Below are 354,815 nucleotides of genomic sequence, written 5' to 3'. Positions count from 1 at the left end.
ATCGACAGAACGGCCCGGATCGTACGATCCGGGCCGTTCTGCATGCCGTGCGGCGACCAAGCCGTTCTGCCGTGTCGGCAGGGGTTCGCGCCGTTCTGCCATGCCGACCGGGCAGGGCCGTCCCGTGTACCGGGCGGGGTTCATCGGTCCTACCAGGCCGGTCGGAAGAGGCCGCTTCGCGTGGGAAACGAGGAGCGGGGCGTTCTGTTATGCCGATCGGGGATAAGGATTGTTTTGCTCCCGCCTCGGGTGCAGACTTGCCGCGTGCGCCGTACCAATCCCTACGCCGTCGCCTCCCTGGTCTGCGGGCTGCTCTGGGCCTTCTGGATCGGCAGCCTTCTGGCAGTGGTCTTCGGCCATCTCGCACGCCGCCAGATCCGGGCTGCCGACGAACGTGGCCGTATCCCCGCTTTCATCGGGCTCACCCTGGGTTATGCGGGGCTTCTCTATCTCCTCTTCGTCCTCCTGCAAGGAGAAGTCCTCATCGTCGCCTGAAGCCCACTCCGCGGCTCTGCCGCCGTGCACTCCTCATGTCGAGAACGCTCAGATGACTCCACCTGTGTGCAGGGGACGGCACAACCCGTCTGGTTCCGCCGCGGACGGCGGAGAAGGCTGAGCACCTCCCTGGTAGGGCGGCGCGTTGTGCGGAGCATTCGCTCGGAACTCGAGGCGCGTTGCTGGAAACGGTCGACCGGCGTGTGCCGACGGGACGCTGGGCCCGTGCCCTGCTCGGTTGTCGGTGGACCTCTGTACGTTCGGAGCGCGCGTCGAGGTGCGCTCATCCATGCCTTCTCGAAGATGCCGCACGTGCGGAGAGCGTTCGGGGGTCAGTTCTCGATGCGGGGGTTGTAGGCGCGGCGGCGGGTGGACTCGGGGTCGATGCCTTCGACCAGGGTGCAGATGTGGGTGACGCGCTCGGCCAGGACGTCCGGCGGCAGGTCGGCCAGGCCGTGTGCCGCCAGCTCGTCGATCGCCTGTGTCAGGCGAGCCAGCCTCTCCCCGTGCGGTGAACGCATGTTCGAATCTTAGCGAACACAGGCGTCGCTCCGAGTAAGTTTTCGAACATCTGTCTCAATGAATTCGATCAACGCGTGGCACCGGTGACCAGCCAGGCTCCGGTGCGGGCGCGGGCGCCCAGGGTGAGCAGGCGGACGAGCATCCACCAGCCGAGCGCCAGCCACAGCACGGCGATGCCGTGCCCGGAGGCCAGGTGGGCGGCGGGAAGGAACGCCGCCAGGGTGAGGACGCCGGCCCAGGCGAGGTACTTCATGTCCCCCGCGCCGATGAGTACGCCGTCCAGGACGAAGGTCGGCCCGCCGATCGGCTGGATCAGCGCGACCACGAGCAGTGCCTGGACGAGCAGGGCGGAGACCTCGGGGCTGGCGTCGAACAGTCCCGGAATCCAGGGGATGGCGGCCAGGAGGAGCACGCCGAAGCCGCACGAGGTGAAGAAGCCCCACCACAGCATTCGCCGGGTCACCTCGCGTGCGGCCTTCTGGTCGCCCGCGCCGAGGTGGCGGCCGAGCAAGGACTGGCCGGCGATCGCCACGGCGTCCAGGACGAAGGAGGACAGCAGCCAGATACGCGAACTGATGCCGTACGCGGCGGCGGTGTCCGTGCCCTGCTGCGCGGCGACACGTGTCGCCAGCACGAGCGTGGCCTGCAACGTGACGGTACGGATGACGAGCGCGAAACCGGAGGTGACCGCGGCGCGCAGTCCTCGCCAGTCGGGCCGCAGCGAAGCACCGTGGCGCCGTGCCAGACGCAGCACCGCCACCAGGTAGACGAGCGCGCCTCCGGTCTGCGCGGTGACGGTTCCCCATGCCGAGCCGGCGATTCCCCAACCGAAGACGAGCACGAACAGCACGTTGAGGATGAGGTTGGCGGTGAACATCCCGACGGAGACGTACAGCGGAACGCGCCCGTTCTGCAGTCCGCGCAGCACGCCGGTGCCCGCGAGGACGACGAGCATGCCGGGTGCGCCGAGCAGACTGACACGCAGGTATTCGACGGCGTACGCGTTGTCCCCGAAGAACCCGACGATGGCAGGACTCATCGGAAGGCCGACGGCGATCAGCGTCACGCCGATCGCCAGCGCGAGCCAGAGCCCGTCGATTCCCTGTCGTGTGGCGTACCGGAGGTCTCCCGCACCGACCTGCCGTGCGACCGCGGCCGTCGTCGCGTACGCGAGGAAGACGCAGACGCCGATGAGCGTGGTCAGCGCCTGGCCCGCGATGGTGAGCCCCGCCTGCTGCGCGGTGCCGAGACGCCCGACGATCGCGGCGTCGGAGAGGAGGAAGAGGGGCTCCGCCACGAGCGCGCCGAACGCCGGTACGGCCAGGTGCAGGATCTCCCTGTCGTGTTTTCTTTTATCCACAGGTGTGGATGACTGTTTTCGCAGGTCAGGCTCCTATCCACAGTTGTGCGAACATGTTTTTCCACAGGTTGTCCCCAGGTTGTCCACAGGCTCTGGGGAGTACTGCACAGGTCATCCACAGACTCGTCCACAGATCAACTTGGGTGAGACGGGTGATGGCCTGAGAATGTCAGAGGACTCCGTTAGAACTGTGACGGAGGTAGGGCTCGGGGAAGGATGTGCGCCGGGTGAGTATCGCGGAAATCCCTCGGCAGGAACCCGAGTTCGAGCGGGTGCCGCCGCACGACCTGAACGCCGAGCAGTGCGTGCTGGGCGGCATGATGCTCTCCCAGGACGCCATCTCGGACGTCGTGGAGCAGCTGCGCTCGTCCGACTTCTACCGGCCCGCCCACCAGGTCATCTACGACGTCATCCTCGACCTGTACGGGCGGGGCGAGCCCGCGGACGCCGTGATGGTCGGCGCCGAGCTCACCAAGCGCGGCGAGCAGACCCGCACCGGCGGCGCCCCCTACCTGTTCACCCTCATCAACTCGGTGCCCACCGCCGCCAACGCGGGCTACTACGCCAAGATCGTCCAGGAGCGCTCGGTGCTGCGCCGCCTCGTGGAGGCCGGCACCCGCATCGTGCAGCTCGGCTACGCCGCGGGCGCCGACGCCGACGACCTGCTCGACCAGGCGCAGGCCGAGGTCTACGCCATCGCCGACAAGCGCTCGGGCGAGGACTACCTGCCGCTGAGTGAGATCATGCCGTTCGCCCTGGACGAGATCGAGGCCATCGGCAGCCGCGACGGCGAGATGACCGGCGTCCCCACCGGCTTCACCGACTTCGACTCCCTCACCAACGGCCTGCACCCCGGCCAGATGATCGTCGTCGCCGCCCGCCCCGCCATGGGCAAGTCGACCCTCGCGCTGGACTTCGTGCGCGCCGCCTCCATCAAGCACGGCCTCACCTCGGCCTTCTTCAGCCTGGAGATGGGCCGCAACGAGATCACCATGCGCCTGCTGTCGGCCGAGGCCCGCGTCGCCCTGCACGCCATGCGCTCGGGCACCATGAACGACGACGACTGGACGCGTCTGGCCCGCCGGATGAGCGAGGTCGCCGAGGCCCCCCTCTTCATCGACGACTCGCCCAACATGTCGATGATGGAGATCCGCGCCAAGTGCCGCCGCCTCAAGCAGCAGCACGACCTGCGCCTCGTCGTCATCGACTACCTCCAGCTGATGACGTCCGGCAAGCGCGTCGAAAGCCGCCAGGTCGAGGTCTCGGAGTTCTCCCGCTCCCTGAAGCTCCTCGCCAAGGAGCTCCAGGTCCCCGTCATCGCTCTCTCCCAGCTCAACCGAGGCCCCGAGCAGCGCACCGACAAACGCCCCATGGTCTCCGACCTGCGCGAGTCTGGATCCATCGAGCAAGATGCGGACATGGTCATCCTTCTCCACCGAGAAGACGCCTACGAGAAGGAATCACCACGTGCGGGTGAAGCCGACCTGATCGTTGCCAAGCACCGTAACGGCCCCACCGCCACGATCACCGTCGCCTTCCAGGGCCACTACAGCCGCTTCGTCGACATGGCCACCGGCTGACCCGAAGAGTGCCGCCCGCCGTGACTCACCGGAGTCCGCAGAGTCATCGGCGTCGGGGTGGTGGGTGCGCAAGCGGAGCCATCGGTGACGGACGGTCCCGGGAGGAGCCGGGCCGTCTCGCAAGGGATGCCTCGATACAGGGCGACCGTCGCAGGGCGGTCGGCGTCGGGACGTGGCCCTTTTCGCGCAGGTGTCGTGTCGCCTGATCAGGGGAGGACGTTCCGCTTTGCGGGTCCGCCGGGGGCGCGGTCGGGGGCCGGTGCGTTCGGCCGGGACGGTTCCGGCGTCGTGTGACCGCACCACACGACGCCGGAACGGTGTCTCCCCGACACCTGCCGGAAGAACCGGCCGCTGGTTCAGTGTGAACCGTAGGGATAGGTCCGTTATATGCCAGAAAAGACGGAAAACTGGAAAGCTGTCTGCCGATCATGACAACTTGGGGCCGGAGGCGCAGGTCGGCGGCGTGGGAAATTGATCTTTCGCCTGCTTTACGGTGCGGGGAAACACAGCGGTAAAGTCACGCACATGTCGTTCGAGATGTTCTTTATCGGCCGTGACCTGCCCGTGCACCGGATCGGCCTGGGCACGGGGCAGCTGGTCGGCAAGGGCCACTGGGGGCCGCGCGGGGAGCGGGAGGACGCGGTGAAGCTGCTGCGCCATGCGGTCATGCGGGGCGTGGACCTCATCGACACCTCCGGGGACTACGGTCCCGGGCTGGCCGAGGAGCTGATCGCCGAGGCGCTGCGGCCCTACCCCGTCGGGCTGGCGATCGCGACCAAGGGCGGGATCGTCCGCACGTCGGCCACCGAGTGGCATCTGGACGGGCGGCCCGAGTCGCTCAGGGAGATGTGCGAGGCCAGTCTCCGCCGGCTCGGGCTGGAGACGATCGACCTCTACCAGCTGCACCGCATCGACCCGCAGGTCCCCCTGGCCGAGCAGCTCGGCGCGCTCACCGAGCTGCGGAGCGAGGGCAAGATCCGGCACATCGGCCTGGACAGCGTCTCCGCCGAGCAGCTGCGGGCCGCGGTGGAGCTGGCCGAGATCGCCTCCGTCCAGAACCGCTTCCACCTGCTGGACCGCGAGGCCACCTCGCTCCTGGAGCTGTGCGAGGAGCGCCAGGTCGCCTTCCTGCCCTGGTCGCCGCTGAACGACGGCGCGCTCACCGCCCCCGGCCGACCCGTCGTCGACGAGATCGCCGCCGCGCACGAGGCCACCCCGGCGCAGATCGCGTTGTCCTGGCTGCTCCACCGCTCCCGGGTGCTGCTGCCCGCCCCTGGCACCGTCTCCACGGCGCATCTGGACGAGAACCTCGCCGCGGGCGACATCGAGCTCACCAAGGAGGAACTCGCCAAGCTGGACGCCCTCGCCTGACGGCACGGGTACAGACACGGGCGCCCCCGCGTGCTCTCGCCCACCACCCGCGCGCGGGAATTTTCTTTGACCTGTCAGACTTCCTGTGGTCCAGAGAGGGCCACGGGGAGGACGGCGCATGGCGAAGGTGACGCCGAAGGTCGCGGTCAGCGTGGTCTTCGTCTGCTCGATGTTCGTGTCGATCCTGGACACCACCATCGTCAACGTGGCGCTCCCGCGGATGGCGGAGTCGTTCGGCGTCCCCGTGGGCGGCGTCGGTGCCATCGTCACCGGTTATCTGGTGAGCCTCGCGGTGGTCATCCCCGCCTCGGGCTGGCTGGCCGACAGGTTCGGCTACCGGAAGGTCTTCCTGGCGGCGATCGCGATCTTCACTCTCGCATCCGCGCTGTGCGGGCTGGCCCAGAACGAGGGTCAGCTGATCGCCTTCCGGGTGCTGCAGGGCGTCGGCGGCGGCATGATGACGCCGGTCGGCTTCGCGATGCTGCTGCGGGAGTTCCCGCCCGCCGAACGGCTGCGCGCCAACCAGGTCCTCATGGTGCCGACCGCCCTGGCCCCGGCCTGCGGCCCCGTGGTGGGCGGCCTGCTGGTGGACACGGTCGGCTGGCGCTGGGTGTTCTACGTCAACCTGCCGATCGGGATCGCGGCGTTCCTCTTCGGCCTGTTCACCCTTCCCGACCACGGCGGCAGGAGCGCGGGACGGTTCGACCTGGCCGGTTTCGTCCTGGCAGGTGCGGGTTTCGCCGGGGTGATGTACGCGCTCACCGAGGGATCCGCCCTCGGCTGGACCTCTCCGGAGATCCTGGGCGCGGCGCTGGGCGGGCTCGTCCTGCTCGTCCTGCTGGTGCGTGTCGAGACCCGCAAGGCGGAGCCGATGGTGCGGTTCGCCCTGTACGGCGACCGCCTGTTCCGCCGGACGAGCGGTGCCGCGATCCTGTCGACGGCGGGCTTCATGGGCGTGCTGTTCCTGGTGCCGCTCACCCTCCAGGCGAGCCGGGAGCTGAGCGCCCTCCAGGCCGGTCTGTGCGTGTTCCCCGAGGCGCTCGGCGTGATGCTCGGCTCCCGGCTCATGAACAGGCCGTACTCCCGGTTCGGCCCGCGCAGGCTCATGGCGGGCGCGCTCGGCGTCGTCGCCCTGCTGATCTCGCTGGCGGGCGTGGTGCCGCTCCCCGTGCTCCCCGTGGTGATGTTCGCCCTCGGCTACGTCATGGCGCACGTCTTCGGCTCGGTGACGGCGGCCGCCTTCGCCACGGTCCCGGCGGCGTCGTCGGCGCAGGCGTCCACGCTCTTCAACGCCCAGCGCCAGCTGGGCGCGGCGCTGGGCGTCGCGACGGCCGCCACCTGCCTGACGGCGGCGTCCGGCGCCGGCGGCCACCGCTGGGCGTTCGCGGTGACCGCGGTGTTCTCGCTGCTGGGCGCGCTGCTCTCCCTGCGGATCCCGGACGAGGACGCCGCCGCCACGATGGGCGTTGCGGGGTCTGCGGGGAGGAAAACGAAAGCGGCACCCGCCTGAGGCCGCCAGGTGCCCGGAAACGGTTGCGGCCTTGACCATAAAAGAGCACCATTGTGTCACTAGCCAATCACGCAGTGTGATCATGGTGGAGGCGGCGCATGGGTGCTCAAGTACGCAGACTGCGGCTTCCCGGCCGCCCGGAACAGGTACGGACGGCCCGCCGCTTCGTCGCCGACGCCCTGGGCGCCGCCCACGTCCACCGGGACGCGGCGGTCCTGCTGGTCAGCGAGACGGCGACGAACGCCGTCGAGCACAGCGGCAGCGGCGGCCCGGGCGGCCACTTCGTCGTCACCGTCAGTCACACCGACGCCTGGGCCCGGGTGGTGGTCGCCGACGAGGGGTCGACGAGCATCCCCTGCTTCTGCCGGGTGAGCGTGGAGTCCACCGAGGGCAGGGGCAGCGAGCTCCTGGACGGCTGCGCCTCCCGCTGGGGCTTCACCCGCGGCCCCGAGGGCTCCCACGTGTGGTTCGACGTCGGTACCGAACCATCAGAAACCGGACGACATCCCCTCCCGGACCGGGCTGAGGCCGTGGCCGGCGGCGCCCCCGGCATACTGGAACCATGATCGAGCAAGTCGTCGTCGACGAGTCCGTCCGTGCTCTGCGTCCCGACTTCGCGGTCCTGGTGATGACCGCCCACGGGCTGCGCAACGGCCCGGGCGGCTCGGAATCCGCCTCCTGGCTGTCGTCCGCCGCGCGTACGGCGAACCCGGACGATCCCCATGTCCAGGCCTGGCGCGCGGCGTACCAGGCGTTCGGCGCCAAGCCGAGCCGCACGCGCCCGTCGGTGGACGCGCTGCTGCGCCGCGCGGACGCGCTGCCGTCCATCAACCGTGTCGTCGACGCCTACAACGCCGTCAGCGTGGAGTACGCGCTGCCGATCGGCGGGGAGGACCTCGACAAGTACCTGGGCCCGGCCCGCCTGACGGTCGCCACGGGGCGGGAGACGTTCGACGCGGACGAGCCGCCCCTGCCGGGCGAGGTGATCTGGCGGGACGACGAGGGCGTGACGTGCCGGCGCTGGAACTGGCGTCAGTGCGTCCGGACCAGGATCACCGAGGACACGCGCAATGCCCTCTTTCTTCTGGAAAGGCTGGAGCCTTACCCGTGGGAACGACTGCACGCCGCGGGAGAGGCATTGGCGACACGGCTGCGCGCCATCTCTCCCGAGGTCGAGATCGAGGGAAGGCTGCTGAAGGCGTCAACGATCCGGACAGGCAGCGGTCAAAAAGGCGAATAACTTACGGAAACGAGGAAATCCGCCCCGAAGTCGACTTCAAGGCGGATTTCCCGTCGGTCAGTGGTCGGCGAAGGTCTGGGAGACCTGCCGGCTGGGCCGCAACCCCACCGATTCCAGCGCCCGGCGGTAGGCGGCCGTCGCGCTGGCCCCGTCGCCCGCCGCGTCGAAGAGGTCGCCCAGTTCGCGGGAGAGCGAGGCGGTGAGCCTGCTGGCGGGCAGCCGCTCCAACCGGGCGGCGGTGGCCCGCAGGACGGTCAGCGCCGCCTCCCGGCCGGACTGCGCCAGGTGCGCCTGGGCCAGCACGAGCTGGGCCTGGGCCATGATCGGGTCGAAGTCCTGGCGGGGCATGCCGTCCAGGGTGTGGCGGACCGTGCCGACCGCCTCGTCCAGCCTGCCGAGCCGGATCAGCGCCCGCGCCGACTCGATGACGCAGACCGTCGCCTCGTCCCCGCTCAGCTCGGGCGCGGCGGCCGTCAGGAGGTCGAGGGCGCGCCGGTTGTCGGCCTCGTCGCCGCGGATCAGCGCCCGGGCGCCGGCCACCCGGAGGCGTGCCTGCGCCGCCGAACGCGACCGCGCCGAGGCCGTCACCAGCGCCTGGTCGGCCAGGTAGATGGCGTCGCCCAGCGCACCCTCCGCGAGCGCCCGCTCGCTGGCCCTGCGGTAGTCGACGGTGACGTCCGTCTCGTCCGGCATGTGGCGGACGAGCGCCTGCGCCCGCGCGCTGTCGCCCCGGTCGAGGTAGGCCAGCAGCAGCACCCGGGCGACCTCGGCGAGGTCGGAGCCGCTGCCCAGGCCGAGCCCGAGGAGCCGCTCCAGCGCCCGTTCGCCCAGCGCCACGGCCTGGCCGAGGTCGCCGACCGCGTGGTAGCAGCGGGTCAGCGCGATGACGGACGGCAGCCAGCTGGTGCGGCCCGCGTCGCGTTCGGCCAGCTCGCGCAGCTCCTCGAACTCCGCGATGGCCTCGCCGGTCCGGCCGAGCCGCTCCAGCGCGGCGGCACGGCCCCAGCGGGCCCGCAGGGTGAGCTCGGGATTGTCGTCGGCGGCGATGACCTCGTCGAAGCCGTCGAGCGCCCTGACGGCGTCCCCGCCGAGCAGGGCGAGCTCGCAGTGCCGGGCGCGGACCTCGACGTGGGCGCGCTGCTCGGGCTCGATGCCCTCGGAGAGGTACTCCGGGGTGCAGCCCAGCCGCTCGGCGAGCAGCTTCAGCACGGCCGGGGTGGGCGTGCGCTTACCCGACTCGATCAATGAAATGTAACTGTCGGAGAGGTCGTGCCCGGCCAGTTGGGCCTGCGACATGCGGCGGGTCAGCCGCAGGTCACGCACGCGCTCTCCGACACTGCCTGGACCCGGCATGACAACTCTCTCGCGGAGGATCGGGGGTGGCGGGGGATACCGACGTCATTCACGCCGAACGTTCTGTGAGTTCGAAAAGAACCCGTACGGCGTATTCGCAAGACTAGCCAATCCCGGGCCGTAATAGCCGCGATGTATCACACCTGTGACATTGGGGGTCAGGAACGCAGTGCGGATGGCTGTAAACCCCGGATACGGAAGCGGCCCGCGTTTCCCCCAAGGGAACGCGGGCCGCCGAACGCCTGGAGGCTCAGCCCTCCGGCACGTCGTCGGGCACCGGGCGCTCGGCGAGCTGCCGGTGGAGCTCGGCGGCCTGCCGGTGCCATTCGCCCGCCTCGCCGACCAGCTGGTCGAGCTGGGACTGCACGCCCTCCAGACGGAGCCGCCTGGTCTCCAGGTCGTGCACGTTGCCGGTGGTGACCTCGGCCGCGAGCTCGGTGCGCATCTTCGGAACGGCGTCGATCATCTCGCGCAGCCGCTCCTCCAGCGCCTTCGTCTTGCCGTTGGGGAAGATCATCTCGCAGACCTCGGCGTACAGCTGGTCGGGGTAGGGCAGGAAGTCCACCTCGCGCAGCGCCTGGTCCTGGCCGGCGGATTCGGCGATGAACTTGCCGTAGCCCAGCACCCTGCCCACGGGCGAGCGCTCGTAGCTCATGTCCGTGACCTTCGACAGCGGCATCATCGCCACGTCGCGGGTGATGAGGCCCGTGGTCAGCAGCATGCGCTGGTTGGTGATCACGAAGTAGATGACCGACCACTCGGCGACCTCGTACACGAACCAGCCGAGCAGGAGCAGCCAGGCCAGCCAGATGAAGTCGACGACCCGTCCGGCGTCGCCGCCGGCCACGGTGTTGGAGAGGATCCCGGCCAGGATCAGCCCGCCGAGCACGAACAGGACCGGCTTCATCAGCACGGCGGGATGCTTGCGCACCACGATGACCTGACGTTCCTGGGGCAGGAGGTAGCGGTTGATCGAGGCGGGAGCGGAATCTCCCGGCGTGACCAGTCTCATGCGCCCAGAGAGGACACGAACGTGCCGACGGCCGTGGCGGCGTCACCGAGGCCTGAGGCCATGCGGTTGATCAGATCCGCCGCGGCGCCGGGTTGGTTGACGACGTAGAGGACGGCGAGAATGCCACCGGCCCACTTGAGGTGCTTCTTGTTCACGAACCGCCTCCCGCAGAGGACTGCCAGACCCAGCCCCACAGTAGCGGTCCTACCCCGGAAAAACCCTTTACCCACCGGGGGTTTCGCGATTTCATCCGCCGAGGCGGGGTGACCTTTCGGCGGCCACGATCGCGAGTACGCGCAGGTGTCGGCGGGCGATCTTCTCGACCAGATCCGGTTCGTCCGATCCGATCACGTCCTGAGCGCCGTGAAGTGCGGCGGAGACACACCGGTCGACGGTGGAGACCGGGTGCACGGCGGCGAACTCCTTGCGCAGCCGCCCGGACAGCTCCTCGTAAGCCTGCAGGTTCTGAGCCATCGACGCGTTTCCTCACCTCGCTCGCAGAGCCCCGGCGGGTCCCCCAACGGGCCAGGGCGGCGAGAGGAGCATCACGCTCCGTGCGGGGTTATTACCCGGCGGAGATGCCGGTCGAACCTGGACGCCACCGATGTATCACGCCGTGGTCAGGTCGTCCCGTAGAGGCGGTCGCCGGCGTCGCCGAGGCCGGGGACGATGTAGCCGTTCTCGTCGAGCCGCTCGTCGATCGCGGCGGTGACGACCTTGATCGGGGCGGTCGGGGGGAAGGCGCGCTCCACCACCGCCAGGCCCTCGGGCGCGGCCAGCAGGGTGATCGCGGTGACGTCCCGCGCGCCGCGGTCGAACAGCAGGCCGATCGCGGCGGCCAGGGTGCCGCCGGTGGCGAGCATCGGGTCCAGGACGTAGCACTGGCGGCCCGACAGGTCCTCCGGCAGGCGGGTGGCGTAGGTCTCGGCCTGCAGGGTGCCCTCGTTGCGGACCATGCCGAGGAAGCCGACCTCCGCGGTGGGCAGCAGCCGCGTCATGCCGTCCAGCATGCCCAGGCCGGCCCGCAGGATCGGCACGACCAGCGGGGCCGGCCGGGACAGGCGCACGCCCTCGGCGGGCCGGACCGGAGTCTCCACGGTGACGGAGGTCACGCGCACGTCCCGGGTGGCCTCATAGGCCAGCAGGGTGACGAGTTCGTCGGCGAGCCGCCGAAAAGTTGGGGAATCGGTGCTCAGGTCACGCAAAGTAGTCAATTTGTGTGCCACGAGCGGGTGGTCCACCGCGAGGATCTCCATGTTCTTCACGCTAACAGGGATGAGACATGGTGAAGCGGGAAGGAGAGGTCCATGGACGGGAGCGAAGAGTGGACGACGGAGGAGATCCGCGATCGGCTTCGGCGCCGTGCCGCCTTCCTGCGCGACCTGGCCGAGGCCAGGGAGCTCCGCCGGCGGGTGGCCCCGCGCCGCTCCCGGCGCGCGCAGATCCATGCGACCCTCCGAAGGAGGACTTTTCGGACTGAGTAGTGTTCAGTACCGATCCATCGTTCCGGCCGGACCGCCGAGCGAAACGGCCGGGCGACGAGGAATTACCCGGCTCGCCCAGCACCGCGGCCCGGCATCTGGGAACATTCCGGTGGGCGCACAGGACTCGGCGGGTGAGTGATGACGGACAACGAGGCGACGGACTTCGCCGTCGTGGTGTATCGGGAGGAAACCACCTGGGAGGCCGAACTCCTGCCGGTGGCCCTGACCGAGGACCTCGACGGATTCATCCACGCGCTCCGGCAGATCCCGGGGCTCGGCGGCACCATCGGACTGGCCGCGGTCGGCGACGACTTCTTCGTCGCGATCCGCATCCTCGGCGAGGAGGTGATGGTCTTCCTCTCCGACGTCACCGCCTCCCTCGACTGGCCCCTCGCCCGACAGGTCCTCGAATACCTGGAGATCGACCTCCCCGACGAGGACGACGACCTCGACCAGGTCCTGCCCGTCGGCGACATGTCGATCCTCGCCGACCTCGGCATGGACGAGATGGAACTCGGCGCGATCTCCGGCGACCTCGAGGCCTACCCCGACGAGATGCTGCTGTCCATCGGCGAGAAGATCGGCTTCGCCGCACCCCTGGAACGGGCACTCGACAGCCTGGCGTGACCGCAGGTCACAATAGAGGAGTGCCGTACTTCGCCGCAGTGTTCGCCCAGACCGACGAGGGCTGGATGGCAGCCGAGGCCGAACTCGCCGAAAGCGAGACGACCGAGGACGTGACCGACCTCCTCCGCGAAGCCGCCCTGGAGACCACCGGCGGCCCCGTCCTCCTCCTCGTCGAAGAGAACGACGCCTGGTTCGGCGTCCTCCGCCTCGACGGAGAGGACGACCCGCGGGCCTTCCTCTCCGACGGCGCCGCCGCCCACAACAGCGCCCTCGGCGGCCTCCTCACCGAACTCACCGGCGACCCCCGCGAACCCGCCGCCGACGGCGACCCCCTCGGCGACCCCGAACTCCTGACCGACCTCGGCACCGACGAGACACGGCTCCTGCGCCTCAGCGAACGCGCCATCCCCACCGACGCCCTCACCGACATCGCCGAACACGCCGGATTCACCGAAGAACTCGACTCCCTCCGCGCCTGAACCCATGCCCCACGACCCGCTGCCGCGCTACCGGGCCTGGATGCGCGAAGCCCTCACCGAAGCCGGAGAAGCCGGCCCCGACGTCCCCATCGGCGCGGTCATCACCGGCCCCGACGGCACCGTCCTCGCCCGCGCCCACAACGAACGCGAACTCACCGGCGACCCCACCGCCCACGCCGAGATCCTCGTCCTCCGCCGCGCCGCCGCCCGCCTCGGCCGATGGCGGCTCACCGGCTGCACCCTCACCGTCACCATCGAACCCTGCACCATGTGCGCCGGAGCAGCGGTCCTCGCCCGCGTCGACCGCATCGTCTACGGCGCCACCGACCCCAAAGCAGGCGCCATCGGCTCCCTCTGGGACGTCGCCCGCGACCGCCGCCTCAACCACAACCCCGAAGTCATCACCGGGATCCTCGCCGAAGAATGCGCCGACCCCGTCGTCCGTTTCTTCTCCACCCGCAGAGTCGGGTAGGCTCTCCCGCGGTGGTGTCGCCTAGTGGCCGAGGGCGCGCGCCTCGAAAGCGCGTGATGGGGCAACTCATCCGAGGGTTCAAATCCCTCCACCACCGCCGTGCGGGCCCTCCTGCTCGCAGCCCTTCGGGGCTGCTCGCCGGGGGGCCCGGCTCCTTTTCCATCCGGGGGACGACCCCCCGGACCCCCCGATGTGGGGGAGACCCCCACGCCCCCTTGCGCGTGGTGCTGCTGGTGCGCGGCTTTCCGCTCTCGTGCGTGGTGCTGCTGGTGTGCGGCTTTCCGCTCTCGTGCGTGGTGCTGCTGGTGTGCGGCTTTTTCGTTCTTGCGCGTGGTGATGGTGTGCGGTCTTTTGTTTCTCGTCCTCTGGTCCTTGGGGGCCTTGGGGTCAGAACATCTCCAGGATTCGGGCGTGGAGGACTGTGCGCTGGTGGAGGGCGGCTCTGAGGGCTCGGTGGAGGCCGTCTTCCAGGTAGTAGGTGTTCTGCCAGTGGACCACGTGGGGGAACAGGTCTCCGTAGAAGGTGGAGTCCTTGGCCAGGAGGGAGTGGAGGTCCAGTTCCCGTTTGGTGGTGACGAGCTGGCTCAGGAGGATCTGGCGGGGAGGGATGTTCGCCCAGTCCCGCTGGGTGAGCCCGTGCTCGGGATAGGGGCGGTCGTCGCCCACTGCCTTGAAGATCACGGGATCGAGTTTATGAGGGGTTGGGGGATGGGGGCATCCGTGCTGACCCTCACGTGGCACGGAGAACGTTCTTTTCGGGGGAGCCGGATGATCGGTTCGGTGGGGCGGGCGGGGGGACGGGCTCTATTGCGGAGGGGCGGGGGTGGGGGCGGGAGCCGGGAGGGTGATGGCGTTGAGGAGGGGTACCAGCTGCTCCTCCTCGTAGGCGAAGTGGGCGGCCAGCTCCGCGGTGATCCGGACGAGTTCGGACTGGAAGCGGGCGGGGTCGGTGGAGTCGGCGTCGTCCAGGAGAGCGCGCAGGGTGTCCTTCATGCGGGCTACGGAAAGGTGCTCTCGGCGCAGCCTTTCCAGGGTGGGGGACAGGCCCGGGTAGAGGCGTTGGAGGCGGGGGAAGACGGCGTCTTCGTTGGTGTGGTGCTCGCTCAGGGCGTCGCAGGTGGTGAGGCAGTGGGCGCGTAGCTGGGCGCCCAGGTCGGTGAGGGCGGTGGGCCGGGGGGTGTGTTCGGCGGAGAAGGAGGCGGCCTCCTCGCGGAGGGCGGCCAACTGGTCCAGCAGTTCGGCGTGGACCTTCACCAGGTGGTCGCCTATGGCGGCTGCGCGGTCGGCGCGGTGCGCGGTGTCGTACAGGGCGACCACGGGGATGGTGCGGGTGGTCTGGCGCTGGTACTCGGCGTAGGCGGGGACCAGCTCGCTCTGCCTCGCGTATGCGCGGTCGCGTTCTTCGTCGTGCAGGGGGAGGGCCGTGGCCCGGTAGGAGGCGGTGCCCACCTCGACGGTGACGCGGGGGTCGGCGAGGACGTTGTGGTACCAGGCCGGGTGGGTGGGGGCGCCGGCGTTGGAGGCGAAGACCAGCAGGCGGTCGCCGTCGTCCAGGTAGGTCAGCGGAGTGGTGTGGGGGCGGCCGCTCCTGGCGCCGGTGGTGGTCAGCAGAAGCAGGGTGGCGCCCTCGAACATGCCGCCGACCTTGCCCTCGTTGGCGCGGAACTCCTCGATGATCTTCAGGTTCCACTCGCTCATGTGCGCCTCTCTATGCTGGGGGAACGGGTCTATTTGCTTTGTAAGCAAAATCTATTTGCTAGCAAACTTATTTTGGGAGCAAAGGTATGTCAACCGGTGAGCCGGGCCCTCCCGGTCTGTCCGTCGACGACGGCATCCGCACGATGCTGCTGCTGATGCCGCGCATGGTCGGTGCCGCCAAGAAGCTCAAGGTCCCGGCCGCGCTGCGGTCCTTCGACCTGGCGCCGCGCCACCTGTCGCTCCTGGCCTACCTGCTGTTCGACGGGCCCACGGGGGTGAACGCCCTGGCCGAGCGGCTGGAGGTGGCGCCGACGACCGTCAGCCTCATGGTCGGGGACCTCAGCAGGCAGGGCATCCTGGAGCGCGGCGAGGACCCCGCGGACCGCCGCCGCACGATCGTCAGCATCGCCGAAGGCCACCGCCGGGCGATCCACGACTGGCTGGCCCAGAGCGCGGGCGCGTGGCGGACGGCGCTGGAGCCCCTCACCCCCGAGCAGCGCCGGCTGGTCGTCGACACCCTCACCGTCTACGAACGCGAGGTCACCGCGGATCGGCGGAACTGATCCGGGTTGTCGGTGGGCGTCGTTACGGTGAGGGCATGACGGGTTCCGGGAAAGTCCTCAGCCGCCGGGTGCTCAACCGGTCGTTCCTGCGTCGGCAGCTGCTCGACGCCAGGACGCGGCTCGGGGTGGAGGGGGTGCTGGAGCACCTGGTCGGGCTGCAGGCGCAGCAGCCGATTCCGCCCTACTTCGGGCTGTGGTCGCGGATGGAGGAATTCGTTCCGGACGACCTGGCGGAGCTGATGGCCGGGCGGAAGGCCGTACGGGCCAGCCTCATGCGCTGCACCGTCCATCTCGTGACGGCCGACGACTGCCTGCGGCTGCGGCACGTGATGGGGCCGGTCATCGAGCGCCAGCTGCGCGCGAGCCCGGCGCGGGCGGCCGTGCTGGCCGAGCACGCCGTCCGCGAGGCGCTGACCGAGGCGGCGAAGGAGGCGCTGGCCGAGCCGTGCGGGAACAAGGAGCTCGGAGAACGGCTCGCAAAGCGGTGGCCGGAGCACGATCCCGCCGAGCTGGCACGGCTCGGGCAGTTCCTCGTCCCCGCGCTGCAGACGCCGCCTCGGGGACTGTGGGGAAAGAGCGGGATGCCCGCCTGGGCGGAGATGGAGGGCTGGCTGGGGCGCCCCGTCGACAGGACGGCCCGGGTCGGTGACGTGCTGCTCCGCTACCTGGCGGCGTTCGGGCCCGCCTCCGCCGCGGACATGCAGAAGTGGTCGGGGCTCAACGGGCTGGCGGAGGTCTGCGCCGGGCTGGACCTGCGCACCTTCCGGGACGAGCAGGGGCGGCTCCTGTACGACCTGCCGGACCTGCCGTTCCCCGACGAGGACGCGCCCGTTCCCGTCCGGCTCCTCGCCGAGTACGACAACGCGCTCCTGTCGCACGCCGACCGATCCCGGATCATCGACGCCGCGCACCTTCCCCGGGTCGTCACCAAGAACGGCATCGTGAAGGGCACCGTCCTGGTGGACGGGTTCGTCGGCGGAACCTGGCGGCTCGACAAGGGGACGGTGGCCCTCACGCCGTTCGCCTCGTGGTCCGCGGCGGACACCGAGGCGGTCGAAGCCGAGGCGCACCGGCTCCTCGCCTTCGCCGCTCCCCGGGCGAAGGCACCGAAGGTCGTCTTCGCGCCCGGCTGAAGGTCAGGCCGCCCGGAACAGCGCGCGCAGGGCGTCGTTGACCCTGTCGGGGTGCTGGACGTGGGGGTAGTAGCCGGGGAGCTCCAGGAAGCGGGCGCCGATGCGCTCGGCGGTGACCCGGGCGGTGACCATGACGGGCCCGCCCGCCTTCTCGCGGTAGAGCGGCGGGGCGCCCGCCCAGTCGCCGATGATGACGAGTTTGGGCCAAGGGGCGGCGGCGAGCGGTTCGACGGGCAGGTCGCCCTGCCAGCAGGGGCGTTCGCGCATCGTGGTGGCCGCCGCCCGCAGGCGTTCGGGAGTGGCGGGGACGGCGGGCATGCCGACGGCGTCCAGGGAGAGCCGCAGGTAGGTCTCGGGGGTGAGGTCCGCGGGCATGTGCTCCAGGCCGGCGCGGGCGGCCTGGAGCGCGGAGGCCACCACGGGACGGTCCGCGGCCACCTGCAGGCAGCCCGGCTGGATCAGGGTGAGCGACCGCACGGCCTCCGGTGCTCGGGCCGCGGCGAGCATGGCCGCCACCGCTCCGTAGGTGTGTCCGACGAGGTGCGCTCCGTCCCCGAGCAGCCGGACGATGTCGTCGGCGTCCACGCGGTAGTCGCTGTGCGCGACGTCGGGGCTCCGGCCGTAGCCGCGGCGGTCCATGACGAGCAGCCGGAACGCGTCGGCCAGCGGGCGTTGGCGTCCGAATCCGAACGCGGTGTCGGTTCCCCAGGTGAGCACCCCGTGGACGAGGACGACGGGTTCGCCCTCACCCCAGGCGGTCACGTGCGCATCGGCCATGCCTCCACCGTAAAGGGGTGGTTCGCCCTCGGTACTCAAAGCGGTTGAGTAGGTGCGCTCAGGACGCGGAGCCGGCGGATGGGTCATCCTTGCGCACATGGACACAGTGCACATTTCGCCTAAGCGACTGGCGTGGTTGCGGGGCGAGCTGGCCGCCTGGCAGGCGGACGGGCTGATCGACGGGGAGACGGCCGCCGGGATCGCGGGGCGGTACACCGAGAACCGCCGGTTCGCCCTGGAGCGCCTTGCGCTGGTCCTCGGTGCGGCGTTCCTGGGTGTCGGCCTGCTCTGGACCATCGCGGCGAACTACGAGCGGTTGTCGCCGACGGTGAGGTTCGTCGGGATCGTCGTGATCTGGCTGGTCGCGGTCGCCGGCGCGGAACTGCTCGCCTCCCGGGTCTCCGGCGTGCTTCCGGCCGCCGTCCGGGTGTTCGCGGTGGCGGCGGGCGGCGGCGTGGTCTTCCAGGCGGCGCAGAGCCTGCACGTTCCGGAGGGCGGCCCGGAACTCCTCGGCGCGTGGGCGGGAGGGGCGCTCGCCTACGCCTACGCCACCCGAGGAAAGGCCCCGCTGGTCGTCGCGGTCGGGCTCGGCGTCGGCTGGTACGCCTGGTGGTCGGCCGAGAACGCCGCGAGCCACGGCGTGGTGGCGTGCGCCATGCTCGTCGCCGCCGTCTTCACCACCGCCCTCGCCCTCCTGCACGAGCACTGGACTCCCGCCTTCGCAGCGGTCTGGCGTCCCGCGGGAGTCCTGCTCGCCCTGGTCGGGCTCTTCATAGCCGCCTTCCCCGACGAGGATTTCCAGATGACGGGCGCCCTGCTGTCGGGCGGCGCCGTCGCCGTGGTCCTCGCCGTGCTCGCGGCCTGGCGCTCCTTTTCCGGTAGAGGGGAGTTCCGTCCCGGCGGCGGTCTGGCGGAGATCTCGGTGATCTTGATGATCTTGGGGGCGGGAGCGCTGCTGGCGGTCTGGGATCCGGCGGGGACGACGACTTCCCCGACGGGGGCGGGGCTCGTCCGGGCCGTCGGCGGGATCATCGGCTACGTACTGGCGGCGGCCTGGTTCGCGGTGCTCGGGACGTCGCGGAGGCTGCCGGGAGTGGTGCCGCTGGCCGCGGCGGCGCTGGTCGTCTTCGTCACCACGCAGAGCTTCGCGATCTTCGCTCCGCTGTTCTCCGGCGCGGCGCTGTTCCTGGTGCTCGGCGCCGTCTTCCTCGGCACCGGCGTGCTCGCCCAGCGGGGCCGCCGTCTGATCACGGAGGTCTCGCGATGAGGTTCTCTTCCCGCGCCGTCCAGGTGGCGGCGGCCGTGCTCCTTCAGGGTGCGCTCGCCGCGTGGGCGGTCCAGCCGCAGCTGTCCGCGCGGCTGACCGGCACGGAGTACCGGCTGGCGGTCGAGCCCGTCGACCCGATCAGCCCCTTCCGCGGCGCCTACGTCCAACTGGACTACCCCGGTCTGCCGGAGCCGTCCCTCTCGAAGGAGCCCTACGTCCCGCTCGTCCGCGACGGCTCCCTCTGGAAGGGCGCCACGCCCGTCAGAGACCGCCCGCGACCTCCCTACCTGATCTGCGAGCAGTACGGTTGCGGCCTCCACAGCTTCTTCACCTCAGAGGAACGCGCCCGCGCCATCGAACGGGACATCACCTCCCACCGCCTGGCCGCCGTGATCCGCGTGGACGACCGGGGCAACGCCACCCTCATCCGACTCGAACCCCGTTGAAGCCCCGCCCGAAGCGGAACCGCGCGCCCTCCTCCGAGGGGGTGCGTATCCCGTCCCGGGTGCTCTCCGTGCGGGTGGGTCGTCTTGCTCCGAGAGTCTCCGAGCAGGCGGGTCGGCTTGGTCGGGCGCATCGCTCGGGGCTCCGACGGCGGATTCACCGGGAGCCGCTGCGCGCTCGGGAAGGACGGCGGCCACCCCTCGTGGAACAGAAGCCTCAGCGGAACAGAAGCCTCAGTGGTGGTGGGCGATCGGTCGGGCGGTGACGGGGGGCGGTGACGGCGGGGCGGGGGTGGCCGGGTAGTCGAGGAGGCGGGTGCACCAGCGGGTGAGGAGGGGGCGGTCGTGGCCGATGGCCAGGAGGGCCGCACCGGTCTCGGCGCGGTAGGTCTCGACGGCGTCGACGAGGGCGGCGGTGGTGGAGGCGTCGAGCATGGCCGTCATCTCGTCGCAGATGAGGAGGGCGGGGCGCAGGATCAGGGCGCGGGCCAGGCAGGCGCGCTGGAGCTGGCCGTCGCTGACCTCGTGGGGACGGCGGGTCAGGAGGTCGTCGGTGAGGCCGACGGTCGCGGCGAGGGGGCGGACGCGCGCGTCGGCGGCCCCGCGGTCGCGGCGGGGGACGGCACGGGTGGCGCGCAGGGGCTCGGCGATGAGGTCGGCGAGGGTCAGCCGGGGGTCGGCGGCGGTGCGGGGCTGCTGGAAGACGAAGCCGACCGAGGTGCGCTGGGCTCTGGGGGCGCGGTGGCGCCAGCCGGTCACGGGGGCGCCGTGCAGGGTCACGGAGCCTGAGACGGGGCGGTGGAGGAGGGCGGCGACCTTGGCCAAGGTGGATTTCCCGCAGCCGCTGGGGCCCAGGAGCGCCACGGACTCTCCGGCGGGGACGGTGAGCGAGACGTCCTGGACGATGGGCGGGCGGCCCGGGTAGCCGGCGGTGATGGAGCGGAGCTCCAGGGCGGGGGCGGGCTCTTCGTCCGTGCGGGCGGGCTTGCCGAGGGTGTCAGGAAGAGAGGGCATCGTTCTTCTCCGGGTGCTCGCTGGACGGCCCTGTCGACCCTTGTGCTGACTCTGTGTGTTCGCCTCTGATCGGACTGTCAGTGGCGAGGTTCAGAATCGGGGTGTGGGGGTGGTGGCAGGCCGTTCCGTTCTCTAGAGGAGGCAGGTCCGTGGCGCAGACGGAGGTGGCGGCGGTGCAGCGGGGGGCGAAGGCGCATCCGGACGGGAGGGCGTCCAGTTCCGGAGGCATGCCGGGGATGGGAGTGAACGCACGGGTGGGGAGGGCGTTGAGCAGCCGACGGGCGTAGGGATGGCGGGGGCCGGGTGAGCCGAAGAAGGAGGCGGCGTCGGTGAGCTCGACGATACGGCCCGCGTACATGACGGCCACGCGGTCGGCGACGAGCTCGGCGGCGGCGAGGTCATGGGTGATGAGCAGCAGGGCGTGGCCGTCGTCGACCTGGCGGCGCAGCTCGGTGACGGTGCGTTCGACGAGGTCGCGGTCCAGGCCCGTGGTCGGCTCGTCGGCCAGCAGGAGCGGCGCGTCGGCGACGAGGGCCAGCGCGGTCGCCGCGCGCTGGGCGAGCCCGCCGGACAGTTCGTGCGGATGGCGGTCCAGGTGGTCGGCGGGGAAGGCCGCCCTCTCCGCGGCGGCCGGCACGGCCGCGCCGAGCTCCGCACGGGGCCTCCCGGTCAGCTCCCGGATCGTCTCGGCCAGCTGCGAGCGGATCGTGCGGACCGGCGTCAGATGCCCCGCGGGGCTCTGCGGGATCAGCCCGACCCGCCGCCCCCGCACCCGCTCCGCGAGCACCCGCTCCCCCGCGGAGAGCAGATCGACGCCATCGGCGCCGGTGGTGGTGAGGAGGGCGGTGCCGGCGGTGGCGGCGTTGGCGGGGAGGAGGCCGAGGAGGGCGGAGGCGAGGACGGACTTGCCGCAGCCGCTCTCGCCGACGAGGGCGAGGCATTCACCGGGGGCGAGGTCGAAGGTGACGTCGGTGACGGCGGCGACCCGGTGCCAGGAGCGGGCTCGGCGCACGGTGAAGCGCACCGAGAGGTCGCGGACGGACAGGAGGGCGGTCACAGCATCAGCTCCGATCGGCGTCGCGGGTTCAGCCGTTCCCGCCAGGCGCCGGCCAGGCCGGCGATCGCGAGGGTGGGCACGATGATGAACAGGCCGGGGAAGAGCGTGGGCCACCAGTCGCCGGCCAGGAGGGTGCCGCGCGCGTCCTGGATCATGTTGCCGAGGCTGGCCTGATGGGAGGGGAGGCCGAGGCCGAGGAAGGACAGCGCGGTCTCGTGCCAGACCGCGTGCGGCACCAGCAGGACGGCGGCGAGCCCGGCCTGGGGCAGGACCGCCGGGACGAGGTGCCGGGTGGCGACCCGCGTCCGGGACGCGCCGCCGGAGACGGCGGCGTCGACGTACGGGCGGCCGCGCAGGGAGAGCACCTCGGCGCGGACGATCCGCGTCGTGGAGAGCCAGTGCGTGAGTCCGATCGACAGGATCACCGGCCAGACCCCGGGCCGGAACATCGCGATGATGAAGATGCCGAGCATGAGGTGGGGGACGGAGGAGAAGGTGTCGACGATCCGCATGACGAACCGGTCGGTCCGGCCGCCGAGCAGCCCCGCCGCGGCCCCGACCGCGGTGCCGATCACCGCCGCCCCGAACGCGGCGACGATCCCGACGAGCAGCGAGACCCGCAGCCCGTAGACGCACCGCAGCAGCACGTCCCGTCCGCTGCCGTCCGTGCCGAACGGATGCTCCCAGGACGGGGGCAGAAGGGTCTCGCGCAGATGGACGGCCTGCTGGTCGAGCGGGAAGAACACCGGCACGAACAGCACCGCCAGCGCGAGCCCCGCCACGACCCCGGCCGACACCCGGGCCCGCAACGAGTTCCGCCCCCCGCTCTTGTCCCGGCTCCGCCTCCCGGGCCCGGACCGTTCCCGTCCTTCGGGCAGGTGTCGTTCCCGACCTTCGGACAGGTGCCGGTTCCGGCCTTCGGGCTCGGGCCGCTCCCTGCCTTCGGGCCCGGGCCGGTCCTGTCCCGGGGGCCGGGGCTGGTTCTGTTCCTCAGGGCGGGGCTGGAGGGAGGTCACAGTTCCTCCGGGTTCACGCGGGGGTCGGCGACGCAGTAGAGGACGTCGGAGAGGAGGTTGCCGGCGAGGACGGCGGCGGCGGCGAGGACGGTGACGGCGGCCAGGAGGGGGAAGTCGGCGGCGGTGGCGGCCTCGGTGGTGGCGGCGGCCATGCCGGGCCAGCTGAAGATGGTCTCGATGAGGAGGGCTCCCGTGATCACTTCGGGGATGCGGGTGCCGATCAGGGTGAGGACGGGCAGGAGGCCGGAGCGCAGCGCGTGGCCGAACAGGACGGTGCGTTCGCGGAGGCCGCGGGCGCGGGCGCCGCGAACGGGGTCCTCGGTGAGGGCTTCGGTGACGCCCTGCCGGACGTAGAGCAGGAACCACGGCATCTGGGAGACCGCCAGGACGCCCGCGGGCAGGACGAGGTGCCGCAGCAGTCCGCCGGGGGTGACGGTGTCGGAGCCCGGTTCGCTGAGGCCGCCCGCGGGCAGCACGCCGAGCTGGAGCGCGAAGAACCAGACGGCCAGCAGGCCGAGCCAGAACGAGGGCGCGGCCTCCAGCGTGTAGGCGAGGGAGGTGAGGGAGCGGTCCAGCGGCCCGCCGGGCCGCCGGGCGGCCGCGACGCCGAGGACGACCGCCACCGCGATGGCGGCCGCGAGCCCGGTGGCGCACAGCAGCGCGGTCCACCCGATCCGCTCGGTGATCACTTCGGCGACCGGCTGCCGGTAGACGCTGGACTCGCCGAGGTCCCCGGTCAGCGCGGACGTCAGCCAGTTCCACCACTGCCGGGGGAACGGCTGGTCCACGCCGAGGTTGCGGGCCACCTGGTCGAGGGTCTCCTGCGACGCGGTGAGCGCCGCCGTCCCCAGGTACTGCTTGACCGGGTCGAACGGCGAGGCCGCGGCCAGCGCGAACACGCCGAAGGTGACCGCGGCCAGCACCGGCACGGCCGCCAGCGCCCGTCGTCCGACCAGGCGCAGCAGAGCCCTCCCCAGGCCGCGTCGCCCGAAGGAGGCGCGCGAGATCCGGGGAGGGGACTTCACGAGGGTGCTCACTGCGGGAGAGACCAGTCCTGGAGGTTCCACCAGGGACCGCCCATGCCGTGGTCGTGCGGCTCCAGCTGGGTCGTCAGCCCCTCGTACGCGTCGGAGACGACGTAGTCGTGTCCGATGTGGGTGAGGTAGGTGTAGCCGGGATTGTCGGCGAACCGCTGCTGGACGGTGGTGTACGCCTCGCGGCGCTCGTCCTCGTCGTCGCTCTCGCGTCCGGCGACCAGGGCCTCGTCGACGCCGGGGTCGGTGTAGTGCCCCATGTTGTTCCAGCCGCTGCCGATGAGGCCGGAGTACAGGGTCGAGTAGAGGTCGAAGTCCGGGTCGAACCCGGCGCCGCCGGCCGCGAGCACCGCGTCCGCGCCGAGCCGGGGTTCGATGACCTCCCAGGTCCCGGCCTGCACCTTCACCTCGACGCCGATCCCCTTGGCTTCGGAGGCGTAGGCGAGCGCGTGGTCCTGGCGGAGCTTGTCGCCGGAGGGGTACCAGAGGTCGAAGGACGCGCGCCGCCCGTCCTTCTCGCGGATCCCGCCGTCTCCGGCCTTCCAGCCGGCGGCGTCGAGGATCTGCGCGGCCTTCGCGTCGTCGTGGGGGACCTTGGTCTCGGGCGCGAACCACGGGTTGTTCTCGGGGAGGGGGCCGTAGGCGGGCCGTCCGGAGCCCCTGAGGATCGACTCGACCATCAGCTCGCGGTCGACGGCGAGGTTGAGGGCCTGCCGGATGGCCTTGTCGCCGGTGACGGGGTTCTTGGTCGGCAGTGTGACGGACCGGTAGTCGACGGACTCGGCGTGCATGACGCGGGTCCCCTCGGCCTTCTCGAACGTCGCGGAGAGGGAGGGCGGGAGCACGGCCCCGTCGAGCTCCCCGGCCCGCAGGCGGGTCGCCCGGACGTCGTCGTCGGGGATGAAGACGGCGGTGAAGCTCTTCACCTCGGGCGCGCCGCCCCAGTAGCCGGGGTTGGCCTTGAGGACCATCTTCTCGCCCTTGCGCCAGGACTCGAGGATGTACGGCCCGGTCCCGACGGGGGAGGTGTTGTACGCGCCGGTGTCGACGTCCTGTCCGCCCGCCGCCTTCTGCGAGGCGATGGGCAGTACCGTCCGCTCGACGAACGGCGCGTAGGGGTACTTCAGCTTGAAGACGACGGTGTGGTCGCCTTCGGCGGTGACGCTCTCGACCGCCGCGATCTCGTCGCGGGAGCCGTTGCTGGACTTCTCGTCGAGGATCGTCTCGTAGGTGAAGACGACGTCGGCCGCGGTGAACGGCGTCCCGTCGCTGAACTTCACGCCCTGGCGCAGCGTGTAGGTGTAGGTGAGCCCGTCCTGCGACACCTCGGGCAGGGCGGTCGCCAGCGCGGGTTCCAGTTCGAGCTTCTGGTTCCGCTGGAGCAGCCCGTCGAAGATCTTGGGGTTGCCGTCCTTGCCGTACCCGAGCAGGGGGCTCAGGGTGTCCGGTTCGGTGGCCAGTCCCACGGTCAGCGCGGAGAGGTCCCGGCCGCCGCCCTCCTTTGGTGCCGAACACGCCGCGAGCCCGGCGACGAGCACCGCCGCGGCCAGCATTCCCGCCCCGCCCCTCCACGACCTCACGCGCTGTCCGCCTCTCCCTGGTTATTGCAAGTCATTCGCAACTAAAGACCTGTGCATGACAGCACATGGCGGCCTTATCTGTCTAGTCAGGGAAGTGCCTCGCGCCGGGCGGTGAACGGTCACCGGCGGGTGCGGCGTCAGGGCCGGTCGGGCCCGGCGGACCGGCCCTCGGACAGCCATCCCGCGACGAGCTCGGTGACGATCGCGCCGCCCCGGTCGTTCAGGTGCAGGTGGTCGACGAGGAGTTGGAGCCCGTTGCCGCGGGAGACGGCGTCCCAGCTCCGGCCCAGGAGGTAGTGCTCGGCCCCGGCCGCGAAGGCGGTCGTGAAGCCGAAGCCGTAAGGGGTTCCCCCACCTCCGTTCCGCCGGAGGAAGTCGACCGCTTGCTCGTGCAGGGGGAGGTAGTCGGCCTGGACGCGGGCGGCCGTCTCCTTGATCGCGGCGTTGTAGCCGCCGAGATCGCGGTTGCGCGGGGAGCCGAGGTCCTCGCCGATCGGGGGCAGGGACAGCAGCGCGACGCGGGCGGAGGTCTTCGCCTTGATCCGCTCGACGATCGCGCCGAGGTTCGCGCGGTACTCCGCCAGGGGTACGCCGTCGAGGACGTCGTTGGCGCCGACCAGGATCGTGACGGCGTCCGGTCGGCACGCCACGATGTCGGAGTCGACGCGTTCTCGCAGGCCGCCGCTGGTGTCGCCGTTGGCGCCGGCGTTGACGAACGCGTACCCCCGGTACTCGGGCCGTTCGCGCAGTGCGCCGACCCAGTTCGCGCCGAGCGTGCCCTGGGTCATGCTGGCGCCCGCCGCGACGACCACGGGACCGGAGGCGGGGCCGCGGCCGCAGGCTTCGGAGGGCGGGTTCTCGGCCGAGCGGACGAACGTCAGGTATCCGGCAACGGCCGTGAGGCCGAGCGCGCTCGCGAGCAGCAGGCCCAGCGCGATGATGATCCGCTTCTTCATGGTCAGCAGCCCAGGCCGCCAGGGTTCCTGACGGCCGCGGTGACGTGGTGCCCGGCGTCGAGCGCCTGGCGCACGAGGTGCAGGCCGGTTCCGCCGGTCGCGCCGAAGACGGTGATGCGCATCGGTCCCTCCAGGGGTTAGTGAACACTAGCCCCTATGCTGATCTAGTGTTCACTAACCTGTCAACCGGCGGAGGAGGGACGACGGCATGAGCACGAGGGAGCGGATCCTCGACGCCGCCGCGGAACTGCTCCGGACGCGCGGCGTCGCACAGGCCACGACCAAGGAGATCGCGCAGGCCTCGGCGGTCTCGGAGCCGACGCTCTACAAGTACTTCGGCGACAAGGAACGGCTGCTGCTCGCCGTCCTCGAGGAGCGGCTGCCGGGTCTGTCCCGGGTGAACGTCCGGCCGGGGGAAGGCGGTGTCGAGGACAACCTCGCCGCCCTCGCCCACGCGGCCCTGGAGTTCTACCAGCGCTCGATCCCCATGCTCGGCGCGCTCCTCGCCGACCCGCAACGCATGCGGGCGCACCGCGAGGCCATGTCCCGGCACGGCGCGGGTCCCGACCGCCCCCTCATGGCCTTCGCCGCCTACCTGCGCGCCGAGCAGGACGCCGGCCGTGTCGCCCCGGCCGCGGAGCCCGAAGCCGCCGCCGCCCTCATCCTGGGCGCCTGCTTCCAGGAGGCCTTCCTGCGCTACTACCGGCACGGCCCGGACGCCCCCGCCGCTCCGCGCTCCTTCGCCGACTCCCTCGCCCGCTCCGTCGTCCGGCCCCTTCTGCGCGAGCCGGAGTGACGAACGGGCACGGACCGCCGGGCCGTTCGGTCAGGGGGCTCGGCGTATGTGGAAGCGCTCGGCGATGAGGAGGTTGGGGACCCAGCAGAGGAAGGGGACGAGGAGGTAGGCGCGGTCGAAGGCCGTCTCGGGGGCCACGCCCGGCTGGAGGGCGGTGAGGACGATCATCCAGAGCCGGAGGGTGACGCCGGCGTAGGTCAGGGCGAAGAGGCGGAGGGCCCAGCGGCGGTGCGCGGCGATGTCCCTCCGCCGGACGGTGGAGTAGGCGGCGACGGCGCAGGCCGTCCACAGGACGGCGAGCATGCCGAAGCCCGCCACGCCGAGGGGTCCTGCCATGTTGAACGGGGCCATCAGCAGGCCCGCGATCCCCGCGACCATGATGACGGAGAGCACGATCCGTCCACAGGCACGATGTGCCTTCGGTGCTCGGGACCGTAGTCTTGAGGAGAGCTGGAGGGGGCTCAGTAGCAGGACGAGGCCGCCGCCGACGACGTGGACGTAGAAGGCGGCGCGCAGCCATGGCGCGCGGTCGGCGTAATTGGCGGCGAGGCCGCTGTCGTCCGCGGCCAGGTCGTGCAGCGGGGTCGTGAGGTAGGGCAGCGGTGCGAACACCGCGATGGCGGCGGCGCTCAGCGCCAGCCACCACAGGCCCGCGGTGCGGCTTCCGGTACGGGTCGTGGGCGGGGTGCGGGTCAGGGGCGGCGTCATGAGCCACAAGCTAGGAATACGGCTTTCGCGTGCGCTTCCCTCGTCCGAGGGATTCGCCGCGCACTCCCGCCGGGGGACGATGCGGTATGCGCATCTGGTCTGACGGGCCCTTCAAGCCGCGGGTGGCCCCGGTGAACGCCGACCGAGGCGGTATGCGCGTCTGGTCGTCGGGAGGGCTGCTCGTCCTGTCGGTGGCGGCGAGCCTGGCCATCCGGGTGGAGCCGCCTTACCGGGAGCTCGACGTCTTCGGCGGCGCCCTGTGCGTGCTCTCGGCGCTCGCCCTGCTCTGGTGGCGGACGGCGCCGCTGCGGGCGCTCGCCGCGGCGTGCGCGGTCCTGGTCGTCAACGCGGCGGCCGGATACGCCGCGACCCTCGTGCACTGGCCCCTGTGGGTCGCGCTGTTCGCCTGCTTCTCCTCCTACGGCGACCGCCGCCGCCGGATCGTCTGCGTCCTCGTCTTCCTGGTCGGGCTGCTCGGGTACGTCCTGCTGGACCGGGATCCGCTGGAGACGGTGCCGGGGATCGCGATGGGCTTCCTCATCGCGACGGTGGGCGGCGACGCCGTCTGCAGCAGGCGTGCCTACAACGAGGCGGCCGAGGCGCGGCTCCTGCTGGAGGAGCGGGCGCGGCTGGCCCGCGAGCTGCACGACGCGCTGGGCCACGCGGTCAACGTGATGGTCATGCAGGCGGCGGTCGGCCGCAGGGTCTTCGCCGACGACCCGGAGTTCGCCCGCGAGGCGCTGGGGCACGTCGAGACCCTCGGCCGTGGCGCGCTGCAGGAGCTCGACCAGGTGATCCGGGCGCTCTCCCCCGAGGACGGGATGCCCGTGACGACCGACCTGCCCGCGCTGGCGGAACGGGTCCGCGCCGCCGGACGCGAACTCGCCCTCGACGTCCAGCGCGTCGAGCTGTCGCCGAGCGGATCGAGGGCGCTCAACCGGATCATCCAGGAGGCCGTCACGAACGCGCTGCGCCACACCGACGCCGGCGTCATCCGGGTGAGCCTCGAACAGGAGGGGGACGAGGTGCGCCTCGAGGTCGGCAACGCGGGGCGGGACTTCGCTCTTCCGGTCCCCGGCCGCGGGCTGTCCAACATGCGGCGGCGCGCGCTCGCCGAAGGCGGCGAGTTCCACGCCGGGCCCGCACCGGACGGGTTCCTCGTCCGCGCCGTCCTCCCCGTGCGGGCCCCGGCATGATCCGCGTGTTCCTGGCCGACGACGAGGAGCTGGTCAGAAGGACGATGCGGGTGCTCCTGGCGGCCGAACCGGACATCACGGTGGTCGGCGAGGCGGCGAACGGCCACCACACGGTCGCCGGGGTGCGGGCGTCGCGTCCCGACGTCGTGCTCATGGACGTGCGGATGCCGGGCCGCGACGGCGTCCACGCCACCCGCGAGATCGCCTCCTGGACCGAGCCCCGTCCCCGAGTGCTGGTCCTCACCACCTTCGACCTGGACGACGTGGTGGACGACGCCATCGCCGCGGGCGCCGACGGCTTCCTCCTGAAACGGGCGACCCCGGAGGAGATCGTCACCGCGGTCCGCACCGTCGCGGCGGGCGACGCCCTCCTGGCGCCCCAGGTGACCCGCCGCCTCCTGCGCTCTCTGGCCGCCCGCCCCCGCCGTCCCGAACCGCCCGTCCCGCTCACCGAACGCGAGGCGCTGGTCCTGCGCGCGCTCGCGGAAGGGCTGTCGAACGCGGAGATGGCCGCCTCGATGCACGTCTCCCTGGAGACGGTGAAGACACACATCAAGAACATCCTGCACAAACTCCACGTCCGCGACCGCACCCAGGCCGTCGTCTGGGCCTACCGCACCGGCTTCACCGACCGCCTCTGACCGTCGCGGTGCCACCATCGCCGGTGGCTCGGCCGACGCCGGTCTCCGGCGGTCCGTTCACTCGTCCGTGGCGGTCAGCGCCTTGGAGCAGCGGGCCAGGAGGGCGCGGAGCTGGTCGCGTTCCTCGGAGGTGAACTCCTCGGCCAGGCGGCGCTCGATGGCGACGGCCGCGCGGTCGGCGGTCTCGAACGCCTCGCGGCCCGCGGCGGTCAGGCGGGTCTCCAGCACGTTGCGGTGCCAGGGGTGCGGGGTGCGCTCGACCAGGCCGCGGTCCTCCAGGTTCCGCAGGACGACGGCCATCGCCTGCGGGGTGACGAGGCAGGCGCGGGCCAGCGCGGCCGCCGAGATCCCGGGGGCGTCCGAAAGGGCGAACAGCGCCGCGTACTGCGGGACGGTCAGGGGTTTCAGCGCCGCCTGCTTGGCCGCGATCAGCTCGGTCTCCACGCGCTTCAGGTCCAGGCCGAGTCGTTCGGCCGCGGGCATCGTCATGGCATCAAGCCTAGGAGTGATATAAAAGCTTTGATAACTGACAAAGCTTGGAGAACCCATGATCCCCGCATCGCACGAGGACCTGCTGAACCGACCCCTCTTCGCCCACCTGGCGACGCTGAACCCCGACGGCTCCCCGCAGGTCACCCCGGTCTGGCAGGTCTGGGACGGCGAGGTCCTGCGCTTCACGACCACGACCGACCGGCGCAAGCACCTCAACGTCGTCCAGGACGCACGGGTGGCGGTCTCGGTCAACGATCCGGAGCGGCCGTACCGCTATTTGGAGGTCCGCGGTGTCGTCGAACGGGTCGAGCCGGACCCCTCCGGAGAGTTCTTCGACGTGCTCGCCAGGCGCTACGACCTGCCCTACGACGCCCCGGTCGGCGACGCCCCGCGCCGCGTCGTCCTGGTGCTGCGCCCGACCCACGCGACCTGGCAGTGAGCGGTCTCCGAACACCTCCCCTGTCACCGGCGTCTCACCAGCGACCCTGACGAAAGTCAGGGGGTGCGGGCGACTTCTGGGGGAAGCGGAGGATTCTCCGTGACTCGTAGATTCGTCAGGAACGTTGCAGGTGATGATGGCGTGAGGGGCGAACGAGTGACACGGGGGATCGCGGTGACGGTACGGGGTAGCGCGGGGTGGGCCGGATGACCGAGGCGATTCTGGACTTCGCGCACGGCCTCATCACATCGCCGTGGATCTATCTGCTGGTCTTCGGCATCGCGATGCTCGACGGGTTCTTCCCGGTGGTGCCGAGCGAGACGCTGGTCATCACGACGGGCGCGTTCGCCGCCTCGACGGGTGAGCCCGACGCGCTGCTGGTCATCCCGGTGGCGGCGGTGGGCGCGATCTGCGGCGACCACATCTCCTACTGGCTGGGCCGCGGAGCCGGCGGCACCCGCAGGATCAAGAACGGCAAGGCGTTCCGCTGGGCGCGCAAGGAGGTCGCCGAACGCGGCGGCCTCATCCTCGTCGTCGCCCGCTACATCCCCGGCGGCCGTACCGCCACCACCCTGACGCTGGGCGCCGCCCGCTACCCGTTCCGCCGCTTCTTCCTCTTCGACGTGCTCGCCGGGCTGAGCTGGGCCGTCTACTCGGTGCTCGTCGGCTACATCGGCGGAGTGGCCTTCGAAGAGGACCCGTTCAAGGGCCTGCTGCTCGGCCTGGGCATCGCCATCGGCATCACCGCCCTCGTGGAGGTCGTCCGCTACGTCCGCAAACGGAAGGCCGGCATGCCGCAGCACGTGGAGGAGCAGGAGAAGGCGACGGTGTGACCGGCCGCCGTCCCCGTGCGGTGGCAGAAGAGGAGGTCACCGGGTGGTGAGGCGGTAGTTCCCCGACGCGCAACCGGTGACCCGCCAGCCGCCGGGCGCCTGCTTCGCCGTCAGGTCCGCGATGTTCACGGCCGTCGTCTCGGGCGTCTCGGCGCCCGGCACCCAGACGTCCACCGTGCAGTCCCCGCGGCTCGCCGTGCCGGTCAGTGCGAGGTCCCGTACCGATGACCTCAACGACGTGAGCTCTCCGGGCACCGCCCGGGGATAGGCCCGCGACACCTCGGCGGCGGTCACCGGCTCGCGCGGCAGTGCGGTGTTCGCGGCACAGTCGATCTTGTTGAGCCCGTTGCCGATCGGCCCGATGCCGTTCTGCGGGTCGCCGCAGGCCTGCTTCCACACCCAGAACGCACCGCCGATCCGGTGGGCGTCCTCGGCGCGGGCGTATCGGCGCACTCTGTCCCGGATCTCCAGGAGCCCGCCCCAGAAGCCCCACTCGCCGCTCCACAGCGGCAGGTCGCCCGCGACGCGCTTCGCCAGGGTGAAGCCGTGCTCCAGGTCGGTGATCGCGGGCAGCCCGAGCGAGGCGTCCATGGTGATCGACTCGGCGTACAGGCGGGGGCTGAACACCAGGTCGGGGTCGTCGCGGAACGTGCCGCGCGGCATCGCGTCGAAGCCCAGGCCCGACCAGAAGATGCTCGGCTCGAAGAAGAACAGGTGGCGGCGGGACTCAACGCGGCGGATCCGGTTCAGTACCCGGTCGTAGACCTTGCCGAGCAGCAGCGTCGAGGTGACCGGGGCCAGTTCGGCGAAGCCCGGCTCGTTCAGCGGGTCGAAACCGGCGATCGCCGGTTCATCGCCGTAGCGGGCCGCGAGCATGGCCCACACCTCGACGAACCGGGTCTGCACGCCGTCGCGGTCGAAGTAGAAGTTGGTGAAGGCGCGGTTGCCGGCAGGGGACAGGTCGCGTCCGGTGAACTGGCAGCGCGGCGCGCCATCGGTGATCGTCGCCCAGTCGGGTGCGCCGTCATATCCCCACATCTCGGAGGTTCCGCGGGGGCAGGTCGTCCCGGCGGGAGTCGGTTCGTTGGACCAGCCGTCCTGGTGCATGTCGAGCACCGTGTACATGCCGTGCTTCTCGGCCAGCGCGACGGCCTCATCGAGGCGGCGCAGATACTCCTGGTCGTAGCGACCGCGTTCGGGCTCGACCTTCGACCACGAGAAGCCGAGCCGCACCACGTTGAAGCCGAGTTCGGCCATCCGCACGAAGTCGGCCTCGGTGAGCGGAACGGTCGCGGGCACGTCCGGCCGCGGCGCGTAGAAGTCGACCAACTGGTTGACGTTGATCCCCCGCAGAAGTACCTGGCGTCCGGCGGAGTCCACGATGCGCGGGTTCTCACCGCGGACCGCGCTCAGCGGCAGCAGTTCGCCGGAGACCGCCCCCGTCGGCGGCGGTCGCTCCGAGGTGGCCGCGTCACCCGCGGCGGCCAGCGATCCGGCGGTGACGGCCGACGCGATGCCGACCGTGATGAGTCGGGCGGTCGCGGCGCGGACGCGATGGGCGTGGCGCAGAGCGGCGAGCGCGGCGATGGCGGTGATGGCGGTGATCGGGCCGAGGGCCGCGCCGAGCGCGACTCCCTCACTGACCCGCAAGTACAGCGAGACCGGCACGCGCAGCGGGCTGCCGAAGCCGTCGACGGCGATCAGCACGAGCACCTGCGCGAGGCCGAGCGCGGCGCCCGCCCAGAGCGTCGCCAGCCAGGCGGCGAAGAAGGTTCCGACGCGGTCGCGGGCGCGGCTCCCGAACGTGTGCAGGGCGCGCGACAATGCGAGGAAGAAGATCACGAGCCCACCGGCGAGGCCGAGCGCGCCGACGGACGGGGAGAGCGACGGTACTCCGTCCGGAAGGTCGGTGTTCCAGTGGGCCGCCGACCACTCCCCGGTCCCGGCCGCCACGACCGTGACCAGGGCGGCCGTCCACCGGTGAGGCGCGGCCGGCGGCTGGTCGCGGACCTCTGCCAGGGGCCGTCCGGCGAGCACGACGGCAGCCGGGGGCAGGGCGTAGAGCCCGGCTTTGAACACCGTGTAGGAGGTCGCCCAGGCCAGGTCGGCGAGGTTCAGCAGCGGTGCGGACGCCGCGACCGTCATGACGAACTTCGCTACCAGCGCTGACAACACGATTCCCGCCCATACCGTGGCGAACCGGCGGCGACGCGGCAGATGGGAGAACGTCCGCGTCACCAGGTAGGTGAGGCCGAGCAGGACGGGCACCTGGAGCGGCAGCGCCGCCTGCCAGCGCGTCGCGGGAAGGAGCCGCCCCGGCATGCCGTAGAGGGAGAAGTACCCGACCGGATCGAGCAGGGCTCCCGCGACGATGAGAGCGGCGAGGGTCCCGGTGGTCAAGATCGGAAGGTGGCGCGGCGGCACGGTGTGCTCCCTCATGTGGCGTGGGCCACGAAAATACATGAAACAGTCTCATGTTTTCTAGGGCCGGAGTCGTCGGCACGCTCGGGCGGCGGCCACGGTCCCGGGTCCCGAGGGCGAGGGCTTGACTCCGACGTTGCGTCGGGGTTTTGGGTGGGGTGCGTGAAAGTCGTTTCGTGGGCTTATCTCGCCTCATATGCGCTGTCCATGGCGGGGAACTCCCTGGCGGGGGTGGTGTTGCCGCTGGTCGTGCTGCAGGTGACGGGCAGTGCCTGGGGAGCGGGGATCGTCGCCGGGGCGGCGGTGGTGCCCGCCGTTCTGGCGGGACTGTTCACCGGGGTGGTGATCGACCGGATCGACCGGCGGACGGCGTCCGTCCTCGCGGACGTGGTGTCGGCGGCGGCGATCGGCATCCTGCCGCTGGTCGAACTGGTGGGGGAGTTGAGCCTGGGGTGGTTCGTTGCGAGCGCGCTGCTCGGGTCGCTGGGAGACGTGCCCGGGCTGACGGCGCGGGAGGCGCTGCTTCCGGCGGTCGTGCGGCACGGGGGGATGGGCGTCGAGCGGCTCACGGGCCTGCGGGAGAGCCTGGGCGCGCTCGCGATGCTGGTGGGGCCCGCCGCGGCGGGCGGCTTGATGGCGCTGTACGGCGGTGCGGCGGTCCTGTGGATCACCGCGGCGGCTTCGCTCGCGGCGGCGCTCGTCACGCTGCTCATTCCGCGGGGCGTCGGAGCGAACGATGGTCTCGCGGGCCCGCCGCGGCTGAGGGAAGGGTGGACGGCGTTGACGCGCAGCCCGTTCCTGCTGGCCGTCACGGGACTGAGCCTCGCGGCCCTGCTCGTGCTCGTGGCGTTCCAGGCGCTGATCCTGCCGGTCTCGTTCGTCGACCGCCCCGGATTCCTCGGCCTCGTGCTGAGCGCGATGGCGCTGGGCGCGCTCGTCGGCGGAGCGGTCTACGCGATGGCGGGGAGCCGCGGGCCGCGTCGCGCTTGGTTCGTGAGCGGAATGGCGGGGGTGACGGCCGGGGTCGTGCTCATGGCCGTTCCGTCCGCCGGGTCCGTGCTCGCCGGGTCCTTCACGGTGGGTCTGTCGAGCGGGCTGTTCAACGGCCTGCTCGGGGTGCTGATGATCGAGCGGACGCCCGAGGAGGCGCGCGGAAGGATCATGGGGATCCAGAACGCGATGATGACGGCGGCGGCGCCGGTCGCGATCTTCGCCGCCGCGGCCCTGACCGAGGCGGCGGGCACGGACACGGCGGCGGCGGTCCTGACGGCGGTGTGGGTGGTCGCGGCGGCCGCCGCGCTGAGGTCCCGCGCGCTCCGTACGCTGGAGGAGGGAACCGCGGTGGAGGAGGTGCGGCCGTGAGGAGCGGGGAACTCGCGAGGATCGCCGGAGTGTCCGTCCGCGCCCTCCGCCACTACCACCAGGTCGGCGTTCTCGACGAACCGCCCAGATCGTCCAACGGCTACCGCCGGTACGGCGTGCGGGACGTGATCCGCGTGCTGCGGATCAAGCGGCTGGCCGCCCTCGGCGTCCCGCTGGAGCGGATGCCGTCCCTGCTCGACGACTCCGGCGACGACGGCGCGGACGTCCTCGACCGGATCGACGCCGAGCTCGCCGCCGAGATCGACCGGCTGACACGGCGCCGCCGGCTCATCGCCATGATCCGCGCGGTGGGCGCACCACCGGACTCGCCACCGGAGACGGCACGCTTCCTGGCGCTCGCCGCGGGCTCCTACCCCTCATTCGAACTGGCCGCCTTCGACCGCGACCAGACGGTCCTCCTGTCCCACCTCCTGGGCGACTCCGGGATGCCCGGGATGCAGCGCTTCTACGAGCGGCTGAGCGCTCCCGACCTGCTCCCCGCGCTGGCCTCCCTGAACCTCCGCTTCGCCGCCCTCGACCCCGCCGCCTCCCCCGAGGAGATCACCGCCTTCGCCGAGGACTTCACGGCCGCCTTCGCCCCCGTCGTGCAGGACCTCACCGACACCGTCCAAGGGGCGGTCCCGCACCTCCTCGAGGAGTACTCCTTCCTCCTCGACGACTACTGCGCCGCCGTCCTCAACCCGGCCCAGCAGCAGGCCCTCGCCCTGATCGGCTCCCGTTTCGCCACGGACTGACCGCCGGGTCAGTCCGTGAGGCGGCCGGGGACCATGAGGCCGGTCTCGTAGGCGGCGATCACGGCCTGGACGCGGTCGCGGAGCCCGAGTTTGGCCAGGACGTTGCTGACGTGCGTCTTCACGGTGTGCTCGCTCACCACGAACCGCGCGGCGATCTCGGCGTTGGACAGGCCGCCGGCGAGCAGCCGCAGCGTCTCGCGTTCGCGGGCGGTGAGGACGTCCAGCCGTTCGGTGCGGGCCGGGGGTACGGCCGAACCGGAGGTGAAGGCGGCGATCAGGGTGCGGGTGACCGACGGCGAGAGCAGCGACTCGCCCGCGGCGACGACACGGACGGCGTGCACGAGGTCGTCCCGCCGCACGTCCTTGAGCAGGAAGCCGCTCGCGCCCGCGCGCAGGGCGTCGAAGACGTAGTCGTCCTGCCCGAAGGTGGTCAGCATGATGACCCGGGCGGACGTCTCGGCCCGGACGGTCCGGGCGGCGTCGATACCGTTCATTCCCGGCATCCGGATGTCGAGCAGGACGACGTCGGGACCGTGCTCCCGGGTCGCGCCGACCGCCTCGAAGCCGTCTCCGGCCTCCGCGACGACCTCGATATCGGGCTGCGCGTCCAGGATCATCGCGAATCCGGCGCGGACCAGCTCCTGGTCGTCGGCCACCACGACGCGGATCGTCATACCGCCGCCTCCTCTCCCGGCACGGTCACGGGCAGCCGCGCGCTCACCTCGAAACCCGGCCGGTCGTCCGCCCGCGGGCCCGCCGTCGCCGTCCCGCCGCAAGAAGCCGCCCGCTCGCGGATACCGATCAGCCCGTTGCCGCCGGACGGCAGGACCGTCCCCGTGCCGTTACGGCCGGACGGCAGGAACGTCCCCGCGCCGCGGCCGTCGTCGACGACACGTACTTCCAGCGCGTCGGCGTGCCAGCCCAACCGCACTTCGGCGCGGGCGGCTCCGGCGTGCTTGACGATGTTGGTCAGCGCCTCCTGCACGATCCGGTACGCCGCGACGTCGCAGTCGACGGGCAGTGGACGTGGCGTGCCCTCCACGTCGTACCGCACCTCCAATCCGGCTCCGGCGACCTGGCGGACGAGCGCGGGCAGCTCGCGGACTGTCGGCTGAGGAGAGCGCGAGGCGTCGTCTTTGAGGACGGACAACATCCGGCGCAGCTGGTCCAGGGCGTCGCGGCCGGTGTCGGCGATCGCGTCGAACGCCGCCGAAGCGCGGTCGGGCGCCGACTCCAGCACGACCGGGCCCGCCTCGGCCTGGACGACCATGAGGCTGATCGAGTGCGCCAGGACATCGTGCATGTCACGGGCGATGCGGGCGCGTTCCCGTTCGGCGGCGCGCTCCTCGTCCATCCGGCGCTCGCGCTCCAGGCGGAGGGCGCGTTCGGCGAGCGCGGCCGCCTGCGCGCGGGACCCGGCCGAGGCCCTGCCCAGCGCGTACGCGGCGACGTACAGGACGATGCCCCGCGTCGCGGTGTCCGGCGAACCGACCGTGACCAGACCGATCAGGCACATCACCGTGAGCATCGCCAACCGCGTCCGAAGCGGGCAGCCGGCCGCCACCCCGTACAGCGCGATGAGCGCCCCGTACCAGAGCGGCTGCGACGCCAGCGGCTCGGCGAGATCGTAGAGACCGGAGAAGGAGACGCACAGCAGCAGGACCACCACCGGCGCACGGCGCCGCGCTGCCAGGGGGAGCGACGCCCCCACCGCCACCACGTACCCCCACCAGTGCCAGGGGAGCCCGCTGACGCTCTGCTGGAACAGCAGCGGTGCGACCTGCGCGCCGGAGACCCCCACCGCGAGCACCACGTCCGACCAGGGCGAACGCGCCAGCCGGCGAAGCCGCGAGACGGACATGCTGGATTCTTTCATGATCGGACTTCACGGCCGCCTCACGCGGTCGCGGACAGAACGGGACGGCGGGCCAGCGGGGCGAGCCCGACGAGCAGCAGCACACCCGTGACCGGCAGCAGGTCCAGCCCCAGGAACGAGGCCAGCACGCTGAGCACGACCGCCCCCGCCTGCCAGGCCGGCACGGCGCGGACCACCGCCAGATGGCAGGCCGCCACGAGCAGCCCGAAGAAGAACAGCACCGGCCCCACCGCGTAGACGGCGAGCTCGACCCCCGGCACATCCTGCACTTCACCGAACATCCGGCTCATGTCGTCATGGTCCGCGGCCAGCGCCCCGACGACGAGGTCGATCCCGATCTGCACGACGGCGCACACGACACCGACGGTGGCGCAGACGGCCGTCGCCGTGGCGAACACCCCCCGCCCCGCCAGTCGCCGCATCTCCCAGAGCACCGGAACGAACAGAAACAGCGCACCGAAGAACGCGAGATGGCCGACCGTCCAGGCGAGCCCGGGCCCCCGCTCCCCGTCCATCCCGTCCAGCAACCGCACGACCCCGTAGACGACCACCAGAACCGGCGCGACGACAAAAGAGAAAGAAGCGTTCATGCCGGAATCCTCGCCCCGGCTCCCCGTCCCGGACATCGCCGAAGCGACCCATCTCCCGCCTCCCCCGCGCGACGGAGGGAGGCCGTGGTGCAAGGTGACAACGCCGCGAGAAGACGGGCTCCATGGTTCCGCCGCTCTCCTCGCCATGGCGTCCCGGCCTCGGCTCGAATTGGACGCTCCGTCAACTGTACTGTGCGGCGCAGTGGCTACGGGGGACCGGCGAACACCGAGAGGAACTGCGTGATGGCGAGCGGGCACATCGACACGGCGACCGTGCGGGAGATCTGGCACTACCCCGTCAAGAGCATGGCGGGCATCCGCCTCGAAGCCTGCGACCTGACCGCCGACGGCTTCGTCGGCGACCGGGGCTGGGCGGTCCGGGACGAGAAGCGGAAGTGCATCGCCGACGCGCGCTCGCTCCCCGCGCTCCTCGACGTCGAGGCGCGGTACACACGTCCGGCCACTCCCGGAGAGCCCTCACCTCCGGTCGAGCTGCGGCTGCCCGGAATGCGCACGGTCACCTCCGAGGACGGCGACGTGCACGAGGCGCTGACCGAGTACCTGGGCCTCGACGTGACACTGTGGCCGCGCCTCCCCGAGGACCGGCGCGAGCACTACCAGCGGGTCTACCCCGAGGACGTGGTCGGCTACCTGACCGACCTGTTCGGCGTCACGGACCCCGTCGACCTCCCCGACATCTCACAACTCCCGCCCGAACTCGCCGAATTCCAGACGATCCCCGGCAGCTACTTCGACGCCTACCCCGTCCACCTCGTCACCACCGGCACCCTCGACGCACTCGCCGCGGCCCTGGACCACCCGGTCGACACCCGCAGACTCCGCCCCAACCTCGTCGTGGACGGCCCCGCCGAAGCGGACGAGGACTGGACGGGCCGCGAACTGCGACTCGGCGACGCCGTGATACGGATCGAGACCCCCTGCCCCCGCTGCGTGATGATCTCCCACCCCCGCCAGGGCCTCCCCACCGACCGAACCCTCCTGCGCACGGTCCACCGCGACTTCGCCCACAACGTGGGCTACTACGCGACCGTCGTACGACCGGGCCCCCTCACCGCCACCGCTCCGGCCGGCACCCCCTCGAACTGACCCCGCACCGCCCCGCTGCACCGCACCGGCCAACACTTCGCACGACCGATGCGATGCAGCGGGGACAGCCGATCACTTCTTGGCGCAGCGTCCATCCTTCTGCCAAGCCGCCGCGAGCTGCTGCGGTGTCCTGCCCGCCTTGTAGGGCGCGAGGATCTTCTGATCCGGCTGCCAGCGCCATTCGCTGTTCTCGTAGACATAGGTGTAGGACGCGGCGACGCTGATACCCATGGTCCGTGTCGTGCGCACCTTGGCGCTGAGGCGGTCCGGAGCAAGTTGAATGGAACTGATCTTGAAGGGGACGCCTTCGGCGATCGACGGGCAGAGCTTGTACGCCTTGACGTAGTTCTGGCGGGTCACGAACTTCTTGGCGGACTCGGTCCAGAGGTCGTAGGAGTCGCCATAATCACCGGTCGCGTAGGCGTCGAAGTTGGTCTGCGCGACTTCTCGCACCGCTGCTTTCGTCTTCGGCTGCACCTCCACGAGCTCCTCGCTCTTCACCGCCGACGGCTGCGACTTCGCCGGAGCCGCGGACCGGGCCTCTTTTTCCGCAGAGCAGCCAAGAGCGACAAGCGAAATCGCGGCCATGATGAAGAGCTTGCGCAACAGGGCCTCCGGGGCGTAGGTGGCAGCCGATCTCGACCTCGGCCGGTCATGGCAATTCCGCTGGTCAAGAACTCGACGAAGACTTCTTTGGGCTTGGGGAGGATAGCGCGAGGCCGATCGAGGGGTCGCTGTGGGATGAGCAGGATGCCGGCAGCAGGGGCCGTCGAGGTAGATGCGGACGAAGACGGGCAGATCCTCGGACCGCCCTGAGGACTCCGGCGTTCACCCCGCCGGAGTGTCACCCTCCGGTAGAGCGAGCGACCTTTCGGCACTGTCGAGCAGATCCTTGTACGTGAGCACCTCGATACGACTCAGGTGCGAGTTCAACGTGCGCAGCGCCTCATTGATCGCCTCCTCCGGTATCTCGGGATGGCGAAGCGGGTGGCCGATGAGCACCATCGCATTCGCCCGCCGCGTCTCAAGCCCGATTTCTCGTCGGATCCGAAGCCTGTGCTCGTCGAGCCCCATCAGGTAGTCCATGGCTTGGCTGACGGCATCGTGCACCGGAGCGGCGGCCACCCAGGCACCTCGGTGCTCTTTCACCAGTGGGCCTTTCAGGCCCGCGGACCGTTTGATCTCGACCACATGCAGCGTGCCGTCACCGCGTACGAGCGGAATGTCGTACTCGTTACCCGGCACCAGCCGCCGATAGGCCGGTTCATGGCCGATGAAGCGGCCTCCGAAGATCCAGTGCCGACTCGTCAACGCGCCCTGAAGTTCCGACTCGGATGCCAGAGGGTCCTCGACGACGGAACGCAGGCCCACCAGTCCGGCAGCGCGACGCTGCAGCTCGACGGCCCTGAGCAGGATCCGCCCTTCGGAGTCGTCGGCCAGGAACGCCACCGCCTCGGGTGTCAGCGAGATCCGCCGGGCGGCCTCCCTGGCGTCCTCCACGTCGACGCGATCGCGCATGATCCGCTCGAGCCACACGACCAACTCGGCCCGCCCCCGCAGTATCCGGTACCGTCCGGGCCGGTCCGGCGGCGCGTCCAGCACCTCCGCGTCCGCCGCGAGCCCCTGGAAATGCTCGACGAGATCCGCGACCGACGCGTCCGGCCTCGCCGTGAGGAACTCCGCTGACGTCTCTGCTGCCCATCTGGTCATGCTCTGCATACTGCGTGCCGCGAAGTCCCGGTTGGTCTCCGAGCGTTTTCCGTCCTGGAAGAGCCGGTAGTTCTCTTCGAAGACCGGCTTGAGGATCCTGCCCTCGGAGTAGTCGATCGTGTCTTGGATCAGCCGGACGACGTGCCACTCCCCGACCTCTGCGGCCTGTCGCCGACAACTCTCCAGAATCTCCAGCAGCTTCCGGCCACCACGCCGATGGCCACCCGTCCTGCTGGCCAGATGAGCAATGGCCGATTTGATACCGGCGAGCAACTTGGCGTCGACCGCCTCGGCCTCGACCAGCTTCAGCTGCAGTACCGAGGCAAAGTCTGCCCTTATCGCCATCGCTCCATGATCGACGAAAACGCTTCTGCGTGTTCCGGTATCAAGCGATTAGCCCTGCCCAGCGTGGATGCCACATCATCGACAGGGGTGGGGTCTCCAGGAGCGGCCGGGAGCGCCGGGGAGAAACAAACAAAGGCCCCGTCAGCGGTTTCCCGCGAGGGGCCTTCGTTTCAGTGCCCGGCGAGGCACTTGGCGGAGGATACGAGATTCGAACTCGTGAGGGCTTGCACCCAACACGCTTTCCAAGCGTGCGCCCTAGGCCACTAGGCGAATCCTCCGTGGGACAGCCTACCGGTTGTCGGGGAGTGGACGGACCTCTATGACGGCGGACTTGGGGAGGGGGCCGTAGAGGTGGGGGTAGAGCTCGTCGGGGGAGTCGGGGGCGGGCTCGAAGCGGATGTCGAGGTGGCGGGGGTCGATCGTCAGGAGGAGGAGGTCGGGAACGCCCTGGTAGTGGCGGGTGAGGACGCGGGCGACCTGGTCCTGGGTGGCGGAGCAGTGGATGAAGCCCTCTTCCGCCAGGGTCCTGTCCAGAGTGGACATCGTGTAGGGGGTGTTCTCGGTCACACCGGCCCAGGCGGAGCGGGTGGCGATGTGAAAGACGTGGGACATGGCTGGGACTGTACGCGGCCGGGGAGCGGATGACATAGACTCTGGGCAGACCCCTCGCGTGGCGTCATCTTGTGAACCTCCCCAGGGCCGGAAGGCAGCAAGGATAAGCAGGCTCTGGCGGGTGCGCGGGGGGTCCTTTTGCGTCTAGGACGGACGGGGCCCGTGATGAGTCTTGCTCTCTACCGCAAGTACCGACCGGCCACCTTCGGCGAGCTGAAGGGCCAGGAGCACGTCGCCGAGCCGCTGCAGCAGGCGCTCCGGAACGGCCGTGTCAACCACGCCTACCTCTTCAGCGGGCCGCGCGGCTGCGGGAAGACCTCCAGCGCGCGCATCCTCGCCCGGTCGCTGAACTGCGAGCAGGGGCCCACCCCCGACCCGTGCGGGGTGTGCGAGTCGTGCACGGCGCTGGGACCCGGCGGGGCCGGCCACCTGGACGTGATCGAGATCGACGCCGCGTCCCACGGCGGTGTGGACGACGCCCGCGACCTGCGGGAGCGCGCCTTCTTCGCGCCGGTCTCGTCCCGGTTCAAGGTGTACATCATCGACGAGGCCCACATGGTCACCCGGGAGGGCTTCAACGCCCTGCTGAAGCTCGTCGAGGAGCCCCCGCCGCACCTGAAGTTCGTGTTCGCCACGACCGAGCCCGAGAAGGTCATCGGGACGATCCGGTCGCGCACCCACCACTACCCGTTCCGGCTGATCCCGCCCAAGACGCTCCAGGAGCTGCTGGAGGAGATCCTCCAGTCGGAGAAGGTCCCGTACGAGACCTCGGCGCTGCCGCTGGTGGTGCGGGCGGGCGCCGGGTCCGCGCGCGACTCGCTGTCGATCCTGGACCAGCTGCTCGCCGGCTCCGACGAGGACGGCATCACCTACACGCGCGCCGTCTCCCTGCTCGGGTACACCGACGCGACGCTGCTGGACGAGGTCGTCGACGCGTTCGGCGCGCGGGACGGCGCCGCGGTGTTCGCGGCGATCGACCGGGTGATCGAGAGCGGCCAGGACCCGCGCCGGTTCACCGCCGACCTCCTCGGCCGCTTCCGCGACCTGGTGATCATGGCGAACGTCCCGGAGGCCGCTGGCACCGGGCTGATCGACGGTCCCGTGGACGAGTTGGAGCGCATGGCGGCGCAGGCCGCGGCGATGGGCCCCGCCGACCTGGCGCGGGCCGCCGACCTGCTGCACACCGGGCTCACCGAGATGCGCGGGGCGACCTCGCCCCGGCTCCTGCTGGAGCTGATCAGCGCCCGGATCCTGCTGCCTGGCGCCTACACCGACGAGACGTCGCTGCTGGCCCGCATCGACCGGCTGGAGCGCAGCGGCCCGCCGATGGCCGCCCCGCGCGCCGCGGCCCCCCAAGCCGCCGAACTCCGTTCCTTCACCCCGGAACCGGCGACGCGTACGCCCGGATCTCCGCCCCGCGGACCCGAGCCGGGACGCACGCCTGCGCCGGGAGGCGCGTCCGGCCCCGGGCATGCGCCCGGTGCGGGCGGCGCACCTACGGCGGGAGGCATGTCCGCGGCGGGAGGCGCGCCCATGGCAGGACACGTGTCCGGGGCCGGAGGCGCGTCCGCGGCAGGAAGTACGTCTGGAACCGGGCACGCGCCCGGGGCAGGAGGCGCGCCCGCGATGGGGCATGCGCCAGGGTCGGGAGGCGCGCCCGCATCGGGGCACGCACCTGCGGCGGGACATGCTCCCGAGGCGGGGCACGCGCCTGGGGCGGCTTCTACGTCCGAGCCAGGGCGTGCGCCCGGGGCGTCTCACGCTTCCGGGCCTGCTCAGGCGGGTCAGGCCCCCCGGCAGGAGGCCCGTCCCGCCCCGTCCCGTCCGGTGGCGGACGACGGGTGGGGCGCTCCGGTCGAGGCGGCTTCCGCGGCCCCCGCGCCGTCCGCCGCGGGCGGGATCGACGTGAACGTCGTTCGGCAGCGCTGGCCGCAGATCCTCGAGGCGGTGCAGCGCAGGAGCCGCGTCGCCTGGATGACGATCATGGAGGGCGTCGCGCCGGCGTCCGTGGAGGGCAACCTCCTGACGATCGCGTTCGAGAACGACGGCAAGCGCAAGAACTTCACCATGGGGCGGCGTGAGGGGGTGCTCGCCGAGGTGCTGCGCGAGGGGCTCGGCGTGGACTGGCGGATCGACGCGGTGCTGGGCGGCTCGCTCCCCGCCGCGGCGCGTCCGGCCGCCCCGCCCGCGCCGCCGACGTGGGAGCAGCCGCGCCAGAGCCCCCAGCGTCCGGCTCCGGCCGCCGCCCCGCCCGCGGCGTCCGCTCCGCCCGCCCGGCAGGCTCCGGCCGCACCGTCGGCACCGCAGGCACCGCCGGTGCCGCAGCCGTCCGAGCCGCTCCCGCCGCCGCCCGAGGCGCCGATGGACGAGGAGGACGCGGACGTCGAGGGCGGCGGGCCCCCGGCGAACGGGGCGGTCAGCGGTCTGGCGCTGCTCCAGCGGGAGCTCGGAGCCCGGGTGATCAGGGAGATCGACCATCCCTGACGGCCCCGGGGTCGTATCGCTTTGCGGGCGGACGCCGTAGGCTCGTAAGTCCGAGTCGTGGAGGGGATGACCAGTGGAACCCGGTGGCCAGCTTGATTTCCAGGCCCTGCTGCAGCAGGCGCAGAAGATGCAGGAGCAGCTGTTCGCCGCCCAGGAGGAGCTGGCGCGCGCGGAGGTGAAGGGCAGCGCGGGCGGCGGCCTGGTCACGGCGACTGTCAACGGGCAGGGCGAGGTCGTGGAGATCGTCATCGATCCGAAGCTGATCGACGCCGACGACCCGGCGGAGACCGCCGAGACCGTGGGGGACCTCGTCGTCGCGGCGATCCGCGAGGCGACGCACACGGCGGCGGAGCTGCAGCAGGAGAAGATGGGACCGCTCACTCAGATGCCCGGAATGCCGGGCTTGCCGGGGTTTTAAGTATGTATGAAGGTGTCGTCCAGAACCTGATCGACGAGCTGGGCCGGCTGCCCGGCGTCGGGCCCAAGGGAGCGCAGCGCATCGCGTTCCACCTGCTCAACGCCGATCCCGCCGACGTGAACCGGCTCGCCGACGCGCTGCGCGAGGTGAAGGACAAGGTCAGGTTCTGCCGGATCTGCGGGAACGTCGCCGAGGACGCCGAATGCCGGATCTGCCGGGACGTACGGCGTGACCGGGCGGTCATCTGCGTGGTCGAGGAGTCCAAGGACGTCATCGCGATCGAGAAGACCCGTGAGTTCCGTGGTACGTATCACGTGCTGGGAGGTGCGATCAGTCCGATTGAGGGGGTAGGTCCGGAAGACCTGCGGGTCAGGGAACTGATGCAGAGGCTCGCCGACGGAGAGGTGACCGAGTTGATCCTCGCCACCGACCCCAACCTCGAAGGCGAGGCCACCGCGACGTACCTGGCCCGGCTGGTGAAGCCGATGAACTTGAAGGTCACCCGCCTGGCCAGTGGACTGCCGGTGGGCGGGGATCTTGAGTACGCCGACGAAGTCACGCTGGGACGCGCTTTCGAAGGACGGAGACTGCTCGATGTCTAGTGAGAACACCCCCAAGGACTGGGCCGAGCTGGCAGGCCGGCTGGTCGTGCACGTGGAGAACTACCTGGCCGGCCTGGAACGCTGCGCGCGCGGAGAGGGCGGCCAGCAGACGGTCTCCCTGCTCCTGCTGGAGACCTCGCAGGTCATGCTGGCCGGTGCCCAGCTCGGCGCCAGCCCCGACGTGGTGCTCCCCGACAACTGGGAGCCCGAGATGAGCGAGGACCCCGACCTGGACGTCGTCCGCCAGGGCCTGGCCGAGCGCCTGGCCGTCGTGGACGAGTACACCGAGGTCTTCGACCCCTACAAGGACCCGGAGCTCACCTCCTACCGGCTGTCCGACGACCTGGTGGACATCGCGTCCGACCTCGTCCACGGCCTGCGCCACTACCAGGCGGGACGTCCGCTGGAGGCCCTGTGGTGGTGGCAGTACAGCTACCTCAACCACTGGGGCAACCACGGCGGCGCCGCCCTGCGCGCCCTGCACGCCGTCGTCTCCGGCGTCCGCCTCCAGGTGGCCGAGGAGAACGTCAACGAGGTGCTGGTCACCACCTGAGCCCGTCTTCTCGACGAGAGGTGTCGCTGCCTGCCACCGGGTGCGAGGACCCGGTGGCGGCTCACACCCGTTCGAGGACGACCACGGGGATGTCCCGTGCGGTTTTCTCCTGGTACTTCGCGTACTGGGGGAAGACGTCGACCATCACCTCCCACAGCCCCGGCTTCTCCTCCGCTGACGCGGTGCGCGCCCGCGCGGTGAACTCCTCTTCCCGCACCTGCACCCCGACCTCGGGCTCCACGCTCAGGTTCCGGTACCAGCCGGGGTGCTCCGCGGCCCCGCCGTTGGACGCCACCAGCAGGTGGCGGTCCCCGTCCCGGCCGTAGATCAGCGCCGTCCGCCGCAGCAGTCCCGACCGGTGCCCCCGCGTGGTGAGCAGCAGAGTCGGCCAGCCCTGATAGTCGTGCCCTTTCCTCCCGCCGCTCTCGACATAGGTGCGGATGTGCTTGGCCACCCATCCGGTGGGATTGTCGAAGACCTCTTCCGCCGTCATCGGCCCGTCTCCCGGGTCGACCGCCAGAAGAGGGGGATGAGGACGGCGCCGACCGCCAGGTGCGCGAGCGCGAGCACCGCCTTGGCCCCGCCGGACGCCTCCACGCCGGCCACCGGCAGGAACGACAGCACCAGCACGACCACGGCGACGGCCGTCCAGATCCGCGCGGCGTGCGGGGTCACCCGTTCCAGGACCGCCAGCAGCGCCCATCCCAGCAGCGCGGAGAGCAGCGAGAAGACCAGGAAGGCGCCCGCTCCGAGATCGCGCGGCTCCTGACCGGGCTGCTCGACGACCAGCTCCTGGCCGAACAGCGGCTCGCCCACCGCCCAGACCACGACGGCCGCCACGACCGCCCCCGCCACCGCGAGGGCGCGGTCGCGCGTACGTGTGCGGGCGGGTGGGGCCCCGCCGTTCTGATCCACCATGCCGACTCCTTCGGTCACTCGATACTTCAGAGATTCCATGGTTAAGGTCCTGAAGCTTTCCCGGAGCATAGCCTATTACTTAAGGACCTGAACAGTTGAGCTGATGAAGTCGCCCTTATGCTGGGGATATGAGTGCGGAAGCCGATCCCATCGCAGACGAGCTGAGCGAGCTGATCTTCCATGTGGCGGGGCGGCTGCGCGGTGGTTTCAACGCGGCGGCGGCGGAACTGGGGCTTCCCCCCGCGCAGGCCCTCGTGCTGGCCAACCTGTCGGCGCCCACGCCGATGCGCGAGCTGGCCGAGTGGCTGTCCTGCGAACCCTCCAACGTGACGGGCATCGTCGACGGCCTGGAGCGCCGCGGCCTGGTCGCCCGCCGCCCCGACCCCGCCGACCGCCGGGTCAAGCACGTCGTCCTCACCGAGGAGGGCGAGCGCGGGCAGGCGGAGCTGCGCGCCCGCGGCCGGGCCCAGGCCCACGCCCTCTTCGGGCAGGTCGAAACGGAGAAGGAGCACCTGCGCGACCTGCTCGCCTCCGTCCTGGCCGGCTCCCCCGACCCCTGCAAGTCCCTCCGCCGCTGAGATTCCCCACCCCGAACCGATGTCCGCACCGGGCGGGGCGGCGTCCGTGGGGGCCTTTCGGCCGGGGCGGGCGGCAGCCGGGTTGTCGCGTGGGCTCGGTGTCGGGTTCTCCCGCCCGGGGACATGAGTGAACGCGGGTTGGTTCCTGTCATCATGGGGGGATGGTCGCGGTAGCGGAGAACGCCACGAAGCAGAGCATGTTGGGTTTCGCCCTGGTCTCGGCGCTGGCGTTCGGGAGTTCGGGCATCGCGGCCAAGCCGTTGATCTCGGCGGGGCTGGCGCCGACGCACGTGGTGTGGCTGCGGGTCGCGGGAGCGGCGCTGGTGCTGTCGCCGCTGGCCTGGCGGCACCGGGCGCTGCTGCGGGAGCGGCCCGCGCTGCTCGCCGGGTTCGCGCTGCTGGGGATCGCGGGGGTGCAGGCGTTCTACTTCGCGGCGCTGTCGCGCATCCCGGTGGGCGTCGCGCTGCTGGTGGAGTACCTCTCCCCGGTGATCATCCTCGGCTGGGTGCGGTTCGTGCGCGGCCGTGCGGTGACGTGGCGCGCGGCCCTGGGCGTGGTGCTGGCCGTCACCGGACTCGCCTGCGTGGTCGAGGTGTGGGCGGGGCTCGGCTTCGACGCGCTGGGGCTGGCGTTCGCGTTGTGCGCGGCGGGCTGCCAGGCGGGCTACTTCCTGCTCGCCGACCGGGGCGGTGACGACGAACCCGACCCTCTCGGTCTGATCGTCTACGGCTTCCTCATCGGCGCGGCGCTCCTCACCGTGCTGGCCCGTCCGTGGGAGATGGACTTCGCGGTGCTGAAGGGCGCCGCCGAGCTGGGCGGCGGTTCCGTGCCCGCGTTCCTGCTGTGGGCGTACCTGGTGCTGGTCGCGACGGTCTTCGCCTACGCCACGGGCGTCGTGTCGGTGCGGGGGCTGTCCGCCCAGGTCGCCGGCGTCGTCGCCTGCCTGGAGGCCGTCGTCGCGGTGGCCCTCGGCTGGGTCCTCCTCGGCGAGCACCTCTCCGCCCCGCAGCTCCTCGGCGGCGCGATGGTGCTGGCCGGAGCCTTCGTCGCGCAGACGACGGCCCCGGCCTCTCCCGACCTCTCACAGGAACCCGTCCGCACCTGACCCGCGATCAGGACGGAGGCGTGTCCGTCCAGCCGACCTCGTGGAAGACGGCCTTCTGCACCAGTTGCTGGCCTTCTCTCTTCTCCACGCGCTCCGTTGCCAGGATGATGCTGGTCTTCGGGTCGATGAACAGCTTCTGCCAGGTGCCTCCGTAGACGATGCGCAGAACGGCTCCTTCCCGGCCGGCCGGGTCCCGCTGCGTTCCCAGTGACTCGGTCTCAGGAAGGTCGGCCAGGGAGCGGAAGGCAGCGGCCCGTACCTGCGGTGGGGCGGGTTGGTCGGCGAGCAGACTCAGCATGCAGGACGCGGTGAACAGTGCCTGCTCCTGGGGTAGGGCCGGTCCGGCGCCGTTGTGCAGTGCCATTCGGCGGACTCGGGCGTACAGGGCGTCAGGGTCGGTGGGAAGCCTGATGAGCTGGCGGTAAGTGATGTCTTTGCTGCAAATCATGAATTTTCCGCCTGTATGAGACTTCCGGAGCGCATCCTTTGATGACTTCGTCCACGCGCGACCGTCGACGGTGGTCCAGGACTCACGTTCACCGGTGAAGTGGGGATCGGGTTCGTCGTAGTCAGGGCCGAGGAATGAGAAAGTCCTGACATGCCAGTACTTCCCCGTTTCAACGGAGGACGTCTCGGCCTGTTCGGCCGCTGCCAGCAGGATCGCCTTCGCGTCTTCGGGCTGCTCGAAGGAGACGGGGCCGCCGAAGCCCGACACGACGACGGCCACCGCCGCTCCACCCGCGGCGAGCGCGGTGAACCCTCCGCCGAACAGCAGCCCGCGGCCAGGCCGTCGCCTGACGGAGCCTTCCCGGCGGAGCCGAAGCCTGCCCGCTTCGACGGTCTCCGCGGACGGTGCGGGCTTGGCCAGCAGCTCCGCGACCAGTTCGGCTTCCCTCATTTCTCCTCCAGGAGGTTGCGGAGCTTCGCGCGGCCGCGGCTGAGCCGGGAGCCGACCGTGCCGTACGAGACTCCGAGTGCTTCGGCGATCTCCTCATGGGCGAGCTGGCCGAGCGCGTACAGCAGGAACACGTCCCGCTCGCCCCGGTTCAGCTTGGTGAGCGCGTACGCCAGCCGCGGTCTCAGCGCCTGCGCTGAGACCGCGGCGACGACCTGGCCCTCGTGGCTCCCGGTGTCGGGCTCGGCCCCCGCTCGAGCCAGCGCCCGGTAGTGCCGCAGCTCGTCTCTGCGGTGCCGCCGTACGAGGTTGGTCGCGACTCCGAAGAGCCATGGCCGGAGCGAACCGCGCTCCGGGTCGAACTTCCCGCGGGTGCGGAACGCGACGAGGAACGTCTCAGCCGCCAGATCGTCGGCGGCCTGGACGTCGACGCGGCCCGCGACGTAGCGGTAGACGTCGTGGAAGTACCGGTCGTAGACGGCCGTGAACTCCTCCGGTCCGCCGCGTAGCGCCTCGCTGAGCTCACCGAGCGCTTCGCCCATCCGGCACCGCCTCTCCACCAGGGATCTGCTCACACCTGTACTTGTCCGAAGCCCGTTCGGGCTTTCCCGCGCGTCGGCCGAGACGCTGGAAGGGCCGCTCGATCAGGTCGTGGCTGAGGACGCTGAGCACGGCGGAGACCAGGAGGTCCACGGCGAAGACGGTCCAGAAGTCGCCGAGGAAGATGGGACGTCCGGTCAACTGGTACCAGGCCATCAGGACGGGCATGTGCCACAGGAACAGCCCGTACGAGATCAGGCCGAATCCCGCGAGAAGCCGGTTGCCGAGCAGGACGCGGACGAACCGGTTCTCGGAGGCGAGCGCCGCGGGCGCGACGGCCGCCAGCGCGACGAGCGGGGTCAGGAGGGCGGCCACCAGATACTGGTGTGGGCTCTGCGGGCCTGACAGCGGTGTGGTCAGCGGCGTCGAGATGAGGACCAGGCCGCAGAGCGCGACGGTCCAGCACAGGCCCGGGGAGGCCGCGATCCACGCGGCGGCCGGACCGGGGCGCTCGACCATGACGGCGAGGGCCATGCCCAGCGCGAAATGGACGAAGGACCGGGGAAGCAGGTTCTCGTTGTAGAAGGTGATCGAAAGGTCGGCGGCGTACCTCAGCGTTCCCGACCACGCGACGGACGCCGCGGCCAGAACGGACGTCACCGCCAGGAGCCGTCGCGCCGAACCCCGGCACGAGCGGTGCATCCCCCAGGCCAGGAGGGGCAGGAGCAGGTAGAAGCAGACCTCGACGGACAGGCTCCAGACCATGAGGAGGCTCGTGCCCTCCCACCAGCGGCCGGGGTCGTAGGGATGGGTCAGGGTGAGGAACTCCAGCCAGATGAGGGGGTCGCCCGCCTCGGGCGACTCGGACGTCAGGAAGCCCACCGGGAGCATGAGCCAGTAGGCGGGGAGAATGCGAAGCGCCCGCCGCCGGAAATAGCCGCCGACGTCGGGGAACGCGGCGCCGTCCAATGCGGCCCGCGCGAACGGCCGGTAGAGCAGGAAACCCGAAAGGATGAAGAAGAAGGGCACTCCGATGCTGCCGGTGTTCAGCATCCGCCAACCCGGTTGCTCGTACCCGACGACCCCGGTGATGTCGCCTACATGGACGGCGACGACGAGCAGGATGGCGACGCCCCGCACCCCGTCGAGGACGGCGATGTGCTCATGCCGGCCAGGCGGCCCGGTCCGGAGGCCCGGTCCGGGGCGGTCGGTTCCCTTCGGCGGTTCGATCACCGGAACATGGTGATCGAAATGGGTGGGGCTTTTCGGGAATGAGTTGATGAACAGGAAAAGCTCCCGGACCTGATATGTCAGATGTCAGGTCCGGCGAGATGACAGATGTCAGGTCCCGCCGTTCGCCGTGGTGGCGGACAGGAGGACGGCGCCGGTTCCGGCGTTGCGGTCGAGCCCGGTCAGGATCGGACGCCGCCGGTGCGCCAGGCGATCCGGCGTCCTTTGGCAGCGAGGATGATACGGGCCTCGCCGATGTGTTCCCGCCGAACCGGTGTCTCAGCCCTGCAGACCGAGGACCAACCGGACCGACGCCTCCACGCTGCGCAGTTCGCCGGGTGCCAGCGTCCCCAGCTTTCGGCGCAGTCTGGACTTTGCGACCGTGTGCAGATCGGTGCAGTTGACATAAGACTCGTCATATTTGGTCAGTCCGGCCTCCTTTCCGATGGGTACATGCGTCACCGAGGGGCCTGCGGTTCCGGTGATCACTGCGACCGTCATCGCGGAGAGCGGTGCGGCGATCCGGTTGGCGGTGAGAACGACGACCGGATGAGGGCCGATCGGCGCAGGCAGAGCGCATGCCCATACCTCTCCCCTCAGGGCTGTGCCGGGGCTCACCATTCCAGATCGTCGACGGCTTCGAGTTCGGCGTCACTGGGCGGTGTCACACCTTCGGGAAGCGGCGCCTGTGCCCCTGGATAGAAGGCGCGGATCTCTTCGGCCGCCGCAAGTTCCGTCGCTTCGCGGGTCAGGAGTCGCAGCCCCTCGCGAAGGGCGTCCGAGGTGGACTCCAAGTTCAGCGTACGCATCGTCTCACGCAGGGTATCCATTTCATCCGGCCTGAGCCGGACCTGTGCGAGCTTGCCCGGACCCTGCCCCCGAGGGTGCTTGCGTCGACGGGCGCCCGGCTTCTGGGCTGCTTCCGAACTCACCATCTCTCCGTTCTGTCGTACAGCTGTCGTACGGTTAGTGTGTTCCCGCATGCTCCGCATGTCAATCGGAGCAGCTGTCCAGCTCGGAGATTCACGAGAACGAGAGCACGGAGTGGATCGCGGGCGCGGGATTCCGGTCGGCTCGCAGAAGGCGTTGCTCAGGGCCGTGCCCGCCGTCCGGTGCCGATCTTCGGCGTGACGGCCGTGCAGGGGCAGCCCGCCAGTTCCCACCGGATCACCGTGTGGTCCGTCCGCCGCTCGAACTCCACCGGACCCGGGCACAACGCCGCCACCACGAACAGGCCACGTCCGGACTCCGCCAGGTCCGTCACGTCCGTCACGCGCTCCACAGGGGCGTTCAACAGCCGTTCGATCTCCAGGAGAACGGGAAGCGACACCTCTGGGGAGGTGCTCGTGGGGGCCGCGCGCTGTACCAGTACGCCGCTGATCCGCCCTGCGCCGTGCGTGACGACCGCTCTCACCAGCCCGCCGCCACCGTGTTCGGCGGCGTTCGCGAGGAGTTCGGAGAGCACCAGCACGCAGTCGTCGCGCAGCGGGCAGGCCGCCGGCAGCACTTCTCGCAGCCAGGTGCGTCCCGCCCGCACCTGTTCCAGCTCGGCGGGGAAGACGTGCTCCGCTGTGAGACCGTCCGCCGTCACCGGTCACCTCGCGACGGCTCGCCCTCGGTCGATCGCCCGCCTTCACGCCGTGCGGCCTTCCACCACCGGCCCGGACCCGAAAGGCGGCTGACACCACAATCCGGGTAATCCTCCGAAAGCCTTTCGATTTCCTGCTCGCCCACGTCCGAATTCCCCGTCCGTTCGACTCCGTTTCCTGCGACCAGCCTCACGGAAGGGAGTACGGTGGGCAACGAACCGGACACGCACCGCTGTTTGACCAAGCCCGAGATCGAATTAACCGCCGCGTCGGTACTCCGTCGGAAGGCAGCCGATGACCGCACAGTCCGAACCCTCCCGGGATCCCGCGATCAGGGCGTTCGCCATCACTCTCAAAGCCTTCCGTGTCAAGGCCGGTCTGGGTAAGAAGGATCTCGCCGAAAGGCTCGGCTACACGCCCGCCTACGTCAGCCAGGTGGAAGCGGCGAAGAACGTACCATCGATGAAATTCTCCGAGGATCTGAACACGCTGTTCGGTACTGAGGTGTTCACTGGGCTCTGGCAGAATATTGCGGACTCAAAAGCGGGCGGCATGTTCCCTCCGGGATTCACCGACTTCCTGGAGTGCGAAGCCACCGCCTCGACTCTTTATATTTTTGCCGCCATGGTCGTGCACGGTCTTTTCCAGACTCCGGAATACGCTTATGAGGTTCTCAGGTCGGGGCGGGCTCCGAATGAGGTCGAGCAACTCGTGGCGAAGCGGCTGGACAGGCAGAAGGTCCTGGTGGGGGAAAATCCGCCTCAGATCATTGCGGTGTTCGATGAGGGGTGTATCCGGAGAGACATCGGAGGGTCGGCGGTGATGAAAGGTCAGTTGGAGCGCCTCCTTGAGCTGGCCGAGATGCCGAATATCATGTTGCATATCGTTCCTGCGTCCGCCGGAGCTTATCTGGGAGTCATGGGCGCATTCACCATGATGGAATTCGATGCTGCGCCGACTGCGGCTTATACGGAGGACTACGCAGGTGGAAGCCTGATGGACCACCCTTCGATTGTTCGAAAGTATGCGCTAAGCTTGAACCTCATCAGGGCGTCTGCTTTGTCCATGGAAGAGTCCTTGAAGCTTCTTCGTGTAACGCGGGAGGGCCTGTGAAGAATCAGATCAATCCTGACGTCCGCTGGCGTAAGAGCTCTCACAGCGGGCCCACCGGCGGAGAGTGTGTCGAGCTTGCGGGCATGTCCGACATGGTGGCGGTACGGGACTCTAAGAACCCGAAAACCCGGCACCTGACGTTCGATCGGGCGGCCTTCGGCAGGCTGGTACGAGAAATCCGCTCAGGGCATCACGACCTCTAGCTGCTCGGAGGGCTGATGAAGACCTCGGAACTGTCTGCTGTTCGCTGGCGTAAGAGCTCTCACAGCGGGCCCACCGGTGGGGACTGTGTTGAGGTGGCGAGGTCGCCTTCCGGGGTGGCCGTGCGGGACTCCAAGCACCCCGGTGTCTCACGACTGGCGTTGAGCCGTGCCGTGTTCGGGGAGCTGGTCCGGGAGCTCCGCCGCCCCGTCAGATGAGGTCCCAGGGTTCCACGAGGTGGAAGGCGGCGCCGAGGGGGTCGCGGGCGGAGGCGAGGCATCCCCAGGGGAGTTCCTGCGGTCCCTGGGGGTGGGTCCAGCCGCCGAGGCCGGTGAGGTGTCGCAGGACCTCGTGCACGTCCTCGACGGCGAAGTAGGTCACCCAGGCGTCGAGAGGGGGCAGGTCGACGGAGCCCTTCATCTCCGCCAGGTAGCGCTCGGTCTCCTCGCCCGCCGGTTCCGGCGGCTCCTCCAGAAGGTGGGGGACCACGATGGAGGCGACGGTGTGGCCGTCGGGGCGCACGAGGTCGCCCACGTCGCTGTGACGGGACGGCCGGTAGTCGAAGACCTCCCGGTAGAAGCCGAGGGCGCGCTCCCGCTCGGCGGTGGGCAGCTCGTTGAAGATGAAGGTCCCGTAGCCGTTGACGAGCCGGGTTCCGACGAGGTCCGCGCCCTGCCACAGCCCGAAGCGGGCACCGAGCACGTCCGTCACCACGGCCGCCCGGCCCCGCGTTCCGTCCTCGTACGGGGGCAGGACGATCCGTCCTCCGGCCGCGCTCACCCGCCCGGCCGCGCCGTCGCAGTCGTCGGTGGCGAAGAAGACCGTCCACTCCGCCTCGCCGCGGCCCTCGCCGAGAGCCCGGATCGCGGCGACCGGCAGGCCGTCCAGCAGGCACAGGTCGTCCTCGAAGGTCCAGTCGAACAGCGTCCCGTAGAACGCCCGCGCGCGCCCGGGGTCGGGCACGCTCAGCTCCAGCCAGGACGGGGTGCCCTCGGGCGGGACGACATCCACTCGATCATGTGTTTCCACGCTCATGAGAGCAGATTTCTGGTTTCCGGCAGATTTGCGAGCCGACAGCCCGTCCGCCGGAGGAATTCCCGACGGAAGCGGGACCGGTGTCCCCCGCTCCCGGGCCGGCTCAGGCCGCCGGACCGGTTCAGGCCGGGGAAGGGCGCCGACGGCGGGAACAGGTCCATCGGCCGTCCGTGTCACCTTGCGAGGCCCCACGAGAACATCGGGTTTCCCGATCCCGGCCATTGCGCCGGGCCCTCCGGTGGTGACCCGCCGCACATCGAACCGTCTTCGCAGCTCGGCGCGCGCGGAAATGCCACCGGGTACCGAAAAGTAGATTTTTGAGGCGGGGAGCCGTCCGCCGGAGGAATTCCCGGACGGCGCGGGGCCGGTGACCGGACCTCCGGGGCGGCGCGGTTCGGGGAGGATGCCCTGGTGGGGGCGGGGGATAACCAGATGAAAGCCCCCGGAGGGGCCTGGATAGACTCGTTGGGTCAAGTTACACCCCCGATCTACTGAGGAGCGCCCTACCGTGGCTCTAGTCGTGCAGAAGTACGGCGGCTCCTCCGTCGCCGACGCCGATTGCGTCAAGAGGGTCGCCCAGCGCATCGTTGCCACGAAGCAGGCGGGGAACGACGTGGTGGTCGTCGTTTCCGCGATGGGTGACACGACGGATGAGTTGATCGATCTGGCCCAGGAGGTCTCTCCGCTGCCCCCGGCGCGAGAGCTGGACATGCTGCTCACCGCGGGTGAGCGGATCTCCATGGCGGTGCTCGCCATGGCGATCGCCAACCTGGGGCACGAGGCTAAATCGTTCACCGGCTCGCAGGCCGGCGTGATCACGGACAGCTCCCACGGTAAAGCGAAGATCATCGACGTGACGCCCGGGCGCCTGAAGAGCGCGCTCGAGGACGGCTCCATCTGCATCGTCGCGGGGTTCCAGGGGGTGTCGCAGGACACCAAGGACATCACCACGCTGGGGCGCGGCGGGTCCGACACCACGGCGGTGGCGCTGGCCGCGGCGCTGAACGCCGACGTCTGCGAGATCTACACCGACGTCGACGGCGTCTTCACCGCCGACCCGCGCATCGTCCCGGCCGCCCAGCAGATCCCGCGGATCTCCTACGAGGAGATGCTGGAACTGGCCGCGTCCGGGGCGAAGATCCTGCATCTGCGCTGCGTGGAGTACGCGCGCCGCTACAACATCCCGATCCACGTACGGTCCTCGTTCAGCCAGAGGGAAGGCACGTGGGTCGTCGCGAGCAGTGAGGAGACCGAGGTGGAACACGCGATCATCTCCGGCGTCGCGCACGACCGGAGCCAGGCCAAGATCACCGTGGTGGGGGTGCCGGACAAGGTCGGCGAGGCCGCCGCGATCTTCCGGCTGCTGGCCGAGGCCGAGATCAACCTGGACATGGTCGTGCAGAACGTGTCCGCCGCCTCGACCGGCAAGACCGACATCTCCTTCACCCTGCCGGCCTCGGACGGCCAGGCCGCGCTGACCGCGCTGAACAAGGTGCAGGACGGCATCGGTTTCGAGTCGCTGCGGTTCGACGACCGCATCGGCAAGATCTCCCTGGTGGGCGCGGGAATGCGCGCGCACCCGGGGGTGTCCGCCACGCTCTTCGGGGCGATCGCGGACGCCGGCGTCAACATCGAGATGATCTCCACCTCGGAGATCCGCATCTCGGTGATCGTCGACCAGGACGACGTCGACACCGCAGTCCAGGCCGTTCACAGAGCTTTCGACCTCGACGCCGACCAGGTCGAGGCAGTCGTATATGGAGGTACCGGGCGATGAGCCGCAAGCCCACTCTCGCCGTCGTCGGTGCGACCGGCGCCGTCGGCACCGTCATGCTCGGCATCCTGTCCGAGCGCCCGGACGTCTACGGCGAGATCCGTCTCGTCGCCTCGCCGCGCTCGGCCGGCAAGAAGCTGACCGTCCGCGGTGAGGAGGTCGTCGTCCAGGCGTTGTCGCCCGAGGTCTTCGACGGCGTCGACATCGCGATGTTCGACGTGCCGGACGAGGTGTCCGCGCAGTGGGCGCCGATCGCCGCCGAGCGCGGCGCGGTCGCCGTCGACAACTCCGGCGCCTTCCGGATGGACCCGGACGTCCCGCTGGTCGTGCCCGAGGTCAACCCGGCCGCCGCGAAGGTCCGCCCGAAGGGCATCATCTCCAACCCGAACTGCACCACCCTCTCGATGATCGTCGCGCTGGGGGCGCTGCACCGCGAGTACGGGCTCGCCGAGCTGGTCGTCGCGTCCTACCAGGCGGCGTCCGGTGCCGGCCAGGAGGGCATCGACGTCCTGTACTCGCAGCTGGAGAAGGTCGCCGGCGACCACGGGCTGGGCCAGCGCGCGGGCGACGTGCGCGAGGCCGTCGGCGAGGGCGGGCCGTTCCCGGCCCCGCTGGCGCTGAACGTGGTGCCGTGGGCGGGCTCCCTCAAGGAGGACGGCTGGTCCTCCGAAGAGCTCAAGGTCCGCAACGAGTCCCGCAAGATCCTCGGCCTGCCCGGCCTGCGGGTCAACGCGACCTGCGTGCGGGTGCCGGTCGTCACCACCCACTCGCTGGCCGTCCACGCGGTCTTCGAGCGGGAGGTCGACCAGAAGGCAGCCCAGGACGTGCTGGCCGCGGCGCCGGGCGTCGTCCTGCACGACGACCCCGCCTCGCACGTCTTCCCGACCCCGAACGACGTCGTCGGCACCGACCCCACCTGGGTCGGCCGGGTCCGCCGCTCGCTGGACGACCCCAAGGCGCTCGACCTCTTCCTGTGCGGGGACAACCTGCGCAAGGGCGCCGCGCTGAACACCGCGCAGATCGCCGAGCTCGTCGCCACGGAGTTCACCTCCTGACACCACGGGTACGCACGGCCCGGCTCCCGTTCCGACGGGGGCCGGGCCGTCGCCGTTTCCGCGGGCGCCGAGACGGCGGAGCGCAGATGTGAACAAACCCTTACGTCAATCGCCTCAGGGCTGTTTTCCGGATGACGGCGATGTCTACTTCTGCTGACCGAATATGACGATGATCAGGAGTCAGTATGAAGCTGGTGCGTTCGGCGTTCGCGGCGTTCGCGACCGCCGCGGCGGTCTTCGGCGTTCCCTCCGCCGCCTGGGCCGCGGCCCCGGAGACGCCCGAGGCGCTGCGCATCTCCGAATCCGCGTACTCGGGGTTCCAGCAGTGCTTCACCGCGACCCCTCCGACGGTCGGAAGCCAGTTCGGCCCGCAGTTCTCGGCCTCCCCGGCGGGAAGCGCGCCCCAGCCCGGCCTGATGGCCACCCTGGAGATCGCCCGTCCGGGAGAGGAGCCGTTCCTGCGCAGGACGGAGGCGACCTGGCCGAGCGGCTCGGTCTGGGGTTTCACCGTGAGCCCCGGGACCTTCACCCCGGGCTCTTACGAGTTCCGCATGCGCGCCGAAAACTCCGAAGGAGTGTCGGCCTGGAGCGACTGGTGCGGCTTCACCGTCACGGGCGCGGCCCCGACGGACACCGCCTACAGCCCCGACGGCGGCGAGCACTGCCTCGGAGTGAAGGATTCCGGCACCGCCGACGGCACTCCCGTCCGACTTGAGGACTGCACCGGCGCCCCGGGCCAGGCCTGGCGCGTCGATGAGGCCGCCGGCACCCTCGTCAACTCCCCTTCCGGCAAGTGCCTGGACGTGGCGGGCGGGCTGACCTTCAGCGGTACCCGGGTCCAGCTGTACTCCTGCAACGGCACCGGCGCCCAGAAGTGGCTCCGAGACAAGCCCTCGGCGGGGTCCTTCCTGAATTCCGCCTCCGGCAAGTGCCTGGACGTCCGACTCGCGAGCTTCACCGCGGGCACCCCCGTCCAGATCTACACCTGCAATGGCACCGGCGCTCAGACCTGGTCCCAGCACGCGCTCACCTGAGGCGCGTTCTTCCCGCACGATGACGGCTCCGTACGGCCCGGTCCCTTCTTGGGGGCCGGGCCTTCGCCGTTCCCTCCCGGAACGTCAGTGGATCTCCTTAGGCTGGAGAATTCCCGCCAAGATCGAGGAGATCAAGGGATTGAGCAGGCAGACGGAGTACCTGGAGCACCCGGGGAAAGACGGAGGGCCCGCCAAGTTCTACGAGGTGGTGCGGGACGGCGCCCGCGTGACGATCAGGTACGGGAAGGTCGGGAAGGCCGGGCGGGTCACGACGGCCGAGTACCCGAACGAGGCGGACGCGATCACTGCCGCCTCCCGCAAGATCGACGACAAACTCCTCTACGAGAAGTACGCACGGGCCGTGAAGGGCGTACGGCCTCCCGCGGGCGGCGGCCTTCCGCAGGCACCGGTCCTCTGGCGGTACGGCGGCGGTTCCCGCATGTTCGGGCTCTTCGTCGACGAGCGGGGCTGCCGGGTCGGCAACCAGTGGGGCGACGTGCTCGAGCTCGGCCACGACGGGACGGTGACCGGCGGGGTCCGGCTGCCCGCCGGGGTGAAGTGCGTCGTCGCCGACGGTCCCTGGATCTACGCGGGCTGCGACGACGGCAAGGTGTACGACCTCGGCGGCAAGGTGCCCCGCGTCGCGTACGAGCTGGCGGAGGACGTCGGCGTCTACTGGCTCGACATCGACGACGGCACGCTCGGCGCCTCCCTGAAGAACGGCCGGGTCACCGTGGTCGATCATGAGGGCGAACCCCGGTGGTCCCACGAGAGCGAGGGACGCGAGGCGTGGATGGTGCGCTGCGACGGGGACTCCCTCTACTACGGCGACTCGCGGGGCGTGAGCCGTCTCGACGCCCGGGACGGCGCGTCCTTCTGGCACGTCCGCCTCCAGGGCGAGGTCCTGTTCGGCTGGCAGGAACGCGACACGCTCTACGTCAGCACCAAGAAGAACAGGGTCTACCGGCTCGCCAAGGACACCGGAGAGCCGGAGACGGTCTTCCCGTGCGATGCCCCGGTCTTCTCCTGCGCCGCCGCACCGGACGGACGCCTCGTCTTCGCGGGCGACAACAGGTCGTCCCTCTACTGCTTCGACGCATCCGGCGCCCGCCTGTGGAAACTCGCCACGGGCTGCGGTTCGGCGTATTCGATGCAGTACTTCGACGGCCGGCTCTACATCGCCACCACGATGGGCACGCTGGCCTGCGTGGACGTCGGAGGGGAGGCGGTCGGCGCCGCTCAGGACGGCGCGGTTCCGCAGGCCGTGGACGTGAAGGCGGCCCAGGTGCCCGCCAGGGCCGACTCCGGCGTCGCTTTGGAGATCGCCACGTCCGCGGACGAAGGCGTCGTCCTGGAATGCTTCGCGGACGGCTCGCGTCCGCACGTCCGGGTCGCCTCGCCGGGCTATGAGCCCTCCTGGCACGTGCAGTTCCCTCAGGAGATCCGCGAGGTCGGCGCCCGCTACCTCGTCGAAGGGGTGCGTCCGGCGATCCGGGGCGGGTTCTACCGCGCCTACGGCGAGATCCGGCGGCTGCGCGACGGTTGATCCCCGGGCGGCCCGTCCCCGTGGCGGGCCGCCGTTCGGGGAATGTCGGTGGGTCTTCCTAGGCTGGGGGCACCCCTCGATCAAGGAGAAGCGGATGAGCACGCAGACGGACTACCTGGAGCTCTCGGAGGACGGTGGCGGCGCCCACAAGTTCTACGAGGTGGTGCGGTCCGGCACGCGCGTGACGATCACCTACGGCCGGATCGGCGCCGCCGGCACGGCCAAGACCACCGACTTCCCCACCGAGGCCAAGGCCGTGGCCGCCGCGGCGAAGAAGGTCGCCGAGAAGGTCCGCAAGGGGTACGCGCCGGCCGTGCGCGGGGTGCGCCGGGCGCGGTCGGTGACCCGGCGGCCGATCGTCAGCCACCGCTCCACCGCCCGCCAGGCGCCCGTCCTGTGGCGGTTCGACAGCGGCTCGGCGGCGTTCGGGATCTTCGTGGACGAGGAGCGCTGCTGGGTCGGCAACCAGCGCGGCGACGTCTTCACCGTCCTGCACGACGGCACGGTCTCCGCCCGGTTCCGGCTGCCCGACGGGGTGAAGTGCATCGTCGCCGACGACTTCTGGATCTACGCGGGCTGCGACGACGGCAAGGTGTACGACCTCAGCGGCAAGGTGCCCCGCGTCGCGTACGAGATCGCCGAGGACGTCGACATCTACTGGCTCGACATCAGCGACGGAATGCTCGGCGTGTCCGACAAGAACGGCCAGGTCACCGCGATCGACCACGAGGACGAGTTCCAGTGGGCCCGCAACACCGAGGGTAACTCCGCCTGGATGGTGCGGTGCGATGCCGACGACATCTACTACGGCGACTCGTGGGGTGTCAGCCGCTTCCGCGCCAAGGACGGAGCCCCCGTCTGGAGCACGCCGCTGACGGGCAGCGTGCTGTTCGGCTGGCAGGAGCGCACCGCGGTCTACGCGGGCACCAGCGGCAACCAGGTGCACCGCATCGCCAAGACCAACGGCGCGCGGAGCACGGTCTACCAGTGCGACGCCCCCGTCTTCTCCTGCGCCACCGCGCCCGATGGGCGCTACGTCTTCGCGGGCGACAACAGCTCGTCCATCTACTGCTTCGACCAGGCGGGCACCAGGCTGTGGAAGCTCGCCACGGGCTGCGGCTCGGCGTACTCCATGCAGTACCTCGACGACCGGCTCTACATCGTCACCACCCACGGCGTTCTGGCCTGCATTGACGCCGCCGAGGGCGCCATCCGCGCCGCCCAGCAGGGCACCGTTCCCGAGGTCGTCGACATCAAGGCCGCCAGCAGCCTGGCCACCGTCGAGCCCACCACCACCCTGGACGTCGTCACCTCCGCCGACCACGGCGTCGTCCTGGAGTGCTTCGAGGACGGCCCCCGCCTGCGCGTCCGCGTCGTCTCCTCCGGCTACGACTCCTCCTGGCGCGTGCAGTTCCCCAAGGAGATCCGCGTCCCCGGCGCCCGCTACGTCGTCGAAGGCGTCCGCTCCTCGGCCCGGGGCGGCTTCTACCGCGCCTACGGCGAGATCCGCCGCCTCCACTGACCGCGTCCCGACCTCCGTCGGAGATGCGGAACGGCGTGCCTCATAAGGCGGGGCCGCTGGGCCTTCCCGGCGGCCTCCGCGCATCCAGTGATCGGGGCGGCGGGTCTCGTGAGGCGGGACCGCTTGGCCTTCCCAGTGGCCCTCGCGTATCCAGCGGGCGGGTTGGCATGTCTCGTAAGGCGGGACCGTTGGGTCTTCCCGGCGGCCTCCGCGCATCCAGTGATCGGGGCGGCGGGTCTCGTGAGGCGGGACCGCTGTGGTGATCGGGGCGGTCTTCGGCGGGGGCTTCGAGATGCGGGCCTCGTAAGGCGGGACCATGCGGGCTTCGTGAGACGGACCATGCGGGTCTCGTGAGGCGGGATCGCTGCGGCAGGGGGCGGGGCGGTGCGTCCCGCGGGGCGCAGGTGGGGTGGCCGCCGGACGGGGAGGGTGTTTCACGTGGAACAACGGGTGCGGGGGATCAGCCTGTGGCTTAAGGGACGTGGGGCGGGGGTCCGTGGGATAGACATGGAGCATGAGCGACGAGCGGTGGAAGCAGCGGTTTCGGGCGGCGCGGGTGAGTCTGCCGGGGTGGGCCCGGGAGGCGCCGGAGCGGTCGGTCTTCCGGTCCAACGCCAGCGGGACCTGGGAGATCTACACCTGGGACCGGGGGACGGGGGAGCAGCGGCAGGCGACGAGCCGGCCGAACGGGACGCTGATGGGCGGGCTCGACCCGTACGGGCGGGAGCTGTGGTGGTTCGCCGACACCGACGGCGACGAGTTCGGGGTGTGGATGCGCCAGCCGTTCGAGGGCGGGGAGGCGGTGGCCGCGACGCCGCTGGAGCCGTCCTACCCGGCGGGGCTCGCGCTGGGGCGCAGCGGGCGGGTGCTCGTCGGGCGGAGCGGGAAGCACGGCACCTCGGTGCACCTGATCGACCCGGGGCGGGAGCCCGTGACGATCTACGCGCACGCGGAGAACGCCTACCTGGGCGGGCTCTCCCGCGATGAGGAACTGATCGCGGTCGGGCACAGCGAGCACGGCGACAGCAGGCACCCGGCGCTGCGGATCGTGCGCCCGGACGGCTCGACCGTCGCCGAGCTGTGGGACGGGCCCGGCAAGGGCGTGGGGCCGTCCGGTTTCTCCCCCGTCGAGGGCGACCCGCGGCTGCTGGTCGACCACGAGCGGCGCGGCAAGGAGGAGCTCCTCATCTGGAACCCGCTGACCGGCGAGGAGCAGGAGCTGGTCTTCGACCTGCCCGGCGAGGTCGGCGCGAGCTGGTTCCCCGACGGGAGCGCCCTGCTGGTGTCGCACGGTCACGAGGCGCGGGACGAGCTGTTCCGCTACGACCTGGCGACCGGCGAGCTGGCGAGGATCGACACGCCGCGCGGCTGCCTCGGCGGGGCGACCGCCCGCCCGGACGGCACCGTCGAGTACAGCTTCACCTGCGCGGCCGAGCCGCCGGTGATCCGCTCCACGACCGGCGCGGTGGTGCTGACCCCGCCCGGCGAGCCCGCCCCGCCGTCCGTCCCGGTCGAGGACCTGTGGGTCGACGGGCCGGGCGGGCGGATCCACGCGCTGGTCTCCAAGCCCGAAGGAGAGGGCCCGTTCCCGACGGTCTTCGACGTGCACGGCGGCCCCACCGCGCAGGACGTCGACGCCTTCAACCCGGGCACCGCCGCCTGGGTCGACCACGGGTTCGCCGTCGTCCAGGTCAACTACCGCGGCTCCACCGGCTACGGCTCGGCCTGGCGCGACGCCCTGGAGGAGAAGGTCGGCCTCATCGAGCTCGAGGACATCAAGGCCGTCCGCGACAAGGTGGTCGAGACGGGCCTCGCCGACCCGGAGAAGCTGGTCCTGGCGGGCGGCTCCTGGGGCGGCTACCTCACCCTCCTTGGCATCGGCACCCAGCCCGACGACTGGTCCGTCGCCGTCTCGGCGGTCCCCGTCGCCGACTACGTGGCGGCCTACGAGGACGAGATGGAGGCGCTCCAGGCCTTCGACCGCTCCCTGTTCGGCGGCTCCCCCGCGGAGGTCCCCGACAAGTACCGCGAGTCGTCTCCCATCACCTACGTCGACGCGGTGAAGGTCCCCGTCCTGATCCTCGCCGGCGAGAACGACCCGCGCTGCCCCATCCGCCAGATCGACAACTACCTGGCGCGCCTGGCCGACCGCGACATCCCCCACGAGGTCTACCGCTACGACGCGGGCCACGGCTCCCTCGTCGTCGAGGAGCGCATCAAGCAGACCGAAGCCGAGATCACCTTCGCCCGCAAGTCCCTCGGCCTCCTGTGACCGTCCGCCCCGCGGGCACCGGCCCCCCGCGGCGACCGATCGGCCGATCCTGAGCACGGCTTTCGCCGCACCTTCCCCGACGCACGTCCGCCCTGCGCAACCGGCGTCCGCCCTGCGCAACGGGCGTCTGTCCTGCGCAACCAGTGTCCGCCTTGCGTAACCGGCGTCCGCTCTGTGCAACGGGCGTCTGCCCTGCGCAACCGGCGTCCGCCTTGCGCAACGGGCGTCCGTCCTGTGCAACGGGCGTCTGCCCTGTGCAACGGGCGTCCGCCTTGCGCAACGGGCGTCCGCCTTGCGCAACGGGCGTCCGCCTTGCGCAACGGGCGTCTGTCCTGCGCAACGGGCGTCTGTCCTGCGCAACGGGCGTCTGTCCTGCGCAACGGGCGTCCGCCTTGCGCAACGGGCGTCTGTCCTGCGCAACGGGCGTCTGTCCTGCGCAACGGGCGTCCGCCTTGCGCAACGGGCGTCCGCCTTGCGCAACGGGCGTCCGCCTTGCGCAACGGGCGTCCGTCCTGTGCAACCGGTGTCCGCCCTGTGCAACCGATGTCTGTCCTGTGCAACGGGCGGCCGTCCTGTGCGACCGGTGGTGGCCGGGCCTTCGCGGGGCGGGAGGCGGACGGGCTTCGGTCGGGTGGGCGGTCAGGCGCGGACGGTGCGGATGATGTCGACGAGTTCGCGGGTGACGGAGCGGAAGCCGGGGAGGCGGGACATGCCGACCATCTTGTTGACGAGGGGGACGGTGCGGTCGACGAGGAGGTAGGTCTTGCGGCAGCCGGGGGAGCCGTCGTGGACCCAGTACAGGACGAGGCCCATGGAGTAGAGCCAGAGGAGTTCGGGGAGCTCCTGGCGGAAGTCGGGGTCCAGGCGCAGGTCGGTGGAGCCGTCGACGACGGCGCGGTAGAGGGAGACGGCGGCTTCGCGGGCGGGGCCCGACTCGGAGCTGAACGGGCTGAGCGGACTGGTGGGCTCGGCGGCGAGCTTGAAGAACTTCCCGGCGAACGCATGGTACGGGACCATCGTGTCGACCCGGGCGCGCAGGACGCCCAGGAGGCGGCGGGAGAACTCCTTCTCGCGGGCGAGGACCGCTTCGCAGGCGGCGTTGTGCGAGGCCTGGAGCTCGTCGTAGTAGGCCTGGATCAGCTCTTCCTTGGAGCCGAAGTAGTAGTAGGCGTTGCCGACGGAGACCCCGGCCTCCTTGGCGATCGCCCGCATGGTCGTCGCGTCGTAGCCGCGTTCCCGGAACAACCGCAGCGCCGTCTCCACGATCAGTTCCCGGGTCTGCTCCGACCGGCCGACGGCCTTGGGCTCGCTCACTCCTCCACTTTAAGCCGCGCGGCATGCCCGGCGCGGGCCCCGCATCCCTCCGGAACCGAACGCCGTCCCCATTCCAGGCGTCCGCAAAGGGACCAGGACCGCCGGGAGAGCCGCCCTTCTCACCAGCCGCCCGAGCCGGAGCCGCTCACCTCCGGCGGCTCCGGAGGCCTCAGGCCCCGCTGAAGGCCGGAGGCGGGCCGGAGCGGCCCGCGCGGAGGACCTCCCGCCGGACGCGGCGGTCGAAGACGCCGGGTTCGGTGTCGCGCAGGAAGGCCTCGCGGGCCGTGGGGGCGGCGTGTTCGGCGTGGCGGTCCGGCGTGTGGTCCAGGCCGGGCCCCGCGGCCCGGCCGGTTTCCGGCCGGTTCTCCGCCGGTCAGTAGGGGGCGCTGCCGTCGCCGATCTCCGGGGGCATGGGGGTGGGGACGCGGCGGGCGCTGGCCTCGGGGACGAGGGTGGTGTGGACGACGCGGGCGGCGCGTTCGATGGTGGTGATGCCGTAGGCGAGGGTGGGGTTGTCGTGGGTGAGGAAGGCCATCATGTAGTCGCGGCGGGTGTTGCCGAATATCCCCAGGCTGTGGACGCGCCAGCCGTGGGTGGAGCGGGGGAGCCAGCCGTTCTTCACGCGGACGTCCACCTGGGTGGAGGCGCCGGCGGGGGCGCCCCAGCGCTGGCTGGAGATCACCTGGGACATCAGGTTCAGCACGTGGCGGCGGGACTTCGCGGTGAGGACGTCGCCCGGGCGGGTCAGGGCGAGCAGCAGCCGGAGCTGGTCGACGGCGGTGGTGCGGGTGAGGCCCCAGTGGCCGCCGGGGTCGAGGCGGGTGGCGCGCATGCCGACGGCGTTCAGGAAGCGCTGGACGCGGGTGCGGCCGAGCTGCCGGAACAGGACGGTCGTGGCGTTGTTGTCGGAGCGGGTGATGGCCGCGCGGGCGAGGGACCTCTCCCGCGAGGTCAGCTCGCGCTTCTGCTGCTGGGCCGTGCGCAGCAGCGCGGCGACGACGGTGACCTTGATCGTGCTGGCCGAGTCGTAGCGCCGTCCCGAGCCGTAGTAGCAGCCGATCTTCCGCTCCCGGTCGTACAGGGCGAACGACATGGTGCCGGAACGGCCCTGGACGGCCCTGCGCAGCCGCGTCTCCAGCCGTTCGGCGGCCTCGGGGGAGTCGTCCGAGACGCAGTTGACCGGCCACGTGCGGGGCTTGGCGGCGGACACCGCCGCCGGTTCGGCGATGAGGAAGCCCGCCACCAGGACCCCTGAGACGGTCCCGGCGGCGGCGGTACGGCTGATGGCGCGGAACACGGGCATCCGCCTCTCCCACGGCAGTCGAGATGATCACTCTACGATCGCCGCGCCGAAGACTGAAGCCGCTCGGCGAGGAATTCCGTCCAGGTCCGGCTGCCGCCCGGCTCGGACGCCAGGTGCAGCCCCTCCCGGAATGCCCGGCCGACCCTGCCGGGGATCCGTACCGGCAGCAGGGCGCGCCGCTTCCCGGTGACGTCCAGGTAGGCGCGGGCCATGTGCCGCGCGTCGAGCACCTCCGGACCGCCCAGATCGGGGGCGCGCCCGCCGGGCGTGTCGAGGGTGAGCCCGGCGAGCCGCGCGGCGACCTCCTCCACGGCGACGGGCTGGCAGGAGGTGCCCGTCGGCGCGAGGAGGGCGGGTCCGCGGCTCATGAGGTCGAAGAAGGAGGCGACGAAGTCGTGGAACTGGGTGGCGCGCAGGATCGTGTACGGACGCCCGGAGCCCTCGATCAGCCGTTCCGCGGCGAGCTTGGTCCGGTAGTAGGCGTAGGGGTGCCGGTCGATGCCGACGATCGAGACGTAGACGAGGCGGGCGTCCGGCCGCGCGGCCTCCAGCAGCGCCCGCGTCTGCACGAGGTCCGCGCCCTTCTTGAACGGGTCGCTGGCCAGGTGCACGATCGTGTCGGCCTCGCCCAGCACGGCGGGCCCCGTCGCGAGGTCCCCCACGTGCCAGGTGACGCCGTCGTCCTCGCGCGGCCTGCGGCTGAGCCCGTGGACGTCGGCGCCCTCGCGCACCAGCTCCCGCACCAGGGGGGTGCCCAGGGTTCCGGACGCGCCGGTCACGACGATCATCATGTTCTCCTCTCGGCGGCTTGCTGAGAGGAGAACCGGACAGTCCTCAGGAATGTGACAGCCGACGGCCCAGCAAGCGAAGTTTCTCGGGATTCATCACCGTCCACAGCCCGGTGATGCCTTCGGCGCCGAACTCGACGACCGTGACCGTGAAGAGCTCCCCGTCCCGCAGGGCGGCCAGCGCGAACTCCCCGTTGAGCCCGGTGAAGACGAACTCCGCGCCTTCCAGCCGCCGCAGGATCCCCCGGAGGTACCGCAGCACCTTCTCCCGCCCGGTGATCGGCCGCAGCGCCGCCCGCACCCGTCCGCCGCCGTCCGCCCAGGCGGTGACGTCGGCGGCGAAGAACGAGGTCAGCCCGGCCATGTTCCCTTCGAGCGCCGCCTCCAGGAACCGCTCCACGAGCCGCTGCTGCTCCTCGGCCGAAGGCGTGAACCGCGCACGGTCCCCCAGCCGCCGCCGCGCCCGGCTGTGCAGCTGCCGCGCGTTGGCGTCCGTGAGGTCGAGGAACCCCGCGATCTCCTGGTGCGAGTACCCGAACGCCTCTTTGAGCACGAACACTGCGCGCTCCGCCGACGTGAGCCGCTCCATCAGCGTCAGCAGCGCGTAGGAGACGGTGTCCCGCAGCTCCACGGGGTCATCGTCGGTGAAGACGGGTTCGGGCAGCCACGGCCCGGTGTACGCCTCCCGCCGCACCCGCGCGGAGCCCAGCTCGTTCAGGCAGAGGTTGCTCACCACCTTGGTGAGCCACGCCTCGGGGTTCGCGACGTCCACGGCCCGGGCCCACCGGAAGTACGCGTCCTGGACGAGGTCCTCGGCGTCCTGCCGCGACCCGAGCATCCGGTAGGCGAGCGCGGTCAGCCGGGGCCGCTGCAGCTCGAACACCTCGTCGGCATCGTCCACGCCGCTCACCCTAATACGGTCTGACACGGCGGCGACGGCCCCACCCGAGGCGGTACCGTCGCCGCGGGCGGCCGGTGTGTCCGTCGCTCATCGCGGGAACCCGGGTGGACGGATGTCAAGAACGCTCCGCCCGCTCCGACCTCTCTGTGAGGGGCCCGCGGCGGCGCCCGAAGAGGACATCCGAAGCGGAGGAGCGGACATGTCGCGCAACACCGAGACCGTCAACGCCTACCTGGACGGTTTCCGGAGGAACGATCACGAGCGGATCCTGTCGTGCCTGACCGACGACATCGAGTGGACGGTCTTCGGCGCCTTCCACCTGACCGGTAAGGACGCCTACGACCGGGCCATCGACGGCCCGCCCGGCCTCATCGACCCGCCCCGCCTGGAGGTCGTGCGCATGGTCGAGCAGGACGACGTCGTCATGGCGGAGCTCACCGGGACGGTGCGGCGGGCCGAGGGCGGGGAGATGCGCATGTCCATGGCGGAGGTGTTCGTCATGCGCGACGGCAAGATCGCCGAGCGCCGCGCCTGGGTGGTCGAGCTGAAGGAGAACGACCACCGCTGAGGCGCGGGGCGGTCAGGGGAGGGAGAGGCGGATGATCTTCTTCCAGGTGGAGGTGATCTGGCGGGGGAGGGTGTCGGTGTTGTAGGGGAGGTCGTACTTCTCGCAGAGGGCGCGGACGCGGGGGGCGACCTCGGCGTAGCGGTTGCTGGGCAGGTCGGGGTAGACGTGGTGCTCGATCTGGTGGCTGAGGTTGCCGGTGGCCAGGTGCATGAGGGGGCCGCCGGAGATGTTGGCGGAGCCGAGGATCTGGCGGACGTACCACTCGCCCTTCGTCTCGGTCTTCAGGCGGCTGGGCGGGAAGACCTCGGCGCCGTCGGGGAAGTGGCCGCAGAAGATGACCAGGTTGGACCAGACGTTGCGGACGATGTTGGCGGTGAGGTTCGCGGCGAGGACGGGCAGGGCGGCGCCGGTCGGCAGGGCCAGCAGGGGGAAGGCCACGTAGTCCTTCAGGACCTGCCTGCGCACCTTGCGGCCGATGGCCCTGAGCTGGGCGCGGGTCTCCGAGCGGGGCTTGCTGCCGTTGCGGACGTTCTCGATCTCCAGGTCGTGCAGCGCGACGCCGTACTCGAAGAACATCGCCAGCAGGGCGGCGTAGACGGGCTGGCCCAGGCGCCAGGGCGACCAGCGCTGCTCGGGCGTCATGCGCAGGACGGCGTAGCCGAGGTCGCGGTCCTTGCCGAGGATGTTGGTGTAGGTGTGGTGGACGTAGTTGTGGGAGTGCTTCCACTGCTCGGCGGGCGAGGTGTTGTCCCACTCCCAGGTGGTGGAGTGGATCTTCGGGTCGCGCATCCAGTCCCACTGGCCGTGCATGACGTTGTGCCCGATCTCCATGTTCTCCAGGATCTTGGACGCCGACAGCGCGGCCGTCCCGGCGATCCAGGCGGGCGGGAACCAGCCGGCGAACAGGATGGCGCGGCCGCTGAGCTCCAGGCCGCGCTGCAGCTTGATGACGTTGCGGATGTAGCGGGCGTCCTTCTCCCCGCGGGAGGCCAGCAGCTCCTCGCGGATCGCCTCCAGCTCGGCGCCGATGGCCTCGATGTCCTCGGGGGTGAGGTGGGCGGTGGACGGGGTGAGCGGACGGGTGGGCAGGGTGGCGGTGCTCATGGCGTCGTCCTTTCGTCAGAGGTCGATGTCGCAGGGACCGGCGGGGGCGGAGACGCACGTCTGCACGAGGTCGCCCGGATCGCCGTGGACCTGCCCGTTGCGCAGGTCGCGGACCTTGCCCGAGGTGAGCTTCCCGACGCAGCTGAAGCAGATCCCCATGCGGCAGCCGCTGGGCAGCAGCGCCCCGGCTGCCTCTCCGGCGTCGAGGATCGGTCCAGAGGTCTCGGCGGTGACGCCGCTGCGGGTGAAGGTGACCTCGCCACCCTCCCCGACGACCGTTGAGACGAGCCGGAACCGCTCGGTCTTGACGGACGGGAAGTGCTCCTCGAGCGCCCGCAGCATCTCCTCGGGGCCGCAGGCGTAGATCTGGCGCTCGTCCAGGTCGGGGACGAGCGCTTCGAGCATGGACGGCTCCAGCCGTCCTTCCTTGCGGGTGTGCCGTTCGATGAACCGGAGGCCGTCCATGCGGCGCAGCTCCGGCCCGAAGATGACGGACGGCTTCGACGGCGCGCTGTGGACGAGCACCGCGTCGCGCACTCCTGCGCGGAGCATGGCCATCACGGGGGTGATGCCGCTGCCGGCCGTCACGAACAGCGGCCTGCCCTGCTCGGGCGGCAGGACGAAGTCGCCTTCGGGCTCGCCCAGGGCCACGATCGTGCCGGGCCGGGTGCGGTGGACCAGGTGGTCCGACACCAGCCCCTGGGCCTTCACGGTGATCTGCAGGGTGCCGGGCCCGCCGGAGAGGGAGTAGCTGCGCCAGTGCCGCACTCCGTCGATGTCGACGCCGACGCGCATCCACTGGCCGGGCCGGTGCTCCCGCAGGCCGATGCCGGGCCGGACGGTCAGGGTGGCGGTGTCGGCGGTCTCCCGCCGGACGGCCGTGATCCTGCCGTGCGGCTCGCTGGTCGACCACAGGGGGTTGACCAGGCTCAGGTAGTCCTCGGGCAGCAGCGGGGTGGTGAGGGTGGACAGGACGCGGGTCAGGACGGTCATCGAAGCCTCCCAGAAACTTACGCTTACGTAACCGTAACCACGACTCCGGCGGATCCGTCACCCCCGCGGCCTGTGCGTTCTCTCACAGCCCGTCCCTAGACTGGCGCGATGCACAAGCGCCTTCCCGCGGCGGTCTTCTGGTCCCTGCTGGCGGTCCTGGTCGTGCTGGGGGAGACGGCCAGCCTCATCGCCCACGGGCAGAAGGACCAGGTCGTCTATTTCACGAACCAGAGCAACGTCTACCTGGGGATCGTCGCGGCCCTCGCCGGATGGCGGCTATGGAGTGGAAGACGAGAGTTGCCCGCTCCCGTACTCACCTCGGCCATATTGTTCATCTGCATCACCGGGCTCGTTTACAACGTCGTCCTGGCGCCCACCGCCGGGCCCAAGCACGGATACGCCGCCTTCAGCAACGCCGTTCTGCACGTCGCGACCCCTCTTCTGGGGCTGCTGGGCTGGCTGGTGTTCACCAGGCACGGGTCCCTGCGCTACGTTCACGCGCTTCTCTGGCTCATCTACCCGCTGGGGTACTTCGCCTTCGCGATCGTCCGTGGGCTCTTCGTCACATCCGGGGCACTGCGCTACCCGTATCCGTTCCTGGACGTGGTGGAACTCGGCTACGCCGGGGTGGCGGTGAACGCTGTCACCTACGCCACACTGTTCTTCCTCCTCGGCGCGATCCTCGTGACAGCGGACCGGCTGCTCGGCAGGATCGGGAGTCCGGTCCCTGGCGGATCGGGACATGCGGACACTAACGTTCCCTGCGTTACCCCGATGCCGAAGAGGTGAAGAAATGCGCAGGCTCGCTCTCTCCGTTGCCGCGCTCGCGGTGGTCGCGAGCGGCCTCACCGCCTGCTCCGACAAGTCGGACCGCTGGTGCGAACATGACGCCACCGACACCGTCGTGGCCAACAGCTTCTGCGAGAAGAACACTCCGGGCTACGAGTGGGAGGACGACTCCTCCGGCAAGAAGAAGAAGAAAAAGACGACCTCCAAGAAGGTGCACAAGTAGGCGATGGCCCCCGCCTCGTCGCGCGCGAGGCGGGGGCCGTGGACGCGGCGCCCGTCAGAGGAGCGGGCAGTTGCCGATCATCAACTTGCCGGCGAACCGGTCGGCGATCCAGTCGGTGACGTCCTTCTTGGCCATGCCGTCGGTCAGCAGGTGCTCACCGGCGTAGCTGTTCTTGAACCTGGTGGGGATGCCCGCCTTGCAGTACAGCCGCCGCGTCTCCTCCTGGGTCTCCACCGGGATGATCTCCTCCAGCGCGCCCCGGTACTGGAACGTCGGGAAGTCGATCTTCCACTTGGCGCCGGACCAGCGGCCGCCGATGCCGACGCCCAGCTTCTGCTCCTCGACCGCCTGGCCCCACGAGAGGCCGGCGGCGTCCTTCAGCTGGTAGAGCTGGTCGAGGGTGTACTTCTGGGTGGTGAAGCTCTCGACCTTCTTGCCGAGGAACGCGCCGAGCGTGCCGAACAGGCAGTTCTCCTTGACGTCCTGGACGGCCTTGCGGCCCGTGTCGTTCATCAGCTCGTCGAACGGGAGCGTCGGGTAGGCCTCGTGCAGGCCGACGACCGCGTCGGCGAGGAAGCCGGCGAAGGGGCCGCCGTTCAGCTTCGCCGCGGTCATCTTCAGGTCGCCCGGCACACCGCCCGCCGCGGCGCCGACGACCTTCAGCTCGGGCGCGTAGGAGGAGGCGACCTGCGCCGCCCACAGCGAGGCGGCGCCGCCCTCGGAGTAGCCGGAGACGGCGACCTGGCCCTGCGCGTCCAGCGTGCCGCCGGGGATCTGCCGCGAGGCGCGGACGATGTCCAGCAGGGAGTGCCCGGCGTTCTGGCCGATCATGTACGTGTGGACGCCGCCGTCGGTGTAGCCCATGCCGTCGGTGGCGGCCACGGCGAAACCGGCCTTGAGGAACTCGGCGATCTGGTCGCCCTCGTAGGCGTCCTGGTAGGCGCCGGTCATCTGCTTGGAGAAGGCGCACTGAGGGCCCGATCCGAGCGTGCCTGGGTTGAACGCGACGGTCGGTCGGCGCGCGCTCTTGGTCCAGGCGGCGGTGGGGATCGCCACGAAGCCCGTCACCGGCACCTTCTTCCCCCGCAGGTCGGAGGAGACGTAACGCACCTGGTATGCCTTCATCGGGATCTTGCCGGGCACGTGCGGCAGCGTCACCTCGCGACAGGCGAGGAGCTCGCCGTTCGCTCCGGAGAGCGGCGCGGCGGGAGCGAAGATGTCGCCTTCGGAGGCGGTGCATCCGGCCGGGGCCGCGGCGGACGAACCCGGTGCCACCAGCGCGGACGCGGCCACCACGGCGGCGGCCAGAAGGGAGAGACGTTTCATGCGGACACTCCATGGGGGGTGGGAACCTGCCAAGGAATGTCCGTCAGGCGGTGGACGGAAGGTATGCGGACAGGGGAGAAAAACTCTCGCCCGCCTCGTTGCCGGATGAGTGGAACCGCTGGTGGCGGGGTGTTTATCAATTTCTGACAAAGCGCTGGATCCGCGGCATCATGACGCTGAGTTGCCCCTCGGCCACAGCGGTTCTACCGTCGCGAGCGTGACGCTGACGGAGAACCACGAGCTGGTGGCCGAACCCTGGCGGAACCTGCCCAGGGAGGAGGCCGAATGGATACGCCCGCACCTTCCGGACCTGCTCGAGATGATGGTCCAGGGCGTGCAGCGCCATGTCCCGGAGTACGCCCGGCCCGGCGACGCCGTCTACGAGGCGATCGTGACGCAGGCGGTCGAGTACGCGATCAACCATTTCGTGGCGATGATCGCCGACCCTGAGGTCTCCTGGAAGGACGTCCACCAGGTCTATTTCGACGTCGGCTACGGCGAGGCCGTCGAAGGACGGAGCCTGGAGCACCTGCAGAACGCGATGCGGGTGACCTCTCGGATCGCCTGGCGCCATCTGGCGGTGGAGGCCGAGCGGCTCGGCAAGTCCCACACGCTCGTCAGGCTGCTCGCCGAGGCGAACTTCGCCTTCCTCGACGAGCTCGCCTCGGCCGCCGCGCACGGCTACGCCAGGGCGCGAGAGAAGGCGGCCGGCGAACGGGAGCAGCGCCGGGGGCGGCTGCTCAGCCTGCTGCTCGTCGATCCACCGGCGGCTCCCGAGGTGCTCAGGGAGCAGTCGGCGCTGGCCGGGTGGCCGCTGCCGCAGCGCCTCGCGGTGGTCGTGCTGCTGCCCCGCCAGGGCGGCGAGGGCCCGGCCGGGCTGCCGCCGCACCTGCTGAGCGGGCACGAGCAGGGCGTCCTCTGCCTGGTGGTGCCCGATCCCGACGGCCCCGGACGCGTGGACGAGCTGGCGGCCAACCTCGCCGGCTGGACCGGCGCGATGGGCCCGTCCGTGTCGGCCGACCGGGCCGGGACGTCGCTGCGGTGGGCGCGCAGCACCCTGGAGCTCATCACGTCCGGGGTGGTCGCGGGCCGCGCCACCCGCAAAGCCGGTTTCCTCGTCCGGGCCGAGGACCACTTCCCCGAGCTGCTGCTGCAGGAGGGCCGCGAACTGGCCTCACTGGTGGCCGCGCGCCGGTTCGCCCCGCTGGCCGAGGCGGGGGAGAAGCAGGGGCTGCGGCTGGCCGTCACCCTGCTGGAGTGCCTGAAGAACGGCTTCAACGCCACCGGCGCCGCCGCCGGGCTGTGCGTGCATCCGCAGACCGTCCGGTACCGGCTGGGGCAGCTGCAGGAGGTCCTCGGCTTCGACTTCGAGGACCCCGAGGTCAGGCTGGAGCTGATGCTGCTGCTGCAGATGTGGATCAGAGAGGTGGGGAAGGGCGGAGAAATCAGCGTTTAGACTCCCCGGCATGCGTACCGTCGCCCCCCTCGTCCTGGCGGTGCTCGCCACCGCTCTGTCCGTTCCGGCGCCCGCCCACGCGGCGGGACCGCTGACCGTCCGTGCCGGGAAGGCGTACGGGAACCCCGTCATCGTGCCCGGCAAGAAGACGAAGGTGCAGGTGAAGGTCGCCGTCACCGGCACGCGGATCACCGATGTCGATGTCACCCTCGAACGGGTGGGAGGCGGCGGGTTCGCCCTGGTCAGCGATCTGAAGCGGGTCTCGGGGACCGCGGGGGACGGCGTCTGGCGGGGAACGGCCGAGCTCGACAAGGGCGACTGGGGCGGCCGCTACACGCTGGAGGTCGCCGCCACGGACGGGACCTCCAAGGACGCCTACTACAAGTTCCAGTCCAGGGCGTTCAAGAACGCGTTGACGGTCCGCCGCGCCGCCAGGCTGAACGTGGCGGCCACGCCCGGCACCGTCCGCAAGGGCGCGAAGATCAAGGTCCAGGGCCGGTTGACGGCACTGGGGAAGAAGGGCGAGTTCGCGCCTCTGAAGCGGCAGGCGATCGAGATCTGGTTCAAGCCCAAGGGGAAGAAGAAAGGCGTCCGGATAGCGGTCGTCAAGACCAACGCGAAGGGCCGCTACTCGCGTCTGTTCACCGCGAAGAAGGACGGCACCGTCGCGGCCAGGTACAAGGGCACCGAGGTGTGGCAGAAGAAGGTGACGGGTTGGAAGCCGATCGACGTACGCTGAAGCCCATGCTGACGTTGATGGCCGTACACGCCCACCCGGACGACGAAGTGATCAGTACCGGCGGGGTGCTCGCCAAGGCCGCCGCCGCCGGGATCCGCACGGTGCTGGTGACCTGCACCAACGGCGAGCAGGGCGACGCCCCGGGCGGGGTGAAGCCGGGAGAGCCGGGCCACGACCCCGCGGAGGTCCGCGCCCTGCGGCTCGGGGAGCTGGAGAAGTCCGCGGAGCTGCTCGGCATCGAGCATGTGGAACTGCTGGGCTACGCCGATTCCGGAATGGAGGGCTGGGAGGCGAACAAGGCCGCGGACTCCTTCGCCAACGTCGATTTCGACACGGCCGTGGGCAGGCTCGCGGAACTGATGGAGAAGTACCGGCCGCAGGTGGTCGTCACCTATGACGAGAACGGCGGCTACGGGCACCCCGACCACATCCAGGCGCACCGGATCGCGGTCGCGGCCACCGAGAGGACCGGTATCCCGGACAAGCTCTACTACACGGCCGTCCCCCAGTCGGGTTTCCAGGCGATGTTCGACTACCTCGAGTCCAGCGGCCTGGCCGAGGAGATGGGCATGACGGAGCCGCTGGACTTCGGCGTCTCCGACGAGGTCATCACCACGACGGTCGACGTCGCGGAGTACGCGGACACCAAGGTCAAGGCGCTGCAGGCGCACGCCAGCCAGACCGACAGCATCTTCCTGCTGATGCTTCCCGAGGAGGCGAAGCCGCTGGTCTTCGGCGCGGAGTCGTTCATCCGGGTCCGCGGAGAAGGCCCGGAAAAAGAGGACGATCTGTTCACCGGTCTCCGCTGAGACTTGCTATATTCGCCCCCAGGTCATGAGTGCCAGCGTCAAGCCCCGGCTTGCTGGCCGCCAACCCTCCTTCCGCGGCGGGGTGGTCCGGGTGACGACCCGGCCGGGCGCGAAGGGTGTCCGGCAAGCGCGGATCCCACCTGACACGGTCCGGGGTCCCCGGAACCCTGGAGGCTGGGTCATGTCCGTTCTCACCTGCATTCCGAAGGTCGTCGGCGCTGACAGCCCGGTGCCCGTGCCGACGGGTCTCCTGCCGTACGCGAACTTCGACTACGCCGCTTCGGCGCCGTGTCTGGAGAGCGTGCAGGAGGCCGTCACACGGGCGCTTCCGTACTACAGCAGCGTGCACCGGGGCGCCGGATACGCCTCGCAGGTCACGACACGGGCCTACGAGGAGGCGCGGGAGAGCGTCCGCGCGTTCCTCGGCGGACCGCAGGCCGTCGTCTTCACCCGCAACACCACCGACTCGTTCAACCTGCTGGCGCGGGCGCTTCCCGCTCCGACGTCCGTGGTGGTGTTCGAGTCCGAGCACCACGCCACGCAGCTGCCGTGGCGTGGTGCCGTGCGGCTGCCCGTCCCGGCGAGTCCGATCGAGGCGCTGCGGGCGGCCGACGCGGCGTTGAAGGCCTGCCCGCAGGGGCCGCGCCTGCTCGTCGTCACGGCGGCTTCGAACGTGACGGGTGAGTTGTGGCCCGTCCACGAGCTCGCCGACGTGGCGCACCGCAACGGCGCGCGGATCGCCGTGGACGCCGCCCAGCTCGCCCCGCACCGTCCGCTGGACGCGAGCGACCTCGACTACGTCGCCCTGTCGGGCCACAAGCTGTACGCCCCGTTCGGCGCGGGCGTCCTCGCCGGCCGTGCGGACTGGCTGCGGGCCGCGGACCCGTACCTGAAGGGCGGCGGGGCGAGCCGGAAGGTCGGCTCGGGAGGCCGCGTCGAATGGGCCTCGGACGCCGAGCAGCGCCACGAGGCGGGGACGCCGAACGTGCTCGGAGCGATCGCCCTGGCCGCCGCCTGCACGGCGCTCACCGGCTGGGATGACCTGGTCGCCGAGGAGGAGCGGCTGCTCGGCAGGCTTCGCGCCGGCCTCGCGGAGCTTCCGGAGGTGCGCGAACTGTCGTTGTGGGGGGCCGACCACCCGCGTGTCGGCATCGTCTCCTTCACCGTGGCCGGGCATCCTGCGCGTTCCGTGGCGGAGTACCTCTCGAACGAGCACGGCATCGGCGTCCGTGACGGGAAATTCTGCGCGCATCCGCTCGTCCGCCACCTCGTCGGAGGCACCGGAAGGGCGGAGGGCTGCACCGACCCGGACGCCACCGCGGTGCGGGCGAGCATCGGCCTCGGCACCACGGACGAACACGTCGACCGGCTCATCGCGGCATTGCGAGCGCTCACAGAACAGACCTGAAGTCGACCTTGCCCGCGCCCGTCCGCCGTACCACTATGAGACGGCATGAGCAGCGCTTGATCACGGATGTTCCGAGAGCGGGGTGGGCCGGTGCGTGCCGAAGTGAACGTCGAGTGGCCCGAAGAACCGCTGCCCGCCCTCGGCGATCCGGAGGGGCTGCCCCCGGAGCGGCTGATGGGCGAGCTCGCCTCGTTGTGGCCGCTGCTCTCGGAGAGCGTCATGCGGACGGGGCCCGGCTTCCTGTGGCCGGGCTCGCTGCGCTGGGGGCCGGATCAGGGCTGGCAGATCCTGTGCGTTCCGCCGTACGGGATGGGGGAGGAGCCCGTCCCGGAGACGCCCGGCGCGCGGGCGCGTGACGTCTGGTCGGTGATCTGCGGGCTCGTCAAGCTCGCCGTCGGACGCGCGCCGCGCGATCTCACGGACACCCTGATGCTGCTGGAACTGCACGCGGGACGGGCTCCGCACGGCTTGGACGCGGTGGTGCGCGCGCTGCTGGCGGGCAACGATCCGGGCGGCGTGGTGGCGGCGGTGACCCGCCCGTGGGACGAGGGCGTCTCGGTACAGCTCGCCGCCGAGACCGCGGTGGGGTCGCGGAAGGCCAAAGGCGACCCCGAGTGGGACAACGAGGACGCGTTCACCGCCGTCCGCAGTGTGGACGACGTGGTCGCGCTGGCCGTCTGCGACGGGGTGACGGGGCCCGGGGACGGGTCGGGGGCCCGCGCGGCACGGGCGGCCGTCACCGCGCTGCAGGAGTACTTCACCACCGGGTACGACCTGGAAGAGGCACTGGACGCGGCGGAGGCGGCCGTGGTCGGCCAGGGCAGGGGAGCCTCCACGGCCCTGCTCGCGGCGATCCGCCCGGACGGGAGGACGGCGCTGCTGTCGGTGGGGGACAGCCCGGCGTGGCTGGTGCGGATGCTGCCGTTCGGCGGGCGGACGGCCTTCCGCCTCAACCCCGACCAGACGGTGCTCGCCGAGTCCCTGCTCACCGACCCTTCGGCGACGATGGGCGGCTCCATCCTGCTGGGCAACCTCGGCGGGTACGCCGACCAGCCCTTCCTCGCGGAGCTGCAGACGGTGCCCGGCGACATGCTCGTGCTGCTCAGCGACGGCGCGGCCCTCGGCGAGGAGGACTGGTTCGCCGGCGACCTCGTGGATCTGGCGGGCCTGCACCAGTCGGCCGCGGCGCTGGCCGCCGCGCTGGTCGGCAGGGCCGAGCGCCTCGGCGGCCTGGACAACGCCACCGCCCTGGTCGCCGAGATCCGTCCTGCGGGCCGTTAGAGCACGACCCGAGGCAGCTGCGGGGGCTTCGGACGCTTCTTCCACTCCCGGGGGTAGCCGAGCGAGACCTCCTCGAAGCGCACGCCGTCGTAGCGGGTCTCGCGCGGGATGTGCAGGTGCCCGTAGATCATCGCCTTGACGTTGAAGCGGCGGTGCCAGTCGGCGGTGGCCGTCGTCCCGCACCACTGCGCGAACTCCGGGTACCACAGGACGTCCGTGGGGTCGCGGACCAGCGGGTAGTGGTTGACCAGGACGAGCGGGACGTCCGTGTCGCAGGCGGCCAGCCGCCGCTCGGTGAGCGCCACGCGGGCCGCGCACCACGCCTCGCGGCTCGGGTACGGGTCGGGGTGCAGCAGCCGCTCGTCGGTGCAGACGACGCCCGTCTCCATCGCGTACGCGAGCCCTTCCTCCCGGGTCGTGCAGCCGGGAGGCAGGAAGGAGTAGTCGTACAGGAGGAAGAGGGGCGCGATGCGGACGGGCCCTCCCTCCCCCTCCCACAGCGGGTACGGGTCTTCGGGGGTGAGCACTCCCAGCCGTCTGCACAGCTCGACGAGGTGCTCATAACGCGCCACTCCGCGCAGGCCGTCCGCGCCGTCCCGGACCGTCCACAGCTCGTGGTTGCCGGGGACCCAGACGACCCGCGCGAACCTCTCCGCCAGGAGGGAGAGCGCCCATTCGATGTCCGAGACCTTGTCGGCCACGTCCCCGGCGACGATCAGCCAGTCGTCCGGCGTCGTCGGCGTCAGTTTCGCGGTGATCTCCCGGTTCTCCTTGTAGGAGACGTGGAGGTCGCTCACCGCCAGCAGCTTCGGCGTCACCCGTCCATGATGCGGCACGGTGCCCGCTTCCCCAACGGAAGGGGGCCTCCGGGAGAAAAAGTCGATCTCTGTGTCAGGTGATCCAACTTCGCGGCGGCCGTGGCGCTTGAGTCGGGAAACGAAAGTTCCCCGCTGCAGATGCTGGAGTCACCGATGAAGCGCGAAACCGGGTGCGCACTGGTCCTGGCCGCCGTGATCGCCGTCCCGCTGGGCGCCGTCCCCGCGCAGGCCGAGCCCGCGGCGGAGCGCCGCGCCCCGTCCATCCGCGTCACGCCGAGCCCCGCGCTGATCCGCGCCGATCGCGCCACCTGGCTCGACGTCTCCCTGGACTTCGAAGGACCGCGCGACTTCTTCGACGACACCGTGCTGGTGGAGATGAAGGCCAACCGCGGCATCGGCTACAACTACCTCAACCTCACCGACCCCGAGAACGACGGGGTGTGGACCGGCCGCGTCAAGTTCGACGCCTTCAACGCGGTGCCCGGGACCTGGCGGGTGGAGTCGTCGGCGATCGACGAGGCGACCGGGGACAACGTCGAGGGGCCGACCGGGACGTTCTCCTTCCGGGCCGCCACCCGGCTCGCCCTGTCGGTCAAGCCCAAGGCCGTGCGCAAGGGCGGGAAGCTGAAGGTCGGCGGAGGGCTCCAGGGCGTGGCGGTGGCCGGCGGCTACGAGGGGCTCGCCCGGCGGCCGGTGCAGATCTACTACCGGCCCGCGGGCAAGGCGAAGTGGACGCTGGCGGCCAAGGTGCGGACCAACGGCTCGGGCCGGTTCACCAAGGTCTTCCGGCCGAAGAAGAGCGGTGCGCTGCGGCTGGTGTGGCCGGGCAACGGGAGCCACGCACCCGCGAAGTCCAAGATCATAAGCTTCCGGGTGAGGTGACCGGCTCCGGGTCTTCTCTGGGTTTGCGTCGATTTGGTGGGTGGCCTGGCTTACGGGGAGCGGGCGTCGGGCACGCCTAGGGCACATCCAAGATCGATGAAGGGGTTCGTAGCATGCTCAAAATGATGCACCAGAAGGGTGTCACCTCGCAGATGCTCTTCACCGCGGGATTCGCGTCGATCGGGCTGTCTTTCGCATCCTGGATGCTGTCCAAGAAGGCGGAGGCCGCGGGGATCGATCGGGCCGACCGCTGGGGGATCTTCATCGGGGAGTGGGCGCCGACCTTCTTCGCGCTGGGTACCGCCATGCGGATGGAGGAGCACTGGCGCGGCACGGACGTGGAGGAGATGTACGAGCAGCGGGAGACCATGCGCACCGGCAGCGCCATGCCGGTCGGCTGATCCCGGCCGCCAGGCGCGCGGCCCCGTCCCGGTGCGACCGGGACGGGGCCCTCGGCGTTCATGGCGTACAGGACGTACAGGGCGTTCAGGAGTGGACGATCGCCACGGGGCCCCGGGCCTGCTGGAGCACCGCGTGGCTGACCGAGCCCAGGCGCAGCCCGGAGAACCCGCCGTGGCCGCGGGCGCCCACGACCAGCAGGGCGGCGCGCACGGTCGCGGCCGACAGCGCCTCGGTGGGCGTACGGCCCTGGACGACCTGCTCGACGACGGGCACGGTCGGGAACTTGCTCTTCCAGGGGGCCAGGGACTCCACGAGGATCCGCATGCCCTCCTGGTCGACGGACACCTCGCTGTAGGAGGCGGGGCGGGTGGCGCGCGGCGCGGCCGAGTGCTGCTCCCAGACGTGGAGGGCGCGCACCCCGACCTGGCGCATGGCCGCCTCCTCCAGCGCGAACTCGGCGGCGTACATGGCGGGCTCGGAGCCGTCCAGCCCGACGACGATCTCGGCGTACCGGGGTTCGGGGTCGGTGTGGTGGGGCACCACGACCACCGGGCAGGAGGCGTGCTCGGCCACCTGGCGGCTCACCGAGCCGAGCATGATGCCGCTGAACGCGCCGGTCCCCCGGGAGGCGACCGCCAGGAGGACGGCGTCGTGCGCCTCGTCCAGCAGGGTGCGGGGCACGTGGCCGATGCCGAGGCGGGTGGAGACGTCCACGTCGGGCGCGCGTGCGCGGGCGCGCTCCTCGGCGAGCTCCAGGACGCGCAGGGCCGCGGCCTCGGGCCGGGCGGCGTCCAGGCCGGGTTCGGGCGGCGCGCCCGCGCTGTACTCCCAGCGCAGGGCGATGTGCACGATCCGCAGCGGCGCCCGCCGGAACCGCGCCTCGTCGGCCGCCCAGTCCACGGCCTGGAGGGCTTCGGACGAGCCGTCCACGCCCACCACGATGGGCTGAGTCATGTCCGCACCCCCGTCACCGGATAGCCGCTTCGTACCGGATCCCTACCCGTAACGCAGGGTTATCACCCTTTTGGGGTGATCATCGTTATTGACGAAAGTTGTAATGATCTTGGGTGATCTTGAATAGGATGCCCGGCATGAGCGCGGAGGACGGCGAGAGAAGGCTGGCGGGCCGCTACCTCCTGCTCGAGGCCCTGGGCAGCGGCGGCATGGGCACCGTCTGGCGGGCCAGGGACGAGACGCTCGGCCGCGAGGTGGCGGTCAAGGAGCTGCGGTTCGACGCCGAGTACGACGACGCCCGGCGCGCGGAGGCCTGCACCCGCGCGGTCCGCGAGGCCCAGGCCTCGGCGCGGCTGCGGCACCCCGGCATCATCACCGTCCACGACGCCTTCGTCGAGGACGGCCGCCCGTGGATCATCATGCAGATCCTGGACGGCGCCTCCCTCGACCGGGTCCTGGAGCGGCAGGGGCCGCTGCCGGTCGAGCAGGTCGCGCGGATCGGCGCGGAAGTGCTGGCCGCGCTGGAGGCCGCGCACGCCGAGGGCATCCTGCACCGCGACATCAAGCCCGCGAACATCTTCCTGACCTCGGACGGGCGGGCGGTCCTCACCGACTTCGGCATCGCGACCGTCGAGGGCCAGGCGACGATCACCCGTTCGGGCATGCTGGTCGGCTCGCCCGGACACATCGCGCCCGAGCGGCTGCGCGGCGAGAAGGCGGGCCCGCAGTCGGACCTGTGGTCGCTGGCCGGCACCCTCTACCGGCTGGTCGAGGGGCGCGCGCCCTTCCCCGGCGACAGCCACGTCGCGGTGCTGGCCGCGGTGCTCACCCGCGATCCCGTCCCGCCCGTGCGGGCCGGCGAGCTGGGGCCGCTGCTCGTCCACACGCTCGCCCGCGACCCCCTGGCCCGGCCCGAGCCGTCCGTGGTCCGGCGCGCCCTGGAACGGGTCGCCGCCGGAGAGGCCACGGGGGAGATCAGGCTTCCCGCCGCTCCGCCGCGGGCGCCGGCCGAGGCGCCCACCGTCCCCGCCCCGCTGCGCAGGCCCGGGCGGAGCCGTCAGCCGTTCCTGGCGGGCGCGGTGGTCACGGCCGCGGTGCTCGCGCTCGTCGCCGCCGTCGTCGTGGCGACCGACGAACGCTCCCCGGCCGTCGTGGCGGGCGGTACGCCGACGTCCTCCGCGCCGGTCACGTCCTCGGCGCCCGCCGCGCCCGCCACACCTGCCGCACCCGAGAACGAGGCGAGGTTCACCGTGCCGGTGGACTTCTGCTCGCTGGTCCCGGTGGAGCGGATACGGGAGATCATCCCGAACTATCCCCGCGCCGAGGGCCGGCCGTCCGGCGACTCCATCACCGCGGCCTGCTCCTGGGACGCGCCGGGATCGGGCGTCTCGGTGGAGGTCCAGACGAACACCGACGGCCGCGACCCCTGGTCGGGGACCTCGCCGAGCCAGGCCCGTGACCTCTACCTGTTCTGGCTCCGCGCCAGGGAGGACGGAAGCGACAAGATCATCTGGCACTACGACAACATCGGCGGCGAGCAGATGACCTCCGGACCGTCCTCCAAGGCCGAGAAGGTGGCGGACCTGGGCGAGGAGGCCTTCGTCTACGACATCTACGGGCGGCTGGGCGCGCAGATGAGCAAGGCGTACGTCAGGGTCAGCAATCTCGTCTTCCACGTCACCTACGCGGACGTGACGAACGAGAAGGGCAAGCAGAAGATCCGCCAGAACGCGTTGCAGATGGCGCGCTGGGTGGCCGAGGCACTGGATAAGAGCTGACCGTGCAAGCGAAGATCGCCGGACGCTACGCCGTCCTCCACGGCCTGGGAGCGTACCTCCACCTCGCCTACGACGAGCGGACGGGCGGCCAGGTGTTCCTGCGCGAAGTGCCTCTCCCGCCGGAACTGGCCGAAGACGAGCGCCGCACGCTGGCCGAACACGTCATCCGGGAGGCCGCGGCGGCGAGCCGCGTCCGGCATCCGGCCATCGTCCCCGTCCTCGACGCCGTCCTGCACGAGGACAAGCCCTGGATCGTCACGCCGCCGATCCACGGGCAGCCGCTCGACGCCTTTCCCGGGACGCTCTCCCCGCAGCAGACGGCCGCGCTCGGCGTGGACCTGGCCGGCGCACTCGACGCCGCGCACACGCTGGGAGTACTGCACGGAGACGTGCAGCCGGCGAACGTCTGGCTGACTCCGGAAGGGCGGGGACTGCTCACCGGATTCGGTACAGGGGTGTCCGCCCGCTCCCAAGCCGCTTCCTCGATCGGCACGCCGGGTTTCGCCGCACCCGAGAAGACGACGAATCCGGCGCCGTCATCCGACCTGTGGTCACTCGGAGCCACCCTCTACCTCGCGGTCGAGGGCGTTCCGCCCTTCCCCGGAAACAGCCCCATGGAAGTGCTGAGCGCGGTGTTGTCGGCCGAGCCGCGCCCGCCGGAGAAGGCCGGCGACCTCGGCCCCGTCCTGCTGGCGCTGCTGGCCAAGGACCCCGCGCAGCGTCCCGTCGAAGTCGAGGACGACCTCGTACGCCTCGCCCGTCCCGCGTCGGGCGGGGACAAGGCGGTGGCGCTGCGCCCGAGGACGTTCGCGCTGCTGGCCGCGTGCTCCGCGGTGGTGATCGCGTCGGTGGCGGCGACCGCCACGGCGCTGATCACCGAACCGGAGACCCCGCCGACCTTCGAGAAGCTCACGGCCGCCACGGATCCCGGCAAGTTCAGCACGTCTCCCCGCGCCTGCGATCTGCTCACCGACGAGCAGGCGGAAGAACTCGTGCCGAAATTCCAACGGGAAGACCGCACGACCTCGGGGCAGTCGCTGGGCGCCCGCTGCCGGCTCAGTCCCTCCGGAAGGGACGGGCGATCCGTCGAAATCGAGCTCTCGCCCTACAAGCCGGGACCCCTCGGCAGCGGCCCTGAGACCGCCCGCGGGTTCCTGGCCGCTCTGAAGGCGGACGTCACCAGGGAAAGCTCGTCGAGCAGGACCGCCTCCCAGGTGCGGGACCTGCCGGAGGCGGGGGAGCAGGGCGTCGCCTACAACGAGCAGTGGACGGACGGCTCCCGCTCCATAGGACACGCGGCGGTCGCCGTCAGCAACCTCGTCGCCACCATCGAGTGCGGCGAGGAAGACGTCGCGGCGGCGGAGAAGGACCAGGTCACCCGGGAGCTGGCCTCCTGCGCGGAGAAGACGGCGGCCTGGGTCGGCGAGTCGCTGAAGCGGACGGGATGAGCCCGATGACGACACTGATGGGCCGCTACCGGCTGATGCAGCCGCTGGACGAGGCGCAGACCGCCTGGCGGGCGGTGGACGAGCTGCTGCAGCGCGACGTCATGGTGCGCCGGATCGCCGAGGAGGAACTGCCCGCCGTCCGTGTCGCGACGGCGCTGAGGCACCCCTCGGCCGTCATCGTCCACGACGTCGTCACCGAGGACGACGGGGCCTGGGCCGTCACCGAACCGGTCGAGATCTTCGAGACCGGGAGCGTGCTCGCGGAGGAGCAGGTCGCCGAACTCGGTCTGGAGCTGCTGGACGCGTTGACCGCGGCACACGCGCTGGGCGTGGTGCACGGAGGCGTCCAGCCTCCGGCGGTCGTACGGTCCACCGACGGGCGTATCAAGCTCCTGGGGTTCGGGATGAGCCGCCCGTACGGGGCGTACCTGCCGCCCGAAGCCGAACGGACGCCCGCTTCCGACCTGTGGGGGCTCGCCGCGACGCTCTCCACGATGCTCGAAGGCAGGTCGCCGTTCCCCACCGCGGAGGCGATCCGGTACGGGCAGGCCCTGCCTCCGGTGCGGGCTCCCCGGCTCGGGGGAGTGCTGCTGCCGCTGCTGCATCCGGATCCGACGGTACGGCCCAGTGCGTCACGGCTGCGCAGGGAGCTGAAAGCGTTCCTTCCGAAGAAGCGGAAGGCCGGTGAGCCGTGGCGCTTCCGTCCGCCGGTGCTCGGGCTGATGGCGGCCGCGCTCGCCCTCGTGGTCGTGCCCGTCACGGTCAACCTGGTGAAACCAGATCCGCCGCAGGGGAAGACGAAGGACTTCACGAGCCTGCCCGACCCCTGCGCGCTGCTGACGGGCGAGCAGGTGGAGCGGCTGGCCGTCCTGCCGAAGGAAGGGAAGCCGGGCGAGCGGGGCGTGTGCATGTGGAGTTCCGATCCGGGGCTGCCGAGCGGGCTGCGCTTCGACCTGCGGGTCGAGGTGGAGCTCAGCGACGACCCGCGCGGGAGGCTCTCCGGAGAGCGCAGGAGCGTGGGGTTCCTCGCGTCGGCGGACTCGGTGCCCGGCCTGGGCGAGGAGGCCTTCCTGAAGAAGGAGGCGTTCCAGAGCCTGAGCTCGAGAGGCGGGGGATTCACCCGGATGACCGTGTTCTTCCGGATGGGTGACGCGGTGGGGTCCATCGAGGTGCGGCGCAGCAGCAAGAGCGACGAGAAGGACGAAGAACGGGTGAAGAACGCCGCCCTCCAGGGCGCGTACTGGATGGCCGAGGCGATGCTCCGTGGCTGAGGGGACACTGCTGGCCGGACGGTACCGGCTGGAGAGCCGCCTCGGACAGGGCGGCATGGCCGACGTCTGGCGGGCGCGCGACGAGTTCCTCGGCCGGACCGTCGCGGTCAAGGAGGTGCGGCTGCCGTCCGGGCTCGACGCCGGGCAGCGCGCCGACTTCTGCGAACGCCTCCTGCGGGAGGCGCGCGCCGCCGCCGCTCTGCCGCACCCGTCCATCATCACGGTGCACGACGTGCTCCAGGCGGGCGACCGGCCGTGGATCGTGATGGACCTCATCAACGGGCCGTCCCTGGAGCACGTCCGGGTCGAACGGGGCCCGCTGCCGCCCGAGCGCGTCGCCGGGATCGGCCTGCAGCTGCTGGAGGCGCTGTGCCTGGCGCACGAACGCGGCATCCTGCACCGCGACGTGAAACCGGCGAACGTGCTGCTCAGCGGGGACCGGGCGATCCTCACCGACTTCGGCATCGCCACCCTCTCCGGCGACCACCGGCTGACCTCGACCGAGGGGATCATCGGCTCGCCCGGCTACATGGCTCCCGAACGGCTCCAGGACGGGCACGAGGCGGGGCCTTCGTCGGACCTGTGGTCGCTCGGCGCCACCCTGTACGCGCTCGTCGAGGGCCGCCGCCCGTTCGAGAAGCCCGACGCGCTGGCGATGCTCGGGGCCGTCCTGACCGAGGACGTGCCGCCGCCCCGGCTGGCCGGGCCGGTGCTCGGGCCCGTGCTCGTGGCGATGATGGACCGCCATCCGCACCGGAGGCCGGTGCCCGCGGAGATCCGGCGGGCCTTCGAGACGGTGGCGGGGGTGACTCCGTCCGCCCGTGCCCCTTCGGCCGTTCCCGGCGGGCATCCGTTCCTTCCCGGAGCCTCTCCGACCGTTCCGGGAATGCCGTCTCCCCGGCAACGAGGGTGGTTGCTGCCCGCCGGAGCCGGAGGGCTGGCCGTCTTGCTGCTGGCCGTCGCGGGGTACCTTCTCTTCCGGCCGGATGGGACCCCGCGGGAAGAAGCGCCCCCGTCATCTCCTGTCGCCGTGCCTTCCCCGAGTATCACCGCGGTACCCGGAGATCCCTGCACGCTGCTCACCTCTGAGCAGTCGAAAGAGCTGGTGGGCTCCTCCTCCGGCAGCCCGAATGACTCCATCACCTGCGTCTGGAGCGCCACGGAGGGCAGACTCCAGATCAAGGTACGGCTCCTGGAGCCACGGGGAGACAAGTCGGGGGAGGAACTCGCGAAGGACACCTTCGCGCTTCTGAAGCGTCAGGCCGCGGGTTCTTCGGGCGTCGGCTCCGATCCCGTCGTCACCGCCGTGGACTCCGCTCCCCGTGACCTGACGGGCCTGGGAGACGAGGCGTTCGCGAAGGAGACCAGCGTGAGCGGCACGTTCACCAGCGCCGAGTCCTTCGTCCAGGTGCGCTCGGGAAGACTCCTGCTGGAGATTCAGTACTACCTGACCGGGGTCTCGGAGGTGTCGGAGACCGTGCGGAGCGTCCCGGAACGCGCCGCCCGTCTGGCTTTGGAGAACCTCGGGCCCTGATGCGGCTCTGAGAAAAGTCGTTCTTGTGAAGCAGCAACCCTGATGGGGTGTGCGTCTCCTTCATGTGGAGAGCGAACACGTCATCCGGTGGAGTGCGGTGATCACAGGGGCGTCACCCGCGCTGCCCGCGTTCTACCGCGAGCACCAGACGGGGCTGGTCCGGCTGGCGATGATGCTCGTCGGCGACGAGGCGACCGCCGAGGACGTCGTCCAGGACGTGTTCGTCCGGCTCCACCGGAACGCGCCGGTGCTGCGGGACGAGCAGAAACTCCTCGCCTACGTGCGTTCTGCGGTGCTCAACGGCTGCCGGTCGGTGCTGCGGCGCCGGAAACTCATCCGCCGGCACGCCGAAAGGTATGAGCCTCCGGCCTGGTCGGCCGAGTCGCAGGCGATGCTCGGCGAGGACCATCGGGAAGTGATGCGCGCCCTGCACCGGCTGCCCCGGCGGCAGCGGGAGGTGCTGGTGCTGCGGTTCTACGCCGACCTGCCGGACGAGGAGATCGCCACGACGCTGCGGATCCGGCCCTCCACCGTCCGCTCCACCATGTCCCGTGCCCTGTCCGCCCTCGAACGAGAACTGGGGGACGCCTCATGAACGTCGAAGACCGGCTCAAGGCGGCCCTCCACGGGACCGCGGGACTGGTGGAGGACCGGCCTCGGCCGCTGCCCACCGCTGCCCGGAGGCGGAGGATTCCACGTTTCGTGCCCGTCTGGGCGGCGCTCATCGTCGCCCTCGTCATGCTGGGGCCGTTCGTCCTGCCGGACGGGGAGTCCAACGCGCCGATCCCCATGAGCTCGCCGAGCCTCGCCATCGGATCGGCACCGGAGATCTACGTGGCGATCTACGGTGCGACGAAGGAGCGGAAGTCACGCTTCGAGATCCGTTCGACCGCTACGGGAGAGCTACGGCAGGTCAACGAGGCGGGCAACGGGGAGAGCTTCGTGTCCATCGCCGCCATCCCGGATGACGGGAAGGAGGGGATCAGCTCCTTCTACCTTCTGACCCGCCTGGGCGCAGGCACCCTGCCCGGATGCACGAAGTACACGGTCTACGGCCTCCAGATCTCGGCCGATGCCGGTTTCAGCAGCTGGGGAGGGAGCACTGTCACGTTCGAGGCGGTGGACGGCACGCCCGCGAACCTGGCGACCACCCCGAAGGGCGACGAGATCGCCTACTCGTTCGAGGGCTGCGGCCGGAAGGTGATCGAGGGGGACACGGAACGCTACGTGGGCGGCGTCGGCGTGCCAGGGGTACCGCTGTTCGCGCACCACTGGGCGGGGGCCACCACGACTTGGAATGCGGGGGGCAAGGTGCTGAACCTCGCCTACTCGCCGGACGGGCACAGCCTGGCGATGTTCCGGCTGCGTGACGCCGAGGCCGGGAGGGAAGCGCAGAGAGAACTCCTGCTCATGCGGACGGCGAATCCCGACGACACCACCACGCTGCTGAGGTGGACGGAGGAATCGGGGATCCGGAAAGACGGTGCGGTCCGCCGGCCGATCAACGCGATGATCAGTCCCGACGGAAAGAAGGTCGTCGTCGTGTTCAGCGGGCCGGACGGCTCCGGCACGCGGCTGAGCGTCGCGGAACGCCCCATCGGCGGAAAGGGACTCTCCTTCAGAGAGCCGCTGACACCGGTCGTCGACCATCCCGTGGACGGGCCCGTCCTGGTGAAGCAGCACCCGTCAGGCCCGGAACTGCTCCTCCAGGCGGGTGCCACGACGCTCTTCCACGGCGGCAAGATCAAAGCCGTCATTCCTTCGATCGAGGAGACGCCCGCGGACATCGCCTGGTGATCTCTCGGCTTTCCTGATTCCGCACTTCGCGCGATCTCCTGGCTTTCGCGCGCCCGAAAACAGGGGGGAACGCATGTCGTCCGTCACGGAAATCCGCCCGACGGCCGGTCCGTCGACGCACGGATCACCGAACCGGACTCTCCGGCTGCTGGCGTTCGGGTGGCTCGTCCAGGCCGCGTTCCGGTTCGGGCTGGCGTGGCACCGGCTGGGCCCGACGGCCCATCCCGACGAGGCCGGATATCTCGTCGCGGCGCGGCTGCTGGCCGGCGGACCGGGTGCCGACCTGTCCGGGCACACCTTCTACCAGGGCGGCTACCCGCTGCTGCTCACCCCGGTCTTCTGGGCGACCGACGACCCCGTCCTGGCGTACCGGCTCGTCATGCTGGTCAACGCCCTGACCGGAGCGCTGGCCTTCCCCCTGGCGTACCTGGCGCTCAAACGGCTGGGGAACGCGAGCCTGCCTCTGGCCTGGGCGGCCGCGCTGCTGCCCGCCGTCGTCGTCTTCGGTCGGCACGCCCTGGCGGACGCGGTCCTCCCCGTGGTCGTCCTGGCCTGGCTGCTCGCGCTCGACCGCTTCCTCCGCGGCCGCGGCTCCGCGGTGCCCGCGAGCCTCCTCGCCTGCTTCGCCTGCGCGGTCCACTCCCGAGGCGCGATCGTCCTCGCCGTCCACGTCCTGGCCCTGCTCCTCGCGGTGCGGAAAGCGCGGCGTCCCGCGCTCACCGCCCTCGCCGTCACGGCTCTCGGCTACCTGGCGGTCGACCGCCTCAACGCCTTCCTGCTCGCGGAGCTCTACCCGTCCGGGTCGCTCGACCTCGGCGGCAACCTCCTCGACCGGCTCCTCGGCCTCGACGGCCAGGCGTGGGCGCTGTCCGGCGCGGCGGGCCAGATCTGGTACCTCATCACGTCCACCTGGGGCCTGGCGGGCGCGGGCCTGGTCGTGGTGGTCGCCGCGGCGCTGCGCCGCAACCCCATGGCCCTGGTCCTGTGCGCCGTCACCTTCGGCATCGCCTACGCCTCCATGGCCGCGCTCCCCGACGAGAACCGCGTCGGCAACTTCGCCTACGGCCGCTACCTGAGCTGCGTCGCCCTCGCCTACACGCTCGTCGGACTCCGCGCCCTCACCGACCACAGAGCCGTCCTCGGCGCGGTCGTGGTCCTGACCGCCACCGCCCAGACCGTCACGCTGTACGCGGGAGAACGGCTGGACAACGCGGTGTTCATCGCCTTCGACTTCCCCGAGGTCATCTTCCTGACCCGCGACCCCGACTCCCTGGAACTCGGCCTCGCCACCGCCTCGGCCACGGCCCTGCTCGCCGTCTTCGCCCTCGTCCGCCGCCCCGTCCTCGCCCTGGCGCTCATCAACCTGGTGGCCCTGTTCGACATCACGCTCCCCCTCCGAACGGAGCACAGCCCCGACCCGACCCTGCCGAAAGGCGGCGTCCTCACCGAACGAACCGTGCCCTGGCAGGCCAGAGCGGCCCTGTACCACCAGATCTCCTGGACGAAGATCGGCTGGTACGACCGAGGCCGGCCGATCCCGCCCGACGTGTGCACAATCCTCGTCCCCCGGCCGACCGGCACCCCCGTCGAGCGAACCTGGCCGGAGCACCCCCCGTCCTGGCGGGCGACCCCGGGCCCCACCGGCACCACCGCCTGGACGTGCCGCTGAAGAAAAAGGGAACCGCCCGCCGGGCGGCGACCGAGTACCGGGTGATCACCCCCTGCGAGAGGATCACCCCCCATGACGGTGCCCCCCGCGCTCGCGTCGCAGGAGGAGGATGAGGCCTCCTCCCGCGACGCGACGCTGATAGCGGAGTCGCTGGCGGACCCCGAACGGTTCGCGCTGGTCTTCGACCGGCACGCCGACGCGATCCACCGGTACGTCTCCCGGCGGCTGGGCCCGGACCTCGCCGACGACGTCGTCTCCGACACCTTCCTCACGGCGTTCCGCAAACGCGCGACCTACGACCTGTCCCACCAGGATGCCCGGCCCTGGCTTTACGGCATCGCCTCCCGGCTCATCCGCGCGAACCGCCGCGCCGAGACCCGCCGCAACCGCCTGCTGGCCCGCTCACCCGTCTCCGAAACCGAGTCGTTCGACGACCGCAGCGCCGCCCGCGTCACCTCCGCCCAGCTCAAGCCCCGCTTGGCCAAGGTGCTCACCACCCTGTCCGCCGCCGACCGCGACCTGCTCCTCCTCGTGGCCTGGGCCGACCTCACCTACGAGGAGTGCGCCACCGCGCTCGGCATGCCCATAGGCACCGTCCGCTCCAAACTCCACCGCGTCCGCGCCAAGATCCGCCGCGCCTTCGGCGGCGTCGACCCCACCGGCACGAGCGAGAAGGGCACCCCATGACCGACGAGATCCAGCTCTTCCGCGACGCTCGGCCCGAAGCGGCCCCCTACGACCCGTTCAGCAAGGCCCGCGCCCGCGCCCGTCTCCTCACCGAAGACGCCCCGGCTCCACGCCGCCGCTTTCGCTGGGTGTTCGCCACCTCGATCGCCACGGCGGGAGCGCTGGTCGGAGGGCTGTTCTTCCTGAACACGACGGAACCGACGGGAACAGGTCCGGAGACGCTCACGTCGTCTCTTCAGCCGATGAGCGCCGCCGACTACCTGGAGAAGGCGGCGCGGATCGTCGAGCAGCGGCCGGAAACCCGTCCACAGCCGCATCAATGGCTCTACGAGAAGAAGTACCTCAAGGACAGTGATGGTCACATGGACCAGTTCCACGAGACCTGGAAACGGATGGACGGGCAGCAGGCATCCTCACAACAGGACCGGGACGGAAAACCCATCATCGACGGGCCTTACCTCGGGCGGAATGAACGAACACCGCTCCAGAAATACGACCACCTGCGCACGCTCTCCACCGACCCGGACAAGCTCTTCGTCCGGACCTACAAGAAGGTGGACAAGCTCTATGCGGAGAGGAGGGCCGCGGCAGAGCGGCTGACGGACCCCGTCTACAAGGAGATGGAACTGTCGGAGCTCACCGAAGACGGACGGCACCAGAAGGCCTTCCACGTGATCGCCGAGCTCTTCGAAGGCGTGCTGACACCACCACGTCTGCACGCGGCGGCGTTTCGCGCCATCGCCAAAGTGCCCGGTGTCCAGGTGCTGCCCGGGAATACCGATCTGCTCGGCAGACCGGTCATGACCATTGCCCGGGTCAATGAATACGGCTCCAGGTACGAATACCTCGTGGATCCCTTGACCTACGCCAGCAGAGGGGTGGGGTCCGTGGTCGTCCGCGATGACGTGGGGCCGCGTTACGGCGGGGCCTCTCGAGGAGAGGACGGAAAGATAACGCCCATCCCGGCGGCGAAGAAGACGATCGGCCAGTCCTTCTACGAGATCAGAGAGCGCGCGGGCATCGTCGATGAGGTCGGTCGGGTGCCTCGTTAGCCGGGGAATCCGGGACGGGCGTTTCGGGTACCGGTTCCAGCGGGGGGAAGTCATGGGGGAGGCGCTGCTCTGGGGGGCGGTCGCGGCTTCGTCGCTGGTCATCGGGGCGCTGCTGGGGCTGGTGGGGAGGTGGCCGCGGCGGACGGTCGGGCTGGTGCTGGCGTTCGGGGCGGGGGCGCTCATCTCGGCGGTGGCGTTCGAGCTGGCGCAGGAGGGGGCGCGGGTCGGCGGGACGGGCGCGATGGCGGTCGGGCTGGCGGCGGGGGCGCTGGCCTACTACGTGCTCGACGGGGTGATCGAGCGGATGGGGAGGAAGCGGCCCGCCGACGCGGGGGCGGGGCCGGCGCTGGCGCTGGGGGCGGTGCTCGACGGGATACCCGAGCAGCTCGTGCTGGGGGTCGGGCTGACGACCGGGACGGGGGTGAGCGTCGGGCTGCTGACCGCGGTGTTCGTGTCGAACCTGCCCGAGGCGATCGGTTCCGCGAACGAGATGCGCGCCGCGGGGCATGCGCCCTGGACCGTCCGGCTGATCTGGTTCGGTGTCGCCGCCGTCTGCGCGCTGTCCACCGTCGTGGGCCATCTCGTCGCCGACGTGACGACGGGGCCGTGGAACGGCGCGATCGACGGGTTCGCGGCGGGCGCGACGCTCGTCATGCTGATCGACTCGATGATCCCCACCGCGGCCGAACGCGCCGGCCGTCCCGCCGGGCTCGCCGCCATGCTCGGCTTCGCCCTCGGCACCGCCCTCTCCTCGGTCTGAACCCCGGCCCGATCCGAGCCCCGGTCTGGTCTGAGCCCCGGTCCGGTCTGAAGCCCGGCCCGATCCGAGCCCCAGTCTGGTCTGAACCCCGGCCCGGTCTGAACCTCGGCCCGGTCCGAGCCCCGGTCCGGACCCTGGACCGAGCCCCGGGCTCAGTCTCGGTCCCGGTCCGGGGCCCGGGCTCAGGTGAAGGGGGGCGGGGGCGGGACGCCCGGGTCGTCCTTGCCGGTGCGCACTGCGGCGAGGGCGCCGCCGGGGTCGGAGCCGGTGAACATGAGGAGGTCCATGGTGACCATCCGCGCGGCCATGACGGCGGTGGCGAAGAAGGGGTCGGAGGTGGGGGCGATCTCGCCGAACGGGCGGACGGCGTCGAGGGCGCGGTCGGCGGCGGTCCGGCGGACCTCCTCGTCGGCGGGGTCGTCGGCCAGGCCGCCGATCGCCTCGCCGAGGTCGCGCAGGACGGGGGCGAAGCGTTCGCGGTCCTGTTCGGCCAGGGCGAGGGCGGCGCGGATGAGCAGGACGCAGCTGGCGTTGAGGAGGTTGAGCAGGCGGGCGCTCTCCCCTTCGGAGCTGACGCGCTGGCGCAGGGAGCGCCGGAGGGGGACGCGCTGGGCGATCCGGCGGCTGAAGAGGCGCGCCTGGGCGAGGGCGGCGAGCTGGTCGTTCTCCTCCCACAGGCGTTCCTGCGCCTGCCGCGCGGCGTCCTCGTCGTCGTCGTCCAGGGCGCGGGCCGCGGTCTCCAGCCCGGCGGCCAGGTCGGTGAGCGCCGCCTTCACCGAGCGCAGCAGCAGGCGGACGGGGTCGGGCGGGAAGAAGAGCTGCACGACCAGGAGCGCGACGCCCGCGCCGATCAGCGCGTCGACGAGCCGCTGCCAGCCGGCCGCGCTGCTGGCGAAGACCAGGGTGAGCACCGCGGACGAAGCCGACTGGACCATCATGACCCGGGCGGAGTGGAGGGCGGTGGCGGTCATCATCGCGAGGAACACCGAGAGCGGCAGCGTCCACAGCGTGCTCCCCAGCACGATCAGGACGAGGTCCGCCACGAGGATCCCCACGACCACGCCCAGCACCAGCCGCACGGCGGTCGTCCCCCGCTCGCCCCGCGCCGACGACAGCGCCACCACCGCCGAGATCGGCGCGAAGAACGGCTGCGGGTGCCCCGCCACCCGCAGCGCGATCACCCACGCCACACTCGCGGCCAGCGCCGACTGGAGCACCTGCCACCACTGCGCTTCCATCCGCCGCCACGCCTGCGACCCGGCGCCCCGCCCCCACCGGAACACCTTCCTCCCCATCCTCCCCCCGTACCCGTCCCCTCCCCGCATCACGCGGAGCGGGCGTCAGGCCTCCCGGACGCTGGCGGCGGACCGGTGGGAGCGGGGGGTCTCGATCTCGTCGACGAGGGCGATCGCGAAGTCCGCGTAGGTGATGCGGCTGGCCATGTCGCCGTGTTCGGCGATCCGGTACCGGCCGGCGGGTGTGCCTTCGTGGTCGAAGTCGCCCGCGGGGGCGACGTAGGCCCAGTCGAGGTCGGCGGTCCGCAGCTCGGCGAGGCCCGCCGCGTGGCCGAGGCAGAAGGACCGGTACTCGCTCGGATAGCCGGGCTCGTCCATGAGGGGGGCGCCGGACGCGCCGGGCAGGACCGAGGACAGGCCGACCACGACCAGGCGGGGCACGCCCGCCTTCACCAGACCGGAGGCCAGGGCGCGGGCCGAGGCGGTGAAGAACTCGTGGGAGGGCACGGCCAGGTCCGCGGCGGCGCTGATGGCCGCGTCATGGCCGGCGGCCGCGAGCTCGACGCTCGCCGCGTCCATGACGTCACCGGCCACCAGCCGCAGGCCGTCCGGGTCGTCGCCCGCCATCGGCAGCAGGCCGTCCGGGCCGCTGTGGCGCGCGGGGTCGCGCACCACGGCGGTGACGCGGTGGCCGCGCCCGCGCGCCTCGGCGACGGCTCTGCGTCCGGCCCTGCCGCCCGCGCCGAAGATGACGATGTCCATGCGAAACCGCCTCTCACCAGGGCCGGAGTCTCCTATGTCCGGCCGGTCCACGAACGCTACCGAGGGCCCTGGTTACCGGCGGGATACCGGTGATCGTGGGTTCATGAGGCGGTCTCTGCCTCGAACGGGGGCCGCGCCGAGGCGGGCTAGCCGGCCTGGCGGGACTCGTAGTGCCGGCGCCAGGCGGCGCAGCGGTCGACGTAGGTGGCGAGGTGGCGCTGGCCGAACTCCTCGGGGGACCACGGGGCGGGGAGGATCTCGGTCTCGGGGCCGCAGACGTAGGCCCAGCCGTGGCGGCCGTTGGACAGGGTGAGCTGGTGGAGGTCGTAGAGGGGGTCCTCGAAGGCGTCCAGGAGGCGCCATTCCTGCGGGGAGAGGTCGGTGATCAGGCAGCCGGGCGCGGTGGCGATGGCGGTGATCAGCCCCGGGTAGACGTGGTTGGGCAGGGCGGTGGCCCGCCAGCCGGGCGCCTGGGCGGGGATGAGGGACGGGACCCTGCCGAGCAGGGCGAAGAGGATCTCAGGGAACTGCAGCGGGCCGTAGACGAACAGGACGTCCGGGGCCACCGAAAGGCGGTCCTGCGGGGTGAAGGACGGCGAGTTCGGCTGGGGTGAGCGGGGCTCGGTATAGGGCATGGAAGACCTTCTCGATCACCTTGGTGTCGGCTTCGGCGAGGGCGGCGAACCAGTCGAGGCCGGTCGGATAGGCCCACAGGTAGGAGCGTAGGGACGGGTCGGCGCCGCGGTCGGTGAGCTGGTCGGCGATGGCCCGGTCGCGCCACCAGGGGACCCGGGCGCGGGCGTGGTCGGCGCACGTCACCGGGTCGGCGCCGTCGTTGACGGCGAGGTGGAGCTCAGAACGGACGAGCTGCACATAGTGGTCCAACCGGACGCAGGCGGTCAAGACCGGGTCGTCGGCGGCGACGAACAGGGGCATCGCCTGGGCGAGCCCCTCCAGGGCCACCTGGTAGGGAACGTGTACGGACAGCAGCCGCGGCCAGGGCGCGTCGGCGCCGTGCGCGCCGATGCCGACGCTCTGCAGCCCGTGCCCGAGCACCTCGTGGAGCGCGAACCGCCGCGCCCCCGCCTCGGTGAACCGGGCGTTGGTGAGGTTGAGCCGCAACCGGACGTCCTCGCCCGCCCCGTCGAGCCAGAACGCCCAGTAGGCGTCCACCTCGACCGCCTCGATGGCCAGCCGGTAGGAGGCCGTGGCGCCCGTGAGGGCGCGGACGGCCGGCTCGTACCGCTCGGCGGCCCGCCGGATGGCCTCGCCCGCGGCCTCGACGGGCAGCGGCCCTTCGAGGTGCTCCAGTTCCGCCACGGTGTCCGGACCCCAGGACACATCCAGGGACTCCAGCGCCGCCCGAGCCACCTCACCCCGTTCGACGACGTACTCCTCCGGCCACCCTGCCGCCGCGCAGCCCTGCGTGGCCCGGACGTACTCGTCCAACGACCGGCGCTGTCCCAGAAGTGCCCCGAGATAGGCCAGATCCCCGTCCAGCCGTACGGCCAGCGCCCCGGACGCCCGCCCGCGCAGCTCCCGCAACCGCCGGTACACCCACAGCCGGTCCGGAGCCGCCTCGACCTCCGCCGCCACGGGCGCGCAGTCGAAGTCGACGACGGGCTCGCCCCCGCGCTCCCGCTCCAGGACGTCCCAGGCCCGCAGTACGGCCTCGGCCTCGTCACGCAGATGCACGGGCACATCCCATCGCAAGGTGATGGCCATGGGGCCGCATTCGTCCCCGAACTATAACCCGTTCGCGATCTTTTGTTGACCTCATCCCCACCGTCCCGCCGAACCGGCGGAGACCGCCGTCTCCGCGCCCCGGACGCTCGCCTCGACCCGACCTCGGCCGTGGCCTCATCCTGCCTGCAGAACGGAACAGTACGGCCCCTGTCGGACAACGCACCGCTCCCCTCCCGGCCTCCGGTCCCTCGTTTCGGAAGGGGGATCGAACCGGCCGCGGGGTGCGGCCTCCGCCGGGCGGGACGGATCAGAGTCCGCCCACCACGCCTTCGCCGGGAAGGTGGTGGCCGTCGCGGCGCTGCTCGTACCCGGGGCGGGGCGGCAGAGGCTACCGGGGGCGCCTGGTGAGAATCATGCCGACGACCGCCGCCACCGTCAGGCCGACGCAGAGGACCGCCACTCCGATAATGAGTACAAGAAAGACCATTGCGTCACCCTTCGGGTATGACCGGCAAGTTTTGGTGATCTTCCCACGCGCGAGGCGACCGGCGGGTGGATGTTGGGAACTCCCGAAATGTCATGGTTCGGCCGACGACGGCGTGCGCCGGCGGGATGCCTGCTGGGACCGGGGTCACCGGCGGGTGAGGACCAGGGGGCCGTCCTCGGTGATGGCGACCGTGTGCTCGGAGTGGGCGGTGCGGGAGCCGTCGGCGGAGCGGATCGTCCAGCCGTCGGGGTCGTAGACGATCCTGTCGGTCGTGGCGGCGAACCAGGGCTCGATCGCCAGGGTCAGGCCGGGGCGGAGCTTGTAGCCGCGGCCGGGCCGGCCGTCGTTGGGGATGTGCAGGTCCTCGTGCATGGTGCGGCCGATGCCGTGGCCGCCGAACTCCAGGTTGACCGGGTAGCCGTAGGAGGCGGCGACCGCGCCGATGGCGGCGGAGACGTCTCCCAGGCGGTTGCCCGGGACGGCGGTGGCGATGGCGGCTTCGAGGGCCTCCTCGGTGGCGCGGATCAGCCGCAGGTCGTCTTCGGAGGGGGTGCCGACGACGACGGAGTACGCGGAGTCGGCGGACCAGCCGTCGATGCTCAGCGCCATGTCCATGCTGAGCAGGTCGCCGTCGCGCAGCTTGTAGGGGTGCGGCAGTCCGTGCAGGACGGCGTCGTTGACCGACAGGCACACCACGTTGCGAAAGGGCCCCCGCCCGAACGAGGGCGCGTAGTCCCAGTAGCAGGACTGCGCGCCGCGCTCGGCGATCCGCCGCCGGGCGTGGTGCTCCAGGTCCATCAGGTCGACGCCCACCTCGGCGATCCCGCCGAGCTCCGCGAGCAGCTCGCCGACGAACCGGCCCGTCACGCCCATCCGCGCGATCTGGTCGGGCGACTTGATCTCGATCACCGGTGGTCCTCGCTTCTCGGGCGTCATGATCGGTATTTTTATACCAGCATTTTTATACCATGACGGTTGCCCCCGGCAGGGACGCGGCCCTACCGTTGGGCGCATGGTCCGGCTTCCGCTCGCCCCCGAACAGATCGACGCAGGCCGCCGCCTCGGCCTCGCCCTCCGCGCCGCCCGGGGAGACCGCCGCCCCGCCGAGGTGGCCCTGGCGGCGGGCATCTCCCCCGAAACCCTCCGCAAGATCGAGACCGGCCGCCTCCCCACCCCCGGCTTCGGCACGATCGTCCAGCTCAGCGAGGTCCTCGGCATCCCCCTGGCCGACCTGGCCGACGCCTGGCGCCCCGTCCCCCAGGCCCGCAACACCGCCTGACCCGCCGCACCGCGGCCCGGAGGCGGGTCGCGGGGGACGACACCGGGCGGACACCGCAGGGCGCCGGACCGTTTGTGCCGCGAAGCGGTCCTCAGCCGGTGGTGAGGACGGTCTTGGTGGCGTCGCCGGTCATGTGGTCGCCGAGGACCTCGGGAGCGTCGTCGAGGTCGGCCAGGCGGGTGGTCACGGTCTCGGGCCGCAGCGTCCCGGCGGTGACGAGTTCGAGCACCTGGGGGATGAGGGTGCGGGTGTGGGCCCGGCCGAGGTGCAGGGTCACGTTCCGGATGAAGGACAGGCTGATCGGGATCCGGGCCGCGTGGTGCAGGGATCCCACGCTGCTGCACACGCCGTCGGGCGCCGTCTTGGCCAGCGCGGTCCGCACGCCCCGCGGGGATCCGCTGATGTCCACCACCAGCGGCGCCAGGTCGCGGCGGCGCAGCTCGGCGGGACGGATCGCCTCCAAGCCCAGCCCGGCGGCCTCCTCGCGCACCTGACCGCGGGCGTCGCAGAAGGTGACCCGGCGGGCGCCCAGGGCCCGGGCCGTCAACCCGGCGTACAGGGCGGTGCTGACGCTGAAGGGGTAACGGGCGGGAAGCGCGCCGATGATCAGGACCTCGGCGTCCGGGTCGCGTTCCAGCAGCCGCGGCAGGTGCGGGGCCACATGCCGGAAGCCGTCGCAGACGGTGTCGGCCAGACTGGCCGCCGCGGCCGGATCCACGCCCTCGGGCAGCGGGACGAGCATGGCGTCGGCGAACGGGACCCCGACCAGGTCGGCGTAGGCGCCGCCCCAGTGCCCGCCGACCAGCCCGAAACCGTACATCGACACGGGTGGCACGGCGCGGCAGCTCCCGGTCAGTCCGGCCCGGCAGGCGCCGCACTCCCCGCAGTTGATCTCGAAGGGGACCACCACCCGGTCGCCCACCCGCACGGTACGCACCTGCGAGCCGACGGCGACCACCTCGGCCACGCACTCATGACCGAGCTGCAGCGGCAGCGGGAACGGCGTGCGGCCGAGCACCAGTGGCCGGTCCAGATCGCAGGTGGCCATGGCGATCGGATGGACCGTGGCGCCCAGCGGACCCGGCGGCGGGGGCGCGGGCACCCGGCGCCAGGCCAGCCGCCCGCCGGGCCCGGCGACCAGCGCCCGCATCCGCTCCCGGCCGGGCCTGACCCGCTCACGCGCCGCCGCGATGGCCGCCCCATGCAGCCGGGACACCCGCTGCCCGCCGTTCCAGCCGAAGAGGGCCTTCGACGCGGCGGCCAGATCGCGCGGGTCGGTCGTGGCCAGCTGTCGCACCGTGCCGTACGGCTGAAATCGTGCAAGTGACATTCCGCCCCCTCGACCCTCTCACCGTAACCCTGGGTCTCCCGGACCCTTCGGCACCCCGGAAACCGGGGAAACGCAGCACTTCAGGGGGTCTGGGGCGAAGCCCGGCGGGCGGCCCGGACACCCCGGCAGGGCACGCCAGGGCGTCCGCCTATTCGGGTCGCGGTCCGAACAACGTCTGCTCGTCGGTGCGGGAGATGCGCCCACCCGTATCACCGCCGACGCCCCCGCCCTGATCGTCAACGCCCGCGGCGACACCCGCACCACCTTGGCCGGCGCGCAGGCCCTGCACGCCCGCTGGCCCAGCTCCCGCCTGATCACCCTGGACGCCTCCACCCACGGCGTCTTCGGCTACTACGGCAACACCTGCGTCGACAGTTCGATCATCGACTACCTCCGCACCGGAACCCTCCCCGCCGCCGACCGCACCTGCCCGGCCTGACCGTTCCCGAGTTCCGTTTGAGAGCGGCCTGACCGTGCCCGGGTCGGGTCGCTCACCCGGCTCCGGAAGGCGGGATCGGTGCCGATCGCGCGCGAGGCGCCGTGTCAGGCGCCTGAGGGCGCGCCGGGGTTCGCGGTGGTGATGGCGTGGAGGAGGCACTGCCACTGGTCGTCGTCGTTCAGGGCGACTCTGATCAATTGGTAGAAGCCGCGCTCGCACAGTTCGACCAGCGCCTCCTGCTCCATCGAGGGGTCGTCCAGCCAGGACAGGACGATCTCCTCCCCGTACGCCAGCCATCCCGCGATGGCCAGTGTGACCGCCGGGGTGGCCGGTGCGCCCGCCGTCCCCAGGGCGGCGCTGAGCCATCCCGCCAGAGTGGATCGGCTGGAGCGGTGAAGGGAGCTCACGCCGGCGCCTGAGCCCAGACGGGTGACGGCCCGGTAGAGGGACGGGTACCGGGCGACGTAGGTGACGAACGTCGTGATCGCGGTGTGGAGCTGCTCGGCGGGGCTCAGCGCCGGATCAGGGCGGACGTGGGCCAGGAGCTCGGCGGCCGCCGCCTCGAGGACGGCCTGCCGGAACCCCCGCTGCGAGCCGAAGTAGTGGAAGAGCAGCCCGGGTGAGACCCCGGCCTCGCGGGCGACGGACTCGACCGACATGTCGTCGAGGGGGGTGGTCTCCAGTCTGCGGCGTGCCGCTTCGAGGATCTGGATCCGCCGGTCGGCGGGGGGCATCCGCGGCGCGCGGGCGCCGGAAGCGCGTTTTGCCATGGCTCATTCTATTGAGTGTGGCGTCAATAGTTCCTACTATTGAGTAGCCATCAATAAGGTGCCGCCGCGAGCGGCTCCCCCCACCCCTCTTCGTCATGGAGGAGTACGCCCGTGAGCACCCGCGAAGAGCACGACGACCTGGTCCTCCAGGCCCGGGACGTCCGGTTCGACTGGGCGGCCCTGCCCCTGCACTGGCTCCCCGGCCAGCCGATGGCGACCCACGTCATCAACGTCCTCCACCTGCTTCTGCCCGAGGGGGAGCGCTGGTTCGTGCGCACCTTCCGGGAGGCGCTGCCGCTGATCACGGACGAGCGGCTCCGCGAGGAGGTGCTCGGCTTCGTCGGCCAGGAGGCGGTCCACGCGGAGGCGCACCAGGGGGTCCTGGACCATCTGCTGGCCCAGGGCCTGGACCCGCGCCCGTACGTCGCGCAGAGCGAGTTCGTCTTCCGGCGGATCCTGGGAGAGCGGCCGGCGCTGTCGCCGGCGGGCCGCCGGGAGCATCTCGTCGAGCGGGTCGCGATCATCGCGGCGGTGGAGCACTTCACCGCGTTCCTCGGGGACTTCGTGCTCAACGCCGACGGCCTGGAGCGCTCCGGGGCCGAGCCGGTCATGCTCGACCTGCTGCGCTGGCACGGCGCGGAGGAGGTCGAGCACCGCAGCGTGGCGTACGACCTCCTGCGGCATCTCGATCCCGGCTACCTGCGGCGCGTCCGCAGCCTGTTCATCGTCGGACCGGTTTTGGTCCACCTGTGGATCCGCGGCGCCCGGTTCCTGATGGCCGCGGACCCCACGCTCCCCGCCGGGGCCAAGCCCACCTGGCGCGGTTACGCCGCCGCGGCCCGGCGCGGAGTGCTGCCGCGGCTCGACAGGCTGGCCCGCTCCGCGTCGCGGTACCTCAGCCCGGGTTACCACCCCTCGCAGGAGGGCTCGACCCGTCAGGCGATCGCCTATCTCGCCTCCTCGCCCGCCGCCCGCGCCGCCGCGCACTGACCGACGTACAGGACCCCCTCGGATGAGCCAGCACCCCGCCGCCATACCGCCCGACCTGTACGGAAGGCCACGGAACGACCGCCTGATGCGGGTTCTGAGTACCTTCGCCGACCGTTACATGGCGCTCCTCCCCAGCTCCGACCGGCCCGCCCGGCGCCCGCGCCCCTCGACGCCCACCGGCGTGGAGCTCACGGTCACGGCCCGCGAGTCCCCGGCCGAGGACGTCATCGCGTTGCGGTTGGCGGCCCTGGACGGCTCGCCGCTGCCCCGCTGGCAGGCCGGCGCCCACCTCGACCTGCTGCTGCCCTCCGGCCGGAAGCGGCAGTACTCCCTGTGCGGGGACCCGGACGACCGGTACGCCTACCGCATCGCCGTTCGCCGTATAGATGGTGGAGGAGGCGGTTCGGTCGAGGTACACGAGGCCTTGCAGGTGGGCGCGCACGTCACCGTCAAGGAACCCCGCAACGCCTTCCCCTTCGCGGCTGAGCCCTCGGTGATGTTCGTCGCCGGAGGCATCGGCATCACACCGATCCTGCCCATGGTCCGAGAAGCCGCGCGCCGGGGCCTGGACTGGCGCCTGGTGCACACCGGCCGCTCCCGCGCCTCGATGCCGTTCGGTGACGAACTCCGGGAACTCGGCGGCGAACGGGTGGAGATCCTGCCCGACGACGAGCACGGCATGCCCGACGGCGCCGCGCTGCTCGGCCGTGCCCCGGAGGGAGCCGCCGTGTACTGCTGCGGACCGGGCCCCATGATCGACTCCGTGCGGGCGGCTTTCGACGGCAGCGGCGCCAAAGCCCTGCACTTCGAGCGGTTCGGGGCGGCGCCGGTCGTCGACGGTGAACCCTTCGAACTGGCCCTGCGCCGCAGCGGCGAGGTCCTGACGGTGCCCGCCGACCAGTCCGCCCTGCACGTCCTGCTGGAGCGGGATCCGGCGACCCCGTACTCCTGCCGCCAGGGCTTCTGCGGCGTCTGCACGGTGCGGGTGTCCTCCGGGACCGTCGAACACCGCGACGGCAGGCTCACCGAACAGGAAAGGGCGGACGGGCAGATGCGCGTGTGCGTCTCCCGCGCCCCCGCGGGCTCCCGGCTGGAACTGGATCTGTAGCCCCCCACGACAGAAGGCCAAAACATGAGCACCGCATCCGCACGCAGGACGAATACTTCGCGTGCTCCGTCTTTCCCGTTCGACGAACGCGACCTCGACCGGTTCCGTGAACTGCAGCAGCTCTCCTACGCCTGCGCCCAGCGGGTCGGCGACTGGCTGGGGCCGGGCATCACCGAACGCCAGGCGGCGGCCCGGCTCCGGCGCGAGCTGGTGTCCGAAGGCGTCCAGGACTTCTTCCACGTGCCGTTCGCCTGGTTCGGCGACCGGTCCGCGTTCCGGCACTTCCGGACTCCGCTGCAGTTCTTCCCCACCGGCCGCCGGCTGGAGGAGGGCATGCCGTACGTCCTGGACTGCGCCCCCGTCGTCGACGGCTACACCGCCGACATCGGCTACGCCGGAAAGATCGGCGACAATCCGATCTGGGAGAAGATCGCCTTCGACCTGCGCGAGTACCGCGAGCTGATCGTCCGGGAAGTGAAGGCGCGCAAGCCCCTCGCCGAGGTGTACGCCTCCGTGGACGCGCTCATCGTCCGACACGGCTACGACAACCGGCACAGGCGCTATCCCGGCCGGGTCATCGGCCACCAGGTGACGCGGATGGAGTCCCGCCTGCCCGCCGGCGTGACCGTCTTCGGCTTCGGCGCGCGCACCCTGCAGACCCTGGGACGGGAGCTCGTCAGCGAGCCTCTGCACGGCCGCTTCCCGTTGTGGGCCGGCGGCCGCCTCTCCCGGCACGCGCCCACCCCGGGGCTGTGGGCGGTCGAACCGCACATCGGATTCCGCGACGTGGGCGTGAAGTTCGAGGAACTGCTGGTCGTGACCGAGGACGACGCCTACTGGCTCGACGACGACCTGCCGCACGTGCGGCGCTGGGAAGAGGGACGATGACCACCGAACCGACGAATCCGCGCATGATCACCGGCGCCGGTGTCCCCCTGGCCGTGTACGAGCAGGGCGATCCGAACCTCCCCACGGTCCTGCTCGTGCACGGCTACCCCGACACCCACCAGGTCTGGGACGACGTCGCCGCGTCGCTCGCCGCCGACCACCACGTCGTGCGCTACGACGTGCGCGGCGCGGGCGCCTCGGGACGGCCGGCCGAACGCCGCGACTACCGGCTGGAACTGCTCGCCGCCGACCTGTTCGCCGTGGCCGACGCGGTCAGCCCCGACCGCCCCGTCCACGTGGTCGCCCACGACTGGGGGTCCATCCAGTCCTGGGAGGCGGTCACCCGCCCCGACGCGGCCCGCCGGATCGCCTCGTACACCTCGATCTCCGGACCGTGCCTGGACCACGTCGGGCACTGGATCCGCCGCCGACTCACCCGGCCCGCACCGCGCAGCGTCCGCCAATTGCTGGGCCAGCTCGCGCATTCCTGGTACATCGTCGCCTTCCACCTCCCCGCCATCGCCCCGGCCACGTGGCGGCACGGTCTCGCCGCACGCTGGGGCACCGTGCTGCGCGTCGTGGAAGGCGTGAGCCCCCGGCCCGGCCACCCGCAGCCGACACTGGCCGACGACGCCGTACGCGGAATCGACCTCTACCGCGCCAACATGCTGCCCCGTCTCCTGCGCCCCCGGCTCCGCCCCACCACCGTTCCCGTGCAGCTCATCGGCCTCCAACAGGACCACTACGTGAGCGGGGCGCTCGCCGAGGACCTCGACCGATGGGTCCCGGACCTCCGGCGCCGCACCCTTCGCGCCACCCACTGGTCGGCGCTTCTGGAGAAAGGACCCACCGTGGCCCGTATGGTCAGGGAATTCGTCGCCCACCAGGAGGGCCGCCCCACTCCGGCGGCCTCCGCCGCCCGGTCCCCGCGGAAGCCCTTCTCCGGAAAGCTCGCCGTCGTCACCGGGGCGGGCAGCGGCATCGGCAGGGCCACCGCCCTCGCGTTCGCCGAACAGGGCGCCGACCTCGCCCTGTGCGACCTCGACCTCGACGCCGTAGAACGCACCGCCGAACTGTCCCGGCTGCTGGGAGCGAACGCCCGCTCCTGGAAGGTGGACGTCTCCGACGGCCCCGCAGTCGACGCCTTCGCCGCCGAAGTGGCCGCCGAGCGCGGCGTACCCGACATCGTCGTCAACAACGCGGGCATAGGGCACTCCGGCACCTTCCTGGAGACCACCGAGCAGGAGTGGCAGCGCGTCCTCGACGTCAACCTGTGGGGCGTCATCCACGGCTGCCGCGCCTTCGGCACCCTGATGGCCGAACGCGGCGAAGGCGGCCACATAGTCAACCTCGCCTCCGCCGCCGCGTACCTACCGTCGAAGATGCTCACCGCCTACGCCACCAGCAAAGCGGCCGTCCTCATGCTCTCCGACTGCCTGCGCGCCGAGATGTCCGGCTTCGGCATCGGCGTCTCCGCGATCTGCCCCGGCATCGTCAACACCAACATCACCAAGACCACCACCTTCTCCGGCCTCGACAACGCCCAGCAGGCGGCCAAACAGAAACGAGTCTCCGGCCTGTACGCCAGGCGCGGCTTCCCCCCGGAAAAGGTCGCCGAGGAAATCCTGCGCGCCGTAACCCAAGACCGCGCCGTCGTCCCCGTCACCTTCGAGTCCAAAGCGGCCCGCCTCATCAGCCGCTTCGCCCCCGGCCTCCTCCGCACCACCGCCCGCCTCGACATCGGCTGACCGCGTGCTGCCGCGGACCTTCAACCGCCGGTACGACCACGAGTTCCGAGGAACTGACGAAGCCCTGGAACCGGCCTCGGAGAACACCCGGAAAACACTGAGGGCCGTGATCCGCATCTGGATCACGGCCCTGGACCGGTCGGGGCGGCGGTATTCGAACCCGCGGCCTCTTCGTCCCGGAATCGCGGCTGTACAGCGGCCGCAAACGCCGGCTCAGAGATGATCGCGTGAGCTTCCCTCCCGTTCGGCGGCCAGGCCGGGTGAGACCATGTGAGGTCCGCCTGGCATTGAGATGGGCAGCGTCACGCGGCGGGCACGGACTTCGGCACGCTCGCCGATGTCGCCGGTGCGGCGATCCCCGACCGGACGGCGGGGGCGCGCAGGAGGTCTCGCCAGTCGGTGGGCCAGTTGGCCAGCGCGAGGATGCCCATGATGACGAGGTGGGTCGGTGCCGCCCAGCTCTCGGCCGCCGGGTCGTGGTTGATGATGTGGGTGGTGGCCGCGCCGGTGAGGACGAACATCAACATCGTGGAGCCCAGGAAGCGTGTCCGTCGATCGGGGATCACGAGCAGGATGGCGGCGATGCCTTCGAGGGCGCCGACCACGAAGCGCATCCAGGACGGGTATCCCCACTCGATGAACTTCACCGAGTAGGCGGAGCTGAAGATCGTGTCGCCCGGCCAGTACTTGGTCACGGCGCCCAGCATGAATTGGGAGGCGAGAAACCAGTACAGACAGGTCATGAGGCGTTTCTGCATGATCTTTCCTTCAAGGGGGGTGAGGGTGGGGGGTGATGCCTCCGCACGGCGATCGCGTCGCCGTGCGGAGTTCTGCTTGCGAGATACGCGGTGCGGGCGGGGCGGCCCGCTGTTCGGACGCCGGTGAGGCGACGACCGCGGCTACTCCGCGTAGGGCTGGTCGGTTCCCCGGTCGCTGTAGCCGAGGCTCCAGATGTAGCCGTCCGGGTCGGCGAAGGTGCCGCCGTAGCCGCCCCACGGCAGGGCGCCCGCGGGCTTGAGGATCGTGGCGCCGGCCTTCTCGGCTTCCGCCATGACCTCGTCGACCCGGGCCTCGCTGCGGACGACGTAGGTCAGGACCAGCCCGCTGAAACCGCTGCCGTCCTGGTCGGTGCCGACCTGAGCGGCCAGGCCCTCACGGCTGTAGAAGCCGACCGGTGAGGCGCCGTCGGAGGTGAAGAACACCGAGACGCCGAAGTCGTTCTGGATCTCCCACCCGAGATCGGTGTAGAACCGCTTGGCCCTGTCCATGTCACGGACACCGAGAAGGATCGAGCTGACGTGTGCCTTCATGTTGATTCCCCACAGAGAGTTGATCAGGTCGCCGGTGATCCACCGTAGAAGCGGAGGTCCGGCTGGTGCTTCTTGAAAACTGACCGATGTCCCGAAGCCGTCGACGGGTTCCGGCCTGCTTCAGCGCGCCGTATTCGGACTCGGCTACGCGGGGCGCTTTCGGATCGCCGCCATGGCCGGCGATCGCCTTGGCGCTCTCGCCCACCTGGACGGGGTCGCGGTGGCGGCCGTGGACGAAGGCCGGTTTCCTCGGGCGTGTTCGGTCATGATCCAACCCTCTGGCAGGGCCATGAGATCATCAATGCCGCGTTGTCGCATGATCTGATTACTCGCGCTTATGGTAAAGAGGATGGAGTGGAACTCCGGGACATCGAGATCTTCCTGACCCTCGCCGAAGAGCTGCACTTCGGCCGCACCGCGGCCCGGCTTCACCTCTCCCAGGCCCGGGTCAGCCAGGCCGTCGCACAGCAGGAACGCCGGATCGGCGGCGTCCTGTTCGACCGGTCCAACCGCCGTCAGGTCCGGCTCACCGCGCTGGGCGTCTCGCTCAGGCACGACCTCCTGCCCATCTACGCGGGTCTGCGGGACAGCCTGGAGCGGGCCCGCCGATCGGCGCGGGGCATCACGGACCGCTTGACGGTCGGCATGATGCCGTTCAACGGTCCAGGCCTGAACCGCATCTGGGACGCCTTCCGGGCACGTCACCCGGACTACGAACTCATCCTGCGGCACACCTCGTTCGCCGACCCCTTCGGCACGCTCCGCGCCGGCGACGTCGATGCGCTCATCACCTGGCTGCCGGTCGAGGAGCCGGACCTCACCGTCGGCCCGGTCCTGTTCACCGACCCCCGCGTGCTCGCCGTCTCCGCCTCCCACGAACTGGCCGGGCTCGCATCGATCCCCGTCGAGGCGCTCGCCGACTTCGCCCATGCGGGTGTGCCCGGCATGCCCGAACTGTGGGAGGACGGCTACCTCCCCTTCCGCACCCCGCGCGGACGGACGATCGACCGCGTCCAATCCGTCGGGCACGCCGACGAGATCATCCACCTCGTGGGCACCGGCGAGATCATCCATCCCTTTCCCGCCCACGTCACCGGCTACTGGGCGATGCGCCACATCCGGTTCCTGCCGCTCCCCGACATGACGCCCCTCACCTACGCCCTCGTCTGGCGCACCGAAGCGGAGAACGACCTCATCCGCGTCCTCGCCCGGACCATCGAGGACCACTCCCCGGCCGAGCCGCACTGACCACCCCGCCCTGATCCCCAGGGGCCGGCGCAGTGGAGCATCACGGGCCGCCAGGCCCGGGGAGCCTCGCGTACGAACGGGGATACCGGCATGGGGAAGAACCAAGGTTCTCGGACGGGGGAGGACACCGGTTCCGGAAAGTCGGGGTGCGGGAGGAGCGGAGGAGAGAAGGGCCCGGGCCGTTGGGATCGGCTTGTTCGGACGGCCTGGACTTCGTGATCAGCCGGAGAACATCCGGAAAGCACTCAGGGCCGTGATCCACATCTGGATCACGGCCCTGGACTGGTCGGGGTGGCGGGATTTGAACCCACGGCCTCTTCGTCCCGAACGAAGCGCGCTGCCAAGCTGCGCTACACCCCGGTGTATCAAAGACCTGCCGGTCTCTGGCACCTCGGAGAGTCTACAGGACATTGGGGGGTGACCGGGAATCGGTTAAGGGAAACCCCGGGAGCCCCAGGTCAGGAGAGTCGGGGCGTGAGGGTGAGGAGGGTGGCCTCCGGGGGGCAGCAGAAGCGGAAGGGGGCCGTGGGGGAGGTGCCCAGGCCCGCGCTGACGTGGAGCCAGGAGTCCTGGTGGCGGTGGAGGCCCTTGACGCGTTCGCGTTCGATGCCGCAGTTGGTGGCGAGGGCGCCGTAGAAGGGGGCGCAGACCTGGCCGCCGTGGGTGTGGCCGGCGAGGAGGAGCTGGTAGCCGTCGGCGGCGAAGCGGTCGAGGTTGCGGGGCTCGGGGCTGTGCATGACGCCGATGGTGAGGTCGGCGCGGGGGTCGACCGGACCGGCGATCTTGTCGTAGTCGTCCAGGTTGACGTGGGAGTCGCCGACGCCGGCGAACTCGATGTCCAGGCCGGCGATCTTGAGGCGGCCCATGCGGTTGTTGAGGTCGAGCCAGCCGGCGGACTTCAGGGCGGCGCCGAGCTCCTTGTAGGGGAGGTCGGGAGCGCGGTTGCTGCGGGAGTAGTCGGACTTGGAGGTGCGCCAGATGTAGCGGGCCGGGTTCTTGAACGTGGGGGAGAAGTAGTCGTTGGAGCCGTAGACGAAGACGCCGGGGCGGTCCAGGAGGGGGCCCAGCAGCTCCAGGAACGGGCCGATGGCGTCGCGGTGGGAGATCGAGTCTCCGGTGTTGACGACCAGGTCGGGTTCGAGGGTGTCCAGGGCGCGGACCCAGTGGATCATGCGGGTGCGGGACGGCGTCAGGTGCGTGTCCGAGATGTGGAGGATCTTCACGGGTTGACTGCCGGGCTTCAGCACGGGCACCTCAGAGCGGCGCAGATGGAACCAGTTGCGCTCGATGACCGAGGCGTAGGCGAAGGTGACAGTGCCGGCGCCGAAGAGGCCCAGAGGGATCGCGAGAAGCTTCCGCATTCTCCCCATGCTGCCAGACCGCCGGACCTGCCCGGGCTAAACGAAGTGATCTGTCCGCCCATGCCGGGCATGATGGGGGCATGTTGAAGGAGAAGCTGGAAGCCGACCTCACCGCGGCCCTGAAGGCTCATGACGAGGTGCGCAAGCGGACGCTGCGGATGGCGCTGGCTGCCGTGACGAACGAGGAGAAGTCCGGGAAGTCCGTTCGGGAGCTCGGTGACGACGACGTCGTCAAGGTGCTGACGCGGGAGGCCAAGAAGCGCCGCGAGGCCGCCGAGGCGTTCGAGAACGGCGGCCGGCCCGCGCAGGCGCAGGCCGAGCGCGAGGAGCACGCCGTCCTGGAGGAGTACCTGCCCAAGCAGCTGACGGACGAGGAGCTGGCCGAGCTCGTCCGCGCCGCGATCGCCGAGTCCGGCGCGGAGGGGCCGCGGGGCATGGGCGCCGTCATGAAGGTCGTCAACCCGAAGGTCGCCGGACGCGCCGAGGGCGGCAGGGTCGCCGCCGAGGTCAAGAGGCAGCTGGCCTGACCCGGCAGAACGTGAAAGAAGGCCCCTCCCGCGTCGGGAGGGGCCTTTCTCGTACCGGGCCCGAGGGCCGTGGAGCCGCGGAGGCGGACCGCCGGAGGGCTAGCGGCGGGGACGCCTGCCGGGGCCGTCGCTCATGAAGAGCGTGATGGTGGACCCCTCGGGCGCGGAGCCGGTCGGCGACATCCGGACGATGGTGGGGGGCGGCGCGTCCGAGCGGACGTGCTTGACCCGCACCTTGAATCCGGCCTGGCCGAGGAGGCTCGCCCCCTCGTCCACGTGCCTGCCGACCACGTTCGGCACCTTCTTGTTCTTGACGTCGCCGAAGTCCCGCGTCGGCTGCTGGAACTGCTGGACGGGCCTGCCCGCCAGCGCCGCGGTCATCGTCCGCTGCCACACCGGGCCGGGGATCGTCGCGCCGTAGACGCCGGACACGGGGTACTGCACACCGCTGCGGTAGTCCCAGTAGGCGGTGGCGACGGCGAGGTCGGGGGTGTAGCCGGCGAACACCGCGCAGGCGTAGTTCTCGCAGGTGCCGGTCTTGGCGGCGGCGGGGCGGCCGATGCCCAGGCCCGCGCCGGTGCCGTGGCCCGACAGCACGCCCTGGAGGATCATGGTGGCGGCGTCGGCGACCTGGGGGTCGACGACCTGCTCGCACTTGGCGGCGGGGATCTCGACCTTGGCGCCCTTGGCGTCGACGACGCTGGTGACGACGTTCGGCTCGCAGTACTTGCCGCGCGCCGCGATGCCCGCGTACGCCGCCGAGAGGTGGACGACGTCGATCGGGTTGACGCCGAGCACCTGGGACGGGGTGGGCTCCAGCGGCGTTCCGTTGGTGCGCTTCATCCCGAACTTCTCGGCCATCTTGACGGCGTTGCAGACGCCGACCGTCTTCTCCAGCTGGGCGTAGTAGGTGTTGACCGACAGCCAGGTGGCGTTCTTCATGTTGAACGTGCCGGCCTCGGAGTCGCTGGCGTTGCTCAGCGTCCAGCTGCCGCCGCCCGCCATGCCGTTCTCCGACGGCGGGTAGGGGCAGGCCTCGTACCCGTGGATCGTCGTGGTCGCCGGGGAGGTGTAGGAGGTCGAGATGGGAAGGCCCTGGCGGAGCGCTTCGAGGAGGGTGAACGTCTTGAAGGTCGAGCCTGCGTCCACGCCGTAGATGCTTCCGCCGTGCGCGGCGTCCGCCGGGAGGTTGATGGTCGTCTCACCGCGGGCGTTGCCGTACTTCTTGCTGGTGGAGATGGCCAGGATCTTGCCGGTGCCGGGCTGTACGGCGGCGTTGACGTTCACGCGCGTGCTCTTGGGCGTCGTCGCGTACTTGACGGCGGCGTCGGTGGCCTTCTGCACCTGCGGGTCGAGCGTCGTGTAGATCTGGTAGCCGCCGCGCAGGAGCTGCTTGCGCGCCGCCTCGAAGCGGGACTGGCGCTCCTCTTCGGACTTGGGCTCCTCCTCGCCCATGAAGAAGCCGATCATCTCGTAGTAGACGTACGCGCAGAAGTACGGGAACCGGCTGCTCTCGCAGCCGCCCTTCGGCTTGTACTCCTTCAGCCCCAGCTTGGTGGCCTTGGCGGCCTGCGCCTCTTCGGCGGAGATGACGCGCAGTTCGAGCATCCGGTCCAGGACGGTGTTGCGCCGGGCGAGCGCCGCGTCCGGGGACTGGGTGGGGTCGAACGCGTAGGGGTTCTTGGTGAGGCCCGCGAGCGTCGCGGCCTCCGCCAGGGTGAGGTCCGCGGCGCTCTTGCTGAAGTACCGCTTGGCCGCGGCCTCGATGCCGTACGCGCCCGCGCCGAAGTAGGCGATGTTCAGGTAGTCCCGCAGGATCTCGTTCTTGGAGAGCGTCTGCTCCAGGTGGACGGCCAGCCGGAGTTCGCGGAGCTTGCGGGAGATGGTGGGGGCCGTCGCCTCCTTGAAGCCCTCTTCGGTCGTCGCGTTGTTGGCCAGCATGTTCTTGGCGAGCTGCTGGGTCAGCGTCGAACCGCCCTCGACGGTGCCGCCGGAGGAGGCGTTCTTCGACAGCGCGCGGATGGTCCCCTTGAGGTCGAGCGGACCGTGCTGGTAGAACCGCGCGTCCTCGATCGCGATGATCGCCTTGTGCATGATGGGCGTCACCTTGTCGAGGGTGGTGTTCTCGCGGTATTCGTCGAAGAACGCCGCTATCACCTTGCCGTCGGAGCCGTACACGACGGTGCGCTGGGCGGGGTCGCGTGTGATGTCGACGACATCCATGTCCATGAACCCGTCGGCGGTGTCACGCGCGGTGAGACTCACGCTTCCCACACCCGGAAGGGCCACCAAGGCGACCAGGACACCGGCTATCACGCTGGCCGCGATCAGCCTCAGCAGTGTCGGGACGGACGCTTTCCGAGAGATGGAGGAAGACAGCACGGAGCCTAAGGTACCCGTACCGAACGGCATAGCCGTCCGATAAGGGCTCCTCACCCCGAAGGGCCATTGCTGAGGAAGATCGTCACCGTTCCACCCTGCTCACTCTGCGTGCTGGGCGCGACGTACGCGACGCTGCCTTTCGGCAGTTTGGACGCGACGGGTTTCGCGGACACCGCGCCGTTGAGTCCGGTCTGCTGGAGCGCCGTCATCGCCGTGCCCAGCGTCGTGCCGTTCAGTCGGGGCACCGCTACGAGCGGCCGGTACGTCTGGTGCGCCGCGCTGAGGGCGGAGGACCAGATGCTCGCGGGCGTTCCAGCGCCGTAGACGCCGTAGACGGGGTACTTGAAGCCGCCTCGGTAGTCCCAGTAGGCGACGGCGGAGGAGAGGTTGCGGGAGATGCCGGCGAACACCGCGCACGAGAAGTTCTCACACGTGCCCGTCTTCCCGGCGACACTTCCGGACGGCTTGCTGACCTGGGCGGCGGTGCCTTTCTCCTCGAAGACGGAACGCATGATGTCGTACGTGGTGTCCGCGGTCTGCCGCGAGACGACCTGCTTGCACTCGTTCTTGGGCAGCGCGAGCTGCTTTCCGTTCGGGTCCGTCACCTCCAGGAGCGCTACGGGCGGGCAGTAGGCGCCGTGGTTGGCGATGCCCGCGTACGCCGCGGCCAGGTGCACCATGTCGATTTCGTTGCTGCCCAGCACCTGCGACGGCACTTCCTGCAGCGGCTTGCCGTCGGCGCGCTTCATGCCGAAGCGGTGCGCCATCTTCACCGCGCTGCAGATGCCTATCTCGTGCTGGAGTTTGGCGTAGAAGGTGTTCACCGACTTGGCCGTGCCCGTACGCAGGTCGAACTTGCCGGACTCGCTCTCGTGGGAGTTCTTCACCTCCCACGGCGGCAGGAGCTTGCCCTGGCAGTCGCGGTAGCCGCTGACCTGCGTCGAGCCGGGCGCGTGGAAGCTCGTCTTGACCGGCATCCCCTTCTCCAGCGCCGCCATGAGGGTGAAGATCTTGAAGGTGGAGCCCGCGGACACGCCGACTCCGCCGCCGTGCGCCATGTCCGCCGCGAGGTTCAGTGTCGTGTTGGGCGGCTTGAAGCCGAACCGCTTGGAGGTGGCCAGCGTCTTCAGATGTCCCGTACCGACCTCGACGATGGCCTGGGCCGCCACTTTGGCCGAGTCAGGTGAGGTGTGCGCGTTGACCGCCTGCTGGACACCCTTCTGGCTGTCCCAGTCAAGGGTCGTCCGGACCTGGTAGCCGCCCCTCTGGAGCATCTCGCCGGCTTCCTTCGCCCTCTTGGGGTCGCCCTTGGACAGCAGCTTGATGAGCTCGCTGTGGACGTACATGCAGTAGAAGGGCGCCTTGCTGGTGCTGCAGCCGCCGCGTATGGGCTGAGGTTTGAGCTTCAGGGGAGCCGCGGAGAGCTCCTGCTTCTGCGCCTCCGTGATGAGTTTCAGCTCGGTCATCCGGGACAGCACGGTGTCGCGCCGCTCCCTCGCCGCCTGCGGATGGAGGAGAGGGTCGTACGCGTACGGGTTCTTGGTGATGCCGGCCAGCAGCGCGGACTCGGCCAGCGACAGTTGCGACGCGGGTTTGCCGAAGTACCTCTGAGCCGCCGCCTGCACGCCGTACGCGCCCGCGCCGAAGTAGGCGATGTTCAGGTAGCCCTCGAAGATGCGGTCCTTGGACATCGTCTGTTCGAGGTGGAGCGCGTGCCGCAGCTCGCGGATCTTGCGGAAGACGGTCGGCGCGGTGACGTGCCGGCGTTCCTCGTCCGTGCGCGCGTTGGCCAGGAGCAGGTTCTTGGCGTACTGCTGCGTCAGGGACGAGCCGCCTTCACGCACCTCGCCGGAGGAGGTGTTGCGCATGAACGCGCGGAGGGTGCCCTTCACGTCCAGGGCCCCGTGCTCGTAGAAGCGGGCGTCCTCGACCGCGAGGATCGTCTTCCGCATGATGGGCGCCACCTGGTCGAGCCGTACGGGCTCGCGGTACTCGCTGAAGAACGTGGCCACCTCGTGCCCGTCCGCGGAGTACACGGTGGACCGGACCGAGGGGGCGCGGGTGATCTGCTGGACGTCCATGTTCTCGAAGTCCGAGGCCATCTTCTTGGCGCCCATTCCCACGGCCGCCAGGCCGGGCAGCGCCAGCATCGCCAGCAGGCATCCCGCGAAGGCGCTCATGGTCGCCAGCCGACCGGCCCTGCGCAGTCTGGTTTCCCGCCGATCCCCCGATTCGAGCATGTTGATCTAGGTACCCAGCGTAGGCTCACGCTACGCGGCAAACTGTGCACTGTAGCAGTGACTAGTCACCATGTCCGCCATGGCCTCTGTGGGCTATATCGAGAATGGGCCCTCTGGGGACTGTTTAAACTCCCCCGGCTTCCGTAAGTTTCTCCCCACGGCTTTTGTTTGGCGGCCTGACGTCCGCGCCCGTCTGGCCAAGGAGCGCACACAACTACACAAGACCCTAGGGGAGTGGGGCCAAGATGTGGATCACTGATTGGACCGCCCGTGCCGCCTGCCGTAACGCGGACCCGGACGCGCTGTTCGTTCAGGGCGCGGCTCAGAATCGCGCCAAGCTCATCTGCAGGGGTTGCCCGGTCCGGACGGAGTGCCTGGCCGACGCACTGGACAACAAGATCGAGTTCGGTGTCTGGGGCGGCATGACCGAGCGCGAGCGGCGGGCACTGCTGCGCCGCAAGCCAGGCGTCACCTCGTGGCGAGAGCTACTGGAGACGGCCAAGGAAGAGTACGAGCGCTCGTCCGACGAGGACGAGCTGGTCGCCAGCTGACCGATGAACATGACCACCCCCGGGTACGGAATCCGTACCCGGGGGTGTCGTGTCTTAAATGTCATGCCTTCGGCTGGCCGGATGCGGCCAGCGAATCGCCCACCAGACGCAGACCGTCGATGTCGTGCACGTCCTCGGCCTGAGCCGGGACCGTGGTCACCGGAACGGTCGGGTTGGCCGAGGCGAAGTGGTCGCGCAGCCGCTCCTGGCGGGCGGCGAGCTGCATCCGCTCGGCGTGCAGGCGCAGCAGCGAGGCGGTGAGCGGGTGGTCGCCGCGCTCGTCCAGCGTCTCGGCGGCGGCCATGCTCCGGGCGGACGACAGGCCGCTCGCGTTCGACTGGGCCATCCGGTTGACGACCAGGCCGGCCAGCGGCATCCGCTCGGACTTGAGGCGGTCGACGAAGTAGGAGGCCTCGCGCAGCGCGTCCGGCTCCGGCGCGGCGACCACCAGGAACGCCGTACCGGGCGACTTCAGCAGCTCGTACGTCTTCTCCGCGCGCTCGCGGAACCCGCCGAAGACGGTGTCGAAGGCGGTCACGAACGTCGAGACGTCCTTCAGGAGCTGGCCGCCCAGCACCTTGGTGATGGCGTTGGTGACCATGCTGAAGCCGGCGGAGAAGACCTTCATGCCCAGCCTTCCGCCCGCCTTGGCGGGGGCGAGCAGCAGCTTGATGAAGCGCCCGTCGAGGAAGCGGCCCATGCGCTCGGGGGCGTCCAGGAAGTCCAGGGCGTTCCGCGACGGCGGGGTGTCCACGATGATGAGGTCCCAGGCGTTCGAGCGGTGCAGCTGGCCCAGCTTCTCCATCGCCATGTACTCCTGCGTCCCGGAGAAGGACGACGACAGGGACTGGTAGAAGGGGTTGGCCAGGATCTGCTTGGCCCGGTCCGGGTCGGAGTGCGCCTCGATGATCTCGTCGAAGGTGCGCTTCATGTCGAGCATCATGGCGTGCAGCTCGCCGTCGCCTTGGACGCCCTCGATCCTGCGCGGGCTGTTGTCCAGCTCGCTCAGCCCCATCGACTGGGCGAGCCGCCGTGCCGGGTCGACGGTCAGGACGACGACGTCGCGGCCCCGGTCGGCGGCGCGCAGGCCCAGGGACGCGGCGGTGGTGGTCTTGCCGACGCCGCCGGCGCCGCAGCACACGATGATCCGGGTGCGCCGGTCGTCGATCAGCGCGTCGATGTCGAGGTTCTTCACGCCGCTCCTTGGTCGCGCAGGGCTTGGGCGAGGTCGTACAGTCCGGCGAGGTCCATGCCGTCGGGCAGGAACGGCAGGTCGTAGCGGGGCTCGTGGCCGATGCGGGCCTTCTCCCGCTGCTCCAGGGCGGTGCGCAGGGCGTGCTCGGCGGCCTCCGCGGCGAGCGCCTGGGCGTACTCCCCGGCGTGCTGCTCCAGCCCGGACGCCTTGAGGCCGCGGACGACCTCGTCCTGGTCGAGCTCGCCGCGGCCGGCCGCGGCCAGCCCCTCGGCCGACAGGACCGCCGGACGCTCCATGTTGACGATGACGGCGCCGACGCCGATCCCGGTCTCCTGCAGGTCGCGGATGCCGTCCAGCGTCTCCTGGACGGGCATCTCCTCCAGCAGCGTCACGAAGTGCACGGCGGTCTGGGGGGAGCGGATGACGCTCATCACGAGGTCGCCGTGGTTGCGCACGGGGCCGACCTTGGCCAGGTTCGACACCTCGTCGCTGACGTTGAGGAACTGGCTGATGCGTCCGGTGGGCGGGGCGTCCATGACGACGGCGTCGTACTTGAACCGCCCGTTCTTCTCACGGCGGCGCACCGACTCGCTCACCTTCCCGGTGAGGATCACGTCGCGCAGGCCGGGGGCGATGGTGGTGACGAAGTCGATGACGCCGAGCTTCGTCAGCGCCTTCCCGGCGCGCCGGAGGTTGTAGAACATCTCGAGGTACTCGATGAGCGCCTCTTCGGTGTCGATGGCCAGGGCGAAGACCTCGCCGCCGTCGGGGGCCACGGCGACCTTGCGTTCCTCGTAGGGCAGCGGGGGCACGTCGAAGAGCTGGGCGATGCCCTGCCTCCCCTCGACCTCCACGAGCAGCACCTTCTTGCCGCCCGCGGCGAGTGCGAGTGCCAGGGCCGCGGCCACCGTGGTCTTCCCGGTACCGCCCTTGCCCGTGACAACGTGGAGCCGTACGCCGTCCCAATCGGTATCTTTCGCGCTCACACTTCGAGACTATCGTTCGCCCTGCAAAGAGCTCTCGGGTGGAGGTAAGTGATTCCCGACGCGGTTTTCGCGGCCTAGTGTGGAACCGGGACACCGCCTATCACTGTCTGATATGAGGCATAGTCGCCGACGAGAGGGACGTCATGGAAGCACTCGTCATCCTGCTGGCAATCCTCCTCTTCCTGCTGCTGGTCGCGGCCGCGACGGGAGTCCGGGTGGTCCAGGAGTGGGAGCGCGGCCTGGTCTTCCGGTTCGGCCAGATCCAGCGGCAGGGGCCGCAGGGGCCCGCGCTCGTGCGCTCTCCCGGCCTCACGCTGATCATCCCCATCGTCGACCGGATGCAGAAGGTCAACATGCAGACCGTGGCGATGGGGGTGCCGGGCCAGGACGGCATCACCTCCGACAACGTGTCCGTGCGGGTGGACGCGGTCGTCTACTTCCGGGTCATCGACCCCGGCAAGGCGATCGTGAACGTCCAGAACTACGTGTACGCCGTCTCCCAGGTCGCGCAGACCTCGCTGCGGTCGGTGATCGGCAAGGCGGAGATGCAGGACCTGCTCGCCGAGCGCGACAAGATCAACACCGAGCTGCGGGCGATCATCGACGAGATGACCGAGGGCCCGTGGGGCGTGCGGATCGAGCGCGTCGAGATCAAGGACGTGTCGCTGCCGGAGGGCATGAAGCGCTCGATGGCCCGCCAGGCCGAGGCCGAGCGGGAGCGCCGCGCCCGCATCATCACCGCCGACGGCGAGTACCAGTCGTCCAAGCGGCTGGCCGCTGCCGCCCACGAGCTGTCGAAGGACCCCGCCTCGCTCCAGCTGCGGCTGCTGCAGACCGTCACCGACGTGGCGGCGGAGAAGAACAGCACGCTGATCATGCCGCTGCCGGTGGAGCTGCTGCGCTTCTTCGACAAGGCCGCGGGCGGCTCGGCGGAGCCCGAGGCCGCGGCCGCGGCTGCGGGGGAGGAGATCGAGGAGCCCCCGGCGCTGGAGGAGGCGATCGGGAACCTGCCGACCGTGCCCGAGGTGGAGGAGGCCGCCGGGGCCCCCGTCGCCGAGGCCGACCCGGCCGTCGTCCACAGGCCTCGGGAACTGTAGGCCCCGGATCTTCTACGCTTGGTCCATGACCAAGTGGGAGTACGCGACAGCACCGCTGCTGATTCACGCGACCAAGCAGATTCTCGACAACTGGGGCCAGGACGGCTGGGAGCTGGTCCAGGTGGTCCCCGGACCGCAGGGCGGCGACTCGCTCGTCGCCTACTTCAAGCGGCCGCTGGCATGAGCGCGGTCGCGGCGCGGCTGCGGGAGCTCGGCCTGGAGCTGCCCGAGGTGGCCAAGCCGGTGGCGGCCTACGTTCCGGCCGTCCGGAGCGGGCGGTACGTCCACACCTCGGGGCAGCTTCCGTTCGTGAACGGCGAGCTGCCCGCGGTCGGCAAGGTCGGCGCGGAGGTGAGCCTGGAGCAGGCGGTCGAGCTGGCCGGGCTCTGCGCGCTGAACGCGATCGCGGCGCTGGCCACCCAGGTGGACCTCGACGACGTGGTGCGGATCGTCAAGGTCGTGGGGTTCGTGGCCAGCGCCCCGGACTTCACCGCCCAGCCCGCGGTGGTCAACGGGGCCAGCGAGCTGCTGGGCAGGGCGTTCGGCGAGGCCGGGACGCACGCGCGCAGCGCCGTGGGCGTCGCGGTCCTGCCGCTGGACTCGCCGGTCGAGGTGGAGCTGCTCGCCGAGGTCCGGTGATCACGGGTTTCCTTGACTTATCAGGTGCATTGCACACACATTGTCCGGATGAACGGACTCAGACTTCCCGACGAGTTCCTGGAACGGATCCAGGACTTCGAAGCCGGCCGCAGGCAGCCCCCGGCCCTCAAGCACGCCTCCACCGTGATGCTGCTGCGGGACCGGGGCGGGCGGCTCGAGGTCTTCATGATCCGCCGGGTCTCCTCCATGGCGTTCGCGCCGGGGGTGTACGTCTTCCCCGGCGGCGGGGTGGACCCCAGGGACTCCGAGTACGACCAGCCCGGCGCCGACTGGGAGGCCTGGGGCGAGGTCTTCGGGGCCGACGCCGGGCTGGCGCGGGAGCTGGTGTGCGCGGCGGTCCGGGAGACGTTCGAGGAGGCGCACGTCCTGCTGGCGGGCCCCTCCCCGGACGAGATCGTCAAGGACACCGCGCCGTTCGAGGCCGACCGGCTGGGGCTGCTGGACCGCAGCCATTCGCTGGCGGGCTTCCTGGAGGCCCGCGGCCTCGTCCTGCGGGCCGACCTCCTGCGCCCGTGGGGGCACTGGATCACGCCGACCGTCGAGCTCAAGCGCTACGACACCCGGTTCTTCGTCGCGGCCCTGCCCGAGGGGCAGCGGGCGCTGGACGTCAGCACCGAGGCCGACACCGTGGTGTGGATCCGGCCCCAGGACGCGCTGGACCAGGTGAAGGCGGGGGAGATGGCGATGCTCCCGCCGACGACGGCGATGCTCAACGATCTCGCGACGTTCGGCTCGGTCGCCGAAGTGCTCGCCCACCAGCGGAAGTTCACCGCGCACCAGCCCACCGCCAAGATCGTCGACGGGATTCCGTATCTTGTGCTCCCAGAGGAAGCCGAGCACCGGTATGGGGCCTGATGGGTATTTCGCTGCATGAACTCAAGATGGCGAGGCGGTTCCTGGCCGATCCCGCCACGGCCCTGATGACGATGGGGTCGTACGGCGGGCTGCCCGGGCGGCTGGCGGCCCGCAAACTCCCCCCGGTGCGCATCGGGGGGACGGAGCGGGCCTCGGCCGTGCTCGCCCCCAACCCCTCCCCGATGACCCTGGAGGGGACCAACACCTGGATCCTCGCCGAGCCCGGCGCGCGCCGTGCCGTCGTCGTCGACCCCGGTCCCCGGGACACCCTGCACCTGCGCAAGGTGCTGCGGACCGTCCGGGAGCGCGGAATGGAGGTCGGCCAGGTCCTGCTCACGCACGGCCACCACGACCACGCCGCGGGGGCCCGGAAGTTCGGACGGCTGGCCAAGGCGCCCGTCCGCGCCTTGGACCCGCTGTACCGCTACGGCGGCGAGGGCCTGCGCGAGGGCGACGTCATCGAGGTCGGCGGCCTGGAGATCCGGGTCTGGGCCACCCCCGGCCACACCGACGACTCGCTGTCCTTCTGGCTCCCCGGCGACCAGGCCGTCCTCACCGGCGACACCGTCCTGGGCTACGGCACCACGATCGTCAGCGACCTGGGCGACTACCTGGACTCCCTGGACAAGCTGCGCGCCCATTCGGAGGAGAACGGCGTGGCCCGCATCCTGCCCGGCCACGGACCCCTCCTGGAGGACCCGGTCAAGGCGCTGGACACCTACCTCGCCCACCGCCGGGCCCGCCTCCAGCAGGTCCAGGACGCCCTGGACGCCGGCGCCGAGACCCCTCGCGAGGTCGTCGAGATCGTCTACGCCGATGTCGACAAGGCGCTCTGGCCCGCCGCCGAATGGTCGGTCCAGGCGCAGATCGAGTACCTCCGCTCCCGTTCCTGAGCGGGCCGGGAAGCGGTCACGGGGGCATGGGGCGGGGGACGTCTCAGGGGAGGACGAGGGGCGCGACGGGCCGGGCCAGCGGCAGGGGGCGTCGCTGGCCGGGCGGCCGTCGGGGGTCTGGAGCCCGGGGGTTACTTGGAGCGCTTGCGCAGGCGCTCGATGTCGAGGATGACCACGGCGCGGGCCTCGATGCGCAGCCAGCCGCGGGCGGCGAAGTCGGCCAGCGCCTTGTTGACCGTCTCGCGGGAGGCGCCGACGAGCTGGGCGAGTTCCTCCTGGGTGAGGTCGTGGTGGACGTGGAGGCCGTTGTCCCCGGGCTGGCCGAAGCGCTCGGCCAGGTCCAGCAGCGCCTTGGCGACGCGGCCGGGGACGTCGGTGAAGACCAGGTCGGCCATCACCTCGTTGGTCTTGCGCAGCCGCTCCGACAGCGCCTGGAGGAGGGCGACGCCGACCTCGGGGTGCGCGGTGAGGAACGGGCGCAGCTCGTCGTGGCCCAGACCGGCCAGGCGGCACTCGGTCACGGCGATCGCGCCGGCCGTCCGGGGCCTGGGGTCGAAGAGGGACAGCTCTCCGAACATCTCACCCGGGCCCAGGACGCTGAGCAGGTTCTCCCGGCCGTCCGGGGCCATGCGGGTCAGCTTGATCTTGCCTTCGAGCACGACGTACAGCCGGTCGCCGGTGTCGCCCTCATGGAACAGGCTCTGGCCGCGGGCCAGCCGCACCTCGCTGACATGCGCGCGCAGCGCCTTGGTCGCCTGGTCGTCGAGCGCCTCGAAGAGCGGGGCCTTGTTGAGTACTTCGATGTCGCGATCTGACACGCCTTTTCTCCTCCCGAACACTTATATGCCCAGTGTGACGCACCTCGCACCGAGCTGGTGAACGTGGGGCCATGGCGCGCCGAGCCTGACTTTACCCAGGACGTGACGCGCTTCGACGTCGGCGTCCCGGGAATCAGTTTACTAAGGCGTAACATCAGTACACATCGCGTACGTATCGCTTGTTTGACGCCATTTTCTTGACAAACTGGACAGCAGCTTCGGTGTCGAGGCCGCCGTGGCGGGTGGCGATCTCGACCAGGGCGCGCTCGACGTCCTTGGCCATCCGCGCCGCGTCGCCGCAGACGTAGAAGTGGGCGCCCGCCTGCAGCCAGTCCCACAGGCGGGCCCCGTGCTCGCGCATGCGGTCCTGGACGTAGACCTTGGCCCTCTGGTCGCGGGAGAAGGCGAGGTCGAGCCGGGTGAGGAAGCCGTCATCGCGGAGGGCCTCCAGCTTCTCCCGGTGGTAGTAGTCGGTGGCCTCGCGCTGCTCGCCGAAGAAGAGCCAGTTCCTCCCGCGGGCGCCCTGGGCGCGGCGTTCGTCCAGGAAACCGAGGAAGGGCGCGACGCCGGTGCCCGGCCCGACCATGATCATCGGGGTGGACGGGTCCGCGGGCGGCCGGAAGTGCGGGGAGCGCTGGACGGTCACCGGGACGGGGGTGCCCGGAGCGGAGTCGGCGAGGAAGGTGGAGGCCACGCCCTTGCGCGTCCTGCCGTGCGGGTTCTCGAACCGCACCACCGAGACGGTCAGGCGGAGCTCGTCAGGGTTCGTCAGCGGGCTGGAGGAGATCGAATAACTGCGCGGGCCGAGCCGCTTCAGCACCGCGAGCCACTCCTCGGAGGACGCCTCGACAGGGAATTCCGCCACCACGTCCACCGCCTGACGGCCCCAGCACCACTGGGCGAGCTCGTTCTTGTTGTCCGGGCGCAGCAGCTTGCGCAGCAGGCGGTCGCCCGTACGGTCGGCGAGGAAGCGCAGCAGGTCGGGGGTGATCCGGGTGAGGTCGTGCTCGGACAGGTCGGTGGCCGGGTCCACGCGGGTGAGCTTCAGCCACTCTTCCACGACGTCCGGGCAGTTCCTGGGCCGGACGCTCAGGGCGTCGCCCACGTCGTAGGTGAGGCCCGTACCGGTGAGATCGAAGGTGAATTCGCGGACTTCCTTGGTCGCGCCGGGGCGGCTGAGCAGCTGGTTGCCCGTGAGGTGGACCGTCACGGGGGTGTTCTTGGGTCTGGACGGGGCGGGAGGACTCGGCTTTTTCGCGGGGCCTTCCACCAGCGCCTGGACGACCTGCTCCAGCCACTGCTGGGCGGGCGGCCCGTCATCGGGTTCGCAGTCGACGCGGGGGGCGATCCGGACGGCGCCCAGCTCGTCCAGGCGGGCGTCCAGGCGGCGTCCGTGGCCGCAGAAGTCGTCGTAACTGGAGTCGCCGAAGGCGAGGACGGAGTAGCGGACGCCGTCCAGGCGGGGTGCGTCGCGGGCCGTCAGGGACTCCCAGAAGCCCGTTCCGTTGTCGGGGGCGTCGCCGTCTCCGAAGGTACTGGTGATCATCAGGACCTCAGAGGCCGCTACCAGGGCCTGAGGGGTCGTCTCGTCCATGTTGACCAGGAGTGCTCGTTTGCTCGTCTCAGCGAGTCTCTCAGCGGCCGCGACGGCGAACTCCTCGGCGTTTCCCGTCTGGGAGGCCCACAAGATGAGAGTTTCGGGGGCGGTGGAAGTGGCGGGGACGGGGGCCGCGGGCTGCGTCCGTGAGTAGATTCCGGCGAGCATGCCGTTGATCCACAGGGTGTGGTCGGGGGCGAAAGGCGCGTCCGGCGGAAGGACGGGCAGCTCGCCGGGCGCGGGAGGCACCGACTTCAGGCCGGCGAGGAAGCCGCTCAGGTAGCGCTTCTCCCGCTCGCTCAGCACGGGCGGGGCCGGATCCGCCAGGTCGAGGACGTTCGGCATGGCGGGGGCGGGGGTCTCCGGCGGGGCGGGAACGGCGACCCTGGTGAGGGAGACGGCGCAGACCTTCAGCTCGGGCTGGAAGGACAGGGGGTCGACGGCGTCGCTGGTGACGGCGTTGACGCTCAGGTACTCGCCGAACAGGTCGTTCCAGTGGAAGGGCGCGAAGCAGGTGCCCGGGAGCACGCGGTCGGAGACCACGGCGGGCAGGACGGCGCGGCCTCTGCGGGAGCCGATCTCCACCTGGTCGCCCGCCAGGACGCCGAGCGCCGCCGCGTCCGCGGGGTTGACCTCCAGGAACGGGCCGGGGTCGAGCTTGTTGAGCTTGTCGACCTTGCCCGTCTTGGTGAGGGTGTGCCACTGGTGCTGGAGGCGGCCGGTGTTGAGGACGAACGGGTAGTCGTCGTCCGGGAGCTCCGCGGGGTCCGTGTGGGGGCGGGGGAAGAAGACCGCTCTGCCGCTGGGGGTGGCGAACCGCAGGCCGTCGCCGTCAAGGTAGCGGACGGGGTTGCGGTCCTCCCCGTCCGGCGCGGCGGGCCACTGGACGGGCGTGCTCCTCAGCCGGTCGTAGGTGACGCCGCGCAGGTCCCAGCCCGAGACGGGGTTGTAGAAGAGTTTGATCTCCTCGAAGACCTCCTCCGCGCTCCCGTAGGAGAAGGCGTCCGCGTAGCCCATCTCGCAGGCGACGCGGGCGATGATCTGCCAGTCGGGCAGGGCCTGGCCGGGCGGTTCGACGGCCTTGCGGGTCAGCGTCAGGTTCCGCTCCGAGTTGATCATCACTCCGTCGCCCTCCGTCCACAGGGCGGCGGGCAGGACGACGTCGGCGTACGCGTTGGTCTCGGTGTCGGCGAAGACGTCCTGGACGACGACGAACTCGGCGGTCTCCAGGCCCTCGATGACCGTCCTGCGGTTGGCGACGGAGGCCACCGGGTTGGTGCAGATGATCCAGCAGGCCTTGATCTCGCCTTCGGCGAGCCGCTCGAACATCTCGATCGTGCCCTTGCCGACGTCCGTGCGGAGGGTGTCCTCGGGCAGGTCCCACACGGCCTCGGTGAAGCGGCGGTCGGCCTCGGACAGGACGCTGCGCTGGCCGGGCAGCCCGGGGCCCATGTAGCCCATCTCGCGGCCGCCCATGGCGTTCGGCTGGCCGGTGAGGGAGAACGGGCCGCTGCCGGGGCGGCAGATCGCGCCGGTGGCCAGGTGCAGGTTGATCAGGGCGTTGGTGTTCCAGGTGCCGTGCGTGGACTGGTTGAGGCCCATCGTCCAGCAGGACGTCCACTCGTCGGCCTCGCCGATGATGCGGGCGGCTTCGCGGAGGTCGCGCTCGGGGACACCGGTGATCTTCTCGACGGCCTCGGGGGTGTAATCGGCCAGGAAGTCCGGCATCGCCTCCCAGCCCTCGGTGTGCGCGGCGATGAACTCTTCGTCGATCCGGCGGTCGTCCACGAGCTGGTGGAGGATGCCGTTCAGGAGGGCGAGATCCGTGCCGGGCTTGACCTGCAGGAACAGGTCGGCCTTGGCGGCGGTGGCGGTGCGGCGGGGGTCGACGACGATCAGTTTCGCGCCCGCCTTGACCCGCTCCATCATGCGGAGGAAGAGGATCGGATGGCAGTCGGCCATGTTCGAGCCGATGACGAGGAACGCGTCGGCGTGCTCGAAATCCCGATAGGAGCCGGGCGGCCCGTCCGCGCCCAGCGAGAGCTTGTAGCCCGTGCCCGCGCTGGCCATGCACAGGCGCGAGTTCGACTCGATCTGGTTGGTGCGGACGAACCCCTTGGCCAGCTTGTTGACCAGGTACTGCGCCTCCAGCGACATCTGGCCGGAGACGTAGAAGGCCAGCGCGTCCGGGCCGTGCTCGTCCAGGACGGCGCGGAAGCGGCGGGCGGTCTCGGCGATCGCGGCGTCGACGTCCAGCGGCGCGTGGCCGCCGTCGGTGCGCCGCAGGGCGGTCGACAGCCGTCCCGGCGCGGCGAGCATCTCGGCGGTGGTCGCGCCCTTGGTGCACAGCCTGCCGGAGTTCGCCGGATGCGTCCTGTCCCCCGAGGCCCTGACGACCTTGCCGTCCTGGACTTCGAGCAGCAGCCCGCAGCCCACCCCGCAGTACGCGCAGACGGTCTTCACGCTGGTGGAAGTCACGTTCAGCAAGGTAGGAACTTCTCGTTACCGCCATGTGACATCGGCCGGTAACGGGACGTTACGGCTGTCACACAACGGTCCGCGCGGTCCGGTGAGGTCAGACGGGGTAGACGCGGACCTCCGCGCCCTCCACCGAGCTCCAGACCTCGGCGCCGGGCTCCAGCGCCAGCTGCGCGACCTCCACCGGAGCGACGTCCGCCAGGACGCGCAGCGGGCCGTCCAGCTGGACCCGCACACGATCGCCCTGCTGCTCCACACCTTCGACCACGGCACGCCACAGGACGCCGGCGGCATCGGCCGGGCGTTCACGGTGGAGCGTGACGGCCGTGGGAGGGAAGACGACGAACACCTCTCCCTCGGCGGCGGCGGTCGCTTTCAGTTCCAGGCCGGGTTCGCCGGTCCGGGCGGTCGCGGCCAGGGTGACGTGGTGGCCGCAGGCGGTGCCCCGGTAGAGGTTGAGGCCGACGAGGCGGGCGACATAGTCGGTTCTGGGGTGGCGGGCGACCTCGGAGGGAGCGCCCTCCTGGACGATCCGGCCGGACTCGATCACGATCAGCCGGTCGCAGAGCACCATCGCGTCCAGGGGGTCGTGGGTGACCAGAAGCGCCGCCCCCGCGAAGTCCGCCAGGTGCCGCCGCAGGCCCGAGCGGATCTCGAGCCGCGTCCGCGCGTCCAGCGCGGCGAGCGGCTCGTCCAGGAGGAGCAGCTTCGGCTCGACGGCCAGCGCCCGCGCCAAGGCGACCCGCTGCGCCTGACCGCCCGACAGCTCCCGCGGCTTCGCCTTCCCGTGGCCGTCCATCCCCACCCGCGCCAGCCACCCCGCCGCGGCCCGCCTCGCCTCCCGCGCCGGCGTCCCCCCGCAGCGCGGCCCGAACGCGACGTTCTCCACCACCGACAGGTGCGGGAACAGGAGGTAATCCTGGAACACCACCCCCACCGGCCGCTTCTCCACGGGCCGCCGCTCCAGACGTTCGCCATCCAGCTCGATCCGGCCCGCCTCCAGCCCGACCAGCCCGGCCAGCGCCCGCAGCACCGTCGTCTTCCCCGCGCCGTTCGGCCCGAGCAGCCCCACGACCTCCCCGGCACCCACCGCGAACTCGACGTCCACCCGGAACCCGTCCCGCCGCACCTCCAACCTGGCGGTCAGCCCCGTGCTCTCCCCGCCTCCCGGGACCGACGCCCTCCTGCCCGCGGCCGCTCCGTCTTCGGGCGCCGTCTTTCTGTCCGCAGCCATCGCGTCGTGTTCCTTCCTCGGCCCGGGTCAGGGAAGCCAGCGGTCGCGGAGGGCGGCCAGGACGGTGAGGGAGACGGCGAGCAGGACCAGGCTGAGGACCAGGGCGGCTTCGGGATCCGTCTCCAGGGCCAGGTAGACGGCCAGGGGCATGGTCTGGGTGCGGCCGGGGAAGTTCCCGGCGAAGGTGATGGTGGCCCCGAACTCCCCCAGAGCGCGGGCCCAGCAGAGGACGGCTCCCGCGAGGACGCCCGGGGCGACCAAGGGCAGGGTGACCCGGCGGAAGACGGTCCAGCGGGAGCCGCCGAGGGTGGCGGCCGCCTCTTCGTACCGGGGATCGGAGGCGCGCAGCGCCCCCTCGACGCTGATCACCAGAAAGGGAAGGGCGACGAAGATCTGGGCGAGGACGACGCCGGCCGTGGTGAAGGGAAAGGTGAGCCCGAACCAGGCGTCCAGATGACGGCCGATCAGCCCGTTGCGGCCCAGGACGAGCAGGAGCGCCACGCCGCCGACGACCGGAGGCAGCACGAGCGGAACGGTGATCAGCGCACGGACGAGACGGCGGCCGGGGAACACGGCGCGGGCCAGAACCCAGGCGAGCGGCACCCCCAGCAGCAGGCAGACCGCGGTCGCCACCGTGGCCGTCCCCAAGGAGAGCCGCAGCGCCTCCAGCACCTGCGGCTCGGCGAGCCGCGCGGGCAGGGTCGACCAGGGCGCCCGCACCAGCAGCCCGGCCAGCGGCAGAACGAGAAAGGCCAGCCCCACCGCGGCGGGAAGGCCCAGCATCCAGGGCACCCGGGTCCGCATGGCCTACCGCGCGCCGTCCCTTGTGGCGGGAGCGCGCCTCATCGGGGGACCTCCACGACCACGTTCGTGGACTTGATCACCGCCACGGCCAGCACTCCCGGTTCGAGGCCCAGTTCGTCGGCGGCCTGCCTGCTCATCAGCGACACGACGCGGAACGGGCCGGCGGCGAGCTCCACCTGGGCCATGACCGTGTCCTTGCGGACCTCGGTCACGATGCCGCGGAAACGGTTGCGCGCCGAGGACCGCTCCTCGTCGCCGCCGGACTCCACCTGCGCCCGTGCGAACGCCGCGAGGTCCCGGCCGTTGATCAGCCGGTGCCCGTTGGCGTCCCGCCCGGCGGGCAGCCGCCCGCCGTCCACCCAGCGGCGCACCGTGTCCGGACTGACCCCGAGCAGCTCGGCCGCCTCACTGATCCGGAATTCTGCCATCCGCCGAACGTACCGGCCGCAGATGCCAGGAGCAAGCGCGCTGAAGCCCTGCATCTGCGAGGAGGGCCAAGGGGGCTTCGGCGAGGGCCCGCGGAAGCGGCGGAGTTCGAAGAGGACGCTCCGCCACCAAGGGCGGCGGGTTTCGTCGGCGGCCATGGACCTGCGCATGCCCTGGCCACCTGCCTGGGGCAGCCATCGTCGGCGGCTGATGTGCGCATGTCTCGGCTCCTGGTCGCCTGCCTGGGGCAGGCGTCCGCGGATTCATGGACGTGCGGGTCGGGGGCGGAGTGCGCAGTCGCCGCATTTGCCGCTGCCGGGGACGCGGTAGTAGAGGCAGCAGGCGGCGCGGGTGAAGGACGGCCTGCCGGGGGCGGGTTCGGTGAGCCGGTGGGCGGCCTCGAAAGGGGGCCGGGACAGGATGCCGAGGGCGAGGGTGATGGCGTCGGCTGCGTGTTCGGGGCGCTCCAGGGCGAGGACCCCGGTGGTTCCGGCGAGGGCCGACGCCGCGTTGTCCCACAGGAGGCGGGTGGAGATCTTGACCAGGCTCTGAAGGGCGACGGCCAGGGACTCCAGGAGGGCGGTGACGTCCCTGTGGATGACCGCGGCGGGATCGTCGGCGTCCGGACGTACCTTCGGCGAGGGCAGACGGAGGGGAAGGGGGCCGGTGGCGACGGCCTGCCAGCGGAGGTCGTCGACGGTCCACTCCAGGAGGCGGCCGTGCAGGACGGCCGCGCCGACGAAAGGAGACCACAGGCGGGAGGCGAAACCCATCTGGACGAGGGACGCCGCGACGCGGGGCTCGTCGATCTCCAGGAGGTCGGTCGTCCGGGCCAGCCGTTCCCCCAGCACGGCCTTGTCGGTGAACAGTTCGGACAGCGGGAGCCAGGAGGCGTCACCGTGACCGGTGAAGAGGTGGAAGTAGCCGCCGACTTCGGAGACGTCGGCGATGACCTCGTGCAGGTCGGTGGGCATGGGGGAGCCGTTCCTCGTTCCGCGTTCGCCTTTCCTCGCATCATGGCACGGCACGGGACGTACGGGATCTTTGCCCGCCCGTGGCGGGTGGGGCCGCGGGGGGCGGGTAGGCGGAACGCGAGGGTTGTCGGAAGGCGGGGGACTCATGAAAGTCGCCGATTTCCTGCTGTCGCGGCTCCGGGAGTGGGGGGTGGAGCACGTCTTCGCCTATCCGGGGGACGGGATCAACGGGCTGCTGGGCGCGTGGGGGCGGGCGGGGGACCGTCCGAGGTTCGTGCAGGCCAGGCACGAGGAGATGTGCGCGTTCGAGGCCGTCGGGTACGCGAAGTTCACCGGACGGCTGGGCGTGTGCGCGGCGACGTCCGGGCCGGGCGGGATCCACCTGCTGAACGGGCTGTACGACGCCAGGCTCGACCGCGTGCCGGTCGTGGCGATCGTCGGGCAGACCGACCGCACCGCGATGGGCGGCTCCTACCAGCAGGAGGTCGACCTGCTGTCGCTGTTCAAGGACGTGGCCGGCGCCTACGTCCAGATGGTGACGGTGCCCGAGCAGCTGCCGAACGTGCTGGACCGGGCGATCAGGACCGCGATGGCCGAACGGGTGCCCACGGCCGTCATCATCCCGGCCGACGTGCAGACCCTGGACTACGTGCGGCCGGGGCACGAGTTCAAGATGGTGCCGTCCAGCCTCGGCGTCAGCTGGCCGTCCGTCGCGCCGGACGAGAGGGCGCTGCGGCGGGCCGCGGACATCCTGAACGCCGGGAGCAGAGTGGCGGTCCTGGCCGGGGCGGGGGCGCGCGGCGCGGCCGAGGAGCTGCGGCAGGTCGCCGACCTGCTCGGCGCCGGTGTCGCCAAGGCGCTGCTGGGCAAGGACGTCCTCTCCGACGAGCTGCCGTACGTGACGGGCTCGATCGGGCTGCTGGGAACGCGGCCGAGCCACGAGCTGATGACGGGCTGCGACACCCTTCTCACGGTCGGATCGAGCTTCCCGTACTCGCAGTTCCTGCCGGAGTACGGCCAGGCGCGGGCGGTGCAGATCGACATCGACCCCAAGCAGATCGGGATGCGCTACCCGTACGAGGTGAACATGGTCGGGGACGCGGCGGTCACGCTGCGCGCGCTGATCCCGCTGCTGACCCGCAAGACCGACCGGTCGTGGCGGGAGGAGGTCGAGGCCGGGGTCGCCCGCTGGTGGGCGACGATGCAGCGGGAGGCGATGGTCGACGCCGACCCCGTCAACCCGATGCGGCTGTTCCACGAGCTGTCGCCGCGGCTGCCCGACAACGCGATCGTCACGGCCGATTCGGGTTCCGCGGCCAACTGGTACGCCCGCAACCTGCGCTTCCGGGGGAAGGTGCGCGGTTCGCTGTCGGGGACGCTGGCGACGATGGGCGCGGGCGTGCCGTACGCGATCGGCGCGAAGTTCGGCCTGCCGGAGAACCCGGTCATCGCGTTCGCCGGAGACGGGGCGATGCAGATGAACGGCCTGGCCGAGCTGCTGACCGTCAAGCACTACTGGCGTACGTGGGCGGACCCGCGACTCGTCGTCGCGGTGCTGCACAACAACGACCTCAACCAGGTCACGTGGGAGATGCGCGGGATGCAGGGGGCGCCGAAGTTCCCGCAGTCGCAGACGCTCCCCGACATGGACTACGCGGCCTTCGCCGAGAGCCTCGGGCTACTGGCCGTCACCGTCGACCGGCCCGAGCAGATCGGCCCCGCCTGGGACCGGGTGCTGGCGGCGGACAGGCCCGCGCTGCTGGACGTGCGCACCGACCCCGACGTCCCGCCGATCCCGCCGCACGCCACGTCCGACCAGATCAAGGACACCCTCAAGGCGCTCCTGGGCGGCGACGAGGACCGCTGGGGCGTGCTGCGGGAAGGGCTCAAGACCAAGGCGCAGGAGTTCCTCTCGCGCCTCGACGAGAGATGAGACGCCTCACTTCTCGTCATGGGTGAGTATCACGATGGGTAGGGGAAAACCGTAACGATTCTCCTATGCGGGAATCGATGGCTTCATCGGGGGGATTTCGCATGGCGAAGAGCAGCTTCAGCCTGGACGTGTCGGCGATCCGGGAGCGGGCCAGGGAGAAGATGGACAGCGGTCCGGTGACCGAGTCGTACGGCAGGAGCACCGAGCAGGTCATCGGGGTGCTCAACGACGTGCTGGCCACCGAGATCGTCTGCTGGATGCGCTACAGCCAGCACGCGATCGCGGCGGTGGGCATCGACCGCGCGCAGGTGGTGGCCGAGTTCCAGGAGCACGCCGAACAGGAGCGCGACCACGCGATGCGCGCCGCGGAGCGGATCAGCCAGCTCGGCGGCAGCCCCGACTTCGACCCGGCGACGCTGGCGGAGCGCTCGCACACCACGTACGAGACGTTCTCCGAGGACGACCTGCGCGGGATGCTGAAGGAGAACCTCGTCGCCGAGCGGATCGTCATCGAGTCCTACCAGGAGATCATCCGCTGGCTCAGTGACGGCGACGTCACCACCCGGCGGCTCATGGAACACATCCTGGCCGAGGAGGAGGAGCACGCCGACGACCTCCTCGACCTGTTGGGAGGGAAGTAGCTCATGGCCAACGAACTGCGCGGGAAGGTGATCGCCTTCCTCGTCGCCCCCGAGGGCGCCGAGCAGGTGGAACTGGTGGAACCGTGGCGGGCGGTGGAGTCCGCGGGCGGCAGGCCGGTGCTCATCGCACCGGTCGACAAGGCGGGCGCCGAGGCGCAGCTCTTCCAGCACCTGGACAAGGGCGACCGGCAACGGGTCGACATGCCGCTGTCCACCGCCGACGTCGCCGAGTACGACGCCCTGGTGCTCCCCGGCGGCGTCGCCAACCCCGACATGCTCCGCACGGATCCCGAGGCCGTCCGCTTCGTCCGGCGCTTCTTCAGCGACGGCAAGCCGGTCGCGGCCATCTGCCACGCGCCCTGGATGCTCATCGAGGCGCACGAGGCCAGCGGCCGCACCCTCACCTCGTGGCCGAGCCTCCACACCGACCTGTCCAACGCCGGCGCCGCCTGGGTCGACGAGCCCGTCGTCATCTGCGAAAAGGGCAACAACACCCTGGTCACCAGCCGCAAACCCGACGACCTTCCGTCCTTCAACGAGGCGGTCGTCAAGGTCTTCTCCGCCGCCTGAGACCTGCCGCCCGCGCCCGCAGACGCCCCGCGCGCCTGCGGGCGCGACGCGTTGTGGGTGACGGCTGCGGTCACTTCCCGGAAGGAGAAGGGGGCGCTTGCAGGACGGCGGTGAGGAGGCCGGGGAAGCGGTCTTCGAGGTCGTCGCGGCGCAGCCGGCTGAGGCAGGAGGTGCCCTCGTAGTGCTGGCGGATGACGCCGGATTCGCGCAGCACCCGGAAGTGGTGGGTGGAGGTGGACTTGCTCACCGGGAGCTCGAACGCGGAGCACGCCAGGTTCTCGTGCCGCCTTTCGGCGAGGGTGCGCACGATGCGCAGCCGGATGGGATCGGCCAGCGCGTGCAGGACGCCCTCCAGGCGGAGTTCCTCCGGGGCCGGGTGGGGGAGCGTGCGGACGGTCGCGGCGGTCCGCGCGGTCGCGGGCATGGGGAACCTCCGTACGGGTGACTCTTCACCAAAGTACGACGATCGTCGTAGTTTGACAAATGACGTAGTACGGTGTTTATCGTACTAAGCGTCGGCCGCACGGTCGGCTTCCATCCCCCGGCCCTGCGGAGGCGTAGCCGTGAGCGTCCTGTTCAGCCCCCTGACCCTGCGGTCCCTGGAGATCCCCAACCGCATCTGGATGTCCCCGATGTGCATGTACTCCGCCGCGTCCGAAGGGCCGGAGACCGGGGTGCCGACGGACTTCCACCTCACCCACCTGGCCTCCCGGGCGGCCGGAGGAGCGGGTCTGGTCATGGTCGAGGCCACCGGGATCCGCCCCGACGGACGCATCAGCCCGTGGGACCTGGGCCTGTGGAACGACCGCCAGCAGCAGGCGTTCACCCGCGTCGTCGAAGCGATCCGCGCCCACGGCTCGGTGCCCGCCATCCAGCTCGCCCACGCCGGACGCAAGGCCTCCCTCGACAAGCCCTGGCTCACCGACGGGCCCCTGCCCGAGAGCGAAGGCGGCTGGCGGACGGTCGCGCCCAGCCCGGAACCCTTCACCGGCCTGCCCGTTCCGCACGAGCTCACCGAGGCGGAGATCCGGCAGCTGGTGCGCGACTTCGCCGACTCGGCCGCGCGCGCGTCGGCCGCGGGCTTCCAGGTGGTCGAACTGCACGGCGCCCACGGCTACCTGATCCACTCCTTCCTCTCCCCGTTCGCCAACCACCGCACCGACGCCTACGGCGGCAGCTTCGAGAACCGCCTGCGCTTCCCCCTGGAGGTCGTCGAAGCCGTCCGCGAGGTGTGGCCCGCGGACCTGCCGGTCTTCTTCCGCGCCTCGGCCACCGACTGGCTGACCGAGAACCCCGAGGACGACCGCGAAGGCTGGACCGCCGAGGACACCGTCCGCCTCGCCAAGGAACTCCAGGCCCGCGGCGTGGACCTGATGGACGTCTCCACCGGCGGCATGGCCCGCGACGCCCGCATCCCCGCCGGCCTCGGCTACCAGGTGCCCTTCGCCGCCCAGGTCCGCGACGCCACCGGCCTCCCCACCGGCGCCGTCGGCCTCATCGTGCACCCCGACCAGGCCGAAAACGTCATCACCTCCGGCCAGGCCGACGCCGTCCTCCTCGGCCGCGAACTCCTCCGCGACCCCTACTGGCCCCACCGCGCCGCCCTCGCCCTCGGCGCCGACCCCCACTGGCCCGACCAGTACGCCCACGCCGTCGTCCGCCGCAAGCGCTGACGCCTCCCCGCCTCTTTGGAGCTTCCTGCATCCTTCGGCCTTTTCGGCCGACGACCGCCTTCCGGTCGTTGTCCGTCCTCCGGTCGTTGTCCGTCTGCAAAGTCGGCGACCGCTCTTCGGTCAGCGATCGCCCTTCGGGCGGCGACTGCCTTCCGACCAGTGACTGTCTTACCGGTCGTTGTCCGCCTTCCGGTCGTTGTCCGTTTGCAGGATCGGTGACCGCTCTTCGGTCAGTGACTGCCTTTGGGTCTTTGGTCAGTGACTGCCTTTCGGGTGGTGATCGCCTTCCGGGTCGTTGAGGTCGTTGACCGCCTTCCGGCCAGCGGCTGCCTTACCGATTGGCGACCGCCTTTCGGTTCGGCGACCGCCTTTCGGTCAGCGACTGCTTTCCGGATTGATGACTGCTTCTGCGGACGGTGATCTCGCCTTCAGGGGATGACGAGGCGTGTCAGGGCCGTGGGCGGGATCAGGTGAAGGCCTTGACGGCGATCTCGGTGGCTTCGGCGAGGACCCGGTCTTCGTAGGAGCCGTTCTTGGCGGGTTTGTCGGCGAAGGCGGCGATGACCAGGGGGGTGCCGTCGGGGGACCAGGCGACGCCGACGTCGTTGACGGCGGCGTAGGCGCCGGTTCCGGTCTTGTCGGCGGCGGTCCAGCCGCGGGGGAGGCCCGCGCGGATGCGGTCCCGGCCGGTGCGGTTGGCCTTCATCCACCGGGTGAGCCGGTCGCGTTCGGGCGGTGCCAGGGCCTCGCCCAGGAGAAGCGCCCGGTAGCCGGCGGCCATGCCGGCCGGGGTGGTGGTGTCCAGGAGGGAGCCCGGGGTGACCTCGTTGAGCTCGGGCTCGTAGCGGTCCAGGCGGGTGGCCGGGTCGCCGATGGAACGGGCGAAGGAGGTCACCGCGGAGGGGCCGCCCAGGATGTCGAGCAGCTCGTTGGAGGCGGTGTTGTCGCTCTGGAGGAGGGCGGCGCGGCACAGTTCGGTGATCGTCATACCGGTGTCCACGCGGGTCTCGGTGACGGGCGAGTGCGGGACCAGGTCGGCTCGGGTGAAGCGGATCCTGCGGTCGAGGAGGCCGGAGTCCAGCGGATGGGCCTTCAGGACCGCGGCGACGGCGTAGGTCTTGAACGTCGAGCACATCGCGAACCGCTCGTCCTGCCGATGCCCGAGGACCAGGCCGGTGCTCGGATCGGACGCCCAGAACCCGAGGCGAACACCGAAGCGCTTCTCCAGGCGCCGCAGGGCCGCGACGCTCGTGCTCAGATCCGCGACCGGAACGGTCGGCGTCCCCGTCCCCGGCCCCGCTGACCCGGAGGACCGGGACGCCTGCGGGCCGTCGGCACCGCCCGAGTCGCTGCATGCCGCGGCGAACGGCAGCGTCAGAAGCGCCCCCAGCACGGTCCGGCGTCTCATCGGCTTCCTCTCTCGACACCGGCTCGAACCGGCTCCCTTGGGCGATCAGGCTGCAAGCCTTCCAGACGGACGGCGGAATCGACTGAAGGTGAGCTCGCCGGACACCATCGTTCCTCAGAGCAGCTGAAGACAGGTCCGCCTGGAAACCGTCTGGACGGACAACGGAATGGGAGGCGAGCCCGCCGGACACCGTCGTTCCTCAAAGCGGCCGGCCGAGGGTAAATCCGCTGGGTGCCGGTTCCTCCAAACGGCTGAGGGCGGATTTGCCGGGTGTCGAGGCTGAAACGGTTGGGGGTGAATTCGTTGGGCGCCGAGGCTCCCCAGAACGGCCGGAAGCGGGTTGCCGGGTGTCGTTGTTCTTCAGGTCGAAGGCGGTCCGCGGGGTGGTACGGCTCTTCAGGAGGTGACGACGGGGGTTTTGAGCGCGCTTCCGGCCAGCCACTGCTTCCAGGGCATCTGGTGATAGCTCCAGCCGTTGTTCCACGGCAGTTTCCGCTCGGTGCCGGTGATCACGACGGGATCGCCCCGGTACGACCAGCGGAAGAACCAGGCGGCGTCGTCGCGGCTGGAACGGACGCACCCGTGGCTGCAGTTCTGGCGGCCGAGACACCAGGTCTCGCCGTTGCTCGCATGGACGTACTCGCCGCTGGCCGAGATGCGGGTGGCGTACTCGACCCAGGTGTCCCAGTCCTCCTTGTCCTGAGGGCCGGACCGCATGCGCTCCCTTTTCCTGTGATCCATGACCAGGTGGATGCCACTGGAGGTCTGCCAGTAGTCGATGCCGTCCGCCCGCCGGTCGCCGCCGCCGCCCATGCTCACCTTCCATCGGCGGACGAGCTCGCCGTCGCGGTACGCCTCGGCGAGGTGCGTCTTGGCGTTGGCCTTCACCACGTGTTCGTCGCCGATCGTGAACGTCGATCTCACGTCGGCCCCGCCGACCAGGTTCTTTCCGGCCTTCACCCCTTGGAGGCCGGCTTTGAAGACGACCTTCTGGTCGGCGGGCCACCAGCGCTTCGGACGGAAGATGGCGAGCTGCCGGCCTTGCGCGTTCTTCGTCCAGTGCCAGGCGCCGACCGTCGACTTCGTCGACGTGACGGACAGGGCCCGTTCGACCGCCTTCTTGTCCGGCACCGGATGGCTGAACCTGACGATGATCGGCATGCCGACGCCGACCTTCTCCCCCGGCCGGGGCGTCAGATCGGTGATCTTGAGAAGCCTGGTCTGCGCCGCGGCCCGGCGAGCGGTCTCCGGACGCTCGGCGGGAGCACTCTCGGCAGAAGGGGCCTCGGCGGCGGGCCGCCCGGCGGGCGCCACGTCGGGAGATGCCGCGCATCCGGCCGTCAAGATCAGAAGCGAGCAGAGCAGAGGGATGCCACGCATGGGGTTCTCCGGTCTCGATGGGCGCTCGGCCAGTGCGCTGCCGGGCAGGCCGCGGGGACGAGGTGAGGGGTCGGCGGATGTGCTGCGGGACGGGTCGAGGGGTCGGCGGATGTGCCGCGGGGGCGGGATGAGGGGACGGGGGACGGGGCGAGGGGTCAGCGGGTGCGCTGCGGGGACAGTTCGTCGCGGAGCCTGGCCCGGGCTCGCGACAGGCGGCTGCGGACGGCTTCGGGTCCGAGCCCGAGCAGTTGCGCTATTTCAGGAGCGCTGAGTCCTTCCCAGGCGCTGAGGGAGAGGATCTCCCTGTCCTTCTCGGGGAGACGGGACAGGGCCTGGCGTACGTGGGACCCGCCGTCGTCGCCTCGGGCCGTTGCCAGGTGCTCGCGGAGTCGTTCGGCCAGCCGGTGCCGCCGGACGGACCCGCGCAGGTGGTTCGCCAGAACCTTTCTCGCGACGCCGTAGAGCCAGAGCTTGGCCGCTTCGCCTTCCGGGACGGCCGCGATGCGGCGCCACGCGATCGTGAAGACCTCGGTCACCAGGTCGGCGGCGTCCTCGGAAGGCTCAACACGGCGCAGGAAGAAACCGAGGATCCGGTGGCTGTGAGCGGCGTACAGCTCCTCGAAAGACGCCTCGTTCACTCGGCTTCTCCGAAGTAGGAGCGGGCGTCGCAGAGCTCGTCGAGATCTTTTCGGAGGATGCCGCCGTCACCCTTCTCCAGCTGGCCGAGCATCCTGTCGAATCTGTTCTGGTCCGTCCACATCCCGTCTTCGTAGACGCTCCACTTCCGCGTCCCGACGAGCACCTTCCGGGCGGCCTCGCGGCCGCTGGGGCCGCTGTCCTTCCAGTAGCGCATCCATTGGCACCTCGCCTGGGCGGCCAGGGCATGGCGGAGGGAGGTCTCCTGCGTCTGACCCCGCCAGAGGCCGGGGCGCTGCAGAGAGGTCCAATCCCCGCCGGGAGGAAGCGGGAACCCTCGGCCGAACTCCTCGATCGCGGCGGGGAGCTCGGGGCTCTCCAGATTCAGCCACTCGCTGCGGTCTGGACCGTCCTCCAGCGGCCCGAACCGTCCGGTGCGCAACTCGGGCCCGGTCGGCGTTGACGCCGGTGACGTGGCGACCGGGCGCTGGACGTCCAGGTTTTCGTCCCGCCGGTCGGCGACCACCACCGGGATCGTGATCGCGACCGCCACCGCGACCGCACTGGCGATCATCGGCCGCCAGCGACCGCCGCCGCTCGCCGACCGCTGGTGTCCGTCGCCGCTCACCGGCTGTCGGCGCCCGTCGTTCACGGGCTGTCGGCGCCCACCGCCGATCAACCTCAACCGATGCCGGGTCGGGAGCTCCCGGCCGATCTCGGCGAGTAGCGCGCTCACCTGGGGGTCCTCGGCGAGCCGCGCATCCGTGACGGGTCGGCTCGCCTTGAGTATCGCGTCCAGCTCGCTGTCCGTGGGGGGCACCGGCGACTCCTCGTTCTCTGTACTCGTCATCACATGTCCGGCAAGCGGCGTATCGTGACGCGAGTGACGCGGATCACGCCCGATGCGCGGACGTCGCCCCGGGGCGCGCCGATGCCACACGGCAGGTGGAGGACCTGATCGCCCGCAGGGAGAGATGCGCGGACGTCGTCTCGGGGCGCGCCGATGCCATCCCGGTGAAGGCGCCGGTGCCGGGCGGGACGATCGCCGCCGGGAGAGGCGGAGGACGCGGAGGATGAGCCTTTAGGCTGAGGGGATGGCTGCGAAGGCGGAGATTTCCGGGCGGGCCCGGCGGCGGAAGCCCGAGACCAGGCTGGGACTGGTGCGGCGGGCGCGGCGGATGGACCGGGTGCTGGCGGAGACCTATCCGGACGCGCACTGCGAGCTGAACTTCACGAACTCCTTCCAGCTGCTGGTGGCCACCGTTCTGTCGGCGCAGACGACGGACTCGCGGGTCAACCTGACGACCCCGGCGCTGTTCGCCCGGTATCCGACGCCCGAGGACCTGGCGGCGGCCGACCCGGAGGACGTCGAGGCGATCATCAAGCCGACCGGCTTCTTCCGGGCGAAGACCAAGTCGGTCATCGGGCTGTCCGCGGGGCTGCGCGACCGCTTCGGAGGCGAGGTGCCGGGCAGGCTGGAGGACCTCGTGACGCTGCCAGGGGTCGGCCGCAAGACCGCGAACGTGGTGCTCGGCAACGCCTTCGGGGTGCCGGGCCTGACGGTGGACACCCATTTCGGGCGGGTGGTGCGCCGCTTCGGCTGGACGACCGAGGAGGATCCGGAGAAGGTCGAGCAGGAGATCGCGAAGCTGTTCGAGAAGCGCGACTGGACCATGCTGTCGCACCGGCTGATCTGGCACGGGCGGCGGCGCTGCCACGCCAGGCGGCCCGCCTGCGGCGTCTGCCCGGTGGCGCCGGACTGCCCGGCGTATGGTGAAGGACCCACCGATCCCAAGATCGCCGCCAAGCTGCTCAGAGACAGGTCCTTTGCGTGAATAATTCCGGGCTGGGGGATGTTGCCCCGAACGTGATCCCCTCATGGCTCGACCTCTTCCGCGAGCGGGCACCGAGGCTGGAGGTGCCCGCCTTCCTGCGTCCCGCGCCGCACGCCCGCCCCGCGGCGGTGCTGGTGCTCTTCGGGGAGGGCCCGGAAGGCCCGGACATCCTGCTGATCGAGCGCGCCGCGACCCTGAGGAAGCACGCGGGCCAGCCGGCCTTCCCCGGCGGCGCGATCGACCCCGAGGACGACGGCCCGATCGCGGCCGCCCTGCGGGAGGCCGAGGAGGAGACCGGCGTCGACCCCGACGGGGTGACCGTCCTGGACGCCCTGCCGGAGCTGTACCTGTCGCGGAGCAACTTCCGGGTGACGCCCGTCGCGGGCTGGTGGCACGACCCGTCGGACGTCTCCCCGGGCCACCCCGGCGAGGTGGCCGCGGTGGCGCGCGTCCCGATCGGGGAGCTGGTCGACCCGGCGAACCGGGTGGCGCTGCGCGCTCCGGGCGGCTTCGTCGGCCCCGCCTTCCGGGTGCGCGACATGCTCGTCTGGGGGTTCACCGCGGGCCTGCTGAACAACCTCCTGGAGGCCGGCGGCTGGGCGGTGCCCTGGGACTCCGGTCGGGTCGAGGATCTGCCGCCGGACGTCCTGAACCTGGCGGCGAGAGGATGAATCACCCTGTACGGTGACGCGCCGGGAGGTCATCTCCTTCCTCCAGGGGACTGGAAAACCCCCGATCTCCCTGTACTTTGAAGCGGTGTTGGGCGACCACGTACTCGATCTGATCTTGCTCGTGTTGATCGTGCTCTTCGCGGTCTCGGGGTACCGGCAGGGCTTCATCGTGGGCCTGCTGAGCTTCGTGGGCTTCGTCGGCGGCGGGATCCTGGGGGTCGTCATCGCCCCGCCGCTCGTCAAGTGGGTGGTGGAGGGGGCGGCCCAGCAGGCGCTGCTGGCGATCGTCATCGCCTTCCTCGCCGCCACTTTCGGGCAGCTGCTCGCCTCCTCCGCCGGGGCCGTGCTGCGCAACCGCGTCACCGGCAGCAACGCCCGCGTCGTGGACGCCGCGGGAGGCGCGGTGGTCAGCGTGATGTCGCTGCTGCTGGTCGCCTGGTTCATCGGGATCGTCCTCCTCGATCAGTCGCCCATCCGAGTGGTAGCCAAGCAGGTTCACAACTCCGCCGTGCTCGACGCTGTGGATAACCTCATGCCGTACGCCGCCGACCAGTGGGCGGAGTCGTTCGACAAGTTCGTGGACGGCACCGAGTTCCCCAAGGTCTTCAACGGCCTGGGCGGCGAGCCGCTGGTCGACGTGGGTCCGCCCGACAAGTCCGTGGAGACCTCGCCCGCCCTGCGCGGCGCCCGCTACAGCATCGCCAAGATCATCGGCACCGCCCCGGAGTGCGGCAAGCGCATCGAGGGCACGGGCTTCGTCTTCGCACCCGAGCGGATCATGACCAACGCCCACGTGGTGGCGGGCACGCGCGGTTCGCTGTCGATCCAGGTGGCGTCCCGCGAGCTCCGCGGCAGGGTCGTGCTCTACAACGCCAAACGCGACATCGCGGTCATCTACGTGCCGGGGCTGCGGGCGCAGGCACTGCAGTTCGACCGCGAGGCCAAGCGCGGCGACGCCGCGGTCGTGGCGGGCTTCCCCAAGAACCGCCCCTACACCGTCCGGGCCGCCAAGGTCAGCGCCCGCCAGCGGGCCAACGGGCCCGACATCTACGGTGGCTCCCAGGTCACCCGCGAGATCTACGCGCTGCGCGGCAAGGTGGAGCAGGGCAACTCCGGCGGCCCGCTGCTCGCCGAGGACGGCCGGGTGTTCGGCGTGATCTTCGCGGCGCGCGAGCACGACTCCGACACCGGCTACGCGCTGACCGCGGACGAGGTCGCCCCGGACGCCCAGGCGGGCCAGAACGCCACCGAACCCGCCTACACGCAGAAGTGCGCCGGCTGACGGTCAGCGCAGGCGGAACTCCCGGCGCTCCCGTACACCTTCGATGATCGCCGGTACGTCCAAGCCATGGCGGGGTCCCCGGTACGCCTCCAGCACCGCGCACGCACGGCTGAAGAGGGCCTGGGAACCCTTCTCGTTGCCCCGGCGCACGTGAGTGATGCCTACGGCGAGTTGCGCGAGCCCCCGCCACAGTGGGCGTTCCTCTTCCGGGCACGCCTTCCAGTACGCCTCCAGCACTTCGTGGGCGTGGAAAGGGCGGTCGGCGTCCAAGAGGTTCTGCGCTGCGGAGATGGACTCCTCCGGACCGAGCTCCAACTCGTCCGGCATCGTCGGTACGCCTTCGGAACCGTGGGGGAGAGGACGGCCGTACGCGTCCCTCGGGCGTGCGTTACGCGGACGTCCGGACGGGTCGCGGTCGCGCTCGGGCATTGTCAGTCACTCAGCCACGGCAGAAGAACATCGTTGAACTCGGTCGGGCGCTCCTGGTGCGGGAAGTGCCCGGCGTCGATCAGCTTCCAGGAGTACGGCGCCTCGACGTACCGGCCCGACCCCTGGGCCGCGTACGGAGGGATCGCGGGGTCGTTCAAGCCGTGGATGTGCAGCGTGGGAGCGAGCACGGGAGCCGCCATGCGGTGCGCGTAGCGGATGCCGTCGGGGCGGGGCGTGGAGCGGATCAGCCACCGGTGGTACTCGAGCGCGCAGTGGGCGGCGCCGGGGATCTGGATGGCGTCCCGCACGTTGCGTTCGGTCTCCGCGTCCGGCCAGCCCGGCCCGGACCAGTGCCTGAGCAGCCGTGCGGCCCGCTCCGCGTCGTCCTTGACGAGGTCGCGTTCGGGCCACATCGGGAGCTGGTAGAGGGCCGTGTGCGCCATCCAGTTCGTCCACGGGGACTGCCGCAGCCGCAGCGGGTGCGGAGCGGAGACGGCGACGAGCCTCTGCACGACCTTCGGGTGGTACACGGCGGTCGACCAGGCGACCAGGCCGCCCCAGTCATGGCCGACGACGACCGCGTTGGCCTCGCCGAGCGCACGGATCAACCCGGCCGCGTCACCCGCCAGGGTGACGAGGTCGTAGCCGCGCGGAGGCTTGTCACTGCCTCCGTAACCGCGCAGGTCGACGGCCACCGCGCGGTAGCCCGCCTCGGCGAGGACGACCAGCTGGCGGTGCCAGCTCCACCACGACTCGGGGAAGCCGTGGAGCAGCAGGACCAGCGGCCCCTCTCCCAGCTCGGCGGCGTGGAAGCGGGTGCCTCTGGCGCTGATGTCGCGGTGCGTCCAGGGACCGGGGAGCTCAGTTGTCACGGGCTCGCTTGAGCATCTTCACGCCGTCCTGAAGCGTCTGCCGGGTGCGCTTGGCGCCGTCGATCTTGCGGATCCGCAGCCAGCCGACGAGGATCAGCACGGCCGCCAGCAGCAGGTAGAGGCCGGAGACCGTGGCGAACGCGGCCCAGTGCCACATGCCGAGGCCGACCAGCGCGTAGGCGAACGCGATCGACATCAGGATGACGATCACGCCGGCGATCAGCCCGGCGATCGCGAACAGACCGCCGCCGATCGCCGCCTTCTTCGCGTCGGCCTTCAGCTCGATCTTGGCGAGCTCCAGTTCGGCGCGGACCAGTTTCTGGACGTTGCCGGTCGCGGCCGCGACGAGCTCGCCGAGGCTCTGGTCCTCGACGTTCGGTCGAGTCATGAGAACTCCCTCTCGGTACCGGTGCCCAGGGCGCGTATGCCGTACCCGGAAAAACGGAACGCCATGACAGCCTTCATGGCCACTCTTTCGGAATGTTCGGTTTTCGGGTAGCCCAAATCGCCGACGAGCAGCGAAACGGTGACACACGCGGGCGGGCCATCCCAAGAACTTACCGAGACACCCTGCGGACGGCGCATCCAGGGAGAGCCGGCCCGGCGGATCCTATCCGTGCGGAGCGGCGGAGCCGCCGTGACGCGTCACGGCGGCTCCGGAAAAGATGCGGAAAGACCGCGCTCAGAGGCCGAGGGCCTGCTTGATGTGGTCCATCACCGCCGGATCGGCGAGGGTGGTGGCGTCACCGGTCGGCCGCCCCTCCGCGATGTCCTGCAGGATCCGCCGGACGATCTTGCCCGAGCGGGTCTTGGGGAGCTCGGGGACGAGGAGGATCTGGCGCGGCTTGGCGATTGGCCCGAGGTGCTGGGCGACGTGGCCGCGCAGCTCCTCGACGTCGACGTCGCCGGCGTCTCCGCGCGGGATGACGAACGCGGCGATCGCCTGCCCCGTGACCGGGTCGGACGCGCCCACGACGGCGGCCTCGGCGACCTTCGGGTGGCTGACGAGTGCCGACTCGACCTCCGTGGTGGAGATGTTGTGCCCGGAGACGAGCATGACGTCGTCGACGCGGCCGAGGAGCCACAGGTCGCCGTCGTCGTCCTTCTTGGCGCCGTCCCCGGCGAAGTACAGGCCCGGCCAGCGCGACCAGTACGTCTGCACGAAGCGCTCGTCGTCGCCCCAGACGGTGCGGAGCATGGACGGCCACGGCTCACGGAGGACGAGGAAGCCGCCGGAGCCGTTCGGGACGCTCTCGGCCTCGTCGTTGACGACGTCCGCGGAGATGCCGGGCAGGGGCCGCATCGCCGCGCCGGGCTTGCCGTGGGTGATGCCGGGCAGCGGGCTGATCATGATCGCACCGGTCTCCGTCTGCCACCAGGTGTCGACGACGGGCGTACGGCCGCCGCCGATGCGCTCGCGGTACCAGACGTAGGCCTCGGGATTGATCGGCTCTCCGACGGATCCCAGGACGCGCAGGCTGGAGAGGTCGAACTGCGCGGGGATGTCGTCGCCCCACTTCATGAACGTGCGGATCGCCGTAGGCGCGGTGTAGAGGATCGTGACGCCGTACTTCTGGACGATCTCCCACCACCGGCCGCGGTGCGGGGTGTCGGGCGTGCCCTCGTACATGACGGACGTGGCGCCGTTGGCGAGCGGCCCGTACACGATGTAGGAGTGGCCCGTCACCCATCCGACGTCCGCGGTGCACCAGTAGACGTCCGTCTCCGGCTTGAGGTCGAAGACCGCGTGGTGGGTGAAGGCCGTCTGCGTGAGGTAGCCGCCGGTGGTGTGCAGGATGCCCTTCGGCTTCCCGGTGGTGCCGGACGTGTAGAGGATGAACAGCGGGTGCTCCGCGTCGTGCGCCTCGGGCACGTGCTCCTCCGACTGGCGGTCCACCAGGTCGTGCCACCACACGTCGCGGTCCGTCCAGGCGACCTCCTGGCCGGTGCGGCGGACGACGAGGACGTTCTCCACGCTCTTGGTGACGGCCTGGTCGACGGTGGGCTTCAACGCGCTGGGCGCGCCCCGGCGGTAGCCGCCGTCCGCGGTGATGACGAGCTTGGCGTCGGCGTCCTCGATGCGGGTGCGCAGGGCGTCCACGGAGAAGCCGCCGAAGACGACCGAGTGGGTGGCGCCGATACGGGCGCACGCCAGCATCGCGATGGCCGTCTCGGGGATCATCGGCATGTAGATGGCGACCCGGTCGCCCTTGACGACACCGAGCTCGCCCAGCGCGTTGGCCGCCTTGCAGACCTCCCTCTTGAGGTCGGCGTACGTGATGGCGCGGGTGTCCCCGGGCTCGCCCTCCCAGTGGAGGGCCACTTTGTCACCGCGCCCGGCCTCGACGTGGCGGTCGACGCAGTTGTAGGCGACGTTGATTTCGCCGCCCACGAACCACTTGGCGAAGGGGGGATTGGTCCAGTCGAGGACCTCCGTCCACGGCTTGGCCCAGGTCAGGCGCTCGGCCTGCTCGGCCCAGAAGGCGAGGCGGTCCTCCGAGGCGCGGGTGTAGGCGTCCTCGGTGATGTTGGCGGCGGCGGCGAGTTCGGCAGGGGGAGCGAATCTGCGGTTCTCCTGCAGCAGGTTCGACAACGCGTCCTGGCTCACGAAATCAGCTCCTTGTCACTTGCTCTCAACTCGCGCCCTCGTGGGGATATCTCACTTAACCCGCGCTCGGGCGTATGTATCAAGGGGGATCTACTCTTAAGTTTCCTTACAAATGGTAGGTGACGCAGGCCACGCTCACGTCCTGTGTACTCTCATGCCCGTGGATGACGCTCTTCTTCAAGTCTCGTTGCTGCCCGGCGTGGAGGAGGCCTGCGACGCGGCCCGCAAGGCCGTGGACAGGCTCCGAGGGCACCGCATGCTGCGGCGGAAGAGCCCTGAGGTGTCCACCGAGTCCCTGCTGCGCGGAGCACGCGCCTCCGCGGCCCTCGAGGGGGCCGAGGCGCATCTCGAAGAGGTGCGCGCGGGTCACGCGAACCACCCCCTCGTCCAGGGGGCGCTGCGGATCTCCAGCGAGATGGGGCCGCTGGTGGCGACCTGGCACACCGCTCCCCGCCAGGTGCTCGCACGGCTGCACGTCCTCGGGGCGCGCGACATCGTCGCCTCCGAGGCCCTGGGACGGCCGCGGGACTCCGGTACGCCCTCTCCCGAAGAGGTCGCGGCACGGCTGGACGGGCTGAGCTCGCTGCTGACGTCGCCCTCGAAGGCGCCCGCACTCGTGGCGGCGGCCATCGTGCACGGTGAAATCCTGGCGCTGAAGCCGTTCGGCACCGCGGACGGGCTGGTGGCCCGCGCTGCGGAGAGGCTGACGCTGATCGATCGCGGCCTGGACCCGAAGACGCTGGTCTCCCCGGAGGTGGGCCATTTCGAGCGCGCCGAGGAGTACCGGCAGGCGTTCGAGGGCTATCTGACGGGGACGGCCGAGGGCGTCGCGGGCTGGATCCGGCACTGCGCGGAGGCCGTCATCACCGGCGCACGGGACTCGCAGGCGCTGTGCGAGGCGATGCAGCGGGGCTGAGGCCCTCGGTACGACGACGGGCGGCGTTCCCCCGCTGAGGGAAACGCCGCCTCTCACAACGCCATCTCCGGTTATCAAGCGTGCAGATGAGTCGTCGGAGCGGGTCAAGCCCGTCTCGACGCGCCTCCCGAGGCTGTTCGCGCGTGGGTGCCGAAGTGACGTTTCCGGACCTTCGTCCGTACTTCCTGTGTACGCCTTCTTCGCTTCGCTGACAAGTCCTGGCGTACGGGGTTCGCAGAGGTCATCGGGCTTTTCTCGGCCGCCGACGGCAGGTGGCGTGGTCGATTTGTCGGTTTCCAATCCGTTGCGGGGGCGGGCGGGGCGCCAAGGATCTACAAGATCACTGCGGCGACTCGCATGATCGTCGAAGGTGTCACCGCCGTCACCGATCCATGACGATCGGATGGAGGCGGGTCCGAGTACTGAACGCCTGTCTAAAATGTCCCCGCTTGCTTTCCCGGACGCCGGTCCGGCTCCCCCCTGGAGCTGGGCGGTCGTGACGACCCCCGCTTCCCCCCGGCGGGGGTCGTCTTCATGAGGCACGGAGTTGTCCACAGGAGAACAATCGTCTTGTAGGCGGCTCCGGAGTGATCCGGGGTCGCCTTCCTGCTTGTTGGTCGGGGCTGTGACCTGGGGATTTGTGGCGGGGTGCGGTCCTATTTGCTGATCTTGTCTCACTGGTGCTCGCCGGTCGTGGGTCATATGCGGGCCATGGACCGGAGCATTGTGCCTGGTCGAGGGGCTGTTGTGCGTGATCTCGTGTGCGTTGGCCCTACCGGGGCGGGTGGACGGGATGGATCGGGGAGGGTGGACGGATCCGGACTTGGGCGGGGGGAGCAAGGCCGCTAGCATCCGGCGAACGGGCAGGTCTCCGCCATGAGCGAAGCTCACCCGTAGGGCGCGAAGCGTGGCGGTGCCCCGCTGCCCGCAAGCCCGAGGGGGCGGCCTTGCGCGGGGTCCCCGCCCAAGTCGGGATCCGGTCGCCCGTCACCGTGTGTCTTGAACGGTCTGCGCTAAGGACTGTCCGTAGCTGAGGGGGCGTGAGGAACGGCCCCGGCTTCGTGGATATCAGAGGAAGAGAAGTTCGACGTCCTTCGAGACGCAGAGCCGAAGGACGACCGTCAGCTGCTGGGCCGCATCGATGTGCGCCCGAGGGAGGTCGACCTCGGTTCGCCACTGATCGACGATCGCCTCCAGTCGAGGCAGGATCGCGGCGCACTCGCTGGGCGAGAGCTCGCCGCTGCCGTCATCCGGGCGATCGAGTAGCGGTTCGAGCACGGTGGAGACATCGCTCCAGGGGCGATCTCCGCCGAAGCCCCGCATCTCGGAGAGAGCGAACCCTTCAGCTCGTGCCAGCTCTTGCCGGAACGCGGCGAAGCCGTTGTAGGACCAGGCGACGTCGGGACTGCTGGTGTCTCCGTCTCCCGGGAACAGAGTCAGCCCCACGTCGTTCCTCTCTCGGCCGTCAGGTACCTCGCGCAGACCCAAAGATCATTTACGGGACATCCCTTGGGCGGAGGATGTCGGCGACGGCTTGTCAGGATCGAAGCTGGCTGCTCAGCGAATCCGCCACGCTTGCCGCTCGCTGTCCGGCACCGCGTGCCACCATCCGAACATAGATGCACAGACCATGGCAGCTTGTTCGGTGCGGCTGGTGGATCGCAAAGGGCATGGTGCATGAGGAGAGAGGGTGTGCTGGCCCCGGGTGGGTGGGCGGGTAGGTCAGGGTGCTTGGTCGGGTAGAGCAGTCCGGGCTGATCCCTAGAGGGAAAAGCATCCGCCGCAAAGCGGTGGCCCGGACCAGTCGCACCGCGCGCCCCGGCGCTTGCGCCGGGGCGCGCGAGTGTGGCGTTGAGTCCGGGACCGCCGCGCGAGCGGCGGTGCCTTGATCCTGTAGGGGAAAGCCTCACACACGTGGGTCCTGCCGCAATCACACGGCAACAGTGTCGAGGGCGAGGTGCCAAGGGAACGTGGCCAACCGGTCGCTGCCGGTGCCTGGTGGGTGGGATTCGACTTGGTCTGGACCGTAGAGCACTCGGACGCCTGTGCTGCGTAGATAGGCGATGCTCTGGGCGAAGACGGGGTTCGCGGCCAAGGCTGTGTTGACAAAGGGCAGAACCGCGGTCGGGACTCCGAGAGGGACGAGTTCGGCCAAGGTGCTGAGGGCGTAGTTGTCGGCGGTGCCGTGTGCCCATTTGTTGATCGTGTTACGGGCTAGCGAAGCGCGTGATCTCAAGCGTGTCGACTGCCACCTGCCCTCTCAAGGGTGGGGGCATCTCGCCCTGGCTGGCTCCGCTCCTGAGATCCACCCGGGCTGGACCGATGACGGCCAGCGGTTCGGCTCCCGCGAGCTGAAGCACAGGGCCACGGGAGACGTGCGAACCGTCCCATCCCCCCGGACCTCGTCACCATCCTCCGCGACCACCTGACGGCCTACGGGACCGCACCTGATGGGCGGCTCTTCTGGGACATCCGCCACGACGGATTCCCGCACGTCACAGGTAACCGCTACCGAGAGACCTGGCGACGCGCCCGCAACCACACCCTCACCCCCGCTGATCGGGCCGTTCAGCTCGCCCAACGCCCCTACGACCTGCGACACGGCAACGCCTCCTTCCTCCTGGGAATCGGCGTCGCCCCCACTGAAGTCGCCCGGCGGCTCGGCCACTCCGTGGCCATGCTCTACACCACCTACGCTCACTGGCTCACCGGCCAGGAAGAGCAGGCAAACAAGATCATTGACACGGCCTACGCCCAGCACAAAGCCCTGATCGGTGCAGGCATCAGCCACGGGCCAGCCACGGGCCAAGACGTCCAAACCATCGCTTCCTGACCAAAAAACACCAGGTCAGAAGCCTGAACCGCTCACTCCTCGACTTATCCACAGGGTGTTAAGCGATCTTGGGCAGGGTGGGCGACCGTGGAGCCGTGAACGCCCTGGTGCTCTCCGGTGATCCGGAACTCGTCGATGACGTGCGGCGGCTCGCGGCCGCGGCCTCGGTGGAGGTGGAGGTCGCGGGCCATGCCGCCGAGGCCCGTTCCCGTTGGCACCGGGCGGCCGTGGTGCTGCTCGGCGCGGACGCGCTGGCCGGCTCGCCGCCGCGCAGGGACGGGCTGGTCGTGCTGTCCCGGGAGGCCTCCGTCGCGGTGTACCGGCGGGCGCTCGACCTCGGCGCCGAACGCGTGGCCGTGCTGCCCGAGGACGAACCGTGGCTCACCGACAGGCTGCTCCGCGCCTGCAGCCCGCCGGCCTCCGGCCGCGTCATCGCCGTCACCGGGGCGCGCGGCGGGGCGGGCGCCTCCGTCCTGGCCACCACCCTCGCCCTGATCGCGGCCCGCCGGGGGCTGCGCGTCCTGCTTCTGGACCTCGACCCCCTGTCCGCCGGGCTGGACGTGGTCCTCGGCCTCGAACGCGCCCAAGGCACCCGCTGGCCCGACCTCGCACGGCTGCGCGGCCGCCTGTCCCCGGACACGCTGCACCGATCGCTGCCCTCGACCCGCGGGGTGGCCGTACTGTCCCACGCGCACGACCGCCCGTCCCGGGTGCCCGCCGAAGCCCTCGCCTCGGTACTGACGGCGGCCCGCCACGCCTACACGCTCACCGTCGCGGACTGTCCACGAGGCGCACTCCCGCCCGCCGACGAGACCCTGCTGCTGGTCCCGGCCGAAGTCCGCAGCGTCCTGTCCGCACGCTCCCTCGCCGCCACCCCCGTCCCGCCGCTCCTCATCACCCGCGGCCCCGCCCCCGCCCGCATGCCCTCCACCGCCATAGCGGAATCCCTCTCCCTACCCCTGTACGGCCACTACGACTTCGACCGCCACATCCCACCGGCGCTGGAACAAGCGGCCCTCCCCACCCGCGGTCCCCTGGCCCGCCTGTGCACCCGCCTCCTCACCACCCTCCTCCCGGGCCCTCCCTGAACCGCAGCCCTGCCTTTTCCACCCACTTCGCACCGTCCACTTCACCGCAAGGAGCCGACCATGTCCTTCCGCCTTCTTCTCACCAAGCTCGTCCGCCTTTCTCCCGTCACCGGCCTCTTCGCTCTTTTCCGTACGCGAAGAGCCCGTACAACTCGAAAACCAGCCCATCTGCCCGTGCTCCTCCCCGCGACGCATCACGCCGCCTGGTTCTTCGACCTGTTCCTCGACCGCACCCCCCACCGGCAGAAACGCACCAGAACCCATCGCCGCACCCGCGCTCCTGGCAGAAATCGCTCCCTCGCCCCACTGCTCGCGGCGATCAACCGCCTCTGGCAGCCCGGCATCACCCGATCCCTCAAGAAGGACCTGCGACGGACGAACGACCGTGAGCCACAGACGGAAGGAGCCGCGGTGAAGAGCGGTGGGCCGCAGGGGGAGAGGGCCGCGGGGCAAATCGGTGGTCCGCAGGTGGAGGAAGCCGCGGTGAAGAGCGGTGGTCCGCAGACGGAAGAGGTTGTGGAGCAACTCGGTGGGTCGCGGGAGGTAAGGGCTGTGGGGAGAGACCGTGGGCCGCAGGTGGAAGGAGCTGTGGCACAGCGCGGTGGACCGCAGGAAGGAAGGGCTGCGGTGAAGAACGGCGGGTCGCAGGAAGGAAGGGTTGCGGGAAGAGACCGTGGGCCGCAGGTGGAAGGAGCTGTGGCGCAGCGCGGTGGACCGCAGGAAGGAAGGGCTGCGGTGAAGAACGGCGGGTCGCAGGGGGAGAAGGCCGCGGGGAGAAGCGGTGGGTCGCAGGTGCCGGGTGCTGGGAAGCGTGGAGTTCTCGGGGGTGGGCGATGAGCCTGGCGGACGCGGTGCGGGGGCGGTTGGCCGACACGGGGAGCGCGGCGACACCGGGGGCCGTGGCGGCGGCTTTGCGGGCCGAGGAGAAGGTGCTCGGCGACACCGAGGTGCTCAGCCTCGCCCGGCAGGTGCGAGCCGACCTGGTGGGCGTAGGGCCGCTGGAGCCCCTGCTGAACGATCCGGCGGTGACGGACGTACTGGTCAACGGCCCCGGTGAGGTGTGGGTCGAGGCGAGAGGACGGCTGATGCGGACGGACGTCCGCTTCCCCGACGAACGTGCCGTGCGCAGGCTCGCCCAACGGCTTGCCGCCGCGGCGGGACGCCGACTGGACGACGCCGCTCCCTACGTGGACGCCCGCCTGCCCGGCGGAATTCGCCTCCACGCCGTCCTCGCCCCTGTGGCACCCGACGGAACATGCCTCTCGCTGCGCTCACCACGCGGCCGTGCCTTCACCCTCGGCGAACTGGTGCAGGAAGGCAGCCTCTGCGCGCGGGGCGCCGACCTGCTGGCCGCACTGGTCGATGCGCGGATGGCCTTCCTCGTCACCGGTGGAACGGGAACCGGGAAGACCACCCTTCTGAGCTGTCTTCTGGGACTGGTCTCCCCCACGGAACGCCTGCTGCTGGTGGAGGACTCGGCCGAGCTCCGCCCCGACCACCCCCACGTGGTCCGACTGGAGGCCCGCCCGCCGAACATCGAAGGCGCCGGCGGAGTGACCCTGCACGACCTCGTCCGCCAAGCCCTCCGCATGCGCCCCGACCGCCTCGTGGTGGGCGAGGTCAGAGGCTCCGAAGTAGTGGATCTGCTGGGGGCTTTGAACACCGGCCACGAAGGAGGCTGCGGCACACTCCACGCCAACACCCCCGCGGACGTCCCCGCCCGCCTGGAAGCCCTGGGCTGCTCCGCCGGCCTGACCCGTGAAGCCCTCCACAGCCAGCTCGCCGCCGCCTTGGACGTCATCGTCCATCTGGAACGCCAGGGCCCCCACCGCCGCGTCAGCGAGATCTCCGTCCTCACCCGAAACCCGTCCGGTCTGGTCGAGGCCCACCCGGCCGTCCATCTCACCCCCACCGGCCTCACCCCCACTCCCGCGGCGACCGCCCTCTTCGAGCGCCTGGGCCGAACCCTATGACCCCCTCACCCTCATCCGAAAGGGACCGGCCGCGTCCCCGCCTTCACCAAGGCCACGCACGCCTGTTCTTGCCTCTTTCCCCGCCCCGTCTCTTCCCCTGCCCCGCCTCTTCTCCTGTCCCCGCTTCTTCTGCTCCCGCCTCATCTCCTGCTTCCACACTTCCTCAGAGAAGAGCCGGTTTCGAGCCGCGGAACGGGTGAGCTGTTTCTACTGGTAAAGGGGAATTTGGGTTTCTGGATTTCTGGCATGTGGATTTTCGGGGAGGAACGGAATGGTGCTGCTGAGCATGCTTCTGGCGGCCATGGCGGTCTGGCTCTGGACCGGGCCTCCCCACGCCGTGCGCAGGCTTACGGTCGTGGGAAGCAGGGCGCGGTCTCACGACCACTGGCTGAGAACCGTGCTGCGGACGTCATCCTTGGCGAACCTTCTGCGGGCGCGTCAGGAGGAGAAAGCCTGGCGTCTCGGCGTGATCGAACTCTGCGACGCGCTCTCAGCCGAACTCACCGCAGGCCGTACCCCCGAAGACGCGCTGGCCGACGCGGTGGCGTCGCTCTCTCCGGCGGTGGCGACACCCTTGAGAGCAACCCTGGCCTCCCACGATCTCCCGGAATCCCTGTACGAGCTCTCACACCGCCCTGGTGCTCAGGGCCTGCGTCTCCTGGCCGCCTGCTGGAACATCGGCGTCGAACGCGGTGCCGCCTTCGTCCCCGTCATAGACGGCCTGGCCCAAGGACTCCGCGACGCCCACGACCACCACGAGCAGATCAAAGCCCAACTGGCCGGCACCCATGCCACCGCCCGCCTCCTGGCCGTCCTCCCCTGCCTGGGCCTCGCCATGTCCTGGTCCCTGGGCGCCGACCCGCTGCGTTTCCTCTTCACCACGCTCCCAGGCCTGGCCTGCTTCCTCTTGGCCCTCCTCCTGGACGCCGCAGGCATCCTCTGGACCACCCGCATAGCCGCCAAAGCCGAAAACCCTTGACCCCGACCCTGGATTCACGAAATTCCTGCTGAACGGGCGGATCTATCGGCGAAGAAAGAGATGAAGGGAGTGGATAAAAGAAGCAAATAAAAGGCCGGAAGGGAAGGGAAGGGAAGGGAAGGGAAGGGAAGGGAAGGTTTTTTTATTAGAAATGAGAGGATTGGTGAGGGCTCCGGGTTTGGTAATTCTCTTCGATTAGGGATGGGTGATGGTCGGTGGAAATGGTGGCGGGGTTCCTTTTTGCTGTAGTGGCGGGGTTTTTGGCTTTGTCGCCTTCTCCTTTGAAGAGGCTGCCTGCGACCGGGACGGGTGGAGGTCGGGCTGGATCGGGACGAGCAGGGGACCAGAATGCGGATACGGCGAAGAGGAAGAGGGCGGTACTGGCAGGAGTCACGGGAATCCTGGTCGGTCTGCTGGTAGGAGGCCTGGCAGGTGCGATCACGGGATGCCTCGCCGTTTGGGGATGCTGGTGGTGGTCGGGAAGAGGCGGATCAACTGAGGACAAAAGACGCCGAGCCCGAGTGCTGGCGGACCTGCCGATGGCGGTCGAACTCCTCGCAGCCTGTCTGGCGGCCGGGATCCCCTGGGCCGAATCCGTCGAAGCAGTGGCAGGCGCGTTGGGCGGCCCTCTGGGAGAAGACCTGGAGAAGGTCTCCGCCCAGATCCGCTTGGGCGCCGACTCGGCGGACGCCTGGCGGAAACTCCTTGAGTCTCCGGAAACAGCCTCATTGGCCCGCGCAGCCACCAGAGCGACGCGAAGCGGAGCTTCCCTGGCCCCCATCCTCAACCGCCTGGCCCGCGACCAGCGCCGCACCGCCCGAGCCGCCGCCGAAGCCCGCGCCCGCTCAGCCGCTATCCAGGCCGTCGCCCCCTTGGGCCTCTGCTTCCTCCCTGCTTTCTTCTTCCTCGGCATCGTCCCTTCCATCGCCGGCATAGCCCAGAGCATCACCCTCCCCTGACCGCAGAGCCGCAGAGCCGCAGAGCCGTAGAGCCGCAGAACCGCAGAGCTGTAGAGCCGTAGAGCCAGGCGGGGGCAGGGACGGGCGCGGCCGGTGGACACGCAAAAGCGAAGAAGGCGCCGGTCAGGCGGCGTTGGAAGTGAAGGCAGGTGAGGTGGACGGCGAGAAAGGTAGTGATGGAGCTGCGGTGAGAACGAAGAGGCCGTTGAAGGTGAGGGCTACGCAGATCTGGACGGTGCTGAACAGGAAGCTCTGGGCGGCGATGTTGCCTTGGGCGGGATCCATGAGCTGGAGAGGACGGAGACGTAGAAGTTGGCGTTCTTCGGGTTGATGACCGAGGTGAGAAGCCTCTGGCGAAGAGGTGACGAGCGGGACAGAGACGAAGAACTGCGGGGTGAGGGAAGGCGCCTCCCAGGTGAGCCGCTCTCGTCGTCGGTGAGCTGGCTCTCGGCAATGCCAATACCAATGCCGACGCTGATGTTTTGCGGATCCGACCCTCAGTCCTGATCTCAACGTCGGCCCGGCCCCCGGCCCCTGGTCCCCGGCCCCGGCCCCGGCCCCGGCCCCGGCCCCGGCCCCGGCCCCGGCCCCGGCCCCGGTCCCGATCTGGCCGCGGCTCCGCCAGCCCGGATTCCGACATCGACGCTGATGGTTTGCCGACCCGACGCCTGCCCCAGTCCTGACCCCAACGTCGGCCCGGCCCCGGCCCCGATCCTGATCCCGATCTGGCCGCGGCTTCACCAACCCGGCCCTGACGTCGTCGCTGACGGTTTGCCAGCCTGATCCGACCTTGGATTCGGCCCTGATTCTCGATCTGGCTGCGGCTTCGCCAATCCGGATCCCGACATCGATCCCGATGGTTTGCTGACCCAACCCAACCCAACCCAACCCAACCCGATCCGACCCTGGCCTCGGCGCTGCCCTCGGCTTCTCCAACCCGGTCCTAACGTCGACGCCGATGGCGCGCCGATACTGATGCCAACGTTGTGAGTTAACGAAGGGGATGCCCACTACGTATTAGTTGGTCCCGTCTGGTCGCGGGCGGGGCGGATCGGCAGGCCGGTGTGGATGTCCGTTGCGTATCAGCTGGTTCGGTATGGGAGAGGCGTTGGGTGGGCGGGGGAAGGGGCGGTGCTTGGCATTTGGGTGGGGGCTTGATGGATTGAGTTCGGGGGGATTTGGGCTTTATGGCTGTGGGGGGTCTAGGGCGGGGCAGGGCCGGCTCGGGCTGTGGCGGGGATGGTCAGTGTGGGGAGCCAGCGGAGGGTGCGGAAAGGGAAGGTGATGGTGACCTCGGCGGTGGTGGTCGGGGTGTCAGGGGAGGGGGAGGTGGTGGTGGGGGCCAGGAGGCAGGTGGTCAGGTGGGCGCCTGCTTTCCGGGCTGTCCGGCGAGCGTGTGAGCAGGGGGCGGGGTGGCCTCGGGCGTGGCGGGTGGCGGCGGAGAGGGCGGCCATGTCGGCTGCTAGCTGGGCTTGGTGGCGAGCGGCGCGGATGCCGGATGCCGTCATCACGGTGGCGGTGAGGACGCAGATGAGAGAGATGAAGGCAGCTGTCCAGATCGTGGCTGCTCCCCGATCTGGTGGTCGGGTCCTGAGCTGGAGGACGTGCTGAGCGGCGCGGGGGGTGGCGGCTTGTACTCGGTCGGGATGAGAGCGGTGGATTTTCAGTTCGGGGTGGCGGGCTTTCATCCGTACGTGTGAACCATCTGTCTTCGGGCTTTCGTTTCTGTGCATCGGTTGGCTGCTTTGGTCTTCGTTCGTATGCACGGGATGCCCGCTCGGTAACGGATAACGGCTTCAGACAGGTGGTCGAAGCCATTGGATCGGCTGCATCGAGGTGGCCGGGCGGGGTGGTCGCGTCGGGTTGGTCGCATTGAGGCAGTCGTGTCGAGGCGGCTGCGTTGAAGTGGCTGCCTCGAGTTGGCTGCCGAGTTGGCCGCATCGAGGGGGCTATGTCGAGGTGGCTGTATGGGGAGGGCTCCTGGTTTGGGCTGGGAGGGGGCTTGGTCTGGGTGAGCTGTATGGGGAGGGCTCCTGGTTTAGGCGGGAGCGGCCTTGGTCTGGGTGGCTTGTGCGGGGAGGGCTCCTGGTTTGGGCGGGAGAGGGCTTGGTCTGGGTGGTTTGCGGGGGTGTGTGGGTGGCTCAAGGAGCGGTCGGGATTGGAGAGGCGTGAGGCCAGGGCCAGAGGGCCAGGGCCAGGGTCAGGGGTCAGGGAGTGGGGGCTGGGTGGGTTCGGTGGGGGTCTCGGTGGTGAGGCGGAAGGTGAGGGTGGGGAGGGGGAGGCGGGCCAAGGGGCGGAAGGGGGCGGTGAGGGTGAGGTGGGCGGAGTCTTGGGTTCGGGTGATGGTGAGGGTGGTGCCGGGCGGGGTGGTGGACAGGGTTCGGGAGCGGATCTGAGGGAGGGGTTCGCCTCGGGCGGTGGCTCGGGCGGCGATGTGGAGTGCGTCGACGCAGGTGAGGCGGGTCGCCGCCGCGGCGATGCCCCAGAGGGCGATCGCCACGACGGCTAGCAGGGCGGGGAGGGCCACGGCCACTTCGGCGGTGGCCGTGCCGCGGTCGGCGTGGCGCATGGGCGGGTCATCCGGCCAGTTGGAGGGCGCGGTTGATGATTCCTAACACCAGGGTGCGGACGTCGTCGCTGGTGACGATCTTGAAGAGCAGGCCGGCGAAAGCGGCGGCGGCCACGGTCGCGACGGCGTACTCGGCTGTGGCCATGCCGGCGTCGCGGTCTGCGCGGAGCCGGAAGGTGGAAGCGGTTTCGCGGAGCCGGGAAGAGGAAGCGGTGTTGCGGAGCCGCAGAGCTTTTGCGGGGCTGCGCCAGGTGCACTGAAGGGGCGTGGTGATGCTGGGCAACTGAAAGGCCGTGGTGGTGCTGGGGGATTGAAGGGCCGTGGTGGTGCTGGAGGGCTGAGGGGTGAGGGCGGTTCTGCGGGTTTGACGGGTGGTGGTGCGCCCGGCGTCGGGGCGGAGGGTGACGGTGGGCGCGTTGGGCTGGAGGTTGAGGGAAGCGTGAAGCCCACTGGCCGATGCGTGGACGCTTGTAGTGATGGTGGGGGCGGAAGGTCGGGGAGCGAGGGCGGGGCCACGGGGCTGTACGGCGGCGGTGGTGTTGCGGGGGATGGCGGGTCGGGGGGCAGGGGCGTGGTGGTCGTGAGGACGCGGGGGCATGGGGACCTTCCGTCGTCGGGCCGGGCCGGGTGCCTGGCGGCTACGACCAGCATGCGCTCTTCCACAAAGATCGTTTAGTGGGCTGTGGATAACTCGGAGACCGGATTTTCGAGGCGCTGAACTGGGCTTTTCGGTTGAGGCGATGAAGCGGCGGCTTCGGGCTGTGATTGCTTTCGGTTCGGGTTTCTCGGGTGCGTGGAGTTTCTGCGGCTATGGGAGCCGGTCGGCCGGAAGGCATCGGTGAGCCGTGTTCCCAGGCGCCCGCTCTTGCACGGGGACGGTCGTCCTTGTCGGGTTGTTCGGGAACGGGCTGGGAGTGGCGGACGAGGATCAGCAGTCCTTCGGGCGACTGTTCTCACCGGGTCGAGCGGAACGGGTGGAGAGCAGCGGATGGGGAACGGCAGGGCTGTTCTCATCGGGCTGGGTGGAGCCCGTCCCGGAGGGTTTGTCAGGTGCTCAGGCCCTGTGTGGAGATGCCGAGTTCACCTGCGTAGGGAGGCCGGGGAGCCCTGCGTCGAGAGGTCGGGAGTGGTGGCAGGTCTTCGGGCTGAAGAGGATGAGGAGGGCGGGTGTCAAGAGGAAACAGGCGTTGTATTTGTCGTCAGTAGGACTAGAGTTTCCGGGACGGGTGATTCGTCGTTCTTTTGTGACTTTTGCTACCGGTGAGTCATATACGCTGCCTCAAGCACTGGGGTACCGGGTGTGCGGAGGGAATCTTGCGCGTGTGGTTCAGGGCGCTGGTGGCCGTGGCTCCGCTGGTGGCGGTGATGGGCGTCGGAGGGGTGGCGCAGGCGGGTCGGGCGGCGCCGCAGCCGCAGATCTCGCCGGCGAACGGGGCGGTGATCACCTCCTCGTCGGTCACGGTCAGGGTGAAGTCCGCGCCGGGCGGCGGGACCCTGTACGTGGACGGGGTGCCGGTGGCCGCCGGGAAGAACAAGATCCTCCAGTACACGATCAACGGGAGGACCACCGCCAACGGGACGCACCGGGTCAGGCTCGAGGCGACGTCGGGACTGTGGTGGGACGCGGCTTCCAGCACGTTCCAGATGAAGGTGCCCGCCTCCGCGCCGAGCGGGGTGACCGCTTCGGCGAGCGGCAACAAGGTGACCGTCCGGTGGCAGAAGGGCAGTGAGCCCGACCTGACGGGGTACACGCTCTCGGGGGACCTGGGGACGAGGAACGTCTCGGCCGGGTCGTGCGGGGCGCAGTGCAGTGTGACGCTGAAGGCGTCGGCCGGGGGGCAGGCGACCATCCAGGTCGTGGCGAAGCGCTCGGGGGCCGCGCCCTCGGGGGCGACGACGCGGACCGTGCGGCTCAAGGGGACGGCGGCGCAGCCCCAGGCTCCCGGCAACGGCAACGCGCCCGTCCCTGGACCCGGTCCGTCCTACGCGCCGCCGCCGGGCACGGGGCAGAATCCGGTCTTCCCCACCGTCGCGCCCAACCCTCCGGGGTTCTCCACCGAGAATCCCGAGGTCACCATGGTCTACCCGACGCCCACCGATCCCGCGGTGCTCGACCCGTCCGTGGTCAGCATGGACAACACCGGGCTGACGGACACGCTGGCCGATGAGAGCCTGCAGTGGGGCAAGAGCGTGGCGATAGCGCTCGTCCTGCTGCTGTGCGCCGCGCATCTGGGCGCCTGGACGCGGAGCCTGCGCGCCGTGAAGGCCACGGGGCCGGGCGGTGTGCGGGTCGCTCCGGGATCGGCCCACGCCCGGGTCGAGGCCAACCGGTTGCACATCGAGGCCGCGCTCCTCGCGGCCAAGGGCACCCTGGAGGAGTCTCCCGGGTCCGAAGAGGCCGGGAGCGGCAGGAAGTCCCGCCGCTTCAAGAAGCGCAAGCACAAGCCGTCGAGCCCCGAGCCGGCGGAGGCGAACTTCGAACCGGCCGTTTCCACCGTGGAGCCGGACCAGGACTTCCCCGACGAGCTCAACCTCGAGTACACGCCGAAGAACCTGGACCTCGCGGACAAGGCGGGCGGCGAGCCCGTGGCGGACCTCGACGAGACGAGTGTGGACCTCGGAACGAGCGCGCCCTTCGACGAGATCGACGACGAGCCGTCACCCGACACGACGATCCTGGACGGAGGGCCCAAGGGTCCTGAAGGCACCGGGAAGCCGGATGGAGAAGGGGCCGACGCCGCCCTCGCGGCGCTGATCGAGCTCGCCAAGACCGACGCCCCCGCCGAGACCTCCGTGGAGGAGCCGGGCGACCGCACCGAGGTCCTGGAACACCCCCGCCGCCGTCGCGGCCTCTTCCGCCGCTGAGCCGTCCGGAACCGCCCGGGACCGCGGAGGGTCAGGGGCCGAGCAGGACGGACAGCAGGGACAGGGCGTCCTGCTTGTCCAGGGGATCGTTGCCGTTGCCGCATTTGGGGGACTGGATGCAGGACGGGCAGCCGTGGTCGCATTCGCAGGCGGCGATGGCCTGACGGGTCGCCTGGAGCCAGGGGCGGGCGGCGGTGTAGGCGCGTTCGGCGAAGCCGGCGCCGCCTGGGTGGCCGTCGTAGACGAAGACGGTGAGGCGGCCTGTGTCGGGATGCAGGGGGGTCGAGACGCCGCCGATGTCCCAGCGGTCGCAGGTGGCGAAGAGCGGGAGCAGGCCGATGGAGGCGTGTTCGGCGGCGTGCGCGGCGCCGGGAGCGTCGAATTCGGGGGTGGCCGCGGCCAGGGAGTCCATGGCCGCGGTGGAGAGGGTCCACCAGACGCTCTTGGTGCGCAGGACGCGTTCGGGCAGGTCGAGCGGCTTCTCGCCGATGATCTCGCCGGTGGTGTGGCGGCGCATCTGGTAGGAGACGACGCGGCGGCGGACCTCGACGGTGCCGAAGTGCAGGGTGGCGTGTGCGCCCCAGGACGTCGACTTCTCCTCGTCGAGGACGTGGATGTCGGTGGTGGAGCGGGCGGACGTGGTGTAGTCGGCGACGGCGGGGGTGACGAGGGCGACGCCGTCGTCGAGGTCCAGGAGGTCCACCAGGAAGGTCTCGCCCTGGTGGACGTAGAGGGCGCCTTCGTGGACGGTGCCGTGCGCCGAGGACTCGTCGACGGTGCCGAGGAGGCGTCCGGTCGCCGATTCCACGACCTGCACGACGGACGGGCCGGAGCCGCGCAGGTCGGTGGACGGCCGTTGGCGGTGCGTCCAGTACCAGCCGGTGGGGCGGCGGCGGAGCAGTCCCCGGGCGGTGAGGTTTTCCACAGCCTGTGGAGACGTCGCGCCGAACAAGGTGAAATCCTCGTCGGTGAGGGGGAGCTCGGCGGCGGCCGAGCACAGGTGGGGCTCCAGCACGTAGGGGTTGGCGGGGTCGAGGACGGTGGCCTCGACGGGCGTGCCGAAGACCGCCGACGGGTGGTGGACGAGGTAGGTGTCCAGCGGGTCGTCCCTGGCGATGAGGACGGCCAGCGCGTCCTGGCCGCCGCGGCCGGCGCGTCCGGCCTGCTGCCACAGCGACGCGCGGGTGCCGGGCCAGCCGCAGATCAGCACCGCGTCCAGACCGGAGATGTCGATGCCGAGTTCCAGCGCGTTGGTGGTGGCCAGCCCGAGCAGGGACCGGTCGCGCAGGCCGGCCTCCAGGGCGCGGCGCTCCTCCGGGAGGTAGCCGCCGCGGTAGGCGGCGACCCGCTCCACCAGGTCGGGTGCGGCCTCGGCCAGGTCGCGCCGGGCCGCCAGGGAGACGGTCTCGACGCCGCGCCGGGAGCGCACGAAGGCGAGGGTCTGCGCGCCTTCCGCCACCAGGTCGGCCAGCAGGTCGGCGGTCTCGGCGGGGGCCGGCCTGCGGATCTCGTCCTCCAGCAGCGGCGGCTCCCAGAAGGCGAAGGTCATCGCGCCGCGGGGCGAGCCGTCTTCGACGACCGCCTCGACCGGCAGCCCGGTGAGCACCGCCGCCGAGGCCGCGGGGTCCGAGACCGTCGCCGAGGCGAGGACGAAGACGGGAGAGGAGCCGTACCGGGCGCAGACCCGGCGCAGCCGCCGCAGGATCTGCGCGACGTGCGAGCCGAAAACGCCGCGGTAGCCGTGTGCTTCATCGATCACTACATACCGGAGACGCCGGAGAAAAGAGGCCCAGCGAGAGTGTCCGGGAAGCACCCCGTAGTGCAGCATGTCGGGGTTTGTAAGAACTATGTTCGCGTAACGCCGAATCCAGTCCCGCGAATCCGGAGAACTGTCTCCGTCGTAGGAGGAGGCGCGTACCCCGGGAATTTCAAGAGACGTCACGAAACGCTCCTGATCGCGGGCGAGCGCCTTCGTCGGCGCGAGGTAGAGCGTCGTCTCGTCCTCGGCCGCCGCGCTCAGCGCGGGCAGCAGATAGGCCAGCGACTTGCCCGACGCGGTGCCTGTGGCAATGATCACAGAATCGCCCCCGTGGGCCAGCGAAGCCGCTCTGACCTGGTGTTCCCACAACTCGGGAAAGCCGAGGGCCGCCCGCACCGGATCCGGCACCCAGGCGGGCCATCCCGCCGGTGCGGCGGCCCTGGCGGGCACCGTTTCGACATGCGTCACCCGGCCGCGGCGCCGGGGATCGCGCTGCAGCCGACGGAGAAGTTCGTGCGTCACCACAGGTTTCCAGTCTGGCACCGTGGGAAGGGAAGAGGGAACGCCCCGGCCCCCTGACCGCGGCCACGGCCCCGGCCGCGCCGCGTGAACAGAGGATTTCGTGTGAACACGTCTCCGGAGCATGGTTGAATTTCGGCGGGCGAGCGCTGCGACGCCCGATTACATTGCGGCAGGAATGCGCAGGAGGTTGGTTCTGTGGACCTGAAGGTGAACGACTACACCACCGACGACGGCCTCACGGTCATCAACGTGGAAGGGGAGATCGACGTCTACACGGCGCCGAAGCTCCGGGAGAAGCTCATCGACCTGGTCAACAAGGGCAAGTTCCACCTTCTCGTGGACATGGAGAAGGTGGAGTTCCTCGACTCGACCGGTCTCGGCGTCCTGGTGGGCGGGCTCAAGCGGGTACGGGCCCACGACGGTTCGCTGGAACTGGTGTGCACCCAGGAGCGCATCCTCAAGATCTTCCGGATCACGGGCCTGACCAAGGTGTTCGGTATCCACACCTCGCTCGAGGAGGCGCGGGAGAACCGCAAGAGCGCGAAGTAGCCTCCGGTGTCTACAGTCGAGGTCGCGTTCAGCGCGCTGCCGATCCACGTGCGCACCGCACGCATGATCACCAAGGCGGTCGCGCTGCGCAGCGGTGTGGACGACCCGCTGCTGGACGAGGTGCGCCTGGCGGTGGGCGAGGCCTGCTCGCGCGCCGTCGAGGCGCATCAGAAGCACTGTCCGGACGAGCCCGTGTCGCTGAGCCTGACCGATGGTGGGGGCCGTTTCTCGGTCTCGGTCAGCGACCGGGCGCCGGACGACCCTGAGGACGGCCTGAGCATGGCCGTCATCAAGGGTCTCGCCGACGAGCTCGAGATCGTCTCCTCGGACGGAGGGACGACGATCAGCATGAGCTGGCCGGCCCGCTGACCCCCGAAGATCCCCGAAAGACCCCGCGTTACCGGACGCGGGGTCTTTTTCATGCCCCCGAAGCGGGCGGCCGGTAAGAAATTACCTTTCTCGTGAGAACGCACTGCTTTTCCCGGCGGAAAAGGCGCGCATACCTTCCCCGGGACCACGGCTTCCCCGGGGCCATGGCGCGCACGTCCTGCATGACCCCCTCGCAGCGGATGAGCAGGGCGTCGGTGTGGTGCCGCGCCGGTATGCCGGTACCCGGTGACGAAGACAAGGTGGACATGCAGGTTGTGGGCAGCGCTTTGCCTCTCTTCTTGTATGCCTGGATACGAGAAACACTCTTGGTGTTGCAAAGGGTGCGTTACGTTAGGGCCGTGAAGCTGGTGGTGCAGGTGAAGTTGCTCCCGGACGAGGCTGCCGCAGTGGCTCTCCGGGAGACGCTGCGTGCCTGTAACCGGGCCGCCGACCGTGCCTCTCGACGTGCTTTCGCCACCGGGACGACGGGCAAGCAGTCACTTCAGCGGTTGGTGTACGGGGAGATGAAGGCGATGGGTCTGTCGGCCCAGCCCGCCCTCCATGTGATCCGCAAAGTCGCCGGGGCCTACGCCGCCTTGAAAGCGAACCTGAAGGCCGGGAACTACGGCCGTGAGGGCTCCAAACGGCGTCGGGCGGTGGAGTCCAGGCCGGTCCGGTTCCGTAAGGACGCCGCTCAGCCGTTCGACGACCGGTGCCTGTCCTGGCAGCCAGATGCCCGTACCGTGTCGATCTGGACCGTCTGCGGCCGTTTGAGGGGCATCCCGTTCCAGTGCTCGGCGGCTCAGATGGGGATGCTCGCCGAGTGTCGGCGCGGGGAGTCCGATCTGGTGCTTCGGGGCGGGAACTGGTACCTGTACGCCACCTGCGAGATCCCTGAGCCCGAGTTGGGTGACCCGGTCGGTTTCCTGGGGGTGGATCTGGGCATCGTGAACATCGCCACCACCAGCGACGGCGACCGGTATGCAGGAAAGCACCTCAACCAGGTCCGCCACCGGCACCGGCGGCTACGCCGCAAACTCCAGAAGAAGGGCACCAAGTCCACCAAACGGCTCCTGCGCAAGCTGTCAGGCCGGGAGGCGCGGTTCGCGGCCGACACCAATCACCGCATCGCCAAGAAGATCGTGGCCGAGGCTCAACGCACCTGCCGCGGCATCGCCCTGGAAGACCTGGGCGGTATCCGCGGCAGGGTACGGCTCCGCAAGCCCCAGCGGGTCACGCTGCATTCCTGGTCGTTCGCACAACTCGGCGCCTTCGTCTCCTACAAGGCGGCTCTGGCGGGAGTGCCGGTGGTGTTCGTCGACCCCCGACACACCTCACAGGAGTGCAGCCGCTGCCATCACATCAGCCGCAGCAACCGGCCTGATCAGTCCACTTTCCTCTGCATGTCGTGCGGCTTCGCTGAGCACGCCGATGTGAACGCAGGCTGCACCATCGCCCAGCGCGGTGAGGCGGTCTGGGCAGTGAGTCACGCTGCCGACGACGCGGCCTGAACCACACCGGCCAGGTGCGGTGAAGAGCTGCGAGCTCGGCCCTTCAAGGCCGAGAAGCTGACCCTCTCGGTGGACCAGCCGAACGTGCTGATCGGGCTGCTCGTCGGGGCCGCGGTCGTCTTTCTGTTCTCCAGGCCGGCGATCATGGCAGTGGGGCGGGCCGCCGGCCGGGTGGTCGCGGGACGCGCAGCGCGAGCTGGTCACTCCCGGCCTGCTGGCGATCCTGACGCCGATCGCGGTGGGTTTCGCGCTCGGCTACGCCCCGCTGGGCGCGTTCCTGGCCGGGGCGATCGCCGCGGGCGCGCTGATGGCCGTCTTCCTGGCCAACGCCGGAGGGGCGTGGGACAACGCCAAGAAGGTCGTCGAGGACGGCAGGCTGGGCGGGAAGGGCTCGGAGGCGCACGCCGCCACCGTCATCGGGGACACCGTGGGCGACCCGTTCAAGGACACCGCGGGCCCGGCGATCAACCCGCTGATCAAGGTGATGAACCTGGTCTCCCTGCTGATCGCCCCCGCCGTCGTCGCCACGGCGGGGAACGCCTTCCTGCGCGCGGGCGCGGCCCTGGTCGTCGTGGCCGTCCTCGCGATGGTGATCACGGTCTCCCACCACCGGGGCGCCGGGGAGCGCGTGCCGGTGGCGCGGACCCTGCGCTGAGCGCGGTTCGGACTCTGCGCTGAGCGCGGCGTGGACCCTGCGCTGAGCGTCGCGAGATGTTCATCCACAGGGCGGTGCGGGGGAGGTCCGCGGGACGCTTACGCTTGGGCGCATGAGTGGTGGTAAGGGGTTCGCCGTCATCTTTGGCGGCATGATCTTGATCATGGTGGTTCTGTGGGCGCTGTCGGCGCAGGTCGCCCCGTGAGCAGGAGACTGCTGGTGCTGCGCCACGCCAAGGCGGAGGTCGGGCTGGGCCTGATCGACCACGAGCGGCCGCTGGCGGAGCGGGGCCTGCGGGACGCCGCCGCGATGGGCGACTTCCTGCGCACCCAGGGCCTGGAGCCGGGCCTGGTCCTGTGCTCCACGGCGCTGCGCACCAGGCAGACGCTGGAAGGCCTGCGCCTGGCCGCTCCGGCCCGCTTCGAGAGCGCCATCTACATGGGCGACGGCCACGACCTCCTGGACCTGGTGCACGTGGCCGGAGCCGAGTTCGCTCAGACGGAGACGATCCTGCTGGTGGGTCACAACCCCGCCGTGCACGAACTGGCGATCGCCGCGGGCAACGAGCAGATCGAGGACTTCCCCACCTGCGCGCTGGCCGTGATCGAACTGGAGTCCTGGCAGTCCCGCGGCGGCACCCTCCTGGCCTACCGCACCCCCAAGACCCTCTGACCCCCGGCCCGCGGGGGAACGCGGCTTCCGTCCGGGTGAGGACGCCCCGCCTCGCGCCAGGGCGTCCGAAGGCCACGAGCCGCCCGCGTCCCGGGCCCGTCCGGGCGGGTCAGGAGGGGTCTTCGGCGTCCGCGGCCTCGATCTCGTCGCGGGAGATGCCGAGGAGGAAGAGGATGGTGTCGAGGTAGGGGACGTTGACGGCGGTGTGGGCGGCGCGGCGGACGACCGGCTTGGCGTTGTAGGCCACGCCGAGGCCGGCGGCCTGGAGCATGTCGAGGTCGTTGGCGCCGTCGCCGATGGCGATGGTCTGGGTGACGGGGACGCCCGCCTCGGCGGCGAAGCGGCGCAGGGCCTCGGCCTTGCCGGCGCGGTCGATGATCGGGCCCACCACGCGGCCGGTGAGCCTGCCGTCGACGACCTCAAGGGTGTTGGCGGCGGTGTAGTCGATGCCGAGGTCGGCGGCGAGGGCGTCGGTGACCTGGGTGAAGCCGCCGCTGACGATGGCGAACTTGTAGTCCAGGCGCTTGAGGGTGCGCACCAGGGTGCGCGCGCCCGAGGCGAGCTCGATCTTGTCGCGGACGGCGTCGATGGCCGAGGCGTCGAGACCGGCCAGCAGGGCGACGCGCTCGCGCAGGGAGCCGGCGAAGTCCAGCTCGCCGCGCATCGCGGCCTCGGTGATCTCGGCGACCTTGTCGAGCTGCCCGGCGTGCTCGGCCAGCAGTTCGATGACCTCGCCCTGGATGAGGGTGGAGTCGACGTCCATGACGATCAGGCGCTTGGCCTTGCGGTGCAGCCCGGCCCGCTGGACGGCCACGTCCACCTGGGCCTCGGCGGCCTCGGCGGCCAGGGCGGCGCGCAGCGCGGCGGGGTCGGCGCCGGAGACCAGCAGCTCGATCGCGGTCACCGGGTAGCTGGCGAGCCGCTCGATGCGGTCGATGTTGGCGCCGTGGGTGGCGATCCGCCCGGCGACCCCGGCCATCGCGGCGGGGGTCAGCGGGCTGCCCAGCACCGTCACGTGCAGCTGGGAGCGCTTGCGCTTGGGGGTCTTGGAGCCGCCGGTGGACAGCTCGACCTCCATCTCGAGGTCGTCGGCGACCTTCTTGACCGCGTCCCACAGCGCCTCGACGCCGGAGGTGTGGGTGACGAGCACGCCCAGCACCAGCCGGCCGCGGATCACGACCTGTTCGACGTCGGAGACCTCGACGGGGAAGTCGGCCAGGGTGCCGAAGAGCCGGGAGGTCACCCCGGGGCGATCCCTGCCGGTCAACGTGATGAGCAGCGTCCGTTCCATACCGGTGCCCACGCTACCGGCCACCGCCGCCGCCCCGGGCATCGAGTCCATCATTCGGACGCCCCGCCCGGGGCCCCCGCCGACCGGACCCCGCCGCCCCCGCATCCGGCCCCCACCCGAAAAGCCGGTCCACCCTGCGCCTTCAGCCGAACAACACCTCCCCTCCACAGGACGCCCCCGCCCCGAAACCTGACCTCGCCCGGTCTCCCGTCCTCTCCCCTCAAAGCGATCAAGCGAGCGTCTCACGGACAGAGGACGCAGCCCTTCGGCCAGGCCTCCTGGCGGGCGCCCTCTCCACCCGGTGCCCCGCTGCGCCGCCGTCCCCCGCACCTGCCCGCCTGGTGCAGGCACGAGACGCAGTCCTCCGGCTGGGCGCGCTCTCCGGAAAGACGCAGGCCTTCGGCTGGGCGCGCTCCCAGGGAAGACGCAGGCCTCCAGTTGAGCGCGCTCTCCGGAAAGCGGGGTCCGTCCGTGCCCGAATCGATGGCTCGATGATCTTTTGCTCGGCACAGGTGGGCGCGTAGGGTCCTCGAATCCGGTTCGGGACGGTTCGAGTGGTGCGGGGGCGCGGGGATGGGAGTGCGGCGCAGGTCGGTGCGGACGGTCCTCTCGGCGTTCGCCGTTCTCCTGGCCACCTGCGCTTTCCCCGCCGCCGCCGTCGAGGCGTTCGGGTGGAAGGTCGTGCTGCGCACGCGGGATGCGGGCAGCACCTGGTTCTACGGGTTCGCGGCGGCCTCGCCGCGAAGTGCCTGGGTGCTGGGGGAGCGCACCGGCGGCCAGGGGCGGGAGAGGCCGGTCGTCCACCACTGGGACGGCGAGCGGTGGCGGAACACCCGCCTGCCCGTCAGGCCGGCGCTGCGCGAGCACCGGGGGAGCGAGAACGGTACGAGACTCAGCGCGTCGAGTGACCGCAACGCCTGGCTCGTCCTGCCGGGCGCGTTCACGTATGAGGCCAAGGACGACCCCGCGTGCAGGCGCTCCCATGAGATCTACGAGAAGAACGGCCTCTCCCGGCCCTCCAGCCTGCTGCGCTGGGACGGTTCCGGCTGGAGGATCGCGCTGACGGTCGAGGACGCCGTCATCACGTCCGTCGTGGCGGCGGGCGAGAAAGAGGCGTGGGCTTTCGGGGAGGGTCTCGAAGGTCCGATCGTTCTCCGGTACGACGGAACGAAGTGGAGCAGGCAGGCCAGTCCACTGCAGGTGGGCGACGCCGAGGGAGACGGGACCGGGGCTTGGGCGGTGGGAGAGTCGGTCGCGACCGGACAGCCTGGCATCTGGCGTTTCGGCGGCGTCCGGCCGCGTCACATTCCCTTCGGCGGGATCCATCCGGAGAGCAGGCGCGCCACGGAGAAGAAGAACGGCGTTTGGACGTTCTCCTCGTCGCTCGCCGTTCTCGACCGAGGCGAGGTCGCCGTGAGCGGTCTCGTCTACGTCTACCGGGGATGCGTCATCCCCGAATGGGCGCAGGTGCGGGAGACGCCCTATCAATTGCGCTGGAACGGCGGTTTCTGGAGTCGCGAACGACGGCTGGGGCGAAATGAAGTGGTCTCCCAGGCATCCGACGGCCAGGGCGGCCGCTACGCGGTCAAGACGTGGTACTCGAGCCCGTTCGACGTCTCGAAGGTCATGCACCGCACGGCCTCGGGCCGCTGGCACGATCAGAAGTTCCCCGGCATGCACGCGCTCGCCGTCTTCCGGGTCCCCGGTACCCGGACGGTCTACGCCGTCGGGGCCGACCCGGGGAGAGGGGGAGCCCGCATGGGTCTCGTCGCGAGGTTCACGCCGTGACCTCGCGGTTGCCGAGGGACCTCATTCCCCGGGGGTAGGGAGGGTGAATGGTCTGGCTCTGGAGGCTGATCCCGGAATGTTCAAGGGCGCAGTAGCGTGAGAGAGACGCAGAAAGCAGCCCTGTGGACCGGACGGGGGGACAGTGACCCACTACGCTGACCAGAGACCGTTCGCAGGGTCGCTAGGCGCGGTGGTGTAATGAACTGCCGCAAGGAGATCGTCATCGAAACTGGTATGAACGTCGCAATCAGGTACGCAGCGGGTTCCGACATCGGTTGCAACCGGGAGAACAACGAGGACTCCGGGTACGCCGGTCCTTGCCTCCTGGCCGTAGCGGACGGGATGGGCGGCTACGCCGGCGGCGAGGTCGCCAGCTCCACCGTCATCAACGCGCTGCGCCGGTTCGACGCTCCGGTGGCCGACACGGAGCTGCAGGGCACCCTCGCCAGGGCCGTCTCCGAGGTCAACAGGGCACTGGGCCAGGCCATCTCGGCCCATCCCGAGCTCAACCGGATGGGCACCACCCTGACGGCGATGCTCTGGAACGGCACCAGCAAGTTCGCGATCGCCCACATCGGCGACTCCCGCGCCTACCTCCTGCGCGACGGCGTGCTCTTCCAGATCACCAGCGACCACACCCTCGCCCAGCTCCTGGCGGACGGCGGCGACTCCGGGGAGAACTCGCACCTGTCCCACATGCTCTTCAAGGTGCTGGACGGCGGCCCCGACCGCGACCCCGACCTCGCCCCCCGCGACGCCCGCCTCGGCGACCGCTACCTGCTGTGCTCCGACGGCCTGTCCGGCCCGGTCGGACCCCAGGAGATCTTCGACATCCTCTCCGCCGAGAAGGAGCGGGAACAGGCCGTGGCCAGGCTCATCGAGGCCGCGCGCGCCCACGGCGGCCCTGACAACATCACCTGCGTGGTGGCAGATGTGCTCGAAGCAGAACCAGGAGCGCCGCACCAGCGTCCCACCCTGGTGGGAGCGGTCGCGGGAGCCTGACCATCACGGTCCGGTTCCGCGACGATCCCCCGGCTTGACAGTGGCAGTGGTCAGGCCGGTATAAGGGGTCGACAAAGGGACGAGAAGGTCGGGTGGAGGCTTTCATGACGGGGGCAACGGCACTGCGCCGTCCCGTCGGGACGGTCGCGGTCAGGGCGGCGGCGATGGCGGCGCTCGCGTTGTCCGTCGCGTTCGCGCATGGGATCCACGATCCCGGGATCCTGTGCCCCATCCGAGCGTTGACTGCTCTTCCCTGCCCCTTCTGCGGCGGCACCACCGTCTTCATCGAACTGGGGTCCGGGCATCCGGTCCGGGCTCTGGCGGCCAACCCCCTGGTGTTCGCCGGGGCGATCGTCTTCGCCCTGGCTCCGCTGGGACTCGGCGCCCGATGGCAGGCGTGGGGACCGCGGGTGCGTGCCTGGATTCTCGGCACCGCCATAGCGGGCTCCGGCATCTGGCAGCTCGTCCGATTCGGAGTCCTCTGACAGCGCACGCCGAACCCGGCTGACGCATCGGCACCATTCACGAGGAGAAGTCAACGTGGGAAACCCCCCCTACGACCCCTACGGTCAGCACCAGCCCGGTTATGGGCAGCAGCCTCCCGCGAACCCGTACGGCGGCCCGCAGACTCCGCCGCCGCAGCCCCCGGCCTACCAGGCCACCCCGCCGCCGGCCTACCCCGCGCAGCCGGCCTTCCCCGCGGCCGCCCAGCCGCAGTACGGCGTGCCGCAGCAGCAGCCCTACGGCTACGCGGGCGGCGCGTACGGCGCGTACGCCGGCTGGGGCGCGCGGTTCGCCGCGACCCTGGTCGACGGCATCATCGCCGCGATCCCCGCGGGCCTGCTGTACGTCATCGCCATCGCGCTCTTCGCCAGCGACGCGCCCGAGGTCTCCTACGACCCCGCCACCGGCTCCTACAGCAGCAGCGGCGGCGGCTCGGGCGCCGGCGGCATGCTGGTGATGCTGCTGGGCTACGCGGTCAGCTTCGCGATCCAGCTCTACTTCATCTACCAGGAGGGCACGACCGGGCAGACGCCCGGCAAGAAGCTCACCAACATCCGCCTCATCAGCGAGCAGACCGGACAGCCGGTCGGGTTCGGCATGGCGTTCGTGCGCAAGCTCGCGCACTTCCTGGACAGCATCGCCTGCTACGTGGGCTGGCTGTGGCCGCTGTTCGACGCCAAGAAGCAGACCTTCGCCGACAAGGTCATGAACACCGTCGTCGTCCGCTCCGTCTGACGTCGGCGTCTCGGCGGGGCGTCCCACCCGGGGCGCCCCGCTCTTCGTTTCCGGGAGGTTGCCTTGCACGAGGGTCTGGTACTCGCCGACCGCTTCGAGCTGGTCAGGAAGATCGGCCAGGGCGGCATGGGCGCCGTCTGGGAGGGCCGCGACACCGCGCTCGGCCGCCGGGTGGCGATCAAGACCCTCGTGGTCAGCCCCACCGCGGAGGCGGTGCGCCGCTTCCGGGGCGAGGCGCAGATCGGCGCGGGCCTCTCCCACCCGGGCATCATGGTCGTGCACGACATCGGCCAGTACGAGCAGACGCTCTACCTGGTCATGGAGCACCTCGAAGGCCGGGACCTGAAGTCCCTCCTGGAGGACGGCCGCCTTCCGCTGGAACGGACGCTGGAGATCGCCGCCGAGCTGCTGGGGGCGCTGGGCGCCGCGCACGCCCAGGGCGTGGTGCACCGGGACGTCAAGCCCGGCAACGTGATGATCCTGAACAAGGGCGGGCTGAAGATCCTGGACTTCGGGATCGCGCGGTTCACCGACGCCACCGTCACCGGCTCGGTGGTGGGGACGCCCGCCTACATGGCGCCCGAGCAGTTCACCGGCAACACCGAGGTGGACGGCCGGTGCGACCTGTACTCCTTCGGCGTCATGCTCTACGAGATGGTCGTCGGGCGGCCCCCGTTCGAGGGGAGCACGCTGCCGGAGTTCGTCTACGCCCATCTGCAGAAGGTCCCCGACCCGCCGCGCACGGTGCGTCCGGAGCTGCCGGAGTCGCTGAACAGGCTGATCACCGACCTGCTGGCCAAGGACCCCGCGGGCCGTCCCCGTACCGCAGAGGCGGCGCTCCAGCGCATCACCCACGTCCGTGACGAGCTCCGGCAGGGGCCGTCCCAGACGTTCGGGCAGCCTTCCCCCCATCCCCGGACGCCGCCGCCGTTCGCGCACCATCTCACCCAGGCGCCTGCCACGCCCCCGCCCGTCGAGCTCCCGTTCTCCCAGCCCGCACCGCCCGTGCAGAGCCCCGCCTACGGCCAGGCGGCGGCATACGGCCCGTCGGCGGGATGGGCGCCGACGCAGCCCCCCGGCCACCAGCAGCACGTTCCGGCCCAGTTCGGCCACGGTTACGCCCAGCCGTACCAGCAGCCCTTCCCGGGGACCGCCGGGGCGCGGCGCTCGGCCCCGTACTGGCGCAGGGCGGCGGCCTTCCTGATCGACTGGTTCCTCGGCTTCTTCGCCGTGATCATGTTCGTCGTCGTGATCACCTGGAACGACCCGGCGGAGGCGGACCTCACCGACTCCCAGGGCGGGGCCATGATCCTCGTCTGGGCGATCGTGTACTTCGGCTACGGGATGATGGAGGGCCTGCTCGGGTTCAGCCCCGGCAAGGGCCTGTGCATGCTGCGGGTGGTGCACGCCCGGACGGGGGAGCGGCTCGGACTGGTCCGCGGCGTCGCGCGGGTCTTCGCCCAGATCATCAACTGGTGGACGCTGCTGATCGGGTTCCTCGTCCCGCTGTGGGACCGCGAGGGGCAGACCCTCGCCGACAAGGTGTGCGGCACCCGGGTGGTCCAGGCCTGAAGCGGTGTCAGCGCGCCGGTTCGAAGACCGCGCCGTGGGCGGCGACGCGGGCGCGGCGGACCGCCTGGTCCAGCAGCGTCAGGGCGTCGGAGCGGCGGAGCATCTGGCCCGCGGTGAGGTTGTGCCCGGCGATCCCGCCGGCGAGCTCCAGGACCACGGTCAGCCGGGTGGCCAGCGCGTCGACCCGGTGGGCGCGGGCCGGGTAGCCGGGGGCGAGCCCGCTGTCGGCGTCGTCGCGCAGCGCCTTGAGCACCGCGGTGCGGTCGCCGCCGATGTCGTCCAGGTCGCTCATGATCTCGGTGACCTCGCGCATCGCCAGCGCGAGTCCGCGCTCGGCCTCGGCCAGCGACGGCACGTCCGGGAGGGCGCCGCGGGCGGGCAGCAGCTCCCAGCGGGTGCCCTGGTAGGAGGAGCCGCGCCGGTCCTCGGCGGGGACCATGCCGATCGCGTGGTCGGCCAGCAGGACGATGACGCCCTCCCCGGCCTCGACCGCCGCCCGGTTGAACTCGGGCGGGCCGGACAGGCCCAGCGGGTCGCCGGGGGCGGGCAGCGCCAGGCGCAGCCCGGCGAGGCCGCGCGGACGCAGCTCGGCCAGCCAGGAGCGCAAAGGCACCTCGCCCGCCAGATGGGGGCCGGAGCGCTCGGCCGCGTCCACCGCCTCGTCGAGGCCGACATGACCGGTGAGCCAGGCGTTCACCCAGGCGACCAGGGTGGGAGAAGGGCGAGAGCCGTGCATGACAAACACGATAACCGGCTTTCGGAGCATCTCTCGGAGCGTGGTACCGGACGGTGCCGCAATTCCCACGGGGCAGGGGATTCGCGCCCTGCCTGCAATAAGGTTGTCGCTGGAGGATCTTAATGAGCGGTGAGGTACTGAGGCTCCAGGGCGTCGTGATCCGGCGCGAGGGAGCCGTGTTGCTCGGCGGGGTGGACTGGACGGTCCGCGAGGGCGAGCGCTGGGTGGTCATCGGGCCGAACGGGGCGGGCAAGACCACGCTGCTCCAGGTGGCGGCGACCACGCTCTACCCGACCGAGGGCCGGGTGGAGGTGCTGGGGGAGACGCTGGGCCAGACCGACGTCTTCGAGCTGCGGCCCCGTATCGGCTTCGCCAGCGCGGCGGTGGCCGAGAAGGTGCCGTCGGGCGAGACGGTCATGGACCTGGTGCTGACGGCGTCGTACGCGATCCTGGGGCGCTGGCAGGAGGAGTACGACTCCACGGACGTGGGCCGCGCGGTCGCGCTCCTGGAGGCGCTGGGCTGCACCGAGCTGGTGCGCAGGCGCTTCGTCACCCTCTCGGAGGGCGAGCGCAAGCGCGTGCAGATCGCCCGGGCGCTGATGCCGGACCCGGAGCTGCTCCTGCTGGACGAGCCCGCCGCGGGCCTGGACCTGGGCGCCCGCGAGGAGCTGGTGGGCAGGCTGGCGCGGCTGGCGGGCGACGCGGCGGCGCCGGCGATGGTGCTGGTCACCCACCACCTGGAGGAGGTGCCGCCCGGCTTCACCCACGCGCTGCTGCTGCGCCGGGGCGGGGTCGTGGCGGCCGGTCCGGTGGAGGAGGTGCTGACCGGCGCGAACCTCAGCGACTGCTTCGGCATCCCGCTGCAGGTGGAGCAGCACAACGACCGGTGGTACGCCCGTTCCGCCCTGGCATAGCCCTGATGTCGGAGTGATCGGGGCGGCTCCCTACGATCGGGCACCATGACACCGTGGGAAGCGGTCGCGATCTTCGCGGCGGGGACGGCCGCCGGAGGGATCAACGCTGTCGTCGGGTCGGGTTCGCTCATCACGTTCCCGACCCTGGTGGCGCTGGGTTATCCACCGGTCCTGGCGAACGTCTCCAACAACATCGGCCTGGTGCCGGGCGCCGTCGCCTCCTGCTGGGGCTACCGGCGGGAGCTGGCCGGCCAGGGCGGGCGGCTGCTGCGGCTGGGCTCCGGCTCGCTGCTCGGCGCGCTCGCCGGCGGGCTGCTGCTGCTGAGCCTGCCCGAGTCGGCGTTCAAGATGATCGTCCCGGCGCTGATCGTGATCGCGCTGGTGCTGGTGGTGCTGCAGCCGCGGCTCAACGCCTGGGTGCGGGGGCGGCGCAGCGGCGAGGCCGGGCACGGGGGGCCGCTGCTGTGGGCTCTGGTCTGCCTGGCCGGGGTCTACGGCGGGTACTTCGGCGCGGCCCAGGGCATCCTGCTGATCTCGCTGCTGGGCATCTTCCTGCCCGACGACATGCAGACCGTCAACGGGATCAAGAACGCGCTGAGCGGGATCGTCAACGCCACCGCGGCCGCCCTGTTCATCGTGATCGCCGAGGTGGACTGGGCGGTGGTGGGGCTGATCGCCGCCGGCGCCTTCCTCGGCGGCTACACCGGCGCCTCGGTGGGGCGGAGGCTTCCGTCGTGGGCGCTGCGCGGCGTCATCGTGTGCGTCGGCCTCGTGGCGGTTGTGAAGCTGCTCACCGGGTAGGTCTCGAACATGGGTTCTCATGGCGGGAGAATGCGGTGAAGGGCGACCGTGTCGAGATCGTGGTGGAGTCCGGTGACGCTCTGCGGACGTACGACGTCGTCGCCACCAAGGCCGGACGGCGGGTGGAGATCAGCAACCGGCGCGGGGTGATCGAGGTCAGCGAGGTGACCCGCACCGGCACGCCGGTGCGCACCGCGCGGTTCATGGCCAGCAGGGTCGTGGCCCTGGTGGAGCACCCGATGGACGAGGGCGCGGAGTAGCGGCGGCCGCTCAGATCGGGCGGACCTGCACCATCCCCGTCTCGCTGATCCGGGTGTCGAAGGCCGGCTGCCGGCTGGTGGCGGGCCCGTCGACGACCGCGCCGTCGTCGACGCGGAAGGTGCTGCCGTGCCAGGGGCAGACCACGCAGATCTCGTCGTGGATCCGCACGACACGGCCCTGGTGCAGCGGCCCCGCCAGGTGGGCGCAGGCGTCGGCCAGCACCCGCACCTCGTCGCCCAGGCGCAGCACGAACAGGTCGATGTAGCCCAGGGAGCGGTGCACCGGCCAGCCGTCGGGCAGCTCGTCCAGCGGGCACAGGTCGTGCCAGCCCAGCGGGACGAGGTGGGAGATCGAGGGGGCGTGGTTGGCGCCCGCGGCCTGCCGGAAGGCCAGGTGGCCGCCCAGGTAGCTGCCGGCCATCATGCTGCCGAGCCCCAGGAAGCTCAGCGCCTTGCCGGTGCCCTGGTCGCCGCGCATCCGCGCCAGCAGCGAGGCGCCGTACAGCAGGTTGGTCAGGCCCATCCCCACCGCGTGCACCAGGCCGACCCGCTGCTGCTCCCGGTGCAGGCTCGACCAGTCGGCCAGGCCGGTGAGCACCGTCGGCACCGAGGTGGACAGGCCGAAGGCGATCAGGACGCGGGAGGCGCGCCGGGTGCCGGGGAAGAGGTCGAGGAGCGCCGCCGAGCAGTAGGCGCCGATGGGGAGGTCGGTCAGGGGCGCGTGCACGGGGTGCCCGAACGGCACGCCGTGCAGGAGATTGCGCAGCGGTCCGGGGGGCAGGGCCCGGCGCACCGCCTTGGAGATCACCTGGATCGGCTTGTCCAGCGCCGAGTCCAGCTCCAGGCGTTCGGCGAGCGCGACCGGATGGGCCCGGGTACCGGCCTGCGCCCCGTTCTTGGTGATCCTGCCCGCTCGTTCACGATTCACTGGCTGACATCCCATCTGCCCGCTGTGGGCGCTTCGACGGTCATCCACCTTCTCGTGAGCTTTCCCCTTCCAAGGGGTGGGATAACGGTGACGTACGGGGCAGTAGAGCCGATCTGTCACGGCGCGACGCGTCGGCGGTCCGGCCCCGGGAGCCCGGGGCCGGACCGCCGGTCACGGGTTCAGACGCGTTCCAGGCGCACCGGGACCCCGTTGAACACGGCGTTGCCGGACAGGACGTCGATCTCCTGCTCGTCGGTCAGCGTGTTGACGCTGACCCCGGCGTTCTCGGCGGCCACCCGGGTGCGGGTGCCGGGACGGGAGTGGCCCCAGCCGTGCGGCAGGCTCACCACGCCCGGCATGATCTCGTCGTTCGGCTCGGCCGGCGCCTCCACCTCGCCCGTCCGCGAGGTGATCCGCACGACGTCGCCCGCGCCGATGCCCAGCCGCTCGGCGTCGGCCGGGTTCAGCCGCAGCGTGCAGGTGTTGGAACCGCCCAGCAGCTCGGGGATGTTGTGCATCCAGCTGTTGTTGGAGCGCAGCTGGCGGCGGCCGATCAGCACGAAGCCGTCGGCGGGGCGGGCGGCGCGCAGCCGCTCCACGTCCTTGGCGAAGAGCTCGGGGCACAGGTCGACGCGCTCCAGGACCATGACCTCGGCCAGCCGGGGCTGGAGCGGGCCCAGGTCGAGGCCGCCGACCGTCTCGGCCAGGGTCAGCCCGTAGGGGCCGAGGCGGAGCATCATGTCGAGCCGCGTCTCGGCGGACGGCGGGCCCAGCTCGGCCCGCAGGTCCTCCCGGCCCGCCTTCTTCAGGGTGGTCTGGATGACGAACTCGTCGACGTCCTCGGGGGCCGTGCCGGTCAGCTCGCCCGCCAGCCGCGCCATGATCTCCGACTCGGACGGCCGGTCGCCGCGGTCGGCCGCCGGAGGGGAGTAGCGCGCGTAGTTGCGGACGGTGAACGCCAGCAGCGCCACGTCGTAGTGGGGGGTGCGGGTGTGCGGAGGCGGCGGCAGGACCACGTCGGCGTGGCGCGTCGTCTCGTTGACGTACGGGTCGACGCTGACCATGAACTCCAGGCCCTCCAGGGCCCGGCCGATCCGGTCGCCGTTCGGCGCCGAGAGGACGGGGTTGCCGCCCACGGTGATCAGCGCCTTGATCTGGCCTTCGCCCTCGGTCTCGATCTCCTCGGCGAGGGTGGCCACGGGGAGCTCGCCGTTGACCTCCGGCAGGCCGCGGACCCGGCTGTGCCAGCGGCCCGTCCGGTAGGGGCGCGAGCGCTTGCCGACGGAGTGCGCGGCCTTGGGGAACATCGCGCCGCCGGGCCGGTCGAGGTTGCCGGTGAGGACGTTCAAGGCGTCGATCAGCCAGGTCGCCAGGGTGCCGAACTCCTGGGTGCAGGTGCCGATCCGGCCGTAGACCACGGCGGGTTCGGCGGCGGCCAGCTCGCGGGCGATCTCCCGTACCGTCGCCGCGGGGACGCCGGTGACCGGCTCGGTGGACTCGGGGGAGAACTCCTCGGCGAGCTCGCGCAGCTGCTCCAGGCCGTCCACTTCGTGGCGGAGCCGGGTCAGGCCCTCGGCGAACAGGGTGTGCACGATCGAGAAGAGGAACCAGGCGTCGGCGCCGGGGCGGAGCGGGACGTGCCGGTCGGCGAGCTCGGCCGTGCGGGTGCGGCGCGGGTCGACCACGACGAGGCGCCCGCCCCGGCGGCGCAGCTCCTTCAGCCGGCCGGGGAAGTCGGGGGCCGAGCAGAGGCTGCCGTTGGACTCCAGCGGGTTGGCGCCGAGCATCAGCAGGTAGGAGGTGCGGTCCAGGTCGGGCACGGGGATGGCCAGCGGGTCGCCGAGCATGTAGCCCGCGCTGACGTGCTTGGGCATCTGGTCGGCGGTGCTGGCGCTGTAGAAGTTCTTCGTGCCGATGCCCTTGATGAGCAGCGGCCCGTAGAGGGAGCCCGCGACGCTGTGCGCGCTGGGGTTGCCCAGGTAGATGGCGACGGCGTCCTTGCCGTAGGTCTCGATGACGCGGCGCAGCCCGTGGCCCGCCGCCTCGAAGGCCTCCGCCCAGCCCGTCTCCTCGCCCCGCAGGAGCGGCGCGGTCAGTTTGTCGGGGTCGTTATCCAGGCGCCCGAAACTTGCGCCCTTGGGGCAGATGAAGCCCTTGCTGAAAGGGTCGTTCCTGTCGCCGCGTACTTTGATCACCTTGTCGTCGTCGTCCAAGGTGAGCTCCAGGCCGCACACGGCCTCGCACAGCGGACATGTCCTGAACGCGGTTCGGGTCATGGATGTATGTAACCACTTACATCAGGTCGGGGACAGAGCCGTGAACCCCTTTCCCGGCGAGTGGCGAGATAACGGTGACCCACTCCCTAAGGAAGGCCGCAATGGCATGACGACGTCCGTGCGGTCGGACGACTCGGCTCTCATCGCGGAATCACTGCGACGGCCCGAGGCGTTCGCGGAGCTCTTCGACCGCTACTCAGGCCTGCTGTACCGCTACACCTCGCGCCGCCTCGGCCCGGAGAGCGCCGAGGACCTCGTGGGCGACACCTTCGCGATCGCCTTCGCCAAACGCGCCAGGTACGACACCTCCTACGCCGACGCCCGCCCCTGGCTGTTCGGCATCCTCACCAAGCTCATCTCCCGCCACCACCGCAGGGAGGCCGCCCGCTACCGGGCCTGGGAGCGCAGCGCCCCGCCCGCCGTCTACGTGGACTCGCCCGCCGACCGGGTGGCCGAGGGCGTGACGGCGCAGGCCTCGCGCGGCGAACTGGCACTCGCCCTGGCCGCCCTCTCGGCGGGCGACCGCGACGTACTGCTCCTCGTGGCCTGGGGCGACTTCACCTACGAGGAGGTCGCCCGCGCCCTCGACATCCCGATCGGGACCGTGCGCTCCCGCCTCAACCGCGCCAGGCGCAAGGTCCGCGCCGCGCTCGGCGACGTCAACCCGCTGGAAGGAGAGTGACGATGGACGACCTGAAGATGCTCCGCGACCTCGGCCGCGACCTGGAACACGAACCCCCGGCCTCCCTGGCCCACCAGCGCGACCGCATGTACGGCCGCCGCCCCGCCCGCCTGACGCGCCCGAAGAGCTGGCTCGTCCTCGGCGTGGCCGCCGCCGTCACCGCCTCCGCCCTCCTGGCCCCCCGCCTCCTCCTCGACTCCGAGACCGGGCACCAGAACGTCCTGAAGGCACCCGCCGCTGAGCCGAAGCCGACAAAGGACGTGAACCTCCTGCTCCTGGGCTCCGACCAGAGAGCGGGCCGGAACGCGAAGAAGGAGTCTGCCCGCTCCGACACGATCATCGTGGCGCACGTCCCCGTCTCCGGGAGCGGCGTGAAGATGATCAGCATCCCCCGCGACACCCTCGTGGACGTCCCGGACTGCGTCGACCGGTCCGGCCGGAAGGTCCCCGGCCGTCGCACGGCGATCAACCAGGCCTTCAGCACCGGCGGCGCGGAATGCTCCCGCAGGACCGTCGAGAACCTGACCGGGATCACCCTCGACCACACCATCGTCTTCGGCTTCCAGACCTTCAAGAAGCTGGTGGACGCCATAGGCGGTGTGAAGCTCGCCCTCGCGAACGAGGTGGTGATCGATCCTGAGACGGGAAAGACGCTCCCCCAAGGCACCAGCACCCTGAACGGCGAGGAGGCCCTCGGTTACGTCCGGGCGCGGCACGGCTTGGGCGACGGCTCCGACCTGGAGCGGATCAAGCGCCAGCAGAAACTCATGGCCGCCCTCCTGGAGAAGGCCGAACCGTACCTGGACGACCCGGCGCAGCTCGCGAAACTCGCCAACGGCATCGTCCCCGCCCTGGACGCGGATCCCGCCCCGTCTCTGAGCATGACCGTGGAGATCTTCCGCACCTTCGCCCGGTCCGATGACCGAACGGTCGCCTTCTCCACGGCTCCCTGGGAACCCGCTCCCGAGGACCCGAACCGCCTCGTCCTGAAGCAGCCCGACGCCGAGAACCTCTGGCGGACCCTCCGCTGAGAGGACGGAACCGCCGGATGGGTGCGGACACAAGGGGAATGTGACCCTTCACAGCAGGAACGACCCCGAGTTGTGGGGTGCGGCCGTGGGCGGGGACGAGCAGGCCTTCGGGGAGCTGTTCGACCGGCACGGCCGCACCGTCTACAACTTCTGCTTCCGGCGGACGGCGGACTGGGCGGTGGCCGAGGACCTGGCCTCGGTCGTCTTCCTGGAGACCTGGCGGCGGCGCAAGCAGGTGCGCTTGGAAGGCGGGTCGCTCCTGCCGTGGCTGTACGGGGTGGCCACCAACGTGCTGCGCAACCACCAGCGGTCGCTCCGTCGGTACGGCGCGGCCCTTTCCCGCCTCCCCGAGCCCGTCGCGCCGGAGACGGACGCCGACCTGGTCGCCGCCCGCCTGGACGACCAGCGGCGCATGCGCGAGATCCTCGACCGCATCGCGCACCTCCCCCGCCGTGACCAGGAGCTGCTGGTGCTCTGCGTCTGGGAGGAGCTCACCTACGCCGAGGCCGCGACCGCTCTCGGCATCCCCGTCGGCACCGTCCGCTCCCGCCTCAGCCGCATCCGCGCCCGACTGAAGGAACCGCCTCCCCTCCCCGGACACAAAGGGATAAACAACGCACTCAGGGAGGAACTGTCATGACCCCTCTTCCCCCGCGACGGGACCTGCCTGACCTGCAGACCCGGAGGCGCCACCTGATGTCCGAGATCCGCACCCCCGCCCGCAGACCGCGCCGCCGCCTCCTTCTCGGCGGAGTCCTCGCCACGGTCCTGGCCGGAGGAGCCGCCGCCGTCGTGCTGGCCGCCCTGGTCGGTCCCGGCGCGGAGTCGCCCGATGCCGGGCGGGACGGCACGCTGCGGCTCGCGGCGGCCTCGGAGGTCCTCGTCCGGGCCTCGCGAAGGGCGGGAACCGAGCCCGAACTCAGGCCGGAACCCGGCCAGTACCTCTACTTCGAGGAGAGGGGAGAGCAGGACCACTTCGCTCGGATGTCGCAGATGGGCAAGAACGGCGAGAAGAAGTACTTCATCAGCAGGAGAGGGGAGAACAGCCACGGAGAGAACTGGTATCCGGTGGGTGGTCAGAGCCCGGGAATGTGGCGAGGCGGTGGTGAGGGCTACCAGGTTCCCTGGCCGGGGGAGATCAAGCCCGAAAGGGTCAGCGGGTCCGGATGGATCTGCGAGAGCTACCGGAACGTCAGCGAGGCCGGAAGAAGGGACATGAAGGTCGTGCCCGACTGCAAGGCCGGTGACGACCGCTACCGCAGGGACCTGCCGACGGATGTGGAAGCCATGTCCGAATGGTTGTACTCCCCGAAGAAGAACGATCCGAGCCCACCGGACATGCGTGCCTTCAACAAGGTCGTCGAGACCATCCGCGGGCATTACGTGCCGCCGAAGAGCCGCGCCGCCCTGTTCGCCGCGGCGTCCCGGATCCCCGGCACCGTCCTGATCGAAGACGTCACCGACCTGGTCGGCCGGAAGGGCGTCGCCGTCGGCATGGCCTGGGACGGCGTCCGCTCCGACCTGATCTTCGACGCCGCCACCTTCGAGTTCCTCGGCGAGCGCACGGTCATGGACTACGACGCGTCCTCCTGGCCGCTGAAGGGCGGTGAGAACGGCCGGAAGGCCGATCCCGAACTGGCGCGGTACATGAAGCCCGGCCACATCATGACCCAGTCGGTGATCCTCCGCGTCGCCCTGGTCGACGAGCGCGGCCAGAGACCCTGACGCCTTCCTGCGAGCAGCCCCCGTCGGATCCCGGCGGGGGCTTTCGTGCGCCCGGGTAAAGCGCTCGCAAAGCCAGGTGTGTTACCGGGGGTCTCGGGGGCGCTGTCGAAGGTGAGGTATCTGTTACGAAACAAACTGGAAGATCGGGAGATGGGCGGGAGGGGCTGATCGTTGGGGAGTGAGGCAATCGAGGTAGGAAGGGTACCGATTTGCAACTTGGTGTGCTTCCAACCGTCATGGGTGTCCGATATGTTGCGCTCTACTTCCTGGTAACCACGGGAAACGGCTGGTGAGAACGGTGCGTGCAGCAAGGTGAAGCTTCGGAAGTTCGGGCAGCTGGTGACCGGCGTGATGCTGGCGACGGTGCTGGGTCTGCCCGCGGCGCCGGCGGTGGCCGAGCCCGGTCCGGCGGCCGCGGGGCCCGCGGCGGCGGACAGCGGCGCGAAGATCACGGACGAGCGGTGGGTGGACGACCGCACCGTGGACGTCACGATCGACACGCCCGGGGTCACCTCGATGGACCCGCAGGCGCGGATCCTGGTGCCCAAGGGGTGGAGCAAGGACGCCACGCGCACCTGGCCGGTGCTGTACGTGCTCTCCGGCGGCCCGGACACCTACACGATCTGGTCCGAGAAGACCGACATCGAGGAGACCGCCCTGGGCGATGACGTCATCGTGGTCATGCCCGACTCGGGCAAGGGCGGCGGTTTCGTCGACTGGTACAACGGCGGCAAGGGCGGGAACCCCAAGTGGGAGGCCTTCCACACCAGGGAGCTGTCCCAGCTGGTGGAGCGCAACTTCCGCGGCAGCACCACCCGCGCGATCATGGGCCTGTCCTCCGGCGGCTCGGGCGCGCTGATGTACGCCACCCGCAACCCCGGCTTCTACAAGTACGTGGCCTCCTACAGCGGCATCGCGCACATCACCAAGCCGGGCATCCCCACGATCATGCTGCTGTCGGACGTGATCGACGGCGCCACCGAGAACCCGGACCCCTACGGCAAGCTGGGCGACCCGCTGTGGGACCGCTGGAACTGGCTGGAGCACGACCCGTACGTCAACGCCGGCAACCTCCGCGGCACCGGCGTCTACCTCTCCTCCGGCACCACCGGCCTGATCGGCCAGCTGGACCTGGGTCTCAAAGAGGTGATCGACGAGAAGGAGGGCGACCTCACCGAGGTCGCCAAGGCGTACGCGGCGGGCTCGATCAGCGAGAAGGTCATCGGCATGACCAACGAGGACCTCGCCGCCCGGCTCAAGGCGATGAACATCCCGACCACGGTGCACCTGTACGGGGACGGCCTGCACAGCTGGCCCTGGTGGAACCGCGAGTACAAGCTCGCCTGGCCGATGATCATGAAGGCGCTGGGCGTCTGACCAGGGCGCGGACGCGGGAAGGGCGGGCACCCGTACGGGTGCCCGCCCTTCTCACGTGGTGCCGGAGGCTCAGGCGGTGACGCCCAGGCCCTTGGCGACGGACGCGCCGAGGTCCTTGTGGATGTTGGTCCAGTACTCGACGACGCGCTTCTTCATGTCCGAGGTGACCTCGGGCTTGGAGGCGTGGCCCACGACGTTGGAGACCATGTGGGCGCGGTCGGTCTCGGACAGGACGTTCTCCCACAGGGCGCGCGGCTGGCCGTAGTCGTCGTCCTCGCTGTGCAGGCGGTAGGCGCTGCGGACGATCTCGCCGGTGAGCTGGTACTGCTCACCCTCGTACAGCGAGGGGTCGGCGGCCGGGCCGCCGAACGAGTTCGGCGCGTAGTGCGGGCCGGACGGCTGGCGGAAGGCCATCGAGCCGTCGAAGTTGTAGGAGTTCACCGGCGACTTCGGCTGGTTGACCGGCAGCTGCAGGTAGTTGGTGCCGATCCGGTAGCGGTGGGTGTCGGCGTAGGAGAACAGCCGGCCCTGGAGCATCTTGTCCGGGGACGGGCCGATGCCGGGCACGAACGCCGACGGCTCGAAGGCCGCCTGCTCGATCTCGGCGAAGTAGTTCTCCGGGTTGCGGTTCAGGGTGAACTTCCCGATCGTGATCTCGGGGTAGTCGGCGTGCGGCCACACCTTGGTGAGGTCGAACGGGTTGAACCGGTAGTCCGCGGCGTCCTCGAACGGCATGATCTGCACGTTCACCGTCCACGACGGGTGGTCGCCCCGCTTGATCGCGTCGTGCAGGTCGCGGATGTGCAGGTCCGGGTCGGCCGACTGGGCCGCGGCGGCCTCGGCGTCGGTGAAGTTCTTGATGCCCTGGTCGGTCTTGAAGTGGTACTTCACCCAGAACTTCTCTCCGGCGGCGTTGTACCAGAGGAAGGTGTGGGAGCCGAAGCCGTGCATGTTCCGCCAGGAGGCGGGCGTGCCGCGGTCGGTCATCAGGAAGCTGACCTGGTGCGCCGACTCAGGCGACTGGGTCCAGAAGTCCCACTGCGCGTTGTGGTCGTGCAGGTGGTTGTCCGGGCGGCGCTTCTGCGTGTGGATGAAGTCCGAGAACTTCTGAGGATCGCGGATGAAGAAGATCGGGGTGTTGTTACCGACGATGTCGTAGTTGCCCTGATCGGTGTAGAACTTCAGCGCGAAGCCGCGCGGGTCGCGCGCGGTGTCGGCGCTGCCCAGCTCGCCGGCGACCGTGGAGAAGCGCAGGAGCAGCGGGGTCTCCCGGCCCTTCTGGAAGAGGCCGGCCCTGGTGAACTGGCTCACGTCCTCGGTGATCTGCAGCGTGCCGTAGGCGCCGCCGCCCTTGGCATGGACGACGCGTTCGGGCACCCGTTCCCGGTTGAAGTGCGCCATCTTCTGGATCAGGTAGTGGTCCTGCAGCAGCAGCGGGCCGTTGGGGCCGACGGACTGGGAGAACTCGTCACTGGGTGCGGGGGCGCCGTTGTCGTCGGTGGTGATCGGCCTGGTGGTCATGGGTGTCCTCCTTGACAGTCGGGGCAGAGGCCCCAGTAGATGACGTCTGCCTCGTCGACCTGGAAACCGGCGTTGGCCGCCGGCTCCAGACAGGGGGCGTGGCCCACCGCGCAGTCGACGTCGGCCACCGCGCCGCACTGCCGGCACACGAGGTGGTGGTGGTTGTCCCCGACCCGGGACTCGTAGCGGGCGGGGCTCCCGGCCGGCTCGATCCGGCGCAGGATGCCCGCGTCGGTGAGCGCGTTGAGGGCTTCGTAGATCGCCTGGGTGGAGACGTGCCCGACGCGTTCGCGCACCTTGCCCGCCACTTCCTCGGCGGTCACGTGCCGTGCGAAACGCAGGCACTCCAGGATGGCCACCCGGGCGGACGTCACTCTCAGTCCGGCCCCGCGCAGCTGCTCGGCGGAGGTTGCCTTTTCGGTCACGCTCATACTGAACCCCAAAAACACGACTAAGTCAAGAAAACGAGGAAGCCATGTTTGGCCGTCTCCCCGGCGCCGGCGTCTCCGGTGCCGCCTCCAAGGTACGGATCGGAGCGGCACGGATTGCGCGCGAGGCGGGTGACCAGGGGATGATGGGCGGGTGACCGAGACAGGGACGCCACTACGCAGAAGGCCGGCCCAGCGACGCTCCGCCGAACGGGTGCAGCGGATGCTGGACGCCTGCGCCGAGATCCTCGACGAGTCGGGCTACGAAGGGCTGTCCACCACCCGGATCGCCCAGCGCGCCGGGGTGGCCATCGGCTCGGTCTACCAGTTCTTCCCCGACAAGCGGGCGGTCGCCCAGGCCCTGGCCCTGCGCAACCTGGAGCAGTTCGGCGAGCGGATCGGCGACCTGCTGGCGGGCGGCGGGCTGGAGCGCTGGTCGGAGACGGTCGGCCAGGCCGTCGACATCTTCGTCGAGATGCACCGGACGGTGCCGGGCTTCCGGGTGCTGCGCTTCGGCGACGCCGCCGACCTCCACCTGCTGGACGAGTCGGCCGACAACAACGCCGTGGTGGCGGCCCGGCTGCGGGAGCTGATCGTCCAGACCACCGGGGTGGCCGACACCCCCGCCCTGGAGCGCGCCTTCGCCATCGCCGTGGAGACGGCGGACGCGCTGATCAAGATGGCCTTCCGCCGCGCACCGGACGGCGACGACCTGGTGATCGACGAGGCCAAGGGTCTCGTCCAGCGCTATCTCTCTACATACCTGGACAGGTAGGACACCCGGTCGGTTAGGTTCTGGGGGTGGATTTCAACTGGTTCCAGGCACAGAGCCGTTTCCTCGTCCGCCAGCGCTTCACCCTCATGGTCAACAAGTACGAGGTGCACACGCCGGGCCCCGACGGGCGTGAGCAGCACCTCGTCGCGTTCGCCCAGCAGAAGCGGATGGCGTTCAAGGAGCAGGTGACCCTCTACACCGACCACACCAAGCAGCAGCCCCTCGCCGGGTTCAAGGCGCGCCAGCGCATCGACCTCGGGGCGACCTACGACATCGTCGACCACGCGGGACAGCCGATCGGCACCTTCCGCAAGGACTTCAAGCGCTCCCTGACCAGCTCGACCTGGCACCTGGAGCAGCCGGGCCTGGGCGTGACGACGGGCACCGAGCGCAACCAGACGGTGGCCATCCTGCGCAGGATCTGGGGATTCATCCCCTTCCTGGGCGAGCTGCCGTTCGCCTGGCCGTACCACTTCGACTTCACCGCGGGCGGGACGCAGCCGGTGTTCTCGGTGATCAAGAAGTTCAGCCTGCGCGACAAGTACGAGGTGGTGATCCACGACCCGCGGATCGACCGCCGCCTCGTCGTCGCCCAGGCGGTGGCCCTCGACGCCCTCCAGAGCCGCTGAGCCCCGAAAGTGCCACATTAACGGACATTAAGCCTTTGGTACGGCATCCCGGCGTGGCGAATGTCACCATGGGGTCATGACCGGTGACGAACAGGCACGGCCGGTGGGGGAGCCGGTGTGGCCGCGTAGTGGTTCTCTTGGCGGGGTGCCCTTCGTGGCGCTGCCGCCCACCGCCGTCGACGTGCCCGCGCAGGACGGGCTCATCGTCTGCTGGCACGCGTTCGAGCCGCCGCGCACCGAGGCGGCGATGGCTGCGGCGCTGCCCATGACGGGCATGCCCGTCTGGCGGGTCTACCTGGGGCTGCGGCTGCCGGGGCGCACCGAGGGCGACCACGGCGACTATCTGGGGCTGCTGGGGGCGACGGTGGAGCGCGCCGCGGCGGGGCTGCCCGAGGCCGTCTCCGGGCTGCGCGAGCTGCTCGGCCTGCCCGAGGGCGCGGTGGGGCTGGCCGGGCACGGGGAGGGCGCGATGGTCGCGCTGCTGGCCCTGGCCGAGCGGCGGGTGCCGGTGTCGGCGGCGGCGCTCGTCGCCCCGATGGCGCGGGCCGCCCGGGTGATCGAGGCCAGGGAGCGCAGGCTGGGCGCCTACCCCTGGACGCCGCAGGCCCGGATGATCGCCGAGCGGCTCGACCTCACGGCGCGGATCGCCGAGATCGCCGAGGCCGACCCCCGGCTGCTGCTGGTCGGCGGCGCCGGCGACCTGCTCGTCCCCGCCGAGGAGGTGCAGGAGCTGCAGGAGCAGCTCACCGGCGCGGGCATCACCACCGCCGAGGCGGTGACCTTCCGGATGGGGCACGCGCTCGCCGCCGAGCCCGGCCTGGAGCCCAAGCCGCCGCTGGCCGCCGCGGTCAGCGTCGACGCCGCCCTGACCGACTGGTTCCGCCAGCACCTGGCGGCCGGAGTCGACACGGGCCGGCCGATGGCCGCCCCGGTCGGTTGAGGCCGTTCTTCCGGGGGGCGGCCCCCGGGCCCACGGAGCGGGAACGACCGGCCCTCGCCGCGCCGCGGTCGGTCGCTCCCGATCAGAGCAGCGAGGCCAGGGTGCGCACGGTGTGGTCCAGCTCGCCGGAGGTGTTGTAGTAGTGGACCGAGGCGCGGACGCGGGCGCGGGGGGCGAGGCCCTCGTCGTAGCGGTAGGTCTGCTCGGAGACGCGGGTGACGACGCCCGCGGCGGCGAGCTTGGAGACCAGGGTCTCGGCGGGCTGCTCGGCGTGGGTGAAGGTGACGATGCCGCTCTTGTGCAGGCCGCGGTCGTGGACGGTGACGCCGGGCAGGTCCGCGAGCGCCGTGCGCAGGCGGGCGGCGAGCGCGTCCACCCGGGCGGCGATCGCCTCCAGGCCGAGGTCCAGCGCGTACTCGGCGGCCCTGACCAGGCCGAGCTGGGTGGCGACGGACCGTTCCCACATCTCGAAGCGGCGGGCGTCCGGGCGCAGGGTGAAGGAGTCGGGACCGGTGAGGTCGGCGGCGTTCAGGTCGGCGACCGGCGGGTCGAGCAGCTCCAGCACCGAGCGGCGCACGTAGAGGAAGCCGGTGCCGCGCGGCCCGCGCAGGAACTTGCGGCCGGTCGCCGACAGCAGGTCCACGTTCAGTTCGGCCACGTCGAGCGGGAGCTGGCCGGCCGACTGGCAGGCGTCCAGCAGGAACAGCGCGCCGTGCGCGCGGGCCAGCGCGCCGACCTCGGCGGCCGGGTTGACCAGCCCGTCGTGGGTGGGCACGTGGTTGAGCGCGACCAGCCGCACCCCGCCCCGGCCGAGGGCCTCGGCCAGCGCCGCCAGGTCGATGGCGCCGTGGGAGTCGTCCGGGACGACCTCGACCGAGACCCCGTGCCTGCGGGCGGCCTGCGCGTAGGCGAGCGCGTTGCTGGAGTACTCGCTGGTCGTGGTGAGGATCCGGTCGCCGGGGGAGAAGGGGATCGCGGAGAAGGCCTGGGCCCAGGAGCGGGTGGCGCTGTCGGTGAAGGCGATCTCGTCGGGGGCGGCGCCGACGAGCCGGGCGAGCACCGCGTATCCCTCCTCCAGCCGCTCGTGCGCCCGGTCGGCGGCCTCGTACCCGCCGATCTCGGCCTCCAGTTCCAGATGGGAGACCACCGCGTCGAGCACCGGCCTGGCGGGCAGCGCCGAACCCGCGGCGTTCAGGTGGACGGCGTTCCTGGTCCCGGGTGTCTCTTCCCTGATCCGATCGATGTCCACGCTGGTCCCTTCGCTGGGTCGGTACGAACCAGCATAAAGAGCCCGGCATCCTAGGGGACATGATGCGCAGACTGATCGCCGCCGGAACCGTGTTCGCCCTCGTCGGAGGCGCCCTGTCGGGATGCGGGGGGGACGAGGACGCCGCGGCGAAGGATCTGCCCCCCGTCACGGTGGCGTTCGGCGGGGACGTGAACTTCGAGGGCGGCCTGCGGGACCGGCTGGCCGACCCGGCGAGCGCGCTGGGACCGATCTCCCAGTGGCTCGGCGCCGCCGACCTGTCCGTGGTCAACCTGGAGACCGCGGTCACCGAGGGCGGCACCCCGGCCGCCAAGCAGTTCACCTTCCGGTCCCCGGCCACCGCGTTCGACGCGTTGAAGGGCGCGGGCGTCGACGTGGCGTCGATGGCCAACAACCACGGCATGGACTACGGAGCCGAGGGGCTCCGCGACTCCCTGGCCGCGGCGAAGGAGAAGGGCTTCCCCGTCGTGGGCGTCGGCGAGAACGCCGACGCGGCGTTCAAGCCGTACGTCGCCGAGGTCAAGGGCACCCGGATCGCGGTCTTCGGCACCACCCAGGTGCTCGACGACGAGCTGGCCTCGGCCTGGACGGCCACCGACGCCCAGGCGGGGCTCGCCTCGGCGAAGGACCCGGCGCGGCTCGTCGCGGCGGTCAAGAAGGCCAAGGACGAGTACGACACCGTCATCGTGAAGGTGCACTGGGGCGTGGAGAAGCAGAGCTGCCCCTCGGCGGACCAGAAGACGCTCGCCGACCAGCTGGTCGAGGCCGGCGCGGACGCCGTGGTCGGGAGCCACGCGCACGTCCTGCAGGCGGGCGGCTTCCACCCGAAGCAGAAGGGCAAGTACATCCACTACGGCCTGGGCAACTTCGTCTTCTACAGCTTCACGCCCGGCACCCCGACCAGCCAGAGCGGCGTGCTCGTCCTGACGTTCAAGGGCCACGAGGTGCAGAAGGCCGATTGGGCGCCGGCCGTGCTGGAGTCGCCCGGCCTGCCGCGGCCCCTGACCGGCACCGAGGCGCAGAGCGCCTACACCGGCTGGACGGCCCTGAACGGTTGCGCGGGTCTCGACCAGTGACGGGAGGGGGTCTGCCATCCTGTTCCCGACACCCAGGGGTGAGGAGGGCGGAATGCGCTCGAAGGTGATCCTGGCGGCGTCGCTGGCCGGAGTGCTGGCGGCGTCGGCGTGCAGCAGCGGCGAGGACAAGGCGGAGGCGGAGGCGGGGGAGACCCGGCAGCCGCCCGCGACGTCCGCGCCGCCCGTCGAGGAGCCGCCCGCCAAGGAGCCGATCATCCTGGCGTTCGGCGGCGACGTGCACTTCGAGGGGCAGCTGCGCGCCAGGCTGAACAGCCCCAAGACCGCGCTCGGCCCGATCGCCTCGGTCCTGCGCAAGGCGGACCTGGCCATGGTCAACCTGGAGACGGCCATCACGACCGGCGGCACCCCCGCCCCCGGCAAGGAGTTCACCTTCCGCGCCCCGCCGACGGCGTTCACCGCGCTGAAGGCGGCCGGCGTCGACGTGGTGAGCATGGCCAACAACCACGGCATGGACTACATGGAGACGGGACTCGCCGACTCCCTGAAGGCGATCAAGAAGACGAGGTTCCCGACCGTGGGGATCGGCCGCAACGCCAAGGCCGCCTACGCCCCCTACCGGACGACCGTCAAGGGCAACAGGATCGCGATCCTGGGCGCCACCCAGGTGCTGGACGACCACCTCATCCCGGCCTGGACGGCCACCGACGCCAAGGGCGGCCTGGCCTCGGCCAAGGAGGTCCCGCGCATGGTCCAGGCGGTGAAGCAGGCGCGCAAGGGCTCCGACCTGGTGATCGTGCACCTGCACTGGGGCGAGGAGCTCAACCCCTGCCCGCTGCCCCGCCAGAAGGAGCTCGCCCAGCAGCTCGTCGACGCGGGCGCGGACGCGGTGGTGGGCGGGCACGCCCACATCCCGCTCGGCGGCGGCTACCTGGGCGACGCCTACGTCCACTACGGGATGGGCAACTTCGTCTTCTACTCGGCGAGCGGGCAGACGGCGAACTCGGGCGTCCTGCTGCTGAAGGCCGCCGAAGGAAAGATCACCAAGGCGGTGTGGAAGCCCGCGCGGATCTCCGGCGGCCTGCCGGTCGCGCTCAAGGGCGCGTCGGCCGCGTCCGAGTTGAAGCGCTGGCAGGGCCTGCGCGGGTGCACCGATCTGAAGACGAAGAAGGGGTCGTCCTAACCGGCCTTCAGCAGGCGTTCGGCCAGCCGGTGGGCCGGCAGGACGCGCGAGGCCGAGACCTCGCAGGTCCGGGGCGTGGCGAGGTTGTCCAGGACGTGCTCCAGCAGTCCGGCGAAACCCTTGCGGTGGGCGACGGACTCCCAGGAGGCGGCGGGCGGGAGCTGGGTCCGTCCGTCGCGGCGCAGCTCCAGCCGCTCCAGATCGGTGACGGCCGCCGAACGCCCGTCGCCGTGCAGCTCCAGGCGCTCGGTGTCGGCGCCGGAGCCGCGGTGCATGGCCAGTGAGCCGCTCCCGCCGTCCGCGCCGAGCAGCGCGGCGCACAGCAGCATGCGGCCGTGGGCGTCGGTGCGCAGCAGAAGGTCCTCGCGCTCCGGTTCCGCCGACTCGGCGCCGAGGAGCCAGAGGGCCAGGTCCAGCAGGTGGATGGCGTCGTCGTAGACGGTGTGCCGGGCGGGCGCGTCCTCGAAGGAGGGGCGGTGCTTCTCCAGGGAGAACCAGCGCGGCGAGCCGGAGATCCAGTAGCGGGCCGTCCGGTAGGCGGGGGCGAACCGCCGGTTGAAGCCGACCGCGAGCAGGACGCCCAGGTCGTCGGCGAGCCCCGCGAGGCGCTCGGCCTCGCCGAGGTCGGCCGACAGCGGCTTGTCCACATAGGTGGGGACGCCGCGCCGCAGGCACTCGGTGACGATGCCGGAGTGCGCCTCGGTGGCCGCGTGGACCATGACGAGGTCGAGGTCGCGGTCCAGCAGCTCCCGGTGGTCGGTGGTGCCGAACGGGACGCGGTACCGCGAGAGGACGGAGTCGACGGCGGTGGCCGAGCGGCTGGCCACGCCGACGAGCTCGGTCCTGGCGTGCCCGGCCACCAGCGGAAGGTAGGCCTTCTCCGCTATGTCGCCGAGCCCGATGAGTCCGATGCGCATCTTCCGAACCTACCGGTCACAGCCACCCCTGCTGCCGGGCCCGCTGGAGCGCCTCGGCCCGGTTGCGCGCGCCGACCTTGTTGATCGCCGCCGACAGGTAGTTGCGGACGGTGCCCTCCGACAGGTGCAGCCGTGCCGCGATGTCGGCGATGGCCGCCCCGCCCCGTCCCGCCTGGAGCACGTCCCGCTCCCGCGCGGTCAGCGGGTTGGGCCCCGCGCTGAGCGCGGCGGCGGCGAGCGCGGGGTCGATGACCCGCTCGCCCGCCAGGACCCTGCGGATGGCGGCGGCCAGCTCCTCGGCGGGGCTGTCCTTCACCAGGAAGGCGACGGCCCCCGCCTCCATCGCCCGGCGCAGGTAGCCGGGCCGGCCGAACGTCGTGAGGATCATGACGCGGCAGCCGGGGACGGTGCCGCGCAGCTCGGCGGCGGCGGTCAGGCCGTCCTTCTCGGGCATCTCGATGTCCAGCAGGGCGACGTCGGGCCGCAGCTCGGCGGCGAGCCGCACCGCCTCGGCGCCGTCGCCCGCGGTGGCGACCACGTCGAGGTCGTCTTCGAGGGACAGCAGGGTGGCCAGGGCGCCGCGCACCATGGCCTGGTCTTCGGCGAGCAGGACGCGGATCACAGGCCGACCCTAACCATGAATCCCCCCGAAGGGCGCGGAGCGGTCTGGACGGTGCCGCCGAGCTCGGCCGCGCGCTCCCGCAGACCGCGCAGTCCGTTGCCGGGGACGGCGGCGGCCTCGGCACGCCCGTCGTCGGTGACTTCGAGGAAGGAGGAGGTGACGGTGATCTCGCAGCGCCGGGCGCGGGCATGGCGGACCACGTTGGTGACGCACTCGCGCACCGCCCAGGCGAACAGCGCGTCGTGCGGCTCGGGCAGGGGAGTGCCGCTCAGGTTCACGACGGGCTCGACACCGGCGGCGGTCAGCACGCTCCGCGCCGAGTCCAGCTCCTCGGCGAGCGTCCGGCGGCGGTAGCCGGTGACGGTCTCCCGGACGTCGCGCAGCGCCTCGCGGGCGACGCCGTTGACGTCCCGCATCTCGGAGGCGGCCCGGGAGGGGTCCCTTTCGGCCAGCCGGGTGGCCAGCTCGCTCTTCAGCGCGATGAGGGACAGGCTGTGGCCGAGCAGGTCGTGCAGGTCGCGGGCGATGCGCAGCCGCTCCTCGGCGGCGGCCAGCCGGGCCACCTCGGCACGGGCCTCGCGCAGCTGCTCGACCAGCTCCCGCGAGTGCCGGAAGGCCAGCATCATCACGCCGAGGCTGAAGGTGGTGGCGGTGACGATGAGGACGCCGTGCTGGCGGGTGCCGATGGCCTCCGACACCGCGAAGGCGGCGAGGGAGCACGCCGCGATCGCGGGAAGCGTCCACCGCTTGGGCAGGAAGATCGCGGAGACCACGGCGGGATAGATGAGGAAGGCGTCGAAGTCCGGGCCCAGCAGCGGCGGAGCCGTCACCGCGACGGTGAGGAACAGCGCGTAGAGCGCCCAGGTCCGCGGGCCGATCGCGTCGTGCCAGGTGTCGCGGACCAGGCAGACGGCGTAGTAGAGGGCGAGGAAGGCCGTGTACGTCAGCGCGGCGAGGATCCGCTTCGCGCCGGAGAGCTCGGCGATCGAGCCGATCAGCGGGATCAGGTAGAGCACGCCCAGGGACAGGCCGATGGCACGCCCGAGCCGAGGGGAGCGGCGCCGCGTCCCCTCGGGCGCGTAGCCGAAGACCAGTTCCATCACGACGCCACGGTAACCCTGCGGTAGCCGAGCAGCGCGAGCGCTCCGAACGCCGCGGTCCAGGCGGCCAGCACGGCGACCGCAGCGGCGGACGGGGCGTGCCCGCCGACGAGGTCCCAGCCGATTTCGGCCATCCGGTTGGCGGGGGTCCACGGCGCGAGGGTCCGCAGGAAGTCCGGCAACTGGCTGACCGGGAGCCACAACCCGCCGACGACCGCCATCGGAAGGTAGACCATGAGCGTCGCGGGCTGGGCGGTGTCGGCCTTGACCGTCGCGCCGACCAGGGTGCCGAGGGCGGCGAACGGCAGGGTGGCGACGGACAGCAGCACCAGCAGGGCGATCCACCGGCCGACCGGGAGCCGGACGTCCTGGGTGAGCGCGGCGGTCAGCGCCACGAGCGCCAGCGACGGAAGGGCCAGGACGAGCGCGGTCGCGATCCGGACGGTGACCACCTTCCAGGCGGCCAGCGGCGTCACGCGCAGCTGGCGCAGCCACCCGCCGTCCAGCTCCGCCGCCAGCCGGGGGCCGGTGGCGTTGAGCGAGGCGCCGATCGCGCCGTAGGAGCCGAAGGCGACCATCATGTACTGGGCGACGGTCAGCCCGGTGCCGGGCTCGGTCTCGCCGGGCGCGGCGAAGACGGTGGAGAAGAGCAGGAACAGGCACACGGGGAAGGCCAGGGTGAAGAAGAGGAAGCGGCGGTCGCGGAGGGTCCGCAGGATCTCCAGGCGCAGGTAGGCGGGCATCGTCTCAGGCTCCTTCGGCGGGACGGGTGAGGGAGAGGAACGCCTCCTCGAGACCGGCGCCGCCGATCTCCAGGTCGCGGATCCGCAGGCCGCTGCGGGTGAACAGGGCCTCGGCGGTGGCGTCGGAGTCGCCGGTGCGCAGTACGGCGGTCGCGCCCTCGATCCGCACCCCGGTGACGCCCGGCAGCAGGTCGAGCCCGGCGGAGGGCTGGTCGCCCAGGGTGAAGCGGACGGTGCGGCCGCCCGCCGCGCGCTTGACCTCCTCGGGCGTGCCGTCCGCGACGGCGCGGCCCGCGGCGATGACGACGACCCGGTCGGCGTTCTCGTCCGCCTCCTCCAGGTGGTGGGTGGCGAAGAGGACGGTGCGGCCGCCCCGGGCGTAGGCGCGCATGCCCGCCCAGAAGGCGCGGCGTGACTCGACGTCCATCGCGGCGGTGGGCTCGTCGAGGACCAGGAGCCGGGGTGCGCCGGCGATCGCCATCGCGAACCGCACGCGCTGGGCCTGGCCGCCGGACAGCCGGCTGGCCCGGCGGCGGGCCAGGGCCGTCAGATCCGCCAGTTCCATGACCTCGGCCAGCGGCAGGGGGTCGGGATAGAGGCCGTGGACGAAGGAGACGGTCTCGGCGACGGTCAGCCCCTCGGGCAGGGAGCCGTCCTGGAGCATCGCGCCGACCAGGCCGCGGGCGACGGCCTCGGCCGGGTCGTGCCCGAACACGCCGATGGTGCCCGAGTCGGGCCTGGCCAGCCCGAGCAGCATGCCGAGGGAGGTGGACTTGCCCGCGCCGTTCGGACCGAGGAGGGCGACGCTCTGCCCGGCGGGGAGTGCGAGGTCCAGCCCGTCGACGGCCTGGACGCCGCCGTAGGCCTTGCGGACCTGGGAGAAGGTGATCGCGTTCATGCCCGCAACGTTAGGAGCGCGGCTTTTCTCCAGGCAGTGCTCGTGATCACCGGTATCGCATGACAAAAGTAAGAAGGCCCGGAACCGCGGGTTCCGGGCCGCTGTGCTCAGGTCACTCGCCCTCGGCGAAGGCGAAGCTCTCGGGCACCTTCACCTTGGCGTTCTGCTCGGCGGTGCCGTAGACGATCCCGATCTCGCGGTGGTGCTTGAGCTCGATCGTGCTCGGGTCGTCCGACACCTCCTTGCCGTCGATGTAGAACCGCAGGGTGTGTGCGGCGTCGGCCTTGAACTGGCCGATCTCGGCCTTGCTCAGCGGGATCTCCCAGATCTGGAAGAGCTGGTCGAGGGTGAAGATCTTGTCGGCGGTGTAGGACTCCACGTGCAGCACGCCGCGGGCGTCGTGGGTGTGCAGCTCGGCGATGTTGCCGGCGGGGTCGATGCCCAGGTTGGCGGGGATCGGCTGCTGCTGCCCGTTGATGAAGAGGCTGAGGTGGGCGTGCTCGTGCTTGGCGTCGCCCTCCATGCCGTACTTCACCTCGAGGCCCAGCGCCTTGGCGGCCCTGACCGGGTCGGTGGGCAGGGACCAGGGCGGGCCCGCCTCGATCCGCGCCTGGTTCTCCTTGGCGATCCGGTCCAGCTTCTCGCCCTCGTTCTTCTCGATCGCCCAGTAGGCGCCGCCGCCCATGGCGCCCACCACCGCGATCACCACGGCGAAGGTGATCAGCCAGCGGACGCGCTCCCGCCGCTTCTCCTTGACCCGCATGGCGGCCACGCGGTCCTTCGCGCTCGCCTTCGCGGCGTCGCCGCCCTTGCTCTTGGTCGCCACTGCTCTGGTCCTCCGGGGGGTAGTCGGGGCACGGCCAAACATGCCCCGGGTAAAGGGTAAGTAAGAGCTTGGACCGCCGAGGTCGCTCCGCGCCACCCCGGGGTCCGGGTGGTTCGTGGAGATTTCTGGGGTAAAGGAGGGGCGGAAATGTCGGGAAAATTAGCAGCGGTGATTTTCCCCTGGCTCTTTCCGGTGTTCCTCATGAATTCGCGAGTCTCCTCAACGACCGGCGCGAGCTGTACTAACGTCCCCCAGCGACGGTTCCGCCGAGGGGGCGGGGAAACGAGCCGTCCGGGGGGATGAGAAATGAAGAGCACCACCAGGAACCTGATCTGCGCCATCACGGTCGCTCCGGTGGTCGCCCTGCTCGCCGGGGCGCCCGCACAGGCCGCCGAGGACGGCCCGCTGGCGAAGCTGCTGGACCGGGACGGCACCCAGGGGTCGGCCGCGGACCTGGCGCGCCCCGTCCTCGGCCCGTTCCCCTACCTGGCCACCGACACGGTGCGCAGCGCCGGCACCTCGCGGGTCGAGGCCAAGCGCGACGGAGCGCACGAGGCCACCGCGCTGCTGGGCCCCACCACCAGCGAGAAGTACGGTCTGAAGGCCGAGGGCATCGCCAGCAAGTGCGTGTCGCCGGCCAAGGGCCCGACCAAGGGCGGCACCCTCATCGAGAAGGGCAGGCTGCAGGGCCAGAAGCTGCCCGAGTACCCCTCGGTCAACCAGCAGGTACCGCTGCGGGACGGCGCGTACGCGATCCTCAACAAGCAGGTGCGCAACGCCGAGGGCTACACCGTCATCGGCACCCAGTTCGTCGACAAGAACGGCAAGACCACCGACGTGGCCAAGACCCGCTGCGTCACCCCCAAGAAGATGATGGCCGCCCAGCGCCGGGTGCCGGACGGCACCGCGGAGCAGGCGGCGCCCGCCCAGGCGCCCGACCCCACCACCCAGGCGGTCGGCGGCCTGCTGGAGGGCCTGGTCTCGGGCCTGATGGACATGCAGGGCCGGCTCGACACCTACATGCAGCGCAAGAGCCCGGTCACCCTCGAAGTGGCCGACGAGCTCGGCGAGAAGATCGGCGAGGCCTCCGTGCCGTACATGCCGGAGAACGCCAAGAACGCCAAGAAGGCCAAGGGCGCGCCCGAGGCGGGCCCCGCGGCGGGGCCGAAGGCCGGACCGAAGGCGGGGCCCGCCGCGCACCGCGGGCAGCGGCGCGCGACGGCCGCCGAGCCCGACCCCAAGCTGCTGGGCAACAAGGTCCTCAACACCAAGGGTGAGGACGTCTTCGACGTGCTCAAGGGCAGCGGCACCAACAGCGGCCTGAAGTCCTCTCTCTTCGAGGAGAAGAAGAAGGGCGCCAAGCCCACCGAGTCCGGCCTGTTCGGCGGCCTGCCCGGCCTGCCGCAGCTCCCGGCGAACGTGACGGACCTGCTCCAGGGGTACGCGGTCTGATCTCGCGCACCAGGGATTCCGCACGGCCTCCGGCCGTGCGGAATCTTCTTCTTCCCGCCCTCAGACGCGGGCGAGTTCGGCGGCGAAGGCCGCGGCGGCGTTCCGCATGACGGGGACGACGGTCTCGATGGCCTCGGGCGTCATCCGGCCGCTGGGCCCCGAGACGGAGAGGGCGGCCAGGGCGGGGGCGCCCGGCAGGGGGACCGCCACGCAGCGCACGCCCAGCTCCTGCTCCTCGTCGTCCATGGCGTACCCCTGCTCGCGGATGGCGGCCAGCTCGGCCAGCAGCACGTCGGGGTCGGTGCGGGTGTGCGGGGTGTGCGAGGGCATGCCGGTGCGGGCCAGGAGGGCGCGCACGTCGTCCTCCGGCAGCTGGGCCAGCAGCGCCTTGCCCACCCCGGTGCAGTGCGGCAGCACCCGGCGGCCCACCTCGGTGAACATGCGCATGGAGTGCCGGGAGGGCACCTGCGCGACGTAGACGGCCTCGTCGCCCTCGAGCACCGCCATGTTCGCGGTCTCGCCGAGCCGGTCCACCAGGTCGGCCAGCGCGGGCCTGGCCCAGGCGCCCAGCAGCCGCGAGGCGCTCTCGCCCAGCCGGATCAGCCGGGGCCCCAGCGAGTAGCGCCGGGAGGCCTCCTGGCGCACGTAGCCCTGGGCGACCATCGTCTGCACCAGCCGGTAGACGGTCGGCATCGGCAGGCCCGCCTTCTCGGTGAGATCGGAGAGCGCCATCTCGCCGCCCGCGTCGGCGAGGTGCTCCAGCAGCTCGAAGGCCCGTTCCAGGGACCGCACAGTCATGGGCTCAGTGTACGGAAACTGCATTTCGCTCTATGAAAGTGGTCTGGGAGGTTATCGCCGAGCATCGTGGGGGATGACCTTGCTGCCCCCCTTGACTCCTCGACGGAGCAACGGAGGCGGCGGTGGAACGGGCGCGACGGCGGGCGTGGGGCGCGGTGCTCACGACGGGACTCGCCCTGTGGGCGCTGCCGGGCACCGCCGCGGCCGTCTGCCCTCCGCCGCTCCCGCCGGACGGGTGGGAGGAGGCCGCGCCTTCGGATCGGCGCGAACCCCGCGAGTCCGGTCCTGACGAGCCCCCGCCGTCGCCCGAGCCCCGGCCCCGCCACCCGTCGGGACGTCCGGTGGCGCAGGTGGCGTTCGAGCTCACGCGTGGGGAAGGCCATGAAGGGGTCGGGAAGGGCCGCGCCACGGTGCGGATCGATGTGGCGCGCGGGGCGGCCGAGCGGGCTCGGCTGGCCGTGACCGGCCCCGTCCGGTGGGAGCGGTTCCCGCGCTCCTGCACGGCGAGGGGGACACGGCTCACCTGCGCCCTGGGCGACGTCGCCGGAAGCACCGAACTCCGGCTCGGCTTCCGGGAGCGCGGCGCGGGCGGGACGGACCGGGCGCTCCAGGCCGTCGTCACGGCACCGGGCCTGCCGGAGACGGTGGAGACCGTCCGGCTCCCGGGCCCGGAATCACGTGCGGGGACGGAGGACCGGTCGGACGGCGCGGTTCCCGGGCCCGTGAAGGGCAGGACACGGGAGGGGGCTTCCGGAGAACGCACGTCGGCGAAGGCCGAGGCCCGCGGGGCGGCGCCGATGGGGAGAGGGACGGACGGCTCGGCGCCGGTGCGGGCCCGGTCGGACGGCGCGGGGCCCGTGCGGAGCAGAACGGGTGACTCGGCATCGGTGCGGAGCGGGACAGGAGTCTCGGGGCCGGCAAGGAGTGGGACAGGTGACTCGGCGTCGGCGCGGGTCAGGAAGGACGGCTCGGCGCCGGTGCGGACGGGGTCGCGGAAACCGGCGGCCGTGAAGGCGAGGAGAGAGGGGCTGGCGCGGACCGCTCCCCGGCGGGCCGACGGTTCGGTGAAGCCGCGCAGGCCGGGCGCTCCGGCCGTCCCCGTGGTTCCCGCCGAGCCCGCGGTCCCCGCCTCGCCCGCGGCTCCCGCGGCTCCGGCGGCTCCGGCGGTGCCGAGGGTGCGGACGTCGCCGTCCGCGCAGGCGCCCGCGGTGCTTCCGGCGCCGCCGAAGGAGTCGGCGGTGGCGCTGCCGCCGGTCAGGCCGACGGTTCCCGCGGCGCCGGTGCCGCGGTTGAGCATCATCAGCAGCGAGGGGCCGCTGGCGGACGACGGGCGCGGCTGGTTCGCGGTGCTGGCGGTGGTGCTGGCGGGCGAGATGGTCCTGCTGTGGTCACTGACCGCCGTGACCTTGTGGCGGCGCCGCACCTGATTCGCGGTGAAGTGAGGGAGAGCGCGCCGGACGGAGAGCGACCGGGCACTTGGGCATACCGGGCTTATCACCTCGTTGATAAAAGGTCCGGATGGGTATCGTCTTGGCGGTTAGTGACCCGGTGTGCCCTGGTTCCGGTAGCCTCGCGAAGTCATACCCACGGCCCTCTCCTGGAGTCCTTCATGGCATTGGGTTCACTGCTCCCCGATCTCAGCCTCCGCCCGCTTGTCGAGTCGTTGGCCGAGCACGCCGTGACCAAGCCCGATGCCCAGGCGTTCACGTTCGTGGACTACTCCAGCGACCGCGACGGCGCCAAGCACACCCTGACCTGGGGCGAGGTCTGGCGCACGACGCAGGCGACGGCCGCCGCGCTGCGCGCGATCGCCGAGCCCGGCGAGCGGGCCGCGCTGCTGCTGCCGCAGGGCCTGGACTACCTGACCGCGATGTGCGGCGCGTTCGCCTCGCAGATCGTGGCGGTGCCGCTGTTCTCCCCGGACCTGCCCGGCAACGCCGACCGGCTGATCCGCGCCTACTCCGACGCCGAGCCCGCCGTGATCGTGACGGTGCGGGCCGCGCTCCCCTACGTCGAGAAGTTCCTGGACGAGCACGAGGTGCCGCGGCCGCGCGGCATCGTGCTCTCCGACGAGCTCGACCCGGAGTCCGGCGCGGGCTGGGAGCTGCCCGAGCTGTCCCCCGGCGACCTGGCGTACCTGCAGTACACCTCCGGGTCGACCAGCAGCCCGGCGGGCGTCGAGATCACCCACGGCGGGTTCGCCGCCAACGCCCGCCAGCTGTGGCGCTCCTGGAACCCGCCGGAGATCGAGACCTGCGAGGCCGTCACCTGGCTGCCGCTCTTCCACGACATGGGCCTGATCACCGCGCTGGCGCTGCCGCTGGTGCACGGCAACCACGTGATCCTCGCCGACCCGATGTCGTTCCTCATGCGCCCGATCCGCTGGATGCGGCTGCTGACGGAGTGCCCGAACGCCTACACCGCGGGCCCGAACTTCGCCTACGACTACGTGGCGGGCCAGGCCAACGCCAAGAGCCTCGAGGGGATCGACCTCAGCGGCGTCAACGTGTGCCTGAACGGCGCCGAGCCGGTCCGCCCGTCCACGCTCAAGGCGTTCAACGACGCGTTCGCCCCGGTGGGACTGCGGCCCGGCGTGCTGCGCCCGGCCTACGGGCTGGCCGAGGCGACGGTCTTCGTCTCCGGCAGCTTCGTCACCAACCCCGACCCGAACGAACCTCCCCGGCAGCTCGGCGTGGACCGCGAGGCGCTCACCCAGGGGCGGATCGTCCCCTCCGGCGCCGAGAACGCCCAGCAGCTGGTCTCGTGCGGCGCGCCGCAGGGCCAGCTCGTCGCGATCGTGGACCCCGAGACCCGGCACGAGCAGCCCGACGGCACCGTCGGCGAGATCTGGGTGCACGGGCCGAACGTCGGCCGCGGCTACTGGGGCAACAGCGAGCGCAGCGCCGAGACGTTCGACGCCGTGATCGAGGCAGCCGCCGAGGGCGTCCCGGCGGGCGGCTGGATGCGCACCGGCGACTTCGGCGCGGCGCACGCCGGCGAGCTGTACGTGACGGGCCGGATCAAGGACCTCATCATCGTCGACGGGCGCAACCACTACCCGCAGGACATCGAGGTCACCACCGAGGAGTCCAGCCCGGCGATCCGGCCCGACTACGTCGCCGCCTTCGCCATCCCCGGCGAGGAGACCGAGCGGCTGGTCGTGGTGGCCGAGCGCAACCGCCGGGTGCCGATCGCCAAGCTGGACATGGCCGAGGTGGAGCGCGCCGTGCGCGCCGGGGTCAACCAGGTGCACGAGATGAGCATCCACGAGTTCGTACTGATCGAACCGGGCTCCCTGTCCCGGACGTCCAGCGGGAAGGTCGCCCGCGCGGCGACCCGGGCCCGCTATCTGGAAGGCGATCTGGTGCGCACCGCCGACCGCCTCACTCGCTGATCCGGGGGGATCGCCACTCATGTACGGCTGGGGTCGCTTCGTCCACCGGTTCCGCTGGCTCGTGCTGCTGTTCGCGACGCTCCTGACGGTCGGTGCGGGCTACGCCGGCCTGGGGGTGTTCCAGCCCGGCGTGCTCAAGCAGGGCGGCTTCGAGGACCCGCACGCCGACTCGACGTACGCCTACCAGCAGGCGGCCGAGGCGTTCGGGTCCGGAAGCCCGGACGTGATGCTCGTCTACCGCAGCGACGAGCACAAGGTGACCGATCCGGAGTTCATGCAGTCGGTGCTGTTCACCGTCGCGCGGCTGCCGGAGAAGCACGTCGAGAAGGTCTTCACCTACTGGCACATCGCGGGGAAGACGAAAGAGGCCAGGGACGGCCGCAAGAACATGATCTCGCACGACGGCCACAGCACGTTCGTGGCGCTGTTCGTGCAGAGCGACCCCGATCCCACCAAGGCCGACCAGGTCAAGGCCCAGAACTTCGAGGCCATCAAGGGCCTGGTCCAAGCGCCCGGGACGACGGTGAAGATCACCGGCGGCATCCCGATCGGCACCGACTTCGTCACCCAGATGAGCTCGGACATCCTGCACGCCGAGATCATCTCGGCGCCGCTGGTCCTCATCATCGGACTGATCGTCTTCGGCAGCGTCGCCGCGGCGGTGCAGCCGATCCTCGTCGGCGTCTTCTCGGCCGTCGGCGCGCTGGGCGTGCTGCGGTTGATCACCCTGGTGACGGACGTCTCCAACCTGGCGATCTCGCTGGTCAGCCTGCTGTCGGTCGGTCTGGCGATCGACTACTCGCTCTTCGTCATCAGCCGGTTCCGGGAGGAGCTGGCCAAGGGACGAGATCCGCGGACGGCCATGGGCGTCACCATGGCCACCGGGGGCCGCACCATCATGTTCTCCGCCGTCACCGTCGCGGTGTCCATGGCGGGCCTGCTGCTGTTCCCGCAGGTGTTCCTGAAGTCGATCGGCCTGGTGGGCATCGCGGTCATCTTCGTGGCGATGCTCTCCACCATCGTGATCCTGCCGGCGATGCTGTCGATCCTCGGGCCGCGCATCGAGTTCGGCCAGATGCCCTGGCGCAAGCGGGCGAAGAAGAAGGCCAAGCCCGAGGAAGAGGGCATGTGGTACCGCCTCGCGCACAGCGTGATGAAGCGGCCGATCATCTACTTCCTGGCCACCAGCGCGGTGCTCATCCTGCTCGTCCTGCCGTTCGCGCGGGTGAACTTCGGCGTCTCCGACCTCCGGTCGCTGCCGGCGGAGATGGAGAGCAGGCAGGCGGCGGAGCTCATCCAGACCGACTTCTCCTCCGGGGTCATGGACCCGATCAACGTGCTGCTCGAAGGCCCCCTGATCCCGAAGAACTACAAGCCGGGCAACGCACTGCCCCAGAACCTGGCGAAGTTCCGGGACAAGGTCGCGGAGCTGCCGGGCGTGGTCGCGGCCAGCTACAACAACACGAACCCTGACGTTGGCATCGTCCAGTTGCAGGTGTCCTACGAGGGCGAGACGCACAGCGAGGAGACCAAGGAACTCGTCCGCAAGCTGCGCGCCATGGACGAGCCGGGGCAGCTTCCGGACGCGGTCAACCACATCAGCGTCGGCGGCAGCACCGCAGGCCAGATGGACCTGATGAAGAGCCTGGGCGAAGCGCTGCCCAAGACCGGCCTCTTCGTGGTGACCGCCATCTTCCTGCTGCTGTTCGCCGCGTTCGGTTCGATCGCGCTGCCGATCAAGGCGATCATCATGAACCTGCTGTCGATCGGCTCGTCGTTCGGCGCGATGGTCTGGGCGTTCCAGGACGGGCACCTGTCGGGGCTGCTCGGCTTCACCGTCACCGGCAGCATCGACGCCACCGCCATGATCCTGGTGCTGTCCATCATCTTCGGCCTCTCGATGGACTACGAGGTCTTCCTGCTCAGCCGGATCCGGGAGGAGTGGGACAACACCCATGACAACCGGGCGGCGGTGGCGCGGGGCCTGCAGCAGACCGGCGGCATCATCACCAGCGCGGCGGTGCTGCTCATCGTCGTGGTCGCGGCCTTCTCGACCGCGAAGATCACCACGGTGCAGGTGCTCGGCGTCGGCCTGCTGGTCGCGGTGGTCGTCGACGCGACGCTGGTGCGCTCGCTCCTGGTGCCCGCGACGATGCGCTTCCTCGGCGACGCCAACTGGTGGCTGCCGGGGCCGCTGAAGGCGCTGCACGCCGCGATCGACCTGCGCGAGGTGCACGACATCGACCTCGGCGGGGCGGGGGAGAAGCAGTCCGCGCCGGGCAAGGGCCGCGCAGTGACGCGGGACACGTCCGGGGCGCTGAACGAGGAGGGGCCCGGCGGGTTCCGGCGGGCCGTGGTCCAGGCGAACGGCGGTTACGCGTGGGCCGGGGAAACACGTTCTGGGACTTCTGGACATCCAGTGAGAAAGCGTGAAATTGTGGCCAACCCCGACGGGGCGGGCTGGCGATGGCGCGAGGTGGAGGATGAATATGCGCACTGAACCGCTGCGGCGTCTCGGAGTGGTGGTCACGGCCTCGGCGCTGCTGGCCACGGTCATGCCCGGCGCGGCCGGCGCCGCGCCCGGGATGAAGTTCAAGCCCGCCGCCAACGGCGCGAAGATCGTCGACTACAAGTGGGTCAGCAAGAACAAGCGGCAGCTGGACATCACCATCAAGACCTCGTCGCTGCCGGGCGTGAACCCGAAGGTCCGGCTGCTGCTGCCCAAGAAGTGGTCGATGAAGTCCAAGAAGACGTGGCCGGTCGTCTTCCTGCTGCACGGCGGCCACGACAACTACCTCTCCTGGACGAAGAACACCTCGATCGAGTCGCAGGCGGCCAAGTACGACGTCATCGTGGCGATGCCCGAGGGCGCCAACGGCTCGTACACCGACTGGTACAACTACGGGAAGTTCGGCACGCCCAAGTGGGAGACCTTCCACATGACGGAGGTCTACCAGCTCCTGGAGCGCAACTTCCGGGTGAGCAAGTCCCGCGCGGTGATGGGCAACTCCTCCGGCGGCATGGGCGCGATGGGCTACGCCGCCCGCTACCGCGGCCGCTTCAAGTACGCCGCCTCCCTCAGCGGCCTGCTGCACCTGCGCGCTCCGTTCATCCCGCAGTTCCTCGACCAGATCAACAGCGGCAACGGCCAGGACCCGGACGCGATCTGGGGCCGCTACCCGGCCGACGTGGAGAACTGGAAGCTGCACAACCCCTACGACCTGGCCGCCGGGCTGAAGGGCACGAAGATCTTCTTCTCGTCCGGCCTCGACGGCGAGGGCGGCGAGGGCGACCCGCCGAACCTCGACCCGTGGGACCTGGGCCTGGTCTCGGAGAAGTGGACCGGCTACACCAACCAGTACTTCAAGCGGCGGCTCAACAGCCTGAAGATCGCCCACACCTCCCACCTGTACGGCAAGGGCCGCCACAACTGGCCGGCCTGGCGCCGGGAGACCAAGTTCGTCTGGCCCAAGATCATGAAGACGATCGGCGCCAAGCAGTACTGACCCCCTGAGCAGGACCGATGAACCCCCGCCACCGCCTCACCCCCCGCCGCCTCGGCGCGCTCGCCCTCACCGGCGTCCTCGCGCTGTCCCTGATGCCCGCCTCGGGCGCTCCCGCCGCGGCCGCTCCCGCCTTCCGCAAAGCCGACAACGGCAGCGCGATCACCGGTTACAAGTGGCTGACGAAGAACAAGCGGCAGCTCGACGTCTCGGTGCGGTCCAAGGGCCTCGGCAGGACCGAGAAGGTGCGCCTGCTGCTGCCCAAGGGCTGGAAGCGGAACACGAAGAAGACCTGGCCCGTCGTGTACCTGCTGCACGGCGGGCGGGCCGGCTACCAGTCCTGGTACAAGAGCTCCACCATCAAAACGCTGGCCGCCAAGTGGGGCGTCATCGTCGTCATGCCCGAGGGCCGCAACGGCTCGTACACCAACTGGTTCAACCACGGGAACTACGGCATCCCCGAGTGGGAGACCTTCCACATGACGGAGGTCTTCCAGCTCGTCCAGCGCAACTTCCACACGAGCTCCCGCCGTGCCGTCATCGGCAACTCCTCCGGTGGCCAGGGCGCCATCACCTACGCCGCCCGCTACAAGGGCCGCTTCAAGTACGCCGCCTCGTTCAGCGGCGTCCTCTCCCTGCTCTCCCCGGGCGTCCCCCAGGCCCTGCGCGAGGTCAACAGCGGCAACGCCGACATCGAAGCCATCTACGGCGACCCCGAGGCGAACCGCGACAACTGGATCGCCCACGACCCCTTCTCCCTGGCCGGGAACCTCCGCGGCACCCAGCTCTACTTCACCTCCGGCAGCGGCGCCCCCATCCCCACCGACATCGCCTTCTTCTCCGAATACATCGTCGGGATGACCAACGGCGACTTCAAGAAGCGCCTCAACGCCCTCAAGATCTCCCACAGGTCCCACATCTACTCCGGCGGCACCCACGCCTGGCCCTACTGGAAGCGCGAGCTCAAGAAGGCCTGGCCCCAGGCCATGAAGACCCTCAAGGCCAAGAAGACCACCTAGCCCGACTCCCGGGACAGACCGGGACGCCCGTCCCTTACGGCGGGAAGGCCTGCTTTCTACGCTCGCGGGATGGACCTTGAGAAGTTCACGTTCCCCCGTGCTCCGGTGCCGGTCCGCGCCATCGCCTACCTGGCGATGATGGCGGCGGGATGGGCCTTCATCGGCTTCCTGAACACCTTCGGCGCCGCGTTCCTCACGGCCGTCGCCGGCGCCCCGGCGGTCCTCGTCCTTCTGCTCTCGTCCCTCGCCATGGCCGTGATCTTCCAGCGCGGCGGCCCCGACTTCGGCGCGATGACCGCCGCGGGCGTCGCGCTGCTGATCACCTCGTTCCTCGTGCCGGGCGACCTCTACCTCAACGCGGTCGGCTCCCGCCAGGAAGCCGTGGTGACGGAAGCGCACTGCATCCGGAGCAGGGGCAGCTGCTCCTACACGTACGAACTGGCCACTCCCGACCGCTCGACCCACCTCGGCCGCCTGCACAACGGCCGCCAGGACGAAGGCGACCGCATCAAGGTGGTCATCGACCCGGCGGGCGTCGTCTCACCCCGTCGAGCCTCGGACGTCTCCTTCGGCTTCTTCGACCTCCTCGCCCTCGCCGCCTGGGCGGCCTGGGTCACGTTCGCCGTCCAGGGCATCAGGGCCGACCGCCGCCATCCGGCCGAGGAGGAATCCCCCTAATCCGCCCCACCCCGCAGAGACCCCTCTCTCTGCAGCATGACAGGCCGCAGGGAGGGAGGCGCGCGGTGAGTGTCGCGGGTCAGGGCTGGAGGAGGTCGAGGGCCTCGCAGGCGCGGGCCACGCCGTCTTCGGCGTTGAGGGAGGCGGCCAGGGAGCGGGCCCGGGTGCGGTAGGGGGGTTTGACGAGGTCCTGGAGGCGGGGGGCGAGGGCCTCGGCGGTGAGGGAGGCCGCGGGGAGCGGGGAGGGGCCGGCGCCCAGGGCGTGGACGCGGTCGGCCCAGTAGGGCTGGTCGCCGAAGAAGGGGCAGACGAGGGAGGGGGCGCCCGCCTTCAGCGCCTCGGCGGTGGTGCCGGCGCCGCCGTGGTGGACGACGCCCGCCATCTGGGGGAAGAGCCAGTTGAAGGGGATGTTCTGGACGACGAACATGTCGTCGTCGGGCTCGATGGGGGAGCCGGGCTGGGGGGAGAGGACGCCGCGCAGGCCGGCGCGGCGGAGGGCGGCGCGGACGTGGCGGTCGGTGGCCGCCGGGTCCTTGGCGGCCATGCTGCCGAAGCCCACGTAGACGGGCGGGGGGCCGTCGTCCAGGAAGCGCAGCAGGTCGGCGGGCGGCTCCCAGTGCGGCTGCTCCAGGAACCAGAAGCCGGTCAGGCGGACGTTGTCGGGCCAGTCGGCCGGGCGGGGGACCAGGGTCGGGCTGAACGCGCACAGGACGGGGGCGCGGCGGGCCGCGGGGAGGGGGCCGCGCAGGGAGAGCTTCGGCAGGCCCAGGCGGCGGGCGCGCCACGGGTCGAGGAAGGGGCGGCACAGCTGCCAGGTGACCCAGTCGAGGAGCTCGAAGCTCAGGCGGTTGGCGTGCGGGCCGAGGAAGCGGGCCTGGGGGAGGAACGGGTGGGGGAAGGCGCGGGTCGGCTGGGACGGCTGGAAGTGCACGATGGCGTGCGGGACGCCCAGGTACTCGCTCACGTGGTGGCCGAGGAAGCCGAGCGTGGGGGCGAGGAACAGGTCGGCGCCATCGGCTCCGGCGAGCACCTCGCCCAGCAGGCGGTCGGCCAGGGGGCGCGCGATGCGCTGGATGTTGCGCAGGAACCGGACGGGGTTGCGGCCGCCGCCGAGGAGCTCCTGCCCCTCGGGTGAGTTCACGATCCGCGTGGGGTCCAGGGAGAGCGGGGCGAAGCCCAGCCCCGCGCCGGTGATCAGCTCCCGGTACTGCTCGCTGGAGATGAGGCGCACCTCGTCGCCGCGTTCGGCCAGGCCGCGGCCGAGCGCGACGCACGGCTGCAGGTCGCCGCGGGAACCGGCCGCGAAGATCACTACTGTCCGGCCCATGGTCTGCCTTTCTCGAAAGGCTACGGGGCGCCCGAGTGCGACGAGGAGCCGCTCTCGGACATCTCGTAGGGGCTGTAAGGCGGGGGCGGCGGCCACGCGGAGGGGACCTGGCTGCGCCGGGTGGTGCCCCACCAGTCGGGGATGACCGGGAACGAACCGGAGGTGAGGGACGGGGCGTCGGGGGCCTTGGGCGTGTCGCTCTCGACCTCCTCCACGGGCAGCTCGTCGCGGCGCTGCAGGGTGAACAGGGTGATGAGCGCGCCGCAGAGGACCAGGCCGCCGCCCACCAGCAGGGCCACGGACGAGCCCTTCTCGATCGCTTTGGAGTAGCTGGAGCCGCTGGCCGTGGCGCTGCTCCTCAGCGCGTTGAGCACCGCGCCGAGCACCACGACGCCCAGGGCGGCGGAGATCTCCCGTCCGACGTTGAGGATGCCGCCCGCGACGCCGGTGCGCTCCTCGGGAATGGCCTTGAGCACGTACAGGCCGAGCGGCATGGTCAGGGCCGAGCCCGCGCCGACGAGGATGATGCCGGGGAGCAGGTCGACGAAGGTGTCGCCCTGCTTCAGCAGGGAGAAGGCGGCGAGGCCGCAGGCCATGGAGACCATGCCGAGGCTGATCGGGATCCGCGGTCCGAACTTGGTGGTCAGCCAGAATCCGACGGGCGTGAGGACGCCTATGATGATCGCGGGCGCGATGAAGACGGTGCCGGCCTGGGACGGCGACCAGCCCAGGACCACCTGCATGAAGTTGCCGGAGTAGGTGATGACGCCGGTGAAGCCTATGCCCCACAGGATCTGCCCGATGAGGCCGCCGCTGAACGCCTTGTTCCGGAAGAACTCCGTGGTGATCATCGGGTTGGGCGCCCACTTCTCCACCAGCACGAATGAGCCGAGGGCCATCAGCGCCAGCGCGAACACGGCGAGCACGCCGGGGTCCGTCCAGCCGATCTCGGTGCCGGAGTGGATGGCGTAGGTGATGGAGAAGAGCAGGGTCGCGGAGGTGAGCACCGCGGGCAGGTCGACGCTCTCCGCGCCGCTTTCGCTCTGCCCGTCCAGGACGAACAGGCCGAGGAAGATGACGAACAGGCCGGGCACGATGTTGATCAGGAAGATCCAGTGCCAGCTGAAGGTCTCGGTGATCAGGCCGCCGAGGGTGGGGCCGAGAGCGGAGGCGACGGTCCCGGTGAGGATGAAGACCAGGTTGCCGATCGACTTCTGCTTGTCGGTCCGCTTGTTGAGCACCATGACCAGGGTCGCGGGGAGCGCCAGCGCGGCCCCGGCGCCCTGGAGCACCCGGAACAGGATCAGGTGGGACAGCTCCTGGGACAGCCCGGCGCCCAGTGACGCGAAGGTGAAGGCGGCCATGCCGATCGTGTAGATGAGGCGGCAGCCGTACACGTCGACGAGGCGCCCGCCCGCGATCATCAGGCAGGAGAACATCAGGATGTAGGACGTGACGACCCAGGTCACGGCCTGCAGGCTCGTGCCGAAGTACGTCGTCAACGTCGGCAGCGCGATGTTGGTGACCGTGTTGTCGAGGGTGACCATGAATCCGCTGATGGCCACGACCACCAGCGTCCACCCGTACTTGTCCCTTACCATTTAGCCCCAATCAAGTCATATTCCAGGGCCAAGCCTCTTGTCATCAAGGTGATAAGGAACACCTGGGATTCGTGGTCCGCGTGCGAAGAGAGATGCGGCGAAACCAGGACAAGGTGGTCCCTCCGCACCGTCCCATGCCACCACCTTGGGGGAGCTTCACCATGCCGGAAACCGAAGGTTCCCGATCTGCGGAGTCGGGCAATCCGCAGCTCCAGGCTGAGATCCGAAACTTCCTCATCAATGAGATAGCACATCGTGCCGCACTGGCGCCCGGTGAGGTGGACGTCGACCAGCCCCTCGAAGAATTCGGACTGGCCTCCCGCGACGCCGTCGCGATCGCCGGCGAGCTCGAGGAGCTGCTCGGCCGCTCGCTGCCGGCCACGCTGGTCTGGGAGCACCCGACGATCAGCCGGATCGCGGCCGCGCTCAGCGGCGGCGCCGTTCCCGAGGAGACCGCCGCCGCACCGCGCGGCGCGTCCGCGGCCATGTCCGACGAGCCGATCGCCGTGGTGGGGGTGGGCTGCCGCTTCCCCGGCGGGATCAACGGGCCCGAGGACTTCTGGGACTTCCTCCTGGCGGAGGGCGACGCGATCGGCGAGGTGCCCGAAGGCCGCTGGGACGCCTTCGACGACGGCTCGCCGGAGATCGCCGACCTGCTCGGGAAGGTCACCCGCAGGGGCGGCTTCCTGGACGACATCGCCGGCTTCGACGCGCAGTTCTTCGGCATCACCCCGCGCGAGGCGGCCGTCATGGACCCGCAGCAGCGCCTGCTGCTGGAGGTGGCCTGGGAGTCGCTGGAGCACGCCGGCATAGCCCCCGCCGGGCTGCGCGGCAGCCGCACCGGCGTGTTCGTCGGCGTCTCGGCGCCCGAGTACGCGGGCCTGACCGCCTCGGACCTGACCCGGCTGGAGGCGTTCACGGCCACCGGCGCGGCGCTCAGCATCGTCGCCAACCGCCTGTCGTACCTGCTCGACCTGCGCGGTCCGTCCATGATCGTGGACACGGCCTGCTCCTCCTCCCTCGTCTCGACGCACCTGGCGGTCCAGTCGCTGCGCAGCGGCGACAGCGACGTGGCCCTGGCGGGCGGCGTGAACGTGCTGCTCTCGCCGACCATCACCATGACGTTCGACGCGGCGGGCGGCACCGCCGCGGACGGTCACTGCAAGGCGTTCGACGCTTCGGCGGACGGGATGGTTCGCGCCGAGGGCTGCGGTGTCGTCGTGCTGAAGCGGCTCTCGGACGCCCGCCGCGACGGCGACCGCGTCCTGGCCGTCATCACCCGGTCCGGCGTCAACTCCGACGGCCGCTCCAACGGCCTGGTCGCGCCGAACGCCGAGGCGCAGAAGGCGCTGCTGCGCCAGGTGTACGCCGCCGACCGCGACCTGGACTACATCGAGGCGCACGGCACCGGCACCTTCCTCGGCGACCCGATCGAGGCGCGGGCGATCGGCGAGGTGCTCGGCGGCGACCGCACCGAGCCGCTGCTGCTCGGCTCGGTCAAGTCCAACCTCGGCCACATGGAGGCGGCCGCGGGCGTCGCGGGCCTGATCAAGACGGTGCTGTCGCTGCGCAACCGGACGATCCCCGCCTCCCTGCACTTCACCGAGCCCAACCCGCACATCCCGTTCGAGGAGCTGAACCTCGCGGTCGCCGCCGAGCGCACGCCCTGGCCGTCCGCCGAGGGCCGCCCGCCGCGCGCGGGCGTGTCGGCGTTCGGGTTCGGCGGCACCAACGCCCACCTGACGCTGGAGGCGGTCGAGGAGCCCGCGCGGAGGGCCGAGACGGTCGCGGTCCGCACGTTCCCGCTGTCGGACGCCGCCGCCGACCGCATCCCCGCCTACGCCAAGGCGCTGCTCGACGAGCTGGACGGCGCGGACGCGGCGGACACGGCCGCGACGCTCCGCCGCCGCGACCCGCGCGGTCGCGCCCGCGCCGCGGTCGTCGCCCGCGACGTGGACGGGCTGCGCGCGGGCCTGACCGCGCTGGCCGAGGGGACTCCCCACCCGGCCGTCGTCACCGGCACGGCCGTCGGCACCCCGGGCCGTCCGGTGTTCGTCTTCTCCGGGTACGGCGCGCAGCGCCCCGGCATGGCGCAGTCCCTGCTGGAGGAGGAGTCGGCGTTCGCCGAGGCGATCGACGACCTGGACTCCCTCTTCGTGGAGGAGGCCGGCCTCGCGCTGTGGGACCTGCTGGAGAGCGGCCGCATGCCCGAGGGCCCGGCCGAGATCATGCCGGTGCTCTTCGCGGTGCAGATCGGCCTGGCCCGGATGTGGCGCTCGTACGGGATCGAGCCCGCCGCGGTCGTCGGCCACTCGATGGGCGAGGTCGCCGCGGCGGTCGTCGCCGGGGCGCTCTCCCCGGCCGACGGCGTCAAGGTGATCGTGCGCCGGTCGCGGCTGATGACCGCGCTGGTCGGCGGGGGCGGCATGGCCGTGCTCGGCTGCGGCCTGCCCGAGCTCGCCGCCTACGACGGCCCCGAGGTGCACCCGGCGGTGCTGTCGTCGCCGCGCCAGACCGTGGTGACCGGCGACAACGCGGCGATCGAGGCGGTGCTGGCCTGGGCGTCCGGCCTGGGTCACCTGGCCCGCCAGGTCAAGGCCGAGGGCGCGGGCCACTCCCCGCAGGTCGAGCCGCTGCTGCCGGAGCTGCGCGAGCTGCTCGCCGAGCTGAAGCCGAGGACCGGCACGGTCCCGATGTACACCACCGCGCTGGAGGACCCGCGCAAGCTGCTCGACGGCTCGGCGCCGCTGGACGCCGAGTACTGGGCGGCGAACCTGCGCAACCCCGTCCGGCTCGCCGACGCCGTCACCGCCGCCGCGCAGGACGGCCACCGCACGTTCGTGGAGGTCAACGCCCACCCGATCCTGTCGATGGCGGTCGGGGAGACCCTGGAGGGCTCCGGCGCGCTCATCACGCACACGCTCAAGCGCGCGCCCAAGGGCCAGGAGACCGACGACACGCTGACGTTCCATGCCCGGCTCGCCGAGTTGGCCGTGCACGGGCACCGGACGGCGACGCCCGCCGACGGCGCGCTCGTCGACCTGCCGCGCGCCCCGTGGCGGCACGAGCGGCACTGGGTCGACGGGGCCCGCCGCGCCGCCGGCGCCGACGTGCACCCCCTGCTCGGCTCGCACGTCGAGCTGCCCGGCGAGGACCGCCACGCCTGGCAGGGGACGATCGCCTGGGACGGCCCGCTGCTGCCGGCCGCCGCCGTGGCCGAGATGGCGCTGGCCGCGGGCGCGGTGAACGGCGCGGACGCCGTCCACGGCCTGACGCTCCACCGCCTCGTGGCGCTGTCGGACGAGACGACGCTGAGCACCACGCTCTCCGACGACGGCCAGGTCGAGATCCACGTCCGCACCCCGGCCGGAACGTGGGCGCGCGTGGCGTCCGCCGAGGCCGCCGCGGCCGCCGGGGAGCCCGCCGCGCTCGAAGGGGGCGCGGTGACCACCGTGGAGGCGGCCGTGCGCGGCAGCTGCCACTACCGGCTGCACCCCGAGGTCTTCGACCGCTGCCTGAAGCTGCTCGCCGCCGAGGTCGGCGAGCCCGGCTGGCTGCCCGAGTCGATCGCCGAGCTGCGCGTCCTCGGCCCCACCCACCGGGGCGGGAGCTGCCGGGCGCGCGTCGAGCACACCGACCAGGGCGTGTGCGGCGAGATCCGCCTCCACGACGCGGACGGCGCCCTGCTGCTCGCCGCGAGCGGGATCGTCATGACCCGGCCGGAGGACGTGCCGGTGCCGCTGGCGGACAAGCTCGTCACGAGCGTCTGGGCGCCCGCCGAGCTGCCCGCCGAGGACGGCGGCGCGGACGGCGGTCCGGAGGGCGTGCTGGTCGTCGACGACCTGGACTGGTCGGACGCCGAGAGCGCCGTGCGGGCGCTGCTGACCCCCGAGACCCGGCACGTGGTGCTGGTCCCGCCGGTCAGGGACGAGGCGCTGGTGCTGGCGGTGGCGGGCGCGACCCGCGCCCTGTCGTCCCAGCGGCTGTGGCTGGTCACCCGCGGCGCGCAGCCGGTGCTGCCCGGCGAGGCGGGACGGCCCGCGCAGAGCTTCCTCACCGCGCTGGTCCGGGTGCTCGGCTTCGAGCAGCCCGGCCTGCGCGCCACCCTGATCGACCTGCCCGCCGGACGGAGCGGCCGCCTCGACGACGCCGAGCTCGCCCTCGTCCGGCGGGCGGGCGCCGCGCCGCCCGCCTAGCCGCCGCGAGCCTGCCCGAGGGCAGGCCGCGCAAGGCCGTCCGGCGCGGCGGCTCCTACATCATCACCGGCGGCCACGGCGGCATCGGCCTGGCCACCGCCCGGCGCCTGGCCGAGCGCGGCGCGGGCCGGATCGTCCTGTCGGGCCGCTCGGGCCCGTCGCCGGAGGCCGAGAAGGCCATCGCGCGGCTGCGCGAGACCGGCGTGGACGTGGGCGTGGTGCTCGGCGACATCGCCGCCGAGGGCATCGCCGAACGGCTGGTCGCGGTCGCCCGCGAGGGCGGCCGGAAGCTGTGCGGCATCGTCCACGGCGCGGCGGGCATGGCCGACCGGCTGGTCGCCGAGATCGGCGCCGAGGACCTCCACCGGGTGTGGACGCCCAAGGTCGTCGGCGCGTGGCGGCTGCACGAGGCGGCACCGGACGACCTCGACTTCTTCGTCGTGCACTCCTCGGCCGCGGCCCTGCTCGGCTCGCCGGGCCAGGGCTCCTACGCCGCCGCCAACGCCGCGCTCGACGCGCTCGTCGCCCACCGGCGCGCGCAGGGCCTGTCCGGCACCACGATCAACTGGGGCACCTGGTCCCAGGTCGGCGGCGCCACCGACGCGAACGTCGCGGTCATCGAGCCGCTCAGCCCGCAGGAGGGCGCCGAGGCGCTGGAGGCGCTGCTGGCCTTCGACCGCCCCGCGACCGGCGTGCTGCGCTTCGACGCCGCCAAGGCCGTCGATCTCTTCCCCGAGATCAAGCGCATGCCGTTCTACGAGGCGCTCGTCGCCGCCGCGGGCACGGCCGCCGCCCAGGACGACTGGGCGGGCCCGGACGCGCTGCGCGGCATGCCCGCCGACGAGGCGCGCCGGGCCATCCGCGCCCGGGTGCTGCAGCGGGTGTCGTCCATCCTGGGCTTCGACGCCTCCCGGCTCGACCCGGCCGTGCCGCTCACCGAGCTGGGCCTGGACTCCCTGGTCGCGGTCCGGATCAAGAGCGCGATCGAGCACGACCTCGGCCTGACGGTGCCGCCCGCGGTGCTGCTGCAGGGCGCGAGCGTCGACGTCTTCGAGGAGTGGGCGGCCGGCGAGCTCGGCATCGGCGGGACCGCCGAGCGCGCGGTGGACGACAGCGGCTACGTGATGCCGCGCGACGCCGCCGAGCGCACGGTGGTCCGGCTGTTCGAGGAGCAGCTGGGGCTGGAGCGGGTCAGCGTCGTGGAGAACTTCTTCGAGCTGGGCGGCCAGGAGCACCAGGCCGACCAGATCCACGCGGCGCTGTCCGTGGAGTTCCGCACGAAGTTCGACCGGATGGAGCTGTTCGCCCATCCCACCGTCGAGGGCGTCGCCGACGTCATCCGCGCGGTGGAGGAGGAGGCCGCGCGGCAGACCGTGCGCCCCCTCCAGCCGCTCGGCGCCGGGCGCCCGTTCTTCGCGGCGCACCCGGCGGGCGGCACCACCGGCTGCTACCGGCAGCTCGCCGAGCTGACCGGATCCGCGCAGCCGTTCTACGGGCTGGAGCGCTGGGAGGACGCGCCCAGCGTCGAGGAGCGCGCCGCCCGGTACGTCGAGCACATCCTGGCCACCCAGCCGGAGGGGCCCTACCGGCTCGGCGGCTGGTCCTTCGGCGCCACCCTCGCCTACGAGACGGCCCAGCAGCTGACCGCGGCCGGGCACGAGGTCGAGTTCGTGGCGCTGTTCGACGGCGGCGTCCCGCTGCCGACCGACGACGACGAGGACAACCTCGCCAAGCGGTTCGCCGGGTTCGCCGCCTACCTCACGCAGACGTACGGGACGGAGGTCGAGCTGGCGTACGAGGAACTGGCGGGCAAGAGCGAGGACGAGATGTTCGCGCTCGTCGCCGAGCGGACCGCACCCGTGATGGCGTCGCTCCCCCCGGCCGTCCTGCACCACCAGCTGACCTCGCACCAGGACACCCGGACGCTGGAGAGGTACACCTACCGCCCGTACGGCGGCCGGGTGATCCTCTACAAGGCTCCTCTGCCCACCCCCTGGGCGGTGCAGGACGCGCGTTACATCGACCTCGACGACACCAACGGGCTGAGCCCGCTGTGCCCGCGCCTGGAGGTCGTCGAGGTCACCGGCACGCATCACCTCGATCTGCTGGACCCGCCCGGCGTGCACCTCATCGCCGAGCACCTGGCGGGGGAACTGGCCCGATGACCGACGATGCCGCGACCGAGCCGAGGAAGAGACATGTCTGAACTGCTCCAGGCCGTGATCAACGGCGCCTCCCCCGAGGAGCTGCTCGCCACCGAACTCCCCGCGTCCTTCCGCGCCGCCTACACGCTGCGCGACGAGGTGGGGATGTTCGAGGGCGAGACCGACAAGGACGTGCGCAGGTCGATGCACGTCGGCGAGGTCGCGATGCCGGAGATCGCGCCGGACGAGTGCATCGTCGCGGTGATGTCGGCGGCCATCAACTTCAACACCGTGTGGTCGGCGATCTTCGAGCCGGTCCCCACCTTCGCCTTCCTCCAGAAGTTCGGCAGGCAGGGCTGGTACGGCGCCCGGCACGACCTGCCGTACCACATCCTCGGCTCGGACGCCTCCGGCGTGATCGTCCGCACCGGCGTGGGCGTGAAGAACTGGAAGGTCGGCGACAAGGTCGTCGTCTCGCCCGCGTACGTGGACGAGGAGGACCACGCCTCCTACGACGACGGCATGATGACCGAGACCCAGCTCGCCTGGGGCTTCGAGACCAACTTCGGCGCGCTCGGCGAGTTCTGCGTGGTCAAGGCCAACCAGCTCATCAAGAAGCCCGCGCACCTGACGTGGGAGGAGTCGGCGTCCAACACCCTGTGCGCCGCCACCGCCTACCGCATGCTGGTCGGCAGGCACGGCGCCCGGATGAAGCAGGGCGACGTCGTCCTGGTCTGGGGCGGGACCGGCGGCCTGGGCTCCTACGCCACCCAGCTGGTCAGGAACGGCGGCGGCATCCCGGTCGCGGTCGTCAGCTCCGAGGCCAAGGCCGAGCTCGTGCGCAGGCAGGGCGTCGAGCACGTCATCAACCGCAGCGAGCTGGGGCTGGGTCCGGAGGGCTTCCGCGACCGCAAGGCCGGGCGCGTCCTCGGCGAGGCGATCCGCGCCCAGGTCGGCGAGGACCCGCAGATCGTCTTCGAGTACCTGGGCGCCGAGACGTTCGGCACCTCGGTGTACGTCGCCAAGCGCGGCGGCAAGATCGTCACCTGCGGCTCGTCCACCGGCTACCAGCACCAGTACGACAACCGGTTCCTGTGGATGCGGCTGAAGAGCATCATCGGCTCGCACGGCTTCAACTACCACGAGGCCGTGGAGACCAACCGCCTGTTCAGTCTCGGCATGATCCACCCGACCCTGTCGAAGGTCTTCTCCCTCGACGAGGCCGGCGAGGCGACCCGCGCCGTCCAGACCAACCAGCACGTCGGCAAGGTCGGCGTGCTGTGCGCCGCTCCCGAGGAGGGCCTGGGCGTCGACGACAGGGCGCTGCGCGAGAAGATCGGCGAGGACAGGCTCAGCCTCTACCGCAGCTGACGCCCCGCACGTGAAGAAGGCCTCCCCCGGACGTCCGGGGGAGGCCTTCCCGCTTGCTGCTCGAAGGTCAGTACCGGCGGAAGGTGATGACCTCGCCGCTGACGGCGCGGTGCTGCTCGCCGGAGCCGTGCGGCGCGGCGGCGCTGCCCTGCTGGAGGCGGCGGGCCCGCAGGACGATCTCCAGCTCGAAGCGGAGGTCGGGATCCAGGAGCTGGTCGCCGAAGAGCTCCTCCAGCTGGCGCAGCCGGTAGCGGACGGTCTGCGGGTGGACGTGCAGCCGCATCGCCACCTCGTTGGCGTTGCGGCCGGACTGCAGCCAGGCCAGCAGGGTCTCGGCCAGCCGGTCCTGCTGGCTGTTGCGCAGGTGCGCCAGCGGCGCCAGGCGCAGCTCGGCCAGCGAGCTCAGCAGCGTCTCGTCCTGGAAGAGGATGAGCGTGGACATGTGGTCGACGCACCGGATCACGCCGTGCGCCTCGATCACCCCGCGCTGGGCGAGCAGGAGCATCTGGCGGGCCAGCTGCATGGAGCGGGCGGCCTCGGTGACCGGGACGGTCGGGCCGATCACCCCGCTGCAGTCGGCCAGCGCCCGGTCGACGAGCTGGGCGCGGCCCGGCCCGTCGGGGTCGGGGATGAGCAGCGACGGCTGGGCGCGGCCGAGGTCGACCAGCACGTCCGGGGGGAAGGCCGGGGGCCGGGTGTCCTGGTGGCGGATGTCGAGGGCGACCGCGGCGACCGTCCGCGGCACCTGCCAGTGGGCGGCGGCGGCCAGGTCGGCGATGGCCTCGCCGCCCGCGGGGGGCTCGCTGAGCATCAGGTCCAGCAGCCGCCTGCGGCGGCGCTGCATCTCGCCCGCCGCGGCGGCCTGCGCCTGCCGGTAGCCCTCGGCGGCGAACTTGGCGATCTCGTTCTGGTGCAGGAAGACCGCCTCGCCCAGGGCGGCGATGAGCCGGGGGTCGAGATCGTAGGCGTTCTGCGCGATCCGCCGCCAGGCGACCAGGCCGCCGATGCGCATGGCCGCCTGCAGCGGGTCGAGGCTGCGGCCCTCGCTGGCCTCGCCCCTGCCGATGGCCTGGAAGAACTCCGCGTCGGGCGGGCCGCCGGAGGCGGCGATGCGGTCGGTGAAGTGGTGGAGCGCGCGTTCGACGATCGTCCGCAGCATGATCGCGTAGGGGCCGTCGCCGCGGGAGTACTCGCGCACCTGGGACTGGATCTCCACGATCATCTCGTCCGCGAGGGAGTCGAGATGCGGGTGGATGTGCTCGGCCAGTTCGCCGGGAATGTTCGCCCAGGGCTTGTGATCGGGACGGCTGCGAGCGGGGAAGCTCGCCTCTGCTGTCACGCGGTGACCTCCATCCGGCACAGGGCCCCGCGCGCCTTGGGGCTGTCGGTCGATATCGCTGCTATCGCAGACGAAAGGGACTTATTACAGAACTGTGGGGCAAATCATGTCCTGCGGTGTCCCAGTTCGCCAGTGTAGGTCCGACGGAGGCCAGGAGCGGACGACTTGCGAAGGAGACCGGTGGGTCTTCGTGCGCCTCACGAGGGTCGGCGCATCCCCGCCGCAGGCCCGACAGGGACGGGCTTCCGGACGGAACCGCTGGCGGAACGCTCCGTATCAGATGCTGATCATCGGCTGAAGTGCTTCATGAATGTGGTATACGAAGCCCGGGTTTCGTGCTGCAATCGTTACAAGAAGAGGAGGGAGACGGACAGCACCAGCCCCGCGACGACCACCAGCACGGTCAGCACGATCGCGAAGCGTGGCCGGGGCACCGGGCTCTCGGTCCGCAGCGCCGCGTCCACCCCGCGCCAGTGGCGGTGGGCCAGGAGGCTCAGCACCGCGCCGGTGAGCACCGGGGCGACGGACAGCAGCACCCGCAGCGGCCGCGGTTCCAGGTGCGGGCCGAGCTCGGCCAGGGCCACGCCGCCGGCGATCAGCGCGAGCGAGGTGCGGATCCACGCCAGGAAGGTGCGCTCGTTGGCGAGGGTGAAGCGGGGGTCGGGTTCGGGCGGCGCGTCGTGTGACATGACCCCATCATGGGCGACCTGGTGCCACGACCGTGACGGACGGTGATTATCGTCGGAAGGGTCACGTCGTCTCCCGGGGGGGTCCATGGGGCTGTGGCCGAGGTCCATCCGGGCCCGGGGCACATTGACGGCCACCATCGTGGCCGCCGTGCTGCTGTGCGCGCTGAGCGTGACGGTCGCCTGGCTGGTGCGCAAGACGACGTACGACGAGGCGCAGGCGCAGGCGACGGCGGCGGGGGCGCGGGTCGCCGACGCGTACCGCGCCGGCGACCGCGGCCCGCAGATCCGGTCGGACCCCGACGTCCCGGTCCTCCAGGTCGTCGGCGCCGACCAGAAGGTGATCATGTCCTCCTCCGGCGTCGAGGGCCTGCCCCCGCTGACCACCCGGCGCCCGCCGGCGGACCGCCGCATGTCCTCCTTCCAGGAGTGCGTCCCCGACGGCAACTGCTACGCGGTCCAGCTGATCCGGGTGGACGGCACGGCCGGATCCCCGGTCGTGGTGGCGGCCTCCCCGCTGCCGCGGTTCCTGACCAGCGGGCTGGGCGACCTGCTCAACGCGCTGCTGGTCGGCTCGGCGATCGGGCTGGTCGCGGTGATGAGCTGGGTGGTGATCGGGCGGACCATGCGGCCGGTGGCGGAGCTGCGCGCCCGCTACGAGGAGATCAGGGGCAACGACCTGAGCCGCCGCCTCCCCGAGCCGCAGGGGGAGGACGAGATCTCCGGGCTGGTGCGCACCATCAACCGGGCGCTGGACCAGCGCGAGCAGGCGCTGGAACGGCAGCGGCAGTTCGCCTCCGACGCCTCCCACGAGCTGCGCACCCCGATCGCGAGCCTGCGCACCAACCTGGAGGACGCGCTGCTGCACCCCGACGACACCGACTTCCGCGAGGTCGCCGAGGCGTCGCTGCGGGCCACCGACCGGCTGGAGCTGATCGTCAACGACCTGCTGCTGCTGGCCCGGGTCGGCTCCGGCCGGGAGTCCTCGGAGGACATCGACCTGGGCGCGCTGCTGCGCGACGAGGCGGCGGCGGACGTGCGGACCGAGATCGAGCCGGGCCTGCGCGTCCACGGCGCCAGGGCCCAGCTGAGCAGGCTCTTCGCCAACCTGCTGGACAACGCCCACCGCTACGGCGGGGGCGAGATCCGGCTGGTGGCGCGGCGGGCCGGCGAGGACGCCCTGGTGGTGGTCGCCGACCAGGGCCCCGGCATCCCGGACGCCGACAAGGAACGCATCTTCAACAGGTTCACCCGGCTCGACACCGCGCGCAGCAGGGAGGCCGGGGGCACCGGCCTGGGGCTGGCGATCGCCCGCGAGGTGGCACAGGCGCACGGCGGGAGCGTGGGCATGGAGGACAGCCTTCACGGCGCCAGGTTCGTGGTCCGGCTGCCGCTGGAGTTCCCGGAAGAGGAGCCTTCGGGTCAGGAGCCCACGGCGAACCGCTGACCCTCGGCGGCGGCCACGGTGTTGCGGATGATCCCGGCGACGGCCTCGGGATCGCAGCCGCGGGGCAGGGTCCCGCCGCCGGGGAGCCACATGTGGCGCACGTGGGGGAGCCGCTCGCGGGCGCGCAGCGCCTCTTCCGGCGGCGCGGGCCGGTCCCGGCCGCCCCAGGCCAGCGTGACGGGCACGTCGGCCAGCACCCCGGTGAACCGGTCGGACGGGCGGGCGGGGGAGGTGTCCCATCCGGTCCCCGGGTCGATGACGAGGGCCTCGGCGTCGACGGGGCGGGCACGTCCGTAGAGGGTGCGAAAGCGCAGCGAGTCCTGGAGCGGGGAGGCGAGGATCCGTTCCAGCGCGGCGCCGGGCAGGGAGGCGCCGAGCCGCACCGCGCGCAGCAGGAGGTCGGCGGGGCGGGAGCCCGGCCGGGGCGCGAACCCGGCGGGGGAGAGGGCGGTCGCGGAGGCCACGAGGGCGCGTTCCGCCGCTTCCAGGGCCACCAGGCCGCCGAGGGAGTCGCCCGCGATGTGGGGGGAGCGCAGTCCGAGCCCGGCCAGCGCGAGCCCCAGGTGGACGACGAGGGACTCGGGGTCGGCGGCGGGCGAGAGCCCGTCGGGCGTGTCGCCCAGGACGAGGATCTCGTGGTCGCGGGCGAGGAGGTCGGACACCGGCGCCCAGTCGTCCCGGCGGCCGGGACCGGGGAGCAGGACCAGCTGGGGGCCTCTGCCCCGACGCTCCAAGACGATGTCCATGAGCGGAGGCTAACCGCTGGTAACCCCTCGGTCATATGTCTTAAATCACAATAAATTAGAGGAAAACAGTAGGGGAGTGATACATAGTTCGGTCAGCAAACGGGAAGCTCATCGGTCCGCTCCCCGGCCGGGCGGGCCGCCGGATCGCGGTGCTCCAGCGCCATGCGGAGCCGGGCGCGGCCCCGGTGGAGGCGGCTGCGCACCGTGCCGATCTTGACGCCCAGGGTCGCGGCGACCTCCTCGTAGGTCAGGCCCTCGATGTCGCACAGGACGACCGCGGCCCGGTACTCGGGGGCCAGCGCGTCCAGCGCGCGCTGCACGTCGGCGTCGAGCTCGGCGTCGTCGAGGATCTGCTCGGGGGCGCGCTCGCCGCTGTGCAGGCGCTCGGCCGCCTCGTCGGTGAGGGCGTCGAAGCGGATGCGCTTGCGGCGCCGGGCGCCGTCCAGGAAGAGGTTGGTGGTGATCCGGTGCAGCCAGCCCTCGAAGGTGCCGGGGCTGTAGGAGGACAGCGAACGGAAGACGCGCAGGAAGACGTCCTGGGTGAGGTCCTCGGCGTCGTGCTTGTTGCCGGTGAGCCGGTAGGCCAGGCGGAAGACCCTGCTGGAGTGCTGGGAGACGATCTCCTCCCAGGTCGGCGGGGTCCAGGCAACCGGTGTGCTCACTTGGCATCGCCCCCTCGCTTGGTTGCCGAATCGTTATCCTCAGCATGTCGTCTCTTCCATAAGAACGCTGTTAGCTCCGTCGCTTTCCGGAGGTGTTCGCGGTCACTCTGCGCGGGGCCGCCGCACGAAGTCTGCGCCGGGCGGAGTCAAGTCCGGGACCTTCGTCTTCGGTGACGCATGTTATTTGGATTTTTTGTCAGCAAGGTATTGCCGCAGCGCACACGTGAAACGGAAGATGGCCGGAATCCGCGTCCACCGCCCCCGGGAGGCTTCACGTGTCCACGTACAACCTGGCCGATCTGCTGGAGATCATCGCCGGCGCCGCGCCGGACCGGGAGGCACTGGTCGCCGGAGACGCCCGGCTCACCTACGGCGAGCTCAACGCGCGGGCCAGCCGGCTGGGGCACCACCTGGCCGCCCAGGGCGTGCGCCCGGGGCAGCACGTGGCGATCCTGGCCTGGAACCGCGCCGAGTGGCTGGAGGCGTTCTTCGGCATCTTCAAGATCCGCGCCGTGCCGGTCCCGGTGAACTACCGGTACGTGGCGGGCGAGCTGCACCACGTGCTCGGCGACTCCGAGTCCGTCGCGCTGGTCGGCGAGCGCTCCCTGCTGGCCAACGTCGACCGGAGCGCGCTGCCCGGCCTGCGCCACGTGCTGGTGCTGGAGGACGGCGGGGAGAACGAGGTGCCCGGCTCCGTCGGGTACGAGGCGGCGCTGGCCGCCCAGCCCGCCACCGACGACTTCCCGGCGCGCTCGAACGACGACCGCTACATCATGTACACCGGCGGCACCACCGGCTACCCCAAGGGCGTCGAGTGGCGCAGCGAGGACATCTTCTTCGGCGCGCTGGGCGGCGGCAACGTGCTCGGCGACCCGATCAGCAGCCCCGAGGAGATCGCCAAGAGCGGTTCGGCCGACCCGACCACCACGCTCGACTGCGCGCCCGTCATGCACGGCGCCGGCCAGTGGGTGGCGATGATGGCGCTGCTCAGCGGCTCGCGGCTGGTGCTCTACACCGACCACGCCTTCGACCCGGTCCGCGCCCTGGAGCTGGTCGTGACCGAGAAGGCCAACGTCGTCATGGTCGTGGGCGACGTCATGGCGCGGCCGCTCGCCGCCGAGCTCGCCGGGGGCGGCCACGACGTCTCGTCGGTGTTCGCGATCGCCTCCGGCGGCGCGCCGCTCACCGAGGCGGCCAAGGACGCGCTCAAGGAGCACCTGCCGTTCGTCGTCTTCCTCGACAACTACGGCGCCTCCGAGACCGGCGCGTGCGGCCCGTCCGTCGGCGGCAAGGAGGGCACCGCCCGGTTCCAGATGAAGCCCGGCATCACCGTCCTCGACGACGACCTGCGGCCCGCCAAGGTCGGCGAGATCGGGCGGCTGGCGCGCAGCGGCCACATCCCGCTCGGGTACTACAACGACCCGGCCAAGACCGCGAGCACCTTCTTCACCGACCCCGACGGGGTGCGCTGGTCGGTGCCGGGCGACTTCGCCGTCCTGGAGGAGGACGGGACGATCGTGCTCCTCGGCCGCGGCTCCCTGGTGATCAACACCGGCGGCGAGAAGGTCTACCCCGAGGAGGTCGAGGTGGCCATCAAGGACCACCCCGGCGTGTACGACGTGGTCGTGGTGGGCCTGCCGGACGAGCGGTTCGGCCAGCGGGTCGCCGCGGTCGTGGCGCCCGAGCCCGGCGCCGAGCTCACCCTGGAGGACATCGTCGCGCACTGCCGGGACCGGATCGCCGGGTACAAGCTGCCCCGCGAGCTGCAGATCGTGAGCGAGGTGCAGCGCACGGCCGTCGGCAAGTCCGACTACAAGTGGGCGAAGTCGGTGTTCAGCGGCTGAGCTCATACAGCTTCTCGAACGCCGTGAGCACCGACGGCCAGGTGCACCGCTCCGGTTCGGTGGCCTCGTTGTGCGCGGCGATCGCGTGCCGGAGCTCCGCGTCGCCGACCAGGCGGACCAGCGCGTCCGCCAGGTCGGCGGCGCACGAGCCGAGCAGCCCCTCCTTCTCCGGCCGCACGAAGTCCGCGACGCCCGAGCCCTCGTGCGCCACGACCGGCAGCCCGGCCAGCCGCGCCTCCAGCGCCGCCAGCCCGAACGACTCCCGCCGGGCCGGTGCGACGAACACGTCGGCCGAGGCCAGCACCTCGCGCACCTCGGCGCGCTCCAGCCGCCCCGTCATCCGCACCCAGCCGTCCATCCGGTGGTACCGCAGGTACCGGCGCATCGCCGGGGCGGCCGGGCCGTCCCCGACGACGACCGCGCGGATCGGCACCCGCCGCCCGGCGTCGCGCAGGACGCGCAGCAGGGTGAACGGCTCCTTGCGCGGAGCGAGCCTGCCGACCGCCGCGACCAGCACCGCGCCGGTGGGCAGCCACGGCCGCACCTCCTTCCACGGCGCGGTGTCGATGCCGTTGGGCACCACGTGCACCGGCACGTCCAGCGCCCGGCGGATCGGCCGCGCCGCCGCCTCGCTCACCGTGCTCACCGTCGCCCCGCCGCCGATCAGCCGCCGGTAGACCGCGCCGATCGGGCCGGCCCACAGGCTGTGCACGGTCACCACGGACGGCACGTCCCGGCACGTCGCCAGCGCCCGCCACGCGAACGGCGACACGACACCGGCGTGGACGTGCAGCACGTCGGGCGCGAAGTCGCGCAGCACCGCGTCGAGCGGGCCGCCGAGCGGCAGCGCCCACGGCACCCGCGGCCCGACGCGCACCAGCCCGTCCCGCGGCGGCCCCGGCGTGCCCGTCACCACCCGCACGTCGTGCCCGGCGGCCCGCTGGACGGCCGCCAGCTCGTCCACCTGGACCTCGATCCCGCCGAGCCGGGGAAGGTAGCAGTCGCTCACATGGAGGATCCTCACCCTGGGGAGTCTCAGCAGCGCGCGGGCCGCGGACCGGTAACGGCGTCCGTGCTGGCCCAGACTTGACCCGGGACAGAAGAGATCTTCAGCCGGCACCGGGAATGCAGCCGGAGTGCGGACCTGCCTGTTCTTCCATGCCCATCCCGACGACGAGGCGCTGCTGACCGCCGGCCTGATGGCCCGGCTGGCCGCCGAGGGGCACCGGGTGGTCCTCGTGGTCGCCACCGCCGGGGAGGCCGGCCCGTCCGCGCCCGCGGTGACCGGCGCCCGGCCGCTGGGCCTGGTGCGGATGGACGAACTGCGCGAGTCGGCGCGCCGGCTCGGCTGCCACCGCGTGGTCTGCCTCGGCTACCGCGACTCCGGCCTCGACGGCCGGGCCGAGGGGGGCTTCACGTCCGTGCCGGTGGCGCGGGCGGCGGAGCGGCTCGCACGGCTGCTGAAGGAGGAGGACGCCGACCTGCTGACGGTCTACGACGAGAACGGCGGCTACGGCCACCCCGACCACGTCCAGGTGCACCGCGTGGGGGTGGCGGCGGCCGCGCTGGCCGGGACGCCGGTCGTGCTGGAGGCGACCGCCGACCGGGACCGGCTGCTGCGCTGGACGCGCCCGCTGCGGTGGGTGCTCCCGCTGGACGATTGGAGGAGGGCATACACCCCAGGAGCGCGGATCACCCATCGCGTCGACGTCCGCCGGTACGCCCGCGTGAAACGCGCCGCGATGGCCGCCCACGCCAGCCAGGCCTCCGGAGGTCTGCGCACCCTGGCCGTCCTGCGCCGGCTGCCGCTGCCGCTGTTCCGGCTGGCCTTCGGAGTCGAGTGCTATGTGCGGCGGAATTGAGCCCTGCCCGCGTGGCGGGATGGCACCGGATCCTGCTCTCGGCCGCCTCCCTGGCCCTCGGGGCGGCGCTCGTCGCGCTGATGCCCCGGCTGGTCGGCGCGGACTGGAAGGGGGTGTGGCGCGTCCTGTCCGGGCTGGACCCGGGCGTGACGGTCCTGCTGTTCGCGCTGTGGGCGCTGGGCCTGTGGGCCTACACCTACGTGCTGACCGGCTCCCTGCCGGGGCTGACCAACGGCCGCGCGTTCCTGCTGAACGCGGCGGGCAGCGCGGTCAGCGACGTGCTGCCGCTGGGCGGCGCCGCCGGCGTCGCCGTCACCTTCACCATGGCCAGGGGCTGGGGCTTCTCCACCGCCGCCGTCACCGTCTCGACCCTCGTCAGCGGCGTGTGGAACGTCTTCGGGCGGCTGCTGCTGCCCGCGGTGGGCATCGGCGCGCTGCTGATCGCCGGCCGGGCGCCCAGCCGTGAGCTGGCCTTCGCCGCCGGGACCGCCGCGCTGATCCTGCTCGCCGTCGCGCTCGTCCTGGCGGTCGCGCTGCGCTGGGAGCGGGCGGCGCACGCGCTCGACGCCCGGCTGCGGCGGCTGGCCGACCTGCTGCCCGAACGCCCGGCGCACCTGCTGCGCGCGCTGGGCGGCTCGCTCCTGCGCGTCCGCGAGCAGACGCTGGACGTGCTGCGCACCTCCTGGGTCACCCTGACCCTGGGGATGTCGGCGTACCTGCTCCTGCAGGGCGTGCTGCTGCACGCCTGCCTCTGGGCGGTCGGCGGCACGCTCCACCTGGCCGAGACCATCGCCGTGTTCGCGCTCAACCGCGCCCTCACCAGCGCCGTGATCACCCCCGGCGGCACCGGCATCACCGAGACGGGCACCGCCGCGCTGCTGATCTACTTCGGGCTGGACTCCGCCGCCGCGGCGGCGGCGGTCCTGCTCTACAGCTTCTTCACCTTCCTCATCGAAATACCCGTCGGCGGGGTGGCCGGGGCGGCGTATTGGCTGGTCAGAAGGGCGGGAAACTGACCGACTCTTGAACGGACGACACCGTTGAGACCTATGCAAAACGGGCAGATGTCGAAACAAGAAGCCGGACACGTGCGAGACGGGGGTCGGGACATTCTTGTCGCGGGAAGGTACCGGCTGCTGGAAGAGGTGGGCAGGGGCGGCATGGGCGTGGTCTGGCGCGCGCATGACGAGCTGCTCGACCGCCCGGTGGCCGTGAAGGAGATCCTGTTTCCGTCCGATGCGGACACCGAGCGCCGGCGCAGGCTGTGCCGGCTGCTGACCAAAGAGGCGCGCTCCATGGCACGGGTGACGCACTCCGGCGTCGCCGCCGTCCACGACATCCTGGTCGCCGGGGGGCGGCCGTGGATGGTGATGGAGCTCGTCGAGGCGCCCAACCTGCAGCAGATCATCGACCAGCAGGGCCCCCTGGTGCCGCGCCAGGCGGCGGAGGTGGGCAGGCAGCTGCTGTCGGTGCTGCGCGCCGCGCACACCGAGGGACTGCTGCACCGTGACGTGAAACCGAGCAACGTCCTCATCTGCGCGGGCGGCCGCGTGGTGCTCACCGACTTCGGGCTGGCCGTCGACCGGGCGGACGCCGAGGCGCGGCTCATGGAGTGCTCGCCGGCGTACGTCTCGCCCGAGCAGGCCTTCAACCAGCCGCTGACCGAGGCGTCCGACCTGTGGTCCCTGGGCGTGACGCTCTACACGGCCGTCGACGGGCGGACGCCCTACCGGCGCGAGGGGGCGCTGGCGTCCATGCTCGCCGTCCTCATGGACGAGTACACGCCGCCGCGCAACGCGGGGCCGCTGCGCCCCGTCATCGACGGGCTGCTGCGCAAGGACCCCGACCGCAGGCTGACCGCGGCCGAGGCCGCCCACCTGCTGGAGCGCCTGGGCCACACCGGCCCGCGCAGGCTCAAGCTCTTCCGGCCCGTCCGGGTCGCCGCACGGGTCTGAACCCCTCTCGGATCCGGCGGGATCAGGCGGGATCCGATATGCCCCGTGGTGCGTCTCATGGGCAATGCATACCTCAGGGAGAGCATACGAATGCCGGTGATGAGTCGGTCTCACCTTTACAGACGGACACATGGCACCCAGCTTCACAGCAGGACCGGACAGATACGTCCGCACGGGGGAATTCACGCACTGCTCGCCTTCGACATCTGCGCCTTCGGCGACCCCGGGCGCACCCAGGAGGACCGGATCTACCTGCGTTCCACCATGTACGGGCTGGTCGAGGCGGCGTTCGCCCACTCCGGTCTGCCCTGGGAGTACGCCTACCGCGAGGACCGCGGCGACGGCATCCTGCTCGCCCTGCCCGGCGGCCTGGCCACCGCCCTGCTCGTCGACCCGCTCGTGGGCGAGCTGAGGGCGCTGCTGCACGAGCACAACCGCCGCGCCGGTGAGGGCTCCCGGCTGCGGCTGCGGATGTCGCTCGACGCCGGGCACGTCACCCACGACGGGTACGGGCTCGTCGGGCGGGCGGCCAACAAGCTGCACCGGGCGCTGGACGCGCCCGCGTTCAAGAGCGGGCTCCTGGCCTCCTCCGCCGACCTCGGCGTGATCGTCTCGGACTTCGTGTTCGACGAGGTGGTCAGCGGCCTGATCGACGCCGAGGCCTACCGGCCCGTCGAAGTCGAGGTGAAGGAGACCCGCGCGCGGGCGTGGGCCTGCTTCCCGCACGGCACCTGGACACCGGCGCTGCCGCCCGTCCGGCTGGTGCCCCGGCCCGTCACGACGGCGTGAGGCGCGGCGGGCTTTGACCCCGCCGAGGACCGGGCGTAAGACTGGGCGGTATGAGCAGAGCACTGGTTCTCGGAGGCGGCGGAATCGCGGGCATCGGCTGGGAGGCCGGGCTGGTGACGGGGCTGCGGGAGGCCGGCGTCGACCTCGGCGCGGCCGACCTCGTCGTGGGCACCTCGGCCGGGTCGGTGGTCGGCACCATGGTCCGCCAGGGCGCCGACCTGCGGGAGCTGGTCTCCCAGGTGGCCGAGGCCGAGGCCGGCGCCGCGCCGATGAAGGTGGACATGGAGAAGGTCATGCAGGCCTTCATGTTCATGTTCGACACGAACATGGACCGCGCCGAGGCGCGCCGCAAGGTCGGCGCGCTGGCCATGGAGGTCGCCGGGGACGGCGCGCGGCTGGCGCAGATCGCCGACCGGCTGCCCAGCCGGGAGTGGCCCGAGGCGCCCCTGAAGATCACCGCCGTGGACGCCGAGGACGGCTCCCTCCGCGTCTGGGAGGCCGCCTCCGGCGCGCCCCTGCCCTCGGTCGTCGCGTCCAGCTGCTGCGTCCCCTGCGTCTTCCCGCCGGTGGAGATCAACGGCCGCCGCTACATCGACGGCGGCGTGCACTCGATCAGCAACGCCGACCTCGCCGCGGGCCACGACCGCGTCGTGGTCATCGAGCCGCTGGCCCACCTGACGCCCCGCTCGGTGCTGCGCGACGAGCTGGCGCTGCTGGAGGGGGCGCGCACCCTCGCCCTGGGCCCCGACCAGCCCGCCATCGAGGCCTTCGGCGCCGACGTGCTCGATCCGGCCCTGTGGATCCCCGCCTTCCAGGCCGGGCTCGCCCAGGCGCCCGCCGTCGTGGAACAGGTCGCCGAGGTCTGGGAATGACCCATCATTGAAGGGTGAACCTGCATCAGCTGCTTCCCGAAGACGGTGATCCCGACAAGGCGTTCGAGGCTTTCGCGGGATGGACCGAGGAAAGAGGCCTGACCCTCTATCCGGCGCAGGAAGAGGCGCTGATGGAGCTGGTCACCGGGGCGAACGTCATCCTGGCGACCCCGACGGGCTCGGGCAAGTCGCTGGTGGCGGCGGGCGCGCACTTCGCGGCCCTGGCCCGCGACGAGTGCAGCTTCTACACCGCGCCGATCAAGGCGCTGGTGTCGGAGAAGTTCTTCGACCTCGTCGACCAGTTCGGCAGCGAGAACGTCGGGATGATGACCGGCGACGCCTCGGTCAACCCGAACGCGCCGATCATCTGCTGCACCGCCGAGGTCCTGGCGGCGATCGCCCTGCAGGAGGGCGACCGCGCCGACATCGGGCTCGTCGTCATGGACGAGTTCCACTTCTACGCCGAGCCCGACCGCGGCGTGGCCTGGCAGATCCCGCTGCTGGAGCTGCCGCAGGCGCAGTTCCTGCTGATGTCGGCCACGCTCGGCGACGTGGCGATGTTCGAGAAGGACCTGACCCGGCGCACCGGGCGGCCCACGGCCGTGGTGCGCTCGGCGACCCGGCCGGTGCCGCTGGAGTACGACTACAAGCTGACGCCCCTGCACGAGACGATCGAGCACCTGCTGATCGAGAAGAAGGCGCCCGTCTACATCGTGCACTTCACCCAGGCCGCGGCGATCGAGCGCGCCCAGGCGCTGATGAGCATCAACGTCTGCTCCAAGGAGGAGAAGGCGCGGATCAGCGAGCTGATCGGGCGGTTCCGGTTCACCACCAGGTTCGGCAAGACGCTGGAGCGGCTGGTCCGGCACGGGATCGGCGTGCACCACGCGGGCATGCTGCCCAAGTACCGGCGGCTGGTGGAGCGGCTGGCCCAGGCCGGCCTGCTGAAGATCATCTGCGGCACGGACACCCTGGGCGTGGGGGTGAACGTGCCGATCCGCACGGTGCTGTTCACCGCGCTGTCGAAGTACGACGGGCGGCGGGTGCGGCGGCTGCGGGCACGGGAGTTCCACCAGATCGCCGGGCGCGCCGGGCGCGCCGGGTTCGACACCGTCGGGTACGTCGTCTGCCAGGCGCCCGACCACATCGTGGAGAACCACAAGGCCGTCCTCAAGGCCGGCGACGACGCCAAGAAGCTGCGCAAGCTCGTGCGCAAGAAGCCGCCGGAGGGCTTCGTCTCCTGGGACGAGGAGACCTTCACCCGGCTGCAGACCGCCGAGCCGGAGCCGCTGAAGTCCCGCTTCGACGTCTCCCACACCATGCTCCTTTCGGTGATCAACCGGCCGGGCAACGCCTTCCAGGCGATGAAGAAGCTGCTCACCGACAACCACGAGGAGCGGGCGGCGCAGCGGAGGCACATCTCCCGGGCGATCGCGATCTACCGCTCGCTCAAGGCGGGCGGCATCGTCGAGGAGCTGCCCGTCCCGGACGCCGACGGCCGCTGGGTGCGCATCACCGTCGACCTCCAGGAGGACTTCGCGCTCAACCAGCCGCTGTCCACCTTCGCGCTGGCCTCCCTGGAACTGCTGGACCGCGAGGCGCCCACCTACGCGCTGGACGTGGTGTCCGTCATCGAGGCGACCCTGGACGACCCGCGCCAGATCCTCGCCGCCCAGCTCAACAAGGCCAAGGGCGAGGCCGTCCTCGAGATGAAGATGAACGGCATCGAGTACGAGGAGCGCATGGAGCTCCTCCAGGACGTCGACTACCCCAAGCCGCTGGGCGAGCTGCTGGACGGCGCCTTCGAGATCTACGCCCAGACCAACCCGTGGGTGGCCGACCACCCGCTGCGGCCCAAGTCCGTGGTCCGCGACATGTACGAGAAGCTGATGAACTTCTCCCAGTACGTGCACCACTACGAGCTGGCCCGCAGCGAGGGCATCGTGCTGCGCTACCTGGCGGGCGCCTACAAGGCGCTGGCCCAGACGGTCCCCGACGCGGCCAAGACCGAGGAGCTCCAGGACCTCATCGAGTGGCTCGGCGAGCTCGTCCGCCAGGTGGACTCCAGCCTCCTGGACGAGTGGGAGCAGCTGACCAACCCCGCCGAGGAGACCGACAAGCCCATCGAGGAGCGCACGACGGCCGTCACCGCCAACCCGCGCGCCTTCCGCGTCCTGGTCCGCAACGCCCTCTTCCGGCATGTGGAGCTGGCGTCCCTGCGCCACTACCGGGAGCTCGCCGCCCTGGACACCGGCTGGACCGCCGAGGACTGGGAGGACGCGATCCTCGACTACTTCGACGAGCACGGCGAGCTGCCGTCGGGTCCCGAGGCCCGCGGACCCCAGTTCCTGGAGATCAAGGAGGAGCCCGGCGTCTGGCACGCCCGCCAGATCATCGCCGACCCCGAGGGCCACCACGACTGGTCCCTGACCTTCGACGTCGACCTCGCCGCGTCCGACGAGACCGGCACCGCCGTCCTCCACATCAAGGACTTCGCCCGCCTCGACTGACCCCCCGCGCCCGCCCCCCTGCGGTGGAGGGCGGGTGGTTCAGGCCGCGGTCTCGGTCCAGGCGAACGGGCGGAGCGGCTCGTCCACGGGGGCGTCGGTCATGCGGTTGGCGAGAGTGGACATGGTGTAGGCGCCGATGCCCAGAACGACCTCCAGGGCGTTCTGCCGGGTATAGCCGTGGTCGAGGAAGTCGTCCATGGCCTTGGCGGAGACCGCTCCGGAGGTGGCGAGCACCTCCAGGGTGAAGCGCCGCAGCGCCTCCAGCGGCGCGTCCTCCAGGGGCCGCGTCTCCCGCAGGGCGGCGATCAGGCCGGGGCCGGCGCCCAGCCCGGTCAGCTTGGCCGTGTGCATGGCGACGCAGACGTGGCAGGCGTTGCGGGTGGCCATGGTCATGATGACCACCTCCCGCGCCACCGGGTCCAGGGAGGTGGTCTCGAACAGCGCGCTCATCCGCAGGAAGCCGTCCAGCAGCTGCGGCGACTCGGCGAGCCGCGCGACGGCCGCGGGCAGGTATCCCGTCTTCTTCGCGACCGCCTCCATGGTGCGGCGGGCGGCGGGCGGGGCGGTCTCGAGGGTGTGGTCGGTGAACGTCATGAGGACGCGTCCCCTAAGATAGACAACGTGGTTGTCGAAACAGTAAACCAGGTTGACGATGTCCGCAACGGCTGACGGACGTCCGGGCTTCGAACTGCCCCTGCTGCTGCTCGCCGGATTCCGCGCCCTCATCGACGAGCTGCACGCCGAGCTCGCCCGCCAGGGCCACCCCGACGTCCGCCCCGCCCACGGTTTCGCCATGCAGGCCATCGGCCTTCCCGGCAGCTCGGCCACCGAGGTCGCCCGCCGTCTGGGCGTCTCCAAGCAGGCGGCGGGCAAGACCATCGACCGCCTGGCCGAACTCGGCTACGCCGAACGCGTCGACGATCCCGCGGACGGCCGCCGCAAACTGGTGCGCCTGACCCCGCGCGGCCTCGACTCCCTCACCCGCTCCGCGGTGATCTTCGACGCCCTGCGCGCCCGCTGGGCGCAGGCCCTGGGTCCCGCCCGCCTGTCCGACCTGGAGGACGCCCTGCGCACCGTGGCGCCCCCCGCCGGCCTCGACACCGTCAGCTGGTTCTCGGGCTCCTGACGAGGCGTGGCGCACAAGCGCGGCGGGAAAGCAGAACGGACCGCCGGGAAGGCGGTCCGTTCGGGCGGTGCGGTCAGTACTGGCCGGCGGCGAGCATCTGCTCGATCTTGAGATCGGGGTACTCGCGCTCGATGGCGCGCAGGCGCCACTTGTCGGTGAACAGGGCGAGGAGGTCGCCGGTGAGGGAGCGGGTGAAGACCTCGACGCCGCGCATCTTGGCGAGCTGCTCGGCGGACGCGGCGTCCGTCATGCGGCACTCGTTGAAGTCCATCGTGGTGAGCACGACGGGGGAGTTGAACTCGTGCTCCATGCGGTGGGCGACGACCTCGAACTGGAGGGGGCCGACCGCGGCGAGGACGGGCGCCTGGTCGCCGCGGACGTCGCTGCGCAGCACCTGGACGGCGCCCTCGCTGTCGAGCTGCTCGATGCCGCGGCGGAACTGCTTGTACTTGCCGACGTCCTTGGCCCGGCAGACCATGAAGTGCTCGGGGGCGAACGCGGGGATCGGCGGGTAGGTGACGGCGGGGCCGTCGTAGAGGGACTCGCCGACGGTGAGGCCGTGGGTGTTGGGCAGGCCGACGACGTCGCCCGGGTAGGCGGTGTCGACGGTCGTGCGGTCGCGGCCGAAGACCGTCTGGGCGTGCTTGGTGACCAGGCCGCGGCCGGTGGATCCCATGGTGAGGGTCATGCCGCGCTCGAACCGGCCGGAGCAGACGCGGATGAACGCCAGCGAGTCGCGGTGCGCCTTGTCCATGCCGGCCTGGACCTTGAAGACCTGGCCGGAGAACGGCGCCTCCACCGGGCGGGGCTCGCCCTTGGCGTCCGGGCGGGCGGCGGGCGGCGGGGCGTAGGTCTCCAGGGCGTCCAGGAGGGCGCTCACCCCGAACTGGGGCAGGGCCGCGCCGAACAGCACCGGGGTGGAGATCCCGCCGGTGTAGGCCTCCATGTCGAGCTCGGCGCCGATCTCGGTGAGGAGGGTGAGCTCCTCCACCGCGGTCTCCCACAGGTCCCCGAGCTCGGCGGCGGCGTCCTCGGCCGACATCCTGACGGCCTGGGCGCGGCCGCCGCCCGGCGCCGGGATGAACTTGGTGAACGAGCCGTCGGCGCGGCTGATCAGGCCGCGGAAGTCGCCCGCGACGCCCACCGGCCAGTTCAGCGGGGCGGCGTGCAGGCCGATGCGCTGCTCGATCTCGTCCAGCAGCTCCAGGGGTTCCCGGCCGGGCCGGTCCCACTTGTTGACGAACGTGATGATCGGGACGTTCCCGTGCTTGCAGACGTCGAACAGCTTGAGGGTCTGCGCCTCCAGGCCCTTGGCCGAGTCCAGCAGCATGACCGCGCCGTCGACCGCCGAGAGCACCCGGTAGGTGTCCTCGGAGAAGTCGGCGTGGCCGGGCGTGTCCAGCAGGTTGAGCAGGGCGTCGTGGTAGTCGAACCGCAGCACCGAGGAGGTGATCGAGATGCCTCGGCTGCGCTCCATCTCCATCCAGTCGGACGTGACGCCCGCCCGGTCGCCCTTGCCGTGCACCGCGCCCGCGGTGGAGATCGCCGCCGCCTGCACGGCCAGCGCCTCGGTGAGCGTGGACTTGCCGGCGTCCGGGTGGCTGATCACCGCGAAGGTGCGCCGCCGCGCGGCCTCGGCCGAGACCTCGTCGCTCTTCGCCTTGACGGTGGACACCGCATACCCCTCTCGAAACGCCGGTTCAGCCTTTCCACTTTACGGGGAGCGGCCCCCTGCCGGTGCCATGTCAGTAGTGGCCGCCCTGGTAGCGGACGGAGAGATCACCCGCGCTGTTCCTGGCGTAGATCCGGTGGAGGGCCCCGGCGGTCTGCTCCACGGAGACCTCGCGGGACCCGGCGACGTTCTCCGCGTCGACGAGGTAGTCGGCTCCTCTGGGCACCTGGATGTTGAGGTTCCCGGCCAGGGTGCGGGCTTCGACGTTCGTCGGGGCCGCGGTGAAGCCGAGATAGGCGTCGCCCGCCTCGGCCTTCACCACCACGGACTTCGAGCGGGAGTCCACGATCCACACGTCGCCCGCGACGCTGGTGACGTCGAGGTCCCCGGGGAGGTTCTCCAGCCGGACGCCGCCCCCGGAGAGGTCGACGTCGACCTTTCCGGTGAGGTCGCGGACCGCCACGTACCCCCCGCCGGAACGCACCGAGAGGGGCGTCTGCTCCGGAACGCTCAGCCGGTAGGAGGCGTGGCACGGCTGCACGATCTCTATCGGGCAGTCCATCTTGATCCGCAGGGTGTCGCCCTCCCAGGTCTCCCGGACCTCCGGCCTGAAGGTCGACCACTCCAGGTCCCGGACGACCCGCACCTGGCCGGCGGGCCCCGGTTCGATCTCCACGGAGACGTTCTCGAGCTCCAGGGACAGGCTGGTGAGGGAGCGCTTGTAGACATCGACGGACGTCGCTCCGCTCTCCAGCAGCAGGTCCATGACGGTGACGAAGGACGCGCACAGCACCGCCAAGGTGAGGAGGACTCCACCCGCCCGCCAGGCCGTGCGCTTCCGCGCGTCCGGGCCGGGGGCGGTCTCGTCGTCGGTCTTCATGCCCGGCCTCCCAGGAAGCGCAGTACGGCCAGGACCCGGCGGTGGTCACTGTCGGCGTGACGCAGGTCGAGCTTGGCGAAGATGTTGTTGATGTGCTTGGCCACCGCGCTCTCGCTGACGACCAGCGCGGCGGCGACGCCCGCGTTGGAGCGGCCCTCGGCCATCGCCTTGAGGACGTCGAGCTCGCGGGGGGTGAGGCGGTCCAGGGGGTCGCTGCGCCGCCGGACGAGCAGCTGGGAGACGACCTCGGGGTCCAGGACGGTGCCGCCCGAGGCGACCCGGCGCAGCCCGTCCAGGAAGTCCGCCACGTCGGCGACCCGGTCCTTCAGCAGGTAGCCGACCCCGGCGGTCTCCCCGGACAGCAGGTCGGTGGCGTAGTGCTCCTCCACGTACTGGGACAGGACGAGGACCCCCATCTCCGGCCACTGCCGGCGGATGACCAGCGCCGCGCGGAGCCCTTCGTCGGTGTGCGTCGGCGGCATGCGGACGTCGGTGACGACGACGTCCGGCTGCTCGCGTTCGAGTTCCGCGAGCAGTTCCTCGGCGGTCCCCACCGCCGCCTGGATGGTGAACCCGGCACGTTCCAGCAGCCGGATGAGGCCTTCTCGCAGCAGGACCGAGTCTTCGGCGATCACGACGCGCACGGGAGCTCCGCGGTGAGGGTGGTGGGACCGCCCACAGGGCTGTGGACGGTGAGGGTTCCGTCGATGGACTCGACGCGCTGGGCCAGGCCGCGCAGGCCGCTGCCCTTGCCGGGGTGGGCGCCGCCGACCCCGTCGTCGGTGACGACCACCCGGACGACGCCGCGGACGTGGGAGACGGCCACTTCCGCGCTCCCGGCCCGGGCGTGCTTGGCGGCGTTGGCCAGGGCCTCGGACACCACGAAGTAGGCGACGGCCTCGGTGGTCGGGGACGGACGTGCGGGGAGGTCCACCGCCAGCGTCACGGGAACGGGGGAGCGGGCCGCGATCCCCGAGAGGGCCGCGTCGAGCCCGCGGTCGTTCAGGACGGCCGGGTGCAGCCCCCGGACGAAGTCGCGCAGCTCGGCGAGGGCCAGCTTGGCCTCCTCGTGCGCTTCGGCGATCTCCGGCAGGTCCGGGTTCATCGCCCGCGCCATCCCGAGGTTCATGGCCAGCGAGACGAGCCGCTGCTGGGTGCCGTCGTGCAGGTCGCGTTCGATCCGGCGGCGCTCGGCGTCGGCGGCGTCCACCACCGCGCTGCGGCTCTCGGTGAGGACCTCGACGCGGTGCGAGAGCCTCTTCGCCTGGTCGGGCCCGAGGAGCGCACGGGCCATCGCCACGTCCAGGGCGGTCAGCGCGCGCACCACCCAGGGCGTGGCGAACAGCAGGAACACCCCGAGGAGGAGCAGCGCGGTCTCCAGCTGGGCGTTGGAGGGGTCGAGGAGAGAGGTATCGCGCAGCAGGCGCGGTGCAGCCAGGGAGAGGGCGGACAGGAACAGCAGGCCGAAGGCCGTGCTCCAGAGGGCGGCGACCAGGAGGGCCGAGCCCGTCTCCGTCACTCCGGCGGCGACGTGGAAACCCGCCTGCCGCCAGGTGCTGCGATCGAAGGCCTCGGCCGCCACGCGTTCACGGAGGCCCTCCGCCGGCTTCCGGGGAAGCGGTTCGATCCGCTGGCCGAGAAGGCCGGCGAACCGGCTCCGGTGCAGCCTCGCCAAGCCCCACACGAGGGGGAACAGGAGGGCGAGGACCAGGGGGAGGGTCACCAGGAGCATGGCGGAGGAGCACAGCAGGGCCAGCAGGACCAGCCCCGCCCCGGAGACGAGCGCGCCCGTGACCAGATGAACCGTGGCCCACCAGGTCCGGGCGCGCACCGGTCCGAGGAGGATCTCGCGCCAGAGCGCGTCGGGCTTGTTCCTTTTCACGGGGTTCACGGTAGGGAACTCCGCTGACCAGGGCGATCCCCCTGGTTTCCGTATCGGGGGTGCACCTAGTGCCACCCCGGCCGTCACCCCTTCTGAGCGGCGTAGGCCAGGACGTCGGAGCGGCGGTAGAGGCGGCGTACGCGGCCGCCGCCCAGGGGGAGCTCCTCCGCCGGGGCGGGCCAGCCCTTCGGGGGACGGGAGGCGTAGACGGTGACGGTGCTCGGGGCGAGGCCGAGGAGGCGGCCGGCCTCGGCGAGGGTGAGCAGCTCCTTCTCCTCCCGCGCCGCGGGAAGGGAGCGGTACCAGGTCGTCCATTCCCCGGCGTTCCAGTAGAGGGCCTTGCCGTGGCGGTGGGCGGGTTCGGGGTGGCCGTTGGCGGCGCGGGCGGCCCACAGCTCCTTCAGGGCGTGCCTGGAGAGTCCGTGGGCCTCGGCCAGCTGGTCGCGGGTGGCCAGGCCCGCGGGGACGGACGCCTGCGTCTCGCGGGAGGAGTACCAGGCGTGCCAGGCGTCGGAGTCCCAGGTGAGCTGCTGCCCCCGCCTGCCGTCCGGTTCGGGGTGGCCGTTGGCGGCACGCTCCCGGAACCACTTCTCCAGGGTGCTCCTGCCCAGGCCGTAGCGGGACATGATCTCTGCGCGCGTCACGGAAGCCATGTGCCGAGTCTCGACCATGCGTGCACGCTTATACGGCCGCGACGGGGTCTGAGGGTAATCTTCAACCATCATGAGAGGGCCAGCGGTGCGTTTCACGCTGCTCGTCGCCGGTGCGGCGGTCGCGGCGGCGGCCGCGGCGTATCTCGTTCCGGACCGGGACGGCCTGGCGGCGGCGGTGGAGTCGGCGGGTGGCCTCAACCCGCTGCTGGCGGTGCTCGGCGCCTGGGTGCTGGTCCTGGCCATGGTGCCGCGCACGGCGCTGGCGTTCGTCGGCGGGCTGCTGTTCGGGCTGGGTCCGGGCGCGGGGTACGTGCTGGCGGGGGCGCTGCTGGGCGCGAGCACCGCCTTCCTCATCGGCCGCTTCCTGGGCCGCGAGTTCATCGACGGCGTGCTGTCGCGGGAGCATCCCGGACGGTGCGGCGCGCTGGCGGCCCGGACGGCGCGGCTCGACCGGTGGCTGGGCCGCAACGGGATCATCGGCGTGGTGATGGTCCGGTTCCTGCCGATCGCCCCCTACGGCCTGGTCTCCTATGCCTTCGGCACCTCGGCGACCCGCTACCGGGACTTCCTGCTCGGCAGCGCGGTGGGCGTCCTTCCCTCGACTCTGGGGTATGCCGCACTGGGCGCCGCCGTCTTCGGCCCCTCCGCGGCGACGATGGGCGTCGCCGTCGTCGGAGGCCTGGGACTGCTGAGCCTGGTGGTGACCATTGGACTACACCGAGTACGCAAAAACGAGCCCCACCCGTCGCCAGGACCGTCAAGACCGGATAACTTGAACATGGTCCGCCGGTGACCACAGAGAAGTGAGACTCCTGGAGGTCCCCCCGTGAAGATCCTGCTCGCCGGAGCCACCGGCGTGATCGGCCGCGCGCTGGTGCCCCTGCTCGTCGAGGCGGGCCACGAGGTGTCCGGCACCACCCGCCGCCGCGCCAAGGGCAAGCTCCTCGAAGGGCTGGGCGCGCACCCGGTCATCGTGGACGTCCTGGACGCCAAGCGGCTGCGCAAGGCGGTCAAGGCCGAGCGCCCCGACGTCGTCATCCACCAGCTCACCGACCTCACGAGCGGGGACTTCGCGGCCAACGGCGCGCTGCGCGCCGCGGGCACCCGCAACCTCGTCGACGCCGCGCTGGCGGCCGGCGTCGAGACGATGGTCGCGCAGAGCATCGCCTGGCTGTACGTGCGCGGCGAGCGGCCCGCGACGGAGACCGACGCGCTCGACCCGGCGCTGCAGCCGTACCAGAGCATCGCCTCGCTGGAGCAGGAGGTCGCGCGCATGCCCAAGGGCGTCGTCCTGCGGTACGGCGCGTTCTACGGGCCGGGCACCTGGTACGCCCCGGACGGCGCGATCGCCGACCGGGTGCGGCGCGCGGAGCTGGCGCTGACCCCGGCGTGGACGTCGTTCGTGCACGTGGAGGACGCCGCCGCCGCCACGGTCGCCGCCCTCGGCTGGGAGTCGGGTCCGGTCAACATCGTCGACGACGAGCCCGCCACGTTCCAGGAGTGGCTGCCCTCCTACGCCGAGGCGCTGGGCGCTCCGGAGCCGAGGTCGATCCGGCACGCCGCCGCCACCGGCCGCCCGGTCTCCAACGCCAAGGCCAAGGAGCTGGGCTGGAAGCCGCAGTACCCCACCTGGCGCACCGGGCTGCTGGCCGAGGCCGCTCCGGCGGAGTAGCGCCGCCGGGGGCACCTTTCAGAAGCCGACCGTGTACCAGAACCTCAGGCGCTGGTCCGACAGGCGCTCCCAGCCCCATTCCTTGGCGAGGAAGTCGAGGATGTACAGGCCGCGGCCGCTCTCCCGATCGCTGTCGGGCTCGTAGCGCAGGGCGGGCTCGCCCTGCCCGCCGCGGTCGACGACCTCGACCCGCACCAGCTGGTCGGTCAGTTCGACGGTGAGCTCCACCATGCCGCCGGGACGGGCGTAGAGCACGCTGTTGCCGAAGGCCTCCGAGAGCAGCTGGACCGCCGCGTACTCGGCGGGGTGCTCGTGGCCGAGCCAGGCGGACAGCCACCTGCGCGCCACGCGTACCTGTTCCGGCAGGCCGGGCAGAGTGGTGCGCGTGGCGGTCAGCATGGTCGGTCCTTCGGTCGTTCGAACTCTTGTTCCATCGCCGGGCCTCCTGCGGTCGTGCGGGACGCGACCGGTGGCTTCCAGGGCCGGACCGCAGCGGATGGGACCCGCCCGAGCCTCCGTGTCGCTACTCTCTGAGTGTGAGGCGCAACGGGGGGTCATGTAAAGCGCTTTCGTGGAATATTCCACATCCGTTCGTGCAGGCACTCGGGGAGCACACACCCAGGAGGGAACCATGACCTCAGGGCGTACCAGCCCGACCGTCCGCCGCCGCCGGCTCGCCGCCGAGATGCGCCGTCTCCGCAGCGCCCGCCAGGCCAACCTGGACGAGGTGGCCAGGGGCTCCGACGTGGGGCGGACCACCGTCTACCGCATCGAGCAGGCCTCCCACGCGCCGAAGGTGAACGACATCCGGGCGCTGTGCCGGTACTACGGCCTCGGCGAGGAGGAGACGGAGGCCCTGGTGGCGCTGGCCAGGGAGAGCCGGCAGCGGGGCTGGTGGCAGCGCCCCGGCTCCTCCTCCGCCATCCCCTCCTGGTTCGAGACCTACGTCGGGCTGGAGGAGGAGGCCTCGGAGCTGCTGGTCTACGAGCCGGAGGTGGTCACCGGGCTGCTGCAGACCGAGGACTACTGCCGGTCGCTGCTGCGGATCGACCCGGTGCTGCCCGAGGAGGGCATCGCCGAGCGGGACCACCGGGTGGCGGTCCGGCTCAAGCGCCAGGAAAGGCTGAACGGCCCCGACGCGCCCAAGCTCTGGGTGATTCTCAACGAGGCGAGCATACGCCGGGTGGTGGGCGGCCGAACTGTCATGAAAAAGCAGTTGGAACAACTCATCGCGCTCTCTCGGCCGCGCCGGGTGACGTTGCAGGTACTACCATTCTCGGCCGGTGCCCATGCCGCCGCCGATGGTTCATTCCACATTTTGCATTTTCCCCAACAGGCGCATCCCTCGATCGTGTACCTTCAGTTCCGCCGCGGCAGCCTCTATTTGGAGGAGCAGGCGGATCTCGCGGAGTACATGGAGATCTACGAGCACCTGCGCGCCGTGGCGCTCTCGCCGGAGTTGTCCATCGAGCAGGTCGCGGGGGAGCTCGCGTCGGCGCAGGAATGAACCATAGGAAAGCGGGGTCTTCTTCATGCTGGAATCCACCAGCCTCACCTGGCGAAAGAGCCGTCGAAGCACGCAGAACGGGGCGTGCGTGGAGATCGGCGTCTCCCATGGCGGTGTACCGGTGGCCATCCGGGACAGTAAGAACCCGGAGGGTGGGAAACTGGCCTTCTCGCGGTCGGAACTCCGTTCCTTCATGACGAGGGTGAAGACGCTCTAGCCGGTTATCGGATCAGTTCGGCGCGGCACTTCGGTGCCGCGCCGAACTGTTTCACCGGCATTTCCCGGTGGGCGGTGTTCCCCGCCGGAATTCTCGATTTGTAATTTTCCAGATCAGTTCCGGTGGCGGATTCCGTGAAAGAGCGCGACGACCCCGGCGAGCCAGGCGGCGCCCGCGACGATGAAGAAGCACAGCACGTAGTCGTCGAGCGTGGTGACCGCGCCCCCGCCGGTGAGGATCGCCGCGACGACCGCGCCCGCGACCGCCCCGCCCGCCGTGCGCACCAGCGAGTTGATGCCGCTGGCGATGCCGCTGCTGTCCATCGGCACGTGCGCGACGGCCAGCGTGCCCAGCGCCGCGTAGGCGACGCCGAAGCCCAGGCCCTGGAGCGCGCCGTAGACGACGAAGTCGAGGCCGTTCGAGTTGGAGAGGGCCAGCCAGAAGTAGGCGGCACCGGCGAACACCGAGCCGATCGCCAGCGCGAACGCCGGGCCGGTGCGCTCGGCCAGCCGCCCGGCGTAGGTGGAGGCGAAGAACATGACGGCGGTGTTCGGCAGCGAGTACAGCCCCACGTCCAGCACCGAGCCGCCCAGCCCGTACCCCGCGCTCGGCGGGGCCTGGATCAGGTTGGAGATCAGCGTGAACGAGGAGTACATCGAGAAGCCGAGCAGCAGGGACATCAGGTTCGCCGAGAGGGACCGGGGGCCCACCAGCAGCGAGAGCCGCACCAGCGGCTCGGGCACCCGCTGCTCGACCAGCACCCAGCACGCGCACAGGACGGCCGAGGCGGCGAACAGGCCGAGGACGCGCCCCGACGTCCAGCCCCAGGTGTTGCCCTGGCTGACGGCCAGCAGCAGGGACAGCAGCATCAGCGCGGTGAGGACGGCGCCGGGGTAGTCGGGCCGGCCGCCGTGGCCGCCTCCCGCGGCCGGCACGCAGGCGGCGACGAAGGCCAGGGAGGCGGCGCTGAGCACGGCCGCCGCCCAGAAGACCGGGGCGTGGTGGGGGGTGACGGTGGCCAGCAGGCCGGTGACGAGCATGCCGAGGGTGCCGCCGATGCCCATCGTGGCGCTGACGAAGCCGATCGCGCTCATGATGCGGGCGGGCGGCAGCACGTCGCGGATCACCCCGACCGCCAGCGGGAAGACGGCGACGCTGACGCCCTGCACCGCCCGGCCGAGGAACAGCATGCCCAGCGAGGTGGCCAGGGCGCAGAGCACGGAGCCGGCGAGCAGCAGGCCGAGGGCGGTCAGGATCAGCGGCTTCTTGCCGTACATGTCGCCGAAGCGCGACAGCAGCGGGGTGGCGACGGCGCCCGACAGCAGGGAGGCGGTGAAGACCCAGGTGGCCGTGGTGATCGAGGCGTCGAACTCGCTCATGAGCGCGGGCAGCAGCGGGATGACCAGGGTCTGCTGGATGGCGACGAGGGAGCAGCCGACGGCCAGCGCCACCAGGATCAGCCGGGGCCGGGGAGCGGAGAGGGAATCGGTGGCGGGAGGGTCGAGGGTGCTGGTCACGGCGGTGGGCTCCTGGGGGCGCTCCCGGAATACTGGTTTGTCGAACCCCCGTAAGTTATCGAGGAGCGCGCCGCCGCGAGCCGTCAGGTCCGGCTCAGCGGAAGCAGCGGCAGCCCGTCATCGCCCACTGGGTGACCGAGGAGCCGGGGCCCGAGACGTGCTCGTACTCCGCGCAGAGCATCTGGACGACGAACAGGCCGCGCCCGTCCTCGGCCAGTTCCTCCGGGGGGACCGCGGGCCCGGCCGCCGCGAGCAGGAGCTCGGTCTGGGCGGTGACGTCGCCGCGCAGCACCGGCTTGCCGGTGGGCGGCGCGTGGTGGACCAGGCGTCCCCAGACGCGGTCCCCGCCGTGGACCACGCTCAGGGACACCTTGCCGCCGCCGCCGTGCTCGGCGCAGTTGCCGAGCAGCTCCGACACCACGAGCAGGAACTCCTCGCGCAGGGGGCAGTCGGGGCCGAAGAGGCCCCGAAGCCAGCTGCGGGCCGCCGTCCCGGCCCGCAGGTCCACCGGAAGGGTCCGTTCCGCCGTCCACCCGGGAGACGTGGACGGACCCACCTGGCTGTCGACCGCGGGTGTTGGGTTCACGGCTCGCTCCAGTCAGCGCGCTTCCGACGGACGTGCCTAAAACTAGGGACCGGACCGGGGCCCCGTCCAGGTTGTTTCTCGGAGTTTCTTCAGGGTTTTGCGGCCTCGATCAGATTCTGCGCGGTACGGCCGTACACCGAGGCCTCCACCAGGTGTTCGAAGGTCTTGAGGTAGTGCTCGACATCCGCGGGCTGGCGGTTACGGATCTGTCCGGCCACCAGATCCGGACGGACCTCATCGGCGTCGTAGACCCAGAATCCCTCCCACGGCCAGACCGTGCGGGGCGCGCGCAGGGGAAGGACGCCCAGGGAGACGTTCACCTGGCCGCCCACGAAGTGCAGCAGCCGGTCGAGCTGCTCCCGCATGCCCTCCTCGTCGAGCATGGGAGCGTACAGGGCCGCCTCGGAGACGACGAAACTGAAGCGCTTGGTGCCGTCGGCCAGGTGCTGCTGGAGCTTGAGCCGCTCCTCCGTGGCGGCGTCCACGTCGTTGGGCACCTCGCGGAACTCCATGATGGCCGTCAGGTGCGCCTTGGCGTAGGCGGGGGTCTGCAGCAGCGACGGGATGGGGCTGTGCTGGAAGATGCGGAACTCCGACGTGCCCTCGTACCGGGGGTTGAAGGACTCCTGCACCCGGCGCAGGCCCGTCTGCTCGATGCGGCGCCACTGGATGTAGAGGTCGTCGATGTTGCGGACGGCGGCGATGAGGTCGGGCACGCTCTCGGGGTTGCCGGTGGCGGTGCACCAGACGCGGATGTCCCGCTCGGTGGGGATCTGGACCCCGTTCTGGATCTTGGAGACCTTGGACTTGGCCCAGCCGACCTCGGCCGCGAGCGAGACGGTGTTGAGCGGCGAGGCGGCGAGCAGCTGCCGCAGCCGCGCCGCGAGGATGCTGGCCGCCTCGTCGGCCCGTTCCTTCGTAGTGGGCATCCCCCGAAAGTACGCTCTTCGCCGCGAGTTGTCGCGGAGAGTTTCTAGATCACTTCGGTCGGCCGCGGCGAAGCGAGGACCGGTCGAGGTGATCCCACGGGGGCACGGGGGTCGCCCTCCGGTCGAACGGGCTCGGCTCTCCGGGACGGCCGGGTTCAGGCGAGGTCGGACGGGTCGGTGTTGGCTCCGCACAGGACGACGGCCGTGGTGCCGGGGCCGCTCTCGAAGCGGGACAGGCCGGCGTAGGCGGTGGCGGCGGAGTGCTCGACGGCGAGCCGGTAGCGCTCCCACAGCCGCCGCCGCGCGTCGATGATCTCCAGGTCGGTGACGAGGACGCTGTCGGAGCGGGTGGTGCGCGCGGTGTCCAGGGCGAGCCGCGACGCGCGGCGGGCGCCCAGGGCGTCGGCGGCGACGGAGTCGACGGGGACGTCCACGGGCCGTCCCGCCTCCAGGGCGGCGTTCAGCGCGCGGCAGTCCTCGGGCTCGACGACGACGGTGCGCAGCCCGTGGTGGTCGGCGGCGGTGGCGACGCCGGTGAACAGGCCGCCGCCTCCGGCCGAGACGACGATCGTGGCGAGGTCGGGGACGCGGGCGCGGATCTCGTCCACGAGGGTGCCCGCTCCCGCCGCGATCAGCGGATCGTCGTAGGCGTGCGAGGCCAGTGCCCCGGACGAGGCGGTGAACTCGCGGCAGGCGCCGAGCGCCTCGGCGTACTCGGCGCCGACCTGGCGGACGTCCGCGCCGTAGCCCCGCAGCCGTTCGACCTTCACCTTCGGCGCGGTCTCCGGGACGAAGACCGTGGCGGGCACCCCGAACAGGCCGGCCGCCCAGGCGCAGGCCATGCCCGCGTTGCCGCCGCTGGCGATCGCCACCCCGGCCTCGGGCAGTGTCCCGGCCTCGCGGTGGGCGAGCAGCAGGTTCAGCGCGCCGCGTGCCTTGAAGGTGCCGGTGTGCTGCAGGAACTCCAGGGCGAACCACAGCGGGCCGTCGGCGTGCGCGGCGGCCGCCTCGCGGACGCGCGAGCCGATGCGCCGGGCCGCCTGCACGACGTCGTCATAGGTGATCTTCTGAGCCTCCACACCTGTCTCCTACCACCACATTTCCCCCGACAATCACGAGGGAAGGGCGGGAACCAGCCGAGAACGGGCATAGGAGATGGCGGAGGGCGTGTCGGGGAAGAGCAGCCCGTCCCGGCGCAGGTGCCCGGCGACGCCCAGGGCCGCCAGCACCTGGTCGTGCTCGGGCCGGATGCCCGAGAGCAGGACGGTGACGCCGCGCTGCTCCAGCCGGGTGATCGCGTCGCCGAGGATCTGCGCGCCGGTGGCGTCCAGGGCGGTGATCCGGGACATGCGCAGGATGACGACCTTCACATCGGCGGTCTCGGTCAGCTCCAGCAGGAAGCGGTGCGCCACCCCGAAGAACAGCGGCCCGTCGAACCGGAAGACGACGATGTGCTCGTCGAGCAGCCGCTGCTCCTCCGCGCCGTGGTCGCCGTCCTCCAGCGGGAGCTGGTCGAGGCGGGCGGTGCGGGCGACGGCGCGCAGCGCCACCAGGACCGCCAGGGCCACGCCGATGGCCACCGCGGTGACGAGGTCGAGGGCGACGGTGACGGCGAAGGTGAGCAGCAGCACCAGCCCGTCGCCGCGGGTGGCGCGGGTGATGGCGCGCAGCGAGCCGACCTCCACCATGCGCACGGTGGTCGCCAGCAGTACGCCCGCGAGCGCGGCCAGCGGGATGCGCCCGACCAGCCCGGACGCGGCCAGCACGATGACGGCCAGGACGAGGGCGTGGGTGAGCGCGGCCAGCCGGGAGCGCGCTCCGGCCCGGACGTTGACGGCGGTGCGGGCGATCGCGGCGGTGGCGGGCACGCCGCCGAAGACGGGCGCCGCCAGGTTGGCGATGCCCTGCCCGAACAGCTCGCGGTCGGGATCGTGCTTCTCCCCGACGGTCATGCCGTCGGCGACGGTGGCGCACAGCAGGCTCTCCAGCGCGGCGAGCGCCGCCACCGCCAGCGCGGAGGGCAGCAGCGCCGCCATCGTGTCGACGGCCGCGAAGTCCAGGGACGGGGCGGGCAGCCCGGAGGGCAGCGCTCCGATCCGGGCGACGTCCAGCCCGGCGGTCTCGGCGGCGAGCGTGGCCAGCACGATGCCCGCCAGCGAGAACGGGACGGCGGGCTTGAAGCGGGCTCCGGCCAGCATCAGCGCGGCCACCGAAAGCGCCATGACCGGGGCCGCGTACCCGGGGTCCCGGAGGTAGGCGAGCAGCGCCTCCCAGGCGGCCCGCCACACCTTCTCCACGTCCGGGGCCGCCACGCCGAGCGCGGCGGGCACCTGCTGGAGCGCGATGACCACCGCGATGCCCGCGGTGAAGCCCTCGATCACCGGCATCGGGAGGTACTGGGCGAACCTGCCGGCGCGCAGCGCGGCCAGCAGGACGAGCACCAGCCCGGCCATCAGCCCGACGAGCAGCACTCCCTCGGGCCCGTACCGGTGCACGATCGGCACCAGCACCACCGTCATCGCGCCGGTGGGCCCGGATACCTGGAGGTTGCTGCCGCCGAAGACGGCGGCGAGCGCCCCGGCGACGATCGCGGTGACCAGCCCGGCCTGGGCGCCGAGCCCGGAGCTGACGCCGAAGGCCAGCGCGAGCGGCAGGGCGACCACCGCGACGATGAGCCCGGCGAGCAGGTCGCGGCCGGGGGAGCGCCGGGCGGGCCGCCAGTCGGATCTGGCGGGCAGCAGCTCGGGCAGCCGCTGGAGCAGCGCGGGGCCGGCCATCAGGTCTCCTGCGCGCGCAGCGCGGCCAGCAGCTCGCCCTGGTCGGTGAGCATGTCGGTGAGGATGCGGCGTGCGGCGCGCAGCAGGTCCGCCACGTCGGGGGTGCTCAGCGCGTAGACGACGGTGCCGCCCTCGCGCGTGCCGGTGACCAGGCCGGCGCGCCGCAGCACCGCGAGCTGCTGGGAGAGGTTCGACGCCTCCACCTCCAGCTCCTCCAGCAGCTCGCGCACCGGGCGGGGGCCGTCCTGGAGCAGCTCCAGGACGCGGATGCGCACGGGGTGGCCCAGGGTGCGGAAGAACTCGGCCTTGGCCTGGTACAGCGGAACGGGCACGCGGTACTCGATTCACGGAAGGGAGATGACGACTTGAGTATGCTTTGAATTGAAGAATTCTTCAAATCGGGAGGAAAGGGAAGGGCCCGCGGCGCCGCGGGCCCGGGGGGAGGGGCTCAGTAACCCCACAGGCGGGTGATCTCGCGCAGGTCCTCGGGCACCTCGTCGCGGGAGGGCAGCGGACGGGCCGGCTGGATCCTGCCGGACTTGAGGTTGGCGCTCCAGTCGCCGAAGACCGGCTTGATCGGGCCGTGGTCGTGGGCGCCGTAGTCGAGCATCGAGGACTCCCACGGGACGCCCAGGTAGGCGCAGATCTTCTTCGTCACGTCGGCCGGGTCGGCGGTCAGGTCCTCGTAGCGGACGGTGATGCCCTCCAGGCTCTGCCGCGCGGTCTCGACGCCCACCACGTAGTCCAGGACCTCCTTGACGACGGCGTCGCGGTCGGCGTCCTTGCGGCGGTTGAGCACCGACTCCACGACGGACGCCGGATGGCGCTGCAGGAAGATGTAGCGCGCCCCGGGCCAGGCCGAGGAGATGCGCTGCCACTGCAGGGCGTTGGAGGGCGTCTTGTCGACGATGATGGACTTGCGGCTCTTCAGCAGCTCGTGGTGGAGCACCCGGTCCCACAGCAGGTGCTCCAGCTCGGTGAGGCTGAGCCCGACGGCCTCCATGATGTCCGCGGAGTACTTGCGGCTCGGCTCCACCTTGAGCGTGCGCAGGTGCAGCTCATGCGGGGCGCGGACGCGCGAGTGGCTGTTGAGCAGCATGCGCAGGAGCGTCGACCCCGACCGTACTGACGAGAGAACGAAGACCGGCGAGGCGACCAGGCGTGTGGCCGACCGGTCGGGCAGCGGCGCCCTCCGCTTGAGCGCCACGCCCGGAGGCCTCACGGCCTCGAGCAGGTGTGCTCCCCTGCGCCGGATGGCCTTCTTGATCACGCGCTTGCGCTTGGCGTCCTGCATCCTTCATCCCGGGGTCGACTGCTCCTGACGCCCAGGACGGTACCGGTATGTCATGAAAAATAGATAAAGATTCCGGAACATTAGAGAATATTCATGCAACCTTTGGGGCGGGCGGGGTGTCCGCCGCGCAGAGGTCGCGCGCCATGAGCGTGGCGCCGGCGACCGCGCCGGGCATGAACAGCACCGCGCCGAGCGGGATGAGGAACAGCGCGGCGGTGGCGGTGCCGAAGCCCAGGACCGCGGGACGCCGCGTCCTCAGCAGGGCGAACCGCTCCTTGCGCCGGATCTCCCGGCGCTCCATGGCGATGCCGGTCAGCTCCCCGGTGAGGAAGTAGCCCGAGACGACGAGCGCGACGACCGGGACGACGGTCTGGCCGACGACGGGGATGAAGCCCAGCGCGAAGAACAGCACGCCGAAGGCGAGCGCGGCGACGCCCAGGACGAGCGCGTCGCGGACGCTCCGGCCGAGACCGCGCCAGAACGGCTCGTCGGGCTCGGGCGGCGCGCCGCCGACGGAGTCCTCCACCCGGGCGGCGAGCGCCTCGTAGAACGGCTCCCCGATGATGAGGGTGACGGTGGTGAACAGGAGCAGCGAGACGAACAGCGCGGCGCCGAACACCGCGATGCCGGCGGTGAGCCGCAGCGCCTCGCGCACCCCGGACGCCCAGTCGTCGGCGAACGGCGTCATCCACCGGACGAGGTCGCCGACCTGGAAGCCCAGCCAGGTCAGCAGGCCGCCGAACAGCAGCAGCGCCAGCAGCGCGGGGACCAGGCCGAACGCCCACTGGGCCGGACGCCGGGCCGTCCAGGCGATGCCCCGCCCCAGATAGCGCACTCCATCGACCACTTCCCGCTCCTTCGCGCCGCCGGTTCCTCTCGCGGTGATGAGTCTGCCAAAATGGCGCCCCGGTTCGGCCGGTGCGCCCCTTAATCACACGGCGTGCCGATCGTGCCACGCTTCACGTCTATCTTTTTGATATCGATACACATCGTCGCCGCCCGGTCACGCTGAACGAAAATGTCGCCGTTATCGACCTTTCTCGTCGGAAGAAAAAACGGGTTTCGTGGTATCGGCCTTTTCGGGCAGGGCTTACACTCGCTCGGCAGGACACCGCCTCGGGTCGTGAACCCCCCTCATGACGTTCCGTGGCCAAGCGGGAACGTGCTGGTACGACCGTCGCTCTCATGGCCGTTCCGCTCACTCGGATCTTTCCGGTGTCCTCATTTTGGACAGTGGTTAAAGTCTCTTCACCTTCAGTACTGTGGGCGACCCTGGTCGGCCAGGAGACACGCAAATCGGAGCGGAAACGTTGTTCAAACGCAGAAGATCTCCAGTACCCCGCGGTGGGCGCCCCATCCTCCGGCGCATCGCCGCGCTGCTGGTCATACCGCTGCTCTCGCTGACGGCGCTGTGGGGGTACGCGGCGACCACGACGATGGACGCCGCTCTGAAGAAGTTCAACTTCTCCGATAACTACGACCTGCTCGGCATCCCCGCGAACGAACTGATGTACGTGCTCGGCCTTGAGCGGTCGACGGCGGCCATGGTGGTGGCCGGCAACGGTCCCGCCGCCGCGGCGGCCCAGCAGGGGCTCACCAAGCTGATGGGCGCCACCGACCAGAAGGTCGCGTCGTTCATGGCCACGCTCAAGGACCCGAGCGCCATCGACGGCCTCAACGACAAGGCCCGCGCCAAGCTCCCCAGCACCCGCAAGGCACTCGAAGGACTGGGCGAGATCCGGGCCAAGGTGGTCCCGGGCGGCCGCACCTCCGCGATCGAGGTCATCAACGACTACAGCGCCCTCATCGAGGAGCTGTTCCGGATGTGCACCTCCTTCACCAGCGTCAACGACCTGGAGGTCGCGCGTGAGACCTCCGCGCTGATCTACATGGGCTGGTCGCGCGACCTGATGCTGCGCGAGGCCGCGCTGCTGAACACCCTGCCCAAGAACGCCCGGATCGACAGCGCCCGCCGCACCGCGTTCGCCGACTGGGCGGGCACCCGCAACCGGTTCTTCGCCCTGGGCCTCAGCGAGGTGTCGGGCAACATCGCCGAGATCCTGAACGGCTTCGCCCAGAGCCCCGAGTACCGCAAGTACGTCCAGCTGGAGCAGAACTTCCTCACCGCCAAGACGGTGCCGAACATCCAGGAGTGGCGGACGCTCAACGACCGCCTGGCCGGCGTCTGGATGCAGCAGGTCATGGCCAGCAGCGACATCCTGAAGAAGGAGCGCGTGGAGCCGGTCGGCCAGCGGATCGTGACGGAGTTCGCGCTGGTCGCGGGCCTCGGTCTGCTCGCGGTCATCGCCTCGCTCATCCTGCTCGCCCGGTTCGCCCGCAACATCTCGGAGGAGCTGAAGAGCCTGCGCGGCGCCGCGCAGAACCTGGCGCAGGAGCGGCTGCCCCGCGTCGTGGCCCGGCTGCGGCGGGGCGAGGACGTCGACCCCGGGGCCGAGGCGCCCCCGATCGAGACCGGCAAGACCCGGGAGATCAACGAGGTGGCCGAGGCGTTCGGCGCCGTGCAGCACACCGCGGTCGACGTGGCCGTCGCCGAGTCGCACCTGCGCAAGAGCGTCGGCCAGGTCTTCGTCAACCTGTCGTGGCGCAGCCAGGCGCTGCTGCAGCGCCAGCTCCAGCTGCTCGACACGATGGAGCGCAGCGCCTCCAGCCCCGAGGAGCTGGAGAACCTCTTCAAGCTCGACCACCTCACCACCCGCATGCGGCGGCACGCCGAGGGCCTGGTGATCCTCTCGGGCGCGCCCACCGTCCGCGCCTGGGACCACCCGGTCGAGATGGAGGACGTGGTCCGCGCCGCGCTCGGCGAGGTCGAGGACTACACCCGGGTCGAGGTCTCGGCCACCTCCGGCGTCGCGATCGAGGGCGAGGTCGTCGCCGACGTCATCCACCTGCTGGCCGAGCTCATCGAGAACGCCACGATGTTCTCCCCGCCCACCACCGAGGTGCTGGTGCGGGCCGAGGCCGTCGCCAACGGCGTGGCCGTCGAGATCGTCGACCGCGGCATCGGCATCTACCCCGAGCAGCTCGCCCTGCTCAACCGCAACCTCAGCCAGCCGCCGGAGTTCGACCTGGCCGACAGCGACCGGCTCGGCCTGTTCGTGGTGGCCCGCCTGGCCGCCCAGCACGGCATCAAGGTCACGCTCCAGCCGTCGGTGTACGGCGGCATCACGGCGGTCGTCCTGATGCCCGAGACGCTGACCGCCCGCGCCGACGGCGGCTCCCGCGGCCAGCGCGGGCAGCGGGTCGTGCAGGCGGGCGCGGGCGACCGGGCCGAGACCCGGGCGGTGGCCGCCGGCGCCCACCGCGGCCCCGTGCCCCCGCCGCCCACCGCGTCGTCCACCGGCACCGGCACCGTGGTGCCCGAACCGCCCGCGACCACGACGTCGGGCCGCTACACCCCGTCCGTTCCGTCCCTGCCCCCTTCGGTGCCCCCCATGGTCTCTGAGCAGTCTTCGCCGTTCACCGGATACGACATCCCCCCGGCCGTTCCGGAGACACCGCAGGAGCTGTTCCCCCCGGAGCAGCGGGGACCGGAGCAGAGCAGCGGAGGGGGCCGCGGCAGGCTCCCCCGCCGGAACCGTCAGCAGCACCTCGCGCCGCAGCTGCGCAAGCAGTCCGCGCCGGGGACGGACGGCTCCTACGACAACGACGAAGACGGTTTCGTCGAGCCCGACCCGGAGTTCAGCCGGGACCTGATGTCCTCGTTGCAGTCGGGATGGCTGCAGGGGCGTAGCCCGGAGGACGAGACCACAGAATTCGATTCCTATGACGAACGGGAGAGGCCGTGACTCACCCACAGCCATCCGGTGAATTGAGCTGGATGCTCGATGACCTGGTCCAGCGCGTGGAGCAGGTGCATCAGGCGGTGCTGCTGTCCCGGGACGGGTTGGTGATGGGTGCCTCGCGCACCGTCTCCCAGGCGGACGCGGAGTTCCTCGCGGCGCTGTCCTCCGGTTTCCACAGCCTGTCCAACGGGGCGCGGGAGCACTTCGGAGCCCGCCAGGTGCGCCAGGCCGTCATCGAGCTCGACGACAAGCTGTTCTTCGTCGTGCCGGCCGGAAGCGGCAGCTGCCTCGCGGTGCTGAGCACCGCCGGCCCGAAGGCCGGCCTGGTCGCCTACGAGATGGCCCTGCTCATCAAGCGGGTGCGCCAGCATATGGCCGCCGCGCCCCGCCGCCAGTCGGCGGGTGCCGGATGAACGGCCCAGGCGGGCGGCTTCCCCGGGAGCGCTGGGTGGGCCGGGACGCCGGCCCCCTGGTCCGCCCCTACACGGTGACCAAGGGGCGCACCCAGCCCCGCGGCGTCCGCCTCGACCTGGTGACGATCCTGGTCGTGAGCGGCCGGGGGGCGGCGGAGAACGTCAGGCTGTCGAGCGAGCACCGGCGGCTGCTGGAGATCTGCCGACGCCCGACGACCACCGCCGACCTCGCCTCCGAGGTGGACCTCCCGCTCCGCGTGGTCCAGGTGCTCCTGGGCGACCTGTACCACCACGGACTGATCGAAGAGGTCCGCCAACCCGCACCCACGCGTCCTGACGCTCACCTGCTGATGAGAGTGCTCGATGAACTTCGCCACCTCTGACGCCTCCCACCGGGAGGTCGCGGAAGCCCCCACCGTCGCGCTGAAGCTGCTGGTCGCCGGCGGCTTCGGCGTCGGCAAGACCACCCTGGTCGGCGCGATCAGCGAGATCCGCCCGCTGCGCACCGAGGAGGACCTGACCGACGCCAGCGTGGGCGTCGACGACACCACCGGGGTGGAACGCAAGTCCACCACCACGGTGGCGATGGACTTCGGCCGGCTGACCTTCAGCGGCGGTCTGCGGATCTACCTGTTCGGCACGCCGGGCCAGGAGCGCTTCTGGTTCATGTGGGACGAGATGGCCTACGGGGCGACCGGCGCGATCGTGCTGGCCGACACCCGCAGGCTGGAGTCGAGCTTCGCCTCGATCGACTTCTTCGAGCAGCGCAACATCCCGTTCGTGGTGGCCGCCAACTGCTTCGACGGAGCCCAGCGCTACAGCGCCGAGGAGATCCAGGACGCCCTGGACGTCGGCCCCGGGGTCCCGGTCGTGCTGTGCGACGTGCGCAGCCGGGAGTCGGTCAAGACGGTCCTGGTGACGCTCATCGAGTACGTCCTGAGGCTCACCACCGCGGCCTGAGCGCCGCGTCCGGCCCCGTGCCGGGACAAGGGGACGAGAGAGGGCCCGCCCGGGAGGGCGGGCCCTTTCCCGTCGCCGGAGGAGGACGGCGACGGCGGTGGTGGTCAGGAGTTGGGGATGACCGCGGCGAGCGGGAGCGAGCCGCCGAGGACCTCCATCAGGCGGCTGCCGCAGGTGGACAGGTCGTCGGAGTTCCCGCAGTAGTGGCTGGCGGTGTAGGAGCCGGTGGCCATGTCCCTGGCCCAGGTGGAGCTGTAGTCGCGCAGCCGGGCGGTCTGGGTGGAGTTGGGGCTGCAGGCGGCGCCGAGGACGCCGAGCGCGTCGGTGTTCTCGCCTTCGGCGTCGATGTGGCAGCTGCCGCCGGTGGGCGCGAAGCCCCCGCTGTACTTGGTCCACACGAGCTGGACGCCGACGAAGTTCGCGCCGAGGTCGGCCAGCGCACCGAAGGAGTTGTTGAAGAGGTTGATGACGCTGGGCCGTGCCGCGATCTGCAGGACGGGGCGGGTGCCGTTCGCCGAGATCGCCTGGAGGTTGGCGGTGAAGTCGCTGCTGGCGACGCCGTCGAAGAGGATCGCGCCCTTCAGGTTCGCGTAGCCGTTGGCGGCCAGGCGGGCGCCGACGACGGAGGCGAAGTGGCCGCCCGCGGAGTGGCCGCCCACGATGTACTTGGCGGGCAGCGCCTTGCCGCTCGGCGGGGTGAGGGTGCGGGCGCTGAGGGTGTTGCCCAGCGCGTTGCCGAGCGCGGCGTTGCCGGCGGTCATGTCGGCTTCGACGCAGAACACCATGACGCCCTTCTCGGCGATCGCCTTGCTGGTGTTGGTGAGGGTGTCGCAGTCGCGGCTGAAGCCGTGCTGGACGAGCATCAGCGCCGAGGCGGTGCCGTTGGGCAGGTACCACTTCAGGTCGTAGGACGTCCCGCCGATGGTCGCGGTGTCGGTGACGCAGGTGGTGCTGCTCGAGGAGTAGCCGCCGCAGGCCGCGGCCGCGCTCGCCGCCGGCGCGGCCGCGAACACGGACGCCACGAGCGCGCCCACCGCGGTGGTGACCGCGAACGCGATCTTCCTGGGACGCATGCCGAAGGTGACCTTCACTGTCTCTCCTACTGCTCGCTGGAGCTGGTGGTACGGCGCCGGCCCGAAGGCGCGGCGCGGGGGAGGGGGGGATGACAGCGACGGCCCACCGGTTCCGGCGTCGCGCCGGCCGTCGTCTCTCGGTGGTGGCAGGGAGTCTTTCTGTTTCCCTTAGGGGAATGTTGTTTCGCACAGCGGACTTTCGTTTCGCAGATTAAGCTCTGCGCCCCCCTCCGGGCAATGCCCTGGCGCAAAGGTTTTCGCGGCGGCGGAGCCGCGCCGGGCGGATGCCGGCGTCGCCGGGCGAAGAGGGGTTAAAGACTCGCCGTACGTAGTTTTATGTCCAGGTATATGGGGTTTTGTCGCACTAGTCTCGCAAGGGACAGACGGAAACATGTGCGGCGACCTGCGGTTGTCCGTGTCATGACGTGGCCCCGCGTCGCGTTCTGGTTCGCCCAGCCGCACGCCGTCGCCCGCGATCATGCGGGGGGAAGCATGAAGGGCGGAGGACGGGTGGCCGTCTCGGTGCTCGGGGGCTACCTGCTGGGGCGCGGCCACAAGACGCGGTTGGCGGTGCTGCTGGCGCTCATGGCCGCAGGCGGCAGGCTTCCCGGGAACGCGGGCGAGCTGCTGCGCCGCACGGCGCTGGGCGGCTCGCTGGACCAGATCAGCGGAGACCTCCGCGGCCGGCTGGCCGCCTCGGGGTCGGAGCTGGCCAAGAAGGCGGCGAGCAGCCCGGTGGAGTCGCTGAGCGACATCCTGCACGACCGCACCGAGGCGCTGCGGTCGGAGGGCTGGACCGGGGAGCGGGCCGGGAAGCTGGCCAAGACGGTGACGAGCGGGATCGGCGAGGCGGGAAAGCGGGCCGGATCGGTCCTGGAAGCGGAGGAACCCGAAGAGGAGGCCGCCGAGCCGCGGCGGACGAAGCCCTCCCGAGACGAGCACGCCGGGCACGAGAAGCACGGCGGGAGCAGACGGCACGGCCACGGGCACGAGCAGGAGCCCGGAGAGCACGGACGCCGGAGGCGCGGGCGGCATGGGGAGCCCGAGGAGCGCGGAGAACCGGCGAGGCGCGTGCGAGGCCGTGAGGCCGAACGCGATGAGGCCGGCGATGCCGAGGACGAGTACGACGCGTACGCGGAGGACGAGGAGGAGCCGATCCGGAGAGTGAAGGCCCGGCGGCGGGAGCCGGCCGGGGAGGAAGCGCCCTCGGAGGGGATCCGGACGCCGCGGTGACGCGGAGGGGGCCGACGGAAGGCGGCGGGGATGAGCGAGGAAGAACTGCCCAAGGGGGCGGGGGGAAAGGTCACAGGGCTCCTCGAGGACCTGCCTGTGGGCAGGCTGGCACGGGAGGCGAAGGACTTCCTGGGGGCGTACGCGGAGAAGGCGCTGGCCTCGGCGGGTGAGAAGGCCGGCCAGAAGGTGAGCGACACCGCGCGCGGCCTGCTTCAGAAGGCCGAGCAGGAGGACGGCGGAGGCCCGGGGGTGAAGGCCGCGCTCAGCGGGGTCGAGGCGCTCACCGAGGGCAAGGGGCCGATCCGCGCGGCGGCCAGCGCCGGGATGACGGGGCTGAAGGAGAAGATCAAGCGGATGGGCAAGGGCGGCAAGCGCAAGCTCAAGCTCACCAACATCGTCGAGACCATCGACGTGGGCGTCCCGTTGCGGCTCGCCTACGACCAGTGGACGCAGTTCGAGGACTTCCCGACCTTCACCAAGAAGGTGGAGCAGGCCGAGCAGGTCGACGAGGGCAAGACCGCCTGGAAGGCGCAGGTGTGGTGGTCGCACCGCACCTGGGAGGCGACCGTCGTCGAGCAGGTGCCGGACGACCACATCATCTGGCGCTCCAAGGGCCCCAAGGGGCACGTCGACGGGGCGGTGTCGTTCTCCGAGCTGGCCCCCAACCTCACCAGGATCTGCCTGGTCATGGAGTACCACCCGCAGGGGTTCTTCGAGCGCACCGGAAACCTCTGGCGTGCGCAGGGGCGGCGGGCCCGGCTGGAGCTCAAGCACTTCCGGCGGCACGTGATGGCGCACGCGCTCCTGGAACCGGACGAGATCGAGGGCTGGCGCGGCGAGATCCGCGACGGCGAGGTCGTCAGGAGCCACGAGGAGGCGCTGGAGGAGGAAGGCGAGGACCGCCGGGAGGAGGAGCCCGGACGCAAGGGGGAGAGCCGGCGGGCGGAGCCCGGTGAGGAGCGGGAGCCCTACGACGAGGCCGAGTCGTACGAGGACGAGGACGAAGGCGAGGAAGAGGACGAGGACCGGGGGCCTCGCGCGGAGGAGCGCGCGGAGGAGGAAGAGGCGCCCGCGGAGCCGGGGGAGGAGCGGCAGCGCAGGATGCGGCGGCGTCCCGCCTCCCCGGCGGAAGAGGAGGATTCCAGGCCGCGGCGGCCCGCCCGGAGGCGTCCCGAGGCGGAGGAGCGGCAGGCCCGGGGCCGCCAGCCGGCGAGACGCGGGTCCTGAGAGCGAAGGGGGCGACCCATGACGGTCACTCCGCAGGGGGCGGGGCCTTCCGCCCAGCGGCCGACCGGCGGGGGGCTGGCGGACGTCGTCGATCTGATCCTGGACAAGGGCCTGGTCGTCGACGCGTTCGTCCGGGTCTCGCTGGTCGGCATCGAACTGATCACCATCGACGCGCGCATCGTGGTGGCGAGCGTGGACACCTATCTGCGGTTCGCCGAGGCCACCAACAGGCTCGACCTGTACGACAAGGGCGGCAAGGGCCTGCCCGAGTTGGTGCAGGACATGACCGAAGGCGGGGCGCGCAAGGGCGCGGAGAGCAAGACGCGGGGAGTGCTGGACGCGGCGAAGGAGACCGTGCACGACGCGCTCACCGACCGCGAGGAACGCGCGGAGGAGGAGGACGAACGCTACGAGGAGGCGAGGGCGCCGCACCGGCGCAGGCACGGGGAGCGTGAACGATGACCGTGGAACAGGAAGAGGGGACGGACACGGTCGATGCCGTCTGCTACGTCTACGGGGTGGTCCCGGCCGATGCCGGGCTCTCCGGCGGGCTGAAGGGCACCCGCGGAGGCGAGGTGTTCCTGGTCGAGGAAGGCGACGTGGCCGCCGTGGTCAGCGAGTTCCTCCCCAGCGGCCCGCTCGGGAGCCGTGAGGACCTGCTCGCGCACGAAGGAGTCGTGTCGGCGGTGGCCGAACGCACGACGGTGCTTCCGCTGCGGTTCGGCGCGGTGGTCACCACGCCGGAAGCGGTGGCGGAGGAGATGCTGGTTCCGCACCACGACTGGTTCGCGAAGGCTTTGAAGGACCTGAAAGGCCGTCACGAGTTCATCGTCACCGGCACGTATGTGGAAGAGACGGTGCTCCGCGAGGTGCTGGAGGAGCAGCCGGAGGTCCGGCGGCTCCAGCAGAGCACGCGTGACATGCCGGAGGAAGCCGCCTACTACGACCGGATACGGCTCGGGGAGCTCATCGTCCAAGCGCTGGAGGGCAAACGCCAGGCCGATACCGAGGCGCTGATGGAGGCGCTCTCCCCGCACGCGCTCGCCGTGGCTCCACGCGAGCCGAAGGACGAGGACACGGCCGCGGACGTCGCCTTCCTCGTCGACGACGGCGATCGGTCGCGGTTCGAACGGGAGGTGGGCGAGCTGGAGCAGAGCTGGGAAGGCCGGATCCGGTTGCGCCTGCTCGGCCCGCTCGCCCCGTACGACTTCGTGCCGCAACCGCAGGAGGTGTGAGCCATGGGGCTGATCAGCGGTCTGCTCACTTTTCCTCTGGCCCCTGTACGCGGTGTTGTGTGGCTGGCGGAACGCATCCAGGAGGAGGCGGAACGGCAGATGTACGACCCCGCGACGGTCCGGAGGCACCTCTCGGAGGTGGACCAGGCGCAAGCCGCCGGTGAGATCTCCGAGGAGGAGGCGGCCGAGCTGCAGAACGAACTTCTGAGCCGGATGGTCTCCGGGCGAGGCGGTTCGCCATGAGTGAGCCGCCAGGAAGGGAGATGGCCGGTTACGGGGGCTATGGGCGGAGTTCTCCCTCCTACCGGCGTACCGAGCCCGCGAGCCTCGCCGACATTCTCGAACGGGTCCTGGACAAAGGCATCGTCATCGCCGGCGACATCCAGGTGAACCTGCTCGACATCGAACTGCTGACCATCAAGCTGCGGCTGGTGATCGTCTCCGTCGACCGTGCCAAGGAGATGGGCATCGACTGGTGGGAGCACGATCCGACGCTGTCCTCCGGGCACCGCGACATGGTCGAGGAGAACCGCAGGCTCCGGGATCGGATAGCCGACCTGGAGGCGGGGGTGGAGGAGTACCCGGAGGAGGTCGAGGAGCGCTACGAGGAGCGCTACGAGGAGGATCGCCGTGAGTGAAGCCGATCCCAGGGAGCCGTCCGCAGCCACCGGGTTCTATGTGTACGGCATCGCTCGCGACCTGGCCGATGAGGCTCTGGGCGACACCCGAGGCGTGTCGGACGCGCCCGTACGGCTCGTTGAAGAGGACGGGCTGATCGCGTTGGCGAGCCCGGTGAGCCTGACGGAGTTCGGGGAGCGGGGTCTGCGCGAGAACCTGGAGGACCTGGACTGGTTGGAAGCCACCGCACGCGCGCATCACGCGGTGGTAGACGCTGCCGCGGCGCACGCGACCGTCGTCCCGCTGGGTCTCGTCACCGTCTACCGGAGCGAAGAACGGGTGCGCAGAGCGCTGCGGGAACGCAAGGAGGAATTCACCGACGCCTTGGAGCGCGTCGCTGGACGCACCGAATGGGGCGTGAAGGCGTACGCGGACGTGAGGGAGTCGCAATCCACGGCTTCGGCCGGTGGAGAAGGCTCTTCACGCCCCGGTACGTCCTACCTGCAGCGCCGTCTGGTGCAGAAGAACACGGCGGAGGAGGAGCGGCGCAAAGCCATGGCCGTCGCGGAGTACGTCCACTGCCAGCTCCGCGATATCGCCGTCACGACGCGCATGCACCGCCCCCAGGACCCGCAGCTGTCCGGAGAACAGGGCTGGATGCTCCTCAACGCCGCCTATCTCGTCGATGACACCCGGGCGCAGGAGTTCCGCGAGACCGTCACCCACCTGGCACGGCTGAATCCCGGTGTGAGGGTGCGCGTCACCGGCCCGTGGGCGCCTTACTCCTTCGCGGTCGAGGAGGAGCCCGAAGAGGAGGAGGCATGGCCGGAGCCGTAGAGGAACGTCCCGAATTCCGCACCGCGGGGCAGGTGAGAGGGCAGCCCGTCGCGCTGGTGGACCTGCTGGACAGGCTCCTCGCGGGGGGCGTCGTCATCGCGGGCGACGTCACCATCTCGATCGCGGACGTCGACCTCGTCCGCATCTCCCTGCGCGCGGTCATCGCCTCCATCCGCCCCGAGATGGCCCGCGTCCTGGAGTGCGAGGAGGCGGACCTGTGAGCGGCTACCGGCCGGAACCGGGCCGCCGCCTGGCCCGGCGCCTGGAGACCGATCCCGAGGCGGTGCAGCGCGACCTCGTGCGGCTGGTGCTCACCCTCATCGAGCTCATCCGGCAGCTCATGGAACGCCAGGCCCTGCGCCGTGTGGAGACCGGCGACCTGCCGGACGAGAAGGTCGAGCAGCTCGGTCTGGCGCTGATGCGCCTGGAGGAGGCGATGACGGAGCTGGAGGAGCGCTTCGACATCGACCCCCGGGACCTCAACCTCGACCTCGGCCCGCTCGGCCCCCTCCTCCCGCCCCGCTGACACGCCGTGACACCCTTCGCACCCGAAAGGGCTGTGCTCGACCCGGCGCATCTGAAAGTGTTCGGTTACTTCCTTGCGACGCGTAACCGGACCATCCCCTCGGGAGGACCAGATGAGCCGAACCCTCACCGTTCACGAAGCCGGCCTCGCCGTGGCCGACCCGCGCGCCTACGCCGACGAGGAGCGGCTGCACGACGCCCTGTCGCTGCTGCGGCGGGAGTCGCCGGTGCACCGGGTGGAGGCGCCGGGGTACAACCCCTTCTGGGTGATCACGAAACACGCCGACGTCATGGAGGTCGAGCGGGACAACAAGCTGTTCCTCAGCGCGCCGCGGACGCTGCTGTCGACGGCGGAGGTGGACGAGCTCCAGCGGCAGCAGCGCGAGCAGGGGATGGAGCTGCGCACGCTCGTGCACATGGACGACCCGCAGCACCGGGTGGTCCGGGCGATCGGCGCCGACTGGTTCCGGCCCAAGGCGATGCGGGCGATGCAGGAGCGGATCGACGAGCTGGCCCGCCAGTACGTCGACCGGATGGTCGAGCTGGGCGGGGAGTGCGACTTCGTCCGGCAGGTCGCCGTGCACTATCCGCTGTACGTCATCCTGTCGCTGCTCGGCCTGCCGGAGTCGGACTTCCCGCGCATGCTCAAGCTCACCCAGGAGCTGTTCGGCGGGCAGGACGAGGAGCTGCGCCGGGGCGAGAGCGCCCAGGAGCAGATGGCCGCGCTCTTCGACTTCTTCGACTACTTCAACGCCCTGACCACGGCCCGCCGCCGGGAGCCCACCGGCGACCTCGCGTCGGCGATCGCCAACGCCCGCGTCGACGGCGAGCCGCTGTCGGACGTCGACACCGCCTCCTACTACGTCATCATCGCCACGGCCGGGCACGACACCACCAGCGCCACGATCGCCGGCGGCCTGCACGCGCTCATCGAGAACCCCGACCAGCTGCGGCGGCTGAAGGACGACCCGTCCCTGCTGCCCCTGGCGACCGACGAGATGATCCGCTGGGTCACGCCCGTCAAGGAGTTCATGCGCACCGCCTCCGCCGACACCGAGATCCGCGGGGTGCCGATCGCCGAGGGCGAGGCGGTGCTGCTGTCGTACCCGTCGGCCAACCGCGACGAGGACGTCTTCACCGACCCCTTCCGCTTCGACGTGGGCCGCGACCCCAACAAGCACCTGGCCTTCGGCTTCGGCGTGCACTACTGCCTGGGCGCCGCGCTGGCCCGGATGGAGATCCAGGCCCTGTACCGCGAGCTGCTGCCCCGGCTGGACTCGATCGAGCTCGCGGGCACCCCGCGCTGGACCGCCACGACCTTCGTCGGCGGCCTCAAGCACCTGCCCGTCCGCTACACCCTCGGCTAGCCGTGCCCGGCGGCCCCCCGGAAAATCCCCGGCGGGCCGCCGCCCCGCCCTGCGATCATGAATAAATGGCGACAAAAGCCGAGAAAGCCCCTGTGTTTTCGGCGGGTGACTTCGAGTCCCACCTGACCGTCGGATGCGGCGCGCCGGAGATCGAGGCCTTGGCGCGGTGGGCCGCCGGCCGCGGGTTGAAGTTCAGCCACATCGTGCTCGCGCGGGGCCGCGTCGCCTCCCAGCCGATGCTGACGGCACGCGGCTCCGGCGACCTCGCCGGCGTCCTGGCGGCCGCGGAGCGGACGAAGGCGGCCCTGGCCGCGGACGGCTTCACGGTGACGCGGTCGAAGATCGAGGCCGCCCCCTGGAACGAGGGCGTGCCCGCCACCGACGAGGAGGCGCTGGCATGGGGGCCGGGCCGCTACTTCGAGCACCACCTCAAGCTCCTCCTGGAACCGGGAGCCGACACCGGCGCACTCGCCGCGCTGGTCGTGCCGCACGCCGCGCACCTGTCGCACAACGCGCGCCGGATCCGCGAGGACGGCGCGGCGGAGCGGTTCGTGACCCAGCGCTGCCGCCTGGTCGGAGGTCCCGCCGCCGAGCGGCGCCTCGCCGCGCTGGTCGCCGCGCTGGAGGCGCGGCACCACCGGATCGTCGAGGTGGAACGGGAGTTCGTGGTCTTCGACGACGGGGAGTCGCTGGACGCCGGATGGATCGAGGAAGGGGAGCGGGGAACATGACGGGCGGACCCGCGCCGAGCGCCCGGCCTTCGCCGCGCCGGGGGCATGAGGTCTCGGCGCGGCGGGGCGGCCGGGTCAGAGGGCGGCCGGGGCGAACCTGATCTTGTCGAGGTGCGCCTGCAGGAACGCCGGGTCGAACGGGACGATCGCCGACTCGTACTGGCGGCCGAGGGAGCGCAGCAGCTCCATCCACTCCCAGCTGGCGGAGATCTCGGTGTCGATGGGGCGCACCTTGTCGCCCAGCGCCTGGTTCGCCTTGTGGCGGAGGACGAGGTTGCGCCACTGGCCGATGAAGCGGCGGAACTCCTCCAGGAGCGTTCCACTCGCCGCCACGAGGTCGGCGACGCCGCGCAGGGCGGAGTTGACCCGCTGCACCTGCTGGGACATCTCCAGGATGACGAGCTCGGCGGCGTCGCACAGCAGCGGCACCGCGCTGAGGGACTCCGGCGGCGCGACGCCGTCGAAGACCTCGGCGGCGAACGCGGCGGCCATGTCGTTGTAGAGGCTCGCCAGCGAGATCTGGAACCGCAGGTGCTCGATGTCGGACTTCAGCCGGCCGAAATCCGTCTGCAAACGTTCCAGAGACGCGACCGACCTGGTCATCGGATCGGCCATGACGCGGGCGACGTTCGCCAGCACCGGCGCGGAGTCCGCGACGAGTTCGGACGCCTGCTGCGCGGCGGTCACCGAGCCGTGCAGCCGGTGCGCGATGTCGAGCACCCGGGTGGAGGTGGCGGCGAGCTCGTCGCCGAGCCGCTGGTAGCCCGCCAGGCGTCCGACGAGGTCGTCGAGCACCTTGTCCAGCGCGCTCGTCCCGGACAGGACCTGCGCGATGGTGCCGCGAGCGGTCGGCCGGTCGTAGGCCGTCGACGCCAGATGGCTGCGCGCCGACACCTCCTCGGGCAGCGCGTGGCGCATGAAGTCCCGGTAGGAGGCGTACCCCAGCCGCCACAGGTACGCCTCGATCTCGGCGGCGCCGAGCAGCGCGGCGTCGCGGCGGCTCATCCCGTTGTCGCGGATCGCGGCCTGCTCGGCGCGCAGAGCCTGCGCGTACACCCGCTGGGCGAGCTCGAAGAGGGGGCCGCGCGGGGCGGTGCGCACCGAGACGAAGCCGTCGTGCAGCGGGCTGATCGCGGCGAACACCCAGTAGGAGCCGCCGTCCTTGGTGCGGTTCTTCATGTAGGCGCCCATCGGCACCCCGGCTTCGAGCCCGTCCCAGACCAGCCGGAACAGCCCGGCCGGCATCTCGGGGTGGCGCACGGTGTTGTGCGGTCCCCCGACCAGCTCCTCCAGCGGATAGCCCGAGACCCGTACGAACACGGAGTTGCCCTGGCGGATCACCCCGCGCCGGTCCGTGGTGGAGAAGAACAGCTCCTCCGCACCCATCGCCCCCAGGTCCCTCATGGGCCCGTCCCTTTCCCCGAGGCCGCGAACGCGGCAAGAACATGCATGGAAAACATGCATTGAGTGCACCTTAGGCCAGGGGAAGGGCGAGATCCTTTCAGGGTGGGGACGGCGCGGACCGGGGAGCGGTGATCCTCATCACGGCGGTGCCGGCGGCGGGGAGGGGGCCGTCCCGTCTCCTGGAGACGCCGGTCCCGGATAACGTCGGAGGTATGCGGCTTCATGTGGGATGTGCGATGTGGACGCATGCGTCGTGGCAGGGGAGGTTCCTGTCCTCGCGGCTTCCGGCGGGGGAGCGGCTGCGCTCCTACGCGGGCTGGTGCAACGCGGTGGAGGGGAACACGACGTTCTACGCCACGCCGAGCAGGGGCACCGTGGAGTCATGGGCGCGGCAGACGTATCCGGACTTCCGATTCGTTCTGAAACTGCCCAAGCCGATCACGCACGAGCGGCGGCTCACCGGCGTGGAGCAGGACCTCCACCCCTTCCTCGACGCGATCGAGCCGCTCGGGCCGCGGGTCCACGCGCTGTGGGTGCAGCTGCCCGGCTCGTTCGGCCCGCTCGACCTGGCCCTGCTGTCGGGGTTCCTGCGGGGCCTGCCGCGTGCGCACCGGTACGCCGTCGAGGTCCGGCACCGGGCGTTCTTCGAGGACGAGCGCTCCGCCCGGCTCCTGGAGAAGGTCCTCGCGGAGGCGAACGCCGAGTGGGTGCCGTTCGACACCACGTTCTTCTTCGCGCAGCCCCCCACCACGGACGCCGAGCGCGAGGGCTGGGCCCGCAAGCCCCGCATGCCGCGCCGCGTCCGCGCCCTGACCGACCGTCCGGTCGTGCGCTACATGGGCCGGGACGACGCCGAGGCCACCGCCGGGAGCTGGGGCCCCTGGGTCGACACGGTCACCGCCTGGCTCAGGGAGGGCCGCTCCCCCACCTTCTTCCTGCACACTCCCGGCAACCGGGAGGCGCCCGCCCTGGCCCGCCGCTTCCACGACGAGGTGCGCGCCCGCCTCCCCGAACTGGAGCCCCTCCCCGAGCCGCCGGCCGACGAGGAGCCCCTGACCCTCTTCTGACCCGCCGGACCCGGACGGCGCGCGCCGGGTCAGAGGCCCGCCTCTCGGGCGCGGAGGATGGCCTGGGCGCGGTCGGAGACCTGGAGCTTGGCCAGGACGTTCGAGACGTGGTTGCGGACCGTCTTGTCGCTGAGGCCGAGGCGGGCGGCGATCTGCGGGTTGGTCAGGTGGCGGGCGAGCAGGGCCAGCACCTCCTTCTCCCGTTCGGTGAGCTCGGGGAACGGGTCGTCCGGCACCCTGCCCATCTGGCCGAAGTAGCCGGTCAGGCGGGCCGCGATGGCCGGGCCGAAGATCGCCTCGCCTTCGGCGACCGCGCGGATCGACCGCAGGATCTCGCTCCGCCGGGCGCCCTTGAGGACGTAGCCGCGGGCGCCCGCCCGGACCGCGGCGAGCACCGAGTCGTCGTCGTCCGACATGCTCAGCACCAGCACCCGCACGTGCGGATGCGTCCGGACGAGCCGCACGGTCGCCTCGATGCCCCCCATCCCGGGCATGGCCAGATCCATCAGGACGACGTCCGGCTGCGCCCCGGGCAGCAGCGCGAGCGCCTGCTCCCCGCTGGCCGCCTCGTCCACCACCTCGACATCGGCCGCCGACGCCAGCAGCGCCCGCAACCCGCTGCGGAACGACTCGTGGTCGTCGACGATCAGCACCCGCACCATCAGGCCCCCAGCGGCAGAACGGCCCGCACCGTGGTGCCCCGCCCCGGCTCGGACTCCACCGTGAACACCCCGCCCAGCTCCACGGCCCGCTCCCGCATCGACCGCAATCCCACTCCGCCGCCCGCGCCCTCTCCGTGTCCGGCCCCCGCCTCCGCCTCCGTGACGACTCTTCCACCGGACCCGGCGCTCCGCCACTCCGCCGCCGGGCTCCCGCCATCGGCATCGGGCGCGGTGCCGCCGCGGTCCTGCGGAAGGCCCGCGGCGGGCGTGCCTCGGCCGTTGTCGGAGATCTGGACGGTGAGGGCGCCGGAGCGGGCGGAGAGGGTGAGGAGGCAGTCGTCGGCACGGGCGTGGCGCCACACGTTGGTGATGGCCTCGGTGGCGATGCGGTAGGCGGCGACCTCGGTGGCGGCGCCGAGCGGGGGCAGGGCGTCGGGGCGGGACAGGCGGATGCGCGGGCCGCCGGGAGGGCGGCCGTCCACGAAGGACTGGAGGGCGCCGCTCAGGCCGAGGGTGTCGAGCGCGGGCGGGCGCAGGCCGTCGACGAGTCGGCGGACCTCGCCGATCGCGGTCTCCGTTCCCGTCACGATCTCCTCCAGGAGCGTTCTGGCGCGCTCCGGACGGTCGTCCATCAGCTCCTGGACGGCTTCGGCGCGCATGGTGAGCGAGGCCAGGGTGGGGCCGAGGCCGTCGTGCAGTTCGCGACGGATCCTGCGGCGCTCCTCCTCCCGCGCGGTGACCAGTTCCTCGCGGGACTGCTGGAGGTGCACGGACACCGCGATCTGCCCGGCGAGGTCCTGGAGCAGCCGGAGGTCGGCCGCGCCGAGCTCGCGCTCACCCGGCCGGGGGGAGAGGAGCAGCCGGCCGACCGTCCTCCCGTTGTGCACGAGGGGCAGCGGGACGGGTTCCCCGCTCGCCTTCCCGTGCGCGACCACCGCGCCCGTGGCGGAGACCTCCACCGCCACGTACGGCAGGCGCAGCGCCTCGGCCACCGTCCGCGCCGCCCCGGCCGTGGCCTCAGGACCCTCCAGGTGCCGTCCCAACCTCGTGAGGACGGCGTACGGCTCGTCGCGCTGCCCGTACATCAGCCTGTGGACGACGCGTTGCACCCGCTCGCGGAGCGGAGCGAAGACCAGCGCGATGATCCCGGTGGCCGCGAGCGGGAGGGGCAGCTCCGTGTCGAACAGCGTCCCGAGGTAGGTGACGACCAGCACGTATCCGCCGACGACGCACGCCGTCAGGATGGCGTAGACGAGCGTCCGGCTGATCAGGAGGTCGATGTCGAACAGCCCGTGCCGCAGGATCCCGATCGCGATCGCCACCGGGATCAGCAGCATGGCCGCCATGCCGAGGATCTCTCCCGCCAGGCTCTCCACCGGCCACACGTCCGGCCGTCCGTCGGTCAGCCCGATCGCCAGCCGCCCCACGACCCCGGCCGCGGACAGTCCCACCGCGTAGGCGAGCCATTTGAACGGCCGCGCCGCCTCTCCTTCGGCCCGCCGTGCCCGGACGACGACCACGGCCACTCCGACGAGGAACAACCCGCCGATCAGCAGGTCGAACACGACCTCCACGGTCCCGGCGGCGTCCGCGAGGCCCGCCACCCCGTACGGGTTGGGCACTCCGCCGCCGCCCACCTGCCCGTTCACGCCCGGCCGCAGCGACGAGAGCACGCCCGTCACGACGCCGGCCGCCACGACCGCCGCGACCACCGGCCGCCACCGCGGCCCTGGCAGCCGCCCGTCCGGGAAGTACAGCGGGAGCAGGGTCAACGCCAGGTTCGCCGGCACCCACAGCCACGTCTGCGGCCATCCCGCGGGCCCGGCCAGCGGACCCTCGCCGCGGATGGCGTACCCCCCGCACGCGTCCATCGCCGCGAACGAGAAGGCGCTCACCAGCAGCAGCCGACCCACCGTGTTCTCCGGCCGCCGGTAGGCGATCAGCCCTCCGACCACCGCGCAGGCCGTCACATAGACCAGGTGCCCGAGGTCGCGCGGCTCCGTCCCGTTGGCCAGCCCCAGGGCCAGGGCGACCCCGGCCAGGAGGACGGTGCCCCCGCCCCACACCAGCCCCAAAAACGCCCGTAGCACCCCAACCCCTCCCAAGGCCGCCACTCTAACCAGCCGCCCGTCCCGCCCGCCCGGGACGATGTCCCGCCCGGAACGGCCCGCCCCGGACGGCCCCCGCGCGTCCGGTGCGGCGCGAGGGGGCGTCCGCCGGGGCGGCGGGTCAGGGGGAGTCCGACGGGGCGGGGCGGCGGGGGAGGAAGAGGGCGGGGAGGAGGGAGGCCGCGAGGAGGGCGGCGACCCAGAGGTAGGTGGACTGGAAGGCGTCGGCGAGGGCGGGGGCGGCGGAGGCGGGAAGGGCGAACGCCTGGTCCAGGTCGTGGACGTGGGGGAGGCGGTCGGTGACGGCGCCGGTCAGGCGCGCCGAGATGAGCGCGGTGCCCGTCGCGACGGCCACCTGCTGGATGATCATCAGTCCGGTGCTGGCGGCGGGCGCGTCGTCGTGCGAGAGGCCGCGGGTGCCCGCGGCGGTGGCGGGCATGAGCGTCATGCCGATCCCGACGCCCATGACGGCCATCGCCGCCATGAGCCGCCAGTAGGGGGCGTCGGCGGTGGCCTGGATCAGGAACAGCAGGACCCCGGCGGGGGCCACGACGGCGCCGAGGGCGACGACGCGGCCGGGCGGGATCCGGTCGACGAGCCGGGTCGCCAGCTGCATGGTGACGCCGGTGGCCAGGACCTGCGGGATGCCGAGCATGCCGGTCGTCGCGGCGTCCTCGCCGCGGACGATCTGGTAGTAGAGCGGGAGCACCGACATCGACCCGAAGTACGCGGCCGCGGCGAACGCCAGGGTGCCGGCCGCGGCGGCGAGGCGGGTCCGGCGGAACAGCCGGAGCCGGATGAGCGGCTCGTCGGCGGTGAGCGCCCGGACGACGAACGCCGCGCCCAGGACCGCGCCGAGGCCGGCGAACACCGCGCCGCCGCCGATCAGCCCGTAGATCAGCGAGACGAGCGCGGGCGAGAGCAGCGCCAGGCCGAGCAGGTCGAGGGAGCGGCGGGCCCGCGCCGGGTCGGCGGGCAGCAGCCGCGCGGCCAGCAGCCCGCCGGCCAGCCCGACCGGGACGTTCACCAGGAAGATCCAGCGCCAGGACGCCTCGTCGACCAGGAACCCGCCCAGGATCGGCCCGATCAGCGGCCCGATGAGCGGCGGGATGCCGAGCAGGCTCAGCAGCCTGCCGTTCGCGCCGCCTCCCGCGGCGCGCAGCACGATCGTCATGCCGACCGGCATCAGCAGGCCGCCGCCGAACCCCTGCAGCACCCGGAAGGCGACCAGCGACCACACGTCCCAGGCCAGCCCGCACAGGACCGAGCCGAGGACGAACAGGCAGATCGCGGTGAGGTAGAGCCGCTTGGTCCCGAACCGGCCGACCGCCCACGCGGTGATCGGGATGACCGTCGCCAGGCCGAGGACGTATCCGGTGGTCACCCACTGGATCGTGGTCAGCGGCGCGTGGAACTCCCTGGCGAGCGACCCGATCGCGATGTGCACGACCGTCGTGTCGAGCACCACCATCAGCGAGTTCAGCACGACGACGAGCGCGATGGTCGTCGGCCGCGGCGCCGCGCGCGGCGCCGCGGGGACGGCGACGGCGGTCATGCCGGCACCCGCACGGACCTCAGCGCTTCCGACCAGGCGACGACCTCGTCCAGCATGGTGGTCAGGGTCGGCTCCTGGTGGGGGCCGGGGGTGAGGGTCCCCGGTTCGAGCGGGTCGGTGATGGTGAAGTCGTGGTGGATCGACAGCGCGACCTGGGTGCGGACGGTCGCGACCTTCAGCTCCGCCAGGACCTGCCGCAGGTGTTCCGCGGCCCGGACCCCGTCGTTGATCCCGTAGGTCACGAAACCGGCGGCCTTGTCGTTCCATTCGGCGTACAGGAAGTCGATCGCGTTCTTCAGCGGAGCGGGGAAGGAGTGGTTGTACTCGGGCACCACGAAGACGAACCCGTCGTAGGAGCCGATCGCCTCGGCCCACCGCAGGGTGTGCTCGCGTTCGTAGGAGCCGAAGATCGCCGGGGTGCTCTCGTCCAGGTGCGGCAGGGCGTGGTCGTGCAGGTCCAGCACGTCGAAGTCGGTCGCGGGCCGGTGCCGTCCGGCGGCCTCGCGGACCCAGGCGGCCACCTGCCCGCCGCGTCGACCGGGCCGGGTGCTGCCGATGATGATGGCGATGCGCGTCATGATGCTCTCCTCGCAGGGTCCGGGCGGACCGAATGCGAGTAAAGTACAACGTGTATGGCAAAAACTGCAACGATGGTTGTACCCATGTGAGGGGGAACACGTGACTCCGCGTACGGACAAGCGGCGGGCGATCCTGGAAGGCGCCCTGGAGGTCTTCGCCAGGGACGGCTACACGCGCGCCGGCATCGACGTGATCGCCAAGGAGGCCGGCGTCTCCACCCGGACGATCTACAACCACTTCCAGGACAAGGCCGCGCTGTTCCAGACCGTGATCTCGCAGAGCGCGGACCAGGTCGCCGAGGCGCACACCGCCGTGATCGACTCCTACCTCCGCAAGGTCACCGACCTGGAGGCCGACCTCACCGAGCTCGGCATGGCCCTGACGCGCAGGGGCGCCACCGACCACGCCCGGCACTTCGCCCTGGTCCGCCACATCCAGGCCGACGCCGACCACATTCCCCGGCCCGCCGTCCAGGCCTGGCAGGACGCCGGCCCCCTCCGGGTCCGCCGCCACCTCGCCGACCGCCTCGCCGCCCTCCCCGGCCTGCGCCTCGACGACCCCGCCCGCGCCGCCCTCCACTTCACGGCCTTGATCAGCCCCGACACGGCCTACGGCGCGCCCGCCCCCGACGAGGCGTACATCCGCGCCGGTGTCCGCGCCTTCCTGTACGGCTACCACCGGGAGGGATCCGCGGGATGAGAGCGGCCGGGGAAAACCGGTTGCCGCGCGGGAGGCCTCCTGAGATGTTCTCACTATGAGATTGAATCGAAGGCAGATCGCCGAGGAGACGGTGGCGATCCTCGAAGCCGGCCACTACGAGGTGGGCGGGCGGCGCGTCCAGCTCGGTGAGCGGGTCGCGGCGGCCGTCGAAGGCGCGCGGTTGTACCTGCCGGACGGGTTCGCCGAGCCGGAGGGGCCCGCACGGCGGGAGACGGTCGTCGAGCTGACCCGGGAGACGACCCTGGAAGCGGCGCGGAGGCTCGGGCAAGGCGTCGCCGCGCTGAACTTCGCGTCCGCGAAGAACCCGGGAGGCGGATTCCTGCGCGGAGCCCATGCCCAGGAGGAGGCGCTGGCGCGTGCCTCGGGGCTGTACCCGACGTTGCGCCGCTTCCAGGAGGACTACTACGACTTCCACCGGGCGGCCCGCGACCTGCGCTACTCGGACCGGATGATCTACTCGCCCGGCGTCCCCGTCTTCCGGGACGAGACCGGGGCGCTGCTGGACGAGCCGTACTCCGTCTCGTTCATCACCTCCCCCGCGCCGAACCGGGGGGCGCTTCCGCCGGGCTCCGACGTCTCCGACGCGTTGCGGCGACGGGCCTGGAAGGTCCTGGCCCTGGCCGCCGCCGAAGGGCACGAGCGCCTCGTCCTCGGGGCATGGGGGTGCGGGGTCTTCCGCAACGATCCCGCCGAGGTCGCCACGGCCTGGTCGGAACTGCTGGCCGGTCCCTTCGCGGGGCGGTTCGCCCACGTCGCCATGGCCGTCTGGGACCCGGACGGCACCACCCCGCAGTACCGGGCGTTCGCCCGCGTCTTCCGGGAGTGAGCCGCGCCGGGCCGGGGGTCAGCGGCTTTCGGCGGGCGCGCGCAGGGCCGTGACGGCGGGGGCGAACATCGTCGACTTGATGGCCGAGAGGGTGGGGCGGTCCTTGCCCGCCAGGGGGCGCACCCACTCGGCCGCGGTCGCGAGCAGCGCGTCCTCGTCGGCGACGGCGTCCACGAGGCCGAGCTCACGTGCCTCGGGACCGCCGAAGCGGCGTCCGGTGGTCATGGAGGCGACGGCGGCGGCGGGCGTCAGCTTGCCCTGGATGAGCGCGGCCATGCCGGGGGTGAACGGGATGTTGATGTCGGCCTCGGGGAAGCAGAAGTAGCCGCGGTCCTCGCGCATGACGCGGAAGTCGTGGGCCATGGCGAGCATCGCGCCCGCGCCGAACGCGTGACCGTTGACGGCGGCGATCGTCGGGACGGGCAGGGTGAGGACGCGGGCGAACAGCCCGTGGACCTCGGTGACGTAGGACATCAGCTGGTCGGGATTCCCGCCGAGCCACTCCAGGTCCAGGCCGTTGGAGAAGAACTTGCCCTTCCCCGTCGTGACGAGAGCGGCCGGCCCCGGGTGGTCGACGAGCTCGTCCAGCAGGGCGTGCGCCTGCTTCAGCCAGTCCGGGGAGAAGCGGTTCTCGTCGTCGCCCAGTTCCAGGACGAAGACGGTGTCCTCGCGGCGCAGTTCAGGCATGGTCGTTCCTTTCCGGACGGCCGGTGCCCACGGCGGGCAGCGGCACGGTGAGTACGGCGCGGACGGCGGCCTCCAGCCGCCGCCGCAAGTCTGCGGAGAGCTCCACCGGCTCCAGGGACGGCCCGGCCAGCTCTCTCCCGAGCAGCGCGGTGGGCAGATCCACCACGCAGCTGGTGACGACCCCGACCGCCGCCGCGTCGGCACGTCCCCATACCGCCTGCGCCAGCCGTACCAGCAGAGCCACCAGCCGCCGTTCCAGTCCCAGCAGCGCCTCGGCCACCTCTTGCGGTAGCTGCGGCCCCAGCAGCCGGTCGCTCCGGACGCTCATCAGCATCCGAGCCCCCGCGGGACGCCGCAGTGCGAACGCCGCGGGCGCGTCCGCGGCGGCCACCACGGCCCCGACGGCGTCTCCGCCCTCCAGGGCCGCGTCGACCAGCGCGGTCTGCAACTCCAGGAAGTCGTCGCCCGCCCGCAGCCACGTCCGTCCCAGCAGCGCGGGCACCGACCCGAACGCGTGGTAGACGGCTCCGTTCGATATCCCGGCGGCGGCGGAGAGCCTCCGGACCGTGAACCCCTCCAGCCCTTCCCGGGCCACGAGCTCCTCGGCCACGTCGAGTACCCGGTCGAGGTCGTGCGTGCGCGGTCGGGCCATGCCCGCACCATAACAGAGCACATGCTCTAAAACAGGAGCATCCTCGCATTTTTCATAAGCGCGGTATGTCCATAATACCCCCTAGGGGTATATGGTTGGCATCTGTCGGAAGCGGTACGGACGGCAGAGGACGGGCAGACCATGGACCACACCGGGCACCACCACGACCACTCCGCACACCACGGGCACCACGGGCACGCGGCGGCGGGCGCCTCCTGGGGCACGGCGGTCAAGGCGACCCTGCACTGCCTCCTGGGATGCGCCATCGGCGAGATCCTGGGCATGGTGATCGGCACCGCGCTGGGCTGGGGCGATCTGCCGACGATGGCGCTGGCGATCGCCTTGGCGTTCCTGTTCGGCTACTCCTTCACCCTGTTCGCCGTCCGGCGCGCCGGCGTGAGCCTCAAGCAGGCGTTCAAGGTCGCACTGGCCGCCGACACCGTCTCCATCGCCGTCATGGAACTCGTCGACAACGGCATCATCGCCCTCGTCCCCGGCGCGATGGACGCCCACCTGTCCGACACCCTGTTCTGGTCGGCCCTCCTGGGCGGCTTCGTCGTCGCCTTCGTCGTCACCACCCCCGTCAACAAGTGGCTGATCGGCCGAGGCAAGGGCCACGCCGTCGTCCACGCCTACCACTGATCCCCGACGCCGCCCCCGTCCGGGGCGGCGTCGGTTCCGGAGCGCGCTTCGATGGCCAGGAAGATCAACTTCCGGAACAATCCATTCGTGCGTACTTCGCCAGTCCTGTCACTACTGCTCCTGGTCTGCCTCACGGTCTCCTGCGTCCCGGGAACGGGCTTCGGCCCGTTCGGGGCCGGGGGCACGCCATCGGCCTGGACCCTGAAGGGCGTCGAGACCAGGGAACGGCTGGCGGTGGTGGACGGGACCCTGATCTTCCTCACCCGCCAGGACCTCCGGGGCGTCGACGTGCTCTCGGGCCGCGAGCTCTGGAAGGTCCCGTTCCTGCCCGAACTCCGGAGGTCCACCCTCGACAATCCCTGGTTCGCCATCGCCCGAGGAGCGGTCGTCCTCGTCGAGTCCCCGGAGCGTTACGAACCGAGCGTCACCCGGGCGTTCGATCCCGGCACGGGCCGGCTCCTGTGGTCGAACGGAATCGCTCACGGCGTCACGGTGACGCAGGACGCCGTCTTCATCCACACCTGCGATACGAACTACGGCGATTGCACGACGGCCCGGCGCGAGCCCCGGTCGGGCGAGGTGGCCTGGTCGGGGGTCCCGAACCCCATCGGGTGGATGAGCGCCTCCGACCATCCGCTTCCGTTCGCACCTCCGACCGGCCGGTACTTCGCCACCGACGCCACGCGCAAAGGCACGGTGCTGCGCGACGCCGAGAACGGGCGGCGCATCACCAGGGCGAGCGCCCGCGACTGGTTCGACTGGTACCCCGTGGGCTCGGACGTGATCCTGTTCGACTCCGAGGAGGGCGACGGATTCTGCCCGATGAAACTCTCCTCCTTCGCCGGAGGGCAGTTCCGCCCGAAATGGAAACGGACGGCGTGCTTCCCGCTGGCCGGAGAGCGCATCGGCTACAACCCCGGCTTCCTCCACGCCACCGGGAAGTTCATCGGCACCGACACACGCATCGCGACCCTCACCCCGCGGGGCGGAACGCAGGTCCTCGACCTGACCAACGGGGACGTCCTCTGGAGATCGGCGGAGAGCGGAACCCCGCTGGACTCCGACGGCGCCTTTCTGCTGACCCGGCCGACGCCGCACCAGGGCCCGCTGACCATGCTCGACTTCGCGAGCGGGCGCGCCCTCTGGACCGTCCCCGATCCCGGCCTGGCGCCGAACGACTCCCGGTGGCGGACGGTGGTGAACGGCGGCTTCACCGCCGTTTCCGAGGCCCGCGGCAACGATGCCTCCGTCGCCGTCTACGAGACGAGCACCGGACGGCTGCTCACCCGCCATCCCGGTGTCTTCAAAGGCGCCGGTGACGGCTGGATCGCCGTCGTCCGGTTCCGGGGGGCCCGCGAGGACCTGGACTTCTTCTTCGTCTGATTCCTCGGACCGGCCGGCCCGGGTCATCCCGCGGAGAAGGAGCCGGGCCGGGAGGTGGCGCTCCAGCGGCCGTGGGTGCGGGTGATGGTGACGGGGTGGTCGAAGCAGGCGCTGATGAGGTCGGTGGTGAGGACCTCGGGGGCGGGGCCCGCGGTGAGGACCCCGCCGTCGCGGAGCAGCAGGGCGTGGGTGGTGCTGGCGGGGAGCTCCTCCAGGTGGTGGGTGACCAGCACGGACGTCAGGCCGGGGCGGTGCTCGCGCAGCGCGTCGATGCGGGCCAGGAGCCGTTCGCGGGCCACGAGGTCCAGGCCGGTGGCGGGTTCGTCCAGCAGGAGCAGGTCCGGGTCGGGCATGAGGGCGCGGGCGATCAGGGCGCGGCCGCGCTCCCCCTGGGAGAGCTCGGGCCAGCGGGCGCCGGCGCGGGCGGTGAGCCCCAGCAGCTCGATGAGCTCGTCCGCGCGGCGGAGCTGCTCCCCGGTGGGCGTCCAGCGGGGCACCAGCTCGATGGTGCCGGTCGCGCCGGTGAGGACGACCTCGCGCGCCGTGCGCGCCGACTGCAGCGGATGGCGCGGGTTGACGTGGCCGATCCGCATCCGCAGGTCCTGGACGTTGACCCGGCCCATCCGGTGGCCGAGGATGTCCGCGGTGCCGCGGGTCGGATGCGTGTAGGCGCCGAGGACGGACAGCAGCGTGCTCTTGCCCGCCCCGTTCGGCCCGAGCAGCGCCCAGTGCTCGCCGGCGCGCACCGTCAGCGAGACCTCGTCCAGCAGCAGCCTGCCGTCCCGGACGAGGTCCAGCTTCTGGACGTCGAGCACCACGTCGTACGGCACCGGGATCGCAGCGGACAAGACAAGCCTCCTCGTCGGCGAAGACGGACGTCCGGCGTCGAGCCGGTGAACCCGCAAGCTACCCGCCTCGGGGCGGGCCCGCCGACCGCACCCCGCCCCGAGGCCGCCGGGTCACCCGGTGACGGGAAGTCCGAGAGCCCTGCGCAGCAGCAGGACGTTCTCCTCGAAAGCGGTGTCGCGGGCGGGCCACCACCCGCCCGGCGCGGGGAGGATCGCGCCGAGCACGGGGAAGACGTTGAACTGCCCGTCGTCCAAGGGTGATCAATGTAGTCAGGCCGGTCGCCGCCGTCCAAGTCGTGAACCGGCTCGGCGTGGGTCAGCGGAGGCGGTGGTGCAGGGGCGCCGCCAGGTCGGTGGTGGTCAGGAGGAGCGCGACGGTGTAGTCGACGAGGTGGTCGCGGCCGATGCCGAGGTCGCCGCGCAGCCAGGCGGCGAGCAGGTCCCACAGGCCCGAGGTGAGGGTCAGGCCGGTCAGCTCCAGGTCGGTGTCGGACAGGGGGAGCGGGTCGAGGACCTCGCGGGTCTGGGCGATGAAGATCGTGGTGAGGGACTGGATGATCTGGCGCCTGCGCTCCTGGAGCAGGGGGTGCGCGGGGAACTCGTGCGCGAAGACCCGGGAGAGGCGGGGGTCGCCGGTGAGGAAGTCGACGGTGGCGTCCACGGAGGCTCGGATCCGGTCCTGGAGCCGGCGGGGCGAGCGCCGCGCGGCGTCCAGGATCTCGGCGGTGCCGCGGGCGGCCTGCTCGTCGACGATCGCCAGCAGCAGGGCGTCCCGGTCGGTGAAGTTCTCGTAGAAGTACCGGTCGTTGAGCCCGGCCTGGGTGCACACCCCGCGGACGGTCGTGGCGGCCCAGCCGCTGGTGCCCAGCAGTTCCAGGCCCGCTTCGAGCAGCGCGGCGCGGCGCAGGGCCCGGCGCTGCTCGGCGGGCACTCCGCGGTAGGGGCGGGTGCGAGGGGACGTCACGGTTCCCGATTGTGCCCCACCTCTTGACGCCGACCCGAATCTTGGTGATCGTTGACACCAGAAATTTCTGGTGTTCATGTTCACCAGAAATGGATCGCGGCAACGGCGGGAAAGGCGGTCACCGGTGACCACGGACTACTCGGCAGGACCCTCTGGGCCGGCCCTCGAGGACATCAACCTGGGTGACCTCCGCTTCTGGGAGAGGCCGCTGGAGGAGCGGGCACAGGGGTTCGCCGTGCTGCGCGCCCAGCCCGCCCCGCAGTTCTTCACCCTCCCCAAGATGCCCTTCGTCGGGCAGCAGCCCGGCTCCTGGGCGCTCGTCCGCCACGCCGACGTGGCCGAGGCCAGCCGCAACCCCGAGGTGTTCAGCAGCGAGCCCACCGCCACCCAGCCGGTCGACGCGCCGGGCATCGTCGACCGGTACTTCCGCTCGATGATCGACATGGACGACCCGCGGCACGCCAAGATCCGCCGGATCGTGTCCCGCGCGTTCAGCCCCCGGATGCTGGCCAAGGCCGAGGAGGACATCGCGAACCGCGCCAAGCGCATCGTGGACGAGCTGATCGAGGCCGGTCCCGGCGTGGACTTCGTCGCCAACGCGGCCGTGCGGCTGCCCGTCGAGGTCATCTGCGACATGCTCGGCATCCCGGCCGAGCAGCACGCGAAGGTGGTGAAGCTGAGCAACATCAGCACCGGCTACACCGACCCCGAGTACGTCGGCGCCACGATGGACTACAGCACCGGCACCGGCAGGATGAGCCACCTCGGGATGGCCCGGTCGATGGGCACGATCGCCTCGGCCGGCTGGCAGCTGCACCGGCTGGCGGCCAAGCTCGGCAAGGAGCGGATCGCCAACCCCACCGACGACCTCACCTCCGCGCTGGTGAACGCCAACATCGACGGCGAGCAGCTCACCCCGCAGGAGTTCGGCGCGTTCTTCCTGCTGCTGGTCGTCGCGGGCAACGAGACCACCCGCAACGCCCTCGCGCACACCCTGAAGCTGCTCACCGACCACCCCGACCAGCGCGCGCTGCTGATGGAGGACTTCGACGGCCGCATCGCCGGAGCCATCGAGGAGGTCGTCCGCTACGCCAGCCCGGTCATCTTCATGCGCCGCAACGTCACCCGCGACCACGAGATGAACGGCCACCTGTACCGCAAGGGCGACAAGGTGATGCTGTACTACTGGGCCGCCAACCGCGACGAGGCGGTCTTCGAGGACCCCGAGAAGTTCGACATCACCCGCTCGCCGAACCCGCACATCGGCTTCGGCGGCCCCGGCCCGCACTTCTGCCTGGGTGCCAACCTGGCCCGCCGGGAGCTCACCGTGATGCTCCGCGAGCTGTACACCCGCCTGCCCGACCTGCGTTCCGAAGGCGAGCCCGACCGGCTGCTGTCCGGCTTCATCAACGGCTACAAGCGGCTGAACTGCACCTTCACGCCGCCGACGGCCGTTCCGGCCGGCCGTCCCGCGAGCGAAGGCTCCTGACCGGTGCCGGACGCCGACCGGCCCGAGGCCGAGGCGTGGGAGACGTTCGCCGACGCCCTGCGGAAGGCCGGACGGCGTCTGGCCGCCGACACGGAGCACCTGGACGAGTCCGAACGCGCCGACGCCTTCCGGGCGCTGCTCCGCGGGCTGCACAACCAGCTCGCCCGGTTCGAGGTCGACCGGGAACTGCCGGAGCTGGTGCCGTTCAACGGATGGCGGCAGAAGTTCTTCATGGACAACCCGGACTTCCGGTACTGGGTGGCCGACATCCGTCCAGGCCGCTGCTACCGCGTCACGGGCAATCCGGGAGCCGCCGCCTACACGTCGATCACGGTGTACGCGGGGACGGGACGGGCGGGGGCCGAGGCCGTCGCCCGGCTCGACAGCGACGACCTGCGGTTCGACGCGGCGGGGGACTTCACCGTCACGCTCGGCGGAGACCGGCCCGAGACGGGTGACTGGCTGCCGCTCCCCGAGAAGGCGACGGCGCTGTGGGTGCGCTACTTCCACGATGACGCCGACGACGAGACGGGCTGGTGCACCCTGGAACGGGTCGGCTCCGTCGAAACCGCGCCGCCTCCCATCGATCCGGCACGCTTCACCCACCACCTCAACCGCCTCGCCGGGACCATGTCCTTCCTTCCCGCGGCCTTCAAGGCGGCGGCGGACGCCGACCTCGCGCAACCCAACGAGATCCGCCACTGGTCGGAGATGGCGGGCGGCGCCGTCTACACCGAACCCGGCATCCACTACCTGCGCGGAGGCTGGGAACTCGGGCCGGGCGAGGCACTGGTGATCGAAGGCGACGTGGTGCCCTGCCGGTACTGGAATGTCCTGCTCTACAGCCGCTTCCTCAACTCACTCGACCACCGGCACCGCTCCGTCTCGCGTACCGGGGCCACCGCGAACGTGAAGGACGGGCGGTACCGCTTCGTCCTCGCCGCCGAGGACCCCGGCACGGCCGCAGGCGACTGGCTGGACACCGAAGGGCGACCGTTCGGCATCGTGGTTCTGCGCTGGCTGCGTCCTGAACGGGCACCCGACTTGCCGTCCGTTCGTCGCTGCCGTCTCGAAGACCTGCGGAGCGAGTCATGACGTTGTGGAAACCGGTGCCGCGGACGGCGGAGGTCGCGGCCGTATACGAGGCGGCGGAAGTCGATCGCCTCGCCCGTCCCGAGCGGTACCGGCTGGGGAAAGACGCCGTGGAGGCGGTCATCTCCCGGGCCTCCAGAGGCGTCGAGGACACCTTCGTGGACGACCCTTCGGTATGGCGTGAAGGGCTCGAACAGTACTTGGAGTCGGCGGAGAAGGACGGACGTCTGAATGCCATCGGCGTGAAGACGGCGTTCGGAACGGCGGCGGCACGGCTACGCGCCAGATTCCTGATGAACCGCCACCTCGCAGCCCACCCGGAGATCGGCGAACGCCCGCTCCTACCGCCGATCGTCATCGTCGGCGGCTGGCGTACCGGCACGACCTTCCTGTTCCGCCTGCTCGCCACGGACCCCGGATTCCGCGCCCCCTTCTCCGCGGAATTGGGCACTCCCTGGCGCTTCGACGGCGCGTCGGAGAGCAGACGCGCCGAGCTCCTCGACGCGCTCGCCGGAGCCCAGGACCACCTCCAGTTCCTCAATCCGGCCCTGGCCACCGTCCACGACTTCGGCCCTCGCCTTCCCGAAGAGTGCGTGGTGGCCATGGGAGGCGACTTCCGCAACTGGGGCTTCAGCTCCACCATGCGCCTGGACTCCTACAGCACCTGGCTGGACGGCCAGGACCTCACCGCCTCCTACGTTCGCCACCGCGAGATCCTGCAGACTCTCGACACGGGAGACGGCCGCCGCTGGGTCCTCAAAGCCCCCGCCCACCTCCCCGAACTCCCGAGCCTGGCCGCCGCCTTCCCCGGCGCGTGCATCGTCCACCTGCACCGCGACATCGTCGAGACCCTCGCCTCCGGCACCAGCCTGTTCTCCGTCTTCCGCTCCACCTACAGCGACGAAGTCGACCCCCGCGACGTGGCTCGCTTCCAGACCGACCAGACCGAGCTCTGGCTGCGCCGCGCCCTCGCCTTCCGCGCTTCCCCCGCCGCGTCGACCGTCACGACTTTGGACGTGTCCTACCGGGACCTCGTCTCCACCCCCGCGACGGTGCTGAAACGAATCTACGAGGCGGCCGGCGTCCCGGCCCCCGACGACCTGGACGGCATGGTCGAACGCCACCACGCGGCCCGCCCCCGCCACGCCAAAGGCGTCCACCACTACACCCCCGCCCACTTCGGCCTGGACGAGAACGAACTACGCCGGCGCTTCGCCGACTGGGAGCGCGGGAGGTGGGGAGGGGCGCGGTGAGGGGGCTCGCGGAAATGTCGGCGGCGCGTGGCAGCATGGTCACATCAGGTGATGCCGTCGGGCATGAGGCGCGGCGGCGACTCCACTGGAGGTGCCAGATGTCCGAAGCCGCCGGTTCTCCCGCTCCGGGTACGCCCTGCTGGATCGAGCTGATGGTGCCCGACCAGCGGGCCGCCCTCGACTTCTACCGCGAGCTGTTCGGCTGGGAGGGCGAGATCGGCCCGGCCGAGACGGGGGGCTACGCGATCTGCACGCTGGACGGGAGGCCCGTCGCGGGGATCATGGCGACGCTGCCGCCCGAGTCCGGCAAGCCCGCGCCGCCGAACGTCTGGACGGTCTACCTGGCGACCGGCGACGTCGACGGCACCGAGAAGGCGGTCACCACCGCGGGCGGCACCGTCCTGCTGCCCGCCATGGACGTCAGGGGCCTCGGCCGCATGGCGGTGGCGGCCGACCCGCAGGGCGCCGCGTTCGGCCTCTGGCAGGCCCGCGACTTCACCGGCTTCCGCATCTCCGGCGAGGCGGACTCCGTCGTCTGGGTCGAGCTCAACACCTCCGACGTCGCCGCCGCGAGCGACTTCTACCGCGCCGTGCTCTCCATCGAGACGGCCCCCATGCCGGGCGCCGAGGGCTACCACTCCCTCAACGCCGGCGGCGAGACGGTCGGCGGCATGGGCACCCCGGACGACGCGCTCCCCGGCATGCCGCCCCACTGGCTCGTCTACTTCGCCGTCGACGACCCCGACGCCAAGGTCGAGAGGCTCACCCGCGCCGGCGGCCACGTGCTCCAGCCGCCCTTCGACATGATCGCCGGCCGCATGGCCGTCGTCCAGGACCCCCAGGGCGCGATGTTCGCCCTCCTCAAGCCCGAACCCATGAACCCGACCTGACCCGGCGACGATGGCGCTGGCGATCGCCTTGGCGTTCCTGTTCGGCCCGCCCGCTCCGAACGGCGCTCTGACGAGGATCCGCTCTGACGAGGATCCGCTCTGTCCGGGCCGGTGCTCGGACGAGGGGCGCCCCGCCCGGCCGCGTCCAGAGGAGGTCCGCCCCGGGTTCCGGTCGGTGCCCCGGTCCGGAACCCGGGGCGGACGGTCGGGTCAGGCGGGGTCGGGGGAGCCTTCGCACCGGAGGAACGGGGACAGCGGGGCCTTGGGGACCGCCTGAGGCGGAACAGATGGAGCAGCCGGAGTAGCCGGAACAGACGGGGTAGACGAAACAGTCGGAGTAGGCGGAGTAGCCGGAACAGATGGAGCAGGCGGAGCAGATGGAGTAGGCGGAGTAGCCGGAACAGATGGAGCAGGCGGAGCAGACGGGGTAGACGGAGCAAGCGGATTAGCCGGAACAGGCGGGACGGGCGGAGCGGGCAGGCGGCCGGGGTCGAGGCCGGATGCGGGCTCGGGACGGTCGGAGGACGGGTCGGAGGGCGGGGTGGAGGCGTCGGTCGGCGGTGTCGTGGAGGCCGGGCGGGCGGGGGAGGCCGGGCGGCGGACGAGGAGGAGGGCGAGGGTGAGGAGGGCGGTGGCGACGATGGCGTCGATCCAGTAGTGGTTGGCGGTGGCGACGATGACGAAGAGGGTGAGGGCGGGGTGGGCCAGCCAGAGCCAGCGCCGGGAGGAGCGGGTGACGGTGATGAGGCCGATGGCGACGACGAGGGCCCAGCCGAAGTGGAGGGAGGGCATGGCGGCGAACTGGTTGGCCAGGCCCTCGGTGTCGATCTCGTCGTAGGGGGAGGGGCCGACGAGGCGGCCGGTGTCGATGAGGCCGAAGTCCGGGACCATGCGGGGCGGGGCGAGGGGGAAGGCCAGGTGCAGCAGGAGGGCCGCGCCGGTGAGCACGGTCAGGGTGCGGCGGACCCAGACGTAGTGCGCGGGGTGGCGGCCGAACATCCAGATGAGGAAGGCGATCGTCGCGGGGAAGTGGACGGTGGTGTAGAAGACGTTGGCCGCCTTCTGCAGGACCTCGCCGTGCAGGATCAGCGCCTGGACGGACGCCTCGTGGGGGAGGCGCACCGCGCGCTCCCAGCCCCAGACCCGGGTGGCGTTGGCGAAGGCGTCGCTGAGGTTGCCGTTGGCCAGCAGCCGCCCCAGCCGGTACATGCCGTACAGGACCGTGATGAGGACGAGTTCGGCGACGACCTTCGGTCGGGAGGCGGGGGGCGCCGATCGCACGGCACGCTCCTTTCTGATGCCGACCGCCCGCCGCCGGCGTCGGCGCTCGCAGCGGGAAGTGCCTCGGGAGGGGCTGGAGCGGGGCGTCGGACGTCCGGGGCACGCCGGGGTCCGTCCCGGCCGTCTCCACCGGCCGGAGCCGACAAGACCGGGAAAGCTGGGGTGTTAATAGAAGTTTGTCAGGTTTTGTAACGAGGGCGGACGGCCGAGGACGGGGAGCCGGGCGGGGCCGCCGAGCGGGTCGGCGGCCCCGGAGGAGGGACGGTGCCGCGCCCGCCCGGCCGGAGAGGACCGGTCGCGGGCGGGCCCGGTGCGGGGGAGGGTCAGCGGGCGGCTCCGGCGGGTTCGGGTTCGCGGGGCCTGGGGGCGTCGAGGGCGTGGCGGAGCCTCTCGCCCTCGATGTCGAGGTCGGGGAGGGCGCGGTCCAGGGGGCGGGGGAGCCACCAGGCGGCCTTGCCGAGGAGGGCCATCACCGCGGGGACCAGGGTCATGCGGACGATGAAGGCGTCGATGAAGACGCCGACGGCCAGGGCGAAGCCGATGGACTTGATGATGGGGTCGGGGGTGAGCATGAACCCGGCGAACACCGCGATCATGATGAGGGCGGCGGCGGTGACGACGCGGGCGTTGTGCCCCAGGCCGTTGACCGTGGCCTGGCGGGCGGTGTCGCCGTGGACGAAGTCCTCGCGCATCCGGGAGACGAGGAAGACCTCGTAGTCCATGGCCAGCCCGAACAGGATGCCGATGAGGATGATGGGCAGGAAGCTGACCAGGGGGCCGGGCGTGTCCACGCCGACCAGTCCGGCGAGGTGGCCCTGCTGGAAGACCAGGACGGTGAGGCCGAAGGTCGAGCCGACGGTCAGCAGGAACCCGGCCGCGGCCTTGAGGGGCACCAGCACCGAGCGGAAGACCAGCATCAGCAGCAGGACCGACAGGCCGACCACCAGCAGCAGGTAGACCGGCAGGGCGTCGGCGAGCTTGGCGGAGATGTCGATGCCGATCGCGGTGGCGCCGGTCAGCGCGATCTCGGCGCCCCGCACGTCGGCGACCTTGTCGCGGATGGCGTGGACGGTGTCCTCGGTCGCCGTGTCGGTGGGCCCGGTGGCCGGGATGACGGCGACCAGGGCGGTGGTCCCCGCCTCGTTGAACTGGGCGGGCGCGACGGCCTGCACGCCCTTGACGCCGCCGATGAGGGCCGTGGTCCGCTCGGCCGCGGTGCGGGTGGCGGCGGCGTCGCCGCCGGAGACCACGGCGATCAGCCGGCCGTTGAAGCCCTCGCCGAACCCTTCGCTGGTCAGGTCGTAGGCCTGGCGTTCGGGGGTGTCCTTCGAGGCGGTGCCCGCGTCGGGCAGGGCGAGGTGCATGTCGGTCACCGGCAGGGCCAGGGCGCCGAGCGCCAGCACTCCGGCGAGCAGGACCGGCACGCGCACCCGGACGATGAGACGCCCCCACCGGTGGCCGAAAGGCTCCTTGCCGGGCGTGGCCGCGGCGGGGCCGGCGTTGCGCTGCCCGCGCGGAAGGATCTTGTCGCCGGCGAAGGCGAGCACCGCCGGGAGCAGGGTCAGCGCCACCAGCACGGCCACCGTGACGGTGGCGGCCGCGGCCAGGCCCATGGCGGTCAGGAACGGGATGCCCACGACCGACAGTCCGGCCAGCGCGATGACGACGGTGGCACCGGCGAACACCACGGCCGAGCCGGCGGTGCCGATCGCGCGCCCAGCGGCCTCCCGCGGCTCCAGGCCTTCGAGCAGGTTCTGCCGGTGGCGGGAGGTGATGAACAGCGAGTAGTCGATGCCGACGGCCAGTCCCAGCATCAGCGCCAGCACCGGGCTGGCGCTGTTGAGCTCCACCACGCCGGTCAGCGCGTACAGTCCGGCCATGCCGACGCCGACGCCGACGAGGGCGTTGAGCAGCGTCATCCCGGCGGCCACCAGCGAGCCGAAGGTGAGGACCAGGACGACGGCGGCGACCAGCACGCCGATCGCCTCGGCGACGCCGCCCATGTGGGTCTCCCGGACGATCTCACCGCCGGTCTCCACGCGCAGTCCCCGGTCGTCGCGGGCGATCTTCTTGTAGGCGGCGCGCTGCTCGTCGGTGATCTCGGCGATCTCGTCGGCGAACTGCACCTGGACCAGGGCGTACCGGCCGTCGGGGGAGACGGAGCGGGCCTGGAAGGGGTCGACGGCGGCGGTCACGCCGGGGATCTCGGAGGCCTGGCGGACGATGGGCGACACCTCGCCCGGGGTCAGCTTCCGGCCTTCGGGCGCGGCGATGACGATCGTGCCGGTGGTGCCCGTGGCCTGGGGGAACTGGGTTCCCAGCGCGTCCATCGCCCGCTGGGACTCGGTGCCGGGCATGCGGAACTCGGCGGTGGTCGCGCCGCTGAACGCGGCCGCCGCTCCGCCCATCAACCCGAGGAGCAGCAGCCAGATCGCCACGACGAGGCCGCGGCGCCCGAAGCACCATCGGCCCAGCCGGTACAGCAGGGTGGCCATGAGGAGGTCGTGCCTTTCGGTGGAGGGTTCGAGGGGTCCGGCGTGGGGTCAGGCGCCGGTGCGGCCCAGGGTCCGCAGCGCTGCGGCGGTCATCGCCTCGCGCAGGGTCTCGTCGTCGTACGGCAGTTCGGCCGCGCTGGTCAGGAAGATGCCGCTCAGCGCCATGAGCGCGGCCACCCGGGCGTCCGGTTCGGCCGAACGGCCCGCCATCGCGTCGATCAGCTGCTCCCCGATGTCCTCGACGCCCTCGACTCCCAGCTCCGGCAGCGAGGCGAGGTCGCCCAGGTTGTCGAACAGCAGCTTGATCTCCCGCCGGAACCGCAGGCTGAGGTCGGCGAAACCGCCGGTCGCGGCGACGGCGGCGGCCCGGCCGTCGAGGTGCTCCAGCCGGGCGATCAGCTTGGACGCCTCCCAGGAGGCGGGGAGCAGCAGCTCGGCCAGGAGCATCTTCTTGTTGCTGAAGTGGTACAGCAGCGACGCCTTCGAGCAGCCGACGTCGGCGGCGATGTCCGCCAGCGACGTTCCGCGGTAGCCGTGCTGGACGAACAGCCGCAGCGCCGAGGCGAGGAGCCGCTCACGCAGACCGGAGGAGGAACGTGCCATGCGATCACGATAACTGTCCGATCGGCTAGTCCTGACCGTTCGGACAGGGAATCCCTGTGGCGTCGGTCACCGCCGCCCGGCCGCTCCGCCCCGCCCCGTCCGCGTCCGCCCGGCCTCCGGCTCCCTATCGTGGACGTCTCCCCCTTTCGTACCGAAGGAGCACGTCCACCATGGCCGAGACGACGGTCGGCATCGTCGGCGCAGGGATCATCGGGCTCGCCGTCGGCAGGGAGATCACCCTGCGGCGGCCCGGCACCCGTGTCGTCGTCCTGGAGAAGGAGGACAGGGTCGCGGCCCACCAGACGGGCCACAACTCCGGGGTCGTGCACGCGGGCATCTACTACACGCCCGGCAGTCTCAAAGCGCGGTTGTGCACGCGGGGCGCGGCGATGATCCGCGAGTACTGCGCCGAGCGGAGGCTGCCGTTCGACGAGTGCGGCAAGCTCGTCGTCGCCGTCACCGGGGAGGACGTCGTCCGGATGGACGCGCTGGCCGCGCGGGCGGGGGACAACCACGTTCCCGGCCTGCGGCGCGTCGGCCCCGCGGAGATCCGCGAGATCGAGCCGCACTGCACCGGACTGGCCGCCCTGTACTCGCCGCACACCGCTATCACCGACTACGTGCGGATCGCCGAGTCGTTCGCCGCCGACATCACCGCGGCGGGAGGCGAGATCCGGACGTCGTTCCCGGTCACCCGGATCACCGAGGCGCGGGGCGGCATCGAGGTCGCCTCCGGCGCGGAGGCCCTGCGCGCGGACGAACTGATCATCTGCGCGGGCGTCCAGTCGGACCTGGTCGCGGGCCTGGCCGGTGACGACCCGGCGCCCCGGATCGTCCCGTTCCGCGGCGAGTACATGTTCATCCGCCCGGAGAAGGCCGACCTGATCCGCGGCCTCATCTACCCGGTCCCCGACCCCCGCTACCCGTTCCTCGGCGTGCACTTCACCCGCCGGGTGAACGGCACCGTGGACGTGGGCCCCAACGCGGTGCTCGCCTTCGCCCGCGAGGGCTACCGCTTCTCCGACGCCTCCGCGCGCGACCTGCTCGACATGGCGCGCTGGCCCGGCACCTGGCGGATGGCCGCGCGGCACTGGCGCACCGGCGTCAAGGAGATCCGCGGTTCCCTTTCCACGAAGGCCTTCATGAAAGCCGCGCAGGATTACGTCGCGGAAATCGGTCCGGAGGACGTCCACCCCGGCGGCTCGGGTGTGCGCGCCCAGGCCCTCGACCGCGACGGCGCCCTCGTGGAGGACTTCCGCATCCACCGGCTCGGCCGCGTGACGGCCGTGAGAAATGCCCCTTCACCCGCGGCGACGTCCTCCATGGCGATCGCCGAGTACGTTCTGGACACGATCGAGGGCAAGCGGGACGGCCTCGGCTGACCGGAGCCGGGTACGGGCCGGAAGGGAGGGGAGACGCCCGGCGGTCCGCCGGGCGAGAATGGAACCGCGCGAGCGAGCGGAGTGGGCATGGGCATGGTCGAAGACGGGGACGAGGGGCGCCTTTCCGTCGGCGCTCCCAAGGAGTGGGCGGCCGGTGTGCCCGGCGTCGCGCACGCCCTGGAGTACGCGCTGGGCCAGACGTCCGTGCGGCGGGCGGCGCTGACGCTGCTGAACGTCAACCAGGCCGAGGGCCTGGACTGCCCGGGCTGCGCGTGGCCGGAGCCGGGCAGGCGGCACCTGAACGAGTACTGCGAGAACGGTGCCAAGCACGTCGCGGACGAGGCCACGACGCGGCGGGTCACCCCCGACTTCTTCCGGCGGCACCCGGTCTCCGAGCTGGACGGGAAGTCCGACCAGTGGCTGAACCAGCAGGGGCGCCTCACCGAGCCGATGGTCAGGCGGCCCGGCTCCGACCACTACGAGCCGGTCGGCTGGGACGAGGCGCTCGGCCTGGTCGCGCGGGAGCTGAAGGCGCTGGAGAGCCCGGACGAGGCGCTGTTCTACACCTCGGGGCGCCTGGGCAACGAGGCGGCGTTCCTGCTGCAGCTGTTCGCGCGGGCCTTCGGCACCAACAACCTGCCGGACTGCTCCAACATGTGCCACGAGTCCAGCGGCAGCGCGCTGATCCAGACGCTGGGCATCGGCAAGGGCAGTGTGAGCCTGGACGACCTGCACGCCGCGGACCTGGTGTTCGTGGTGGGCCAGAACCCCGGCACCAACCACCCGCGGATGCTCTCGGCGCTGGAGGAGACCAAGCGCCGCGGCGGGAGCGTCGTCGCGGTCAACCCGCTGCCCGAGGCGGGCCTGAAGCGCTTCAAGCATCCGCAGAAGGCGCGGGGCGTGCTGGGCCGCGGCACGCAGATCGCGGACGTGTTCCTGCAGATCGGGGTCGGCGGCGACCTGGCCCTGTTCCAGGCGCTCAACCTGCTGCTGCTCCAGGCCGAGGACGCCGCCCCCGGCACCGTCCTGGACGGGGCGTTCATCGCCGCCCACACCACCGGCTTCGCGGAGTTCGCCGAGCACGCCCGCCTCACGACGTGGCCGGACGTGCTGGAGGCCACCGGGCTGACCCGCGAGCAGATCGAGGACGTGCACGAGCGCGTCCTGGCGAGCGAGAAGGTCATCGTGTGCTGGGCGATGGGCCTGACCCAGCACAAGCACGGCGTCCCGACGATCCGGGAGATCGTGAACTTCCTGCTGCTGCGCGGCAACCTCGGCCGTCCCGGTGCGGGCGTCTGCCCGGTGCGCGGCCACAGCAACGTCCAGGGCGACCGGACGATGGGCATCTGGGAGCGGCCGCCCGCGTGGTTCCTGAGCGCGCTGGGCAGGGAGTTCGGGTTCACTCCGCCCGCCGCGCACGGCCTGGACACCGTGAACGCGATCCGCGCGATGCGCGACGGGAAGGCGAAGGTCTTCCTGGGCGTGGGCGGCAACTTCGTGCGCGCCACGCCCGACAGCGAGGTCACCGAGGCGGCCCTGCGCTCCTGCCGCCTGACGGTGCAGATCTCCACCAAGCTGAACCGCTCCCACACCGTCTGCGGTGAGACGGCCCTGATCCTGCCCACGCTGGGCCGCAGCGACCGGGACGCGCAGAACGGCGTCGAGCAGTTCGTGACGGTCGAGGACTCCATGAGCCAGGTGCACTCCTCCCGCGGGAAGCTGCCTCCGGCCTCGGAGCACCTGCTGAGCGAGGTGGCGATCATCAGCCGGCTGGCCCGCCTGACCCTGCGGGACGGGCCCGACCTGCCCTGGGCGGAGTTCGAGGCCGACTACGACACCGTCCGCGACCGGATCTCCCGCGTCATCCCGGGCTTCGAGGACTTCAACGCCAGGGTCCGGGAGCCCGGCGGCTTCCGGCTGCCCAACCCCGTCAACGAACACGTCTTCAACACCCCGCAGGGCAAGGCCGTCTTCACCCGCAACGCCTTCACCATGCTGAAAGCACCCGAAGGCCACCTGATCCTGCAGACCCTGCGCTCGCACGACCAGTGGAACACCATCCCCTACACGGCGAACGACCGCTACCGGGGCATCAAGGGCTCGCGCCGCGTGGTCATGGTCAACCCCGAGGACCTCGAGGACCTCGGCATCGCCGACGGCTCCGAAGTCGACCTGGTCGGCGTCTGGGAGGACGGCAGGGAACGCCGGGCTCCGGGCTTCACCGTGGTCTCCTACCCGACGGCACGGGGCTCGGCCGCCTCCTACTACCCCGAGACCAACGTCCTGGTGCCCCTGGACAGCGTCGCCGACGTCAGCAACACCCCGACGTCCAAGGGCGTCGTGGTCCGGCTGGAAGCGGCGCCCTGATGGGCAGGGTGACCGACCGCCGCCCGGTCCTGCGCGTCCGCGACGGGCGGGCCTCCCGCCGCTCCGACACCCTGACGGTGGAGGAGCCCATGGAGCTGCGGGTCGGCGGCAGGTCCCTGACGGTGACCATGCGCACCCCCGGCGACGACTTCGACCTCGCCGCCGGCTTCCTGGTGGGGGAGGGCGTCGTCCGCTCGGCCGCGGACATCGCGGGCATCCGCTACTGCGCGGGCGCCGCCGAGGACGGCTCCAACACCTACAACATCGTGGACGTCGTCCTGGCCGACGGCGTCCCGCCGCCCGAGGCGTCCCTGGAGCGCAACTTCTACACGACGTCCTCGTGCGGCCTGTGCGGCAAGGCCAGCCTGGAGGCCATCGCCACCACCGCGCCCTGGGACCTCGCCGAAGACACCCTGCGCGTCGCCCCCGAAACCCTGGCCCTGCTGCCCGACCGGCTCCGTGACGCGCAACGTGTCTTCGACCGGACCGGCGGCCTGCACGCCGCCGGCCTCTTCACCCCCGAGGGGGAGCTGTTCTGCGTCCGTGAGGACGTGGGCCGCCACAACGCGGTGGACAAGGCGGTCGGCCACGCCCTGCGCTCCGGCCGCCTCCCGCTGCGGGAGACCATCCTCATGGTCAGCGGCCGCGCCTCCTTCGAACTCGTCCAGAAGGCGGTCATGGCCGGCATCCCCCTGCTCGCCGCGGTCTCGGCCCCTTCCTCCCTGGCCGTCGACCTGGCCGCCGACCAGGGGCTCACCCTGGTCGGCTTCCTGCGGGGAAGCTCCATGAACGTCTACACCGGCCCGGCCGTCACCGTCTCCACTCGGTGACGGCCGAACCTGCGCCGCCCGGCTTCAGTGGGCGACGGGACAGCCGCCGCTGCCGCCCTGGACGGGGGTGAAGCGGGCGGGCATGCTCTGGATCGCGGCGACGAACGCCGAGGGGTTGCGCTTGGGAAGGTCCTCGGGGTTGGCGACCTTGATGTCGGGGAGGCGGCGGAAGAGCTCCTCGAAGACGACCTTGATCTCCATGCGGGCGAGGTTGGCGCCCATGCAGTAGTGGGTGCCGATGCCGAACCCGACGTGCGGGTTGGGCGTGCGGTCGATGCGGAACTCGTCCGGCGCGTCGAAGGCGTCTTCGTCGCGGTTGGCCGACTGGTACATCAGCAGGACGCGGTCGCCGGGCTTGAGCTCCACCCCGCTGAGCGTGATGGGCTTGGTGACCGTCCGGAGGAAGTTGAGGACGGGGCTGGTCCAGCGGACGATCTCGTCCACGGCGCTGTCGATGAGCTCCGGGTTGTCGCGCAGGAGCTCCCGCTGCTCGGGGAAGAGGGTGAAGGCGCGCAGGCCGCCCGCGATCGCGTTCCGGGTCGTCTCGTTCCCGGCGACCATGAGGAGCACGCAGAACATCAGGAGCTCCTGGTCGGACAGCTCCTCCATGCCGGTCGTCTCGTTGAGCTGCGCCCTCAGCTCCTCGCTGTGGTCGAGCTTGCCCTCGTCGAACGCCGCGGTCAGCAGCGACAGCAGGTCCGTGCCCGGCTCCGTCTGCTGCCTGCGCTGCTGGACGGCCTCGCTGACGACCGTCGTGTACTCCACGAAGGCGTTGGTGGCGTTGAGGAGCGCGGGGCTCTCGAAGTCGGTCTGGCCTTCACCGGCCATCATCGCGTCGGACCACTCGTAGAGCTGGTCGCACAGGTCGCGGTCGAGCCCGAGCAGCTCGGCGATGACGATGAGCGGCACGTGCCGGGCGAGGTCGGCGACGAAGTCGATCTCCCCGGACGTCTCGACCTTGTCGATGATGTCGTTGGTCAGCTCGCGCACGTGCTCGGTGAGCTGCTTGACCTGACGGGGCGTGAACCCGCGGGAGAGCAGGCGGCGCTGGCGCGAGTGCTCGGGGTCGTCCATCGCCACGATCGACAGGGGGACCATGTTGACCGGCCGCACCCCCTCGGCGGCGCTGAAGTGCTCGGTGTCCCGCGACGCCGTCACCACGTCGGCGTGCCGGGAGAGCACGTAGAGGTCGTTGTCCTTCTCGTACCTGACGGGCTGCTCTCGCCTGAGCCAGGCGTAGAAGTCCCAAGGGTCGTCATACAGCGCCGGGTCTGTCACCGACTGAGTCTCATACGAAGCCACGTCATGCACCATACAAATTTTGGATGATGTATGACAAGGGGGAAGGTGCCACACTGTGCCCATGGCCGGCAGAGGATGGAAAGGCAGCCCCCCGCGCACCGAGGGGGAGGCGAGACAGCGCATTCTGGAGGCGGCGAACCGCTGCCTGGAGCGCTACGGACCCGTCAAGACGAGCCTGTCCGACGTGGCCGCCGAGCTGGGGGTGACCCGGCAGACGGTCTACCGCCACTTCCCCAGCACCACGGACCTGCTCCTGGCGAGCGCGGAGTCGGCGGCGGAGCCCTTCATCGAACGCCTCGCCGAGCACTGCTCCTCCCGCGAGGACCCGGGCGAGACCGTGGTCGCGGCGATCGTCTACGTCCTGGAGCACCTGCCCCGGGACCCCCGCCTCTCCCTCCTGCTGGCGCCGGAGCGCGCCGACCTCCTCGCCGTCGGCATCACCTCCCCGACCGCGATCGGGTTCGGACGTGCCATGCTGCGCCGCTTCCCCGTCGACTGGGAGGCGCTGGGCTACGACGACGACACCCTGGCCGAGCTCGCCGAGCACCTGCTCCGCGTCATCCAGTCCCTGGTGACCGCCCCCGGCGTCCCGCCGCGCTCGCCCGAGGAGCTCACCCGCTACCTCACCCGCTGGGTCGCCCCCGCGATTCCCATGCCGGCGGGCGGCTGAGCCGCCCCGCGTCGCGGTGGCGCGGCCTCGGGGCGGGAGGGGGTCGTCCGGGTAGGTTGTCGATCAAGGTTCGCGAGATCCAGGAGGGATGACCATGGAGCTTTCCGGCATCGGCGTGTGGAGCCAGCAGCTGCGCTACGGGGACGCGGCCCAGGCCGCGGAGGCGGCCGCGGAGCTCGAGGAACTGGGCTACAGCGCGCTGTGGGTGCCGGACGTCGGGGGCCCGGTCTTCGACGCGGTCGGCAACCTGCTGGCGGCGACCCGGCGGGCGGTCGTCGCGACCGGCATCCTCAACCTGTGGATGCACACCCCCGAGGACGCCGCGTCCGCCCACGCGGCGCTGACCGCCGAGCACGGCGACCGCTTCCTCATGGGCATCGGGGTGAGCCACGCCCCGCTGATCGACCACAAGGAGGCCGGCCGCTACCGCAGGCCGCTGTCGGCGATGGCCGCCTTCCTCGACGGCCTCGACGCGGCGAAGCAGCCCGTCCCGGTCGAAAGCCGCGTCCTGGCCGCCCTCGGTCCCAAGATGCTCGCCCTCGCCTCCGAGCGGGCACGGGGCGTCCACCCCTACCTCGTCACCCCCGACCACACCCGGAAGGCCCGCGAGGCGCTCGGCGAGGGGGCGCTCGTCCTCCCCGAGCAGACGGTGATCCTGTGCGGGAGCCGGGACGAGGCGCGGGAGATCGGCGTCCCGTGGCTGCGCAGCTACCTCTCCCTCCCCAACTACGCCAACAACCTGCTCCGCCTCGGCTTCTCCGCCCAGGACGTGGAGTCGGTGAGCGAGTCCCTCTTCGACGCGCTGATCGCCTGGGGCGACGAGGAGGCGATCCGGAGCAGGGTGGACGAGCACCGTGCGGCGGGCGCCGACCACGTCTGCCTCCAGGTCCTCACCGCGGACTCCAACGCCTTCCCGCGGGAGGAATGGCGGCGTATCGCGGCCGCCCTTCTGTAGCGGGTAGGGTCGCGGCGAGGGAGGGGAGATGGCCTTGTCGAGGCGTCCGCTGGGGCAGCTCGAAGCCGAAGTGCTCGCCGTGGTGGCGGTCGGGGGACCGATCAGCGCCGCGGACGTGGTGACGCGGATCTCCGGCGACCCCGCCTACACGACGATCAACACGATCCTCTTCCGGCTGCACGAGAAGAACCTCGTCACCCGCGTCCGGGAGGGCCGCCAGTTCCTCTACCGGGTCGCGGTCGACGAGGCGCGGCTGGTGGCCGGCCGCATGCACGACCATCTCCGGCACGCCAGCGACTCCACCAGCGTGCTGAGCAGGTTCGTGCAGGCGCTGAGCCCCGAGGAGGAGCAGGAGCTGCGCCGGATCCTGGACAGGGGTGGAGAGGTCCCGTGACCTGGCTGACGCTCCTGCCGGCGGCGATCACGCTGGGATTGAGCATCGCACTGGGACGTTTCCCTCTCCCTCTCCACCCCCTGTGGACGAGCCGCGTGCTGTGCACGGTCGCGGCCATGACGGCGCTCGCGACGGTGGGCACGTTCCTGTTCGTCGCCGTCAACTACTGGGCCACGCTCTGGCCCGACGCGGCGAACCGGCTGCCGGAGTGGACGCTGTTCGGCGACGACGTGCCCGTCCCCACCCCGCTGGGCGTGGCGGCCGTCGTCCTGCTCGCGGCGAGCCTGGTGACGGCGGTGCGGCTGGCCGTGCGCTGGGTGGCGGAGGTGCGCGCGGCGCAGGGCGTGTCCCTGCTGCAGACCGACGTCCCGATGGCCCTGGCGGTGCCCGGCCGCCGGGGCGGCGTCCTGGTCTCCCGCGGACTGATGGCGGCGCTCACCCCGGCGGAGCTGGGCGTCGTCCTCCAGCACGAGGGCTCGCACCTGCGGCACGCCCACCACCGCTACCTCGCCCTGGGCGCGCTGGCCGCGGGCGTCCTGCCGCCGCTGCGGAGCCTGAACGAGCGCATGCGGTTCGCCCTGGAGCGCTGGGCCGACGAGGACGCCGCCGAGGCCGTGGGCGACCGCGAGCTCGTCGCCCGCACCATCGCGCGGGTCGCCCTCCTCCAGCCGCGCCGCCCGGAGCCCGGCCCCATGGGCGCCTTCGCCGACTCGGGAGTGGTGCGGCGGGTCGAGGCGCTGATGGACCGCGCCCCCGACCGCAACCCCATCGTCGGCCCGGTGAGCCTGCTGAGCACCACCCTGGTGACCGGCGCCCTGGCCCTGGTCGCCCTCCAGATCGACCGCGCCTTCCACCTCACCTTCATCTGAGGGAGTCGAGGAACCTCGCGGCGATGGGGGCGGCGGCCTCGGCTCCGGTGCCGCCGTCCTCGACGATGACGGAGAAGGCGACATCGCCCTTGTAGCCGATGAACCAGGCGTGGGTGGGCGGCTCCTCGCCGGAGCCGAACTCGGCGGTGCCGGTCTTGCCCGCGGTCCCGGCGGGGAAGTCGACGTCGTGGGCGGTGCCCTCGGAGACGACGGCGGGCATCAGGACGCGCAGAGCCTTGCGGACGGCGGGGTCGAGCCGGTGGTCGGGCTCGGGCTTCTTGCCCGCGGCGTCCAGGGCCTGGCTCGCCAGCTCCTTCGGGACGAGCCGGGGGGAGCGCCAGGTGCCGTCGGCGGCGGCCGCGGCGACCGAGGCCATGTTGAGCGGGCTGGTGAGCACCTCGCCCTGGCCGAACGCGGCGGCGGCCAGCGCGGTGTCGTCCTTGACGGCGGGGAACGACGCCCGCACCGCCGGGAGGCCCGCGATGATCGGCACGTTGAAGCCGAACTGGGAGGTGACGTCCGCCAGCTTCTTCTCGCCCAGCCGGGAGACGGCCAGGTCGGCGAACGTGGTGTTGCAGGAGTGGGCGAACGCGTCGCGGAACGGGACGTCGCCGAACTTCTCGTACCCGGCGTTCTTGAAGGTGCGGCCGCCGATCGTCGTCGTGGCGGGGCAGCCCACCGTGCTGGTGACGCCGAGCCCGTTCGCGACCAGGGCGGCCGCCGTGACGACCTTGAAGGTGGAGCCGGGCGGGTACTGGCCCATGAGCGCGCGGTTGTAGCCGCCGGGCTTGTTGACGACGGCGAGGATCTCGCCGGTCGAGGGCCGGACGACGACCATCGAGGCGTTCTTCTTCGCGGTCGACAGCGCCTCCCCGGCGGCCAGCTGGACGCGCGGGACGATCGTGGTCCTCAGCGGCTCGCCCGCCGCGCCGTCGAACCGCTGGAGCGTCTGGACCGGCGCGTCCTTCCCGTCGACGATCTTGACGACCGTGCCGGGGGTGCCGGCCAGCCGCTTCTCGTACTGGCGGTTGAGCCCGTCCAGGCCGACCGGGTCGTCCTTGCGGTAGGGGGCGCCGAGTTCGGCGGCGGCCTTGTCGGTGGCGGGGCCGACCGGCCCGATCAGCTGCTGCACCGATCCGGAGGAGCTGCCGCGCAGGTCGGAGCCGTTGGCGGCGGTGATGGCGGCGCGTTCGGGGAACTCCCGGGCGGAGGTGAGCCGCTGCCCGTCCTTCAGCGCGGGGTGGAGCACCGACGGCGTCCAGCGGACCCGCCATCCGTCGTCGTTCTTCACGAACGAGAAGGTGCCCTCGTACTTCCACTGCTGGCCCTGACCGAGGGTGAGCTCGGCCCGGTAGAGGGCCTTGGCGCCCTCGCCTTCACCGACCCCCGCCAGGTGGAGGCGCTGGTCGACGACGCCGAGGTCGGTCCACGTGCGGGCGAGGCGGTCCTTGAGGTCGGCGGGGCCGCCCTCGGTGAGCGCCGCCATCGCGGCGGCGTCGCGGCGCTGCCAGGCGTCGAGGAACTGCTCGCTGACCGGCCGGGGCCCGTCGTCCCGGTTGACGGCCCAGAAAATCCCGGCGCCCACGACCAGGACCGTCGGCACGGCCACGGCGGCCACCACGGTACGGCGCATCCACTTCTCCTTCCCCCGCAGGAGAGACCAGGACAGCAGAAGATCGAGAATATGTCCAAGTTTGTTATGAGTCATGGATTGATATCCAGATGGATATAATCCCGGGTCATGAACCTGGTGGGGCACCTCGAGTGCTTCGTCGCGGTGGCCGAGGAACTGCATTTCGGCCGGGCGGCGGAGCGGCTCGGCATGGCGCAGCCGCCGCTCAGCCAGCGCATCCAGCGGCTGGAGAAGGAGCTCGGCACCCGCCTGTTCGACCGGTCGAGCCGCCGCGTCACGCTCACCGCGTCCGGCCGGCTGCTGCTGGAGGAGGCGCGCGACCTCCTCGACCGGGTCGAGCGGATCCACGCGGTCGCCGAACGGGCGGCCGAACGCGACGTGCTGCGCGTCGGCGTCCCCGAGGACCTCGACGGCGCGGTGATCGCCGCCCTCCTCGGCACGTTCCGCGACGTCCGCCCCGAACTGCCCCTGGACCTGCGCCCCGCCCCGACGGAGGAGCACCTGCGCGCCCTCGCCGCCGGCACGCTCGACGCCGGGGTGCTCCGCCACCCGTGCGACACCGCGGGCCTGATGCTCGGCCCGATGCTCGGCCAGCCCCTGGGAGTCCTCCTGCCCGACGGCTCCGCGCCCGCCGCCGCCCCCGAGCTGCGCCTGGCCGACCTGGCAGGCCACGATCTCGTGGTGCCCCGCCGCGAGACGTCGCCCGCCGCGCTGGAGGACCTGCTGGCCTCCTGCGCCCGGCACGGCTTCGTCCCGGGGGCCGTCCACGAGTCCCCGCACCCCCAGTTCACGCTGGGCCTCGTGCTCGCGGGCACCGCCGTGGCCCTCGTCCCGCCGGGCCCGGCGGCCCCCGGTACGGTGTGGCGTCCCCTGCTGGGCACGCCCCTCCTGCAGCGGACGTCCTGCGCCTGGCGTTCGGGAGCGCCGCCCGAAGGCCCTCTCGCCGACCTCATCGAGGTGACCACCCGTGTCCTGCGCACCGAGGCGGCCATGACGCCCGTCACCCAGCGCGTCGTCCTCCGCCCGTCGTCGGGGTTCCTCGCATGACGGCGGCGATCGAAGGCGCGTTCCGCGAGGCCGGAGTGGTCGGCTGGCTGCACGCGGTCGACCTGGACACCGGCCGCGAGCTCGGCGTGCGCCAGGACGAGACCGTGGTGCTCGCGTCGGTCTTCAAGGTCCCGCTCCTCGTGGCGTTCTTCCGCCGCGCGGCGGCGGGCGGGCTCGACCCGGTGGAGCAGGTGACCCTGCCCCCCGGCGTCCGGGTGGCCGGGCCGACCGGGACGTCCGTGCTGCTCGACGAGGTCCGCATGTCGCTGCGCGACCTGGCCTGCCTGATGATCACGGTCAGCGACAACACGGCGGCCGACGCCGTCCTGGACCGCGTCGGCCTCGACCACGTCAACCGCGCCCTGGCCGACCTCGGCCTGACCCGGACCCGCGTGACGGGGAGCGCCGCCGACCTGCACGCCTCCCTCATGGCCGACGCGGGCGTCGCCGACCCCGCCGACCTGTGGGGGAGGCTCACCGACCCCGGCATGACCGGCCGCCTCACCGCCCTCGACCCCGCCCGCTCCAGCCGCGGCACCCCCCGCGAGCTGACCGGCCTCCTGGCCGCGATCTGGCGCGACGAGGCGGCGCCGCCCGCCGAGTGCGCCCAGATGCGCCGCATGCTGGGCCTCCAGATCTGGCCCCACCGCCTCGCCGCCGGCTTCCCCTACGACGACGTCCTCGTCAGCGGCAAGACCGGCACCCTCCTGACGCTCCGCAACGAGATAGGCGTCGTGGAGTACCCCGACGGCGGCCGCTACGCCCTCGCCGTCTTCACCCGCGCCCGCAGCACCGCCGCCACCCACCCCCGCGCCGACGCCGCCATCGGGACCGCCGCCCGCCTCGCCGTCCAGGAGCTCCGCGGCTGGGCCTCCTGACCCGCCGCCCGGAGCGCCACCACCCGTCCGGGGCCGGTCAGGTGCTCCCCGCGACGTACTGACGGCACTCGCCGGTGAAGACGACGGCCAGCTCGGCGTCGATGATCGACGCCGAGAGGGCGGTCGCGGGGATCCCGTTCACCCCTGAGGGGTCGCGGTAGACCTGCGTCGCCAGCCCTTCGGCGACGGCGGCGAGGCGGACGGCCGCGGGCCACGGGTCGAGGTCCGGCACGACCTCCCCGCACTCCTTGCCGTTGTGGACGGCCTGGGCGAGGTCGTCGCGCAGCGCCCGGGCGGTCTCGGAGTCGACCTCGGCGAGGGCGGGGACGTCCAGTGCGCGTCCGGCGAACGCCCTGGCGACGCGGAACTCGGTGCGGCGCGTCTCGTCCAGGGGGATGAGCTCGGCCATCGCCTCGGCCAGGACCCGCGAGATGGGCCGGCGGTGCTGGATTCCGGCGCGTATCCGTTCTTCGATGCGGCTCCGGATGCGCGAGCTGGCGTACCTGAACGCGTGCAGGAGCATCTCGTCCTTGGTGCGGAAGTAGTGCTGCACCAGCCCCACCGAGATCCCGGCGGAGGCGGCCGTGCGGGCGACGGTGACGGCGTCGAGGCCGCCTTCGGAGATGAGCTCGCAGACGGCCGCGGCGATCTGCCGCCGGCGCTCCTCGTGGTCGGCTGTCCTCGGCACTTGATGACCATACCGCCGTACGGTAAAACCGTATGGCCATATTGTTATTCGATCCCCCCGGGAGCCTCCTTGCGAGAACGCCTTCGGCCCGCCGCCGCGAGCTTGGCGGCCCTTCTGCTCTGCCTGCTGTTCTGCGTCCCCGCCGCCCCGGCCTCCGCAGGGTCCGGCCGGTACGCCGCGATCGACGATTACGTCCGGGACCGGATGGAGGCCACGCGCGTACCCGGCCTCGCCTACGCCGTGGTCGGCCCCGAAGGCCCGCTCCACCAGCGGTCCTGGGGCACCGACGGGCACGGGGAGCCGGTCACGGCCGCCACCCCCTTCCTGTGGGGCTCGGTCGCCAAGCCCGTCGCGGCGACCGGCGTCATGGCCCTCGTCCAGACCGGGCGGCTCGGCCTGGACGACAAGGTCGCCGACCGCCTGCCCGGCTTCCGCTTCGGCGGTACCGCGCACGCCGCCGAGGTCACGGTCCGCCACCTGCTCGACCAGACCGCGGGTCTGCCCGAGTCGGCCACCTTCAAGGTCGCCGACTGCCTGGACGCGGACTGCCCCCGCCCGGCCGAACGGCTCGCCGCCCTGGACGACGTGCGGCCGCTCGGGCCGCCCGGCACCGCCTACGCCTACACGAGCGCCAACTACCTGGTGCTGGCCGCCCTGGTCGAGGCGGTCACCGGACGGCCTTTCGCCGAGTACCTCCGCAGCGCGGTCCTCGACCCGGCGGGCATGGACGGAGCCATCGCGGACGCGGCGTCGGCGCGGAAGCGGAACCTGCCGCCGGGACACCAGCTCCTGTGGGGCTTCCCGTCCGCGATCGCGGACGGATTCGACGACTCCGGCGCGAGCTACGGCTACCTGGGCGGCGACCTGAACGACCTGGCCGCCTTCGCGTCGTTCCAGCTCCGGTCGGGCAGGACCGCCGGCGGGGACACCGTCCTGACCCCGGAGTCCGTACGGCTCATGCGTGAAGAGGGCGAGCTCCGCCCCACCGGCGCCGGAACCGGTTACGGACTGGGCTGGCGGGTCGGCGGCCTGGACGCGCCCCTCGACGACGCCGTCTGGCACACGGGAGCGACCTTCGGCTACTCGGGGATGCTGTTCCTGCTGCCGGCGCAGGGCACCGCGCTCGTCCTCCACCAGAACCTGCACGGCCTCCTGCATGACAAAGCGATCATGCAGGTCGGCTTCGGGGCCGCAAGCCTCCTGGCGGGCGGCGGCCCGCCCGCCGTTTCGTCCGCCTCCACCTACCACCTCGCTGTCTGGGGCACCACCGTCCTGGCCCTGGCGTTGAGCGCGGCGGCCGTCCGCTCGGCCTTCCTCCTCCGCCGTCCCGCTCCCGGCTCTCGGCTGCGCCGCACCGCCGCGGCCGCGGCGTGGGCCCTGGCGGGCGCACTCCCCTGGACGGCCGCGGTTCCCCTCGTCGTCCAGATGGGCCCCGGCCAACTGTCGAACTGGTTCCCCGACATCTTCATCGCGTTGTGCGCGGCGGCTCTCGCCGGTGCCGCCACCGCGGTCCTGCGTCTGGCCCGTGCGCTGCGCGGCGCCTCCCGTTGATCAATTGCTCCGAACAGCCGGGGGGAGCGGTGCGTCATAAGTGCTGTCGGATTCCCATCCGGGATGCTCCTGGCAGCTCGTCGGGGGAAGGCACTTTCAAGGAGATGACGATGAAGCGTGGACTTGTTGCGGTGCTGGCGGGCGCACTGGTGCTCTCGCCGGTCGTTTCGGTTCCGGCGGAAGCCGCCGCCAAGCCGAAGCTGGGCCCGCTCGGATACGGGAAGCTCAAGATCGGGCAGACGAAGAAGCAGGCGCGCAAGACCGGGCTGATCGTCCTGGAGCGGACCGACGGCGGGTGCACCGGGTTCGACCTGAAGGCCCACCGCACCCCCAAGGACGAGGTCGGCGGCTACATCTCCAAGAAGCACGGCGTGGTCGCGATCTTCGCGGCCAAGGGCATGAAGACCCCGCAGGGCGTCGGCGTCGGCGCGACCATGGCCCAGGTGAAGAAGAAGTACCCGGGCCTGCGGGAGGAGATCAACCACTGGTGGGTCCCGGCCCCCGGCGCCAAGAACAAGGCCCAGTACTGGTTCCTGTTCGACCAGAAGAACAAGCTCACCGAGCTGGGCCTGGTCTCCCCGAAGCAGGACTGCTTCAACTGACCCCGGGGAGATCCGCGGACGCTACGCGTCGACCTTGACCCGGGTGCCGATCAGGCGCGGGTCGGGGTCGGCGGAGCGGCCGTGGGTGGCGTAGAGGGTGAGGCCCACGAAGGTCAGGCCGCCGACGAGGTTGCCGAGGACGGTGGGGATCTCGTTCCACACGAGGTAGTCCGTGATCGAGAAGTCGCCGCCGAGCATCAGGCCGGACGGGAACAGGTACATGTTCACGATCGAGTGCTCGAAGCCCATGTAGAAGAAGAGCAGGATGGGCATCCACATGGCGATGACCTTGCCCGAGACGGACGTCGACATCATCGCGGCGACCACGCCCGTGGAGACCATCCAGTTGCACAGGACGGCGCGGACGAACAGGGTCAGCATCCCGGCGGCGCCGTGTTCGGCGTACCCGACGGTACGGCCCTCGCCGATCGTGCCGATCCGCTGGCCGATCTCGTTGGGATCCATCGAGAAGCCGACGGTGAAGATGACGGCCATCAGGACCGCGACGGTGATCGCTCCGGCGAGGTTGCCGACGAAGACCAGTCCCCAGTTGCGCAGCACCGAGCGCTTGGTGACGCCCGGCCGCCGGTCGATCAGCGCGAGCGGCGTCAGCGTGAAGACCCCGGTCAGCAGGTCGAACCCCATCAGGTAGAGCAGGCAGAACCCGATCGGGAAGAGCACCGCGCCGAGCAGCGCCTCACCCGTCTGCACCGTGACCGTCACCGCGAACGCCGCCGACAGCGCCAGGATGGCCCCGGCCATATAGGCGCGGATCAGGGTATCTCGGGTGGACATGAAGGCCTTGGCCTCGCCTGAGTCGATCATCTTCTTCACGAAATCGGGCGGGTTCACATAGGACACGGGGCACTCCTTCGCCGGGGGTGGGAGGCCCGCGGACTCCGCGGGCGCTCACGGGCATTCCGGAGTCTGTGCAGCGGAGATTTCCGTTGTGTGACACGGCTGGGAGCATCAAGTCACGTCGGTTTCACGCGCCGGCCGGCCCTCTGTGAGGGGCGGGGGGCGCGGCGGCGGCGCGCCTTCGCCGGTTCATATAGACAACGCTGTTTGAGCGAAAGCATAATTGTCGCCCGCGCTCGGGAAGACATGATCACCGCAGGGGCGTGGCCGGGGTCTGCGGCGGGGTGTCGAAGGAGCGGGGATGGACGGGCTGGGGTTGGCCGAGGGGCGGCGGCTCGGCGGCAGATACCGGCTGGAGGCCCTGATCGGGCGCGGCGGCATGGGCCAGGTCTGGCGTGCCGTCGACGAGAGGCTGCGCCGTCCGGTCGCCGTGAAGGTGCTGCCCGCCGAGCTGGCCGTCGCCGAAGGGGGCCTGGCGCGCTTCGAGCGGGAGGCGGAGACCACCGCCGCGCTCCAGCACCCCGGCATCACCGTCCTCTTCGACATCGGCGGGGACGAGGACGGGCTCACCTATCTGGTGATGGAGCTGCTGGAGGGCGAGGACCTGCGCGCGGTCATCGACCGCCATCCGGACGGCCTCCCGGTGGACCAGGCCGTCGAGTTCGCCCTCCAGCTCGCCGACGCCCTCGCCGCGGCGCACTCGCGGGGCATCGTCCACCGCGACATCAAGCCCGCGAACCTCTTCGTCCTCGACGGGGGCCGGCTCAAGCTCTGCGACTTCGGCATCGCCGGGCTCGCCGCCGCCACCACCCGGCTCACCCGGGACGGGGGATCCGTCGGCACCCCCCTGTACATGGCCCCCGAGCAGTTCCGCGGCGTGCCCGCCGACTTCCGCTCCGACCTGTACGCCCTGGGGTGCGTGCTGCACGAGCTCCTCACCGGAGCACCGCCCTTCGGCTCCGACGCGGGGCTGCCCGGCCTGCTGTACGCGCACCTGAACGAGCCGCCGCCGCCGGTCAGGGCCCGCCGCCCGGACGCTCCCGAGCACCTCGAACGCCTCGTCCTCTCCCTGCTGGCCAAGCCGATGGACCAGCGCCCTCCCAGCGCGGCCGCCGTCGCGTCCTACCTGCGCGAGAAGGACCCGGCGCCGCCGTCCGCGCCGCCGACCCCGTCCCCGTCCCCGTTCCCGCCGCCCGCGCCGCCCCCCGGCACGGGCGCGCACCCGCACCAGCACCACGCCGCGACGCTCCCGCCGGACCTCCGCTCCTCCTCGGGCCCGCTGTCCGGCAGGACGCTGGCCGCCGTGGGCGCGGCGCTGGCGGTCGCGGTCGCCGCCTGCGCCGTCGCCGTCTTCGCCGTGACCGGCAACCTCCCGGGCCAGAAGACGGCCGCCGCGCAGCCGAGCCCGCGCCGGTCCGCCCCCGCCGACTCCGCGGCGGTCCCGACCACCCCGACCACTCCGCCGCCCCTCAAGATCGTCTACTCGGTGACGGGAAGCGCTCCCACGGTCTCGGTCCTGTACATGCACCCCGAGGGCGGCTCCGCCTCCCAGCAGGCGGATCCCCCGTGGACCAAGAAGTTCGAGGTGGCGAAGTACACCTTCCTCCACGTCTCGGGGAACACGGGGACCTCCGGCGGCTCCGTCCGCTGCCGCATCAGCATCGACGGCAAGGTGGTCCAGGAGCGCTCCGGCAGCGGCCGCTTCGCCTCCGTCAGCTGCCAGTACTCCCCTTACCTCTCCCAGATCACCCCGGCCCCGGCCGGCTGACGCGGCGGGGGCCGGGGCGGTCGGCGGGTTCGCCTACTTCTCGCCGAGGAGCTTCTTCATCTGGTCGATCTCGGCCTTCTGGGCGGTGATGATGGCGGCGGCGAGGTCCTTGGCGGGGCCGTAGGCGCCCTTCTCCTGCTCGGCGGCGGCCATCGTGACGGCGCCCTCGTGGTGGGCGATCATCATCTCCAGGAAGCTCTTGTCGAACTTCTCGCCGGAGAGGCCGGCCAGGGCGGTCATGTCCCCCTCGCTCATCATGCCGGGCATGCCGTCGTGCTCGCCGGAACCGCTGTCGGAGCCGTGGTCCATGCCGTGGTCGGTGCCCGGCGCGCCCTCGGCGGGAACCTTCTGGCCCCAGGAGGTGAGCCACCCGGACATCGTGGTGATCTCCGGGTCCTGGGCCGCCTTGATCTGCGCGGCGAGGTCCTTGACGGCCTGGGATCCGGCGCGCTCGGGCGCGAGGTCGGCCATCTCCACGGCCTGCCGGTGGTGGGGGATCATGCCCTGCGCGAAGGCCACGTCCTGGTCGTTGTGCTGCTGGGCCTCGGCCGAGGCCGGCGCCGAGTGGTGCGCGCCGGAGGTGGCCGCGGGGCGGTCGGCGGAGTCGTCGCCGCAGGCGGCCGTCCCGAGCAGGAGGACGGCGGGAAGGGCGATCAGGCCGGCGGCGCGGCGGACGGGGAAACGCTTGGTGTTCATGCGTGGAGCTCCTCGGATCTGTACGGAGTGAAGAAAGGCATGCCGCCGGAGCGGCAGCGGCGCCCGAAAAGGTCGGGTACCGGGGCCTCTAGATCCGCAGGAGCTGGAGTTGCGCCAGGTCGGGCGGGGCGCGCTCCGCCGAGGTGCGCCGCAGGACCCCCGGAAGGGGAACGGCGGGGGCACCCGAGTGGTAGGCCGGAGCGGGCGGCAGGTAGGCGGCGCCGAGACCGGCGGCCGCGCAGTCGCTCACGGAGTGGACGGAGTGCCCGCCCGTGGAGTCGTGGTGGCAGAGGGACGTCGCTGAGGCGCTCTCCTGGGCCGCGGCGAGCGGGCGGGCGTCCGGATGGCGGGATCCGTCCGGGGAATGGGCCGAGTGGCCCGCCGTCCGCATGCCCTCCGCGGACGCGCCCAGGGAGAAGGCCGCCGCCGTCAGGCCGTGCATGCCCACCAGGCCGGTCAGTACCAGCAGGACCAGCACGAGAGGCACGCGTCCGAAGGGGCGAGTGCTCATCCTCCACCGATCACCGACCACCGTCACAGCCTATGCACCGGGACGGCTCTTCGTGACGGGGACCGCCGTCCGCCGCCCGAGCGGGCGTCAGATCTCGGTGAGGACGGAGCTCTGGAAGCGGTCCGGAACGCGGATGGTGCCGGGGGGAAGGGTGTTGGGGGCCAGGAGGAGGCCGCCGACGGCGTCGAGGACGAAGCGCCCCAGGTTCTCCCAGGTGCCCTCGGCGGAGGCGCGGCCCTCGGCGAGTTCGAGCTCGAATCCGGCGCTGGCCCGGAAGAGGAGCGGGCGCACCAGGCGCCAGCGCATCCACATGATCTCCGCGGGGACGTCCGTGGCCGTGCGCTCCACGGCGCGGATCGCCGGTCCGGCGTGCGGCCCGGCGAGCTCGGGCAGCACCCGCTCCTCCAGCGCGGGGTCGGCCAGGACCTGGATGACGAAGCGGGAGTAGTAGGTGGGCGGCCCCAGCCGGTCCAGGTGGATGAGGGTGGGCAGCAGCACGCAGGCGAGGTGCTCGCGCGGGTCGGCCGAGCCGGCGGCCTTCTCGGCCATGGCGCGGCCGATCTCGTCGGTCTCCCCGCGGTGCGCCCGGACGATCTCCAGGACGAGGTCGAGCTTCGTGCCGAAGTGGTAGGCGACGGCCGAGTGGTTGGCGGCGCCGGCCTCCTCGGCGATCCGGCGGGCGGAGACACCGGTGCCGTGCAGGGCGATCAGCCGTTCGCCCGCCGCCAGCAGATGCTCCCGGGTGGAGCCCTTCTCCGTCATGGCCGTCATTCTCCCATCTGTGAGAACCGTCTCCTCGGGCGTCTTGCCGTTCCGAGCGTTAAGGCGAGTGACTTAATATTACCCCCAGGATTAAGCCAGTTGACTTAACGATGTGCGACGTGCGAGGGAGATCGATCTGATGCAGGCGACGGACACCGTCCCCGCCGAGGGGGAGCAGGCGGCGGGCGCCGGAGGGGGGCGACGGCAGCCTCCCAAGGCGGTCATGTACACGATCGTGGGATTCATCCCGTTCCTCTTGGTGATGATGCTCGTCACCGTCTACACCTCGGCGATGCACCAGCCCGCGCCCCGGGACCTGCCCGTCGCGGTGATCGGCGCCGGTCAGCAGGCCGAGGGGCTCGCCGCGCGGCTCAACGCCGTCGAGTCGTCACCGGTCGAGGTCCGCACCGTCGCCACCGCCTCGGAGGCGAAGAGCCTCATCATGGACCGGGAGATCGCCGCCGCCTTCGAACCGCCGACCGCGCCCGGCGCCCCCGCCGCGGTCTACACGGCGCAGACCGCCGGCATGGGCCAGGCGTCGATGGCGCAGTCGATCTTCGGCGGGATCGCCGCCCAGCAGAACCTCCAGGTGGAGCAGCACGAGCTCGCGCCGCTGCCCGCCGAGGACAACATGGGCGTCTCCGCCATGCTGATCACCACCGGCTGGATCCTCGCCGGATACATGATCATCACCATGATCGGCCAGGGCGCCCCCGAGCTCTTCACCCTCCGGCGGGTGCCGGTCTACCTCGCCGGCTGGGCCGCGCTGATGAGCTTCGTGGTGTGGCTGATCGCCGATCCGGTCATCGGGGCGGTGAGCGGGCACGCCTGGGAGATGCTCGCGCTCGGCTGGGCGACGGTCTTCGCGGTCGGCCTGGCGCAGAGCTTCATCGTCCACCTCGTGGGCGGGCTCGGCTCGGTCGTCGGCGTGTTCGTCCTCATGTACCTCGGCGTGCCGTCCTCCAACCTGGGCATGCCGGTGAAGTCGATGCCGGGCTTCTTCGAGTGGCTGCACGGCGTCCTGCCGACACCCGCCGCCGGCGAGGCGCTGCGCTCGATCCTCTACTTCGGCGGTGACGGGGTGAGCGGCCACCTGCTGGTCCTCATGCTGTGGGGCGCGGTCTCGGTCGCGGGATCCGTGGCCCTGGACTCGGCCCGCAACCGGCGCAGGCCCGCCCACGACGGCGAGCGGGCCGCGGACGAGGAGCCCGAGGCCCCCGCCCCGGCCGTGCCCGCCACGGTCTGACCCGAATCCGCACCTTCTTCCCCACGAGGTTCTCCGTATGTCCTCCTCCAGCGGCCAGCACGCCGCCGTCTCCGCGAAGGGCACGTCGCCCGCGGCCAGGTACCTCCTGGTCGGACTGTTCCCGTTCCTCATGGTCGTGATGATGGTCGGCGTCATGCTGACGGCCATGCACCAGCCCGCGCCCAACCGGATGCCGCTCGCCGTCGTCGCCGCGACCTCCGCCCAGGCCGAGCTCACCACCTCCCGGCTGTCCGCCGCGACCGGCGAGGCGTTCGACCTGCGCACCGTCGGCACCGAGGCCGAGGCGAAGGAGCTGGTCATGGAGCGCGAGGTGGCCGGCGCCTACGCCGGGCCGTCCGTGCGCGGCAGGGGCCAGGCCGTCGTCTACGTCGCGGGCGCGGCGGGCGCGAGCCAGTCGCAGACCATCGCCAAGGTCCTCACCGGCTTCACCGCCGGGCAGGACGTCACCCTCCGGACCGAGGACATCGCCCCCCTGCCGGCCTCCGACGGCGCCGGCATCTCCACCCTCTACCTCGCCCTCGGCTGGCTCCTGTCCGGCGCGATCTTCGTCCTGGTCATCGGGAGCGCCCTGCCGCACCTGCTGCGGCCGCGGACCTTCGCGCTCGTCGCCGCGGGCTGGGCGGTGCTCATGGGCTTCGCCGTCTGGCTGATGATCGGCCCGATCATCGGCGCGATCGAGGGCCATCCGGAGCTCATCGGCGTCGGCGCCCTCGCCTCCTACACCGGCGCGCTGGTCACCGCCTTCTTCACCCGCCTGCTCAGCCCCCTGGCGGCGAACCCGGCACTCGCCCAGATCGCCGGGGTCCCCGCGATCGGCCTGCTGGTCATCCTCGGCGTCCCCGCCAGCGGCGGCGCCGTCTCGATCTGGATGGAGCCCTCCTTCTTCCAGTGGCTGCACGGCATCCTCCCGATGCCCGCCGTCCTGGAGACCGCCCGCTCCATCCTCTACTTCGACGCCGCCACCCTGGGCGGCCACATGACCGTCCTGCTGGTCTGGCTCGTCGCCGCCCTGGGCCTCAACTTCGTCCCGTTCGGCGCGAAGCCGCCCGCCGCACCCCCCGCGGAGGCCCTCCCCTCCCAGCAGGCCGTCCCCGTTCCCGCCTGACGGTCCGGCCGCGTCCCGGCCCGTCCGGGACGCGGCCGGGACCCTCCTCGTCCGCGAGGGGGCACGGAGGCGGCCCGCCGGAAGCCGTCCCGCGCCCGCCAGGCCGCGCGGACGCGGCCCGCTGCGCCCGGACTACGGGTAGGAGACGCAGGTGGTGCCGTTCGCCCGGACGTTCGGCTCGCCGGGGTACCGCCAGCGGCACACGGCCGTGACGTCGGTCTTGGTCGTGCCGTTGCCCTGACAGGTGAGAGAGCCGTTGTAGTAGAAGTACACCGGGTAGCCGTGGGCCGTGCAGTACTCGGCCATGTCCTTCATCGTGACGGTGCCGAGCGTCTTCGGCTCCGCCGGCGGAGCAGGCCGGCTCGGCGAGGGCGACGGCTTGGGAGAGGACGGCTTCTCGGTGGCCGGCGGCCTGGTGCCGCTCGGCTTCGGGGTGGCCTTCGGAGCCGGGGGGCCGCTCCGGTCCTTCGGGGTCCTGGACGTGCGGGGGGTCTGGGCGGGAGCGGGCATCGCGACGGCCTCGCGGTCCTCGGAGGGAGCGGGGCTCGACGGTTGGAGGACGGTGCCGGGGGTCTCGCCCGGCGGCCGGGCGGGCTGCCGCGTGAAGAGGTCCGGGGCGGCGAGGTGGACGGCCCCGGCGAGGACCGGGACGGCCAGGGCCGCGCCGACGATCCGGATCCGGCGCCTGCGCCCGTCCGGGGACGCGGGACCGGCCCCGCCGGACCGTTCCCGCCCGTCGCCGGGGGAGGCGTGGCCGTCGGCGGGGGCGTGGCCGTCGCCGGTGAGCCAGGCGGGCGCCGGGAGGGAGCGCAGGCGTTCGCCGACCTCGACGGCGGTGGGGCGCAGGGCGGGGTCCTTCTCCAGGCAGGCGCGGACGACGTCCTCCAACCGGCCGTCCAGGCCGTCCAGGTCCGGTTCGCCGTGCAGGATCGCGTACATGACGGCCGAGACCGACGTGCCGCCGAAGGTGTTGCGGCCCGTGGCGGCGTAGGCCATGGCCGCCCCCCAGGCGAACAGGTCGGCCGGCGGGCCGGCCGCGTCCTCCTGGAGGCGTTCGGGGGCCATGTAGGCGGGGGTGCCCACGGCCTGGCTGCCGGTGAGCGACTGGCTGAGGTCCAGGGCGCGCGCGATCCCGAAGTCGATCACCACCGGCCCGTCCGGGCCGAGGATCACGTTGCCCGGCTTGAAGTCGCGGTGGACCACCCCGGCCCGGTGGATCGCGGCCAGCGCCGTCACGGTGTTGAGGGCCAGCCGCTCCAGGGCGGCCCCGCCGCGGACCCCGGTGTCGCGCACCGAGGCCTGCAGGGACGGCCCGTCGACGAACTCGCTGACGATGTAGGGGCGGCCCTCCAGGACGCCGCTGTCGAGCACCTGCGCCGTGCAGAACGGGGCCACCCGCTTGGCGAGCTCCACCTCGTCCAGGAAGCGGGCGCGGGCGGTCTCCTGGGTGATGAGATGCGCGTGCAGGAGCTTGACCGCCACCCGCCGCCCGCTCTCGTCGCCGGCGAGGTAGACGGTGCCCTGGCCGCCGATCCCGATCCGCCCTTCGAGCAGGTACGGTCCCACCCGCGCCGGGTCCGCCGGCAGGAGCGGCGACAGTTCGGCCACGCGTCCTCCAGAGGTCCAGAACCACCGTGATCCTAGCGGTCGCGGGAAAGCGGCGCGGCGGCCGCGGGCGTCCGGGGAATTCCCCTCGCGGCCTCGCGGCACGGATGTGGAAGAATGTTCACGATTCACTCCCAGGCCGATCCGAGGGGGACGGGAATGGAACAGTCCGGCGGAAGGCCCTCCCGGGAGGAAATGGCGAAACTGCCTTCCGGCCGTCATCACCTCTCCCGTAACTACGTGGTCGGCAACCAGCTCGGACGCATTCTCCAGGCCGTGATCCAGGTCGTCGGGGAAAAGGGCTACGCGGGCCTCACCGTGGACACGATCATCGCCGCCTCCGGCGTTTCCCGGCGCACTTTCTACCAGCTTTTCAAGAACAAGGACGAGGCGTTCATCGCCGCCTATGATCTGGTCGCCTCGCGGGTGGCCGGGGCCGTGCGCGAGAGCATGACGGTCGAGGGGAGCCCGGTCGAGAAGATGAACGCCGGGCTGGCGGCGTTCCTGGAGCACCTGGCCGCCGAGCCGCTGGCCGCGCGGATGGCCATCGTGGAGGTCCTGGCGGCGGGCCCGGTCGCGATCGAGCGGCGCGACCACGCCAAGCAGCTGTTCATCGCCACCATCGCCGACTACCTGAGGCGGGCGGATCCGGACTGGGCGGAGCCGGAGCTGACCGGTGAGGGCATCGCGGGCGCGGTCCTCGAGATCGTCTACAGCCGTATCCGCCGGGGTGCCGCCGACACCCTGCCCTCCCTGTATCCGAGCCTGATCCGGATGTTCGCCATGCCGAGGCGGTCCCGCGCGGCGGACTGACCGCGCCGGCCGGGCGCCGGTACGGCGTGGCCGGATCCTGCCATACCGGTGGATGTCCGCAATGTCGGTCGGCCGTCACCCCGCCGCCGTGACGCGCGACACACCCTCCCTGCGGTTGTGCGCCGTCGGTGACGGCGGGTGACGATCCCCGCCGCGGCTTTCTGGGTCCGTAGGGCTCCTCCCGTGAGGCGGTATCGGCTCGCCGGAAGTCGATAAAGACCTTCTGGTCCGCTTTCCCGCAGGTGGCGGAAGATTGATAAATGCCAGCGTTTATGTTTCCGTTCGGGAGCCACGAACCACCCGCGGCCCAGGGCCCGGACCGCACGGCGGGGCTGTGGCGTTCGGCACCGCCGACCGGCTGTGCGGGGGCATACGGGGAAAAGGCCGGTCGCGCCGGACAGAAATCCCACTCCCATCCCTCAGGAAGGACTCCCGTCATGCGGAGGCTCTCCAGGATCGCCCTCCCCGTCCTCGGGGCCGGCGTTCTGACGCTCGGCACCGCGACCGCCGCGCTGGCCACGACCATCGTGGACGACTCCACCGGTCTGGGCTACAACGGCGACGTCGCGGTCACCAACATCAACAACACCGTCATCACCGGCCTCGGCCCCGGCATCGGCTCCATCTCGGTGACCTGCACCAGCGCGGCGCTGACCGCCGGCGTGGTCGCCAACGGCTCCAGCGGCTCGCTGAAGGCGGTCTCGCTGACCGGCTGCACCAACAACTACGGCGGCAGCACCACCATCAGCGTCAGCAACCTGCCCTACACCGGCGGCTCGGTCACCCACGACCCGGTCGCCGGCGGCCGCGACGGCTACCTGACCATCGACGCGCCCAACGCCGGTGTCGACGTGCGCGCGGTGCTCAACCTCACCAGCATCGGCAAGACCGAGATCTGCCACTACGGCCTGACGACCACCACCGACCTGGTCATCGATCTGTACAACAAGACCAACGCCAACCGCCCCGTCACCGGCAACTCCCACTCCCAGGGCGCGCTGACGGGCGAGAAGCTGCAGAAGATCAGCAACCCGGAGAACACCCCCGGGTGCCCCTCCACCGTCACCGCCAACGGCAAGTACCAGGTGCTGACCTCCCCGGGCGGCAACGACCTGACCCTCGCCCCCTGACCGAGTCCTGATCTACGGACAGGACCCCGCCCCATCCTCGAACGGCGGACCGCCCGGAGCCCCGGGCGGCCCGCCCACCCCCCAGAAGGACCCCCATGAGATCTCCGTTCCGGCGCCGCGGCCTGGTCGCGGCCACCGCACTGGCCCTCGGCGGCGCGCTGTTCGGCGCGGTCCCCGCCGCCTCGGCCGAGACGATCCCCGGTTTCAGCTTCAGCAAGTGCCCGGCTCTGCCCGCCGGAGCCGACCCCGAACTGTGGATGTGCAACGTCGCCGTCATCAACGGCGGCCACCTCGACCTCGGTTCGATGGTGCAGAACATCACCTCCCCCATCACCCTCACCTACGCCGTCGGCTTCGACGGCGAGACCGGGGAGCAGACGGTCCTCGTCGGCGCCCTGGAGTCCGAGAAGTTCAAGGTCATCGACGGGATCTTCGGCGACCCGTTCTTCACCGCGGTCTACGCCAAGCCCGAGTACGCCGGGTTCATGGACCTGCAGGGCGGCGACATCCTGATCAACCTCAAGTTCAAGCTGAGCAACCCCAAGCTGGGGAGCAGCTGCTACGTCGGCAGCAACGGCGACCCGATCAAGCTGCGCATGATCTTCGGCACCACGAACCCGCCCGCGCCCAACCAGCCCATCTCCGGCGAGTTCCCCACCGAGGTCTCTCTGGACCCGCTGGTCTACAAGGCGACCATCGTCGACAACTCCTTCGCGGTCCCGCAGGCGCGCAACTGCGGCCTCCTCGGGCTGGGCTCGCTCAACTGGGCGGTCGACCTCTACGCCGGGCTGCCCTCCCGCGCGGGCAACAGCGCCGCCGTCTTCAAGCAGTACCTGCACTCCAAGACCTACGCCGAGATGGGGAGCTGAGGATGAGGGGAGTGTTCCGCCGCGGCAGGCACGCCGCCCTCGGAGCCGCGCTCGTCGCGGCGGCGCTGGCCGTCCCGACCGCCCCGGCCGCCGCCGAGGAGCCCGCGGTCCCGCCGGGACTGGACTTCGAGGACTGCCCGGCCCTGCCCGAGGGCGCCGATCCCGAGCTGTGGTTCTGCAACACCGCGGTGGTCGGCGGCGGGCGGCTGAAGCTCGGCAGGATCGACCAGGAGATCAACGCCCCGCTCAAGATCACCTACGCGACGGGCTACGACGCCGAGACCGGCGAGGAGCTGCCGTTCCTCATGGCCCCGATGCGGGGCCAGGTGCGGATCGACGGCGGGCTGGCCGGCATCCCCGGCACCGACCGGCTCAAGCTGCTCCAGGTCCACGCCCAGCCCGAGCTGACCGAGCCGCTGAAGGTCACGCCCCCCGTGGCCAGCCGCACCTGGTTCCTCATCAAGATGCGGATCAAGCTGGTCAACCCGATCCTGGGCAAGGAGTGCCACATCGGCAGCGCCGCGAACCCCGTCACCCTGGAGATGGGCATCGCCCCCACCAGCCCGCCCGCCCCCAACGAGCCGATCTCCGGCTCGGCCCCCGTCACCCTGCCCGGCGACCCGCCGGTCTGGAAGATCGGCCTGGTGGACAACGCCTTCGCGGTGCCCGGCGCCGTCGACTGCGGCTACAAGGGCTTCCTCGACAAGGGCGTGAACTGGCGCGCGGGCATCCCCGCGGCGGCCGGCAAGAACACCGCGGTCTTCGACCTGTACCTGGTCTCCAAGCCCTACAGCGAGCTGCCGGCCTGACCGGCGCGTCCACCCGGGAGCGAACGGGAGAAGAATGAGGCGGGCCGCCCTTTTCCCCGGGGCGGCCCGACCCACTCCCGTCTCAGAGCGTACAAGGCGCGAAGTCCGCACACCCCCTCCCGGCGGGCCGCAATGAAGCGCTCACACGACGGCCCGCCAGAAGTCCGCGTAGCGGCCGCCGCGGTGCAGCAGCTCGTCGTGGCGGCCCTCCTCCGCGATCCGGCCGCCGTCCAGGAAGACGATGCGGTCGGCGCGGCGGACGGTCCGCAGCCGGTGCGCGACCATCACCACCGTGCGGCCCGCCATCAGACGCTCGACGCCCTGGTGGACGGCCGCCTCGTTCACCGGGTCCAGCGCGGAGGTCACCTCGTCCAGCAGCACGATGGGCGCGTCCTTCAGCAGCGCCCGCGCGATCGAGACGCGCTGGCGCTCGCCGCCCGACAGCAGCGCGCCGCCCTCGCCGACGCGCGCCGCCCAGCCGCCGGGCAGCCGTTCGACCACCTCGTCCAGCCGTGCCGCGGCCGCGGCCGCCCGCACCTCGGCCTCGTCGGCGCCGGGGCGGCCCAGGCGCACGTTCTCCTCGATCGTGCCGTCGAAGAGGTAGACGTCCTGGAAGACGATCGCGATCCGCGCCATCAGCGTCTCGGTGCTGATGGTACGTACGTCCACGCCGCCGACGCGGATCGCGCCCCCGTCCACGTCGTGGAACCGCGCGAGCAGCTGGAGCAGGGTGCTCTTGCCCGCTCCCGAAGGCCCGACGACGGCGAGCCGCTGCCCTTCCGGGACGGACAACGACAGGTCGTCGACCACCGTGCGGCCGCCCTGCCGGAAGGTGACGGATGCGAACTCCACACCGTGGTCCTCCGGCCGGACCGGCTCGGGAGGCTCCGGCAGCGGCTCGGTGCGCAGCAGCGCGTCGAGTCTCGTCAGCTCGGAACGCGCGCCGCGGAGCCGGCCGCCGAGTTCCGAAAGGGACAGAAGCGGGTCGGCGCAGCGGGCGGCGAGCACCAGGATCGCCAGGAGCTCCGCGGCTCCGATGCTCCCGCCGAGGGCGAGGTGGGCGCCCAGGGCCAGCATCGCGGTGAACGCCACCTGCACGGTGAGGGCCAGGCCCAGCACGCCGGGCAGCGCCGCCAGCGTGGAGCGGCGGGACGCGCGCCGCAGTTCGCTCAGCGAGTCGTCGAGCGCTCCGAAGCGTTCGGCGGTACGGCCTCCGGCCCGTAGCACCGGCTGGGCCTGGAGGTATTCGATGACGCGCCCGGTCGCCTCGTGACCGCGTTCGTGGCGCTCCTCGTCGGTGGCCGCCATCGAGCGCCCCGCCCAGGCCTGGACCACCGCCACGAGCGGCACGGCGACCAGCGCGGCCAGCCCCATCCGCCAGTCGAAGGCGAGCAGCACGCCGACGATCACCAGGGGGGTCACGCAGGCGGAGACGAACGGCCCCAGCAGATGCGCGATCACGCTCATCGCCTGCAGGACGCCGCCGGAGGCCAGGACGGACACCTCCCCGACCCGTCCGCCGCCGTACCAGCCGAGGGGCAGCCGGGCCAGGTGGTCGCCGAGGCGGTGGTACATGCCGTGCAGCAGTGTGGTCCCGGCGTGGAAGCCGGACCGGTCGCTGACGTAGCGCAGTACCGCGTAGCCCGCGACCACCGCGCCGAACGCGATCAGCCAGGGCCAGGCGTCCGAGGGCGTGCTCCCGAACAGTTCCCGCAGCACGGGAAAGAGCAGCGCGCAGGACAGACCCTCGACGACCGCGGTGACCGTCATCAGGGCCACGGTGCGCCGCACCGGCGGGGCGTACTCGTGTCCCAGCACGCGCAGCAGCATGCGGATCATCGGTGCTCCTCTCCTCGCACCGCGGTCCCGTCGGCGGCCGCCGACCGGTGGACGTGCCAGAGCGCGGCGAATTTCCCGTCCCGTGCCAGCAGTTCGGCGGGCGCGCCGCGTTCGACGATCTCCCCGTTCTCCAGCACCACGACGGTGTCGGCGTCGGCGATCGTCTCCAGGCGGTGGGCGATGACCAGGACCGTCCGTTCGCCCGCCCGCGCCGTCAGGGCCCGGCGCACCGCCCGCTCGGTCCGCGGGTCGGCGAAGGCCGTCGCCTCGTCGAGCACGAGGACGGGCGTGTCGGCGAGCAGCGCGCGGGCGATGGCGATCCGCTGCGCCTCGCCGCCCGACAGCCGCGCCTCCTCGTCGAGCACCGTCTCGTAGCCGCGCGGCAGTTCGAGGATCCGGTCGTGGACGTTCGCGAGCCGGGCGGCGCGCTCCACGTCCGTGCGGTCGGCGTGCGGCACCGCCAGCGCGATGTTCTCCGCGACCGACGCGCGCAGCAGGCGGACGTCCTGGAAGACGAACGAGACCGCCCGGTACAGCTCCCGGCTCCCGATCTCGCGCAGGTCGGCGCCGCCCAGGAGGACCGAGCCCTCGGACGGGTCGAAGAACCGCGGCAGCAGCTGGACCAGCGTGGACTTCCCGCTCCCCGACGGCCCGACGACCGCGGTGACCGTCCCCGGTTCGAGCGCCAGGTCGATCCCGCGCAGCACCTCGTGGCCGGCCTCGTAGCCGAACCGGACGCCGCGCAGCTCCACCCGGTGCCCGCGCGGCGCGACCGGGTGCGCGGGCTCCGGCAGCGGCTCCACCGCGAGCACGTCCCGGATCCGGCCGACCGCACGCCGGGCGGCCTGCATGTCGTCGAAACCGTGGCCGAGGGCGGCCACCGGAGCGGTCAGCCCCAGGCCCAGCAGCAGGAAGGGCAGCAGATCGGCGGCGGGCATGCCGCCGCCCGTGATGAGCGCCGCGCCTCCGGCCAGCACGACCAGCAGCACGAACGGCGGCGAGACCACCACCTGCATCCCCGCGGCGATCCCGGAGAGCCCGCGCACCATCCGGTAGAAGGAGTCGACGAAATCGTCCACGGCCGTGCGGAACGCGCGGTGGGCGCGCTCGGTCCCGCCGAACGCCTTGACCACCGCGATGCCCTGGACGAACTCGACGACGGAGTTCGAGATCCGCCCCATGCCCGCGTCGAACTCCTCCTGCTCGCGCAGCCGGGCGGGTGTCATCATCAAAGGCACCAGCGCCACCGCCAGCACCACCGGGATCAGCGTGATCAGCGTGAGCCGCCAGTCGACGGCGAACAGGTAGGCCAGCGCCACTAGTGGCACCACGAACGCGGACACGAGCTCGCCGGGCGTGTGGGCGATGAACGGGTGCACGGCGCTCACGTCCGCGCCGACGACCTTCGCCAGCTCACCGGTCCGGCGCCGGGAGAACCACCCGATCGGCACGAGACCCAGCCGTTCGGCCAGCAGCCGCCGGAACGACAGCTGCACCCGGTCGTCGAGAAGGTGCCCGACCCCTGACGAGGCGGCCGTGAACACCAGCCGGACGAACAGGCCCGCGGCTCCGGCGACCACGACGAGCCGCACATGACCGTGATCGAGCGGCCCGGGCGCCAGCAGCGCGCGCCCCAGCTCGACGACAGCCAGCAGCGGCGCCAGCCCCGCGACGGCGCCGATGACCTGGAGGACCACTAGCGCCGCGAAACTCCGGATGTGCGGCCGCAGCAGCCCCTGCGCGGTGGCGCTCACCGGCCGCCCGCCTTCGGCGACCCGGCCTCGGGGTGCAGGTGACCGCGGAGAAAGGTGAGTATCTCGTGCCGTGCGGGACCGGCGGCCGGGATCAGTCCGGGCATGCTGAGGAAGGCGTGGACGGCCTTCGGGTAGCGGACCACCCGGGCGTCGGTGCCGTCGGCGCGGAGCCGCTCGGCATACCGGGCCCCCTGGTCCTCCAGGAGATCCAGCGCGCCGGTGACGATGAGCGCGGGAGGCAGACCGGAGAGGTCCTCGTACCGCACGGGCGACACGCTGCGCGCGTCGAGGCCCTCCGGCAGGCTCAGCCTGCGGGCCGCGAGCATCTTGGGCAGCGAGATCCCGGGGTGGCCGGTGTTCGCGGCGATCGAGGGGTAGTCGGCCAGGGCGTCGGTCCAGTCCGTGGCCGGGCAGGTCAGCGCCTGCGCGTGGATCGGCGGGCCGTTCTTGCGGGCGCGCAGTGTGATGAGCGCGGCGAGCGTGCCGCCGGCGCTCTCGCCGAGGACCGCGACGGCCGCCGGATCGACGCCCCAGCCGCCGGGGTCCTCGAGGATCCGGACGAGTGTGTCGTAGCCGTCGTCGATCGGCTCCGGCAGCGGGTGCCGAGGGGCGAGACGGTAGTCCACCGACACGACGACCGCCGGGCAGTGGGCCGCGAGATGGCTGTTGAGCCAGTCGTTCTGCTCGGGGGTGCCCGCGATGAAGCCACCGCCGTGGAACGAGAGGATCAGCGGTGCTCGCGGACCGGCGTTCCTCGGACGGTGCACCCGGAGCCTCAGGCGGCGGCCGGGGAGGTCGAGCGTGCGTTCCTCGATACGGGCGCGGCGGTCGGGCAGGCCGGCGATGACCCGTGCCATCCGTGACGACTGCATGCGGGCGGCCTTCTCGCGGAGGGCGACCGCCTGTTCGCCGGTGAGCGCCGCCCAGTCCTGGGTGTCCTTGAGGATGAGGCGAGCGCGCAGCGGAGCCTTGTCTTGGATCGTGTGCATGTCGGACAAGGTGGCATCCGGGCAGGTCGCGGGGCATCGTGCGGCGGGCGGCTTCTCCGCCTGCCGCCCGGGAGGCAGGAACGGCGCGCCTACACCGTGGGGAGTAGTGGCACATTCCGCCCTTCGGTGGAGGGTTTCCGACATGAGGCGTCCTAGCCTGAGGCGATGAGCTTCATGGGATGGCGCCCGCTCGCCCAGGACGGCCTGCTCGCCGCGGCGATGGCCGTCCTGGTGGCGGTCGTCGTGTGCACCACGCCGCACGCGGGCGCGCTGGAGATCGCGGCCGCCCTCGCCGGTTCCGCCGCGCTCGTCGCCTGGCGGCGGGCTCCCCTCGTGGCGCTGGTCGCCGGCACGGCCTGCATGCTCGTGGTCACGACCCGCGTCCAGGCGGGCCCCGCGGCCGCCTTCCCCGTGATGGTGGCGGTGTTCGCCGCGGTCCAGGCCGGGCGCGGCCCCGCCGCCGCCCTGGCGGTCGCCGTCTTCCTCGGCGCCGACCTGGCGAAGAACCCGCCCGGCATCGACGGGATCCTCCAGAACCTCCCGAACGCCGTCCTGATGCTCGGCTGGTTCCTCGCGGCCGGCGTGGCGGCGATGGTGGTCCGGCACCGGCAGGCGTACCTGGAGGAGGTCGAGCGCCGCGCCGCCGAGGCCGAACGCACCCGCGAGGAGACGGCGCTGCGCCGCGCGGGCGAGGAGCGGCTGCGCATCGCCAGGGAACTGCACGACTCGCTCACCCACAGCATCTCGGTCATCAAGGTCCAGGCCGGGGTGGCCGTCCACCTGGCGCGCAGCCGCGGCGAGGACGTGCCACCCGCGCTGCTGGCCATCCAGGAGGCCGGGGGCGACGCCATGCGCGAGCTGCGCGCCACACTGGAGGTGCTGCGCGACCCCTCCGACGGCGAGTCCGCGGTCAGCGGCCTCGACAGGCTCGACGACCTGGTGGAGCGCGCCCGGTCCGCCGGGCTGGCGACCACGGTGACGGTTTCCGGCCCGCGGCGGGAGCTGCCGTCCGAGGTGGATCGTGCCGCGTACCGGATCGTCCAGGAGGCGCTCACCAACGCCTCCCGGCACGCCGGGGAGGCGGCCGCGGCGGTGCGCGTCGAGTACGCGGACGAGAAGTTGGTCGTGCGGGTCGATGACGACGGCGAGGCCCACCCGGACGCGCCGCCCGTACCCGGCACGGGCCTGCTCGGCATGCGCGAACGCGTCACGGCGCTCGGCGGACGGCTGCGGGCCGGGCCCCGCCCCGAAGGCGGCTTCACCGTCCGCGCCGAGCTCCCCCTGGGCGGGCCGTCGTGATCCGCGTGCTGCTCGTGGACGACCAGGCGCTCATCCGCGGCGGTTTCCGCGCCCTGCTGGAGAACGAGGCCGACATCGAGGTGGTGGCCGAGGCGGCGAACGGCGAGCAGGGCGTCGCGCTCGCCCGCGAGCACCTCCCCGACGTCGCCCTCGTCGACGTCCAGATGCCGGTGATGGACGGCATCGAGGCGACGCGGCTGATCGCCGCCGACGAGCGGCTGGCCGGCGTCCACGTGGTGATCCTCACCAACTACGGCCTCGACGAGTACGTCTTCAACGCCCTGCGCGCCGGGGCCTGCGGCTTCATGGTCAAGGACACCGAGCCCGCCGACCTGCTGCAGGGCGTCCGCGTCGCCGCCCGCGGCGACGCCCTGCTGTCGCCCGCGATCACCCGCCGCCTCATCGGCGAGTACGTCGCCCGCCGCCCCGGGCCCGTCCCCGAGGCCCTCGGCGTCCTGACCAACCGCGAACGCGAGGTCACCGCCCTGGTGGCCCGCGGCCTGTCCAACGACGAGATCGCCGCCCACATGGTGATCAGCCCGGCCACCGCGAAGACGCACGTCAGCAGGGCGATGACCAAGCTCGGCGCCAGGGACCGCGCCCAGCTCGTGGTCTTCGCCTACGAGTCGGGCCTCGTCGCCCCGCGGCGCGGCTGACCCCGTCCGGGGCGGTCGATCCCGTCCGGGGCGGCGGCCCGGCCGCACCTGGTGAGAGCCTTGTCGCGTATCGTGCGCAAGAGCGCATTGATGTCGACTACGGTGCCGGAGACCGCGGCGCCTCGGGCCATGGGGGCGCGGTGCAGACGGTTCGGGGGGAGCCGCCGGTGCGGCCGGTGGTGGTCGAGGTGGTGGTCCTGCGAGCCGTGCCGGGGGGCGGTTTGGCGTACCGGTCGGTGCGGGGAGGCCTCCTGCCGGACGAGGATCCGGTGCGCGCGGCGCAGCGGCTGGCCGGGGCCGGCGAATGGGTGCACTCGACGAGCTGGCGGTACACGGACGAGGGGCATGTGGTGCTGACGTTCGCGGTGGCGCCCGAGCCGGAGGAGTGGCGGCCGGCGAAACCCCTGGCGGAGGCGGAGATCGCGCGCGGCCCCGTGCCGGAGCGCCCCGCGCCCGACAGCGTCTCCGTCGAGCAGGTGGCGGCCCACGCCGTCCGGCATCTGGCGTTCCTCGCGGCGCACGACCCCGTGGCGAGCGGCTTCCTCGCCGGGCATCCGCTGATGGCGCGGGCCCTGGAGACCTGGCCGGGCGACGTGGCCGGCCGTCTGACCGGCTGACTCCCGGGACACTGGCCAACCGGCGCGTCCAGTGATGTCGTCTTCCCATGGGACACGCACCGGATTCAGGCACAGCCCCCCGGCACGTCATCGCCGTACTCGGATCGGGCGAGACCAGCCCGACGATGGTCACCCTGCACCGTGAGCTCATCGCCCGGTTCGGGAGCACGCCGCCCGCCGCCGTCCTGCTGGAGACGCCCTACGGATTCCAGGAGAACGTCGCCGACATCAGCGCCCGCGCCCGCTCCTACTTCGCGCGCAGCGTCGGCCTCACCGTGGAGGTCGCCACCGGACTGCGCGGCGCGCAGGACGCCGGTTCCGGCGCCGGACTCGCCGCGCTGCGCGCCGCGGACTGGGTGTTCTCCGGGCCGGGCAGCCCCACCTACGCCCTGGCGCGCTGGCGGGAATCACCCGTCGCCGACACCCTCCGGGACCATGTCCGGCTGGGACGGGCCATGCTCGTCTTCGCGTCCGCGGCCGCCTGCACGCTCGGGTCCCGCGCCCTGCCCGTGTACGAGATCTACAAGGCCGGAAGCCCGCCCCACTGGCTTCCCGGCCTCGACCTGCTGGCGCCCCTCGGCCTCGACGTCGCGGTGATCCCGCACTACGACAACGCCGAAGGCGGCACCCACGACACCCGCTACTCCTACCTCGGCGAGCGGCGCCTGCGCGTCCTGGAGGCCGAACTCCCCGAAGGCGCGGCCGTCCTGGGCGTGGACGAGCACACCGCCGTCGTCATCGACCGAGAGGCCGGCACCGTCGACGTCCGGGGCCGCGGCGGCCTCACGATCCGCAAACGCGGCGAAAGCACGGTCATCCCCGCGGGAAGGAGCATCTCTCTGACCGAACTCCAGGACCTCGCCAAGGACGGGAAGGCCGTCCGGCTCCACCGCCCCGAACCCGCCCCGGCGGCGCCCGCCCCGCCGTCTCTCTCCCTCCCCGACCTCGTACGCGCGGCGGAAGGGCGTTTCGACGCCGCCCTCGCCCGCCATGACGCACCGGCGATGGTCGAAGCGGTCCTCGCCCTCGACCGGGCCATCGCCGAATGGGCCGACGACACCGAGGAGGACGAGGGCGCGGACTGGGCCCGCACCGTCAACCACAGCCTCATCGTCCGCCTCGGCAAGGCCGCCGAACGCCCCGCCGTCGACCTGGAGAAGGCCGTGGGACTCCTCCTCGCCGCCCGCGCCGAGCTGCGCGGCTCCGGCCGGTTCACCACCGCCGACCTGATCCGTTCCGCGCTCACCGCCCTGGGCGTCGGGGTGGCGGACACCCCCGACGGAACCCGCTGGCACCGCAGGGAGCCCCGCCCCTGACCGTCCCCGGGTGAGCTGGTCCGACCTGCTCCGGCCTTCTGTATTCTACGTTCCGTAGAAGTTCGTTTCCGTGCTGGTTCGTCCTGGTACGGCCCCCGGCGGAGGAGTTCGCGATGTCCCCCAGTCAGAAGGCGACGCGGCGCGCCCGCGAGAAGGTCGCGGCGATGCAGGCGGCCGAGCGCCGCCGCAACCGGCGCAACAAGATCATCGGCGCGGTCGTGACGGGGGCGGCGGGCGTGCTGCTGGTGGGCGGCCTGGTCTTCGTCGTCCAGAACCAGGAGGAGGAGGCGAAGGCGAACGCGGGGCGGACCACGACCCCGGCGGACGGGGTGCGCACCTTCAACGGGCTCTCCCAGACCCACGTGGCCGGGAACGTCGACTACTCCCAGATCCCCCCGGTCGGCGGCGACCACCACGCGGCGTGGCAGAACTGCGGCGTCTACGGCAGCCCGGTCCGCGACGAGAACGCCGTGCACTCCCTGGAGCACGGCGCGGTGTGGATCACCCACCCCGAGGACCTGGCCGAGGAGAAGGTGAACGCGCTGCGCGACCTGGTGCGGGACAAGCCGTACGTGCTGCTGAGCCCGCACGAGGACGTGCGGGACGTGGTGATGGCCAGCGCCTGGGGCAAGCAGCTGGCGGTGGCCGACCCCGCCGATCCGAAGCTGCTCTCCTTCATCGGCGACTTCGCCCAGAGCCCCCGCGTTCCCGAACCCGGCGCCCCCTGCACCAACGGGGTCGGCTCACCCGAGGCCTGAGGTCACAGCAGGCACGGGATCAGCAGGACGACGGGCCCGACCGGCAGGCCGAGCGCCGCGGTGTGGATCAGGGCGCGCTGCCACAGCGCGATGGGACGCGCCGCCCGGGTCAGCCGCTGGACCCGTGCCACCAGCGCCCCTTCGGCGGCGCCCAGGACCCCGCCGGGCAGCGGAGCGGCGACGGCGCGGTGCTCGGCCAGCTTGACCAGCGCGTGGGCGACGACCTTCCCGCCGTGGCGGGCGCGGGCGTGGTCGTCGGCGAGCATCTCCACCAGGCGCGCCGCGCTGGCGTGCGCCGTCCGGGCGAGCGGCACCCGGGGCAGCGCCGAGCCCAGCGCGAGGAAGGGCAGCAGCACCAGATGGTGGCGTCCCCGGGCGTGGGCGCGCTCGTGGTCCAGGACGGCCGCCAGCTCGGCGGCGCTGAGCAGGTCGACCAGGCCCGAGGTGACCACGATCCGGGACCGCAGGCCGGGCAGGCAGTAGGCGGCGGGCACGGCGTGGTCGATGACCCGGACGTCCCGCCGCCGGTCGGTGGCCAGCAGGTCGACCCGGCGGCGGTGGCGGCGTCGGACGCGCGCCTGGCGGGCGAAGGTGCGGCCGACCGCCAGCGCCGCCCAGCCGATCGCCGCCGCGGCCGACGCCAGGGCGGCGACCTGCGCGACGCCCAGCCCCCGCAGCGGGTCGCCCGCCAGCACATGGCAGGACAGGGTCTGGAAACCGTGGTGCAGCTCGGGGTGCAGGGGCGCCACGGCGAGCGTGAGCAGGGCGCCCACCAGGCACACGCCGGCCGACGCCGCGGTCGCCTGCCACACCGCGAGCGTCGTGCGAGGGCTGCGGTCGGCCCACCCGGCCCGCGACAACCACCCGGGCAGCGGTCCCAACAGCAGCACGACCAGCACGAACAGGACGGCGGAGACCGCCACCGGCTGCGTCATTCCTGGTTTCCCGCCGCGTCCAGGAGCCTGCGCAGCGCGGCGATGTCCTCGGGGTCCGCCGAGTCCAGGAAATGGGTGAACGCCAGTTCCCGGTCGCCCGCCTCCTGGAGCGCGTCGCGCATCGTGTCGGCGACGTGGGCCTCTCTGCTGTGCACGGCGAAATAACGGTGGGCACGCCCCTGGCGTTCCCTGCGCACCAGCTGCTTGCGCACCAGCCGGTCCAGGACGGTCAGCACCGTGGTCACCGCGGGGCCCGAGGCCAGCGCCTCGACCAGATCGCGGGCCAGCGCCCCCTGCGGCCGGGCCCACAGCTCGTTCATGACCGACCGCTCCAGCTCGCCGAGACGCACCCCGCCGCCCTTTCTCTCCGTCGTCGTCGCCGCCGGCGGCGTGACGCACCTTCGGCGCCATCCCTTATCTTCTATCTTGTGTAGAAGTTCGGGGGCGGCGCCCACCGGGCCGTCCGCACCCCGCCGGCACGCGAGGTCCTCCTGGCAGCACGATCGCCGCGTACCGGCGCCCATGCCCCGATCACACTACCTTCGGCTCGATCAGGACCACTCATGAGTAACGAACCCCTCCCGTCATCCGAACCGTCCGCATCGGCCGGGCCGACCGGCCCTGCCGAGCCGGTCGGAACGCCCGATCCGGCCGGTCCGGTCGGGTCGGTCGAGCCGTCCGAGCAGGAAGGGCCGGGGGAGCGGGTCCGGGCCGCCGGGCCCGGCCGGTGGCGCCTGCTCGCGGGCGCGGTGGTGATCGCCGTGGTCTCGGCCGTGGCCGGGGCGCTGCTGGCCGCCCCCGACCGCCCCGGCGACGCCTCGGCCGAGGCGGGGTTCAGCCGCGACATGTCCGTCCACCACACCCAGGCCGTCCAGATGGCCGTCGCGGTGCGCGACAACACCACCGACGCCGAGATACGCCTCCTGGCCCTGGACATCACCCTCACCCAGCAGAACCAGATCGGCCGCATGCAGGACTGGCTCATCCAGTGGGGCCTTCCCCTCACCGGCACCCGCCCGTCCATGGCCTGGATGAGCGGGCACCACACCGGTGGCGACGGCGGCGGCGACGGCGGCCGGGCGGCGCCCATGCCCGGCATGGCCACCGCGGCGGAACTGCGCACCCTGCAGACCAGCCGCGGCAAGGCGGCCGAGGTCCTCTTCCTCACCCTCATGATCAGGCACCACCGCGGCGGCGTGGACATGGCCGAGGCCGTCCTGGCGCGCACCGGCAGGCAGGACGTCCAGGACCTCGCGAGCAGCATCGTCAACAGCCAGCAGAGCGAGATCGACTTCATGCAGGAGCTGCTCCGGCAGCGCGGTGCGCCCCCCGCCTGACGAAGCCCTGCGGGAGTCCGGGTACGGATAGAGTGCGTCGGGGAGGACGAACCATGACCCCGTGGACCGACGCGGAGGAGGCCACCGAGCAGCCGCGGATCCCGCTGAGCCGGAGGCGGGTGCTGCGCGCCGCCGCGGCGATCGCCGACCGCGACGGCCTCCCCTCGCTCACGATGCGCCGGCTCGCCCAGGAGCTCGGGGTCGAGGCGATGTCGCTGTACCACCACGTCGCCAACAAGGAGGCGGTCCTCGACGGCGTCGTCGAGGTGATCCTCGCCGAGATCACCGAGGCGGTGAACGGGGCGGAGGCGCCCGCACCGGAGGAGGACTGGCGGGCGGCTCTGCGCACGCGCGTCCTCACCGCCCGCGAGGTGCTGCTGCGCCACCGCTGGGCCCCGCGCGTCCTGGAGTCGCGCACCACCACGAGCCCGGCGGTCGTCGGCTACTACGACGGCGTGGTGGGGATCCTCCGCGCGGGCGGCTTCTCCTTCGACCTCGCCCACCGCGCCCTGCACGTCCTGGGCAGCCGCGCCCTCGGCTTCACCCAGGAGCTCTTCGACCCCTCCGGCGCCGACCCCGCGGACGCCGCCGCGACGATGGAGCAGATGGCCGACCACTTCCCGCACATCGCCGGGATGCTGGCGGACGCCGTCCACGACGACCCGGACGGCACCCTGGGCTTCTGCGACGACCAGTTCGAGTTCGAGTTCGCACTCGACCTGATCCTCGAAGGACTGGAACGCCGCCGCACCGGCGCGTGAACCCGCCCGAGGGGACTCGGACCGCCCGGCCGGACGCGTCGCCGCTCTTCTGACACCCCTGAATCGGGCATCTCGTACCCCTTGACTGCCTTACGCCGTATGTTAGCCTTACCGTGTACGAGAAACTTACGTCGTATGGTGACCTTACGCCGTACGACGGAATCGGCTCATCCCGTCCCTTCGCCCGGCGGAGCCGGGCACCTGCCGCGAGGGAGGCCCCGTGAAGGCCTGGACCTGGGACCGCTACGGCCCGCCCGACGTACTGACCCTCCGCGAGTTCGACGAACCCGCCCCCGCCCCCGACGAGGTGCTGGTGCGCGTCCGCGCCGCCTCCGTCAACCCCTACGACTGGCGCCACCTGCGCGCCGACCCGCACCTGGTGCGCCTGAGCATCGGCCTGCGCCGCCCGAGGCCCGGCCTCATCCTCGGCGCCGACCTGGCCGGCGTCGTGGAACGCGTGGGCGAGAACGTGACCGATCTCCGCCCCGGAGACGAGGTCTTCGGCGAAGTCCCCCTGGGCGCGTTCGCCGAGACCGTCACCGCCTCCCCGGACACCCTGGCCGTCAAGCCCGCCGCCCTCACCTTCGAACAGGCCGCCGCCGTCTCGATGGCCGCCCACACCGCCCTGCAGGGCCTACGGGACGCGGGCGGGATCACCCCCGGCCAGCACGTCCTCGTCAACGGAGCCTCCGGCGGCATCGGCACCTTCGCCGTCCAGCTCGCCAAGGTCCTCGGCGCCGAGGTCACCGCCGTCTGCAGCACCCGCAACCTCGACCTGGTCCGCTCCCTGGGCGCCGACACCGCCATCGACTACACCCGAGAGGACTTCACCGCCGGGAAGCAGCGCTACGACCTCCTCATGGACATCGTCGGCAACCGCCCCCTGGCGAGACTCCGCCGAGCGCTCACCCCCCGAGGCACCCTCGTGATCGTCGGCGGCATAGCCTCCACCGACCCCCTGCTGGGCCCCGCCTCCCAGATGCTCCGCGGCGCCCTCGCCTCCCGCTTCGTCTCCCACCGCATCGCCTCCGTCCAGTGGCGCCCCAACACCCAGGACCTGAACTACCTCGCCCACCTCCTGGAGACCGCCCGGATCACCCCCGTCATCGACTGCGCCTACCCCTTCACCGCCCTCCCCGAAGCCCTGCGCCACCTCGAACGGCGCCACGCCCAAGGCAAGATCGTCCTCACCCTCTGATCCCGCCACCACGTCCACGGCCCCCTGTCGTCCGTCTCCGGATTCACCTCACGGAACTCGCGGGCCGGGACTACGGTGAGCTACGAACCGTCGATCCCCAGAAGGTTCTTCCAGCTCCGGGCAACGCCCAGAACAGGGACGTCGCCCACCGACCCTCGGCGGTGATCCGTGGCCAAGGATCAGGACGACTACACCCGCGATCCCCTCATCCGCGCTTTCGGCAACCTCCTGCGCGGCTACCGGAGCAACGCGGGCCTCTCCCGCCGCGCCCTGGCCGACGCGCTCGGCTGCACCTACCAATGGATCGAGAAGCTGGAAACCGGCACCAAGCCGTCGGTCGCCACCGGCGTCGACCTCGACACCTTCTTCAAGATCCCCGAACGGACGTTCCAGACCCTCGCCGAGGAGATAGCACGGACCGGCAAGCACGCCGCGTCGCCCCTGGGCTTCGGGACCTTCGCGGACCTCGAATCGCGGGCGATCTCGAAGCGCGGCTTCGAGGCCCAGGTCTTCCCCGGCCTCCTGCAGACGGAGGCCTACGCTCGCGGCGTGATGGGCGCGGGGCAGATCCGCGACTCACTCGATGACCTGGTGGCGGCCCGCATCGAGCGGCAACGCGTCCTCGAAGGGGACAGCCCGCTGCGACTGGCGGCGGTGATCGACGAATCGGCACTGCACCGTCCGATCGGCGGACCGGAGGTGATGCGTGAACAACTGCTCCACCTTGAGTCGATCTTCCTCGGCTCTCCCGCGGTCCAGCTCCGCATCCTGCCTCGTACGCGCCCGGTCTGGGCGGCCCTGGACGGCTCGTTCTCCATCCTGAGCTTCGCCGACAGATCCGAGGTGGCCCATTACGAAGGCCCGGGCAACAGCCGACTGCTCGAAGATCCTCAAGCGGTCATGGAATGCGCGACGCGTTTCCATATCCTCATGGGCGAGGCACTCACCAGCAGCGAATCCCTGGCCATGATCATGAGCGCGTCGGAGGGCTACACGTGAGCGATGACATCGACACCGCACAGTGGCGCAAGAGTTCCCACAGCGGCGGCCAAGGCGGCGACTGCGTAGAGGTCGCCGCCCTCCCGTCCTCGATCGCCGTCCGGGACTCCAAGCACCCGAACCGCCCCGCCCTGGCGTTCAGCCGCACGGCCTTCACCGAACTCACCCGAAAGCTCCGCGCGAGACCCTAACGTCTGCCGCCGTCTTCGATGCGTGCGGAAACCTGCTCGCGGACATCGAGCACATCGTGTCTTTCGCCCGAAAATCGCATGCATCGGCTGCCATGCTGTCGTCCGGAACCTTCGAAGCGCTTCTGACGATCCGGGTGGTGGTGACGTGGCCGCAGCGGAGCGGGGAATGCCCGGCGATGCGCCAGAGGTCCGGCTGGATCTCCTGGAAAGGAGAAGGGTCCGGCGCGCCGGTCTGATCCTGCACGAATCCGGGCATTCCATGGCCTTGGACGCCGACCGCGGGGAGTTCGTGTTCCTGCCGGCCCTGCGTCCAGGGTTGGGCCTCCTGTCCCTGTCCCATGACGGTCGGAGCGTGCTGCTGCGCGAGCACGACGCGAGCACGTCGAAGACGCTGTGCGTGATGACCCTCGCGGAAGGTGAGGAGCAGTGGTTCTCCGCGCCGCGGCATGAGGATTACCAGCACGCCGTTCTCTCCCCGGACGGCACCGTGATCGCGGTGATCGCGACCGACGACGGCGTCGACACCGATGTGGTCTTCGTCAGCCTGATCGATGTCCGCACGGGAGAACACCGGCGGATCTGGCAGGGGGAAGGGGCTGCACCGCTGAGCGACGTCGGTGTGTGCTGGTCCCCCGACGGCCGACTCATCGCAGCCTCCTACCTGTATTGGGATGAGGAACTCGACGACGATGACCAGTTCGCCACGGTGGTCATCGACCGTTCGGGAAAGGCGCTGGCCTCTCGCAAGCGCTCCTACGCCCTCAACGCGTCGAACGCCGCCTGGGCCGGCGACCGTGAACTCCTCTGCCTGGATGAGTTCGACGACGCTTCGAATCCCCGCTACGTCACCATCGACGCGGCAACGGGAGACGTGCGCTTCTCAGAGCCTTACGCAGGAATCCTGGAGGGCGTGGTCGCCGGCCGCCGTATCCACCGCGTCGCCGAATACGAGGCGCCCTCGGCTCAGGTATCGGAGTACTACACCACGGACATGGACGGACAGGATCGTCGTCCGCTCTTCACCTTGAGCCCACGCCTCCAACCACGCCTCCACATAGCCCCGGAGCTCTTCATCCTTTGAACGGCCGAGGAGAGATCCTTGGAGATCCGGGCACACCGGTCGCCCCGGAACCCCATGGATCAGCCGGTCCGTGAAGGAACGACGGTTCTCGTGCTCGTTTCAGGTCGGCCGGGTGAGGGACTCCAGCTCGGTGAGGAGTTCGGAGGCGGTGACCGGGTCGAGGTCTTCGAACACTCCGCCTTCCAGTTCGACCTCGGCGAGGCTTTGCGGGTCGGTGGCGTCGAAATGCCAGGTCAGGATTCCCGGGGAGAGGCGGATGCGCAGTGTCGTTCCGCCGGGCAGGTGCCGGACGGCGTAGTGCTCCGGGGTTTCCCAGCCGCGGTGCCGTAGCGCCATCAGCCGTCCGGCCGACGTGGTGGCTCCGACGAAGCGGGGCAGTTCGCGGGCCTTGCGTTCCGCTTCGCTGAACCGGCCGATGGCTCTGTCGAGTTGTGCGAACGGCTGCCGTATCTCGTGGGCGGCGAACAGCTCTGCCCACGCTTCGAGTTCTTCGACGAGTACGGGGTGGGCCAGGCGTACGACCGCGGTGTCGGGGAGTTCCAGCCTTCGGCCCGCCACGTCTGTGAAGGTCAGGTCCTCGGTGAGCCGGAAGGCCGTGGGCGCGCCGGGCCGTACGTCCGTCGCGGTCCAGAGAAGCCGGCGGGTGAGATGGGCGAGCAGCGGATGCCCGACCAGGTGGGTGCGGAACTCCGAGGCGCTCCAGGCGCGCTGAGTGATCATGGCGTGTTCGAGTCTGGAGATCTGCGCGGCGGAGACGGGCCGCAGCTCCTTGCGGAGGCCGTCGAACCAGGCGCGGGCGTCCGCGGCCAGGTCGGGGTCGTCCGAGCCCGCGGGTTGCGGCAGGCTTCTGCGCACCTTGCCCTTCGGGTCGATCACGAAGGGGCGGAGCCGCTCATCGAAGCCCACGGTGAAGGCACGGGAGCCGTAGTCGACCGTCCGGGACCCGCCGGCGGGCAGGCCGAAGGCGGGCACGACCCGGTCCTCGAGCTGTTCGACGCTCAGCCCGAGCCCGGCGGCGACCTCGGAGACCTTCTCCTCGGCGCGTTTCTTGAGGCCCTTGTACTTCAGCCGCCGGGCGATCCCGTGCAGATGGGTCAGGGCGACCTCGCTGCCGATGCCGGCCAGCACGTCCAGGCCGACGACCGCGCGGTGGTGGCTCTTCTGCCCCGGCCAGGCCCGGATGATCGGAGTGAGCCGCCGCACGGTCTCGTCGTCGCCGACCCAGCCGAGCGCGCGCAGCGCGAACCCGTCCGCCGCCGGCATTCCGGCCAGCCGCCACATCTCGAAGACCGCCCAGGCGAACTCCGCGAGCGACCGCGGCTCGCAGGACTCGGACACCTGCCGTACGCCGGGATGGACGGCGCCGGGTTTCGACAGGGCGAAGCACATCACCACATGCTCGTGCGCCTCTCGCGGCACGGCCACGGACCGGTCCGCCCGCAACCGGATCTGGGGCAGTTCCGCGGGTCTCAGCCACGCGCCGTACTTCGGCAGCCGGGCAGGCAGCCGTCCAAGGCCGGGCTCATCCGGCCAATCCGCGTCGTCCGCGCGCCGTCCACGCGCCTTCGTCCGGCTCGGCCCCCACGGCGGATCGGCGAGGACGACCGGCAGCCGCGCCGCGACGGCTTCGGGCACCGGCGGTTCGAGGCGGGCGGCCCGCAGAGACTCGGGCGTACGCGTCTCCGGATGACTCATGAGAAGACCGCGCAGGAGCGGCCTTGCCTGTGGCAGCGATGCGCACAGCGCCGCGGATTCGACAGGGCGCGCCGCAGCCGCCTCTCGAAGGAAGGGAAGGGCGATGGGCTCGCCCAGGCACTCCAGCAGAAGCGCGAACGCCGCATCCGTTCGCACCCGGGCCGTCAACGCCAGGACGTTGAGCTGTCGTTCAGGCCGATGTCCGAGCAACCGCGGCAGTTCCTGGAACAGGTCGATGACGTGCTCTCCGAGCCCGTCGACGAGGTTCGCCAGGACCTCCTCGTCGAACTCCCGGTGCATAGGCGGCGCGATGCTCCCCGCCGCCCCGACCGAGCACCACTGCAGCAGCCTCAGGTCGGGTCTCCCCGTCTGCGCGCCCATGGCCTCGGCGACCCAGTCCGCCTCGGTGGGCGCCAGATAGGCGGCGACGATCCGCGACACCGCGTCCCGCTCACGCACCGCGGAGATCCGGGAGACGGCGTCCCGGTACTCCTCCTCGGAGGCGCTCGCCATCAGTTCACGCACCCGCCGCCACACCTTGAGGTCTTCCCACTGCCACCACTGAGGATCGGCCGGGGCCAACCGCCCCGACTGCACCCCTGCGATCTCCATCACGACGGCCGCCGCGAAGCCCACCCCGTGCCCGTCGGCCCACCCGTCGGCGAAGACCTCGGGGTCCCGCCCCTTCAGGAGGGCGAAGCGAAGTGCGGCCGCCAACGGCTCAGGTTCCCCGGCGCGCAGTACCTCCGCGAGCTCCCGAGCTCTGACTTTCGCAGCTTCGGCCCTGGCCAGCGCCTTTCGGGCGGCTGCCTCCCGCTGCTCCTCGGTCGCGTTCCCGAAGGTCATGTACCCGTAGGACAGGTTGGGCCCCGTCTCGTGCTCGACCAGTGCTTCGACCTCCGCGGCCGTCTCTTCCACCAGGCGGCCGAGCCGAGCCGAGGCCCCTGCGGCGGCCTCGGCATCGGCCTTCACCATCAGCCCGCCACGCCGCGGGTGCACGAGCGCCCTCCACCCGGCGGGCACCTCGACCATCGGACCCACAAGCCCTCTCCTTCGCCAGTGGGTTCGAAGAGTAGGGAGCGGCACCGACAATCTCGTGTTCCGAACGTCCTCGCCTGCGGAGCGGCGAACGTCTCGGGCATCGGTGGGCTCTCCGCCAGGGAGGCGGTCAGCGGGCCTGCCTGACGCCGCGTCGCCAGATGTCGGTGATGGAGGAGAGGGCGGTGATGTCCCGGGTGGGGTCGCCTTCGACCAGTATCAGGTCGGCGCGGAGGCCGGGGGCGATCCGGCCGCGGTCGGACAGGCCGAAGTGGTGCGCCGGGAGGCTGGTCGCGGCGGTGAGCGCCTCTTGCGCGCTGAGTCCGGCCTCGGTGAGGAGGTGCAGTTCGCGGTGCATTCCGGCGCCGTGGGCGGGCACGAACGGGGTGGCGTCGGTTCCGGCGAGAAGGGGCACGCCGGCGCGCCGCAGGGCTCGCAGCGCGCCGACGGCGTTGGCCGAGCCGCCGGGGCGGACGCAGTCGGCGGTCCGGACGTTCTGGGCGGTGACCGCCTCGAAGTAGGCGAGCGTGGTGACCACGAAGACGCCCTGGTCCCGGGCGCGCTCGGCCAGCCGCCGGGAGGCCGGGTCGGCCGGGGCGAGGTCGGTCCACACGTGGGCCAGGCCGTCCACGCCGGAGTCGAGCGCGATGGCCGCTTCGGCGGCGGTGATCGCGTGGGCGATCACCCGCAGTCCCGCGTCGTGCGCCGCCGCGGTGAGGGCGGCGGCGGTCTCCGGTGCCAGTACGGGCAGGTCGGCGCCGTGCACCGCGCCGTCGTCGATGACGATCTTGAGGTAGTCGGCGCCCTCGGCCAGCCTGGCCGCGACGAAGGCGGGGGCCTGCGCCGGATCGGTGACGAAGTCGATCGCCGTCGCGTCGACGCCGTCCAGGACGGTGCCGGACAGGGCGGCGAGCAGCTGCGTGGGGTGTCCGCCGGGCGCGGTGGCCAGGGTGCCCGCGCTGCGGAAGTCGGCGACGTCGTCGTTCTCGGCGGCGACCCGCCGCTGCTCCGGCAGCGTCCGCGGCAGGCAGAACATGTCGAGCTCGGTGGTGACCCCGTACCGCAGGGCCTCGGCCAGGCTTCCGTCGAAGACGTGGGTGTGGGCGTCGATCAGCCCCGGGAGGAGCGTCCCGCCGGCCCCGTCGACCTCGACGTCGACGTCGGTCCGGAGGCCGGCCCCGGAGCCGACCGCGGCGATCCGGTCGTCCTCCAGCACCACGTCGGCCGACGTGAGGGTGCGCTCGCCGTCGAACACCCGGGCATCGCGGATCAAAGTACGCATCGAACATCTCCTGCGTGTCGAAATCTCGGACGCCACCAAAGAGGGAGGCCGACCGCCGGGTGTGACATCACCGCAGAGATTCGTGGCCCAGGTCACGGTTCGGGCGCCCATGTCACACTCGCGAGCCCGGGGAGCTCTTCGGTCGCGAGAGATGAGGAGGGGACGCCATGGCATCGGCTCCACCGCACGCGACCGGCGACACCGCCACCGAGCAGTTCCTGGGCCATCGCAAGCTGCTGTTCTCGGTGGTCTACAACATGCTCGGCAGCCTCGCCGACACCGAGGACGCGCTGCAGGAGGTCTGGCTGGCCTGGTCCGCCCGGCACCGGGCGCCGGACGCCGCGCCGGTCGACAACCCCCGCGCCTACCTGGTGCGCGCCGCGATGAACCGGGCGCTCGCGCGCCGCGCGGAGGTGGCACGCCGCCGGGAGACCTACGTCGGCCCGTGGCTGCCGGAGCCGCTGGTCACCGCCGAGGACGACGTGGCCGGCTCCGCCGAACGCGCCGAAGCGCTGTCCATGGCGGTGCTGGTGGTGCTGGAGACCCTCTCGCCCCTGGAACGAGCGGTGTTCGTCCTGCACGAGGTGTTCGGGTTCGGCCATCCGGAGATCGCCGGCATCCTCGGCCGCTCCCCGGCGGCCGTCCGCCAGCTCGCGGCCCGCGCCCGCCGCCACGTCCAGGCACGCCGCCCCCGCCACCGCCCCGCGCCCGACGTGCACTCCCAGGTAACGGAGCGTTTCGCCGCCGCCGCTCTCGGCGGCGACCTGCGCGCCCTCCTGGAACTGCTGGCCCCGGACGTGACCCTGTGGACCGACGGCGGAGGCAAAGGCCCCGCCACCAGCCTGCGCCCCGTGCGAGGCCGCGACCGGGTGGCCGCCCTGTTCATGTCGGTCGCCGCGGCCCTGCCCGCCGACGCACTGGACGTCCGCCACCGCCGCGTCGCCGACGACCCGTGCGCCCTGGTCTTCTCCGCAGACGGCCCGATCGCCGTGGTCATCGTCGACCTCGCCCCCGCCGACGATCGGATCACCGGCATCTACTCCATCACCAACCCCGACAAACTCCCCCGAACCCAGCGATGAAGTTCCCACTTCCCTCGGCCGAGCCGGCACGTCATGTCGGGTTGTTCAGGTAGGGGAGGAGGTGGCGGGCTATGTGGGAGAGAGGGGCGGGGTCGGCCATCTGGGTGTGGTGCAGTCGATGGGGTGGGCGTGGACCTTGCCGGTGGTGTAGGGGTGCCAGGCTTCGGCCGTGGGGTGGTTCTCGGGGAGGTCCTGGGTGGCCGTGAAGAGAAGGATGTCGCGGTCGTACGGGGGCGGGTCGTAGGCGGCGACGGCTGGGATCACCGCCTTGTAGTAGTCGTAGAGGCCCGTCAGATGGGATTCCTCCAGGCCGCCGATGAGGCCGCCGTGAGGGCGGAGGAGGGCGACTACGTCGCTGGCCTTGATGTCATGGGCGGGGAGCGGGCCGGTGTCGAAACCCAGGCGGGTCAGGACCGTGGTGATCTCGGTGTCGGCGTCAACTCGGGTGGAACCGCTCGGATAGGAGGGGATGGGGAAGGTGTCGAGGATGGCGAGAAGGGCGACTTCCTCCCCTCGTGCGCGCAGTTGGGCGGCCATGCCGCGGCCTTGGAGGCCGTAGAGAGGACGGTCGGGGGGCATGTGGCGGAGGAGGCCGGTATAGCACCAGCTCAGGGCGAGGGCGGTGTGGACGCAGAAGAGGGGCGGCAGGGCGCCGGTGGTGCGCAGCGGGAGGAGCACCTCGATCGCCGACGGGACGAGCTGGGCCGGCAGCGCCTCCCGCAGCGCTTCTCGTAGCCGTCGCGGATCCGGGTCGGTGTCGCCCGCGGTCACGTAGGCGACGAGGCGCGGTCCCGCCGGGCCGGGCCGGTCGACCACGACGGCCTGGGCGACCGAGTCGTCGCGGAGGAGGGCGGCCGCGGTCGGGCCCGGCCGTCCCAGGTAGCCCCGGGCGAGGCCCGCCCCCGCCAGGTAGGGCTCGTCCGCCACCCCCGGCGGCACCGGACGCAGCGCGCCGTCGAGCACGTACGCCCGTACGGAGGGCGGGAAGTGCAGAGAGGTTTTCGCCGGAGACGGGTCGATCTTTCATGCGTTCACACCATGAATATGGATGGGCGGCCGCCGACAGTGGGTCGCATGAGGAAACGGAGCATTCTCGCGGCCGGGGCGACGGCCATGGTCGTGGCATTGCCGTCGGCCGCTCACGCGGCGCCCGCGGATCACCCGGGGCGGTCGAGGAGGCCGCGCTCCAGGGCGGTGACCACGGCGTGGGTGCGGTCGGAGACGTCGAGCTTGGCGAAGACGCGCAGCAGGTGGGTCTTGACGGTGGCCTCGCCGATGAAGAGGCGTCTGCCGATCTCGGGGTTGGAAAGGCCGTCGGCGACGGCGCGCAGGACCTCGGTCTCGCGGGGGGTCAGGGAGACGGGGGCGGGGGCGCGCATGCGGGTCACCAGGTGCCGGGCGATCTGCGGAGCCAGGACGGTCTCGCCTCGGGCGGCGGCGTGCAGTGCGGCCACGAGCTGCTCCCGGGTGGCGTCCTTCAGGAGGTAGCCGACGGCTCCGGCCTCCACCGCGCGCTCGATGTCGGTGTCGCTGTCGTAGGTGGTGAGGATCAGCACCTTGGTCCTGCCGGCGATGCGCTCGGTGGCGGCTACACCGTCCAGGACGGGCATCCGCAGGTCCAGCAGAGCGACGTCCGGGGTGTGGCGTTCGACGAGCTCGACCGCTTCGCGGCCGTCTCCCGCCTCGCCGACGACGGTGATGGAGGGGTCGGACGCCAGGAGGGCGACGACGCCGGCGCGCATCGCCGGATGGTCGTCGGCCACGATGACGCGGAGTCCGGTGGTCGTCATGTCGATCCTGAAGTGTCGGAGGGAAGGGTGACGAGCAGGCGGGTGCCGTCGCCGGGGGAGCTGGTCACGGTGAGGCCGCCGCCGAACTCGGCGAGGCGCCGGCGCATCCCGTCCAGGCCGAACCCGGTGGCGGACGCGACCGAGAAGCCGCGCCCGTCGTCGGTGATCTCCAGTTCGAGGCCGTGCGGGTGCGGGGCGAGCACGACGCCGACGGTGGTGGCCTCGGCGTGCTTGCGCACGTTGGCCAGCGACTCCTGGAGGCAGCGCAGCAGCGCGATCCGGACCGGCCGCTCGCAGGCGACGTCGGACAGGTCGGCGTCGACGGCGAGCCCGGTGTCCTCGGCGAAGCGGTCGAGGGTGCGGCGCAGGGCGAGGGTGACGGAACCGGTCGAGGGCCCGGCGGGGGAGGCCCCGTCGACGAGAGCGCGCGCTTCGGCCAGGTTCTCGCGTGCCGTCCGTTCGATCGACCGCAGCTGCCGGGCGCTGGTCTCGGGGTCGGCGTCGATTCCGGCGCGCGCGGCCTCGGCGAGCGCCACGATCGCGGCGAAGCCCTGCGCGAGCGTGTCGTGGATCTCGCGGGCGAGCCGGTCGCGCTCGGCGGCGGCGCCCTGGCTGCGGTGCGCCGCGGCCAGTTCGGCGCGGGTCTGCTCCAGGTCCTCGGCGAGCCGCCGGGCCCGGTCCTCGGCGCGGGCGGTCGTCCGGTGCACCGACAGGCCGAGCAGCACCGACGCCGCGAACGCGGCGACCGTGACGACGGTGTCGCCGGTGAGCGGTTCACCGGTCCGCAGGATCCCGCCCGCGACGGTGGTCAGGGCGCCCGCGCCGCTCAACGCGATCGACCGGCGCACGACCGGGGTGAGCAGCCAGAACTGGGGGAGCGAGAAGACGAACAGTGCCGCTCCGCCGCCGCGCAGGTACGCCAGGGCGCCCAGTCCGGCGACCAGCGTCCACAGGAACCGGACGCGCCGGCCCGGGTACCGCAGCGCCACGGCGTAGGCCAGGGCGAGAGCGGCCGGCAGGGCCGACGACCAGTACCGCATCGCCCCGGGGTCGTCCTGTCCCGCGACGGCCACCGGCGCCAGACCCAGCAGCAGCCAGGAGAGGATTCCCCAGCGGGGGATCCGGTACGGGTCATCGGCCTGCCGCATGTCGATCACCCTACGTTCTGCATGGATTGTCCCGTGCTGGCGGGGATTGCGGCTTTGCGGCGACCCGGTCGCCAGGCCCGCCCGCCGAGCAGCAGCATCGCCGCGGGCAGGATCACCAGCCGGATCACGAAGGCGTCGAGCAGGACCGCGGCCGCGAGGCTGAACCCCATCTGCTTCATCTCGATCAGGTGCAGGCCGACGAAGCTCGCGAACACCGTCACCATCACCAGGGAGGCGCTCGTCACCACGGACGCCGAGCGGCCGATGCCGTCCAGCACCGCCTGGCGGGCGGGCATGCCGCCGCGCACCGCCTCCTGGATCCGGCTGATGACGAACATCTGGTAGTCCATCGACAGGCCGAACAGGATGACGAACAGGAACAGCGGGACGCGCGAGCCGATCGAGCCCATCGAGGTGAAGCCGAGCAGCCCCTCCGCCCAGGTGCCCTGGAACACCAGGGTCAGCAGGCCGAGCGCCGCGCCGGCCGACAGGAGGTTGAGCAGCACGCCGAGCAGGCCGAGCACCGGTGAGCCGAAGGCCCGGACCGTGAGCGCGAAGGTGGCGAGCAGCAGCGCGCCGATGATCAGCGGCATCCGGTCCTTCTGGTGCTCGGGGTAGTCGGCGTAGCGGGCGACGTCCCCCGTCACCGCGACCTCGACACCGGACAGCGCCCCGACGGTGGCGGGCACGGCGTCCTGGCGAAGACGCCGCAGCGATTCCTGGGCCTGCTCGGTGCTCGGGTAGTGGGGCACCGACAGTTCGAGCACGCTGACCCGGTGGTCGGCCGAGGTGAGAACCCGGGGCCGTCCGGTGAACAGCGGGTCGGTTCCGGCCCTCTGGGCGAGGGCGGCGAGCCCGTCACCGACCTCTCCCTTGCGGGCGGGGTCGGCGCGCACGACGATCCGGTGGACCGAGCTCAGCTCGGGGAAGACGTCGTTCACCCGGTGGAAGGCGGCGACGGCGGGCAGGTCGCGAGAGTAGGTCTCCCGGCCCACGTCGGTCAGCTTGAGGCCGAGGAGCGGGGCGGCGAGCGCCAGCATGAGAGCGGTCGCGACGGCCAGCGTCAGGGCGGGCCGCCTGCCGGTGGCCCGCAGCACCGCCCCGGTGATCCGGCCGGTCCGTCGTGCGGGCTCGGCCGCCCGGACGCCCCGCCGTGCCGCCCGGCGTTCGGCGCGCTCGCCGAGCACGGCCAGCAGTGCGGGCAGGACGGTGAGCGAACTGACCACCGCGACCAGGCTGACGGTGATCGCGCCCGTCGCCAGCGAGCCGAAGATGACGTCGTCGGCCAGGTACAGGGTCGCGCTGGAGACGGCGACCGCGAGCCCGGACATGACGACGGTCCGTCCCGCGGTGGCCGCGGCCAGCCCCACGACGGCCGCGGAGCTCAGTCGTCCGCCGGACCGCGCCCGCTCCTCCCGCTCGCGCTTCAGGTAGAAGAGCGTGTAGTCGACGCCGACGGCCATGCCCACGAGCAGGATGACGTTGGTCCCCACCCCCGCGTCGGGGAAGACGTGTGAGGCGACCATCGACAGTCCGATCGCCGCGACGATCGAGGAGACCGCGAGCAGGAGCGGCAGCGCGGCCATCACCACCGACCGGAACACCAGCAGCAGGACGATGAGCGTGATCGGCAGCGCGAGCATCTCGGTGCGCGCCAGGTCGTCATCCCGCTGACCCTGGACGTCCTTGCTGATCGAGGGGCTGCCCGACTCGTCCACCACCAGTTCCGGATGGGCCTTCTGCACGGCGGCCGTCTGCGCGAGCAGCGGCTCGACATGCTTCTTGGCCTCCAGTTCCGGCCCGCGCATGGTCACGTCGACCCGTACGGACCTGCCGTCCGCCGACCGGACCGGCGCCGCCACCGCCTCGACCTCGGGCAGCGCGCGCATCCGCGCGCTCACGTCCCGCGCCGCCCCGTCGAGCGACGCGGTGTCGCCCCCTTCCTTCACCGAGATCAGCACCCGCTCCAGCGGCCGCGCCTGCAACCCGCCGTCCTCGGCCATCGCCTCGGCCTGCCCGGCCTCCCCGATCCGGAAGTCCGCCGACGTGGCCGCGACCCCGCCCACGGAGATCCCCGCGCCGAGGCACACCACCACGAACAGGACCCAGCCGGCGACCGCCCGCCAGGGATGCCCGGCACTCCACCGAGCCGCCTTCACCAGAAGTCTCATCATGCCGTCAAGGCTGCCGACCGCCCCCTTTCCCCGGACACCCTCGACCGGCCGACCCGACCGTCCACCGACCGGTGGACCCGGCCCGGGGACTCCGTCCCGAGGGGCGAGCACGACCATTGGCACATGCCCCCGCCTACTTCATTGGCGACATTTGTTGCATTCATGTTCCTTGATCTGAACGCCCGATTCGTCGTCCGGCCGGTTGGATGAACGCGGTTTTCTATGGGAGGTGTCGGTAGGCGTCGCGGCGGTTGCCGACCGCCAGAACCCAGACGGTCAGGAGGCCGTCTTCGACGGTGTACACGTGTCCGTCGCCTTCTGAAGTTCGGTGAGGCGGCGAAGGATCCGCGTGGCGTCCTGGTGCGGGATCTTGAGCATGTCCCGCTGGGCGTGGCTTCGGGAAGAAAAGAGCAGGCCGAGTTCCCCAGGGTGCGGGTTTTCCCGTTGACGGGGCGGCTCGGGGGCGGGTTCGCCCGGAAAAACCGCCCTCGATGGAGCGGGTCAAGGTGAGGTGGGGCAGCCGGTAAAGGCACTTTCGCGGAAGACGATCGTGGGGGATTCTGGTGCTGGGGTTGCCAATACTGACGGGGAGCGTTGTTGACCGAGATTGTCAGGGCATGTGACGGCAGGGCACTCGCAGTGGAGGAGTTCGGAAGACCGGACGGGAGTCCGGTCTTCGTGCTGCACGGAATGCCGGGAAGCAGGCTCGGCCCTTTTCCGAAGCCCAGCCTGCTGTACCAGCTGGGCGTCCGGCTGATCGCCTACGACCGTCCCGGATACGGGGAGTCCGACCGCCACCCGGGACGGAACGTCGCCGACGCGGCTCAGGACGTCGCCCGGATCGCCGACGCACTGGGCATCGAACGGTTCGCGGTGCTCGGCAGGTCGGGCGGCGGGCCACACGCGCTGGCCTGCGCGGCGCTCCTGCCGGGCCGGGTGACCCGGGTGGCCGTCCTGGTCGGGCTCGCCGAGAGCACCGGTCCGTCCGAGTCCTGGACCGAGCCGATGAACGGCTTCAACCGCCGCGCCTACCGGGCGGCCGAGAGCGGAGCCGGGGCCGTCAAGGCGAAGCTGGAGACCGAACGGTACCGGAGTGATCCGGCTCTGATCGTCCAGGAGCTGTACGAGGAGCTCACCGAGTCCGACCGCCGGGTGGTCGACGACGCGGGCATCCGGAGCGAGCTGATCCGGAGCTACACCGAGGGCATCCGGCTGTCGGCGGACGGCTGGGTCGACGACATGCTGGCGTTCGTCATCCCCTGGGGCTTCAGGCAGACCGACGTCACCGCGCCGACACTCATCTGGCACGGAGCGGACGACAGGTTCTCACCCGTCGGCCATGCCAGGGCTCTGGCCGAGAACATCCCCGACTGCCGGGTGCTGATCCAGCCGGGGCGCGGGCACTTCTCGGCGTTCAAGGTCATGCCCGACGTGATCTCCATGCTGACGGACGATCACAGGGGCTGGAACTCGATATCCCCGTCGATGCGGCGGTGGGCCCTGGCGTGATCCAGGATCGGATGGCCCTGGCCGAGGACGGTGCGCAGCGCGCCGAGGACCTCGTCGCGCCGTTCCATCGACTCGCTGGTCCGGCCCAGCTGGCGCAGCGTCACGGTGTGGTTGGCCTCGCAGATGAGCGTGTCGGGGTGGTCGTGGGCGAGGACCTGCCTGAGCCGGGAGAGGGTACTGCTCTCCAGAGCGGACGCCTCGGCCAGCTCGCCCTTGTCGGCGAGGGCGTTGGCGAGGTTGACGGCGCAGGACAGCGTGTAGGGATGGTCGGCGCCCAAGCGGGTGGTGAGCCCTTCGAGCGTGCTCCGGCCGAGGACGATCGCCTGATCGAGCTCGTCGGTGGCGCGCTGGAACGCCACGAGGTTCGTGCCGGTGGCCAGGGTGAACGGGTGCTCCGGTCCCAGGTTGCGGGTCTGGGTCTCGTGGATGCCGCGGGCGATGGTCTTCGCCGTCTGGTAGTCGTCGAGTGAGGCGTGGCAGCTCGCCAGGGCCAGCTCGGTCGACGGCCGGTCCGGTGAGCTGGGGAAGCTCAGCTCATAAGACCTGAGGGTCTCCTCCATGAGCTGCTTCGCCTCCTCGTACTCGCCGAGCTTGCGCAGCGAGACCGCGAGGCTCTTGGCGGTGCGCAGCGCCTCGTTGGAGGAGACCGCGAGCACCTCGACGATCGCGGCGTGGGTGCGGCGCAGTTCCTCCACGGACTCCCGGTACCTGCCGCAGTCGCGCAGGTCGCGCCCGAGGTTCTCCGCCGAGGAGAGGGTCAGCGGGTGGTTGTCGCCCAGGACGGTACGCCTGCGGGCGAGGGTTTCGGTGTCCATGTCCAGGGCCTCGTAGTACTCACCGAGGAACCGCCGCACGAGCGCGACGTTGTTGGCGGCGCTGAGGGTGAGGGGGTAGTCCTCGCCGAAGCTGTTCTTGCGGTTCTGGTAGGTCTGCTGGAACAACTCGAGGGCCTCCTGGAACCGGCCGAGACCGATCAGGTCGGCGCCCAGGCCGCCGGCCGTCATCAGGGTGTGGGAGTGGTCCGGTCCGATGCGGTCCTGCCTCATCTGCCGTTCGTAGACGTCGCGGTCGCTCTCGTAGGCGGTCTCGAACTTGCCGAGCGACCGCAGCGCGTTGTTCATCTGGAACCGCAGGTAGAGCAGCTGCTGGTCGTCCTCGCCGAAGCTCTCCGTCCAGAGGTCGGCCATCGACTGCCCCAGCGCGTGCGCCCGGACGAACTCACCGCGCCGCCACAGATAGCGCACCAGGTCGATCAGGAGCTGCCGGGTCTCCTCCTCGGTGCACTCGGCGGCGCGGGACGGGACGAGGTGCGGCAGGATCTGCTCGAACATCGGCCAGCTCGACGGGTCGTCGGTCGGCATGTCCATGCCTTCCTGGGACGGTTTGGCGCCGCGCAGGATGCGGTGGACGTCGTGGCAGGCCGCGTCCCGCTCCTCCGGCGTCATCTGGGCGCTCACCACGGCCTGGACGAGCCGGTGGACCTGGACGGTGTTGTCACCGTAGTTGACCTTGGCGAGGGCGAACCGGTTGAGCTCCTGCACGACCTTGGCGACCATCTGCTTCTCGCGCAGCGTCGGGTCGTAGGCGCTGAGCAGCCGTGCCATCTCGTCGCTGTAGATCATTTTGGTGGAGATGGGCTCGGGCGCGAAGAACGCGCAGAGCTGGAGCATCCGGATGGCCGCGGGGGAGCTCTCGGTGAGCCGGTTGAACGACAGCGACCAGGTCTTGGCGACGACCACGGGGAAGTTCGTGGGCGCGAGGCTGAGCGCCTGTGCCGTCTGGTCCTCCAACTGCTGGAGGTAGTCGCTCGCGGCGATGCCCGTGCTGCTCATCCACGCGCCCGCCTGCTCGACCGCGAGCGGCAGGTAGCCCAGGGACTCGCTCACCTCCAGCGCCTCGCGGTCGGTGATCGCCGGGACCTTGCGCTTGAGGTGCGCGATGCTCTCGTCGGAGGTGAAGACGTCGATCTCCAGGGAGGCCGCGATCTGCGCCCAGTTCTGGTTCCGCGAGGTGATCAGGACGTGGCCGTTCTCCGGCAGGTCGTCCTGGAGCTCGGCCGGGTCGTCGGCGTTGTCGAAGATCAGCAGCCAGCGCTTGTACGGGGTGCCCAGGCGCAGCGCCTCGCGGGCCGCGGCGGCGGCCTCGGCGACGCTCTCGCCGACCGCGATGCCGAGTTTTCCGGCGAGCTCGGCGAGGGAGGAGTTGACGCGGTCCTTGAACTCCGCGCTGATCCACCACACCACGTCGTAGTCGGTCCGGAAGCGGTGCGCGTACTCCAGCGCGACGTGCGTCTTGCCGACGCCGCCCAGGCCGTACAGAGCCTGGGGGACGACGACGCTCTGGCCGCGCCGCAGGAGCTGGTCGCGCAGCTGCTCGAGCGCCGAGCCCCGGCCGGTGAACGTCACGTTGCGGGGACCGACGTTCCAGATGGTCGGGTCGGACTTGCGGCTGCCGGGGAAGCGCGTCTCCGACCGGGAGCCGGACAGGAGGTCCTCGGTGTCGGGCAGCGGCCGGTCGAGGACGTCCAGCAGCCGTTCGACGGCCTGCGCCTCCTCCATGGTTCCGAGGTCCAGCGGGTTCTGCAGGGCGGTGGGCAGCCGCGCCTCACCGATCCGGACCGTGGTGAGCTGCTGGTGGATCCCGACGAGCGCCGCGTTGGTGAGCGCGCCCACGGTGTCCTTCGACCAGCTCGACTGGGAGAAGGCCGGAGAGTAGATCAGGACGGACCGTCCGACCTGGCTGATCCGCGCGTCGAGCTCCTCGGCGTGCGAGGCGTCGACGCAGTGGGTGCGCACGCGGAAGCCCGACCTGTTCAGCACCTGCTCGATCCAGTCGGCCCAGCACCGATCGTCCGACAGGTAGGCCACGAGCAGTTCGGACGGGACCGTGGTCGCCTTCCTGGCGAACCGGTCGAGCAGCGCGAGCCGGACCCTGTCCTCCAGCGCGGGCGAGGCCGTGACCGTGCCGTCGGTGATGATGGAGGTGAGCCGCTCGAACGCCGCGAGGATGGAGGTGGGGGACCCGGCCGGCTCGCCGAACGCCGCGAGCGTCTCCTCGAAGGCGAAGAACGGGCGATAGGGGATCTCCACGTCGAGCCAGTACTTGCTCGCGGCCTTCGGATCGAGCCCGCGCGGGAATCCCTCGAAGGCCTTGCGCACCGCGGCGCGGCCCGCCTCCACCTTGGCGTTCTCGGCGAACTCGATGCGCATCGGCACCGGGAGGATCCGGATCTCGCGGGACTGGAACCGTCCGTCGATCTTGCGGGCGACCCAGGCCGCGCCCTCGATGCTCTGCTCGCTCAGAGTGAAGCAGTCGACGAGGACGTCGGGCAGGTGGATGGTGCAGATGTCGGCGACGTCGCTCAGCCCGGTGCGGCTGTCCAGCAGGACGTAGTCGTACTTGTCGCGCATGTCCTCGCGGAGCGCGTCGAAGAACTGGCCGCCGCCCAGCTCGCTGTAGAAGTGGTCCCAGTCACGGGTGATCAGCGTGCTGTAGTCGAGGTTCTGGCGGCCCGCGGTGAGGAGGTCGACGGTTCCGCTGTCGGGGAAGGGGAAGTCGAGTGAGACCGCGTGCGTCTCGACGTTGGCGTGCTTGGCGAGCAGCACCTCGTGCCGCTGGGGGTCGGCGCCGCCCAGCATCGCGATCGAGTAGTGGTTGATCATCTCGATCAGCCCGTCGTTCGACGTGACGGGGTCGAGATCCAGGAACGGCCGAAAGTACTTGTGCAGGCCCGGCGACTCCAGGTCCCAGTCGACCGTGAGCACCCGCTTGCCGTTCATCGCGAGGATCCAGGCGACGTTGGCGACCGCCATCGTTCTGCCCGTGCCTCCCTTGTAGGAGTAGAACGTAACGATCGTGCCGTTGCTGCCGGACATCACTCCTCCTTCTGGCCTTGCCGCCGTCGTCCTGGGCCGGACTCCGGATCGCCGGGTCGGGTGTCGCGCAGGCTGAGCCTCTTCTGCGGCGGAGGCGCGTTCTCCACCCGCACGGTCCGCACGTGATGGCCGATCGCCGCCTCCACGGCGTCCCCGATCGCGAGGTCGAACTCGTCGCGGTCCACTCCCCGCCGCGAGCCGGACCGGGACAGAGACGGCCGGATGGAGGATTTGAGCGCCGACTCCAACCGCTCCCTGTGCTGCATGGTCTGGGGGTCGTGCTGACCGACCGGGAGGACCACGACGGATGACGGGCTGTTCGCGCCGCGCAGATCGTGCGCGAGAGCGTCGACGTCGGCGGCCCACAGGTCGACGAGCAGGACGTCGGGAGCCGCGGCGTCCGGCCGGTCTCCGTTGAGCTGGCGCACTTCGGGACGGTGTCCGAGCGACCGGATGACCTCCTCGGCGTGCTGCGCGACGGGGCCCGCATCGGTCGGCACGTACGGGTTCCAGCCCAGCGGACGCTCGGCGTAGAAGGAAGGGTCGCGGCCCGGCGGCAGCGACTCGAGGTCGCAGGCCGCCACGGTCACGCGGATCGTCAGGCTCTCCCTGGGCCGTTGCATTCCGGCGAATGCGTTGTGCGCCTCTTGCAAGGGAATCCGGTCGGTCTCGCCGAGTGGATCGAGGGGATTTCGGGCCGCCCGAATAATCGCCTTGGCGAGGAGGAGGACCGTCTCCTTGTATTCCTCGCCGTACCTCTTCAGTTTCATGATCCCGTACAGGCCCTCCCGCAGATAGGCCGCGGGCATGCCCTGCTGGCTGTATTGCACGGATTTGGCGAGGTCGGGAAGGTCGTCCGCTTCCATTTCCGTCCACAGGACGGGGACGACGACCTCGGGTCGGGCCCCGTTGCTCTGCGCGTGCCGGGCGATCCGGTGGTCGAAGAGCGCCCATTCCCTGCCGCAGTAGTCGCTCGTGAAGTAACGCGGTGAGTAGATCGGTACGAACACCCGGCAGGTGGACAGGGCGAGGGTGAGGCGGGACTGCCAGTCGGCGCCGATCTCCAGGTGCCGCTGGTCCATGTAGCCGGGTTGGTCGGTGGCGGCGAGCTGGCTGACGTCGGTGCACAGATCTTTGAAGAACTTCCTGGTCAGCAGGTCCGGATCGTCACCGAAATGCATCCGCGCATAGCTGAGGAAGAAGTGCGGAAACTCGGCGGTCATCCTGGCCCTCCTGTGCAGGGAGGCTATCTAATGCACCGCGTCTTGGGAAGTCTCATGATGAATCCGGACATCTCGCAGCCATCGTTTTGCGAAGTCGACCGCGTCGCGAAGGGCGAACATGCGCAGCTCGGAACCGAAGAAGGTGTCATGTGCCACAGGCACTTCCTGTTCCATCTCCTTTCCGAGCAGTTCGAAGTCGGAGTCGTCGAGCCGGATGTCCCGGAACCGGCGCCATCTCCGTTCGCCCCGGTCCAGGACGACCGCCTGGTACTCCTGGGACGGAGGGTTCTCGTGGTAGCGGTACTCGGCGAGGTGGAACGCCGTGCACCTGCCATAGCCGACGCCAATCAGCAGGACGAGCGCGCCCGCGTCATAAAGGCGGGACAGCGGCGATTCCTCACCGAGATGGCAATTCAGCGCATGGTCGGCCGTCAAGAAATCGGCGAGCGGACCGACCGCCGCGAATGATGTCTGCGGATGGGCGCTGCGGACGGCGTTTTCGGAGGTTCGCAGGTACTCGGTGAAGAGCCCGGTGGCCGAGGGCGTCGTCGCCGGATCGAACGGTTTCATCCGCCTGTGGTACTCGGTCCGACCGGTCGGCCCCAGACCGCGGACCGCCGCCAGGTAGGCCGACGACGTACGCGAGTTCTCGGGGGTGAAGGTCGGAACGACGACCGTTCCGCCGGGGCCCGTCACCTCGCGCAGGGCGTCCAGGAGGGCGGCGGCCCGGTTCTGGAGGGGAGCGAGCGACCTGAGCGAGGAGTGCACCAGGACGACGGCGTCGGCGCCGAGCCCGAGACGCCGCAGCGCCGCGGAGAGTTCCGATCCGCTCATCGCGTCATGCCGTGTCGGCCCATGGCCGCCACGAAACGACGTCCCGCAGGGGTGAGGCAAGAGGCTCCGGCGAAGTTGGCGGTATCCGGCCTCGGCCCGGGCACGACCATCGCCAGATAGGCCCGTTCGAGCGCGTCGGCGAACTCCGGGTCGGACCCGTCGTGCAATTCGACGAGTTCCTGGAGGGCGAGGAGCTTCATGAGCTGGTGGCCCTGGAGCAGGAGCGCGGCGAGATCGCGCGGATCGTCGCGCCACCGCACCCCCACGGCGCCGAGGAGGCGGCGGTGCACGGCGAAGGAACGGCCGTCGACCGGTCCGGAGAGGGGCACCAGCGTGCTGATCGTCGCCTGGACGGCGGCCAGGTAGGGCGCGTGGTCCTGGCGCAGGACCGCCACGGCCTCGCCGAACGCGTCCTGCCAGCGGCCGATCTCGTCGTCCGCCAGCCTTGAAAGCACCGGCCAGCCCGTGTCCGCAAGGCCGGGGTCGTCGTCCTCGAACCGGACGGAGAAGCCGTCGGCGCTCAGGACGGGTGTAGGGCGCAGCGGCCCCCCCGGCGCGTCGAGCACGCCCGCGTGGATCCGCACCGTCGTCTCGTCCCGGCCCTCGACGGTGAAGGAACCGAGCGTCGGCAGATGGAACCGTCCGCCCGAGCCGGTGAGGACGAGGTCGGCGGTCAGGTGCGCCCGGACGGCGACGGCCGCCGCGTAGGACGTGATGCGGCCGGGATCGGCGCCCGTCGCCAGCCGGCCGGCCGCCCACAGCGAGAAGAACGGATGACCGATGACCTCGTCCAGACGGGCGCCCTCGGCGCGGTCGGCGCGCTCCAGCAGGCTCCGCAGGCCGCGGTCGCCGATCAGGTGCGCCAGCAGGGCCCGGCGCACGACCCGCTGTCCCGCGGCGAGCTCCGCCAGCGCCTCCGGGGCGTGCCCGCCCGCCGCCAGGACGTCGAATCGGGGGAACGCGCGCGGTGGCGGTGCAGCCTTGCCCATGTGGGTGATGAGCTTCTTGAGATCCTCGCAGTAGACGCTCGGGTTGGCGAACCCCCGCCCCCTGCCGTACCGGTGGGCCACCATCCCGCCGCCGCAGACGGACACGACCGGGCAGCCGAGGCATTCCGGGGCCAGGTTCTCCAGGCCCTTCCTGCGCGCGACGACTTCCGGATGAGCGAGGACCTCCTCGAACGGATCACGGAAGACGTTGAGGCCCGTCGCGGGCGCGCCGTCGTAGGCGGTCTTCAGCGAGTCGGCCTGTTCGATCTCCCCGTCGGTCTCGATGACGACGACGTCGTCCGGGTCGAGGCCGTGCGCCTCGGCGGTGCTCGGATCACCGCGCAGGCTGCCGAGGACCGAGTCGAACAGCACGATCGGCACGGGTCGCCCGGAGGCGTGCCATTCGTCGAAGATCGTCGTCAGCCAGTCGGCGTACCCCTCGCGCTCTCCAGGGGGCGGGGCGTCCCAGGTCGCGTGCGGCAGGAGGAAGTTCAGGGAGGGCGGATCGTGCTCCAGCAGGGAGCGGTAGACGGTCCGGGCGTCGTTCCTCAGGTCGATCGTGCACAGGAGCCCCAGGTAAAGCTCTGGATACTCGGTGCGCAGCAGTTCGATGCCACGGATCACGCGGTCGTAGCTGCTGCGCCCGCTGCGGTAGACCCGATGCAGGTCGTTGGCCTCTTTGTGGCCGTCGAGCGATATTCCGACCTTCACCCCGTGCGCTCGGAATACGTCGCAGAAGGAACGGCCGAGCCTCACTCCATTGGTATGGACGAGTACTTTTGCCTGGCAGACTTCCCCGATTTTCGCTCTGAAAGATCCGATGATGGCGTCAAGCCGCCTGGGTCCGGCCAGCAGCGGTTCTCCGCCATGGAGAATGATGTGCACTTCCGGCAGGCCGTTGATCGCGGCGTGTTCGGCTATGCGTTCGGCGACCCGGTCCGCCGTTTCCAGGGACATGACAGCAGGCCTGCCGCGCCAACTGCTGTCCTCGTGCTCGTAGACGTAGCAGTGATCGCATGCCAGATCACATCTGCTGTGCACCTTGACGACGAACTGGCTGAAGGTCACTGATTCACCAGACTCCAGGAGTTCCGCCAGTTGAGGAACGTCAGTCCCGTGGCGGAAGTGAGGAATTGAAAGAGCGCTTGGGTTCGGCCGTGGCGGCGACGGGGCGACCGGCGAATTGGTTCACCAGGCGTGCCGAATCGCGGTCTCCGGCGAGGCCGGAGAGGGAAACGCCGACGAGATTCGAGATCTCGGGCCGGACGGGAACGGAAATGTTTTCCATGGCTTGCTTCCTTTGCGAGCGGTACCGTTCACTGAGACGCCACGCAGCTCGGCAGGGTTCCAGGCATGGACTAGTCACAGCATGGACCTCAGTCACACTGCGTGACCATGAAGGCTTTTTACCATGATGATCTTGCCTCGTACCGCTGATCGGGGAAAATTTGTGCAAATGCCCCGAGGGGATCTTCAAGGAGCGGACAAGGGCGTCGAAAGCGATCCAGGAGATCGGTTACCACTCAGTCGTGAACCGCCCCCGCGGGCCAGACGACCTCGACCCGCACCCCCTCCGAGTGGGCGTGCGCCACCGCGTCGCCGGTGCCTCCCGGTGACCGGTCCGGGGTGCCGTCCCACACCGCGAGCAGGAGATCGGAACCGGCGATCACCTCTTTGCTGGCCGCGAGGTAGGTATCCGGCCCGGATTTCCCCGGATCGGCGACCCGCAGCGAATCGGCGGCGGCCATGAGCCTGTCGAATTCGCGGAGATTGCGTGCCGGAATGCCGACCTCCCGGTAGTCCCGTGCGGGCAGTACCACCTCTATTCTCCCGCCGAGCTCAAGAATCACTTTGGCGAAGATCTGGTCGCTTCCCGGGGCGAGGCAGCTCACCCCGGTCATTTCTTTTCCCGCCCATTTCTTCAGTGTCTCGCGCAACGCCTTTTCCACGAGTTCGGCGGTCCGCTCCCCGAACCGCACGTGTCCCGTGATCCCTATTCGAGTCAATGGGCCTCCCGACCGTCCTGTCCGAGGCCATTATCTCGCCATTTCGGGACCGGAGGCGGACGCGCTCCCCGTCCGGACGGTTCCCGAATGGCCGCATCCGGTCATCGGGGGGCGTGCGGGAGGCGGGTTTCCTCGGGCATCTCGCGGCGGATCCTTCCAGATCTTGTGTCGTCCAGATTATATGTATTCAGGTGCATGCTTCGCATTTTGATGCTTAGGGGATAATTTGTCAGGTATTACACATTCGCGCTGGCGGGGAGCCCTGCTGACGCGCCTCGGATTCGCGTTGACGACCCTCACGGGCCTGGTGCTCGGCTACGTCGGCCTGATGAAGGCCCACCAGGACCAGGCGTCGCTCACCGACCTCGTCTACTGGGACCTCCAGCTGTTCACCCTGGACTGCGACGGCCTGGAGAACGTCGAACTGAACACCGAACTCCAGTTCGCGCGCTTCCTCGTCCCCCTGGCCACGTTCTATGCGATCGCCGAAGTCGCGGTGTACCTGTTCTCCGAGCGCGTCCGCGGCTGGAACGTGCGGCGGAGGTGGAGCGGGCACATCGTCGTCTGGGGGGAGAGCACCCAGGCGGTCCTTCTCGTGGAGAGGCTGCTCGAGCGAGGAGAGCGGGTCGTCTTCGTCGGTGACGGGGAGACGGGGCGCGCGACCGGCAGATACTTCAGCGTAGAGGGAGGGACGCCCACGCCGGGGGTGCTGCGGGCGGCGGGAGTGAGCCGGGCCGCCGCGGTCTACGCCTTCTCCGACGACACCTCGGCCAACATGAGCACGGCGATGGCGATCGTGTCCGTGCAGCGTGGGGATCGGCCGCCCATCAAGTCCTACGTATGGGTGCCGGATCCCGAGCTCTGCCATGCGCTGCGGGCACGGCGTCTCGGCCTTGAGAACGAGGAGGCCGCCCGGGTGGAGTTCGTCAACCCGGCGCAGCTCGCGGCGCGGGAGCTCGCCGCCGAGCGCGACCGGGAACAGCTCGGTCATGTCCTGGTCGTCGGGCTCGGGGCGTTCGCACGGAGCCTGGTCGTGGAACTCGCCAGAAGGCAGCGGGAACTGCACGGTCCCGGAAGGGCGCGGTTGACGCTCGTCGGCGCCGACGCCCCCCGGATGTGGCGGACGCTGCTGGCCGCCCACCCGGTCCTGGCGCACTGGGATGCCCGCCCTCTCGACGTGCCCACCACCGAGTTCAACCTCCGTGCCTGGTCCGGGCGGCTGGCGTCCGGAGAGCTGCCCGACCAGACCTACCTGTGCGACCCGGACACGGCGCTGCGCGGCGCGCTGACCGCGGTGCCCCTCTGGCACGGGCGGCCGCGCAGCCTCGTCGTCTGCCTGGAGCAGTCCCTGACGTACGACGGCCTCTTCCAGTCCGACGCGCTCCTCGACGGGTTGCGCGGCGCCCTCGGGGTTTTCGGCGTGACCGAGTCGGCGTGCCGTGCCGAGTTCGACGACCATGATCTCGTCGAGCAGCTGGCGCGCTCGATCCACCGGCGCTATCTGGGCTTCGGGACCCGGACGGCGAGCGACGTGACGTGGGACGAGCTGCCCGAGACGTTCCGGCACGCGAGCCGCGCCCAGGTCGCGCACATCGGCGAGAAGCTCCTCCGGGCGAATCTGCTGATCGCGCCGATCTTCGAGGTGCCCCGCCCGTTCGAGTTCTCCGACTCCCAGATCGAGGAACTCGCTGCTCTGGAGCACGACCGCTGGCGGAACGAGCGCCTGCGCGCGGGCTGGCGCCACGGCGCCCACCGCGACGACACCGCCCGCACCCACCCCGGCATGGTCGACTGGCCCCGCCTCCCCGAACCCGAACGCGAGAAGGACCGCGAGTTCGTCCGAGCCCTCCCCGGCCTCCTGGCCGCAGTCGACCTCCGCCTCATCGCCCCTGATTAGACCGCGTCTTATGTGGCGATTCGGGAGAGTTTCTTGTAGCAGATCAGGGCGGCTGCAAGGGTGAGGAACGCGGTGAACAAGTCACCGTGGCGTTCGTAGCGCACGGCCAGGCGGCGGTAGTTCAGCAGCCAGGAGATGGTGCGTTCGATCTTCCAGCGGTGCCGGCCCAGCCGCTCCTTTGACTCGATGCCCTTGCGGGCGATGCGGGAGGTGATGCCCCGTCGGCGTAGCCATCTGCGCAGTTCAGCAGCCTCATAAGCCTTGTCCGCGCGGACCTTGTCCGGGCGGTGCCGGCGCGGCCCGCGGCGGGAGCGGATGGGTGGGATGGCCTGGAGGAGCGGTTTGAACCCGTGGATGTCGTGGACGTTGGCGCCGGTGACGAGCACGGCCAGCGGCAGGCCTTCGCCGTCGCAGACCACATGGAGTTTGCTGCCCTTCTTGCCCCGGTCGACCGGATTGGGGCCGGTCAGCGCGCCCCCTTTTTCGCCCGCACCACGGCGGCGTCCACGATCGCGCTGCTCCAGTCGACCTCGGCCTTGGAGCCCAGCTCGTCCAGCACCGCCTGGTGCAAGCGCTGCCACAGGCCCTGCCTGGTCCAAAAGACGAACCGTCGGTGCACCGTGGCCGGCGAGGCACCGAACTCCGTCGGCAGCATCCGCCAGGCGCAGCCGCTGGTCAGCACGTACACGACCGCGGTGAACACCGCCCGGTCATCGGCCGGAGCAGTCCCGCCCCCTTGCCTGCGCGCCGGATACTGCGGAACCAAAGGCTCCACGATCTCCCACAGCTCATCGGGCACCAGCCTCAGACCCAGAGTCGACATCAACACAGCACGACATCATCCCAGCAGACCACCAGAAAAGCCACGTAAGACGTGGTCTTAGATCCTGTCCCGACCGTCCGTGGCTTTCTCAGCCAGGCGTTGCCGTCGGCGAGGAGAGCGCGGCACCCCCATGGCGGTGAGGGCGGGTTCGAAGTCGCGGACGGCGGGGAACCGGTCGGTCTCCACCGGAGCACCGTGACCGGAAGGCACGGCTTCCCCGAGGCGAACATGTTCGACCAGCCGGAGCCGGGAGGCTGATGCGCGCCCGGATGGCCCGCCATCCGCAGAACGCGTTCCGGGGCGAGGGCGGGGTCGGGGTCACCGGTGTGCGCCAGGACGCCGACGGCGTGCACGTCGAGTACGCCGAGCCGGACTCAGGGGCCACCGGCTCCCGCCGGGCCCGGTACGTGCTGGGGTGCGCCGGCGCCGACAGCCTCGTCCGCCGGTCCGCCGGTCCGCCGGCGCGGTCATGCGCGATCTGAGGTTCGAGCAGCGGTGGCTGGTCATCGACCTTGCTCGGCGGCTGCGGCGTAGGCGGCGGCGAGGCGCTCGAACGGGCCTGGACCGTCGTGTGGCTTCGGCGGGGCGCCGAGGTGGCGGACGCGGAGTTCGTCCATGAGCTCTTCGATGAACGCCGGGCCCTCATCGCGCATGAGCTGCTGTCGGCTGCGGAGCTCGTTGCTGCCGGATGGGGGCAGCCCGTTGTGGCGGGGTTTTCCACGCATCCGGATTGGGATCACCTGCTCTGGCACGCCCGGCTCGGTG

341 protein-coding genes, 3 tRNA genes, 1 other RNA gene, 3 pseudogenes and 1 riboswitch are annotated in these 354,815 nt (G+C 71.2%); of the genes and pseudogenes, 190 read left to right on the top strand and 158 right to left on the bottom strand.

What is annotated here, in order from left to right; translation table 11 throughout:
• The first annotated feature begins 264 nt into the window (after nt 1-264).
• Nucleotides 265-495 (top strand): DUF4190 domain-containing protein, encoded by a 231-nt coding sequence (locus ABD140_RS04785; protein WP_344237085.1) that lies wholly within the window; start codon nt 265-267, stop codon nt 493-495.
• A gap of 332 nt (nt 496-827) precedes the next feature.
• Here ABD140_RS04785 and ABD140_RS04780 read toward each other — a convergent pair whose 3' ends face one another.
• Both ABD140_RS04780 and ABD140_RS04775 read right to left on the bottom strand, forming a co-directional pair.
• Complete coding sequence (locus tag ABD140_RS04780; protein ID WP_344237083.1) at nt 828-1,016, bottom strand: hypothetical protein; 189 nt, start codon at nt 1,014-1,016, stop codon at nt 828-830.
• Nucleotides 1,017-1,084: 68 nt separating this feature from the next.
• Nucleotides 1,085-2,377 (bottom strand): MATE family efflux transporter, encoded by a 1,293-nt coding sequence (locus ABD140_RS04775; protein ID WP_344237081.1) that lies wholly within the window; start codon nt 2,375-2,377, stop codon nt 1,085-1,087.
• 227 nt (nt 2,378-2,604) lie between these two features.
• Between ABD140_RS04775 and dnaB the strand changes: the two genes are divergently transcribed.
• From dnaB to ABD140_RS04750, 5 genes are all read left to right on the top strand, one after another.
• Nucleotides 2,605-3,957 carry a replicative DNA helicase gene (dnaB, locus tag ABD140_RS04770; RefSeq protein ID WP_344237079.1) on the top strand — a complete coding sequence of 451 codons (1,353 nt, stop codon included), beginning with the start codon at nt 2,605-2,607 and terminating at the stop codon, nt 3,955-3,957.
• Between the two features lie 525 nt (nt 3,958-4,482).
• Entirely contained in the window at nt 4,483-5,328 is an 846-nt protein-coding gene (locus ABD140_RS04765) for an aldo/keto reductase (protein ID WP_344237075.1), read from the top strand.
• Nucleotides 5,329-5,446: 118 nt separating this feature from the next.
• A complete protein-coding gene (locus tag ABD140_RS04760) occupies nt 5,447-6,838 on the top strand; it encodes a DHA2 family efflux MFS transporter permease subunit (RefSeq protein ID WP_344237073.1) in 1,392 nt (463 codons plus the stop codon).
• A 98-nt stretch (nt 6,839-6,936) separates the two neighbouring features.
• The gene (locus tag ABD140_RS04755) at nt 6,937-7,404 is read left to right on the top strand and encodes an ATP-binding protein (protein WP_344237071.1); all 468 of its coding nucleotides are present in this window, start codon (nt 6,937-6,939) and stop codon (nt 7,402-7,404) included.
• Nucleotides 7,401-8,078, top strand: a complete 678-nt coding sequence (locus ABD140_RS04750) for a B3/B4 domain-containing protein (RefSeq protein WP_344237069.1) — start codon at nt 7,401-7,403, stop codon at nt 8,076-8,078. Before ABD140_RS04755 ends, ABD140_RS04750 begins: the two co-directional genes overlap by 4 nt.
• A 57-nt stretch (nt 8,079-8,135) precedes the next feature.
• Here the strand turns inward: ABD140_RS04750 and ABD140_RS04745 are convergent, their stop codons facing one another.
• From ABD140_RS04745 to upp, 5 genes and pseudogenes are all read right to left on the bottom strand, one after another.
• A complete protein-coding gene (locus ABD140_RS04745; RefSeq protein ID WP_344237067.1) occupies nt 8,136-9,401 on the bottom strand; it encodes a helix-turn-helix domain-containing protein in 1,266 nt (421 codons plus the stop codon).
• Between the two features lie 532 nt (nt 9,402-9,933).
• Nucleotides 9,934-10,443: pseudogene (locus ABD140_RS04740) on the bottom strand (PH domain-containing protein); the annotation flags it as partial.
• On the bottom strand, nt 10,440-10,598 hold the full coding sequence (locus ABD140_RS04735) for a hypothetical protein (protein ID WP_344237065.1): 159 nt from the start codon (nt 10,596-10,598) through the stop codon (nt 10,440-10,442). The pseudogene ABD140_RS04740 and the gene ABD140_RS04735, both read right to left, overlap by 4 nt.
• A 91-nt stretch (nt 10,599-10,689) precedes the next feature.
• Nucleotides 10,690-10,917 carry a hypothetical protein gene (locus ABD140_RS04730; protein ID WP_344237063.1) on the bottom strand — a complete coding sequence of 76 codons (228 nt, stop codon included), beginning with the start codon at nt 10,915-10,917 and terminating at the stop codon, nt 10,690-10,692.
• Nucleotides 10,918-11,063: 146 nt separating this feature from the next.
• Nucleotides 11,064-11,699, bottom strand: coding sequence for a uracil phosphoribosyltransferase (upp, locus tag ABD140_RS04725; protein WP_344237061.1), 636 nt, complete (start codon nt 11,697-11,699; stop codon nt 11,064-11,066).
• A 51-nt stretch (nt 11,700-11,750) separates the two neighbouring features.
• On the opposite strand from upp, the gene ABD140_RS04720 reads away from it, so the two are divergent.
• The 5 genes from ABD140_RS04720 to ABD140_RS04700 all read left to right on the top strand — a co-directional run bounded on the left by ABD140_RS04720 (nt 11,751) and on the right by ABD140_RS04700 (nt 13,602).
• Nucleotides 11,751-11,927 (top strand): hypothetical protein, encoded by a 177-nt coding sequence (locus ABD140_RS04720; protein WP_344237059.1) that lies wholly within the window; start codon nt 11,751-11,753, stop codon nt 11,925-11,927.
• A gap of 138 nt (nt 11,928-12,065) precedes the next feature.
• Nucleotides 12,066-12,554 (top strand): tRNA adenosine deaminase-associated protein, encoded by a 489-nt coding sequence (locus ABD140_RS04715; RefSeq protein WP_344237057.1) that lies wholly within the window; start codon nt 12,066-12,068, stop codon nt 12,552-12,554.
• Between the two features lie 20 nt (nt 12,555-12,574).
• Nucleotides 12,575-13,033 (top strand): tRNA adenosine deaminase-associated protein, encoded by a 459-nt coding sequence (locus tag ABD140_RS04710; protein ID WP_344237055.1) that lies wholly within the window; start codon nt 12,575-12,577, stop codon nt 13,031-13,033.
• Between the two features lie 4 nt (nt 13,034-13,037).
• Nucleotides 13,038-13,505 carry a nucleoside deaminase gene (locus ABD140_RS04705; RefSeq protein WP_344237053.1) on the top strand — a complete coding sequence of 156 codons (468 nt, stop codon included), beginning with the start codon at nt 13,038-13,040 and terminating at the stop codon, nt 13,503-13,505.
• Nucleotides 13,506-13,515: 10 nt separating this feature from the next.
• Nucleotides 13,516-13,602 (top strand) — tRNA-Ser (locus ABD140_RS04700).
• A 290-nt stretch (nt 13,603-13,892) separates the two neighbouring features.
• Here ABD140_RS04700 and ABD140_RS04695 read toward each other — a convergent pair.
• Nucleotides 13,893-14,186 carry a type II toxin-antitoxin system VapB family antitoxin gene (locus ABD140_RS04695; RefSeq protein WP_344237051.1) on the bottom strand — a complete coding sequence of 98 codons (294 nt, stop codon included), beginning with the start codon at nt 14,184-14,186 and terminating at the stop codon, nt 13,893-13,895.
• Nucleotides 14,187-14,309: 123 nt separating this feature from the next.
• Complete coding sequence (locus ABD140_RS04690) at nt 14,310-15,203, bottom strand: nitroreductase/quinone reductase family protein (protein WP_344237049.1); 894 nt, start codon at nt 15,201-15,203, stop codon at nt 14,310-14,312.
• Nucleotides 15,204-15,289: 86 nt separating this feature from the next.
• Here ABD140_RS04690 and ABD140_RS04685 point away from each other — a divergent pair, with 86 nt between their 5' ends.
• Nucleotides 15,290-15,766 (top strand): MarR family winged helix-turn-helix transcriptional regulator, encoded by a 477-nt coding sequence (locus ABD140_RS04685; RefSeq protein WP_344237047.1) that lies wholly within the window; start codon nt 15,290-15,292, stop codon nt 15,764-15,766.
• A gap of 35 nt (nt 15,767-15,801) precedes the next feature.
• Complete coding sequence (locus ABD140_RS04680; protein ID WP_344237045.1) at nt 15,802-16,899, top strand: winged helix DNA-binding domain-containing protein; 1,098 nt, start codon at nt 15,802-15,804, stop codon at nt 16,897-16,899.
• Nucleotides 16,900-16,902: 3 nt separating this feature from the next.
• Here ABD140_RS04680 and ABD140_RS04675 read toward each other — a convergent pair whose 3' ends face one another.
• Nucleotides 16,903-17,676 carry an alpha/beta fold hydrolase gene (locus tag ABD140_RS04675; protein WP_344237043.1) on the bottom strand — a complete coding sequence of 258 codons (774 nt, stop codon included), beginning with the start codon at nt 17,674-17,676 and terminating at the stop codon, nt 16,903-16,905.
• Between the two features lie 97 nt (nt 17,677-17,773).
• Here ABD140_RS04675 and ABD140_RS04670 point away from each other — a divergent pair, with 97 nt between their 5' ends.
• Both ABD140_RS04670 and ABD140_RS04665 read left to right on the top strand, forming a co-directional pair.
• Entirely contained in the window at nt 17,774-18,943 is a 1,170-nt protein-coding gene (locus ABD140_RS04670; protein WP_344237041.1) for a DUF2157 domain-containing protein, read from the top strand.
• On the top strand, nt 18,940-19,389 hold the full coding sequence (locus ABD140_RS04665; RefSeq protein ID WP_344237039.1) for a GDYXXLXY domain-containing protein: 450 nt from the start codon (nt 18,940-18,942) through the stop codon (nt 19,387-19,389). The genes ABD140_RS04670 and ABD140_RS04665 overlap by 4 nt, the downstream gene beginning before the upstream one ends.
• A gap of 231 nt (nt 19,390-19,620) precedes the next feature.
• On the opposite strand, the gene ABD140_RS04660 is transcribed toward ABD140_RS04665, so the two are convergent.
• The 7 genes from ABD140_RS04660 to ABD140_RS04630 all read right to left on the bottom strand — a co-directional run bounded on the left by ABD140_RS04660 (nt 19,621) and on the right by ABD140_RS04630 (nt 26,165).
• The gene (locus ABD140_RS04660) at nt 19,621-20,400 is read right to left on the bottom strand and encodes an ABC transporter ATP-binding protein (RefSeq protein ID WP_344237037.1); all 780 of its coding nucleotides are present in this window, start codon (nt 20,398-20,400) and stop codon (nt 19,621-19,623) included.
• The gene (locus ABD140_RS04655; RefSeq protein WP_344237036.1) at nt 20,384-21,457 is read right to left on the bottom strand and encodes an ABC transporter ATP-binding protein; all 1,074 of its coding nucleotides are present in this window, start codon (nt 21,455-21,457) and stop codon (nt 20,384-20,386) included. The genes ABD140_RS04660 and ABD140_RS04655 overlap by 17 nt, the downstream gene beginning before the upstream one ends.
• Nucleotides 21,454-22,266, bottom strand: coding sequence for an ABC transporter permease (locus tag ABD140_RS04650; protein ID WP_344237034.1), 813 nt, complete (start codon nt 22,264-22,266; stop codon nt 21,454-21,456). Before ABD140_RS04650 ends, ABD140_RS04655 begins: the two co-directional genes overlap by 4 nt.
• Nucleotides 22,267-22,469: 203 nt before the next feature.
• Entirely contained in the window at nt 22,470-23,510 is a 1,041-nt protein-coding gene (locus ABD140_RS04645) for an ABC transporter permease (protein ID WP_344237032.1), read from the bottom strand.
• Complete coding sequence (locus tag ABD140_RS04640) at nt 23,507-25,087, bottom strand: ABC transporter substrate-binding protein (protein ID WP_344237030.1); 1,581 nt, start codon at nt 25,085-25,087, stop codon at nt 23,507-23,509. Before ABD140_RS04640 ends, ABD140_RS04645 begins: the two co-directional genes overlap by 4 nt.
• Nucleotides 25,088-25,224: 137 nt before the next feature.
• Nucleotides 25,225-26,043 (bottom strand): SGNH/GDSL hydrolase family protein, encoded by an 819-nt coding sequence (locus tag ABD140_RS04635; protein ID WP_344237028.1) that lies wholly within the window; start codon nt 26,041-26,043, stop codon nt 25,225-25,227.
• A gap of 2 nt (nt 26,044-26,045) precedes the next feature.
• Nucleotides 26,046-26,165 (bottom strand): NmrA family NAD(P)-binding protein, encoded by a 120-nt coding sequence (locus ABD140_RS04630; RefSeq protein ID WP_344237026.1) that lies wholly within the window; start codon nt 26,163-26,165, stop codon nt 26,046-26,048.
• 86 nt (nt 26,166-26,251) lie between these two features.
• On the opposite strand from ABD140_RS04630, the gene ABD140_RS04625 reads away from it, so the two are divergent.
• Nucleotides 26,252-26,839, top strand: a complete 588-nt coding sequence (locus ABD140_RS04625; RefSeq protein ID WP_344237024.1) for a TetR/AcrR family transcriptional regulator — start codon at nt 26,252-26,254, stop codon at nt 26,837-26,839.
• Nucleotides 26,840-26,869: 30 nt separating this feature from the next.
• Here the strand turns inward: ABD140_RS04625 and ABD140_RS04620 are convergent, their stop codons facing one another.
• Entirely contained in the window at nt 26,870-27,547 is a 678-nt protein-coding gene (locus ABD140_RS04620) for a DUF2306 domain-containing protein (protein WP_344237022.1), read from the bottom strand.
• A gap of 86 nt (nt 27,548-27,633) precedes the next feature.
• Between ABD140_RS04620 and ABD140_RS04615 the strand changes: the two genes are divergently transcribed.
• Nucleotides 27,634-28,743 (top strand): sensor histidine kinase, encoded by a 1,110-nt coding sequence (locus tag ABD140_RS04615; protein ID WP_344237020.1) that lies wholly within the window; start codon nt 27,634-27,636, stop codon nt 28,741-28,743.
• Nucleotides 28,740-29,384, top strand: a complete 645-nt coding sequence (locus ABD140_RS04610) for a response regulator transcription factor (protein ID WP_344237018.1) — start codon at nt 28,740-28,742, stop codon at nt 29,382-29,384. Before ABD140_RS04615 ends, ABD140_RS04610 begins: the two co-directional genes overlap by 4 nt.
• Before the next feature lie 57 nt (nt 29,385-29,441).
• Here the strand turns inward: ABD140_RS04610 and ABD140_RS04605 are convergent, their stop codons facing one another.
• The gene (locus ABD140_RS04605; RefSeq protein ID WP_344237016.1) at nt 29,442-29,873 is read right to left on the bottom strand and encodes a MarR family winged helix-turn-helix transcriptional regulator; all 432 of its coding nucleotides are present in this window, start codon (nt 29,871-29,873) and stop codon (nt 29,442-29,444) included.
• Between the two features lie 58 nt (nt 29,874-29,931).
• Between ABD140_RS04605 and ABD140_RS04600 the strand changes: the two genes are divergently transcribed.
• Together ABD140_RS04600 and ABD140_RS04595 are read left to right on the top strand one after the other, a co-directional pair.
• Nucleotides 29,932-30,315, top strand: coding sequence for a PPOX class F420-dependent oxidoreductase (locus tag ABD140_RS04600; protein ID WP_344237014.1), 384 nt, complete (start codon nt 29,932-29,934; stop codon nt 30,313-30,315).
• A gap of 206 nt (nt 30,316-30,521) precedes the next feature.
• Nucleotides 30,522-31,148 carry a DedA family protein gene (locus ABD140_RS04595; RefSeq protein ID WP_344237012.1) on the top strand — a complete coding sequence of 209 codons (627 nt, stop codon included), beginning with the start codon at nt 30,522-30,524 and terminating at the stop codon, nt 31,146-31,148.
• Nucleotides 31,149-31,184: 36 nt separating this feature from the next.
• Here ABD140_RS04595 and ABD140_RS04590 read toward each other — a convergent pair whose 3' ends face one another.
• Nucleotides 31,185-33,548, bottom strand: coding sequence for a cellulase family glycosylhydrolase (locus ABD140_RS04590; RefSeq protein ID WP_344237010.1), 2,364 nt, complete (start codon nt 33,546-33,548; stop codon nt 31,185-31,187).
• 9 nt (nt 33,549-33,557) lie between these two features.
• On the opposite strand from ABD140_RS04590, the gene ABD140_RS04585 reads away from it, so the two are divergent.
• Nucleotides 33,558-34,931, top strand: a complete 1,374-nt coding sequence (locus ABD140_RS04585) for an MFS transporter (RefSeq protein WP_344237009.1) — start codon at nt 33,558-33,560, stop codon at nt 34,929-34,931.
• Complete coding sequence (locus ABD140_RS04580; protein ID WP_344237008.1) at nt 34,928-35,686, top strand: MerR family transcriptional regulator; 759 nt, start codon at nt 34,928-34,930, stop codon at nt 35,684-35,686. Before ABD140_RS04585 ends, ABD140_RS04580 begins: the two co-directional genes overlap by 4 nt.
• A gap of 8 nt (nt 35,687-35,694) precedes the next feature.
• Here the strand turns inward: ABD140_RS04580 and ABD140_RS04575 are convergent, their stop codons facing one another.
• From ABD140_RS04575 to ABD140_RS04565, 3 genes are read right to left on the bottom strand one after another with little or no spacing between them, the layout of a single operon-like run.
• The gene (locus tag ABD140_RS04575; protein ID WP_344237006.1) at nt 35,695-36,360 is read right to left on the bottom strand and encodes a response regulator; all 666 of its coding nucleotides are present in this window, start codon (nt 36,358-36,360) and stop codon (nt 35,695-35,697) included.
• Nucleotides 36,357-37,562 carry a sensor histidine kinase gene (locus ABD140_RS04570; protein ID WP_344237004.1) on the bottom strand — a complete coding sequence of 402 codons (1,206 nt, stop codon included), beginning with the start codon at nt 37,560-37,562 and terminating at the stop codon, nt 36,357-36,359. The genes ABD140_RS04575 and ABD140_RS04570 overlap by 4 nt, the downstream gene beginning before the upstream one ends.
• 20 nt (nt 37,563-37,582) lie before the next feature.
• Entirely contained in the window at nt 37,583-38,152 is a 570-nt protein-coding gene (locus ABD140_RS04565; RefSeq protein ID WP_344237002.1) for a heme-copper oxidase family protein, read from the bottom strand.
• A gap of 243 nt (nt 38,153-38,395) precedes the next feature.
• Here ABD140_RS04565 and ABD140_RS04560 point away from each other — a divergent pair, with 243 nt between their 5' ends.
• Nucleotides 38,396-39,259 carry an MOSC domain-containing protein gene (locus tag ABD140_RS04560; RefSeq protein ID WP_344237000.1) on the top strand — a complete coding sequence of 288 codons (864 nt, stop codon included), beginning with the start codon at nt 38,396-38,398 and terminating at the stop codon, nt 39,257-39,259.
• 72 nt (nt 39,260-39,331) lie between these two features.
• On the opposite strand, the gene ABD140_RS04555 is transcribed toward ABD140_RS04560, so the two are convergent.
• The 4 genes from ABD140_RS04555 to ABD140_RS04540 all read right to left on the bottom strand — a co-directional run bounded on the left by ABD140_RS04555 (nt 39,332) and on the right by ABD140_RS04540 (nt 41,926).
• On the bottom strand, nt 39,332-39,865 hold the full coding sequence (locus ABD140_RS04555; protein ID WP_344236998.1) for a hypothetical protein: 534 nt from the start codon (nt 39,863-39,865) through the stop codon (nt 39,332-39,334).
• Between the two features lie 222 nt (nt 39,866-40,087).
• Nucleotides 40,088-41,314, bottom strand: coding sequence for a Shedu anti-phage system protein SduA domain-containing protein (locus ABD140_RS04550; RefSeq protein ID WP_344236996.1), 1,227 nt, complete (start codon nt 41,312-41,314; stop codon nt 40,088-40,090).
• Nucleotides 41,315-41,504: 190 nt separating this feature from the next.
• Nucleotides 41,505-41,592, bottom strand: a tRNA-Ser gene (locus ABD140_RS04545).
• Nucleotides 41,593-41,602: 10 nt separating this feature from the next.
• The gene (locus ABD140_RS04540) at nt 41,603-41,926 is read right to left on the bottom strand and encodes a DUF952 domain-containing protein (protein ID WP_344236994.1); all 324 of its coding nucleotides are present in this window, start codon (nt 41,924-41,926) and stop codon (nt 41,603-41,605) included.
• A gap of 45 nt (nt 41,927-41,971) precedes the next feature.
• Here ABD140_RS04540 and ffs point away from each other — a divergent pair.
• The 5 genes from ffs (at nt 41,972) to ABD140_RS04515 (ending at nt 45,983) form a co-directional block, all read left to right on the top strand.
• An RNA gene (gene ffs, locus ABD140_RS04535) (signal recognition particle sRNA small type) lies at nt 41,972-42,067 on the top strand.
• Between the two features lie 24 nt (nt 42,068-42,091).
• Nucleotides 42,092-44,410 carry a DNA polymerase III subunit gamma and tau gene (locus ABD140_RS04530; protein WP_344236992.1) on the top strand — a complete coding sequence of 773 codons (2,319 nt, stop codon included), beginning with the start codon at nt 42,092-42,094 and terminating at the stop codon, nt 44,408-44,410.
• A gap of 73 nt (nt 44,411-44,483) precedes the next feature.
• Entirely contained in the window at nt 44,484-44,828 is a 345-nt protein-coding gene (locus ABD140_RS04525; RefSeq protein WP_344236990.1) for a YbaB/EbfC family nucleoid-associated protein, read from the top strand.
• A gap of 2 nt (nt 44,829-44,830) precedes the next feature.
• Nucleotides 44,831-45,430 (top strand): recombination mediator RecR, encoded by a 600-nt coding sequence (gene recR / locus ABD140_RS04520; RefSeq protein ID WP_344236988.1) that lies wholly within the window; start codon nt 44,831-44,833, stop codon nt 45,428-45,430.
• Complete coding sequence (locus ABD140_RS04515) at nt 45,423-45,983, top strand: DUF5063 domain-containing protein (protein WP_344236986.1); 561 nt, start codon at nt 45,423-45,425, stop codon at nt 45,981-45,983. Before recR ends, ABD140_RS04515 begins: the two co-directional genes overlap by 8 nt.
• Before the next feature lie 61 nt (nt 45,984-46,044).
• On the opposite strand, the gene ABD140_RS04510 is transcribed toward ABD140_RS04515, so the two are convergent.
• Nucleotides 46,045-46,476 carry a nitroreductase family deazaflavin-dependent oxidoreductase gene (locus tag ABD140_RS04510; RefSeq protein WP_344236984.1) on the bottom strand — a complete coding sequence of 144 codons (432 nt, stop codon included), beginning with the start codon at nt 46,474-46,476 and terminating at the stop codon, nt 46,045-46,047.
• A complete protein-coding gene (locus tag ABD140_RS04505; protein ID WP_344236982.1) occupies nt 46,473-46,901 on the bottom strand; it encodes a DUF6069 family protein in 429 nt (142 codons plus the stop codon). Before ABD140_RS04505 ends, ABD140_RS04510 begins: the two co-directional genes overlap by 4 nt.
• A 128-nt stretch (nt 46,902-47,029) precedes the next feature.
• On the opposite strand from ABD140_RS04505, the gene ABD140_RS04500 reads away from it, so the two are divergent.
• Together ABD140_RS04500 and ABD140_RS04495 are read left to right on the top strand one after the other, a co-directional pair.
• Nucleotides 47,030-47,479, top strand: coding sequence for a MarR family winged helix-turn-helix transcriptional regulator (locus tag ABD140_RS04500; protein ID WP_344236980.1), 450 nt, complete (start codon nt 47,030-47,032; stop codon nt 47,477-47,479).
• 161 nt (nt 47,480-47,640) lie between these two features.
• A complete protein-coding gene (locus ABD140_RS04495; protein ID WP_344236978.1) occupies nt 47,641-48,585 on the top strand; it encodes an EamA family transporter in 945 nt (314 codons plus the stop codon).
• A gap of 7 nt (nt 48,586-48,592) precedes the next feature.
• Here ABD140_RS04495 and ABD140_RS04490 read toward each other — a convergent pair whose 3' ends face one another.
• The 6 genes from ABD140_RS04490 to ABD140_RS04465 form a co-directional block, all read right to left on the bottom strand.
• Nucleotides 48,593-49,483, bottom strand: coding sequence for a CU044_5270 family protein (locus ABD140_RS04490; protein WP_344236976.1), 891 nt, complete (start codon nt 49,481-49,483; stop codon nt 48,593-48,595).
• A complete protein-coding gene (locus ABD140_RS04485) occupies nt 49,480-50,022 on the bottom strand; it encodes an RNA polymerase sigma factor (RefSeq protein ID WP_344236974.1) in 543 nt (180 codons plus the stop codon). The genes ABD140_RS04490 and ABD140_RS04485 overlap by 4 nt, the downstream gene beginning before the upstream one ends.
• A complete protein-coding gene (locus ABD140_RS04480) occupies nt 50,003-51,253 on the bottom strand; it encodes an acyltransferase family protein (protein ID WP_344236972.1) in 1,251 nt (416 codons plus the stop codon). The genes ABD140_RS04485 and ABD140_RS04480 overlap by 20 nt, the downstream gene beginning before the upstream one ends.
• Nucleotides 51,254-51,529: 276 nt before the next feature.
• Nucleotides 51,530-51,871, bottom strand: coding sequence for a type II toxin-antitoxin system PemK/MazF family toxin (locus ABD140_RS04475; RefSeq protein WP_344236970.1), 342 nt, complete (start codon nt 51,869-51,871; stop codon nt 51,530-51,532).
• Nucleotides 51,865-52,185: a hypothetical protein gene (locus tag ABD140_RS04470; RefSeq protein WP_344236968.1), complete on the bottom strand. Its 321-nt coding sequence runs from the start codon at nt 52,183-52,185 to the stop codon at nt 51,865-51,867. Before ABD140_RS04470 ends, ABD140_RS04475 begins: the two co-directional genes overlap by 7 nt.
• Before the next feature lie 155 nt (nt 52,186-52,340).
• Complete coding sequence (locus ABD140_RS04465) at nt 52,341-52,841, bottom strand: ATP-binding protein (RefSeq protein WP_344236966.1); 501 nt, start codon at nt 52,839-52,841, stop codon at nt 52,341-52,343.
• A 292-nt stretch (nt 52,842-53,133) separates the two neighbouring features.
• Between ABD140_RS04465 and ABD140_RS04460 the strand changes: the two genes are divergently transcribed.
• From ABD140_RS04460 to ABD140_RS04450, 3 genes are read left to right on the top strand one after another with little or no spacing between them, the layout of a single operon-like run.
• Nucleotides 53,134-53,952 (top strand): helix-turn-helix domain-containing protein, encoded by an 819-nt coding sequence (locus ABD140_RS04460; RefSeq protein ID WP_344236964.1) that lies wholly within the window; start codon nt 53,134-53,136, stop codon nt 53,950-53,952.
• A complete protein-coding gene (locus tag ABD140_RS04455) occupies nt 53,949-54,155 on the top strand; it encodes a DUF397 domain-containing protein (protein ID WP_344236962.1) in 207 nt (68 codons plus the stop codon). Before ABD140_RS04460 ends, ABD140_RS04455 begins: the two co-directional genes overlap by 4 nt.
• 15 nt (nt 54,156-54,170) lie before the next feature.
• Entirely contained in the window at nt 54,171-54,371 is a 201-nt protein-coding gene (locus tag ABD140_RS04450) for a DUF397 domain-containing protein (protein ID WP_344236960.1), read from the top strand.
• Here the strand turns inward: ABD140_RS04450 and ABD140_RS04445 are convergent.
• Nucleotides 54,364-55,188, bottom strand: coding sequence for a VOC family protein (locus tag ABD140_RS04445; protein ID WP_344236958.1), 825 nt, complete (start codon nt 55,186-55,188; stop codon nt 54,364-54,366). The two genes, ABD140_RS04450 and ABD140_RS04445, sit on opposite strands and share 8 nt — an antisense overlap.
• Nucleotides 55,189-55,696: 508 nt before the next feature.
• Here ABD140_RS04445 and ABD140_RS04440 point away from each other — a divergent pair.
• The 6 genes from ABD140_RS04440 to ABD140_RS04415 all read left to right on the top strand — a co-directional run bounded on the left by ABD140_RS04440 (nt 55,697) and on the right by ABD140_RS04415 (nt 64,391).
• Nucleotides 55,697-56,965: an aspartate kinase gene (locus ABD140_RS04440; RefSeq protein ID WP_344236956.1), complete on the top strand. Its 1,269-nt coding sequence runs from the start codon at nt 55,697-55,699 to the stop codon at nt 56,963-56,965.
• Complete coding sequence (locus tag ABD140_RS04435) at nt 56,962-58,017, top strand: aspartate-semialdehyde dehydrogenase (RefSeq protein ID WP_344236954.1); 1,056 nt, start codon at nt 56,962-56,964, stop codon at nt 58,015-58,017. The genes ABD140_RS04440 and ABD140_RS04435 overlap by 4 nt, the downstream gene beginning before the upstream one ends.
• Before the next feature lie 185 nt (nt 58,018-58,202).
• Complete coding sequence (locus ABD140_RS04430; RefSeq protein ID WP_344236952.1) at nt 58,203-59,051, top strand: RICIN domain-containing protein; 849 nt, start codon at nt 58,203-58,205, stop codon at nt 59,049-59,051.
• 139 nt (nt 59,052-59,190) lie between these two features.
• Entirely contained in the window at nt 59,191-60,597 is a 1,407-nt protein-coding gene (locus tag ABD140_RS04425; protein WP_344236950.1) for an outer membrane protein assembly factor BamB family protein, read from the top strand.
• A 94-nt stretch (nt 60,598-60,691) separates the two neighbouring features.
• Nucleotides 60,692-62,119, top strand: coding sequence for a WGR domain-containing protein (locus ABD140_RS04420; RefSeq protein WP_344236948.1), 1,428 nt, complete (start codon nt 60,692-60,694; stop codon nt 62,117-62,119).
• Between the two features lie 514 nt (nt 62,120-62,633).
• Complete coding sequence (locus ABD140_RS04415; protein ID WP_344236946.1) at nt 62,634-64,391, top strand: S9 family peptidase; 1,758 nt, start codon at nt 62,634-62,636, stop codon at nt 64,389-64,391.
• Nucleotides 64,392-65,030: 639 nt separating this feature from the next.
• Here the strand turns inward: ABD140_RS04415 and ABD140_RS04410 are convergent.
• The 4 genes from ABD140_RS04410 to sigJ (ABD140_RS04395) all read right to left on the bottom strand — a co-directional run bounded on the left by ABD140_RS04410 (nt 65,031) and on the right by sigJ (ABD140_RS04395) (nt 68,697).
• Nucleotides 65,031-65,705 carry a TetR/AcrR family transcriptional regulator gene (locus ABD140_RS04410; RefSeq protein WP_344236944.1) on the bottom strand — a complete coding sequence of 225 codons (675 nt, stop codon included), beginning with the start codon at nt 65,703-65,705 and terminating at the stop codon, nt 65,031-65,033.
• Nucleotides 65,706-66,078: 373 nt separating this feature from the next.
• Nucleotides 66,079-67,008, bottom strand: coding sequence for a serine hydrolase (locus tag ABD140_RS04405; protein ID WP_344236942.1), 930 nt, complete (start codon nt 67,006-67,008; stop codon nt 66,079-66,081).
• Nucleotides 67,009-67,040: 32 nt separating this feature from the next.
• Nucleotides 67,041-67,799 (bottom strand): SDR family oxidoreductase, encoded by a 759-nt coding sequence (locus ABD140_RS04400; protein WP_344236940.1) that lies wholly within the window; start codon nt 67,797-67,799, stop codon nt 67,041-67,043.
• Nucleotides 67,800-67,842: 43 nt separating this feature from the next.
• On the bottom strand, nt 67,843-68,697 hold the full coding sequence (gene sigJ, locus ABD140_RS04395; RefSeq protein WP_344236938.1) for an RNA polymerase sigma factor SigJ: 855 nt from the start codon (nt 68,695-68,697) through the stop codon (nt 67,843-67,845).
• A 199-nt stretch (nt 68,698-68,896) separates the two neighbouring features.
• On the opposite strand from sigJ (ABD140_RS04395), the gene ABD140_RS04390 reads away from it, so the two are divergent.
• A complete protein-coding gene (locus ABD140_RS04390; RefSeq protein ID WP_344236936.1) occupies nt 68,897-69,265 on the top strand; it encodes a nuclear transport factor 2 family protein in 369 nt (122 codons plus the stop codon).
• Nucleotides 69,266-69,277: 12 nt separating this feature from the next.
• Here ABD140_RS04390 and ABD140_RS04385 read toward each other — a convergent pair whose 3' ends face one another.
• Together ABD140_RS04385 and ABD140_RS04380 are read right to left on the bottom strand one after the other, a co-directional pair.
• Nucleotides 69,278-70,369, bottom strand: a complete 1,092-nt coding sequence (locus ABD140_RS04385) for a fatty acid desaturase family protein (protein ID WP_344236934.1) — start codon at nt 70,367-70,369, stop codon at nt 69,278-69,280.
• A 15-nt stretch (nt 70,370-70,384) separates the two neighbouring features.
• Nucleotides 70,385-71,362, bottom strand: a complete 978-nt coding sequence (locus ABD140_RS04380; protein WP_344236932.1) for a ferredoxin reductase — start codon at nt 71,360-71,362, stop codon at nt 70,385-70,387.
• Nucleotides 71,363-71,470: 108 nt separating this feature from the next.
• On the opposite strand from ABD140_RS04380, the gene ABD140_RS04375 reads away from it, so the two are divergent.
• Nucleotides 71,471-72,151, top strand: coding sequence for a Pr6Pr family membrane protein (locus tag ABD140_RS04375; RefSeq protein ID WP_344236930.1), 681 nt, complete (start codon nt 71,471-71,473; stop codon nt 72,149-72,151).
• A 4-nt stretch (nt 72,152-72,155) separates the two neighbouring features.
• Nucleotides 72,156-72,374, top strand: coding sequence for a hypothetical protein (locus ABD140_RS04370; RefSeq protein WP_344236928.1), 219 nt, complete (start codon nt 72,156-72,158; stop codon nt 72,372-72,374).
• Between the two features lie 54 nt (nt 72,375-72,428).
• On the opposite strand, the gene ABD140_RS04365 is transcribed toward ABD140_RS04370, so the two are convergent.
• Nucleotides 72,429-73,700 (bottom strand): lipase family protein, encoded by a 1,272-nt coding sequence (locus ABD140_RS04365; RefSeq protein ID WP_344236926.1) that lies wholly within the window; start codon nt 73,698-73,700, stop codon nt 72,429-72,431.
• 217 nt (nt 73,701-73,917) lie between these two features.
• Here ABD140_RS04365 and ABD140_RS04360 point away from each other — a divergent pair, with 217 nt between their 5' ends.
• The 5 genes from ABD140_RS04360 (at nt 73,918) to ABD140_RS04340 (ending at nt 79,393) form a co-directional block, all read left to right on the top strand.
• Nucleotides 73,918-75,156, top strand: coding sequence for a PucR family transcriptional regulator (locus ABD140_RS04360; RefSeq protein ID WP_344236924.1), 1,239 nt, complete (start codon nt 73,918-73,920; stop codon nt 75,154-75,156).
• 10 nt (nt 75,157-75,166) lie between these two features.
• A complete protein-coding gene (locus tag ABD140_RS04355; protein ID WP_344236922.1) occupies nt 75,167-75,895 on the top strand; it encodes a hypothetical protein in 729 nt (242 codons plus the stop codon).
• Between the two features lie 5 nt (nt 75,896-75,900).
• Nucleotides 75,901-76,704, top strand: coding sequence for a PIG-L family deacetylase (locus tag ABD140_RS04350; RefSeq protein ID WP_344236920.1), 804 nt, complete (start codon nt 75,901-75,903; stop codon nt 76,702-76,704).
• 21 nt (nt 76,705-76,725) lie between these two features.
• A riboswitch (SAM riboswitch) is annotated at nt 76,726-76,840 on the top strand.
• Between the two features lie 45 nt (nt 76,841-76,885).
• Complete coding sequence (locus ABD140_RS04345) at nt 76,886-78,112, top strand: aminotransferase class V-fold PLP-dependent enzyme (RefSeq protein WP_344236918.1); 1,227 nt, start codon at nt 76,886-76,888, stop codon at nt 78,110-78,112.
• Between the two features lie 90 nt (nt 78,113-78,202).
• Complete coding sequence (locus tag ABD140_RS04340) at nt 78,203-79,393, top strand: hypothetical protein (RefSeq protein WP_344236916.1); 1,191 nt, start codon at nt 78,203-78,205, stop codon at nt 79,391-79,393.
• Here the strand turns inward: ABD140_RS04340 and ABD140_RS04335 are convergent.
• Nucleotides 79,390-80,211, bottom strand: coding sequence for a metallophosphoesterase family protein (locus tag ABD140_RS04335; RefSeq protein ID WP_344236914.1), 822 nt, complete (start codon nt 80,209-80,211; stop codon nt 79,390-79,392). The genes ABD140_RS04340 and ABD140_RS04335 overlap by 4 nt on opposite strands.
• 153 nt (nt 80,212-80,364) lie before the next feature.
• On the opposite strand from ABD140_RS04335, the gene ABD140_RS04330 reads away from it, so the two are divergent.
• Both ABD140_RS04330 and ABD140_RS04325 read left to right on the top strand, forming a co-directional pair.
• Nucleotides 80,365-81,093: a hypothetical protein gene (locus ABD140_RS04330; protein WP_344236912.1), complete on the top strand. Its 729-nt coding sequence runs from the start codon at nt 80,365-80,367 to the stop codon at nt 81,091-81,093.
• A gap of 122 nt (nt 81,094-81,215) precedes the next feature.
• On the top strand, nt 81,216-81,494 hold the full coding sequence (locus ABD140_RS04325) for a hypothetical protein (protein WP_344236910.1): 279 nt from the start codon (nt 81,216-81,218) through the stop codon (nt 81,492-81,494).
• 85 nt (nt 81,495-81,579) lie between these two features.
• Here ABD140_RS04325 and ABD140_RS04320 read toward each other — a convergent pair whose 3' ends face one another.
• Nucleotides 81,580-82,449, bottom strand: coding sequence for a universal stress protein (locus tag ABD140_RS04320; protein ID WP_344236908.1), 870 nt, complete (start codon nt 82,447-82,449; stop codon nt 81,580-81,582).
• Between the two features lie 137 nt (nt 82,450-82,586).
• Here ABD140_RS04320 and ABD140_RS04315 point away from each other — a divergent pair, with 137 nt between their 5' ends.
• The 10 genes from ABD140_RS04315 to ABD140_RS04270 all read left to right on the top strand — a co-directional run bounded on the left by ABD140_RS04315 (nt 82,587) and on the right by ABD140_RS04270 (nt 94,445).
• Complete coding sequence (locus ABD140_RS04315; protein WP_344236906.1) at nt 82,587-84,227, top strand: serine/threonine-protein kinase; 1,641 nt, start codon at nt 82,587-82,589, stop codon at nt 84,225-84,227.
• 2 nt (nt 84,228-84,229) lie between these two features.
• Entirely contained in the window at nt 84,230-85,675 is a 1,446-nt protein-coding gene (locus ABD140_RS04310) for a serine/threonine-protein kinase (RefSeq protein ID WP_344236905.1), read from the top strand.
• Nucleotides 85,676-85,680: 5 nt separating this feature from the next.
• Nucleotides 85,681-86,946, top strand: a complete 1,266-nt coding sequence (locus ABD140_RS04305; protein ID WP_344236904.1) for a protein kinase domain-containing protein — start codon at nt 85,681-85,683, stop codon at nt 86,944-86,946.
• Nucleotides 86,939-88,480 (top strand): serine/threonine-protein kinase, encoded by a 1,542-nt coding sequence (locus ABD140_RS04300; protein ID WP_344236902.1) that lies wholly within the window; start codon nt 86,939-86,941, stop codon nt 88,478-88,480. Before ABD140_RS04305 ends, ABD140_RS04300 begins: the two co-directional genes overlap by 8 nt.
• Nucleotides 88,481-88,577: 97 nt before the next feature.
• Nucleotides 88,578-89,075: an RNA polymerase sigma factor gene (locus ABD140_RS04295; protein WP_344236900.1), complete on the top strand. Its 498-nt coding sequence runs from the start codon at nt 88,578-88,580 to the stop codon at nt 89,073-89,075.
• Nucleotides 89,072-90,277, top strand: a complete 1,206-nt coding sequence (locus ABD140_RS04290; RefSeq protein WP_344236898.1) for a hypothetical protein — start codon at nt 89,072-89,074, stop codon at nt 90,275-90,277. The genes ABD140_RS04295 and ABD140_RS04290 overlap by 4 nt, the downstream gene beginning before the upstream one ends.
• 73 nt (nt 90,278-90,350) lie before the next feature.
• The gene (locus ABD140_RS04285; RefSeq protein WP_344236896.1) at nt 90,351-91,946 is read left to right on the top strand and encodes a hypothetical protein; all 1,596 of its coding nucleotides are present in this window, start codon (nt 90,351-90,353) and stop codon (nt 91,944-91,946) included.
• A 72-nt stretch (nt 91,947-92,018) separates the two neighbouring features.
• On the top strand, nt 92,019-92,633 hold the full coding sequence (locus ABD140_RS04280; protein WP_344236894.1) for an RNA polymerase sigma factor: 615 nt from the start codon (nt 92,019-92,021) through the stop codon (nt 92,631-92,633).
• Entirely contained in the window at nt 92,630-93,685 is a 1,056-nt protein-coding gene (locus ABD140_RS04275) for a CU044_5270 family protein (RefSeq protein WP_344236892.1), read from the top strand. The genes ABD140_RS04280 and ABD140_RS04275 overlap by 4 nt, the downstream gene beginning before the upstream one ends.
• Nucleotides 93,686-93,737: 52 nt before the next feature.
• Nucleotides 93,738-94,445, top strand: a complete 708-nt coding sequence (locus ABD140_RS04270; protein WP_344236890.1) for a ZIP family metal transporter — start codon at nt 93,738-93,740, stop codon at nt 94,443-94,445.
• Nucleotides 94,446-94,627: 182 nt separating this feature from the next.
• On the opposite strand, the gene ABD140_RS04265 is transcribed toward ABD140_RS04270, so the two are convergent.
• The 5 genes from ABD140_RS04265 to map form a co-directional block, all read right to left on the bottom strand.
• Nucleotides 94,628-95,683: an FUSC family protein gene (locus ABD140_RS04265; protein ID WP_344236888.1), complete on the bottom strand. Its 1,056-nt coding sequence runs from the start codon at nt 95,681-95,683 to the stop codon at nt 94,628-94,630.
• Nucleotides 95,684-95,785: 102 nt separating this feature from the next.
• Nucleotides 95,786-96,442, bottom strand: coding sequence for an NAD(P)-dependent oxidoreductase (locus tag ABD140_RS04260; protein WP_344236886.1), 657 nt, complete (start codon nt 96,440-96,442; stop codon nt 95,786-95,788).
• Between the two features lie 146 nt (nt 96,443-96,588).
• Nucleotides 96,589-97,008: a gamma-glutamylcyclotransferase family protein gene (locus tag ABD140_RS04255; protein WP_344236884.1), complete on the bottom strand. Its 420-nt coding sequence runs from the start codon at nt 97,006-97,008 to the stop codon at nt 96,589-96,591.
• Nucleotides 96,962-98,137, bottom strand: coding sequence for a hypothetical protein (locus ABD140_RS04250; RefSeq protein WP_344236882.1), 1,176 nt, complete (start codon nt 98,135-98,137; stop codon nt 96,962-96,964). The genes ABD140_RS04255 and ABD140_RS04250 overlap by 47 nt, the downstream gene beginning before the upstream one ends.
• Nucleotides 98,138-98,759: 622 nt before the next feature.
• Entirely contained in the window at nt 98,760-99,524 is a 765-nt protein-coding gene (gene map, locus ABD140_RS04245; protein WP_344237281.1) for a type I methionyl aminopeptidase, read from the bottom strand.
• Nucleotides 99,525-99,627: 103 nt separating this feature from the next.
• On the opposite strand from map, the gene ABD140_RS04240 reads away from it, so the two are divergent.
• Nucleotides 99,628-99,894: a helix-turn-helix domain-containing protein gene (locus ABD140_RS04240; RefSeq protein ID WP_344236880.1), complete on the top strand. Its 267-nt coding sequence runs from the start codon at nt 99,628-99,630 to the stop codon at nt 99,892-99,894.
• A 91-nt stretch (nt 99,895-99,985) separates the two neighbouring features.
• On the opposite strand, the gene ABD140_RS04235 is transcribed toward ABD140_RS04240, so the two are convergent.
• A complete protein-coding gene (locus tag ABD140_RS04235) occupies nt 99,986-101,224 on the bottom strand; it encodes an alcohol dehydrogenase catalytic domain-containing protein (protein WP_344236878.1) in 1,239 nt (412 codons plus the stop codon).
• Between ABD140_RS04235 and ABD140_RS04230 the strand changes: the two genes are divergently transcribed.
• Nucleotides 101,223-101,663, top strand: a complete 441-nt coding sequence (locus tag ABD140_RS04230) for an alpha/beta hydrolase (protein ID WP_344237279.1) — start codon at nt 101,223-101,225, stop codon at nt 101,661-101,663. The genes ABD140_RS04235 and ABD140_RS04230 overlap by 2 nt on opposite strands.
• A gap of 104 nt (nt 101,664-101,767) precedes the next feature.
• Here the strand turns inward: ABD140_RS04230 and ABD140_RS04225 are convergent, their stop codons facing one another.
• Nucleotides 101,768-102,433, bottom strand: a complete 666-nt coding sequence (locus ABD140_RS04225) for a TetR/AcrR family transcriptional regulator (RefSeq protein WP_344236876.1) — start codon at nt 102,431-102,433, stop codon at nt 101,768-101,770.
• 111 nt (nt 102,434-102,544) lie between these two features.
• Between ABD140_RS04225 and ABD140_RS04220 the strand changes: the two genes are divergently transcribed.
• From ABD140_RS04220 to ABD140_RS04205, 4 genes are all read left to right on the top strand, one after another.
• Entirely contained in the window at nt 102,545-103,423 is an 879-nt protein-coding gene (locus ABD140_RS04220) for a metal-dependent hydrolase (protein WP_344236874.1), read from the top strand.
• Nucleotides 103,424-103,508: 85 nt separating this feature from the next.
• Nucleotides 103,509-104,531, top strand: a complete 1,023-nt coding sequence (locus ABD140_RS04215) for a PDR/VanB family oxidoreductase (RefSeq protein WP_344236872.1) — start codon at nt 103,509-103,511, stop codon at nt 104,529-104,531.
• Nucleotides 104,532-104,555: 24 nt separating this feature from the next.
• The gene (locus ABD140_RS04210) at nt 104,556-105,419 is read left to right on the top strand and encodes a M24 family metallopeptidase (protein WP_344236870.1); all 864 of its coding nucleotides are present in this window, start codon (nt 104,556-104,558) and stop codon (nt 105,417-105,419) included.
• Nucleotides 105,416-107,167, top strand: a complete 1,752-nt coding sequence (locus tag ABD140_RS04205; RefSeq protein WP_344236868.1) for an SDR family oxidoreductase — start codon at nt 105,416-105,418, stop codon at nt 107,165-107,167. The genes ABD140_RS04210 and ABD140_RS04205 overlap by 4 nt, the downstream gene beginning before the upstream one ends.
• Nucleotides 107,168-107,469: 302 nt before the next feature.
• On the opposite strand, the gene ABD140_RS04200 is transcribed toward ABD140_RS04205, so the two are convergent.
• A complete protein-coding gene (locus ABD140_RS04200; RefSeq protein WP_344236866.1) occupies nt 107,470-107,925 on the bottom strand; it encodes a DoxX family protein in 456 nt (151 codons plus the stop codon).
• A gap of 141 nt (nt 107,926-108,066) precedes the next feature.
• The gene (locus ABD140_RS04195; RefSeq protein ID WP_344236864.1) at nt 108,067-108,477 is read right to left on the bottom strand and encodes a VOC family protein; all 411 of its coding nucleotides are present in this window, start codon (nt 108,475-108,477) and stop codon (nt 108,067-108,069) included.
• 354 nt (nt 108,478-108,831) lie between these two features.
• Here ABD140_RS04195 and ABD140_RS04190 point away from each other — a divergent pair, with 354 nt between their 5' ends.
• Nucleotides 108,832-109,725 carry a LysR family transcriptional regulator gene (locus ABD140_RS04190; protein WP_344236862.1) on the top strand — a complete coding sequence of 298 codons (894 nt, stop codon included), beginning with the start codon at nt 108,832-108,834 and terminating at the stop codon, nt 109,723-109,725.
• Nucleotides 109,726-110,008: 283 nt separating this feature from the next.
• Here ABD140_RS04190 and ABD140_RS04185 read toward each other — a convergent pair.
• Nucleotides 110,009-110,085: transfer RNA gene (locus ABD140_RS04185), tRNA-Pro, on the bottom strand.
• A gap of 98 nt (nt 110,086-110,183) precedes the next feature.
• The gene (locus tag ABD140_RS04180; RefSeq protein WP_344236861.1) at nt 110,184-111,086 is read right to left on the bottom strand and encodes a metallophosphoesterase; all 903 of its coding nucleotides are present in this window, start codon (nt 111,084-111,086) and stop codon (nt 110,184-110,186) included.
• 80 nt (nt 111,087-111,166) lie between these two features.
• On the opposite strand from ABD140_RS04180, the gene ABD140_RS04175 reads away from it, so the two are divergent.
• Nucleotides 111,167-111,613, top strand: a complete 447-nt coding sequence (locus ABD140_RS04175; protein ID WP_344236859.1) for a GatB/YqeY domain-containing protein — start codon at nt 111,167-111,169, stop codon at nt 111,611-111,613.
• 99 nt (nt 111,614-111,712) lie between these two features.
• Here ABD140_RS04175 and ABD140_RS04170 read toward each other — a convergent pair whose 3' ends face one another.
• Together ABD140_RS04170 and ABD140_RS04165 are read right to left on the bottom strand one after the other, a co-directional pair.
• Entirely contained in the window at nt 111,713-113,878 is a 2,166-nt protein-coding gene (locus ABD140_RS04170; RefSeq protein ID WP_344236857.1) for a transglycosylase domain-containing protein, read from the bottom strand.
• A gap of 167 nt (nt 113,879-114,045) precedes the next feature.
• Nucleotides 114,046-116,175, bottom strand: coding sequence for a transglycosylase domain-containing protein (locus ABD140_RS04165; RefSeq protein WP_344236855.1), 2,130 nt, complete (start codon nt 116,173-116,175; stop codon nt 114,046-114,048).
• Between the two features lie 305 nt (nt 116,176-116,480).
• On the opposite strand from ABD140_RS04165, the gene ABD140_RS04160 reads away from it, so the two are divergent.
• Complete coding sequence (locus ABD140_RS04160) at nt 116,481-116,786, top strand: WhiB family transcriptional regulator (RefSeq protein ID WP_106396898.1); 306 nt, start codon at nt 116,481-116,483, stop codon at nt 116,784-116,786.
• 61 nt (nt 116,787-116,847) lie between these two features.
• Here the strand turns inward: ABD140_RS04160 and bagB are convergent, their stop codons facing one another.
• On the bottom strand, nt 116,848-117,981 hold the full coding sequence (gene bagB, locus ABD140_RS04155; RefSeq protein WP_344236852.1) for an ATPase BagB: 1,134 nt from the start codon (nt 117,979-117,981) through the stop codon (nt 116,848-116,850).
• Entirely contained in the window at nt 117,978-118,967 is a 990-nt protein-coding gene (bagA, locus tag ABD140_RS04150) for an ATPase BagA (RefSeq protein WP_344236850.1), read from the bottom strand. The genes bagB and bagA overlap by 4 nt, the downstream gene beginning before the upstream one ends.
• A 143-nt stretch (nt 118,968-119,110) precedes the next feature.
• Here bagA and ABD140_RS04145 point away from each other — a divergent pair, with 143 nt between their 5' ends.
• From ABD140_RS04145 to ABD140_RS04125, 5 genes are all read left to right on the top strand, one after another.
• On the top strand, nt 119,111-120,064 hold the full coding sequence (locus ABD140_RS04145; protein WP_344236848.1) for a slipin family protein: 954 nt from the start codon (nt 119,111-119,113) through the stop codon (nt 120,062-120,064).
• Between the two features lie 25 nt (nt 120,065-120,089).
• The gene (gene sp36, locus ABD140_RS04140) at nt 120,090-120,248 is read left to right on the top strand and encodes a Sp36 family protein (protein ID WP_157963554.1); all 159 of its coding nucleotides are present in this window, start codon (nt 120,090-120,092) and stop codon (nt 120,246-120,248) included.
• Nucleotides 120,245-120,703 (top strand): RidA family protein, encoded by a 459-nt coding sequence (locus tag ABD140_RS04135; RefSeq protein WP_344236844.1) that lies wholly within the window; start codon nt 120,245-120,247, stop codon nt 120,701-120,703. Before sp36 ends, ABD140_RS04135 begins: the two co-directional genes overlap by 4 nt.
• A gap of 48 nt (nt 120,704-120,751) precedes the next feature.
• A complete protein-coding gene (locus ABD140_RS04130) occupies nt 120,752-121,579 on the top strand; it encodes an NUDIX hydrolase (protein WP_344236842.1) in 828 nt (275 codons plus the stop codon).
• A gap of 125 nt (nt 121,580-121,704) precedes the next feature.
• The gene (locus ABD140_RS04125; RefSeq protein ID WP_344237277.1) at nt 121,705-122,472 is read left to right on the top strand and encodes an MBL fold metallo-hydrolase; all 768 of its coding nucleotides are present in this window, start codon (nt 121,705-121,707) and stop codon (nt 122,470-122,472) included.
• 131 nt (nt 122,473-122,603) lie between these two features.
• Here the strand turns inward: ABD140_RS04125 and ABD140_RS04120 are convergent, their stop codons facing one another.
• From ABD140_RS04120 to ABD140_RS04095, 6 genes are all read right to left on the bottom strand, one after another.
• On the bottom strand, nt 122,604-123,290 hold the full coding sequence (locus tag ABD140_RS04120) for a Crp/Fnr family transcriptional regulator (protein WP_106396904.1): 687 nt from the start codon (nt 123,288-123,290) through the stop codon (nt 122,604-122,606).
• A 154-nt stretch (nt 123,291-123,444) separates the two neighbouring features.
• Nucleotides 123,445-127,365 carry a bifunctional nitrate reductase/sulfite reductase flavoprotein subunit alpha gene (locus ABD140_RS04115; protein ID WP_344236838.1) on the bottom strand — a complete coding sequence of 1,307 codons (3,921 nt, stop codon included), beginning with the start codon at nt 127,363-127,365 and terminating at the stop codon, nt 123,445-123,447.
• A gap of 97 nt (nt 127,366-127,462) precedes the next feature.
• Nucleotides 127,463-128,599, bottom strand: a complete 1,137-nt coding sequence (locus tag ABD140_RS04110) for an ABC transporter ATP-binding protein (protein ID WP_344236836.1) — start codon at nt 128,597-128,599, stop codon at nt 127,463-127,465.
• A 27-nt stretch (nt 128,600-128,626) separates the two neighbouring features.
• Entirely contained in the window at nt 128,627-129,403 is a 777-nt protein-coding gene (gene modB, locus ABD140_RS04105) for a molybdate ABC transporter permease subunit (protein WP_344236834.1), read from the bottom strand.
• 38 nt (nt 129,404-129,441) lie between these two features.
• Complete coding sequence (locus ABD140_RS04100) at nt 129,442-129,831, bottom strand: TOBE domain-containing protein (protein ID WP_344236832.1); 390 nt, start codon at nt 129,829-129,831, stop codon at nt 129,442-129,444.
• 261 nt (nt 129,832-130,092) lie between these two features.
• Complete coding sequence (locus tag ABD140_RS04095; protein WP_344236830.1) at nt 130,093-130,803, bottom strand: (2Fe-2S)-binding protein; 711 nt, start codon at nt 130,801-130,803, stop codon at nt 130,093-130,095.
• 145 nt (nt 130,804-130,948) lie between these two features.
• On the opposite strand from ABD140_RS04095, the gene ABD140_RS04090 reads away from it, so the two are divergent.
• The 3 genes from ABD140_RS04090 to ABD140_RS04080 all read left to right on the top strand — a co-directional run bounded on the left by ABD140_RS04090 (nt 130,949) and on the right by ABD140_RS04080 (nt 133,947).
• Nucleotides 130,949-132,736 carry a thiamine pyrophosphate-requiring protein gene (locus ABD140_RS04090; RefSeq protein ID WP_344236828.1) on the top strand — a complete coding sequence of 596 codons (1,788 nt, stop codon included), beginning with the start codon at nt 130,949-130,951 and terminating at the stop codon, nt 132,734-132,736.
• Between the two features lie 101 nt (nt 132,737-132,837).
• Nucleotides 132,838-133,377 carry a ferritin-like domain-containing protein gene (locus tag ABD140_RS04085; protein ID WP_344236825.1) on the top strand — a complete coding sequence of 180 codons (540 nt, stop codon included), beginning with the start codon at nt 132,838-132,840 and terminating at the stop codon, nt 133,375-133,377.
• Nucleotides 133,378-133,380: 3 nt separating this feature from the next.
• A complete protein-coding gene (locus ABD140_RS04080) occupies nt 133,381-133,947 on the top strand; it encodes a type 1 glutamine amidotransferase domain-containing protein (protein WP_344236823.1) in 567 nt (188 codons plus the stop codon).
• 70 nt (nt 133,948-134,017) lie between these two features.
• On the opposite strand, the gene ABD140_RS04075 is transcribed toward ABD140_RS04080, so the two are convergent.
• Nucleotides 134,018-134,371 carry an ArsR/SmtB family transcription factor gene (locus ABD140_RS04075; RefSeq protein WP_344236821.1) on the bottom strand — a complete coding sequence of 118 codons (354 nt, stop codon included), beginning with the start codon at nt 134,369-134,371 and terminating at the stop codon, nt 134,018-134,020.
• A 139-nt stretch (nt 134,372-134,510) separates the two neighbouring features.
• Here ABD140_RS04075 and ABD140_RS04070 point away from each other — a divergent pair, with 139 nt between their 5' ends.
• Nucleotides 134,511-135,620 carry an NADH:flavin oxidoreductase/NADH oxidase gene (locus ABD140_RS04070; RefSeq protein ID WP_344236819.1) on the top strand — a complete coding sequence of 370 codons (1,110 nt, stop codon included), beginning with the start codon at nt 134,511-134,513 and terminating at the stop codon, nt 135,618-135,620.
• Between the two features lie 466 nt (nt 135,621-136,086).
• Here ABD140_RS04070 and bla read toward each other — a convergent pair whose 3' ends face one another.
• From bla to ABD140_RS04050, 4 genes are all read right to left on the bottom strand, one after another.
• Nucleotides 136,087-137,028 carry a class A beta-lactamase gene (gene bla, locus ABD140_RS04065; protein ID WP_344236817.1) on the bottom strand — a complete coding sequence of 314 codons (942 nt, stop codon included), beginning with the start codon at nt 137,026-137,028 and terminating at the stop codon, nt 136,087-136,089.
• Between the two features lie 396 nt (nt 137,029-137,424).
• Nucleotides 137,425-138,408 carry a L,D-transpeptidase gene (locus tag ABD140_RS04060; protein ID WP_344236815.1) on the bottom strand — a complete coding sequence of 328 codons (984 nt, stop codon included), beginning with the start codon at nt 138,406-138,408 and terminating at the stop codon, nt 137,425-137,427.
• 155 nt (nt 138,409-138,563) lie between these two features.
• Nucleotides 138,564-139,046 (bottom strand): RNA polymerase sigma factor, encoded by a 483-nt coding sequence (locus tag ABD140_RS04055; RefSeq protein WP_344236813.1) that lies wholly within the window; start codon nt 139,044-139,046, stop codon nt 138,564-138,566.
• On the bottom strand, nt 139,043-139,864 hold the full coding sequence (locus tag ABD140_RS04050) for a hypothetical protein (protein ID WP_344236811.1): 822 nt from the start codon (nt 139,862-139,864) through the stop codon (nt 139,043-139,045). The genes ABD140_RS04055 and ABD140_RS04050 overlap by 4 nt, the downstream gene beginning before the upstream one ends.
• A 274-nt stretch (nt 139,865-140,138) precedes the next feature.
• On the opposite strand from ABD140_RS04050, the gene nth reads away from it, so the two are divergent.
• The 3 genes from nth to ABD140_RS04035 all read left to right on the top strand — a co-directional run bounded on the left by nth (nt 140,139) and on the right by ABD140_RS04035 (nt 142,832).
• The gene (nth, locus tag ABD140_RS04045) at nt 140,139-140,879 is read left to right on the top strand and encodes an endonuclease III (RefSeq protein ID WP_344236809.1); all 741 of its coding nucleotides are present in this window, start codon (nt 140,139-140,141) and stop codon (nt 140,877-140,879) included.
• A 32-nt stretch (nt 140,880-140,911) separates the two neighbouring features.
• A complete protein-coding gene (locus tag ABD140_RS04040; protein WP_425544077.1) occupies nt 140,912-141,550 on the top strand; it encodes an NUDIX hydrolase in 639 nt (212 codons plus the stop codon).
• Nucleotides 141,551-141,635: 85 nt separating this feature from the next.
• On the top strand, nt 141,636-142,832 hold the full coding sequence (locus ABD140_RS04035; protein ID WP_425544076.1) for a MarP family serine protease: 1,197 nt from the start codon (nt 141,636-141,638) through the stop codon (nt 142,830-142,832).
• A gap of 3 nt (nt 142,833-142,835) precedes the next feature.
• Here ABD140_RS04035 and ABD140_RS04030 read toward each other — a convergent pair whose 3' ends face one another.
• From ABD140_RS04030 to acs, 4 genes are all read right to left on the bottom strand, one after another.
• Nucleotides 142,836-143,159, bottom strand: coding sequence for a DUF309 domain-containing protein (locus ABD140_RS04030; RefSeq protein WP_344236807.1), 324 nt, complete (start codon nt 143,157-143,159; stop codon nt 142,836-142,838).
• A 104-nt stretch (nt 143,160-143,263) separates the two neighbouring features.
• The gene (locus tag ABD140_RS04025) at nt 143,264-144,133 is read right to left on the bottom strand and encodes an alpha/beta fold hydrolase (RefSeq protein ID WP_344236805.1); all 870 of its coding nucleotides are present in this window, start codon (nt 144,131-144,133) and stop codon (nt 143,264-143,266) included.
• Nucleotides 144,123-144,521: a phage holin family protein gene (locus ABD140_RS04020; RefSeq protein ID WP_344236803.1), complete on the bottom strand. Its 399-nt coding sequence runs from the start codon at nt 144,519-144,521 to the stop codon at nt 144,123-144,125. Before ABD140_RS04020 ends, ABD140_RS04025 begins: the two co-directional genes overlap by 11 nt.
• 294 nt (nt 144,522-144,815) lie before the next feature.
• The gene (gene acs, locus ABD140_RS04015) at nt 144,816-146,741 is read right to left on the bottom strand and encodes an acetate--CoA ligase (RefSeq protein ID WP_344236801.1); all 1,926 of its coding nucleotides are present in this window, start codon (nt 146,739-146,741) and stop codon (nt 144,816-144,818) included.
• Between the two features lie 154 nt (nt 146,742-146,895).
• On the opposite strand from acs, the gene ABD140_RS04010 reads away from it, so the two are divergent.
• Nucleotides 146,896-147,657, top strand: a complete 762-nt coding sequence (locus tag ABD140_RS04010; protein WP_344236799.1) for a Fic family protein — start codon at nt 146,896-146,898, stop codon at nt 147,655-147,657.
• Nucleotides 147,658-148,725: 1,068 nt separating this feature from the next.
• Here ABD140_RS04010 and ABD140_RS04005 read toward each other — a convergent pair.
• The gene (locus ABD140_RS04005) at nt 148,726-149,103 is read right to left on the bottom strand and encodes a hypothetical protein (RefSeq protein WP_344236797.1); all 378 of its coding nucleotides are present in this window, start codon (nt 149,101-149,103) and stop codon (nt 148,726-148,728) included.
• Between the two features lie 1,231 nt (nt 149,104-150,334).
• Between ABD140_RS04005 and ABD140_RS04000 the strand changes: the two genes are divergently transcribed.
• From ABD140_RS04000 to ABD140_RS03980, 5 genes are all read left to right on the top strand, one after another.
• The gene (locus tag ABD140_RS04000; protein ID WP_344236795.1) at nt 150,335-150,490 is read left to right on the top strand and encodes a hypothetical protein; all 156 of its coding nucleotides are present in this window, start codon (nt 150,335-150,337) and stop codon (nt 150,488-150,490) included.
• A gap of 77 nt (nt 150,491-150,567) precedes the next feature.
• Entirely contained in the window at nt 150,568-151,578 is a 1,011-nt protein-coding gene (gene ssd / locus ABD140_RS03995) for a septum site-determining protein Ssd (protein WP_344236793.1), read from the top strand.
• Between the two features lie 833 nt (nt 151,579-152,411).
• Entirely contained in the window at nt 152,412-153,551 is a 1,140-nt protein-coding gene (locus ABD140_RS03990; protein WP_344236791.1) for a TadA family conjugal transfer-associated ATPase, read from the top strand.
• Between the two features lie 466 nt (nt 153,552-154,017).
• Nucleotides 154,018-154,530, top strand: a complete 513-nt coding sequence (locus ABD140_RS03985) for a type II secretion system F family protein (protein WP_344236789.1) — start codon at nt 154,018-154,020, stop codon at nt 154,528-154,530.
• 539 nt (nt 154,531-155,069) lie between these two features.
• Entirely contained in the window at nt 155,070-155,489 is a 420-nt protein-coding gene (locus ABD140_RS03980) for a type II secretion system F family protein (protein WP_344236787.1), read from the top strand.
• Nucleotides 155,490-155,612: 123 nt separating this feature from the next.
• Here ABD140_RS03980 and ABD140_RS03975 read toward each other — a convergent pair whose 3' ends face one another.
• From ABD140_RS03975 to ABD140_RS40045, 4 genes are all read right to left on the bottom strand, one after another.
• Nucleotides 155,613-155,774, bottom strand: coding sequence for a hypothetical protein (locus ABD140_RS03975; protein ID WP_344236785.1), 162 nt, complete (start codon nt 155,772-155,774; stop codon nt 155,613-155,615).
• A 917-nt stretch (nt 155,775-156,691) separates the two neighbouring features.
• Complete coding sequence (locus ABD140_RS40050; RefSeq protein ID WP_425544075.1) at nt 156,692-157,177, bottom strand: Rv3654c family TadE-like protein; 486 nt, start codon at nt 157,175-157,177, stop codon at nt 156,692-156,694.
• A gap of 512 nt (nt 157,178-157,689) precedes the next feature.
• Nucleotides 157,690-158,058, bottom strand: a complete 369-nt coding sequence (locus ABD140_RS03970) for a TadE family type IV pilus minor pilin (RefSeq protein ID WP_344236784.1) — start codon at nt 158,056-158,058, stop codon at nt 157,690-157,692.
• Between the two features lie 7 nt (nt 158,059-158,065).
• Nucleotides 158,066-158,656 (bottom strand): DUF4244 domain-containing protein, encoded by a 591-nt coding sequence (locus tag ABD140_RS40045; RefSeq protein ID WP_425544074.1) that lies wholly within the window; start codon nt 158,654-158,656, stop codon nt 158,066-158,068.
• Nucleotides 158,657-159,372: 716 nt separating this feature from the next.
• Here ABD140_RS40045 and ABD140_RS03960 point away from each other — a divergent pair.
• Entirely contained in the window at nt 159,373-160,923 is a 1,551-nt protein-coding gene (locus tag ABD140_RS03960) for a hypothetical protein (protein WP_344236782.1), read from the top strand.
• A 31-nt stretch (nt 160,924-160,954) separates the two neighbouring features.
• Here the strand turns inward: ABD140_RS03960 and ABD140_RS03955 are convergent, their stop codons facing one another.
• Nucleotides 160,955-163,132, bottom strand: a complete 2,178-nt coding sequence (locus tag ABD140_RS03955; protein WP_425544082.1) for a DEAD/DEAH box helicase — start codon at nt 163,130-163,132, stop codon at nt 160,955-160,957.
• Between the two features lie 267 nt (nt 163,133-163,399).
• On the opposite strand from ABD140_RS03955, the gene ABD140_RS03950 reads away from it, so the two are divergent.
• The 5 genes and pseudogenes from ABD140_RS03950 (at nt 163,400) to ABD140_RS03930 (ending at nt 166,960) form a co-directional block, all read left to right on the top strand.
• Entirely contained in the window at nt 163,400-163,753 is a 354-nt protein-coding gene (locus ABD140_RS03950; protein WP_106396935.1) for an STAS domain-containing protein, read from the top strand.
• Nucleotides 163,754-163,759: 6 nt separating this feature from the next.
• Nucleotides 163,760-164,122, top strand: a complete 363-nt coding sequence (locus tag ABD140_RS03945) for an ATP-binding protein (protein ID WP_344236779.1) — start codon at nt 163,760-163,762, stop codon at nt 164,120-164,122.
• Nucleotides 164,123-164,481: 359 nt separating this feature from the next.
• On the top strand, nt 164,482-165,633 hold the full coding sequence (locus ABD140_RS03940; protein ID WP_344236777.1) for an RNA-guided endonuclease InsQ/TnpB family protein: 1,152 nt from the start codon (nt 164,482-164,484) through the stop codon (nt 165,631-165,633).
• 51 nt (nt 165,634-165,684) lie between these two features.
• Nucleotides 165,685-166,288 (top strand): annotated as a pseudogene (locus ABD140_RS03935) (sodium/proton-translocating pyrophosphatase); the annotation flags it as partial.
• A gap of 201 nt (nt 166,289-166,489) precedes the next feature.
• Nucleotides 166,490-166,960: a SixA phosphatase family protein gene (locus ABD140_RS03930; protein WP_344236775.1), complete on the top strand. Its 471-nt coding sequence runs from the start codon at nt 166,490-166,492 to the stop codon at nt 166,958-166,960.
• Between the two features lie 109 nt (nt 166,961-167,069).
• Here ABD140_RS03930 and serB read toward each other — a convergent pair whose 3' ends face one another.
• On the bottom strand, nt 167,070-168,251 hold the full coding sequence (gene serB / locus ABD140_RS03925) for a phosphoserine phosphatase SerB (protein ID WP_344236773.1): 1,182 nt from the start codon (nt 168,249-168,251) through the stop codon (nt 167,070-167,072).
• Between the two features lie 573 nt (nt 168,252-168,824).
• On the opposite strand from serB, the gene ABD140_RS03920 reads away from it, so the two are divergent.
• From ABD140_RS03920 to ABD140_RS03900, 5 genes are all read left to right on the top strand, one after another.
• Nucleotides 168,825-170,039: a hypothetical protein gene (locus ABD140_RS03920; RefSeq protein WP_344236771.1), complete on the top strand. Its 1,215-nt coding sequence runs from the start codon at nt 168,825-168,827 to the stop codon at nt 170,037-170,039.
• A gap of 234 nt (nt 170,040-170,273) precedes the next feature.
• Complete coding sequence (locus ABD140_RS03915) at nt 170,274-171,041, top strand: PP2C family protein-serine/threonine phosphatase (protein WP_344236769.1); 768 nt, start codon at nt 170,274-170,276, stop codon at nt 171,039-171,041.
• Between the two features lie 104 nt (nt 171,042-171,145).
• Nucleotides 171,146-171,526, top strand: coding sequence for a DUF2752 domain-containing protein (locus ABD140_RS03910; RefSeq protein ID WP_344236767.1), 381 nt, complete (start codon nt 171,146-171,148; stop codon nt 171,524-171,526).
• Between the two features lie 55 nt (nt 171,527-171,581).
• Nucleotides 171,582-172,280, top strand: a complete 699-nt coding sequence (locus ABD140_RS03905) for an RDD family protein (protein ID WP_344236765.1) — start codon at nt 171,582-171,584, stop codon at nt 172,278-172,280.
• A 63-nt stretch (nt 172,281-172,343) separates the two neighbouring features.
• Nucleotides 172,344-173,852, top strand: coding sequence for a protein kinase domain-containing protein (locus ABD140_RS03900; protein ID WP_344236763.1), 1,509 nt, complete (start codon nt 172,344-172,346; stop codon nt 173,850-173,852).
• A gap of 7 nt (nt 173,853-173,859) precedes the next feature.
• Here ABD140_RS03900 and ABD140_RS03895 read toward each other — a convergent pair whose 3' ends face one another.
• Nucleotides 173,860-174,588: a hypothetical protein gene (locus ABD140_RS03895; protein ID WP_344236761.1), complete on the bottom strand. Its 729-nt coding sequence runs from the start codon at nt 174,586-174,588 to the stop codon at nt 173,860-173,862.
• A 122-nt stretch (nt 174,589-174,710) separates the two neighbouring features.
• Here ABD140_RS03895 and ABD140_RS03890 point away from each other — a divergent pair, with 122 nt between their 5' ends.
• The 3 genes from ABD140_RS03890 to ABD140_RS03880 are packed head-to-tail and all read left to right on the top strand — an operon-like array spanning nt 174,711 to nt 176,563.
• Nucleotides 174,711-175,502, top strand: a complete 792-nt coding sequence (locus ABD140_RS03890; protein WP_344236759.1) for an ABC transporter ATP-binding protein — start codon at nt 174,711-174,713, stop codon at nt 175,500-175,502.
• 45 nt (nt 175,503-175,547) lie between these two features.
• A complete protein-coding gene (locus tag ABD140_RS03885) occupies nt 175,548-176,303 on the top strand; it encodes a sulfite exporter TauE/SafE family protein (protein ID WP_344236757.1) in 756 nt (251 codons plus the stop codon).
• Between the two features lie 35 nt (nt 176,304-176,338).
• Nucleotides 176,339-176,563 (top strand): hypothetical protein, encoded by a 225-nt coding sequence (locus tag ABD140_RS03880; RefSeq protein WP_344236755.1) that lies wholly within the window; start codon nt 176,339-176,341, stop codon nt 176,561-176,563.
• Between the two features lie 10 nt (nt 176,564-176,573).
• On the opposite strand, the gene ABD140_RS03875 is transcribed toward ABD140_RS03880, so the two are convergent.
• A complete protein-coding gene (locus tag ABD140_RS03875) occupies nt 176,574-177,491 on the bottom strand; it encodes a Rieske (2Fe-2S) protein (RefSeq protein ID WP_344236753.1) in 918 nt (305 codons plus the stop codon).
• Between the two features lie 179 nt (nt 177,492-177,670).
• A complete protein-coding gene (locus ABD140_RS03870) occupies nt 177,671-179,767 on the bottom strand; it encodes a molybdopterin oxidoreductase family protein (protein ID WP_344236751.1) in 2,097 nt (698 codons plus the stop codon).
• 106 nt (nt 179,768-179,873) lie between these two features.
• Between ABD140_RS03870 and ABD140_RS03865 the strand changes: the two genes are divergently transcribed.
• From ABD140_RS03865 to ABD140_RS03845, 5 genes are all read left to right on the top strand, one after another.
• Nucleotides 179,874-180,449 (top strand): RNA polymerase sigma factor, encoded by a 576-nt coding sequence (locus ABD140_RS03865; protein ID WP_344236749.1) that lies wholly within the window; start codon nt 179,874-179,876, stop codon nt 180,447-180,449.
• 2 nt (nt 180,450-180,451) lie between these two features.
• A complete protein-coding gene (locus ABD140_RS03860) occupies nt 180,452-181,480 on the top strand; it encodes an LCP family protein (protein ID WP_344236748.1) in 1,029 nt (342 codons plus the stop codon).
• A 40-nt stretch (nt 181,481-181,520) separates the two neighbouring features.
• On the top strand, nt 181,521-182,120 hold the full coding sequence (locus ABD140_RS03855; RefSeq protein ID WP_344236746.1) for an RNA polymerase sigma factor: 600 nt from the start codon (nt 181,521-181,523) through the stop codon (nt 182,118-182,120).
• Nucleotides 182,117-183,205 carry a CU044_5270 family protein gene (locus ABD140_RS03850; protein ID WP_344236744.1) on the top strand — a complete coding sequence of 363 codons (1,089 nt, stop codon included), beginning with the start codon at nt 182,117-182,119 and terminating at the stop codon, nt 183,203-183,205. Before ABD140_RS03855 ends, ABD140_RS03850 begins: the two co-directional genes overlap by 4 nt.
• Before the next feature lie 312 nt (nt 183,206-183,517).
• Nucleotides 183,518-184,582 (top strand): alpha/beta hydrolase, encoded by a 1,065-nt coding sequence (locus tag ABD140_RS03845; protein ID WP_344236742.1) that lies wholly within the window; start codon nt 183,518-183,520, stop codon nt 184,580-184,582.
• Between the two features lie 69 nt (nt 184,583-184,651).
• Here ABD140_RS03845 and ABD140_RS03840 read toward each other — a convergent pair whose 3' ends face one another.
• Together ABD140_RS03840 and ABD140_RS03835 are read right to left on the bottom strand one after the other, a co-directional pair.
• On the bottom strand, nt 184,652-186,103 hold the full coding sequence (locus ABD140_RS03840; RefSeq protein ID WP_344236740.1) for a catalase: 1,452 nt from the start codon (nt 186,101-186,103) through the stop codon (nt 184,652-184,654).
• Nucleotides 186,100-186,528, bottom strand: a complete 429-nt coding sequence (locus tag ABD140_RS03835) for a Fur family transcriptional regulator (protein ID WP_425544073.1) — start codon at nt 186,526-186,528, stop codon at nt 186,100-186,102. Before ABD140_RS03835 ends, ABD140_RS03840 begins: the two co-directional genes overlap by 4 nt.
• A 157-nt stretch (nt 186,529-186,685) precedes the next feature.
• On the opposite strand from ABD140_RS03835, the gene ABD140_RS03830 reads away from it, so the two are divergent.
• From ABD140_RS03830 to ABD140_RS03820, 3 genes are all read left to right on the top strand, one after another.
• Nucleotides 186,686-187,306, top strand: coding sequence for a TetR/AcrR family transcriptional regulator (locus ABD140_RS03830; RefSeq protein WP_344236736.1), 621 nt, complete (start codon nt 186,686-186,688; stop codon nt 187,304-187,306).
• A 26-nt stretch (nt 187,307-187,332) separates the two neighbouring features.
• On the top strand, nt 187,333-187,935 hold the full coding sequence (locus ABD140_RS03825; RefSeq protein ID WP_344236734.1) for an LURP-one-related family protein: 603 nt from the start codon (nt 187,333-187,335) through the stop codon (nt 187,933-187,935).
• Nucleotides 187,936-188,011: 76 nt separating this feature from the next.
• Nucleotides 188,012-188,875, top strand: a complete 864-nt coding sequence (locus tag ABD140_RS03820) for an alpha/beta hydrolase family protein (RefSeq protein WP_344236732.1) — start codon at nt 188,012-188,014, stop codon at nt 188,873-188,875.
• A gap of 82 nt (nt 188,876-188,957) precedes the next feature.
• Here ABD140_RS03820 and ABD140_RS03815 read toward each other — a convergent pair whose 3' ends face one another.
• On the bottom strand, nt 188,958-190,124 hold the full coding sequence (locus tag ABD140_RS03815; RefSeq protein ID WP_344236730.1) for an aminotransferase class V-fold PLP-dependent enzyme: 1,167 nt from the start codon (nt 190,122-190,124) through the stop codon (nt 188,958-188,960).
• Between the two features lie 59 nt (nt 190,125-190,183).
• Between ABD140_RS03815 and ABD140_RS03810 the strand changes: the two genes are divergently transcribed.
• A complete protein-coding gene (locus ABD140_RS03810; protein ID WP_344236728.1) occupies nt 190,184-191,218 on the top strand; it encodes a CapA family protein in 1,035 nt (344 codons plus the stop codon).
• Nucleotides 191,219-191,270: 52 nt separating this feature from the next.
• Nucleotides 191,271-192,359, top strand: a complete 1,089-nt coding sequence (locus ABD140_RS03805) for a CapA family protein (protein WP_344236726.1) — start codon at nt 191,271-191,273, stop codon at nt 192,357-192,359.
• Here ABD140_RS03805 and ABD140_RS03800 read toward each other — a convergent pair.
• The 6 genes from ABD140_RS03800 to ABD140_RS03775 all read right to left on the bottom strand — a co-directional run bounded on the left by ABD140_RS03800 (nt 192,356) and on the right by ABD140_RS03775 (nt 197,465).
• Nucleotides 192,356-193,276 (bottom strand): Gfo/Idh/MocA family protein, encoded by a 921-nt coding sequence (locus tag ABD140_RS03800; RefSeq protein WP_344236724.1) that lies wholly within the window; start codon nt 193,274-193,276, stop codon nt 192,356-192,358. The genes ABD140_RS03805 and ABD140_RS03800 overlap by 4 nt on opposite strands.
• Nucleotides 193,277-193,292: 16 nt before the next feature.
• On the bottom strand, nt 193,293-193,898 hold the full coding sequence (locus tag ABD140_RS03795) for a response regulator (RefSeq protein WP_344236722.1): 606 nt from the start codon (nt 193,896-193,898) through the stop codon (nt 193,293-193,295).
• Nucleotides 193,895-194,998, bottom strand: coding sequence for a sensor histidine kinase (locus ABD140_RS03790; protein WP_344237269.1), 1,104 nt, complete (start codon nt 194,996-194,998; stop codon nt 193,895-193,897). Before ABD140_RS03790 ends, ABD140_RS03795 begins: the two co-directional genes overlap by 4 nt.
• A complete protein-coding gene (locus ABD140_RS03785; RefSeq protein WP_344236720.1) occupies nt 194,998-195,741 on the bottom strand; it encodes an ABC transporter permease in 744 nt (247 codons plus the stop codon). The genes ABD140_RS03790 and ABD140_RS03785 overlap by 1 nt, the downstream gene beginning before the upstream one ends.
• A 4-nt stretch (nt 195,742-195,745) precedes the next feature.
• Nucleotides 195,746-196,639: an ABC transporter ATP-binding protein gene (locus ABD140_RS03780; RefSeq protein WP_344236718.1), complete on the bottom strand. Its 894-nt coding sequence runs from the start codon at nt 196,637-196,639 to the stop codon at nt 195,746-195,748.
• A 112-nt stretch (nt 196,640-196,751) separates the two neighbouring features.
• The gene (locus tag ABD140_RS03775) at nt 196,752-197,465 is read right to left on the bottom strand and encodes a hypothetical protein (protein WP_344236716.1); all 714 of its coding nucleotides are present in this window, start codon (nt 197,463-197,465) and stop codon (nt 196,752-196,754) included.
• Nucleotides 197,466-197,771: 306 nt separating this feature from the next.
• Here ABD140_RS03775 and ABD140_RS03770 point away from each other — a divergent pair, with 306 nt between their 5' ends.
• Nucleotides 197,772-198,917, top strand: coding sequence for a hypothetical protein (locus ABD140_RS03770; RefSeq protein WP_344236714.1), 1,146 nt, complete (start codon nt 197,772-197,774; stop codon nt 198,915-198,917).
• Between the two features lie 60 nt (nt 198,918-198,977).
• On the opposite strand, the gene ABD140_RS03765 is transcribed toward ABD140_RS03770, so the two are convergent.
• Complete coding sequence (locus ABD140_RS03765; RefSeq protein ID WP_344236712.1) at nt 198,978-199,715, bottom strand: IclR family transcriptional regulator; 738 nt, start codon at nt 199,713-199,715, stop codon at nt 198,978-198,980.
• A 122-nt stretch (nt 199,716-199,837) separates the two neighbouring features.
• Here ABD140_RS03765 and ABD140_RS03760 point away from each other — a divergent pair, with 122 nt between their 5' ends.
• The 6 genes from ABD140_RS03760 (at nt 199,838) to ABD140_RS03735 (ending at nt 208,309) form a co-directional block, all read left to right on the top strand.
• Nucleotides 199,838-201,142 (top strand): hypothetical protein, encoded by a 1,305-nt coding sequence (locus ABD140_RS03760; protein WP_344236710.1) that lies wholly within the window; start codon nt 199,838-199,840, stop codon nt 201,140-201,142.
• Nucleotides 201,143-201,324: 182 nt separating this feature from the next.
• On the top strand, nt 201,325-203,109 hold the full coding sequence (locus ABD140_RS03755; protein ID WP_344236708.1) for a fatty acyl-AMP ligase: 1,785 nt from the start codon (nt 201,325-201,327) through the stop codon (nt 203,107-203,109).
• Between the two features lie 19 nt (nt 203,110-203,128).
• Entirely contained in the window at nt 203,129-205,609 is a 2,481-nt protein-coding gene (locus tag ABD140_RS03750; RefSeq protein WP_344236706.1) for an MMPL family transporter, read from the top strand.
• Nucleotides 205,599-206,615, top strand: a complete 1,017-nt coding sequence (locus tag ABD140_RS03745) for an alpha/beta hydrolase (RefSeq protein ID WP_344236704.1) — start codon at nt 205,599-205,601, stop codon at nt 206,613-206,615. The genes ABD140_RS03750 and ABD140_RS03745 overlap by 11 nt, the downstream gene beginning before the upstream one ends.
• A 17-nt stretch (nt 206,616-206,632) precedes the next feature.
• A complete protein-coding gene (locus tag ABD140_RS03740; RefSeq protein ID WP_344236702.1) occupies nt 206,633-207,631 on the top strand; it encodes an alpha/beta hydrolase in 999 nt (332 codons plus the stop codon).
• Between the two features lie 69 nt (nt 207,632-207,700).
• Nucleotides 207,701-208,309, top strand: coding sequence for a hypothetical protein (locus tag ABD140_RS03735; protein WP_344236700.1), 609 nt, complete (start codon nt 207,701-207,703; stop codon nt 208,307-208,309).
• A 79-nt stretch (nt 208,310-208,388) separates the two neighbouring features.
• Here the strand turns inward: ABD140_RS03735 and ABD140_RS03730 are convergent, their stop codons facing one another.
• Nucleotides 208,389-209,636 (bottom strand): glycosyltransferase, encoded by a 1,248-nt coding sequence (locus tag ABD140_RS03730; protein WP_344236698.1) that lies wholly within the window; start codon nt 209,634-209,636, stop codon nt 208,389-208,391.
• A 20-nt stretch (nt 209,637-209,656) separates the two neighbouring features.
• Nucleotides 209,657-211,237: an MFS transporter gene (locus tag ABD140_RS03725; protein WP_344236696.1), complete on the bottom strand. Its 1,581-nt coding sequence runs from the start codon at nt 211,235-211,237 to the stop codon at nt 209,657-209,659.
• Between the two features lie 278 nt (nt 211,238-211,515).
• Between ABD140_RS03725 and ABD140_RS03720 the strand changes: the two genes are divergently transcribed.
• The 3 genes from ABD140_RS03720 to ccrA are packed head-to-tail and all read left to right on the top strand — an operon-like array spanning nt 211,516 to nt 218,948.
• Nucleotides 211,516-215,433 carry a type I polyketide synthase gene (locus ABD140_RS03720; protein WP_344236694.1) on the top strand — a complete coding sequence of 1,306 codons (3,918 nt, stop codon included), beginning with the start codon at nt 211,516-211,518 and terminating at the stop codon, nt 215,431-215,433.
• Nucleotides 215,434-215,444: 11 nt separating this feature from the next.
• On the top strand, nt 215,445-217,598 hold the full coding sequence (locus tag ABD140_RS03715; protein WP_344237267.1) for an SDR family NAD(P)-dependent oxidoreductase: 2,154 nt from the start codon (nt 215,445-215,447) through the stop codon (nt 217,596-217,598).
• A gap of 33 nt (nt 217,599-217,631) precedes the next feature.
• Nucleotides 217,632-218,948: a crotonyl-CoA carboxylase/reductase gene (gene ccrA / locus ABD140_RS03710; protein WP_344236692.1), complete on the top strand. Its 1,317-nt coding sequence runs from the start codon at nt 217,632-217,634 to the stop codon at nt 218,946-218,948.
• Nucleotides 218,949-219,015: 67 nt separating this feature from the next.
• On the opposite strand, the gene ABD140_RS03705 is transcribed toward ccrA, so the two are convergent.
• Both ABD140_RS03705 and ABD140_RS03700 read right to left on the bottom strand, forming a co-directional pair.
• Nucleotides 219,016-220,287: a PucR family transcriptional regulator gene (locus ABD140_RS03705; protein WP_344236690.1), complete on the bottom strand. Its 1,272-nt coding sequence runs from the start codon at nt 220,285-220,287 to the stop codon at nt 219,016-219,018.
• A gap of 347 nt (nt 220,288-220,634) precedes the next feature.
• Complete coding sequence (locus tag ABD140_RS03700; RefSeq protein ID WP_344236689.1) at nt 220,635-220,976, bottom strand: YidH family protein; 342 nt, start codon at nt 220,974-220,976, stop codon at nt 220,635-220,637.
• Between the two features lie 85 nt (nt 220,977-221,061).
• Here ABD140_RS03700 and ABD140_RS03695 point away from each other — a divergent pair, with 85 nt between their 5' ends.
• On the top strand, nt 221,062-222,420 hold the full coding sequence (locus ABD140_RS03695; RefSeq protein ID WP_344236687.1) for a sensor histidine kinase: 1,359 nt from the start codon (nt 221,062-221,064) through the stop codon (nt 222,418-222,420).
• On the opposite strand, the gene ABD140_RS03690 is transcribed toward ABD140_RS03695, so the two are convergent.
• Nucleotides 222,396-223,166 (bottom strand): alpha/beta fold hydrolase, encoded by a 771-nt coding sequence (locus ABD140_RS03690; protein ID WP_344236685.1) that lies wholly within the window; start codon nt 223,164-223,166, stop codon nt 222,396-222,398. The two genes, ABD140_RS03695 and ABD140_RS03690, sit on opposite strands and share 25 nt — an antisense overlap.
• Nucleotides 223,167-223,258: 92 nt before the next feature.
• The gene (gene sigE, locus ABD140_RS03685; protein ID WP_344236683.1) at nt 223,259-223,828 is read right to left on the bottom strand and encodes an RNA polymerase sigma factor SigE; all 570 of its coding nucleotides are present in this window, start codon (nt 223,826-223,828) and stop codon (nt 223,259-223,261) included.
• A gap of 275 nt (nt 223,829-224,103) precedes the next feature.
• Between sigE and ABD140_RS03680 the strand changes: the two genes are divergently transcribed.
• On the top strand, nt 224,104-225,672 hold the full coding sequence (locus tag ABD140_RS03680) for an acyl-CoA synthetase (RefSeq protein ID WP_344236681.1): 1,569 nt from the start codon (nt 224,104-224,106) through the stop codon (nt 225,670-225,672).
• On the opposite strand, the gene ABD140_RS03675 is transcribed toward ABD140_RS03680, so the two are convergent.
• Complete coding sequence (locus ABD140_RS03675) at nt 225,662-226,681, bottom strand: glycosyltransferase family 4 protein (RefSeq protein WP_344236679.1); 1,020 nt, start codon at nt 226,679-226,681, stop codon at nt 225,662-225,664. The genes ABD140_RS03680 and ABD140_RS03675 overlap by 11 nt on opposite strands.
• Before the next feature lie 127 nt (nt 226,682-226,808).
• Between ABD140_RS03675 and ABD140_RS03670 the strand changes: the two genes are divergently transcribed.
• From ABD140_RS03670 to ABD140_RS03645, 6 genes are all read left to right on the top strand, one after another.
• Entirely contained in the window at nt 226,809-227,534 is a 726-nt protein-coding gene (locus ABD140_RS03670; RefSeq protein WP_344236677.1) for a PIG-L deacetylase family protein, read from the top strand.
• Between the two features lie 11 nt (nt 227,535-227,545).
• Nucleotides 227,546-228,550 carry a lysylphosphatidylglycerol synthase domain-containing protein gene (locus ABD140_RS03665; RefSeq protein ID WP_344236675.1) on the top strand — a complete coding sequence of 335 codons (1,005 nt, stop codon included), beginning with the start codon at nt 227,546-227,548 and terminating at the stop codon, nt 228,548-228,550.
• 72 nt (nt 228,551-228,622) lie between these two features.
• The gene (locus ABD140_RS03660) at nt 228,623-229,489 is read left to right on the top strand and encodes a serine/threonine-protein kinase (RefSeq protein ID WP_344236673.1); all 867 of its coding nucleotides are present in this window, start codon (nt 228,623-228,625) and stop codon (nt 229,487-229,489) included.
• Nucleotides 229,490-229,588: 99 nt separating this feature from the next.
• Complete coding sequence (locus ABD140_RS03655; protein WP_344236672.1) at nt 229,589-230,278, top strand: hypothetical protein; 690 nt, start codon at nt 229,589-229,591, stop codon at nt 230,276-230,278.
• Nucleotides 230,279-230,328: 50 nt separating this feature from the next.
• Complete coding sequence (locus tag ABD140_RS03650; protein ID WP_344236670.1) at nt 230,329-231,150, top strand: patatin-like phospholipase family protein; 822 nt, start codon at nt 230,329-230,331, stop codon at nt 231,148-231,150.
• Between the two features lie 29 nt (nt 231,151-231,179).
• Nucleotides 231,180-233,660 (top strand): DEAD/DEAH box helicase, encoded by a 2,481-nt coding sequence (locus ABD140_RS03645; protein ID WP_344237265.1) that lies wholly within the window; start codon nt 231,180-231,182, stop codon nt 233,658-233,660.
• Between the two features lie 39 nt (nt 233,661-233,699).
• Here the strand turns inward: ABD140_RS03645 and ABD140_RS03640 are convergent, their stop codons facing one another.
• Nucleotides 233,700-234,254, bottom strand: a complete 555-nt coding sequence (locus ABD140_RS03640; protein ID WP_344236668.1) for a carboxymuconolactone decarboxylase family protein — start codon at nt 234,252-234,254, stop codon at nt 233,700-233,702.
• A 58-nt stretch (nt 234,255-234,312) separates the two neighbouring features.
• Between ABD140_RS03640 and ABD140_RS03635 the strand changes: the two genes are divergently transcribed.
• A complete protein-coding gene (locus ABD140_RS03635; RefSeq protein ID WP_344236666.1) occupies nt 234,313-234,786 on the top strand; it encodes a MarR family winged helix-turn-helix transcriptional regulator in 474 nt (157 codons plus the stop codon).
• A gap of 73 nt (nt 234,787-234,859) precedes the next feature.
• Here ABD140_RS03635 and ABD140_RS03630 read toward each other — a convergent pair whose 3' ends face one another.
• The 5 genes from ABD140_RS03630 to ABD140_RS03610 all read right to left on the bottom strand — a co-directional run bounded on the left by ABD140_RS03630 (nt 234,860) and on the right by ABD140_RS03610 (nt 239,873).
• Nucleotides 234,860-236,461 carry a peptide chain release factor 3 gene (locus ABD140_RS03630; RefSeq protein WP_344236664.1) on the bottom strand — a complete coding sequence of 534 codons (1,602 nt, stop codon included), beginning with the start codon at nt 236,459-236,461 and terminating at the stop codon, nt 234,860-234,862.
• A gap of 70 nt (nt 236,462-236,531) precedes the next feature.
• A complete protein-coding gene (locus tag ABD140_RS03625; protein WP_344236662.1) occupies nt 236,532-237,338 on the bottom strand; it encodes a DUF4097 family beta strand repeat-containing protein in 807 nt (268 codons plus the stop codon).
• On the bottom strand, nt 237,335-237,982 hold the full coding sequence (locus tag ABD140_RS03620) for a response regulator (protein ID WP_344236660.1): 648 nt from the start codon (nt 237,980-237,982) through the stop codon (nt 237,335-237,337). The genes ABD140_RS03625 and ABD140_RS03620 overlap by 4 nt, the downstream gene beginning before the upstream one ends.
• On the bottom strand, nt 237,970-239,220 hold the full coding sequence (locus ABD140_RS03615; protein ID WP_344236658.1) for a sensor histidine kinase: 1,251 nt from the start codon (nt 239,218-239,220) through the stop codon (nt 237,970-237,972). Before ABD140_RS03615 ends, ABD140_RS03620 begins: the two co-directional genes overlap by 13 nt.
• 83 nt (nt 239,221-239,303) lie before the next feature.
• Entirely contained in the window at nt 239,304-239,873 is a 570-nt protein-coding gene (locus ABD140_RS03610) for a hypothetical protein (RefSeq protein ID WP_344236656.1), read from the bottom strand.
• An 85-nt stretch (nt 239,874-239,958) separates the two neighbouring features.
• Between ABD140_RS03610 and ABD140_RS03605 the strand changes: the two genes are divergently transcribed.
• Together ABD140_RS03605 and ABD140_RS03600 are read left to right on the top strand one after the other, a co-directional pair.
• A complete protein-coding gene (locus ABD140_RS03605; protein ID WP_344236654.1) occupies nt 239,959-240,666 on the top strand; it encodes a TVP38/TMEM64 family protein in 708 nt (235 codons plus the stop codon).
• A gap of 33 nt (nt 240,667-240,699) precedes the next feature.
• Nucleotides 240,700-241,545 (top strand): NAD-dependent epimerase/dehydratase family protein, encoded by an 846-nt coding sequence (locus ABD140_RS03600; protein ID WP_344236652.1) that lies wholly within the window; start codon nt 240,700-240,702, stop codon nt 241,543-241,545.
• 18 nt (nt 241,546-241,563) lie between these two features.
• On the opposite strand, the gene ABD140_RS03595 is transcribed toward ABD140_RS03600, so the two are convergent.
• Nucleotides 241,564-241,944: an ATP-binding protein gene (locus tag ABD140_RS03595; protein ID WP_344236650.1), complete on the bottom strand. Its 381-nt coding sequence runs from the start codon at nt 241,942-241,944 to the stop codon at nt 241,564-241,566.
• Nucleotides 241,945-242,176: 232 nt separating this feature from the next.
• Here ABD140_RS03595 and ABD140_RS03590 point away from each other — a divergent pair, with 232 nt between their 5' ends.
• The gene (locus tag ABD140_RS03590; RefSeq protein ID WP_344236648.1) at nt 242,177-243,052 is read left to right on the top strand and encodes a helix-turn-helix domain-containing protein; all 876 of its coding nucleotides are present in this window, start codon (nt 242,177-242,179) and stop codon (nt 243,050-243,052) included.
• A 25-nt stretch (nt 243,053-243,077) separates the two neighbouring features.
• Nucleotides 243,078-243,269: a DUF397 domain-containing protein gene (locus ABD140_RS03585; RefSeq protein WP_344236646.1), complete on the top strand. Its 192-nt coding sequence runs from the start codon at nt 243,078-243,080 to the stop codon at nt 243,267-243,269.
• 113 nt (nt 243,270-243,382) lie between these two features.
• Here ABD140_RS03585 and ABD140_RS03580 read toward each other — a convergent pair whose 3' ends face one another.
• The 8 genes from ABD140_RS03580 to ABD140_RS03545 form a co-directional block, all read right to left on the bottom strand.
• Nucleotides 243,383-244,786, bottom strand: coding sequence for an MFS transporter (locus ABD140_RS03580; RefSeq protein WP_344236644.1), 1,404 nt, complete (start codon nt 244,784-244,786; stop codon nt 243,383-243,385).
• A 94-nt stretch (nt 244,787-244,880) separates the two neighbouring features.
• Nucleotides 244,881-245,372 carry an ATP-binding protein gene (locus tag ABD140_RS03575; RefSeq protein WP_344236642.1) on the bottom strand — a complete coding sequence of 164 codons (492 nt, stop codon included), beginning with the start codon at nt 245,370-245,372 and terminating at the stop codon, nt 244,881-244,883.
• 89 nt (nt 245,373-245,461) lie between these two features.
• Nucleotides 245,462-246,301, bottom strand: a complete 840-nt coding sequence (locus ABD140_RS03570) for a Scr1 family TA system antitoxin-like transcriptional regulator (RefSeq protein WP_344236640.1) — start codon at nt 246,299-246,301, stop codon at nt 245,462-245,464.
• Between the two features lie 155 nt (nt 246,302-246,456).
• Nucleotides 246,457-247,380 carry a threonine/serine dehydratase gene (locus tag ABD140_RS03565; RefSeq protein ID WP_344236638.1) on the bottom strand — a complete coding sequence of 308 codons (924 nt, stop codon included), beginning with the start codon at nt 247,378-247,380 and terminating at the stop codon, nt 246,457-246,459.
• 33 nt (nt 247,381-247,413) lie between these two features.
• Nucleotides 247,414-249,078, bottom strand: a complete 1,665-nt coding sequence (locus ABD140_RS03560; protein ID WP_344236636.1) for a SulP family inorganic anion transporter — start codon at nt 249,076-249,078, stop codon at nt 247,414-247,416.
• Nucleotides 249,078-249,410 carry an ArsR/SmtB family transcription factor gene (locus ABD140_RS03555; protein ID WP_344236634.1) on the bottom strand — a complete coding sequence of 111 codons (333 nt, stop codon included), beginning with the start codon at nt 249,408-249,410 and terminating at the stop codon, nt 249,078-249,080. Before ABD140_RS03555 ends, ABD140_RS03560 begins: the two co-directional genes overlap by 1 nt.
• Nucleotides 249,411-249,526: 116 nt before the next feature.
• Nucleotides 249,527-250,372: a sulfotransferase family protein gene (locus ABD140_RS03550; protein WP_344236632.1), complete on the bottom strand. Its 846-nt coding sequence runs from the start codon at nt 250,370-250,372 to the stop codon at nt 249,527-249,529.
• A gap of 91 nt (nt 250,373-250,463) precedes the next feature.
• Nucleotides 250,464-251,219 carry an EI24 domain-containing protein gene (locus ABD140_RS03545; protein WP_344236630.1) on the bottom strand — a complete coding sequence of 252 codons (756 nt, stop codon included), beginning with the start codon at nt 251,217-251,219 and terminating at the stop codon, nt 250,464-250,466.
• 463 nt (nt 251,220-251,682) lie between these two features.
• Here ABD140_RS03545 and ABD140_RS03540 point away from each other — a divergent pair, with 463 nt between their 5' ends.
• The 4 genes from ABD140_RS03540 to ABD140_RS03525 are packed head-to-tail and all read left to right on the top strand — an operon-like array spanning nt 251,683 to nt 255,548.
• Nucleotides 251,683-254,178: a sensor histidine kinase gene (locus ABD140_RS03540; protein WP_344236628.1), complete on the top strand. Its 2,496-nt coding sequence runs from the start codon at nt 251,683-251,685 to the stop codon at nt 254,176-254,178.
• A gap of 32 nt (nt 254,179-254,210) precedes the next feature.
• Complete coding sequence (locus ABD140_RS03535) at nt 254,211-254,588, top strand: roadblock/LC7 domain-containing protein (protein ID WP_106397001.1); 378 nt, start codon at nt 254,211-254,213, stop codon at nt 254,586-254,588.
• Complete coding sequence (locus tag ABD140_RS03530) at nt 254,585-254,971, top strand: DUF742 domain-containing protein (protein WP_344236626.1); 387 nt, start codon at nt 254,585-254,587, stop codon at nt 254,969-254,971. The genes ABD140_RS03535 and ABD140_RS03530 overlap by 4 nt, the downstream gene beginning before the upstream one ends.
• Nucleotides 254,952-255,548, top strand: coding sequence for a GTP-binding protein (locus ABD140_RS03525; protein WP_344236624.1), 597 nt, complete (start codon nt 254,952-254,954; stop codon nt 255,546-255,548). The genes ABD140_RS03530 and ABD140_RS03525 overlap by 20 nt, the downstream gene beginning before the upstream one ends.
• Before the next feature lie 104 nt (nt 255,549-255,652).
• Here the strand turns inward: ABD140_RS03525 and ABD140_RS03520 are convergent, their stop codons facing one another.
• Nucleotides 255,653-256,639, bottom strand: coding sequence for an alpha/beta hydrolase (locus ABD140_RS03520; protein WP_344236622.1), 987 nt, complete (start codon nt 256,637-256,639; stop codon nt 255,653-255,655).
• 402 nt (nt 256,640-257,041) lie between these two features.
• Between ABD140_RS03520 and ABD140_RS03515 the strand changes: the two genes are divergently transcribed.
• The 11 genes from ABD140_RS03515 to ABD140_RS03465 all read left to right on the top strand — a co-directional run bounded on the left by ABD140_RS03515 (nt 257,042) and on the right by ABD140_RS03465 (nt 264,394).
• A complete protein-coding gene (locus tag ABD140_RS03515; protein WP_344236620.1) occupies nt 257,042-257,854 on the top strand; it encodes a hypothetical protein in 813 nt (270 codons plus the stop codon).
• Between the two features lie 30 nt (nt 257,855-257,884).
• Nucleotides 257,885-259,081 (top strand): SRPBCC family protein, encoded by a 1,197-nt coding sequence (locus tag ABD140_RS03510; protein ID WP_344236618.1) that lies wholly within the window; start codon nt 257,885-257,887, stop codon nt 259,079-259,081.
• A gap of 18 nt (nt 259,082-259,099) precedes the next feature.
• The gene (gene gvpJ, locus ABD140_RS03505) at nt 259,100-259,543 is read left to right on the top strand and encodes a gas vesicle protein GvpJ (RefSeq protein ID WP_344236616.1); all 444 of its coding nucleotides are present in this window, start codon (nt 259,100-259,102) and stop codon (nt 259,541-259,543) included.
• A complete protein-coding gene (locus ABD140_RS03500; RefSeq protein ID WP_344236614.1) occupies nt 259,540-260,316 on the top strand; it encodes a GvpL/GvpF family gas vesicle protein in 777 nt (258 codons plus the stop codon). Before gvpJ ends, ABD140_RS03500 begins: the two co-directional genes overlap by 4 nt.
• Nucleotides 260,317-260,319: 3 nt before the next feature.
• A complete protein-coding gene (locus tag ABD140_RS03495) occupies nt 260,320-260,559 on the top strand; it encodes a gas vesicle protein GvpG (protein WP_344236612.1) in 240 nt (79 codons plus the stop codon).
• A 20-nt stretch (nt 260,560-260,579) separates the two neighbouring features.
• A complete protein-coding gene (locus ABD140_RS03490; RefSeq protein WP_344236610.1) occupies nt 260,580-260,954 on the top strand; it encodes a gas vesicle protein in 375 nt (124 codons plus the stop codon).
• Complete coding sequence (locus ABD140_RS03485; protein ID WP_344236608.1) at nt 260,947-261,771, top strand: GvpL/GvpF family gas vesicle protein; 825 nt, start codon at nt 260,947-260,949, stop codon at nt 261,769-261,771. The genes ABD140_RS03490 and ABD140_RS03485 overlap by 8 nt, the downstream gene beginning before the upstream one ends.
• Nucleotides 261,756-261,992: a gas vesicle protein gene (locus tag ABD140_RS03480; RefSeq protein ID WP_344236606.1), complete on the top strand. Its 237-nt coding sequence runs from the start codon at nt 261,756-261,758 to the stop codon at nt 261,990-261,992. Before ABD140_RS03485 ends, ABD140_RS03480 begins: the two co-directional genes overlap by 16 nt.
• Nucleotides 261,989-262,297 (top strand): gas vesicle protein K, encoded by a 309-nt coding sequence (locus ABD140_RS03475; protein ID WP_344236604.1) that lies wholly within the window; start codon nt 261,989-261,991, stop codon nt 262,295-262,297. The genes ABD140_RS03480 and ABD140_RS03475 overlap by 4 nt, the downstream gene beginning before the upstream one ends.
• A gap of 112 nt (nt 262,298-262,409) precedes the next feature.
• On the top strand, nt 262,410-263,663 hold the full coding sequence (locus ABD140_RS03470) for a cytochrome P450 (RefSeq protein ID WP_344236602.1): 1,254 nt from the start codon (nt 262,410-262,412) through the stop codon (nt 263,661-263,663).
• Nucleotides 263,664-263,755: 92 nt separating this feature from the next.
• Nucleotides 263,756-264,394 (top strand): hypothetical protein, encoded by a 639-nt coding sequence (locus ABD140_RS03465; protein WP_344236600.1) that lies wholly within the window; start codon nt 263,756-263,758, stop codon nt 264,392-264,394.
• 75 nt (nt 264,395-264,469) lie between these two features.
• Here the strand turns inward: ABD140_RS03465 and ABD140_RS03460 are convergent, their stop codons facing one another.
• Nucleotides 264,470-265,798: a PAS domain-containing protein gene (locus ABD140_RS03460; protein ID WP_344236598.1), complete on the bottom strand. Its 1,329-nt coding sequence runs from the start codon at nt 265,796-265,798 to the stop codon at nt 264,470-264,472.
• A 236-nt stretch (nt 265,799-266,034) separates the two neighbouring features.
• Here ABD140_RS03460 and ABD140_RS03455 point away from each other — a divergent pair, with 236 nt between their 5' ends.
• Nucleotides 266,035-266,865, top strand: coding sequence for a DUF72 domain-containing protein (locus ABD140_RS03455; RefSeq protein WP_344236594.1), 831 nt, complete (start codon nt 266,035-266,037; stop codon nt 266,863-266,865).
• Between the two features lie 29 nt (nt 266,866-266,894).
• On the opposite strand, the gene ABD140_RS03450 is transcribed toward ABD140_RS03455, so the two are convergent.
• The 4 genes from ABD140_RS03450 to ABD140_RS03435 form a co-directional block, all read right to left on the bottom strand.
• Complete coding sequence (locus ABD140_RS03450) at nt 266,895-267,527, bottom strand: response regulator transcription factor (RefSeq protein ID WP_344236592.1); 633 nt, start codon at nt 267,525-267,527, stop codon at nt 266,895-266,897.
• Entirely contained in the window at nt 267,527-269,617 is a 2,091-nt protein-coding gene (locus tag ABD140_RS03445; RefSeq protein WP_344236590.1) for a sensor histidine kinase, read from the bottom strand. Before ABD140_RS03445 ends, ABD140_RS03450 begins: the two co-directional genes overlap by 1 nt.
• A 139-nt stretch (nt 269,618-269,756) precedes the next feature.
• Nucleotides 269,757-271,190, bottom strand: a complete 1,434-nt coding sequence (locus ABD140_RS03440; RefSeq protein ID WP_344236588.1) for a DHA2 family efflux MFS transporter permease subunit — start codon at nt 271,188-271,190, stop codon at nt 269,757-269,759.
• Nucleotides 271,187-271,768: an NADPH-dependent FMN reductase gene (locus ABD140_RS03435; RefSeq protein WP_344236586.1), complete on the bottom strand. Its 582-nt coding sequence runs from the start codon at nt 271,766-271,768 to the stop codon at nt 271,187-271,189. The genes ABD140_RS03440 and ABD140_RS03435 overlap by 4 nt, the downstream gene beginning before the upstream one ends.
• Nucleotides 271,769-271,868: 100 nt before the next feature.
• Between ABD140_RS03435 and ABD140_RS03430 the strand changes: the two genes are divergently transcribed.
• Both ABD140_RS03430 and ABD140_RS03425 read left to right on the top strand, forming a co-directional pair.
• Complete coding sequence (locus tag ABD140_RS03430) at nt 271,869-272,468, top strand: TetR/AcrR family transcriptional regulator (protein WP_344236584.1); 600 nt, start codon at nt 271,869-271,871, stop codon at nt 272,466-272,468.
• A 55-nt stretch (nt 272,469-272,523) separates the two neighbouring features.
• On the top strand, nt 272,524-273,315 hold the full coding sequence (locus ABD140_RS03425; protein ID WP_344236582.1) for a TIGR02452 family protein: 792 nt from the start codon (nt 272,524-272,526) through the stop codon (nt 273,313-273,315).
• Between the two features lie 18 nt (nt 273,316-273,333).
• On the opposite strand, the gene ABD140_RS03420 is transcribed toward ABD140_RS03425, so the two are convergent.
• Nucleotides 273,334-274,002: an enoyl-CoA hydratase/isomerase family protein gene (locus ABD140_RS03420; RefSeq protein ID WP_344236580.1), complete on the bottom strand. Its 669-nt coding sequence runs from the start codon at nt 274,000-274,002 to the stop codon at nt 273,334-273,336.
• Complete coding sequence (locus ABD140_RS03415) at nt 273,995-274,654, bottom strand: TetR/AcrR family transcriptional regulator (protein WP_344236578.1); 660 nt, start codon at nt 274,652-274,654, stop codon at nt 273,995-273,997. The genes ABD140_RS03420 and ABD140_RS03415 overlap by 8 nt, the downstream gene beginning before the upstream one ends.
• Before the next feature lie 141 nt (nt 274,655-274,795).
• Here ABD140_RS03415 and ABD140_RS03410 point away from each other — a divergent pair, with 141 nt between their 5' ends.
• A complete protein-coding gene (locus ABD140_RS03410; protein WP_344236576.1) occupies nt 274,796-275,296 on the top strand; it encodes a DUF4396 domain-containing protein in 501 nt (166 codons plus the stop codon).
• 87 nt (nt 275,297-275,383) lie between these two features.
• A complete protein-coding gene (locus ABD140_RS03405) occupies nt 275,384-276,679 on the top strand; it encodes an outer membrane protein assembly factor BamB family protein (RefSeq protein ID WP_344236574.1) in 1,296 nt (431 codons plus the stop codon).
• A gap of 23 nt (nt 276,680-276,702) precedes the next feature.
• Here the strand turns inward: ABD140_RS03405 and ABD140_RS03400 are convergent, their stop codons facing one another.
• The 3 genes from ABD140_RS03400 to ABD140_RS03390 form a co-directional block, all read right to left on the bottom strand.
• Nucleotides 276,703-277,527: an ABC transporter ATP-binding protein gene (locus ABD140_RS03400; RefSeq protein ID WP_344236572.1), complete on the bottom strand. Its 825-nt coding sequence runs from the start codon at nt 277,525-277,527 to the stop codon at nt 276,703-276,705.
• A 111-nt stretch (nt 277,528-277,638) separates the two neighbouring features.
• A complete protein-coding gene (locus tag ABD140_RS03395) occupies nt 277,639-277,782 on the bottom strand; it encodes a hypothetical protein (protein ID WP_344236570.1) in 144 nt (47 codons plus the stop codon).
• A 61-nt stretch (nt 277,783-277,843) separates the two neighbouring features.
• Nucleotides 277,844-278,491, bottom strand: a complete 648-nt coding sequence (locus ABD140_RS03390; protein ID WP_344236568.1) for a TetR/AcrR family transcriptional regulator — start codon at nt 278,489-278,491, stop codon at nt 277,844-277,846.
• 124 nt (nt 278,492-278,615) lie between these two features.
• Between ABD140_RS03390 and ABD140_RS03385 the strand changes: the two genes are divergently transcribed.
• The 4 genes from ABD140_RS03385 to ABD140_RS03370 all read left to right on the top strand — a co-directional run bounded on the left by ABD140_RS03385 (nt 278,616) and on the right by ABD140_RS03370 (nt 283,215).
• Nucleotides 278,616-279,980, top strand: a complete 1,365-nt coding sequence (locus ABD140_RS03385) for a cytochrome P450 (protein ID WP_344236566.1) — start codon at nt 278,616-278,618, stop codon at nt 279,978-279,980.
• A gap of 3 nt (nt 279,981-279,983) precedes the next feature.
• On the top strand, nt 279,984-281,075 hold the full coding sequence (locus ABD140_RS03380; protein ID WP_344236564.1) for a DUF1214 domain-containing protein: 1,092 nt from the start codon (nt 279,984-279,986) through the stop codon (nt 281,073-281,075).
• Entirely contained in the window at nt 281,072-282,325 is a 1,254-nt protein-coding gene (locus ABD140_RS03375) for a sulfotransferase family protein (RefSeq protein ID WP_344236562.1), read from the top strand. The genes ABD140_RS03380 and ABD140_RS03375 overlap by 4 nt, the downstream gene beginning before the upstream one ends.
• Nucleotides 282,326-282,423: 98 nt before the next feature.
• Nucleotides 282,424-283,215, top strand: a complete 792-nt coding sequence (locus ABD140_RS03370) for a VOC family protein (RefSeq protein ID WP_344236560.1) — start codon at nt 282,424-282,426, stop codon at nt 283,213-283,215.
• Between the two features lie 210 nt (nt 283,216-283,425).
• On the opposite strand, the gene ABD140_RS03365 is transcribed toward ABD140_RS03370, so the two are convergent.
• From ABD140_RS03365 to ABD140_RS03355, 3 genes are all read right to left on the bottom strand, one after another.
• Nucleotides 283,426-284,496, bottom strand: a complete 1,071-nt coding sequence (locus ABD140_RS03365) for a phosphatase PAP2 family protein (RefSeq protein ID WP_344236558.1) — start codon at nt 284,494-284,496, stop codon at nt 283,426-283,428.
• Between the two features lie 323 nt (nt 284,497-284,819).
• A complete protein-coding gene (locus ABD140_RS03360) occupies nt 284,820-286,991 on the bottom strand; it encodes an MMPL family transporter (RefSeq protein ID WP_344236556.1) in 2,172 nt (723 codons plus the stop codon).
• Between the two features lie 48 nt (nt 286,992-287,039).
• Nucleotides 287,040-287,594: a TetR/AcrR family transcriptional regulator gene (locus tag ABD140_RS03355; RefSeq protein WP_344236554.1), complete on the bottom strand. Its 555-nt coding sequence runs from the start codon at nt 287,592-287,594 to the stop codon at nt 287,040-287,042.
• 170 nt (nt 287,595-287,764) lie between these two features.
• Between ABD140_RS03355 and lhgO the strand changes: the two genes are divergently transcribed.
• From lhgO to fdhD, 3 genes are all read left to right on the top strand, one after another.
• On the top strand, nt 287,765-288,976 hold the full coding sequence (gene lhgO, locus ABD140_RS03350) for an L-2-hydroxyglutarate oxidase (protein ID WP_344236552.1): 1,212 nt from the start codon (nt 287,765-287,767) through the stop codon (nt 288,974-288,976).
• An 87-nt stretch (nt 288,977-289,063) separates the two neighbouring features.
• Nucleotides 289,064-291,343 (top strand): FdhF/YdeP family oxidoreductase, encoded by a 2,280-nt coding sequence (locus ABD140_RS03345; RefSeq protein ID WP_344236550.1) that lies wholly within the window; start codon nt 289,064-289,066, stop codon nt 291,341-291,343.
• Nucleotides 291,343-292,173, top strand: coding sequence for a formate dehydrogenase accessory sulfurtransferase FdhD (fdhD, locus tag ABD140_RS03340; RefSeq protein WP_344236548.1), 831 nt, complete (start codon nt 291,343-291,345; stop codon nt 292,171-292,173). Before ABD140_RS03345 ends, fdhD begins: the two co-directional genes overlap by 1 nt.
• 24 nt (nt 292,174-292,197) lie before the next feature.
• On the opposite strand, the gene ABD140_RS03335 is transcribed toward fdhD, so the two are convergent.
• Nucleotides 292,198-293,451: a cytochrome P450 gene (locus ABD140_RS03335; RefSeq protein WP_344236546.1), complete on the bottom strand. Its 1,254-nt coding sequence runs from the start codon at nt 293,449-293,451 to the stop codon at nt 292,198-292,200.
• Between the two features lie 85 nt (nt 293,452-293,536).
• Between ABD140_RS03335 and ABD140_RS03330 the strand changes: the two genes are divergently transcribed.
• The 4 genes from ABD140_RS03330 to ABD140_RS03315 all read left to right on the top strand — a co-directional run bounded on the left by ABD140_RS03330 (nt 293,537) and on the right by ABD140_RS03315 (nt 296,363).
• Nucleotides 293,537-294,145, top strand: coding sequence for a TetR/AcrR family transcriptional regulator (locus ABD140_RS03330; RefSeq protein ID WP_344236544.1), 609 nt, complete (start codon nt 293,537-293,539; stop codon nt 294,143-294,145).
• Nucleotides 294,146-294,233: 88 nt separating this feature from the next.
• Complete coding sequence (locus ABD140_RS03325; protein WP_344236542.1) at nt 294,234-295,100, top strand: LLM class F420-dependent oxidoreductase; 867 nt, start codon at nt 294,234-294,236, stop codon at nt 295,098-295,100.
• A gap of 28 nt (nt 295,101-295,128) precedes the next feature.
• The gene (locus ABD140_RS03320; RefSeq protein WP_344236540.1) at nt 295,129-295,494 is read left to right on the top strand and encodes a BlaI/MecI/CopY family transcriptional regulator; all 366 of its coding nucleotides are present in this window, start codon (nt 295,129-295,131) and stop codon (nt 295,492-295,494) included.
• Entirely contained in the window at nt 295,491-296,363 is an 873-nt protein-coding gene (locus tag ABD140_RS03315; protein ID WP_344236538.1) for a M56 family metallopeptidase, read from the top strand. Before ABD140_RS03320 ends, ABD140_RS03315 begins: the two co-directional genes overlap by 4 nt.
• Here the strand turns inward: ABD140_RS03315 and ABD140_RS03310 are convergent.
• Nucleotides 296,356-297,996, bottom strand: a complete 1,641-nt coding sequence (locus ABD140_RS03310; RefSeq protein ID WP_344236536.1) for a penicillin-binding transpeptidase domain-containing protein — start codon at nt 297,994-297,996, stop codon at nt 296,356-296,358. The two genes, ABD140_RS03315 and ABD140_RS03310, sit on opposite strands and share 8 nt — an antisense overlap.
• A gap of 108 nt (nt 297,997-298,104) precedes the next feature.
• Between ABD140_RS03310 and ABD140_RS03305 the strand changes: the two genes are divergently transcribed.
• Both ABD140_RS03305 and ABD140_RS03300 read left to right on the top strand, forming a co-directional pair.
• Nucleotides 298,105-299,043 carry a LysR substrate-binding domain-containing protein gene (locus tag ABD140_RS03305; protein ID WP_344236534.1) on the top strand — a complete coding sequence of 313 codons (939 nt, stop codon included), beginning with the start codon at nt 298,105-298,107 and terminating at the stop codon, nt 299,041-299,043.
• On the top strand, nt 299,040-299,921 hold the full coding sequence (locus ABD140_RS03300; protein ID WP_344236532.1) for a serine hydrolase: 882 nt from the start codon (nt 299,040-299,042) through the stop codon (nt 299,919-299,921). The genes ABD140_RS03305 and ABD140_RS03300 overlap by 4 nt, the downstream gene beginning before the upstream one ends.
• Nucleotides 299,922-299,958: 37 nt before the next feature.
• Here ABD140_RS03300 and ABD140_RS03295 read toward each other — a convergent pair whose 3' ends face one another.
• Nucleotides 299,959-300,609 carry a TetR/AcrR family transcriptional regulator gene (locus ABD140_RS03295; protein WP_344236530.1) on the bottom strand — a complete coding sequence of 217 codons (651 nt, stop codon included), beginning with the start codon at nt 300,607-300,609 and terminating at the stop codon, nt 299,959-299,961.
• A 69-nt stretch (nt 300,610-300,678) separates the two neighbouring features.
• On the opposite strand from ABD140_RS03295, the gene ABD140_RS03290 reads away from it, so the two are divergent.
• Nucleotides 300,679-302,160, top strand: coding sequence for a serine hydrolase domain-containing protein (locus ABD140_RS03290; RefSeq protein ID WP_344236528.1), 1,482 nt, complete (start codon nt 300,679-300,681; stop codon nt 302,158-302,160).
• 110 nt (nt 302,161-302,270) lie between these two features.
• Entirely contained in the window at nt 302,271-302,762 is a 492-nt protein-coding gene (locus ABD140_RS03285) for a hypothetical protein (protein WP_344236526.1), read from the top strand.
• 21 nt (nt 302,763-302,783) lie between these two features.
• Here the strand turns inward: ABD140_RS03285 and ABD140_RS03280 are convergent, their stop codons facing one another.
• On the bottom strand, nt 302,784-303,623 hold the full coding sequence (locus tag ABD140_RS03280) for a formate/nitrite transporter family protein (RefSeq protein ID WP_344236524.1): 840 nt from the start codon (nt 303,621-303,623) through the stop codon (nt 302,784-302,786).
• A 298-nt stretch (nt 303,624-303,921) separates the two neighbouring features.
• On the opposite strand from ABD140_RS03280, the gene ABD140_RS03275 reads away from it, so the two are divergent.
• Nucleotides 303,922-305,388, top strand: a complete 1,467-nt coding sequence (locus ABD140_RS03275; RefSeq protein WP_344236522.1) for a serine/threonine-protein kinase — start codon at nt 303,922-303,924, stop codon at nt 305,386-305,388.
• 33 nt (nt 305,389-305,421) lie between these two features.
• On the opposite strand, the gene ABD140_RS03270 is transcribed toward ABD140_RS03275, so the two are convergent.
• The 3 genes from ABD140_RS03270 to ABD140_RS03260 form a co-directional block, all read right to left on the bottom strand.
• On the bottom strand, nt 305,422-306,084 hold the full coding sequence (locus ABD140_RS03270) for a DUF305 domain-containing protein (RefSeq protein ID WP_344236520.1): 663 nt from the start codon (nt 306,082-306,084) through the stop codon (nt 305,422-305,424).
• An 88-nt stretch (nt 306,085-306,172) separates the two neighbouring features.
• Nucleotides 306,173-306,595: a DUF6153 family protein gene (locus ABD140_RS03265; protein ID WP_344236518.1), complete on the bottom strand. Its 423-nt coding sequence runs from the start codon at nt 306,593-306,595 to the stop codon at nt 306,173-306,175.
• An 87-nt stretch (nt 306,596-306,682) separates the two neighbouring features.
• Nucleotides 306,683-307,357, bottom strand: a complete 675-nt coding sequence (locus tag ABD140_RS03260; RefSeq protein ID WP_344236516.1) for a TetR/AcrR family transcriptional regulator — start codon at nt 307,355-307,357, stop codon at nt 306,683-306,685.
• A 139-nt stretch (nt 307,358-307,496) separates the two neighbouring features.
• On the opposite strand from ABD140_RS03260, the gene ABD140_RS03255 reads away from it, so the two are divergent.
• Nucleotides 307,497-308,603 carry an ABC-2 transporter permease gene (locus ABD140_RS03255; protein ID WP_344236514.1) on the top strand — a complete coding sequence of 369 codons (1,107 nt, stop codon included), beginning with the start codon at nt 307,497-307,499 and terminating at the stop codon, nt 308,601-308,603.
• A 37-nt stretch (nt 308,604-308,640) separates the two neighbouring features.
• Nucleotides 308,641-309,729 (top strand): ABC-2 transporter permease, encoded by a 1,089-nt coding sequence (locus tag ABD140_RS03250; RefSeq protein WP_344236513.1) that lies wholly within the window; start codon nt 308,641-308,643, stop codon nt 309,727-309,729.
• 132 nt (nt 309,730-309,861) lie between these two features.
• Here ABD140_RS03250 and ABD140_RS03245 read toward each other — a convergent pair whose 3' ends face one another.
• Nucleotides 309,862-311,337: a serine/threonine-protein kinase gene (locus ABD140_RS03245; protein WP_344236512.1), complete on the bottom strand. Its 1,476-nt coding sequence runs from the start codon at nt 311,335-311,337 to the stop codon at nt 309,862-309,864.
• Nucleotides 311,338-311,529: 192 nt separating this feature from the next.
• On the opposite strand from ABD140_RS03245, the gene ABD140_RS03240 reads away from it, so the two are divergent.
• The 4 genes from ABD140_RS03240 to ABD140_RS03225 all read left to right on the top strand — a co-directional run bounded on the left by ABD140_RS03240 (nt 311,530) and on the right by ABD140_RS03225 (nt 314,955).
• Complete coding sequence (locus tag ABD140_RS03240; protein WP_344236510.1) at nt 311,530-312,147, top strand: TetR/AcrR family transcriptional regulator; 618 nt, start codon at nt 311,530-311,532, stop codon at nt 312,145-312,147.
• A 437-nt stretch (nt 312,148-312,584) separates the two neighbouring features.
• On the top strand, nt 312,585-313,277 hold the full coding sequence (locus tag ABD140_RS03235) for a hypothetical protein (protein ID WP_344236508.1): 693 nt from the start codon (nt 312,585-312,587) through the stop codon (nt 313,275-313,277).
• Nucleotides 313,278-313,372: 95 nt separating this feature from the next.
• Nucleotides 313,373-314,146 (top strand): hypothetical protein, encoded by a 774-nt coding sequence (locus ABD140_RS03230; RefSeq protein WP_344236506.1) that lies wholly within the window; start codon nt 313,373-313,375, stop codon nt 314,144-314,146.
• 2 nt (nt 314,147-314,148) lie between these two features.
• Nucleotides 314,149-314,955 carry a hypothetical protein gene (locus ABD140_RS03225; RefSeq protein WP_344236504.1) on the top strand — a complete coding sequence of 269 codons (807 nt, stop codon included), beginning with the start codon at nt 314,149-314,151 and terminating at the stop codon, nt 314,953-314,955.
• 141 nt (nt 314,956-315,096) lie between these two features.
• On the opposite strand, the gene ABD140_RS03220 is transcribed toward ABD140_RS03225, so the two are convergent.
• Genes ABD140_RS03220 through ABD140_RS03210 form a run of 3 tightly spaced genes read right to left on the bottom strand, consistent with a single transcriptional unit; the run spans nt 315,097 to nt 319,537 of the window.
• Entirely contained in the window at nt 315,097-316,794 is a 1,698-nt protein-coding gene (locus ABD140_RS03220; protein WP_344236503.1) for an ABC transporter ATP-binding protein, read from the bottom strand.
• A complete protein-coding gene (locus ABD140_RS03215; protein WP_344236502.1) occupies nt 316,791-318,548 on the bottom strand; it encodes an ABC transporter ATP-binding protein in 1,758 nt (585 codons plus the stop codon). The genes ABD140_RS03220 and ABD140_RS03215 overlap by 4 nt, the downstream gene beginning before the upstream one ends.
• Nucleotides 318,545-319,537, bottom strand: a complete 993-nt coding sequence (locus ABD140_RS03210) for an alpha/beta hydrolase (protein WP_344236500.1) — start codon at nt 319,535-319,537, stop codon at nt 318,545-318,547. The genes ABD140_RS03215 and ABD140_RS03210 overlap by 4 nt, the downstream gene beginning before the upstream one ends.
• Before the next feature lie 165 nt (nt 319,538-319,702).
• Here ABD140_RS03210 and ABD140_RS03205 point away from each other — a divergent pair, with 165 nt between their 5' ends.
• The 5 genes from ABD140_RS03205 to ABD140_RS03185 all read left to right on the top strand — a co-directional run bounded on the left by ABD140_RS03205 (nt 319,703) and on the right by ABD140_RS03185 (nt 324,183).
• Complete coding sequence (locus ABD140_RS03205) at nt 319,703-320,836, top strand: sensor histidine kinase (RefSeq protein ID WP_344236498.1); 1,134 nt, start codon at nt 319,703-319,705, stop codon at nt 320,834-320,836.
• The gene (locus ABD140_RS03200) at nt 320,833-321,492 is read left to right on the top strand and encodes a response regulator (RefSeq protein WP_344236496.1); all 660 of its coding nucleotides are present in this window, start codon (nt 320,833-320,835) and stop codon (nt 321,490-321,492) included. Before ABD140_RS03205 ends, ABD140_RS03200 begins: the two co-directional genes overlap by 4 nt.
• Nucleotides 321,493-321,632: 140 nt before the next feature.
• Nucleotides 321,633-322,109 (top strand): hypothetical protein, encoded by a 477-nt coding sequence (locus ABD140_RS03195; RefSeq protein ID WP_344236494.1) that lies wholly within the window; start codon nt 321,633-321,635, stop codon nt 322,107-322,109.
• Nucleotides 322,110-322,156: 47 nt separating this feature from the next.
• The gene (locus ABD140_RS03190; protein WP_344236492.1) at nt 322,157-323,425 is read left to right on the top strand and encodes a CysS/YqeB C-terminal domain-containing protein; all 1,269 of its coding nucleotides are present in this window, start codon (nt 322,157-322,159) and stop codon (nt 323,423-323,425) included.
• 113 nt (nt 323,426-323,538) lie between these two features.
• Complete coding sequence (locus ABD140_RS03185; RefSeq protein WP_344236490.1) at nt 323,539-324,183, top strand: thioredoxin-like domain-containing protein; 645 nt, start codon at nt 323,539-323,541, stop codon at nt 324,181-324,183.
• 2 nt (nt 324,184-324,185) lie between these two features.
• Here ABD140_RS03185 and ABD140_RS03180 read toward each other — a convergent pair whose 3' ends face one another.
• On the bottom strand, nt 324,186-325,118 hold the full coding sequence (locus tag ABD140_RS03180) for a M56 family metallopeptidase (RefSeq protein ID WP_344236488.1): 933 nt from the start codon (nt 325,116-325,118) through the stop codon (nt 324,186-324,188).
• The gene (locus ABD140_RS03175) at nt 325,115-325,468 is read right to left on the bottom strand and encodes a BlaI/MecI/CopY family transcriptional regulator (protein ID WP_344236486.1); all 354 of its coding nucleotides are present in this window, start codon (nt 325,466-325,468) and stop codon (nt 325,115-325,117) included. Before ABD140_RS03175 ends, ABD140_RS03180 begins: the two co-directional genes overlap by 4 nt.
• 213 nt (nt 325,469-325,681) lie before the next feature.
• Between ABD140_RS03175 and ABD140_RS03170 the strand changes: the two genes are divergently transcribed.
• The 6 genes from ABD140_RS03170 (at nt 325,682) to ABD140_RS03145 (ending at nt 330,685) form a co-directional block, all read left to right on the top strand.
• On the top strand, nt 325,682-326,455 hold the full coding sequence (locus tag ABD140_RS03170; protein ID WP_344236484.1) for a DUF305 domain-containing protein: 774 nt from the start codon (nt 325,682-325,684) through the stop codon (nt 326,453-326,455).
• Nucleotides 326,456-326,508: 53 nt separating this feature from the next.
• On the top strand, nt 326,509-327,216 hold the full coding sequence (locus tag ABD140_RS03165; protein WP_344236482.1) for a TetR/AcrR family transcriptional regulator C-terminal domain-containing protein: 708 nt from the start codon (nt 326,509-326,511) through the stop codon (nt 327,214-327,216).
• 220 nt (nt 327,217-327,436) lie between these two features.
• Nucleotides 327,437-328,414 (top strand): NAD(P)-dependent alcohol dehydrogenase, encoded by a 978-nt coding sequence (locus ABD140_RS03160; protein WP_344236480.1) that lies wholly within the window; start codon nt 327,437-327,439, stop codon nt 328,412-328,414.
• 168 nt (nt 328,415-328,582) lie between these two features.
• Nucleotides 328,583-329,413 (top strand): helix-turn-helix domain-containing protein, encoded by an 831-nt coding sequence (locus ABD140_RS03155; protein WP_344236478.1) that lies wholly within the window; start codon nt 328,583-328,585, stop codon nt 329,411-329,413.
• On the top strand, nt 329,410-329,604 hold the full coding sequence (locus ABD140_RS03150) for a DUF397 domain-containing protein (RefSeq protein WP_344236476.1): 195 nt from the start codon (nt 329,410-329,412) through the stop codon (nt 329,602-329,604). Before ABD140_RS03155 ends, ABD140_RS03150 begins: the two co-directional genes overlap by 4 nt.
• 145 nt (nt 329,605-329,749) lie before the next feature.
• Complete coding sequence (locus tag ABD140_RS03145; protein WP_344236474.1) at nt 329,750-330,685, top strand: WD40 repeat domain-containing protein; 936 nt, start codon at nt 329,750-329,752, stop codon at nt 330,683-330,685.
• Nucleotides 330,686-330,784: 99 nt separating this feature from the next.
• Here ABD140_RS03145 and ABD140_RS03140 read toward each other — a convergent pair whose 3' ends face one another.
• Nucleotides 330,785-333,412 carry a DUF4132 domain-containing protein gene (locus ABD140_RS03140; RefSeq protein ID WP_344237263.1) on the bottom strand — a complete coding sequence of 876 codons (2,628 nt, stop codon included), beginning with the start codon at nt 333,410-333,412 and terminating at the stop codon, nt 330,785-330,787.
• 136 nt (nt 333,413-333,548) lie between these two features.
• Nucleotides 333,549-334,700: an amidohydrolase family protein gene (locus ABD140_RS03135; protein WP_344236472.1), complete on the bottom strand. Its 1,152-nt coding sequence runs from the start codon at nt 334,698-334,700 to the stop codon at nt 333,549-333,551.
• Nucleotides 334,701-334,867: 167 nt separating this feature from the next.
• Here ABD140_RS03135 and sigJ (ABD140_RS03130) point away from each other — a divergent pair, with 167 nt between their 5' ends.
• Nucleotides 334,868-335,782: an RNA polymerase sigma factor SigJ gene (gene sigJ / locus ABD140_RS03130; RefSeq protein ID WP_344236470.1), complete on the top strand. Its 915-nt coding sequence runs from the start codon at nt 334,868-334,870 to the stop codon at nt 335,780-335,782.
• 69 nt (nt 335,783-335,851) lie between these two features.
• Here the strand turns inward: sigJ (ABD140_RS03130) and ABD140_RS03125 are convergent, their stop codons facing one another.
• From ABD140_RS03125 to ABD140_RS03110, 4 genes are all read right to left on the bottom strand, one after another.
• The gene (locus ABD140_RS03125; RefSeq protein WP_344236468.1) at nt 335,852-336,745 is read right to left on the bottom strand and encodes an AMP-binding enzyme; all 894 of its coding nucleotides are present in this window, start codon (nt 336,743-336,745) and stop codon (nt 335,852-335,854) included.
• A 194-nt stretch (nt 336,746-336,939) separates the two neighbouring features.
• Nucleotides 336,940-337,572: a response regulator gene (locus ABD140_RS03120; RefSeq protein WP_344236466.1), complete on the bottom strand. Its 633-nt coding sequence runs from the start codon at nt 337,570-337,572 to the stop codon at nt 336,940-336,942.
• Complete coding sequence (locus tag ABD140_RS03115; protein WP_344236464.1) at nt 337,569-338,720, bottom strand: sensor histidine kinase; 1,152 nt, start codon at nt 338,718-338,720, stop codon at nt 337,569-337,571. Before ABD140_RS03115 ends, ABD140_RS03120 begins: the two co-directional genes overlap by 4 nt.
• Nucleotides 338,721-338,725: 5 nt before the next feature.
• The gene (locus ABD140_RS03110) at nt 338,726-340,894 is read right to left on the bottom strand and encodes an MMPL family transporter (RefSeq protein WP_344236462.1); all 2,169 of its coding nucleotides are present in this window, start codon (nt 340,892-340,894) and stop codon (nt 338,726-338,728) included.
• 597 nt (nt 340,895-341,491) lie between these two features.
• On the opposite strand from ABD140_RS03110, the gene ABD140_RS03105 reads away from it, so the two are divergent.
• Nucleotides 341,492-342,403 (top strand): alpha/beta fold hydrolase, encoded by a 912-nt coding sequence (locus tag ABD140_RS03105; protein WP_344236460.1) that lies wholly within the window; start codon nt 341,492-341,494, stop codon nt 342,401-342,403.
• Here ABD140_RS03105 and fxsT read toward each other — a convergent pair.
• The 6 genes from fxsT to ABD140_RS03075 form a co-directional block, all read right to left on the bottom strand.
• Complete coding sequence (gene fxsT / locus ABD140_RS03100) at nt 342,349-346,278, bottom strand: FxSxx-COOH system tetratricopeptide repeat protein (RefSeq protein ID WP_344236458.1); 3,930 nt, start codon at nt 346,276-346,278, stop codon at nt 342,349-342,351. The two genes, ABD140_RS03105 and fxsT, sit on opposite strands and share 55 nt — an antisense overlap.
• Nucleotides 346,278-347,501 (bottom strand): TIR-like protein FxsC, encoded by a 1,224-nt coding sequence (locus ABD140_RS03095; protein WP_344236456.1) that lies wholly within the window; start codon nt 347,499-347,501, stop codon nt 346,278-346,280. Before ABD140_RS03095 ends, fxsT begins: the two co-directional genes overlap by 1 nt.
• Before the next feature lie 27 nt (nt 347,502-347,528).
• Complete coding sequence (locus ABD140_RS03090) at nt 347,529-348,269, bottom strand: AAC(3) family N-acetyltransferase (protein WP_344236454.1); 741 nt, start codon at nt 348,267-348,269, stop codon at nt 347,529-347,531.
• A gap of 62 nt (nt 348,270-348,331) precedes the next feature.
• Complete coding sequence (locus ABD140_RS03085; RefSeq protein ID WP_344237261.1) at nt 348,332-350,365, bottom strand: FxsB family cyclophane-forming radical SAM/SPASM peptide maturase; 2,034 nt, start codon at nt 350,363-350,365, stop codon at nt 348,332-348,334.
• 67 nt (nt 350,366-350,432) lie between these two features.
• The gene (locus tag ABD140_RS03080; protein WP_344236452.1) at nt 350,433-350,612 is read right to left on the bottom strand and encodes a hypothetical protein; all 180 of its coding nucleotides are present in this window, start codon (nt 350,610-350,612) and stop codon (nt 350,433-350,435) included.
• A gap of 235 nt (nt 350,613-350,847) precedes the next feature.
• Nucleotides 350,848-351,303, bottom strand: a complete 456-nt coding sequence (locus tag ABD140_RS03075; RefSeq protein ID WP_344236450.1) for a hypothetical protein — start codon at nt 351,301-351,303, stop codon at nt 350,848-350,850.
• 313 nt (nt 351,304-351,616) lie between these two features.
• Between ABD140_RS03075 and ABD140_RS03070 the strand changes: the two genes are divergently transcribed.
• The gene (locus ABD140_RS03070) at nt 351,617-353,227 is read left to right on the top strand and encodes a RyR domain-containing protein (protein ID WP_344236448.1); all 1,611 of its coding nucleotides are present in this window, start codon (nt 351,617-351,619) and stop codon (nt 353,225-353,227) included.
• Between the two features lie 8 nt (nt 353,228-353,235).
• On the opposite strand, the gene ABD140_RS03065 is transcribed toward ABD140_RS03070, so the two are convergent.
• Nucleotides 353,236-354,050 (bottom strand): IS5 family transposase gene (locus ABD140_RS03065; protein ID WP_425544072.1). Its coding sequence is split into 2 segments (ribosomal slippage): nt 353,236-353,703 and nt 353,706-354,050, totalling 813 coding nucleotides; the frame shifts between segments, so codons are not numbered across the junction.
• A 257-nt stretch (nt 354,051-354,307) separates the two neighbouring features.
• On the opposite strand from ABD140_RS03065, the gene ABD140_RS03060 reads away from it, so the two are divergent.
• On the top strand, nt 354,308-354,532 hold the full coding sequence (locus ABD140_RS03060; RefSeq protein WP_344236444.1) for an FAD-dependent monooxygenase: 225 nt from the start codon (nt 354,308-354,310) through the stop codon (nt 354,530-354,532).
• A gap of 21 nt (nt 354,533-354,553) precedes the next feature.
• Here the strand turns inward: ABD140_RS03060 and ABD140_RS03055 are convergent.
• Nucleotides 354,554-354,815: pseudogene (locus ABD140_RS03055) on the bottom strand (hypothetical protein); the annotation flags it as partial.

The organism is Actinocorallia libanotica, assembly GCF_039525175.1.
Classification (GTDB): domain Bacteria; phylum Actinomycetota; class Actinomycetes; order Streptosporangiales; family Streptosporangiaceae; genus Actinocorallia; species Actinocorallia libanotica.
Note: the sequence above shows the minus strand (reverse complement) of the source record. Positions and strands in the feature narration are given on the sequence as shown.

What these genes read in the sequence shown, in the direction of transcription:
- ABD140_RS04780 (WP_344237083.1), bottom strand. Translation starts at nt 1,016, where the DNA reads ATGCGTTCACCGCACGGGGAGAGGCTGGCTCGCCTGACACAGGCGATC.
- ABD140_RS04765 (WP_344237075.1), top strand. Translation starts at nt 4,483, where the DNA reads ATGTCGTTCGAGATGTTCTTTATCGGCCGTGACCTGCCCGTGCACCGG.
- ABD140_RS04760 (WP_344237073.1), top strand. Translation starts at nt 5,447, where the DNA reads ATGGCGAAGGTGACGCCGAAGGTCGCGGTCAGCGTGGTCTTCGTCTGC.
- ABD140_RS04755 (WP_344237071.1), top strand. Translation starts at nt 6,937, where the DNA reads ATGGGTGCTCAAGTACGCAGACTGCGGCTTCCCGGCCGCCCGGAACAG.
- ABD140_RS04750 (WP_344237069.1), top strand. Translation starts at nt 7,401, where the DNA reads ATGATCGAGCAAGTCGTCGTCGACGAGTCCGTCCGTGCTCTGCGTCCC.
- ABD140_RS04730 (WP_344237063.1), bottom strand. Translation starts at nt 10,917, where the DNA reads ATGGCTCAGAACCTGCAGGCTTACGAGGAGCTGTCCGGGCGGCTGCGC.
- upp (WP_344237061.1), bottom strand. Translation starts at nt 11,699, where the DNA reads ATGGAGATCCTCGCGGTGGACCACCCGCTCGTGGCACACAAATTGACT.
- ABD140_RS04720 (WP_344237059.1), top strand. Translation starts at nt 11,751, where the DNA reads ATGGACGGGAGCGAAGAGTGGACGACGGAGGAGATCCGCGATCGGCTT.
- ABD140_RS04715 (WP_344237057.1), top strand. Translation starts at nt 12,066, where the DNA reads ATGACGGACAACGAGGCGACGGACTTCGCCGTCGTGGTGTATCGGGAG.
- ABD140_RS04705 (WP_344237053.1), top strand. Translation starts at nt 13,038, where the DNA reads ATGCCCCACGACCCGCTGCCGCGCTACCGGGCCTGGATGCGCGAAGCC.
- ABD140_RS04690 (WP_344237049.1), bottom strand. Translation starts at nt 15,203, where the DNA reads ATGAGCGAGTGGAACCTGAAGATCATCGAGGAGTTCCGCGCCAACGAG.
- ABD140_RS04685 (WP_344237047.1), top strand. Translation starts at nt 15,290, where the DNA reads ATGTCAACCGGTGAGCCGGGCCCTCCCGGTCTGTCCGTCGACGACGGC.
- ABD140_RS04680 (WP_344237045.1), top strand. Translation starts at nt 15,802, where the DNA reads ATGACGGGTTCCGGGAAAGTCCTCAGCCGCCGGGTGCTCAACCGGTCG.
- ABD140_RS04675 (WP_344237043.1), bottom strand. Translation starts at nt 17,676, where the DNA reads ATGGCCGATGCGCACGTGACCGCCTGGGGTGAGGGCGAACCCGTCGTC.
- ABD140_RS04670 (WP_344237041.1), top strand. Translation starts at nt 17,774, where the DNA reads ATGGACACAGTGCACATTTCGCCTAAGCGACTGGCGTGGTTGCGGGGC.
- ABD140_RS04665 (WP_344237039.1), top strand. Translation starts at nt 18,940, where the DNA reads ATGAGGTTCTCTTCCCGCGCCGTCCAGGTGGCGGCGGCCGTGCTCCTT.
- ABD140_RS04660 (WP_344237037.1), bottom strand. Translation starts at nt 20,400, where the DNA reads ATGCCCTCTCTTCCTGACACCCTCGGCAAGCCCGCCCGCACGGACGAA.
- ABD140_RS04635 (WP_344237028.1), bottom strand. Translation starts at nt 26,043, where the DNA reads ATGAAGAAGCGGATCATCATCGCGCTGGGCCTGCTGCTCGCGAGCGCG.
- ABD140_RS04630 (WP_344237026.1), bottom strand. Translation starts at nt 26,165, where the DNA reads ATGCGCATCACCGTCTTCGGCGCGACCGGCGGAACCGGCCTGCACCTC.
- ABD140_RS04625 (WP_344237024.1), top strand. Translation starts at nt 26,252, where the DNA reads ATGAGCACGAGGGAGCGGATCCTCGACGCCGCCGCGGAACTGCTCCGG.
- ABD140_RS04620 (WP_344237022.1), bottom strand. Translation starts at nt 27,547, where the DNA reads ATGACGCCGCCCCTGACCCGCACCCCGCCCACGACCCGTACCGGAAGC.
- ABD140_RS04615 (WP_344237020.1), top strand. Translation starts at nt 27,634, where the DNA reads ATGCGCATCTGGTCTGACGGGCCCTTCAAGCCGCGGGTGGCCCCGGTG.
- ABD140_RS04610 (WP_344237018.1), top strand. Translation starts at nt 28,740, where the DNA reads ATGATCCGCGTGTTCCTGGCCGACGACGAGGAGCTGGTCAGAAGGACG.
- ABD140_RS04605 (WP_344237016.1), bottom strand. Translation starts at nt 29,873, where the DNA reads ATGACGATGCCCGCGGCCGAACGACTCGGCCTGGACCTGAAGCGCGTG.
- ABD140_RS04600 (WP_344237014.1), top strand. Translation starts at nt 29,932, where the DNA reads ATGATCCCCGCATCGCACGAGGACCTGCTGAACCGACCCCTCTTCGCC.
- ABD140_RS04595 (WP_344237012.1), top strand. Translation starts at nt 30,522, where the DNA reads ATGACCGAGGCGATTCTGGACTTCGCGCACGGCCTCATCACATCGCCG.
- ABD140_RS04575 (WP_344237006.1), bottom strand. Translation starts at nt 36,360, where the DNA reads ATGACGATCCGCGTCGTGGTGGCCGACGACCAGGAGCTGGTCCGCGCC.
- ABD140_RS04570 (WP_344237004.1), bottom strand. Translation starts at nt 37,562, where the DNA reads ATGAAAGAATCCAGCATGTCCGTCTCGCGGCTTCGCCGGCTGGCGCGT.
- ABD140_RS04565 (WP_344237002.1), bottom strand. Translation starts at nt 38,152, where the DNA reads ATGAACGCTTCTTTCTCTTTTGTCGTCGCGCCGGTTCTGGTGGTCGTC.
- ABD140_RS04560 (WP_344237000.1), top strand. Translation starts at nt 38,396, where the DNA reads ATGGCGAGCGGGCACATCGACACGGCGACCGTGCGGGAGATCTGGCAC.
- ABD140_RS04550 (WP_344236996.1), bottom strand. Translation starts at nt 41,314, where the DNA reads ATGGCGATAAGGGCAGACTTTGCCTCGGTACTGCAGCTGAAGCTGGTC.
- ABD140_RS04540 (WP_344236994.1), bottom strand. Translation starts at nt 41,926, where the DNA reads ATGTCCCACGTCTTTCACATCGCCACCCGCTCCGCCTGGGCCGGTGTG.
- ABD140_RS04530 (WP_344236992.1), top strand. Translation starts at nt 42,092, where the DNA reads ATGAGTCTTGCTCTCTACCGCAAGTACCGACCGGCCACCTTCGGCGAG.
- recR (WP_344236988.1), top strand. Translation starts at nt 44,831, where the DNA reads ATGTATGAAGGTGTCGTCCAGAACCTGATCGACGAGCTGGGCCGGCTG.
- ABD140_RS04515 (WP_344236986.1), top strand. Translation starts at nt 45,423, where the DNA reads ATGTCTAGTGAGAACACCCCCAAGGACTGGGCCGAGCTGGCAGGCCGG.
- ABD140_RS04510 (WP_344236984.1), bottom strand. Translation starts at nt 46,476, where the DNA reads ATGACGGCGGAAGAGGTCTTCGACAATCCCACCGGATGGGTGGCCAAG.
- ABD140_RS04505 (WP_344236982.1), bottom strand. Translation starts at nt 46,901, where the DNA reads ATGGTGGATCAGAACGGCGGGGCCCCACCCGCCCGCACACGTACGCGC.
- ABD140_RS04500 (WP_344236980.1), top strand. Translation starts at nt 47,030, where the DNA reads ATGAGTGCGGAAGCCGATCCCATCGCAGACGAGCTGAGCGAGCTGATC.
- ABD140_RS04495 (WP_344236978.1), top strand. Translation starts at nt 47,641, where the DNA reads ATGGTCGCGGTAGCGGAGAACGCCACGAAGCAGAGCATGTTGGGTTTC.
- ABD140_RS04490 (WP_344236976.1), bottom strand. Translation starts at nt 49,483, where the DNA reads ATGAGGGAAGCCGAACTGGTCGCGGAGCTGCTGGCCAAGCCCGCACCG.
- ABD140_RS04485 (WP_344236974.1), bottom strand. Translation starts at nt 50,022, where the DNA reads ATGGGCGAAGCGCTCGGTGAGCTCAGCGAGGCGCTACGCGGCGGACCG.
- ABD140_RS04475 (WP_344236970.1), bottom strand. Translation starts at nt 51,871, where the DNA reads ATGGTGAGCCCCGGCACAGCCCTGAGGGGAGAGGTATGGGCATGCGCT.
- ABD140_RS04470 (WP_344236968.1), bottom strand. Translation starts at nt 52,185, where the DNA reads ATGGTGAGTTCGGAAGCAGCCCAGAAGCCGGGCGCCCGTCGACGCAAG.
- ABD140_RS04460 (WP_344236964.1), top strand. Translation starts at nt 53,134, where the DNA reads ATGACCGCACAGTCCGAACCCTCCCGGGATCCCGCGATCAGGGCGTTC.
- ABD140_RS04450 (WP_344236960.1), top strand. Translation starts at nt 54,171, where the DNA reads ATGAAGACCTCGGAACTGTCTGCTGTTCGCTGGCGTAAGAGCTCTCAC.
- ABD140_RS04445 (WP_344236958.1), bottom strand. Translation starts at nt 55,188, where the DNA reads ATGAGCGTGGAAACACATGATCGAGTGGATGTCGTCCCGCCCGAGGGC.
- ABD140_RS04435 (WP_344236954.1), top strand. Translation starts at nt 56,962, where the DNA reads ATGAGCCGCAAGCCCACTCTCGCCGTCGTCGGTGCGACCGGCGCCGTC.
- ABD140_RS04430 (WP_344236952.1), top strand. Translation starts at nt 58,203, where the DNA reads ATGAAGCTGGTGCGTTCGGCGTTCGCGGCGTTCGCGACCGCCGCGGCG.
- ABD140_RS04420 (WP_344236948.1), top strand. Translation starts at nt 60,692, where the DNA reads ATGAGCACGCAGACGGACTACCTGGAGCTCTCGGAGGACGGTGGCGGC.
- ABD140_RS04415 (WP_344236946.1), top strand. Translation starts at nt 62,634, where the DNA reads ATGAGCGACGAGCGGTGGAAGCAGCGGTTTCGGGCGGCGCGGGTGAGT.
- ABD140_RS04405 (WP_344236942.1), bottom strand. Translation starts at nt 67,008, where the DNA reads ATGCCCGTGTTCCGCGCCATCAGCCGTACCGCCGCCGCCGGGACCGTC.
- ABD140_RS04400 (WP_344236940.1), bottom strand. Translation starts at nt 67,799, where the DNA reads ATGATGATCGTCGTGACCGGCGCGTCCGGAACCCTGGGCACCCCCCTG.
- ABD140_RS04390 (WP_344236936.1), top strand. Translation starts at nt 68,897, where the DNA reads ATGTCGCGCAACACCGAGACCGTCAACGCCTACCTGGACGGTTTCCGG.
- ABD140_RS04385 (WP_344236934.1), bottom strand. Translation starts at nt 70,369, where the DNA reads ATGAGCACCGCCACCCTGCCCACCCGTCCGCTCACCCCGTCCACCGCC.
- ABD140_RS04380 (WP_344236932.1), bottom strand. Translation starts at nt 71,362, where the DNA reads ATGACCGTCCTGACCCGCGTCCTGTCCACCCTCACCACCCCGCTGCTG.
- ABD140_RS04375 (WP_344236930.1), top strand. Translation starts at nt 71,471, where the DNA reads ATGCACAAGCGCCTTCCCGCGGCGGTCTTCTGGTCCCTGCTGGCGGTC.
- ABD140_RS04370 (WP_344236928.1), top strand. Translation starts at nt 72,156, where the DNA reads ATGCGCAGGCTCGCTCTCTCCGTTGCCGCGCTCGCGGTGGTCGCGAGC.
- ABD140_RS04365 (WP_344236926.1), bottom strand. Translation starts at nt 73,700, where the DNA reads ATGAAACGTCTCTCCCTTCTGGCCGCCGCCGTGGTGGCCGCGTCCGCG.
- ABD140_RS04355 (WP_344236922.1), top strand. Translation starts at nt 75,167, where the DNA reads ATGCGTACCGTCGCCCCCCTCGTCCTGGCGGTGCTCGCCACCGCTCTG.
- ABD140_RS04350 (WP_344236920.1), top strand. Translation starts at nt 75,901, where the DNA reads ATGCTGACGTTGATGGCCGTACACGCCCACCCGGACGACGAAGTGATC.
- ABD140_RS04345 (WP_344236918.1), top strand. Translation starts at nt 76,886, where the DNA reads ATGTCCGTTCTCACCTGCATTCCGAAGGTCGTCGGCGCTGACAGCCCG.
- ABD140_RS04330 (WP_344236912.1), top strand. Translation starts at nt 80,365, where the DNA reads ATGAAGCGCGAAACCGGGTGCGCACTGGTCCTGGCCGCCGTGATCGCC.
- ABD140_RS04325 (WP_344236910.1), top strand. Translation starts at nt 81,216, where the DNA reads ATGATGCACCAGAAGGGTGTCACCTCGCAGATGCTCTTCACCGCGGGA.
- ABD140_RS04320 (WP_344236908.1), bottom strand. Translation starts at nt 82,449, where the DNA reads ATGACTCAGCCCATCGTGGTGGGCGTGGACGGCTCGTCCGAAGCCCTC.
- ABD140_RS04315 (WP_344236906.1), top strand. Translation starts at nt 82,587, where the DNA reads ATGAGCGCGGAGGACGGCGAGAGAAGGCTGGCGGGCCGCTACCTCCTG.
- ABD140_RS04305 (WP_344236904.1), top strand. Translation starts at nt 85,681, where the DNA reads ATGACGACACTGATGGGCCGCTACCGGCTGATGCAGCCGCTGGACGAG.
- ABD140_RS04290 (WP_344236898.1), top strand. Translation starts at nt 89,072, where the DNA reads ATGAACGTCGAAGACCGGCTCAAGGCGGCCCTCCACGGGACCGCGGGA.
- ABD140_RS04285 (WP_344236896.1), top strand. Translation starts at nt 90,351, where the DNA reads ATGTCGTCCGTCACGGAAATCCGCCCGACGGCCGGTCCGTCGACGCAC.
- ABD140_RS04280 (WP_344236894.1), top strand. Translation starts at nt 92,019, where the DNA reads ATGACGGTGCCCCCCGCGCTCGCGTCGCAGGAGGAGGATGAGGCCTCC.
- ABD140_RS04275 (WP_344236892.1), top strand. Translation starts at nt 92,630, where the DNA reads ATGACCGACGAGATCCAGCTCTTCCGCGACGCTCGGCCCGAAGCGGCC.
- ABD140_RS04270 (WP_344236890.1), top strand. Translation starts at nt 93,738, where the DNA reads ATGGGGGAGGCGCTGCTCTGGGGGGCGGTCGCGGCTTCGTCGCTGGTC.
- ABD140_RS04265 (WP_344236888.1), bottom strand. Translation starts at nt 95,683, where the DNA reads ATGGAAGCGCAGTGGTGGCAGGTGCTCCAGTCGGCGCTGGCCGCGAGT.
- ABD140_RS04260 (WP_344236886.1), bottom strand. Translation starts at nt 96,442, where the DNA reads ATGGACATCGTCATCTTCGGCGCGGGCGGCAGGGCCGGACGCAGAGCC.
- ABD140_RS04240 (WP_344236880.1), top strand. Translation starts at nt 99,628, where the DNA reads ATGGTCCGGCTTCCGCTCGCCCCCGAACAGATCGACGCAGGCCGCCGC.
- ABD140_RS04235 (WP_344236878.1), bottom strand. Translation starts at nt 101,224, where the DNA reads ATGTCACTTGCACGATTTCAGCCGTACGGCACGGTGCGACAGCTGGCC.
- ABD140_RS04225 (WP_344236876.1), bottom strand. Translation starts at nt 102,433, where the DNA reads ATGGCAAAACGCGCTTCCGGCGCCCGCGCGCCGCGGATGCCCCCCGCC.
- ABD140_RS04215 (WP_344236872.1), top strand. Translation starts at nt 103,509, where the DNA reads ATGCGGGTTCTGAGTACCTTCGCCGACCGTTACATGGCGCTCCTCCCC.
- ABD140_RS04210 (WP_344236870.1), top strand. Translation starts at nt 104,556, where the DNA reads ATGAGCACCGCATCCGCACGCAGGACGAATACTTCGCGTGCTCCGTCT.
- ABD140_RS04205 (WP_344236868.1), top strand. Translation starts at nt 105,416, where the DNA reads ATGACCACCGAACCGACGAATCCGCGCATGATCACCGGCGCCGGTGTC.
- ABD140_RS04200 (WP_344236866.1), bottom strand. Translation starts at nt 107,925, where the DNA reads ATGCAGAAACGCCTCATGACCTGTCTGTACTGGTTTCTCGCCTCCCAA.
- ABD140_RS04195 (WP_344236864.1), bottom strand. Translation starts at nt 108,477, where the DNA reads ATGAAGGCACACGTCAGCTCGATCCTTCTCGGTGTCCGTGACATGGAC.
- ABD140_RS04180 (WP_344236861.1), bottom strand. Translation starts at nt 111,086, where the DNA reads ATGCGGAAGCTTCTCGCGATCCCTCTGGGCCTCTTCGGCGCCGGCACT.
- ABD140_RS04175 (WP_344236859.1), top strand. Translation starts at nt 111,167, where the DNA reads ATGTTGAAGGAGAAGCTGGAAGCCGACCTCACCGCGGCCCTGAAGGCT.
- ABD140_RS04165 (WP_344236855.1), bottom strand. Translation starts at nt 116,175, where the DNA reads ATGAGCGCCTTCGCGGGATGCCTGCTGGCGATGCTGGCGCTGCCCGGC.
- ABD140_RS04160 (WP_106396898.1), top strand. Translation starts at nt 116,481, where the DNA reads ATGTGGATCACTGATTGGACCGCCCGTGCCGCCTGCCGTAACGCGGAC.
- ABD140_RS04145 (WP_344236848.1), top strand. Translation starts at nt 119,111, where the DNA reads ATGGAAGCACTCGTCATCCTGCTGGCAATCCTCCTCTTCCTGCTGCTG.
- sp36 (WP_157963554.1), top strand. Translation starts at nt 120,090, where the DNA reads ATGACCAAGTGGGAGTACGCGACAGCACCGCTGCTGATTCACGCGACC.
- ABD140_RS04135 (WP_344236844.1), top strand. Translation starts at nt 120,245, where the DNA reads ATGAGCGCGGTCGCGGCGCGGCTGCGGGAGCTCGGCCTGGAGCTGCCC.
- ABD140_RS04130 (WP_344236842.1), top strand. Translation starts at nt 120,752, where the DNA reads ATGAACGGACTCAGACTTCCCGACGAGTTCCTGGAACGGATCCAGGAC.
- ABD140_RS04110 (WP_344236836.1), bottom strand. Translation starts at nt 128,599, where the DNA reads ATGGCTGCGGACAGAAAGACGGCGCCCGAAGACGGAGCGGCCGCGGGC.
- modB (WP_344236834.1), bottom strand. Translation starts at nt 129,403, where the DNA reads ATGCGGACCCGGGTGCCCTGGATGCTGGGCCTTCCCGCCGCGGTGGGG.
- ABD140_RS04100 (WP_344236832.1), bottom strand. Translation starts at nt 129,831, where the DNA reads ATGGCAGAATTCCGGATCAGTGAGGCGGCCGAGCTGCTCGGGGTCAGT.
- ABD140_RS04095 (WP_344236830.1), bottom strand. Translation starts at nt 130,803, where the DNA reads ATGCCCACCGACCTGCACGAGGTCATCGCCGACGTCTCCGAAGTCGGC.
- ABD140_RS04090 (WP_344236828.1), top strand. Translation starts at nt 130,949, where the DNA reads ATGAAAGTCGCCGATTTCCTGCTGTCGCGGCTCCGGGAGTGGGGGGTG.
- ABD140_RS04085 (WP_344236825.1), top strand. Translation starts at nt 132,838, where the DNA reads ATGGCGAAGAGCAGCTTCAGCCTGGACGTGTCGGCGATCCGGGAGCGG.
- ABD140_RS04080 (WP_344236823.1), top strand. Translation starts at nt 133,381, where the DNA reads ATGGCCAACGAACTGCGCGGGAAGGTGATCGCCTTCCTCGTCGCCCCC.
- ABD140_RS04075 (WP_344236821.1), bottom strand. Translation starts at nt 134,371, where the DNA reads ATGCCCGCGACCGCGCGGACCGCCGCGACCGTCCGCACGCTCCCCCAC.
- bla (WP_344236817.1), bottom strand. Translation starts at nt 137,028, where the DNA reads ATGAGACGCCGGACCGTGCTGGGGGCGCTTCTGACGCTGCCGTTCGCC.
- ABD140_RS04060 (WP_344236815.1), bottom strand. Translation starts at nt 138,408, where the DNA reads ATGCGTGGCATCCCTCTGCTCTGCTCGCTTCTGATCTTGACGGCCGGA.
- nth (WP_344236809.1), top strand. Translation starts at nt 140,139, where the DNA reads ATGGCTGCGAAGGCGGAGATTTCCGGGCGGGCCCGGCGGCGGAAGCCC.
- ABD140_RS04030 (WP_344236807.1), bottom strand. Translation starts at nt 143,159, where the DNA reads ATGCCGGACGAGTTGGAGCTCGGTCCGGAGGAGTCCATCTCCGCAGCG.
- ABD140_RS04020 (WP_344236803.1), bottom strand. Translation starts at nt 144,521, where the DNA reads ATGACTCGACCGAACGTCGAGGACCAGAGCCTCGGCGAGCTCGTCGCG.
- ABD140_RS04010 (WP_344236799.1), top strand. Translation starts at nt 146,896, where the DNA reads ATGCCCGTGGATGACGCTCTTCTTCAAGTCTCGTTGCTGCCCGGCGTG.
- ABD140_RS04000 (WP_344236795.1), top strand. Translation starts at nt 150,335, where the DNA reads ATGCTCTACACCACCTACGCTCACTGGCTCACCGGCCAGGAAGAGCAG.
- ABD140_RS03990 (WP_344236791.1), top strand. Translation starts at nt 152,412, where the DNA reads ATGAGCCTGGCGGACGCGGTGCGGGGGCGGTTGGCCGACACGGGGAGC.
- ABD140_RS03980 (WP_344236787.1), top strand. Translation starts at nt 155,070, where the DNA reads ATGGCGGTCGAACTCCTCGCAGCCTGTCTGGCGGCCGGGATCCCCTGG.
- ABD140_RS03975 (WP_344236785.1), bottom strand. Translation starts at nt 155,774, where the DNA reads ATGGATCCCGCCCAAGGCAACATCGCCGCCCAGAGCTTCCTGTTCAGC.
- ABD140_RS40050 (WP_425544075.1), bottom strand. Translation starts at nt 157,177, where the DNA reads ATGAAAGCCCGCCACCCCGAACTGAAAATCCACCGCTCTCATCCCGAC.
- ABD140_RS03970 (WP_344236784.1), bottom strand. Translation starts at nt 158,058, where the DNA reads ATGCGCCACGCCGACCGCGGCACGGCCACCGCCGAAGTGGCCGTGGCC.
- ABD140_RS40045 (WP_425544074.1), bottom strand. Translation starts at nt 158,656, where the DNA reads ATGCCCCCGCGTCCTCACGACCACCACGCCCCTGCCCCCCGACCCGCC.
- serB (WP_344236773.1), bottom strand. Translation starts at nt 168,251, where the DNA reads ATGGAACGGACGCTGCTCATCACGTTGACCGGCAGGGATCGCCCCGGG.
- ABD140_RS03920 (WP_344236771.1), top strand. Translation starts at nt 168,825, where the DNA reads ATGGGAGTGCGGCGCAGGTCGGTGCGGACGGTCCTCTCGGCGTTCGCC.
- ABD140_RS03915 (WP_344236769.1), top strand. Translation starts at nt 170,274, where the DNA reads ATGAACGTCGCAATCAGGTACGCAGCGGGTTCCGACATCGGTTGCAAC.
- ABD140_RS03910 (WP_344236767.1), top strand. Translation starts at nt 171,146, where the DNA reads ATGACGGGGGCAACGGCACTGCGCCGTCCCGTCGGGACGGTCGCGGTC.
- ABD140_RS03895 (WP_344236761.1), bottom strand. Translation starts at nt 174,588, where the DNA reads ATGCACGGCTCTCGCCCTTCTCCCACCCTGGTCGCCTGGGTGAACGCC.
- ABD140_RS03890 (WP_344236759.1), top strand. Translation starts at nt 174,711, where the DNA reads ATGAGCGGTGAGGTACTGAGGCTCCAGGGCGTCGTGATCCGGCGCGAG.
- ABD140_RS03885 (WP_344236757.1), top strand. Translation starts at nt 175,548, where the DNA reads ATGACACCGTGGGAAGCGGTCGCGATCTTCGCGGCGGGGACGGCCGCC.
- ABD140_RS03870 (WP_344236751.1), bottom strand. Translation starts at nt 179,767, where the DNA reads ATGACCCGAACCGCGTTCAGGACATGTCCGCTGTGCGAGGCCGTGTGC.
- ABD140_RS03865 (WP_344236749.1), top strand. Translation starts at nt 179,874, where the DNA reads ATGACGACGTCCGTGCGGTCGGACGACTCGGCTCTCATCGCGGAATCA.
- ABD140_RS03860 (WP_344236748.1), top strand. Translation starts at nt 180,452, where the DNA reads ATGGACGACCTGAAGATGCTCCGCGACCTCGGCCGCGACCTGGAACAC.
- ABD140_RS03850 (WP_344236744.1), top strand. Translation starts at nt 182,117, where the DNA reads ATGACCCCTCTTCCCCCGCGACGGGACCTGCCTGACCTGCAGACCCGG.
- ABD140_RS03840 (WP_344236740.1), bottom strand. Translation starts at nt 186,103, where the DNA reads ATGACCACCAGGCCGATCACCACCGACGACAACGGCGCCCCCGCACCC.
- ABD140_RS03820 (WP_344236732.1), top strand. Translation starts at nt 188,012, where the DNA reads ATGACCGGTGACGAACAGGCACGGCCGGTGGGGGAGCCGGTGTGGCCG.
- ABD140_RS03810 (WP_344236728.1), top strand. Translation starts at nt 190,184, where the DNA reads ATGATGCGCAGACTGATCGCCGCCGGAACCGTGTTCGCCCTCGTCGGA.
- ABD140_RS03805 (WP_344236726.1), top strand. Translation starts at nt 191,271, where the DNA reads ATGCGCTCGAAGGTGATCCTGGCGGCGTCGCTGGCCGGAGTGCTGGCG.
- ABD140_RS03800 (WP_344236724.1), bottom strand. Translation starts at nt 193,276, where the DNA reads ATGCGCATCGGACTCATCGGGCTCGGCGACATAGCGGAGAAGGCCTAC.
- ABD140_RS03790 (WP_344237269.1), bottom strand. Translation starts at nt 194,998, where the DNA reads ATGGAACTGGTCTTCGGCTACGCGCCCGAGGGGACGCGGCGCCGCTCC.
- ABD140_RS03785 (WP_344236720.1), bottom strand. Translation starts at nt 195,741, where the DNA reads ATGCCCGCCTACCTGCGCCTGGAGATCCTGCGGACCCTCCGCGACCGC.
- ABD140_RS03780 (WP_344236718.1), bottom strand. Translation starts at nt 196,639, where the DNA reads ATGAACGCGATCACCTTCTCCCAGGTCCGCAAGGCCTACGGCGGCGTC.
- ABD140_RS03770 (WP_344236714.1), top strand. Translation starts at nt 197,772, where the DNA reads ATGAAGAGCACCACCAGGAACCTGATCTGCGCCATCACGGTCGCTCCG.
- ABD140_RS03765 (WP_344236712.1), bottom strand. Translation starts at nt 199,715, where the DNA reads ATGACTGTGCGGTCCCTGGAACGGGCCTTCGAGCTGCTGGAGCACCTC.
- ABD140_RS03755 (WP_344236708.1), top strand. Translation starts at nt 201,325, where the DNA reads ATGGCATTGGGTTCACTGCTCCCCGATCTCAGCCTCCGCCCGCTTGTC.
- ABD140_RS03750 (WP_344236706.1), top strand. Translation starts at nt 203,129, where the DNA reads ATGTACGGCTGGGGTCGCTTCGTCCACCGGTTCCGCTGGCTCGTGCTG.
- ABD140_RS03745 (WP_344236704.1), top strand. Translation starts at nt 205,599, where the DNA reads ATGCGCACTGAACCGCTGCGGCGTCTCGGAGTGGTGGTCACGGCCTCG.
- ABD140_RS03740 (WP_344236702.1), top strand. Translation starts at nt 206,633, where the DNA reads ATGAACCCCCGCCACCGCCTCACCCCCCGCCGCCTCGGCGCGCTCGCC.
- ABD140_RS03735 (WP_344236700.1), top strand. Translation starts at nt 207,701, where the DNA reads ATGGACCTTGAGAAGTTCACGTTCCCCCGTGCTCCGGTGCCGGTCCGC.
- ABD140_RS03730 (WP_344236698.1), bottom strand. Translation starts at nt 209,636, where the DNA reads ATGGGCCGGACAGTAGTGATCTTCGCGGCCGGTTCCCGCGGCGACCTG.
- ABD140_RS03725 (WP_344236696.1), bottom strand. Translation starts at nt 211,237, where the DNA reads ATGGTAAGGGACAAGTACGGGTGGACGCTGGTGGTCGTGGCCATCAGC.
- ccrA (WP_344236692.1), top strand. Translation starts at nt 217,632, where the DNA reads ATGTCTGAACTGCTCCAGGCCGTGATCAACGGCGCCTCCCCCGAGGAG.
- ABD140_RS03700 (WP_344236689.1), bottom strand. Translation starts at nt 220,976, where the DNA reads ATGTCACACGACGCGCCGCCCGAACCCGACCCCCGCTTCACCCTCGCC.
- ABD140_RS03695 (WP_344236687.1), top strand. Translation starts at nt 221,062, where the DNA reads ATGGGGCTGTGGCCGAGGTCCATCCGGGCCCGGGGCACATTGACGGCC.
- ABD140_RS03690 (WP_344236685.1), bottom strand. Translation starts at nt 223,166, where the DNA reads ATGGACATCGTCTTGGAGCGTCGGGGCAGAGGCCCCCAGCTGGTCCTG.
- ABD140_RS03655 (WP_344236672.1), top strand. Translation starts at nt 229,589, where the DNA reads ATGAGTCGGTCTCACCTTTACAGACGGACACATGGCACCCAGCTTCAC.
- ABD140_RS03650 (WP_344236670.1), top strand. Translation starts at nt 230,329, where the DNA reads ATGAGCAGAGCACTGGTTCTCGGAGGCGGCGGAATCGCGGGCATCGGC.
- ABD140_RS03640 (WP_344236668.1), bottom strand. Translation starts at nt 234,254, where the DNA reads ATGACGTTCACCGACCACACCCTCGAGACCGCCCCGCCCGCCGCCCGC.
- ABD140_RS03635 (WP_344236666.1), top strand. Translation starts at nt 234,313, where the DNA reads ATGTCCGCAACGGCTGACGGACGTCCGGGCTTCGAACTGCCCCTGCTG.
- ABD140_RS03625 (WP_344236662.1), bottom strand. Translation starts at nt 237,338, where the DNA reads ATGAAGACCGACGACGAGACCGCCCCCGGCCCGGACGCGCGGAAGCGC.
- ABD140_RS03610 (WP_344236656.1), bottom strand. Translation starts at nt 239,873, where the DNA reads ATGGCTTCCGTGACGCGCGCAGAGATCATGTCCCGCTACGGCCTGGGC.
- ABD140_RS03595 (WP_344236650.1), bottom strand. Translation starts at nt 241,944, where the DNA reads ATGCTGACCGCCACGCGCACCACTCTGCCCGGCCTGCCGGAACAGGTA.
- ABD140_RS03590 (WP_344236648.1), top strand. Translation starts at nt 242,177, where the DNA reads ATGACCTCAGGGCGTACCAGCCCGACCGTCCGCCGCCGCCGGCTCGCC.
- ABD140_RS03585 (WP_344236646.1), top strand. Translation starts at nt 243,078, where the DNA reads ATGCTGGAATCCACCAGCCTCACCTGGCGAAAGAGCCGTCGAAGCACG.
- ABD140_RS03570 (WP_344236640.1), bottom strand. Translation starts at nt 246,301, where the DNA reads ATGCCCACTACGAAGGAACGGGCCGACGAGGCGGCCAGCATCCTCGCG.
- ABD140_RS03560 (WP_344236636.1), bottom strand. Translation starts at nt 249,078, where the DNA reads ATGGCCGGCCCCGCGCTGCTCCAGCGGCTGCCCGAGCTGCTGCCCGCC.
- ABD140_RS03550 (WP_344236632.1), bottom strand. Translation starts at nt 250,372, where the DNA reads ATGCAGGACGCCAAGCGCAAGCGCGTGATCAAGAAGGCCATCCGGCGC.
- ABD140_RS03535 (WP_106397001.1), top strand. Translation starts at nt 254,211, where the DNA reads ATGCTCGATGACCTGGTCCAGCGCGTGGAGCAGGTGCATCAGGCGGTG.
- ABD140_RS03530 (WP_344236626.1), top strand. Translation starts at nt 254,585, where the DNA reads ATGAACGGCCCAGGCGGGCGGCTTCCCCGGGAGCGCTGGGTGGGCCGG.
- ABD140_RS03525 (WP_344236624.1), top strand. Translation starts at nt 254,952, where the DNA reads ATGAACTTCGCCACCTCTGACGCCTCCCACCGGGAGGTCGCGGAAGCC.
- ABD140_RS03515 (WP_344236620.1), top strand. Translation starts at nt 257,042, where the DNA reads ATGACGTGGCCCCGCGTCGCGTTCTGGTTCGCCCAGCCGCACGCCGTC.
- ABD140_RS03510 (WP_344236618.1), top strand. Translation starts at nt 257,885, where the DNA reads ATGAGCGAGGAAGAACTGCCCAAGGGGGCGGGGGGAAAGGTCACAGGG.
- gvpJ (WP_344236616.1), top strand. Translation starts at nt 259,100, where the DNA reads ATGACGGTCACTCCGCAGGGGGCGGGGCCTTCCGCCCAGCGGCCGACC.
- ABD140_RS03500 (WP_344236614.1), top strand. Translation starts at nt 259,540, where the DNA reads ATGACCGTGGAACAGGAAGAGGGGACGGACACGGTCGATGCCGTCTGC.
- ABD140_RS03495 (WP_344236612.1), top strand. Translation starts at nt 260,320, where the DNA reads ATGGGGCTGATCAGCGGTCTGCTCACTTTTCCTCTGGCCCCTGTACGC.
- ABD140_RS03490 (WP_344236610.1), top strand. Translation starts at nt 260,580, where the DNA reads ATGGCCGGTTACGGGGGCTATGGGCGGAGTTCTCCCTCCTACCGGCGT.
- ABD140_RS03480 (WP_344236606.1), top strand. Translation starts at nt 261,756, where the DNA reads ATGGCCGGAGCCGTAGAGGAACGTCCCGAATTCCGCACCGCGGGGCAG.
- ABD140_RS03470 (WP_344236602.1), top strand. Translation starts at nt 262,410, where the DNA reads ATGAGCCGAACCCTCACCGTTCACGAAGCCGGCCTCGCCGTGGCCGAC.
- ABD140_RS03460 (WP_344236598.1), bottom strand. Translation starts at nt 265,798, where the DNA reads ATGAGGGACCTGGGGGCGATGGGTGCGGAGGAGCTGTTCTTCTCCACC.
- ABD140_RS03455 (WP_344236594.1), top strand. Translation starts at nt 266,035, where the DNA reads ATGTGGACGCATGCGTCGTGGCAGGGGAGGTTCCTGTCCTCGCGGCTT.
- ABD140_RS03450 (WP_344236592.1), bottom strand. Translation starts at nt 267,527, where the DNA reads ATGGTGCGGGTGCTGATCGTCGACGACCACGAGTCGTTCCGCAGCGGG.
- ABD140_RS03440 (WP_344236588.1), bottom strand. Translation starts at nt 271,190, where the DNA reads ATGACCGCCGTCGCCGTCCCCGCGGCGCCGCGCGCGGCGCCGCGGCCG.
- ABD140_RS03435 (WP_344236586.1), bottom strand. Translation starts at nt 271,768, where the DNA reads ATGACGCGCATCGCCATCATCATCGGCAGCACCCGGCCCGGTCGACGC.
- ABD140_RS03425 (WP_344236582.1), top strand. Translation starts at nt 272,524, where the DNA reads ATGAGATTGAATCGAAGGCAGATCGCCGAGGAGACGGTGGCGATCCTC.
- ABD140_RS03420 (WP_344236580.1), bottom strand. Translation starts at nt 274,002, where the DNA reads ATGCCTGAACTGCGCCGCGAGGACACCGTCTTCGTCCTGGAACTGGGC.
- ABD140_RS03415 (WP_344236578.1), bottom strand. Translation starts at nt 274,654, where the DNA reads ATGGCCCGACCGCGCACGCACGACCTCGACCGGGTACTCGACGTGGCC.
- ABD140_RS03410 (WP_344236576.1), top strand. Translation starts at nt 274,796, where the DNA reads ATGGACCACACCGGGCACCACCACGACCACTCCGCACACCACGGGCAC.
- ABD140_RS03375 (WP_344236562.1), top strand. Translation starts at nt 281,072, where the DNA reads ATGACGTTGTGGAAACCGGTGCCGCGGACGGCGGAGGTCGCGGCCGTA.
- ABD140_RS03370 (WP_344236560.1), top strand. Translation starts at nt 282,424, where the DNA reads ATGTCCGAAGCCGCCGGTTCTCCCGCTCCGGGTACGCCCTGCTGGATC.
- ABD140_RS03360 (WP_344236556.1), bottom strand. Translation starts at nt 286,991, where the DNA reads ATGGCCACCCTGCTGTACCGGCTGGGCCGATGGTGCTTCGGGCGCCGC.
- ABD140_RS03355 (WP_344236554.1), bottom strand. Translation starts at nt 287,594, where the DNA reads ATGGCACGTTCCTCCTCCGGTCTGCGTGAGCGGCTCCTCGCCTCGGCG.
- lhgO (WP_344236552.1), top strand. Translation starts at nt 287,765, where the DNA reads ATGGCCGAGACGACGGTCGGCATCGTCGGCGCAGGGATCATCGGGCTC.
- ABD140_RS03345 (WP_344236550.1), top strand. Translation starts at nt 289,064, where the DNA reads ATGGGCATGGTCGAAGACGGGGACGAGGGGCGCCTTTCCGTCGGCGCT.
- fdhD (WP_344236548.1), top strand. Translation starts at nt 291,343, where the DNA reads ATGGGCAGGGTGACCGACCGCCGCCCGGTCCTGCGCGTCCGCGACGGG.
- ABD140_RS03330 (WP_344236544.1), top strand. Translation starts at nt 293,537, where the DNA reads ATGGCCGGCAGAGGATGGAAAGGCAGCCCCCCGCGCACCGAGGGGGAG.
- ABD140_RS03325 (WP_344236542.1), top strand. Translation starts at nt 294,234, where the DNA reads ATGACCATGGAGCTTTCCGGCATCGGCGTGTGGAGCCAGCAGCTGCGC.
- ABD140_RS03320 (WP_344236540.1), top strand. Translation starts at nt 295,129, where the DNA reads ATGGCCTTGTCGAGGCGTCCGCTGGGGCAGCTCGAAGCCGAAGTGCTC.
- ABD140_RS03310 (WP_344236536.1), bottom strand. Translation starts at nt 297,996, where the DNA reads ATGCGCCGTACCGTGGTGGCCGCCGTGGCCGTGCCGACGGTCCTGGTC.
- ABD140_RS03305 (WP_344236534.1), top strand. Translation starts at nt 298,105, where the DNA reads ATGAACCTGGTGGGGCACCTCGAGTGCTTCGTCGCGGTGGCCGAGGAA.
- ABD140_RS03300 (WP_344236532.1), top strand. Translation starts at nt 299,040, where the DNA reads ATGACGGCGGCGATCGAAGGCGCGTTCCGCGAGGCCGGAGTGGTCGGC.
- ABD140_RS03285 (WP_344236526.1), top strand. Translation starts at nt 302,271, where the DNA reads ATGAAGCGTGGACTTGTTGCGGTGCTGGCGGGCGCACTGGTGCTCTCG.
- ABD140_RS03275 (WP_344236522.1), top strand. Translation starts at nt 303,922, where the DNA reads ATGGACGGGCTGGGGTTGGCCGAGGGGCGGCGGCTCGGCGGCAGATAC.
- ABD140_RS03270 (WP_344236520.1), bottom strand. Translation starts at nt 306,084, where the DNA reads ATGAACACCAAGCGTTTCCCCGTCCGCCGCGCCGCCGGCCTGATCGCC.
- ABD140_RS03265 (WP_344236518.1), bottom strand. Translation starts at nt 306,595, where the DNA reads ATGAGCACTCGCCCCTTCGGACGCGTGCCTCTCGTGCTGGTCCTGCTG.
- ABD140_RS03260 (WP_344236516.1), bottom strand. Translation starts at nt 307,357, where the DNA reads ATGACGGAGAAGGGCTCCACCCGGGAGCATCTGCTGGCGGCGGGCGAA.
- ABD140_RS03255 (WP_344236514.1), top strand. Translation starts at nt 307,497, where the DNA reads ATGCAGGCGACGGACACCGTCCCCGCCGAGGGGGAGCAGGCGGCGGGC.
- ABD140_RS03250 (WP_344236513.1), top strand. Translation starts at nt 308,641, where the DNA reads ATGTCCTCCTCCAGCGGCCAGCACGCCGCCGTCTCCGCGAAGGGCACG.
- ABD140_RS03240 (WP_344236510.1), top strand. Translation starts at nt 311,530, where the DNA reads ATGGCGAAACTGCCTTCCGGCCGTCATCACCTCTCCCGTAACTACGTG.
- ABD140_RS03235 (WP_344236508.1), top strand. Translation starts at nt 312,585, where the DNA reads ATGCGGAGGCTCTCCAGGATCGCCCTCCCCGTCCTCGGGGCCGGCGTT.
- ABD140_RS03230 (WP_344236506.1), top strand. Translation starts at nt 313,373, where the DNA reads ATGAGATCTCCGTTCCGGCGCCGCGGCCTGGTCGCGGCCACCGCACTG.
- ABD140_RS03225 (WP_344236504.1), top strand. Translation starts at nt 314,149, where the DNA reads ATGAGGGGAGTGTTCCGCCGCGGCAGGCACGCCGCCCTCGGAGCCGCG.
- ABD140_RS03220 (WP_344236503.1), bottom strand. Translation starts at nt 316,794, where the DNA reads ATGATCCGCATGCTGCTGCGCGTGCTGGGACACGAGTACGCCCCGCCG.
- ABD140_RS03210 (WP_344236500.1), bottom strand. Translation starts at nt 319,537, where the DNA reads ATGCACACGATCCAAGACAAGGCTCCGCTGCGCGCTCGCCTCATCCTC.
- ABD140_RS03205 (WP_344236498.1), top strand. Translation starts at nt 319,703, where the DNA reads ATGAGCTTCATGGGATGGCGCCCGCTCGCCCAGGACGGCCTGCTCGCC.
- ABD140_RS03190 (WP_344236492.1), top strand. Translation starts at nt 322,157, where the DNA reads ATGGGACACGCACCGGATTCAGGCACAGCCCCCCGGCACGTCATCGCC.
- ABD140_RS03185 (WP_344236490.1), top strand. Translation starts at nt 323,539, where the DNA reads ATGTCCCCCAGTCAGAAGGCGACGCGGCGCGCCCGCGAGAAGGTCGCG.
- ABD140_RS03180 (WP_344236488.1), bottom strand. Translation starts at nt 325,118, where the DNA reads ATGACGCAGCCGGTGGCGGTCTCCGCCGTCCTGTTCGTGCTGGTCGTG.
- ABD140_RS03170 (WP_344236484.1), top strand. Translation starts at nt 325,682, where the DNA reads ATGAGTAACGAACCCCTCCCGTCATCCGAACCGTCCGCATCGGCCGGG.
- ABD140_RS03165 (WP_344236482.1), top strand. Translation starts at nt 326,509, where the DNA reads ATGACCCCGTGGACCGACGCGGAGGAGGCCACCGAGCAGCCGCGGATC.
- ABD140_RS03140 (WP_344237263.1), bottom strand. Translation starts at nt 333,412, where the DNA reads ATGGTCGAGGTGCCCGCCGGGTGGAGGGCGCTCGTGCACCCGCGGCGT.
- ABD140_RS03135 (WP_344236472.1), bottom strand. Translation starts at nt 334,700, where the DNA reads ATGCGTACTTTGATCCGCGATGCCCGGGTGTTCGACGGCGAGCGCACC.
- sigJ (WP_344236470.1), top strand. Translation starts at nt 334,868, where the DNA reads ATGGCATCGGCTCCACCGCACGCGACCGGCGACACCGCCACCGAGCAG.
- ABD140_RS03120 (WP_344236466.1), bottom strand. Translation starts at nt 337,572, where the DNA reads ATGACGACCACCGGACTCCGCGTCATCGTGGCCGACGACCATCCGGCG.
- ABD140_RS03115 (WP_344236464.1), bottom strand. Translation starts at nt 338,720, where the DNA reads ATGCGGCAGGCCGATGACCCGTACCGGATCCCCCGCTGGGGAATCCTC.
- ABD140_RS03110 (WP_344236462.1), bottom strand. Translation starts at nt 340,894, where the DNA reads ATGATGAGACTTCTGGTGAAGGCGGCTCGGTGGAGTGCCGGGCATCCC.
- fxsT (WP_344236458.1), bottom strand. Translation starts at nt 346,278, where the DNA reads ATGTCCGGCAGCAACGGCACGATCGTTACGTTCTACTCCTACAAGGGA.
- ABD140_RS03095 (WP_344236456.1), bottom strand. Translation starts at nt 347,501, where the DNA reads ATGACCGCCGAGTTTCCGCACTTCTTCCTCAGCTATGCGCGGATGCAT.
- ABD140_RS03080 (WP_344236452.1), bottom strand. Translation starts at nt 350,612, where the DNA reads ATGGAAAACATTTCCGTTCCCGTCCGGCCCGAGATCTCGAATCTCGTC.
- ABD140_RS03060 (WP_344236444.1), top strand. Translation starts at nt 354,308, where the DNA reads ATGCGCGCCCGGATGGCCCGCCATCCGCAGAACGCGTTCCGGGGCGAG.